The 461,373-nt window shown below is 61.7% G+C and carries 370 protein-coding genes, 2 tRNA genes, 7 pseudogenes and 1 other annotated feature (1 of these 380 only partly in view); of the genes and pseudogenes, 196 read left to right on the forward strand and 183 right to left on the reverse strand.

Annotated features, from left to right (window positions below; genetic code table 11):
• Window positions 1–29 precede the first annotated feature (29 nt).
• From ACPQ6D_RS00005 to ACPQ6D_RS00025, 5 genes are all read right to left on the reverse strand, one after another.
• Window positions 30–893: an SH3 domain-containing protein gene (locus ACPQ6D_RS00005; RefSeq protein ID WP_423222229.1), complete on the reverse strand. Its 864-nt coding sequence runs from the start codon at window positions 891–893 to the stop codon at window positions 30–32.
• Window positions 894–1,343: 450 nt separating this feature from the next.
• Entirely contained in the window at window positions 1,344–2,513 is a 1,170-nt protein-coding gene (locus tag ACPQ6D_RS00010; protein WP_423222230.1) for an ATP-binding protein, read from the reverse strand.
• A 2-nt stretch (window positions 2,514–2,515) separates the two neighbouring features.
• The gene (locus tag ACPQ6D_RS00015; RefSeq protein WP_423222231.1) at window positions 2,516–3,589 is read right to left on the reverse strand and encodes a hypothetical protein; all 1,074 of its coding nucleotides are present in this window, start codon (window positions 3,587–3,589) and stop codon (window positions 2,516–2,518) included.
• Window position 3,590: 1 nt separating this feature from the next.
• Window positions 3,591–7,538 (reverse strand): hypothetical protein, encoded by a 3,948-nt coding sequence (locus ACPQ6D_RS00020; RefSeq protein WP_423222232.1) that lies wholly within the window; start codon window positions 7,536–7,538, stop codon window positions 3,591–3,593.
• Window positions 7,535–7,879: a hypothetical protein gene (locus ACPQ6D_RS00025; protein ID WP_423222233.1), complete on the reverse strand. Its 345-nt coding sequence runs from the start codon at window positions 7,877–7,879 to the stop codon at window positions 7,535–7,537. Before ACPQ6D_RS00025 ends, ACPQ6D_RS00020 begins: the two co-directional genes overlap by 4 nt.
• Window positions 7,880–13,002: 5,123 nt before the next feature.
• Here ACPQ6D_RS00025 and ACPQ6D_RS00030 point away from each other — a divergent pair.
• On the forward strand, window positions 13,003–13,224 hold the full coding sequence (locus tag ACPQ6D_RS00030) for a hypothetical protein (RefSeq protein ID WP_423222234.1): 222 nt from the start codon (window positions 13,003–13,005) through the stop codon (window positions 13,222–13,224).
• A 115-nt stretch (window positions 13,225–13,339) separates the two neighbouring features.
• Here the strand turns inward: ACPQ6D_RS00030 and ACPQ6D_RS00035 are convergent, their stop codons facing one another.
• The 4 genes from ACPQ6D_RS00035 to ACPQ6D_RS00050 all read right to left on the reverse strand — a co-directional run bounded on the left by ACPQ6D_RS00035 (window position 13,340) and on the right by ACPQ6D_RS00050 (window position 17,777).
• Window positions 13,340–13,948 (reverse strand): RloB family protein, encoded by a 609-nt coding sequence (locus ACPQ6D_RS00035; RefSeq protein WP_423222235.1) that lies wholly within the window; start codon window positions 13,946–13,948, stop codon window positions 13,340–13,342.
• Window positions 13,948–15,246 (reverse strand): AAA family ATPase, encoded by a 1,299-nt coding sequence (locus ACPQ6D_RS00040; RefSeq protein WP_423222236.1) that lies wholly within the window; start codon window positions 15,244–15,246, stop codon window positions 13,948–13,950. Before ACPQ6D_RS00040 ends, ACPQ6D_RS00035 begins: the two co-directional genes overlap by 1 nt.
• Before the next feature lie 630 nt (window positions 15,247–15,876).
• A complete protein-coding gene (locus ACPQ6D_RS00045) occupies window positions 15,877–16,728 on the reverse strand; it encodes a hypothetical protein (protein ID WP_423222237.1) in 852 nt (283 codons plus the stop codon).
• Window positions 16,722–17,777 carry a type IV toxin-antitoxin system AbiEi family antitoxin gene (locus ACPQ6D_RS00050; protein ID WP_423222238.1) on the reverse strand — a complete coding sequence of 352 codons (1,056 nt, stop codon included), beginning with the start codon at window positions 17,775–17,777 and terminating at the stop codon, window positions 16,722–16,724. Before ACPQ6D_RS00050 ends, ACPQ6D_RS00045 begins: the two co-directional genes overlap by 7 nt.
• Before the next feature lie 357 nt (window positions 17,778–18,134).
• On the opposite strand from ACPQ6D_RS00050, the gene ftsY reads away from it, so the two are divergent.
• The 9 genes from ftsY (at window position 18,135) to ACPQ6D_RS00095 (ending at window position 32,971) form a co-directional block, all read left to right on the forward strand.
• Complete coding sequence (ftsY, locus tag ACPQ6D_RS00055; RefSeq protein WP_423222239.1) at window positions 18,135–19,085, forward strand: signal recognition particle-docking protein FtsY; 951 nt, start codon at window positions 18,135–18,137, stop codon at window positions 19,083–19,085.
• Between the two features lie 48 nt (window positions 19,086–19,133).
• A protein-coding gene (prfB, locus tag ACPQ6D_RS00060; protein WP_423222750.1) for a peptide chain release factor 2 occupies window positions 19,134–20,238 on the forward strand; the annotation gives its coding sequence in 2 pieces (ribosomal slippage) (window positions 19,134–19,199 and window positions 19,201–20,238; 1,104 coding nt in all).
• A gap of 3 nt (window positions 20,239–20,241) precedes the next feature.
• On the forward strand, window positions 20,242–21,603 hold the full coding sequence (locus ACPQ6D_RS00065; protein WP_423222240.1) for a bifunctional riboflavin kinase/FAD synthetase: 1,362 nt from the start codon (window positions 20,242–20,244) through the stop codon (window positions 21,601–21,603).
• A gap of 133 nt (window positions 21,604–21,736) precedes the next feature.
• Window positions 21,737–25,603 (forward strand): ABC transporter substrate-binding protein, encoded by a 3,867-nt coding sequence (locus ACPQ6D_RS00070; RefSeq protein ID WP_423222241.1) that lies wholly within the window; start codon window positions 21,737–21,739, stop codon window positions 25,601–25,603.
• Between the two features lie 149 nt (window positions 25,604–25,752).
• Window positions 25,753–25,986 carry a hypothetical protein gene (locus ACPQ6D_RS00075; protein ID WP_423222242.1) on the forward strand — a complete coding sequence of 78 codons (234 nt, stop codon included), beginning with the start codon at window positions 25,753–25,755 and terminating at the stop codon, window positions 25,984–25,986.
• A 310-nt stretch (window positions 25,987–26,296) separates the two neighbouring features.
• A complete protein-coding gene (locus ACPQ6D_RS00080) occupies window positions 26,297–28,333 on the forward strand; it encodes a hypothetical protein (RefSeq protein WP_423222243.1) in 2,037 nt (678 codons plus the stop codon).
• A gap of 124 nt (window positions 28,334–28,457) precedes the next feature.
• The gene (locus ACPQ6D_RS00085) at window positions 28,458–31,721 is read left to right on the forward strand and encodes a transglycosylase domain-containing protein (RefSeq protein WP_423222244.1); all 3,264 of its coding nucleotides are present in this window, start codon (window positions 28,458–28,460) and stop codon (window positions 31,719–31,721) included.
• A gap of 399 nt (window positions 31,722–32,120) precedes the next feature.
• Entirely contained in the window at window positions 32,121–32,546 is a 426-nt protein-coding gene (locus ACPQ6D_RS00090; protein ID WP_423222245.1) for a hypothetical protein, read from the forward strand.
• Window positions 32,543–32,971, forward strand: a complete 429-nt coding sequence (locus ACPQ6D_RS00095; RefSeq protein ID WP_423222246.1) for an HNH endonuclease — start codon at window positions 32,543–32,545, stop codon at window positions 32,969–32,971. Before ACPQ6D_RS00090 ends, ACPQ6D_RS00095 begins: the two co-directional genes overlap by 4 nt.
• Before the next feature lie 72 nt (window positions 32,972–33,043).
• Here the strand turns inward: ACPQ6D_RS00095 and ACPQ6D_RS00100 are convergent, their stop codons facing one another.
• Genes ACPQ6D_RS00100 through ACPQ6D_RS00115 form a run of 4 tightly spaced genes read right to left on the reverse strand, consistent with a single transcriptional unit; the run spans window position 33,044 to window position 38,762 of the window.
• Entirely contained in the window at window positions 33,044–34,207 is a 1,164-nt protein-coding gene (locus tag ACPQ6D_RS00100; protein WP_423222247.1) for a saccharopine dehydrogenase family protein, read from the reverse strand.
• Window positions 34,204–36,210, reverse strand: coding sequence for an ABC transporter ATP-binding protein (locus tag ACPQ6D_RS00105; protein ID WP_423222248.1), 2,007 nt, complete (start codon window positions 36,208–36,210; stop codon window positions 34,204–34,206). The genes ACPQ6D_RS00100 and ACPQ6D_RS00105 overlap by 4 nt, the downstream gene beginning before the upstream one ends.
• Window positions 36,207–38,114: an ABC transporter ATP-binding protein gene (locus ACPQ6D_RS00110; RefSeq protein ID WP_423222751.1), complete on the reverse strand. Its 1,908-nt coding sequence runs from the start codon at window positions 38,112–38,114 to the stop codon at window positions 36,207–36,209. Before ACPQ6D_RS00110 ends, ACPQ6D_RS00105 begins: the two co-directional genes overlap by 4 nt.
• Window positions 38,115–38,162: 48 nt before the next feature.
• Window positions 38,163–38,762 (reverse strand): MarR family winged helix-turn-helix transcriptional regulator, encoded by a 600-nt coding sequence (locus ACPQ6D_RS00115; protein WP_423222249.1) that lies wholly within the window; start codon window positions 38,760–38,762, stop codon window positions 38,163–38,165.
• Window positions 38,763–38,946: 184 nt separating this feature from the next.
• Between ACPQ6D_RS00115 and ACPQ6D_RS00120 the strand changes: the two genes are divergently transcribed.
• Complete coding sequence (locus tag ACPQ6D_RS00120; protein WP_423222250.1) at window positions 38,947–39,222, forward strand: Lrp/AsnC family transcriptional regulator; 276 nt, start codon at window positions 38,947–38,949, stop codon at window positions 39,220–39,222.
• Window positions 39,223–39,237: 15 nt separating this feature from the next.
• On the opposite strand, the gene ACPQ6D_RS00125 is transcribed toward ACPQ6D_RS00120, so the two are convergent.
• The gene (locus tag ACPQ6D_RS00125) at window positions 39,238–39,630 is read right to left on the reverse strand and encodes a hypothetical protein (RefSeq protein ID WP_423222251.1); all 393 of its coding nucleotides are present in this window, start codon (window positions 39,628–39,630) and stop codon (window positions 39,238–39,240) included.
• Between the two features lie 119 nt (window positions 39,631–39,749).
• Here ACPQ6D_RS00125 and ACPQ6D_RS00130 point away from each other — a divergent pair, with 119 nt between their 5' ends.
• Window positions 39,750–40,604: a VOC family protein gene (locus tag ACPQ6D_RS00130; protein WP_423222252.1), complete on the forward strand. Its 855-nt coding sequence runs from the start codon at window positions 39,750–39,752 to the stop codon at window positions 40,602–40,604.
• A gap of 40 nt (window positions 40,605–40,644) precedes the next feature.
• On the opposite strand, the pseudogene ACPQ6D_RS00135 reads toward ACPQ6D_RS00130, so the two are convergent.
• From ACPQ6D_RS00135 to ACPQ6D_RS00155, 5 genes and pseudogenes are all read right to left on the reverse strand, one after another.
• Window positions 40,645–41,055, reverse strand: a pseudogene (locus ACPQ6D_RS00135) (AhpC/TSA family protein); the annotation flags it as partial.
• 12 nt (window positions 41,056–41,067) lie between these two features.
• A complete protein-coding gene (locus ACPQ6D_RS00140) occupies window positions 41,068–41,202 on the reverse strand; it encodes a thioredoxin domain-containing protein (RefSeq protein ID WP_423222253.1) in 135 nt (44 codons plus the stop codon).
• A gap of 43 nt (window positions 41,203–41,245) precedes the next feature.
• Window positions 41,246–41,917: a hypothetical protein gene (locus ACPQ6D_RS00145; RefSeq protein ID WP_423222254.1), complete on the reverse strand. Its 672-nt coding sequence runs from the start codon at window positions 41,915–41,917 to the stop codon at window positions 41,246–41,248.
• Between the two features lie 546 nt (window positions 41,918–42,463).
• Window positions 42,464–43,021 (reverse strand): cohesin domain-containing protein, encoded by a 558-nt coding sequence (locus tag ACPQ6D_RS00150; protein WP_423222255.1) that lies wholly within the window; start codon window positions 43,019–43,021, stop codon window positions 42,464–42,466.
• A 125-nt stretch (window positions 43,022–43,146) separates the two neighbouring features.
• Complete coding sequence (locus ACPQ6D_RS00155) at window positions 43,147–44,010, reverse strand: 3-hydroxyacyl-CoA dehydrogenase family protein (RefSeq protein WP_423222256.1); 864 nt, start codon at window positions 44,008–44,010, stop codon at window positions 43,147–43,149.
• A 172-nt stretch (window positions 44,011–44,182) separates the two neighbouring features.
• Here ACPQ6D_RS00155 and ACPQ6D_RS00160 point away from each other — a divergent pair, with 172 nt between their 5' ends.
• The 3 genes from ACPQ6D_RS00160 to ACPQ6D_RS00170 all read left to right on the forward strand — a co-directional run bounded on the left by ACPQ6D_RS00160 (window position 44,183) and on the right by ACPQ6D_RS00170 (window position 48,906).
• A complete protein-coding gene (locus tag ACPQ6D_RS00160; RefSeq protein ID WP_423222257.1) occupies window positions 44,183–47,113 on the forward strand; it encodes an FAD-binding and (Fe-S)-binding domain-containing protein in 2,931 nt (976 codons plus the stop codon).
• Window positions 47,114–47,257: 144 nt separating this feature from the next.
• A complete protein-coding gene (locus tag ACPQ6D_RS00165; protein ID WP_423222258.1) occupies window positions 47,258–47,758 on the forward strand; it encodes a TlpA family protein disulfide reductase in 501 nt (166 codons plus the stop codon).
• Between the two features lie 626 nt (window positions 47,759–48,384).
• Window positions 48,385–48,906 carry an REP-associated tyrosine transposase gene (locus ACPQ6D_RS00170; protein ID WP_423222259.1) on the forward strand — a complete coding sequence of 174 codons (522 nt, stop codon included), beginning with the start codon at window positions 48,385–48,387 and terminating at the stop codon, window positions 48,904–48,906.
• A 208-nt stretch (window positions 48,907–49,114) separates the two neighbouring features.
• On the opposite strand, the gene acs is transcribed toward ACPQ6D_RS00170, so the two are convergent.
• Both acs and ACPQ6D_RS00180 read right to left on the reverse strand, forming a co-directional pair.
• A complete protein-coding gene (gene acs, locus ACPQ6D_RS00175; protein WP_423222260.1) occupies window positions 49,115–51,025 on the reverse strand; it encodes an acetate--CoA ligase in 1,911 nt (636 codons plus the stop codon).
• Window positions 51,026–51,905: 880 nt separating this feature from the next.
• Window positions 51,906–53,306, reverse strand: a complete 1,401-nt coding sequence (locus ACPQ6D_RS00180; RefSeq protein ID WP_423222261.1) for a cation:proton antiporter — start codon at window positions 53,304–53,306, stop codon at window positions 51,906–51,908.
• A gap of 228 nt (window positions 53,307–53,534) precedes the next feature.
• Here ACPQ6D_RS00180 and ACPQ6D_RS00185 point away from each other — a divergent pair, with 228 nt between their 5' ends.
• On the forward strand, window positions 53,535–54,950 hold the full coding sequence (locus ACPQ6D_RS00185; protein ID WP_423222752.1) for a tyrosine phenol-lyase: 1,416 nt from the start codon (window positions 53,535–53,537) through the stop codon (window positions 54,948–54,950).
• A 51-nt stretch (window positions 54,951–55,001) separates the two neighbouring features.
• Here ACPQ6D_RS00185 and ACPQ6D_RS00190 read toward each other — a convergent pair whose 3' ends face one another.
• On the reverse strand, window positions 55,002–55,307 hold the full coding sequence (locus tag ACPQ6D_RS00190; RefSeq protein ID WP_423222262.1) for a retropepsin-like aspartic protease: 306 nt from the start codon (window positions 55,305–55,307) through the stop codon (window positions 55,002–55,004).
• Between the two features lie 61 nt (window positions 55,308–55,368).
• Window positions 55,369–55,644 (reverse strand): hypothetical protein, encoded by a 276-nt coding sequence (locus ACPQ6D_RS00195; RefSeq protein WP_423222263.1) that lies wholly within the window; start codon window positions 55,642–55,644, stop codon window positions 55,369–55,371.
• A 173-nt stretch (window positions 55,645–55,817) separates the two neighbouring features.
• Here ACPQ6D_RS00195 and ACPQ6D_RS00200 point away from each other — a divergent pair, with 173 nt between their 5' ends.
• From ACPQ6D_RS00200 to ACPQ6D_RS00215, 4 genes are all read left to right on the forward strand, one after another.
• Entirely contained in the window at window positions 55,818–56,804 is a 987-nt protein-coding gene (locus ACPQ6D_RS00200; RefSeq protein WP_423222264.1) for an AAA family ATPase, read from the forward strand.
• Between the two features lie 62 nt (window positions 56,805–56,866).
• Window positions 56,867–58,051, forward strand: a complete 1,185-nt coding sequence (locus tag ACPQ6D_RS00205) for a DUF58 domain-containing protein (RefSeq protein ID WP_423222265.1) — start codon at window positions 56,867–56,869, stop codon at window positions 58,049–58,051.
• On the forward strand, window positions 58,042–59,625 hold the full coding sequence (locus tag ACPQ6D_RS00210; RefSeq protein WP_423222266.1) for a DUF4129 domain-containing protein: 1,584 nt from the start codon (window positions 58,042–58,044) through the stop codon (window positions 59,623–59,625). The genes ACPQ6D_RS00205 and ACPQ6D_RS00210 overlap by 10 nt, the downstream gene beginning before the upstream one ends.
• Window positions 59,626–59,746: 121 nt before the next feature.
• Window positions 59,747–61,480, forward strand: coding sequence for a proline--tRNA ligase (locus ACPQ6D_RS00215; RefSeq protein WP_423222267.1), 1,734 nt, complete (start codon window positions 59,747–59,749; stop codon window positions 61,478–61,480).
• 121 nt (window positions 61,481–61,601) lie between these two features.
• Here ACPQ6D_RS00215 and ACPQ6D_RS00220 read toward each other — a convergent pair whose 3' ends face one another.
• The 6 genes from ACPQ6D_RS00220 to ACPQ6D_RS00245 form a co-directional block, all read right to left on the reverse strand.
• On the reverse strand, window positions 61,602–61,967 hold the full coding sequence (locus tag ACPQ6D_RS00220) for a hypothetical protein (RefSeq protein WP_423222268.1): 366 nt from the start codon (window positions 61,965–61,967) through the stop codon (window positions 61,602–61,604).
• 12 nt (window positions 61,968–61,979) lie between these two features.
• Window positions 61,980–62,351 carry an EamA family transporter gene (locus ACPQ6D_RS00225; protein ID WP_423222269.1) on the reverse strand — a complete coding sequence of 124 codons (372 nt, stop codon included), beginning with the start codon at window positions 62,349–62,351 and terminating at the stop codon, window positions 61,980–61,982.
• A gap of 57 nt (window positions 62,352–62,408) precedes the next feature.
• Window positions 62,409–62,705: a Txe/YoeB family addiction module toxin gene (locus ACPQ6D_RS00230; protein WP_423222270.1), complete on the reverse strand. Its 297-nt coding sequence runs from the start codon at window positions 62,703–62,705 to the stop codon at window positions 62,409–62,411.
• Entirely contained in the window at window positions 62,674–62,976 is a 303-nt protein-coding gene (locus tag ACPQ6D_RS00235; RefSeq protein WP_423222271.1) for a type II toxin-antitoxin system Phd/YefM family antitoxin, read from the reverse strand. The genes ACPQ6D_RS00230 and ACPQ6D_RS00235 overlap by 32 nt, the downstream gene beginning before the upstream one ends.
• A 124-nt stretch (window positions 62,977–63,100) precedes the next feature.
• Window positions 63,101–63,739 (reverse strand): hypothetical protein, encoded by a 639-nt coding sequence (locus tag ACPQ6D_RS00240; RefSeq protein ID WP_423222272.1) that lies wholly within the window; start codon window positions 63,737–63,739, stop codon window positions 63,101–63,103.
• Window positions 63,740–63,755: 16 nt separating this feature from the next.
• Entirely contained in the window at window positions 63,756–64,997 is a 1,242-nt protein-coding gene (locus tag ACPQ6D_RS00245; protein ID WP_423222273.1) for a LysM peptidoglycan-binding domain-containing protein, read from the reverse strand.
• A gap of 171 nt (window positions 64,998–65,168) precedes the next feature.
• On the opposite strand from ACPQ6D_RS00245, the gene ACPQ6D_RS00250 reads away from it, so the two are divergent.
• Both ACPQ6D_RS00250 and ACPQ6D_RS00255 read left to right on the forward strand, forming a co-directional pair.
• A complete protein-coding gene (locus tag ACPQ6D_RS00250; RefSeq protein WP_423222274.1) occupies window positions 65,169–65,981 on the forward strand; it encodes an SDR family oxidoreductase in 813 nt (270 codons plus the stop codon).
• Window positions 65,982–66,116: 135 nt separating this feature from the next.
• A complete protein-coding gene (locus ACPQ6D_RS00255) occupies window positions 66,117–66,908 on the forward strand; it encodes a GNAT family N-acetyltransferase (RefSeq protein WP_423222275.1) in 792 nt (263 codons plus the stop codon).
• 49 nt (window positions 66,909–66,957) lie between these two features.
• Here the strand turns inward: ACPQ6D_RS00255 and ACPQ6D_RS00260 are convergent, their stop codons facing one another.
• From ACPQ6D_RS00260 to ACPQ6D_RS00270, 3 genes are all read right to left on the reverse strand, one after another.
• Window positions 66,958–67,347 (reverse strand): nuclear transport factor 2 family protein, encoded by a 390-nt coding sequence (locus tag ACPQ6D_RS00260; RefSeq protein WP_423222276.1) that lies wholly within the window; start codon window positions 67,345–67,347, stop codon window positions 66,958–66,960.
• Window positions 67,344–68,294, reverse strand: a complete 951-nt coding sequence (gene arsM / locus ACPQ6D_RS00265; RefSeq protein WP_423222277.1) for an arsenite methyltransferase — start codon at window positions 68,292–68,294, stop codon at window positions 67,344–67,346. The genes ACPQ6D_RS00260 and arsM overlap by 4 nt, the downstream gene beginning before the upstream one ends.
• A gap of 120 nt (window positions 68,295–68,414) precedes the next feature.
• Window positions 68,415–68,738: an ArsR/SmtB family transcription factor gene (locus ACPQ6D_RS00270; protein ID WP_423222278.1), complete on the reverse strand. Its 324-nt coding sequence runs from the start codon at window positions 68,736–68,738 to the stop codon at window positions 68,415–68,417.
• Window positions 68,739–68,896: 158 nt separating this feature from the next.
• Between ACPQ6D_RS00270 and ACPQ6D_RS00275 the strand changes: the two genes are divergently transcribed.
• Window positions 68,897–69,721 carry an alpha/beta fold hydrolase gene (locus ACPQ6D_RS00275; RefSeq protein WP_423222279.1) on the forward strand — a complete coding sequence of 275 codons (825 nt, stop codon included), beginning with the start codon at window positions 68,897–68,899 and terminating at the stop codon, window positions 69,719–69,721.
• Window positions 69,711–70,298 (forward strand): TetR/AcrR family transcriptional regulator, encoded by a 588-nt coding sequence (locus ACPQ6D_RS00280; protein ID WP_423222280.1) that lies wholly within the window; start codon window positions 69,711–69,713, stop codon window positions 70,296–70,298. The genes ACPQ6D_RS00275 and ACPQ6D_RS00280 overlap by 11 nt, the downstream gene beginning before the upstream one ends.
• A 50-nt stretch (window positions 70,299–70,348) precedes the next feature.
• Here ACPQ6D_RS00280 and ACPQ6D_RS00285 read toward each other — a convergent pair whose 3' ends face one another.
• From ACPQ6D_RS00285 to ACPQ6D_RS00335, 11 genes are all read right to left on the reverse strand, one after another.
• Window positions 70,349–70,768 (reverse strand): TIGR03667 family PPOX class F420-dependent oxidoreductase, encoded by a 420-nt coding sequence (locus tag ACPQ6D_RS00285; protein WP_423222281.1) that lies wholly within the window; start codon window positions 70,766–70,768, stop codon window positions 70,349–70,351.
• Window positions 70,769–71,120: 352 nt separating this feature from the next.
• Window positions 71,121–72,788, reverse strand: coding sequence for a tetratricopeptide repeat protein (locus tag ACPQ6D_RS00290; RefSeq protein ID WP_423222282.1), 1,668 nt, complete (start codon window positions 72,786–72,788; stop codon window positions 71,121–71,123).
• Window positions 72,789–72,822: 34 nt separating this feature from the next.
• Complete coding sequence (locus ACPQ6D_RS00295) at window positions 72,823–73,125, reverse strand: DUF2442 domain-containing protein (protein ID WP_423222283.1); 303 nt, start codon at window positions 73,123–73,125, stop codon at window positions 72,823–72,825.
• Window positions 73,106–73,342, reverse strand: coding sequence for a DUF4160 domain-containing protein (locus ACPQ6D_RS00300; protein ID WP_423222284.1), 237 nt, complete (start codon window positions 73,340–73,342; stop codon window positions 73,106–73,108). The genes ACPQ6D_RS00295 and ACPQ6D_RS00300 overlap by 20 nt, the downstream gene beginning before the upstream one ends.
• Before the next feature lie 12 nt (window positions 73,343–73,354).
• Window positions 73,355–73,552 carry a hypothetical protein gene (locus ACPQ6D_RS00305; protein WP_423222285.1) on the reverse strand — a complete coding sequence of 66 codons (198 nt, stop codon included), beginning with the start codon at window positions 73,550–73,552 and terminating at the stop codon, window positions 73,355–73,357.
• 117 nt (window positions 73,553–73,669) lie between these two features.
• Window positions 73,670–73,930, reverse strand: coding sequence for a hypothetical protein (locus tag ACPQ6D_RS00310; protein ID WP_423222286.1), 261 nt, complete (start codon window positions 73,928–73,930; stop codon window positions 73,670–73,672).
• A 102-nt stretch (window positions 73,931–74,032) separates the two neighbouring features.
• Window positions 74,033–75,010: a dipeptidase gene (locus tag ACPQ6D_RS00315; RefSeq protein ID WP_423222287.1), complete on the reverse strand. Its 978-nt coding sequence runs from the start codon at window positions 75,008–75,010 to the stop codon at window positions 74,033–74,035.
• A gap of 98 nt (window positions 75,011–75,108) precedes the next feature.
• Window positions 75,109–75,261, reverse strand: a complete 153-nt coding sequence (locus ACPQ6D_RS00320) for a YqaE/Pmp3 family membrane protein (RefSeq protein WP_423222288.1) — start codon at window positions 75,259–75,261, stop codon at window positions 75,109–75,111.
• 140 nt (window positions 75,262–75,401) lie between these two features.
• Window positions 75,402–77,738: a helicase-associated domain-containing protein gene (locus ACPQ6D_RS00325; RefSeq protein ID WP_423222289.1), complete on the reverse strand. Its 2,337-nt coding sequence runs from the start codon at window positions 77,736–77,738 to the stop codon at window positions 75,402–75,404.
• Window positions 77,739–77,755: 17 nt separating this feature from the next.
• Window positions 77,756–78,673, reverse strand: a complete 918-nt coding sequence (locus tag ACPQ6D_RS00330) for a helicase-associated domain-containing protein (RefSeq protein ID WP_423222290.1) — start codon at window positions 78,671–78,673, stop codon at window positions 77,756–77,758.
• Window positions 78,666–80,447 (reverse strand): DNA repair helicase XPB, encoded by a 1,782-nt coding sequence (locus tag ACPQ6D_RS00335; protein WP_423222291.1) that lies wholly within the window; start codon window positions 80,445–80,447, stop codon window positions 78,666–78,668. The genes ACPQ6D_RS00330 and ACPQ6D_RS00335 overlap by 8 nt, the downstream gene beginning before the upstream one ends.
• A 543-nt stretch (window positions 80,448–80,990) precedes the next feature.
• On the opposite strand from ACPQ6D_RS00335, the pseudogene ACPQ6D_RS00340 reads away from it, so the two are divergent.
• From ACPQ6D_RS00340 to ACPQ6D_RS00390, 11 genes and pseudogenes are all read left to right on the forward strand, one after another.
• Window positions 80,991–81,500: pseudogene (locus ACPQ6D_RS00340) on the forward strand (NADH-quinone oxidoreductase subunit B); the annotation flags it as partial.
• 473 nt (window positions 81,501–81,973) lie between these two features.
• Window positions 81,974–82,414 (forward strand): annotated as a pseudogene (locus ACPQ6D_RS00345) (NADH-quinone oxidoreductase subunit C); the annotation flags it as partial.
• A 240-nt stretch (window positions 82,415–82,654) separates the two neighbouring features.
• Window positions 82,655–83,740 (forward strand): NADH-quinone oxidoreductase subunit D, encoded by a 1,086-nt coding sequence (locus ACPQ6D_RS00350; protein ID WP_423222753.1) that lies wholly within the window; start codon window positions 82,655–82,657, stop codon window positions 83,738–83,740.
• A gap of 54 nt (window positions 83,741–83,794) precedes the next feature.
• Window positions 83,795–85,345 (forward strand): 4Fe-4S binding protein, encoded by a 1,551-nt coding sequence (locus ACPQ6D_RS00355; protein ID WP_423222292.1) that lies wholly within the window; start codon window positions 83,795–83,797, stop codon window positions 85,343–85,345.
• Between the two features lie 176 nt (window positions 85,346–85,521).
• Window positions 85,522–85,989, forward strand: a complete 468-nt coding sequence (locus ACPQ6D_RS00360; protein WP_423222293.1) for a hypothetical protein — start codon at window positions 85,522–85,524, stop codon at window positions 85,987–85,989.
• 18 nt (window positions 85,990–86,007) lie between these two features.
• Complete coding sequence (locus ACPQ6D_RS00365; RefSeq protein ID WP_423222294.1) at window positions 86,008–86,382, forward strand: hypothetical protein; 375 nt, start codon at window positions 86,008–86,010, stop codon at window positions 86,380–86,382.
• A gap of 72 nt (window positions 86,383–86,454) precedes the next feature.
• Window positions 86,455–87,765: an NAD(P)/FAD-dependent oxidoreductase gene (locus ACPQ6D_RS00370; RefSeq protein WP_423222295.1), complete on the forward strand. Its 1,311-nt coding sequence runs from the start codon at window positions 86,455–86,457 to the stop codon at window positions 87,763–87,765.
• Between the two features lie 32 nt (window positions 87,766–87,797).
• Window positions 87,798–88,850: an Mrp/NBP35 family ATP-binding protein gene (locus tag ACPQ6D_RS00375; RefSeq protein ID WP_423222296.1), complete on the forward strand. Its 1,053-nt coding sequence runs from the start codon at window positions 87,798–87,800 to the stop codon at window positions 88,848–88,850.
• Window positions 88,851–88,917: 67 nt separating this feature from the next.
• Window positions 88,918–89,955: a hypothetical protein gene (locus tag ACPQ6D_RS00380; protein ID WP_423222297.1), complete on the forward strand. Its 1,038-nt coding sequence runs from the start codon at window positions 88,918–88,920 to the stop codon at window positions 89,953–89,955.
• A 33-nt stretch (window positions 89,956–89,988) separates the two neighbouring features.
• A complete protein-coding gene (locus ACPQ6D_RS00385) occupies window positions 89,989–90,624 on the forward strand; it encodes a YdcF family protein (protein ID WP_423222298.1) in 636 nt (211 codons plus the stop codon).
• 75 nt (window positions 90,625–90,699) lie between these two features.
• On the forward strand, window positions 90,700–92,256 hold the full coding sequence (locus ACPQ6D_RS00390; protein WP_423222299.1) for a Ppx/GppA phosphatase family protein: 1,557 nt from the start codon (window positions 90,700–90,702) through the stop codon (window positions 92,254–92,256).
• 31 nt (window positions 92,257–92,287) lie between these two features.
• On the opposite strand, the gene ACPQ6D_RS00395 is transcribed toward ACPQ6D_RS00390, so the two are convergent.
• The 36 genes from ACPQ6D_RS00395 to ACPQ6D_RS00570 all read right to left on the reverse strand — a co-directional run bounded on the left by ACPQ6D_RS00395 (window position 92,288) and on the right by ACPQ6D_RS00570 (window position 142,716).
• Window positions 92,288–93,139 (reverse strand): deoxyribonuclease IV, encoded by an 852-nt coding sequence (locus tag ACPQ6D_RS00395; protein WP_423222300.1) that lies wholly within the window; start codon window positions 93,137–93,139, stop codon window positions 92,288–92,290.
• A gap of 53 nt (window positions 93,140–93,192) precedes the next feature.
• Window positions 93,193–93,762 (reverse strand): cob(I)yrinic acid a,c-diamide adenosyltransferase, encoded by a 570-nt coding sequence (locus ACPQ6D_RS00400; RefSeq protein ID WP_423222301.1) that lies wholly within the window; start codon window positions 93,760–93,762, stop codon window positions 93,193–93,195.
• A gap of 65 nt (window positions 93,763–93,827) precedes the next feature.
• The gene (locus tag ACPQ6D_RS00405) at window positions 93,828–94,268 is read right to left on the reverse strand and encodes a DUF2231 domain-containing protein (protein ID WP_423222302.1); all 441 of its coding nucleotides are present in this window, start codon (window positions 94,266–94,268) and stop codon (window positions 93,828–93,830) included.
• Between the two features lie 13 nt (window positions 94,269–94,281).
• Window positions 94,282–96,630 (reverse strand): SpoIIE family protein phosphatase, encoded by a 2,349-nt coding sequence (locus tag ACPQ6D_RS00410; protein WP_423222303.1) that lies wholly within the window; start codon window positions 96,628–96,630, stop codon window positions 94,282–94,284.
• 3 nt (window positions 96,631–96,633) lie between these two features.
• On the reverse strand, window positions 96,634–97,071 hold the full coding sequence (locus tag ACPQ6D_RS00415) for an ATP-binding protein (protein WP_423222304.1): 438 nt from the start codon (window positions 97,069–97,071) through the stop codon (window positions 96,634–96,636).
• 93 nt (window positions 97,072–97,164) lie between these two features.
• The gene (locus tag ACPQ6D_RS00420) at window positions 97,165–97,500 is read right to left on the reverse strand and encodes an STAS domain-containing protein (protein ID WP_423222305.1); all 336 of its coding nucleotides are present in this window, start codon (window positions 97,498–97,500) and stop codon (window positions 97,165–97,167) included.
• A gap of 282 nt (window positions 97,501–97,782) precedes the next feature.
• On the reverse strand, window positions 97,783–99,264 hold the full coding sequence (locus ACPQ6D_RS00425) for a hypothetical protein (protein WP_423222306.1): 1,482 nt from the start codon (window positions 99,262–99,264) through the stop codon (window positions 97,783–97,785).
• 161 nt (window positions 99,265–99,425) lie between these two features.
• A complete protein-coding gene (locus ACPQ6D_RS00430) occupies window positions 99,426–100,841 on the reverse strand; it encodes an undecaprenyl-phosphate glucose phosphotransferase (protein WP_423222307.1) in 1,416 nt (471 codons plus the stop codon).
• 86 nt (window positions 100,842–100,927) lie between these two features.
• Window positions 100,928–102,058, reverse strand: coding sequence for a glycosyltransferase (locus ACPQ6D_RS00435; protein ID WP_423222308.1), 1,131 nt, complete (start codon window positions 102,056–102,058; stop codon window positions 100,928–100,930).
• 99 nt (window positions 102,059–102,157) lie between these two features.
• On the reverse strand, window positions 102,158–104,158 hold the full coding sequence (locus ACPQ6D_RS00440) for a CehA/McbA family metallohydrolase (protein WP_423222309.1): 2,001 nt from the start codon (window positions 104,156–104,158) through the stop codon (window positions 102,158–102,160).
• 6 nt (window positions 104,159–104,164) lie between these two features.
• Entirely contained in the window at window positions 104,165–105,304 is a 1,140-nt protein-coding gene (locus tag ACPQ6D_RS00445; protein ID WP_423222310.1) for a glycosyltransferase family 4 protein, read from the reverse strand.
• Complete coding sequence (locus tag ACPQ6D_RS00450) at window positions 105,301–106,986, reverse strand: alkaline phosphatase family protein (protein WP_423222311.1); 1,686 nt, start codon at window positions 106,984–106,986, stop codon at window positions 105,301–105,303. Before ACPQ6D_RS00450 ends, ACPQ6D_RS00445 begins: the two co-directional genes overlap by 4 nt.
• A 31-nt stretch (window positions 106,987–107,017) precedes the next feature.
• On the reverse strand, window positions 107,018–107,392 hold the full coding sequence (locus ACPQ6D_RS00455; protein ID WP_423222312.1) for a type II toxin-antitoxin system VapC family toxin: 375 nt from the start codon (window positions 107,390–107,392) through the stop codon (window positions 107,018–107,020).
• An 8-nt stretch (window positions 107,393–107,400) separates the two neighbouring features.
• Window positions 107,401–107,625 (reverse strand): type II toxin-antitoxin system Phd/YefM family antitoxin, encoded by a 225-nt coding sequence (locus ACPQ6D_RS00460; RefSeq protein WP_423222313.1) that lies wholly within the window; start codon window positions 107,623–107,625, stop codon window positions 107,401–107,403.
• 181 nt (window positions 107,626–107,806) lie between these two features.
• Window positions 107,807–108,550, reverse strand: a complete 744-nt coding sequence (locus ACPQ6D_RS00465; RefSeq protein ID WP_423222314.1) for a Uma2 family endonuclease — start codon at window positions 108,548–108,550, stop codon at window positions 107,807–107,809.
• Window positions 108,551–108,630: 80 nt separating this feature from the next.
• A complete protein-coding gene (locus tag ACPQ6D_RS00470; protein ID WP_423222315.1) occupies window positions 108,631–109,536 on the reverse strand; it encodes a glycosyltransferase family 2 protein in 906 nt (301 codons plus the stop codon).
• On the reverse strand, window positions 109,533–111,098 hold the full coding sequence (locus ACPQ6D_RS00475) for an O-antigen ligase family protein (protein ID WP_423222316.1): 1,566 nt from the start codon (window positions 111,096–111,098) through the stop codon (window positions 109,533–109,535). The genes ACPQ6D_RS00470 and ACPQ6D_RS00475 overlap by 4 nt, the downstream gene beginning before the upstream one ends.
• A 66-nt stretch (window positions 111,099–111,164) precedes the next feature.
• Window positions 111,165–112,934 (reverse strand): alkaline phosphatase family protein, encoded by a 1,770-nt coding sequence (locus ACPQ6D_RS00480; protein ID WP_423222317.1) that lies wholly within the window; start codon window positions 112,932–112,934, stop codon window positions 111,165–111,167.
• A gap of 2 nt (window positions 112,935–112,936) precedes the next feature.
• A complete protein-coding gene (locus tag ACPQ6D_RS00485; protein WP_423222318.1) occupies window positions 112,937–113,773 on the reverse strand; it encodes a class I SAM-dependent methyltransferase in 837 nt (278 codons plus the stop codon).
• Complete coding sequence (locus ACPQ6D_RS00490; protein WP_423222319.1) at window positions 113,766–114,152, reverse strand: DUF2442 domain-containing protein; 387 nt, start codon at window positions 114,150–114,152, stop codon at window positions 113,766–113,768. Before ACPQ6D_RS00490 ends, ACPQ6D_RS00485 begins: the two co-directional genes overlap by 8 nt.
• Before the next feature lie 88 nt (window positions 114,153–114,240).
• On the reverse strand, window positions 114,241–117,603 hold the full coding sequence (locus ACPQ6D_RS00495) for an alkaline phosphatase family protein (RefSeq protein WP_423222320.1): 3,363 nt from the start codon (window positions 117,601–117,603) through the stop codon (window positions 114,241–114,243).
• 333 nt (window positions 117,604–117,936) lie between these two features.
• Window positions 117,937–119,751 (reverse strand): DUF2142 domain-containing protein, encoded by a 1,815-nt coding sequence (locus tag ACPQ6D_RS00500; RefSeq protein ID WP_423222321.1) that lies wholly within the window; start codon window positions 119,749–119,751, stop codon window positions 117,937–117,939.
• On the reverse strand, window positions 119,708–120,901 hold the full coding sequence (locus ACPQ6D_RS00505) for a Wzz/FepE/Etk N-terminal domain-containing protein (RefSeq protein WP_423222322.1): 1,194 nt from the start codon (window positions 120,899–120,901) through the stop codon (window positions 119,708–119,710). The genes ACPQ6D_RS00500 and ACPQ6D_RS00505 overlap by 44 nt, the downstream gene beginning before the upstream one ends.
• 237 nt (window positions 120,902–121,138) lie before the next feature.
• Window positions 121,139–122,356, reverse strand: coding sequence for a glycosyltransferase family 4 protein (locus ACPQ6D_RS00510; protein WP_423222323.1), 1,218 nt, complete (start codon window positions 122,354–122,356; stop codon window positions 121,139–121,141).
• 39 nt (window positions 122,357–122,395) lie between these two features.
• The gene (locus ACPQ6D_RS00515; protein WP_423222324.1) at window positions 122,396–123,097 is read right to left on the reverse strand and encodes a glycosyltransferase family 2 protein; all 702 of its coding nucleotides are present in this window, start codon (window positions 123,095–123,097) and stop codon (window positions 122,396–122,398) included.
• Between the two features lie 139 nt (window positions 123,098–123,236).
• On the reverse strand, window positions 123,237–124,259 hold the full coding sequence (locus tag ACPQ6D_RS00520) for a prephenate dehydrogenase (protein ID WP_423222325.1): 1,023 nt from the start codon (window positions 124,257–124,259) through the stop codon (window positions 123,237–123,239).
• Complete coding sequence (locus ACPQ6D_RS00525; RefSeq protein WP_423222326.1) at window positions 124,256–124,864, reverse strand: hypothetical protein; 609 nt, start codon at window positions 124,862–124,864, stop codon at window positions 124,256–124,258. Before ACPQ6D_RS00525 ends, ACPQ6D_RS00520 begins: the two co-directional genes overlap by 4 nt.
• Window positions 124,842–125,531, reverse strand: a complete 690-nt coding sequence (locus ACPQ6D_RS00530; RefSeq protein WP_423222327.1) for a site-2 protease family protein — start codon at window positions 125,529–125,531, stop codon at window positions 124,842–124,844. The genes ACPQ6D_RS00525 and ACPQ6D_RS00530 overlap by 23 nt, the downstream gene beginning before the upstream one ends.
• Window positions 125,532–125,561: 30 nt before the next feature.
• Complete coding sequence (locus ACPQ6D_RS00535; protein WP_423222328.1) at window positions 125,562–126,050, reverse strand: hypothetical protein; 489 nt, start codon at window positions 126,048–126,050, stop codon at window positions 125,562–125,564.
• A gap of 50 nt (window positions 126,051–126,100) precedes the next feature.
• Window positions 126,101–128,038: a DUF4012 domain-containing protein gene (locus ACPQ6D_RS00540; protein WP_423222329.1), complete on the reverse strand. Its 1,938-nt coding sequence runs from the start codon at window positions 128,036–128,038 to the stop codon at window positions 126,101–126,103.
• A 1,100-nt stretch (window positions 128,039–129,138) separates the two neighbouring features.
• Entirely contained in the window at window positions 129,139–135,048 is a 5,910-nt protein-coding gene (locus ACPQ6D_RS00545; protein WP_423222330.1) for a galactose-binding domain-containing protein, read from the reverse strand.
• A gap of 327 nt (window positions 135,049–135,375) precedes the next feature.
• On the reverse strand, window positions 135,376–135,876 hold the full coding sequence (locus ACPQ6D_RS00550; protein ID WP_423222331.1) for a hypothetical protein: 501 nt from the start codon (window positions 135,874–135,876) through the stop codon (window positions 135,376–135,378).
• A 235-nt stretch (window positions 135,877–136,111) separates the two neighbouring features.
• A complete protein-coding gene (locus ACPQ6D_RS00555) occupies window positions 136,112–136,963 on the reverse strand; it encodes a hypothetical protein (protein ID WP_423222332.1) in 852 nt (283 codons plus the stop codon).
• Window positions 136,964–137,820: 857 nt separating this feature from the next.
• Window positions 137,821–138,642, reverse strand: a complete 822-nt coding sequence (locus ACPQ6D_RS00560) for a hypothetical protein (protein ID WP_423222333.1) — start codon at window positions 138,640–138,642, stop codon at window positions 137,821–137,823.
• A gap of 241 nt (window positions 138,643–138,883) precedes the next feature.
• Window positions 138,884–139,978, reverse strand: coding sequence for an RICIN domain-containing protein (locus ACPQ6D_RS00565; RefSeq protein WP_423222334.1), 1,095 nt, complete (start codon window positions 139,976–139,978; stop codon window positions 138,884–138,886).
• 632 nt (window positions 139,979–140,610) lie between these two features.
• Entirely contained in the window at window positions 140,611–142,716 is a 2,106-nt protein-coding gene (locus ACPQ6D_RS00570) for a GAF domain-containing sensor histidine kinase (protein ID WP_423222335.1), read from the reverse strand.
• A 69-nt stretch (window positions 142,717–142,785) separates the two neighbouring features.
• Between ACPQ6D_RS00570 and ACPQ6D_RS00575 the strand changes: the two genes are divergently transcribed.
• The gene (locus ACPQ6D_RS00575; RefSeq protein WP_423222336.1) at window positions 142,786–144,129 is read left to right on the forward strand and encodes an ISNCY family transposase; all 1,344 of its coding nucleotides are present in this window, start codon (window positions 142,786–142,788) and stop codon (window positions 144,127–144,129) included.
• 138 nt (window positions 144,130–144,267) lie between these two features.
• Here ACPQ6D_RS00575 and ACPQ6D_RS00580 read toward each other — a convergent pair whose 3' ends face one another.
• From ACPQ6D_RS00580 to ACPQ6D_RS00645, 14 genes are all read right to left on the reverse strand, one after another.
• A complete protein-coding gene (locus ACPQ6D_RS00580) occupies window positions 144,268–146,790 on the reverse strand; it encodes an NBR1-Ig-like domain-containing protein (RefSeq protein WP_423222337.1) in 2,523 nt (840 codons plus the stop codon).
• A gap of 53 nt (window positions 146,791–146,843) precedes the next feature.
• Window positions 146,844–147,116 carry a HEAT repeat domain-containing protein gene (locus tag ACPQ6D_RS00585; protein WP_423222338.1) on the reverse strand — a complete coding sequence of 91 codons (273 nt, stop codon included), beginning with the start codon at window positions 147,114–147,116 and terminating at the stop codon, window positions 146,844–146,846.
• Between the two features lie 195 nt (window positions 147,117–147,311).
• Window positions 147,312–148,400: a transposase gene (locus tag ACPQ6D_RS00590; protein ID WP_423222339.1), complete on the reverse strand. Its 1,089-nt coding sequence runs from the start codon at window positions 148,398–148,400 to the stop codon at window positions 147,312–147,314.
• Between the two features lie 195 nt (window positions 148,401–148,595).
• On the reverse strand, window positions 148,596–152,774 hold the full coding sequence (locus ACPQ6D_RS00595) for an Eco57I restriction-modification methylase domain-containing protein (RefSeq protein WP_423222340.1): 4,179 nt from the start codon (window positions 152,772–152,774) through the stop codon (window positions 148,596–148,598).
• Between the two features lie 86 nt (window positions 152,775–152,860).
• Entirely contained in the window at window positions 152,861–154,273 is a 1,413-nt protein-coding gene (locus tag ACPQ6D_RS00600) for an ATP-binding protein (RefSeq protein WP_423222341.1), read from the reverse strand.
• Window positions 154,270–157,230: a helicase-related protein gene (locus ACPQ6D_RS00605; RefSeq protein WP_423222342.1), complete on the reverse strand. Its 2,961-nt coding sequence runs from the start codon at window positions 157,228–157,230 to the stop codon at window positions 154,270–154,272. Before ACPQ6D_RS00605 ends, ACPQ6D_RS00600 begins: the two co-directional genes overlap by 4 nt.
• 136 nt (window positions 157,231–157,366) lie before the next feature.
• A complete protein-coding gene (locus ACPQ6D_RS00610; RefSeq protein WP_423222343.1) occupies window positions 157,367–162,556 on the reverse strand; it encodes a DEAD/DEAH box helicase in 5,190 nt (1,729 codons plus the stop codon).
• Between the two features lie 265 nt (window positions 162,557–162,821).
• Window positions 162,822–164,480, reverse strand: coding sequence for a protein O-mannosyl-transferase family (locus ACPQ6D_RS00615; protein ID WP_423222344.1), 1,659 nt, complete (start codon window positions 164,478–164,480; stop codon window positions 162,822–162,824).
• A gap of 49 nt (window positions 164,481–164,529) precedes the next feature.
• Complete coding sequence (locus tag ACPQ6D_RS00620; protein ID WP_423222345.1) at window positions 164,530–165,339, reverse strand: hypothetical protein; 810 nt, start codon at window positions 165,337–165,339, stop codon at window positions 164,530–164,532.
• 15 nt (window positions 165,340–165,354) lie between these two features.
• Window positions 165,355–166,941 carry a sugar transferase gene (locus tag ACPQ6D_RS00625; protein WP_423222754.1) on the reverse strand — a complete coding sequence of 529 codons (1,587 nt, stop codon included), beginning with the start codon at window positions 166,939–166,941 and terminating at the stop codon, window positions 165,355–165,357.
• A 5-nt stretch (window positions 166,942–166,946) separates the two neighbouring features.
• Window positions 166,947–168,038: a lysylphosphatidylglycerol synthase transmembrane domain-containing protein gene (locus tag ACPQ6D_RS00630; RefSeq protein ID WP_423222346.1), complete on the reverse strand. Its 1,092-nt coding sequence runs from the start codon at window positions 168,036–168,038 to the stop codon at window positions 166,947–166,949.
• Between the two features lie 41 nt (window positions 168,039–168,079).
• Window positions 168,080–169,816, reverse strand: a complete 1,737-nt coding sequence (locus tag ACPQ6D_RS00635) for a tyrosine-protein kinase domain-containing protein (RefSeq protein ID WP_423222347.1) — start codon at window positions 169,814–169,816, stop codon at window positions 168,080–168,082.
• Window positions 169,817–169,859: 43 nt separating this feature from the next.
• Entirely contained in the window at window positions 169,860–170,567 is a 708-nt protein-coding gene (locus ACPQ6D_RS00640) for a sortase (RefSeq protein WP_423222348.1), read from the reverse strand.
• Between the two features lie 11 nt (window positions 170,568–170,578).
• Window positions 170,579–171,874, reverse strand: a complete 1,296-nt coding sequence (locus tag ACPQ6D_RS00645; protein WP_423222349.1) for an O-antigen ligase family protein — start codon at window positions 171,872–171,874, stop codon at window positions 170,579–170,581.
• 139 nt (window positions 171,875–172,013) lie between these two features.
• On the opposite strand from ACPQ6D_RS00645, the gene ACPQ6D_RS00650 reads away from it, so the two are divergent.
• Both ACPQ6D_RS00650 and ACPQ6D_RS00655 read left to right on the forward strand, forming a co-directional pair.
• A complete protein-coding gene (locus tag ACPQ6D_RS00650; protein WP_423222350.1) occupies window positions 172,014–173,588 on the forward strand; it encodes an ATP-binding protein in 1,575 nt (524 codons plus the stop codon).
• A gap of 24 nt (window positions 173,589–173,612) precedes the next feature.
• Complete coding sequence (locus ACPQ6D_RS00655; RefSeq protein ID WP_423222351.1) at window positions 173,613–174,326, forward strand: response regulator transcription factor; 714 nt, start codon at window positions 173,613–173,615, stop codon at window positions 174,324–174,326.
• A gap of 18 nt (window positions 174,327–174,344) precedes the next feature.
• On the opposite strand, the gene ACPQ6D_RS00660 is transcribed toward ACPQ6D_RS00655, so the two are convergent.
• Window positions 174,345–174,788 (reverse strand): hypothetical protein, encoded by a 444-nt coding sequence (locus ACPQ6D_RS00660; RefSeq protein WP_423222352.1) that lies wholly within the window; start codon window positions 174,786–174,788, stop codon window positions 174,345–174,347.
• 246 nt (window positions 174,789–175,034) lie between these two features.
• On the opposite strand from ACPQ6D_RS00660, the gene ACPQ6D_RS00665 reads away from it, so the two are divergent.
• The 3 genes from ACPQ6D_RS00665 to ACPQ6D_RS00675 all read left to right on the forward strand — a co-directional run bounded on the left by ACPQ6D_RS00665 (window position 175,035) and on the right by ACPQ6D_RS00675 (window position 178,839).
• On the forward strand, window positions 175,035–175,712 hold the full coding sequence (locus ACPQ6D_RS00665) for a Crp/Fnr family transcriptional regulator (protein WP_423222353.1): 678 nt from the start codon (window positions 175,035–175,037) through the stop codon (window positions 175,710–175,712).
• A 366-nt stretch (window positions 175,713–176,078) separates the two neighbouring features.
• Window positions 176,079–177,788, forward strand: a complete 1,710-nt coding sequence (locus ACPQ6D_RS00670; RefSeq protein WP_423222354.1) for a hypothetical protein — start codon at window positions 176,079–176,081, stop codon at window positions 177,786–177,788.
• Between the two features lie 91 nt (window positions 177,789–177,879).
• Window positions 177,880–178,839 carry a zinc ribbon domain-containing protein gene (locus tag ACPQ6D_RS00675; protein WP_423222355.1) on the forward strand — a complete coding sequence of 320 codons (960 nt, stop codon included), beginning with the start codon at window positions 177,880–177,882 and terminating at the stop codon, window positions 178,837–178,839.
• Window positions 178,840–178,937: 98 nt separating this feature from the next.
• Here the strand turns inward: ACPQ6D_RS00675 and ACPQ6D_RS00680 are convergent, their stop codons facing one another.
• From ACPQ6D_RS00680 to ACPQ6D_RS00690, 3 genes are all read right to left on the reverse strand, one after another.
• Entirely contained in the window at window positions 178,938–180,194 is a 1,257-nt protein-coding gene (locus ACPQ6D_RS00680) for a glycosyltransferase (RefSeq protein WP_423222356.1), read from the reverse strand.
• Window positions 180,195–180,263: 69 nt separating this feature from the next.
• Entirely contained in the window at window positions 180,264–180,875 is a 612-nt protein-coding gene (locus ACPQ6D_RS00685) for an HAD family hydrolase (RefSeq protein ID WP_423222357.1), read from the reverse strand.
• Window positions 180,872–181,828: a DNA-methyltransferase gene (locus tag ACPQ6D_RS00690; protein WP_423222358.1), complete on the reverse strand. Its 957-nt coding sequence runs from the start codon at window positions 181,826–181,828 to the stop codon at window positions 180,872–180,874. The genes ACPQ6D_RS00685 and ACPQ6D_RS00690 overlap by 4 nt, the downstream gene beginning before the upstream one ends.
• A 137-nt stretch (window positions 181,829–181,965) precedes the next feature.
• Between ACPQ6D_RS00690 and ACPQ6D_RS00695 the strand changes: the two genes are divergently transcribed.
• Complete coding sequence (locus ACPQ6D_RS00695; RefSeq protein ID WP_423222359.1) at window positions 181,966–182,382, forward strand: VOC family protein; 417 nt, start codon at window positions 181,966–181,968, stop codon at window positions 182,380–182,382.
• Window positions 182,383–182,552: 170 nt separating this feature from the next.
• Here ACPQ6D_RS00695 and ACPQ6D_RS00700 read toward each other — a convergent pair whose 3' ends face one another.
• Complete coding sequence (locus ACPQ6D_RS00700) at window positions 182,553–184,241, reverse strand: M3 family oligoendopeptidase (protein WP_423222360.1); 1,689 nt, start codon at window positions 184,239–184,241, stop codon at window positions 182,553–182,555.
• Window positions 184,242–184,343: 102 nt separating this feature from the next.
• Between ACPQ6D_RS00700 and ACPQ6D_RS00705 the strand changes: the two genes are divergently transcribed.
• Entirely contained in the window at window positions 184,344–184,604 is a 261-nt protein-coding gene (locus ACPQ6D_RS00705) for a NifU N-terminal domain-containing protein (RefSeq protein ID WP_423222361.1), read from the forward strand.
• A gap of 13 nt (window positions 184,605–184,617) precedes the next feature.
• Here the strand turns inward: ACPQ6D_RS00705 and lipA are convergent, their stop codons facing one another.
• The 4 genes from lipA to hrcA form a co-directional block, all read right to left on the reverse strand.
• Window positions 184,618–185,583: a lipoyl synthase gene (gene lipA, locus ACPQ6D_RS00710; RefSeq protein ID WP_423222362.1), complete on the reverse strand. Its 966-nt coding sequence runs from the start codon at window positions 185,581–185,583 to the stop codon at window positions 184,618–184,620.
• Between the two features lie 277 nt (window positions 185,584–185,860).
• On the reverse strand, window positions 185,861–187,765 hold the full coding sequence (dnaK, locus tag ACPQ6D_RS00715) for a molecular chaperone DnaK (RefSeq protein WP_423222363.1): 1,905 nt from the start codon (window positions 187,763–187,765) through the stop codon (window positions 185,861–185,863).
• 32 nt (window positions 187,766–187,797) lie between these two features.
• Window positions 187,798–188,367 (reverse strand): nucleotide exchange factor GrpE, encoded by a 570-nt coding sequence (locus ACPQ6D_RS00720; protein ID WP_423222364.1) that lies wholly within the window; start codon window positions 188,365–188,367, stop codon window positions 187,798–187,800.
• Between the two features lie 29 nt (window positions 188,368–188,396).
• Window positions 188,397–189,419: a heat-inducible transcriptional repressor HrcA gene (gene hrcA, locus ACPQ6D_RS00725; RefSeq protein ID WP_423222365.1), complete on the reverse strand. Its 1,023-nt coding sequence runs from the start codon at window positions 189,417–189,419 to the stop codon at window positions 188,397–188,399.
• A 326-nt stretch (window positions 189,420–189,745) separates the two neighbouring features.
• On the opposite strand from hrcA, the gene ACPQ6D_RS00730 reads away from it, so the two are divergent.
• The 8 genes from ACPQ6D_RS00730 (at window position 189,746) to ACPQ6D_RS00765 (ending at window position 197,119) form a co-directional block, all read left to right on the forward strand.
• On the forward strand, window positions 189,746–190,861 hold the full coding sequence (locus ACPQ6D_RS00730; protein ID WP_423222366.1) for an ABC transporter ATP-binding protein: 1,116 nt from the start codon (window positions 189,746–189,748) through the stop codon (window positions 190,859–190,861).
• A gap of 6 nt (window positions 190,862–190,867) precedes the next feature.
• A complete protein-coding gene (locus ACPQ6D_RS00735; RefSeq protein WP_423222367.1) occupies window positions 190,868–191,734 on the forward strand; it encodes an ABC transporter permease in 867 nt (288 codons plus the stop codon).
• A gap of 25 nt (window positions 191,735–191,759) precedes the next feature.
• Complete coding sequence (locus tag ACPQ6D_RS00740) at window positions 191,760–192,587, forward strand: ABC transporter permease (RefSeq protein WP_423222368.1); 828 nt, start codon at window positions 191,760–191,762, stop codon at window positions 192,585–192,587.
• Between the two features lie 28 nt (window positions 192,588–192,615).
• The gene (locus ACPQ6D_RS00745; protein ID WP_423222369.1) at window positions 192,616–193,779 is read left to right on the forward strand and encodes a polyamine ABC transporter substrate-binding protein; all 1,164 of its coding nucleotides are present in this window, start codon (window positions 192,616–192,618) and stop codon (window positions 193,777–193,779) included.
• Window positions 193,780–193,881: 102 nt separating this feature from the next.
• Window positions 193,882–194,748, forward strand: coding sequence for a hypothetical protein (locus ACPQ6D_RS00750; RefSeq protein WP_423222370.1), 867 nt, complete (start codon window positions 193,882–193,884; stop codon window positions 194,746–194,748).
• Between the two features lie 30 nt (window positions 194,749–194,778).
• A complete protein-coding gene (locus tag ACPQ6D_RS00755; RefSeq protein ID WP_423222371.1) occupies window positions 194,779–195,534 on the forward strand; it encodes a hypothetical protein in 756 nt (251 codons plus the stop codon).
• Between the two features lie 13 nt (window positions 195,535–195,547).
• A complete protein-coding gene (locus ACPQ6D_RS00760) occupies window positions 195,548–196,555 on the forward strand; it encodes a M23 family metallopeptidase (protein WP_423222372.1) in 1,008 nt (335 codons plus the stop codon).
• Window positions 196,556–196,639: 84 nt separating this feature from the next.
• Complete coding sequence (locus ACPQ6D_RS00765) at window positions 196,640–197,119, forward strand: hypothetical protein (protein WP_423222373.1); 480 nt, start codon at window positions 196,640–196,642, stop codon at window positions 197,117–197,119.
• A 210-nt stretch (window positions 197,120–197,329) separates the two neighbouring features.
• On the opposite strand, the gene mce is transcribed toward ACPQ6D_RS00765, so the two are convergent.
• Both mce and ACPQ6D_RS00775 read right to left on the reverse strand, forming a co-directional pair.
• Window positions 197,330–197,728, reverse strand: a complete 399-nt coding sequence (gene mce, locus ACPQ6D_RS00770; protein WP_423222374.1) for a methylmalonyl-CoA epimerase — start codon at window positions 197,726–197,728, stop codon at window positions 197,330–197,332.
• A gap of 64 nt (window positions 197,729–197,792) precedes the next feature.
• Window positions 197,793–198,215: a PaaI family thioesterase gene (locus tag ACPQ6D_RS00775; protein WP_423222375.1), complete on the reverse strand. Its 423-nt coding sequence runs from the start codon at window positions 198,213–198,215 to the stop codon at window positions 197,793–197,795.
• Window positions 198,216–198,437: 222 nt separating this feature from the next.
• Between ACPQ6D_RS00775 and ACPQ6D_RS00780 the strand changes: the two genes are divergently transcribed.
• Window positions 198,438–198,737, forward strand: coding sequence for a hypothetical protein (locus ACPQ6D_RS00780; protein WP_423222376.1), 300 nt, complete (start codon window positions 198,438–198,440; stop codon window positions 198,735–198,737).
• Window positions 198,738–198,752: 15 nt separating this feature from the next.
• Here ACPQ6D_RS00780 and ACPQ6D_RS00785 read toward each other — a convergent pair whose 3' ends face one another.
• Complete coding sequence (locus ACPQ6D_RS00785; RefSeq protein ID WP_423222377.1) at window positions 198,753–200,420, reverse strand: acyl-CoA mutase large subunit family protein; 1,668 nt, start codon at window positions 200,418–200,420, stop codon at window positions 198,753–198,755.
• A 197-nt stretch (window positions 200,421–200,617) separates the two neighbouring features.
• On the opposite strand from ACPQ6D_RS00785, the gene ACPQ6D_RS00790 reads away from it, so the two are divergent.
• The gene (locus ACPQ6D_RS00790; protein ID WP_423222378.1) at window positions 200,618–201,247 is read left to right on the forward strand and encodes a hypothetical protein; all 630 of its coding nucleotides are present in this window, start codon (window positions 200,618–200,620) and stop codon (window positions 201,245–201,247) included.
• Between the two features lie 82 nt (window positions 201,248–201,329).
• Here ACPQ6D_RS00790 and ACPQ6D_RS00795 read toward each other — a convergent pair whose 3' ends face one another.
• The 10 genes from ACPQ6D_RS00795 to ACPQ6D_RS00840 form a co-directional block, all read right to left on the reverse strand.
• Window positions 201,330–201,839, reverse strand: a complete 510-nt coding sequence (locus ACPQ6D_RS00795) for an acyl-CoA carboxylase biotin carboxyl carrier protein subunit (RefSeq protein WP_423222379.1) — start codon at window positions 201,837–201,839, stop codon at window positions 201,330–201,332.
• Window positions 201,836–203,332, reverse strand: a complete 1,497-nt coding sequence (gene accC / locus ACPQ6D_RS00800; protein ID WP_423222380.1) for an acetyl-CoA carboxylase biotin carboxylase subunit — start codon at window positions 203,330–203,332, stop codon at window positions 201,836–201,838. Before accC ends, ACPQ6D_RS00795 begins: the two co-directional genes overlap by 4 nt.
• Window positions 203,333–203,377: 45 nt before the next feature.
• A complete protein-coding gene (locus tag ACPQ6D_RS00805; RefSeq protein ID WP_423222381.1) occupies window positions 203,378–203,929 on the reverse strand; it encodes a hypothetical protein in 552 nt (183 codons plus the stop codon).
• Window positions 203,930–203,971: 42 nt separating this feature from the next.
• Window positions 203,972–205,522 carry an acyl-CoA carboxylase subunit beta gene (locus ACPQ6D_RS00810; RefSeq protein WP_423222382.1) on the reverse strand — a complete coding sequence of 517 codons (1,551 nt, stop codon included), beginning with the start codon at window positions 205,520–205,522 and terminating at the stop codon, window positions 203,972–203,974.
• 21 nt (window positions 205,523–205,543) lie between these two features.
• Window positions 205,544–206,188: a DUF1405 domain-containing protein gene (locus ACPQ6D_RS00815; protein WP_423222383.1), complete on the reverse strand. Its 645-nt coding sequence runs from the start codon at window positions 206,186–206,188 to the stop codon at window positions 205,544–205,546.
• A gap of 26 nt (window positions 206,189–206,214) precedes the next feature.
• Window positions 206,215–206,727 (reverse strand): acyltransferase, encoded by a 513-nt coding sequence (locus ACPQ6D_RS00820; RefSeq protein ID WP_423222384.1) that lies wholly within the window; start codon window positions 206,725–206,727, stop codon window positions 206,215–206,217.
• A gap of 3 nt (window positions 206,728–206,730) precedes the next feature.
• Window positions 206,731–207,768 carry an alcohol dehydrogenase catalytic domain-containing protein gene (locus ACPQ6D_RS00825; protein ID WP_423222385.1) on the reverse strand — a complete coding sequence of 346 codons (1,038 nt, stop codon included), beginning with the start codon at window positions 207,766–207,768 and terminating at the stop codon, window positions 206,731–206,733.
• 17 nt (window positions 207,769–207,785) lie between these two features.
• Window positions 207,786–208,949: an acyl-CoA dehydrogenase gene (locus ACPQ6D_RS00830; protein WP_423222386.1), complete on the reverse strand. Its 1,164-nt coding sequence runs from the start codon at window positions 208,947–208,949 to the stop codon at window positions 207,786–207,788.
• A 123-nt stretch (window positions 208,950–209,072) separates the two neighbouring features.
• Window positions 209,073–209,366, reverse strand: a complete 294-nt coding sequence (locus ACPQ6D_RS00835; protein ID WP_423222387.1) for a hypothetical protein — start codon at window positions 209,364–209,366, stop codon at window positions 209,073–209,075.
• Between the two features lie 107 nt (window positions 209,367–209,473).
• On the reverse strand, window positions 209,474–209,974 hold the full coding sequence (locus ACPQ6D_RS00840) for an HIT family protein (protein WP_423222388.1): 501 nt from the start codon (window positions 209,972–209,974) through the stop codon (window positions 209,474–209,476).
• Window positions 209,975–210,193: 219 nt separating this feature from the next.
• On the opposite strand from ACPQ6D_RS00840, the gene ACPQ6D_RS00845 reads away from it, so the two are divergent.
• The 4 genes from ACPQ6D_RS00845 (at window position 210,194) to ACPQ6D_RS00860 (ending at window position 214,747) form a co-directional block, all read left to right on the forward strand.
• Window positions 210,194–211,045: a biotin--[acetyl-CoA-carboxylase] ligase gene (locus ACPQ6D_RS00845; RefSeq protein ID WP_423222389.1), complete on the forward strand. Its 852-nt coding sequence runs from the start codon at window positions 210,194–210,196 to the stop codon at window positions 211,043–211,045.
• Window positions 211,042–212,349: a hypothetical protein gene (locus ACPQ6D_RS00850; protein WP_423222390.1), complete on the forward strand. Its 1,308-nt coding sequence runs from the start codon at window positions 211,042–211,044 to the stop codon at window positions 212,347–212,349. Before ACPQ6D_RS00845 ends, ACPQ6D_RS00850 begins: the two co-directional genes overlap by 4 nt.
• Before the next feature lie 139 nt (window positions 212,350–212,488).
• On the forward strand, window positions 212,489–213,193 hold the full coding sequence (locus tag ACPQ6D_RS00855) for a hypothetical protein (protein ID WP_423222391.1): 705 nt from the start codon (window positions 212,489–212,491) through the stop codon (window positions 213,191–213,193).
• Between the two features lie 6 nt (window positions 213,194–213,199).
• A complete protein-coding gene (locus ACPQ6D_RS00860) occupies window positions 213,200–214,747 on the forward strand; it encodes a glycosyltransferase family 39 protein (protein WP_423222392.1) in 1,548 nt (515 codons plus the stop codon).
• 70 nt (window positions 214,748–214,817) lie between these two features.
• Here the strand turns inward: ACPQ6D_RS00860 and gyrA are convergent, their stop codons facing one another.
• From gyrA to ACPQ6D_RS00890, 6 genes are all read right to left on the reverse strand, one after another.
• Window positions 214,818–217,883, reverse strand: coding sequence for a DNA gyrase subunit A (gyrA, locus tag ACPQ6D_RS00865; protein ID WP_423222393.1), 3,066 nt, complete (start codon window positions 217,881–217,883; stop codon window positions 214,818–214,820).
• Between the two features lie 116 nt (window positions 217,884–217,999).
• Complete coding sequence (locus tag ACPQ6D_RS00870; protein WP_423222394.1) at window positions 218,000–218,350, reverse strand: SdpI family protein; 351 nt, start codon at window positions 218,348–218,350, stop codon at window positions 218,000–218,002.
• 98 nt (window positions 218,351–218,448) lie between these two features.
• A complete protein-coding gene (gene aspS, locus ACPQ6D_RS00875) occupies window positions 218,449–219,828 on the reverse strand; it encodes an aspartate--tRNA(Asn) ligase (RefSeq protein WP_423222395.1) in 1,380 nt (459 codons plus the stop codon).
• Window positions 219,829–219,907: 79 nt separating this feature from the next.
• Window positions 219,908–220,168 (reverse strand) — a binding site (T-box leader).
• A gap of 149 nt (window positions 220,169–220,317) precedes the next feature.
• Complete coding sequence (locus ACPQ6D_RS00880; RefSeq protein WP_423222396.1) at window positions 220,318–220,452, reverse strand: hypothetical protein; 135 nt, start codon at window positions 220,450–220,452, stop codon at window positions 220,318–220,320.
• A gap of 115 nt (window positions 220,453–220,567) precedes the next feature.
• Window positions 220,568–220,786 carry a hypothetical protein gene (locus tag ACPQ6D_RS00885; RefSeq protein WP_423222397.1) on the reverse strand — a complete coding sequence of 73 codons (219 nt, stop codon included), beginning with the start codon at window positions 220,784–220,786 and terminating at the stop codon, window positions 220,568–220,570.
• 206 nt (window positions 220,787–220,992) lie between these two features.
• Entirely contained in the window at window positions 220,993–221,337 is a 345-nt protein-coding gene (locus ACPQ6D_RS00890; protein WP_423222398.1) for an oxidative damage protection protein, read from the reverse strand.
• Between the two features lie 45 nt (window positions 221,338–221,382).
• Here ACPQ6D_RS00890 and ACPQ6D_RS00895 point away from each other — a divergent pair, with 45 nt between their 5' ends.
• Window positions 221,383–222,270: a methionyl-tRNA formyltransferase gene (locus tag ACPQ6D_RS00895; RefSeq protein ID WP_423222399.1), complete on the forward strand. Its 888-nt coding sequence runs from the start codon at window positions 221,383–221,385 to the stop codon at window positions 222,268–222,270.
• A gap of 39 nt (window positions 222,271–222,309) precedes the next feature.
• Here the strand turns inward: ACPQ6D_RS00895 and ACPQ6D_RS00900 are convergent, their stop codons facing one another.
• Complete coding sequence (locus tag ACPQ6D_RS00900; RefSeq protein ID WP_423222400.1) at window positions 222,310–223,896, reverse strand: phospholipase C; 1,587 nt, start codon at window positions 223,894–223,896, stop codon at window positions 222,310–222,312.
• 148 nt (window positions 223,897–224,044) lie between these two features.
• Between ACPQ6D_RS00900 and ACPQ6D_RS00905 the strand changes: the two genes are divergently transcribed.
• Window positions 224,045–224,995: an aldo/keto reductase gene (locus ACPQ6D_RS00905; RefSeq protein WP_423222401.1), complete on the forward strand. Its 951-nt coding sequence runs from the start codon at window positions 224,045–224,047 to the stop codon at window positions 224,993–224,995.
• Window positions 224,996–225,229: 234 nt separating this feature from the next.
• Here the strand turns inward: ACPQ6D_RS00905 and ACPQ6D_RS00910 are convergent, their stop codons facing one another.
• Together ACPQ6D_RS00910 and ACPQ6D_RS00915 are read right to left on the reverse strand one after the other, a co-directional pair.
• Window positions 225,230–225,646 (reverse strand): OsmC family protein, encoded by a 417-nt coding sequence (locus ACPQ6D_RS00910; RefSeq protein WP_423222402.1) that lies wholly within the window; start codon window positions 225,644–225,646, stop codon window positions 225,230–225,232.
• 22 nt (window positions 225,647–225,668) lie between these two features.
• Window positions 225,669–228,671, reverse strand: coding sequence for a molybdopterin-dependent oxidoreductase (locus ACPQ6D_RS00915; protein WP_423222403.1), 3,003 nt, complete (start codon window positions 228,669–228,671; stop codon window positions 225,669–225,671).
• A 290-nt stretch (window positions 228,672–228,961) separates the two neighbouring features.
• Here ACPQ6D_RS00915 and ACPQ6D_RS00920 point away from each other — a divergent pair, with 290 nt between their 5' ends.
• From ACPQ6D_RS00920 to ACPQ6D_RS00965, 10 genes are all read left to right on the forward strand, one after another.
• On the forward strand, window positions 228,962–230,344 hold the full coding sequence (locus ACPQ6D_RS00920; protein ID WP_423222404.1) for a winged helix-turn-helix domain-containing protein: 1,383 nt from the start codon (window positions 228,962–228,964) through the stop codon (window positions 230,342–230,344).
• Window positions 230,345–230,488: 144 nt separating this feature from the next.
• On the forward strand, window positions 230,489–231,175 hold the full coding sequence (locus ACPQ6D_RS00925; protein ID WP_423222405.1) for a PspA/IM30 family protein: 687 nt from the start codon (window positions 230,489–230,491) through the stop codon (window positions 231,173–231,175).
• A gap of 209 nt (window positions 231,176–231,384) precedes the next feature.
• Entirely contained in the window at window positions 231,385–231,882 is a 498-nt protein-coding gene (locus ACPQ6D_RS00930) for a hypothetical protein (RefSeq protein WP_423222406.1), read from the forward strand.
• A gap of 27 nt (window positions 231,883–231,909) precedes the next feature.
• Complete coding sequence (locus tag ACPQ6D_RS00935; protein WP_423222407.1) at window positions 231,910–233,166, forward strand: type 2 periplasmic-binding domain-containing protein; 1,257 nt, start codon at window positions 231,910–231,912, stop codon at window positions 233,164–233,166.
• A gap of 41 nt (window positions 233,167–233,207) precedes the next feature.
• The gene (locus tag ACPQ6D_RS00940; protein ID WP_423222408.1) at window positions 233,208–234,932 is read left to right on the forward strand and encodes a vWA domain-containing protein; all 1,725 of its coding nucleotides are present in this window, start codon (window positions 233,208–233,210) and stop codon (window positions 234,930–234,932) included.
• 9 nt (window positions 234,933–234,941) lie between these two features.
• Window positions 234,942–235,820: a hypothetical protein gene (locus ACPQ6D_RS00945; RefSeq protein ID WP_423222409.1), complete on the forward strand. Its 879-nt coding sequence runs from the start codon at window positions 234,942–234,944 to the stop codon at window positions 235,818–235,820.
• A gap of 87 nt (window positions 235,821–235,907) precedes the next feature.
• Window positions 235,908–237,038 carry a branched-chain amino acid ABC transporter substrate-binding protein gene (locus tag ACPQ6D_RS00950; RefSeq protein WP_423222410.1) on the forward strand — a complete coding sequence of 377 codons (1,131 nt, stop codon included), beginning with the start codon at window positions 235,908–235,910 and terminating at the stop codon, window positions 237,036–237,038.
• 54 nt (window positions 237,039–237,092) lie between these two features.
• Window positions 237,093–237,572 carry a hypothetical protein gene (locus ACPQ6D_RS00955; RefSeq protein ID WP_423222411.1) on the forward strand — a complete coding sequence of 160 codons (480 nt, stop codon included), beginning with the start codon at window positions 237,093–237,095 and terminating at the stop codon, window positions 237,570–237,572.
• Window positions 237,573–237,652: 80 nt separating this feature from the next.
• Window positions 237,653–240,229, forward strand: coding sequence for an N-acetylmuramoyl-L-alanine amidase (locus tag ACPQ6D_RS00960; RefSeq protein ID WP_423222412.1), 2,577 nt, complete (start codon window positions 237,653–237,655; stop codon window positions 240,227–240,229).
• Window positions 240,230–240,334: 105 nt separating this feature from the next.
• Window positions 240,335–241,141, forward strand: coding sequence for a GNAT family N-acetyltransferase (locus ACPQ6D_RS00965; protein ID WP_423222413.1), 807 nt, complete (start codon window positions 240,335–240,337; stop codon window positions 241,139–241,141).
• A gap of 65 nt (window positions 241,142–241,206) precedes the next feature.
• On the opposite strand, the gene ACPQ6D_RS00970 is transcribed toward ACPQ6D_RS00965, so the two are convergent.
• The 5 genes from ACPQ6D_RS00970 to ACPQ6D_RS00990 all read right to left on the reverse strand — a co-directional run bounded on the left by ACPQ6D_RS00970 (window position 241,207) and on the right by ACPQ6D_RS00990 (window position 245,398).
• A complete protein-coding gene (locus ACPQ6D_RS00970) occupies window positions 241,207–241,683 on the reverse strand; it encodes a GNAT family N-acetyltransferase (protein ID WP_423222414.1) in 477 nt (158 codons plus the stop codon).
• A gap of 9 nt (window positions 241,684–241,692) precedes the next feature.
• The gene (locus ACPQ6D_RS00975) at window positions 241,693–243,390 is read right to left on the reverse strand and encodes an AMP-binding protein (protein ID WP_423222415.1); all 1,698 of its coding nucleotides are present in this window, start codon (window positions 243,388–243,390) and stop codon (window positions 241,693–241,695) included.
• Between the two features lie 23 nt (window positions 243,391–243,413).
• Window positions 243,414–244,046 (reverse strand): pseudouridine synthase, encoded by a 633-nt coding sequence (locus ACPQ6D_RS00980; protein ID WP_423222416.1) that lies wholly within the window; start codon window positions 244,044–244,046, stop codon window positions 243,414–243,416.
• Window positions 244,013–244,411 (reverse strand): DUF3887 domain-containing protein, encoded by a 399-nt coding sequence (locus ACPQ6D_RS00985; protein WP_423222417.1) that lies wholly within the window; start codon window positions 244,409–244,411, stop codon window positions 244,013–244,015. The genes ACPQ6D_RS00980 and ACPQ6D_RS00985 overlap by 34 nt, the downstream gene beginning before the upstream one ends.
• A gap of 105 nt (window positions 244,412–244,516) precedes the next feature.
• Window positions 244,517–245,398 carry a 3-hydroxyacyl-CoA dehydrogenase family protein gene (locus ACPQ6D_RS00990; RefSeq protein ID WP_423222418.1) on the reverse strand — a complete coding sequence of 294 codons (882 nt, stop codon included), beginning with the start codon at window positions 245,396–245,398 and terminating at the stop codon, window positions 244,517–244,519.
• A gap of 252 nt (window positions 245,399–245,650) precedes the next feature.
• On the opposite strand from ACPQ6D_RS00990, the gene ACPQ6D_RS00995 reads away from it, so the two are divergent.
• The 3 genes from ACPQ6D_RS00995 to ACPQ6D_RS01005 are packed head-to-tail and all read left to right on the forward strand — an operon-like array spanning window position 245,651 to window position 248,107.
• On the forward strand, window positions 245,651–246,439 hold the full coding sequence (locus tag ACPQ6D_RS00995; protein ID WP_423222419.1) for an ABC transporter permease: 789 nt from the start codon (window positions 245,651–245,653) through the stop codon (window positions 246,437–246,439).
• Window positions 246,440–246,442: 3 nt separating this feature from the next.
• Window positions 246,443–247,228, forward strand: a complete 786-nt coding sequence (locus tag ACPQ6D_RS01000) for an ABC transporter permease (RefSeq protein ID WP_423222420.1) — start codon at window positions 246,443–246,445, stop codon at window positions 247,226–247,228.
• A 36-nt stretch (window positions 247,229–247,264) separates the two neighbouring features.
• Window positions 247,265–248,107 carry a YwiC-like family protein gene (locus ACPQ6D_RS01005; RefSeq protein WP_423222421.1) on the forward strand — a complete coding sequence of 281 codons (843 nt, stop codon included), beginning with the start codon at window positions 247,265–247,267 and terminating at the stop codon, window positions 248,105–248,107.
• Window positions 248,108–248,143: 36 nt separating this feature from the next.
• Here ACPQ6D_RS01005 and ACPQ6D_RS01010 read toward each other — a convergent pair whose 3' ends face one another.
• A complete protein-coding gene (locus ACPQ6D_RS01010; protein ID WP_423222422.1) occupies window positions 248,144–249,028 on the reverse strand; it encodes a hypothetical protein in 885 nt (294 codons plus the stop codon).
• Between the two features lie 211 nt (window positions 249,029–249,239).
• Between ACPQ6D_RS01010 and ACPQ6D_RS01015 the strand changes: the two genes are divergently transcribed.
• From ACPQ6D_RS01015 to ACPQ6D_RS01030, 4 genes are all read left to right on the forward strand, one after another.
• Entirely contained in the window at window positions 249,240–249,716 is a 477-nt protein-coding gene (locus ACPQ6D_RS01015) for a BON domain-containing protein (RefSeq protein WP_423222423.1), read from the forward strand.
• 272 nt (window positions 249,717–249,988) lie between these two features.
• Window positions 249,989–250,444, forward strand: coding sequence for an Hsp20/alpha crystallin family protein (locus ACPQ6D_RS01020; protein WP_423222424.1), 456 nt, complete (start codon window positions 249,989–249,991; stop codon window positions 250,442–250,444).
• Between the two features lie 54 nt (window positions 250,445–250,498).
• The gene (locus ACPQ6D_RS01025; RefSeq protein ID WP_423222425.1) at window positions 250,499–250,948 is read left to right on the forward strand and encodes an Hsp20/alpha crystallin family protein; all 450 of its coding nucleotides are present in this window, start codon (window positions 250,499–250,501) and stop codon (window positions 250,946–250,948) included.
• A 170-nt stretch (window positions 250,949–251,118) separates the two neighbouring features.
• A complete protein-coding gene (locus tag ACPQ6D_RS01030) occupies window positions 251,119–255,372 on the forward strand; it encodes a DNRLRE domain-containing protein (protein ID WP_423222426.1) in 4,254 nt (1,417 codons plus the stop codon).
• Between the two features lie 214 nt (window positions 255,373–255,586).
• Here the strand turns inward: ACPQ6D_RS01030 and ACPQ6D_RS01035 are convergent, their stop codons facing one another.
• From ACPQ6D_RS01035 to ACPQ6D_RS01080, 10 genes and pseudogenes are all read right to left on the reverse strand, one after another.
• Window positions 255,587–257,062 carry a hypothetical protein gene (locus tag ACPQ6D_RS01035; protein ID WP_423222427.1) on the reverse strand — a complete coding sequence of 492 codons (1,476 nt, stop codon included), beginning with the start codon at window positions 257,060–257,062 and terminating at the stop codon, window positions 255,587–255,589.
• Window positions 257,063–257,077: 15 nt separating this feature from the next.
• Entirely contained in the window at window positions 257,078–257,251 is a 174-nt protein-coding gene (locus ACPQ6D_RS01040; protein WP_423222428.1) for a hypothetical protein, read from the reverse strand.
• A gap of 112 nt (window positions 257,252–257,363) precedes the next feature.
• Complete coding sequence (locus ACPQ6D_RS01045) at window positions 257,364–260,405, reverse strand: hypothetical protein (RefSeq protein WP_423222429.1); 3,042 nt, start codon at window positions 260,403–260,405, stop codon at window positions 257,364–257,366.
• A gap of 28 nt (window positions 260,406–260,433) precedes the next feature.
• The gene (locus tag ACPQ6D_RS01050; RefSeq protein WP_423222430.1) at window positions 260,434–261,216 is read right to left on the reverse strand and encodes a class I SAM-dependent methyltransferase; all 783 of its coding nucleotides are present in this window, start codon (window positions 261,214–261,216) and stop codon (window positions 260,434–260,436) included.
• 163 nt (window positions 261,217–261,379) lie between these two features.
• Window positions 261,380–262,702: a threonine synthase gene (gene thrC / locus ACPQ6D_RS01055; protein WP_423222431.1), complete on the reverse strand. Its 1,323-nt coding sequence runs from the start codon at window positions 262,700–262,702 to the stop codon at window positions 261,380–261,382.
• A gap of 32 nt (window positions 262,703–262,734) precedes the next feature.
• The gene (locus ACPQ6D_RS01060) at window positions 262,735–263,325 is read right to left on the reverse strand and encodes a thymidine kinase (protein WP_423222432.1); all 591 of its coding nucleotides are present in this window, start codon (window positions 263,323–263,325) and stop codon (window positions 262,735–262,737) included.
• 248 nt (window positions 263,326–263,573) lie between these two features.
• A pseudogene (rpmE, locus tag ACPQ6D_RS01065) lies at window positions 263,574–263,774 on the reverse strand (50S ribosomal protein L31); the annotation flags it as partial.
• A 141-nt stretch (window positions 263,775–263,915) separates the two neighbouring features.
• Window positions 263,916–264,191 (reverse strand): 50S ribosomal protein L27, encoded by a 276-nt coding sequence (rpmA, locus tag ACPQ6D_RS01070; RefSeq protein WP_423222433.1) that lies wholly within the window; start codon window positions 264,189–264,191, stop codon window positions 263,916–263,918.
• A gap of 42 nt (window positions 264,192–264,233) precedes the next feature.
• Window positions 264,234–264,545 carry a 50S ribosomal protein L21 gene (gene rplU / locus ACPQ6D_RS01075; protein WP_423222434.1) on the reverse strand — a complete coding sequence of 104 codons (312 nt, stop codon included), beginning with the start codon at window positions 264,543–264,545 and terminating at the stop codon, window positions 264,234–264,236.
• A 189-nt stretch (window positions 264,546–264,734) separates the two neighbouring features.
• Window positions 264,735–265,505: a TIGR03936 family radical SAM-associated protein gene (locus ACPQ6D_RS01080; RefSeq protein ID WP_423222435.1), complete on the reverse strand. Its 771-nt coding sequence runs from the start codon at window positions 265,503–265,505 to the stop codon at window positions 264,735–264,737.
• Between the two features lie 229 nt (window positions 265,506–265,734).
• On the opposite strand from ACPQ6D_RS01080, the gene ACPQ6D_RS01085 reads away from it, so the two are divergent.
• Complete coding sequence (locus ACPQ6D_RS01085; protein WP_423222436.1) at window positions 265,735–266,178, forward strand: tRNA-queuosine alpha-mannosyltransferase domain-containing protein; 444 nt, start codon at window positions 265,735–265,737, stop codon at window positions 266,176–266,178.
• A gap of 16 nt (window positions 266,179–266,194) precedes the next feature.
• Window positions 266,195–266,839: a glycosyltransferase gene (locus tag ACPQ6D_RS01090; RefSeq protein ID WP_423222437.1), complete on the forward strand. Its 645-nt coding sequence runs from the start codon at window positions 266,195–266,197 to the stop codon at window positions 266,837–266,839.
• Between the two features lie 53 nt (window positions 266,840–266,892).
• Here the strand turns inward: ACPQ6D_RS01090 and ACPQ6D_RS01095 are convergent.
• Window positions 266,893–266,963: transfer RNA gene (locus tag ACPQ6D_RS01095), tRNA-Cys, on the reverse strand.
• Window positions 266,964–267,037: 74 nt separating this feature from the next.
• Between ACPQ6D_RS01095 and ACPQ6D_RS01100 the strand changes: the two genes are divergently transcribed.
• The 53 genes and pseudogenes from ACPQ6D_RS01100 to ACPQ6D_RS01360 form a co-directional block, all read left to right on the forward strand.
• A complete protein-coding gene (locus ACPQ6D_RS01100) occupies window positions 267,038–267,388 on the forward strand; it encodes a cold shock domain-containing protein (RefSeq protein WP_423222438.1) in 351 nt (116 codons plus the stop codon).
• Window positions 267,389–267,480: 92 nt separating this feature from the next.
• A tRNA-Leu gene (locus ACPQ6D_RS01105) sits at window positions 267,481–267,565 on the forward strand.
• Window positions 267,566–267,700: 135 nt separating this feature from the next.
• Window positions 267,701–268,723: a type 2 periplasmic-binding domain-containing protein gene (locus ACPQ6D_RS01110; RefSeq protein WP_423222439.1), complete on the forward strand. Its 1,023-nt coding sequence runs from the start codon at window positions 267,701–267,703 to the stop codon at window positions 268,721–268,723.
• Between the two features lie 13 nt (window positions 268,724–268,736).
• Entirely contained in the window at window positions 268,737–269,084 is a 348-nt protein-coding gene (locus tag ACPQ6D_RS01115; protein WP_423222440.1) for a hypothetical protein, read from the forward strand.
• Window positions 269,085–269,149: 65 nt separating this feature from the next.
• Window positions 269,150–272,575, forward strand: a complete 3,426-nt coding sequence (locus ACPQ6D_RS01120) for a GAF domain-containing protein (RefSeq protein ID WP_423222441.1) — start codon at window positions 269,150–269,152, stop codon at window positions 272,573–272,575.
• Window positions 272,576–272,587: 12 nt separating this feature from the next.
• Entirely contained in the window at window positions 272,588–273,376 is a 789-nt protein-coding gene (locus ACPQ6D_RS01125) for a response regulator transcription factor (RefSeq protein WP_423222442.1), read from the forward strand.
• Between the two features lie 328 nt (window positions 273,377–273,704).
• Window positions 273,705–273,917: a hypothetical protein gene (locus tag ACPQ6D_RS01130; RefSeq protein WP_423222443.1), complete on the forward strand. Its 213-nt coding sequence runs from the start codon at window positions 273,705–273,707 to the stop codon at window positions 273,915–273,917.
• Between the two features lie 12 nt (window positions 273,918–273,929).
• The gene (locus ACPQ6D_RS01135; RefSeq protein ID WP_423222444.1) at window positions 273,930–274,121 is read left to right on the forward strand and encodes a hypothetical protein; all 192 of its coding nucleotides are present in this window, start codon (window positions 273,930–273,932) and stop codon (window positions 274,119–274,121) included.
• 237 nt (window positions 274,122–274,358) lie between these two features.
• Entirely contained in the window at window positions 274,359–274,547 is a 189-nt protein-coding gene (locus ACPQ6D_RS01140) for a type II toxin-antitoxin system prevent-host-death family antitoxin (RefSeq protein WP_423222445.1), read from the forward strand.
• 704 nt (window positions 274,548–275,251) lie between these two features.
• A complete protein-coding gene (locus ACPQ6D_RS01145; RefSeq protein ID WP_423222446.1) occupies window positions 275,252–276,952 on the forward strand; it encodes a protein kinase domain-containing protein in 1,701 nt (566 codons plus the stop codon).
• Window positions 276,953–276,986: 34 nt separating this feature from the next.
• The gene (locus ACPQ6D_RS01150; RefSeq protein ID WP_423222447.1) at window positions 276,987–277,553 is read left to right on the forward strand and encodes an FHA domain-containing protein; all 567 of its coding nucleotides are present in this window, start codon (window positions 276,987–276,989) and stop codon (window positions 277,551–277,553) included.
• Window positions 277,554–277,568: 15 nt separating this feature from the next.
• On the forward strand, window positions 277,569–279,287 hold the full coding sequence (locus ACPQ6D_RS01155) for an FHA domain-containing protein (protein ID WP_423222448.1): 1,719 nt from the start codon (window positions 277,569–277,571) through the stop codon (window positions 279,285–279,287).
• Entirely contained in the window at window positions 279,284–281,044 is a 1,761-nt protein-coding gene (locus tag ACPQ6D_RS01160) for an FHA domain-containing protein (RefSeq protein ID WP_423222449.1), read from the forward strand. Before ACPQ6D_RS01155 ends, ACPQ6D_RS01160 begins: the two co-directional genes overlap by 4 nt.
• Window positions 281,045–281,069: 25 nt before the next feature.
• Window positions 281,070–282,554 carry a serine/threonine-protein kinase gene (locus tag ACPQ6D_RS01165; RefSeq protein ID WP_423222450.1) on the forward strand — a complete coding sequence of 495 codons (1,485 nt, stop codon included), beginning with the start codon at window positions 281,070–281,072 and terminating at the stop codon, window positions 282,552–282,554.
• Window positions 282,555–282,709: 155 nt separating this feature from the next.
• A complete protein-coding gene (locus tag ACPQ6D_RS01170; protein ID WP_423222451.1) occupies window positions 282,710–284,371 on the forward strand; it encodes a Stp1/IreP family PP2C-type Ser/Thr phosphatase in 1,662 nt (553 codons plus the stop codon).
• Window positions 284,372–284,397: 26 nt separating this feature from the next.
• On the forward strand, window positions 284,398–286,653 hold the full coding sequence (locus ACPQ6D_RS01175) for a DNRLRE domain-containing protein (RefSeq protein WP_423222452.1): 2,256 nt from the start codon (window positions 284,398–284,400) through the stop codon (window positions 286,651–286,653).
• An 80-nt stretch (window positions 286,654–286,733) separates the two neighbouring features.
• On the forward strand, window positions 286,734–288,983 hold the full coding sequence (locus ACPQ6D_RS01180) for a DNRLRE domain-containing protein (protein WP_423222453.1): 2,250 nt from the start codon (window positions 286,734–286,736) through the stop codon (window positions 288,981–288,983).
• A gap of 117 nt (window positions 288,984–289,100) precedes the next feature.
• Window positions 289,101–290,363, forward strand: coding sequence for an FHA domain-containing protein (locus tag ACPQ6D_RS01185; RefSeq protein WP_423222454.1), 1,263 nt, complete (start codon window positions 289,101–289,103; stop codon window positions 290,361–290,363).
• A gap of 524 nt (window positions 290,364–290,887) precedes the next feature.
• Window positions 290,888–294,442, forward strand: coding sequence for an alpha/beta fold hydrolase (locus tag ACPQ6D_RS01190; RefSeq protein ID WP_423222455.1), 3,555 nt, complete (start codon window positions 290,888–290,890; stop codon window positions 294,440–294,442).
• A 3-nt stretch (window positions 294,443–294,445) separates the two neighbouring features.
• The gene (locus ACPQ6D_RS01195; protein ID WP_423222456.1) at window positions 294,446–296,170 is read left to right on the forward strand and encodes a serine/threonine-protein kinase; all 1,725 of its coding nucleotides are present in this window, start codon (window positions 294,446–294,448) and stop codon (window positions 296,168–296,170) included.
• Window positions 296,171–296,205: 35 nt separating this feature from the next.
• Entirely contained in the window at window positions 296,206–298,536 is a 2,331-nt protein-coding gene (locus ACPQ6D_RS01200; RefSeq protein WP_423222755.1) for a DNRLRE domain-containing protein, read from the forward strand.
• Window positions 298,537–298,585: 49 nt separating this feature from the next.
• A complete protein-coding gene (locus ACPQ6D_RS01205; RefSeq protein WP_423222457.1) occupies window positions 298,586–299,656 on the forward strand; it encodes a serine/threonine-protein kinase in 1,071 nt (356 codons plus the stop codon).
• Window positions 299,653–301,629 carry a serine/threonine-protein kinase gene (locus ACPQ6D_RS01210; protein WP_423222458.1) on the forward strand — a complete coding sequence of 659 codons (1,977 nt, stop codon included), beginning with the start codon at window positions 299,653–299,655 and terminating at the stop codon, window positions 301,627–301,629. Before ACPQ6D_RS01205 ends, ACPQ6D_RS01210 begins: the two co-directional genes overlap by 4 nt.
• A gap of 228 nt (window positions 301,630–301,857) precedes the next feature.
• Window positions 301,858–303,648, forward strand: coding sequence for a Kelch repeat-containing protein (locus ACPQ6D_RS01215; RefSeq protein WP_423222459.1), 1,791 nt, complete (start codon window positions 301,858–301,860; stop codon window positions 303,646–303,648).
• 22 nt (window positions 303,649–303,670) lie between these two features.
• Window positions 303,671–306,922, forward strand: coding sequence for an FHA domain-containing protein (locus ACPQ6D_RS01220; RefSeq protein WP_423222460.1), 3,252 nt, complete (start codon window positions 303,671–303,673; stop codon window positions 306,920–306,922).
• A gap of 18 nt (window positions 306,923–306,940) precedes the next feature.
• Window positions 306,941–307,813: a PP2C family protein-serine/threonine phosphatase gene (locus ACPQ6D_RS01225; protein ID WP_423222461.1), complete on the forward strand. Its 873-nt coding sequence runs from the start codon at window positions 306,941–306,943 to the stop codon at window positions 307,811–307,813.
• Between the two features lie 185 nt (window positions 307,814–307,998).
• A complete protein-coding gene (locus tag ACPQ6D_RS01230; protein WP_423222756.1) occupies window positions 307,999–308,490 on the forward strand; it encodes an FHA domain-containing protein in 492 nt (163 codons plus the stop codon).
• Window positions 308,491–308,498: 8 nt separating this feature from the next.
• Window positions 308,499–309,839 carry a B12-binding domain-containing radical SAM protein gene (locus ACPQ6D_RS01235; protein ID WP_423222462.1) on the forward strand — a complete coding sequence of 447 codons (1,341 nt, stop codon included), beginning with the start codon at window positions 308,499–308,501 and terminating at the stop codon, window positions 309,837–309,839.
• Window positions 309,840–309,862: 23 nt separating this feature from the next.
• Window positions 309,863–310,720, forward strand: coding sequence for an FHA domain-containing protein (locus ACPQ6D_RS01240; protein ID WP_423222463.1), 858 nt, complete (start codon window positions 309,863–309,865; stop codon window positions 310,718–310,720).
• 46 nt (window positions 310,721–310,766) lie between these two features.
• A complete protein-coding gene (locus ACPQ6D_RS01245; RefSeq protein ID WP_423222464.1) occupies window positions 310,767–311,636 on the forward strand; it encodes a hypothetical protein in 870 nt (289 codons plus the stop codon).
• A gap of 24 nt (window positions 311,637–311,660) precedes the next feature.
• Window positions 311,661–312,224, forward strand: a complete 564-nt coding sequence (locus ACPQ6D_RS01250; RefSeq protein ID WP_423222465.1) for a hypothetical protein — start codon at window positions 311,661–311,663, stop codon at window positions 312,222–312,224.
• A 32-nt stretch (window positions 312,225–312,256) separates the two neighbouring features.
• On the forward strand, window positions 312,257–312,994 hold the full coding sequence (locus ACPQ6D_RS01255) for an FHA domain-containing protein (RefSeq protein WP_423222466.1): 738 nt from the start codon (window positions 312,257–312,259) through the stop codon (window positions 312,992–312,994).
• Window positions 312,995–313,290: 296 nt separating this feature from the next.
• A complete protein-coding gene (locus tag ACPQ6D_RS01260) occupies window positions 313,291–313,539 on the forward strand; it encodes a four helix bundle protein (protein WP_423222467.1) in 249 nt (82 codons plus the stop codon).
• 95 nt (window positions 313,540–313,634) lie between these two features.
• Window positions 313,635–315,476 (forward strand): serine/threonine-protein kinase, encoded by a 1,842-nt coding sequence (locus ACPQ6D_RS01265; RefSeq protein ID WP_423222468.1) that lies wholly within the window; start codon window positions 313,635–313,637, stop codon window positions 315,474–315,476.
• Between the two features lie 44 nt (window positions 315,477–315,520).
• Entirely contained in the window at window positions 315,521–317,830 is a 2,310-nt protein-coding gene (locus ACPQ6D_RS01270) for a PPC domain-containing protein (protein WP_423222469.1), read from the forward strand.
• A 177-nt stretch (window positions 317,831–318,007) separates the two neighbouring features.
• Window positions 318,008–320,113: a serine/threonine-protein kinase gene (locus ACPQ6D_RS01275; RefSeq protein WP_423222470.1), complete on the forward strand. Its 2,106-nt coding sequence runs from the start codon at window positions 318,008–318,010 to the stop codon at window positions 320,111–320,113.
• Window positions 320,114–320,256: 143 nt separating this feature from the next.
• Window positions 320,257–323,577, forward strand: a complete 3,321-nt coding sequence (locus tag ACPQ6D_RS01280; RefSeq protein WP_423222471.1) for a protein kinase domain-containing protein — start codon at window positions 320,257–320,259, stop codon at window positions 323,575–323,577.
• Between the two features lie 64 nt (window positions 323,578–323,641).
• Window positions 323,642–324,430, forward strand: coding sequence for a hypothetical protein (locus ACPQ6D_RS01285; RefSeq protein ID WP_423222472.1), 789 nt, complete (start codon window positions 323,642–323,644; stop codon window positions 324,428–324,430).
• 91 nt (window positions 324,431–324,521) lie between these two features.
• Complete coding sequence (locus ACPQ6D_RS01290) at window positions 324,522–326,336, forward strand: serine/threonine-protein kinase (RefSeq protein WP_423222473.1); 1,815 nt, start codon at window positions 324,522–324,524, stop codon at window positions 326,334–326,336.
• A complete protein-coding gene (locus ACPQ6D_RS01295) occupies window positions 326,333–327,688 on the forward strand; it encodes an O-antigen ligase family protein (RefSeq protein WP_423222474.1) in 1,356 nt (451 codons plus the stop codon). The genes ACPQ6D_RS01290 and ACPQ6D_RS01295 overlap by 4 nt, the downstream gene beginning before the upstream one ends.
• Window positions 327,689–327,738: 50 nt before the next feature.
• On the forward strand, window positions 327,739–329,364 hold the full coding sequence (locus ACPQ6D_RS01300) for a Stp1/IreP family PP2C-type Ser/Thr phosphatase (RefSeq protein ID WP_423222475.1): 1,626 nt from the start codon (window positions 327,739–327,741) through the stop codon (window positions 329,362–329,364).
• A 79-nt stretch (window positions 329,365–329,443) separates the two neighbouring features.
• Window positions 329,444–330,403 (forward strand): NAD(P)-dependent oxidoreductase, encoded by a 960-nt coding sequence (locus ACPQ6D_RS01305; RefSeq protein WP_423222476.1) that lies wholly within the window; start codon window positions 329,444–329,446, stop codon window positions 330,401–330,403.
• A gap of 67 nt (window positions 330,404–330,470) precedes the next feature.
• Window positions 330,471–331,976: an FGGY-family carbohydrate kinase gene (locus ACPQ6D_RS01310; protein WP_423222477.1), complete on the forward strand. Its 1,506-nt coding sequence runs from the start codon at window positions 330,471–330,473 to the stop codon at window positions 331,974–331,976.
• A 79-nt stretch (window positions 331,977–332,055) separates the two neighbouring features.
• Window positions 332,056–332,697 carry a class II aldolase/adducin family protein gene (locus tag ACPQ6D_RS01315; protein WP_423222478.1) on the forward strand — a complete coding sequence of 214 codons (642 nt, stop codon included), beginning with the start codon at window positions 332,056–332,058 and terminating at the stop codon, window positions 332,695–332,697.
• A 93-nt stretch (window positions 332,698–332,790) separates the two neighbouring features.
• A complete protein-coding gene (locus ACPQ6D_RS01320; RefSeq protein WP_423222479.1) occupies window positions 332,791–333,156 on the forward strand; it encodes a hypothetical protein in 366 nt (121 codons plus the stop codon).
• 98 nt (window positions 333,157–333,254) lie between these two features.
• Window positions 333,255–333,935: an FHA domain-containing protein gene (locus ACPQ6D_RS01325; RefSeq protein WP_423222480.1), complete on the forward strand. Its 681-nt coding sequence runs from the start codon at window positions 333,255–333,257 to the stop codon at window positions 333,933–333,935.
• Between the two features lie 4 nt (window positions 333,936–333,939).
• Window positions 333,940–334,800 carry an FHA domain-containing protein gene (locus ACPQ6D_RS01330; protein WP_423222481.1) on the forward strand — a complete coding sequence of 287 codons (861 nt, stop codon included), beginning with the start codon at window positions 333,940–333,942 and terminating at the stop codon, window positions 334,798–334,800.
• 52 nt (window positions 334,801–334,852) lie between these two features.
• Window positions 334,853–338,110, forward strand: coding sequence for a protein kinase domain-containing protein (locus tag ACPQ6D_RS01335; protein ID WP_423222482.1), 3,258 nt, complete (start codon window positions 334,853–334,855; stop codon window positions 338,108–338,110).
• Window positions 338,111–338,216: 106 nt separating this feature from the next.
• Window positions 338,217–341,474 (forward strand): FHA domain-containing protein, encoded by a 3,258-nt coding sequence (locus ACPQ6D_RS01340; protein WP_423222483.1) that lies wholly within the window; start codon window positions 338,217–338,219, stop codon window positions 341,472–341,474.
• Window positions 341,475–341,501: 27 nt separating this feature from the next.
• Window positions 341,502–341,798, forward strand: a complete 297-nt coding sequence (locus ACPQ6D_RS01345) for a UPF0175 family protein (RefSeq protein ID WP_423222484.1) — start codon at window positions 341,502–341,504, stop codon at window positions 341,796–341,798.
• Window positions 341,795–342,307: a PIN domain-containing protein gene (locus tag ACPQ6D_RS01350; RefSeq protein ID WP_423222485.1), complete on the forward strand. Its 513-nt coding sequence runs from the start codon at window positions 341,795–341,797 to the stop codon at window positions 342,305–342,307. Before ACPQ6D_RS01345 ends, ACPQ6D_RS01350 begins: the two co-directional genes overlap by 4 nt.
• A gap of 46 nt (window positions 342,308–342,353) precedes the next feature.
• Window positions 342,354–342,572, forward strand: a complete 219-nt coding sequence (locus ACPQ6D_RS01355; RefSeq protein WP_423222486.1) for a hypothetical protein — start codon at window positions 342,354–342,356, stop codon at window positions 342,570–342,572.
• 51 nt (window positions 342,573–342,623) lie between these two features.
• Window positions 342,624–342,821, forward strand: a pseudogene (locus ACPQ6D_RS01360) (hypothetical protein); the annotation flags it as partial.
• 166 nt (window positions 342,822–342,987) lie between these two features.
• Here the strand turns inward: ACPQ6D_RS01360 and ACPQ6D_RS01365 are convergent.
• The 8 genes from ACPQ6D_RS01365 to ACPQ6D_RS01400 all read right to left on the reverse strand — a co-directional run bounded on the left by ACPQ6D_RS01365 (window position 342,988) and on the right by ACPQ6D_RS01400 (window position 348,089).
• The gene (locus ACPQ6D_RS01365; RefSeq protein WP_423222487.1) at window positions 342,988–343,497 is read right to left on the reverse strand and encodes a PIN domain-containing protein; all 510 of its coding nucleotides are present in this window, start codon (window positions 343,495–343,497) and stop codon (window positions 342,988–342,990) included.
• A complete protein-coding gene (locus tag ACPQ6D_RS01370) occupies window positions 343,484–343,891 on the reverse strand; it encodes a DUF7317 family protein (RefSeq protein ID WP_423222488.1) in 408 nt (135 codons plus the stop codon). Before ACPQ6D_RS01370 ends, ACPQ6D_RS01365 begins: the two co-directional genes overlap by 14 nt.
• Before the next feature lie 99 nt (window positions 343,892–343,990).
• Window positions 343,991–344,425: a nitroreductase family deazaflavin-dependent oxidoreductase gene (locus tag ACPQ6D_RS01375; protein ID WP_423222489.1), complete on the reverse strand. Its 435-nt coding sequence runs from the start codon at window positions 344,423–344,425 to the stop codon at window positions 343,991–343,993.
• A 101-nt stretch (window positions 344,426–344,526) separates the two neighbouring features.
• A complete protein-coding gene (locus ACPQ6D_RS01380; RefSeq protein WP_423222490.1) occupies window positions 344,527–344,943 on the reverse strand; it encodes a type II toxin-antitoxin system VapC family toxin in 417 nt (138 codons plus the stop codon).
• Window positions 344,940–345,200 (reverse strand): hypothetical protein, encoded by a 261-nt coding sequence (locus tag ACPQ6D_RS01385; protein WP_423222491.1) that lies wholly within the window; start codon window positions 345,198–345,200, stop codon window positions 344,940–344,942. Before ACPQ6D_RS01385 ends, ACPQ6D_RS01380 begins: the two co-directional genes overlap by 4 nt.
• Before the next feature lie 183 nt (window positions 345,201–345,383).
• Window positions 345,384–347,222 (reverse strand): APC family permease, encoded by a 1,839-nt coding sequence (locus tag ACPQ6D_RS01390; protein WP_423222492.1) that lies wholly within the window; start codon window positions 347,220–347,222, stop codon window positions 345,384–345,386.
• Between the two features lie 36 nt (window positions 347,223–347,258).
• Entirely contained in the window at window positions 347,259–347,687 is a 429-nt protein-coding gene (locus ACPQ6D_RS01395) for an HNH endonuclease (protein WP_423222493.1), read from the reverse strand.
• Window positions 347,688–347,690: 3 nt separating this feature from the next.
• On the reverse strand, window positions 347,691–348,089 hold the full coding sequence (locus ACPQ6D_RS01400; protein ID WP_423222494.1) for a hypothetical protein: 399 nt from the start codon (window positions 348,087–348,089) through the stop codon (window positions 347,691–347,693).
• 210 nt (window positions 348,090–348,299) lie between these two features.
• On the opposite strand from ACPQ6D_RS01400, the gene ACPQ6D_RS01405 reads away from it, so the two are divergent.
• From ACPQ6D_RS01405 to ACPQ6D_RS01420, 4 genes are read left to right on the forward strand one after another with little or no spacing between them, the layout of a single operon-like run.
• On the forward strand, window positions 348,300–349,685 hold the full coding sequence (locus tag ACPQ6D_RS01405) for a hypothetical protein (RefSeq protein ID WP_423222495.1): 1,386 nt from the start codon (window positions 348,300–348,302) through the stop codon (window positions 349,683–349,685).
• A 32-nt stretch (window positions 349,686–349,717) separates the two neighbouring features.
• Window positions 349,718–350,488: a dienelactone hydrolase family protein gene (locus tag ACPQ6D_RS01410; RefSeq protein ID WP_423222496.1), complete on the forward strand. Its 771-nt coding sequence runs from the start codon at window positions 349,718–349,720 to the stop codon at window positions 350,486–350,488.
• 11 nt (window positions 350,489–350,499) lie between these two features.
• The gene (locus tag ACPQ6D_RS01415) at window positions 350,500–350,766 is read left to right on the forward strand and encodes a DUF6295 family protein (protein ID WP_423222497.1); all 267 of its coding nucleotides are present in this window, start codon (window positions 350,500–350,502) and stop codon (window positions 350,764–350,766) included.
• A 41-nt stretch (window positions 350,767–350,807) separates the two neighbouring features.
• The gene (locus ACPQ6D_RS01420) at window positions 350,808–351,017 is read left to right on the forward strand and encodes a hypothetical protein (RefSeq protein WP_423222498.1); all 210 of its coding nucleotides are present in this window, start codon (window positions 350,808–350,810) and stop codon (window positions 351,015–351,017) included.
• Window positions 351,018–351,136: 119 nt separating this feature from the next.
• Here ACPQ6D_RS01420 and ACPQ6D_RS01425 read toward each other — a convergent pair whose 3' ends face one another.
• From ACPQ6D_RS01425 to ACPQ6D_RS01435, 3 genes are all read right to left on the reverse strand, one after another.
• The gene (locus ACPQ6D_RS01425; RefSeq protein ID WP_423222499.1) at window positions 351,137–351,517 is read right to left on the reverse strand and encodes a DUF1801 domain-containing protein; all 381 of its coding nucleotides are present in this window, start codon (window positions 351,515–351,517) and stop codon (window positions 351,137–351,139) included.
• A 129-nt stretch (window positions 351,518–351,646) separates the two neighbouring features.
• Complete coding sequence (locus ACPQ6D_RS01430) at window positions 351,647–351,919, reverse strand: BrnA antitoxin family protein (RefSeq protein WP_423222500.1); 273 nt, start codon at window positions 351,917–351,919, stop codon at window positions 351,647–351,649.
• The gene (locus ACPQ6D_RS01435) at window positions 351,900–352,199 is read right to left on the reverse strand and encodes a BrnT family toxin (RefSeq protein ID WP_423222501.1); all 300 of its coding nucleotides are present in this window, start codon (window positions 352,197–352,199) and stop codon (window positions 351,900–351,902) included. Before ACPQ6D_RS01435 ends, ACPQ6D_RS01430 begins: the two co-directional genes overlap by 20 nt.
• Window positions 352,200–352,545: 346 nt before the next feature.
• Here ACPQ6D_RS01435 and ACPQ6D_RS01440 point away from each other — a divergent pair, with 346 nt between their 5' ends.
• From ACPQ6D_RS01440 to ACPQ6D_RS01455, 4 genes are read left to right on the forward strand one after another with little or no spacing between them, the layout of a single operon-like run.
• Window positions 352,546–353,181 (forward strand): GyrI-like domain-containing protein, encoded by a 636-nt coding sequence (locus ACPQ6D_RS01440; protein WP_423222502.1) that lies wholly within the window; start codon window positions 352,546–352,548, stop codon window positions 353,179–353,181.
• 40 nt (window positions 353,182–353,221) lie between these two features.
• Complete coding sequence (locus tag ACPQ6D_RS01445; RefSeq protein ID WP_423222503.1) at window positions 353,222–354,220, forward strand: SIR2 family protein; 999 nt, start codon at window positions 353,222–353,224, stop codon at window positions 354,218–354,220.
• A complete protein-coding gene (locus tag ACPQ6D_RS01450; RefSeq protein ID WP_423222504.1) occupies window positions 354,217–358,317 on the forward strand; it encodes an nSTAND1 domain-containing NTPase in 4,101 nt (1,366 codons plus the stop codon). The genes ACPQ6D_RS01445 and ACPQ6D_RS01450 overlap by 4 nt, the downstream gene beginning before the upstream one ends.
• Before the next feature lie 28 nt (window positions 358,318–358,345).
• On the forward strand, window positions 358,346–359,944 hold the full coding sequence (locus tag ACPQ6D_RS01455) for an ATP-binding protein (RefSeq protein ID WP_423222505.1): 1,599 nt from the start codon (window positions 358,346–358,348) through the stop codon (window positions 359,942–359,944).
• Between the two features lie 38 nt (window positions 359,945–359,982).
• On the opposite strand, the gene ACPQ6D_RS01460 is transcribed toward ACPQ6D_RS01455, so the two are convergent.
• The 3 genes from ACPQ6D_RS01460 to ACPQ6D_RS01470 form a co-directional block, all read right to left on the reverse strand.
• On the reverse strand, window positions 359,983–362,820 hold the full coding sequence (locus tag ACPQ6D_RS01460; RefSeq protein ID WP_423222506.1) for an Eco57I restriction-modification methylase domain-containing protein: 2,838 nt from the start codon (window positions 362,818–362,820) through the stop codon (window positions 359,983–359,985).
• 99 nt (window positions 362,821–362,919) lie between these two features.
• Window positions 362,920–363,216, reverse strand: coding sequence for an addiction module antidote protein (locus ACPQ6D_RS01465; RefSeq protein WP_423222507.1), 297 nt, complete (start codon window positions 363,214–363,216; stop codon window positions 362,920–362,922).
• Between the two features lie 3 nt (window positions 363,217–363,219).
• Window positions 363,220–363,519, reverse strand: a complete 300-nt coding sequence (locus ACPQ6D_RS01470) for a type II toxin-antitoxin system RelE/ParE family toxin (RefSeq protein WP_423222508.1) — start codon at window positions 363,517–363,519, stop codon at window positions 363,220–363,222.
• A gap of 376 nt (window positions 363,520–363,895) precedes the next feature.
• Here ACPQ6D_RS01470 and ACPQ6D_RS01475 point away from each other — a divergent pair, with 376 nt between their 5' ends.
• The gene (locus ACPQ6D_RS01475; protein ID WP_423222509.1) at window positions 363,896–367,660 is read left to right on the forward strand and encodes an ABC transporter substrate-binding protein; all 3,765 of its coding nucleotides are present in this window, start codon (window positions 363,896–363,898) and stop codon (window positions 367,658–367,660) included.
• Window positions 367,661–367,810: 150 nt separating this feature from the next.
• On the opposite strand, the gene ACPQ6D_RS01480 is transcribed toward ACPQ6D_RS01475, so the two are convergent.
• On the reverse strand, window positions 367,811–368,716 hold the full coding sequence (locus ACPQ6D_RS01480; protein WP_423222510.1) for a DinB family protein: 906 nt from the start codon (window positions 368,714–368,716) through the stop codon (window positions 367,811–367,813).
• Window positions 368,717–369,074: 358 nt separating this feature from the next.
• Here ACPQ6D_RS01480 and ACPQ6D_RS01485 point away from each other — a divergent pair, with 358 nt between their 5' ends.
• Window positions 369,075–373,742 carry a beta strand repeat-containing protein gene (locus tag ACPQ6D_RS01485; protein WP_423222511.1) on the forward strand — a complete coding sequence of 1,556 codons (4,668 nt, stop codon included), beginning with the start codon at window positions 369,075–369,077 and terminating at the stop codon, window positions 373,740–373,742.
• Window positions 373,743–373,895: 153 nt separating this feature from the next.
• Window positions 373,896–376,280 carry a ligand-binding sensor domain-containing protein gene (locus tag ACPQ6D_RS01490; protein ID WP_423222512.1) on the forward strand — a complete coding sequence of 795 codons (2,385 nt, stop codon included), beginning with the start codon at window positions 373,896–373,898 and terminating at the stop codon, window positions 376,278–376,280.
• A gap of 149 nt (window positions 376,281–376,429) precedes the next feature.
• Here the strand turns inward: ACPQ6D_RS01490 and ACPQ6D_RS01495 are convergent, their stop codons facing one another.
• The gene (locus ACPQ6D_RS01495) at window positions 376,430–376,600 is read right to left on the reverse strand and encodes a toxin-antitoxin system HicB family antitoxin (protein WP_423222513.1); all 171 of its coding nucleotides are present in this window, start codon (window positions 376,598–376,600) and stop codon (window positions 376,430–376,432) included.
• A gap of 264 nt (window positions 376,601–376,864) precedes the next feature.
• Between ACPQ6D_RS01495 and ACPQ6D_RS01500 the strand changes: the two genes are divergently transcribed.
• The 3 genes from ACPQ6D_RS01500 to ACPQ6D_RS01510 all read left to right on the forward strand — a co-directional run bounded on the left by ACPQ6D_RS01500 (window position 376,865) and on the right by ACPQ6D_RS01510 (window position 379,104).
• Window positions 376,865–377,149: a hypothetical protein gene (locus ACPQ6D_RS01500; protein ID WP_423222514.1), complete on the forward strand. Its 285-nt coding sequence runs from the start codon at window positions 376,865–376,867 to the stop codon at window positions 377,147–377,149.
• A gap of 81 nt (window positions 377,150–377,230) precedes the next feature.
• Window positions 377,231–378,376 (forward strand): DUF1554 domain-containing protein, encoded by a 1,146-nt coding sequence (locus ACPQ6D_RS01505; protein ID WP_423222515.1) that lies wholly within the window; start codon window positions 377,231–377,233, stop codon window positions 378,374–378,376.
• 95 nt (window positions 378,377–378,471) lie between these two features.
• Entirely contained in the window at window positions 378,472–379,104 is a 633-nt protein-coding gene (locus ACPQ6D_RS01510) for a hypothetical protein (RefSeq protein WP_423222516.1), read from the forward strand.
• Between the two features lie 240 nt (window positions 379,105–379,344).
• Here the strand turns inward: ACPQ6D_RS01510 and ACPQ6D_RS01515 are convergent, their stop codons facing one another.
• The 5 genes from ACPQ6D_RS01515 to ACPQ6D_RS01535 form a co-directional block, all read right to left on the reverse strand.
• On the reverse strand, window positions 379,345–381,084 hold the full coding sequence (locus tag ACPQ6D_RS01515) for an alpha-glucosidase (protein WP_423222517.1): 1,740 nt from the start codon (window positions 381,082–381,084) through the stop codon (window positions 379,345–379,347).
• Window positions 381,085–381,097: 13 nt separating this feature from the next.
• Window positions 381,098–383,167 carry a PP2C family protein-serine/threonine phosphatase gene (locus ACPQ6D_RS01520; RefSeq protein WP_423222518.1) on the reverse strand — a complete coding sequence of 690 codons (2,070 nt, stop codon included), beginning with the start codon at window positions 383,165–383,167 and terminating at the stop codon, window positions 381,098–381,100.
• A gap of 72 nt (window positions 383,168–383,239) precedes the next feature.
• Window positions 383,240–383,950 (reverse strand): Type 1 glutamine amidotransferase-like domain-containing protein, encoded by a 711-nt coding sequence (locus ACPQ6D_RS01525; RefSeq protein ID WP_423222519.1) that lies wholly within the window; start codon window positions 383,948–383,950, stop codon window positions 383,240–383,242.
• A 9-nt stretch (window positions 383,951–383,959) separates the two neighbouring features.
• A complete protein-coding gene (locus tag ACPQ6D_RS01530; protein ID WP_423222520.1) occupies window positions 383,960–385,174 on the reverse strand; it encodes an MFS transporter in 1,215 nt (404 codons plus the stop codon).
• Window positions 385,175–385,264: 90 nt separating this feature from the next.
• Complete coding sequence (locus ACPQ6D_RS01535; protein ID WP_423222521.1) at window positions 385,265–386,665, reverse strand: MFS transporter; 1,401 nt, start codon at window positions 386,663–386,665, stop codon at window positions 385,265–385,267.
• Window positions 386,666–386,985: 320 nt separating this feature from the next.
• On the opposite strand from ACPQ6D_RS01535, the gene ACPQ6D_RS01540 reads away from it, so the two are divergent.
• The 6 genes from ACPQ6D_RS01540 to ACPQ6D_RS01565 all read left to right on the forward strand — a co-directional run bounded on the left by ACPQ6D_RS01540 (window position 386,986) and on the right by ACPQ6D_RS01565 (window position 393,169).
• A complete protein-coding gene (locus tag ACPQ6D_RS01540) occupies window positions 386,986–388,419 on the forward strand; it encodes a hypothetical protein (RefSeq protein WP_423222522.1) in 1,434 nt (477 codons plus the stop codon).
• Window positions 388,420–388,632: 213 nt separating this feature from the next.
• Window positions 388,633–389,247, forward strand: a complete 615-nt coding sequence (locus ACPQ6D_RS01545) for a superoxide dismutase (protein WP_423222523.1) — start codon at window positions 388,633–388,635, stop codon at window positions 389,245–389,247.
• Window positions 389,248–389,489: 242 nt separating this feature from the next.
• Window positions 389,490–390,767, forward strand: a complete 1,278-nt coding sequence (gene fabF, locus ACPQ6D_RS01550; protein ID WP_423222524.1) for a beta-ketoacyl-ACP synthase II — start codon at window positions 389,490–389,492, stop codon at window positions 390,765–390,767.
• A gap of 30 nt (window positions 390,768–390,797) precedes the next feature.
• A complete protein-coding gene (locus tag ACPQ6D_RS01555) occupies window positions 390,798–392,009 on the forward strand; it encodes a beta-ketoacyl-ACP synthase III (RefSeq protein ID WP_423222525.1) in 1,212 nt (403 codons plus the stop codon).
• 4 nt (window positions 392,010–392,013) lie between these two features.
• On the forward strand, window positions 392,014–392,382 hold the full coding sequence (locus ACPQ6D_RS01560) for a metallopeptidase family protein (RefSeq protein ID WP_423222526.1): 369 nt from the start codon (window positions 392,014–392,016) through the stop codon (window positions 392,380–392,382).
• Between the two features lie 16 nt (window positions 392,383–392,398).
• Window positions 392,399–393,169, forward strand: a complete 771-nt coding sequence (locus ACPQ6D_RS01565) for a hypothetical protein (RefSeq protein WP_423222527.1) — start codon at window positions 392,399–392,401, stop codon at window positions 393,167–393,169.
• Window positions 393,170–393,492: 323 nt separating this feature from the next.
• On the opposite strand, the gene ACPQ6D_RS01570 is transcribed toward ACPQ6D_RS01565, so the two are convergent.
• The gene (locus ACPQ6D_RS01570) at window positions 393,493–393,795 is read right to left on the reverse strand and encodes a DUF2442 domain-containing protein (protein WP_423222528.1); all 303 of its coding nucleotides are present in this window, start codon (window positions 393,793–393,795) and stop codon (window positions 393,493–393,495) included.
• 4 nt (window positions 393,796–393,799) lie between these two features.
• Window positions 393,800–393,988, reverse strand: a pseudogene (locus ACPQ6D_RS01575) (DUF4160 domain-containing protein); the annotation flags it as partial.
• Window positions 393,989–394,061: 73 nt separating this feature from the next.
• Here ACPQ6D_RS01575 and ACPQ6D_RS01580 point away from each other — a divergent pair.
• Window positions 394,062–394,289, forward strand: a complete 228-nt coding sequence (locus ACPQ6D_RS01580; RefSeq protein WP_423222529.1) for a hypothetical protein — start codon at window positions 394,062–394,064, stop codon at window positions 394,287–394,289.
• A 719-nt stretch (window positions 394,290–395,008) separates the two neighbouring features.
• Here ACPQ6D_RS01580 and ACPQ6D_RS01585 read toward each other — a convergent pair.
• Window positions 395,009–395,230, reverse strand: coding sequence for a hypothetical protein (locus ACPQ6D_RS01585; protein WP_423222530.1), 222 nt, complete (start codon window positions 395,228–395,230; stop codon window positions 395,009–395,011).
• A 319-nt stretch (window positions 395,231–395,549) separates the two neighbouring features.
• On the opposite strand from ACPQ6D_RS01585, the gene htpG reads away from it, so the two are divergent.
• The 5 genes from htpG (at window position 395,550) to ACPQ6D_RS01610 (ending at window position 400,644) form a co-directional block, all read left to right on the forward strand.
• Window positions 395,550–397,445, forward strand: a complete 1,896-nt coding sequence (gene htpG / locus ACPQ6D_RS01590; RefSeq protein WP_423222531.1) for a molecular chaperone HtpG — start codon at window positions 395,550–395,552, stop codon at window positions 397,443–397,445.
• Window positions 397,446–397,478: 33 nt separating this feature from the next.
• On the forward strand, window positions 397,479–398,246 hold the full coding sequence (locus tag ACPQ6D_RS01595; protein ID WP_423222532.1) for a sulfite exporter TauE/SafE family protein: 768 nt from the start codon (window positions 397,479–397,481) through the stop codon (window positions 398,244–398,246).
• Window positions 398,247–398,560: 314 nt separating this feature from the next.
• Window positions 398,561–399,448: an ABC transporter ATP-binding protein gene (locus ACPQ6D_RS01600; RefSeq protein ID WP_423222533.1), complete on the forward strand. Its 888-nt coding sequence runs from the start codon at window positions 398,561–398,563 to the stop codon at window positions 399,446–399,448.
• The gene (locus ACPQ6D_RS01605; RefSeq protein ID WP_423222534.1) at window positions 399,445–400,158 is read left to right on the forward strand and encodes a hypothetical protein; all 714 of its coding nucleotides are present in this window, start codon (window positions 399,445–399,447) and stop codon (window positions 400,156–400,158) included. The genes ACPQ6D_RS01600 and ACPQ6D_RS01605 overlap by 4 nt, the downstream gene beginning before the upstream one ends.
• Window positions 400,159–400,194: 36 nt before the next feature.
• Window positions 400,195–400,644 (forward strand): NUDIX hydrolase, encoded by a 450-nt coding sequence (locus ACPQ6D_RS01610; protein WP_423222535.1) that lies wholly within the window; start codon window positions 400,195–400,197, stop codon window positions 400,642–400,644.
• A gap of 4 nt (window positions 400,645–400,648) precedes the next feature.
• On the opposite strand, the gene ACPQ6D_RS01615 is transcribed toward ACPQ6D_RS01610, so the two are convergent.
• The 5 genes from ACPQ6D_RS01615 to ACPQ6D_RS01635 form a co-directional block, all read right to left on the reverse strand.
• Window positions 400,649–401,623 carry a D-alanine--D-alanine ligase family protein gene (locus ACPQ6D_RS01615; RefSeq protein WP_423222536.1) on the reverse strand — a complete coding sequence of 325 codons (975 nt, stop codon included), beginning with the start codon at window positions 401,621–401,623 and terminating at the stop codon, window positions 400,649–400,651.
• A gap of 345 nt (window positions 401,624–401,968) precedes the next feature.
• Entirely contained in the window at window positions 401,969–402,304 is a 336-nt protein-coding gene (locus tag ACPQ6D_RS01620) for a XisI protein (RefSeq protein ID WP_423222537.1), read from the reverse strand.
• 59 nt (window positions 402,305–402,363) lie between these two features.
• The gene (locus tag ACPQ6D_RS01625) at window positions 402,364–402,702 is read right to left on the reverse strand and encodes a DUF2442 domain-containing protein (protein ID WP_423222538.1); all 339 of its coding nucleotides are present in this window, start codon (window positions 402,700–402,702) and stop codon (window positions 402,364–402,366) included.
• Window positions 402,703–402,724: 22 nt separating this feature from the next.
• Window positions 402,725–403,381: a ribulose-phosphate 3-epimerase gene (gene rpe, locus ACPQ6D_RS01630; protein ID WP_423222539.1), complete on the reverse strand. Its 657-nt coding sequence runs from the start codon at window positions 403,379–403,381 to the stop codon at window positions 402,725–402,727.
• A 115-nt stretch (window positions 403,382–403,496) separates the two neighbouring features.
• Window positions 403,497–404,420: a class I fructose-bisphosphate aldolase gene (locus ACPQ6D_RS01635; RefSeq protein ID WP_423222540.1), complete on the reverse strand. Its 924-nt coding sequence runs from the start codon at window positions 404,418–404,420 to the stop codon at window positions 403,497–403,499.
• Window positions 404,421–404,707: 287 nt separating this feature from the next.
• Here ACPQ6D_RS01635 and ACPQ6D_RS01640 point away from each other — a divergent pair, with 287 nt between their 5' ends.
• Window positions 404,708–405,337 carry a cyclase family protein gene (locus ACPQ6D_RS01640; RefSeq protein WP_423222541.1) on the forward strand — a complete coding sequence of 210 codons (630 nt, stop codon included), beginning with the start codon at window positions 404,708–404,710 and terminating at the stop codon, window positions 405,335–405,337.
• 4 nt (window positions 405,338–405,341) lie between these two features.
• On the opposite strand, the gene ACPQ6D_RS01645 is transcribed toward ACPQ6D_RS01640, so the two are convergent.
• The 3 genes from ACPQ6D_RS01645 to ACPQ6D_RS01655 are packed head-to-tail and all read right to left on the reverse strand — an operon-like array spanning window position 405,342 to window position 412,499.
• Entirely contained in the window at window positions 405,342–406,268 is a 927-nt protein-coding gene (locus ACPQ6D_RS01645; protein WP_423222542.1) for a magnesium transporter CorA family protein, read from the reverse strand.
• Between the two features lie 37 nt (window positions 406,269–406,305).
• Window positions 406,306–408,384: a M23 family metallopeptidase gene (locus ACPQ6D_RS01650; RefSeq protein ID WP_423222543.1), complete on the reverse strand. Its 2,079-nt coding sequence runs from the start codon at window positions 408,382–408,384 to the stop codon at window positions 406,306–406,308.
• Entirely contained in the window at window positions 408,381–412,499 is a 4,119-nt protein-coding gene (locus ACPQ6D_RS01655) for an N-acetylmuramoyl-L-alanine amidase (protein WP_423222544.1), read from the reverse strand. The genes ACPQ6D_RS01650 and ACPQ6D_RS01655 overlap by 4 nt, the downstream gene beginning before the upstream one ends.
• 325 nt (window positions 412,500–412,824) lie before the next feature.
• On the opposite strand from ACPQ6D_RS01655, the gene smc reads away from it, so the two are divergent.
• The 4 genes from smc (at window position 412,825) to ACPQ6D_RS01675 (ending at window position 422,140) form a co-directional block, all read left to right on the forward strand.
• Complete coding sequence (smc, locus tag ACPQ6D_RS01660) at window positions 412,825–416,478, forward strand: chromosome segregation protein SMC (protein WP_423222545.1); 3,654 nt, start codon at window positions 412,825–412,827, stop codon at window positions 416,476–416,478.
• Window positions 416,468–417,337, forward strand: a complete 870-nt coding sequence (locus ACPQ6D_RS01665) for a DMT family transporter (RefSeq protein WP_423222546.1) — start codon at window positions 416,468–416,470, stop codon at window positions 417,335–417,337. The genes smc and ACPQ6D_RS01665 overlap by 11 nt, the downstream gene beginning before the upstream one ends.
• Window positions 417,338–417,989: 652 nt before the next feature.
• Complete coding sequence (gene tnpA / locus ACPQ6D_RS01670; RefSeq protein ID WP_423222547.1) at window positions 417,990–418,502, forward strand: IS200/IS605 family transposase; 513 nt, start codon at window positions 417,990–417,992, stop codon at window positions 418,500–418,502.
• Between the two features lie 191 nt (window positions 418,503–418,693).
• Window positions 418,694–422,140 (forward strand): SUMF1/EgtB/PvdO family nonheme iron enzyme, encoded by a 3,447-nt coding sequence (locus tag ACPQ6D_RS01675; protein WP_423222548.1) that lies wholly within the window; start codon window positions 418,694–418,696, stop codon window positions 422,138–422,140.
• Between the two features lie 825 nt (window positions 422,141–422,965).
• Here ACPQ6D_RS01675 and ACPQ6D_RS01680 read toward each other — a convergent pair.
• From ACPQ6D_RS01680 to ACPQ6D_RS01690, 3 genes are all read right to left on the reverse strand, one after another.
• Complete coding sequence (locus ACPQ6D_RS01680) at window positions 422,966–423,301, reverse strand: four helix bundle protein (RefSeq protein WP_423222549.1); 336 nt, start codon at window positions 423,299–423,301, stop codon at window positions 422,966–422,968.
• Window positions 423,298–424,389 carry a reverse transcriptase domain-containing protein gene (locus tag ACPQ6D_RS01685; RefSeq protein WP_423222550.1) on the reverse strand — a complete coding sequence of 364 codons (1,092 nt, stop codon included), beginning with the start codon at window positions 424,387–424,389 and terminating at the stop codon, window positions 423,298–423,300. Before ACPQ6D_RS01685 ends, ACPQ6D_RS01680 begins: the two co-directional genes overlap by 4 nt.
• 74 nt (window positions 424,390–424,463) lie before the next feature.
• Window positions 424,464–427,808 carry an NACHT domain-containing protein gene (locus ACPQ6D_RS01690; RefSeq protein WP_423222551.1) on the reverse strand — a complete coding sequence of 1,115 codons (3,345 nt, stop codon included), beginning with the start codon at window positions 427,806–427,808 and terminating at the stop codon, window positions 424,464–424,466.
• Between the two features lie 294 nt (window positions 427,809–428,102).
• Between ACPQ6D_RS01690 and ACPQ6D_RS01695 the strand changes: the two genes are divergently transcribed.
• Window positions 428,103–428,384 (forward strand): type II toxin-antitoxin system Phd/YefM family antitoxin, encoded by a 282-nt coding sequence (locus ACPQ6D_RS01695; RefSeq protein WP_423222552.1) that lies wholly within the window; start codon window positions 428,103–428,105, stop codon window positions 428,382–428,384.
• Between the two features lie 86 nt (window positions 428,385–428,470).
• On the forward strand, window positions 428,471–428,650 hold the full coding sequence (locus ACPQ6D_RS01700; RefSeq protein WP_423222553.1) for a hypothetical protein: 180 nt from the start codon (window positions 428,471–428,473) through the stop codon (window positions 428,648–428,650).
• Window positions 428,651–428,784: 134 nt separating this feature from the next.
• Here ACPQ6D_RS01700 and vapC read toward each other — a convergent pair whose 3' ends face one another.
• Window positions 428,785–429,081 (reverse strand): type II toxin-antitoxin system VapC family toxin, encoded by a 297-nt coding sequence (gene vapC / locus ACPQ6D_RS01705; protein WP_423222554.1) that lies wholly within the window; start codon window positions 429,079–429,081, stop codon window positions 428,785–428,787.
• A gap of 76 nt (window positions 429,082–429,157) precedes the next feature.
• Here vapC and ACPQ6D_RS01710 point away from each other — a divergent pair, with 76 nt between their 5' ends.
• The 5 genes from ACPQ6D_RS01710 (at window position 429,158) to ACPQ6D_RS01730 (ending at window position 436,597) form a co-directional block, all read left to right on the forward strand.
• On the forward strand, window positions 429,158–429,454 hold the full coding sequence (locus ACPQ6D_RS01710; protein WP_423222555.1) for a hypothetical protein: 297 nt from the start codon (window positions 429,158–429,160) through the stop codon (window positions 429,452–429,454).
• Window positions 429,435–429,956: a type II toxin-antitoxin system PemK/MazF family toxin gene (locus tag ACPQ6D_RS01715; RefSeq protein ID WP_423222556.1), complete on the forward strand. Its 522-nt coding sequence runs from the start codon at window positions 429,435–429,437 to the stop codon at window positions 429,954–429,956. The genes ACPQ6D_RS01710 and ACPQ6D_RS01715 overlap by 20 nt, the downstream gene beginning before the upstream one ends.
• A 15-nt stretch (window positions 429,957–429,971) precedes the next feature.
• Window positions 429,972–432,035 (forward strand): SUMF1/EgtB/PvdO family nonheme iron enzyme, encoded by a 2,064-nt coding sequence (locus ACPQ6D_RS01720; RefSeq protein WP_423222557.1) that lies wholly within the window; start codon window positions 429,972–429,974, stop codon window positions 432,033–432,035.
• 174 nt (window positions 432,036–432,209) lie between these two features.
• Window positions 432,210–434,438: a serine/threonine-protein kinase gene (locus ACPQ6D_RS01725; protein ID WP_423222558.1), complete on the forward strand. Its 2,229-nt coding sequence runs from the start codon at window positions 432,210–432,212 to the stop codon at window positions 434,436–434,438.
• A 287-nt stretch (window positions 434,439–434,725) separates the two neighbouring features.
• Entirely contained in the window at window positions 434,726–436,597 is a 1,872-nt protein-coding gene (locus ACPQ6D_RS01730; protein ID WP_423222559.1) for a glycoside hydrolase family 3 protein, read from the forward strand.
• A gap of 18 nt (window positions 436,598–436,615) precedes the next feature.
• Here ACPQ6D_RS01730 and ACPQ6D_RS01735 read toward each other — a convergent pair whose 3' ends face one another.
• The 3 genes and pseudogenes from ACPQ6D_RS01735 to ACPQ6D_RS01745 form a co-directional block, all read right to left on the reverse strand.
• Window positions 436,616–437,479 carry an amino acid ABC transporter permease gene (locus ACPQ6D_RS01735; protein ID WP_423222560.1) on the reverse strand — a complete coding sequence of 288 codons (864 nt, stop codon included), beginning with the start codon at window positions 437,477–437,479 and terminating at the stop codon, window positions 436,616–436,618.
• Between the two features lie 64 nt (window positions 437,480–437,543).
• Window positions 437,544–438,095, reverse strand: coding sequence for a transporter substrate-binding domain-containing protein (locus ACPQ6D_RS01740; RefSeq protein WP_423222757.1), 552 nt, complete (start codon window positions 438,093–438,095; stop codon window positions 437,544–437,546).
• Window positions 438,096–438,305: 210 nt separating this feature from the next.
• A pseudogene (locus tag ACPQ6D_RS01745) lies at window positions 438,306–439,031 on the reverse strand (transporter substrate-binding domain-containing protein); the annotation flags it as partial.
• A 503-nt stretch (window positions 439,032–439,534) separates the two neighbouring features.
• Here ACPQ6D_RS01745 and ACPQ6D_RS01750 point away from each other — a divergent pair.
• The 7 genes from ACPQ6D_RS01750 to ACPQ6D_RS01780 all read left to right on the forward strand — a co-directional run bounded on the left by ACPQ6D_RS01750 (window position 439,535) and on the right by ACPQ6D_RS01780 (window position 444,037).
• On the forward strand, window positions 439,535–439,798 hold the full coding sequence (locus ACPQ6D_RS01750; protein ID WP_423222561.1) for a type II toxin-antitoxin system Phd/YefM family antitoxin: 264 nt from the start codon (window positions 439,535–439,537) through the stop codon (window positions 439,796–439,798).
• 3 nt (window positions 439,799–439,801) lie between these two features.
• Window positions 439,802–440,077 (forward strand): type II toxin-antitoxin system RelE/ParE family toxin, encoded by a 276-nt coding sequence (locus tag ACPQ6D_RS01755; RefSeq protein ID WP_423222562.1) that lies wholly within the window; start codon window positions 439,802–439,804, stop codon window positions 440,075–440,077.
• A 177-nt stretch (window positions 440,078–440,254) separates the two neighbouring features.
• On the forward strand, window positions 440,255–440,524 hold the full coding sequence (locus ACPQ6D_RS01760; RefSeq protein WP_423222563.1) for a type II toxin-antitoxin system prevent-host-death family antitoxin: 270 nt from the start codon (window positions 440,255–440,257) through the stop codon (window positions 440,522–440,524).
• Window positions 440,514–440,789, forward strand: a complete 276-nt coding sequence (locus tag ACPQ6D_RS01765; protein WP_423222564.1) for a type II toxin-antitoxin system RelE/ParE family toxin — start codon at window positions 440,514–440,516, stop codon at window positions 440,787–440,789. The genes ACPQ6D_RS01760 and ACPQ6D_RS01765 overlap by 11 nt, the downstream gene beginning before the upstream one ends.
• 160 nt (window positions 440,790–440,949) lie before the next feature.
• On the forward strand, window positions 440,950–442,149 hold the full coding sequence (locus tag ACPQ6D_RS01770; RefSeq protein ID WP_423222758.1) for an acyl-CoA dehydrogenase family protein: 1,200 nt from the start codon (window positions 440,950–440,952) through the stop codon (window positions 442,147–442,149).
• A 28-nt stretch (window positions 442,150–442,177) separates the two neighbouring features.
• Window positions 442,178–443,254, forward strand: a complete 1,077-nt coding sequence (locus ACPQ6D_RS01775) for a phosphotransferase family protein (protein ID WP_423222565.1) — start codon at window positions 442,178–442,180, stop codon at window positions 443,252–443,254.
• Window positions 443,255–443,326: 72 nt separating this feature from the next.
• Window positions 443,327–444,037, forward strand: coding sequence for a hypothetical protein (locus tag ACPQ6D_RS01780; protein ID WP_423222566.1), 711 nt, complete (start codon window positions 443,327–443,329; stop codon window positions 444,035–444,037).
• Between the two features lie 62 nt (window positions 444,038–444,099).
• Here the strand turns inward: ACPQ6D_RS01780 and ACPQ6D_RS01785 are convergent, their stop codons facing one another.
• Window positions 444,100–445,308 (reverse strand): acyl-CoA dehydrogenase family protein, encoded by a 1,209-nt coding sequence (locus ACPQ6D_RS01785; RefSeq protein WP_423222567.1) that lies wholly within the window; start codon window positions 445,306–445,308, stop codon window positions 444,100–444,102.
• A gap of 340 nt (window positions 445,309–445,648) precedes the next feature.
• Between ACPQ6D_RS01785 and ACPQ6D_RS01790 the strand changes: the two genes are divergently transcribed.
• Together ACPQ6D_RS01790 and ACPQ6D_RS01795 are read left to right on the forward strand one after the other, a co-directional pair.
• Window positions 445,649–445,846, forward strand: coding sequence for a cold shock domain-containing protein (locus ACPQ6D_RS01790; RefSeq protein ID WP_423222759.1), 198 nt, complete (start codon window positions 445,649–445,651; stop codon window positions 445,844–445,846).
• Window positions 445,847–445,918: 72 nt separating this feature from the next.
• Complete coding sequence (locus ACPQ6D_RS01795) at window positions 445,919–446,290, forward strand: RNA recognition motif domain-containing protein (protein ID WP_423222760.1); 372 nt, start codon at window positions 445,919–445,921, stop codon at window positions 446,288–446,290.
• A gap of 112 nt (window positions 446,291–446,402) precedes the next feature.
• Here the strand turns inward: ACPQ6D_RS01795 and efp are convergent, their stop codons facing one another.
• Window positions 446,403–446,963: an elongation factor P gene (gene efp / locus ACPQ6D_RS01800; protein WP_423222568.1), complete on the reverse strand. Its 561-nt coding sequence runs from the start codon at window positions 446,961–446,963 to the stop codon at window positions 446,403–446,405.
• A 175-nt stretch (window positions 446,964–447,138) separates the two neighbouring features.
• On the opposite strand from efp, the gene ACPQ6D_RS01805 reads away from it, so the two are divergent.
• On the forward strand, window positions 447,139–448,422 hold the full coding sequence (locus tag ACPQ6D_RS01805) for a S41 family peptidase (RefSeq protein ID WP_423222569.1): 1,284 nt from the start codon (window positions 447,139–447,141) through the stop codon (window positions 448,420–448,422).
• A 104-nt stretch (window positions 448,423–448,526) separates the two neighbouring features.
• A complete protein-coding gene (locus ACPQ6D_RS01810) occupies window positions 448,527–449,804 on the forward strand; it encodes a double zinc ribbon domain-containing protein (protein ID WP_423222570.1) in 1,278 nt (425 codons plus the stop codon).
• 27 nt (window positions 449,805–449,831) lie between these two features.
• Here ACPQ6D_RS01810 and ACPQ6D_RS01815 read toward each other — a convergent pair whose 3' ends face one another.
• Window positions 449,832–450,317, reverse strand: coding sequence for a DUF3566 domain-containing protein (locus tag ACPQ6D_RS01815; RefSeq protein ID WP_423222571.1), 486 nt, complete (start codon window positions 450,315–450,317; stop codon window positions 449,832–449,834).
• 277 nt (window positions 450,318–450,594) lie between these two features.
• On the opposite strand from ACPQ6D_RS01815, the gene rpsL reads away from it, so the two are divergent.
• The 16 genes from rpsL to rplN all read left to right on the forward strand — a co-directional run.
• Window positions 450,595–451,056, forward strand: coding sequence for a 30S ribosomal protein S12 (gene rpsL, locus ACPQ6D_RS01820; protein ID WP_423222572.1), 462 nt, complete (start codon window positions 450,595–450,597; stop codon window positions 451,054–451,056).
• Window positions 451,057–451,131: 75 nt separating this feature from the next.
• Window positions 451,132–451,602 carry a 30S ribosomal protein S7 gene (rpsG, locus tag ACPQ6D_RS01825; RefSeq protein WP_423222573.1) on the forward strand — a complete coding sequence of 157 codons (471 nt, stop codon included), beginning with the start codon at window positions 451,132–451,134 and terminating at the stop codon, window positions 451,600–451,602.
• Between the two features lie 155 nt (window positions 451,603–451,757).
• Window positions 451,758–453,827: an elongation factor G gene (gene fusA, locus ACPQ6D_RS01830; protein ID WP_423222574.1), complete on the forward strand. Its 2,070-nt coding sequence runs from the start codon at window positions 451,758–451,760 to the stop codon at window positions 453,825–453,827.
• Window positions 453,828–454,057: 230 nt separating this feature from the next.
• Entirely contained in the window at window positions 454,058–455,257 is a 1,200-nt protein-coding gene (gene tuf / locus ACPQ6D_RS01835) for an elongation factor Tu (RefSeq protein WP_423222575.1), read from the forward strand.
• Window positions 455,258–455,335: 78 nt separating this feature from the next.
• Window positions 455,336–455,644: a 30S ribosomal protein S10 gene (rpsJ, locus tag ACPQ6D_RS01840; RefSeq protein WP_343408299.1), complete on the forward strand. Its 309-nt coding sequence runs from the start codon at window positions 455,336–455,338 to the stop codon at window positions 455,642–455,644.
• 369 nt (window positions 455,645–456,013) lie between these two features.
• On the forward strand, window positions 456,014–456,652 hold the full coding sequence (rplC, locus tag ACPQ6D_RS01845) for a 50S ribosomal protein L3 (protein ID WP_423222576.1): 639 nt from the start codon (window positions 456,014–456,016) through the stop codon (window positions 456,650–456,652).
• An 18-nt stretch (window positions 456,653–456,670) separates the two neighbouring features.
• Window positions 456,671–457,297, forward strand: a complete 627-nt coding sequence (gene rplD / locus ACPQ6D_RS01850) for a 50S ribosomal protein L4 (protein ID WP_423222761.1) — start codon at window positions 456,671–456,673, stop codon at window positions 457,295–457,297.
• A 17-nt stretch (window positions 457,298–457,314) separates the two neighbouring features.
• A complete protein-coding gene (gene rplW / locus ACPQ6D_RS01855; protein ID WP_423222577.1) occupies window positions 457,315–457,608 on the forward strand; it encodes a 50S ribosomal protein L23 in 294 nt (97 codons plus the stop codon).
• A gap of 15 nt (window positions 457,609–457,623) precedes the next feature.
• Window positions 457,624–458,466, forward strand: coding sequence for a 50S ribosomal protein L2 (rplB, locus tag ACPQ6D_RS01860; protein ID WP_423222578.1), 843 nt, complete (start codon window positions 457,624–457,626; stop codon window positions 458,464–458,466).
• Between the two features lie 23 nt (window positions 458,467–458,489).
• A complete protein-coding gene (gene rpsS / locus ACPQ6D_RS01865) occupies window positions 458,490–458,792 on the forward strand; it encodes a 30S ribosomal protein S19 (RefSeq protein ID WP_423222579.1) in 303 nt (100 codons plus the stop codon).
• A 2-nt stretch (window positions 458,793–458,794) separates the two neighbouring features.
• A complete protein-coding gene (gene rplV, locus ACPQ6D_RS01870) occupies window positions 458,795–459,148 on the forward strand; it encodes a 50S ribosomal protein L22 (protein WP_423222580.1) in 354 nt (117 codons plus the stop codon).
• A gap of 61 nt (window positions 459,149–459,209) precedes the next feature.
• Window positions 459,210–459,944 (forward strand): 30S ribosomal protein S3, encoded by a 735-nt coding sequence (rpsC, locus tag ACPQ6D_RS01875; protein ID WP_423222581.1) that lies wholly within the window; start codon window positions 459,210–459,212, stop codon window positions 459,942–459,944.
• Window positions 459,945–460,023: 79 nt separating this feature from the next.
• Window positions 460,024–460,482 (forward strand): 50S ribosomal protein L16, encoded by a 459-nt coding sequence (gene rplP / locus ACPQ6D_RS01880; protein WP_423222582.1) that lies wholly within the window; start codon window positions 460,024–460,026, stop codon window positions 460,480–460,482.
• A gap of 16 nt (window positions 460,483–460,498) precedes the next feature.
• Window positions 460,499–460,717, forward strand: a complete 219-nt coding sequence (rpmC, locus tag ACPQ6D_RS01885; RefSeq protein ID WP_423222762.1) for a 50S ribosomal protein L29 — start codon at window positions 460,499–460,501, stop codon at window positions 460,715–460,717.
• A 35-nt stretch (window positions 460,718–460,752) separates the two neighbouring features.
• Entirely contained in the window at window positions 460,753–461,016 is a 264-nt protein-coding gene (gene rpsQ / locus ACPQ6D_RS01890; protein WP_423222583.1) for a 30S ribosomal protein S17, read from the forward strand.
• Between the two features lie 98 nt (window positions 461,017–461,114).
• Window positions 461,115–461,373, forward strand: the 5' portion of a protein-coding gene (rplN, locus tag ACPQ6D_RS01895; RefSeq protein WP_423222584.1) for a 50S ribosomal protein L14. The gene runs 110 nt beyond the window's last position; the window shows 259 of its 369 coding nt (coding positions 1–259); its start codon is at window positions 461,115–461,117; its stop codon lies off the right edge, out of view.

Consider the following 461,373-nt stretch of genomic DNA (forward strand, 5'->3'; position numbering starts at 1 on the left):
CAGGTTATGGAACATGTTCCATATTTCTCTTATCCATTGCAGGCGCAGCCACGGCCGACATGGCATGTTTTCCAGCGGGCAATACAGGTGTCACCGCAGGCCTTGCCCGTACGACAGATTTTGCAGCATCCAGATGAACGGCCACCAGCACCAGGTTGGGATATTGGCGTGGGAGTTGGCCTGACAACCTTAGTCCAGTCAATCCGGTCATACGCCTCGCACTGATTCGATACGTTGGCAAGACTCGAAGCATCAATCTGCACAGCATCGGCCAGGATCCAGGCATATTGCCCATCCCACAGCCGGATCTTCAGGAATATACCCTGACCCAACGCGGCGCTTTCTTCAGGCGGTGGCTCATACCCAGCTTTACCCACCACCTGGACGGGAGTATTGGCGGAGACGGTGCGCAGGGGGCTATCCCCTGTCCCGAAACACTCGTGAACGTAAGCCTGGCGACTGGTTACAATATTTGGTCGGAATGGCAAAGAGGCATACACTGGGAGCGAATTGCCTTGACCTGAATGATTGGCAGGTGACGCGCGTGTTGGAGACTGAGCAGTTTCCGGGGAGTAATCCAGGTCAACAAGTGCAGCGCTAACCCAGCCAGTCATATCAACTGGTGTCCTTACCTTAAGCCAATCCCGTCGGTCTGTCCAGTCCAATACGATCAGGCGCGTACCACGGCGGACCTGGCTAAGGACCCTGAAATTTGTTCCTGGGCCATCACGCACATTCAGAACCGCCACTTTAACGGTGGCTGTGGTTTCGGTCTCTTGCGACGAGGTAACAGAGAGGCAAGGGTCTGCGTAAGCAGATATGGCAGCAGACCCGATTAGCGGTGCAAAAAGTAAAGCACACAACAGCCACAAAATAACGCCAGTACGAAGCACCTTGACCTCCGGTTCGGTGTGGCAAGTCTATGTCGCAATCGGTTTGACGCCGCCACACGTTGTCGTCAATCCAGATTATGCTGTGTATCGGGAGGACAAGTCAATAAGCCTGGCAGAGAAAAATGCTAACCTCCGTCGGAAAGAAGCGGGTGCGGAATTCGTCAACAGACTTGAGGTCACTCGAAATAGCGATGCAGGCTGCGACTTAATGTGCCGGCGATTGCGAGAGACCGGCAGAGCCAGCTGACGCCGACTGGGGCAGAGTTCATGGCACCGGTTGTTGCAGTTCTTCGCATTGGTGAAATCGTCTTATCTGTCGCAAGCCCCGACATGGCGCTCGCAGTACGATCGTTGGTCGAACCTGTGACAGTGAGCGATCGAATGAGTGCTAGGAAGTTGCTTCTTAAGAATCACTTATTCCCAGGCTCCAAGCTGACCTCACGACTTCGTTCATCCCGCAGCTTCTCCTCCACCATGGCGACTTCTTCGCGGACGAACTTGCATCATGGTAACCTTCTCCTGTTCATCATCTACCAACACAGCCTCGCCGCGGCGCTCCAACTTGCGAATGAAGGTTTTTAGCTCACCACCCATATAGTCTTGGCTTAAGCCGTTGATGGATTGGATATCCTCGCTGTTGGTAATTTTCTGGCACAGCAAAACATCGCACTGAGTCAGGATCTCTCTATCAATCGCAGATGGCTGCTGGCTGGCGACTGTCAACGAAAGCCCAGGCTGTCGCCCTTCTTTCGCCCACCGAATTAGTGCTTCCTTGGCAAGGGTACCTCGGCCCGAGGGCGCAAACTGATGGGCCTCGTCTATCAGCATCCAAACCCTCGGAAGTTCACTGATTAGTCCCAGTTCCTCTTTGCGGCGTGCAATCGTGCGCCGTTTGAACATATCTCGGGCCAAGACATCCACAACGAGATTGCGCCGGCCGCGAGGGCCTGGATCGAGTGTACTCAGATCAACGATGTTGATGGCCTTCGGGTCAAAGATCTCCCAAATCTCCTGATAGCGATAGCTGAAGAGGTCCCAGTCTTGGGCCATCTTTAGGCGGTTGAGCAACGCCTCACGCGTCCGGTCTGCGATCAGCCCGTCCCCTTCGATTTCCGCAATGATGTCGGGGATAAAGAAGTATTCTTTCTGCTTGCGGCTCAAAGTCTGGACTGCCCGAAATAGCGCGATTCCCATCACATCTGCAATGCTGAAATCGAAGAGTTCGCACCAGGCGTCAGGAGACAGATCTGCGGGGTTGAGCCGAAATTGACGGAACCGCACGCCCATGTCTTCCATCGCCTTGAGGACTTCTCTGCCTCCGTAGAGCATTTCTGGATCACCAGGCACCAAGAGGAGTGTAGGCAATGCCTGCGCACTGAGACCCCAGTCCCAAAGAAGCCGATCTTGACTATGATTTGGCTGCGCCATAGGATAGTAGATCCCCATCGGATCTATGATCACAGTCAGTACGTTACCAGCCTGATGTAACTCCTCGACAATTACCCCTAGTGTATAGGATTTGCCGCTTCCTCGCTTGCCACAAATTAGCGCGGCGCGTGAGCGTGACACATCCAGATAGACATAGTCGTTGGTCTTAATATCTCGGCCGATACTGAGCATAGTTAGTTGACCTCCCAATGAATGAAAGGCACGATAGATTCCTCAAATGAGATTCCGCCATGGATGCCTTGTTCGTTTGCGCGCCAAGCACGTCCCATCTGGAAATAGTCTAGTACCCAGTATGCACGATTCTCAAATTCGACGCGATAGCCTCGACCCGAGCCTGCTATCCCTTCTGCATAACGTGCACCCGAAATTGAGATCCGTTCGAGATCGTGGTTGTCCTCCTTCCAGAGGATACCATGGTCAGCGATGCCAAAGACCGCGGCTGGACGCCCTTTCAGTCGGAGGGTTTCCAGCATGGCCTCAAGTTCCTTACGAATCGATCGAACGATGGCTTGTCGCGGGATGCTTGTACGATGGCCTTCGGCAAAGTCATCCAATGCTGAACGGACGATCTGAACATACGTGTGGTTTAAGTCTTCGGCAGAAATCCAAGCCAGGACTTGGTCGAAGGCATTTGGTTTGTTGGCGTCCAGTCGCCGCGTATCTGCAATTGTCTGAAACAACCGATTGGTCAATGGTTCATCGCTGCGTTCCCAGTAGGTGAATCCCACACGACGCGAGAAACCAGCGTCGAAAAGTCGGGCTGCCAACGGGGGATGGCCGATGATGCTTGGGAAGCCAATGCGCGTGATGGTAGGGAAAGTCGCCAGACATGGCGCGACCCCAGGCCAGTCTCGGCAGTCGGCATACGAGAGACCGTCCAACAGAACCAAAACCACCGTCTCTAGTTTCTGCGCTTCTCGTATGATTCGCTCTGCGATCTGGGCATGGGTGAGCATGGAAGCGGCAACCAGGTCACGTTGCGCAAAAAGCACTCGATTGAGTTCCGGAGTGAAAGGGTCATGCTCTACCAGCACTGTAGGAAAGCGCACGGCATAGCGTGGATTATCATCGAACGTCAAGATCCGTTCGGGTCGCGTTGGAGAGGGGTTATCCAATGAACGCGTCAGCTCCCCTAGTGTCTGGTAGACTCGGACCGGAGCGCGCAGGAAAGCCAGAGAGACCGGATGCAGATTCGCCGCTACAACCGGTGTTCGATCCAGAAGTCGATCCAACGCGAGAATGTCCACATCACCCTCGCTTCTGCACTCGGATGCTGATCTGGTGTCCCTGGTACAACCCTTTGAGACCCGCCATCAGTCCATCAAGATCCAGATCGTCACCGGCGCCCAGGACCAACTCGGTCAGATCAGCTTCACGTCGGCCCGCAAGTAGAGAGGCCACTCTCTGCTCAGCCCGCGTCTGCGGTGGCACCGGACGAAGCAGTCGTCGAAGCGCCTGGTCGCTTTCGTCGATTACAGGGCCGATGGCAGCGATCACATTGGCGCGCTCGTCTAGGTCACTCGTCTGGGAGAGGTCATTACTTTCAAGCCACTTATTCGCTGCCAGCAGATCGGCAGATATGCTGGCCCGACGTCTTTCCAGTTCTGCAAGAGCCTGTCGATCTTCCGCGCTCATCTTCTCAGAGTGTACTCGTCGTGCGCGGCGCAGTTCAAGATCAAGCGCTTTCGCACAATCCTCCAGGTGTACGAGGTGCCCAACGGTCAACTTCCTGACTTGCTCGTACATGTCCTGGTAGGACTGTTCGTGTTCAACAGGACTGTAACGCGCCGGAAAGTCCGGGCGTTCCACGCCCATTGTCGTCAGCCACTGGCGGAAACGTTGTTTGACCTCACCGAACTCCTCGTTGCCGGCAGCAACCCGGCTATCGCGCTCGCGGATGATCTCGTCAAACTGCAAACGGAAATGCTCAGCATCCTCCACCAAAGCCGCAGCCCGTTTTTGGGCAAATGTACGCATGATCTCGCGCACGACTTCGTCGGTGAGTCTGGTGCGCAGATCGGGCATGGTACTGAGCGACCTGAAAAGCAAGTCGGACTCCTTGAGTAGTCTGAGCCAGGAGATCAACCCCTGCCGCTGGCGATCCAGGCGGTCGGCACGCTCTGTGACGCGTTCAATTTCTGCGGAAGCCTGCACATATCCCAGGTGAATTGCTGGAAGCGTAGCGGGTTCCACTTTGCCTGAAACCTTGTCATGCAGGTCTTTGAGTTTGTTCTGCGCTGTGGTCAGATCGGTTGTCAATCGCCGGCGTTCACGCTGCAACTCCTCTTGAAGGTCTACCAAGTGTCGCCGGAAGTCCAGCCCGGCCGGAATCTCGTCCGCGAGTTCAGTGGCTCGGTTCAGGAACCCAAGTCGGGATTGGATCTCTTGAGTCTGCCGTGTAATCTGTTCGACCATAGCTTGGCGTTTGCGCTCGGCCAAGGCCGCCAGATCGTCTCTAACACGATTGACATCAATTAGCAACTCCTCAAGCGACTCCTCGTTTAGCTGGGGGGTAAAGCGATCCTTCAACGCTTCGATTCGCTGAATCAGAGGGTCCTTCTCTCGCTCTGCGACCAGGGCACTGGGCATTGCATGAACCTGTGTATGCACCGCCCCCAATTGCTGTTCAACTTCTGCAGGTGTCGGCCCAGCCGGTAAACGGTACAGGAGACCCGCTCCATTATCTTTTCCAACAAGCTCGCGGCCGAGGAGCAGACGCAATACCATGCCCGCTTCTTCATCGCGATAACCCGAGGCGCTCGCCACTTCGAGGAATCGATCACCTTTCAGGGCTGGTACGTCGCGGCTTGCAGTATGATAATGAAGTTGACCTGTGTTCATTTCATGGAGGACCGCAGCCTCTAGCGGATGAGGCTGTAATTGCACCTGAGCTTGATCGCCGCCCAGGTCTTTGTACTGCATCAGATCGGCATAGTCGTTTTTGGCGCGGTTTTCGAACGTTTTGTGGCTATCTATCCCAAACAGCAACGCCAACTTGCCTTTGTGACGTTCGCGCAAGGGAACGTCGCCTCGTTTCTCGCGCAGTTGAAGCCTGCCCAAGGCATTCAAGTAGTCGTCAAGCGCACGTTGCGGAATGGTAAGTAGGGAATGATAAGTCCCCTCAGGCCACGCTGTCCGACATGCGAGCACGAAGATCTCGCGCACGATCTGTGTACCCGCAAAGTCGAGCCGTTGCCCGAAGGTGGCCTTCAACCCATCGCCGAAAAGCACCTGAACGGAGTAATTGACCATGCTTTCGGTGATTGTATTGAGAGCGCCGCGCTCGCTTTCGAGAATGTGATTGTCCGGTTTCGACTTCTCCCATCCTCTGGCGAAGTCAGCAAATGCCAGCATCAACTGTGGGGTCAGGAAGTTGGGGTTCAAACTGCTCTTCAGATTGCGCAGGTCCTGGGGCAACGTTGCGCCAGCCAACGAATGGTTCACGAGATTGAGAGTAAACCGAAGCCAGCGCTGGTTACCGGAAACATACTCGATCCGACCAGGATCCCGTGACGAGTCCTTGTCTCGGCTCGTGGCGAGAACAAAGTCGAACTGAAAATCGGACCTGGCGTCACTCTTACGAGGCTCAATACGAGCAGGAGTCGTTGCCACTTGCACATCAAGCATGCGGGAGGGATATTGGTCAGCAAATGTACCCGTCAGCCGACCGGAATAGCCCTTTGAAGTGGTGGAAGCAAGTTCCCAGTTCCCCCACGCGTTCTTGCGCTTCTCGAAAACGCGCGGCAAAACGAACTCGATGAAGGCCGATTGAGCGGATTCGGCCCATTTGGGATCCTGTTCTGAGTAAGCCAGCCAGAAGTCGCGGGCAATCCGCTCTACGGCGGTCCCTCCTGGCGTAAAAGTCGCCAGTTTGCGCAGCGTGTAGCCGACTGACTGGTATGTGAGTAACGGACCGTGAACACCGTGCATCTCTGAAAGCTCATAAGCGGCCGCCTTGGCGCCATAAGCCTCCAAGACTTCATCCCGACATCCGTGCTCTGGAAAAGCCGCCCACAGCTTGATGGCCTTGCGGTGAGCATCGCTGGTGATCTGATTCTTCAGCAGCAACAGCGCATCCTCGACCGCAAAACGGATTGGGTTGGCTTGCATGTCGAAGCTAACTTGGCCGGTCAGGAAATCATCTATCAGCGTAATCGGCGTGTAGGTCTCTCTGGTCTTGTCATAGTGGCGCAGGGCGCATTGGAAGATGTCCACAACGCTTCGCGGCCCACGTCCTAAGTCCTCGCGCGTGGCGATCTGCCCGGTGGACACCAAGACGTTGCGATCCAAAACACGATCTGCCTCGGAGCCAACCTCGTATAGCTCTACGTAGCGATCCCACAACTGTGTGGGGAACTCGGGACTGTAGATATTGCGCAGCGAGAGATACAAGCGGTCGGTCTTGAGCCTGTCAAGGATATCCTGCCCATCTTGCTGGATCATCCCTTCGGTAGTGTCAGGCATGCATAGAACCAGCCCGAGGTTCAGATTACCGTGGGCGGCTAGCCACCAGATCACATCGCGCAACTTCTGGATACTGCCGCGTATATCCGCCGATTTGCCAAAGAAGTCCTGTAGTTCATCGGCGAGAACGATCAATCCTTTGAACCCGGCGCGTCCGACGAGACCAGACGCGTATTCCAAGAATTTCATCAGATTGCTTGCGGTCAGCTCAGGAGTGAAGCTGCCGTCAGACTGTGCTTGCTGAAGTACCGTACGCGCATCAGCTTCAGTGACGCCCGTTTGCGCCGCATAGCTCTTTACACGTTCATCGAAAGCGACGCGTCCATATTGCGCGTACACGCTGTCGAGTTCGCCGTGCCAGGTGCTGCTCAAACGATAGCGTAGCCAGCCATAAGCGGCGCTGAGGATGTCCTGAAGAGACGAGCAGATGAAGGGAGGCACCGTCAGGATATGAGCAGCTTCGCAGGCTCGCCAGGTGAAGATCAGCGTGCTGGTTTTGCCGTAGCCCCATGGCGCGATAACCGCAGCTTTGGGCGTCTTAGCGCTTATCGTTCGCTCAATCAGCCGGCGCGCGAAGTCATCGGTGTCTCCCAAAGATATGTGGGTGTGAAAGTGATGGTTGTAGGCGCTTTCGACGTCATGAGGTTGGCTGATGAATTGCTCAGCAAAGCGGGTATGTATGACTGGCTTCTTCGACAGAATTTCATCGCGCAGGCGTTCGATGCTCATCATCCCTCCTTCGCAGCCTGTAGTACCAAGTGCCACAGTGTTGGGAATCTCGTTTTATTGACCGAATAACCCAGTTCCATGAGATTCTTCTGGGCGATCGTGATGTCTTCATTGGTCAGGTTCAGTTCGGCCCGAAATATGTAATCATCTACGGGAGTGCGTGTCACGATGACCGCTCGCTCAATGCCCGCGGACTCCAGGTCTCCTACCAGGCGGCGGAATGGGCCGCGTTCCGCTTCCGCATTATCTACAAAGACGATGCGCTCAGTCCGCGGGGCAATTGGCCCTTGTTGCATTGGGTGTACCACATAAATCACATGTCCCGCGTTGGATGGAAGTGTCATCAGGGCAGTCGCCTGCCGGTTCCGGATAGATGCATAGATGTTATCACGCCTGGATTACACCAGACGCTCCTCAATGCGCGTTCGACAAACCATCTGGCTCGGGGTTAGCAGCAGTGTAGTGATGGTGGTCTTAAAGACTATTCAACCAGGCGAATGCATGGCAGCTCATATCAGCTGAAATCGGGTGATTCGTGGTTTCCCTTGTCAGCCTACCTGCGCTACCCTCCGCAGCTACCTTGCTGCAAAGGAATGTACCCGATAAGCCCCGAGAATCCAAGACAGCGTCGAATTCACGGTGGGAGTTCAGCAGGCAGAACTTACGCCGGTTCCCCACTTATTCTCATGGCCAAGCAGAGAGATTTGTCTGGTAACCAAGCACCTTCTAGACCATTGCAGGAAGTCTATGGCAGGGCAGGCTTTCAGAGGACAGAATGATCGGCAGAAACAACACTCTCTCTGTCCAGCAGAGGGCGTATTTCGGCTGGTGTTGGGTACACCTCATGCCTTTATCCCTGCTGAAGGATACCGATTGGTAGTGAATTGCTGCATCCTTTCGCTAACTCGGCTACCTGCGACGCAATTGCCGCGATCTATTGAGCGATTGCCCGCTTCCCCATAGGCGATCGCGCATTGTTCGGTAACTCCAGGAGAAACAATGCTCCGGTTGGATGCCCTGGCGACCAGCGACCATAGAACAGACCATGCATGACATCACCCCACGCCAGGTTTTCGTAACAGAAGAACAAAGGGTCGTGCCTAGGTCTGTTAGAATGGCCTAGTGTTCCTCGACCAATCCAGGTGCTCAGGCGGTCTGCAATGGGTTCTCTTTCAACGACTTTGCTGCGAGGAGCATAGCTGTTCCGATCTCAGATCCTTTGCGGGCGCCCAGTGCAGATATCATCGAGAGTGCGTTCTCTAGATCGTCCCCATGATTTCGAGAAGCTCTTTGCCAACGCACGGACGGAGCATTGTGACGGACATGAAACATGGAGGGCATATTCTACATTACCTCCTTATTGTTAGCGCAAATAGGTGGGAAGACCTTCAGACCGATGATTGTTCGAGGATGTCCTCATGGCTGTATTCTCCCGATCGGATAAGTCGATTTAATCCAAGACCGAGAGTGAGATTATGCATTATGCGTACATCGATTGTCATCGAAAAACTCAGAAAAGTCCCTCTAGAAGAGTGCAACCGATGTCCAGTCAACTCTTTCAGCCGTTCAATTGGTCAGAAAGTATGCGTACGCTCAACCACGCGATAGGCCCAGCCATGTAACCGCGTACCAATGGCAAAGACGTTACCATGAAAGCCGGCCGCTTTCATCCAGGCCATACCTATCGAAACTAACGATGCCAAGTCGGTGGAACAGATACAGATCGGGAGGAGCGTGCTCGCCCCCCCAAAGAGATGTACATCTAAACCGGGCAGCCTGGGTTGCAAACGAACGCAGTGCAACGACAAGATTGATTTACAGTATTGCCGCCGTTTGTACTCCCCACTCGTACCAGCTCCCGAAGCCAGTCGACCATTTTCCAAACTCCGCATGGCATCTACCTGTCACCACTACTTGCGCTGCAATGTGGCCCTGGACTGACGGAGTAGCGCAGTTTGAAGTCCTCCGGGCATCTCATTTGTGAAAAGCCTTCCCTGTGATCGTAGCAATGCATATGTTCCCACCTGCTGGGTGTCTTGTGAAGTCGGCACCAATCCCGGCAAAACATACCAATCAGCTACTGATTCGCCAACACGATATTAATTCATCAACCGGCCGCCTGGATCACTCAGTAGGTGATGCGCCCTTGTTGGACAAAATAGCCGCCAGATCAAAGCAGGTTGACTCCCGCCTTTCTTTGGCTCTTAAGATGATACGGGTCGAGGCGCCTGCAAGGCAACCCGAAACCAGCACTTGAGCAAACGGATTCACGCGGATCGTTTTGACTCATCCCCAGAACTTGATCGCTTGCCGAATCCACCGGCATTCATTGTTAGGGATACGAAAGTAGTTGCATGGGCTAATCATCTTCTCTGTGACAAATGGGAATTGTCTCCAAACGGTAGTGGGCTTTTTTTCTGCCCGACTCAGTTCGATCGAGCCACGCAAACCTGTCATTGGTGAAACGTTTGCTGGTATACTGGTGCCCTGGCTGAATGCAAGCTTTTTCTCCAGTTGAGCCGGATTCTCTGGCCCCAATGCTTCAATCAGCGCTTGTCGACACCTCGCCTTCACAAAAGGTGGGCAACGCAAATCTCATTATAAATTGGTCTACGCTATGACGATGTCGGTAATGAATGAATCCAATAATTCGCCGTTCGTCTCTGCTCGGCGATGGTAAAATACATCCTTGTTTGATGCCAGCCATCAAATACCGGACGAAGTACTAGACAAGAGTAGTTCTATTGTTGTCAATAGCCGCTTTATGCTAGTTAAGTCTGAATCTCCGCCCACTGGCAGATCGAAATGTCTTTATCCATCATGATTGCCCCGAATCCTCTAGGAAGTCATCTACGGTGCTGAGAGATTCGGCAACCTCTTCTTTGTTCTGTGGTCAGCGTGATCTTTCGCATTCTCGAACGGAGCGTTTCCATACGGTAGCGTTCACCGGCAGAGTCCTCTTCTCGCCACTCGAGTCAGAAGCAAAGTGTTGTTTGGGAAGGGCCGGAACTTGCCATTTGTCCGAAGGTGATCTACTGGAGGCAGCTTCGTCGTGAAGTAGAGAGCGCAACTGCACCAGTGCTGCGAGAACCTCGGTGATGGTTAGCGGATGGCCGGCATTATGGCAAATCCAGGTCGGCGCGATCGCGTACAGATCGTGCTCAATACCCCACTCGCTCGGTCATGGGTTCCTTTGCGTCCAGTCCAAACGAAGATGTCAGGTATCGCATCAAGGTTATGAACCGCTCTTGCGATATACTGCTGACCATTCTGCTGCGATGTATTGGTGTGTCAGCGATGGCTGTGTAATGGGTAGGTTGACCCAAAGCGCCGCAAGGCAGGACAATGTCATCTTGCCAGTGGTGCTCCCCAGGTTGCCAGACCAATACTGCCTTCGTCTCGTTCGACCAGTTTCTCGTTGACACGAATGCAAGCAGGATAAAGACTTTGTCGTATTAGCGTTGGGTTGGTCATCACGACGCGGTGAAATGCCTGACACGACGAAGGCTCTTCACAGGCATTGGCGCGCTAACGCTTGTCTCAAAACTTCAATAACCTGAAGCCCAACGTCCGGGAATCCAGGTCGCACAAATTGGGAGGGCAGACACCACGCCTGGATACCTTTCACCTACTAGACTTCTCGCTGGTTTCTAGTAGCAACCGTAGTGCGCCTGAGGATGGATGTCCCCAATGTCAGCAATAATGTCCACTAACGCGTCCCGCCAAATTCCGCCTCGCCAAAACACCGCCTGCGGTAACGACCGTATCTGTGAATCGCTCAACAACGGACTCACGATGCGTTTCCCTTTCGAACGCTGGAGGTATCCAGGCGCAGTCTCGATCTGACGTACTCGCTCTCGAGTCACGTCAGGCCGTTCCCAGCTTCTTTGAGGTGGAACTTAGCCGTTGGTCAATCAAATCGCCATCGCAGAACTCGTTGTCGCTCTCAGTGAGATAGGCAAACCAGGTAGTGATTCGTTCATCAGGGAAAGCGCACCATCTACCCGAGTTTCTGCAGTTTGGATTGGAGTGGCATGGGCAGAGCAGGCGTAATAGGGGCGCATCAGATGCTGAAACCGGTTGAGTGTTTGGCAAACGAGCATGTAATGAACTATTATCAATGGTAATTGCTCCAGAGTTCAGGGCTGCGTATTCTGAACAATTCCTCCGGAACTTTGCCCCGAAGTACGCAGAGGCCCGAAACTCGGTCAGGTGCGTCGGCTTTCAACATTAACAAAGTCAAATACCTGCTCGAACAAAGACAATGCAATGGTCTGGCGGACAGTTTTAAAGGCATTAATGAGAAAGGTTTGGCCTACACCCCCACAAACTAGTTCAAGGAAATTAAGCTGCGCCCCCTAGACGCTGGCATCCAGATTGGAACAATCTTCATAGAGATGAGTGTGCTCAGTTCAAGGATGACGAGTTGGAACAGAGGCGTGTCGCTAGAGCGACGGTGGTAATGCCTCGACTTCGTAGCGCGTCAGCTATTTTTTGACTGGCATTCCCTAACGCCTCAATGCTTTGTTCGGTGGGAGTGTCGTTCCAGTACATCAAAGCCGCGTTGGGTCAATTTGGCAACGGAAACGTGCCGCCAGTGGAGACCGCACGCTGGTACCATTTTCACCACATGATGGCTACGCGTTCTCGTTTCGGATAAAGTCTTAGGCCCTGCATTACGAACGGATGCGTATCAGCAGGGCAAATGGTCGGCAAATGACCGATGGTGTTAACATATTACGTTGCAGGCAATTATGTGGACACAGATATTGGTCGCTGATGGGGAACGTTGGCAATTCGACCAGGTAGTGCTGGTTCAAACCCGCATAATGGTTGTCTTTTGCCGCATCAGCGGAAGGCTCTGGGATCGAATCGGCGATGGCGTCTGGCAGCTTGGGCGATCTGTGGCGAGTGCGTGTGCGTCCCCTGGCGGGTGGGAATTCTGGAGCAGCGAACAGATTATAGCAGGATCGGTGGCTCCTGAACGAGATCACCGATGCGATTTTCTACAGAAGATCCAGTCCGGGCCGGGCGTGGTGGTTTCGCGGTGGCAGGTCAAAGTGCTTATTATTGCGTGTGTTGGCTGAATTCACCAGACTTCATTAGCTGACCTCAGGGCACGTCATGCCCACATGAATAAGGTAAAACTGCAATCCTGCGCGGAGTTATAATACGGAATAAATAGGTAATAGCGTACAACTTCGGAACTGAGGTGGATTTGGCACCCAGGGTCTTAGCCGCCGCCCTAAAAAAGGGTAGGGCTGCGGCCTCATTTGAAAGGTGAAATCGTACGTCTAGGCTAACACCAACGATGATCGAGTCAGGGCGACTGCCCGAACTGAAGGCAAAGTCGCGTAGTGTCGTCCGGCCACATTCTGCCTAATGCTGCTTATTATACCGAGTCGGTTGCCGAAATGCAAATGTCTGCCGAAGCCGAACATCGGGTTGGTTCAACCTGAGGTCTGCCATGACACCTTTTGGCGTTTCACCTGAACGCGGCCATTTGGTTTGGGCGCAGGCTCCGTACTTGCCGGAACCTCCACTCGAAGTGCTGGCGCAAGGGCGGAAGAAGGAACTGCGCATTACGCTCACGTTCAAGATGCGCCCTGTATGGGTGGTTCAGAATCGCCAGGACAATGCCCATCCGGCTTATCCCTTCGCCCTCGTCGCGGCCCCATACACACTGTAACCGATGAAGCAGTGGCCAGTGGGCCATGCAGCCATTGTGCAGTGTATCCACACCGACAGCGGCGATCGCGAGTCAGGATTCGAAGAGGAGGAGAGGAGAGAATATGATGGATGCCTCACACGGCGAACCGGTTGAGTTCCTTGACCAGGAGATGAACAGTCGTTGACGGATTGTCGGCGGCAGGGTTGGGCGGATCGTATTGCGAGAGCAGGCGTTCGGCGTTGCGGATTGCTTCCCCTTGACGGCTCAACAGTGCGTCATACATGGTGTTACTGTTTTTGACATAGCGATAGCCAAGCAAGGCGCTCAATCGGGACTGGTAATCCTGTCGCGAAATGCCGGTGTCGTAGTAGTGAAAGTGCAGGAGATACCAAAGCTCGAACGCTTCGTTTGAGTAGGCGATCTCCACTTTTCGTTGCTTGGCCAGGGCCAAGGCGCCCTTGAAGTCGGCAGGCGTCCAGGTATCACGGTCAAAGACACACCAAGCCTGATCGTAGTCATCCTGCTGGCATTGTGCCAGCGCCGCCTGCACCAATTGAGTTGGGTTGCAGCCGAGTCCGCGCACATCAATAACCACCTTCGGTACTCGGAACCGGAGAAAATAGTTCGGCTCGGTCTTCTCGCCTTCACATACAATCAAAAAGCGTTGTCGCGGCTCTTGAAGATTGAGGCGACGCTCGTGGTAGCCCCTGGCACTTCGACCTGACGCACGACGTTTCGCCATCAGGTTGCCTCTACAATCTGCCTCAGATCGCCCAGGAAGGGGATGGCGCCGTAGCGACCGCGCACGTAGTCGCGTCCGAAGGACGCATCGTTCCGCACCCTGAACTCGGCAAGCGAGTACAGGTGCGTCGTGCCGTAGCGATCCTTTTCGGTGAACCAGATCTGGTCGCGGCGGAGGAAACGATTGTCAAGCAGGCTGGTATCCTGGGTGGTGAAGATCAGTTGCGCGTGGTAGGGATTAGTTTCTCTGGCGTTGAAAAGCCCGACGATTTCGCGCGTGAGAAGAGGATGAAGTCGAGCATCCAACTCATCCACGATTAAGACCTGCCCCTCTTTCAGCGTATGAGTGAGCGGACCAGCCAGGGCGAAAAGCTTTTGCGTGCCTTCAGATTCCTGCTCATCCAAGTTGAAAATCTCTTGCGCCACAAGATGACCATCCCGGTCGTACTGGGGATGAACCGTGTGAATCGCCACGTCCTCAACCTTCGTATCGGCGTGTTCCATGAGGGATCGAAAGGCTGTCTTCAATTCCTCAGGCATACTCTCAGGTAAAGAATCTATACGGATTGGCACATGCTCTACTTTCAGATCGTGGATGCCAAGGTCCAATCGGCGCACAAACTGAATGATCTTGTCACGCATCTCGCCATCGAACAATTTTTGCTGGGTAAACATGCGCATGCCCGTATCCTCAAGGCCAGAAGCAATCCCCAGACGAAAAAACCAATCGAGAACTTTCTGGGCGACTTTGCCGTTGAACTGGGCCACAACGGAGAGGAAAAGGGCGTTGGGTCGGGTCTTGCTCATTAAATCACGACCTTCCTTGAAGCCCTCGCCCAATTGGACGTCATCTCCCATCCGTTCGAACAGGCGGGCCTCTCGACTGTGCGGCACGTGGAATAGCCACTCCTTTTCGACCCGCTGGGATGTGGCCATGAAGCCATATCGGTAGCGTCTGCCTCCCGCGATGAACACCATCTCGAAGTGAGATGGCTGCGCGATCGTCTCAGCACTCAGCCGGAAAGGCTCAGTGTTGATTGCGCCGGTAGGTTGAGTCTCCTTGGGCGAATTGAGCACAAACTCGCGCATGAAGCTGATCGCCCGCACCAGGTTGCTTTTTCCGCTGGCGTTAGCCCCGTAGACTGCGGCGCTGGTGAGCAGACGAGGTTCCCCCTCCGTCTCGAATACAGTGTTCTCATCCAGGGTCTTATCCTTGGCGCTCAGGTTGGCCGCTACCATGCTGAGCGTGACCACATCCCGGAAGGAGCGGAAGTTTCCCACACTGAACTCGACAAGCATTATAGCCCTAGTCCTTTGGTTAAAAGCGATGATTTTGTGAAAAAATCACAGATAGGCCTATTTTACTCTACATACATCATGTTGTCAAGCCTGAATTTCAGGCCCAAGTGTTGCCTGCGCTACTCATCTGGCAGAAGTAAGCGCAAAGCTCGCTGTGCGCCCTCGATAGTCGGGCTGCTGTTGCACTTTGAGTACAGTCGTACCCTTTTTTGCTGGCCGTCGGGCGGATGTGTTGGGCAATAATCGCGACCTGTGCTGGGCTTTTTCCTCTGCTACTGATGTGATTTTCGCACGGATGTCTCCTCTGCGCCGATCCACGGCGTGTACCCATGCTTTTGCCAACTGCCACGATGGTCAGGCTGCCCCGGCTTCCCCAACGTCCCCTGGCCCGTGCTTGGGCAAACGCACGGCTTGCGGTATAATCTTCGTCTTGGAATTCAGGGGCCGCCCGCGAGGGGAGCGGCCCTGCGGGTCAAGATGAGATCGCGAAGGAGCAAGCAGTGCTGTCACGTTTATTCAAGCGGCCGGGAGATCGCCAGGCCGAGCAGCAAAAGGTGCAGGAAAGTTTGACCAAGACTCGCCGCGGGCTGTTTAGCCAGGCCAGCAGCCTGTTCCAGGCCAATAAAAGGTTCACCCGGAGCTTCCTGGCCGTGTCAAACCAAGTCTTTCCAAGAGGTCCTGCACGCGCTCGAAAGCATCCCGCCGCCGGATCGAGCGTTCTTCCGGGTCGCTGATCGCCTCGAAAGCGGCGACCGCGGCCGGCCCGTAGTGATCAACCGACGCAAATTTGTCAGCGATGATCTGCAATCCTTCGCGCACCAGGCCATTCTTCAACCGCGGTCTGAAACGCTCGGCGAGCGCAGCCGTTCCACCTGGACAACTTCGCAGGCAGAAGTAGATGTCCCAGGGATCCTTCTCATTTAGGCGGCCCGCTACAGCCATCGCTTTCATGATGATGAACGCCGTCACGTCAACCACATTGATGATCGCCGAGTCCATCGGGCCGGCCGGCAGCCGTCCCTCGATGTGAATTTCAGTCGGTTCCAAGAAGGCGAGGTCGCACCCTCTGGCTTTACGCGGCTCCATGCCGGACACGCGCTGGCTGCGATGTTTGCGCCCTCGACCACCATACTCGCCTGCCAGAAAATCCACCGGGACGATAATTTCCTGTCCATCCGCTGTCTGTACCCTGCGGAAGTATTGAAACGGCTGGCCGTCCGGCATCTGGTAATATCCCCGACCCACCAGCAACTCATGAATCGTGCGATAGCCGGCGTCGTCCAGTCTGCGGTGGTTGAGAGCCAGGTCAACGTCCAGGCTGCCGACATAGGCAAGCTCGGCCTTGGGAAACAGTAGCTCTGGCGCCCATCCACCCACCAGGACTACATCCTGCCTGTACTCTCCCAAGAGATGGGCCAGCTCGAGCAGGACAGCGTGTGCAGCCTGCACTTCGACCAGTGGATAATCTTGTAGCGTCACCATCGGGGCTTGATCTCCTGTTCCAGAAGAAAACGAGCGGCTTCAGTACCACGCTCATGCATGCTCTGCAAGTCAAGGTATGTCTGGATATCGGAAGTCACTTGGGCCTCGGCAAACACCCGTGTTCCGTACCAGATCCCGTCGTCGTAAGGGATCCAGAGAACGAGATTTGCACCCGAGGGCGCTTCCTTCAGGTGCAGTGATTGGACAAGCTCATCCAAGCAGTCTTCTTCGACATAAGCATGGGCGCGCTGATAGCGGACGAACGGTGCATAGCGCGAGGCGGCCGAGAATGCGGCCAGGGCATAGCGCAGGCCTATACTCGAACACGCGGCAGCTAAGCCCTCTTCTGCCTTTCCCACTGTTTCCTGGGTATAATACAAGCGCGACTTGTTGTTTCGGAGACTGTAGTTGCTCGCCCACTCAGCGAGCAATTCTGCGGGTTTGCTGAGGGCAATCCCTTGTGTGTCCGAGCGGAGCCACTCTCTGTCTAGCAGCAGGCTCTTGACCTTGTGGGTTTGTCCCAGACTGACTCCTGCTTCATCTGCCAGCGCTTGCAACTTCCAGGCCCGCCGCGGGTCATCGAGCAGGACACGCAAGATGCGGGAAGCCTTCGGTGAGTAGAGGCTACGCAAGTCACGTTTCGTTGTAAACGGATTGGGTTTTCCACTTCGCTCGACATGAATGGTTCCGAATGTCAGACGGCAATTGCCTGCGAGATCCACATAACCCACCCCTGCTTCCTGGCAAATCGACGCGGCGGCCGGAGAAATCCACGGCGCAATCAAGACGCCATACGCCGATGGTGAGGCGCGCTGTAATCTGAGCAGTTGGTTCACAGCATTGCGCGCGAAGCGCGGTTCGCCGCTGTTCATGACCTCCACAAGCAGGATGACTTCCTGATCTGCCAATCGAAACTGCATCTGCCGGTTCCAACCTACGTCGGCAGTCTGCAGCCCAGGCCTCTCCTCGACTGACTCGATAAACGAGACATCCTTGATGATATTTCGCAGCGCCTCCAGCGCTTTATCTTCCTGGTCGTTTGCTTTCACCAAGATGATTCCTTTCACCACAGGGTGAAAGAAATCATAAGACTGAAAGTCGAGTTTGTCAATTTCACCGTAGAGCTACATTTCACCATTTGGTGAAACGTCTTCCACCAATGAATGTGGAGATCACTTCTTTTCTCCTCCCAGCTCCCGCAGCCCTGCTGTCACCGATTCGCCTTGCTCCATATCATCGTCGAAAATAGCACCGGAAGCGCGCCTCTAAGACACTTGCCCCAACGTCCCCTGGCCCGTGCTTGGGCAAACGCACGGCTTGCGGTATAATCTTCGTCTTGGAATTCAGGGGCCGCGGGCAACGGGAGCGGCCCTGCGGGTCAAGATGAGATCGCGAAGGAGCAAGCAGTGCTGTCACGTTTATTCAAGCGGCCGGAAGATCGCCTGGCCGAGCAGGAGAAGGTGCAGGAGAGCCTGGCCAAGACCCGGCGCGGCCTCTTTGGCCAGATCGGGGGCCTGTTCCAGGCCAGCGAGCTGACCGAGGAAACCTGGGATGACCTGGAGACGCTGCTCATCCAGGCTGATGTGGGCGGCGAGACCTCAGCCAAGCTGGTGGAGCGGATGCGTAGGCGCGTGCAGGCGCTCGGCATCAAACGCGCCGCGGATGCGCGGGCGATCTTCGAGCAGGAGCTGATTCGGCTGCTCAACGAGCACCGGCCGCCCAAGGATGACATGGAACGTTTGCTGACGATCATCATGGTCGTGGGCGTCAACGGCTCGGGCAAGACGACCAGCATCGGCAAGCTGGCCCGGCTGTACAAACAGGCCGGCTACAAGGTGGTCATCGCCGCCGCCGACACGTTCCGCGCAGCGGCGGTTGAGCAGCTGGTCATCTGGGGCGAACGCGCTGGCGTCGAGGTGATCAGCCAGGGGCCGGGCGCCGATCCGGGCGCAGTGGTGTATGACGCGATCCGCGCCTGCCAGGAGACGCGCCGCGCCGATGTGCTGTTGATTGACACGGCCGGGCGCCTGCATACCAAGTACAACCTGATGAAGGAATTGGAAAAGGTGCGCAATGTCTGCGCCACGCGCGTACACAAGGCGCCGCATGAGGTGCTGCTGGTGCTGGACGCGAACACGGGCCAGAACGCGATTCCGCAGGCCAAGCACTTCAAAGAAGCCACGCAGTTGACCGGCGTCGTCCTGACCAAGCTGGACGGCACAGCCAAGGGCGGCGTGGTCTTCGCCATCGGCGAGGAGTTGGGCCTGCCAGTGCGCTTCGTCGGCACCGGGGAAAAAATCACCGACCTGGCCGAGTTCAACGCCGAGGCGTTTGTAGCCGGCCTGTTCGAGCGCTAAGACGATCAGAAAAAAGACTGAACACACAGAAACGAGGAACCATAGATGATGCAAGATCTCACGCTGCGCCTGGACAAACTCGATGCCCGCTTCGAGTCAATCTGGAGGCGGCTTTGACTTAGACGAAAAGTCTAAGAGAGTCGCAGACCTGGATCAACAATCGCAGGCGCCTGATTTTTGGAACGATGGCCTGGTCGCGCAAAAGCAGATGCGTGAACTGTCCGATCTGCGCCAACAGGTCGAGAGCTGGACCGCCCTGCGCCAAGAGGTGCAGGACGCGCGCATCATGCTGGAAATGGCGCAGGCTGAGGAGGATGAAGACACCGGCGCCGAGCTGGAGTCCGAGTTGGATCGGCTGCAGAAGGTGTTGGAGGATCGCATCTTCCAACTGGCCTTGTCAGGCAAGCACGATCACAACGACGCCATTCTCGCGATCCACGCGGGCGAAGGCGGCACGGAAGCGCAGGACTGGGCCAGCATGATGCTGCGCATGTACCTGCGCTGGGCTGAGCGCCGCGGGTACAAGGCCACCATCACCGATCAAACGGAAGGCGACACCGCGGGTGTGAAGAGCGTCTACGTGGAAGTGATGGGCGATTACGCGTATGGCTACCTGAAGGCCGAAAAGGGCAATCATCGCCTGGTGCGCATCAGCCCATTCGACGGCTCGGCGCGGCGCCATACCTCGTTCGCCAAAGTAGAGGTGATGCCGGTTCTGGACGATGACATCGAAATCAAGATCAGCCCGAACGATATTCGCATGGACTTCTTCCTCTCCGGCGGCGCCGGCGGGCAAAATGTGCAGAAGAACTCAACGGCCGTGCGCATTACGCACATTCCCAGCGGCCTGGTGGTGACGTGTCAGAATGAACGCAGCCAATTGCAGAATCGCGAGTCCGCGATGCGCGTGCTGCGCGGCAAGCTGTATGAAATTGAACGGCAGAAGAACGAGGCCGAGCGGGTCGAAATCAAAGGCGACCTGGTGCATGCCGGTTTCGGCAGCCGCATACGCTCCTACGTCCTTCATCCCTATCAAATGGTCAAAGATGAGCGCACCGGCCTTGAAACCAGCGCTACCCAGGCTGTGCTCGATGGTGAAATTGACGGGTTCATTGACGCCTGGCTGCGTCAACAGGTGGGCGACGAAGAATAGGCCATGCAACGCTACTACGACCTCTATCAGACTCAACTCAGCGCGCCCTCCTACCTGAGCATCGGCAACTTCGACGGGGTTCATGCCGGTCATCAGGCCCTGCTGCAGCAGATGCTGGCCGCCGCGCACCTGGCCGGCGCGCAGGCCGGCATCCTGACGTTCGATCCGCACCCGCGCGAGGTGCTGCGGCCTGACCAACCCCTGCCCAGCCTCTCCACGCTGGACGAGCGCCTGGCGCGGCTTGAGGCGCTGGGCCTGGACTTCGTCGTCGTGCAGCCCTTCAGCCGCGCAACCGCGCAGGTGACAGCGACCGAGTTCGCCACGCTCTTGGTCAATCACCTGCGCGTGCGTGCACTGTGGGTCGGCCCCGACTTTGCCCTGGGGCACAAGCGCCAAGGCACGGTGCCTTTTCTGCGCGAGCTGGGGCAAAGCCTGGGCTTCACCGTGCAGGTGGCGGCCGCGTTCTGGCAGGATGGTCATGAGGTGCGCAGCGGCGCGATTCGCAGCCTGATCGAAAGCGGCGACGTGCGGACGGCCGCCCGTCTGCTAGGCCATCCCTATACCTTGACCGGCGCGGTGGTCAAGGGCGATCAACGCGGGGCCACGATTGGCTTCCCCACGGCCAACCTGGCCGTCGCTGCCAACCGTTTGCTGCCGGCCAACGGCGTCTACGCCACATGGGCCGTGCTGCCCTGGGAACGCCGCGCCGCGGTGACCAACATCGGCGTGCGCCCTACGTTCAGCGGGCAGGGCCGTTCCGTCGAAGCGCACCTCCTGGATTTCAGCGGCGACCTGTACGGGCAGACGTTGACCCTGGAGTTTGTGGAGCGCCTGCGGCCAGAGCAGCGCTTCGACGGCATCGAGGCCCTGGTCGCCCAGATTCGCCTGGACGCTGCGCACGCACGCACGATTCTGACCGCCGGGGCCGAAGGGACAGAGCGCTCGCCCATTTACGAGGAACTGGAGCATACGGCCGATTGGGCCGTGCGCATATTCGGTCGTGATCTGCCCACGCTCTTTGCTCACGCCGGCGAGACTCTCTTTCGCCTCATCCACGCGCCGTTCACCGCCCCAGTCGAGGTGACGCGCCAGGTGCAGGTCGAAGGCGCTGATCTGGAGCTGCTGCTGGTGCGGTGGCTGCAGGAGCTGCTCTACTGGATGGAAACCGAGGGCGAACTCTACACCCAGTTCATCATCGAGACGCTGTCGCCGCCGCGATCTGCCGAACCTGCGCGGCTGACCGCGACCGTGGCCGGCGTCCGCGGCCGCAGCGACCGTTCGCCCATCAAAGCCGTCACCTACCACGACCTCAGCGTCAGCCAGACCGACGAGGGTTGGGAAGCAACCGTCCTGTTCGATACGTAACGCAAGGACGCCAGGATGTCGAGACGCAAAGGTTTCTCTTGGTATCTCCTGTGCGACTTTGCGTTGAGTAACGATCTTTACACCTGTGTCTCACACGTGCAGAGTATGCCCCTAGCGGAAGAAGATAGCATCCGTGCTTGCACCAGACCTTGCAGACGCCGCCGCGCCCACTCCTCCGCTGTTGATTCGCGTCCTCGGCCCACTTGAAATCTCCTGGCTTGGCCGGCCCCTGGCTATCACGCGCCGCCAGGCACGCGCGCTGCTCTTGCGCCTGGCGGCTCATCTGCAGCCGGCGGCGCGTGACGAGCTGCTCTTTCTCTTTTGGCCTGACGAGCGCCAGCCTGTGGCGCGGCGCAAATTGACTCATCTCCTCACCCATCTGCGCCGCGCCTTGCCCCATCCCGACCTGTTGCAATTGACCGATGACTTCGTCACCCTGAATCCGGCCCTGGTGTGGTCGGATGCGGCCGCGTTTGCCATCCTGTGCGCGACGCCAACCGGCGCAGGGCGGCGTGCGGCCTTGCGCCGGGCGCTTGAACTCTACCGTGGGCCTTTTTTGCAGGGACTTACCACGCCCGAAAGCATCGAGTATGAGCAGTGGCTGGCGCAGACGCGGGAATCGCTGCAGAGCGCGTACCGCGCTGCGGTCAGCGCTGTGCTCAGTCAGTGCCAGGCTGAGGGCGATTACGAAACCGGCATTTCCCTGGCGCAGCGCTCCCTGGCGCAGGATGACGCACGCGAGGAAACCCATCGCGCCCTGATGGTGCTCTACGCGCTCAACGGCAACCGGGATGCTGCTCTGCGCCAGTTCGAACGTCTTACGATCATCCTCGATCGTGAGTTGGGCGCACATCCCCTCGACACCACGCGCGCCATCTACCGCGCCATTCTCGACGGGCAGCTTGATCGGCTGGGGCCAGCCCAGACCCAACCAACCTGGGTGGCGCTGCCGGGTGGGGAGGCGCCATTGATTGGGCGCGACGGCGCGCTGCGCCAGCTGCAGCAGCAGTTTGCACGGGCAGAGCGTCGCCAGGGCAACGTGGTTTTGATCAGCGGGGAGCCAGGGATTGGCAAGACGCGCTTGATGCACGAGTTCGTCAACGCCGTCCGCAACCAGGCTGTGATCTTTGTGTGCGTTGGCAGCGCGCAGCGCAGTGAACATGCCCTTCCCTACCAGGTGGTCAGCGAGGCCTTGCGTTCTCTCCCCGATTTGCCCTCGCTCGTAACCCAGGTCGCCCCGGTGTGGCGGCAGCAGGCGGCGCGTCTGCTGCCGGAGCTTGCGTTCGATCAGGCCGCCGCGCCCTTGCCCGACCGCGCCGATCCGGCGGAGGCGCGGCTGCACCTGCTCAATGCCCTCAGCCAGATCGTTCTCCATCTGGCTGAAACCCGGCCGCTGATCCTGTGCCTGGATGATTTGCACTGGGCGGATGCGGCCACCCTCGACTGGCTGACTTACGTCGGTCGCCGGTTGTATGGCAGCCGCATTTTGATTGTGGCCACGCTGCGCCGTGAGGAAGCCGAACCACTGCATGAAGCGCGCCACAGCCTGGCCCGCGCCGGGGTTTTGACCGAGATTGACCTGGCCGCGCTGAATGCGCCGCAGGCGCGCGGCCTGGTGGAGTTTGTGACCGGATCGGCCGTTCCTTCTGACGTGATGGTTGCGCGCTTGCACCGGGCCACGGGCGGCAATCCATTCTTCCTTCTGGAGACCCTGCGCGCCTTGCTTGATGCCGGCAGCTGGCCGTCGGCCGAGACGGCGTCCCTTGAAAGCGACCTGCCGCTGCCGGACAACGTGCGCCAGGCGGTTGAGATGCGCCTGCAGCGGTTGACGCCGCTGGCGCGCCAGCTCCTGGAAGCCGCGGCTGTCCTGGGCAATGCCATGCGCCGCGATGTGTTGTTCCTGACCGCGGGCCGGGATGAACTGGAGTCCGTCAGCGCGACCGAAGAACTGTTCGCGCGGCAGTTGCTCGCCGAACAAGCGGCGGGGTGCCATTTTCTGCACGAACTGGTGCGCTCGGTGGTCTATCAGCGCCTGAGCGTGGGCCGGCGCCTGCTGCTGCATCACCGCGCGGCCGAAGCCCTGGAGAAGATCTTTGCGCCTGAGATCAGCGCGCTGATCCAGCATGACAAACCTGGCGCGGCGCCCAGGCGACCGGCGCGCGGGCAGGGTCTATCCGACGATGAGCTGCTGGCGGCGTTGGCGCGGCACCATACGACCGGCCGCCGCGACGATCAGGATACGGACAAGGCCGCGACCTACCTGCTGCTGCTGGGCGACCGCGCGCGTGGCCTGTTTGCACATCAGGCGGCTGTGGAGGCTTACGAGCAAGCGCTGGCGCTGCTGGAGCAGATGGGCGAATATGAGCAAAGCGCGCGTACGCTCATGAAGCTGGCTCTGACCCATCACACCGCGTTTCAATTTCCAGAGGCGCGCCTGGCCTACGAACGCGGGTTTGCAGCCTGGCAGCGCAGCAGCAGCCAGCCCCTGGCGCCGGCTGCACGCCAGCCGCAGACCTTTCACATCAACTGGACCGAGCCAACGGCCCTCGACCCGGCGCAAACCTGGGAGTTCTACTCCAGCGGCACGGCCGATCTGCTGTTCCGCGGCTTGCTCGAACGCACGCCCGACCTGGGGGTGGTGCCGGCGGCGGCGCGCGCGTGGGATGTGCGCGACGGCGGCCTGACCTATGTTTTCCACCTGCGCGAGGATGCACGCTGGAGCGACGGCCGCGCGGTCACCGCGGGCGATTTCGAGTTTGCCTGGAAACGCATTCTGGGCGGAATGCAACGTTCGCCCTTCTTAGGCCTGTCGTTTGACGACATCAAGGGCGCCGCGGCCTATCGCCAGGGAACGCTGGATAGCATAGATCAGGTGGGCGTGCGCGCGCTGGATGACCTGACGCTGCTGGTGGAACTGGAGCAGCCCACCAGCTACTTCCTGCAGTTGGTGGCCTGCAGCGCCTGGTTTCCGGCGCCGCAACACGTGGTGGAGAAACACGGCCCGGCCTGGACGCAGCCGGAGCATTTCGTGAGCAATGGCCCCTATCGCCTGGCTGCCTGGCAGCCGGGCCAGCGCCTCTCGTTGGTGCGCAACACGACCTACTTTGGCCGCTTTGCCGGCAACGTCGAACGCGTCGAACTGGCCCTGGGACTGAGCTACGAAGCCGGCCTGGCTGCGTATGAGGCCGATCAACTCGATGTGCTCAACCTGGAAGGCGCCTCACCTGGCATGCAAGACCGCGCGCGCCAGCGCTTTCCCGACGACTACGTGTCGTTGCCCACCCTGCGCTCGTGGATTTTGCAGTTCGATGCCTCGCGGCCGCCGTTCGACAATCCTCTCCTGCGCCGCGCCCTGACCCTGGCGCTTGATCGCACCTACCTGGCTGAGGTCGTGCAGCGGGGTTATGAATTCCCGGCCAGCGGCGGCTTCATTCCGCCCGGCATGCCCGGCCACAGTCCTGGCCTTGCCCTGCCGTATGACCCGCAGGCCGCTCGCGAATCCCTGGCCGCGGCTGGCTATCCGAACGGCCGCGGTTTGCCGCCCTTGGCGGGGCTTAGCCACGCCGGCACCGACCCGATCTGCCAGTACGCCCAGCAGCAGTGGCGCCAGCAGTTGGGCGTGCAGGTTGACTGGGACATCGTACCGGTCGCGCTGCTGGTGGAGCGCCTGCTGACCAGGCGGCCCGCGCTGCGCATCACCGCGTGGGCCGCGGACTTTCCCGACCCCGACAATTTCCTGCGCGAGGTGATCTTCCGCCGCATCTTCGGCGGCTGGCGCCATCCCCAGTACCAGGCCCTGGTCGAAGAAGCGCGCGTCACCCCGCGCCAGGACAAACGCATGCGCCTCTATCAGGCGGCCGAGCAGATTCTGATCCGCGAGGCCGCGCTGGCGCCGCTCCTCTACGCCCGCTACTCCTTGCTCCTCAAACCCCGCATCAAACGCTTCCCCACGTCCGCGCTCGAATGGTGGTTCTGGAAAGATGTCCTCATCGAGCCTTGACCTGTCGCCAAACTGCCCCAAAACTCGCTGATCTTTGCCCCGAAAAACACCGGTTTGTAGCCAGTTTGTAGCCACCTCCGCGCTATACTACATTGTGGTTTGTGGCAACGTTGACCTGTTCAGTCTGGGCCAGCGCGGAGGAGGAGACTATGTTTCCCGCTTCTAAATACGTCTCGTTCATGGTGCGCCTCTGGTGGGATGACCAGACCCAGTCTGAGGACTGCTGGCACAGCGAGGTCGAGCATGTGCAAACTGGGGAACGCTGGCAGTTTGACGATCTGGAGCAATCGCTGCGCTTTTTGGCGCAGATGGCTGAGCGGCTCGAACCCGCGGGGACTTCCCCACCAACTCTTCCCCCTGATGTTAGCCTACTGACCCCCTGAGGTCGTGCAGGGCCGCTCCCGGCCTCTGCTCCCAGACTCTCTCCCGTCTGGGCGGGCGATGATATTCGTGGCCGTTTTCCCCCTACCTGCCGCCCGGGAAACAGACCACGAATGGCATCGAGCTTCTAAGAAATGGGCCGCTGTCCCTTGCCAGCAGCCCATGAGTTTGGCGTCCGGCCTCGGGGTTTTCCGCCGATCGAGAGGACGAGCTGCTCCCTGGCTCGCCCTCTCGATTCTTTTTTCAGCCCAGCGCTCATCGCGCCAGCGACCCGCTTTGTCAGTCCGGCCGCGCCGCGGTACAATGCACCCCATGTCAGTTGACACGTCATCTTCCAGGCGCTTGCTGTGGTCCCTGCGCGGCCTGACCCTCACCCTGCTGATCTTGCACCTGGCCGCGCCGCGGCTTGGCGAATCCGCAGCCTGGGGCCTCTGGCCGATCACCTTCTTTGCCCCAGCCGTGCGCGGGGCGCTGGCGCTGCTGGTGGCGGCGCTGTGCATCCCCGCGGTGACGGATCGCTTGCTGAAGGTTATGGCATCCCGCTTTTTCACCGAAAGGGCGCCAGGCGCAGCCGCGCCCACGCGCTGGTTCATCGTCCTGGCCCTGCTCTCTATGCCCCTTTTTTGGGCCTTGCGCCTGGTGCACACGCGCTGGGGCGACGCCTACATCCTCACCAACGCCATTCCCTTGCCCGACCCTGCCCTGCGCCTGGTCTACACCTGGCAGGCGCCCTTGACCGTCTTCTGGCACGCGAAACTGTGGGCGCTCGGGCAGCGTCTTTGGCAATGGCCGGACGCCTTTCCCGCGTACGCCATCACCAGCGTGGCTGCGGGCGCGGTCTACGTCTTCGTGGTGCTTCAATTGGCCTGGGAAGTGGGCCGCCGTCGCGGCCAACGCTTGCTCGTGGCCGGTCTTTTGCTTAGCCTGGGCGCCATGCAGCTCTTCTTTGGCTATGTCGAGAACTATACGCTGCCCGCGGTCGCCATCATGATCTATCTGTGGCTGGCCGCGCGCACTCTGGCGGGCAAGACGCCGCTGTGGGCTGCGGCCGCGGCCCTGGGCCTGGCCAATGCCTTGCACCCATCCACGCTCAACCTGGCGCCGTCGCTGTTGATTCTGACAGCGGCCAGCGCCCGGCGCATCGGCTGGCCGCGTGCGCTGCTGCAGACGGCCGTTCCCTTGCTGCTGATCGGCGCGGGCGTGATCGCGTTCATGCAGGCCGGCGGCCACGGCATTCAAGCGCTGCTCACCAGCGACCGCCCGGGCGGCGGCGATGCGCGCTGGCTGGTGCCGCTGTGGACCACCAGCACGCGCTGGGAACATTACACCATGTTCTCCTGGGGACACCTGGTGGACATCGTCAACCAGCAGCTGCTGAGCGCCCCGGTCAGCCTGGCGGTTGTGCTGCTCTGCTTGGGCTTTTGGCGTCAGACTCGCCATCTGACCCGACCCGCCGTCGGTCACACTTCCGATGCGACAGTCGCGCCTGACGCCGTAGTTCACACCCCCGGTGTGACAACCGCACCTGACGCCGTAGGTCACACCCCCGGTGTGACAACCGCACCTGACGCCGTAGGTCACACCCCCGGTGTGACAACCGCACCTGACGCCGTAGGTCACACCCCCGGTGTGACAGTCGCACCTGACGCCGTAGGTCACACCCCCGGTGTGACAACCGCACCTGATGCCGTAGGTCACACCCCCGGTGTGACAACCGCACTTGACGCCGTAGGTCACACCTCCAGTGTGACAGTCGCACGCGACGCCGTAGGTCACACCTCCGGTGTGACAGTCGCACATGACGCGGCAGGTCACGCCCCCGGTGTGACAGTCGCACTTGACGCGGCAGGTCACACCCCCGGTGTGACAACCGCACCTGATGCGGCAGGTCACACCCCCGGTGTGACAACCGCACCTGATGCCGTAGGTCACACCTCCGATGTGACAACCGCACCTGATGCCGTAGGTCACACCTCCGATGTGACAACCGCACTTGACGCCGTAGGTCACACCCCCGGTGTGACAGTCGCACGCGACGCGGGCGATGCGGCTCCTAAAGAAGGTCCAGGTCCCGCCGCTGCGACCTATGTGCGCTTTCTCGCCGTGGCAGCCGCCGGCAGCCTGCTCTTCATCCTGCTCTGGAATCCGGACTACGGCGGCCAACGTGACTGGGACCTGTTCAGCCTGAGCAGCCTGCCTTTGACCGCGCTGGCTGGCGTGCTGCTGGGCCAGGTGTTGACCGAGGAACGCGCACGGCTGGAAGCGGCCCTGCCGCTGATTGCTGTTTCCGTTTTCCATACCGCAGCCTGGGTTTTTCAAAACACACAGCCGTGGGAGTGGCCGAAGTAAATGCAAAGCGCAGAGTACAAAGTGCAAAGTACCCGTTATCCGGTTGAGTGCGCATGCCTTCGCGCGCAGCTGCTTTGTGCTTTGCACTCTGTACTTTGCACTCTGTGCTTTCAAGGAGTGAACGATGAGCCTACATGACGGCGATCGAAATCCGGGGCCGACGTCTCGGCCAGTGTCACCCAATTCAAGCCAGGGCCTGCCCGATTGGATGAGCTCGCCCGCGGAGCCGCCGCCAGTGTTGACGCGGTCGCCGGCCGGGGGAAATCCACCGCCGCGGCTGCCGGGCGGCCGCCAGGCGGCGCGTCCAGGCGGCAACGGCGCCGGTCGTGGACGGTTCGCCGACGGATTTCTGATCGCGCTCATCGTCAGCACCATCCTGGGCCTGTTGGTCACGGCCGGGGGCGCCATTGGCTACGTTCTGATCGCGTCTGATCTGCCATCGCCCGATGAACTCCAGGGTCGCGCGGCGCTCTTTGTCAGCACGCGCATCTTTGACCGCAGCGGCAAGCCCCTCAACGAGGTCTTTGATTCAGGATCAGGCCGCCGTTCTCTGGTCAAGCTCAATCAAATCGCGCCTGACCTGCTGCACGCCACCATCGCCACCGAGGACGCCAACTTCTACCTTCACCCTGGCGTAGACCCTGTCGGCATCGCACGCCTGGTCTGGCGGGCCGTTCGGGAGCGCGAGGCCGTCATTGGCGGTTCTACGATTGCGCAGCAGTTGGTCAAACTGGTGTTCTTGACGCCCGAACGCACGGTCACGCGCAAGGTCAAAGAAGCAATCCTGGCAGCCGAAATCACGCGCACCTATCCACGCGACCGCATCCTGGAAATCTACCTGAACGAGATTTACTACGGCAACGCCGCGTATGGCATCGAGGCGGCCGCGCAGACCTATTTTGGCAAGCCGGCCTCGGACTTGGCCCTGCCGGAAGCCGCCTTGTTGGCTGGTCTGCCGCAGGCGCCTGCCTTCTATGACCCTTACACCAATCCAACCGGGGCCAAGGCGCGCCAGGCCGTGGTGCTGCGCTTGATGGTCAAGGAAGGCTACATCACGCCGCAGGAGGCGGACGCAGCCTGGCTGGCTTGGGACGCGCAGCGTATCCCGCTCGTGCCGCTGCATTACACCTTCGAGGCGCCGCATTTTGTGGTCTACGTGCGTGAGCAGCTGGAGCGCGCCTACGGCCCAGGGATTCTGTACAAAGGCGGCCTGCAGGTTTACACCACGCTCGACAGCGATCTGCAGAAGCTGGCCGAAGAGACCGCACGCGCGCGTATTGCGCGCTTCACGCCGCAGCAGCACGTGACCAACGCCGCGTTGGTGGCTCTGCGGCCGCAGACCGGCGAAATCCTGGCGATGCTGGGCAGCGTGGATTTCAACGCGACCGAAATCTCCGGCCAGGTCAACGTCGCGATCAGTCCACGCCAACCAGGGTCGGCGGTCAAACCGCTGACCTACCTGACCGCATTTGCCTTGAGCCAGGACTGGTGGACGCCCGCAACCACCCTGATGGATATCAGCACGGAGTTTCCTGATGGCGCGGGCCGGCCGCCCTACGTCCCCAAGAACTACGATGACAAAGAGCATGGCCTGGTGACGGTGCGCAGCGCGCTGGCTAATTCCTATAATATCCCGGCCGTCAAGGCCCTGCAGCATGTCACAATCCCACGCCTGATCGAAACCGCCGAGCGCATGGGGATCAAGAGCTTGACCGGCGGCGACTTCGGTCTGTCGCTGACCCTGGGCGGCGGCGAGATGACGCTGCTGGAACTGACAGGCGCGTACGCAGTGTTGGCAAATCAGGGCATCCGCGTGCCGTCCGTGGCGATTCAGTGCGTGATCGGGCCTGATGGGCAGCTGCTGGGCCAGGGCGTCGAAGAGGTCAGCGCCGCGCCCTGCCAAGAGGCAGCAAACCGGCCGCACGGCGCGCTGCTCATCGAACCGCAGTCCGGACAACGGGCTGCGCCCGCCACCTACGCCTATCAGATCACCTCGATCCTGGCGGACAATGAGGCCCGCACGCCCGCGTTCGGTCCCAACAGCGTGCTGCGCCTGCCCGGCGACCGCCCGGCCGCAGTCAAGACCGGCACCACGAACGATTTTCGCGATAACTGGACCGTGGGTTATACGCCCGATTTGACGGTGGGCGTGTGGGTGGGCAACAGCGATGGCACGCCCATGCGCGGAATCAGCGGCGTGGCCGGCGCGGGGCCGATCTGGAACAGCTTCGTGGTTGCGGCGCTCAAGGACAAGCCGCCGTTGCCCTTCCCCGCGCCGGCCGACATCGAGTTGATCGAGGTGTGTGCGGATTCAGGCACGGTGCCCAGCGCAAGCTGCCCGGCGCGCCGCGCCGAGGTGTTCGTCAAGGGGCGCGGGCCGTTGAGCGCCGAGTTCGACATTCACCGCAAGGTGCGCATCTTCAAGGTTGGCGATCAGGAATACCTGGCGCCGCCCGAATGTCCCGATCAACTGGTGGAGGTGCGTGACTACACCGTCTACCCGCCAGAAGGGCGGCAGTGGGCGATTGACCACGGCATCCCGCAGCCGCCCACGGAGGTGGCGACCAACTGCCAGGCGCCGGACATCTTCATCCAGCAGCCGGCCGAGGGGGAAACGGTGGCTGGGCTGGTCACGCTGGTGGGCAAGACCGCGCTGCCTGATTTCGATCGCTACGATGTGGAATACGGCGAGGGCCACGATCCTCTTGGATGGGGACATGTGGATGGCCCCTTCTTCACGCCGGTGGATGGCGGCCCGCTGGCAACCTGGGACACGGCCACCCTTGCGCCTGGCCCGTTCACGCTGCGCATCCGCGTGTGGGACCGCAGCGGTCGTGAGTTCGAGGCGCGCGTGCGGCTGTTTGTTGGCGCCGCGCCGCCCACGCCGACACCCGCAGTCACGAGCACGCCGACGCCGGAGATCCTGCCGACGGCCACGCCCACCGCTGAACTGCTGGCTACTGCGACGCCCACACCGGAGTTTTTCCCGACCCCCACGCCCACCGCGCAGATTCCCACGCCAGGGCTGCCAACCGACACGCCCACGCCTGAAGTCACGCCCACGCCGCCGCCGGGCGATGAGCTGGTATTGCGCCTGGACCAGCCGCAGGATGGGGACACCGTGCGCGGCGTGGTAGACATCATCGGCGCCGCGTATGGCGCGGCGTTCGCCAGCTACCGCGTGGAACTGGGGCAGGCGCCTGATCCCTTCGTGTGGCTGCCATTGACTGTGGACGTGACGACGCCGGTTGAGCCGTCAGGCGTGCTGGCGTCCTGGAACACGACGACCATTGCCGACGCCACCTATATCCTGCGCCTGGTTGCCACGCGCCAGGATGGCAGCCAACTGGAGGTGCGCATCCGGGTCAGCGTGCAGAACGCATCGTGAGCGCACGTCCGGAGTTCGAGGGGACTGCGACGCTGCAAGCATAAAAGGGGCGGCGATCTTGTTGGTTGCGCCTGCACCAATTCGATTGTGCAGAGGCAAGGCGCGTGGTACAATCCAACCGATCAATGCCTTCCGATGATCATGTTTGAGGCTTACTTAGATAGGCGCCGGGTAACTGCTTAGACGGCGCGTCGTCGCAAGCAAGAGCGATTGAAATCGCACCTGATGGGCGTACCGCCGGGCGTCTACCTGCGTAGACGCGATGCCGCTCGTCGAAGTCCCTGCGGCGGCGCGCCCTTTCGGTCCAATTCATTCGGCGACTGCAGTCGGTGCAGGATGCCTGAGTAATTGCGGCGCCGGTGCGAATGTCTATGACAGGAAGTGTGGGGAAGATGAACCATGAGCACAGCAATGGCAACTGTCACGATTGATCTGCCGATCTCGGTTTATGAACGTTTGCAGCAGGCGACACGCCAACAGAGTCGCTCCGTGCCAGAAATCGTACGGGACATGGTGCTGCGGGACATACCGTCACTTCCGTCGCTGCCACATGACTTCGAAGCTGAATTGGATGCCTTCGAGCGTCTTTCAGATGATGTGCTATGGTTGATTGCGCGCAGCACCTTGTCTAGATCAGATCAGCGCGCCTTTGCAAGGTTGAATCGTTTGGCCCAACAGCGATCATTGAACGTCTCTGAGCAGGCCAGGCAGCAGGCTTTGACGGAGATCTATGACCGCACGCTTGTGCGTCGAGCGCATGCGTCTGTCATCCTCAAGAGGCGCGGGTATGATCTCACTGATCCGGATAGTTTGCGATCATCATGAGTCAAGCTCACGTATCTCCCGAACAGTGGCAGAGGATCGCAGCTGATGCGCAGCATCGCTGTGGATATTGCCAGACCCAAGAGGCAATCGCCGGTATGCCGTTTGAGATCGAGCACATTGTCCCGAGAAAGCTGGGCGGCTCATCAGACGAAAGCAACCGGTGGCTTGCCTGCCCTCGCTGTAATCGCTTCAAGGGCGATCGCACGCACGGTTTGGATACAGTGACCCAGGCCACAGCACCTCTGTTCAATCCACGCCGGCAGGTTTGGCAGGATCATTTTGCTTGGGCAGACGGCGGCGTCACGATCGTGGGACTGACTCCCACCGGTCGGGCTACGGTATACGTGCTGCAAATGAACAATCCTTACGTTACTCGCGCCCGATACGTTTGGGTGGCATGGGGATGGCACCCGCCTCGCGATTAGGCCGGCATAGGGCCGCTAGAGGCGGACGCGGCCTGATGCCGGTATGCAGCAAATCCCGTAGATCCAGACAACTTAACCCTGGCGGCAGTTCACTCCACGCGCGACCAGGTGCGCCAGCACGCGCTGGAAGCAGGCGGTGTCCGCGCCGACCATTTCTGGTGGGCAGATGCCTGCGCGCGTGAAAGTTCCATCCAACACCAGGCGCGCGACGCCGGTGCAGGTGTAGCCGGTGGTGCGCGCCATCGAAGAGACGCCGCTCAGCGGGTCGGTCTGATCGTACAGGTGATACGTGTACGTCTGCGGCTGACCCGCTTCCGTCCCGCTGATACGCACACGCATGATCGTGAACTCTGGTTCGTTGGCGTCCAGGCGCCATTGTTCCAGCAGCAGCGCCGCGGTGACATCGAGGGGGCGCACCTCCACACCGTGGACCAATCGCGGTGCGGCGTCGAAGAAGCCGCTCGCGCGCAGCACCCGGATCAACTCGATGTGACCGGGATAGCGCAGCGTTTTTTCGACCATATTGGGCGCCGGAATGGTGCGCAGCAGCGTGCGCAGGCCATCGGTGTTGAAAGCCTCCAGCACGCCCACCGGTTCAAGCGTCACGAGTTCGGCATCCGAGAGCGCAGGTTTGACCACGATCTCGCCGTTGACCACCATGCGCGCTGGTCTCGTGTACTCCTCGATGACATCAATCGGGGAAAAGGGGGCTTTGTACGCCCAGGGCCACACCCGACCGACCGGCAGCCCCCCCACCAGGCATTCGAACGATTCGACGTTCATGTGCGCGTGGTGATAGCCCAGGATGAGGTTGCCCAGGCCTGGCGCCACGCCGCAATCCACGACCGCTGTGACTCCGTGTTGGCGAGCCAGATCGTCCAGCGCGAAGGGGTCCTCCGGGAAAAAGGAAATGTCCACGATATTTTTGCCCGCGGCGATGACCGCGGCCAGGGTTTGGTAGCCCAGGAACCCAGGCACGGCCCCAATCACCAGGTCTGCATCCGCCACGGCCTGGCTCACGGCTGTCGAATGAGCCAGGTCGGCCGGCCTAAAAGCCAGCGGGTAGCGATCGGTCAGGGCCGCGCCGCGCGCGCGATTCGCATCCACCACCGTGACGGCAAAATCATGGCACAGGTCGGCGGCCATTGCGCCGCCGACCATGCCTGCGCCTAAGACAACCACATGCTTCATTTGGTCCGCCTCGCCGCTCAGTACGCGCCTTAGAGCGCTCGTCATGCCGGCACCGAGGCCAGCCCCTTGCCATTCGGGCCTGGCGGCGTCACCACTGGCTGTTCCACGACCATTTGCTCCTCGCGGCGGAATTGACTCATGTAAAGATCGTAGTAGACCCCACCCTTCGCCAACAGTTCGTCGTGTTTGCCTCGTTCGACGATTTCGCCCGCGGCCAGCACCAGCACCTGATCGGCATTGCGAATCGTGCTCAGGCGATGGGCAATGACGAAACTGGTGCGCCCGGCCAACAGTTTGTTCAGCGCGGCCTGAATCTGGCGCTCCGTGCGGGTGTCCACGCTCGAAGTAGCCTCGTCCAGGATCAGAATGCGCGGGTTGCTCAGCGCGGCCCGGGCAATGGCCAGGAGCTGGCGTTGGCCCTGGCTGAGGCCGCTGCCGCGCTCGCCGAGCAAGGTCTGATAGCCATCCGGCAGGCGCTCGATGAACTGGTTGGCCTGCACCAACTTGGCCGCGGCAATCACCTCGTCATCGCTGGCCTCCGGCTTGCCATAGCGGATGTTGTTCATCACCGTGTCGCTGAACAGGAAGGTGTCCTGCAGAACGATGCCGATTTGGCGGCGCAGGCTGGCCGCGGTGACGTCGCGCACATCAATGCCGTCAATGCGCACCGCGCCGTCGGTGACATCGTAGAAGCGCGGCAGCAAGTTGATGATGGTGGTCTTGCCTGCGCCGGTGGGGCCGACAATGGCAATCGTCTGGCCTGGCTCGGCTGTCAGGCTGACATTCTGCAGCACAGGGATGCCCTTTTTGTAAGCGGCATGTACGTGATCGAACTCCACACGCCCTTGGATGGCCGGCAGCGGTTGGGCGCCCGGTTTGTCGAACACCTCGGGCGCCTGGTCGAGCAGGCCAAAGATGCGCTCGCCGCCGGCAATCGCGCTCTGGATGTTGGTCCACAGCACGGATACCTGCTGGATGGGCTGATTGAAACGCTGCACGTAATTCAGGAAGGTGACGATCAGGCCCAGGGTGACGGTGGCGCCCATCAGGTTATTGCCGCGCAGCAGAGCCAGGCCGCCCACGCCGGTCACGATGGCAATGGCGACATAGCCCAGCGCTTCGAGGGTTGGCGCAAGCGCGCTGGTGAAGGCCACGGCGCGCACGTTCGCATCGCGGTTGGCCGCGTTGGTGACGCGGAACTGGTCAATGTTCTCTTGTTCCCGGTTGAACGCCTGCACCTCGCGCACGTTGGCAATGGACTCTTGCAGGTCCGCGTTGACATTGCCAATCTCCTGGCGACTGCGGCGGAAAGCCTTGCGCGCCTGACCGGAGAACCAAAGCGTTGCCACGATCATGAACGGCAGCACCGCCAGGGAGATCAGGGCATAGGCCCAGCTCAAGGCGAGCATTTTATACATGACCCATACGATCAGGAGGATGCCGCTCAGCACGTTGACCAGGGCAAAGCTGAACACCTGCTGGATCGTGTCAATGTCATTGGTGACGCGGCTCATGATCGCGCCGGCCTCATGCTCGGCATAGTAGTTGAGCGATAAGCGGTGCACCTGCGCGAACAGGTCATCGCGCATCTTGCGCAGCACGTGATTGCCAGACCATGACATGGCGTAGAACTGCAGGCCGCCGGTGATGGAGCCGGCAACATACAGACCGACCACCAATAGAATCACACGCCCCAGGCCGGCCACTGTGTCAGCCGTGCTGCGTGTGGCGGCGTCGGTGGTGTCGAACCAACAGGTGCTCTTGGCGGCCTGCGTTTGCTGACCAGCAAAGCCACTGGCGCCTGCCGCGCCGCCCGTCAACCGGGCGCTGGCCGCCGGCGTCAGGTAGCAGTCCACCGCCTGACCGATCAACTCGGGCGCAGTCACTTGCGCCCAGGTGCCAGCAATGACCAGCGCAGCAACCAGCAGCAGGATAGGCCAGAAGGCCTTGAAATAGACCGCAAAACGGCGCAGGGTGGCCCCGACGCGCTGTGGCTTGAGCGTCTCGCGCTCCAGGAGGGCGCGCGGCCCCCCAGGTCCTCCCATCATCGTAGTGTCTCCTTATTCAGCGTGGCCGTTTCTAGCCGCGCGGGTGGTTCGTCGGCCAGGGCCACATCGCTCACCAGCTGCGAATGATAAATGTCAGCGTAGAGGGGGCTGTTTTCCATGAGGTCCTCGTGTTTGCCGCGGGCGACGATGCGTCCCTTTTCCAGCACCAGGATTTGATCGGCGTTCACCACGGTCGTGATGCGCTGGGCAATGACGAAGCTGGTGCGGCCGTGCATCAAACCGGTCAATGCCTGCTGAATCTGAAACTCAGTCTGCAGGTCAACCGAACTGGTGGAATCGTCCAGGATCAGCAGGCGCGGGTTGAGCAGCAGCGCGCGTGCGATGGCAATGCGCTGTTTCTGTCCGCCGCTCAGGGTCGTTCCGCGTTCGCCCACCGGGCTTTCGTAGCCAGCCGGAAAGCTCATGATGAAGTCGTGCGCCGAGGCGGCTTTGGCCGCGGCCGTGACTTCTGCCAGCGTAGCGTCGGGGCGACCAAATGCGATGTTCTCGCGAATCGTGCCGCTGAAGAGGTTGGTCTCTTGCAGCACAATGCCGATCTGCGAGCGCAGAGAATCGAGCGTCACATCCCGCAGGTCATACCCATCAATGCGCACATGCCCTTCGTTGACGTCGTAGAAGCGCGGCAGCAGGTTGATGATCGTAGTCTTGCCGCTGCCGGTCGCGCCAAGCAGGGCGACGGTTTCGCCGGGCTGCGCTTCGAAGCTGACATGCGAGAGCACCGGTTCTCCGCTTTCAAAATAGCGAAAGGTGACATCTTCGAAGGTGACATGGCCCTGCACATGAGGCAAGACGATCGCGCCTGGCTTGTCGGCCACATCATTCTTGGCATCGAAAATCTCGAAAATGCGCGCTGCCGACGCGCTGGCTTGAGACATCTGGCTGATGATGAAGCCCAACTGGCCGATGGGAAAGAAGACGTAGACCAGGTAGAGGCTGAACTTCTGCCATTCGCCAAAGCTCAGGGTGCCGTCAATGATCTGTTTGCCGCCAAAGTAGAGCACGGCGGCCTGCCCCAGGTTCGCAATCAGGAAGACGACGGGGAAGAGGAAGGAGAAGACGCGTGAGACCTTGATGCTCTGCGCCATCAGGCTAGTCGCCGCCGCATCGAACTTGCGTTCTTCATCCGGTTCGCGCGCAAACGACTTCACCACCTTGATGCCGGCCAGGTTTTCCTGGAGCACGGTGTTGAGCCGAGACAGACGTTTTTGCACTTCCGCAAACAGCGGCTGACTAATCGCGCCGAACACCATGAACAAAAGGAGCGCGACCGGCAGCACCGGCAGCACGACCAGCGTTAGTTTGAGATTGGTGGTCGCCAGAATGATCAGGGTCGCCGTGAGCAGGACGAATGCCTGCAGCGCGAGGAGAAGACCCTGTCCGATGAAGAGACGCACTTTTTCCACATCATCCGTGGCGCGAATCATCAACTGCCCGGTCTGGTTGCGGTCATGGTAGCTGAACGACAACCGCTGAATCTTGGCGTAGAGGTCATTGCGGTAATCAAAGGCAATGCTCTGCGATACTCGTTCTGACGTATAGGCCTGCGCAAAGGCAAACATCCCGCGCATGACGGCAAAGGCGACGATGAGCAAAATGGCGCTGACCAGCACCTTCTCGCCCCCATCGCGATAGGTGACTAGCTGCTCAGGCGTCCAGCCCAGGCGCTGTAAGGCCGTGGTCAAGAAGGCCGCCGGCACCTGCGCCAACTGCTTGGCGATAAGACCCTTGGTGACGGCGTCAATGATGTTTTGCACCAGTTGGGGGACGGCCAGTTGAGCGCCGGTTGAAATGAAGAGGAACAAATAAGCGAGCGCCGTCAGGCGTTTGTAATGTCCCAGGTATTTGATGGCGCGGCCCAGTCCCCCTTTGGCCGGCATGTCCATCCGCACCTTGTGTCGTTTGACAAGTCGTGTTTGCACACAAATCTCCTTCTAGCCTGCAGGGTGCAATCTGGTGGATTGCGTTTCCACGGGCGGGTTGCTTACGAGAGCGTCGTTGTCACAGGCGCTGGCCGCGGCCTGTTTGAGAAGTGATCGCCGTAGGCGCATCAACAGCCCTAACAAAGTCTCTGTTTCTTGCGCACTCAGATCGGCGCACAATTGATTGAGGAAGGCGACATGCGCCGGCGCGCTTTCTCGCACCTGTGCGCGGGCGAGTTCGGTCAGGCGAATGGTGAATGAGCGCCGATCATGCTGGTCAAGCTGGCGTTCAATGAAGCCCTGTTCCTCCAGCCCACGCAACAAAGAACTGACCGTGTTCTTGCTGACGGATTGGTGCCTGCTCAGCACGGAAGGGGACAACCCGTTGGTGTTGCCATTCATCTCCGCCGCGTACAGGTGCATTAGCACCCCCCAGCGTGGTCCGGATAGCTGATCGTCGCGCAGACGCTCCGAAAAAATGACATCGTACAGATTGTTGACGATACGCACGGCGCGCAGCAACTGCACACCGCCAATCGTTTCGATGCCGTGCTGATGCATCAGTTGGCGGAAGCTTAGATCGTCAGGTTGAAATGATGGATCGTGATTCATGGCTCCTTTGCAAAGAGAATCAACGTGAAATGAGTGATTAGTAACATATCGAACTATTCCAAGCCGGACAAGTTTCCGACTTAACCATCGCTAATGATGTAGCTCATCTTCCAATGTGTGGTATAATCACGTGGCCGCCGCCGGCTGCATCCTCTACCATGCCGGTGACGCAAGAAAGGAATTCATGGTTACAGCCATTGTTCTCATCAACGTGGAGCACGGTCGCGTCAACGACGTGGCCGCGCAGTTGTTGACGCTGCCTGGCGTCACGGAGGTCTATTCGGTGGGCGGACGGTTCGACCTGGTCGCGGTGGCGCGAGTCAGAGACAACGATGCAATCGCCGACCTCGTCACCGATCACATGCTCAGGCTGAATTACATTCAGAGCACCGAGACCTTGATTGCGTTTCGGGCTTATTCGCAATATGACCTGGAGCGTATGTTTGCCATCGGGATGTAAGGCTGGGGCGCGCGCTCACGGGACTCGACTGAGCAGTTTGACAAAGCCGGTGCTCACACTCTCGAACTCGCCCATCAGGTAGGCTTGACTGCCCCAGGCCAGGATCACGTCCCCGCCAGCGGCCAACGCGGCGGCGCGGCGCGCCCGCTCCAGCGTGGGGTTGGCGCGGCCGCCGACGGGCAGCGGCCCCACGGCAAGCCCAACCGCCGCCTGCCGCTGACTTGCCATTATGGCCGTGTTCAGCGCCCGGTTCACGCCGGCAGACAGGTGTTCACCAGGCTGCGGCGCCAGCGCGCATACGGCGGCGCCTTCGGTTGTCCACCACGCGCCGTCGGTCAGCGTTGCCATCAGCGCCTCTGCCTCCGCAGGCGGCAATCCTTGCAGCCAGAGGACCACGCCGTCGTTCATTCTGATCCTTTTTGACCTCTAATTGGGCAAAATCTACTTGACCTTGCCGGCCCTGGGAGCGACAATACGTTCCACCAATGCGCGTCGATGCGCCATCATTTTGCCACAGGAATCGAGTTATGAGCGAATTTGCCCTTGATCCCGCCGCCACTGTAGGTCCGGTTGCTCTGACCGTTCAATCCCTTGAGCGGACATTGTATCTATACCGAGATATCTTGGGGATGGAGGCGCTGCCCGCGGAGGATGCCGATCTGACGTTAGCCGTGGATGGCGTCCCTCTATTTCGGTTGACTGCCAACCGTGTGGCGCACAAACGTTCGCCGCGCACCACGGGGTTGTTCCATGCGGCCATCCTGACGCCCAGCCGTTTGGACCTGGCGCGCACGCTGATGCGCCTGTTCGAGTCTGATTATCCGCTGCAAGGAGCGGCCGATCACCTGGTCAGCGAAGCGCTCTATCTGGCCGATCCGGATGGCAATGGCCTCGAAATCTACGCTGACCGTCCGCGCGAGCAGTGGCCGTACGTCGGCCAACAGGTGCAAATGACGACTGATCCACTCGATATGGAAGGACTGCTGGCTCTGTTGAAAAAAGATAACCAGCGTTGGAAGGGGCTGGCGGCAGGCACGCACATCGGACATGTCCACCTGCAAGTGAATGATATTCGCCAGGCTGAGGCTTTCTATTGCGGCGTGCTCGGTTTTGACCTGACGCAGCGCTATGGCCCCAGCGCCCTTTTCGCGTCCGTTGGCGGCTATCATCATCACCTGGGGATGAACACATGGAACAGCCTGGGCGCCTCGCCGCCCCCGCTGGACACGATTGGCTTACGCTATTTTACAATCAACCTGCCCGATCCGGCTCAACGCCAGCGCGTGGCCGCCCGCCTGGCTGAGAAGCAGATTGAGTTTTCCGAGCGACCGGATGGTCTTTTCTTACATGATCCAGCCGGCAACGGGGTGTTGATCCAGTAAGACCACCGCCGAGCGTGCGTTACGCTCGGCGGTGATTTTTTCAAGCCTTGACCCTGGCTGCATCAATGGCCGCCAGAATTTGCTGCGGCTTAGGATGATCGCCAATGTGTTTGCTGTAGTACGCCAGCAGCAGACGCCCATCTGGGCCGACGATGAAGACGCCCGGCATCTGCCGCACATCACCCACGGGCGCGCCGCCCACGTGCCTGCCAACTACCAGGTCAACGCCGCTGGCCCATACCCCCGGCCCCATGGTTTCCAAGAGCCCGGCGCGACCCAGGCCATATGTCCGGTAGGCTTCTTGTTGTGGGTCCGAAAGCATGACCACGGCTGGCGCACGCGCAGCCCCAAACTCGGCTGCTTCCTCCGGTTCGCCCATCGTGACCGCGGCCAGCGTCACACCACGCTTCGTCAATTCTGGCTGAAGCTCAACCAACCTGGTGAGCATGAGGCGACAGAACGGTCAGCCAAAATGTCGTAAGAAAGCGAAGACAACCGGTCCCTCTTGCCACAGCGTGGAGAGATTGACGAACGAACCGCTTGTTGTTTGTACGGTCACATCGGGCGCCACATCGCCCACGTCTAATCGTTTTTGCATTGTTTTCCTCAAATCATCCGGAAGATCGTGTCTGCAACGAAGCCTAGGCCAACGTCAGGTGCAGGCTGAGTGGCTTTCCGTCCTGCCCGCGCACCTCTGCCTGAACCTGCCCGTCGCGATCGAGTTTGACTTCGCCCTGATTCCCCTGCGTGTCGCGCAGCTTTAGACTCCCGTGGGCACGGATGCGCCAGACGCCAATGCGCGGCGCCAACTCGCTGGTGATGATGCCAACGGCATCGGCCTGGTAGTCGCCGTCTGCGCTGGCAAAATGGAACACAGAGGGCGCCGGCATTCCAAGCCCGCGCAATCCCACGGTTGTTCCCGTAATTTCCTCATGGCCGCTGATCTCGCCAACGCCTGCCAGGGTGATCCGATAGCTAAAGCGCAGATAGGGCGTGCTGCTTTCGTACACCACATGCGTCAAGGCGCCGGTCGTTGGATCGAACAGGTCCACCGTTCGCCCAATCGCATCGAAGCGCGGTTGATAGCGGGCCGGCCCATAGCTTGATGAGGCCGCCGCGGCATAAAGACCGAAGTGCGCCAGGGCCGCTGCGGCGGCATGGGGCAGCTGCGCAGCTATTCCTGTCAGTAATTCAGTTTTGTGTAAGCGTCGGGCCACCCATTCGGTAATGGATGAACCTTGTTCAGGTAACTCATAGGACACCCGACTTTGGGGCGTGCCACTCAAAACCAGGTTTACGGATGCGATTGTCATGCTTTTGCCTTCCTATCCATGCCTTTGCCGTTTTCGACTGCTATTGTGCAAACATTATACATACATTGAACATACCTGTCAAATCGGCGCCACCTCACGTGACGCGGCCGCGCAGGCTGCCTGCATCCGAGCCGCCTGTCCGTCTGGGGTGCATTTCAGAATAGGGGCGTAGCCCCGGAGGGGCTTTCACCTCGTAGCCGGATGGCCTTTGGCCTCCGGCGGGGTTGGATGCCGCATCGCCTGCGCGCAACCAACCCCGCCCGACCGTGAACGGATCGGGCTACAAGGTGAAAGGCCCTATCGGGCCTGACACCCTGGCAGGGGCTTGAATCTCGTAGCGGGCGCATTTCAGTATCGCGGCGTAGCCCACAAAGGTTGGGCTTGGCAGCGGTTGCAGCGATCGTTCGGCTGAGCTCACGACGAAGCCTCAATCGCCCGACCCGCCCCCATTCTGAAATGCACGCGTCCGTCTGTAGGAAAAAGAAACGTCCCTGGCGTCACGGCCAGAGACGTTCGAGAGGTCATGGGTTGTCGAGTGTCTGGCGTTTACTTACGCACAGCAGGCAGCCAGAGGCGTGGGCCAGACCCGGAGCCGACGATGATCGAGCCATTGATCGCCGTCACGCCGCCATCCACAACCGCGCTGCGATCGGTGATGCGGACTTTGCTGAAGTTCAGGCTGCTCGTGCCGGCCTGCATGCCCTTGAACTGCACGCTGGCCAGGATGCCGCTGCCGTTTGGCCCATTGCCCGTGCCCAGGGTGTAGGCCGCAAAGCGCACCGTGCCCGTTGTGTTGTTGATGAGGGGACCGAGCAGGTTGGCTGAGTAGGTGCTGCTGCCGGTGAGCATAGGGCCGAGGGTCACGCCATTCGCCACTGCATTCACCACAGCCGGATCAAAGGCGATGATGAATTCAAACGCGCCCAGGTTTTGAGCATTGCTGATCTGAACGTTGACGCTGCCGGTATTGTTGACGGCGAGCGTCAAGGGGTTGGGTGTCAGGCTGATACTGGCTGCATTCGGCGCGCCGCCAGCGGCGCTGGCAGCGGTTATCACGGCGGCCAGCAGACAAAGCACCACGGCTACCACGGCAAATCGTCGCATCGTTGTCCTCCTTCAGTCGAGTATCGGCGCCAAGCGGGAATTAGCGCCCTCTGCCTTCAGCATGACGCCGCTGACGTCTGCGGTGTTACTGGGCGTACATCGCGCGGCCCACAGGCCATCCGGTGTCACCGGGATGAACCATACTCATAGAATCCACGCCCGCTCTTGCGGCCCAGGTGCCCGGCGCTGACGAGGCGGCGCAGCAGCGTGGGCGCCTTGAAGCGCGTTTCACCCAGTTCTTCGAACAGCACATCGGCCACGAAGAGCGTCGTATCCAGACCGACGAAATCGGAGAGCGTGAGCGGTCCCATCGGGTGGTTGGCGCCCATCATCATACCATTATCAATATCTTCGCGGCTGGCCAGGCCCTGCTCGTATACGCGAATACCATCCAACAAATATGGGATGAGCAGGCGATTGACGACGAAGCCGGGCGCATCTTTGGCCACGATCATCTTCTTGCCCATGCGCTCGCCCACGGCGCGCGCCACATCCAGCGTGGCATCGTCCGTTTGCACGGTGCGCACGAGCTCGAGCAACGGCATGACGGGCACGGGGTTAAAGAAGTGCATGCCGAGCACCTGTGTCGGTCGCCGCGTCGCCGCGGCCAGGTCAATCACAGAAATGGAGGAAGTGTTGCTGGCAAGGATCGTCGAAGCCGGGCAGATGCCGTCCAACGACCGAAAGATATCCTGTTTTAGCTCCATGTCCTCCGTGACGGCCTCGATCACCAGGTCGCAGACGGCCAGGCTGTCATCCAGGCCCACAGCGCCCGACATATTCGCCTGCGCCGCGGCCTTGTCGGCGGCGCTCAGCTTGCCCTTGGCAACCGCTCGTTCCAGGGATTGCTCGATGCGTTGCATGCGTGTCGTGAGTAACTGCTCAGTCTGCTCGCGTATCAACACCTGAAAGCCGCTCTTGGCTGCTACTTCAGCAATACCCGAACCCATGAGACCACAGCCAATGACGCCGATGGTTTTGACTTCCATGATTGGTTGAACTTGCTCCTTTGCCTTCATGACTTCTACGGGCGGGGTGCACCGTTTGATTATAGCAAACGTGCTTAGGCTTGGCAATTGCACCTCCAATGGCCTGGCGTCTGGTCAAGTCCCCGCTCTCATGTTACAATCAACTCATGAAACTGTCGTTGGAGAATCAGTCATGAGTCTTTCGGCTGCGCCTGCAGTCCCGGCCGATTTCGTCAACACCCTCCAGCACGCCGTGACTGGCGCGGTGCGTTTCGATCCCACCAGCCGCGTACTTTACAGCACCGATGCCAGCAATTACCAGATCGAACCCCTGGGCGTCGTCATTCCCCGCACGGTAGACGACGTCGCTGCCACCGTCGCCATCTGCGCCCAGGCCGGCGTGCCGATCCTGGCGCGCGGCGCCGGCAGCTCCCTTTCCGGCCAGGCCATTGGCCGCGCGGTCATTCTCGATTGCTCAACCTACTTGGACAAGATCGAAGCCATACACGCGGAAGAGCGTTGGGTGCGCGTGCAGCCAGGCGTCGTCATCAACCGCCTGAACCGCGCGCTGCGGCCCTTCGACTTGATGCTGGGGCCAGACCCGGCCAGCGCCGAACGCGCGACCGTGGGCGGCAGCCTGGCCAACAACGCCACCGGCGCACATTCCATTCTATACGGTATGTTCGCGGATCAGGTGCTGGGCGCAGACGTTGTCCTGGCCGATGGCAGCCGCACGCACTTCGACACCCTATCGCCCGCCGATCCTGCCTGGGGCGGCCGCGCGGTCGGAGATTCGCATGCGGCCGCCATCTATGCCGGCGTGGGACGGCTGCTGCAAACCTACGGCCGCGACATACACGATCATTTCCCGGCGCACTGGCGTCGTTCCAGCGGCTATGGCTTGACCTACCTCTCACCTGATGCCCCAGGCCGCCATCCTACCTACGCCACGCGACCGCAAGGACTGGCGCCGCTCCTGGCCGGATCCGAAGGTACGCTGGCCGTCTTGACCAGCGTCACCCTGGCGGTCGTGCCGCGTCCAAAGCGCACGGCGCTGGCAATCTGTCAGTTCGATGATCTCCTGGCCGCCCTGGAGGCAACCAATGTCATCCTGGCCTGCCAGCCGTCGGCCGTGGAGCTGATGGATGACATGCTGATTGGCCTGGCGCGCCAACAGCCCGGCACGGCCCGCAAGATGTTCTTTGTAGATGGAACGCCGGCCGCGCTGCTGGTTGTTGAATTTACCGGCGCCAGCGAGGCCGAGTTGCATGCACATCTCGACCGCCTCGCGTCTGTGCTCCGCCAGGCCGGCTGGCCGCGCCCGCCGCTCCGCTTGCTGGACGCGAACGCGCAGGCCACGGTTTGGGATGTGCGCAAGGTGGGCCTGGGCATCCTGATGAGCATGCGCGGCGACCTCAAGCCGATTCCCTGCATCGAGGATGTCTCGGTGCCCGTTGCCAATCTACCGCGCTACGTGGCCGATGTTCTCGATCTGCTCAAGCGCCACAACACCCGCGGCGGCTTCTACGCGCACGCCAGCGCGGGCTGTCTGCACATTCGGCCCCTGGTCAACCTGAAAACCGGCCCTGGCGTGGAGATGATGGTAGACCTGGCGGACGCCGCGTGCGAGTTGGCTCTGCGCTATGGCGGGGTGATGACCGGCGAACATGGCGATGGCATTGCCCATTCGCACCTCAACGCGCGTCTCTTTGGCCCGCGCCTGTATGCCGCCATGTGCGACCTCAAGGCGATTTTTGATCCAGCGCATGTGCTCAATCCGGGCAAGAAGGTGCATGGGCCTGACCCGCGCGCCGATCTGCGCTACGGCCCAACGTATCGCACGCTCGAACTGCGCACCTATTTCGATTTTGGCGCGGACGGCGGTTTTGCCGGCGCCGTGGAGATGTGCAACGGCGCCGGCGTCTGCCGCAAGCTCGACGCGGGTACGATGTGCCCGTCGTTTCAGGCCACGCGTGAGGAGCAAGATTCGACGCGTGGCCGCGCCAACGCCCTGCGCGCCGCGCTCAGCGGACGCCCGTCCGCGCTGGCTTTGACCGGCGCGGAGCTGCACGCCGTCATGGACCTGTGCCTGGGCTGCAAGGCGTGCAAGACCGAGTGTCCAAGCAGTGTGGACATGGCGCGCATCAAGATGGAATACCTGGCATACGTCCAGGACGCACGCGGCGTGCCGCTGCGCAGCCGAATTTTTGGGCATATTGCCCGGCTCAACGCACTGGCCGCGTCGATCGCGCCCCTGGCGAACGTGGTTTTGCAGACGTCCGCCGCCCGCCGCGCGCTGACGGCGTTGGGGGTTCATCCCGCACGCACGCTGCCATCCCTCGCACACCAGACTTTCAGCGCCTGGTTCACGCGTCGCGCCGTTCCGCTCCGCCCTGGCGCCAACGGGCCGGTGCTGCTCTTTCACGACACCTGGGTCGAATATAACCATCCGGCCGTCGGCCAGGCCGCGGTGCGCCTGTTGGAGGCCGCCGGCTACCAGGTGTTGATTGCGCCGCAGCGACGCTGCTGCGGCCGGCCGCTGCTATCGAAAGGACTGCTGGCCGACGCGCAGCGCCTGGCGCACCATAATGTCGAAGTGCTGGCGCCGTACGTCGCCCAGGGAATGCCCGTTCTGGGGCTGGAGCCGAGCTGTGTCCTGAGTTTCCGCGATGAATACCTGGCCCTGCTGCCGGGAAATGAGCAAGCCCAGGCGCTGGCCGCGCGCAGCTTCACGATTGAGGAATTCTTGGATCAGGAATGTCGCGCCGGCCGCGTGCGCCTGCGGTTCAAACCCGGCAATGAGCATCTCCTGCTGCACGGCCACTGCCATCAAAAAGCGCTGGTGGGCGCCGGCCCGGCCTTGGCCCTGCTGCGCAGGCTGCCGGGGCGACAGGTGAGCGAAATCGAGGCCGGCTGCTGCGGCATGGCTGGTTCGTTTGGTTACGAAACGGAGCACTACGCGATCAGCCAGCGGATCGCCGAGGACCGCCTGCTGCCGGCCATTCAGGCCGCGCCGCAGGCGCAGATTGTGGCCGACGGCGTTTCCTGCCGGGAACAGATCGCGCATTTCAGCGGCCGCCGTGCGCGCCATGTGGTTGAGGTGCTGGCGGACGCGTTGGATTGAAATCCGAGACCGGAGATCGGAGATCGGAGACCAGAGATCGGAGACCAGAGATCGGAGACCGGGAGAATTGACCGAAGCTGTAGGTCATCGCCTCCGGCGTGACGGGTGGTGGTTACGCCAGCCATGTGAATAGAGGAGAAAAAAATGGGAACGGAGTTTGTGCGGGCCGGGCAGCCGGCGCCCAAGTTCAAGATGAAGGCCATTGGTTCCGGGCGTGAGATCAGCGCAGAGGCGCTGGCGGGTCATGTCTCGGTGCTGATTTTTGTCAACCAGGACACGCAGCGCGACGGCCGCGGCATCATCAAGGCCATTCGCGAGGAATACCCGAGCGCCGCGGAGGTGGTGATTGCCAGCGTGGTGGATTTGTCGCCGGTGCCAGTCATTTTGAAAGGCATGGCCGAGAACGTGCTCAAAGACTCATACCAGAAGTCGGCGGCCCGCCTGGCTGAGGGCAGCGACCCGGCCGCGTACGTCATCATCCTGCCCGACTGGAAAGGCGAGCTGCTGAAAGCCTTCGGCGTGAAGGCCGTCAACAAGCAGCCCGCCTTTGTCGTCATTGATCGCACGGGCCAGATCGCCGGCGCTTACCAGGGCGATGACCCGGGGGCCGCAGCCGTCACCCTGCTCGCCGATCTCGTGGTCTAAGCGATTCGATCGTAGGTCATCGCCTCCGGCGTGACAGCATTGCATCTCACACAACCCGCGTCCCGCCGTAGGTCATCGCCTCCAGCGTGACGACATCGCATTTCACACAACCCGCGTCCCGCCGTAGGTCATTGCCTCCGGCGTGACGGCATTGTATTTCACACAACCCGCGTCCCGCCGTAGGTCATCGCCTCCGGCGTGACGACATTGTATTTCACACAACATCCGTCCCACCGTAGGTCATCGCCTCCGGCGTGACAACATTGTATTTCACACAACATCCGTCTCACGGTCAGTTGTCGTCTCCCGTGCGACGAACGTTGTCACACCGGAGATGTGACCCATGAGGACGACGCGCGGGATGGCCGTCGTCTCGGTATGGCGAGCGTTGTCACACCGGAGATGTGACCTACGGCGTGCCGAGTGGGCGTCGTCTCTGGTGCGACAAACGTTGTCACTCCGGAGGTCATCGCCTCCGGCGTGACAACATTGTATTTCACACAACCCGCGTCTCACCGTAGGTCATCGCCTCCGGCGTGACGACATCGTATTTTACACAACCTGCGTCACCACGGATGTCCTTGCTTCCGGCGTGACGGATACCGCATGATGGAGCAAGCTACCCTATGAACTTCCGACGCTATTACGTACCCGACTCCATCGTTTTCATTACCAATGTCGTCCAGGGGCGCGAACCAGTGTTTGCTCATGAGCCAACCCTGAACCTTTTCCTCGAAACACTGCGGAATACAAAGAAACTGCACTCGTTTATCATGATCGCGTATGTCTTCTTGCCCGATCACATGCACCTTCTGATCAGGCCGAATGGTAGGAGCAGTTTTAGCCAAATCATGCAGTCGGCAAAATCGTACTTCACCCATGCGTACAAGGACATGCTTGGAATTGATGGGAGGATGAAGTTCTGGCAGAAACGATTTCAGGATCATGTGATTCGTGATGATGAGGACTTCGAGAATCACGCCAACTATATTCACTACAACCCGGTAAAGCACGGGTACGTAACTCGCCCTGAGGACTGGCCGCACAGCAGTTTCTCGGCATGGAAATCAAGAGGGTTCTACCCAGAACAATGGGGATGGACACTGCCTGATTCGCTCAGATCATTCAATCGGGACGATTTGGAATGAGCTGTGATCAATAATCAAAGAGTTTTCTGGAGGCCGTCGTCGCCGGCATGACGGGCGCGGTCACACCGGAGATGTGACCCGTGAGGACGGCGACGCGTAGAATGGGTGGCGGCGCGACATGGCGAGCGCGGTCACACCGGAGATGTGACCTACGAGGAGGAGGCGCCTCCGGCATGACGACCAAACGTCATGCCGGAGGCGCACTGGTTTACTCTTCCAATGTGCTGACGTCGCCTTCGGGCAGACCCTGGGCGCGCGCTTTGAGCACGCGGCGCATGATCTTGCCGGAACGCGTCTTCGGCAGTTTATCCACGAAGTTGACTGCTTCGGGTTTGGCAATCGGGCCGAGGTGTTGCCCCACGTGCGTGCGCAGCTCGTCCGCGAGCGCGGGGCTGGGCTGGTAGCCTTGACGTAAGATGCAGAAAGCGTGAATAGCCTGGCCTTTGATCTCATGCGCCAGGCCGATGGCCGCGGCTTCGGCCACAGCGGGATGGGACACCAGCGCGCTTTCGATTTCCGCGGTGCCCAGGCGATAGCCGGAGACTTTGATCACATCGTCTACGCGGCCGATGATCCAGAAATAGCCGTCCTTGTCGCGACGCGCCGAATCGCCAGCCAGGTATTTGCCCGGATATTTGCTCCAATACTGGCGCACGTAGCGGTCCGGGTCTTTGTAGATGGTGCGCATCATGGCTGGCCATGGCTTCGTCAGCACCAGGTAGCCCTCTTCCTCATCCGGCGCTGGATTGCCAGCCTCATCCAGGATTTCAGCTTCTTGTCCAAAGAAGGGCCGTGTGCCGCTGCCAGGCTTGAGCGGCACAACCGGCGTGGGCGTAATCATGAACATGCCGGTTTCGGTCTGCCACCAGGTGTCCATGATCGGGCAGCGCCCTCCGCCGATGACGCGATGATACCAGCGCCACGCCTCCGGGTTGATCGGCTCGCCGACGGAGCCGAGCAGGCGCAGCGATGACAGGTCATGCCGGTGCGGCCATGATTCGCCGAAGCGCATCAGACCCCGAATCGCGGTCGGCGCGGTGTAGAGAACATTGATGCCATACTTTTCGATCAGCGACCACCAACGGTTGGGGTAGGGATAAGTCGGCGCGCCTTCGTACATGAACGAGGTGGCGCCCATGATCAGCGGGGCGTAGACAATGTAGGAGTGACCCGTGACCCACCCCGGATCTGCAGCGCACCACCAGCGATCATCATCACGCAAGTCAAAAACATATTTGAGCGTGGCGTAGATGCCGACCATATAGCCGCCGTGGACGTGCAAAATGGCCTTGGGCCTGCCGGTCGTGCCGGAGGTGTAAAGCATGTAGAGCGGGTCATCTGCATCCATGACTTCAGTCGCGCACTTGGGGCTGGCGATGGGCAGCTTCATCAGGTCGTGGTACCAATAGTCGCGACCGGTTTCCATATTGACCTGGTGGCCGGTGCGCTGCACCACGAGCACCGTCTCAATCGTCGGGCAGTGTTTAACCGCCTCATCCATCGTCTTTTTGAGCTCGACGACCTTGCCGTTCATCCAACCGCCGTCCGCTGTGATCGCGACCTTCGATTCGGAATCCTCGATGCGGCCTTGCAGCGCGTCCACGCTGAAGCCGCCGTAGACGACGGAATGCACCGCTCCGATCTTGGCGCAAGCCAGCATGGCAATGACAATCTCTGGGATGCGCGGCATGTAGATCGTCACGCGATCGCCCTTCTTCACCCCCATGGCTTTGAGCACGTTCGCGAATTGGTTGACCTCACGATTGAGCGCAAAATAGGAATAGGTGCGCACGCTGCCGTTTTCACCGACCCAGATCAGCGCCAGTTTGTTGCGCCGTTCGGTCGCCTGGTGGCGATCCAGCGCGTTATGGATGATGTTGCACTTGGCGCCGACGAACCAACGAAAGAACGGAGGGTTACTATCATCCAGGACTTTCTCCCATGGTTGGTACCATCCCAGTTCGGACGCTTCATCGGCCCAAAAACCTTCCAGGTTATCCGCCGCATAGCGGGCGAGGGCGTCCCAGTCCTTGAGTCTGGCGCGCTCGATCACGTCAGAAGAGGGATAAATCATCTCACTGGCTATAGCGGTTGTCGTCTCGGCGGCTGATTCGCTCATATGGTCGCTCCCTTATGGCTGATAATGATTGCGCAGGCCTGGCATCGCGCCGTCTGATGGCGGCGACAAGCCAGGCTCTTGTATCGTTCAACTGAGGTCATTTGCCCAGGGGCACGTGTCAGCGTATGTCGCCTCGTCGGCCTGTCGCGTGCACGTAGGGCAGCCAAGCGGCGCGCGCAGACACGGATAGGACGCCAAGCGCATCGTGGTGATCGGTCAGGGCAATTGATTGTACCAGATTCGCCCGATTTTCACCAACCGGCCAGCGGGCGCGGGTGCATTTCAAATCGGGGGCGTAGCCCCGCAGGGGCTTGCACCTCGTAGCCGGATGGCCTTTGGCCTCCGGCGGGGTTGCACCGGATGGCGTGCGCGCAACCAACGCCGCCCGACCGTGAACGGATCGGGCTACAAGGTGAAAGGCCCTATCGGGCCTGACCGCGCGCGAGGGGTTTGTATTTCATGGCGGGCGCATTTCAGTTCCGCTGCGTAGCCGACATCGCCCGCGGCGGCGCCAGATGCTTGTGCGGCGAGCCTGCGCAAGGTTGGTTCTGCGGGCCATCCCCTTGCGAAGGCTGCCTCAACGACAAATTGTCGGACAAGCCGGCGCCGTTCTTCCCGGCGCCAGCTCCTTACACGGCGAGCCTTCGCAAGGTTGGTTCTGCGGGCCATCCCCTTGCGAAGGCTGCCTCAACGACAAATCGTCGGACAAGCCGGCGCCGTTCTTCCCGGCGCCAGCTCCTTACACGGCGAGCCTTCGCAAGGTTGGGCGGACGCGCCTGGCAACTCTCGCAGGGGCGCGCGGACATCACGATGGAACGCCTGCGGCGACGCGCGCCTCTGCGTGCGCCATTTCGACGCAGCCCTGCGAGGAGGCGCGGGGTTAGGCCAGCACAGGAGACGTTTCGGGTTGGTGGACTGCCGCGGCGCGGCGGAGAAACAGCGCCAGCAAGGGAGGTGTGAGCAGGGTGCTCAGAATGACCACGATCACGATGATAGAGAAAACCTGGTCTGAAATGACGCCCAAGGAGCGACCGGAGGCGGCGAAAATCAATCCGACCTCGCCGCGCGGAATCATGCCCATGCCGACCACCACGCGATTGACTGGGCCTGCTGCCAAGCCTGAGACCATCTTGCCGACGAAAGCGACTGCCGTGATACCCAGGGCGATCATGAGTGTGGTAGGATCGAGTAAAGATTCCAGGCGGACGCTCATGCCGGTGAGGACAAAGAAGATCGGTACGAGGAAATGTCCCAGCGGCTCCAGCAGGTCTTCGATGTGGCGGTCCACATGGTGCTCAATCACCGCTTCGACACGCGCCGCCACATCAGCGGGCGCGCCGACCATGGCCCGACGAAGATCGGGGACGATCTTGGGGTCTTCGAAATGCTCGAAGTGGACAGGTTCAAGCACAAGCCCCGCGGCAAAGGCGCCAACAATGGCGGCCAGGCCGATGGCTTCGGCAAAGTGGGCCGTGAGCAGGGCAAAGGCAATCGCCAGCGTGAATTTCATCCCCATACCAGTGTGAATCCTGGACAGGATCCGCCCCAGGCGCGCCGCCAAAATCTGGCCAAGGACAATCGCGCCGGTCAAAAAGACCAAGGCCTTGGCCGTAATGACGGCGATGGCGCCCAGGTTCACGGCGCCCGCGGTGACGATGGCCGAAACCACCGCCAGGATGATGAGGCCGATCACATCGTCAATGACGGCCGCGCCCAGGACAATTTGCGCTTCTGGCGTTTGCAGCTTACCGAAGTCGCGAAAGACACGCGCGGTGATTCCCACCGAGGTCGCGGTCAAAGCGGCGCCGATGAAGAGGTAGGTAGCCGACGGGAGGCCAGGCAGCAGCAGCGGGCCGATCACGTACGCGCCAAGCACAAACGGCGCGATGACGCCAATCAACGCCACCAGCAGCGCGCGCGCACCCACACGGCGCATCTGTTGGATGTTGGATTCAAGCCCGACCTGGAAGAGCAGGATGACAACGCCCAACTCAGCCAGGAACTTGATGATTTCATTGTCCTTCATCGGCTCTAGCCCGCGCAGGCCAACCAGCGCGAGATTGCCGAGGATCACCCCCGCGACCAACTCGCCCAACACGGCCGGCTGCCCAAAACGCTCCACCAGGCTGGCCGTCTTGGCCGCCAGCAAGATGAGAACAATCCAGACAAATGTAGATGAAACATTGATCTCGTGGGTGCGCTCAGTGATCGCTTGCACAAAAGGCAGCAAGATCGCCACAATCGCCAGGCTGCTCATCACACGATGACTTGTAATTTTCATCTGCCCCTCCTATCATCGCCCATGTCTTACATGATGCTTGTCCATTGTCGCGCGGCAGTCGCGCCAAAACCACGTTATTTTGTACGCAAGGACCGCGCCGCAACTTGGCACATTGCACAAATGCCGTGGTTTTGCAGACGGATGCCGATAAGCTAAAATTGGGCGCTCTGACACGGTACACAGGTGATCAGAGTTCAGATGTAGTGAATGCAGAAGGAGGAGTCAATGATGACACAGTCAACCCCACAAACGATGGGCCAGCAGTTTGGTCGCCGCTCTTGGGCGGAACCGTGGAAGATCAAGATGGTCGAGCCGCTGCGCATGGTGAGCCGCGCGGAGCGGGAGAAGGCGCTGGCCGAAGCCGGCTACAATACGTTTCTCCTGCGCTCGGAGGCGGTCTACATTGACTTGCTGACCGACAGCGGCACGAGCGCCATGAGCGATCGGCAGTGGGCTGGCATGATGCTGGGCGACGAAGCCTATGCCGGCAGCCGCAATTTCTACAACCTGGAAAATGCCATTCAGACCTACTATGGCTATCGCCACATCGTGCCAACCCACCAGGGACGCGGCGCGGAGCATTTGCTGAGCCAGACCACGATCAAGCCAGGGCAGTATGTCCCGGGCAACATGTACTTCACCACGACCCGCCTGCACCAGGAGATGGCTGGCGGCATATTCGTAGATGTGATCATTGACGAGGCCCATGACCCAGCCAATCTGCACCCGTTCAAGGGCAATGTGGACCTGGGCAAGGTGGAGGCGCTCATCCAGGAGAAGGGCGCCGCCAACATTGCGTACATCAGCCTGGCCGGCACGGTCAACATGGCGGGCGGCCAGCCGGTCAGCATGCAAAATGTGCGCGAGCTGCGCGCCCTGTGCGATCGCCACGGCATCAAGATCTATCTCGACGCCACGCGCATGGCGGAGAACGCCTATTTCATCCAGGAGCGCGAGCCGGGCTATGCTGACAAGTCCATTGCCGCCATCGTGTTGGAGTTCTGCAGTTACACGCACGGCGGGTGGATGAGCGCCAAGAAGGACAGCCTGGTCAATATCGGCGGCTGGCTGGCCGTCAACGACTGGGATTTGTTCGAAGAGCTGCGCAACCTGGTTGTGGTCTTCGAGGGTCTGCACACTTATGGCGGTTTGGCCGGCCGCGACATGGAGGCGATGGCGATTGGCACGGCCGAATCCATGCAGGATGATCACATCCGCGCCCGCATCGGCCAGGTGCGTTACCTGGGGCAACTGCTCACTGATTGGGGCATTCCGATCGTACAGCCAGTGGGCGGCCATGCCATCTTCGTGGACGCGCGGCGCTTTTACCCGCACATCCCGCAAGGCGAATTTCCCGCGCAGACCCTGGCCGCCCAGCTCTACCTCGATTCGGGCATCCGTTCGATGGAGCGCGGCGTCGTCAGCGCCGGCCGCAATGCCAAGACCGGGGATCACTACTACCCCAAGCTGGAACTGACCCGCTTGACCATTCCGCGTCGCGTCTACACACAGGCGCACATGGATGTGGTTGCGGAGTCGTTGAAGATCGTTTACGACAACCGTGAGCAGACGCGCGGCCTGCGCATGGTTTACGAGCCAAAATACCTGCGTTTCTTCCAGGCCCGCTTTGAACCGCTAGGCTGAGTCCCGCCGCAGCCGGTCGGTACTAGCGCGTGCCGACCGGTTGTGGTCCACTCATCGCCCTGCAAACTCGATTTGCATTCGATAGAGATCAATCACCGCGCCTGAACGGCGCATGAAGTCCATTCCGAGGATTCCCTCAATCTCAAAGCCGTAATCCATGCCGCTAATTTGAACCACAAACGGCGCCAATTTTTGCGGCCCAACCTGCAATTCATCCAATTGGCGGACAAATACCAGTTCCCGTCCACCCACACCGCGGATGAAGTGGATTTCGTCATCGAGGCGAGGCTCGATGCCCAACTGTGTCAGCGCGTCGATGCTCAAGCTGGTTTCAGCGGAGCCGGTGTCAATGAGCACAGGCGCAATGTCAATCTCGGCCCCCTGATAGATTGCGCGTACGCTGATGAAGGGCAGGCCGTCAACGACCTGAAGTTGCATATGCCCCTCGGATGCCAACCCAGCGACGTTCTCGAAATTCCAGTTTGGTTTGACTGGTGTGTAGAAACAGGAATTCACGCAAAGGGTATTGTTGATGATAGTGTCGGTAGCGCTGCATGGCTGTCATGCCATCCGGGCAGGCTTCGAGCACCGCCACCAATCCCACCTTCCACTGCTCATCTTCGCTGCGCGATTCCAGGGCCTCCATGACTACCCATTGCTCAGGGTAGGCGCGCTGAACCTCTGTCCAGGTCATAAATCACCTCCTCATTGACATCGCAATCATCTCACCCCCATTATACAGCGCTCGCACCTCCTAAACAAGCCCCTACAATCTCCGGTCTCCGGTCTCCGCTCTCTGATCTCCCTCTGTACAGATTGCACGTTCCTGCGACTTGATGTAAAGTAAGCCGCACGAGGGGGACATCTATGCGCCAGGTTCAGGACTTCGTCAGCCAGGTCGTTGACAACGTGGAAAAGGTCATCATTGGCAAGCGCCCGGTGATCGAAATGCTGCTGGTGGCGCTGCTGTGCGAGGGCCATGTGCTGCTGGAGGATGTGCCGGGCGTGGGCAAGACCATGCTCGCGCGCAGCATGGCGATCAGCCTGGGCGGGCAGTTCAAGCGCCTGCAGTGCACGCCCGACCTGCTCCCCAACGACGTGACCGGCGTGTCGGTCTTCAACCAGCAAACCAGCCAGTTTGAGTTTCACGCCGGCCCCATCTTCGTCAATATCCTCCTCGCCGACGAGATCAACCGCGCCACGCCGCGCACCCAGTCCGCGCTGCTGGAAGCGATGCAGGAGCAGCAGGTGACGGTGGACGGCGTCAGCCGCGCCTTGCCGCGGCCGTTCCTGGTGCTGGCGACGCAGAACCCCATCGAATATGAGGGCACCTTCCCCTTGCCCGAAGCCCAACTTGACCGTTTTCTCATGCGCCTGGCGGTTGGCTATCCCGCGCCGGCCGATGAACGCCGCCTGTTGATGGCTTTGCGCCGCGAGCATCCGATCAACACCCTGACCCCAGTCGTCACGGGCGAACAGCTGCTGGCCTTGCAGCGCCTGGTATGGGAAGTTCATGTCGAGGACAGCCTGCAAGACTACATCGTGCGCCTGGTCACCGCCACGCGGCAGCACCGCGACCTGGCCTTAGGCGCCAGCTCGCGCGCCAGCCTGGCCCTGTTCAAGACCGCGCAGGCGCTGGCCGCGTTGCGCGGGCGCGATCATGTGCTGCCGGATGACATCAAAGCGCTGGTCACCGCTACCCTGGCGCATCGCCTCATCGTGCGGCCAGAGGCTGAGCTGCGCGGACGCACGTCCGCCAGCGTGCTCAACGAGGTGCTGCAGGATACGCCGCTGGCGTTGGAGAACGGCGAGCGGAGAGCGGACAGTGACGCGGCCAAGTCGGGCGGCCGGTGAGAACATGTGGAAGCCTCGCCTAGGTCTGCAGGCCCACCAGGACAGCTAATGGAAGAACCATCATGCGCGAATACGTTCCGTTCCTGATCGCGCTGCTGCTCATTGCGGCTGTGCTGCGTGAGGATGCTATCCTGACGGTATTCTACGTCCTGGCTGGCGCGTACCTGGTGGGGCGTTGGTGGAGCCGGCGCGCCCTGGCCGCGGTCGAGATCAGCCGCGAGTTCGAGCCGCGTGCCTTTTGGGGCGAAGAGATCCCGGTGCGGCTCATTCTGCAAAACCGGGGCTGGCTGCCGGTTGTCTGGCTGCGCTTGCAGGAGAGCGTGCCCGCGGAGCTGGGTGTTCCGCAAGCCTTCAGCCTGATCACGCGCCTCGACGCGCATCACCACGTTCAGTTTGATTACACGGTGCACGCAGACCACCGCGGCTACTACCAGATTGGCCCGTTGCACCTGGCCTCTGGTGATTTGCTGGGCATCGTCGGCGACGAAGAACGCCAGGGCGGCATCAACTACCTGACCGTCTATCCACACATCGTGCCCTTACCGAATTTCACCCTGTCGTCGCATTCACCGCTGGGCACGCTGCGCCATCACCAGCCGATCTTCGAGGACCCCACGCGCGTGCGCGGCAAGCGCGACTACGTGGCCGGAGATTCCCTGCGCCGGGTGGACTGGAAAGCCACTGCCTCTAGCGGACGCTTGCAGGTCAAGCTGTTCGAACCATCCATTGCCCTGGAAGTGGTGGTGATGCTCGATCTGTGCGAAGAGGACTACGACCTGCGCACGCGCTTCGACACCTCGGAATTGGCCATCGTGACGGCCGCTTCGGTGGCAAACTGGGTGGTGCAGCGCAAGCAGACCGTGGGCCTGATCTGCAATGGCGTTGACCCGCTGTACGAAACGACACACCACGTGCTGCCTGCGCGCAAAGGCCGCGGACACCTGATGCGCTGCCTGGATATCCTGGCGCGCATCCAGCTTGGCGCAACGATCCCGGTGGTCAGCCTCCTGCGTGAGGCGTTGGTTCACCTGGCCTGGGGAACCACCCTGGTGCTCATTACCGGCCAGGTGGATGACGCGCTGCTGGCCGTGGGCTTGCAAGCCCAGCGGCACGGCGTCAACCTGGTCGTGTTCGTCTGCAGCAAAATCAGCCCACCGGCGGAGATCAAGCGCCGCGCCGCGCACGTAGCTTTTCCCGTGACCTGGCTGCGCCATGAGAGAGACCTGGAGGTGTGGCAATGGGGCTGATCGCGGGGATTCGCCGCAATGAACGCCCATCCGTTTTCGCTACCCATTTTCTGGTCAGCGTGATGCTTGTTTGTCTCGCCTCTTTGCTGATCCAGGTTGGTCAGCGCCTGGCGCCGGGATGGAACGGCCGCTACCTGGTGATCGTGGCCTTTTTAGCCGCCGTGGAATCCTTCATCACCAAACGCAGTCTGAAGCGTGCATCGGTTTTTAGCAGCGTGTGGCTGACGCGCCGCGGCATCGAGTTCATCGTCATGCTCGTCGCGCTCAAGGCCACGCTCTATCTGCTGCGCGATCCGTCGCAGTTCTGGCGCGATCTGCCCACCTGGCGCACCGATTTTCTGAATCATTTTTTCACCGGCGAGTATTTCGTGGCCGTGATGTTTGTGATTCTGATTTGGCTGATTGGCGGCGCGTTCACCGATTCCCTCCTTGAATTGGAGGGGGATGCCGAGTTCATTGAGGAGGAAGCGCGCGTGGGTCTGCGCAGCGACCGGCCCGCCGCGCGCCAACAGCTGGCGCGCCAATTTTTCGTCGTCGGCGGCATCATGCTGGCGCTCGTCGGCCTGCTGCGCCTTGACCTGCAGGTGCTGCAAATTGGCCCGCCAATCGCTCGCGCCGGCGTCGTAGAGACGCTGATCTATTTCGTCTTGGGGCTGGCGCTGTTGGGACAAAGCCGCTTTGCCGTGCTGCGCGCGCGCTGGATTTGGGATCGCATCCCCATGCAAACCAACGTGGCGACGCCCTGGTTTGTCTACAGCCTGCTGCTCCTGGTCGTGTTGGCGCTCGTTGGGGCTTTCTTGCCTACTGTCTACTCCCTGGATTTGCTGGCGACCCTGGGCTACCTCGTAGGCCTGATGGCGTATGCCTTGAACTTCCTCTTTTTTGCTATCGTGCTGCTTGTTGGCATCATTATCCGCTTCGTGCTGAGTCTCTTTGGGCAAACGCAGCCAGCGCCGACGCCGGCCATGCCGCCGCCGCCCTTGCCCGCGCTGCCCGCGCCGCTGCACGCGACCACGCCCTGGCCCTGGTTCGAACTGCTCAAATCGGTCGTCTTCTGGGCCGTGTTCATCGGCGTCATCGCGGCCGCTCTTGTCAGCTACGTGCGCCAGAACCGGGAGCTTCTTCAGTCTTGGGATCATGTGCCCATTCTGCACTGGTTGTTTGAGCGCTGGGGTTGGCTGGCCGCGCGGCTGCGACGGGCATCGCAGCGGCTGGCGGCCTTACCGGCCAGGCTGCGCCGGCCGCAGCTCACCCCGCCGGCAGTCAAAGGGGATGCCTGGGGTTTCATCAACCTCCGTCGCCTCTCCGCGCGTGAACGCGTGCAGTTCTATTACCTGGCATTCGTCCGCCGCGGGCGCGAACACGGCTTGCCGCGGCAGCCGGGCCAAACCCCGCTGGAATACGCGGCCACGCTGACCGCCGAGCTGCCGGAGAGTCAGCCCGATGTCGCGGCCCTCACGGCGTCGTTCAACGAAGCTCGCTACAGCCAGCACGAAATCAACGCCGGCCAGGTCAGCCTGGTGCAGCGCGCCTGGGAGCACATCAAACGCACGCTGCGCAGTACCAGACCGTAGGCCGGGCGCTTGAAACCGAAGTAACGGCTGCCAGGCCTGCCTGCTCACGCTTACCCTGGTCGCCGCAGGGCGACTTTGCTATCGCCCAGCAGTATCAACGCCAAGAAAGGAATCACTTTTCATGCGTATGAGTCACTTGTTTGGTCAGACCTGGCGTGAGGCGCCGGCCGAGGCCGAGATAGCCAGCCACCAACTCATGGTGCGCGCGGCATTGATTCGTCCCCTGGCCGCGGGCATCTTTGCCTATCTGCCGCTGGCGCGCCGCGCCATGAACAAGATCGAAGCCATCATCCGCCAGGAGATGGATGCCATCGGCGGGCAGGAGGTGACCATGCCGGTGGTGCAGCCGGCCGAGCTGTGGCAGCAGAGCGGACGCTGGGATCGCATCGGCCCTGAACTGGCGCGGCTCAAGGATCGCGGCGGCCGCGACCTGGTGCTGGCGATGACGCACGAAGAGGTGGTGGCCGACCTGGCGCGGCGCGAGATTCGTTCGTATCGTCAACTGCCGCGGCTGATTTACCACCTGCAGACCAAGTTCCGCGACGAGCCGCGGTCGCGTGGCGGCCTGATCCGCGTGCGTGAGTTCACGATGAAGGATTCTTACAGCCTGGATGCCGATGACCAGGGCCTGGAGCGGCAGTACCAGGCGCACTACCACGCCTACTTTCGGATCTTCCGACGCTGCGGTTTACCGGTCAGCGCCGTGCAGTCGGATGTGGGCATGATGGGCGGGCACAGCGCGCACGAGTACATGTACCTGACTCCCATTGGCGAAGACACCCTGCTCTTGTGCGATGCCTGCGGTTACGCGGCCAATCGCCAGGTGGCGACCACGCGCAAACCACAGCCTATCGCAGAGCCGCTGCTGCCGTTGGCTGAAGTAGCTACCCCAGACGCCACCACGATTTCCGCGCTGGCCGAATTGTTACGGGTTCCCGCCAGCCGCACCGCCAAAGCCTTCTTCGCCGTGGCGACGCTCGACCGCGAGGGTCAGAGCCTCGACCGCTTCGTTTTTGCCGTGGTGCGCGGGGACATGGATGTCAACGAGACGAAGTTGGCCAACGTCGTGGGCGCGCGCAATCTGCGGCTGGCGACCGAAGCAGAGATTCTAGCCATTGGCGCACAGCCCGGCTACGGCTCGCCCATCGGCGCTCACCGTGACGCTTTCATGCTGGTGGTAGATGACCTGGTTGCCCAGTCGCCCAACCTGGTGGCTGGCGCCAACCGGGTAGGCTACCACATGCTCAATACGAATCACGGCCGCGATTACCAGGCGGATGTGGTGGCCGACATCGCCGCCGCGGCGGCGGGAGATGCCTGTCCCGCGTGCGCGGCGCCGCTGCGCAGTGTGCGCGGGGTGGAAGTGGGCAATATCTTCAAACTGGGCACGCACTTCAGCCAGGCGCTGGGCGCAATGTTTTTGGACGCGGATGGTCGTGAGAAGCCGGTCGTGATGGGGTCCTACGGCATTGGCGTGGGGCGTCTGTTGGCTTGCGTCGTAGAGGAACATCACGATCAAGCCGGCATCGTCTGGCCGGCGGCCATTGCGCCCTACCAGGTGCACCTGGTGGTCTTGGGTCGCAAGGCGCCGGCGGCCGTGGAGGCCGCGGAGCAGCTCTATCGCGACCTGTGGACCGCAGGCATCGAGGTTCTGATGGATGATCGGGACGAAAGTCCTGGCGTCAAGTTCAACGATGCGGATTTGATCGGCTTGCCGCTGCGCATCACGGTCGGCGACCGGGGTCTGAAGGCAGGCGGGGTTGAGTTGAAGCTGCGCCGTGGAGGCGAAGCGCGCCTGGCGCCGTTGGCCGACATCGTCTCGGCAGTGCGCGCTGAGTTGGCAACAGACAGTTAGCAACCGCTGCAAGTCGGCGTCAGGCCGACCTGGCAACGGTTGCTGCGACCGTTCGGCTGAGACCTCGACGAGCTCGGTCGAGCCGCTCACGACGAAGCTCAGTCGCCGGGCGGCTGATCTCTTATCCCGTGGTCATGGCGCGCGTGGCGCCCATGACGGCCATGAAGAGCGCCATCAGACCGTAGATCAAGGCCTCATTGCGGCTCGATTTTCCGCCCGTAAACGCGAAGGTCGCCGGGATGAGGATCATCATCAAGATGCCGTAGAGATAATGGATCAAACGATCAGGACGGCCTCCGCCGGCATACATGATCACGCCCATGATCGCCTGGGCGACAAAGAGCAGCTCGCCAATCGCCAGGATGCCCCACAGATTGCCGTCAATTTCACGGCGCCGGAAGTAAATCGCCAGCGCCCAGATGCCGGCAATCGCCAGGAACAGCACACCTGCGCTGCCGACGTTGTGATGGATGAGCTTCAATGACATGGATTGACCTCGTCAGGTGCGTGCAACGATGACCACACCGATGAAAATGACCGCAATACCTACCCAGCGCAGCGCGGGCACGTTTTCGCCCAATACCAGGTAGGAGAGCAGCGGAATCAGAATGTACGAGAGGGCCAGGAGGGGATAGGCAAAGCTCAAATCGAGCCGCGACAGGACGACCAGCCACAGCACGGCGCCCAGACCGTAGCAGGCCAACCCAAGCCAGATCGTGGGCACGCTTGCCACGGCCAGCAGGGTTTGCAGCGGCTGCTGCAGAACGCCTGCGCCGAGCCGTCCCACCGCGGTCATACCGCTTTTGAGCAAGAGTTGCCCCAGGGTGGCCGTGCCCACGGCGCCGAGGACGAGGAGCAGTGAAAAGAGCATAGACTTCCCTTTCTTTGCGATTCAATCCGCGCGAATTGATGAAATAACGACATACCGTCAGTAATGATAACGAGCCTGAAGAAAATCTATGCGGTCGTGATTTACTAGATAGACAATGCGATGTTCATCCGTCAGTCGCCGTGACCATACGCCAGGGGCAAAGTACTTCAATGGTTCCGGTTTGCCGATGCCGCTGAACGGATCGCGCATGACAGCTTCGATCAAATCGAATGTTCGTAAAGCGATCTTATGATTTGTTTCCACCCAGTAACGCAAATCGTCGCGAAACTCTGGCTGAAACACGGCTGCGCGCTGAAAAGGCTCAACCGGCGGCTTCTCGCGTCGCTGCCTCAAAGCTCACCTCACGGCGCAGGTCTTCGATGGATTGTGGTTCAATGTCCCGGTGCAGGGCCCGGTTCAACGCGGCGAGTAAGCGTTCCGCATTCTTGGGTGAACGTAACAAGTAAGCCGTCTCCATCAAGCTGGTCAGTTCTGCGGCTGAAATCAAAGCCACATCCTCGACCCCACGCCGCTGGATGATGACGATTTCACGATTCGCGGTGACGTTGTTGCAGAGCTGGGCGAAGTTTGCGCGCGCTTGAGTATACGTGGTTTGGATTGTCACAAAACCCTCCCATGATCATTCTGTACGGTAATACTGTACAACGGTTCACTTCCCCTGTCAAATGCACGCCACAACCCAAGGATCAAGAGAAGTCGGGTTTGGCGTGTTCTGAACTTGATCCGCCTTACGCCGTCGCAATCAGCGCGCGGCGGCAGAATCCTTCGTGTAAGAGCGTGGTGGCAAGCAGGCGCTCCAGCTTGGGATCCTGAACATTCAACGCGGCGCGGTCAGCCATGAAGAGAGCCACGCCAGCCGCCAGGTAGGCATGAGGATTGGCGGCGGCGCTGGGCTGCGGACTGTAACCCAGCCGCGCCAGGGCCGCGATGCGCTGCCCAACCTCCTGCCAACGCGGCGTGAAGCCAGCGCCGTCGGACAGCCACGCGCCGTCGGCTGCGCCCAGGCAGCCCAGGTGATGATCGAGCAGGTGCGCAATCCAGAACCAGACGTCGCCCAGGCCTGCTGCGGGGTTGGCAAGATCGGCCAGGGCAATCTGCGCCACATTGGTGCGGTCGTGCGGATCATTCGGTAGGCGACCGGGCGTGTAGCCACGCTGATCGCCGAGCAGGATGTGCGCGTTGGGCTGCGCGGCCCACCAGGTCAGCAGCGAGGGCGGCAGGCGCTCCAGGTTGCCCGCGACGCGCTGGGCCGGCTCAAACGGGCTGCTGAAGCTGGCGCGCACGGACGCCGGCGCCTGTGTCCAGGCAGCCGGCGCCAGGTGAATGTGCTCGTGCAGTAGTTGGCGAAGCGTGGGTGTCAGAGCCACGGTGGAATGGTTTACGTTAGCGGAGCCGCAGCGTCTGCCCCACACGCAGGACCGAGGTGCGATCTAGCCCATTGATCTGCGCCAGGGTTTGCCAGGTGAGGCCGAAGCGGGTTGCAATCGTGGACAAGGAATCGCCCGCGCGCACACGATAGACGGCTGGGGGGGAGGCGTTCGAGGCCACAGCCGGCTCTGTCGAGGCGGTCAGGCGCAGCACCTGGCCCACCTGCAGGATGGATTTGCCGGTCAGGCCATTCCACTGCGCCAGCGCCTGCCAGTTCAACCCAAAGCGCGCCGCGATGGACGCCAGGGCGTCGCCGGCCTGGACTGCATAGGTTGTGGGCGCAGAGGCATCGGGCGCGGCCGGCGCTGGGGCGGGCGGCGCATTCGCCGGTTGCTCTGCTGCCGGCGGCTCTGCTGGCGGTTGATCTGGCGCAGGCGCTTCGTTCGGCGGCGCAGCCGGGGACGGCTCCGCGGCGGGTGTAGACGCAGCGCCGGGGACGTCGAGCACCTGGCCCACCTGGAGTCGGGTTGGGTCCTTGATGTCGTTGAGTTGCGCGATGAGCGTCCAGGCAATCCCAAGCCGGCGACCGATCGCTTCCAGGGTATCGCCGGGCTGCACGACGTACGTGGCGCTGGCGTCCGGCGTGTCAGTTGCTGCGGCGTCGGCCGCGGGCGCGGCTTCTGCACCATCGGTCAATATCTCGGCCTCGGGCGCGGTGCTCCCATCCGCGCTGGTGGCGAAAACCATGACCCACACCTGGCCCCAGCCGCTGGGATGCGGCGCCATGCCGACGCCGATCTCCTTGAAGCGGCGGCTCATGAGATTCTCAAAATGGGGCCGGTCTGCCATCCACCAGGAGAAGGCTTTCTGCATCGTGCGGCTGTAAACCCAGTTCTCGCTGACGATTGAGGCTGAAAAGCCAGCGCGACGAACGCGCGCTGGCGCGCGGCTGCCATCCGAGCCGACATGGCCCAGACGACCGCTGGCGATCATGTCATTGACATGTGATTGCGCGACCTGGCTCAAGACGGGGTTGAGCAGGTAGGGATAAAGACCCCTTTGTGCGCGAGCATGGTTGGTCAGACGAACCATCTGGCTGATCTCAACCGTTACGTCGGCCCCCTGGGTTCCCGTCATGGGAAGCAAGGAGACCGTTTGTGCTTGCAACGGCGAGTGAACGAGCAGGGCGCCGAGGATGGCGCACCAGATGCCCAGTAGCAGATGGCCCACCGACTTACGTTTGGTGGTACATGACATGAGGCGCATTATAGCGATCTCGCCCGATTGGTCAATTCACGCCACTGCGGTTTGCGCCAACTGAGGTTCTCAGATTCCGGTTTTGCCACTTGTGCGTGACCAATGGGCCAGTGCGGGGTTACACTAGAGGAAGATTCAAGATTCTCAAGCTAGATGGAGGAAAGACAACCTGTGAGTGATCAAGCATTCAAAGGCAAATGGGCGCTCATCCTGGGCGCTTCCAGTGGCATGGGGGCGGCTGTGTCGCGCGAACTGGCCCGGGCAGGAATGAACATTTTTGGCGTACACCTGGACATGAAAGCGACCCTACCCCTGGTCAAGACCTTGATCGAGGATATCGAGGCGTTGGGCAGCCAGGCGGTGTTCTTCAACGTCAACGCGGCCGATGAGACCAAGCGCGGGCGCGTGCTCGACAAGGTGCAGGCAACGTTGGCCGCGGCCGGCGGCGAAACTGCGGTGCATGTTCTGATGCACTCGCTGGCGTTTGGCACGCTGCTGCCCTTTGTGCACGAGGACCCGACGCAGCGCATCAGCAAAGCGCAGATGGACATGACCCTGGATGTCATGGCGCACAGCCTGGTCTACTGGACGCAGGATTTGATGGATCGTCACCTGCTGCAGCGCGGCAGCCGCATCTTCGGCATGACCAGCGAGGGATCGCATCGCGTCGTGACCAACTACGGCGCGGTGTCCGCGGCCAAAGCCGCGTTGGAATCGCACACGCGCGTCTTGGCGCAGGAACTGGGCAAGCACGGCATCCTGGTCAACTGTATTCAGGCTGGCGTCACCGACACGCCGGCGCTGCGCAAGATTCCAGGCAATGAGAAGATCGTCGAAGGCGCGCTGCGGCGCAACCCGGTTGGACGCCTGACCACCACGCAGGACGTTGCGGTCACGATCCGCCAGTTGTCGCACCCGGACATCCAGTGGGTCAGCGGCTCGATCATCTTCGTGGATGGCGGCGAGGACGCCTGCGCGGGCTGAACCTGGTATCTTGACGCTGACACACGGCCCTCACTGGCGTCTGCACGGCTCAGTGAGGGTCGTGTTTTGTGAGGACTGACGCCGGTCGCAGACCATGGGGGAGCCTGGGTTCTATTTTGTGTTGGGAACAGGTACATGACCAACGAAGAAATTCTGTCTCTGTACGACGCGCAGATGCGTCGCGACCCCTTTGACCTCAGTGGACGGGTCACCAAACTGCCCGAACTCACGTGGGTGACGGCGGAGCCGCCCAGTCATCACGGCGGCTGGATCCTCTACACGCGCCTGGATGCAGACACGGCGGACGCTGCTATCGCGGCGCAAGTCGCCGAGATGAGCCGGCGCATCGCAGAGTTCGATGAGGGCTTTGAATGGAAGGTGTTCGATCACGACACCCCGGCCGACCTCAAACTGCGGCTGATGGCCCACGGCTTTACACCGGGAGAGCCTGAGGCGTTGATGGCCCTTGATCTGGAAAACGCCCCGCCCCGGCTTTGGGAGCCGCGGCGCGCCGACATCCGCCGCCTCAGCGATCCGGCGCAGGTAGAGCAGATCACCCTTGTGCAAACAGAAGTCTGGGATGAACCGATGCCGGGATTGGCGGATGAACTGGCGCAAACGCTGCGCACGCACCCGGAACTGCTGAGCATCTTCCAAGCCTATGCGGATGGGCGGCCGGTCGCCAACGGCTGGATTCGCTATCACCCAGGCCGTCAGTTTGCCGATCTCTGGGGCGGGTCAACGCTGCCAGCCTATCGGGGTCGTGGTTTCTACACCGACCTGGTGGCCGTGCGCGCGCAGGAGGCTCGCACCCGCGACGTGCGCTTCCTGACCGTGGATGCCAGCCCGATGAGCCGGCCTATCCTGGAGAAACTAGGCTTCCGCTGCCTGACCTACACCACGCCGTTCGTGTGGAAGGCGCACTGACGCAGCCAGCGCGCCTTCAATCTGCGACAGGAAGGGCGACACGCCCAAATCACCGGTTTGCCTGCAGCATGGCCGCCATCTTCTGCTGGATCAGGTTGATCGCCTTGAGCGGGCGAATCATCACTTTGAACTCGACGATCCTGCCTTCGTGATCCCAGCGCAGCATGTCCACGCCGTTGACGCTGATGCCGTCCATCTCAACCTGGAACTCCAGCACGGCGTCGCGAGGCCCGCTCAGCTCGCGCACGTAGCGAAATGAGTCGTTGACAAAGACCAGGAAGGCCGCCGAAAGATACTGCTGCGTGATGGCCTTGCCGACTTGCGGCGCATAGACGACCGGCGAATAGAAGACGGCGTTGTCAGCCAGGAGCGAGTCGAGGCCCTGGGGGTTGCGTGAACGCACCAGTTCATGCCATGCGGCAAGGGTTGAGATCGTCATGATTTGCGCGCCCGCACTTTGATGCTCGCCATCACACGGTCGAGCGGGGTTCCGTCCAGGTGACCGTTGGCCTGCGCCTGCAGGGCGGCGATATCGCCTTCGCTGAGCACCTGCGAAATCGGCAGATAGTCACGCGACACCACCTCTACGTCGCGAAAACCGGCGCGGCGAATCGCCTCCACGTAGTCAGCCTCCAGCCAGGCGCCGGCCACGCAGCCGGCCCAGGAATCCAGGTCGCCTCGCAGCGCGTCGGGGATGGAAACCTCGAACACCATGTCCGACACGGCCAGCTCGCCGCCGGCTTTGAGCACGCGCAGGGCTTCCCGAAAGACCTGCGGCTTGTCTGGCGACAGGTTGATCACGCAGTTGGAGATGATGACATCCACCGACGCGTCATCCACCGGCATTTCTTCGATCTCGCCCCAACGAAACTCCACGTTGGTCAGGCCCAGCTTCTTGGCGTTGCGCCGCGCCAGCCGAATCATGTCGGTGGTCATGTCCAGGCCGATCACGCGGCCGCCGGGGCCAACCTGGCGCGCGGCGAGGAAGCAGTCAATGCCGCCGCCGCTGCCCAGGTCGAGCACGGTCTGGCCGGGGCGCAGACCGGCGATGGCTGTGGGGTTGCCGCAGCCCAGGGAAATGGCCGTCACCGAGTCCGGCAGATCGGACAGTTGATCGGCGGCGTAGAGGGTGGCGGCCACGCTGGAGGTTGGCTCGCCGTTGGCGCTGACCAGATCAAAGCTGGCCAGGTCAAGCGTCACAGAGCTGGTTGGGCCGCAGCAGCTGCTGGCGGCGGACGCGGCTGGCCCGCAGCAACTGACGGCGGAAGCCTGACCGCCGAGGTCGGCCGAGTTGACTTGGCGGGCGAGGGCGCCGTAACGATCCTGCACGCGCCCGTGGACGCGGCTGGCATCAGGCGGGGCGGCAGGGGTGCTCATGGTAGACATCGTTCAGACTCCTTATGATTGATCCAAGTAGGCCGTTGATCGTCAGGGCAGGTCGTGGCCGGCTGCTTATTTTGCATAGACGAGCGTCTATGGGTTATGTCAAAAAAAGAGAAAATTCGCTCATGGGAGCGCCTGGTGTGGCTGCAGCGACCAAATCTCCTGTTCGGGCGCAAACCGCTGCAGAATCACGCCGCAGCAAATCGCCACCGCATCCTGGTTCAGGCTGTAATAGACCTGGCGCCCGTCGCGACGCATCGTGACCAGGCCGGCCTCGCGCAGCAGGTTGAGGTGATGGGACACCGTGGGCTGGCTGACCTCGTTGCCGTCGTGCGCCAGCGTCTCCACCACATCGGTGACGCACAGCTCGCGGCAGCAGAGAATTTGCATGATCTGCTGGCGGGTTTCATCGGCCATCGTTTTTGCGAACGCGAGTAAGTCGGTCATGGTCTGCATTTCGTATAGATACCTATCTATGGATTAGTATAGCATGACCATGAGCGGCTGTCAAATCAGCGAGCGTTGTTTGGAAATGGAAGAACTTTTACAGAAAAACTAAGTAAATTAGTTATTATACTAATATACTTAGTAAATAGGAGACAGCAGTGAACACGTCTTTTCTCGATCAACAGGGTGGCAGAATTGCCTATGACGACGCCGGCAGCGGGCCGCTGGTGGTCTGCGTTCCGTCCATGGGCGATGTGCGCGGCGAGTACCGCTTCCTCGCGCCGCAGTTGGCGGCCGCCGGCTATCGCGTGGTGACGATGGACCTGCGCGGTCTCGGAGAAAGCAGCGTGGCGTGGCCGGATTTCTCCGTCGCAGGCGTGGGCAGCGACCTGGTGGCGTTGATCCGTTCCTTGCAGGCCGGGCCGGCCGTGATCGTCGGCTGTTCCATGGCGGCCGGCGCGGCCGTATGGGCGGCCGCCGAAGCGCCAGAACTGGCGGCGGGCCTGCTCTTGATCGGCCCGTTCGTGCGTGGCAGGACATCGCAGCTGGGCAAGCTGTTGTACTCGGCGCTCTTTGCCCGCCCATGGGGTGCAGCCGTCTGGCTGCGTTACTACTCGACGTTGTACCCGACGCGCAAGCCGGCCGACTTCGCCGCCTACGCCGCGGCCCTGCGCGCCAATCTGGCCGCGCCGGGCCGGTTGGAGGCTCTGCAGCAGATGTTGTTCGCCTCCAAAGACGCTGCGGAGGAGCGTCTGCCGCGCGTGAAAGCTCCTGCGCTGGTCCTGATGGGCAGCAAGGATCCCGATTTCAAGCAGCCGGAGGCCGAGGCGCAGTGGGTGGCGAACAGCCTCCATGCCCGCTATGCGATGGCGCCGGGCGCCGGGCATTACCCGCACGCCGAAATGCCTGACATCACCGGGCCGTTGGCGCTTTCATTTGTGCAGAGCGTGCATGAACCGGCCAACGTGTCTCATGCCGCGTAGACGTGGCTTGGATCGCAGCGCGGTGGTGCAGGCGGCCGTTGATCTGCTTAATGCCGAAGGAGCACAGGCGCTGACGCTGAACCGGTTGGCTCAGCGCCTGGGAGTTCAGACTCCTTCGCTCTATAACCACATTGACGGGCTGCCCGGCCTCTACCGCGAACTGAGCCTGCTGAACGCCCGCAGGCTGGGCGATCGCTTGAGCCAGGCAGCCGTCGGCAAGGCCGGCGCGGACGCAGTGATGGCTGTCGCCCAGGCCTACCGCGAGACCATCAAGGAGTCTCCCGGTCTCTACCTGGCAAGTCTGAGGGCGGCGGGTGCGCAGACGCCGCCCGATGCTGAATGGCTGGCGGCTGAAGATCGCGTCGTGCATGTGGGCCTGGCCGTGGTGGCCTCGTTCGACCTCACGGGCGAGGATGGGCTGCATGCGGTGCGCGCTCTGCGCAGTGTGGTGCACGGGTTCGCAACGTTGGAGGCGGCCGGCGGCTTTGGCCTGCCGCTCGACTGCGACGAGAGCTTCCGCCGGCTGGTGGCGATGGTCATCGCCGGTCTGCAACAGATGGCGGGGAACAGGAGGTGAAACGATGCGTCGGCGGATTTCGTCCCGACCCAATGCCCTCCAGATCAGGCCTACCAGGCGATCAGCCGCAGCGGGGTGACCTGGATCAGCCGGCTGTAGCTGGCCGTCATGGTCTCAAGGGTCCAGCCCATTTGCGTGATGGACTTTTCGTACTTGGCCGCGTAGGCCGGCAGGACGCTGGCCCCGTCCCTGGTTGCGCCGATCGTGGCCGTGCCTTCGAGAATGGCGATATCGCCCCCTTCGTCGGCCGCCTCCAGCGCCAGGGTGACGGCCGGGTTCGCCCGCAGATTGCGCAGCTTCTGCGCCTGGGGTTGGCTGAAGATGAAAATGGCCGCGCCGTCCCAGAGAAACCACACGGGGACCAGGTGCGGACGACCGTCCGGGCGCACGCTGCTCAGCCAGATGATCGGCTCCGCGCGCAGACGTTGGACGACGTGGTTATATTTGGGGTGGGTCGGGTCGAGTGGCATGAAAGTCTCCTTGGATGTCTTGCCCCAGGGCTGTGGGCAGGTCGTTGGTCTTGGGGTCGCAGCGATGATAGGGGTCGAAGATAGCCTGAACGATGGGCGCACGGGTGCCCGGGGTTAGAAATCAGGTTCGATACCAAGTTCGCGAGCGAGACTCTCCAACTGCCACCGCAGTGCCTTGGCCTCCTTTTCAACCTCGCGAAATTGCCAGATCTCTGGAGACCGCGAGTTCTTCCTCCGGCGGGTTGGACGCTCTGCAGTGATTCTTTTGGCCCTTTCCCACACTGGCCTGGCGGCTTCGTACTCGGCCTGCGTTTCCTTACTATCATCAATAGATCCGCTTGCCATGGTCTTACTACTCCACTTTTGGAATACGTTGGCTGATGAGTTCGTTCCATGCGGCAAGATCGTGCAACCCCATGTGATCGCCAAGGGTCTTGTACTTGTCATCCAAGTATCTGCAATCGCCGCATTTGGATAAGCCCCGAGCTTTGTCCACCAGAGACAAGGGTTCCCCGCAGTCTACACAGCGTCCCCGCCGGCCCCATTCCACCGATTGAGCGATTACTGCCTGTTTGAGTTCCTGCGCCTTCTGCGAGACTTCGATGTACTTCTTGTTTAGCTCGTGGTACTCCCGCAGTTTCTCTGCCCGTTGACGATCTGCTGCCACCTTCTCCGTCAATTGCTTGCCGAGCGCGGACAGGGCAGTTTGGGCTTTCGCACACTCATTGAGGTCGCCGCTGCGAATCGTTCCGGTCAACTGGTTCAGTTCATCTGTGAATCGGTTGCGCCAGTCGAGATCGCTGACCGCGTTCTGAGCTTGGCCTGCTAACCGGTTGACTTCAGCCAGCAGCTTGCTGCGCGCCGCGGCCAGTTCGTCGAGCCGTAAGGCATCCACTATTCGCTGCACGTTCGCTAACTGCGCCAACGCGTCCTGACAGGCGAAAAGCGTTCCCTGGTTGCACAGGCTGGCCATCTGCGCCAGGCTGCTCTCGATCTGGCCGCGCTGCGGTGCAGGGAGGGTGTGGCCTTCGATCCGGGCACGGATCGCCTGCATGCCATCCTCAGCCTTGCGCCTGGCATTGGCGGTCAGGCGTTGGAGAAGCGTCTGAACGGCAGTCTCAGCCCGTGCGAAGTCGGGGTCCACACGGGCTTTCACGGCGTAGTTTCGATCCCGCGTGACTGCTTGTTCCAGCGCTGACGCCACGATCTCGCCCTTGCCCGCCGCGGCCGCAAATTTCGCCAGGTTATACCACGCCTCAGCAAGGGTTGGGTCAAGGGTCACAGCCCGCCGCCCGTTCTCCACGGCGGCGGCGTCATCGCGCAACATGTAGCCGACGAAACCGGCATACATGTAACCCAGCGCGGCGTGATAGGCGGACTTCGGGGTGGCGTATTTGCCGGCCTTGAGATAGTAGTCGCGTGCTGCGGGCAGGTTGGGCGGCTGCTGCTGGTAGAGGTGGATGTTGCCGATGGAAAAATGGATGGAGAAGTCCTGGTAGTTCTTGCGCTCTGACTCTAAAAAGTCGTTCAGGGATTCCTCGTACCAACCCTGCTGATAGGCAAATTCCGCCCGTCGGCGCAGTTCTTTGGCTTGTGCATCCAGGGGAGCTTGCAACGCGTCGAGGATGCCTTTCAGCGTATCGCTCTGCGTCTCCAGCTTCCAGACCATTTGGCCCATCCACCAGTCGAAGCTGGCTTGCAGCGCCTGGACGCCGGCGCCAAGCTTGTCCATCTGGCGCGCGGTTGCGCCGAAACCGTTTTGGACGACCTGGCCCAGAACCTGCTGCGTGGCGATCAGCTTGCCGAACCCCTGGTCCAATTGGAACGACATCCCACGTTGGTTCTCAGCCACAGATTGCAGGCTCTGAATCTGCTCCTCGTGCCGGTTGGCAGCCACGATGGAGTTGACGACATCCTGAAAGATCAACTGGGGCGTTCGTCGTTCGAGCGCGGCAACGATGTGATCGGTTGATTCTCGTAGGGCGAGGTAGTTGCCCCAATCTTGGTCGCGTTGGTACATTCGATAGTCCTTACATCGCAACGTCAGTACTGTGTCAAGCATGCGCCTGACGTGCGCCTAGCCAGCGCTTGAGTGACTGGGGGTTTTCACCACTTTGTCGTCCCGCCAGTAACCCTTCCACGCCGATATGCTCATCCAGATCAGGCCATTCGATCGCATAGCCATCTCCCAGGAGTTGCCAATTCTGTCGTTCCACGTCAGAAGCATGGAACAAACGAGGGTACCAGGACAGGGGCACATGCATCCGGCGACCGTCGGCTAGATCCACGGTTAGGTCATCATCTGTCACGGTGACTTCCACGGCGACAGGGTCCATCTCAAGCACTAAAGTACTCATGCCACGCCTCCAAGAGATTTTGCTCATGCTTTGCCACGAGACGCGCGATGCGGTTCAGTTCATGCCCGGGGAAGCCGCGATTCTTGGCCGGTACAACTGGATCAAGCCAGAACTTGGCGATTCGCCGCTCGCGTTTCACGTGAATGTGAGGCGGCTCGCCCTTATCGGAACTGAAGAAAATGAAGCTATAAGGACCATCTTCAAGTACAGTGGGCATAGTATTTCCGTCTTAGGTGTCCTTGCCATTATCAATGTTCTTGATTGCTTGCAACAGCCGCCTGCGGTTCGGTTCCGACCGCAGCAAATACGCGGTCTCGTCTACTTCGGTGACCGTGATCTCCACTTCCCTGTCCTTGAAGAGCGCTTGCAGGGCTTCGATGAACTGTTCATTCAATTCATTGATATTCAGGCGATAGACAGTAACCACGTTGCCAGACTCCTTTCAAACACCCACGAACTCACCAGAACCAGCACCATTGCGCGCACCAGGTCATTGTACATCGATGCCGCATCGCTGCCACACACGTGAGATTATGTTGGGTCGCTAGGCTGACGCTGTCTCCATTTGCTGCTTCTTTGGAAGCTTGGCCATCTGCAAAACCAATCGCAAAGCCTCGTTGACTGCTTTATCCGTTGGAAACGCCTCGACTACATCAGACGCAAGCAGGACGACGTTCTTGCCCGCGCGCCGCCCAGGCGCGAACCTTCCCTTCGGGACGATTGTCATCCTGCTCAAATCGTACTCGCTACGCAATTCATAGTCATTGGGATCATTCCCCACGATTATTGCCTCCGCAGTACTCATGCCACGCCTCAATTGTACATCAACGCAACATCACCGCCAAAGATGGCAGCCAGGAGTTCAAAAGCTGAATTTAGAATTGTTGCCACTTGGGCGGTCTGCGCCTCAGCGCCCGCTGACCACTTCCAGCACGCGCAGGAAGTTCAGCCCGAGCACCTTGCGGATGGTGGTTTCGTCATGCCCGCGCGCGACCATGCCCGCGGTGATGGCAGGGTAATGGCTGGCATCTTCGATGCCCCGCGGCGCAAAGCGAATGCCGTCGAAATCGGAGCCGATCATGACATGGTCCGGGCCGGCCACGCGAATCAGGTAGTCGAGCTGATCGAGCACATGCCCCAGGGTGGCATTCTCCTCCGGCGAAGTCAGGAAGATCGGCACGAAGGTCGCGCCAATCAAGCCGCCTTTGGCCGCGATGGCTTCGATCTGCGCATCCGTCAGGTTGCGAAAATGGTCGCACAGGGCGGCCGCATTGCTGTGCGAGGCGATGACCGGCTGTTGGCTGACCGCCAGCACATGGGTCAGGCCGGCCGGCGACAGGTGGGAAACATCAATCATCATGCCGATGCGGTTGCACTCTTCGACGACGCGCACCCCGAACGGAGTCAAGCCCCGCGTGCCTGAATCGTGCACGCCATCGGCCACCTCGTTGCGGTAATTCCAGGTCAACCCGAGGACGCGCACGCCCAGGCGGTGGAAACAGCGCAGCACCTCCAGGCTGCCGGCCAGGGCCTCGGCGCCTTCCAAACCGAGCAGGCCGGCGATCTGACCGCTGGCTTTGGCCTGGCGAATGTCGGCTGCGCCGGTTGCCAGCAGCAGATCGCTGGCGTCAGTCGCCAATGCCTCGTGCAAGGCATCCAGGCGCTGCAAGGCGTGGCGGGTGGCGCCGCTGTGATACTCACTGACCGGTACGAAACAGGCGAAGACCTGCGCGGTGACGCCGCCGGCGCGCAGACGGGGCAGATCCACGTGCCCGCTGGCGGCACGCTCGTGCAGGCGCCGCGCGCCGGCCAGCACATCGCCCAGGGTGTCGCAGTGACCATCGCAGACGATGGCGTCGAAGTGAAGTTCATGCGATGTCAGCATGAATCAGACCTCCTTGAGGTGGAATCAGCGCACGGCGAGCAAAAAAAGAGTTGGCAATTTTTTACCATTGCCAACTCCAACTTGCCAACTCCGCTTGCTTACGACTGTGAGTTGACGACCAGGGCGCCGATGACACCGGGCACCCAACCCACGAGCGTCAGCAGTGTTACCACGATGATGGTGCCACACCCTTTATCAAGGACCGCCAGCGGCGGCAACAAAATACACAACAAGGCACGTCCGCAACCCATAGGTTACACTCCTTCTTTGAAGCCATCAGGCTTAAGCGCTGTGTGATTGTGATGGATGCGCTGCTTTCGCAGACCCATCACGCCTAGCAATACGCATGAGCGGGTCAAGAGTTGCAGGTAGCCGCGCGACAGTCGCCGACTCAGACGATGGCGCCCTTGAAAACCACGCCGCGCTCGGTCAACAGGGCCCGCAGGCGCTCCTCATTTTCACTGTCAACCACCGCCAGGGCGCGCGACGGATCAGCGGTGACAAAACGCGTCAGCAAGGGGCTAATGTCCGGGTCCTCGAGCAGCTCATCCAAGATTCTGTTGGCTTCGAACTGCACAAGCGTCAAAGTCTGGATGCGCGCTTTGCCGAAGTGCCCGGCCCAAGCCTTGATCTTCAAATCGAAACGCGGCGGCAGGGAACCAATGCTCAGCGCACGCAGGGCATCCAGGATCGAAGTGGCGGTCCAGCCGTTGTCAATCGCATGGCGGACTGCGGCCTCGGTGACTTGCCAGATGCCGGCGGTATTCTGCTCGCAAAATGGCTCGATCTGCGCCATTTGATGAATACTAGGCAAGCGGCGGCGAAAGGTGATGACGCCATCAGGCGCCAGGGTGAGCGACGGCGAGGCTGTCGCAAGGTCTGTGCGCGTGCGCGTGGGCAACTGGCCGATCAGCAACAGCGCCTTGTAAACGGCATCCACTTGGGCGGCGCCGGCCTTGAGCAGCGCCACATCTGCGCCAGGCCGACTGGAGACTGCATTGGCGATCGTTTCTTCGCGCATGACCTCGTCCAGCAAGGATGGTTGGGCGGCTTGCAGCAGCGCGACGTGGGTTCGCACCACAACGCGCTCCATCATCGTCGCCCATTCGCGCAGGTCGCGCTCTACATTCTGCGGCAGCGGCGTGCTGCTGGTTACGCTTAAGAACTCGATGATCCGCGGCACATGCCAGCCCCGCCGGCTGCCTCGATAGACTGACTGACGCGTGATGCGGTAGTGCACGGCGCGCTCGGCGCTGAGGCGTTCGCAGAATTGATCGAGCGCCGCCAGCACGACGTCCGACACAGGATCGAGCGCGAACACATCGAAGTTGGGCTGCACGATGACGCGGCCGCTGTCGGTGCTGATTTGCGGCATGGGGCCTTTGGCAAGCAGCCAGCGACCCATGTCGGTAAGCCGATAGACGATGAATCCAGGGGGCGGTTGCGCCACATTGTCGCTGTTGGGTGTGTCTGGCCCATAGCCTAAATCAACCAGGCCCAGCCAGTACAGCCCCTCGCGCACCACGGTCAATGCAAACTCAGCATCAATACGATACCAGCCGGCATCCTCATCGAAGATGCGGTCAAACACCCAGCCGTACGGATTCGTCACATACGGATTGCTGGATGAGCCATAAACGTAAATCCGTTGTTGGGGTTGGCGACGGCGGCCGCGAGGGAGGAGAAACTCAAAGTCCTGATTGTGCAAGCGATCCACGAGGGTGTCGGCCAACACCCAATCATCAGAAGGCAGCTGCGACACGTGACGCAGCACTGTCTCGCGTGCGCTCACCACCCCAGCGTGCGCCAGCGCGATCGGCGTGTCGTTTGCGCGCAGCGCCACGTTAGTCAAGCCGAAAATCTCGTTCCAAAAGCGGCCCTTGCGCCACAAGTCGAAACAGCGCTTGACTCGCGCCGTGGCCTCCATGCCCAGGAAGGCGGCTTGTTCGTTAGCCAGCACCTGGTTGCGCCGATGGCTGAGCATTTCCAGTTCTTGTAGTAAACGACGCAAAAAGAAGAGCCGCCGCGCGTCCTTCTCACCTTGGCCCACGCCAAGCGTCGTTTTCACCAGCAGCGCGTCATTGATGGTGCGCAAGTCCGACTTTCGCACCCAAAGGGCCTGGGTAGGCGTCAATGGCTTCTCACGCAGATAACTCCAGTACAGGTAGAGGTCGCGCTGAAATACCCGCGCGGAGCCTTCGCGTGTTGTTTGAATCTGCAGTGCGCGGGGTTTGGCTTCAGGCGGCGGCGGCAGATGTCGGCGCGTCTCTGCCGGAATCCACAGCACCGCGCCTGGCTCCAAATCAACCAGGCTGCTGCTGCTGATGCGCGCGCTCAACGTGACAGGCTCGCGGGTGAGAACCAGGCCGCGCTCCATCAGCTTGCTGATGATGGCTTCGAAGGTATTATCAGGCGGCGGCGCGTAGCGCCCAAACCCTGCCGCATTCGGCGAATCGGTCACCAGCCCCGCGCGCACCAACTCCTGCTTCAGCCCCGCGCTGCGCACTTCGCCATCAACCGCTTGTAGGCGTTGCAGGACGGCGATCTCCCGGCTGTTGAGACGCGCCCACGCCCGCGCGACGACCTCCGTGGTGCCCAATTGGTGCGCAAGCGCATTCACCAGGGTCTCTTTGCGCCGGTCGGGCACGTCAATTTCGGCCGCGCGCGCCATCCTCGCCAGTACATGGATCTTGTAGTTGTTGAGGGCTTCGGGCAGGGTGAGAAGCATAGTTCGTCCTGTAGTTTCTACGGCTCGACTTTGGGCATGAAGCCGCGCCGCTCCATCTCAGCGACCAGGTCATTGACATGCCGCGGATGGATGGCCGCCAGGCGCGGTGAGAAGATGTGCAACAAATAGCGACGGATGCCGCCGCCGCGCAGCAACTCTTGCAGGACAAAGTCGTCGGCAAACTCCACCACTGATAAATGGTCATACAGGTGCAAGTTGTCATACGCTGCGGCCCAGCCCTGGAGACGCTCGTGCACCGCCTCTGGCAGCGGCTCCCCGTTCGCTTCCGCCAAAATAGACTCGATCTCTTCCAGGGTCAGCCCAGACTCCAGGGCGTTTTGCATGCCCATGCCCGTGAGCCGGAGGCTGCCTTGCCCACTGTTGGCAATGCGCGATTCCCCGAATGCGTCCACTAATCGCCTGAGCGTAGCCGAGGCTTCGTTGTGGCGGATGTGGAGCACGAGGTCTGACGAAATGCGCAGCGGCGACCTGCCAGGGTTTGGCGGCTCAGACGTGTCGGCCAGCCGCGGTTTGGGGTCAGCCGTCACAGGCGCCGTGTTGACAACAAGAAACGCTGGGACCGTTGCGATGATGGGCGTGTCGCTTTCAGCCATGCTGAAGCTGTGCGGGTTCTGCAGCCACCCTTGCAGCACGGCGGCGGCATGTTCGCAGTTCTGCGCGGCAAAGGGGCAATTGCACTGCCAGGCGCATTCCCCCTGGTGCACGCAGGTAATGACCACATGATAATGACGCACCGGGCTGCGCCGCACATCGGCTTCCAGGATCAACCCATTGGGCGTCCTGGTCAAGCGGCCATTGAACACGCCCTCCGTGATCAGGTAATTGCGCCCTTGCGCCAGCGCCGATTCCGAGAAGCGCTGCAGGAGCGCAGGCCCAGGTGCGCTGCCATCACCGATGTCAACCTGGCTAGGCATGGGGACGCTCGTAGCGGCGACTGCCCGCATGATCGCCGGGCGTCGCATAAGAGTTCGGCTTGTAGTCTATGACTTCATGCGCATAGAGAATCTCATAGCGATAGCCTTGTTCCGTCAGGAACAACTGGCGGTTGGCGGCAAACTCCTGATCGTTGGTGTCTTTCGTCACCAGCGTGTAGAAATGAGCCAGCAGGCCGTTTTTTTTGGGCCGCAAGATGCGCCCCAGACGCTGCGCTTCCTCCTGGCGGCTGCCGTACGTGCCGCTGATTTGAATCGCCACGTTGACCTCCGGGAGATCAACGGCAAAATTCGCCACTTTTGAAACCACCAGCCGGTTCAGCTCGCCATCGCGCATCTGCTGGAAAAGGCGCTCGCGTTCGCGCACTGGCGTGCTGCCGGTAATGAGCGGCGCTTCGACAATCTCAGCCACCCGTTCCAACTGATCAATGTACTGGCCGATCACCAGCACCTGGTCATTGCGGTGCTTGGAAAGCAACTGTACCAACGGGGCGATTTTCGCCGTCGTCGTGGCCGCGGTCCGATACTTCTCGCGGTCTTCGGCCAGCGCGTAGGCCATACGTTCATCATCGGGCAGGGAGATGCGAATTTCGTGACATTCTGCCGTCGCAATCCATCCCTGCGCCTCCAGGTCTTTCCAGGGCACGTCGTACTTCTTGGGGCCGACCAGGGAGAAGACATCTTCTTCGCGATTGTCCTCGCGCACCAGGGTCGCCGTCAGTCCCAGGCGTCGCCGCGTCTGAATCTCGGCGGTGATGCGAAAAACGGGCGCGGGCAAAAGGTGCACTTCATCGTAAATGATCAGCCCCCAGTCGCGCTGGTCGAACAGGCTGAAGTGAGGATATTCATTTTCGGGCGCAGACTCTTCATCGCGTTTGCGCCGCGGCCGCCAGGTCATGATCTGATAGGTGGTCACGGTGATCGGCTTGATCTCTTTAGTGAGGCCGCTGTACTCGCCCACCATGTCTTCGGTGATAGTGGTTTTGTCCAGCAGTTCACGAATCCACTGCCGCGCCGCCACGGTGCTGGGCGTCAAGATCAGGGTGTTGCACTGTAGTTTTTGAATGGCGCCCATGCCGACCATGGTCTTGCCGGCCCCGCAGGGGAGGACGATGACACCGCTGCCGCCGCGCGCGGAGCCGCCCGCGTGAAAGGTGTCTATCGCGTCTTGTTGATAGCGGCGCAGGGCAAAAGCCTCGCCGCTGAGGCGGCCGGCTGGCAGGAGACTGATCTCCAGCGGCGCTCCTTCGACGTATCCGGCCACATCCTCGGCTGGATAACCCACATGCACCAGGGCTTGCTTGATATGCCCGCGGCGTGCAGGGTCTACCAGCAGCGTGTTGGCGTCAAGTTGACCAAGCAGAAAGGGTTTCAGCTCTTTGCGTCGCGTCAACTCAGTCAGCAGAGCGACATCGGTGGAGGTCAGGATGAGAAGGCCGTCCTCGTCTTTCTCCAGGCGCACGCGGCCATAGCGCCCAATGGACTCCCGAATGTCAAAGATAACATTTTCGGGCACGTCGAATTTGGCATACTCGGAGAGATCGGCCACGATTTCATCCGCGCCCAGGCCGGCCGCCGCTGCGTTCCACAGACTGAGGGGAGTGATCTTGTAGGTGTGGATGAATTCAGGGCTTTTTTGCAGCTCAGCAAAGCGCGCCAGCGCGTCGCGCGCCGCCTCATAGCGTTCGTTTTGCACCTCCAGCAGCACGCTGCGGTCGCTCTGGACGATGAGAGGATTGTTCGGACTGTATGGCATCAATCAACCACCTATCACTCACAAGGTTCCTGGTCGGCGCCAGGCGCTCAAAATCCGCGCAAGAAAAACCCCGGCTTTTGCGCCATGGGACCGAAGTCATCCAGGTTCACAGCCGGTTTGTAACCGCCGTCGTTGGCCCCGACGCGCCGTTTCGCGCGGCCAGGCAGTGGTCGCAGCCCCCATGAGAGCTTGCGTGCGCAAGTCCTGCGCCAGATGTATTGTCGCGCGTCATTTCCGCAGCGCAGAGACGGATGAGCCATCCCTTCTCACGCCAGGAGGTGATCGCAGCGAACGGTAAGTGTACCATTGTCAGGTGATAGATGCAATTTTCTAGGCAATCCGCAGCGATTCGTGTTTACCCGCGGCTTATTTTGAAGTGAGGAGATTCATGACGCTACGTGCTGAATTTGTTTGACAAACTGATAGGGGGCTGGTACAATTTTCACAAATTCATGCAACGCCGCAGTGTATATTGTCATTCATTAGCAGGACGAGGGACGCGTGCGCATGATGAAAGGACACGGTATGAATGGAACCAACATGATGCCATCGTCAGTACCGAACGCGGGCGAAATCCCGCAAGACCTTCAGCACAATGTCTTTATTACCACCCTGGATAAGCTCTACAACTGGTCTCGTTCCTCTTCGATGTGGCCGATGATGTTTGGCCTGGCCTGCTGCGCCATTGAAATGATCTGCACAGCCGCCTCGCGCTACGACCTGGCCCGTTTCGGCATGGAAGTGATGCGGCCGTCGCCGCGTCAAAGCGATCTGATGATCGTTTCGGGCACGGTGACCAAGAAGATGGCGCCGCAGATCGTGCGCATTTACAACCAGATGTCTGAACCGCGCTATGTCATTTCCATGGGCGCTTGCGCGACGGGCGGCGGGCCGTTCAAAGAGGGCTACAACGTTGTCTCCGGGATTGACAAGTACCTGCCGGTGGATGTTTATGTCCCAGGCTGCCCGCCCACACCCGAAGCCTTGCTGCACGGTTTCATGAAGCTGTTCGACAAGATCCAGCATCAATCCATCACCCAGGTTTCCTGGTACCGCAAGACTGAACCTTTCATGCCGCTGGTGCCGGTTCTGGGGCCTGACATTTTCCGTCCCGAAGACGCTGAAATGCTTACCACGGCTTTGCAGGCGAAACGCGCGCCAGTCGCGGCGGCTGAGGCTGCGCCGCCGGCGCCGAAGGCCGCGCCCAAGCCAGCCGCGCCTGTGGCCGCGCCTGTGGCCGCGCCTGCGCCCGCCAGCAAGGCTCCTGCGCCTGTGCGCACGATTAGCCCTGAGGAAGTGGCCGCCCGACAGGCGAAATTGGCGGACCGCAAGGCGGCCTGGGCTGCCGCAGGTAAGAGCGTGCTGAGCGACGAGCAGATGAAAGCGTATATGGAGAAGGCACGCCGCGACGCGGCTGCGCGCAAGGCGCAAGAGGCGCAGGAAGGCGCGCATTAGACGTTCGACCGTCAAGCCGTAGCGTGACCCGCACCTTGGCGGAAACGCTATCGCAGAAGGGTGAAAGACCAATGGCTGAAGCACGAACGATTACCAGCGCCGATTTGAGCAATGCCGTCCCCGGCGCGGTGACCGAACAGTTATCCAACGGGGACCTGGTCGTTGCCCGTGAGAAACTAATCGAATTCTCCACCTACCTGCGCGACCAGGCCGGGTATGATTACCTTTCCAATGTGACCGGCGTGGACTACTTGGGGTACAAGGGCCGCAGCGAAGCCAACCGCTTCGAGGTGGTTTATCATGTCTACTCCACCAAGGGCGGCGGCCCGGTGGTCATGCACGTGCGAGCGCCGGCCAATGATCCTATCGTCCCATCGGTGATCTCCGTTTGGCCTGGCGCCGACTTGCAGGAGCGGGAAATCTGGGACCTTTTCGGTATTCGTTTCCCCGGTCATCCCAATTTGCGCCGCATCCTGCTCTGGGAAGGTTTCAACGGCCATCCCATGCGCAAGGACTGGAAAGAAGCCTATTTCGAGGACGAGAAGAAGCCGTTCAAGAGCCGTCACCCGGACGGTCAGCACAAATGGGCCGAAACGCGCACGCCCTGGGCGCACAATGTGGGATACCCAGAAGACTTCGACCCACAAAAGTGGCTTGCACCAACGCCTCAGTTTAGGGCGCCGGTGACCACTGGAACCGCCGGCCACAACGGCCATGGCGGTGACATCCAGACCGAGCGCATCGTGGTCAACATGGGCCCGCAGCACCCAAGCACGCACGGCGTCTTTCGCATGATTGTGGCCCTGGAAGGGGAGACCATCACCGCGTTAGAGCCGGAGATGGGCTATCTGCACCGCAATCATGAGAAGATTGGCGAGCGCAACACCTTCATCCAGAACATTCCCTACACCGATCGCCTGGACTATATTTCGTCCATGTCGAACAACCTCGGCTATGTGCTGGCGGTCGAAAAGCTTCTGGGCGATCAATTCCAGCCGACGGAGTATGCCAATTATTTGCGCATCCTCATGGTTGAGTTGACCCGGATCATCAACCACATGTGGGCCATTGGCTTCTTGCTCAACGACCTGGGCGCCTTCTTCACGCCCGCGCTCTACGCCATTCGCGAACGTGAATTGATTCTGGATCTGTTCGAGTCGGTTTCTGGTTCGCGCATGATGTGCAATTACATGCGCTTCGGCGGCGTCGCGCGCGACCTCCCTCCGGGCTGGTTGGATGAGTGCAGCAAGATCATCAACGAGCGCATGGATCGCAAAATTGATGAGATGGAGCACTATCTGACTCAGAACGAGATTCTGCTTGCGCGCTGCAAGGGCGTGGGCTATTTGTCGCCCGCGGACGCGATTGCGCTCAGCACGGCTGGCCCTGTGCTGCGGGCGTCTGGCGTGCCGTACGATGTGCGCAAGGCTGACCCGTACTCCATCTATGATCGCTTTGATTTCGATGTTGCCTGTTTCGACGGTTGTGATGTCTACTCACGTTACCTCGTGCGTATCGAGGAGATGCGCCAATCGGTGCGCATTCTGAAGCAGGTTCTGCAGCAGATGCCCAAATCAGGCGAAATCCAGGCCGGCAAGAAGCAGTACAGTATACGCGTGCCAGAAGGCACCGCCTATGGCCGTGTGGAAGGGCCGAAGGGCGAGTTAGGCTTCTATGTGGTGAGCGATGGCAGCGGCAATCCGTGGCGCTATCGCATCCGCGCGCCAAGCTATATCAGCCTCAACGCGTTAGGGCCCATGTGCGTGGGTTACAAGGTCGCTGATTCTGTCATCGTCCTCGGCAGCATTGACATTGTGCTGGGCGAAACCGACCGTTAGCCGCCGGCCGCCGTTGAATCTTGGACTTATTATTTGGATTGAGTTGGGGGTGCTATGTTTGGATCGGGTATTCTAAAGGGCCTGGGTGTCACACTGAAGCACCTGGTTGACACCTTCACCGACGACGTCAAGAAGATTCCAAGCCGCTATGCGGGCATGGGCGGCGACCGCTATTTCATTGACCAGCCCTGGAATGAAGAAGGACTGTTCACGATCCAGTACCCGGAAGAGAAGCGTGTCATCCCCGAACGCTTCCGCTTCATCCCCATGCTGCTGTGGGACACAGAAAAGAAAGAGGATCGCTGCACCGCCTGTGGCATCTGCGCCAAGGTCTGCCCGCCGCAGTGTATTTGGATCGTGCGTGACAAGGATGAAAAGGGCAAGCCAGTCACCCGGCCAGCCGAATTCTATATTGATGCTTCGATCTGTATGAGCTGCGGCTTTTGCGCGGAGTTTTGCCCCTTCGACGCCATCAAGATGAACCACGACTATGAGCTGGCTACGTTCGATCGCTATCCGCGCCTGGTGTATGACAAAGAGGCCCTGACGGTGCCGATCGAATACTATGCCCGCCTATGGCCGGCCCAATACCAGGAAGAAGAACAGGTGCGCGCGGCTGAGGAAGAGGCGAAACGCAAGCAGGCCGAGGAAAAGGCCAAGGCCGCCGCGGCCAAAGCAGCCGCGCCCAAACCCGCCCTGGACGCCAGTCCGGCCGCTGCGGCTACCCCTGCCGCTGCACCTACAGGAGCGCCTGCGCCGCGGCCTAAGATGACGCCAGAAGAGATCGAGGCGCGCAAGGCTGAAGTGGCTGCCCGGCGCGCCGGCGAAGCCGCACCGGCCGCCCCGGCCGCGACGCCCGCACCGCGGCCCAAAATGACGCCGGAAGAGATCGAGGCGCGCAAGGCCGAAGTGGCCGCGCGGCGCGCCGGCGAGGCTACGCCAACGCCGCCCGCGGCGGCTGCGCCAGAACCGCCCGCCGCGCCCGCCCTGTCGCCCAACGTGACACGGCCGCGCATGACGCCGGAAGAAATCGAGGCGCGCAAGGCTGAAGTGGCCGCGCGGCGCGCCGGCGTGGCTGCGCCAACGCCGCCCGCCGCGGCTGCGCCGGAACCGCCTGCGGTGGTCACTCCAGAGCCGCGCGCAGTAGTCGCGCCAGAACCGCCCGCAGCGGTGGTCGCGCCAACGCCGCCCGCTGCGCCAGCCCTGTCGCCCAACGTGACACGGCCGCGCATGACGCCGGAAGAAATCGAGGCGCGCAAGGCCGAAGTGGCTGCACGCCGCGCCGGCGTGGCCGCGCCAACGCCGCCCGCAGCGGCTGCGCCAACGTCGCCGGTGAAACCGACATTGATGGCCGCCAGGCCCGATCAACTGGAGTTGATCGAAGGCATTGGACCAAAGATCGGCGCGACTTTCCGCGCGGCCGGCATTGTCACCTTCCAGCAGCTGGCGGAGACGCCGGTGGAGCGCATGAAGGAAATTTTGGCTGCGGCCAGCCTGCGTGCGGACCCCACCACGTGGGCCGAGCAGGCCGCGCTGGCCGCAGCCGGCCGGATGGACGAATTGAAGCAGCTGCAGGATCAACTGATCAGCGGGCGACGCGCGTAGCGTCTTCTGCGTAGCAAATCAAGAACCTTTGGCGTCGCGCAGACGCCAAAGGTTTCTTTTTTGTTCGATTCTGCCGCAGCCTCACCAGCATTTGACTTTTGACCATTTTTTCGATACTCTTTAGCCCTTATCACCGATGCTTCAGACCATGTGTGTAGAACGATTGGGGAGGTACCATGATCTACATTGCTTCTGTGTTTGCCCTGGCAGGGCTGGCGCTCGCCTGGGCTAGCAATCGGCGCCTGGCTGCGTTGGAAGCGCGGCTCTCCCGCTACAACAGCGCCCTGTACGACCTCAGCGCCAAACTGGACGAGGTGCAGCAGCGCGTCGCCCAGGACAGTGCAGACATTCGCTTCGAGATGCGCCGGCGCGCCGGTGAGATCGCGTTCACGCCGCAGATGACCATTGGCGAGATTACGAGCCAGCATCCGGCCGCATCGTCTATCCTGGCTAACTTTCACTTAGGCGGCTGCCATAGCTGTGCGGTTAGCCCGGGTGAAGTACTGGGCGAAGTGTGCCAGGCGCGCGGCCTCGATCAACAAGCCCTCCTGAGTGCACTCAACCGCCTGGGCAGCGGCGGTTCAACGGAACCGCTGGAGATGCCGACCGAGATCAAACGGCCCAATGTGCAGCTCATTATGTAGGCGAGCGTGAGGAATGCCATGATTGCTCCCAAGGCTGAGATTATCTTTCCTCCCAAACTTATCCCGCATCTGCGCGACCTGCGCGGGGATGAATGGCGCGCCCTGGTGGAGCGCGTGTCCGCGCTGCCGGAAACTCACCCAGACAGCCTGGCGTTCTCGCTGCTCATGATTCGCCTGGACGGCTGCTTGAAATGCTACGCGGGCAGCTACAAGTTCATGCGCGGCTGCCAGTTGTGTGCCGTGCAAACAGTCACTCAGTACAAGGGCACGGACGGCCAGCTCCTCAAGGAATACCAGCGCGCGCAGGTGGACATTGACGATTATCTGAGCGGACGCCGGCGCGTGTTTGTCGAACCGATCAACGACGACGATGATGATCGGCTGGCTGCGTAACACTCGACTGGCCGCGGCATCTTAGACTTCCGAAGGCAGCAAGCCTTCGGAAGGTAGCTTAACAAGGACGATATGAACGGATTATCAGGCACAAGACGCGTCGGTATCATCGGCGCCGGGGTAGCCGGGCTTGCGGCCGCCTACGACTTAACGCGCCAGGGCTACGCCGTGACGTTGTTCGAGGGCGCGGCCGTGGCGGGCGGTCTCGCTTCAGGCTTCAAGGCCGCGACCTGGGAATGGCCGCTGGAACGATTCTACCATCACCTATTCACCTCTGACAGTGACATCATTCGATTGACGCAGGAGATTGGCGCGGGCGATTTGCTGCTCTTTCGCCGCCCTACCACGTCCATGTGGTACCAGGGCAAGCCCTATGCGTTCGACTCTCCTCTGCGCCTGCTGGCCTTTCCGCACCTGGACTGGATCAACAAGTTCCGCATGGGATTTGTCTTTGCCTATCTGCGCTATGTCAGCAAGAACTGGCGCGCGTTTGAGCAAACGACCTCGCATGCCTGGCTGCGCCGCTGGATGGGCGCGCGCGGCTATGACATGCTCTGGCGGCCGATGCTGGAGGGCAAGTTTAGCGATCATTACCAGGAGGTCAACCTGGCCTGGTTTTGGGCGCGCATCGTCAAGCGCAGCCCGCGCCTCGGCTACTACAAGGGCGGATTCCAGGCGTTTGTCGACGCGCTGGTCAATCGGGTCACGGCCCAGGGCGCGGATATCCATCTCAATGCCCGCGTAACCAAGGTGCGCCCTGCGAGCGACCGCACCCTGGTGGTGACGCACGACGGCGGCGAGGCTGCGTTCGATGCGGTCATTGCCACGGTTAGTCCCAGCCTCCTTACACGCCTGGCGCCGGATCTGCCGCCAGCCTACCTGGCGCAGTTGGCGCAGCTCAAGAGCATGGGCGCGGTGGTCATGACCCTGGCCCTCAAGCACAGCCTGATGAAGGATGTTTACTGGCTCAATATCCCCAAGGCCGAAGGCTTTCCCTTCTTGGCGTTGGTGGAACACACCAACTACATGGAAACGACGCACTACGGCGGCGATCATATCATTTACCTGGGCGATTACCTTGACCCCAGTCATCCCTACTTCAGTATGAGCGACCAGCAATTGTTGGACATCTTCTTGCCAGCCCTGGCCCGCGTCAATCCTGACTTCCGGCCGGATTGGGTGCGCGAGGCCTGGGTGCACAAAGCCACCTACGCGCAGCCGGTGCCGCCGGTCAACTACTCGGCGCTGATCCCGCCGCTGCAAACACCCATTCCTGGCCTCTTTTTTGCCAGTATGAGCCAGGTTTACCCCTGGGATCGTGGCACCAACTACGCTGTGGAGATCGGACGCCAGGTGGCGCAGAAGGTCATGGCCGCGGGCTGATCGCCGCGGGAATACTGTTCGAGGATAGGAACATGTTGGGAAAAAATAACCAAGTAACCGAAAAAGAGATTTTGCGCGCGCTGAGCAACGTCATGGAACCAGAGCTGCATCGCGACCTGGTGACGTTGAACATGATCAAGGACATCAAAATTGCAGGCAAAGAGGTTGGATTCACGATTGTGCTGACGACGCCTGCTTGCCCGCTGCGTTCGCAGATTGAGAATGAGGCCAAGGCTGCCGTCGCCGCCGTGCCCGGTGTGGACCAGGTGCACGTCCGCTTCGATGCCAATGTCATGACCGATCGGCGCATTGCCGGCCGGCTGGCCATCCCGGTCAAGAACATCCTGGCGGTAGGCAGCGGCAAGGGAGGCGTCGGCAAGACCACAGTGGCTGTCAACCTGGCCGTGGCCCTGGCGCAGATGGGCGCGCGCGTCGGCATTCTGGATGCGGATATCTATGGCCCCAACGTGCCGATGATGATGGGCGTCAACGCCATGCCCAGCCCTCGCAACAACAAGCTGGTGCCGCCGATGGCCTACGGCGTCGAAGTGATGTCCATGGGTTTCATGATGCCGGCTGGCGAGGCCTTGATCTGGCGCGGGCCGATGTTGCACAGCGCCATTCGTCAGCTTTTCACCGACGTCAACTGGGGCAACCTGGACTATATCGTCGTAGATTTACCGCCAGGCACCGGCGACGCGCAATTGACCCTGGCGCAGTCGGTGCCGTTGGTCGGCGGCGTGATTGTCAGCACGCCCCAACAGGTGGCGGTGGCCGATGCCACGCGTGGGCTGGCGGCCTTTCGTAAGCTCGAAGTGCCCGTACTCGGCATTGTGGAAAATATGGCCGGCGATATCTTTGGCATCGGCGGCGGCGAAGTCGCGGCCCGGCAGTTGGGCGTGCCCTTCCTGGGGCGCATCATGCTCGATTCGGCCATCCGCAGCGGCGGCGATGTGGGCCAGCCCATCGTAGCGGTGGATCCCAGCTCGCCTCAGAGCCAAGCCTTCCGCGACCTGGCGCAAGCGATCGCCGCGCGCATCAGCGTGATGTCTATGCAGCCGGACCCGGAACTGCGCATCATCTGATGGGCGCGCAGAGACAAAGCGCCGCGCCGCGCGGGCGCTACGGGACGCCGTTGCGGTAATGGCTGCCATGGCTGGCCGATTGCGCAACGCGCTGGCGCGCTGGACAGGGCGGGCGTTGACGCCGTCCGCAGCGCCGCGGCCGGCAGTTGCACCGATGAGCTTGTCTCTGCCCGCGGCCTTGACCGCGCCGTTTGAGATTCCAGTGCTGGTCGTCAACTTCTTCCCCACGCGCCACGGCCGCCTGGATCGCCGCGTCACTGGCGATGTCGACGCGCCGCTTGATCAGGTGCGCCGGCATACCGTGCAAACCACCGGCCGCGTGGCGCAGGCCCTGGAACGGGGCAGCACGTATCACGGTTATCGCGACCCCGACGCGCAACCAAGCCTGCGTTACCGGGTTGCGGCCACGTTGGAGTTCCTGGAACCACTGCCTACCTGGCCCAAGCCCCATCATCACGCACCGATGACCGACTATCACACGATCATGGATCGGATTGATATTCGCACGTGGGTCGAGGGCAAAGGCATCAAAGAGGTCTGGATTTGGGGTTACCATGGCGGCGTGGTTGACTTGTGGGAATCGAACATGGCCGGGCCGTTCGGCGACATCAGCAACAGCGACCGTGACCCATACGACTTACCGGTGTTGAGCAAGACCTACACCGTCTATCACTACAACTATCAGCGCGGCCCGTCCGAGGCCGTGGAAGACCACATGCACCAGATCGAAGCGGTTCTGGGACATGTGGATCGCCACCTTTTTTGGGATCGTTTTGTGGGGAAGACCGGCGAAGGGCGCTGTGGTTGGGCGCACTTTCCGCCCAACGGCGTGCGTGATTACGATTGGGCCAACCCGACGTACGTCTACACCGATATCGAGGATTGGACCCCCGAAGGCAGCGGGCCGCGCAAACTGCTGAACTGCAGCCGCTGGCAAAGCGACAGCCTGGCGTGGTTCATCTTCTGGATGCAGAATCTGCCGGGCGCAAATCACGGGCTTAGCTGGCGCGGCCGGCCGCTCAGCAACTGGTGGACTTTCATGGGCGCATTCGACGAGGCGATGACCGCGGGCCTCGCGTTGACGCAGCCGATCGCGGCGGATTGAACCCTTTCAACCATGCAAAACAAGACGAATTCAATGCCAGCCAAACGCTCATGGTGGCGCCGCGGCTTTGAACTGACCCGCAACCTGATGGCCCTGTTGGGCGTTTTCACCACCGTCTACGTGGTCGGTCTGACGCTCATTATTTTCTGGCAAGCCGAGCGGGACGAAGCCCAGCCCGTAGACGCGATCGTTGTGCTGGGCACAGCGCAGTATAACGGCCGGCCGTCGGCGGTGCTGCGCGCGCGACTCGATCATGCCATCAACCTCTACAGCCAGGGTGTGGCGCCCGTGCTGGTGACAACGGGCGGCGCCGGCCGCGATCCGCGCTTCACCGAGGGCGGCGTTGGCCGCGCCTATGCCATCAGCCGCGGCGTGCCGGCGGAAGCGATCCTGAGTGAGGAAGATGGCGCCAGCTCGTGGGAAAGCCTGCAGAACGTGGCGGCCCTGCTTCAGGCGCACGGCTGGCGTCGCATCGTCCTGGTCAGCGACCCATTCCACATGACGCGGCTCAAATTGATGGCGCTGGATTTGGGTTTGGAGCCGTCTGCGTCACCCACGCGCACTTCGCCGATTTCTCGCCGGCCCGCGACCGAGATGTTCTACGTCTTGCGCGAAGTGGCTGGGGTGACGGTTTTCGGTTTGACTCAGGCCGCCGCAAACATTCTATGATCACCGCGTAACCTGGACGCGCCAGAATCAACTTGCTTCCGCAAAGTGGCAAAGGCTGCCACGAAGAAGGACCTCATGAAGACAGTTCAATCGCAGCGAATGGCGATCATTGATCTTGGCTCCAACACCGCCCGTCTGGTCGTCATGAATGCCGTCCCCGGTTTTTCATATCACCAGGAGGACGAGATTCGAGAGGTGGTGCGTTTGCGCCAGGGCATGAACAAGCGCGGGCTGAGTCAAGAGGCGATCGAACGTGCGCTGGTTACGTTGCGGCTCTTTAAGCGTTTCTGCGACAGCACGCATGTGGATATCATTCTGCCAACCGCCACCAGCGCGGTGCGTGAAGCGGCCAATGGGCCGGCTTTCATCGAACAGGTGCGTCGCGACGTAGGGCTGAACCTACGCATCTTGAGCGGCGAGCAGGAGGCCACCTACGGCGTGCTCGGCGCGCTCAATGAGGTGGCTTTCACACAGGGCATCGTCGTGGACATCGGCGGCGGCAGCGCGCAAATCAGCGAGGTCCGCGACCGTCGTTTTGCCGTTGGCGTTTCATTGACGCTGGGCACCCTGGCGCTGACCGAAGGCTTCATCCGCAGCGATCCGATCAAGCCCACGGAGCTTGAGGCGCTGCAAGGCGAGATCAGCCGCCAGCTCGACAACGTGACCTGGCTGGGCAAGAAGAGCGGGCCGTTGATTGGCCTGGGCGGCGCCATCCGCAACCTGGCCAAGATCGAAGCTGCGCGGCAGGCTTACCCGCTCAACACACTGCACGGATTTACCCTGCGCCGCGCCTCGTTGGAGCAAACGATTGAACTGCTGCGCACACTGCCCCTGTCCGAACGTCAGGCAATTCCCGGCCTGCGCACAGACCGCGCGGACATCATTCTGCCGGGCGCGCTGGTCATCCGCGCGATCATGGAACGCCTCAAGGCCAACGAACTGACGGTTTCGGTCAATGGTTTGCGTGAAGGGGTTTTCTTCGAGCACTTCTGGCAGCATTTCTCTTACCCGGTGATTCCAGACGTGCGGCGCTTCAGCGTGCTCAACATGGCGCGCACCTACCATTACCAAAAGGCGCACGCCAATCATGTGCGTTACCTGGCGCGACGCATCTTCGAGCAGTTGGCGCCGCTGCACGGCTATGGCATGGCTGAGCGCGAACTGCTGGACGCGGCGTCCGTGCTGCACGACATTGGCACCATCATCAGTTACCACGATCATCACAAACATTCGCAGACGCTGATCGTCAACGCTGGCTTACCTGGTTTCAGTGCACGCGAGACCGCGCTGATTGCGCTGCTGACCCGTTTTCATCGCAAGGGCAGGCCGGATCTGTTGGAGTTTGCGCCGCTGCTCAAGGAGGGCGACGACGTGCTGCTAACTCGCCTTTCAGCTATTCTGCGCCTGGCCGAATACCTGGAGCGCGGCCGTAATGCCACGGTAGACGACGTCAGTGTGACCTGGACCGATGAATATCTGCGCCTGACGCTCATTGCTGACGAATATCCAGCCGTGGAAGTGTGGGATACGCAGCGCAACGCGCTGGCCCTGGTAGAAATCGCCTTCAAGCGCCGCGCGCTGCTGGACAGTGTGGCCGCGCCGAGCGAATGGCGAAATGCGGCGGCCGCCTAAGGCAGCGAAATAGTGCTGGCCCTGCGCTTCTCTAGCGTTCGATCAGCTCACGCAGCCGCGCCAGGTTCATGACATCATCCGCCATGTCTTCCTCTTTGGGCGTTTCCAGGATCATCGGCAGCGCCTGGAAGCGGGCATCGTTCAGGAGCAGGCGAAAAGGCGTCAACCCCAGAAAGCCCTCGCCGATGTGCGTATGGCGGTCCACGCGGCTGCCCAGGTCCTTCTTGGAGTCGTTGAGATGAAAAACCTTCAGTCTCTCCAATCCTAAGGCCTTGTCGAATGTATCCCACATGCGTTGATAATCATCGGCGTTGCGGAACTCATAACCGGCGGCCAGCGCGTGACAGGTGTCAAAACAGATGCCGACGCGGCCTGGCGCGTCCAGGGCGGCAATGATATCGGCCAACTGCTCGAAACGAAAACCCAGATGATCGCCCTGACCAGCGGTAATTTCCAGCAGGGTCAACGTCTCTGCGGTCGGCGTCGCCGCGTGGACTCGATCCAGCCCCTGCGCAATGCGGCGTTTGCCCGCCTCCTCGCCCGCGCCCATGGAGGAACCAGGGTGCAGCACGACGCCCAGGATGCTTAACTGATCCGCGCGCTCTAGTTCCACCTGGTACGCCTCGACCGACTTGTCCCATAACTCGTCGGACGGCGAGCCTAGATTGATCAGGTAAGAGGCGTGCGCCACCACCGGCGCGATGCCGGTGCGCTGCGCCCATTCGTGATAGCGTGCAATCTCCGTCGTTTCCAATGGTTTGCATTTCCACTGGTTCTGATTGCGCGTAAAAATCTGCATCGTGCCGCAGTCAATGGACTGCGCCCGTTCAAACGCTTTGCTCACGCCGCCAGCCACGGACATGTGCGCGCCAAGTCTATCCATCTCACGCTCCCTCATCTGCTTGTTTTTCCCAACCTCCGCGGTTGGCAACCATCCTAGCTGAGCCGGGCCAGGGTAAATGCCTCAACGCCGGCCGCCTTGTCTTCCAAGCGCGCCAGGAGAAAGAGCAGGCTGCTGAGGCGGTTGAGATACCGCAATGGCTCCTCGTTGCGCAGCTTGCCGTCGTGCTGCAAACGCGCCACGATGCGCTCGGCGCGGCGGATGATCGTGCGCGCCAGGTCGAGGTGCGCGCCAGCGACGCTGTCGCCGGCGACGATGAACGCGGGCGGCAGCTCAACCGCCGATTCCAGACGGCCAATCAGCGACTCCAGGCACTCTGTGCTCTGTGGATGCAGCCACGGCGGCCGTGTGGCGGCCTCCGGCAGCGTCGCCAGGTCAGCCATCATGGCGTATAGATCGCGCTGCACGCCTAAGATGATCTCAGCCGTCTCTGCATCTTTGACTGTGGCACGCGCCAGGCCTAAGGCAGAAGAGGCTTCATCCACGGTGCCATAGGCTTCCGGCCGAATATCGTACTTGGGCACCCGATCGCGACCGAGCAGCCCGGTATAGCCCTCGTCCCCCACCCCCGTATACAGTTTCGTCACGCGCTTTGCTTCTGGCATTTTCTGTTCCATTATCCGCCTTTATCCCCCCGTCCTCATCTATCACTCTCCATCTCCCATTGGCCTCACCGTTGGCCGATCCCAAATTCGTAAACCAGCCGCCCGCCCAATTCACCCGTGATGATGAGCGCGACCAAACCCAGCACGAGCAAGGCCAAGACGTACCAGCGGTTCGGCGCCGAGTCGGATGCGGCGCCGCGGCGCAGACGGAGGTAGAGCGCCGCGCCAAAAGCGATCACCGTGGCAAAAACGGCGGTGATATGGTTGTTCGCCGCCACGCGCGCGGGTGAATCCAAAGCTATCGCATTCTGGTCAATCAAGCCGGTAACAGCCGCGGGCAAGATCATCAGCCACCCCAGCGCCAGACTGGCCAGGCTCAGCCGTTCCCAGCGCATCCCTTGCCAACCCCGCGGTCGCCAGAGATGCAGCAGGTATAAGACTACCGACAGCGCCAAAAGCGTCACAGGAAAATGTACAAAACGGGGATGTAACGGTAAAGCCAACATGATGATCCTTCGGTTAGGCAGGCAGGCGTTTGACTACAACCAAGGTCAAGTCATCAAACTGCGGCGCAAGCCCGACAAACTCGCGTACCTCCGCCTTGATCGCCTCCGCAATTTGAGCGGCGCTGTGCGCCTGGTGGGCCTGCACCACGGCTTGCAAGCGCGTCATCTCGAACGACTCTTCGTTCAGGTTGATGGGGTCAATGACGCCATCGGTATAAAGAATCAGGACGTCGCCCGGCGCCAACGGCACACGGTCATCCTCCAATGCGACGGAGGGGAGCACGCCGAGGATGAGACCATGCTTACGCAGCAGGCGTATCTGGCCGTTGGCCGCGGTCAGGAGCAGCGGCGGATTGTGCCCGGCGTTGGCAAAAACCAGCTCGTGCCGTTGGGGGTCGAGCACGCCATACCAAAGCGTCACGAACATGTCTGAACGGCTGTTGGCCAACAGCAGCTCGTTGACGCGCCGCAGCACGCGCGCGGGTGAGCGCCGATCGGCCGCGATCACGCGCACCAGGATGCTGGCCAGGGCCATGAAAAGCGCCGCCGGCACGCCCTTGTCGGACACATCGGCAATGACCAATCCCAGGCGTCGCGCCGCCAGCGGAACAAAATCAAAGAAGTCGCCGGCCATTTCGCGTGCGGCCAGCCAGACATGGGCAATGTCATAACCTGGCAGCGACGGATTGGTCGCGGGCAGAAAACTGGCCTGGATCTCATGCGCCAGTCGCAGTTCCTCGCCCATGCGCACGCGCTCCGCCTCTTGCAGCACCAGGCGGGCGCTTTCGATCGCCACCGCCAATTGGCTGGCTACGCCGCGCACCATCTCGACCTGGCGACTGCTGAAGATGTGCGGCCCATCCACCTCATCCACCACCAGCGCGCCCAGGACCTCGTCCTGCACAATCAGCGGCACCGCCAAGATGGCCTGCGTGCCGTAGCGCTTCACAATCTCTGCGGGCACCAAGTCGCCGGCGCTGACATCTTCCACCCAGAGTGGCCGGCGCTCCCGGCAAACCCGATCAAGCAGCGGGAATTCGCTCGCTGTCACACGCAGCCCCGTTTCAACTGGCTGCACTCCGCGGGAGGAGGGCTGACATTGGCTGGCGAGCACTTCATACGCGGCCTGGTCGCGATCCCAAATCAGAACCGTGCAGCGGTCTACCCCAGCCAGGGATGGCGTCAGGCTGGCTACGGTGTTTGCCAGGTCAGACACACGGTAAGGTCGCGCAATGGCATTAGCGACATCGAGCAGTGAACTGGAAATGGCCGCTTCGTCTTTGGCCTCTTGATACAGGCGCGCATCTTCCACCGCTACCGCAATCTGATCAGCCAGGGTAGCCAGGATGAACAGGTCTTCGGAACTAAACGCGTTCAGTTCACGGGCCTGCACGTCCAGGACGCCCAGTACGCGATCTTCTACCATCAACGGCACAGCCAGTTCGGCGCGCGTATCGGGCAAGAGGCGCGGGTCATCAGGAAAATAGCGCGTCTCTTGTGAAACATCATTGGCCAGCAAGGGTTGGCCGTGCTGAGCCACCCAACCGATGATGCCCTCGACGCCGATACGTACGAAGCGGCCGCGGCGCAGCCACATTTGGTTCAGGTTGTGGCCGGTGCTGGCGCGGAAATAGGCGCGTCCCGTCCCCTGGGCTACCAGGAAGATCTGGACGTGATAGTAGCCGAAGCGGTCACGAATCAGCTCGACCACCTGGTTCAGCAGTTGATCGAGGTCCAAGATCGCGGCGACCTTGCGGCTGACCTGCGCCACGGTTTGTAATTGGCGCGCGCGACGCTCGACCACCTGATAGAGGCGGGCATTGACCAGGGCGACGCCCGCCTGGTTGGCAATGATGAAGAGGGTGCGCAGGTTTTCTTCGCTGTAGGCGCCTGGCTCGTCATGTTGCACGGCCAGGCTGCCAATCGCCAGTTCACCGGCGAGGATGGGCACAAAGATGGCTGAACGCGGGGGATGTTCATCGTCGTAACGCGGGCGCGCGGGCAGATGTTCCATCTCGGTTTGAAAATCGTTCACCAGCAGCGGCTGGCGGTTGCGACGCAGCCAGCCTACGATGCCTTCGTTGGCGCCGCCTACAAAACGGGCGCCAGCCAGCCGCTTGCCGTGCCGCAGCCACACCTTGATGACAAAGTCATCTTTATCGAAGAGGCCTAGATGAAAGCTGGAAGCATCCATCAGGCGCGTCGCGTGCTCAAAGATCAGCTCACAGAGCTGATCTTCGTTCATCTGCGCCTGCACAATAGCCTGGCCCGCTTCGGCCAGGGCGCGCAGTTCGTCGAGATGGATGGGCGCTCGCCCCACAGGCGGCCGTGTGTCGCGGCCGACTGGCAGAATGTCGGCCATACCTCACGCCTCTCCTTGCGCAGACAACGGCGCCACGTTGCGCTTTACCATGGTCAAGTGGTTGCCGGTTTCTGAGCTAAAGCGGTATTCAACGACATCCATGAGCTGGCGCATGAGGTGAATGCCCAGGCCGCCAACGGGCAAGTCGGCCGGCCGGCGTTTGCGTTTTGGGGGCCGGACGCTGGTGGGATCGAACGGCTGTCCTTGATCTTGAATCTCAACGACGAAGTCTGCCTGGTGCACTGAACAGGTGAGGTGCAAGGGGCCATCCATGCTGCGGTAGGCATGTTCAATCACATTGTTGCAGGCTTCGTCGCACGCCAGTTCGATCGCAAAGATAGCATCCTCGTGCAAGCCGGCTGCGCGGGCCGCGTCACGCACGAACTGAGCAATGAAGGGCAGGTTGTGCGGGTCGCTTGCAATCGTTAGTTGCCAGCGCATGCTCATAGGCACTCATCGTTCTCGCGGCATGGCAGATAGCTGGACGCGCCAGACTGGCAGGGGAGGGAAACGCACCAGGTTGGTTCAGGCGCGCTAGAAGCTGCCGACAGCTTCCACTGTGCTGCTGAACTGGGCAAAATGGTCGTTGAGACCAGTCAGGTCCAACACCTCGCTGATGCGGGCAGGGACATTGGCCAGGCGCAAATCGCCTCGATTGAACCGGCGCGCGGCGCGCCAGGTGCTGACCAACACGCGAATGCCCGCGCTGCTCAAAAACGTGACGCCGCCAACATCCAGCACAAACCGATAGTGACCTGAGTCGAGGAGCGTCTTCAAGGTTTGTTCTAGCTCAGGCGCGGTGCTGCCATCAATGCGGCCGCTGATGTTGACAAGAACACAACGCTTCAATTCTGATGTCGTGAGTTCCATACAGTGCATTTACTCCTGTGGCAGATGAATTGGGTGCCCGGAAATCAATGAGATACAGGCATGGACGGTGAAAGTGAATGGCATTATACCACAGGGTCAGTGAGCCGCCAAGCGCCCTGCTAGAGAGCCAGCAGTAGGGTGGCCCTGTGTGACCGCCCCTTGCGGTTTTGACCGCAGAGGCCACAGCGAGCGCAAAGAAGCTGCCAACCAGCGCCCACAGGGCAAAAAAAGAGCCACCGATGAACTCGGTGGCTCTTGAAGAATCAACGCAAGCCGAAGGGTTTAGCGGCTGTAGCCGTTATAGGCAGCGAGCTTGCTCAGGCCCCACAGGTTTTCCACGACGACGGCCAGCGGCTGATTGGAGCTGATGTGAACCGCGCCCGACCAGTTGCCGCCGAGGTTGATCGGATTGTCCTCGCGCAGGTTGAAATTGAAGGACTTCTCGCCCGCGATGGTGATATTCTGCGTGGCCGAGTTGACGATGGTGCCGTCACGATTGATGAAGCGCACCTGAACGGTGGCTGTGTTGCTCGACACGTTCTGCAGACGCATCAGCGACCACAGCGTGCGGGCGCTGCCGCCGCCGCCGATCTGATAGACTTCCGACAGGAACGTGTTGTTGCCTGCGTTGGACGAATCCGCGCCGGTGTAGGCGCCAGCCTCGTTGTCACGTGGGCGAATGGAGTAGGAGATAGCCGCCACGTCCTGGGACGTAGATTCGACAATGACCGAGCCAGCCCAGAGGGCGCCGAGCGTGTTGTAGGTTCCGGCGGCGGTACAACCAGCGCCGCCCGAACGTGTGTTACAACCGACCGCCACGCCAGGGCCGAGGGTGATCGGGCCCAGGGTCAGGTCAATGTTCTGGGTGTCTTTGTTGATGTACTTGAGCGTCACAGAGGTGTTGCTCGTGCCCAGGTTCTGCACGATGGTCACGCTGAAGCCAAGCCAACCGTTGTCAGTGTTGGGGTTGGAGTAGCGGTGCTCGACCGAGGGTACGAACAGCTTGCGCGCGCCGCGGCTCGAGGCGTTGAAGGCCACGCTGTAGCGAGGCCAGAAGTTGTTCGCCACCGCAGCGACCTTCTGGTCGGAGCTGGCCGTTTCAATCACCAGCGCGCCTGTCCAGTTGCCATTGCTCTGGAAGTACGGAATGTTGCCCCACACCGGAATCTTCGCGCCCGGAATGTGCAGGTCATACATCTTTTGACCGTTCGGCGGAATCGTATCGGTAATGGTGGCATCGAGGTTGCCGGCGCGGTTGTAGTACTTCATGGTGATGTTGGCCGTCGTGGCGCTCTCGGTGTTCTGCACCGAGAACACGGTGTACTGCGCATTGGGTGCATACACGGCAAACGGCACGTTCATGCGGCTGGAACCGCTGGCAAAGCCAGAATACGAGTCGGCTTCGACGCCGTCGCCGGCGGAGCCGCCGGTCCACTGAATGGTGGCGACTGCGGCCAGTTCAGTGCTGGCCGAGAGCACCATAGCGCCGACCCAGTTGTCCGGCAGGCCAGAATCGGCGGCGCGGAACTGGTAGGAGCCGAGCGGGGCCACGTTCTGCTGACGCGTGTTGGACAGCGTGCCAGCCTGGCTGTAATACTGGGCCAGCACGGTGGATGCAGCGCCGCCCGTGTTGGTGTCGGCATTCATGACTGTCACATCGGCGCTGCCCGAACCGGGGTTCGGGTCGGCGGCGAAAGCTGGCGTCGCCAGCAGGGCCAGGGTTAAAACGACGCTGAAGATCATTAGTAGACGTGAACGCTTCATTGAGATTTCCTCCGATTAAACAACTATTGACGCAACGATGGCGATAGATTGTGCGCCTGCGAGCAATAGAATAACACAATGGGCCGTAGATAGCAATACTTCGTTTGGGTAATCCTACGCCAAATGCGGCGACTACGGCGGCTGTGTTGCTTGTGATGCGCTCAATAGGCGCCCCGCCCGCGCAAAACAACCGCAATGGTTCGCCAGAGAATCTGTAGATCAAGCAAGGGAGAGTAATTGCGGATATAATACAGGTCGTCTTCTGTATGCAGATGCATCAACTTGTCACTGCGACCATTGATCTGCCACCAACCGGTGATGCCGGGCGGCACGGCGAAGCGCTGCCGCTGCCAGCGTTCATACCGTTCAACCAAAAATGGCAGTTCGGGCCGCGGACCAACCAGGCTCATATCGCCTTTGAGCACGTTGAAAAGCTGGGGAATCTCGTCAAGACTGGTGCGCCGAATGAAATGCCCCACGCGTGTAATCCGCGGATCATTGGCGGTTTTGTGCATGACCACGCCGTTGTCGGTGGTCTTCATTACCTCGGCCTGACGCTGCTCTGCATCTACGACCATGGAACGGAATTTGATCATGGTGAACACGCGCGCATTTTCTCCCACGCGCGACTGCTTGAAGAACACAGGCCCAGGCGAATCGAGCTTGATCGCGACGGCGACCAGGAGCATGATCGGCCACACAAGCAGAAGGCCAAGCGTGGCGATCACCAGATCAAAGGCGCGTTTGATGGTGCGATTGTAGCCGTCAATGGCGGGATCGCGCAGGCCGATGAGTGGGATGCCGCCAAAATCTTCAATGGTGGCGCGGAAGATGGCGAGATCAAAGAAGTCGGGCACGACGCGCACACGCACCGGCAGGGTTTGGAGGGCCAGAACCAGATCCTCCAACGGGCCGTGAGCGCGCAGAGGCAAGGCCAGGATGACTTCATCAATGCGCTGGCTCTGCACCAGGCGATTCGCCGCTTCCAACTGCCCCAGTACAGGCGCGCCCTCCAGAACGCTTTCCTGTTTCGTCGGGTCGTCATCGAGATAACCGACCAAGGTCAGGCCAGTCCAGCTTTGCGTCTGAATCTCCTGCGCAACCTGGCGGCCCACCTTGCCGGCGCCAACGATCAGCACGCGCACTTCCTGCATTCGCCGCGCGCCTGCAATGCGAAAGCCAATGCGCAAGGTGAGGCGCAGCATCAGCAGGAAAAAGACATCCAGCACGACGAAGTAGACGAACAACAGACGCGGGACATCACGATACGTGAGATAGAGCAGCCCAGCCAGGACCAGGTTGGACATCGCCACCGCGGCGGTCACCAGTTGAGCCTCGTCTACGATGCGCAGCAAACGCCGCCGATCGTACACAGAAAAGAGAACAAAATTGACGCCCCAGATCACCGCGGCCGCTGCGTAGACCACCAACGGCAGCGTGACCATTTTTTCTGTCAAGCGTACGCCGTAGGGCAGGATGAAGCGCGCTTGGCCGGCAAGGAACAGCGAGATGCAGGTCAGCGCCAGATCGGCCGTCGCCAGAAAAAGCACATAGTTCGATTGATAGTACCTACGCATGTCGTCTCCTTGAAACAAACGAATTCATAGGCGCACGACGTTGAGTGCATCAGCGCGCAAGGCGATCGCGCAGCCAAAGGTGATCGTCATTCGCTGCGACCGGCGACCGAGGTGGCAATGACGGGGCGTAAGCGCTTGAACATGGCCTCGTAGTCATCGGTCACTTTTTCCCACGTGTAGTAGGCTGTCGCGCGTGCGGCAGCTTTCTGACGATAGGTCGCCACGAGGCTGGGCGCGTCCACCATCTGCTGTAAGAGCGGCGCCAGGGCAGCTGCGCCGCGCGCGCCATCATAAACGAAACCGGCGCTGTCTACGGTTTCGCGGTTTTCGGCCGTATCATGCGCCACAACGCAGTTGCCAAAAGCCATGGCCTCCACGAGCGCCGGGTGAGTGCCGCCAACGCCAGAAGTTTCAACAAATAGATAGGCGTTCGATGCCAATTCCCAGTAACCTTCACCAAAGCAATAGCCGGTGAAGATCACGCGCGGGTCGTCAACCGCTTTCAAGCGTGCGATGTATTCCTCGGCGTAGGGCGCGTCGCCGACAATAACGCACTTCATGTCGGTGCGCAGCGTTTGAAACGCCTGCACCAGGTGATCGGCGCAGTTTTCGGGCACCAGTCGCCCCACGAACAAGACATAACGTCGCGGCTCTAGCCCCCATTGGGCCAACTGCGGGCCGGGGGCACGGATGGGTAACTCAGCGCCATAGGCAATGTAAGGCGAATCCGCGTTGTACGTATCGCGATAGAACTGCTGCACCACACGGCTGTCGGTTAGAAAGGCATTGGGCAGGATCGTGGCCATCCGCTCAGCAAACTGGATGTAGCGCTTAGCCAGCGGCGGCCACTTGGCGCGCTTCCAGTCCAGGCCATCTACATTCAGGATGGTGGTTTGGCCGGCCAGGCGCGGAATCCATGAAACCACGCTGTTGCCGGCAATGAAATAGAGCACAATGTCATACCCCTGCCCCAAGGCATGCAAACTGGAGAGGAAAGAATGAACAATCGTGTCCAGGTATTTGTTCTTGACGGTTGGCAGCTTGACGAGGCGCATCCCCTTGTAGGTTGGCTGATCATAGTCCACGTGATGGCTGCGGCAATAAACTGTCACCTCATGGCCGCGGGCCACCAGGCGACTGCCGAGCTGCTCGACGCACGTCTCAAAGCCACTGTAGCTTGCCGGCACACCCCGCGTACCGAGCATAGCAATCTTCATGCGAACAACACCTTCTCTCCTCATCCGGCTGCAGGCGCCGGTAATCGGTTGGGCAAGAAAAAACAAGCCGGTCTATTTTGCCACCAGGTGGCTGCTTCGTCAAGATGGCGCGCGGCGCGTAACCCAAATCGGCCCCGCCCAGGCCATATGTCCGTCCACCTGCGTCAAACGGACATAATAGGCGTGTGTGCGGGCGGTGGGCTGATTGTCCACGGCCTCCAGCACCGCGCTCGATGTTCCGTCCAACGCCGCCCGGTAAATTGTCGTCGCGTCGCGCAGCAGTTCAAAGCGGGCCAGCGCTGCGGTTCCCCAGGCATGGGCCACAAAGCGCGGGGGCGCAGACGCGGTGATCTCCGCGCCCATCCATTGCCCGTCAGCCTGAAAATCGAGGATGATGCGCGGCCCCGTCGTGCCGATGACCCGCCGCGCTTGCAGGGCTTCCCAGATCGCCTCGCGCGTGTTGGCCTGCGCAAAGATGCCAAGCAGGCCGGCCGGTTCACCATGCGCGCCAGGGCCAAAGCCTGGGTGCCCGCTGTGATCATCGCCGGAAGCCATCAGGCCGAGATGCAAGCCCTGGCGCAGGGCATCTTGGACAAAGCCCTTGCGCCCCTTGAAATCTGGGCCGGCCAGCTCCTCGTTTTCGCAGTGCCCATGAACCGAATAGGTCTCGACCAGGCGCTCCAGGTCAGCCGGAGGCGGGAACGCACGCCAGTCAATCTCAGCCTGGCCGCCGTCGAAAGTTCCGCGCAGGCCGCGCGTGTGATGGGCGATGGTCATCACGACTGCGCCGCTGCGCCGCAGCGCCGCCCACAGGCCGGCCGGATTGTCCGTGCCTGGCGCGGTGCGCCGGATGATGGGCGCATCCTGGCTTTTGAAGTAGACGCAGCGATGCCCGTGCACCCAATGCGTCCATTCGTAAGCCACTAAGGTGGAAAATTGACCAGGTTCGTTGAAACGGTTGGTGACGCGCTTGGACTCGGCCCATTCGGCGTCATCCAGCATATCGTCATGATCGGTCAAAGCGGCGAAGTCCAGGCCCACGACGTCACGCGCATAGCGATAATAGTCTTCGGGCACGCCGCCGCCGTCGGAACGCGCGGTGTGGCCGTGGATGTCGCCCCAAAGCAGCACAAAGGGCGGCTCGCTATCTGTGACCATGACCGGGTTGCCCGCGCCTGCCAGGCCTGCGGACGCCTGCGCGTCGAACGAGAGGACGCCGGTCTCGCGCGGCGTCACGCTGAACGTCTTGATGCCGCCGTCGGCCGGCGTCAGGGTGACGGCTGTCGGCGCTGATACCCGTGGGCCGCTCGTGCGCAGCCTGATGGCGCCCCGAAAATCGCTCACCACGTTCTTGTAGAAATCGAGTACGGCCACGCGCACGCTGAACGGCTGACCGCTGCGCGCCTGTGAGGGCGCGGCCAGGTAGATCTCAGCGGGCGCGCCTGGCACGGTGGTGATAGTGGGCGCGGCGCTAAGCAAGCGGAACTTATCGTTGCCGTCCACATCGGACGCCACATGAAACGCAATGCCGGCCGCGGCTGTGCGCTGCACGCGCGCGCCCGGCGAGCCGCGTCGGGTGTCGCCATAGATCAGGGTGATCGTGTCGTTGGCCTGCAGTTCACCCTCAGCCACCAAGATGTGCAGCCCGCGCGCCAGCGGCTCCAGTTTGACCCGCGCCGGCAGGCGACTTTGCCAACTGACCGTCGTGAAGCCGGCCCGCTGCGGTTCGCTTACCTGCGGCGGCGACCACCAGTCATTGACAGGCAGGCCAGGCGGAATGATGAAACGGAAGCGGCCGCCAGTCTTCATGCCGTGTGGTCCAATGACGAACGTCACGCGCAAGGTGTAGTGGCGCATGACCACCAGGCCATCGTTTGGTTCAATCGTGATGCGACCCTCGCCATCGAAATTGGGCGGCGGTGTGGGCGAGGGAGACGGGGAGGGCGGCGCGGTCTGCGTGTCCAGCGGCAGCGCCAGCACGCGCGCGGCAGCCAGCATGCGCCCCAACAGAAGGCTGTCCACGGCCACTACTGCGCCCAATTTCAGAAAATCACGCCGCGTCACGGCAGCCATGCCGCAAGCCGTATGCTGATCATCCATCGTTGGTTAGCCTTTTTTTGCCCGGCGGTAGATTTCCAGCGTTTCCTGCGCGCAGCGACGCCAGGTAAATTGCGCGGCGCGCGCTTGTCCGCGCTGGCTGAGCTGCGCGCGCAGCGCTGGCGCGGCCACAACCTGGCGCAGCGCATCCGCCAGCGCGCCGGCATCGGTGGGAGTGATAGTCAGCGCGGCATCGCCCACCACTTCAGGCAGCGAGGCCGCATTGGAACAAATCACCGGCGCGCCGCAGGCCATCGCTTCCAGGGGCGGCAGGCCAAAGCCCTCGTAAAGCGACGGGTAGACGAAGGCCAACGCGTCGCTGTAGAGGGCAGGCAGATCGGCGTCATCCACATAGCCGGGGAAGTGCACTACGTCCATCAAGCCGGCCTGCTGCACGGCGGCGTAAATCTCCGACTCGCGCCACAGCGCCTTGCCTGCGATGACCAGGCGCGTGGAGGCCAGTTCAGGGGCCTGGCGCGCCAGCGCAAAGGCTTCAACCAGGCGGCCGATGTTCTTGCGCGGCTGCAGGTTGCCCAGGGCGAGGAAATAGGGGACATGCGCCGGCAGACCGAGCCGCTGCCGCACGGCCAGGCGCGCGGCAGGATCGGCCACAGGCTGGAACTGCTCGCCAGCCGCTTCGTAGGTCACGGAGATCTTGTCCGCGGGCAGACCATAACGCGCTATGATTTCCTGCTTGGCGTGCTGCGAGACGGTGATGATGGCCGCGGCGCGGCGCATCGTGAACGGCACCAGAGTTTTGAGCATCCAACGATCGCGCGGCGAAAAAAAGCGCGGATAGATATCATACGAAATGTCGTGCACGGTGACGACGTGTGGGCAAGCGCCGGCAGGCGGCGCGACATAGTTGACGTGCAGCAGGCTGGCGCGGTCGCGTAGGGTGGCCGCGGGCATCGCGAAGGGAATCCGCAGCGGCGATGGCGCGGGCCAGATGCGGCGAATGCGCACCGCATGGTTGGGATTCAGCCGCGCACGCAGGCGTGCGGGCTCCGTCGCGTACAGCACGAAATCGAACCCGCGGCGCTCATCCGGCGGCAGCGCCAGCAGCGCGCGGATGAGACTGAGGGTGTAGGTCTCATTGCCCGTCTCGCGTTCACCGACCATGTGCGCGTCAATCGCAATGGGCTTCATCCAATGTAACCCAGGCCGCGCAGACGATCAGCAAGCGCTTCTTCATCCTCGGCTGAAAGTTCGGCGGCCGCATCGGTCGTGACGCTGCCCGTGGCCGCGCCGCGCAGCACGGGGTGACGGGCCACAAAATCGGTCTCGAACAGGTCGGTCAGTACGCGGCCGTCCATATCCTCCGGCACCGGTAGGCCGCGCAGCCACAGGACAGTCGGCGCCAGGTCCATGATGCTGAGCCGCGGCAGGCGCACGCCTTGACGCACGCCGGGGCCATACGCGTAAAGAATGCCGTCGCGTGCGTGGTCGCCGGTCTGTCCGGCGTAGGCAAAAGCTGCGTCGGCCCAGGGTTCGCCGGCATTGAAATAGGTGCGCTTCTGCTCCGGGTACTCTTGCCAGACCACGCGCAAGTCCGGGCTCCAGTCTACGTAAGGACCGGTGTAGATCTCCTCGCGCTTCCAGACTTCGGCCACCACGCGCTCGCCGGTCTGCGGCTCGCGCAGGGCCAGCAGCCGCGCCTTGATCTCAGCGCGCAGCGCCTCGTACTCGGCGCCTGGCGCGACGACGCCTTCGGGTTCGCGCCCACGCACGTTGATGGTGACGCCGTTGTCCGAAGCCCAGAACGCGCGTGTCTGGCTCCAGTCCACGCTGCTGGTGAAGGCAAACTCGCGCAGTTTGCCGGCTGTGCCCCAGCCGGGCAGCAAGCGGCGCAGGGTCTGGCGCGCCAGGTGCGCCAGGCCGAGCGACTTGAGCAAACTGCGCGCGCCGCGAATTGCCTGTGCGCCTGCGCTGCCGCGCCCGCCCTTGAGCGCCAGGTAGCCCTCCTGCTGCAGCCAGACGTTGGGGTAGAAGAAACGGTGAACGCCGCCAAAACCGTGGTCTGACATGACAAAGAGGATCGTATTGCCATCAGGTTCCACGACGTCACGCAGCAGGTCGCCCAAAATAGCGTCTGCCTGGCGGTAGTGGTGTTCGATCTCGCCGCCGAAGCGCGCGGCCAGCGCGGGATCATGCCGGGGATGCGTGGGGTCCATATCATCCCAGAGGTAGGTCATGATGCGGTCGGTTTCGGAATAGACCACGTGCATGAAGTCCCAATCGGGCGCCTTTTGCATCAAAAAGCGCGTGGCCAACGCCCGGTTGGTCGTGCCTCGGCGCACATTGGCTGCAACCGTCGTCTTGGTGGCAACACGGTCGGCGCTGGCCTCGGCCGATTCAATCAAATAATCAGGCACGGCCGCGTACAGCTCTTCGCGCAGCCCTGGCGGATAGGTGAATTGGCTCTTGGGGCTGGGCGTCAGCATGTCGCCCACCAGCACGCCGTTGACCGGCTTAGGCGGGTAGGTCACCGGGCAGTTCATGACCGCGACGCGCTGACCGGCCTCGCTGAGCAGCTGCCAGAGGGTGGGCGCCATGACATGCGCGGCGTTGACCAGTTCGACGGCATAGTCGCCCGGTTTGCGCCGCGCAAAGTCGAAGTAGCCGTGCTTGCCAGGGTTTTTGCCCGTGGCAAAGGAGACCCAGGCCGGCCCACTGACGTAGGGAATGCTGGATCGCAGCTCCGCACGCGCGCCCTGCGCCTGGATACGGGCCAGGGTGGGCAGCTTTTGCTCCTTGATCCATGGGTCAATCAACCAGAACGTGGCCGCGTCGAGGCCGATAATCAGAATGCGGTTTGGTAAAGATGGCATAGAGTTAATTTGAATGCAAACGACTTAATCGCTACCAAATCACTGCGACATCATACCGGGCAATCTCCGGGTCTGAGGTCAGGATGGGTAGGTTTTCCAGCTGGCTTTGCGCAATCAAGATTCGATCAAACGGGTCCCGATGAATCTGTGGCAGGTCAGAGACGTACAATGCGTGGCTGAGTTGGATGGGCAGGGCCAGAAAATGATGGAGCTGCATTCGATCGGAAACATAGTGCCCTGGCAGCTCTGGCAGAAGCAATGAACCCCGCGCGGCCTTGATGGCGATTTCCCAGGCACTGGCCACGCTCAGAAAGATCTCGTTGTGTCCATCTGCAATCACATCACGCGCAGTCTGGGAAAGCTTGGGGTCGTCGGTGTTCCACCATAGGAACGCGTGTGTATCCAAGAGAACCCTCATAATTCATCGAACTCCGGCAAAGGCTCATCGAAGGCTGGTGTGAGAATGACTTTGCCAGCGTCGTTGCCAGGCGTGCGACGCGCCATCGGCGCCGTCACCGGTGACAGGATGGCCACCGGCGTTCCGGCTTTGGCGATAATGATCTCTTCGCCATTGAGTACGCGTTGGAGTAGTTTCGAGAAGTGTGTTTTTGCCTCGTGTACATTCACCGTAACGGTCATTGTTCTGTTCTCCGTGAGGGATTGTAGACTAAGCAATGGACTAAGTCAATTTTGCACGAGGCCGAAGAGGATGCCAAGACCTTGAGATACCAGCAGGCCCAACATCTGCGTGGAGCGCTGATCCTGCGCCGCAGCCGGTCACGCTGGTACTTCCCATTCCTGGTAAGTGAGCCTGGAACATCTACGGGTGGGGCTGGCGTGCGTGCAGGCTGGCGACGAAGGCTGCATGTTCCTGGGAGGCCAGGCCCTGCTGCACGACTGCCAGCATCGTCGCCAGGTCGCCAGCCCACAGCGCATCCATCGGCAGCCAAAGCCCCGGAAACACCTCGCTGCGCAGGATGCCATCGGCGTCAGGCTGCAACGGCTCGTAGACGCCGTCGCGCAAAACGAACCAGTCCACGCGCTGTTCGTAAGCCTGGGCTACCAGGTATTCTGGCACGCCGTTGCGCGCGTAGACACGGCGCTTATCGTGCATATCGTACGAGGCGCTGCTGGCGGCAATCTCCACCACCATCTCCGGCGGGCCGGCGAGATAGTCGTCTTCGGTGACTTGCGAGCGGCCGCCTAGCGCGGGTTCCAGGCGCAAGAGCGCATCAGGCTGAACGACATTCTCGTAATCCAGCCGCACAGTCGCGTTATCGCCGCCGACGACGCCAGGTGTAGCCGCGCGATAGATTCCCAGCCAAGTCATGATGTCGCTATGCGGCTGGCTATGCAACATGAAGTGTACGGGTGATGGCATATGAACGATTCCTTCGATGAGTTCGGCCTTGTTGATTTCAGGATGGCCCTGGTAACGGCGCTCGAATTCAGGGCGCGTCAAACGATCGCCGGCATTGAGCGGCGGCGCCATCGCTAACTTCTGCGGAAGGCGCCGCGGGGCCGGGGAGGGCGCTGGCGCGCGGTCAAGTGTTCGCACAGTCATGTCAAAATCTCCTGGAAATACAACCGATCCATCACGCTGCTGCGATTCTAGCACTGGCCTGCGCAAGCGTCAAGCGACCCTCACTCACGGCTAAACTGCTGGCGCCGAAAGTCGCGCACGCCGCGGCCAATGGCCTGGGCGATGGCGGGATTGCCAGCCAGGGCAAACTGCGTAGCCTTGAAGGCCCACAGCAGCGGCCAATAGCTGAAAAAACGCACCTTTTGCGCGGGCGTCGCGTGTTTACTTACGGTCAGCAGGCGGTTGCGGGTCATGTGATACCAGATGAAGGGCTGACCCTGGCGCGCGGCGCTGGCGCCAACCTGGTGCACCACGGTGGCGTCGGGCGCGTAGAGCAGCGGCCGCCCCGCGTGCGTCAGGCGCAGGCTGAGATCCACATCCTCGCCCATGAAAAAATAGCGCTCATCGAATACACCTGCCGGCTCGATCACGTTGCGGCGCAGGAGAAGCGCACAGCCTGGCGCAAAGCCTACCACGCGCGCCGCGTCGGCCTGGCCGTGATCCGCCGCGCCCTTGTGCTGATGCACGCCCGTGCCGATCCGCCAATCCACATGGCCGCCGCCGTACCACAGGCGCCGGCCATCGCCAAAGTAGATCTTCGGCGCGGCCGCGCCCGCCTGCGGATTGGCGGTCAGGGCTGCTTGTAGGCGCGGCAAGGTGTCGGGATTGATGAAGGCATCGTTGTTGAGCAGAAAGATCAGCGCCGGCGCCAGCGTATCCAGCGCGTGGCGTACACCGAGGTTGTTGCCGCGCGCAAAGCCCAGATTTTCGCCTGCGACGAGGACCGTCAGGGTGGGAAAGCGCGCCTGCAGCGCAGTCACCGAGTCATCGGTCGAGCCGTTATCCACGACAATCACGCTGGCCGGCGGTTGTCCGCAGTCGAGCACGGTCTGCACACAGGCCAGGGTGGTGTCACGGCCATTCCAGTTGAGAATGATGGTCGCGATGGCTGGCGCGTCCGCGGTCATCGTTCGCGCACCGCCACGAGCGGGATGGCGGCTGCAATCCACAAGTAGCTCATCAACTGCAGTTCCTGCATGAGGGGCAAGAAGGTGAAGGCCACCATCGCGCCCAGCCAGGCGGCCTGCGCGGCAATGCTGACCGCGTCGAAGAAGGGATCGAGTACGGGCGCGGTCGGCGCACCGCTGCTGGCGGGTGCAACAGGCAGGCTGCCCAGCGCTGCGCCAGGCAAGGCGCGCGCCAGGAGCGACGAGCCGTGCCCACCGCCCCAGCGCTGGCGTTCAGCGCGCAGCGTCCACACCATCATCAGATAAATGCCCAGAGTGAACAGGGCGCCGAGAATCCCGATCTCCATCATCATCTGCAGCCACGAGCTTTCGACATGCTCGATTTTGACTTTATCCGAAAATTTGAGCGCGCGGGGACCGGCCATGCCGGTGCCGATGCCAAGCGGGTGATCGAGGATGAAGGGAATCGAAGCCTCGTATGAAGCCAGGTGTCCGACGGCCGATGGATCATTCATGTTGAGGGCGCGCGTAATACGCGCCACCAGCCCCACGCGCTCCGCGCCAACGACCAGGAGCGCTGCCAGCGCGAGGAGCGCGAGGATCGTCCCAGGGCTGCGCAGGGCGTAGCGCAGCGCCTGTCCCAGGTTGCGGAAGCCAATTTCCAACACAGCCAGAGCAGCCACCATGCTCAGCAGACCGACGAGCGAGCTGCGCGAGTAGGTGAGAAGCACTGCTACACCGCAGATCCCGGTGACCGCCAACAGAATGGCGCGCTGCCACAGCGCACGCTGCGGCTGCAAGGCAAAGACCAGCGCGATGGCAATGGCCAATACCAACATCAACCCTAATTCGTTCGGACTGGTCACGGTGCCGATTGCGCGCAAGTGCGGCTGACGTTCCACCTCGGCCGTGTAAAACGCGTTGGGAATCGTACCATCCGCTTCGCGAAAGCCCCAGTTGTAGAGGTCATTGAAGTTCCAGAAGGCCACCTGGTAAATGCCGATCAGCGCCATCACGACGGAGACGCCGAGCATCGCCAGCACCAGGAAGCGCAGCTGGCGCGCACTGACCGGCACGGCGCGCAGGAGATAGAAGACCACCAGCGGTTCCAGGTAGTTGCGAAAACCGTAGATGCCCACATTCAGGAGCGGGCCAACAAAAATGTACGCGCCCATCAGCAGGGCAATGCACGCGAGTCCCAAATCGAATGGATAGAGCTTGACCTTGAAGCGATCCTGGCCGAAGAGGCGCCGCAGCAGCAGTACGCCGATCAGCAGCGCCATGACCCCTTCTTTCCAGTAGGCAAACATCTCTACCGTGCCCTGAGACACGTTGAAGAGACCGACCATGGCCCGACTGGCGAAGACATGAAACGGCAAACCCAGGATCAACAGCAGCAGCAGGTAGAACGGCCGCAGCCAGGCCAGGGTCACCACCAGCGCGGCAAACACCAACGCCAGTCCCGCAAACGGCGAAACCAACATCAAGCCTGCCAGCAGCACCGCCAGGAGCAGGCCGCCGGCATAGAAAAGAGGCGTTATCGGTCGGTACGCTCTGATCACTTCTTGCGCTCTCCTTCTCACGCTTCACGCTTCACGTTTCACGTTCCACGCTTCACGCTTCACGCTTCACAGATACCCCAGCCCCGCCAATCGGTCCGTCACTTCCTGGGCTTCGGCCTCATCGTAACTCTGCACACCTGCGCCGTCCCCGGAGCTGACCGGCGGAAGCGGCGTCTGCGGCCTGCTTTCCACCGGCTGGCGGGCCAGGGCCTCTGGCGTCAGCATCTCGGTCAACACGCGGCCATCCATCCAACTCGGCGCCGGTTCACCGAGGAGGTGGAGCACGGTAGGCGCTACATCGAGGATGCTGGCTGGCGCCAGGGGCAGACCTGGTTGCACGGCCGGCCCGTGCGCGAAGAAAATGCCGTTGGGTCGGTGACAGCCGGTGATGCGCCGATGACGCATCTCTTCCATGGTCAGATGACGCACCGGCTCCCGGCCGCTGTACGCGCCCCGGGGGCGGAACAGATCAGGGTATTCGGCCTCCACGAGCAGGTCGGGCAGGCGATCGCTGAATGGCCCGCTGAAGCGCTCTTCGCGCCGCCAGACGCGGCGCACCAGGCGCTCGCCTGTGCGCGGATCGCGTAAGTCTTGCAGACCGGTGATGATGCGGTCGCGTAGGGCCTCATACTCGGCGCCGGGCGCCACCGTGCCCTGCGGATCGCGCCCCTTGAGGTTGATCCAGATGTTGCCCCGCACCTCTTCGGAATAGGCCAGCGTATGCGCCCAATCCACGCCGGGGAAAAACGACTCCTCGCCCAGCGTGACGCGCAGTTTATCCGGCCACCAATGGCGCAGCCGCGACAGGGTGCTGAAGGAGACGCGTCCGTACAGCGCGCGTTTGCCGCGATCCACCAGTTTGGCGGCCAGCCATTTGAGCGCGTTGCCCAGCGAACGGCGGCTGCCGGGGGTGCGCAGCGTCAGCAGCCCCTGCTGCGCCAGCCACAGGTTGAGATGAATTTCGATGTCCTCCAGCGCGCCCTCACCGTGGTCGGAGACGACCAGCACATGCACATCGGGCGGCAGGGTGGAAAGGAATTCGCCCAGGCGTTGGTCGGCGCGCTGGTAAACTTGCAGCAGCGGATCTTCGCTGAACATCTGCGCATTGACAGCCGGATCGTAGAGTGGATGCGCGGGATCGTGGTACTTCCACAAGAAGTGGGCCGCGCCATCGAGCGCGCTGACGACAAAAAAGGTCAAATCCCACGGCTCGCGCGCCATCAGGCTGGTGGCGACGGCAAAGCGCACGTCAATCTCACGCAACAGCTCGGCCATGACCATATCCCCGCGCTGCGCCGTGCTGTATTTCCAGTCGTCCGGCACGATCACATAGGGCTGGCCGCCAGAGAGTGCAGACAATTCGGCCTTGAGCGCCAACGGGTAGGTGAAGGCCGCGCCCATGCCTGGCGTGTCCCAGCCGGAGACCAGCACGCCGTTGACCTTTTCCGGCGGGTAGGTCATGGGCACGTTGAGCACGATGACATGACGGCCGGCCTGGCTGAGCAGCGTCCACAGCGCGGGCAGCGCGCGGAAGCTGGCATTGGTCAGGCGAAAGCCGTAGGTGCTGAAGTCGCGTTCCCAAAAATCAAAGATGCGGTGCTTGCCCTGGTTCGCGCCGGTGACCATCGAAGTCCACGCTTGCGCGGTGAAGGGGTGCAGCACCGATTCCAGCGGCGCCCAGGCGCTGGTGTGCAGCAGACGGGCCAACGTGGGCAATTTGCCCTGTGCGACCCAGGGTTCAATCAGATCAAAAGTGGCCCCGTCGAGGCCGACGACAACGACGCGACGGGCGCTGGTGGTAGTTGTTGACAAGGTTGGCGTGTTCACCGTAGACATGATTACAGGTCAGCCGCCTGACCGGCCTGGCAAAAAACGATCTTCCGGTAGGTCGGCTCCCGGTGCAGGCGCGGCGCCAGCCAGGGGTAAATGGGCTGCAGCAGCAGGCGCTGCACATGAGTCAGCCCCGGCAGCGGCCGGCCCAGATCGAAAAGCCGCCGCAAGAACAACCAGACCCCGATGCTGACATTGGCCGCCACGTGCAGGCGATACGCGCCAAAACGGACCGCAGCCACCTCCTGCACCAGATTCAGCAGGTCAACCTCCGACCACATCGCATGTTCCAGGTGCTCGCCGAGCTTGGGGTGCACCCGGCCAGTCTGGCGTGCGAAGGCCTGCGCAATCTCTTCCTCAGCCGCGCGTGCGGCCGCCCCACACGGCGCGCCGACGATCAGCAGGCCGTCCCCGGCCACCACGCGCGCCATTTCCGTCACTACGGCCCGCCGGTCATCCGGCGTCAGATGCTCCAACGTATCCATGCACAGTGCGACGTCCAGGCTGCCGCTGGCGAAGGGCAGCGCTGCGCCGGAGGCCGCCACCGCAGTCAACTGCGGGTGGTCATGCAAGCGCTCACGGTCAAAGGTCACATCCACGCCAAACGCCGCGCGGGGCACGTACGACGTGACGCCGCCCTTGCTGCCGCAGCCCACATCCAAGATGCGCAGTCCGGCCGGCCGGCCGGCCAGGGCGTCGGCAATCGGCTGATAACGCAGGGCAATCTCCAAGCGCCAGGCCCAGTTCCAGCGCTGGTAGCGCAACAAAGGGCCGGCTAGCCAGCCCAAGCGGTGCAGGCGCTCGCTGCGCACCCGGCCGGGGTCGAGGCGGAACACCTCACTCACGCTCAGCCTCACGCGTTCGGGCGGCAATCGCCGGCGGTAGTGGCGCTTCACCAGACCCAACGAGATGAGGGTCAAATCGGCGCAGAAGAGGCGCGGAGAGTTCAATGGATGGATTGTTTGCAGCTGCCATCTCTAGTAAATGACTTATCTCGACGCCATCGTCCAGGTCTTCCCAATAAACGGCGTAGCCGTTTGGCTCGATTGACCAATGCTCCTTTTGATCTGGCCTCGCGTTTGATAACCACTTCAACCAGGGCACCTTGTCTACCAACACATGCAATTCGCGGCCGTCATCTAGGCCAATCCGCAGCAAATCTCCAGCCATGCGAACATCAACCGCATGAGTGGCCGCTTGACCGTTACCGTCCGAAATACTCATACCACGCCTCCAATAGTCTGGCCTGGTTTTCTACCGTCAATCTCAAGATGCGATTCAACTCAGGCTCATTATTCGGGGAAATCTCCGATCAGTTTAGGTAGCCCAGATTCGTCAGTTTTTCCACAATGAGTGCCTCGTCGCTGGACGAGTAGACTTCCTGGCGCGGCGCGACCGCGGCGTCAGCCTCTTCCGTCAGATGGACCGGATGCGCGCTGCGATAGGCGGTCGTGAAGATCTCCGACAGCACGCGGCCATCCAGGCCCTGGGGCACGGGGGCGCCGAGACTGTACAAAATGGTCGGCGTCAGGTCAGCCAGACCCAGACCTGGCCCCAGCCGTTGGGCGACGATGTCCGGGCCCCAGGCCAGGAAGATGCCGTCTGGTTGGTGCATCCCCTCGCCTTCGGCCGTCACGTCGGTAAAGAGTCGGCCTGGCGACACTTCCGACGTCGGCTCATAGCCGGGCGCCAGTTCATAGACGATGTCCGGCGCCTGGTCGGTAAATGGCCCCTGATAGAATTCCTCGCGATTGTACACCGCACGCACCACGCGCTGTCCCTGGCGTGGGTCTACCAGGTTGAGCAAGCGCGCCTTGATCGCCCGACGCAGGGCATCCACCTCAGCCTCGTCTACCACGCCATAGGGTTCGCGGCCGCGGCGGTTGATGTAGATGGCATACTCGGAGGCCACGCCGGAATAGGCCTGCGTGTGCGCCCAGTCCAGGATACGATTGACGGCAAACGCGCGGCGCCCGCGCAGCAGCAGGCTGCGCGGCAGAAAGCGCTTGATCCAGCCCATGGACTGCTTCAGCCGCTTGCGCACATCGGCCTTGCCCGCGGCGTAGGTCAGCCAGCCCTGGCTCGCCAGCCATTGGTCCATGTGCACGCGGGTATGGCGAAAGCCGAAGCCGTGATCAGACAGCATGAAGACGCGCGTGTGTGGCCCGGCGGCCAGGGCCAGAGTGCGGCCGATTGCGTCATCCACGGCGCGGTAGGCCGCTTCCACGGCCGCGTGAATCGGCGTGCGTTCGAAGGCATGCGGCCCTGAGAGGCCTAGCAGGTCATCGAGGTAGCGCCAGGTCCAGTGCTGCAAGCGGTCGGGCGTCTCGTACACCACCATGATGAAATCGCCGCCCTGCGGCAGCAGCAGCTCTTCCAGGGCCGTCTGTCGTTCTTGCAGCACGCGCTGCAGATCGTTTACCAGGGCCAGGCGCTGCGCAGGCGCACGATAATCACGTTCTTGCTTGAGCACGCGCAGGTCAATGGTGTAGCGCCGGGCGCGCAGCGCGGGCGCCAGCGCGGCCGGATAGGTAAAATCGCTCTCTTCCGACGGCGTCATCATGCCGCTGACCAGCCAGCCGTTGACCGGGCGCACGGGGTAGGTCAGGGGCACGTTGAGCACCCCCACACGCAGGCCGTGGGCGCTCAAACGTTCCCAGAGCAGCGGCGCCTGGATGGCCGTGGCATTGACATAAGTGCGCTCCAGGTCACGATTGAGCGCGCGCTGAAAAGCGAACACGCCGTGCCGCCCCGGATTCAGCCCAGTCATGAAACTGCTCCAGGCCGGCGCGGTCAGCGGCGGCAGGGTAGAGCGCAGCGGCGCGCTGGTCCCCTCGGCCACCAGCCGCGCCAGATTCGGCATCCACCCGGCCGCGATCATCGGACTGAGCAAATCCCAGGTCGCCCCGTCCAGTCCGATCACGAGGGCGGAAGGAGGAGAGGGGAGACCGGAGACTGGAGACTGGAGACTGGAGACTGGAGATTGGGGGCCGGGGACCGGAGATTGGAGACCGGAGATTGGAGACCGGAGACCGGAGACCGGAGATGGGGCACCATGGACCGGAGAACTCTCGCCTTCCACGAGCTCGATCTCCGATCTCTGATCTCCGATCTCTTCCCCAATCTCCGATCTCTGGTCTCTGGTATCCTTCCCTCGCATCATCCCCCGCTCATCCAGCTTGAACAGCCAGCGCCGAATCCAGCGCAGGCGCTTGTGGAACGTCACCATGGCGACGGCGGCTTCCAGTTCGTGCGCGCTGAAGGTGCGGAGCAGGAGCAGCACCGCGCCGTAGATCAGCAGACCAAGCGGCGCGGTCAGGAACATGGACCAGTGACTGAATAACGAGAGGGAACCAGCCGTCACGGCGCTGGCCAGGGCCATTTTGACCGTCACCAGGCCCATCTCCCGTTTGTCAAGGTAAGGCAGCAGCGCGATCATGCTGATGACAAAGACAATGCCTTCGGACAGCATGATGCCGTAGGCCACGCCCACGGCGGCGAACATGGGCACCAGGTAGACCCAGGTGACGATCGCGCCGGCGGCGAAGCCGATACCCAGGCCGACCGCCACGACCCACTGACGGCCCACAGCCAACAGGGCGGCTTCGAAGAACTGGTTGGAGAAGGTGAAAAGAATGATCCAACCGAAGACGGCCAAAATGGCAGATGCGCCGGCCAGGCCGCGCCCCAACACCAGGTCGGTGATCTGCAAGGACAGGCTGGTCATCAGCACGGCCAGCAGAAGGCTGATCGCGATGAAGAGCTTGAGACTTTGGGCCAGCGTGCGCTTGAACTTCTGCGGCTGCAAGCGCGCTTGCTGGGCAAAGACGGGCAAAATGGCGCCGATGAGGGCTGACGGCACGATGCGCATCTGCTCCACGAGGCGAATAGGGCCATAGAGCAGGCCGGCGGCCAGGTCGCCTTGCCCCGGCGCTTTGGCGTTGAGAATCGTGGTCAGCATGACGATGCCCCCACGCCAGATGAAGCGGCGCACGAACATGTTGAAGCCAAGCGGGAAGGACTCTTTCAGCAAGTACCACATGCTGCGCCAGTCGGTGCTGATGGAGTCCTTGATGAAGCGTTTGCGGCTGAGATACCAGCCGGACAGTAAGCGTAGGAAGTTTGCCACCAGGCGCATGCCAAACAGCCCGGCCAGTCCCCAATCCAGGCCGATGGCAACAAAAGTCAGGAGCAGAATAAGCGCCTGCCCAAAAATCACGGTGAAGGCCTGGTACTGCATCTGCTGGTAAGCGCGGAAGACCGCGGTGAAGATCTCGGTCAGGTTGGAGAAAACCTGGCCGACCGCAAAAAAGAGAATGGCCCACCACAGTTGAGGATCGGCGTAATGGCCTTGCGCGGCCACCAGCACGGCCACCACCATGACGACCGAAAGCACCCAGCGCAAGGTCCACACCCCGGCCAGATGCTGGCGCGCATGGGTCTGATCGCTGGCGACCTCGCGCACGAGCACGCGCGAGTTGCTCAATTCGGTGAGCATGATGAACAGCTCGATGAAGGAGATGACATAACCGTAGCGGCCAAATCCGGCCTGGCTGAGGTAGCGCGCGGCCAGCGAAAGAATGACAATGCCTAGCAGGGCCTCTACGATGTAGGCAATCAGCAGGTAGCCTGAATTGACCGCGATGCGCCGCGGGCGTTGATCAATAGCGGTCATACTCAAGTCAGTACCTCATCAGGTGATAATGTCATAGACCTCTCGCGCCGGGCGACCGAAGTCGCAGAGTAACTATTCAGGCATCCTGCGCCGACTGCAGCCGCCGAATGAATTCGGGCCGCAAGGGCGTGCCGCCGCCAGGTCGGCCGGAGCCGACCGGCGCCGCGTCCACTCAGGTGGACGCCTGGCGGAACGCCCATCAGGCGCGATTTCAATCGCTCGCTTGCCACGGCGCGCCGCCTGAATAGTTACGTCGCAGAAACCATTAGGAACTCGCCCTGCGGCAACTAGATCCAGCCTCTGGATGAAGGCTTTGCCGTCGTCGCCGCGGTTTCAAGCGCCTATTCGACTAAACCACGGTTGGAGCAGCAGCAAGACAACCACATCGAGCAGGCCAAAACCGGCCATGAACCACACGCTGGCCCGCGGCAGTCGCCAGCGCCGGCTCCAAAAGCGCAGGCCGCTCACCAGCAGAATCATCCACGGCGCCAGGGCCGGCAGCAGATAGCGCCCCTGCGGTTGCCAGTCGCGCACCCACATCGGCGCGGTTGCCAGCGCAAACGACAACGTCACGGCCAGCAAGCTCCAGCCCACGGCAACCGCTGTGACGGGATCGTCCCGGCGATGGAACCGTAGTTCCCCGCCAATGCCCAGCAGGGCCAGCAGGCACGCCAGGGCAATGAGCACGTAAACGGGCAGCGGCAGCGGCGCTTGCAGCCAGCCAAAATTGCCCCAGAACCCGGGGAAGAGCAGAGCCAGGTAAAGTAGAATGCGCCCTGGGCTGGCTGGCCCCGCGTCCGCGCTGGCCGCCCAGGTTTGCTGCAACGGCTGCACGAGCGGCTGCGCCAACAGGCTGCCCCAGGTCACGGTCTGTTCAAAATCGCCATTGACCAGGCTGATCGGCCCGTCAAGCCGCGCGTCATCCACCCACAGCACGCCGGTTTCGCCTGGCTGCTCACCAGCGCCTGGCGCAATACCCAGCAGCACCTGCGTGGCGGTCACGCTGATGGTGCGCGTCACGGCCAACCATGTCCACTCAGCCGTCACCGGCGCGGCTAAACGTTCGAGGCCCGCATCATCTTTGATGGTCAGACGAGCCATTTGCGGGTCGCCGGGGCTGCGCACCCACGCGCCAAAGCGGATGGTCTGGCCGCGCAAACCGGCCGCCGGCAAGGTCTGGGTCACGCGGCCCCAACCCTGCGTCGTGTCGTCGCGCACGGTCATGCCCCAGCGCCCGCTGTGCGCCGCGGTCGGCGTCAAGCCGCCACCCCAGGGCTGTCCGCGGCCGCCCCATGCGGCCGGCTGATGGCTGGGTAACAGCGCCAGCGCGGCCAGCAGCGCCGCCAGTCCGATCAAAGCGCCGCGCTGGCGCCGCGTGCCGCGCATGCCGAAACGCCAGGCAATGGCCGCCAGCGCCAGGGGCAGCACGAACCATGCCGTCTTCTTGATCCAGGCCGCCAACAGGGCTGTGACCAGCAGCGCCAGCGCGGCGCGCAGGCGGCCGCGGTCTGGCAGCGCCAGGCGCAGCAGGCAGCCGAACGTTAACGTGCCGCCCAGGACGGCCAGGCTGTCGTTGTTGACGCCGCCGGCCAGGAACGCCAGCATTGGCAGACCGGCCACGGCGGCGGTCGCCGCCATCCGCGCGCCGGGCGCCTGCGGCCAGAGCGGGCCGACGGCCCACCACATTGCGAGCACCCCGGCCACAAAAAACAGCCCCGACGCCAGCCGCATCAGGCGAACCTGGACAGGCAGGGCCAGGGGCGTTCGGCAGATCAGCGCCGGCAGCCAATAGTAGAGGGGGGATTCATCGCCCACCTGCCGGCCGGCATTGCGCAAGAACGGGTCGTCCGCAAAACGACTCGGCAGCGGGTCAGGCGTCGGTTGGCGCACCAGGCGCCAAAAATCGTCGGCCGCCAAGGCGCGCAGCAGCCGCTGTTGGAGGGCCGGGTCATCATCACCAGCGCGTAGGTCGCCGCCGCGCTGCGCCAGCAAGCAGGCCATTTCCACATGGGCCGGTTCATCGGGCGCCTGCCATAACGGCGTGAACAGGCTGAAAGCCAGGGCGTGCAGACCGGCCCAGATCAGCAGCCAGCGCAGGCCGCGGTTAACGCGCAGCGTGGGCGCTAACTGCTTGCGGACGCCGTTCAAAAACAAAGTCCCACAGCAGAGCCAGCCATACGCCGGCAATCAGGCCGGCCGCGCCTGCAATCACGATGCGCAGCAGTACAGACCAGGAACGGGATGCCATCTCGGCCGCGGCGCGCTCCTGGATTTCAACCGCCAGCGGGTCAATCGGCGTCTGGTACTCGATTTCATGCAGCTGACGCTGCACGGCCAGGTAGGGATCGGCCGCCAGGTTGCGCTGCTGGGTCAACCAGTACAGCCGTGAGTCCTCAGACGCCAGCTTGGCCTGCAGCTTCAGGACATCGCTGTTGAACCAGGTCACTGACTCTTGCAGCGTTGTCGCCTCGCCCTGCAGAAAAGTTTTCCAGGCCGCCAGATCGGTGTAAGCCGGGCGCGCGGCCTGCAAGGCAACCCGCGCCTGCAAAATATCGTTGGTGAGCATTTCCCAGGCGATAGCGGTTGGCGGCCGCTGCCCATTCTGCGCCTCGTCAATCTGGCTCAACAGGCGGTTGACCGCGTCGAGCGCCACCTGATAATCGGCCTGCAGCGCCGCTTTGGCATTGAGTTCCTTCTGGTCAGGCTCCAAGCCGGCTGCCTCGATCGTCGTTGAGCTGCCGACACCCTGCCCGGTTTCGGCTTTGAACGCCTCGAGCGCCTGCTGGTTGCTGTCCAGTCGGGTCTTGAACTCTTTTCCTAGCCCTGTGACCTCCTGGTACATCAAGTCTACGCCGTACTGTTCGGCCACGGTCTTCTGCAAGGCGTCGGCCCAGGCGTTCGCCAACTGCGCCGCGTCCTCAGCCGTCGGCCCGGCGGCGTCTAGCAAAATGCTGTCGGTGGATTCCGCACGCAGCGTGACGCGCGCCAGCAGATTCTTGTCAACCGTCAGGTTCAGTCCAGCCACGGCGCGCTCGGCCACGGTCTTTGTTTGGCCGAGCAGCATGAACTCGCGGCGCCAATCGCGCTTCGTGTCAATGATGCGCTGCACCGCGGGGTCAATGTTCCACTGGAATTGGGGCACACGCACACGCAGGACCGCACGCGCCTGGTAGGTGGGTGGTCGCAGCAGACTGTACACAAACGTGGCGCCGACGGTCGCCAGAAGCACCAGGGCTATCAACAACCAGCGACGGCGCAGGGTCTGTACAAAATTCGTGATATTCAGTTCTTGGGTCATGATACACTCGATCAGGACGTACAACCCCAGCGGGTTGCCGTTCGGATTGGGCAGCCTATCCGGGCTGCGGCACAGCGGCGATTATAACACCCTGCAAGGGATGGCGCAAAGCGCGGGGCGGAGATGGGAGAGCGGAGAACGGAGATCAGAGATTAGAGATCAGAGATCAGAGACTGGGCGTGACGACGCTTTCGGGCGAGGAGATCGAACCACCGACGGCGTGGGTCTCACCGTAGGTCACGCCTCCGGCGTGACGACGTTATCCGGCCCACAGAACGAACTTACGCGGCGATAAACCTCTTCGATGGCGGCGGCGGCATGGGGCCAGGTGTACTGCTGCATGGCGCGGGTGCGCAGCCGCGCGCCACGCGCTTGCGCCGCCGGCCGATCGCTGAGGGCCAGGGTCAGCGCGCGCGCCAATCCCGCGACATCGGCCGCCGGGGCATAGAAGCCGAGATCGCCCAGGTATTCGCGGTGCACGGGGGTCTCGAAGGCTACCACCGGCAGCGCGCTCGCCATGTAGGTCAGGAGCTTACCGCTGCCCTCCGTGGTCGAGAGTTTGGGCGCGACCGCGACATCGCCCAGGGCCACGAAGCGCGGAGCCTCGGCAAACGGCACCATGCCGGTAAAAAGCACATCCGCGGCCAGGCCCAGGCGCTGCGCCTGGCGCCGGTAGTGCTCCACAAAAGGAAAGCCCATGATGAGAAAAAACGGCCGGCCGGCCGTGGTTGGCGGATCGCGCTGCAGCCTCTGCGCCGCGGCCAGGAGTAGATCAATGCCCTGGTAAGACGCCAGCAGGCCGAGGTAAACCACCAGCGGGCGGTCAGGGGGCAGGCCGAGCTGGGAGCGCAGCTGCGCGAGTTCGTGAACGGAGAAGGCCGATGCGGGGCGAAATTGGGCTGCATCCACGCTGTCCGGCAAGGTTGTGACGCGCGCTGCAGGTACGCCAAACGCGGTGATGAGCAGCTCGCGGGCGTGCTGTGAACTGGCAAGAATGGCCGCAGGCCGCTGATCAATCCAGCGCTCCAGTCGCCGCCACGCGGGCAAGAGCGGCGACCTCGGTGCTAGAAAACGATGGTCGAGCATCTCGCCGACAAGGCTGCCCTGGAAATCGAACACCACCGGAGGGCGGCGACGGACAGGCAAGAGCGCGCCAAGCAAGGCGCCTTCATGCAGGTAGGCATGGATCAGATCGGGCGACCAACGCTGGGCCGTTTGCCAGACCGTCAGCGCCAGCAGGAAATCAAGGCCGAACTTACGCCAGGAAGAACCAACCGGCATTTCCTGGTCGTGTCGCCGCCAGGGTGGGCGCACCGTGCACAAACCAGGCACTTCGCGTCCGCCGGGGTACGTGACGATGCGCACCTGGTGCCCGCGAGCCTGCAGAGCCTGCGCATGCCCGCGGATGCGCACATGGCAGCCGTAGTCGGCAAAGAAGCCGGTGGGTGCGATCATCAGCACCCGGTAGGATGATGTCGTGCCGACTCCCCGCGCTTAAGCCTCGCGCCACAACTCACGGCGGAACTGCCACAATTCGCGAAACGCGCGCAGAATCACGTGCAGCTTGGCCCCTGTGGGACTGCCGGCGGTGCGCGGCAAATGGCTCACTGGCGCTTCCTTGATGCGGAACCCCGCGCGCTTGGTGCGCACCAGAAACTCGGCGCTGAACGTGGCGCCGCGTGACTGAATCTGCGGGCCAACCTTTTCGATCACCTCGCGACGGAACAGCTTGAACGCGCAGTCAATATCGCGCACCGTGTAGCCAAAGAGGATCGTCACAAGCATGCTCCAACCTTTGCCAAACAGGACGCGCACAGGCGGATCGCGGCGCGGCGCACGATAGCCAACGACCATGTCCGCGCTGGCGATCAGCGGCAGCAGGCGGTCCAGTTCTTCCAGTTTGAACTGACGATCCGAGTCGGTGAAGAAGACCAGGTCTTTGCGCGCATTGGTGATCGCCGTGAAAACAGCCGCGCCGTAGCCGCGGTTAACCGGATGATCCACCGGGCGCAGTTCAGGATAGATTTGCGCCAGTTCCTGCAGCACCGCGCCGGTGCGATCCTTACTGCCGTCGTTGGTGACAACAATTTCGAACTCGTCGCCGCGCGCGCGCATGACGCGGACCACGTCGGCAATCATGCCGGGTAGGTTTGGCTCTTCGTTATAGGCAGGCATACAAACAGAGATGCTAGGCACGGAATTGAAACTCCATTTTGATTTGGTCTTTTGATTCTATCCATTGGGGGCGCTTTGCAGGTCGCCAGGAAATCTTGTCGGCGGCCTAAAGATGCCAGCCGGGCCGCCTGATTACACACGGACGACTGACAAATAGGGTCTAGTTCTTTTTCTTGCCGCTGTTTTGCTCGCCGCGCAGTTGACGCCCACCCATCCCAAACATGCGCATCCAGATGCTCGGATGCTCAGGCAGCGCAGGCATATCGGCAACGAGCGGCGACCTGGTGCGGCCAACCATCCAATCGCCGCGCGCGGCCAGAGCGCCAGCAAACGCGCCCTCCAGGGCCGCTGGCTCGCCGCTGGCGATCAAGTCACGCCAGACTTCCAATTCCTGACTGTACGTGTCCAGCCAACGCAGGACATTATCACGATTGCTGAGGGTGGCCTGCACCAGCGCCTGCGCGCTCTCGGCCGACAGCCGCGTCGAGGCGTCGAACTGCGCGCCCGCCACCTTGCTGATCTCTTTCCACGCGCCTTGACGGGCTACGGTCAAGAGGATGGCAGCCAGGATGGAAGGCGTGGTCTCGACGCCGGCCATCAAGCCATCATGTTCCGCGGCGTCCAGGTACAAGACGTTGGCGCCCAGCCGATCCGCCAGATCGGAAACCACTTGCGATGCCTCCGGCGATGTCGTTGGCGTAATCGTGAGGCAGTAGGGCAGCTTGTTGAAGAGCTTGGGGGTGGCTTTGTAGAAACTGGTATCGGCGGCGGCAATGACTGGATGACCGCCCACAAAGAAGACGTGGGCCGGCAGCACCTCGGCTGCGGCCTGCAGCACCGGCAGTTTGAGGCTGGCCGTGTCGGTGACCACGCAGCCTGGTTTTAGTTCTCCGGCCATCGCGACCAAGGTGGGCCGAATCTCAGGCAGGGGCAGGTCGAGGATGACCACATCGGCGCGCTCGATGGCAGAGACCAGGTTCCACTCCGTGCGATCAACGGCTTTGACCTTGCGCGCCTGTTCGGCGGCAGCCGCGTCTTTGTCGTGGCCCACGATCACCACACGCTGTTGGCCTGCGGTCTGTTTGAGTCCCAGGCCGATTGAAATGCCGATCAAGCCGAGGCCCACGATGGTGACTTGCGGCGCGGGCTTGGACGAGCCTGCGTCAGCGGTTTGTTGGTTCATAATAGATCATCTACTCCCTGCAGAGCCATCAGCCAGGCGTCGCGCTGACTGATGGGGGTTGTGCGATCAACGACGGGCGCTTGATGCCGTTCGATCAGCCAGGCCGTCATGTCCGAGCAGCCGGCGCTCAGCGCCAGCGCCGCGCCCAGCGCCGGATGATGCACCGTGACATAAAAAGGATAACGCCAGCGGCCGGGTGCGGCTGGCCGCGCCAGCCAGTGCAGCCAGGCCCGACCGGGCCGCGTCAGCTTGAGCAGCACCAGCGCCACGCGGTGCCACAAATGTAAATGACCAGCCTTGGCCACATCGTGCAGCAGCGCGGCGGCCAGCAAATCATGATCGGCCGGGTTCTGATGGCCCTGGGCCTGCAAGGCGTGCAAGACGTTCAGGCTGTGCCGTTGATCCGGCGTTGGCATGGCCGCAAAGAGCGCCCACGCCGACGCCGGCAGAATCGCGCGCGCCATGTCCATCTCGGACGACGTCACCTGGGCGTGGACAGCCGCCCAGAACTGGTAGACGCGATAGCGGGCGCGGCGCAACAGGCGCGAGCAGCCAGCAGGCGCCGTGGGCGTTGGATGCTCTCTAGAGACCAAAGAGTAGTTCACGCAAGAATTCCACGGGCGGGCCGATGATGCCCGAAAAAAGGCCGCCTGGTAAGAGCACGAGGAGCAGCAGTAAGAATGACCCGTACTGCGCCAGCATCATGAGCTGATTCCGCATGGACGGCGGCAGCAAATTGGCCAGGATATTGAACCCGTCCAGGGGCGGGATCGGCAGCAGGTTGAAGACGAACAAGAGCAGATTGATGATGCCAAACGTGTAAAGAACCTGCCACAGCATCGAGCCTGAGTAGATCTGCGCACGAAACGGGATCGCGATCAACGCCGCCAGCAGCAGATTGGAAAGGGGGCCGGCCGCCGAAACGATGATTGAGCCAAGTTGGCGGTTGCCGCGCAGGCGGTTGGGATTGACTGGCGTCGTCGCCCAGCCAAAACCAAACAGGAGCATCAGAATGCTGCCCATCGGGTCAATGTGCGCCAGCGGGTTGAGGGTGATGCGGCCATACTGCCGCGGCGTGGGGTCGCCCAGACGGTCAGCAGCCACGGCGTGCGCGAGTTCGTGCACCGGAAAGGCGATGAGCACGATCAACACACGCGCAATCAACGAGTAAGTGGTGACATACTGCGTGTAAATCAGCGCGGCTAACACGAGGATGAAACCGGCTACGGCCAGCAGTTTCTGTTGTTGTGTCCAATTCGACCAGTTAATCATGAGTGGTTGGGATCCTCTCGCCTGGGAAGGCTAAGCAGACGGGTGTTGGCGCCGGCGCACAAATGCACTGACTCCCATCAGGATGACGAGCGCCGCGATGAATACCACCCATACGGTGTAGCTCAGGCCCAAAAAGCCTTGCGCGTACGCGGTGGCCTCCACGATGCGATCGTAGGTGATGCGGTTGCCGGTGCTTTCCAGTTCTTCTAGCTTGTAAAAATAGGTCTTACCCGCTTCCACCTGCGCGTCGGTGTAGGCATAGCGGCCGCCTAACAGCGGATCGGGCGAACTGGGCACGAGCTCGGCGTTGATTTGGACATACTGACCATCGCGGCTGTCACTGCGGAAGACGTTGAAGCCGGCCGTGTTGACTTCGGTCTCAGTGGACCACTGAATGACAATGGGGGCCGCCTGACTGCTGCACCCAGGGAGCCACACAGCAGTCAGCAGCACGAGAACCAGGCGCCAGGCGCTCTGCATCATGTGCAAACGGCCTGCCATCGGATACCTTCGATTCACTCTCTGCTCCTCCTCTGAGACTGTCAAGACTTCCGAAGTCTTGCGATTGGCTAATGCACCACCAATGTGCGATCGCGCGCCAACGTGGTCTGCCAGGTTACCTGGCCCGCTTGCATCTGCGCATCAGCGGGTGTGACCTGCCACTGGCCGCCGCTGGGCAGCTTGACTGTCACCTGTAAAGGCCACGGCCGCGTGCCGGCCTGTTTCTGAACTGTCAAAGTGTAGCGGCGATCCTGAAAGACCTTCTGCGGTAAATCATACACAAAGCGCACTGTGTGCGTGCTGTTGGGCGGCAGCACCAGGTACCCGTGCAGTTCGACCGTGCCGCGTTCGCCCGGGCCAGCGCCGAGTGATCCTGGCTCCAGGCCAGCGGCCGCCATCAAGACGGCCCCGTCCGGCACGAGCACGCGCATGTAATTGAAATAGCAGCGCTCCAGCATATCCTCATAGGAGTTGCCATAACGCGCTTCGTGAACACAAGAGGTTAGCGGCGTCGTTCCGCTGTGACGATACTGCACCACCAGCTCGGCATGGATCATACCGGTCGGCTGCAGAGTGATGGTGTAGGCCAGCGACACATTGACCCGCGGATTGACCTTGTTCCAGCCGAGGTTGCTGTCCACGAGGGCCAGGAAGTCGCCGGAGCCAGGTTGGATGGCGCCGTTCCAGCCGCTTTGGTTGAGCATCGTTTCTACGGCTGGATCATTGACTGAAATCAGTAGATGGCGCTGATCCAGGGCAGTCTTGAGCGCAAACAGCAGGGCCGCGGGGCGCAGGTCGCCGCTTTGCGCCTTGTCCAGCGTCGCGCGCATCAGATCGCCCATGAAGTCCTTGCGATGCAGCCACCAATCATCGCTGCTGCCGCCGCCCGTGGGCGTGACTGTCGCCTCTGAGTCGGCCGGCTGCGCCCAGATCGTGCGCATCGCAGTGATGACATTCGCGCCGGTCAACGGCGCCTGATAGCCTTCCATCCTCAGCGGCTCCAGGGCCGCTACGAGCGCCTGTACAAAGTCCAGGTCAAAGGCAATCACCCCGTCCGCGGCCACGCCTTTGTTGAGGCGATACAGCCCTTCGATGACCCGCGCGCTGGTCGGAAAATCGGGCGACCAGTTGGCGTCGCGCACGGCCAACACATCGGCTTGCATGAATTGGGCCAGCGGGGCCGGCGCGTCAGGGTGGGGCAGCGTCCAATCGTCCACGCTGTAGGCGTCCTGCAGATCGGCCGCCATGCGGCCGTTATCCAGGCGCAGGATGCCGATGCCGCTGATGAAACCGCCCGTGGCGCGCAGTTCATCGTTGTTTTGCGCGACCAACAGATAGCTGCGCGGCGCATCAGCGCCCAGGAGGGCTGGCGCCAGCGTCGCGCCGCGCGCCAGGGTTTGCAGCAGCGGCAGCGCAGCATCGAAGCGATCGAGCAGGCCGCGAGTTCGACCAGAAAAGCCGTCCGTGTTGATCTGGATGCGCGCCGCGGCCGCCTGCCGCAGTCGGGCTGAAACCTGGTCGAATTGCGGCGCGGCCAGGGCCAGCGCCGGGATGATGCGCTCGGTCAGGCTGCCCGGCGCCTGCTTGTCCTGCCAGGCGTTCAGCACCGGCGTCAGCGCGTCGAAGGCCAGGCGCGCGGCCGCGCTGCTGTTGGTTGCCAGATCGAGCATAGGCCGCGCCTGCGCCGCTTCCGGTCCCACTTTGGGCAGCCAGCCCAACGCTGGCGTGATGAACACGAACGGCCGCATGCGGCGCGCCAGGCCCTGCACGTCATCATCCAGCGCCGCGATCTGGGGCTGCAGCGCCACAAGGTCAGCCGGCTGGATCTTATCCAGGGCGCCTGGCGCGGCCAGGGCCTGCAACTGGGCGACGTTCGCCTGCAAGCGCCGCACATGGCCAACGACTTGCCAGCCAGTCCAGCCCAGCCAGAGGGCCAGGAGGATGAGGAGGGCCAGGGAAATGAAACAGCCAGGGCGTCGCCAGCGTGAGGCCGGCTGTGCAAGCATTGGTGATTCTTTGGTCACTACCTTGTCTCAAACCATTCGTGGACGTTGTCGGGCGGCCAGATTATAGCATAGGTTGGGCGGATTGGAAGATTGGAGATTGGAGATTGAAGTGTGTCGTAACTTCTGAGGCTGCCAGGGATCTAGACAGGTCGCTGTCAACGGGCGAGATAGACAACACGGTTCCACGGCCTTCACAGGAACGTTTGACCGCGGCTGCTGTCAAGCCATCGCACGGATCGGCTGCAGCCAACGTCAGCGGGGGTGCATTTCAGTTTGGGGGCAATCGCTGAGCCGTTGGCGTAAGCTCAGAGCGCTTCCCGCCAGGATTGAAATGCAATCGTCCCGTAGGGACGCCTTGACTTGAGACCGATGACGCCCCCCGCGCCGTCGTCCCGTAGGGACGATTGAATGAGGGCTATCCTGCGAGAGAGGAGTTCAACCGTCCCTACGGGACGGACACGGATGGGTGCGATCATCTAGGGTCAGGTGTCCCTACGGGACAGGCACCAATCCTGCGAGGATAGCGGCATCAATCACGATGCCGCGTTTAGGGTCATGGCCTGAGGATCGAGCGCAGAGGTTCCTGTTTCGCCCGGTCAGGTTCGCCCTGGCCCCCCCAAAGGTTGTGTGGTTTCAGTTTGGGGGCGCAGCCCACGAAGGTTGGGCTTTGCAGGGGTTGCAGCGATTTCAATCGTCCGCCCCGCCCCCATTCTGAAATGCGCCCCGTCAGCAGGTGCTGACCGGCGTGAACCCGCACATGGCCGGATGCGCCACGGCCGATAGCCTGGGTCAGGATGAACCCACTGGCCGGCCAGGGAAACCCATTCGTCCCGCGACCACGGTGATAACCTATGGCGCCAGGCCCGTGTATCAACGCCGCGGTTGCGCTCATCCGCCAAACGCCTCCAGCTTCGCCAACACCTTCTCCGCCTCCTCCCGCGCCACCGCGGACGGGGGCTGGCCAATGAATATCTGCAACCTGGCAATTACACCGTGCTCCCACCCATTCCCAACCTGCAAAAGGCAGGCAACCGTTCCGGACACGAACGCTCGCTTCCCCACGGTTCTGCGCCGCAACGGTTGCCTCGATACTCACTGTTTCAGCACGTTGTGCCCCAAAGAGAAGCCACGCGCATGATATCCGTAGCAGTCACCTTACCATCTGTATCCAGGTCAAAGCGCGCATCCCAACCGGGGCTGGCGCTTGTCTCTCCCCAATGGGCGACGATGGCCTGAATATCCTCAACGCCAATGCCAGACGGCGGATTGTAGTCGGGACAGCCGCCAGGAGCTGCTGTTGGAGTTGGGGTGGGGAGCTGGCTATGCACAGCAGTCGCCCCTGCCATATTGCGCAATACGCTTAGCCCGCCATAGGTAATGTCGGTCTTGCGGGGATCAACCGTCGCAAAGGTCAGGTCAGTGCCCACGTCAGGCGGCGAGGCAATGACGACAACCCGTATCTGGGCTATAGAGAATGTGCCGCTCGGGAAGTTGAAGAATGTCCCGGCGGCATAGTCAACCGTACCAGCGATATTGTCATAGCTGTTGACCAGCGTAATCGGCAGGTAAGTCGTATCAGGAATGATCGCCTGCACCTGGAGATAAGCCGGGTCGAAGTTCACATACGTGCTCGCACCGTCTATCGGCTGCGCGCCCGCGGTGATCTGGATCGTCAGCGTGAACACATCGCCAGCAGCGACTGTGCTGCTGGCCGGCAGCAGGCTGACATCAACCGTGCCGGTCCGCGCCCTCCCCGGTCGCCACGTGCGATCCACCGCCGGCTCATCAACAAGCTTCTTGCCCTGGGTGGCTCCACCACCGCAGGTTGCCCCCATTTGGCCAAAGTTGCTCGCCAGTGAAGAAAAGTCCAGGATCGTCACGCAATCGTCCTCGTTGAAGTCGGGCCGATCATCGTAGCCGCCTGCGCCAACGCACTTGCCGAAGGTCGTCGCCAGGATCGAGAAGTCGAGGATCGAGACCACGTTGTTGTTGTCAGCGTCGCCCTCCTTCAATGTACCCAGGTTCAGCACATTGTTGCCCCAGGTGAGCGAGACCGGCACCTTGCTTTGCAGCGTGTGACGGTTCTTGATGCAGGCATCATAGCTGCCAGGCAGGGTGCCCAGGGTCAGGGTGAAGACGCCACTCTGATTGGTGGTTGGCGTTGCCTGCATGACTGGATTAGGATGGCCAGCCGCGTACAGATTGAACGCGATGGGCACGCTCCACGAAGGGTGTGGGGCTGGATTGGGGCGTTGGAAGGTCAGGTGCCCCTCGATCGTACCAGTCAAGACAATACGGGTGGCGCCCGTGAGCGAGCCAAGGATGCTACCGGCGTACGTGACATCGCTCGCCCGCGGTGTGACCGTGTGGAATGTCAGGGTCGTTGTCGGCGCTTCGGCGATGGCGACCATCCGCACCGAGGCGATGGCGAACGTGCCGGATGGGAAATTGCTGAGCGCGCCGGCCGCATAGTTGACCTGGCCCAGTGTGTTGTTGTAGCTGTTCTGAAGAGTGATCGGCAACTTCGATGCGTCGGGCACGATGGCTTGCACCTGGAGCACCGCGGCGTCGAAGTCCACGTAGGTCGCCGCACCATCCACCGGCTGGCTGCCGGCTTTCACCTGGAATGTAATCGTAAAGACCTCGCCCACGCCGATTGTGCCCGCCGGCGGCTGGACCGAGAGATTGGCTCTGACCGCTATGGCACCGTTGTGCGTGCTGCCCAGGACACTGGCGCCGGCGAGGCGCGCATCGGTGCGCCGCGGGTTGACTGTGTGGAAGGTCAGGTTGGTGCTGGTCGTATAGTCGAGCGCCTCGAAGTAGATTGTAGCAACCGTGAACGTACCTTGGACCGTGCCGCTCGCCGTGCTCGCAACGTAGTCAATCGTGCCCGCGTTGTTATCGTGGCTGTTCGTCGTGACATTAGGCAACGTCGCGCCCGGCGTGCTGCTTGTCACGCGCAGTTTGGTTGGGTCAAAGTCGAGGTAGGTAGCGACCGTGTCCACGGGCTGCTGGCCGGTCGACATCTGCAGCGTTACGGAGAAGATTTGCCCCACACCGACCGTTTGCGCAACCGGCAGGATCGCAAGCTCAACCGGCACCGCCGTCACAGTCCCTCCACGAAGGTAGCGCAGCACGCTGCCGCCGGCGTAGGTGGCATTGCTCACGCGCGGCTGACTGGTGCCGAAGGTGAATGGGCTGTTCTCAGCCGCGGCTACGGCGACCAGGCGCACGCGCGCGATCGCGAATGTACCCGAGGGATAGTTTGAGAAGGCTCCCGCCGAGTAATTGATCTGGCCGAGCGTGTTGTCGTACGAGTTTTGCAGCGTGATTGGCAGCCTGGCGGGGTCAGGTGTGATCGCTTGCACCTGAAAGCGCGTCGGATCGAAATCAACATAAGCCGCAGCGCCATCCACGAGCTGCGTGCCTGCCTCCACTTGCAGGGTCAGAGTGAAGACCTGGCCAACCCCGATCGTGGTGGTTGGTGGGTTAATCACCAGATCAACTTTGCACGTGGGACAGGCAGTAGCTGTCGCCGTTGGCGTGGCGCTCGATGTCGGTGAGGAGATGGGCGTGATCGTCGGCGTCGCCGTGGGTGTAGGTGTCCACGTACTGGTGGCCGTAGGCGTATCGGTTGGTGTTGCGGTGGGTGTCGACGTGGGCGTGCCGGTTGTCGTTGTTTCGGTGGGTGTGGGAGCGGGTAAGCCGGTGCGATAGATCCGCCCGTTAGGACCTGTGCAGGCATAGACGGCATTGAGATACTCGGCAAACGCAAAGACATTCACCTCGCCGGTAGTGCCCGCCTCTATCCATGTACCGGCCTCGTTGAAAAAGGCACGTCCCATCTTCGCGCCTGCCCAAAGCGTGCCGTTGATAGCGCTCAAGCGCGCATCGCCGGACCCCTCGATGCTGTAGCTCAGGGTCCAATTTGTGCCGTCGTATGCATACAGGGGGCTGGCGGAACCATAGCCGGCCAAGCCCACAACGAGCTTGCCCTGGCCGACCGCCAGGCTCCAGATACCATCCTGCGTGAGTCCATAGAAGGCAGTCAGATTCTTCGTCAGTTCCCATGCCGAGCCTGTCCAACGCCACAGCTTGGCTTGGTTGCCTCCTACGCCGGTGCCGACGTAGAGGCTGCCGGCGTAGGAGGCCGCCGCGCGCACAGGATTGGAAGCCTCGGGTGGAGAACCAACCGTTTGCCAATCAGCATCACCGTACCGATGGTAGACCTCCCCGGCTGGTGATCCGTTGACGGCATACAGCGCACCGTCATGCACCGCGAAGTCTTCGATTCCCGCGTACCCCCCACTTGCTGGCCCCGTGAAATCCGCGACGAAGTTGGTGCCATCGTAATAATACAAACGCACGTGAGGTGTACCCATTTCGCCGATGCGCGTCCCGATGTACAGCCTGCCGTTGAAGGCCTTCAGCGCCTCAACCATCTGGATGTCAGTGCCTGTTCTGGCCGCGAGATTGAGATCAGTCCAGTGATTGCCATCATACTCGAACAGCCGGCCATTGCCTTGGCCAGTATTGCCCCCCGCGTAGAGCTTGCCGGCATACACTTCCAGTGCTTTGAGTTCACTTACCGGAGCTTCATAGCTCAGTTGCCAGGTGACCGGTGTCGGAACCGATGTTGCGGTAGGCGTCGGGGTTGCACTTGGTGTGAGCGTTGCTATAGGCGTTGGTGTACTGGTCGGCGTCACGGTTGGTGTTGTAGTGGCACTCCCTGTGGCAATCCAACGCTTGACGAAGATTTCACCGGTTGGACTGCCCCATGCCACATAGGCCTGCCCAAGCGTATCTATAACCAGGCTGGGCGCGTTGCCGAGGCCAAGTCCATCGCCGCTGGCCGACCCGGGGCTGACTTCGACCCAGTTCGCGCCGTCGAACCGCTTAACGTAAATGCGGTCGCCTTCCTCCCAAGCCAGGAACGGGTAGCCCGTAGGATCAATGGCCAGGCTCGGCTTGCGCGAGGAGGCGCCGCTGTTACTGATGCCGCCGCCGGTGGCCGAGCCGACGCCCACTTCGGCCCAGCCTGTTGGGACGAGCCGTTTGACGTAGACTTCCCAGTTGCCGTTGTCTTGCTGGACCCAAGCGATGTAGGGCGTACCTGCGGAGTCAATGGCTACTGCTTGTTCACCAGCAGTTGAACCCGGGGGACTTCCGTTCGCAGCGCCGCCCAGGGCCGTCCAATGATCGCCGTCAAACTGGACCAGCCAGATACTATTCCAGCAATCGCGGCTCACCTGGTAGATCGTGTCCCATGGATCGAAGGCCAACATCCCATTGCCGCCGCAACCGGAGGCTACGCCCCCGGTCCACGTCCCAGCGGCGCTGTCGAAGGCCATTGCGTAAATGCGGTCTATGCCGGAGCGATCATCGGTCCAGGCCACGTAAGGAACGCCGGCATGACTAACCGCCAGGCTGGGCGCCCAGGAGCGCGCGGGATGGTTGCTGATGCCACCGCCAGTGGCTGACCCAGCGCCCATTTCGACCCAACCGGTCCCGTCAAACTGCCGTCCGTATACCTCGAAATTGCCAGCTGTTGTGTCGTCCCAAGCCACGTAGGGCGTGTTCGAGGCGTCCAGGGCCAGGCTCGGCGGACGCTCGCCTGATCCACCGCTGTTGTTGCTGATGCCGCCGCCGCTGGCTGCCCCGGCGCCGATTTCCTGCCAGGTCTCGCCATCAAACCAACGGCCGTAGACTTCCCAGTTGCCGGCCGTCTGATCTTGCCAGGCGACATAGGGGGCGCCGCCCGAGCTGAGAGCCAGGCTCGGCAAACGAGAAACCCCGCTGTTGTTGCTGATCCCCCCGTTGCTGGCAGAACCAGCCCCCACTTCAGTCCACTGACCGGCTGGTGGTGTGATGACAGGCAAAGGTGTAGGCGTGGGTGATGAGGTCGCCACCATGTGGTCGTAAACTTCGAATTCCCACAGAGCATAGCCCCAGCCTGAGGTTTGCCGGGCAGTACCGTACATCCTGACATAGCGTCCCGTTCCAGTGACGTTGAGGATTTGTGTACCGCCGATACCCACGATCTGGGTGTAGATGTCCTGCCAAGTCACAGCGTCCCCAGAGACCTGGATTTGATAGCTCGTGGCGTAGGCGTTTTCCCAGCGCAGGATAACCTGAGCGATGGAGTGGCTTACGCCAAGGTCAACATAGATCCACTGTGGATCGCTCCCTGCGCTTCCCCACATGGTCTGGCGGTTGCCGTCGAACGCCTTGGCTGGCTCATAATTGATCGCCCAGGAAGAAGCATAGCCTGGTCGCCCCAGGGCCAGATTGTCTGAGGGTGGTGGCGTGGGCGTGGCCGTTGGTGTGGCAGGCGGCCCGTTGTAGATTGCGAACTCCCATAACGAATAACCCCAACCAGTGGCGCGCTGTAACCCGTACAGACGGACATAGCGTCCGCTGGCAGACACAGCAATGCTATCCAGACCACCGTTACCATTGGTTTCGTGATAGATCTCCTGCCAGTTGACAGCATCCGGTGAGACTTCGATACGATAATCGCGGCCATAAGCCGACTCCCAATAGAGCCGAATCTCCTCAAGATCGTAGGTGGTGCCGAGATCCACGTAGATCCATTGCGGATCGCTCGACGCCGAAGACCAACGCGATAGCCTGTCACCGTCGAAGGCGTATCCAGGAATCAGTCCCGCTTCATATGACGACGCGTGGGCGGGCTTGCCCAGGGCCAGGTTGGTACCAGGGACCGGCGTAGCAGTGACAGTTGATGTCGGCGTCGGTGTGCCAGTGGGTAGGGGTGTGACGCCGGTGATGGTCAGGTCGTGGGTTGCGTTGCTGCCGACCTCGTTGGCAGTGCCAGGCGTGACCAGGGTAAAATAGCGTCCTGCGTCGGGTGCGACAAGGGATTCGGAGGAAGGTGGTGTCTCCACTTGGGCCGCGAGAAGCGTTGATACACTGAGGAGGAGGACAACAGACAAGATCAGGACAAGGACAATGAAGTGAAACGTCGTAGAAGCAGGTAGACTCGTTTTCATGGGAACCTCACATTGTTGGATGGGGGCGGGCAGTTAACCGTACTCCTGTGAATTGGATTCGTCTTCACGTACCAGGCGACTCGAAGTAACGCTGGACAGCGTCTGTAATCGCCTGGGCGGAATCGCCCGGTCAATGAGACACGAGCTTTGTGTCGCCGCGGTTGCTCGTGAACGCTGTCTCGACCCGCGCGGCCGGCGCGTCCATGTGGTGGATGGTCAGCTCAAACTGATTCTGCTGGCCCAAGATCTGGAAGCATCATCCATTATGGCACTGCCGGTTCCCCTCAACAATGATCATGCGCATGTTTGTGGCCGCCAATCGTTTCGTTAACCGTTGCTGGACGTATTGCCTGGGTTATTCCAAGGATTATCAGGGTTATGCCAGGAGTTCCAATGAGCCGCCTCCTGTTGCCGACGTTCTTCCGCTCGCCGTTCTTCCTCCAAGCGCACAGTGCCGGCCGCGATCAGACCGGCGTCCACGCGGCCGGCCGGCAATGGCTCATCGGTGCGCCATGTCCAGGTATAGCCGCACAATCTGCACTTGGCGTCAAGCGCCCTGTAATCCTCATGCCAGGTGTGCAACACCGCGTCAGGAAGGGTCAGCGTCGCCGCGAATAATTTCCCACCGGCCTCCATGAGGATAATGGTACAAGCCATCCAAATCATGAACGCGAACGCGATGAACAGTAGACAGAGATAAAGGATGACCAAGATCGTCCAGACCGGGATACCGACGAGCCACCGCACGAGCAGCGGTACATCAGGGTTCCGGGACCAGGCCAGGAAGCCCGTTGCTTCAGACCAGCCAACCGATTTGGCGCTGGTCACCTCTACCTTACAGCCGCCGCAGTTCGGACAGGGCGCGTTGGCCGGGTAGCTGATATTATCCAGGGTCTTCGAACCGATTTGGCTTCGCGTCCCCTGCGTTGTAACGGAGTTTCTTGCAGTCATGTTGCCCTCCCTCCTGAAATCACAGAGATGCGATCATTCGATTGCATCGCGACTCCAGACGCCTTTTAGTAATGTAGCGTCTGCTGCTTGCCCACCTCCGCGCCAGCCATCTTTACGGCGTGCAATACCAGCTCACCGCCTGCCGCCGGTCCCCCATCACCGCCCTAGGCCGCGCCTGGCTCGTCAGCTGGCACGCCGCGTCCATGTCCAAGCTACCCACCTCCGTCAAGCCGAGAAAGCACGCCCAACTCTTGGCGTCGCGCTCATTCTTGTACGCGGCATAGGCGTTCGTGCCGTAACGATTTGTGCAATACAGGGAGTATGCTACAGGGCCTTTCAGAATCTGCAGAGTGATATGAGCCTCCTGCAAGATCTCGCGCACTCTGTCGATAGCGACGCTGCCGCAACTGGCCGTCAGTGTGATGACCTTCATCTTGGAGCCGACACCCTGTGCGATTTTTCCCAGGCAACCGAGCCCCGCATCGGTTTTTTCCAGGATCGAGGCTATTTCCGAAGCCTCGGCAAAACTCAGTGCTTCATCGAGTTGCTCGACGTACTTCTGGTTCGAACGCGCCGATCCATCGTCTCCGGTGCAACCCTGGCCTTCAACATAGGTTACCGGTTGGTACTGGTCGGTCGTCGTCAGGTGCAGACTATCGATCACGCATTGACGCGTGCCGCGGTTCAACACATCGAACTCCAGGTTTAGTGTTTCACGCCACCAGAAGTTCTTCGTATCCATCACTCGCTGTCCCATCGTGAACCGTTTCTCCCACACGGTCGTATCACCATACTGGTTTTGGCCCACGATTTTCAGCCGGGTGAAGGTTTCCCCCTGTACATTGAATCGAATTTGCCTGGAATCGAACGTCTCCTGGCGCAGCGAACGATCCGCACACCAGCCGGCGTAGCTGTCACTGCTAGACAGGCTAACGCTGTACCAGGTATAGCCGTCAGCAACCACTGGACCGTTTAGAATCCGCATCCTCGTGCCAGGTTTGACGGTCTGCAGCTCCCTCCACGTAACGCTGGGGCCTACACGCAGGCGGGTTGTATCCGTGGCTAACGCGTTGTCGCCGGGTTTGAGCGCACCCGTTGGGACCGGCGGATGTCCCACAGGAGTCGACGTAGGCGACGGCGTGACGTTGGGCCTCAGGGATGGCGGGCTGGTCGGGGCACGTGTGGCGGTTGGAGTTTTCTTTGAAGTAGGTTGCGGCGTCGTAGTCGGCTGTCGAGTAGCAGTGCGTGTCGGAGTAGGAGTCTGTCTGGGCGGAACGGATTCACAGACGGACACTTTCTCAATTCGCGAGAAACTCCGCATGACCAATACGTCCGAAGGTGGAAAGAAGACCGGGTCGAAAATCCGATAATAGCCGGGGTCGAGATCGATCACCTGCTCATAATGTAGAAAGTCTTCATCAGATAAATGGTCAAGGCGAATCACCTGGTCTGTTCCCCAAACAAACAAAGTGGGTTGGGGAACAGCTTCTATCCATCCGCAAACAGATATCTCCTGAGCGGACGTTGTCACTGATGCCACTGAAAGGCATATTGTCCACAACGCGAACGATAATATGATGTAGCGAATGATGCGGCAAGGCATGGTTGTGTTCCTTTATGACGACTTTGGGAAAGAACCTAACGGCCCCCGGTTCACCCGCCCGCGCGGCTCACAATACGAATTTCGGTCGTAGGAGGCACGCAACCATCAAATTGCGCCGTCCTAGTGGAGCGAGCAGAGCGAGCGGGTCAACGTACAACCGGTTTCTAGGCCAAGTGTCCAAGTGGCCTTCGCGCTTATTCAACCATAGGGCGGACAACTTACTTCATCCGTCTGTACTCGATGGTTTGATCACCTTCTTGAAACATCAAGGTGTCACCAGATACTGCAAATCTGTACACGGCAGCTCCAGATGAACCTTCGAACTTGATTCGATCATTTTCCGGGAAAGAGTACTTGCCACTCTGGTTCATATACTTAGGCAATATGAACGTGCCGTCTTTCAAGAATTCGATTTGCTCGGCAAAGGTAAAGAAAAGCCCAGCCTGGTCCTCTGACGTTACCCTTTCCCAGATACCCAAGAGAGACTGACTTCCGCTTGAACTGGCACGGGGAGCCTTCGTGTCCTCTGTCCGTCTGTACTCGATGGACTGATCACCTTCCTGAAACACCAGACTATTACCAGAGAGTGCAAATTTGTAGACGGCGGCACCAGATGAACCCTCAAACTTGATCCGGTCGCTTTCTAGAAAAGAGTATTTGCCACTCTGGTTCATGGACCTAGGTAAGACGAACGTCCCATCTTTCAGGAACTCGATTCTTTCGGCAAAGGCAAAGAACAGTCCAGCTTTGTCCTCTGACGTTATTCTCTCCCAAGTTCCGATAAGAGACTGGCTTCCGCTTGGCTCGGGTGCCTGAGTCGGAACTGAAGCCGCGGTTGGCGCTGGTGTCTTTGAGGCCTCAACAACGATCTGTGTTGGAGCGACAAGCGGTTCGGGAGCATTGGTAAGCCCTGCGTTTGAGACAGGTGGCGATGGCTGCGGTACCGGAGTAGCTGGTGCGTCACAGGCGGCTAAAGATACCAAGAGCAGAGCCACGAACATGATACTACCAAGCCGAGACAGATGCTGTAGGCGGTGCATGAAAACCTCCTTCGATATTCGAGATAGTTGCCACATATCTGGCGATTCGATTCTGAACATAACGTTCACACAACTCGCTGGCTTGACCAGCCTAACGCCTGGGGTTCACCTACGGCTGCGCCTAGAGCCTACCACGGTCCGCAGCGCGGCCGGTGCAGCCGTCAGGTGGAAGCCCGTGTGTGGCCGCGGCCCCTCGCAAGACATGCTGCACCGGCCAAGCGAAGCTCTGGCCTCACCGGCGTTATTTCCTGGGCGGACAACCACCGGATGGTAGCTGCACCTCTTCGAAGATCCACTGTTGATTGCTGCCGCCATTAGGCTCCCACTGGATTATCTGAACATGACTGTTTTGGCTTCCGCCAGGCACATCCAAGACTTTGCCGGTCAGCTTCGACTGGACGACGTAACGACCATAAAGAGCGACCAATTGCCATTTTTGGTTGTCGCCGTTGTGACAACTCCACTCGATAATCGCGACGCCGTTATCCCTGGAACCACCGGATATATCCAGGCACTTTCCGGTCTTGTAGTTGACAATCCGTACATATGACGTCCGCGACAGCGGGTCCTTTTCTGGTAGGGTTTCCAAGACCCAGATCTGATCTTCACTCTTGGGATCTCGCGGAAGCTGAACTACGGCGGGCTTTTTCTTCAGGTCAGCGGACGGAGCGAGAGCTTTTTTGTTCGTCTGGTCGGCCGGAACGATGGCGTAGAACTTGGGCGTCGTGATTTCCCGCCAGAAGCTCACACCGTCTCCATTCTGGACGTAGATCGGCACCTGGCTTACGTTTTGACACAGCCCGTCTGAGTAGGTGGTCCTCCATGCCTTGTTGTCGTAGCAGCCCCAGTTGGCGCTCTGCACCATCACTTCCCACTCCTTATACGTGTTGTTGTAGGCCGCACCGAAAACGAATCCGGTGTGCCCGGAAGCGACAGCTGTCTGGGACACTCTTCCATTCAACAATCGAAACGTGGTCCCGCTCTTGATGATCACGACGTCACCGGCTTGGGGCGCTTCGTTTTTGTATCGCCATGATGTGGCTACATTCAGTTTAGTTGCGCACTTGAACTGAATGTAGCCATCGTTCCAGTACTTCTGGGCTGCCAATGAGTTTGCATCGGGCCAAGCGCCATTCACTTTTGCGCCGAACTGCCGGAGGGCAACATAGGAAGCGCAGCCGCAATTCGGGGCAAGGTCACTGTTGGCACTGCACACGCCCGCTTGCGCATGCGTCGAGCGGGGGGTCAGCCATGTCAGGAACAAGCCAAGCACGAGGGCAAGCGCCAGTCGTGATAGGAACCAGAAGAACGAGAGGTGATCGCGCTGATGAGTCATGGTATCCTCCACTTGAGCAAGCATAGGAACAAGTCAATTCGTCCCCGCTGGCTTGGGGTAGTACCCCGCTAAACCGTAGTGGGGGACGAAATTTGGAAAAAGTGAAACCACTGGCACATTCAAGTAGGAAACAAACCAAGCTTAAGAAATGCCAATGGATCCACAATAGGTGTTTTGCCCGAATTTGGTGTGTCCGGCAAGAGGCCGGTACGGGCAAGGCAATATCGGCATCATAGCCGAAAAGAACAACGCTACATTTGTCGTATTTGCAGGCAAATGTTGGCGGCGAGCAAGGGTACGGTACTCTACCGGTTGCGTAAGGTTGCCGAGGTCGTAAGCCTGGCAATCACCTTGCTGGCGTACGGTTGTCAGGTGCAGGCGATCGTCATGTGTTTGGCTTGGATGAGCGCACTGTCCAGGACTGGCCACGTCGCGCCGGATCACGTCGGCGATTCTTTCTTTGGGATAGAGGCCGGATAGGGTCGTCTTGTAATATATCGTTTCCTCCCTCGACGTCATAGACGTTGATCCGGGCCAGTCCCTTCTGATGCTGGTTGACGCAGTGCCGCGGGTAATGCATAGGATGATGATAGTCGAGAAGGGTGCTGAGCGAAAGAGGGAAAACCCATCAATTAGCCCACGGGCAGCCATCCACTCACCGTAACCCCGCGGTTCTGTCCCGGCATCACGGTCAGCTCACCCCCCAGCGAGTGAATGCGTGCCTGCATGGAACGCAATCCAAAATGGCCGGCGGCCTCCGCTTGCACTCGTTCTGCTTCTGTAAAGCCACGCCCATCGTCCGTAATGGAGAACTGCACCTGCCTGTCGGCGCTCCGCACCGTGACGTCCACCCGGCTGGCGCCATGGGCATGGACGTCCACGTTGTCAAGCGCTTGCTGGATGACGCGATACAACGCGTGGCGGGCGACCGGCGCCAGCTTGGCATCTATGTCGGCTGCAATCTCGACCTGCACGGCCAGGCCCGTGCGCGTTCGGAAGCGCTCCAACAGTTCCACCAACGGTTGGGTCAGCTTGCTCTCTAGTTGGATCGGGGCGAGCTCGCCGCGGATCTGCCGCACGGTTTGCGCCGCGCGCTCCACATCGGCGATGCAGCGCTGAAGCAGCGCCTCGGTTTGCTCAGGCCGGGTGCGGACGCTGGTGCGGCTGACTTGGAGGTAGAACGGCAGTCGTCCCAGGAATTGCTGGATCGTGTCGTGCAGCTCCTGGGCCAGCTTGAACCGCTCACGCTCCTGCGCTTCGGTCACGCGGCGGGGCACTTCTCGCAGACGCTCGATTTGCTGGGCGGTCAGGAGGAAGAGAGCGGCTTGCTGAGCGATGAGTTCGATGATTTCGAGATCACGCGTGTGGAAAATCTCCTCATCGGCGCGTTTCCCAAGCGCCAACAGCCCGACTCGCATCTCGCCCGGTGCGCCAGACTCGTCCCCTGTCACCGGGTCTGGGGTAGCCGTCGCGGGCGATGCCAACGGCGCCACCGCCTCGAAACCGCATTCCTGCAGTGGATTCAGCCAGGCTGCCACCGGTCCCGCGTCAGCGCCGATATGGGCCGGCCGTCCCAGTTTCAGGGCCGGTGGGGGCGACAGGCTGTCCGGCAGTGCGTGTCTCGGCGTTCCGGCCCCGCCGGCCAGGCGGAACACGCCTGCGGCCGGATGCCACAACCAGATCGCGGCCTGGTCGAGGCGCAGCGCGGACACCAGGGCGGTTGCCATCTCCTGGGGCAAAGACGCGAGGTCGAGGCGGTGGAGCATCTCCTGCCCAAACTGCCGCACGGCGCCGTAGCTGGTGGACTCCCAGCGCAACACGCGACTGAGCCACTGTGGCAAGAAGACCCCGGCCGCGCTGGCGGTGAGTATGATAGCCAAAAGCGGGACAAATGGCGGCACCCACGGTCGGGAGGTTCCGGCGAGACCGACTTCTGCGCCTCCGATGCCGCCCGCACCCATGGATTGACGCACAAGCCAGTCGCCAATGCTCGCGAGCAGCGCACTGCCTGTTAGCAGCAACACCAGCATGAACAGTGGATGCATCCCGCGGAAGGCCTGGTGGCGCAGGATAACGAAAGCGAACGCCAGCGGAATCGCGAGATAGAAGTAACGCAAATCCAGTCCGCCGCAACAGTAGGATGACCCAGGAATAGACAGCCCAGCCCGGTAATTTAGGACGACCATCGGCAGGGCGATCACAATCCCGATGACAATCCCCAAGACCCGCTGTCTCGCACGGGGAAGCGTATGGCGGTATCCGAGCGACCATGTCAAACGCAACAGTACGAATACCATACAGCCGGCGCCGCCGATCATCGTCATCACGTAGGCCACATGGTCCAGACCGCCAGCCAGCGGCGTCCAGCCCACGGTCCAAAAGATCCCCCGCGATGCCCACCACATCAATGACGCCAGCAGCGCCAAGGCATAACCTGTCCAGAGCGTTATGCGATGGAGTTGCGCCTGATTCTGCCCAGGTTCGGGCGATGTCAATAGGATGACCGCATGGATCGCCGTTGGGCACAGGAAGGCGGCGCTCAGCCCCAGCAACTCAGGAAGCCATAACAACGGCCCAAAGTGGGCTGTGTCTTCAAAGAGACTCTGCCGCCAGCCGACAATGAGAGCCGCTGTCAAGGTGCTCATGGTGGCGAAGGTGCGGTTGAGCGGGTCGGCGGGGCGCAGGCGATAGATCACCACGGCCAACAACCAGAAGCTGAATGCAATCAGGAATTCCAAATGTAGACTTTGGGCAATAATCGGTTAAAATAGTAGCGTTCATTGGCGCGAGATTGACAGGAGTGATCTATGGCAGCGACGCTATCTTTTGACCAGTTACGCTCGATTTTGGTTGCGACGGCGACGCATCTACCGGATCATCGGAAGCGGCCGAACCGGATCTACGAGATGGCAGATGCAGCGTTGGGGGCGTTTGCCGTATTTTTCGTGCAGTCGCCATCGTTTCTGGCCCATCAGCAGGAAATGCAACGGCGGCAGGGTCAGAACAATGCGCAGAGCTTGTTTGGCATCGATCAGGTGCCGAGCGATCCGCAGATTCGCAATCTGCTGGATCCGATTGCACCTGAGCAGCTGGCAACGCCCTTCTGGCAGGTGTTCGAGCAGTTGCGGAAGGGCGATTACCTGCAAGCCTATCAGGGCTACTTCGGTCGCTGGTTATGCGCCTTAGACGGCACGCAATACTTTCACTCGCAGAAGATTCACTGCCCGCAATGCACGACACGCGTCGTCAACGGGAGCACGCACTACTCCCACTCGCTGGTTGCGCCGTTGATCGTGGCACCGGGGGAGAACCGCGTGATTGCGCTGGAACCCGAATTCGTGCAACCGCAAGATGGGTGCGAGAAACAAGACTGCGAGTTGCGGGCGGCCGAGCGTTGGCTGAAACGTAACGCCCATCATTTTGCCGCTGGCTCAATGACGCTGCTGGGCGACGATCTCTACTGCCACCAACCGTTCTGTGAGCTGGTCATCGAGCAGGGCCAGCACTTCATTTTCACCTGCAAACCCGACTCACACCAAGCTTTGTATCAAGAAGTCGCCTTGCTCGCCAAGATTGGCGGTGTCACTGAAGTCCAGCAGCGGCGCTGGAACGGTCAGCGGTCCGAAATCTGGTGCTATCGCCACGCCACACGGGTGCCTCTACGCGCCGACACCAAGCCGCTTTACGTCAACTGGTGCGAAGTGACGATAACTGATGAAGCCACAGGTGAACTCAGGTACCATAACGCCTGGGCAACCGATCATGCCTTGACGGAGTCGGCGTTGCATGACTTTGTGATCGCGGCGCGCACCCGTTGGAAGAGCGAGAATGAGAACAACAACGTGCTCAAGAACTACGGTTACCACCTGGAGCACAATTTCGGCCACGGCCAAAAGTACCTGGCGCTGGTGCTTGTCATGCTCAACCTGCTGGCGTTCCTGTTTCACACCGCCCTCGATCTGTGCGACGAGCAGTACCGCCGCGTGCGCACAGAACTCGCCGCCCGCCAGACCTTCTTTCACGATATGCAAGCCCTGACCCGTTACCTCTACTTCGCCAGCTGGCAGGCGCTCATCAGCTTCATGTTTACCGGTCTCGAACTCGACACCGATGCGCCCTCATCGCGGCGCCGACGTGCGAACCGCCGCTAGAGGCCGCACCGCGCCCTTCGCTCAGTCGTATAGGCGGTCGCACGCGCCTGCGCATCGGGATAACAGCATCGCACCTGCTCTCATGCTCATGGTGGCTCTGCATCAACCAGCCCTGGCCCCCCTGTGGCCGCCGTAATGTTACCGCTTCGCCTCCGCGCACATCCCAATTACCACCCAAACCGCCGAGTCAACCTTTACTTTTGGAATTCCTGGATACTCTTCGGGCTGCTGCGGCGCCTGCAACGTCTTGGTGAAGGTATACGTGCCGCCGGGCGGGACATTTCCAGTCAGGCGATAGGCCGATTCTGCAGGCGGCTGACCCCTGGCATCCACCAACAGGAAAACATAATCGGCGGGCGTCCATGTACTCGCGCCCGTATTGCGAATCGTGTACGTCATCTGATAGGTTGCTCCAGGCTCAACCTCATACTGATGACATGCACCATCAGGGCCTGCGTCGTCTTTCGCAGCCGGTTCATCTTGTACTGTAACCTTGATCGCGAACTCGGGGCCAAAGTCATGCCCGTCATGCTGCATGATGAAGCCGTAGGAGTAGGTGCCAGGCACAGTCGGTGCCGTCAGGTTCTCGCTGAAGGAGAAGATGCTGCCAAGCGCTACATCCCGCCAAAGGGCGCCTGCCGCCAGCTGCCCGGCCCACTGCCCAGTGCGGCGCAAACCATAGTGTTCCTTTGTCCACATCAGCGTGCCACTGTTGCGCACGTTGACCCAGTATTGGAAGGTCGCGCCCGGGGACAGAACCACATCATCGCCTTTGCTGTCCAGTGTCACGGCGTTGAGAGGGATATCGGTCAACTTAGGGGGCGGCGTGGCAGTCGGCGTGCGCGTGGGAGCAGCCGTTGGGGTCTTTGTGGCAACGATAGGCGTGATGACATCGCCGCCCGATGTCGCGGGGTTCCAGTTTACATCCTGGATTGTGTTGCGCCCCGTGTACAACTTCACCACCACACCGGTTGCGATTTGTACGGCATGGAGTTCGTTCCCGACGCCGTAGGCGATCCATTGCTCATCGGGTGACCATGAAATGGATTCGATCCGCTGCGGCGACTCCACCAGAGCACGCGTGCTTTCTTCGAGGAGGATGCGCGAGCCACCAGGAATACTGATTGGCCCGGTGATTGGGTCTGCGCTGTTGCAAGTATCAGACTCGACGTATGCTAGCTTGGCACTCTGCGACAGCGCGGGTGCGTAGACCCCGCGAGGGCTGCCCGCGCAGGCCCCCTGGTCGAATTCCTGCCCAAGAAGCATCTCGCCCAACTCAACGTGTGTTCCACCTGACTCCTCCATGCCCACCAGCTTCTGGATTGCAAGGGTGCGATCCGGACTGGTGCCGCAGTTGACCGCCACCACAATGGCATGAGTCGGAGCGCCCACCGCAGTCATATACTCTGACAGACAGCCTTCGGCGGCAGCATAACCAAGAGAAGTGTACGAACCTACTACATCTTCATTAAGAGCATTGTAGGTCACGATGTTAGGAACCACTACGTGAGGCTCAGTCTCCAACATCATTCCATCAGCCAGAGGGGCCAGGACAGTACCCGGATTGAAAAACGACAGTTTCTCAATCCACCTGCCATCTGGCGATACGCGCGCCAGATCATACCTACCACCAGTGGTCGTCTGCCCGAAGTTGGTCACAACAAGCCAGGCCCCTTCGAGGGACCAACCGACGAGTTGGCCTGTGAACCTATAGGGTGTGTCAATCGAGGAGCCAATGACAGTGGTAGTCTGCGTACGCAGGTCATACACTTCGACCTCATAGCTGCCATCCGCGCCTTCCAAAAAAGCGATTTGTCCACCGACGCTTTGCTCTTGTGGATCCTGAGTAGTCAGTGTAGCGATCATCGCGTCGATGTCGGCGAGCCGCGGTATGAATTCATTTGGAGGTGTCCTGGCGACAATGCGGCCTACTTTCTGGTAATAGTCCGCCACCACCTGTACATATTCCGTAGGGTCAGTGTAGGTCTCCTGGTTTGGCGGCGGGGGAAAGCCTTCGTGTGTCCTAATATCTGTAAATCGGGCATCGATCCAATACTTGCCGTCTCTGGTGATGCCTTGATACACATAAGTGATCATGGCTGGATTGACTGGTTGCAGTATTTCGATCCATCCGGCGAGGTAGCGAAGGCCGATGACTTTATCGTTGTCGGTGTTGAGGAACTGCGCGTGAGCCGTCAGAGCTCGGTATGTATCCATCGTTGTCGGCTTTGGTTCTTCCGGCAGGAGTTCAGGCGAGATGCCCGACAGAACGGGATGCTGCTGTGCGAGTCTCAACAGCTTTTCAAGATCGCCCTTGACGATTTCTGTGAAAGGCTTGTCAGTCGTCAGCCGGTAGAGACTGATGACGCCCGATATACCTTGGTCCCCATTCGGCGATACTGCGAATTCAATGTGCTCATAGATGCTCGCATAGGCGTGGAGGTCGCTGGCGATTTTGTCCGGAACCCGCTTGCGAGCGATCCCTGACACCAGGGCAGGATCATAGAAAATGGTAAGCTCAGCATTGGTAACCGGCACGCTAGGACCGGTTTGAGCACGTACAGGTGCCACAAGGGCCAAAGATGACGCCTGCGCAGCAACAACGAGAAGTACAACAAGTGCCAGCACCTGCGTGCTGGTTGTGGTCGGTGAACGTCGCATACAAGTCCTCTCCTCGTGGTTTGGGCAGTAGTGAATCCAGCGGTATCCAGGCTTCATTTCTCCTCCGTCAGCTTTGCCAACACCTTCTCCGCCTCCTCCCGCGCCACCGCGGACGGCGCTTGCGCGATGAACGCCTGCAGCGTTGCGATCACCGTACTTCCCCCCATCCCCAGCAGCGACAGCGCGGCCAGCCAGCGCAGCTGCTCGTCCTCGTCGCCCAGCGCGGCCACCAGCTCGCCGATGGCCTCTGAGGTCTGTTTGCGGCCCAGCGTGAGCAGCCGGCCGAGTCGTTCGCTGCGATTGCCCGGCGGCGGCGTGGGGATCATGACCGGCTGGGCCGCGGGTTCCGGCCGCGCAGCCGGGCGCACGGGTTCTGCCCTGGGCGGCGTGGCGGCAGGGGCGGCCGGTGCGCCGAACAGGTCAGGCTGCCCGGCGCGCGCCGGGGGCTGCGCCGCAAGCGCCGGCCTGGCAGGTGATCGGGGAGTCGGGGGGGGCCTGGCGGGCTTTCGGGGGTAGGTTTTTCATGGCGGCACCTCCGGACAGGGTGCCAGTACAGCTTGTGTCGGTGAAAGTGGCGCCGGCCACGGTTCCGGTAAAAGTTGTCGTGGCAGGTGAAGTGCTTGGCGTGCGATGGCCTCGACCAAGAGCCAGAGGCGACCCAAGCGGTGGAGGCGGATACGACGCACAGGTTTGTGGTCAAGCAAGGCCTGCAGGTCGGGCAGGTCTGGGTCGTCAAGGTTGGTCCGGCATTCGAGCTCGGTGCCAACACTGACCATCCAAAGGGTGGCGACCGCCAGGGCGAGCCAGAGGCGTGCGGCACGCTCGGGATGGTGCATGCGGGTCAACTGCCATTGCCAGCCGCCGCGCTTGTTGCACTTGAAGCCTTGCTCACACCAGGAGCGCAGGCCATACCAGGTAACGGACGACTGGGTCGGTGAGAGATCGGTGAGAACAAACCAGGGGTCCTCGTTGGCTTCGCTCCACCAGGCAAGCAGCGTACATTCCAGGCGGCTGGCGGGATGTTTGAAGCAACTACCGCGGCCCTGCCACTGGTGGCCGACAGTACCAATCAAGTCTTTGAGCCAGTACCAGTGCGCACGGCCTTGGGGCCGAAACTTCGAGCCATTGTTGATGCGCAGGAAGGGATGCCAGTGCAGTCGTACAATCCGACGATAGAGCCAGCCCGCATACAAGCCCCGATCCGCCAGGACAATCACCGTCCACTCTGGGGGCACGGCCGGGCGCAACAAGCGCAGCAGGCGCAGCCATTCCTTGCGCCATGCGCCTTTGGCGCCAGCCGGCAAGACCGTCCAGGCCACAGGAATCCCACACCCGCGGTAGACCACGCTCACGGCCAGAACCACAAATCGATCCCCCAGGCTCGTGGCATCCAGGGTCAAGGCCAACTGCGTGCCCACCCACAAGCGGATGATCCACTGCAGCAGCGCCAACTGGCAGGTGCTGAGGACCAGTTCTTGCCGCTGCTTCCCGCCCTTGTCTTTGGCATCCAGGCACCATTCATACAGCCGTTGCTCCACCGTGGCCACTTTCTGTCCGCTCAGCAGACCGAGAAAGGTTGCCACCGTGTAGCGCCCACAACTGCCCGTCATCGCGATCCCAAAACTCCACCACGCCAGCACCCGGGCCTGACTTACTGATAACTGAGGCAGATTACTTGACACGCATGTCGTCCACTGCAACAATGATTCTGAGCGAGACATCTGTGACCTCCAGTATGATAGGTTGTTTGGTAAACTCTATCTTACACGAAGTCACGCTGTTTCGCTCACTCTTCTCAAAAAAACCTACCCCCGAAAGGGCCTGGCGGGCTGGGCGATTGCCTGGTACGTGATGCTGGTTTCGGCCACCCGGCCAGGCGTCGCCGCCATTTCCTCCCGGTAGTTGCGCACAACGACCGGCCCCAATTCCGCCTCCAGCCGATCCCACGCCTCCAGCACCAGCCGCCGCGTGCGGTACTCGCCGTACGCCCGCTCTTCCTTCTCCTTCAGCACCCGGAACGTCTCGCCAGGGAAATCCGGGCCGTAGACCTCCTTGGGGTCGAGGATGTAGCGCAGCTCGTCGCGCGTCAGGCCGTAGAGCCGCGCGTAGTAGGCGTCGAGCTCGGCGCGCAGGCGCGCGCGGCGACCGTCGTCCCATTTGGCCGGCGCGAACGGCGCGGGACAAGCGTCGCCGCCGGCCCAGTCAGGCGGATTCCAGGGGTGGCCGCCGGTGGCCTTGAGCCAGGCCTCGTGCTGTTCTTCCAGCTTCGCCCGCAGCGCCTCGTCGGCGTCAGCCCACAGGTCAGCCGCGAACGACGCCATGTCCCAGGCGGTGTAGACCAGTTCCAGGACGCGCGGGGCAATAGAGGCAAGAATGGAAGCAGTGTATGCACGGGGTGGGAGAACCGGAAATTGTTGCAGATAGAACAAGTTTAAGTTGACGCCGCCGACTTTTTGCTTGGCTATGTAGTCGAGGACAAGCGCATTTAGATTTCCAATCAGCCCGGCAACCAATTTCAGTTGCGACGGTTTTGGGAAGAGCAAGTAAAGAGAGTCTGCCACGCCAGCCATCGGCAGAACTGCTGGCACCAATGTTCGCTCATTTGTTGGGCTGGTCACTTTCTTCCAGGAGATGAACCACTGCTGATCCCAGGCATCGCCGACCCTGTTTCTGACCTCAGTATCAGGTACCCAATACTGCGGCTGCACAGTGAAAGTTGGGGCTTTGTGATCCTGCAGCAGGGTCTCTACTGGCTGTCCGGGCCGTCTCAGATTGTCGGTCTTGGTAACAACACTTGCCGCTCGATGATCGTAGCCCATGACCATCTTGCCTTCATAGAGTGACAGAAAGCCTGGAGTTGGCTTTCGCTGGAATAACTTGCTGTCCGTGTTCATCATGAACATGAGCATCGTGCTGATTGACCACGGATTGTCCTCAGCACCTTCACGGTACAGAACCGGTATTCGCTGATAGATCGATTTGGTGAGTTCCGCGTCGGTACCGGTACGGAAGACCGACATGGTATGCGTGTTCGGATTGAAGAGAGCAATCTCCGCTGGAACAAGAGCGACGCGCCGTTGCGGGTCAGCGAGGTGCTCGACCCGCGTAGCGAAGAAAACAAAAAGGCTTTGCTTGACCGGTTGGCGGCTCACTGTCAATAGAGAGAACTTGTAGGCTCGATGCACGCTGGGAAAGATTGCCTCTCGGTTTTCGAAGTCAAAGAGCGAAACGATTGCTTGTTGCTTGACCAAGTCAGCAAAGAAGAACTGGTTGAAAGAATCAGTCGCGATGCCTGTTGGCACGATGATCCCGGCTCGTCCGTCCTCGGACAGCAATTTGAGCACCAGTTCGCTGAATAGGGCCATAAGATTGATTCGCCCATAGCTGGTCAATGGGAATCTGCCACATGTATGGACGAACCTCTGGTATGCGTCCACAGTATGTTTAGCCGCCTGGAACTCCGCATACAGAGCTGGATCGTCATTGGCTACAGCGGCAATGAGTTGATCTCGGACAGCGGTATTGGGCGCTGCTGCAATCTGAGGGATCCTTACGGCAAAGAATTCTTGGGGATTGAGTTGCAGCATGTCCCACGGTGGGTTGCCCAGCATGACTGTGAAACCGCCAGCCGCGAACACATGCGGGAACTCCAGCGGCCAGTGGAAGAACTGGTTGCGCACGGCCAGTGCCCGCGCATGCGCGACGAGGCGGGGATCGGCCGCCGCGGGCTGCCGGCGGTATTCCTGCAGTGACGCGGTAGTAGGTATCATGCCCGCGGCTGCGTTGGCAGCGGTCAGTGGGGTGAAGAAGGCGGCCGTCCACAGGTCGCAGGCGGTGCGCGGCGCGTCCTCCTGCTGCTGCAGCTTCCGGTAAGCGGCGCGCTTCTGGCGCACCTGCGCGGGGGTGTCTTCTGGGCTGTCGAACTGGGCTTGCCACTGGCGCGCAGCCTGGTCCAGCGCATCCTGCTCGGCCTGGAAGACCAGGCCCAATTGCCCGCCGCGCTCCTGCTTGTTGCGCCGCTTCAGCTCGCGTGCCACCGTCTTGTCATCGCCGGTCACCGCGTCGAACGCCTCGTCGGGGATGCCATCGTCCAGCACCTTCAGGTCGAACACCCCGACCAGCGAATCGCCGCACTTGATGTGCGCATCGAGGAAGGTCAGCGGCTTGCCCTCGCTGAACCCCTCGATCCACAGCGCCACCTTGCACAAGTCCACAGCCAGCGGGTTCTTGTCCACGCCGTAGATGCAGTGGATGATGGCCTCGCGCGTCCAGCGGCGCACCGCCTCCGGGGACGGCTCGTCCTCTCCCGTCGCGACCTGCGCCAGCGCCCGGCCGATCCGCCGCGCCGCGGCCAGCAGGAAGTGGCCGGACCCGCACGCGCTATCGCAGACGCGCATGGAGAGGAGCGCATCCAGCGCGCGCTGCCTGGCTACGGAGGGCATGATGCGTGAGGCGTGATCCGTGGACTTTGCGGCCTTCAGCCGCTCGGCGATGACAGGATCGAGCGCCGAATCCAGCGTTTCCTTCACCAGCTCGCGCGCCGTGTAGTACGAACCGGTGGTCTTGCGCTCGCTGCCCTGGACGAAGGCGAACCGAGGCCGCCCACCCGCTGGCGATGAGATGACGGGGTACTCGTCGAGCAGGCTCTCGTAGACGCTGCCCAGTTCCTCCACATCCAACGCCCCGTAGTTCACCCGCCGCCGCACCTGTTCCTTCTCCGGCGTGAAATAGGAGAGCTGGCGGATGGCGCTTAGCAGGTCGCGGTTGTTCAGGTACGCGGTCTCCAAATCGCCGGTGCGATCCTGGTCGAACAACTCGCCGTTGAGCGCGGGGACGCCCAGCGCCGGCGCCTGGGTCTCGTCACGCAGGACTTGGAACAGCGAACGCAGGCTCAGGTAAAGATCATCGAACCGCTGCGGCCCGCTCAGCGGCGCCTCGGCCAGCCGGCGCAAACGGGTGATGCTGTAGTGGTCGAGGTAGTAGACGCCGCGGCCCTGTTGGGGCGGAGTCACCCAGCCCAGGCCTCCATTGCCCGCCGGGTCGGCCAGCATCAACAGATTGCGTTCTTCTGCCACCATCAGGAAGAGCAGGCGGTAGATCAGGTAGAGGAGTTGCTGGTAGTAACCCGATGCCGAGAGTTCGCTGTTGGAGATGGCCCGGCGGAGATCGCCGTTCTTGGGGTGGCTCAGAAACCCGTTTGCCAGCGTTCCGATCGCTCCCTCAACGGCCTTGCGCAGCCCATCCCGGATGCGGCCGCCCTGCTCGACCGCGGCCTGGTGATAGCTCTCCAGCAGACAGCGGCTACCGTCCTCGCCGGCCGGGGCCAGCCGCGTGCGGTGCGCCAGGCGGTAGAAGAGGATGAACTCGTCCAGCCGCTCACCTTCCAGCATGCCTTGCAGATCGAACTCGACGTAGGAGGGCCGGCTGAAGTAGACGGAGTCGCGCAGCAGGCGCAGGGTGGCGCCGTTGGTGACAATGCCCCACAGATCGTCGCTGCGGTTCAGGTAGTCCTGCACCAGCGCGTGGGGCGACATCGTCCCGCGGCCGGCCGGTGGGCGTTCGCCCAGCTTCTGGTCGAAGGCAACGATATGGATGGGCGGGCCAGATTCACCCTCACCCCGACCCTCTGCCTGCGAAGGAGAGGGAGATGTGGCGCGGTGCGAAATGGCGTAGCTGCGGCCGTCGGCCTCAACCGCCCGGCGCTGAAAGGTCAACCGGTAGCCGAGGGCCTCCAGGAGCGGGATGATCCATGTCTCGCGCGTGGCTGACGTGAGCGACTCGCCGTCTTTGGCGCGCGCCCGCCGCCGCTCGAAGGCCTCCCAGTAGGTGCGCACGTCGCTCCAGACCGCGGTGACCTCGTCCACCAGCGAACGCCGCGCGTCCAGCCTGAAATCGGCCGGCTTCTGGCCCGGTTGGTCGTGGATCGTCTCCAGGAAGTCGGGCGACAGCAGCCCGCCCTCGATGCGGATGGTGAGTAGGGTCATCAGCTGTTTCCAGACCGGTCTTGTCTCATCCGGCATTTGGCCGAATTGGCCGCGAATTGGCCGGAATTAGCCATCAATTGGCCGGCTCATTCTGCAGGGCCTACTGCTCCAGCCAGGGACCAACGCGCACCGCGACCGTAGCCGCGCGACTGGAGCATGCCAACCTTCTTGAGAAAGGCGACATCCTCCCGCACCGAACGCAGCGTCCCGCGCCCGAGCCGGGCGTGGATATCGCTCAGTCCTAAGTCGCTGCTTTCTGAGAGGAGTTGCAGGATCGCCTGTTGTTGTTCGGATAGGTTCAGGTTAACGCGCGCAGGCGGCAGGTAACGGCTGGGGCGGAAACGAACAAGGAAAGTGCCCGCCATCTCTTCAAATTCAGGTCTCGGCAGCCCAGCCTGTTCGGTCAGTTCCGTCATCTTGATGGTGCCGCGACCCCAGGTCTCAATGATGCCGCGCCGGTAGAAGGCGGCGGCGATCAATGGATTCCAGAGGCGCGACGGGTGCGGCCTGTAGAGGTCTTCTATGGTGAGGCCGAAGTGCAACAGTCCCGCGGAGGTGATTTCCAGCCGATCATCATAGATCGCGACGTCAACAGAACCACCGCCAATGGCGTAATCACGATGGCAAAGCGCGTTGGCAATCGCCTCTCGCAGCGCTTGTGGAGGGTACAGTGGGTCGTCAATGCGCTCAAAAAGGTTCGGCACGACACGACCTGCGATAGGCAGGTGATCGCGGAGGAACCGGTCGGCGCGCACAAGGAGGTCGAACGCGTTGCCGTAGAACTGCCGGTTGTCGACGAATTCCGTCTTATCCAGACCCTTGAAGCGGGCAACGCGCAGCAGGCATTGGGGATAGTCGGGCAGGAGGCGGTCTGATCTGGCGAACAGCACCACCGCGGCGCGCAAGATCTGGCCTTCCTTGAGCAGGCCCAGGCCGCGCAAGATCTCGGCCGGGTCCCGTGTGCCGGGATCATCGGCGCGGCCGCGGCGGATCGCTTCCTCCAACGTCCGCACGATCTCTGTGGTCTCCATGTCCGCAATCGTCCAGCCCGAGGCCGGCTCGCTCTCCCAGCGCACGGTGCTGTGGAGTTGCTCCAACAAGATCTGGCCGTATTCCTCGCGCGAGAGCGGATGATTCGTTGTACCCACGCGACGGTATGCTACGCCGCGCAAGGAATGGGGTCGCCGGACGCCGCGTTCTACAGTGACCACGATGACTTCCCGGCCAGTGGGCAACGTAATTCTTTCGATAGATGGCAGTACAGGCGGATCAATCTGGCGAAGCTCTTGGGCGATGTCGCTGAGCGTTTTGTCTACCGTCTCCTGGCCGACGGTGCGTCCATGTACGTCCACACCGAAGAGCACGCGGCCGCCGCAATGGTTGAGAAAGGCGCAGATGGTGCGCGCCGCATCCGTGCGTTGTCCGCTGGAAAGCTTGAACTCCTGCGTCTCCGATTCGCCCTGTTCGACCCAAGCCTGAAGTTGTTGAAGACTTGTCATCTGTTTACTCCACGCGGTATCACCGGCAACAGCACCACAAGGCCCAACATATCGGGCGGCGACTGCGGTTCGATTACATACGGTGTAGTTTCCCGCTGCATCAGCTTCGCAGTGGAACCCACCAGATCCGCCAACCGGCTGTGCTCCTCCGCCAGCCGGCCAGCCCGCGCGGCCAGCATCTTCGCCAACGGCTCTTCCAACAACGGCCACCAGCCCAGCGTCTCCCGCAGCACTTCCTGGCGCTCGGCGCGGGGGACGGACACCGCGTCAAGCGGCCCATCCAACAGGCGCAGCGCCTCCGTGGGGTCCAGTTCGCTCACCGCGGGATGAACGCCGGCCAGGCCCCAGGCGACCGTCTCCTCGGCCAACGCCGTCGCAGCGCCATCGCCGTCGAGGTGCAGGTAACGCAGCCGCAGCAGAAACAGTGCACTGCGCCGTGTGACCCGGGGCGTGCGCACCACACCGCAGCGCGCCACCGGACCCTCACCCCGGCCCTCTCCCTGCGAAGGAGAGGGAGTGCTTGGATGGAAGGCCAGATCCATCAGGTGTTCGGCCAGCCCCTCGATCAGCGTATGGTTGCGCCCCACGTAGGTCTGGCCGGCCGGCGTCGGCGAGCGGAACGTGATCGGCCACGGCGCCGGCAGATCGCCCAGGCGCAGCCGCACCGCCTCCGGCAATTCGCCCGGCAGCAGGTCATAACGGCCGTCGGTCCGCTCAGAGAGGCCGAAGGGCAACCGCTGGCTGGCCTGCACGAGGAAGCGTCGCACGTCCCCCGGGCTGCCCAGCACGGCATCGGTCTCGCCCAGCGCCCGCTGCACCTCTTCGGGCCGGATCGCGCGTTGCGCGAAGCGCGTCCGGCTCTCCTGCTCGCGATCGGCCGCGGCCGTCCATTCCTCGTGCACGCGCTGCACCAGGCGGCCGGCATCATCGGTCTGATCAAAGAGGGCCATCTGACCGTCGTAGCGCGTGGAGCGTTCGAACAACGAGTGCAGCACCGCTTCCATCACGGTTTCGCTGTCCATGGGCACTGGCACATGCACACCCAGCTCCCGGTAGATGTCGCGCGCCTTGCGCAGCAGCACATCCAGCACGGCGCCGTCCACCGGGTTGTCCTGCCCAAAGATCATGATCGCCTTGACCACCTTCGCCTTCTGGCCGAAGCGGTCCACGCGGCCCTCGCGCTGTTCCAGCCGGTTAGGGTTCCACGGCAGGTCATAGTGAACGACCGCAGAGAAGTGCTCCTGCAGGTTGATGCCCTCGCTGAGGCAATCGGTGGCCACGAGCACGCGCACCGTCGCCGCCGCCAGGGACGCGATCTTCAGCCGTCGTTCATCCTCGGCCAGCGCGCCTGTGATCGCCACGACCCGCGCCGACGGAAAGCGCGGCGCCAGGCTGCGCTCCAACTCCTCTTTCACATAGTCGGCCGTCGCGATATAGCGGCACCACACGATGGGCTGGTAGCTGGCGGCCAACAATTCCCTGATCACCTCGATCAGCTTCTGGAGCTTGGCATCGTCTTTCCCGCGCAGGCCGGCCGCCAGTCCCGCGAACTTGCGCAGCCGGCCGCGGTCCGACAGTCCCCACGCCGAGTCGCGCTCCTGGGCATCGAACACGGCGCTCGGCGGCGCATCGTTCGCCGCCTCGGCCTCGGTGGGGTCGTAGACCAACGGTGAAAACTCAGCGTCAACGGTTGCCGCGTCCCAATCATCCAGGCCAGCCTCATCCCATTCGTCAGCGCCTGCCCGCTTGAGGAGGGCCACCTGGGCCGCCGCCGGTGACGAGGAGACGCAGCGCAGCAGCGCCAGCGCCGACCAGAAGCGCATCCGCTGCTTCCAGCCGGTCAGCGTCTCGGCCGCGCGCACCATCTCGCCGGCGAACTCATACACCGCCTCATAGAACTTCCGATAGGCGGGCGTAAAGCGATAGGGCTGCTCCGCGCCCTCGGAGTCACGCCTCGGAAACGGGGTGTCCTCGCCCATCCAGTGCTGCACGTCCGCGCGGCGGCGCTGCACGAAGTGTCGCGCCAGCAGGGTCGTCTGCCCCTCGCTCAGCGCCGAAAGGCTGAAGAGCCGGAAGTCGGGGTGCAGCAGTCCTAGCAGCGACTGGAAGGAGGACTCGACCCCGCTGTGGGGCGTCGCGCTCAGCAGGATCAGGTTGCGCTCAGGCTTCTTTGCCAGGTCGCGCAGCAACGCGTGCCGCTGCTGCTGCGCCGCGCTGCGGCCGGCCGGCGGTTGGGCCGCGCCGTGCGCTTCATCCACCAGCACCAAATCGGGGCAGTGCTGCAGAAACGCCGCACGATAGCGGTCGCCCTTGACGGTATCAATGCTGGCGACGAAGTGGCGGAAGTGCGCGAAGATCGAGCGATCCTGGGGTGTCTGGCGTTCCAGCCGGGCGACCGTGCCCGCGCGGATGACGACCGCTTCGATGTGGAACTTCTCCGCCAGCTCAGTCTGCCACTGCTCGCACAAGTAGGGCGGGCACAGGACGCCCAGCCGGCGCACCGCGCCGCGATCCAACAGCTCGCGTGCAATCAGCGCCGCCTCGATCGTCTTGCCCACACCGACGTCATCGGCGATCAACAGGCGCACGGTCGGCTGCCGCAGGGCCATCACCAACGGCACGAACTGGTAGGGCCGCGGCCGCACCGACAGATGGCCCAGGGAGCGGAACGGCGCCGCGCCGTCGCGCAAGAGCAGCCGCGCCGATTCCAGCAGCAGCCGCACCGCGGCCAGGTCCTGCACATCTTCCGGGGATGGCAGCGGAAAGGCGGCCGGCTCAATGCGCTCGTAAGGGACGCTGTAGCCCATTAGGTCGGCGAGCGGCTTCACGACGCCGCACACCTCGCGTGCGCTGCCGCCGATGGGGCGCAGCAGGACCAGGTTCGGATCCTCCGAAGGGAGGACAACCCATTCACGTTCGCGGTAGCGCACCAGGGCGCCTGGTGTGGTGATGGTCATGTGTGATCCCTCACAGCGATTGAAATCGCGCCTCAAGGGCGTTCCGCCGGGCGTCCACCTGAGTGGACGCGGCGTGGGACGCACCGGTGGTCGGCGCAGGCCGACCTCGCGGCCAACGGCCCTTTAGCGACCGATTTCAATCGGCCATCCCAGTGACACCGAATACATCTGCATATTCCACCAACCTGGCCTCGAGGGTCTCATCATAGCGGATCACGATGACCCGATACCCACGTGCCTTGAGTTCCCTCCGCACCGCCTCATCGCTCGCCCGCTGCTGCGGCTCGTCGTGCACGCGGCCATCGCAGTACACGCACACGTTCGGCTGATAGAAGAAATCGGCCACGGTCATCACGCCCGGCGCCGCATACTGCGCGAAATCGGGCAGTCGCCGCTTGGACCCGTGCAAAGCATCGAGCAGGGTGCGCTCGAGATCAGATCGGCTGTCCGTCAGCTCCCGCAGCCAGCGGTACTGCGCTTCATAATCCCGCACCCCATCAATCTGCGTGACGCTGCCGGCCAGCGCCAACAGCGCCTCGCGCACCGCGTGACGGTTGAGCAACCGGTGCTCACGCTGGTTGTAGTATGACATCAGGCACTCGTAGCAGGCCCGGGCGCAGCCATTTTCGAGGTCGCTGGCCGGCCGCTGATCCGCGCCGGTCGTGGGATCGAAGTGCAAGACCTCCAACGCCTGCCGCGCGACCGCCGCCAGGGCGCCCGGCTCTTGCACCAGCCGGCGCAGCACCCCCAGGCCGCCCTCCGCACCCTCCCAGAACAGGATGCCCAGGTAATTACCCTCGCCGATCAACTCCGAAGCCAGCTCGCTCTCCTCGACCTCGAACTGCTCCTGGATGCCGCGCGCCAGCGCGTACTGCAGGCTTGGCAGGAACGCGGGATCTGCGACGTCGCCGATCTGCTTGGGATAGACCAGCAAGGCGTTGGCCGTGCCACGCACGAAGAGCCGCACCTGCGACTTGACATCCGTCGGCGCGCCTGCCGCGGCGCCGCTCCCATTCCTGGCAGGCGTCTCATTCTGACTCAACCACAGGCCGTTCTTCATATCGAGCCGGTAACCGGTCTCCTGGCGCCTCCGCCAGCCGTGGTTGATGCGCCAGAGGGTGGCCGCGGGCGCGTACACCAAATCCAGTAGGGGAGGCGTCTCCCCGCCCCGCCCCGGCTCTTGCACCTTGGCCAGGCGCCGTCGCAGTTGTCCTTCCGGCCCTTGCGCGAAGCGGAAGTTGGTACGCGTGTCGTACCCCATCCGCATGCGTTCTTCTTCGTCACTGGTGATGCGATCCCGGCGCTGAGTGCCCACGGTCGGCATCTCCAACAAGTGCGCCACGTAACTACCGGAGCCATCCAACGCGCAGTTGCAGTTGCGGCATTGCTCGTCATTGACCGCTTCGCCTTCGTGAAGGTACCCGCAGTTCTCACACAGCTTCGCCCGCACGAACCGCTTTTCCGGCTCCTGCGCTGGCAGCCATACCCGATTTACCTGGTACTTCGCCCCTTCGTGGTAGATGACGTTGTCTGGGGCAAACTCGTTGATCGCCAGGAAACGCGGTCGTGCAATAAATTCACCCTCGCTGCGACTGGAAATGAAGACGCGCACCGGCAGCGCTGGGAAGTTATAGCCGGGCAGGAAACCTTCGCTCGCCAGGTAGCGGTAAGTGTAAAAGTCTGATTCTTCCACCCGCACGTTCTGGCAGGTCAGCAGCTCCAACTGACGCCGGGCCTCGCGCATGGCAGCCTCGGCGTCCTTGATGGCCTCCGCGCTGGCCTTGCCTGCTTTCCTGAACCCGCTCACCTGCTGCATCTGAGCCGCCATCAATTGCGTCATCGCGGCGCGGTAGATCTCGCGCCAGCGATCGAACGCGCCGTCAAACGCGCTCGCCGCCCCGTCAATCTGGGCCTCCAACCAGCCCTCCTGCCGCCAATCGGCATCCGCCACATCGGGCCCGCATGCCGCCAGGATGCGTTGGCATTCCAACAGGCAACCCTGTCGCTTAGCCGGCGTGAAAGCGATCTGATCCTGCACGGCCTGCTGCAGCGCCAGAGTCTCCTGTTCTGCGTCAATGACCTCCAGAATGGATCCCTGACCTTCTGTCAGACTGAGGCCGGTCCAGGCCAGCCAGGTGGCGTGGATGTGCGCCCTGATGAGGTCCTCGTTGCTGAGGTCCAACCGGGGTGCGGTCACCTCGCCGGCTACCATCTTATCCCGGCGCTGGAAGAAGTATTGGTCGTGCCCACTGCGGGTCGCACAATAAGCCAGGATCAACGCAGGCTGACCCGCGCGCCCGGCCCGGCCGCTGCGCTGGGCGTAGTTGGCCGGTGTGGGCGGCACGTTGCGCAGGTGCACGGCGTTCAGGTCGCGGATGTCAATACCCAGCTCCATCGTTGGCGAACAGAACAACGACGTCATCTGACCCTTGCGGAAGGCTTCCTCACGCTTCTGGCGCACCTCCGGCCGCACCTGCGCCGTGTGCGCACCGCCGCTCATGCCGCTGAGCAGAGGTCCGGCGCTGCGGTAGAAGCCGGTGAAGAAGCGATTGGCCCTTTGCTCTACCAGCGCGTACGTCTCGCCGCGTCCCCGATAGCGGCGCAGGGGGTTGGCCGCTGGTTTTCCGTCCCCCAGCCGCCAGAGCAGCGCACTAGCCCTCAGGCGCAAGCCGCCCTGCCGGGCTATACCTGTGCCCTCATCGGCGCGGATCAAGAGGCCGTTGCCGGCCAGGACGTTGGTGATGGCCTTGATGAGCGCATTGTAGGCGTCGGTGTCCAGTTCGCGCCCCAGCTTGTCTTTGACGTAGCCCTTCAGCCAACGGCCGATCACGCCGCGCGACGAGAGGCTGAAATCGCCGCGCTCGCGATCTTCGTCGGGCAGGACGAAGAAAGATGCGTAGCGCAATTGCTCATCTTCGCTGAACGCCCAGCCCTCATCCAGGTATTCGATGGCCCGGCGCTTCAGCTCATCCTGCGCCGGCCCGCGCTTGAGGCACGCCACGTCAATCGTGGACTGCCGGCGCATTTCGTCGAGGATCGTCCGCAATACGTCGCCGCGCTCAGTCCTGGTCAAGTCGGCCATGAAAGCGACCCGCGCCCAGATGTCCTGGCGGGCAATCAGCGCTTCCAGCCCGTCGTAGTCCATGCGCAGCAGCCCGCACTGCTCCAGGTTGGGCTGCACCACGCGCCAGCCACGGCGCAGGTCCTCGTAAAGCCGATACTCGACCACCTCCCGCAACACCTGCCTGGTCTTGCCAGCCTGCAGGCTGCTGGCATCGAGGTCTTTCTGCTTGGCGTAGTCCTTGAGCTGCAAGTCCAACGCATCAACGACCCGGCCGGCCACCTCCTCAAAGCGCAACTCACGGTATTGCGTGAGCGCCTGGTGCAGGGCAGCCCGGATCAGCGCCACCTGCACAAAGTCGTTGAAATGACCGGCCTGCAGCGAAGCGTCCTGCCGGTTGTCGGTGAAGCTGAGCACCTTCTGCGCTTCCCGCGTCAGGTCGGTGTCGCGCATGGCGCCCACCGTGGTCAACGCCAGGAGCGTCGTCGCTGTGCTCCGTCCCTCGCTGGAAAGCGCTGATAGCTTGCGGAAGTCGTTACGGTCGCGGCGGGTATACGCCTCGCCGCACGCCAGGCACAGCATGAAGGGTTGCGGCTGAAACCAGCACGGTATGGCATCGGACGCGGCCTCATCTGCGACATCGCCGTTCGGCCTGACGTACACGCGCTGGGCGCGATACTTGAGATAATCCTTCTTCAATTTGCCTGGCTTGGCTGGCTCGAACCAGTGCTCCGGCAGGGCCGCGGTCTCATCCTGCCAACGGCCATCCCGGTCGGGCATGACATAGCCGAAGTCAACATCATCGTCACTGTTGGCGATGCTTCCCTCGGGCGTTGGCAAGAGGCGACGTCCGTCCTGCTGCCGGGTCACCGCGTAGTATTCCTGTCCACACACACGGCAGAACTTCAGAGGGTACAGCAGGCGATCCCCAACGCCGGGCGCATAGAACTGCCCCTCCAGCGTCAACAATCGGTTCTCCGGCCCCTCCAATGTGGCATAGACCGAGCCGCCCTGGCTGATGAACTGGTGCAGCTTGAACGCGTAGGCCTGGCTGCCATCCGGTAGCAGGGTTTGGCTGCCCAGCAGCAGCAGGTCGCGCAGCCGTTCCACACACCGCTCAAGGCCGATGCCTGTGATCTGGCTCAGCCGCTTAGCCCCCTCAGACAGAGATGTCGGCAGCCGGCGTCGCAGGACGCCTGCCGGGTCCACTTGCAGGCCAAAGGTGTCCTCGATCCAGGCGCTGAGGGGATTGGCGGCGAAAGCGGCCCAATTCCCTGCCGGCGGCAGGGGCGCCGCCAAGGCCTGCCGCAGCGCCGTCGCTTCCGGGGGGCCGGCAGCCGGGATGACCCGGCGCAGCGTCTCCTCGACAACATTCTCGGCTTTGACCGGCGCCCCGAAGAACTTGGTGGCAAAGCCGGCGACGGCCTCCCGGCGTTCCCCTTGCGATCCAATGCTCACCATCGTGGCGCTGGTGCCGATGCAGATCAGGTTGGCGTTGCCGCTGCGTTCGCGCAGGCGGCGGATGAGCAGCGCCACATCGGCGCCTTGGCGTCCCCGGTAGGTATGCAGCTCGTCCATCACCAGGAAACGGAGGGCTGAGGTTGTCTGGTCAATGAAATGACGCTCGCGTGGGCGCACCAGCATCAGCTCGAGCATCACGTAGTTAGTGAGCAGGATGTGGGGTGGATTTTGGCGCAGGCGCAGCTTTTCTTCGTCCGATTCTTGCCCCGTGTACTTGGCAAAGCGCACCGGCATCGGCTTGCCCATGCGTTTCTGGTAGCCCTCCGCCAACTGGCGCAAGGCATCCTCCTGGGAGTTGACCAGGGCGTTCATGGGATAGACCACAATCGCCCACACCTTCGCTTGGCCAGGATTGCCGCGCAGCACGGCATCGAAAATGGGCAAGAAGTAAGTCAGGGTCTTGCCAGAGCCAGTGCCGCTGGTCACCACGAAGTGCTGTTTTGCCAGTCCTTTACGGATCGCTTCTTCCTGGTGACGATAGAGGCGGAACGACGCGCCGGCCGCATCGCGAAAGATGTCGGCGCAGCCTGCGTGCAATGCACCGGCGGCGGTGAGTTCTTCGACCGTAGATGCTTTTCCATAGGCGGGGTTGAGTTGAATGAGCGCATCCGGCCACAGGGTGCGTTCACCCATGATCTTCTCGTTGACAAACGTGCGGATGTCATCGTCAGCGATCGAGAAGAAACTCTGGACATACTCCCCGTAACGGTCGAGCACCTTTTCGTGAGTGTCAAAGATATCCATGGGATGGCCAGCCTCTTGTGCCAGAGATGGACAGAGTCAGTGCAACACAAAAGCCGCAGGCCCAGGAGATAGGACTGCGGCCTCATTTGCTCGTCAAGAACATTGCTTATTATGGCTATTATACCGTTATCAGGGCCTCAACGCAAAGCGGCGGCCACACGCGTCGTTTCTTTCCGAAAAGCGCAAGAGCGGGGGTCGAGCGTTGCCCGCTGATGGACAAGAACAGCGAACGCTGTGTTCAGGCGAGCATATAACGGCGTATAAGCTATCTTCTCGCGATGAGGAGTATCTGATTGTCGCTCCTCGGTGGAGAGGAGGAAGCAGCCTGCACCCGCCACAAGACGCCGACCGGCTGCAGGTCGTAGCGCAGGGCCAGGTCTTCGTCAGGATCGGTCGTGAAAATCGGGCGCTGGCCGAGTTGGCTCTCGATCAGATCGCTCACATCCGGCCCGGCGCTGACCGCGAGGTCCGGCCAACGCTGCGCCAGGTGGCGGCGATACCAGTCAAAATTCCACAGCGTGCGTTCCACGACGGCCACATCGGGCCGCTCTCCCAGTCCATCCTGCACATACCATAAGGCAAAGGTGTGTTCATCACCGCTGGCGATGAGCAAGGCGTTGGGCGCGGCCGCGGCCAGCGCATCCTGCGCATACTGGCGGGCCGTTTGGTCGCGGCTGAGATCAACGGCGGCCCAGTTGCGCCACAGCAGCAGCGCCGGCACCAGGCAGACGAGCCAGGCCAGCCCGGCAACCTGTCGGCGCGCCAACCACGCGGCTACGGCCAGCACCCCGGCGGCCTGCCACAGCGCCGCCAGCAGGAAGACGGGCAGCAGGTAGACGAACGCATCCACGGTGGCGTAACCGAGGGCGTAGAGTGCAACCAGGAGCGCAGCGCCGACCGTCGCCAGGGCCAGGCGCCGATCCTGGGCTGCCAGCCGCCGCAGTCCGAGCGCGGCCAGGGCCAGCCCCGGCCAGGCCAGCGGCTGCGCCAACAGGCCAGCCCAGGCGCGCAGGCGGATCAACATCTCAGGCAGGGTCAAGCCAAAGAGGGCGCCGCGGTACAGTTGCGCGCTGACCAGCCACCAAAAGCCGCCTGGTGTGGTCGGATCGCCCCAGCGCAGCGTGGGCTGACGACCGGCCGCCAGCGGCAGGTAGACGTAGACGGCCAACCCGGCCAGGAAGGGCAGCAGCAAACCAAAGAGGCGGCGCGCCGCGATGAGCGGGGGAAGTTTGGCGCCAAAGCCCAAGAGCAGCCAGGGGCCAATGAAGATGAGCGAGAGGTGATTGCCGAGGCCGAGGCCAAAGACGAAGGCGGCCAGGCGGCGGCGAGCCAGTGCATTGGGCGACTGAGGCAGGGTCAACGCGGCGATCAATGCCACAAAAAGGGTGTGCAGCGCATAAACTTCAACCAGGATCGCCTGCGACCAGAAGGTGAATTGAAAGGCCAGGGCCAGCCCGCCCAGCGCGGCCGCGGCGCGCACGCCTGGCTGCCGCGGCCACAGGGTCTGCACCAGCCAGGCGACCAGGGCGGCGGCGATCGCCGCGCTGAGAGCCGAGAGCAAGGCCACGCGGCGTGCCAGTTCGCCGACTGGTAGATGGGTGAACAGCCAGGCGAGCAGCGTCCAGGTCGGGTAGCCCGGCGGATGCGGGACGCCGAGCACGGCCGCAGCGACGGCCAGTTCACCGCTGTCCGCGCCATCGTGCCGCCAGGTGATGGAGGGCGCCAGGGTGACCAGGTAGACCGCGAGCGCGGCCAACCCCACCAACAGCGCCATGCCCAGCGCGCCCCAGTCACGCGGCGCGGCCGGCGGCGACAGGATGAGATCGGCCGCGGCTGACGCACGCGGGGCAAGGCGCTGGCGGTCGGCAAACCGGGCGGCAGCCCGCGGCGGCGATCTGCGAGTCGCCCCTTGTGGGCCAAGCATGTGGACTGCCCCCGTACTCGAATGCGCCTGTGCGCCTTGCCTGGCCGTGTCAGCGCCCAGCCGCGCGTGAAAGATCGCCGCCCACCGCGGGCAGGAAAGCGGGCGGCAAGCCCACCGTCAGCACGGCCGCGCCCGCGCCGGCGCGCGCCTCGATGTCGAACACGGAACCGAGCGGGACGCCGCTGCCGACGCTGAAGACCAGCGTAAGGGTTTGCGGCCGGTTCGGCGCCAGGTTAGTGAGGCGCCAGCGTGATCCGTTGGCATCGAAAGCGCCGGCGGCGGCCTGAGCAGTCGTCAAGACCAGCGCGGGCGGCGCCACCAGGCTCACGTCGCCCTGCTCCAGCGCCACCGTGCCGACGTTGACCGCTGTGACCGTGACGGTGAAGACCTGGCCGGGCGTCACCATCACCGTGCCAGTAATCGCCACACTGAGACCCGCCGTACCAACTGGGGGCGTGACCGTTGGCGTACCGACGACCGTCCTCACCGGCGTGGGGGTTGCCGTCGGGGGCGCGTTGGTGGGGGTGAAAGTGGGCGGCGCTGCCGTCGGCGTATCTGTGGCGCCAGGCGCCGGCGTCTTGGTCGGGCCAGGAACTGGCGTTGCCGTAGGAGCCGAATTGGTCGGCGTCGCCGTGGGCGCCAGGCGCGTGGGGGTGGCGGTGGGCGGTGGTCGTGTAGGCGTGACGGTAGGCGGCGCGACCGTGGGCGTCGCCGTGGCCGGCGCTGGCGTTGCTGTGCGCGTGGGCACGGTCTGCAGCCGCTCGCTGCGTGAAGTGCGCGCGGCGTGGACCGGCAGGAGCACAAAGGCCATCATCGCCGCCAGCGTCAAGCCAGCCAGAACTAGTCTTGAATAACGCATAGAGTACCTCAAGGTTCAGTACGAGCCCTCGCCGCGCAGCACAGCCGGCAAGGTTTTCAATAAAATGGCGACATCGCGCCACAGCGAATAATGCTCGATGTATTCCACTTCCAGCGCCACCCGCTGGGCAAGCGTCAAATCGCCGCGCCCGTTGATCTGCATCGGTCCGGTCATGCCCGGCTTGACCGAAAGGCGGCGGCGCTGCCAATCGTTATAGCGGGCGACCAGGGCTGCTTCTTCCGGCCGCGGCCCTACCAGGCTCATCTCACCGCGCAGGACGTTCACGAACTGCGGCAGTTCGTCCAGGCTGAAACGGCGCAGCCAGCGGCCCACGCGCGTCACGCGGGGGTCATCGCGAATCTTGTAGGCCGGCTCCGACAAGGCGTCCAGGTCAACCACCTCATGGCGCCGCAGTTCCGCATTATCCACCATCGAGCGAAATTTGTACACTCGAAAGAGACGACCATTTTCGCCGACCCGATCCTGGCTAAAGAAGATCGGCCCGCGCGTGTCCAGCTTGATGGCAATGGCAATGACGACCATCGGCAGCAGGCTGATGGCCAGGCCGACGACTGCGCCGCTGACGTCGAGCAGGCGCTTGCCCACACGCTGCCAGGCGCTGAGCACGGGCCGCCGCGCCCCTTGCGCATCGCCCCGAAAGTGGAAACGGCCAGCGGCAAAGCCGGCGGTCAAGGTAAGCGCGCGCACGGCCAGCATGAACGGCGCGACCAGGCCGACAGGCCAATCTTTGCGCAGGGCTTTGACCGTGAAAGGCAGCGCGCTGAGCAGAAAAGCCAACGTGAGCGCGGCCGCGCCCCATAACGCTGGCCGCCAGAATAAGGCCAGCGGCAGCGCGGCCAACGCCAGCGTGATCAGCGCCATTTGCACCTTGAGCACCTGCGGGGTGTGCGAATCTTTCACCAGGCGCTCCGGCAGCCAGCGGGTCAGCAGCGCTTTGTAATAGCCAATGTAGAATTTGCGCCGTACATACTCGGCCAGGGTTTTGTCATGCTGATGATAAACCTGGGCGTCGGGTACGAACCGCATGTGGTACCCTTTTTGCGCCAGGCGGAAGGAAAACTCCTGGTCTTCGTTCGAACCGGTGCTGAAGATCGTATCAAACCCGTTATTTTCCAGGAACACGGCGCGGCGATACCCGGCCGAGTAGGTATCAATGAAGTCTATGTATTCCTGCGTGCGCATGCGGTCATAGCGATCTTCGTACTCGATCTGGACAAAGCGCGCCGCCAGCTCACGCTGACGCGTGAGATAGGCGCCCTTGACGCCGATAATATCTGCACGCGCAAAGGCAGCCGCCATTGCCGCCAGCCAACCGGGCGCGGGTTCACAGTCGCTGTCAATGAAAAGAACCAGATCCCCGCACGCCTCGCGCACGCCGTGGTTGCGAGCGCCGCCGGGACCCTGGTTGGGCTGCGTAATCACTCGCACCCCCAGCGCCTGGGCCAGGGCCGCAGTGCCGTCCTGTGAGCCATCGTCCACGACGATCACTTCCACCGGCTGCGGCCACTGCTCGATCTGCGCGAGCAGGGCGCGCAGCCCGGCGCCCAGCGTATGCTCGGCGTTGTAGGCCGGGATGACCACCGAAATCAAGGTCGCGCCTCCTCGGACTTGCGCCGTTCGCCGGCGCGCAGGTCGCGCACGATAGCCGATGGCGCATCTCGGCGCAGTTGCCAGGTCTGCCAGAGCAAGGCCAGACCACCGCTAATCATCAGGGCAAGCGGGGCCACGATGTATAGCAGTACGCCAACGGCAAAGCCATGCACCGCGGCCACGCCAAACCAGGTCAGCGTCAGTTGGCACAGATATTGGAAGACGCCAATTTTGCCCGGAGAACTGGGAACGCTGATGCCTGCCTGGAGAACGGCAAGCAAGGTGAACGAAACAACCCAATCACCGGGGATGCCCAGCGCCAGCAGCGTCAAATAGTTGGTGGAGCCGGCCAGGAGCCAGATGGCAAGCGACCAGAGAACAACCCGTATGACCACCGGGGGATAACGGAACGCGTCCAGGCCGCGCAGGGCTGCATCCAGCCACCCAATCCAGCGTCCACCGCGGTTATTGGGCAGGCGGTCGAGGGCGCGACGCGCCAGGGACATCCACTGCTGGCGCCAGTGCAGGCCGATGATCGCGCCCGCCAGTAAGGCGAGCGCAGCCAGGATCATCGTGGTGCGCCGGCTCGTCAGGGCGGCGGCGCCCGCGGCGTTGGATGCCACCAGGAAAGGCGATAGGGTCAAAACGCACAAGGCCAGCATCGCCAGGTCAAGCATTTTTTCGACGCCGACCGTGGCCAACGTTTGCGCTTTGCTATCGCCAAAGCGGGCGCCAACCAGGTAGGCGCGCAGCAGTTCGCCGCCGCGAACAGGAATGGCTAAAGAGACCGCTTGGCCGCTCAGTAGGATGGCGAACAACGAATGAACGGGCAGATGACGGTGATGTGGGTAGAAGAGCAAGCGCCAACGCGCGGCTTTGGCTAGATTGGTCACCAAAACCGACAACAAGGCCAGGGCCACCCAGGTCAGCTGCGCCTGTCGCAGACTGACCAGCACGGCGTCGAACGCGATGTCGCGTAAGGCCAGCCACAAGCAAAGAAGGCTAACGGCCAATCCCAGCCCCACGCGGCCATAACGTCGCCAGCGCTGGTCTGGGGGAACAACGGGCGCCTGGTCATCCATGTCCATTGTCAGCAGCCTGGCGAATCAGAGAAGCCTGCGCATGTCGTCTACTGCGAGCGATTGGACGGAAAAATGGTCGCCAAACGGCGTGCGGCCGAGCGCCACACACTGACGCCGCTACGACCGCGCCGCACTGCGGTGGGCGCCGCGCCGTCGCTGCTGCCGCTGGCGCCGTTGCTGCTGCGCGACTTTTTCTCCCCATCGCCCTTGTCACTGTCGCCATAGTAGCGATGGTAGTAGTAGTAATAACCATCGGTGTTGGTGGGGCTGAGGCGATTCAAGGCCACGCCCAGGATGTGCGCACCGACCTTGCCCAATTCCTCAGCCGCTCGACGCGCCAACGGCTCGCGGGTTTCGCCCGAATCCACCACCAGCAGCACGCCATCTAGCTGGCGCGCGAGGACGGCCGAATCGGTCACGGCCAGGGCCGGCGGGCTGTCGAAGATGATGATGTCGGCTACGCTCTTCAACGCGTCAATCAGGTCGCCCATGCGATGAGAACCGAGAAGCTCTGACGGGTTTGGCGGCAGCGGTCCGCTTGTCAACACCGACAGATTCTTGATCTGCGTCGGCTGGATCAGGTGTACTAGCGTTGACGGGTCAGGAGTGGTCAGCAGTGCGCTGGTCAGCCCCAGGTTGTTGGGCACATTGAAGACCTTGTGAATGACCGGCCGGCGCAGGTCGGTGTCAATCAGAATGACTTTCTGACCCGTTTGGGCCATGACGGCGGCCAGGTTGGAGGCGGTCGTGCTCTTGCCTTCGCTCGGATTGGCGCTAGTCACCAACAGCGTGCGAATCGGCTTGTCCAGGCTGGAGAACTGGATATTGGTGCGCAAAATGCGATACGCCTCTGAGATAGGCGATTTCGGATTCACGAAGGTTACTAATTGGCGATCGGCATCCGAATCCGCGCTATCCTGGCGCGTGCGCGGAATCGCGCCCAGGGTTGAGAGCTTGAGTGCATTGACCACATCGTCTGGGTTCTTGATGGTGTCATCCAGGTATTCGATCAGCAGCACGCCGCCGGTCGCCAGCACCATGCCGACCAGCAAGCCGAGCAGAGAGTTCAGAAGGACACGCGGCCGAATCGGTTTCTTGGGCACCTCGGCCGGTTCGACGATGGAGACGGTGTCCGTGGCGCGGGCCTCATTCAGGCGCAGGTCTTCGAAGCTCTTAACCAGGTTTGCATAACTGTTGCGATACTGCTGCAGGCTGTCGCGAAATCGCGAAAGATCGGCCTCTTGCGCGCCCGTGCGGTTTTGGATGGCCTCCAATTCGGTGATTTTTGCCTGCACCTGCGAGATGTTCGTGGAAAGGGTGCGAATTTCCTTGTCCAGGCTTTCACGGGAACCCTTGAATCTCTGAAGCTGGCGTTCGGTGTGCTGCTCGATAAAGACCTCGGGAATCGTGTTGGCAATTTGGGTTGCCAGTTCTTTGTCGGTGTCTTCCGCGTCCACGCGAATGAGCTGCGTATCCTGGATAGGCTGCACGCTGATGTCAGATTTCAGTTCGGTAAGGCCAAGTCGCGCGGTCACTGCATCCAACACCGGTCGCGTCAACATCAACTGAGCGAAGGTTTGGGCCTGACGCTCGCTGGCAATGATCGTGCCATAAACGCTCTCGTTGACGCTGGAAGCCTGATCCACGAAGATCGTGGCGGTTGCCCGGTAGACGGGTGTGGTGTTCCGACTAACCGCATAGGTGACGCCGCCAACCAGCAGCGTTCCCAACAGGACGAACCAGAGCCAGCGCCGAAGAATGGCCCCATATTGACGTAATTCCATCGAAAACCTCTATCTCAGAACCAAAATATGACTTGAAAACGGATTAGAAAACTTGCGCCAGCTTGGCAACCACAATCACGCGGTGGGTGTTGCCAAATGAAGGCCAGCAGGTAATCAGCGTCAAGGTGGCGTCAGGCGTTTGTTCCAAATAGCGGGCATTGGCCAAACGCTGCTCCAAAGGAGCGCCCGTTTCTGGCGTCAAGTCTACGCGCTGCACGCGATAAATGAGGCGCCGGCCGTCAGCCGTCTGCAGTTCAATGTCGCTGCCAGGCGTCAGGCGCGGCGTTGGCCGGTCCACATCCAGGCTGATCGCTTCAAACACCTTGCCCTTGATGTTGTTATGGCCCGAAATCACGACGTTGCCGGCCGTGCCTGGCGCGGCGCTGTTGATGTGATGACCCGCGGCATTTTCCGCAATGTCCCATTCCGTCGTGCGCACGCCGTTGGCGTCGGTCACGACGTGCCAACCCACCTCGATCACCGGTACATCCAACGCCAGCGCGGGAATCAGCAGGCGCGTGGCCGGCGACGATGAGGTCAGGGGAGTTGCCAGGACTACGGGTGTGCTGGTTGCTGATGCAGGCGCGTCTGTTGGCGGCGCGACCGTTGCTGGCGGCGCCGGCGTTGTGGGAGGAGTGATGCTCGTCGGGGTGGGCGCAACGGTCGCCGTGGGCGCTGGCCCGTTACAAGCCGCGAGCGTTAAAGCCAGAATCACCAGGCAAAAGCTGCCCAGATTGAATCTCGAATTCATGCGTCAGGTTCTCAAGTCCTTTGCTGCAATTCCTCGATCACGTTGGACTGGCCCAGGGCGATGATCAACCCCAGGAAAATCCACAGAGTGAAGATCGGTTTGGCTCCTGGCGCCACGGCGTCGGTCAGACAAAACAGATGAAAGGCCAGCAAGCTTGTCAACAGGCCGCCGCTCAGCAAGCGGAGGGTTGGCGCGGTCGCCTGTTGGTAAAGCCGCCAGCCGATGCCGCCCGCCAGTAAGAGCACAGCGACATACGCAATCAGGCCAGGGATGCCCAAATCCAGGGCTGTCTGCAAAAAGATGTTGTGGGCATGGCCCACATCGGCCAAAACGGGATCCATGTCAAAAAAGGGCGCGTACGCGATCGCCAGGCGGCGAAACGTTCCCAGGCCAATGCCGGTGAGGGGAAAATCAGCCACGGCCAGCAACCCCCGCCGCCAGATGTCCATCCTTCCCACCAAATTGGCCGGATTCGCGCCCGGCAAGGCCCAAAGCCAATGGCCTCCGCTGCGCAGCAGCCAGTAAGCGCCCACGCCCACCACAGGCAGCAGCGCCGCCAGGCGCCACTGCCAAATCAGGGCGACGACGCCCGCCGCGAGTAGAAGACCCAGCATGGCGCTGCGCGACTGCGTCAGCAGGAGAACCACGCCCTGCGTGACCACGATAACCGTGAGCAGCGCCCGCTGCCAGGGCAGCGCCCACGCCGGCCAGGCCGGATCTGCGCTGCGCCGCCAGGCGCCCCACCAGAGGGCAACGGTGAGCGGCAAGAAAAGGGTAATCATGCCGGCGATTTCATTAGGATGGAAATCGCCGCCCTGCAAACGCTGGCGCAGCGCTTCCGGCAGGCGCGGGACCACGCGATAAAGGCCGGCCAGGTTGAAAACTTTGCCCTCGAACCAGTCCGCGCCGAGCGCGCCGAGCAAGGCCAGGCCAAAGCCCATCAGCACGAGCGCGGCGACCCACAGCCAGACCTGACGCGCACGCTGCGTCGAGTTGACGACCGTATAGAAAGCCGCCAGGCTCAGCACGATGCCGAGCAGCTTCGGCGTAGCCAATGCCGGATCCACGGCCTGCCAGGCGCCCACAAGCGCCATCATCGCCAACAGGGCCAACGGCCAGTCGAGCGGCGTGCGACGCGTCAAGGCGCCGCGGCGTTGCCAGCGCGCCAGCCAGGGCAGACCCAACAAGGCGAGGGCCAGGGGCGTGATAAAATTGGGAAAGAGCAGGAACGGTGCGGCCAATAATAAGACGACGCCTTCGTAACGCAGAAGAAAATCGGCTACGTAACGTAAGCCCCGCTTTGGCATGATGTGTGATGCATCAGAATTTGTCAAAAAAATACGCCGCCCGTGCGACGCGGTGATTGTAGCCGATGATGACCCAAAAGGCAAATGGCGTTGACTTATTTGCTTTGACATTTGCGCGGCGGTTTGCTAAGATGAGACCATGCTGACGACCTATGAGCTGCGCCAGCGCAGCTACTTGCTCAAGATTGCCCGCGCCATGACGTCGAACCTTGATTTACCGTCGCTGCTGCGCTTGACGTTGAGCGCGGCCGCGGAAATGGTCCAGGGCGAAGTCGGTTTGATCGCGCTCAGCCAACCCGCGGACAGCTTCCGCATCGAGGCGTATTACGGAATCACCAGCCGCCTGCTGCCGCTCTTTGCCCCGCTGCTGACCGATATTCGCAGCTCGGCCAATCCGCTGGAGCGGGCGCTGACCATTCCTGACCTCACGCTGAAATTGCACGTGGTTTCTTCAGCGACCGGCCTGATCTTGCGCCAGGTCGTAGCCTTGCCTCTGCAGGTCAACCAGGATTTGCTCGGCTTGATTTACATCTTCCGCAGCGGCAGCGCGGCTTTTTCCGCCAACGACCGCCAGGTTTTGCAAGATTTTGCCGACCAGGCCGCGATTGCCGTGCGCAATGCCCGGCTGTACCAAGCGATCAATGACGAGCGGCGGCGGCTGGACACCATCATCCAAAACAGCGCAGACGGCGTCATGATCTTGACGCCAGGGCGCAAGATCGAGGTGATGAACCGCACGTTGGCAGCCATGACGGGCTGGTCGCCTGAAGCCGCGCTGGGCCTGCCGTGCTACCAGGTTCTGGCTTTGGAAAATGTCAAGGGCGCGGACCTGTGCCAGGACATGGGCGCCGGGCTGGATCTGGCCGGCCGCGGCTCCCTGACCGCCGAGGGCGACCTGGTGCGCCCCGGCGGGTCTCGCATAACCGTGGGCGTGACCTATACGCCGCTCTTCGACGAAGCCGGCGCGCTGCAGCAGATCATCGTCAACGTCGTGGACATCACGCGTTTTCGTGAAGCCGAAGAGATGAAGAACACCTTCGTGTCTGTCATTACGCACGAGCTGAAGACGCCGGTTTCGCTGATCAAGGGCTACGCCAGCACGCTGCGGCGCACTGATGCACAGTGGGATACCGCCACGCTGCGTGACAGCCTGGCCGTGATCGAGGAGGAGGCCGATCGCTTGAACGCGCTGGTGGATAACCTGCTGGACGCTTCCCGCATCCAGGCGGGAATTCTACGCATGGAATTGGCCGACGTGGACCTGCCCGGTTTGGCAGGCCGCCTCGTGGAAGGCTTCAAGCTGCAGTCTGCACAGCACACCTTTGAGCTTGATTTTCCGGCGTCCTTTCCCCCGGCCCTGGCAGACCCAGAGCGCGTGCGGCAGGTGCTGAACAATCTCATCAGCAACGCGATCAAGTATTCACCCGACGGCGGCGTGATCCGCATCGGCGGCTGGCCAGATCCGCAGCGGCAGATGCTGACGGTCTACGTGGCCGATCAAGGGATTGGGATTCCGGCGGCCGAGCAGGAGCGTCTGTTCGAGCGTTTCTACCGGGTGGATTCAAGCCTGCGGCGTAAAACGCAGGGGGCTGGGCTGGGGCTTTTTCTGTGCAAGGCCATTATCGAGGCCCACAACGGGCGCATTTGGGTGCGCAGCGAGCCGGACAAAGGCAGCACGTTTTTCATTACGCTGCCGATCTACAGCGAGCGCTAAGGGGCGAGGCCAGGACGGTCAACCATGACGGGAACCAGCAGTGAGAAGCTGCGCATTCTGATCGTTGATGACGAGGCGCGCATCCGCCGCCTGGAGCGGATGAACCTGGAGTTGGAGGGTTTCGAGGTGATCGAGGCCGCGGACGGCTTCGCGGCGCTCGATCGCGTGCGTGAGGATCTGCCCAACCTGGTGGTCATGGATGTTGCCATGCCGCAGATGGACGGCTTCGAGACGCTGCGCCTGCTGCGCGAGGTTTCGTCGGTGCCGGTGATCATGGTCACGGTCAAGGCCGAGGTGAGCGACCGCATCCAGGGGCTTGACCTGGGGGCCGATGACTACATCACCAAACCGTTCAATCCGCAAGAATTGGTCAGCCGCATCCGGGCCGTTCTGCGCCGCACCGAAGAGCGCAGCGGCTCAACGCAGGAGTTGATCCGCGTGGATGATGGCTTGAGCATTGACTTCGAGCGCCGCGAGGTGGTCGTCAATGGCGCGCGCATCAAGCTGCGCCCCACGGAATACCGGCTGCTGTACCACCTGGTGCAAAATGCAGGGCGCATTGTGCCGCGCGAGCTGCTCATGGCGCGCGTCTGGGGGCCAGAGTATCGCGACGAGCATCAACTGTTGCGCGTCTACATCACCTATCTGCGCCAGAAAATCGAGCCAGATCCAGGGCATCCCCGTTACATTATGAACGAGCGCGGCGTCGGTTACAGCTTCGTTGATTTCAAACACTGAACCGCAATCTACCCTGGTTCACGGCTCCTTGTGGCACTCGGTGCACTTTTCGTCAGGATAGTCGCGGTGATCTGCAGGCAGTTCAAGCCGGCCCGGCGCGTGGCAGAGCGAACACGCTTTGCGTCCTTCCAGCGGATGCGGCATCGGTTGCGACGTGGGCGTCGGCCCTGGCGTCGGCGCCCAGTTGCTCACATGGCACTTCAGACATTCCTCGCGCGTGTAGAGTGCGTGATTGGCCGGGATAGGAACTGAGCTGCGCGGGTTGTGGCAGGCCGTGCAATCGGCAAAATTGGCGAGTGGATGGGGTATAAACGGCGGCCTGTGTTCCGCGGTCGGCGTCATGGACGGAACAGGCGGCGGCTTGGCGGTCGGCGTCATATCCGGCATGGCCGCAAGGGCGCACGCGGTGAGCAGATACATGGCTGCCAAGATCGGCGCTGCCTGGCTGATTCGTTTCGTCATCGCTGGCGTTCTACTCCCTACGATGTGCTGATCAACTGAGCCTGATTGAGAAACCAGGTTGATGGTTCCATCGGCGGCTATTCTACTCCGTTGCCCCCATAACGCCAATAAAACAGATCAACGATCGGCCCTGTCTTGGATTGAGGCGTCTTTATCGTTGATGCCAGTTGTTTGCATTGTGAGACAGAGTTGAGTATAATGCTGCCTATCGTTCAGCTTGACCTTGATCCCCCGGCGGAAGAACAAATGTCTGCACCGCGCGACAAAATTGGCTACCTGTCAGAAATCGAGATTTTTCAAGATCTCTCCCCCCGCGAAATTCAAGAGATTGATCGCATCACCACCATCAGCCAGGTTCAAAAGGGCAAAGTGTTCTATCGCCCTGAAGAAACGGGCGAGGTGCTCTTTATCTTGAAGGCAGGCAGGGTGCAGTTGTATCGCATCTCGACCGAAGGCAAGAAGCTCGTGATCACCACCCTGGGGCCTGGCACGTTATTTGGCGAAATGGCCCTCTTGGGCCAGCAAATGCACAACGCGTTTGCCGAAGCCATCGAGGACTGCCACATCTGCGTCATGAGCCGGAATGACCTCGAGCGCCTGTTTCTCAACAAGCCGATGGTGGCGCTGCGCGTGTTGGAGATCACCGGTCGTCGCCTGCGTGAAGCGGAGAAGCGGCTCGAAGACATGGCCTTCAAAGGCATCCCCGCGCGGCTGGCCTCCCTGCTCCTGCGCGTACGTCTGGAGCAGAACAGCGACGATATCAAGGGGTTGACCCACCAAGACCTGGCGGAGACCGTGGGCACCTATCGTGAAACCGCCACCCAGGTCCTCAACGACCTGAAGGTGCAGGGCCTGATCGAGATCGGCCGCAAGCGCATCATGATTCTCGATCCTGTGCGCCTGCAAGCGGTGGCTGAGTCTTAGCTCCCCCATCCTGAAATCCACTTCCCCCAGCGCCTGCCGTCAATGGACGACGGCTGTGCTGCATTTGCCCTCTCGATGCATGACGTTGTCGTCGTATGCGATGCTTTTTCCAACCGGCGCTGAGGCCTGTGCCCATTGACCGGTATTCGATATATCTACCTATACCGACATCGTTGCCCAGGTTGGCGGCCGCGTCCAGCGTTGCGCGCGGCAGCCAATGGATGCTGAACGAGAAAGGAGGGATGACGGCCAAGCAATCACTTCTCTGCAGAGAGAGCGATCGCTCGCTCGCCATCTGCATGGCCACCACGACGTTCGTAGTTCTGTTCCATTTCCATGTTCCATACACAGGGAGGTTCTTTCATCATGCGTAAAACCGGAATGTATGTTTTACTCGTCGTGCTTCTGCTCGCCACCATGGCCGTAGTCGCACCTTTCGCTGGCGCCCGCCAGCTCGCCAGTTCGTCTGGCCCTGGCGCACAAGACGTGGCGCCCGCCGCAGACGGCAAGGTTCCGTTTGTTCCTGGCCGCAATGTTCCCAATGCGCCCGTGGCTCCAGGCGCCATCCTGTTTGACAACGGCCCGCTGGTCACCCATCCGGGCGGCGGTTTCGGCGGCGCTGACGCCAGCGCCGTGCAGACTGCGCTGCTTTTGAGCACCTATGGCTTCGGCCACGCCGTCTCATCCGGCTTCCGCGTCGCGGATGACTTCACTGTGCCGGCCAGCGGCTGGAACGTCACCACGATCACCTTCTACGCTTATCAAACGGGATCAACAACTACTTCCACGATCAACAACGTCAACCTGCGCATTTGGAACGGCGTGCCCGGTGTAGGCAGCATCGTCTTCGGCGACACCACCACCAACCGCCTGGCCAGCACCAGCTTTACCAATGACTACCGCGTGCTCGACACCGCCCTTACGGGTAGCACGCGCCCGATCATGGCGCAGGTAGTGACGGTGAACACCCCGCTGCCGGCTGGCACCTACTGGCTTGACTGGCAGACCGGCGGTACGCTGGCCTCCGGCCCCTGGGCCCCTCCGGTCAGCATCCTGGGTCAGGTCAGCAAACCCGGCGCCAATGGTATGCAGTATGACCCAACCGCGGCGACGTGGAATCCGGCGATTGACACCGGCGCCAATGCCGTCCAGGATTTCCCCTTCGTCATCCAGGGCGATCCGCTCACCGGGCCGACCTCGACGCCGACGCCCACCTCGCCGCCTACCAACACGCCGACCCCCACCGCCACGCCGAATAACTGCACGGTGACGGAAGGCTTCGAAAGCGGCACCCTGGGCATCTTCACCGCCGATGGCACGCCGGCCTGGGCCGCGGTCAATACGGCCAGCCACACGGGCACCTTCTCGGCCTTTGCGCCTGACGGCAGCACCGTGACCGATACGCGCCTGCAGTTGACCAACCCCGTCGCCATCCCGGGCGCGGCCACATCGGCCACGCTCACTTTCTGGCACCGCGTCCAGACGGAAAGCACCTTCGACGGCTCCGTGTTGGAGATCAGCACGGACGGCGGCGCGACCTGGAATGACGCCGGGGCGAACATCACCTCGGGCGGCTACAACGCCACGATCAGTTCTAGCTTCGGCAACCCGTTGGCTGGCCGCCAGGCCTGGTCAGGGACCGTTCCCGCCGCCGGTGGCTTTGGGCAAGTGACGGTCAACCTGCTCCCGTATGCCGGCCAGAATGTGTGGTTCCGCTACCGCCTCGGCACCGACAGTTCGGTGGCTGCCACGGGCACCTGGACGGACGATTTCATGATCACCTATGACCCATGCGCGCCGCCAGCCACGGCGACCCCAACCAACACGCCGGTGCCGCCGACCGCGACCCCGACCAACACACCGGTGCCGCCGACGGCCACGCCGACCAATACGCCGGTGCCGCCGACCGCCACCCCAACTGCGACCCCCACACCGGGTTCGCCCACGGGTGTTGAGCTGAGCAGCCTGAACAGCGGCCCCGCGGCGCCTGCCATCAGCATCTGGATGGTCATGGCCCTGGTTCTCGCATTGGGCGCCGGCGCGACGGCCCTCCTGCGCCGCCGCAGCACCAACTAACGCCGTGTTTCCGGGGTAACGTAAGCCCCTGAACGCTTGAAACAAGAAAACCAGGCTTCTCCCCGGAAGCCTGGTTTTTGATGGAGATGCCATGCGAGTGTGGAGATGGTGCCTGGCAATCGTGTGCAGCCTGGGGTTGGCGGCGACAGCGCAGGCGCAAACCGCGATCACCCTGGACGCGCTGCGCGTGGAGCTGTGGCCTGAATATGACCAGGCCGCCGTGCTGGTGATCCTATCCGGCACCCTGCCGCCGAGCGTGATTCTACCGGCCGAGGTGACGCTCACCATTCCAGGCAACGCCACGGTTTTTGCCGCGGCCGTACAAGACGCCAATCAGGGATTGCTCAACGCGACCTTCAGCACGACGCGCCAGGCGGACAAAACGCTGGTCAAGCTGACGGCAACCACGAGCGCTTTTCAACTGGAATACTACGACAGCAGCCTGAAGATCGTCGGCGCCGCGCGCACGTTTGCCTGGCGGTGGCAGGCCGATTACGCCGCGCAGCAGGTGACGCTGCGCGTGCAGGAGCCGGTCGGCGCCACAGACCTGACCACCACGCCTGCGCTCCAACCCACCGGCGTGGGCGACCTGGGGCTGGCCTATCGCGAAGGCAACCTCGGCCCGGTCGCGGCCGGCCAGGCGCTCACCCTGGACATGAGCTACACCAAGTCCAGCCCACAGCTCTCTGCAGATGCCATCGGCGCCGCGCAGCCTACCGCGCCGGCGGCCAGCGCGCCCGCCAACCCGGCATCGTCCACCACGCCGATTATCCTGCTTGCCATCCTGGCCGCGGGGATCGTGTTGGGAAGCATCGGATTATGGCGGCTGCGTCAGCGCACGGCCGCATCCCGCCGTCGGGGGCGCAGGCGACGCCAGCCGTCGGGGGCGCAGCCACAGTCTCCACCGCCGCCGGTCAAGCAGCTCGCCGCGCCGCCAGCGCCCAAGCCATCCGCTGCGCCAGCGCCGAAGCGTTTCTGCACGCAGTGCGGCCAACCGCTGCAGCCAGGTGACCGTTTCTGCCGCACGTGCGGCGCCCAGACCGCCTCCTGACCTTCATGAGCAGGAACCAGATGGCTCACACAAAGACACCAAGACACCAAGAACGCCAAGCAGAAAAGACCTGGCGTTCTGCGCGGCTTGGCGGTTTTTTACTTAGTTCGCCCCTGTGCTTCTCGCTGCACCTGGGCATAGAGGTCGAGAATACGGTCGGTGATGATCGGCCAGCTAAACTCGCGCGCGACGCGCACGGCGTTGATTTCCAGCTTCCAGCGCAGGTCATCGCGTTTGATCACGCGATGGATGGCTTCGGCCAGCGCCTGCGGGTCGCGGTCTGGCACCAGCAGGCCGGTTTCCTCATCGCGCACGGTGTAGGTCAACCCGCCCACGCGACTGGCAATGACCGGCGTGCCGCAGGCCATGGCCTCCAGCGCCACCATGCCGAATGACTCGTAGTGCGATGGCATGACCAGCACGTCGGCCGCGGCGTAGTAGTCGGCCAGCGAGTCCTGATCGCGCTTGCCCAGGAAGGCCACCAAGTCCTCCAGGCCCAGCGCACTGCGCATCAGGTGCAAGCGCTGCATCTCACCGGTCATCTGCTCCATGGGCACACTGGCGTCGCCGCCGATGATCGCCACCGAGAGGCAGTCGCACCCCAGGTCGCAGTCGGCGTCGCGGTCCAGGTGGGCAATGGCCTGCAGCAGGGTGTCAATCCCTTTGAGCGGCTCGATGCGGCCGACGAAGAGGATCAGCCGCCGATCGAGGTCAAGACCGAGGCGCTGCCGCGCGGCCGCCTTGTCGCGAGGATAGAATCGCGCGGTGTCCACGCCGGGGGGAATCACCTCGATGCGCTGCAGATCGGTCCCATACAGCCAGGCCATCTGCGCCTTGTCCAGTGGGCTGCCGGCCACCACGCGATCGGCGTGCTGCATCAGCTTCCATTCGCTGTGGATGCGCAGATCGGACGCAAACTCATGGCTGGCCCGCGCCACCTGGTTCTTCATATGACCCAGGGTGTGAAACATTTGCAGCAGCGGGGGATTGCCCCACGCACTTTGCAGCCGCATCCCCGCAATGCCAGAGAGCCAGTAGTGGCTATGAATCACATCGTAGCGGCGTCCCTGGGACGCAGCAAACTGGCGTACATTGGCGGCAAATTCGCCGAGGTTATCGAAGATTTCTTCCTTGCTCACGGGCGCTTCGGGCCCGGCCGGGATGTGCACCACCTGCGCGTTGGGGCCCAGCGCGTGCGACACCCGCGGCACGCACGCATCCTGTGAACGCGTGAAGACATCCACAAGGACGCCCCGGCGCGCCAGCTCCAGGGTCAAGTCGCGCACGTAGACATTCATACCGCCCGTTTCCTTGCCGCCCAACATGGCCAAAGGACAGGTGTGAACGCTCAACATGCACACGCTCAATGGGCGCGACAAGTCAGGTTTGGGCAAAATGATTCACTCCGTCTTGATGGTGGAGCCTCAATGATTGATGTCGAGAAGCAGGCTCAAATCATCTATCACTTGGGCTGTACTGCGGAAGAGCACCCCGGTCAACCCGGCGGCCACGGCTCCGTTGACATTTTTCACGAAGTCGTCCACCATGATGGCCGCAGACGCAGGCACCCCCAACCGCTGCACTGCCAGGCTGTAGAGCCGCGCATCCGGCTTGGCCACGCCTTCTTCGGCCGACACAATGATTTCATCCACGGCATCAGCCAGGCCATAATCCTCGGCAATGACGCGGCGGCCGTTCGACCAGGCATTGCTCAAAATGGCAGTCTTGTAGGTTGGTCGCAGGCCGCGCAGGAATTCGACGAGCTTGGCGTCCAGCCGGTCACCGGACCAAAAGTCGCGGCGAAACTGGGGCAGTTGATCGGCGTCGAGGCCCAGGGTCTGCGCCACGTCGTCCCAAATGGCGGTCGTAGGCGCCGCGCCGGCCGTGGCCTGCCGGGCGACCATCGAGTTGAACACGGCCTGCTCGACGCTGCCATGGGGCAGCCCCAGCCGCTCATCCCAGCGCCAGCGCCCGCTCTGGTCGAAGGTGCGCACCAGCACGCCGCCAAAATCGAAGATGACTGCCTGAAAGGTCATGCGTTGTCTCCATGGGTCGGGGCCGCTGACGGCTGTGCGTCGCCCGCGGCCGCCGGCGTGAAGCTGACGTCCGCCAGGCGCCGCGTGGCTAATTCGACGTACGCGGCGTTGGTTTCATAGCCCACGAAGTGGCGCCCGCTCTTGCGCGCGGCAATGGCCGTTTGACCGCTGCCCATGAACGGATCGAGCACCACCTCGTCGGCCAGGGTGTAAAGCTGAATGAGCCGGCGCGGCAGTTCCACCGGGAACGGCGCTGGATGGCCGATCTTGCTCGCCGCCTCGGCCGCAAAGGTCCAAACGCTCTTGGTGTACTCCAGAAACTCATCGCGCGTGATCGTGTTTTGCCGGCCGGGGTTGTGGCGGGCGTAGGTATCCTTGGAAAAAACCAGGATATACTCATGCGCGTCGCGCAGCGTGGGGTTCGTGGCCGACATCCAGCTGCCCCATGCGGTGGACGGGCTGCCGCCTGCGGCTTTGTTCCAGATGATTTCGCCGCGCATCAGAAAACCGAGGTCGAGCATGGATTCCAGGATGAAGGCATGCAGCGGGATGTAGGGCTTGCGCCCCAGGTTGGCGACGTTGATGCAGGCGCGGCCGCCAGGCACCAGCACCCGCTTGACTTCGCGCCAGGCGCGCGTCAAGAAGGCCAGGTACTCCGGCAGGGAAAGGTCATCATCGTACTGCTTGCCCACGTTGTACGGCGGCGATGTGACCATCAGGTGCACGCTGGCATCGGGCAGGTCGTCCATGGCCTCGCAGCTCTTGCAGAGGATAGCATCCAGCGCGGACGCCGGCACTGCGTTTTCAGCGTAGGGCGCAGCTTCCTGCCCGTCCAGCAGCGGCAGCTCGTCATACAGCCGGCTGGCATAAAACGACGTGGCGTCGTGATTGACACGACCTGGCGAGCCGAAGCTGCTGGTGGTCGTGCCTGGTTTGCGGCGTGATGGCGGCAACCGTCGTGTTTCCTTTCTCGTTGGTGCGCCTTCGTGCCTGGGCGCTTGTCAGGAATCTCAACTTATGGTATGGTGCAGTCATTAGCGCCCGTACACGAGAATCTGACCCTATCCGCCCACACAGGAGAGTCTGACTCATGCCAGTTTCACGCTTGACTGCGGTCATCTTGTATGTCGCTCATGTCGCGGCCAGCGCGGCGTTCTATCGCGACAGCCTGGGCGCCGCGCCCTTGTTCGACTATGGCGAGGCTGACGCGTTCCAGGCCCTCCGTCTGGGTGATATCGAGATTCATCTGCACGCCGCGCCCGCAGCCGATGATCAGCTCGCATCAACCTGGCCCGCGGGGGCAGCCGGCGGCGTGGGGGTTGCCTTGCACATCCACGCCAGCGACCTGGCGCGGCGCGGTCAGCTCATCCAGCGCGCCGGCGGCCGCGTCTTGCAGGAAGCCAGCCTCCAGCCCTGGGGAACCATCGAGCTGATTGCCGCTGACCCGGATGGTTATCGCTTGCTGCTGTGGGAAGGCCAGAAAGGACTCGACATTCAGACCTGGTGAAGCGATGCTGAGGCAACTACACAGAGCGATTGAAATCGCGCCTGATGGGCGTACCGCCGGGCGTCCAACCTGCGTGGACGCAATGCTGGTCGGCGGCGGAACGCCCTTGCGGCCCGAATTCATTCGGCGGCTGCAGTCAGCGCATAGTGTCTGAGCAGTTACGTCTGATGTCAATTGGGCGCGGTTAGTTCTTCCAGCTTGTGCGAGACCAGGTGCATCAGTTCGCCCACGGTGCGGCGGTCGAAGGCAAAGCGAATGTTCGCAGCCTGGAAGAGGGCCGGCAAGGGACGCGTGTCACCCAGGGCCAGCGCGGCTCGGTAGTCCGCCACGGCCTGCGCCTGGTTGTGCAGTGCGTTGCGCCACACCTGCAGCGCGCCAACCTCAGCCAGACCATATTCCACGTAGTAGAATGGCACGGTGAAGATGTGTCCCTTGCGATGCCAACCGGTTTCCTTCTGCGCCTGCAGGCCGCTGTAGTCAACGCCCGGCATGAAGCGATCCCACAACTCGCTCCACTTCGCGTCCAGGTCTGCGGCTGTCACATGCTCTGGCGCTTCGGCGTAGACCCAGTGCTGGAAACGGTCTACCACGGCCATATAGGGCAGGAAGGTGACGATGTCGCGCAGCTTTTGGGCGTAGGCCCGCTGCGCGTCAGCCTCCGAGTAGAAGCCGCCCTGGTTCTGCGACAAATACGGCACGGCCAGCAGTTCCATGCCCATCGAAGCGACCTCGCAAAACTCCATCGGGCCGTTCAGGTTCCAGTACAACGGCTGGCGCGCCGATTCCATGAAATGAAACGCGTGGCCGCCCTCATGCAGCAGGGTCTGGATGTCGTCATGCGTGCCTACGGCGTTCATGAAGATGTAGGCGCGGCCGCTGACCGGGAAACTGGCGCAGTAGCCGCCGGGCGCCTTGTTCAAGCGCGAGGGTAGATCAAGGAAGCCGTCGCGCAGCGCGGCAAAGTGTTTGCCCAGCGCCGGGTCCACCTGGTTGAACATGCGCTGCACGCCATTTTCTAGCTCGGCGGCGTTGGTAAAGGGCCGCAGCGGCTCGCCCGCCGTGTCCACCTCGGTGTCCCACGGCCGGACAGCCGACTGCCCCAGTTGGGCGGCTGTACGTGCGTAGATCGCCGTAGCTAACGGCACGACCTCGTGTTCGATGGCATCGTGAAAGGTAAAGCAGTCCTGCGGCGTGTAGTCAAAGCGTCCGAGGGCCTGCCACATGTAGTCTCGAAACGTAGGGAAGCCGGCGTTGCGCGCCATCTGGCGGCGCTTGGGCAGCATAGTCAGGTACAGCTCGTTCAGCCGCGCGCGATCGGCCAAGAAACGATCCATCAGCAGTCGCCAGGCGCGCTCACGCTCGCCGCTCTCCTGGCTGCGCAGATGCAGGCCGGCCTGGGGCAGCGTTTCCACCTGACCGTCCCACTCGATGGTCATCGCGCCCACGGTTTTGTCGTACTCATTGCTGAGCTTGGTCAGTTCTGTCTCCAGGGGAATGTTCTCATCGCGGAAGATGCTGGCCTCGGTGCGAAAGCGCTTCAGCAGTATCTCGGTGTCCGCGCTGGGGACAAAATCGGTCAAGGCCAGGAATTTCTGCTTCAAGGCCTGGCCGGCCGTGGAAGATTTGGGCATGATCTCTTCGGCCAGGCGGTTGAAGCGCGCCTCGGCCTCGGCGTCGGCGGTGTTTTCAGACACCGCGCGGTAAATTTGGCCGGCGGCTTCATGGATGGCGGCCGTCAGATCGCTCCATTCTTGCAGCCAGGCATTGGCATTGGCCGCGGTCAACTCCGCCGCCAACAGATGATCCACCAATGGCTGGATGGTATTCCAGTCCAAAATATCAATGTGCGGGTATGACATGATTCAATCCTATCGTTGTCAGAAGTTTTGTCGCCATTCTTGGGTTCTGCTGCCCCGTGGCGTTCGTGCCTTCACCTGGTTCTGTGTTAGAATAGGCGAACGATGGAAGCCAAGCAAACACCCAATCCCAATGCGCTCAAGTTTCAACTCGATCGTGTGCGCTGGACAGATCAACATTCGTTTCGCACACCTGAAGCTGCGGCCGCGGAGCCGTTGGCCGCGTCGCTGTTTGCGCTGCCGGGCGTGACGAATGTGTTTTGGACGCGCGACTTTGTCACGGTCAACAAACGGCCCGATGTGGCTTGGGACGCTCTGCAGCCACAGATTGAGCAGGTTCTGCAAGCGTTTCTCGACGCTGGCTAGCGCGGCAAGCAGGTCAAGACGCTGCCGTTGCCTCGCGGCGCCGCAGGCGCGGCGCGTTGGACGCGGCGCGTTCAGCATGGTACGATGAGCGCACCAGCGGGCCACATTCCACCCAGGGGAAACCACGCGCCTCGGCCTCAGCCCGCAGCTCCGCAAACTCCTCCGGCGCGTAATAGCGTTCGATCGGCAGATGAAAACGGCTCGGCTGCAGATACTGGCCAATCGTGAGGATGTCCACGTTGTGTGCGCGCAAGTCGTCCATCACCTGCAGCACCTCTTCCCATCGTTCGCCCAGCCCCACCATCATGCCCGACTTCGTCAGCGCGCCCGCATCCATCACCTTCGCCGCAGCCAGCACATCCAGCGAGCGCGGATATTTGGCCTGCGGCCGCACACGGCCGTAGAGGCGCGGCACGGTTTCCACGTTGTGGTTCAGGATTTCCGGCTGTTGACGCATCACCATCTGCAGCGCGTCCCTATTGCCCATGAAATCGGGGATCAGCACCTCGATCGTGGTCTGCGGCATCCGCTCGCGGATCAGGCGAATCGTCTCGGCAAAGATGCCGGCGCCGCCATCGGGCAGTTCATCGCGGTTGACCGAGGTGAGCACGATGTGGCGCAGGCCCATGGCCTGGACCGAATCGGCCACGCGCTGCGGTTCCAAGAGGTCCAGGAAGGGCGGCCGGCCGGTCTTGATCTTGCAGAAGCCGCACGAGCGTGTGCAGGTGTCGCCCAGCAGGAGAAAAGTGGCTGTGCCGGCGTTCCAGCACTCGCCGATGTTGGGGCAACCGGCCTCTTCGCACACGGTGTGCAGGGTCTTGCCGCGAAATAGGCCTTTCAGTTCGTAGTATTTCGCACTGTCGGGCGCGCGCACGCGCAGCCAGTCCGGCCGACGACCTGGGGTCAGATGTTCCTGGCGCCAATCGTGGCGAGGCGGCTCCGGGTTCAATTCAATGGGCACAGATGGTGATTGAGTCATGATCTATCCAGTACGTCATCTCATTATCATACGCCGGGGAGTTCACGACGCCATTGTACAATCCAGAGCGCGAGATGTCAATCAAAAAGAAGCCGGAGGTTAGGTTCACCCTTTTTGCCTCCGGCCTCTGCTGGTTTCTCTTGAGTATCTTGTCAGTGACATTTCGGTACAGCGAGCACGGAATCCTCACACAAAGCCTCAAAGCCACGAAGGAATCGGTTTGCGTCTCAGTGCCTTTGTGTCTTTGTGTGAGTCATCAGGTCCCCGCTTGTCCGGGTCAGGTGGGGCGGAACTCGCCCTCGATGAAGTCGTCGTCGCTGCGGCCGCTGCCTGGGTTCGCGCCGCCGCCATCGCCCGCGCCATCGGCCGGCCCACTGCCTGCCTGGTGCATGTGCGTGCCAGCTTGCTGCCACGCCTGCATCAGTTCATCGCTGGCGCTGCGCATGCGACCAGCATCCTGACCCTGCAAGGCCGAACGCACCGCGGCTACCTTGCCTTCGAGTATGGACTTATCCCCGGCCGGAAGGTTGTCGCCGCTGTCCTTGATGAATTTCTCCACCTGGTAGACGGCCGTGTCGGCTTGATTGCGCGCTTCGACCTCATCCTTGCGGCGTTGATCTTCGGCCCGGTGCAGATCGGCTTCCTTGACCATGCGGTCAATCTCATCCTTGCTCAGGCCGCTGGAAGCCGTGATGCGGATTTGCTGCTCGCGGCCGGTCGCCTTGTCTTTCGCCGTCACGTGCAAAATGCCGTCGGCGTCAATATCGAACGACACTTCGATTTGGGGCATTCCACGCGGCGCAGGTGGAATGCCATCCAGGATGAAGTTGCCCAACATCTTGTTATCAGCGGCCATCGGGCGCTCGCCCTGGAAGACCTTGATTTCGACGCTGGTCTGCATATCTGACGCCGTGGAGAAGATCTGGCTCTTCTTCGTGGGGATCGTGGAGTTGCGTTCGATCAACGCCGTCATCACGCCGCCCAGCGTCTCGATGCCAAAGGTCAACGGGGTCACGTCGAGGAGCAGCACATCTTTCACCTCGCCCTTGAGCACGCCGGCTTGAATGGCTGCGCCTACCGCTACGACCTCATCGGGGTTGACGCCCTTGTGCGGGTCTTTGCCAAACAGACGCCGCACGGCTTCCTGCACCGCGGGCATGCGCGTCATGCCGCCCACCAGGACGATTTCGTCAATATCCTTGACCGTCAGCTTCGCATCTTCCAAGGCGCGTCGCGCCGGCACGATGCTGCGCTCGATCAGGTCGCCCGTCAGCTGCTCCAGCTTGGCTCGCGACAGCGTCATCGTCAAGTGCTTGGGGCCGCTGGCATCGGCCGTGATGAACGGCAGGTTGATCTCGGTCTGCATCACAGTCGAAAGCTCGATCTTGGCCTTCTCGCCCGCTTCCTTCAGGCGCTGCAGGGCCATGCGATCCTGGCGCAGGTCAATGCCCTGTTCCTTCTTGTACTCATCGGCGATCCAGTCCATCACGCGCTGATCGAAGTCATCGCCGCCCAGGAAGGTGTCGCCGTTGGTTGAGAGCACCTCGAATACACCGTCGCCCACATCCAGAATGGAGATGTCGAAGGTACCGCCGCCCAGGTCATAGACCGCGATCTTCTCATCCTTCTTCTTGTCCAGCCCGTACGCCAGGGAGGAAGCCGTCGGTTCATTGATAATGCGCATGACATTGAGGCCAGCGATCTTGCCGGCGTCTTTGGTGGCCTGGCGCTGGCTGTCATTGAAGTAGGCCGGCACCGTGATAACGGCTTCGGTCACCGGTTCGCCCAGGTAGGCTTCGGCATCGGCCTTGAGCTTCTGCAAGATCATGGCCGAAATCTCTGGCGGTGAATACTCCTTGCCCCCCATGACCACCCACGCATCGCCGTTTTGCTTATCGGCAATTTTGTAGGGAAGCACCTGGCGCGCGCGCTGCACCTGCGGATCGCTGAACTTGCGCCCCATCAGGCGCTTGACCGAAAAAATCGTGTTGTCTGGATTGGTAATTGCCTGGCGCCGGGCCACCTGGCCCACCAGGCGTTCGCCCGTCTTTGGGTTGACAGCCACCACCGACGGAATCAGGCGCGCGCCTTCGCTGCTCGGAATGACGACAGGTTCGCCGCCTTCCATCACAGCCACCACCGAATTGGTGGTACCCAGGTCAATGCCGATGATTTTTCCCATGTTGCTAAATTCTCCTTGTCTCTTTCTCGCCCCTACTGCGCAACGCGTACCAGGGCCGGCCGCAGGACCCGCTCGCCCAGCTTATAACCCTTGCGCACTTCACCGATAATTTGATTCGTCTGATACCCCTCTGCTGCTTCGTGCGTGATCGCCTCATGCAAGGCCGGGTCAAACTCCTGGCCTTCGGTCTCAATGACGCTCATGCCCTCGCTCAGCAGCGTATTGCTCAACTTGCGCTGAATCAGGGCAAAGCCGCTGACCCATTTTTGATCCTGTTCATTCAGGTCGGCCGGAATGTTGACAAACGCCAGGTTCACGTCGTCGAGTACAGGCAAGATACGCAGGAGCAGTCGCTCGTTGGCGCTGCTGATCAGTTCGCTGCGGTCGCGCTCGAAGCGCCGCCGCATGTTCTGCGCCTCGGCCGTGGCGCGCAGCCAGCGATCTTTGTAGTCGGCGGCTTCAGCCTGCGCCGCTTCCAGCGACGCGGCCATTGCGGATAGGGCGGCGTTGGGATCAGCGCTCGGCTCTGCGGCCGGCGCAGCCTCTGCTGTCTCTGCTTCGATCGTCACATCGCCGTTCGTATTCAACTCTTCTGCCATCATTACTCCCAGGTTCCTGTTTTTTCTCTACGTCATGTCTGACCGTAAAACTCGCGCAGCAGTTCACTCATCAGGGTGGACACATAGCGCACCGCGCTAATCGTGCGGCCATACGGCATACGCAGCGGCCCCAGCACCCCCAACACGCCGGTCGTGTCATCGTCAACGCCGTAGCGTGAAAGCACCAGGCTGACATTGCTCAGTTCGCGCCAGCGACCTTCACCGCCAATAATGACCTGCACGCCGTCGCTTTCACGCGTCTTGGCGACGATGCTCTCCAAAAGCGGCCGCGCTTCGATGATTTCCACCACACGCCGGATCATGTCGCCTTCGGCAAACTCTGGCTCGGCCAGGGCGTGGCTCAAGCCCTCGCGGTAAATGTCGCTGACGCGTGAGTCAAGCCGATCCATGATCGGCACGAGGATGTTCGCCACATCGGCCGCCCACGGGCTCAAGAACGGGTTCTGCGCCCGAATCTCGGCCGCCGTGCGACCGGTCAATTGTTCATTCAGCTCATTGGTGACGCGGTGCAGATCGTCCTGCAAAAGCGGCAAGTTGAGCATCTGCTGCTTGACGCTGCCTTCCATTGTCACCAGCACCAGGAGCACGATGCCGTCGCGAATCTCGATCAACTCCACGCGCTTGATGCGGCTGTTGACGGCTTTGGGCGCGGTGGCGAGGGCCACGTTGCGCACCGTGTGCGCCAATACCGCCGCGGCCAGCTTGACCCACTGATCCATCTCGGCTCGCGCCTGACCAAATTGATGACGAATGAGCAGACGTTCTTCCGATGGCAAGGTCATATCGCCCAGGAGATGTTCGACAAAAAAGCGGTAGCCCTCTTCTGTCGGCACCCGCCCAGCCGAGGTGTGTGGGTGTGTCAGGAAGCCCAATTCCTCCAGCGCCGCCATCTCATTGCGAATAGTCGCCGGGCTGACGCCTAACTCGTAACGATCCAGAATGGCGCGCGAACCCACGGGAATACCCGATGCGATGTATTCCCGAATGACCAATCCCATAATCGTGCGCCGGCGCGGACTTAGTTCATCAGTCATACGTCTCTGTGTAGAACCCCATTGACTCGAAACTTTAGCACTCTGGGTGGTTGAGTGCTAAGAAGTTCGGGCACAATCATACCATGAAGCCCAGCGGATGTCAAAAGAATTTTGATAGAGGGGCAAACGCGGGCGTTTTACATCTGATTCAAAGTGTAGTATACTTGCCTTGCCCCAAACCAAGCCGCCTGCCCCACACGGACAAGGCCAGAGCCGGCTTCTCGACAGCCTGGAGCATATCCGAATGATCCGGTTTCCACCTCAAGAACCGGATTGTGTGTAAGTGACCCGGACAGGCTCCACAACCCACGACCGCCGAGGAGGGAATGACTGAAGTCGCCGTTGAACTGCGCCATATTACTCGACGCTTCACCAGCCCTACGAGCAAGGGCAATGAAGTGGTTGCCGTTGATGACGTTTCCATGCGGATCCTGGACGGGGAATTTTTTTCACTGTTAGGGCCGAGTGGGTGCGGCAAAACAACGACGCTGCGCATGATTGCCGGGCTGGACAAGCCGACGCGGGGCGAGATTTTCATCCACGGCCAGGAAATGAGCCAGCGCCCGCCGTTCGAGCGTCCGGTCAACACGGTATTTCAGAATTATGCCCTCTTTCCTCATATGACCGTCGCGCAAAACATCGCCTTTGGCCTGGAGATGCGCCGCTTACCGCGTGTAGAAATCGAACGCCAGGTGCACACCGTGCTTGACCTGGTGCGCCTACCGGGCATGGAAGCGCGGCGGCCCAAGCAGCTCTCCGGCGGTCAGCAGCAGCGCGTGGCCCTGGCCCGCGCCCTGGTCAATGAACCCGAAGTGCTCTTGCTCGATGAGCCGCTGGGCGCACTGGATCAGAAGCTGCGCAAAGAGATGCAGCTTGAACTCAAAGCCCTGCAGCAGCGCGTTGGCATCACCTTTGTCTTTGTCACGCATGACCAGGAAGAGGCGCTGACCATGTCCAACCGCATTGCGGTCATGAACCTGGGCCAGGTGCTGCAAGTGGGGTCGCCGCTGGAGATTTATGAGCGCCCTAACTGCCGTTTTGTGGCTGATTTCATTGGCGAGACCAATTTCCTGACCGGGCGGGTCGCCGCGTTCGATGGCGACTTCTGCGTCATCGAGGCCGAGGGGTACGGCATGGTGGTAGGGCAGCGCGGGCCTGGTCTGCAGATAGGCGACACAGTCAGCATTTCCATCCGTCCAGAGAAAATTCACCTGGATGACCGTCAGCCTGACCGCACGGCCAATGTCTTTCCTGTCACCGTCGAAATGATTGCCTATGTCGGTTCAGACACCCGCATCATCGTGCGCGACGCCAACGGTCGGCGTCTCGACGTGTGGGAGCAGAACACCATCTCCACCCTGGATGCCCAGGCCTACTATGCCCCAGGCGACAGCGCATTCATGAGCTGGCGCCCTGAAAACGCGTTGGCGTTGAAGGACTGACGTGCGATGACCCAACTTGTGCAGCGTTTGCGTCAGAGCCGCGTGTTGATCGTGATCGGATTGATCACGCCGGCGCTGCTCTGGCTCATCCTCTTTTTTGCGGTTCCTCTGGTTATCGTCTTCATCTACAGTTTTTTGACGCGCGGGATCTACGGCCAGGTCATCTGGGACTTCAACCTGGGCAATTACGCACGCGTGTTTGATTCCCTCTACCTGCGCATTTTCGTGCGTTCGCTGCGTATCGCCGGGCTGACCACGCTGCTCTGTCTGGCAGTTGGCTATCCCCTCGGCTACTTCATCGCCCGCCGCGGGCCGCAGCGCCGCGGCCTCTTACTGCTCCTGCTGGTGATTCCGTTCTGGACCAACTTCCTGGTGCGCACGTATGCCTGGCGCGTCATCTTGAGCAATGAGGGGCCGATCAACTCCCTGCTCATGAGCTTGGGGCTGACCAACCGACCGGTTCCCATGCTCTTCACTGAGTTTGCGGTGCTCATTGGCCTGGTCTATTCTTATCTGCCAGAGATGGTTCTACCCATCTACGCCGCAGTCGAGCGGCTCGATTTCAGCCTCGTGCAGGCCGCGAACGATCTCTACGCGAATGATTTTCAAGCCTTTCGCCGCGTCATTCTGCCGCTGACCCTGCCCGGCATCCTGGCTGGCTCGCTCCTGGTCTTCATCCCCTGCCTGGGCGCCTTCGTCACGCCGGACATCCTCGGCGGTGCGCGCACGGTCATGCTCGGCAACCTGATCCAGCAGCAGTTCCTGACCGCGCGCGATTGGCCCTTTGGCTCCGCCGTTTCTTTTGTACTCATGGCCGTGATGCTCATCGGCACCTTGATCTACTTCCGGCAAGGAGGACGCGCCAGCGTATGACAGATTCTCTTTGGACGGTGTCCGCATGACTGGCCCCGCATCCGTGACGCGCATGTCACTGCACACCCGCGGCAACTGGTTTGGGCGCTTGCTCGAACCATCGCTGAGTCTCAACGCATGGCTCATGTACCTGTTCATGTACGCGCCGATCGTGATCCTGATCCTGTTCTCCTTCAATGCGTCTCGCTACGCATCGTCCTGGGAAGGCTTCTCCTTGCGCTGGTACCAGGTGCTCTTCAACGATCGTGCGATTGGGTTGGCGCTGCGCAACAGCTTGTTGGTGGCGCTCCTCGCCACGGCCATTTCGACCGTTATTGGCACCATGGCCGCGTTGGCGTTGGAGCGCTACGACTTCTGGGGCAAGCTCTCGTTCGATGCCTTGCTCTACCTGCCGATCATCATTCCCGAAATTGCGATGGCGGTCATGCTGCTGCTTTTCTTCATCCTGACGCGCGTTCAGCTTGGCCTCGGCACGGTCATCATCGCGCATGTCGCCTTCTGCGTCTCCTATGTCGCCGTCGTGGTGCGCGCGCGCGTCGCTGGCCTGGATCGTACGCTGGAAGAGGCTGCGCAGGACCTGTACGCCAATGAATGGCAGACCTTTCGCCGGGTGACGCTGCCGCTGATCATGCCCGGCATCGTCGGCGGCGCCTTGCTGGCCTTCACCCTGTCGTTGGACGATTTTGTGATTACGTTTTTCACCACCGGCCCTGGCACCACCACGCTGCCAATCCAAGTCTACGGCATGATCAAGACCGGCGTGACCCCGGAGATCAACGCCCTGTCCGCGCTCATGCTGGTTGTGTCGGTGGTGCTGGTGGTTGCATCGTTGGTGTTGCAGCGTCGCACTTGACGCCAGCACAGATCAAAGGAGGGTCATCATGCATTTCTTTGCGCCGATCAATCGGTTGTGGACGCGAGGCCTGCTCGGCCTTGCCCTTCTCAGCTTGCTCCTGGCCGCGTGCCAGGCCGGAACGAGCGCGCCCGCGGCGACGCCCATCGCCGCGCCAACGGCTGTGGATCAGACGCCGCCGGGCGACGCGGTCGCGACCTGCGGAGACAAAAGTAAACTGGCCAAGACGCTGCATTTCTACAACTGGACCAACTACATGGACGACGCCATTCTCACCGAGTTCGAGCGAACGTGCGGCGTCAAGGTGGTGCAGGATACGTTTGCCAGCAATGAGGATTTGCTGGCTAAACTACAGGCGGGCGCCAGCGGCTATGATCTCATCATTCCCTCGGATTACATGATCGCGGTCATGCGCGAATTGAATCTACTCGCCACCCTCGATTTTAGCCATATTCCCAACGCTCAAAACATCAACCCCATGTTCCGCAATCCGCCGTATGACCCGGAGCAGAAAGTGTCTGTTCCGTATCAGTGGGGTACCACCGGCCTGGCCTACAACACAAAACGCGTCAGCGAAGCCATTGATGGCTGGGAGGACATCTTCGATGCCAAGAAGGCGTGCGGATTTGGGGGGCTGAGTATGCTAAACGATGCGCGCGAGGTCATGGGCGCGGCGCTCAAACTCAAGGGCTATTCCATGAACGATACCGACCCCGCGCATTGGACAGAAGCGAAGGAGATGGTCAGCGCGATCAAGCCGTGCATCACGACGTTCGACAATGCCAGTTTTGCCGACATTCTACAGGCTGGGGATGTGGCCGTGAGCCAGGGCTTCAGCGGCGAATTTGCCAAGGCCATCGAAGCGAATCCAGACCTGACCTATGTCGTACCGAAAGAAGGCACGACGATCTGGGTAGACAACATGGCCGTACCGGCCGACGCGCCCAGCCAGTACACGGCCGAAATCTTCATCAATTTTCTCCTGCGCCCTGACATCGGCGCGCGGCTGACCAATTACACCTATTACGCCAGCCCGAACGAGGCATCCAAACCGTTGATCAAACCTGAAATCACCGGCAATGCCAGCATTTATCCACCGGCCGACGTGATGGGAAAACTAGAATTCCTGCGCGACCTGGGCGCGGCCACGCCGCTGATCGAAAAGCTGTGGACTGAGATCAAATCCCAATAGCCGCGGGTTGAGCTCCCACGGCTTGCCTGGCGCAAGGGTTTACAAGTCGGCTGCAATGGGGTAGAATAGACGCATCTTGAAAGCGCGCGATCGTGAGGCATCATGCCGCTGAACCGCACCGAAATTTTCAAAATTGCCCTGCGCGGTGAAACAAGCGGCTCCCTGGCGCTGATTCCAGCCACGCCCAATCGCCCGTGGTTACTCTCCGATCAGGATGTGACCCTGGCCACGGTTGCGCTGCCGCCGGAGGCCAGTTTCAGCGCCATCTTTCGTGAATTGCAGGCCCAGATGGCATCCCTGGGCATCGAGATCGCCGGGTGCGGGGCGTGCGCCCACTGGGCCGCGCCAACCACGGATGCCGATGCCGCCGGCCACTGCACCTGGGAGCGGGCAGACCGCCCAGCCAATGACGTGAGCGCACAGACGGCCCTTGCTTCGCCTTGCCAACAGTTCGCACCCGTCAGTCGCGACGCGCCGGCGGCCGCTGAAGCGGTCGCCCCCGCCATCATCACCGCGGCGCCTGCTGCGGCCAGGCCGTCATTTTGGCAGCGCTGGCTGCCACCGCCAACTCCCCCCGTGGCCGGCAACAGCCTGGAAGAGCTGATGGTTGAACGGAGCGGCAAGCGTCCCGGTACGATTCCCTGTCAGGTGTGCCCGGGACGCATGGCGAACCTGGGCGCCCAAAAATGTCGCACCGGCGACGGCGATGAACGCACCTTCTCGGTTTGGCATTGTCGCACCTGCCTGGCCTACTTTCTTAACGATTGGACCGACAAGTGGGTGCGCACCGATTCTCTCGAGGTGGTTGACATTTACTACCGCCTGGCCCCGCAAGAGGCGCTGGCATGCTTGATTCAGATCGAAGCTGCTCACACCAAACAAACGGCGCCGGCTGCCATGCAATCCTGGTTTGAGTCTTATCTTCACCAGCGCCCGCCTGCGCATCGCGAAGTGCGCCGCGCGCGCTGATAGATCATGCGAGAGGCAAAGGAAAACATCATGGGAAAAAACGGCATTGACCAACAGGCCGGCTTCGGCAACGGCGCTGACGATTCTGATTTTGACGACGATATCCTCGATGAAGAAGAGCTCGAGGATTTGGATGCTGAGATCGAGGAGCCTGAACGCATCGTGGGCTACGAACAACTGTGCAGCATGATCGTGCAGGCTCTTGGCCGCACCTCGTTGAAACTCTACCATTTCCAGAATCTTCTCAACATGAACACGCTTGATCGCGAGTTCAAAGTAATCATTGGGCTTAATGGCAACAACAACCTGCTGAACCGTGTCGGCGGCGCGGCGGCCGAACTAAGCCTGTCGTGGGAAGCGGCGAATTCGCTGCTCAGCCTCTACGGCAACGAAGGCATGTGCATGCCCTATCATGACCCGGAGGAATGGTGCAGCCATCAAGAGGTGGGCGCGTCACCGATCGTGGACCTGGTGCTCAAATACCGCGCCCCGGAAGCGGCGATCAAATCTATCCACGACGATGATGATGTGAGCCGCGTGGCCGAGCAGCTCCATTCCATCTTCGATGGCGAGGGCGCAGACAATGAGGTGGATGTGAGCTTCGAGGCCACCTATGCGCGTGGAGAACTGCAGTTGACCGCGGCCGTCATCGAGTACGAGGTGGGCCTGGAGGATGAACTAAGCGACGTGGACTTGCTGCAAAACATCCTGAACGATCTGGCGCGCGAGATTGCGACCAATCTGAAGAAAATGACGACCACCTTCCCGGCCGAGAAAAATAGTTAGGAACTGACGCGGTATGTCGCACAACCAGGGTGTCATGTGGCTGGAAGTCAGCCCGGCGCAAATCTTCGTGGGCCGCTATGAGGCGCTGCCCTATCCCAATCTAACCCCGGCGCAGGAGTTCGTCTTCGAAGCGGCGATCTTGGCGGCCGTACCGGTGACGATTACCAGTGTTCTTTTTCAAGTCTACAGCGGCAGCCAGTTGCTGAGCGAACGGCGCCGCAGCGGCCGCAGCCTGGCGCGCATGATCGGCGAGGAGTCGCCCGTGCGTGTTCTGCCGGGGGAAGGGTTGGCCTTGCGGCGCTGCTACTTTTTGGAACCTGGACTGGAGAAGCTCACCCAGGTCTTCATCACGGTGACGGCGCAAACCGCCGACGGCGCTGAGCACCAGGCTTCCTGGGGCGCGTCCTTGATGACCTACGAGCAAGAAGTGGACCTGCGCCTGCCTTTCCAGGGCGCCTGGTGGACCATCATGGGCAATGATTGGACCGACCTGCACAAGGGCGAGCCAATCAGCCAGCCTTTCGCGCTCGATTTTGTGCGCTTGGGGCCAGAAAACGGCACGTTCCGTGACAGCGGCACAGCCCTGGAGGATCATTACAGCTTTGGCCAGCCCGTCTTGGCGCCAGCTGACGGCGAAGTGGTCATCTTGACGGCCGACATGCCGGACAACGCGCCTGGCGAGCTGCCGCGGCCGCGTGATTTGCGGGATGACCCGCGCCGATCGTTTGGCAACGCGCTGTTCATTGCACACAACGACACGGAGTTCAGTTTCCTGGCGCACCTGCAGGCTGGTTCGATCAACCTGCCTACGGGCGCCAGGGCGATGCGCGGGCAGGCGATTGCACGCTGCGGCAATTCCGGGCTGTCGCCCGGCCCCCATCTGCATTATCATCTACAAAACGGACCTAACCTGTATGTGGATCAGGGCGTTCCCGTACAGTTCAGCCAGTTTCGCGTCACCGGCGATCTCATCGAGCGCAGCGCCATCCCGACGCGGATGATCGTCACGCCGGTAGAGTGAGCCAGACCCCGGGCAGAAGGCGTGGTCAAGCAGAGGCTGGCCTGCGCCGACCAGCCAGTGAAATGAGTGAAGGGAGAATGAACGGTGGCAAATCGGGACTTTGAAAATGGGAACGGCGCTGAGGCAGACAGCGACGAGGGCGGCATCCAAACGGTCGTAACAGAAGGCGTGCTGGAAAACCTGCGCGCCCTCGAAGGCAAGATGCTGACCAGCCTGACCTTGTGGGAGGATTCGTTGGCCTACGGCGACGAAGAAGAGGCTGTGCCAGAGGCGGAACGGGTCTTTTTTGACTGCGATCTGTACTTTGCGGATCGCCAGCTGCTCGAAGTGTATGGCGCCAGCGCCTATTTCGACCCAGACGGCGAGCCGCTGGAGGGCATCGAGGCTATTACCGATGCCCTGGGTGAACTGGCTGAGGGCGGCAACGTGGTGGCCGAGGTTGGCAGCGATGCGGAAGACGGCCTGGTGTTGGTGTTCGCGGTTGATGATGAGGCCACCTTGATCATGGCGGTCAGCGGCTGGGTGCTCAGCACGTGGGACGAACTGCCCGACTACGAAGAGTAGGACGACATAGCAAAGTTTGACCGGACTTGGATGAGGATATTGAGCTATCGCGGTTGTTCGAAGGGGGTAGGAGCGTTGAAAGTGAACGCTCACTGCAACGATGGTTGTTGTCCCGCGAGGCCGCGCATAAGGCAGAATGAGTCGCTGCGTAGGGCTGCTATGCGCCCGTGGTTTGGATGCCAGGGGTCAATGCCCCTGGCATCCGGTTGTTCAGTCGGCTTCGAGTAGTTCGATCAGGACGCCGTGCGCGCCGCGTGGATGCAGGAAGGCTCCGCGCCCCTCGGCCGCTTGAATCGGCGCGGTGTGGATCATCTCGACGCCGCGCGCCTGCATCTCCTTGATCGCCTCTTCGATGTTGTCCACTTCCAGGCAGATGTGATGCAGCCCTTCGCCGCGCTTGGCCAGGAACTTGGCCACGCCGGAGGTCTCCGTGGTAGGCTTGATCAGCTCAATCATGCTGTCGCCCGCGGGCAGAAAGGCGATTTCAACTTCTTGCTCTGGCATATCCTGGCGCTTGGTCAGCTCCAGCCCCAGGCCGGCCTGGTAAGTCAGCAGCGCCTTGTCCAGGTCGCTGACGAGAATAGCGATGTGGTTGACCTTCTTGATCATAAAAGCACTTTCGATTCCCTCTCACTTGGTTTGATAGCAAACACAGACTGCGCAGGTCGGTCGCTCATGCGTCAGGAATGACCCGCCACTCCTCACGCTCCGTGTCAAAATCGGCAATCTCACTCAGCGGCAGTTTCCAGAACTTGCCTTTGGCCTCCACCGCGACCGTGCCATCGGGCAGGAGCAGATCGCCCGCGCCTTCGAAGTAGACGCCGCGGTCCTTGACGATGCGGCCGACAGCGGTCAGCTCTACGAAGAGCGGGACCGCCTGTTTGAAACGGAGTTCCAGGGCCACGGTCACGCCCCACACCTCGCCTCCGTTGAACATGACGGCGCGGCCCATGGTTTCATCCAGGATGCCGCTGACCACACCGCCGTGCATCCGCCCCGGATAGCCCTGGTGAATCTCCTGGCCGGTGAAGCGCGCCAACACCGAGCCATCCGCTTGCTCATAGAAGAAGACCTTGACCCCGGCGACGTTCTTCATTCCGCAAATAAAGCACATGCGTGAATTAGGTTGTTTGCGCACCGGCTACCTTTCGTTCGTTGCCAACACCTTGACTTTTCCAAGCGCCATGCCTATACTGTCTACTCGGCGTGGCAAAGCGCTCACGCCAGCTATACTCGCAATGAGCGTCCTCGACAAATACGGCTTTCGCACCAACAATCCTATCAGGGCCATGGAAGTGGCTGAGGAGATAGTCACGTTATGGTATCAACTCCAAAAATAGGCGACATCATCAAGATGCGGGCCTGGCATGGCGTCGTGCTGGATGTTCTTGCCGGCTCTAGCGGCCGGACAGTTCTACGTGTACAAACGGTGAGAAACCTCTTCCGTCGCCTCAATCCTGAATTCATCGAGTTCGATCTGGCTCCCGACGTCATCGCCCCAGCCACACTCGACGATCTGCAACAAGAAATTGCGCAGTACCAGGCTTTCCTCAACGAGTCCGTTCAACAACTGCTTGGCAGCGCAAGCACAAACGGGCATTTGCATGCTTCATCTTGAATTTGCCGCTTGCGTCTACACCCAGCTCTCGGGCCGGTATTCGCCGAAAACCTGGCGCAGGGTGCCGCAGATTTCGCCCAGGGTAATGTAATTCTCCACGCACTCCACAAAGAGCGGCATGAGCGGCGCCTGGGGATCGCGTGCGGCCGCCTCGAGCTGCGCCAGCAAGGCGTCCACCTTGTCGTTGTCACGCGCCGCGCGCAACTCGGCCAGGCGCTGACACTGGTTGACCTGCACCGACGGGTCGACGCGCAGGAGGTCGGCCACCGGCTTCTCGTCGGTGACAAAGCGGTTGACACCGACGACGACCTGCTCGCCGTTTTCGATGGCGCGCAGGGTGCGGTAGGCCGCTTCCTGAATCTCGCGCTGCATGAACCCCTGTTCGATGGCGCGCAGCGCGCCGCCCATGGCTTCGATCTTATCCAGGTAGGCGCGCGCCTGTTGTTCAATTTCATTGGTCAGCGATTCGATCAGGTAGCTGCCGGCCAGCGGATCGGGTGAATCGGCCACGCCCGATTCGTACGCGATGACCTGCTGCGTGCGCAGCGCAATTTCCACGGCATGTTGGGTGGGCAAGGCCAGCGCTTCGTCTTTGGAATTGGTGTGCAGCGATTGCGTGCCGCCCAAGACCGCGGCCAGCGCCTGCATGGTCACGCGGATGATATTGGCGTCAGGCTGCTGCGCGGTGAGGGTCGAGCCGCCGGTCTGCGTATGGAAGCGCAGTTGCCATGATTTGGGGTCTTTGGCCCCGAAGCGGTCGCGCATGATGGACGCCCACAGGCGCCGCGCGGCGCGGAATTTGGCGACTTCTTCCAGGAAGTTGTTATGCGCATTGAAGAAAAACGACAACTGCCCTGCGAACTCATCTATGTCCAGCCCCGCGGCCAGTGCGGCCTTGACATAGTCAATGCCGTCGGCCAGGGTAAAGGCCACCTCCTGCACCGCGGTGCTGCCCGCCTCGCGAATGTGATAGCCGCTAATGGAAATGGTGTTCCATTTGGGCACTTCCTGACCGCAATAGGCAAACAGGTCGGTAATCAAGCGCATGGAAGGCGTAGGCGGGAAGATATAGGTGCCGCGCGCGGTGTATTCTTTGAGGATGTCGTTCTGCACCGTGCCGCGCAGCTCGCTAACGGGCACGCCCTGTTTTTTTGCCACCGCGATCACCATCGCCAGCAAAATGGCAGCCGGCGCGTTGATGGTCATTGAGATGCTAACTTTGTCGAGCGGGATCTGGTCGAGTAAGGTTTCCATGTCGGCCAGGGAGGAGATGCTGACGCCGACCTTGCCTACTTCGCCATCGGCCAGCGGATGATCGGCATCGTAGCCAATCTGGGTGGGCAGGTCAAAGGCAACCGAGAGGCCGGTCTGGCCCTGCGCAAGCAGATAGCGGTAACGGGCGTTGGACTCTTCGGCCGTGGCAAAGCCGGCATACTGGCGCATCGTCCAGTGGCGGCCGCGATACATGCTGGGGTAGATGCCGCGGGTAAAAGGATACTCGCCCGGAAAGCCCAGGTCTTTGGGATAATCAATCTGCACATCGGCCGGCGTGTAGAGTGGGTCTACGACGATGCCCGAACTGGTGGTCAGTTCTGGCGCCCGTTCTGGCGTGCGCGCCACAAATTTCTTACGCGTGGTTTGCAGCCATTTCTGTTTCAAATCGGCAATCATCGTATCGGACATAATAAACTCCTGTGAAAAATCACCCTTACGGGGTGGGAATCAGCGCGCAAGCCCGGAGGCGTTGATGCGCTCACTCTACGCCCGAATATCCCATCTGCCCATGATGTGCGTCAGTTGATGCACGTGGAAAGGGAACCTAGACGCGTGCGTCCCCGTTAGCTATCTACGAATAAGCACGCAGCAGAGGAATACCTACCATGTCTAGAAAAAGCTTATCGCTCGCTGTGATCTTGCTGGTCGTTGTTGCCATTCTCATAGCCGCCTGGTCAGCGCAGTCGAATCGCATCAGGGCTGGCTCGGAGGCGCCGAATTCGCCAGAAGCCGCGCCTGTGAAAACCGTGATGGAGCGCGCCTACGACTTGATCGGAACGGCCGCGCAGACCTATGACGTGAGCGGTTTTGCGACCGTCTTCGTAGATACAGCCGATTACCAGTTGACGACCAAACAACAGGAAGGCGTGGCTGCTATCCTGGGCGCTGAAGCTGCGCAAAGGGCCGGTTATCTGACCGCCATGCAAGCCCATTACATGTCTCTGGGCCACGGTGCGAAACTGCTGCAGTCCGCGCTGGCTAAAGCGAAAGCCGAGGGGCGTGAGCTATCAGCCGAGGAATTCCAGGCTATTATCAAGGCGAATCATGATCAGGTTCCAACTTTGCCTAGCCCGGTGGTCGCCAAGACAAATCTGACCTACGAATCTATCGAGATTGCTGGCGACCGGGCCACGGTGCGTTATGACGACGGCGCCGCCCTGCAAGAAGCGATCCTGTTAAAGATCAAGGGCCAGTGGTATATTGCCGGCATCACGCCAGTTTGGGCCCATTTCTGAGCGCACTGTCGTCTTGAAATGAGGGACGGGCCGCAGTCAGACTGTGGCCCGTCTTTGTTTCGTGCGATTGCGAATCCGGTGCTCAGGCTTCGCCGCGCAAAGTCAGCAGCACCTGCCCTTGATCCACGCGATCGCCCGGCTTGACCTTGACGTGGCCGATGATCGAGGCCCGCGGCGCCTTGAGATCATTCTCCATCTTCATGGCCTCCAGAATGACCAGGCTCTGCCCGGCGTGCACGGCATCATCTTCGGCTACCAGCACCTTGACCACCAGGCCCGGAATGGGCGCCTTGAGCTGTAGTTCGCCGCCTGACACCGCCAGCAGGTCGCGCGCCTGATTCAACCGCCGCCATCGCTCATCTTCCACGCGTACTTCCAACGCCTCGCCGCCGATGATGACCCGGTACGCGTCGCCCTGTAGTTCTTCGGCCACCACTTCATGCGACGCCTTGTTGAGCAGCAGTGAGAAAACCGGCAGGGTGCCGATGCGCTTGAGGTCTACATCCACCGCTTTGCCATCCACGGTGACGCGGTTGTCAAGATCAATCTCAACCAGGAAGTCTTTGCCGTCAATAGATGCAATGTACTTCATACGCGTAACCCTCCCCAACGGCTGGCGCGTTTCCAAATCGAGGTCCCGGCGTCGGCGGACTGGCGCACGGTCAGGGCGCGGCGCTCGCTTTCGTGCAAGAGGAGCGTGGCGACAATCGCGGCAATTTCTTTGTTCTCTGGCTTCTCTGTGGCTTGCAGCGCAAAGCGTTGTTCCAGGAACGTGGTGTCGAACGTGCCCCACATGAAGCGCGTGCTGTCCATGATCTGCTGATGGAACGGAATGCTCGTCTTGATCCCGCCGATCTTGTACTCACGCAGGGCGCGGCGCATGCGCAGAATCGCTTCTGGTCGCGTCTCGCCCCACACGATCAACTTGGCAATCATCGGATCGTAGTACAACGACACTTCGAAGCCTTCGTAGATGCCGCTTTCCACGCGCACGCCTGGCCCGGTTGGCTCCGACAGCGTGACGACGCGGCCGCCGGACGGCATGAAGTTGTTGAACGGGTCCTCAGCGGTGATGCGGCACTCGATGGCCCAGCCGCGGGGGCGGATGTCCTCTTGCTTCCAGCGCAGCTTGCGGCCGCTGGCAATCGCGATCATCTCCTTGACGATGTCCACCCCGGTGACCATCTCTGTCACCGGGTGTTCCACCTGCAAACGGGTGTTCATCTCCAAGAAGTAGAAATTGCCGTCGCGGTCGAGCAAGAATTCGAAGGTGCCCGCGTTGACGTACTTGACAGACTGGGCTGCGCGCACGGCAATCGCGCCCATCCGCGCGCGCAGCTCATCGCTGACCGCGACGGAGGGCGCCTCTTCGATCAGTTTTTGGTGGCGGCGTTGAATGGAGCACTCGCGTTCGCCCAGGTGGATCACATTCCCGTGCTGATCCGCCAGGATTTGGATTTCGATATGGCGCGCATTTTCTACCAGCTTCTCCATGTAAACCGTGTCGTCGCCAAATGCGTTCTTGGCCTCCCGGCGGGCCGCATCCAGCGAGCTGATCAGGTCTTCGGGGCGCCGCACGGTGCGCATCCCTTTGCCGCCGCCTCCCGCCGCCGCTTTGATCAGCAGAGGATAGCCGATTTGCGTTGCCACGGCGACCGCTTCATCATCGCGCAGGCCTTCTGGCGTACCCGGCACCACCGGAACCCCCGCCGCCATCATACTGCGCCGCGCTTCCACCTTGTCACCCATCGAGCGGATGGCAGAAGCCGGCGGGCCAATGAAAGCGATGCCTTCAGCTTCACAGGCTTCAGCAAAATCCTCGTTTTCAGACAGAAATCCGTAGCCTGGATGAATGGCCTCGGCGCCGGCCTTGCGCGCCACTTCCAGGAGTTTGTCAATCCGCAAATAACTTTCCCGCGACGGCGCCGGGCCAATGTTATACGCCTCATCGGCGTAGCGTACATGCAAAGCGTTACGGTCGGCGTCAGAATACACGGCGACAGTGGCTAATCCGCGCTCTTCACACGCGCGCAGGATGCGCACCGCAATTTCACCGCGATTGGCGACCAGAACCTTTTTGAACATAGAATGGTTTGCCTCCTGTTGATATCAGGAACGATCTTGTCTCGGTTACGCGTGGCTGCCTCGCAGGTACAAGGTCAGGTACACCAGGTCAGGACTGAAGGGCAAAGGTGCAAGCTCCTGCAACGAGCGAAGTTCGCCGAAGCTCTCTTCGGCGCTGCGTAAACAGCACTGTTGAATCTCTTGCACGATGGCTGTCAGCGGCTGGCCCAACAGACGTGTGTCCGATTCGGCCATGACGATGGTTAGCGAGACCAGGCCGCTCACCCACAGCCCGTTGAGCGGCAGATCATGGCTGTCAGGGAAACAGGTGAAGCGCACCGGCAGGCCGCAGTCTACTTCGAATTCGATCAGGGTGTCGCCGTCCAGTTCGTAATCGGTGATTCCGGTGATCACACCGGCTACTGCGAAGAGGCCCGGCGCCAGCGGCACAAGACGCGGTTGTCCCTGCACGGCGAGCTGCATCTGCCCCAGGCCTCCGGCGTCGCCAAACGCCACGGCGCCGCCATCCAGAACAACCGTGATGAGCGAGCCAGAGCGCAGACGAGGACTGCCAGCGGCGACGAATTGCCAATCAGGTAGTTCGACGTTTAGTTGCATGACTCTTTCCGAGATGCTGACCTTGATACCGATCGGCAACGTTCACAGTGGAATGTTGCCGTGTTTCTTGGGCGGGTTCGTATCGCGTTTGTTTTGCAGCATTTCCAACGCGTTGATCAACCGCGGCCGCGTTTCGCGCGGCTCAATGACATCGTCAATGTAACCACGGCTGGCCGCCACGTACGGATTGGCAAACTTGGCGCGGTACTCGGCCACCAGGCGCGCCTTTTCCGCATCGGGATCTGCAGCCTCCATCAATTGACGCCGGAAAATGATGTTCACCGCGCCTTCGGGTCCCATCACGGCGATTTCAGCCGTTGGCCAGGCCAGGTTCAGGTCGCCGCGGATGTGCTTGCTGTTCATCACGCAATAGGCGCCGCCGTATGACTTGCGCGTGATGACCGTAATCTTGGGCACGGTCGCCTCGCACAGGGCGTAGAGCAGCTTGGCGCCGTGGCGAATGATGCCGCCGTGCTCTTGAGCCATGCCGGGCATGAAGCCAGGCACATCCTCGAACACCACGATCGGGATGTTGAAACAGTCGCAGAAACGGACGAAGCGCGCGGATTTCCATGAAGCGTCAATGTCGAGCACGCCGGCAAGCACCATCGGCTGGTTGGCGACAATGCCAATGGTGCGTCCGCCCAAGCGGGCAAAGCCAATCAAGATGTTGCGGGCAAAATGCTCATGGACTTCCAGGAAATCGCCATCATCCACGATACGCTCAATGACATCTTTCATGTCGTAAGGCTTGTTGGGGTTGTCGGGTATCAGTCCATCCAAGTCTGGATCCATGCGCAGCGGATCATCGGTTGGGGCGCGCCGCGGTGGGTCTTCCAGGTTGTTCTGTGGGAAATAGCCGAGCAGCTTTTGGCTGAGGAACATGGCCTCTTCTTCGCCTTCGGCCACGAAATGCGCCACCCCGCTCTTGTTGGCATGCACCAGCGCGCCGCCCAACGTTTCGAAGGTGACATCTTCGTGCGTCACTGTCTTCACCACTTCAGGCCCGGTTACGAACATGTAGCTCGAGTCTTTGACCATGATGATGAAGTCGGTGATGGCGGGCGAGTAGACAGCGCCGCCCGCGCAGGGGCCAAGAATCACCGAGACCTGCGGCAGCACACCGGAAGCCAGGGTGTTGCGCAGGAAAATGTCGGCATAGCCGCCCAGGGAGACGACGCCCTCCTGGATGCGGGCGCCGCCAGAGTCGTTGAGGCCAACGACCGGCGCACCGTTCTTGAGGGCCATATCCATGACTTTGCAGATTTTCTCAGCATGAGCCTGGGACAGGGAACCGCCAAAAACGGTGAAGTCCTGTGAATAGACGAAAGTGAGGCGTCCGTCAATCGTGCCATAGCCTGTCACCACGCCATCGCTGAGGATGCGCTGATCGGCCAGACCGAAATCGGTCGTCCGGTGGGTGACAAACATGTCCAGTTCACGGAAGCTGCCCTTGTCGAGCAGGAGTTCTAGGCGCTCACGTGCGGTAAGTCGCCCTTTTTCGTGTTGACGGATGATGCGTTCGGCGCCACCCCCCAACTTGGCTTGCTCTCTAAGGTCTCGTAGTTCTTTGATCTTCGGGTCGAGCGTCACTGGGCTGACCTCCACATAGAATTATGATTTGGCGTTCGATGCTTGAAGCACGGGTGCTTTGCGTGCAGCCAGGAGGGCTACCCATGCCGATAGCAGCCACGTCATGATGATCGTGTGCCATTGCATGAGCCATAAAGGTACGCTTGGATAGAAGAACGGGTATTCACCCAGGCCGTAATCAACGAAATCGCTGAGCACAAACCAGGCCAGAGCCAGCAGCACATGCCGCCCCTCGGCGCGGAATTGAGTCAACAAGTAAATGCCTTGCGCGATCATGCCGATATGCGCCACGGTCATGACGACGCCTTCCAGGGTGAGAGAGGCGCCCAAACCCCAGTAGGCTAACCAGAAAGTCACCGTCCATACGCCGTATTTGATGAGTCCGATGGCGGCGATGGTGTAAAACCAGTTCCACGCTTTGTGGCGGCGCAGGCCGAAAAAGGCAACCACAAAAAGAAAGGCAAAAAGCGGGCAATCGGGAATGAAGACCCAGAGAAGAGGCGATGGCGCGCCCATCCCATCCTTGCCATACAGGAAATGCGGGCCATACCAGTAGAGTGTGCCCGCAACGAAACCGATCAGGTTCAAGATGATGATCGTCCAGGCAATGTCACGGCGCTGAAACAGGTCGAAAATCTGTCGCACAGGACGATGGACATTCAACATGACAGGTAGGTCCTCATCTTCATTTTTCAATCTTCAGTCTCGCCCAGCAGTCGAATAGGCACGCCGCCCACGATTGCGCCGGGTGCAACGTCTTTGTTCACCAGGCTCATTGCGGAGACGACCGCGCCATCGCCAATGACGACGCCGGGCAGTATCGTACAGTTCGCGCCGATCACGACGTCACGCCCGATGACCACTGGGCCTTTGCGCCATTGCCGACGCAGGTACTCATGCGCCAGGATCACGGTGTTGTAACCGATGATCGAGTTGGCGCCGATGGAGATTTCTTCGGGGAAGAAAATATCGAGCACAACCGCAAGGGCCACCGAGGCGTCCTGCCCGACGGATATTCCAAGCGCCTGGTACATACGCCGCTTGACATTCAACCACGGCACATAGCGCGCCGTGTAGATCACCAGCCAATTGCGCACCACCCGCCACAGGGGCGTCGTGCGATACAGATGCTGCAACGTATTCCGTTCGTCGGGCGACGGTCGAATTTGCAGGCGATCCTGGCGCCTGCTGCCCGGCTCTGCCACGGCTTATCCGATCTCCACAACCAACTTGCCAAAGTGCTGGTCGGTCATCATGCGTTCCAGCGCCTGGGGATAGTCCCGCAGGGCGAAAACATGATCCACCGCCACCTTGATTTTGCCATCGAAGATCAAGGTCATGACCTTCGTGAAGTCAGCCTGGCTGCCCATGGTCGAGCCGATGATGTGCAGCTGGCGAGCAAACACGATATTGATGGGCGTCACGGCATTATAACCGGCCGTCCCTCCCACCGTCAACAGGCGGCCGCCGGCCCCCAGGCTGCGCAGGCTGTTGAGCCAGGTCGGCTCGCCTACGTTGTCCACCACCACATTGACGCCACGCTTGTTGGTCTTCGCCCACACCGCCTTGCCCCAGTTGGGTTGCGCGCTGCGGTCAACCACCCAATCTGCGCCCAGGCCCAACGCCGCCTGCGCCTTGTTGGCATCGCCGGCGACCACATAGACGCCGGCGCCGGCGAATTTTGCCAATTGGATCGCCGCGGTGTTGACGCCGCCGCCCGCGCCGACGATCAGGACGGTTTCGCCAGGCTGCAGGTGGCCTTTGGTGAACAGCATCCGCCAGGCGGTGACATAGACCACCGGGGCGGCCGCGGCGGCCAGCATATCGGCATGATCCGGTATCGCCAGGAGATTGCGCGCCGGCACGCGGATGAACTCCGCGTAGTTGCCAGGGGCATGTTCGCCCAGCATGGCAAACTCGTCGCAGTAGGGATGGTCGCCGGCCACGCAGTGCGCGCACTTGCCGCACCACAAAGTCGGGTTGTACGTCACCCGTTGGCCCACCTGCCAGCCTTCGACGCGTTCACCGATCGCCGCAATCGTACCCGCGCCGTCTGAACCCAGGATGTGCGGCATCTTGAGCTGCAGGCCTGGCCAACCTTTACGCACGAAATGGTCGAGCCGGTTGAGCGCGGCATACTGCACTCGCACCAAGACATCGTCAGCCCCAAACTTGGGCACGGCAATGTCCTCGCGGATCTGAAGGACCTCCGGGCCGCCGTGCTCGAAGAAAACAACCGCTTTCATCCTGTCACCCATGCCGCTCAACGCAATCCCAGTTCCTGGCGCGCAATCACCAGCCGTTGCACTTCGCTGGTGCCTTCGTATATTTCGGTGATCTTGGCGTCGCGGAAATAACGCTCAAGCGGCAGTTCCTTGCTGTAACCCATGCCGCCGTGAATCTGGATGGCCTGGTGCGTGACGAACATGGCCGTCTCGCTGGCGTGCAGCTTGGCTATCGCGGCTTCGAGCGTGTAACGTCCGCCGGTCTCTTTGGTAGCCATCTTTGCCAACGCGGCGTTGTAGATGAGCAGGCGGCTGGCTTCGATGCGGGTCTTCATGTCGGCGATTTTCCATTGGATCCCCTGGAATTCGCCGATCGCGCGGCCAAAGGCGTGGCGCTCCTGGGCATACAGCACGCTGGCCTCGTACGCAGCTTCAGCGACGCCCAGCGCCTGCGAAGCAATGCCGATACGGCCAGCATCGAGCACCGTCATGGCGATCTTGAAGCCCTGGCCCGGTTGCCCGATCATGTTTTCGGCTGGACACTGATAATCCTCGAAGATCAACTCTGAAGTGGCGCTGGCGCGAATGCCCAGCTTGGGTTCCACCTTGCCCCGAATGAACCCAGGGCGATCGGTTTCAATCGCGAACGCAGAAATACCGTTGTGCCGTTTCGCTGGCTCCGTCATGGTGAAGAGGACCACATAATCAGCCACCGGCCCGCTCGTTACCCACGATTTCCGGCCATTGATGGTGTAATAGCTGCCATCCGCGCTGCGCACCGCGCGACTGCTCATGCTGCCCGCATCGGATCCGGACATCGGCTCGGTCAGCGAATAAGCGCCAATGGCTTGCCCGCTGGCAATGGGCATCAGGAATTTTTGTTTCTGCGCCTCGGTGCCAAATTTGAGCAAGCCGTGGCAGTAGAGGGAATTATTGACCGAGAGGATGGTGCTGGTGGCGACGTCGGCCTTGGCCACTTCTTCAATCGCCAATACGTAGGCGAGGGTATCCAGCCCGGCGCCGCCGTATTCTTCGGGCACCTCGATTCCCATCAGGCCCAAGGCGCCCATCTTCTTGACAATCTCAAAGGGGAATTCGCCAGTTTCATCGAAGTGGGCCGCCACAGGCGCGATTTCCTTCTGCGCAAAGTCGCGTGCCACATCACGAATCATCCGTTGCTCGTCATTGAGCCTTAAGTCCATCTATGACCTCCATGCGTGCGGGCCACGGACTAGCCCGTGCCCCGTTCGTATCGGCAACCTGCGGAAGGCTTGCAGGCGAATGAACTGCCGCAGCAGTACCTGACTCACATCACATCAAATGAACTAACCGCCCGTGATCACAACCCCTAGAACGGCCCACAGCATCCCGCAGCCCAGGAAGACGCCAAGCAGCAAGGGAATTGCAACCAGCGTGGCGATGAGGTTCCCGACCAGCCTGCCGGCGGCGCGTGACAAGACGAACGCCAGGCCAAGACTGATCACAAGCGTGAGGACGCCGGCCAGAAGTTGAGCAACCCAGGGGGTTGTTTCCAGCAGGGCTGCCAGTAAATAGAGAACAGCCGCGCCAACGATCAAACCACAGCCGGCGCTCAACAGGGCAATGCCTAATCGTTTCAAACCGATCTTCCTCTCGCACGATCGTAAGGTAGTTTCATTTTACACTATCTGAGGCAAAACCACAAGGCAAATTGACGAAAAAAGGCAATACGTGTCGCCTCGCGGCGTCAGGGGATTGCTGATGGGTTCAACACCGCCAGCAAGCGATCATAGGTGACCTGCAGGGACTCTGGGATGACGCGCGTTCCCCCCGTGACGGTCATGTAATTCGTATCAGCGCCCCAGCGCGGCACAATATGCATGTGGATGTGCTCAGCCACGCCTGCGCCAGCCACTGCTCCCAGGTTGATGCCCAGGTTGAAACCGTGCGGCTTGAGCGCTTCACGCAGCGCAGCCAACGCCTGGTTGGCAATCATCATCATCTCCGTCAACGTTTCAGTCGGCAAATCTTCCAAGCTAGGCTTGTGAACATACGGCGCAATGAGCAAGTGCCCGTTGTTGTAAGGATACAGATTCATCATGAGATAGTTGTGGCGGCCGCGCAACAGAATCAACTCGTCTCGGTCCTGGGCGCCGGCAGCTTTGTCACAAAAGACGCAGCCAATCACCGGTTGCTGGGAATGACTTCGAACGTAGCTCATGCGCCAGGGTGCCCACAGGATTGACATAGTCGCTACCTTTGTCGGATGATAAATTGAAGCGATTGGGTACCCTTTCAGTGTACCAGATGTGCCGCGCAGCGTCAATTTGGCATCGTGAGACTGGCAGATCACCTGGCCGCTTGCCAAATACGGGCTTTCTCTGTGAAGGCTTCCTGGCAGTCTCCACATCTTCAGGCGTTTGCGGAAGCTACCTTCCTTGACCTGGGCCCATAATCGGTGTATCGTATGCGCATGACCATAGAGTCGCACACAGATCATGATGATCTGACCCATGCCTTGACGACAGGCTCCGGCGTGGCGCTGACCACGCGCTTTCTCGGCCATCCGCTGCGCTATCTGCCGGTGATTGCTTCCACCCAACCCGTGGTGCACATGGCCGCGCAAGAAGGCGCCCACGAGGGGTTGGTTGTGTTGACTGATGAACAGACAGCCGGCAAGGGGCGTTTGGGGCGCACCTGGCAGGCCCCGTTTGGCTCCAGCCTGCTCCTTTCGATGCTCTTCAGGCCCAATCTCCACCCCCAGCAGGGCGGCCGCTTGACGATGTGCGTTGGCCTGGGCGCGGCGACGGCCATCGAAGAGATGACCGGGCTGTCTATCCAGTTGAAATGGCCGAACGACCTCCTGCTGCATGGCAGGAAATTGGCCGGGGTTTTGACCGAAACCCAGTTGGACGGCGACCGCATGACCTACGCTGTCGTCGGCCTGGGATTGAACGTTAATCTCACACGACCGCCGGATGACGAGCTGGCGGCAACGGCCACGAGCCTTTCCCAGGCGATGGGCCGCAGCATCAGCCGTCTGGCGCTCTTACAGGCCATCTTGCGCCACGTCGAAGCGCATTACGAACGTTTGCAGGCCGGACATTCGCCCTATGCGGCGTGGTCGCAGCGCATGGCATACCAGGGACAAAGGGTGCAGGTAACACTCCCTCACATGGTGCTGACCGGTACGGTGACCGGGGCCAATCCTGACGGGGCGCTGCTCATCCAAGACGATCACGGCGCGCCCTACACCGTGTGGGCCGGGGATGTGACGTTACTCGATCGGGCGCCGTCAACCCACAGGGATTTCCAATGAGTATTCAATTCGATTGGCATGACGCCGAAGACGAACGGTGGGACCGCGACGAGCATGATCACCGTGCGGCGAAGCACGATTGGCGACCTCCAGACGCCCAAGAGCAAAGCGCACGCGTGGCTCCTACCCCGGCTCAAAAGCCGAAAGGGCGTCAGGTCGCTTCGCAGCGCACGACGCATTGGGAAACAATGCGTGTGGTGCGCTACCTGGGCCTGGGCGTCCTGATCGGCACGGTCATTAGCATTGGCGTGATTTACGCCCTGGCGCTTCGTAACCGCGCGGCCGCGCGCGCCGATTTGCAGGCCGTTATTACCGTCGAAGCCAACGCGCTGGCAGCTGGCGATGCGGAGATCTTCCTCGCGTTCCAGGACGACACCGACGCGGCCTGGCAGAATCTGCAAAAGACGCAGCTCGATCAACTGCGCCGCAGCGCGGTCAGCGCCACGTTGACCCTGGACGATTTCATCCTGACGGGCGATGTCGCCTGGGCCACGGTGCAGTACCAACAAGAGGGTGTGGACTATCAGCGCGTCCAATTCTACCGCCTGGTGGACGGTCATTGGAAACGCACCGCGCCTGACACCGCGTATTGGGGCGAGGAGAAAAGCCTGGAAACGCGGCACATGCGCTTCTTCTACCGTCAAAAAGACGAAGCGTTGGTGCAAGCCCTGAGTCAGGTGGCCGAGGACTTCTACAGCCGGACGCATCTTGATTTCAACGTGGGCGCCAGCCCGCAGCTTGAGTTCTACTTGGATCCCGAAACACAGCCGGTGCAGGCGCGCTTCAATGAGGGGCGCTTCCACATCTCCTCCCCGCAGTTGACCGGCATGCGGCGCGATGGTCAACTCCCCGCGGAACTGGTGGAAACCGTAGCCTATGATATCAGCCTGCGGCTGGCGATGGAGAAGTCAGGCCTCTTCTTGCGCTCACGCAATTTTGCGAATGGCAACTGGGTCCTGCTGCAGGGTATCGTCTTCTGGCAACTTCAGCGCCTGGCGCCCGACAACAGCGCGACGCAAAGCCTGGTCGCACAGTTCAAAACGATAGCCTCGCAAGGACAGTTCTTACCGATCAGTTCACTGTGGCCCCCTTTCCGCTTCAGCAGCCTCGAACGCACGTCCATTGCGCTGGCCGAATCGTATAACGTCGTCACCTATCTGGCAGACAGCACGGACCCAGGGCGCATTCCGGTCCTTCTGCGCGCGCTGGGCGACGGCCTGTCCGCCGCGGAGACCATGGCGCGGCTCGGTCTCAACCTGCGCAGTTTCGAACAGCAGTGGCGTTCGTATGCGTTGGCGCCCTGACAATCATCTGCTATAATGTCACCTGCTGACATCGTCTGCAAGCGGGTGCGCATGACACCGGTTTCGTTAGGCGGGAAAGTGGAGTTCTCGCTTGCCGTGTAGATTGCGCACGATGGTGGGGGTTGAGAAAAGAGACCGGGTGATTCGATTTTTCGCTGCCTGTTACCGGCGTCTTGCTGCGCACGCGGCGACGTCACCCGCTGCGCGCCCCCGCCATGACCAAACAAACGGCGGCCACGTCCTGTTGTGGTTGGCCCTGGCTTCATTGGCCATCGGCCTGCATCTCGAAGCCAGCCAGGCCTCACCGGCGCCTTTTCAGTCCAATTCTACCAACCCCACCGCCACTCCCACGCCCACGATCACACCGACGTGGACGCCATCGTTTACACCGGCCGCGGTGACTGACACACCAACCCCCTTCAACACGCTGCCGCCCCCCACCTTTACGCCGCGGCCCTCGCCAACCACACCCGCGCCTTTTTCGCCGACGCCAACCGACACCCCTCTGCTGCCGGCAGCCACGCCTTCTGAGACGCCAACCCCGTCTGCGCTCACCGACACGCCCACCGCGCCCGCGCTGACCGACACGCCCACCCCCGGCGCGCCCTTGCCGCCGACCGCGACGCCGACGCCGCCCGTTCCTTCTTCGCTGCCGCCCCCGCCGCCGCCGATTGAAAGCCCCGTCGTGCTGCCGGCCGGCGCCACGCCAACGGCTGAAACGGGGCCCTTTGGGCAGACTGTGATCCAGGCGCTGAGCTTCATCTGGCTTGGCTGCGGCATCCTCTTCATGCTGGCAATCGGCGCCGGCCTCTTCTTCTGGCTGCGTCGCCGGCCAGGGGAGTAGGTTGGCATGACCAGCCAGCCGCTTGCCTCGCCCAGGGCTGACCGCGCGGCGAGAACACTGGTGACGCGACGGCGCCAAATCGCTTCGTCATGGCTGGTGGCAGCTATCGTGCTGCTGGCTTTTGCCTTGCGCGTCGTTCATCTCGATTTCCAGAGTCTCTGGCGCGATGAAGTAGACGCCATTCGTTTTGCCACGCGGCCGCTGCCGGAACTGCTCAGCACCTTCGGCAAGCCAGGCGAAAATGGCCCGCTCTTCTTCTTACTACTCCGTCCCTGGCTGCAGTGGTTTGGTCAGAGTGAGTTTGCCCTGCGCTTTTTCTCCGTGCTGTGGGGCGTCCTCAGTGTGCCGCTTACCTGGCTCGTCGCGCGCCGTCTGCTGCGCGTGTTCGCCGCAGCGACCGGTTTGCCGACCGGCGTTGGTTGGATTGCCGGGCTGGCCGCGCTCCTCAGCGCATCGTCGCCCTACCTGGTGTGGTACAGCCAGGAAGGCAAAATGTACGCCCTGGTGACGGCGCTGGCGTTGGGCAGCCTGCTGGCGCTGCTGTGGGCGCTGACCCCTGGCGCGGTCAACACCCGCCTGCGCTGGCTCATGTATATCGTGCTCACCAGCCTCGGCTTCTATCTGCACGTGATGCTCGTCTTGATGCTGCCGGTGCATGCGGCGATCTTCATCCTGGCGCCGGCGCGCACACGACAGCACTGGCGCGGTGCGCTGACAGCCCTGGCCTGTTTTACGCTGCCCTACCTGCCCCTGGTTTGGTGGCAGTGGCGGCTTTTCACATCGCCCACGTTTAGCCCCGGCTTTGACTTCGTGCCATTGCCGCGTGAACTCGCCATCCTGCTGGCCGCTTTTGGCCGCGGCATGCGCGCCGCGCCGCCCATCGGCCTGGTCAGTGTATGGATCTTCTTGCTGCTGGCGGCTTTTGTCTTGGCGTACCTGCAACCACGGAGGAGTTGGCGAAGGCCCGTCGTTTTTTTGGGCGTCTGGTTGATCGCGCCCCCGCTGCTGCTCTTTCTGATCACGCTGCGGGTCCCGCTGTTCAACGATCGCTACCTGATCTACATTGGCCCGGCGTTCTATCTGCTCAGCGCGGTTGGCGTCTACCTGGTGGGGCAGCGCAGCCGCGCGCTGGCGATTGCCGCCCTGGTCTTGGCGCTCATGCTCAATCTGATCGGCGTGTGGGGCCAGGCGGTGACGCCCATCAAGAGCGATTTTCGCGCCGCGGCCGCGTTCGTGCAGGCGCGCCGCGACCCGACGGATGTGCTGATCTTTCTGCACCCCTACAGCCGTTTCACCTATGCCTATTACGCGGGCTGGGACTACGCGTGGCGCGAAGCGCCCTACACCAACGACCGCCAGCGCGTCTCGGCCGACGGGGTTGGCGCAACGTTGAGCCGCTTGTTGCAAGGGGTTACACACGTGTGGTTGATCGAATCCGAGGCGGAGACATGGGACCGGCGCGGGTTCAATCGGCAGTGGCTCGCCAACCATGGGCAAATCACGGCCGAAGCCGCGCTCAACGGCGTGCGCGTCACACGTTGGGCTTTACGTTAGGCTGCCGCCCATGCGCGGGGCGCACAACCTGCAATGAAAACAGGCAATCCGCGGCCATCTTCCAGGTCAGTTACCGCCTGGCTTTAGGCGGTTTGGGCGCGGGCGTCTCTGCGGCCGCGCCAGCCTTGCGCCGCGTGGCCGGCTTCTCAGCGACCGTGACGGGCGCGGGCGCGTCTTTGGGTTGAATAAGCGGCTTTTTGGCTGCAGGCGCAGCCGGGGCTGGCGGCGCGGCCGCGGGTTTGGTCTTCTTGGCGGATGAAGAAGCGGCCGCCAGGGTTGGCTGGACGGGCGCAGCCACAGGCGCGGCGGCCGGTTTTGCCTCCCTGGCCGCGGGCGCAGCCGTCGCTGGGGGCGGCTCTTTCGGTTGTATGAGCGGCTGGTTGGTCGCCGCCGCGGGTTTGGTCTTCTTGGCGGATGTGGGAGCTGGCGTCAGGGTTGGTTGGGCGGGTGCCGCAACCGACGCCGCGGCCCGGTTCACCTTTTTGGCCGTGGATGCGGCCGGCCTTGGCTGCGCCTGTGCAGCCCTGGATTTGGCTTTTGGCGCAGCGGGCGTTGATTTGGCCTTTGGCGCGGCCGGCAGAGCCAGCGCCAGTTGGCTGGATGCGGCGGGTTGAGCCTGGCTCCTGGTCTTTGCCCCTGCCTGGCTCGCTTTCCTGCGGCTCGGCTCGGGGCGCGGCAGAGGCGCCTCATCGCTCAGCTCTGCCGACTTGTCTTGTCTGACCGTCAGCAGCCCCGACACCTTCTGCCCGTGGGCTAGCGGCAGCAGCAGCTTGCCCTGCGTGTTGCGTCCGGCCAGCGGCACATCGGTCAGGGCCATGACATGCCAGGATGGCTGGTTTGTGCTCACCGCCAGCAGGCTCTCTGGGGCCACGACCGCGGCCTGCGCCAGTTCGCCAGAACGGGCGTTCAGGCTGTGGGCCACAACGCCGCTGCCGGCGCGACCCTGCGTGGGGAAATCGTCCAGCCCGCTGCGCTTCAAGTACCCCAACTCCGTTGCGGTCAGCAGCTCGGTTCCGGGCGTTGCCAGTCCGGCGTAGATCACCTGGTCACTGCGGGCCAGTTTGACCGCGTTGACCCCACCCGCGGGCAAGCCCACCGGGCGTACATCCTCATCCTTGAAGCGAATGGCCTGACCCTGGCGCGTCACCAGTACGAATTCCTGGCTGCCCTGCGCCAGCATGACCCAGCCAAGCTCATCCTTGTCATCCAGGTTGAAGACGGTCGTTGGCTCCAGGTTGACAGCATCCAGGAAATCGGTCAGTGTGATGCGTTTGACCTTGCCCTGGCGTGACACCAGCACCAAGTGACAATCGCCGTTCAAGTTGCGCGCGATTGTCGTCACGGCCGCCACGCGATCGCGCCGCGTGAAACCGCTCAGATCGGCCCAATGGCTGCCTGCGCCTTCGTTGACTTGATGCAGGCCCAAGCGCGCGCTGCGACCGTCGCGACTAAAGAGCGCCAGGTAGTGCCGCGTGTTGGCGCGCAGCAGGGCCAGATCCGCGCTTGGCGCCAGGCTGCGGAGCGTCTCCGGCTTCAGTTCCTCCAATGGACGGCGCGCAATCATGCCGTCGCGGGTCACGGTCAGCCACACATCCTGATCGGGCAGCAGGTCATGCGCTGACATTTTGCCTTTGGCCCGTTCCACAATCTGCGTGCGGCGGGCGTCGCCATAGGTGGCCTTGAGCTGGCGCAGCTCATCCTGAATGAGAGCCAGCATTTTGCTCTGCGAGGCCAATAAGGCCTCCAATTGGGCAATGAGCCGCAGCAGGTCTTTATATTCCTGCTCCAGTTTTTGCCGTTCAAGCTGCGCCAGGCGTTTGAGCGGCATATCGAGGATGGCCTGCGCCTGGATTTCGCTCAGTTGGAAGCGCTTCATCAAATTGGCGCGTGCGGTCTCGGTCGTGCGCGAACTGCGAATAATCTGAATCACTTCATCCAGATTTTTGAGTGCAATCAACAATCCTTCCACAATGTGCGCTCGCGCACGCGCCCGCGCCAGATCGAACTCTGTGCGACGCCGAATGATTTCGCGGCGATGTTCGACGTAATGGATCAGAATTTTCTTGAGCGACAGCAGCCGCGGCTCGCCGTCCACCAGGGCCAGCAGGGAGACGGAGAAGGTCTGCTGCATAGGCGTCAGCCGGAAAAGCTCATTCAGAATCTGCTGCGCGTCCACCGTCCGCGTGAGCTCGATGGCGACGCGCATGCCGGTGCGGTCGGACTCGTCGCGCAGATCGCTGATGCCATCCAGGCGGCCTTCACGCACTAGCTCCGCAATCCGCTCCAGCAGCCGCGTTTTGTTGGTCATGTAGGGCAGTTCCGTCACCACGATGCGGTTGCGGTTGCGGCTCATCTCTTCCAAGTGCGCTTTGGCCTGAATGACAAAACGCCCGCGGCCCACGGCATAGCTCTGCGCGATGAGGTCTTCCTGCTCGCCCGTGCTGGTTTTGCCATAGCGGAAAACCAGGCCGCCGGTGGGGAAATCAGGCCCTTGGATGAACTGCATCAGTTCTTCGATGCTGACCTCGTCGGCCCGTTCGTAATGGTCAATCAGATAGACCAGGGCATCACAGACTTCGCCCAGGTTGTGCGGCGGCACGTTGGTGGACATGCCTACGGCAATGCCGCTGGCGCCGTTGACGAGCAGGTTGGGCAGTAGGGCTGGCAAAATCGTCGGTTCGCGCAGCGACTCATCGAAGTTGGGGCCAAACTCAACCGTGTCCTTGTCAATGTCATCCAGCACGCTGGAGGCAATGCGCGCCAGGCGGGCTTCAGTATAGCGCATGGCTGCGGCGTTGTCGCCGTCCACGGAGCCGAAGTTGCCCTGACCATCCACCAGCATGTAGCGCAGAGAGAAATCCTGCGCCATGCGCACCATAGATTCGTACACCGCAGCGTCGCCATGCGGATGGTACTTACCCAGCACTTCACCGACGATGCGTGCGCTCTTTTTGTGCGTCTTGTCGGCAGTCAAGCCCATGTCGTGCATGGCGTAGAGAATGCGCCGATGCACCGGCTTGAGGCCGTCGCGCACGTCGGGCAGCGCCCGCGCCACGATGACGCTCATGGCGTAATCCAGGTAAGCCGTCTGCATTTCCTGGTCAATATCAATGGTTCGAATGGTGCCGATAGTCATATGCTGTTCCATGGATACGTGTTTTGAGCTGCGCGCAGTAGCGGCGATCTAGCCGAAGTATGCCATAGAATGATCGTTATGGCAAGAACAAGTGTGCTATCCCGTAAAAGGACCGATCAAGGCCGCCGCGTCAGTGTAGCCAGGTAACGAAAACTCTGCACGATGACCACCACGAAGGCGATGAGCACAACCCCGCCGACCAGCAGGGCATAACCATCCAGGCTAAGACCGGGAAGGGGGTAAAGGATAATGGCCGCCACGATCGTCAAAAGGCCAAGCCAAAACAGGCGCCGTCCCGCGTACGCGTTGGCCGCGTACCAGATGTCAGGGTCGTCCAGGGTCTGGCGCACACGAAAGCCATACCATAGATTGGGCCGCACCCGGCGGCGCATCAAAGGGATGGCAATCAGGCTCAGTAGGGCGCCGCTGCCCACGAAAAGATAGAGTAAGAACGTCTCATCGGTCATGGCTTTCCTCGTTCCTCGCGGCGCGCTGCCTGCAGTCGCACGACCTGCGGCTGGGGCGCATGGCTTTGCGCCCCAGCCCATCGCCCATCCTGCGCCCCTTATGGCGTCAGGCGGTTGAGATCGCGCGGGAAGAGCGTCGCCAGGCGGATGTTGTCCAGTCCCAAGAGCTGCATCAAGAAGCGCTCCAGGCCGATGGCAAAACCGCCATGCGGCGGCATGCCGTACTTGAACACTTCCAAGTATGCCTCGAAGGCGGCCAAATCGGTCACGCCGTGCTGCGCCAATGATGCGATGTAATCGGCGTAGCGGTGCAGGCGCTGACCGCCGGTCACCAACTCCGTGCCGCGAAACAGCAGATCGAAGCTGTTGGAAAAGGCCCGATCGGCCGGGTTGGGGTGGGTATAGAACGGTCGTTTGCCCATGGGGTAACCGGTGACGAACAAATAATCGCTCCCCAGCGTTTGCTGCGCCCACTGCCCCAGCCAGCGCTCATGCGCCGGCGCCAGGTCAGGCTCGCCGCGGCAATCCTCACCGGTGGCCCGAAAGATCAACTCCTGCGCCGCCGGGAAGTAGACCCAAGGGATATCGGCGACCATGCCCCCCGTCCCCGCGGCCGCCAATGGAGAGGTCGCGCCGGGCGCGGCAAAGGCCGGCATTTTCACCCGCAGTTGCGCCAGTTCGGCGGCGTAAGCGGCCGCCAGGTGCTGCAAAATGCCCTGAATGACCGCTGCCAGCAGCGTCATCACGTCGAAGTGGTTCTCGATGAAGCCGAACTCCACGTCAAGGCTGACATATTCATTGATGTGACGCGTGGTGTCGTGCGGTTCTGCGCGGAAGACGGGGCCTACCTCGAAGACGCGCTCGAAGATGCCCACCATCGTTTGCTTGTAGAACTGCGGGCTTTGCGCCAGGTAGGCGGGGCGGCCGAAATAGTCTACCTTGAAGACATTGGCGCCGCTTTCCGTGGCCGATGCCACCAGTTTGGGCGTTTGCACCTCGGTGAAACCCAATGCAGATAAGGTGGCGCGGAACCCGGCCATAATGCCGGCGCTCAGGCGAAACAGCGCCCATTTGTTGGGGTGGCGCAGTCCGACCACGCCGTGATCCAGGAAGGTGTTGAGGGTGGCTTTGACTTCCTTCTTGTTGATCTCGAACGGCGGCGGCTCCGTCACGGCGGTGATGACGCGCACGTGGCAGTCGTGCAGCTCATGGCCGCCGGGCGCCTGGGCTTCGAATACGACTGTGCCTGTTACCTCCACGACGCTGCCCTCCACGCAGCCGGCCAGCGGCGCCAATTCTTCCGGCGTCAACACCGCCTGGAACAGGCCAAAGCCATCGCGCAAGACAAGAAAGTTGATCGCGCCAATCTGGCGCAGGCGATGCACCCATCCGCACAGGCGCACGCGCTGACCTACGGCGCGGCCGGCTTCATTCGTGCGCACACGCGGCGGCGCGGATACCACGGTTTCCGTTGACATGTCTCCTCCTAAACGTTGGCGGTCGGTCGGGTTGGCAGCCCGACTGGCCGTTTGCGGGAATAAAAAGAGCGCCACCCGTCCGAGGGACGAGAGGCGCAACTCGTGGTACCACCCTGGTTTGTTTCGGCCTCACGGCTAAAACCTTCAGCGGTCATCTCTGACCAGCAGCGCGTAACGGACGCCACCGGCATGATTTACTTGACATAGACACAGGTGCCTGCATCGTTCAACCATGCAGCTCAGGAGTGTCTTTCCGCCAGTCAGACAGGCGACCATCGCAGCCAGCGGTCGCTCTCTGGGCTATCCGTTTCAGGCGTACTCTCTCCGTCAACGCTTGTTGAGTTATGAATGGCGGCAAGGATACCATACCGTCTGCTGCCTGTCAAAGTGGGTTCGCCCTGGCAATCAGCCCTGCACCACACAAGCGCCGCTCATGACGGCGAACCGTGACTGACCACCTTACGGCAAAAACGCACCACTCATTTGACTTTACGCCAGATCCAGGTCTTTGGTGTAGCGTGGATCGGCGTACTGAATCAGCGCATAGCCGCCGATGACCAGATACTTAACCTGGTTGGCGTTGAAAAGCCTCAACAGATCGCTGAAGTCGGAGTTGACGAACATCGCCGCCTTTGACCTTGTGCGCGTGGACGATCATCTCCCATGCCGCGTCGAAACGCGCCTGGGCTGATTGGTCTTGCCAGAACTCGAGGTCGAATGACCGGTCAAGTTCGGTCAATCAGACACCCCGACCAGCCATTGAAGGAGATTGTTTACCTTCCCGAGTAATCCGAATCAAAAACCGCAAAGCTTCATTCACTGACTCGGCATCGGGGAAGATCTCTGCTACATCGGGCGCTAACTGGATAAACTGCCCCCCAAATCCAGACCGCTCACGACCGATTTTTCGCACGCGTAAGCTCCTCAAATCGTACTCTGGACGCAATTCGTCTTCCATCTCGTTTTCAACCTTCTTCCTGGGGCGGCTTTCGTCTTCTTGCCCATTTGGAGTAAAATCATGGCAAAAGGACGACGAAGCATGATCTCATGGGAACAAGAAATCAAATTTTCCGCGTGCGTGCGTCAACATCCGCGCGCTTGCCAAACAGCATGTCAGCGGCGGCGACTTGCCCCAACCTGCGCCATGACCGAGCTGACGTAGGCCTATTTGCGCGCGGCGCCGCCCTTCTGTTTCTGCCCACCGCCCGGCGGCGTCCATCCTTCGGGCATTTGGCCTTCGTCGCTGAAGAAGAAATGTTCCATCTGCTGCAGAAGAAAATCCTGCGCATTCGGATCGCCCAGGCTGAGGCCGTAATGGTTGATGAGCAGCGTCTGGTAGGATGGCCACATCTCCCACGCTTCGCGCGAGATTTCGTTGAAGATGCGCTCGCCCAGCTTGCCCTTGAACGGCGCTTTGTCCAAGCCGGGCAGCAAGCGACCAAGCTTGCGGCACATCACCATGCGTGTGTTGTCGGGGCTGAACCCTATGTTGGCGGCAGGATCGGCCATCTGAAACCTCCGGTCTAAAGTGTTAGCGGCGGTGATTGTACACCAATGAGCATTGAGAACCAAAAGCTGCGTATCGTCTTCATGGGCATGGATGGGATTTTTTCTGCCATTCCGCTGCAATACTTGCTCGCTCACGGCGTTCAGGTGTGCGCCGTGGTGACGCCAGGCTCTGCGCCGGACGAATCCGCGCTGCGGCTTTCGACGGCGGCGCAACCATCCTCTATCGTTGACCAGGCCGCGGCGGCGGGGCTGCCCGTCATCTACGTCAAGCATCTGCGCGGCGCGCCAACGGCGGAGCGGCTGGCTGCACTGGCGCCGGATGTCGTCTTGGTCGCTTGTTTTTCGTTGATTTTGCCGGCGGCGCTGCTGGATACGCCGCGCCTGGGCTGTTTCAATTTACACCCATCGCTGCTGCCCGCTTATCGAGGCCCCGCGCCGCTTTTTTGGCAGCGGCGGCTGGGCGAAGAGCAAACCGGCGTGACGCTGCACCGGATGACGCCGGCCGTGGATGCGGGCGAGATTGTAGCGCAGGTCGGTGTGCCTTTGCCGGACGGCAGCAGCGCTGCCCAAGCCGACGCCTTGACCGCCCAGGCCGGCGCTGAACTGATGCTGCACATGCTGGCGCGCCTGGCGCAAGGCCCGTTACCCATGCAGCCGCAGGATGAAGCGCGCAGCACGACGTTTCCCTGGCCCACGGCTATGGATTTCAAACTCAACGCCGCCTGGGCCGCGCGGCGCGCCTTCAATTTCATGCGCGGCACAGCCGAGTGGGGATACCCGTACCGCCTGGTGGGCCATGGCGCGCCGTTGTGGCTGCAAACCGCCCTGGCCTTTGACCCACAGCAGCAGCTTGACCAGCCCGTGGTGCGCCGTGGGCGCGAGGCGCTGCTGCAGTTCTCGCCCGGTGTGCTGCACGCGACGGTTCTATGGTAAAGCGCCGCGGCCGGCTCGAATTTCGGTCCAAGGCAAGACTCAACCTGGACAGCGCCGCGCGCTCAACAGCAGCGGCGGCAAAGGCGCCTGGCGGAAATCGAAATTTTCCAGCAGATCATTGGCGCCTGCGTCACGCCCGCTCAGCGGCGTCAGGCCGAAATTGCGCTCGATGAAGGTCACGAGCGAGGTCAGCTCGGCCTGGCCGTGCGAAATGAAGCCTGGTCGAGCGTAGGGCGAGATGATGAGCAGCGGAACGCGTGGCCCCAGGCCGAACTGATCCACCTGCGGCGGCGGCAAATGATCGTAGAAGCCGCCGAAATGGCTCCAAACGACAAAAATAACCGTATTTGCCCACAGACTGCTCTTCATCACAGCGTTGATCTGCTGCACGGTCCAGTTTTCGCCCTCGCACAGGCTGGCCGTGGGGCGTTCGCTGAACTCGCCAGGAGGCACGAGCCAGCTCACGGCTGGGAGCTGCTGGCGCAGGACATCCACCAGGAACTGTCCGTCGCCGGTGACGTTATTGTTCCACAGGTAGGACGTACGAATGGTTTGGATCGCGTTCAGCACAACGGTTTGATAGCCATCTGCGCCGGGCCGCGGCCCATAGAAACGCCAGGATACAGGCCGCGCCTGCAGCCGCTCAGGAAGGTTGGCGATATTGAAGCAGGGGAAGACCCAGGTTGGATTGCCCGCGTTGGGTTCTGTGCGTACACGCGCACCGGCTGGCGCATCGCACCCCCAGGTGTCAGAGCTTTGCGTGGGATTGTCGGTGACCAACGCGGATTGCGCAGCAACCAGGTGAAGGAGATTGGGAAAGGCTGGCCCGGCCACGGCGGAGAAGGTGCGGTCGCTGAGCACAAAGGTCTGCGCATAGCGCCAATAGTTAGGGATATCTTCCGGCCAGGCCTGCGTGAACGGCAGCAAAAAACCATCCGCGAGGGCCGCGCCTGGAATCAGATCGAACTGATTCATGCGACCGCCACCCATGGCCAGCTGCGCCGACGCGCTGGAGGCATCCGGACTGCCGCCCAAGCGGTCTCCCGCGCGCGCCAGGTCAATCAGCGCGCCATCGGCTTTTTCTCCTCGCACCGCGCCCTCGGCGCCCGGAAAGCGGCCAAAGAGCGCATCGAAGCTGCGCCCTTCCTTGATGATGATGACGACATGTTGGATCGGCGTGTTCGTGATGGGAGTTGGCGTTGGTCCCTGGCTGGCAATGCCGGGAAAGAAGATCTGGCGCGGCGTCACCGTGGGCAGGGGTGCGGGGGTCGGCGGCGCGGTGGGCGTGGGCGCGGGCGTGTCGGTGGCAGGTTCTGGCGTGAGCGTGGGTGGATTGGTTGCCTCAGGCGTCGCCGGCGCAACGGTCGCCGTGACCGCTTGCGGTGTGCCTGGCGCTGGGCCGGTCGCAATGGCAGTCCCCGGCGCGCTGGTGATGACCGGCGGTGATGGCAGCGGCGGCAGGGTCGGCGCCGGCGTCACGCTGCTGGCTGGCGTTGGCGTGACCGGGGCTGGCGGCGGAGTGGGCGGCAGGGGCGGCTGCACACACGCGGCCAGACCAAAGGCCAGCAGCAGGCCCAAAGCCAACTGAACGAGGGGTTTACTTGCGAGCTGTCGGTCGGGTGTCATGGCGGCGCCGCATGCCCTCCCTGGACTGAACATTTATCACAACCGGATCGTTGCGGAAGATTATACACCCAGCAGCGACAAAGCCGCGAACTTGACTTTGGGGCCTCGATGGGCTAAAAAGGACGATAGAGAGGGACAAAGAGAAATCATGAACATACAGACGATTCGAATCGGAGCAAGCAGTTTGGAAGTGCCGGCCCTGGGCGTCGGCACTTGGGCCTGGGGCGACAAGCTAACATGGCAATACGGCGTCAGCTATGGCAAACAGGACGTAGTTGCAGCCTTTCACGCCAGCCTGCGCGCAGGGTTGAGATTATTCGACACGGCCGAGGTCTATGGCACCGGCATCTCCGAGCGCTTGCTGGGCGAACTGGCCTCCACCGTGCAGACGCCCATTGTGATCGCCAGCAAGTTTGCGCCGCTGCCCCATCGCTGGACGGCCGCTTCGATTCGCCGCGCGCTCAACGGCAGCTTGCAGCGCCTACGGGTTGATCGCATTGATCTTTACCAGGTGCACTGGTATTTCCCCACCCTGCGCATCGAAACCTTGATGAATGTGCTGGCTGATGCCGTCGAGGAGGGGAAAATTGGCGCTATCGGGGTGAGCAACTACCGCGAGGCGCGCATGCGGCGGGCGCATGAGGTGTTAGCCAAGCGTGGACTAGCCCTGGCCGCCAACCAGGTCGAGTATCATTTACTCAATCGCGAATGTGAACGCAACGGCGTCCTCACGGCCTGCCAGGAACTCGGCATCACCTTAATTGCCTACAGTCCATTGGGCAAAGGGCGACTCACCGGGAAGTACCGGCCCGGCGCGACCGTGTCGGGCATGCGGCGGGGCTTCAAGACGTTTTCGACTGCGCAATTGGCTGCGGCCATGCCGACCGTGGATCTTCTGACGGAGATCGGCGCGGCGCACGGCAAGACGGCCGGCCAGGTCGCGCTCAACTGGCTCGTGCGTCAACCAGGCGTCTTGCCCATCCCTGGCGCCAAAAACGCCCATCAGGCGGCTGAAAACGCCGGCGCCCTGGGCTGGGAGATCACCGCCGAGGAGGCTGACGCGCTCGATCGTGTCAGCCGCGCGGCTTCTGACGCCTGAGAGGCCAGATCGTCCGGCGCCGACTCGCCTGTCGCGCGCTGGTTGCGGCGATCCTCGGCGACTTCAGCAGCTCCAAATTGGACCGAGTTTTCAACCGCAGAGATCACAAAGAACACAAAGAGCTGCTGCTTTGCGTTTGGTCTGCTGTTCCTTTGTGTTCTATGTGTTCTATGTGTTCTATGTGTTCTTTGTGGTTAAATATGCGCTATATTTGGAAATCCTACGGCGACTTGACTACGCTTGCTCAATTTCGTAACGGTTGGTGATATTGGCTGCTTTGCGCAGCATGGCCATGGCCGGGCAGTACCGCTCCTCGGACAACTGAATCGCCCGCTCGAGCGACGCCTGGTCAATGTGATGGCCGGCCACCTTGTAGACAATCTCGATGTCGGTGTAGACCTTCGGATAATCAGCCGCGCGCGCGCCGTTGACCACCACCTCGAAGCGTGTCACTTCCTGGCGTTTCTTGCGCAGGATGGAAATGACATCCATGCCCGTGCAGCCGGCCAGGCCCGCAATCAACAGGCGCACCGGCTGCGGCCCGGCGTTGATGCCGCCCACGTCGCTGGCCGCATCCACCATAAAATGATGCCCATCCACTTCCATGTCGAAGTGCATCGCATCTACCAGGGTTGCTTTAACGGTATCCATTTGTTCACTCCATGTTTATTGTTCAACTGCGCGCGGCTTGCAGCGCCTGCCACACCCGCTCCGGTGTGAACGGGATCTGCCGAATGCGCACGCCCGTAGCGTCAAAAATGGCGTTGGCCAAGGCCGGCGCCACGCCATCTTTCGGAATCTCTGCCACAGCTTTGGCCCCATACGGCCCACTCGGCTCGTAGGTCTGCACCAGGATGACATCCAACCGGGGCATCTCGTCAGCCTGGTAGATACGGTAAGGCCCGAAGCGTGGGTTCAGCAGATGGCCCTCGTCGTCGTAGGCCATCTCTTCGCAGTGCGCGTAACCGAGCGCCTGCACCATGCCGCCCTCCACCTGGCCGGCCGCGGTCAGAGGGTTGATCGCGACGCCGCAGTCAACCGCCATCAGCAGCCGGTTTACCGTGACCTGGCCCGTTTCCGTGTCCACATCCGCTTCGACAAACTGCGCGGCAAAGGGCGGCGGGCTAACGTAGCTCATGTGGCTGGCCGTCGCCATGATTTGATGCTGATCGGCCTGATGCGTGGCATGCAGAGCCACTTTTTCCAGGCTGACCTTGCGCCCGTCCGGCGCGTGCACGTGTTGATCCTCCAACCAGACGCGTTCCGGATCTGCGCCTGGCAGCAGATGCTTGACCGCGTGCTCGATGATCTGGTCTTTGACCTGCTCGGCCGCCTTGAGCACCGCGCCGCCTGAAATATAGGTGGTGCTGGACGCGTACGCGCCGGTGTCGAACGGCGTAAAATCGGTGTCGGACGAGAAGATGATAATGTCGCGCAGCGGCACGCCCAGGGTTTCGGCGCAAATCTGGGCCAGGATGGTGTCGGAGCCGGTGCCCAGGTCGGTGGCGCCAACGAGCAGATTGAAACTGCCGTCGTCATTGAGTTTGAGACTGGCTGCGCCCATGTCCAGACCGGCGATGCCGGTGCCGTGCATGCAGAGCGCCACGCCCAAGCCCCGGCGGATATGGGGGCGGTCGGGGTGCGGGGTGTGAAAGCCTGGCCGCGTCTTGCGCTCCCAGTCCATCGCTCGCATGCCCTCCTGCACACATTCCTCCAGACCGCTGCTGGTGACCCACTGCGCAAAGCCTTCACGCCCTTCGCCCATCGCCCGCGCCATCATCATTTCATCGCCTGTGCGCACCCAGTTCTTGCGCTTGAACTCGATCGGATCCCAGCCGATGGCGAGTGCGATTTCATCCATGTGACATTCGAGCGCGAACAGGGCCTGCGGCGCGCCATAGCCGCGGTACGCGCCGGGCGTTGGTTTGTTGGTGTAAACCACGTCGCAGTCGAACTCGGCCGCGCCCAGGCGATAGGTGCTGAGGCCGCGAAAGCCGCTGACCATCTGCACGGTCAGGCCGTGGGTTCCATACGCGCCGGTGTCGGCCACCGTCTTGATGCGCATGGCGGCCAACGTGCCATCCTTGCGCACCGCCGTCTTGATGCGAATGATCTGTGGATGACGCGAGCGCGCGCTGCTGAACTCCTGGCTGCGCGTGTACTCGAAGCGCACGGGCCGGCCCGTCGCGATCGTCAGATGCCCGCAGAGGTCTTCGAGGAGCATTTCCTGCTTGCCGCCAAAGCCGCCGCCGATGCGCGGCTTGATGACGCGAATGCGGCGCAGCGGCAAACCCAGCAGCGGCGCAATGATGCGGCGCACATGGAAAGGCACCTGTGTGCTTGTTCGCACCACCAGGCGATCGTCCTCATCCCAGTAGGTGATGCAGGCGTGCGGCTCAATCGCTGCTTGCTGCACCTGGTGCACGCGGTATTCGTGTTCGAAGGTCCACGCGGCTGCGGCAAAGGCTTGCTGCAAATCGCCATGTTTGACATAAATATGATGTGAGCGATTATGCGCCGCGTCATGAATGCCCACCGCGTCCGGCTCATCGTGAATTTGCGGCGCGCCTTCCTGCATGGCGGCCACGGGGTCAAGGACAGCCGGCAGCACCTCATAGTCCACGTGGATCAAGGCCAGCGCGGCCTGGGCTATCTCAGGCGTTTCCGCCGCCACTACCGCCACCCGATCGCCCACATGGCGCACTTTGGAGTCAAGCGACGCCTGGTCATAGGGGTGCGGCTGCGGGTAGCTTTGCCCACCGCTGGCGTACATCACGCGCGGTATATCCTGGTAGGTCAGCACGGCGTGCACCCCTTCCAACGCGCGTGCGGCGCTCACGTCAATCGCGCGGATGCGCGCATGGGCGTGGGGGCTGGTCAACAGAGCCGCGTGCAGCATCCCCGGCAGGGTCATGTCGTCGGTGAAAACCGGGCGGCCTTTAGCCAGCTTGACCGCATCCACCTTGGTTTCTGCCTTGTTGACGACGCGCGTTTCAGGCTGGGCGACGACCATGACCGGCATGCGCGTGCGGGTCAGCGTCTCTGTGGGCCGTCCATCGAAGGAATCATCGGGAAATTCTGGCGTATCATCCGCAGGCGCCTGGCGTTCCTGGGCCGCGAGGCCGCTGGCAAAGATGATTGGAGGCATTTCCGCGGGCGGCGCCGCTTCGCCGCGCAGGATGGCGGCTGCGCGCAGCACCGCCTGCACCGGGCGTGCGTAGCCGGTGCAGCGGCAGAGCACGCCGGCGATGGCCTCGCGCACCTGGTCTTCGCTGGGATGTGGGTTTTGATCCAGCAGCGCCTTGGCAGCCAGCAGTTGGGCCGGAGTGCAGAAGCCGCATTGGATGGCTCCAGTTTCAATGAAGGCGCGCTGCAGCGGGTGCAGCGCGGCGGGCGGAGATGATGCCTGCAGGTCGTTGTCACGCCGGCCGGGCTGGTCAGGCGCGAGGTGTTCTACCGTTTCAATGGCGGCGCCGTGGGCCTGAACGGCCAACCGCGTGCAGGTGTTGACCAGCTTGCCGTTGAGGAGCACCGCGCAGGCGCCGCAGTCGCCCGTTTCGCAGCCGTGCTTCACGCTCCACATGCCGGCTCGGCGCAGCGCCGTCAAGAGCAGTTCATGCGGCGCCGTGTCCCAGGTCGTTTGTTCGCCATTGAGCGTAAGGTGGATGTGCATCATTGCCTCCCGAAAGTGTTGGCTCCTGCGTGAATTCTAACACACAAGCGGTGGGTGTTCAAAATAGGTTGTGCGGACTGCATTTAGAACTGCTGATAATGGTTAGAGTTGGTCGCAAGGGCCAAATGTGATACAATACTTACAACCCCAAACACGTTTGTGCGTACAGAGGAATAGTTCCGGCGGCGACCCGACGTCCTGAGCGGATTGCCGCCTGGAACCTCATGGGTCAACGAGCCGGTGGCCGGGCTGCCGGTAAAGGCGCTAACACCACACACGAGGACGAAACACGTATGCCCGATCGCATGGTGCGCAGCGACGGTAGTTTCATGCGCGGCGATGAAGCGCAGGTAGTTCTGCAGTACCTGAACGCGCTGGAGAGCTGCTCCGTGGTAGGAATCAGCAACATCGGCAAATCGGCCTTCCTGCGCATGTTGTGCCTGCCTCAGTTCCAGGCGCAGAGGAGCGGGCCGAGCCGCGAGGCTATTTTTGTCTATGTTGACTGCAACCGCATGTTGGGCTTGAATGATCAGGGTCTCTATGAATTGGTTTTGCGCTGTCTGCAGGATACGCTGCGCCAACAAACTGTGCCTGACGCCCTGGTGCGCGCGCTGCGCAGCGCCTATGAAGAACTGATCAACCCACACAGCCCATTTCACATCCCGCTGAGTTTCAACCAGGGTTTGACCGCTGTGCTCGATGGCCTGGGGCGCACCGTGGTGATGGTTTTCGATGAGTTCGATGACGTCCTGGCCCGCGTCGAGAGCCGCGTTTTTCTCAATCTGCGCGCGTTGAGGGATCAATATCGGCGCACGTTGGTTTTTGTAACGGCTACCAACGAAAGCCTGCCGCTGCTGCGCCGCGACGAGACCGTTGACGAGTTTATCGAACTTTTCACACATCACACCTACTACCTGCCGCCGCTGAAGCCTGACGATGCGGCTGATTTGATCCGCCAGCTCGCCGACGAACTACACGTCACCTTCAGCACGCGCGATATAGATTTTGTCTTTGATTGGGCTGGCGGTCATATCGGCCTGGTCGAGGCGGCGTGCGGCGTGTTGGGTAGTCTGACCGGCGCGCCGCTGCGGGATGCAGCCCAGGATTGGATCATTCACCGCGAAGCGGCGCAGCGCCTGCCGCGCAACCTGGCCGTGCAGACGGAGTGTATCAAAATTTGGGCCGGGTTGAACGAGGGGGAGCGCGCCGCTTTGATGGCTCTTGTCACGCCGGGGGGCGAGGCGCCGCTGCCGGTCATGAACACCCTGCACAACAAACATCTGCTCTTGGGCGCAGAAGATGACACCCCGCGTATCTTCAGTCGCCTGTTCGGCCAATTTTTGGCGCAGCAGAGCGCCCTGGTGCGCCCTGGCGTGCAGGGCGTGCGCGTGGATGTGGAGACCGGCACCGTGACGGTGGACGGTCGCCCCACCGAGGCCTTGACAAACCTGGAATTTCGCCTGCTGCTCTTGCTCTACGGTCAATTGGGCAAGATCTGCGACAAATACCAGGTGGTCGAAGCGGTGTGGGGACAAGACTACATGGATACTGTAGATGATGCCCGCATCGAAAAGTTGGTCAGTCGCCTGCGCGCCAAAATCGAGCCAGATCCAACGAACCCGCGCTATTTGACCACTTTGCGTGGGCGGGGTTACAAATTGGTTGGGGCGTCCTAACCGACCGTCAGTCAAGCGTCAGGGCGCCGTCTAGCGCAATTCGACAATTGCGGGTAAAATCAACCCGCAAGGGTAGCCTTTCCAACTGCCTGGGATTTTGGCCAGGCTGCATGAATCGCTCAGATCAACGGAGGTAACGCAAGCATGGCATCGTTGTTAGAAAAAATCGGCACGCTCATCTCGGCTAATCTGCACTACATGGTAGATGAGGCGTTGAAGTCCAATTCGATTGCGGTCTTCGATCAGTACATTCGCCAGGTTGAGAACAACCTGGCGGAGTTAGAAGACGCCGCAGCCACCGTGGGCGGCGAGGCGCGTATGCTGCGCCGCAAGTATGATGAATTTGCCGGTAAGGCCGCGGAACTTGACAAGAACATTGACATGTTCCTGAGCGAGGGACGTGAAGAACTGGCGGTGGCCGCGCAGACCAAGTTCAACTCCACCAAGCGCCTGGCTGATTCGTATAAGGAACAGGCCGATCGCCAGCAGTCCGAGTATCAAAAGCTGTTGGATGCTCGCCTCAAGCTGGAAGCCAAGTTGACCACGGTCAAGCAGGAGCGAGAAGAGCTGCAGGCTTTGCTGACCCTGGCCAAGTCTAAGGAAGTCAGCACCAAGGCCGTCAAGTCGTTGGATGACCTGGTTGGCTCCGGCGACGCCGATATCGCCCGCGTGGCTGATTCCATCCGCGCCCGCCTGGACAAGGCGCAGGCCGAAAGCGACATGGTTGCCTCCCGGCTTGATCGGCAGATGGACGATGTGCTGGAGCGCGAGACGCTCAACCGCCAGTTGGAAGAGCGCAAGCGCCGCCTGGGGATGAGCGCCGGATCATAGGCATTCGCCGGACTTTGGGTTCGTTATGGCTGCTGTTGCTGTGTGAACCCACCCGATCCGCGTGTGTTTCTGAAGTATCGGGTGGGTGTTGCATCGTCGTTCTGTTTCGGCTATACTGACAGCAGGTGGTTCGGACGCACGCCGCAGCGGCCAGTTTTGCCATGCGCCGTCGTGTCAACATCACGTGCAGAGGGGGAAACTCAATCGTTATGAATAATGCCATGATTTTTGAGCCGCGCAGCATGAATGTCAAGTTCGCCACCGGCTTCGCCGTGCTGCTGGCTTGTTTCTTTGCCTGGGTCAGCGGTATGATCACGGAAGCAATGGGCATCCTGGTGCTTTCCATCGCTGGCTTTCTGGGTCTATTTGCCATGTGGGATGCTGCCTACGTTGCGAACCGCAAGGTGATCGTGACTGATCAGGGCCTGACCGTGAACAATCCGCTGCGGTTGTGGGGCGTGCGGCAGGAATTCTCCTGGGACGACATCAAGCAGCTTGAACTCACCGTGCGCGATGAGCAGCGCAGCCTACGCATCAAGGCCGACAAGCCGCCCAAGTATTATTATGAAGATGTGTTGTATGACCCTGAGTTGGTGCAGGCGATCGTCACCCGCGGCAAGCTCAAGCCGCTCAAGGGAGAGGAAGCGCCGGCCCTGACTGCCCTGCCAAGCGATGGCAAAGCTGTCTATCGCTGGACGAAGAAGTGAGCTAACAAGTAACGAGAGATAAATCACATGAATCGCACTCGCATTATCTTCATTGCCATCATCGTGTTGGCATTGGTGGTCATTGGCGTTTCCTGGGGCTTGGGCTATCTGCAAACCCGACCGCAGCAACCCCTGGTGGTTGCACCCACTGGCCCAATCCAGGTGCGCGTCCTGACGGCCTTACCGGTGGAGCCGTGGGTGCGTGACGCCGCCAAGCAGTTCAATGACGAAAAACATCGCTTGCCGGGCAGCAATGAGCTCATCCAGGTAGAAGTGGTGGCTATGGACGGGTTGACGGCGCTGGGCAAGTGGGACCGCGACGAGTTCGGCGTCCTCGGCGACCGGGCCGCGGACAGCTTGACGGAGGCTGAGAAAGCGAAACTTGCCCAATTCCCCACCGTTTGGATTCCTGACAGCCGCTACCTGGTGGAACTGGCGAATGTGACTTACAAAGAGCGCCTCGGTCGTGATGTCTTCCTCACGGACGGAGAATACCGGGCGCGGCCCATTGCCATTTCGCTTTTTGCCTGGGGCATCTATCAGACCCGCGCGCGTGTGTTGGAGACGAAGTTCGGCGACATCAACTGGAAGTCTATCCATGATGCGGCCATCACCAAGGGCGGCTGGCCCGAGCTGGGCGGCGACCCTAGTTGGGGATTTTTCAAGCTGGTGGTGCCTAATCCGCGCAAGAATGTGGGCGGTCTGGCTGCCATGATTGCGGCGGCGGGTGAGTATTACAATCGCACCGATATCAGCGTTGCAGACGTCACCAACCCTCAGTTTCAGGCCTGGCTCAAGGAACTGATGGGCGCGCTGACTGACGTCAGCGGGTCCAGTGCGTATACGGCCGAAGATTTCGCCTTGTTTGGCTATTCGGTAGGCGATGGCGGCCAGTTGCTGGAAAGCGACCTGCTGACGAACATGGCTGGCATCCAGACGCGCTGGGCGGATCCCCTGCTGATCCGCTATCCGAACTATGTCAGTTGGTTTGACTTCCCCTTTACGGTGTGGGTGGGGCCAGAGACGACCGCGTTTGAGAAAAATGCGGCGCTTGAGTTCCAAAAATACCTGCTGTCGCCTGATGTGCAGAAGAAGGCAGTGGCGCGCGGCTTGCGGCCAGCCAATCCTGACATCCCGGTGATGGAAGGTGACAGCCTGTTCGCCAAGTGGGAGAAGCAGGGCGCCCAAGCCATTGTGCCGCGCACCACGGCCATGCGCGCCCCGAATCGCGAGGTGCTCCTGGCCCTGCTCCGCTGGTTTGACTTGAATGTGGCTCAGCGGTAAGAGTGACACGCCAGCGAAACATGCGCTCAAATGAGGCCACGATGACAAAGCAACGAAAAAAGCAGGGCGGCGTTCCGCCCGCGACAACGGTAACGATTATTGGCGGCGCATTGGCCTTGCTCCTATGCTGCGCCATGGCCGTCATTGCTTGGAACGGCCTCGGCAGACCGTTGACGCCGATCGTGAAGCAGGCCGACAACACGGTGGGCTTTCGCAATGCCACTGTGACCCTGGCTTATTCGCCAGAAAAAGGACAAATGCTGCAGGTGCTGGTGGATCAGTTCAATCGCCAGAACTTGCGCACCCCAGACGGCCAGCCCATGCAGGTGAAACTGCTGGAAATGACGCCAGAGGATATGGTTAGCGCCGCGCTGGAGAATCCGACTTTCCAGGCGCTCACACCCGACTCCACCCTGTGGTTGGACCAACTCGATCGCCAGTGGGCTTTGCGCCAACAGGTCGAAGCCGGACAGATTGCGCCGCGGCGTGTGGGCGAATCCACGCGCTACGCGGTCAGCCCTATCGTCATCGCGGCCTGGGAATCGGTCGCCCGTGGTCTTGGCTGGCCGCAGCCGATTGGCTGGAGCGACATCCAGAAGCGCGCGACCAGCGATGCCAATTTCAAATGGAACCATGCTTCGACCAGCCACGCCAGCGGGTTGCTCGCGACCCTGGCGGAATTCTATGCGGGCGCGGGCAAGACGCGTGGTTTGACCGCGGACGATGCAACCGCGCAGGCCACGCTGGACTATGTGCGCAACATCGAGCGCACGGTCAAGTATTACGGCGAAGGCGAGCTAACCGTGATTGAGCGCGCCCAAAAGGAAGGCCGTTCTTTCCTGGATGCTTTTGTGATTCAGGAACAGCTCGTCGTGCGCTTCAATCGTGATCAGCGGGGCGAAAAACTGGTTGCGCTCTATCCCAGCGAAGGCACGCTGTGGGCCGATCACCCGCTGGCGCTGCTCGAGCTGCCGACCCTGGCCGCCAATCAACGCCGCACATACCAGGCCCTGCGTGAATTTCTGCTGAGCCCGGCATCCCAGAAGCTAGTCCTGAGCTACGGGTATCGCCCGGCTGACCTGAGTATGGCGCTCGATGGCCCAGATTCCCCGCTGACGGCGGCGAACGGCATAGATGCGAAACAGCCGCAAACGACGCTGCAAATGCCGCCCGCGGCCGTGGTAGAAGTGGTGCAGAATGTTTGGTACTATACCAAGCGTCTGACCAACGTCTTCCTGGTGGTTGACACTTCCGGCTCGATGCGCGGGCAGAAACTCGACGCGGCCAAGACTGCGCTCGGCGCCTTCCTGGCGCAGATCAAGGGCAATCAGGAACAGGTTGGGCTGGTGGAATTCAGCGGGCAGGTCAACAACGTGCTCGAATTGGATGAGCTAGGACGCACGCGCGACGCCTTGAATAACGCCATTGCGAACTTGAACGCCAATGGGGATACTGCGCTGTTGGACGCGGTGCGCACGGCCTACCGGCGCTTGCAAGAGCGCGGCGATCGCGAGCGAATCAATGCGATCGTCGCAATGACCGACGGGCGTGAAAATGCCTCCCAGGTCAGTCTGAATACCCTGGTGCGTGAGATTCAGCTCGGCAACCAGGGGGGCGTGCCTGTGGTGATTTTCTGCATTGCGTACGGCAGTGACGCTGATTATGATACGCTGCTCGCCATTGCCGAGGCGTCTGGCGGGCAGGTGCGCGAAGGCACTGAGCAGACGATTCGGGAGTTGTACAAGCTGCTGTCCAGCTATTTCTGAGTAGCCACTATGCCTGACCAGTCCATCAGCCAGAAAATCGAGCGCCAGGCCCGCCAGGCCATCCTGGAACATGCGTTGCTGCGCGTGGAAAATGCTCTGATCGTGGCCGGCGTCCTGTTAGCCACGTACTTCGTGCCAGAGCCGTTTCCCTGGTGGCCCGTGTGGGGCTGGGCCGCGTTGGGCCTTGTGGGTGTGGCCGGTTTGGTTGTGAGCAGCCTCACCGACCCTGAGCACAACCGTCAGGTGGTGGCCGATCTGTTCTTGCAGGAATTCACGACCGCCGGCATCAGCGATCGCACGATCAAGGGCAAGCTGGACCAGGCGCTCGATTATTTCCGGCGCATCCAGGCTGCTGTGCAGACGCAAAAGGGCGGGGTCATGCAGGATCGCCTGGGCGACACGGTGCGCCAGATCAACGATTGGCTGGCGAACATGTTTCAACTGGCCCGCCGCCTGGATGCCTATCGCCGCGATGAGGTCATCAAGCGTGACATGAAGTCCGTGCCGGCCGAAATTTCTAGCTACCGTCAACGCCTCAACCTGGAGCGCGACCCGTCGGTGCGGCAGCAGATGGAGGCCGCGATCAATGCGCGCATCACGCAAGGGGAGGCCCTGGACCGCCTGGAAAACATGATGGAAAAGGCCGAGTTCCAGTTGGAGCAATCGCTGGCCGCGCTCGGCACCATCTATCCACAAATCCAGTTGATTGGCGCACGCGATGTGGACAGCAGTCGCACGCAGCGCCTACAAGCGGATATCTCTGACCAGGTCAACACGCTCAACGACATGGTCTCCTCGATCAATGAAGTCTACGCGTACGATGCCGAACATGATGTCGGAACCCTGCGCGCGGCCCCGCCGGCGCGCAAGACGTCGGCGGCCGGTTGACGGGCCAGGCGTAGCGCTGCGGGCTGCGCCAACCCATCATGATAGCCCCGCGCCGTTGGAACCGCTATGAGATAACAGGAGTTTGCCATGCGCAACGTGATCTTGGTTTTGATCGTTCTGAGCCTTCTGCTCACCGGCTGCAACGCCAGCCCACAGCCGACGCGCGGGGAGGTGACGGTCTTTGTGGCCGTACCACTGTCTGGCTTTCAGGCCAATGGTGGGCAGACGGTTCTGGGCGGCGTGCGGCTGGCGGCCGCCGAGATTAACCGCCAGGGCGGTCTACTCGGTTACAAAGTCAATGTCGTTGGCTTGGATGATGAGTCCGATTCAGATGTGGCGCTTGCCGGCGCTCAGAAGGTCAAGGACGCGGTGGCATCCGGCCAAAAAGTAATCGGTGTGGTCGGTCACCTCAACAGTGGACAGACGCTGGCTGCGATGGAAGTGTATAAGGACATGTCGCTCGTCGTCATCACGCCCACCTCGTCCGAAACCTCGATCACGCAGAAGGGCTACCGCAACTTTTTCCGCGTCAATGCCAACGACACGGAGCAGGCTGCGGTGGACGCCGGGTTCCTGGTGAACAATCTGAAAGCGCGGAAGATTGTCGTCGTGCACAACGATACACCTTACGGTGTTGGCTTGCGTGACGAGATGAAAAAGGCTTTGGCCGCCGTTGGCGGCGAGGTTGTGTTGACGCTGCAGGTCAAGGAGGGTCAGCCGCGCTACCTGGATGAGGTCGCGCAAATCAAGGCGGCCAACCCGGACGCGATCTTCTACGCTGGTTATGAGATCGAAACGCCCTATCTGCGGGCCGACCTGATCGAAAATGGCGTGACCATACCGATGCTGGCCAGCGACGGCGCTTTTCTGGCGGCGACGATTGACGAAGCCAATGGTACGGCTGAGGGCATGTATGTCAGCGCGTTCGCCCCCAGCCCGCAGGTGGCAGGCGCATCCTGGATTCAGGCTTATCAGGCCGTGGAATCTCGCAACCCAGACACCTATTCCATCAATGGTTACAGCGCCATGGCCGTGCTGGCTGAGGGCGTCAAAAAGGCGAACTCGCTCGATTCCGCCAAAGTGGCGGATGCGATGCGCCAGATGGACTTCCGCGGCGTCATGGGGGATCTCCAATTTGACGCCCAAGGCGACGTCAAAAATCCCAAAGTCTTCATCTTCCAGGTCAAAGATAGTCAATTTGTACAAGTGGCGCCATGACGCACGCATCGGATGACGCCGGCGGCTCGCATGGCGCGCGCCCATAGGAGTGGGATGGACAAGCGAACAGACGAAAACCAAGACACCCGTGCCGTCGAATTGACGCCAGCGCAAAGAAGCCTGACCGTCAATCTGCGGCAGAAGCGCACGTTGTTGACGATTTGTGAATACTACCAGCGTCATGCGGCTGCAGCCGAGGCCGAAATCGGAGCCTGGTTGGATAACCTGGTTGATGCCCTGCGCGCTGAAATTGCAGATATCTCACGCCTGCTGCGCCTCTATGATGTGCCTCCAGCCGGCGTGTACGCGGCGCGCAGCCAGGTAGACGAGGCGCGTTACGTGAAGAGCCGAGAGGCGCGCCTGGCTCTTTTATTGGCCAGGACGCGGGCCACGGTGCGTTGGTATGAACACGAACTGGCGGCCGATCCTCCCAGTGATGTGGCCGAGCTGTGGACTGAATTCCTGGCCGCCGAGCAACAGCGTGTTCAGCAAATTGAGAGTATGCTCGCCGAGGTTCAACCCGCGGCCGCCTGAGCATGAATGTCAGACAGAAACCAGGTTCTTGAGGATCAGCGACTCACCGAACCTGGTTTCTTTTGTGGGGAGAACTCGCCGTGAACAAGCTCGGATTCTACATTGAAAACAGCACGGTGCCATTCATTCGAGACGCCCTGGCCTCAGTCAAACCACCGGTCATTCTGTTTCACGCCGGCGACCGCGGCCTGCTGCGTGAGATTCGCACCAGTCTTTCGCCAAACTCCTTTATCATTGGGCGTCTGTTTGTGCCGCTGGACGAACAGGTGCGCTGGCTGGACGCTGCGGACCCCGACGCGGCGGGCGTCGCTTACGCCAATCGCATCCTGGAGTATGATTTTGGCTATGCCACCGAGCGCGCGGCCGGCCGGCTGCTGATTGATGCCTGGATGGGGCCAAACGAAACCCTCCCTGGCCCGGCTTCTTTCAAGAATTATCAACTGGGCACTCCCCTGGATCGTTATCCGGAATTTGCCGAGTTCTTTCAGCGCCGCAGTCAGTCGCTTGACCGTTTCCAGGCGGCCTTTCGCGCACGCCTGCAAACGGCTGGCTGTGAGGCCGTGGCATTCAACTTTGGCGCTGGCAACTACATTGACGCCTCGCACTATCTCGATTGGTTTCCACGCACGTTAGAATCCTACCGCTATCTTGGTTTTCACGAGTATGGCTGGCCGACTCTCATGCCGCGCGCCGGCGCTTCCAGCGCAGCGCTGCTCTATCGCGAGGCCATGCGCGGCATCTGTCAACGTTACAACAACCGTCATACCGCCATTATCACCGAGGCTGGCCTGGCGCGCATGTACAAAATCCTCGACGGCGGCGATGTGGGCTGGCTGTATCCACCCGATTCGGTGACGGAAGATTCCTACTGGGAATCGCTAGACTGGTACAACGACCAGATGTGCCGTGACGCCTATGTCCTGGGGGCGTGCCTCTACCAGGTGGGCCATGCCGGGCGTTGGGAAACGTTCCGCCACCTGGGCGTGGACAATCAGCAGCGGCCGATTACGATCAGCAATCGGATCGCTGCGTTGAAAGACCGCGCCGCCCCGCCGCTCAACCCGGACTGCACCACACCCGTCGAGTACCCGGCCGATGAATGGCGCGCCAGCCCCGGGCCGGTGGCGCGTCCCGCCTGGACGGACGTTCACACCTTGCTTTTGCGGAGCCCTGCGGCTCGTTATCCGATGCGTCCGTGGAATGCGAACAAGCGCCTGATCATTCACCACACCGTCACCGCGGGCGACATCACGCCAGACCTCATCGCGCGCGCGCAGGTGCAGCAGGGCAAACCAGGCATCACCTACCATTTCGTGATCCAGGCTGGCGGCGCTATCTATCAGACGAACACCCTGCGCACCGCGGCCGCGCATACCGGCGTGGACGCAGTCAACGCAGACAGCATCGGTGTGGCGCTGGCCGGCGATTTTACCGCAGCCCCGCCTTCGGCCAACCAGATGACCAGCGCAGCCAAACTGTGCGCTTTCCTACTGCAGGAATTCGGCCTGGCCCCCACGGCGATCAGCGGTCGCAGTGAAGTGGAGCCCGGTAATGCTTCGCCAGGCGCGCAATGGCTCCAAGGCGCGGCTTGGAAGGAAACCCTGCTCGCCCAGGTGCGCAGCCTGATCCCGCCGACCCCGCCTACCTGCGAAGAACAGCTGGCGCAGGCGCGCACAGACCTGGCGCAGGCGCGCAACGCGGCGGCGGCCGCGTTGGACAGAGCACAGCGCGCCGAAGCCCAGGCGGCTCAGGTGCCAGGGTTGACAGCCGATGTGGCGCGGTTGCAAGCCGACAATCAGACGCTGCGCGCGCAACTGGCGGATGGCGAATTGGCCTTGACCCAATACCAGGTGCAGGTGGCCGATTTACAGGACTTGACTACCGACCTGCGCCGACACACGTCAGATCAGCAGGCAACGATCAGCGCCCTGCAAGCCCAGGTCGCTGATTTGCAGCGGCAGCTGGCTGATTGCCAGGCTGGACTGCCCGGCGGAGGCGAACCGCCTGGTGGAGGCGAACCGCCTGGTGGAGGCGAACCGCCTGGCGGAGGCGAACCGCCCGGCGGAGGCGAACCGCCCGGCGGAGGCGAACCGCCCGGCGGAGGCGAACCGCCCGGCGGAGGCGAACCGCCCGGCGGAGGCGAACCGCCGCGCATCGCGCGGCCTGACTTGCAGGACGTTAGTGCGCAGCTGCCCCATCATACAACCGCGCGATACGACTCGCGTGCGCTGGACACCATCAGGCGTGTGGTGATTCATCACACGGTGACGCGCGACAACGTGACGGCGGAGCGCATTGCGCAGGTACAGGTCGGGCAGGGACGCGCCGGCATCACCTATCACTTTCTGATCGTCGGAGATGGCACGATTTACCAGACGAACGCGCTGGAAACCGTAAGCGAACAAACGGTGACGCCGGCCGTCAACCTGGATGGGGTGGGGGTGGCGTTTGCAGGCAATTTCACCGATGTGCCGCCAACTACTGCGCAGATCAACAGCGGCGCACGCCTGATTGCCTGGCTGCTGCAAGAGTTAAAACTGACAACCGACGCCGTTGTGGGTCGCAGCGAGTTGGAAAGCGTCGGATCGCCGGGGAAACAGTGGCTTCTGGGTGCGCGTTGGAAGGAAATCTTACTGCAAGCTATGCAGCGGCTTTGATATAATACAGTCGCACCATCGTTCGTGCGGCTGTATCGTGTATCGGATTCCCGCGCATGACCCACTACCATCACATGCTGCGGATCAATGACTAGGAGCCTGTCCATGCAACCAACCCTCGACGGAGCCATCCATATTCGCCCCATGGGCGACGATCTCGTAACGACGCTGTGCCTGCATCATGGCCCGTTGGCCATGGCTCAGTTGCGCCAGCCTGCCGATGACCAGGTTGATGGGCGTTTGCTTCAGCATCCGTGGCCGGAAACGTTGTTCGATGAAGTCGCGCCGCGCTTGGGGCAGAGCCTGGTCTGCCCGCCAGGCGCTTCGACCGAACGTCGCGAATTCCTGCGTGAGGTGATTCGCCGCTACGGCACATGCGCCATTCAGGCGTGGCACCATGACAAGATCGTTGGCGTCATTCGCTTTTTCCCAAGCGCGCTGATGATGCGCCTGGGGCGCCACTCGGACTCCATGCGCTCGAGCTGGTTCTGGCCGGCCGTTGACGCAGATGACCCTGCGAACACCCTGTTCATTCAGTGCATCGAGATGGGCGCGCCAACATTCCAGAGTGGTTTGCTGGTTTTGCCTGACGAAAGCAGCGGGGATGCGACGGACTTCCAGCGCCGCGGCATTGGAACATCGCTCGTGAAGGCATTGATCGCCTGGGCTGCCGAGCGCGGCTGGGCGCGCTTGCAGGTGGGGGCAGGACAAGATCTGGACATCATCTATGGCCTGGTTGGCACCGGCGGCCGCACCTTCTGGGAAAAACTGGGCTTCCGCGCGCACAAGGAACTGCCGATCCTGCCCTGGACAACGTCTGAGCTGCCGGTGCTCTCGTACCAGGCCAGTAAGGCGCGCATGAGTCTTGATGATGCGCAGCGGCAATGGTTGATGGTGCTCGACTTACCATAGAAGCAAAAGAGGCGGGTTGAAAAACCCGCCTCTTCGTTGAAACTTGATGGTGTGGTGTCAGGGCGTCAATCTACGACGGATGGTCCGTCCCAGCGCATGGCTCGGATGGGGACGCGGGTCAGCCAGCGCACCAGGGTGTTCCCCAAAATCCACTTCACGCGTAGAACCCACGGAATCTCGCGCACGCCGACCACGCGAAAGCCGAACCGTTCATAGAAGCTGACCCGGTAGGCGGGGCACTCCAGGAAGATCGGCGGAACGCTTTGCCTCAGGATCGTGCGCATCAACGCGCCGCCCACGCCGCGTTTGCGGTAGGACGACCGCACCACCATGCTGCCCAATTCACGCAGCCCCGGATAAGGCCTGATTTGGACACATCCCACCACCTCTCCATTGACTTCAGCCAGCAAAAAGTTTTGCCAGTGCAGATTGGTAGGGTCCAGCCGCGCGCTGGCGACCAGGCGTCTGATCAGCGCCTGCTCATCTGCGCGCGCCTGGCGCACCTGCAGCGCCGCGCTGAGCGGTTCAGTGGTGGGTGACATGGCCGTGCGCTACTGGCTCTTCTGCTTGTATTCATCCACAAGGCTGCGCCGCAGCACCTTGCCCACCATCGTCTTGGGCAGCGTTTCGCGGAACTCGATGCGCGAGGGCACCTTGTAGGCGGCCATGCGTTCTTTGCAGAAGGCGCGGATATCGTCCACGGTTGCGGCCATGCCGGGCTTGAGCACAATCCAGGCCGCCACGGCTTCGCCCTTGTAGGCGTCAGGAATGCCGGCCACAGCCACTTCTTGCACGGCCGGATGCTGACTGACCACTTCTTCGACCTCGCGCGGCCATACCTGGTAGCCGCTCGGTTTGATCAGATCCTTCTTGCGATCCACAATGAAGACGTAACCGTCCTCATCCAGGTAGCCCAAGTCGCCCGTGTGCAGCCAGCGAATCCCGTCGTGCGTCTGCACCATTTCGGCCGTGGCGTCGGGTCGCGCCCAGTAGCCTTTCATGATTTGCGGCGCGTTGAGCAGGATTTCGCCGACCTCGCCCGCCGGCAGGCTGCCCTCGCCTGTGAGCGCATCGGCAATGCGAACGGAGACATCAGACACCGGCATGCCGACCGAGCCGAGCTTGAAAGCGCCCTTGTAGGGGTTGATGCAGCAGGCCATCATAGCTTCGGTCAGGCTGTAGCCCTCCACGATGCGGCCGCCGGTCAGCTTCTCGAAGGCCGTCTTGGTTTCAGCCAACAACGGCGCCGCACCCGAGATGCAGGCCTTCATGGAATGGAAATCAATCTTGCCTTCTTTGACTTCGGGGTTGTTGAGCAACGCGATATAGAGCGTGGGCACGCCGATGAAGAAGGCTGGCTTGGTCTTGCCAATGGTTTCGGCCAAGTCTTTGATGTCGCGCGGGTCGGGTACGAGCGCCAGCGGGAAGTGCCCGTACAGGCTCGTGCTCAGGGCGCCGCCATTGCCGAAGACGTGAAAGAGCGGCAGCGGCAGACAGAAATAGCTTTGCCAGTCCTCCAACGCATCCTTGAACCACGTGCGAATCTGCTTGCCCGCAGCGTAGAGACCCGCATGGGTGCCAATCGCCACTTTGGGAATGCCCGTGGTGCCGCCGGTGCCCAGGAGCAGGGCGTCATCATCCGGCGAAATGGGCACGTTGGGTTTCGGCTTGCCGGCTTGCGGGGTTAGCAGGTCCGGCAGATAGTGGTCGCCGGCTGCCAGGGCCACCTGGTGGCCTCCCTTCTTCTCGCGGAAGGCGATGAAGAGCAGGCGCAGCACAAAAGGCAGATACTCGCGCACGCGTGTGGCAACCACATATTCCAGCTTTGTCTTGGCTTGCAGGGCCTTGATGCGCTCGTAGAACGGCGTCATCACCAACATCACGCGCGCGCCGCTGGTATTGAGCAGCTCTTCCAGTTCGCGCTCCGTGTACAGGGGATTCAGCGGTGCATAAACCGCGCCCGCCTTCCAACAGCCCAACTGTGCGATGACCGCCTGGGGCGAATTGACCAGCACAGAAGAAACCGGCTCGCCTTTCTTGACCCCCATCGCCACCAGCGCGTTGGCGAACTGATTGCTCAGTTCGTCCACTTGGCGCCATGTCAGCGTCGTGCCCTTGAACCAGACCGCCGCGGCTTCTGGGCGCTGCTTGACCGCCTCATCCAGCTTTTCCAACAGAGTGCCGGAGTAGGGGGCTACCGTTGCCGGGATGCCCTCATCATAATGCGCCAACCAGGGTTTCTCGTCCATGTTGCCTCCTAAAGTGATTATACTTATCCAGACCCCTGTTGGGGCCGAGAATTGTTGAGCAGCCGCCTGACCAGTGAGGCGGGCACCTCCTGCCACTGACCAGGCTGCAAATCTCCGATGGTGAATGGCCCAATGCTGATACGCACCAGGCGTAAGGTTGGAAAGCCCACAGCCGCTGTCATCTTGCGCACCTGCCGATTGCGCCCTTCCGTCAGCACTAAGCGCAGCCAGGCCGTGGGCACCGACTGACGAAACCGAATCGGTGCGCTGCGTTCCCACAGCGCGGGCGGGGCGCTGAGCAATTCAACCTGCGCCGGCAAGGTGGTCTGGCCTTCGATGACCACGCCCTGGCGCAGACGGGCCAGGGCTGCCTCGTCGGGAATTCGTTCCACCTGCGCCAGGTAAGTCTTGGGCTGCTTGAATGATGGCTGGGCCAGGCGATGAATCAATCCGCCATCGTTGGTCAGCAGCAGCAGCCCTTCGCTGTCTGCATCCAGCCGCCCGGCCGCGTACATGTCGGTCACCGGAAACAACCCGGCGAGCGTCGGTCGGGCAGCCGCATCCGTGAATTGACACAGCACGCCGTACGGTTTATTCAGGAGAAAATAGCGTGCGCCGCGCCTCACTTCTGGCGCAGTTTGGGTGAATCGAACCACAGTCCGCTGATGAGATGATCCGGCGTCCCATCGTTGAATACCACACGCACGGTCACGCCGTCTTCGTTGGCGAATTTTGCCGTATAGGTGACTCGCATATAGGCGCCGGTATCTTCGACCAGGCTCACCTCGCGTGTCTGATACGCGCCCAGTTTACCGCCGATGCTGCTGAGCATGTCCTGGAACGCCTTCTCGGTGATAGCCTTCTTCATCTGCTCATCGAAGTTGAGCGCAAAGCGGGCGTAATTGGCTTCGTTCATGCCGGCTAACAGGTTATCGGTCATCGGCTCGCTGTAGGTCAGGACCGCATCCCGTTCCTTGCCGCTCAAGGTCACGACCTGCGCACCGCCACAGGCGCTCAGCATGAGCGCTGCTCCGAGTAGTACCAGCAGCCAGACCCGTCTTCCACTCACACCAAACAACACACTTCACCCCCTTTTGTCATCAATGCTTGCGATGTCCTTTTCTGATTACTCCGCGTAGTGATAGAAGCCTTCGCTCGTTTTGCGCCCCAGCTTGCCAGCCTGGACCATCTTGCGCAGCAGGATCGGCGCTCGATAGCGGGCATCACGATAGTTTTCGAACAGGGCGTCGAGCACGTTGAGCATCACATCCAGGCCAACCAGGTCCGCCAACTGCAGCGGCCCCATGGGGAAGTTGTAGCCCAGGCGCATGGCCTTGTCCAGTGCATCACGTTCCGCCACTCCTTCTTGCAGCGCGAAGATCGCTTCCGCCACATACATCAGCCCCACGCGTGTCGTGATGAAGCCGGGATAGTCCTTGACGATGACCGGGTCCTTACCTGCCTGGCGCGCAAACGCCTCCACCGTTGCAACCGTTTCTGGCGCAGTATCCAGGCCAGGGATGATTTCGACGAGGGTCATCAACGCCGGGGGATTGAAGAAATGAATGCCGATCGCGCGGTCGCGATGGCCGAGGACACTGGCTAACTCCGTAATCGGCAGTGAGCTGGTGTTGCTGCCGATGATCGTGGTGGGTTCAACCAGCGTTTCAATCTGGCGAAACAAGTCTTGTTTGAGTGTAATCTGTTCTGGCGCAGCCTCGATCACGAGATCAGCGCCGCGCGCCGCATCGGCCAGGTTGTCATGATAGGATAGACAGGCCAGGGCCGCGTCGGCCGCAGCCTGGGTCAGACGCTGTTTGCTGACAGCACGGCTGAGCGCCTGCGCATGGTAGGCTTGGGCCTTATGCAGCGAGGACGCCAGCGGGTCATACTGACGCGTCTCCAGTCCGGCCAATGCGCTGATGTAGGCAATACCACTTCCCATTGTCCCAGCGCCCAACACCGCGCTTGTGCGCAGCCACAGCGCCTCAGTTGTGGACTTGATCATGGCCCCATTTCCTCCCTGCACATGAAGGCACCCTTGCCCCATGCCACCGACGAGGTGTATTTTATTTCTGTAGTCTTATTGTACACAGATTTGCGTAATCAAGCAACCTGTCACGTCACAGCGCGTCATGAACGCCGCGGCGAGCTGAAGCGGCCGATGGGCATGGGCGGGCAGACACAACGTTGACTGAAACGCGTTCTGCCGCTACAATGCAGGCCTTGTCCCCCATCCGCTCGATCTTGGGAGCCGGCGATGTGGAACAAACTGCTGGTCATGCTCAAAGCTGACTGGGGCGTGATGCTCGAATATCGGGTCATGATTCTGATCTGGATGACCTCGGGCTTCCTGCCCCTGATCATGATGGGACTGTGGAGCGCGCTGGCCGCCCGCGGCCCGATTGGCGGCTATAGCCAGGCCGATTTTGTCGCCTACTATGTGGTTGCTCTCTTTGTTCGCCAGATGACGGCCGTTTGGGTGAGCTGGGAATTGGATCGGCAAATTCGTCTGGGCGAGCTGTCGCCCTTCCTGCTGCGCCCTATGCACCCCATCTATCACCACATGACAGAAAATCTGGCCGACAAGGGCATCCGCTTGCTCGTCATGGGGCCGCCGCTGTTGATCTTCATCGCCGCGGTTCCCAGCTTTCGCGCTTATCTGACGCCTTTCTCTATCATTGCCTTCCTGATTGCGTTGGCCGGCGCCTGGGCGTTGGTCTTCCTCTCCATGTTCGCCTGCGGCTTGCTGGCGTTCTGGACTTCGCAGGTATCCGCCATTGGCGACTTCTGGTACGGCGTGCGGATGCTTTTGAGCGGCATCATTGCGCCGCTCAGTTTCTTCCCGCCGGCCGTCGCCGCGGCGGCTTCGGTGCTGCCGTTTCGCTTCATGCTCTCCTTTCCGGCCGAGATTCTGCTGGGCAAGCTGGGCGGCGAAGCCCTGGCGACTGGTTTTGCGTTGATGGCCGCCTGGGTGGCGCTCTTCGCGCTGCTGGTGGCCTGGCTGTGGCGCGTGGGCGTGCGCAACTACAGCGCCGCCGGAGCGTGAGCGATGTACTATCTCAAGTTGCTCAAAGCCTTTTACCGGAACGCCATTCTCGTGGAATTGGAATACCGGGTCAATTTCTTGATCAACGTGTTCATGACTGCCTTTTGGTTCGCATGGACATTGGTCAGTGTGCGCATTTTCTACCGTTTCACCGATACCATCGGCGGCTGGACTTACCCCGAGGCGCTGCTCGTGATTGGCCTCTTCTCCTGCGCCAACGCCGTGATTTGGGGCCTTGTGCGCCCCAATGTGGAGAAATTAGTGGAAGGCATCCGCAGCGGCACGTTTGACTTTGTGCTGATGAAGCCGGTCAACAGCCAGTTCATCGCCAGCCTGCGCCACCTGGTCATCTGGCAGTTTTCCAACCTCGCGCTCGGCATCGCCGTGCTCTTCATTGCCTCGCCCCAGCTCAACCGTTCGATTTCTGCTGGCAGTTGGCTGTTGTTTGCCCTCCTGCTCGTGTGCGGCCTGGTGATCGTCTACAGCATCGGCCTGGCGGTGGTTTCGATCGCGTTTTGGGCGGTGCGTATTGACAACATGATCGAGCTGTTCAACTCGGTTTTCGAGACCGCGCGCTACCCCGTGGATGCTTTCCCTGGCTGGGCGCGCGGTCTGTTGACGTTTGTGGTCCCGGTTGCCTTTATCACCACGGTACCAGCCGCCGTGGTGATTGGTAAACTCACGATCTGGTGGGGCGGCGCCGCCGTCGTGTTGGCAGTGGGCAGCCTGGTTTTCTCCAGTGCCATTTGGAGCTATGCGGTCAAGCACTATGCCAGCGCCAGTTCCTGAGCGCAGTCCTCAACCACACCGCGCCGAGGCAACCTCATGATCCTAAGCCCGTCATTGTGGCAAAAACACATTGCCATCACCCAAGAGCATGGTTCGTGGGTGTTTCTATTTAGTCCTCTGCTGATCGGACTGGCGGCCAGCGGCCGCTGGACGGCTGCTTCGACCTGGCTGATCGTGGCTGCGCTGGCCGCGTTTTTGGTGCGCCAACCGTTGACGGTGCTCGTCAAGGTGTGGAGCAAACGCCGCGGGCCACAAGATGTGGCGCCGGCTGTTTTTTGGGTCGCCGTGTATGGCTTGCTCGGTTCGATTGGGCTGTGGGGACTCTGGCGGCATGGCCAGGCGCAGTTGGCTGTTCTTGCCCTGCCTGGCCTGCCCGTTTTTTTGTGGCATCTGATCCTGGTCGCGCGTCGTGCGGAGAGGCGTCAAATCGGTGTTGAAATCGTCGCCAGCGGTGTGCTGGCGCTGGCGGCCCCGGCCGCCTTCTGGATCGGCCAGGGGACGCAGGACCCGATGGGCTGGTGGCTCTGGGCGTTGACGTGGTTTCAGTCCGCGGCATCCATTGTCTATGCCGCCCTGCGCCTGGAGCAGCGCCCCTGGAAGACGCTGCCCTCCGTAAGTCAGCGCCTGCGTGTCGCCGCCCGCGCCCTGGCCTACACGTGGTTCAACCTGGCGGCCGTCATCGTGTTGGCTTGGCGCGGCGTGCTGCCAGCCTGGCTGCCGCTGCCCTTTGTGCTGCAGGCCGCGGAAACGGTCTATGGCGCACTGCGGCCCGCGGCTGGCCTCAAGCCGGCGCGTGTCGGTGTGCGCCAATTGATTGTGAGCACGCTTTTCACCTTGCTTTTCATTGCGGCCTGGCGTTTGTCCCCGGACCTTCCGTAGGCCGCGCGGCCAAACGTCAGGCCGCGGATTGGCCGCTCAATGACCCGCGTTCGGCAAATCGCGGCGATGCCCCTGCGGCGCGGGATTCAGGCCTTCAACCTCGGTGCGCTCGCTGCTCAACTGACTGACCTGGCCTTGCAGCGCGCCAAAAACATAGTCGAGGCTCTGCGTGGCCGTGGCGGGGTCCATGCCTGTGCGCTGCGCCAATTCATTGGCCAAACCTGACCGCTTCAGATAGCCCGGTTCAATGCGTGCGCCTTGCTGGAACATCTCGCGCAGCGATCCGCTGTCCGGCCGGGTCGGCTTGCGCGGCCGGCTGGCGCCTGTTTGCGGCGCGGAGACGGCTGGCTGACGTTTGCGTGACGGGGCAGCGCTAACCGTTGCGCTGCCTCCGCTCAGCAGTTTCTCCAACACAAAAGCAACGACGGTCTGTGCCATGGCTGGAGGGAGGCCAAGCTTGGCAGCCAGGCCTTCGATGATGCCTGCAAACTCCTGGCGACCGCCCAAGACCTGGATGAGGGTTTGCATCAAGCCACCCGCGCCTGCTCCGCCGGTTACGGCGCCCGGCGTCTGCGAAACGCCCGGCCTGGCCCCGGCGCCGCCGAGCAGGCCGCCGAGAATATCTTCCAGCCCACCGCTGCCGCCTGGCTGCTGGGCCGCTCCGGCGCCGCCGAGCAGGCCGCCGAGAATATCTTCCAGCCCACCGCCGCCGCCTGGCTGTTGGGCTGCCCCGGCGCCGCCGAGCAAGCCGCCGAGAATATCTTCTAGCCCGCCGCCGCCTGGCTGCTGCGCGGCGCCTGCCCCGCCGCCGCCGAGCAACGCGCCGAGAATCCCCGCCAGGGGGTCATCGCCGGTTGCTGCCTGGGCCGGCTGCTGGCCGCCAGGCGTCATCATAGCCTTGAGAAGGTCGTTAATGTTCATGACAGAATCTCCTTTGGTTCACGTGCTGATAATCATACCAGCATTAGCTACCAGGTGCAATTCCGTACAGCCAGGGAGTGCATTTCAACTGCGGGCAGATCGGGCGATTGAGATCGTTGATCGCGGCGGCTGGGAGTGCAAAAAAAGCGAATCGGCGCGATAATAGAAACAACAGTCTGATCGCCCCCACACGACCATGAGGAGTAAGGCTATGGCATCATCATCCACCATCGAGCTCGCAGCGGCTGAGGTGCGGCGCGCGTTGGCGAGTTACCCACCGTTCCGACACGCCGCCGCCGGGATTGCCGTCAAGACGAGTGCAGACGGTATTGAATTGCACGGCTTTGTGCGCAGCGAGGCTGTGGCCAACAGCGCGCTGGCCCTGGCGCGCGCCGTGGCTGGCCAGGTCGCAGTGACGAACAAGCTCGTTGCTGACAACATCTTAGAGGCCAAAGCTGCGCAGCGCCTGGCCGCTGACTCGCGCACGGCGGCGTATCCCGTGCGTGTGAACGCGTACCTGGGATATGTCACGCTGGTGGGCGTTCTGCCGGCTGCGCTGCGCAAGACAGCCCAGGACATCGTGCAGGGCATTCCAGGCGTGCGCGGCGTGGAGGAAGAGGCAATGTCTCTCAGCCCGGCAGAACAGCCCGTCGCCAGCCTGTTCAGCGCGCTATCTTCGCCTGCCTGATTTCGTCTCCCTCCGTCCGCCGCCAGGCCAGAACGCTCATACCATGGTTTCTGGTCTGGCGGTTTGCTTTGCCATCTCTGCGCGTTCGTTCCGCTGGGCGTTATTCTCCAACACTTTTCTAACGCTGATCTTATCGCTCTCTAACACTTGCCTGGCATCATGGGCCGTAGTGAAGCGAAAACGATAGCTCAGCTGTGATGGTACGTGAAAGCGATGCGCCATAGCCACGCGGCGAACATGACGAGTAATGACCAAACAGATGGAGGCGAAACATGGCAAATGTAACCAAGTGGGAGCCGCAGCGCAACATGATGTCGCTGCGCTCAGCGATTGATCGTTTGATGGAAGACAGCTTTGTGCGCCCATTTGCGAGTTGGCCGTTTGCGCACGAAGGCGTCAACAGCCTGACCGTTGACATGGTTGAAACCGATAGCGAGATCGTAGTCAAGGCCGCGGTGCCGGGGGTCAAGCCTGAGGAGTTGGATATTTCGGTGTCTGGTGATCTCCTCACGATCAAGGGCGAAACCAAAGAAGACCGAGAGGAGAAGGAGACCAATTTCCACTATCGTGAGTGGAAGTACGGCTCGTTCCAGCGCTCCCTGGCGCTGCCGGCCAGCGTTGATGTGGACAAGGCAACGGCCGAGTTCGAGAACGGCGTGCTCTTGCTCAAGCTGCCGAAGGCGGCTTCGGCCAAGCAGACCAGGTTGCAGATCAACAAGAAGTCATAACACAAGCAGCCAGTTGTAACGAATCATCATTTGAAGAACAAGCGGAGGATAAAAATGGCAAGAGTTATTGCACGTTGGGACCCATTTCGTGACGCGGTGACGCTGAGGGACGCGATGGATCGCCTGTTGGAAGAAAGCTTCGTACGGCCAGCTTGGGCTGGCAATGGCGAGCGCGAGCACGCGCTGCGCCTGCCGGTAGACGCGTACACGACAGAGAATGAAGTGATCATCCTGGCGTCTGTGCCGGGCGTCAAGCCGGAAGATGTCGAGATCACGATCGAGGGCGACACCCTGACCATTCGCGGCGAGATGGTTGCGCCGCCGGAGAACGTCAACTACGTCATGCAGGAGCGAGGCTACGGTCGTTTTGGTCGGACGTTGACGTTGAATGTGCCGGTGCAGGCTGACAAGGCCAATGCCGAATTCGAGAATGGCGTTTTGACCCTGACCATCCCGAAGGCGGAAGCGATCCGCCCGCGCAGCATCAAGGTAACGGCCAAGTAAACAGACTGTATCCATGAGACTGCTCGTGGTCATGCACAGAAGTTAAGCAAAACGGAGGGCATCCAGCCCTCCGTTTCTGTTATCTGACAAAACTGACATCGGGTCGGGCGCGAGGTTCATGCACGCTTAATGTTGCTGTGCTATCCTGGGCGCATACTATGGGGTTATTTATGCTCAAACCGAATAGAGTCACGCTCTTGCTCCTCGCCCTCATCACGTTGACTGCCTTGACGGCCGCCTTCTCGCGTGTGTCGGCTGCCCGTCGTTCTGAGCCTACCGATCCGCCGCTTCCCGCTGCCGCGCTGCCCGCGGCGCAAGCCCTGCATCCGGGCATCTACGCCTTCGAAGATTTCGGCCATCTCGACCCGCGGCGCTTTCCGATCAAAGGCAGCAACATCATTTTTGAATGGAAGTATCTCAACCCGGCGCCTGGCGTTTATGATTGGAGCCAGATTGACGCCTGGCTGCAGACCGAAGCTGCCTGGGGTCTGCCTGGCGGCATGGGAATCACCACCTATTCGGGCATTTGCTGCGGCGGCAACATGGCGCCGCACTGGGTCTATTCCGAACACCCCAGCGCCCGCTTGACCTGCGACGAAGGCTGGATCATTCCCAAGACTTGGGACGCGGCTTACCAGGCCGCGTACGCCCAGTTCATCCAGGCGCTGGCCGCGCGCTACGATGGTGATCCACGGCTGGCCTGGGTGGAAATGGGCGTGGGCACGTTCGGCGAAACACATCCGACCGATGCCGATTTCCAGTCCTGCGCGGTCAGCGCTGGCTTGACCTCTGATCTGTGGATACAAACGGTTGAGTCCATCACCGACATTTATCTGAACGCGTTTCAGCGCACGCCGCTGCTCTTGCAGATGGCCTCTGTATTTCAACATGACACGGAGCGGCGGCAGTTCGCTGACTATGCCGCCAGCCGCGGCGTTGGCCTCAAGCACAACGGCCTTCTGCCCGATAACGACGGCGTGGCTTATGACGACCCCTCCTACAGCTTCTACCAGGCGGGCGCGTTCGACCTGATGAGAAAATGGGGCGATCGCGTGCCCATCGGTTGGGAGAGCTATGATTACCTGCTCACCGGCTTGACCGGCACCACCTGGGGCATCTACAACGGCCTGGACAAACACGCCGATTACATGGTGTTGGCAAGCGACATCACCACCGATGCCAGCCGCCGGCCTCTGCTTGATTTTGCCAATGCCCACCTGGGCCGCAGCCTGCTGGACACGCCGAGCGTGTGGACGGCGCTGCGAGAGACGGAACGCACCTGGTTTCCCGATCGCGGCAACTACGAATTCTGGTTGTGGCAAAATGATCAGGCGCCAGGGGGACGCAGCGTGCCCCTCTGGAATGTCGGCTCATCGCCCCAGGGCCGCTTTACACGCCGCACCGATGCGCCGGCCAATCCCTATCTTTACTTCGACATCGCCGACGGCTACGTCGCCCTACACCACGGCGAAACGCTGGACATCAGCATTACCTACCTGGATCAAGGCGCCGATACCTGGGAACTGGAATACCCCACGGCCGCGACGCTTTACCAGGGCGCGGGGCTGGTGCAAAAAACCAACACCTCCACCTGGAAAACAGTCACCTTTACGGCGACAGGCGCGCAGTTCAACAACCAACAGCCTGGCGGCGGCGACCATGCCGGCAGCGATTTTCGTCTGCACAGCCGCGGCGATGGCAACGAGATCATCCATTTCGTGCAGGTGCAGCCGCACAGCGCCGTGGCGCCGCCCCAGACGGTGATGCTCACGCTGCAGCAGGGCCGCCCGCTGGACAACGGCCAGCCTTACGCGGGCGCACGCGACGCCGCGCTCAGCGCGGCCTTCCCCACGCGCAACTTCGGCGCCAATGACGTGCTGGGTGTGCGCGGCAATAACCAGGGCGTTTCCCTGGTGACCTTCGATCTTGATCTGCTGCCCAAAGATGCGCCGGTGGTGGTGGCGACGTTACGCCTGTACGTGGCCGGACGCACCGCTCCCGGCGAATTGGCGTTGAGCGCGGCGCGCCTGCTGCGTCCCTGGTCTGCTTCCTATGCAACCTGGCAGCAGGCGGCTGCCAGCTCGTCCTGGACAGAGCCAGGCGCCGGAGGATTGGGGAGCGATCGCCGCGCTTCGCTGGATGATCTCAGCCCGGCCGGCGACGCCGGCACGTGGGTTGAACTGGATGTCACGGACGCGGTGCGCGCCTGGCAGGCTGATCCATTGACCAATCGCGGCCTGGCGCTGTTTACCGCAGACAGTAGCGTGACCCAGGTCAATTTTGCCAGCGCGGAATGGCCCCAGGCGGCGCAGCGACCTCAACTGGTGATCCGCTACGTGCTGCCCGACGGCGCGCTGACGCCCACGCCTTCGCCAACGGCCACCCCGACCAGTGTCAACGTGACGCCGACGCCGATCCCGACGCCGACGCCCCGCGTGCGTACGCTGCAGCAAGGCCTCGGCGGCTACAGCGGCGTGATTGACACCTACATCAGCAATTGGAGCCCCAACGGTATTTTTGAGGGGCAGACCAAGCTGTCGGTGCGCCATCCCGATGAGTTTGCGGCTTTGATCTACTTCGACCTGGCCGGCCAACTGCCAGCCAACGCGCTGGTGCGTAAGGCGGACCTGAAGCTCTTTTCCACGGCCGCCACGGTAGACGCGGGGTTCTACCTGCGCGCATTCGATCTTTACCGCGATTGGACTGCCTGGCAGGTGACGTGGCTGCAGGCGCGCAATGGCTCGCCCTGGGGTGTGCCGGGCGCCAATGACACCAGCACCGATCGGTCGCCAGATGCGGAAGATTGGGGACACGTCTTTGGCGCCAACGCCTGGGCGCGTTTGGAATTGACCCAAATCGTGCAGCGTTGGGTGCAAAATGCGGGCAGCAATCGGGGCCTGGTGTTGAAAGCCTATGCCAATCGCAATGTGCAGTACGATTTTGCCAGCAGCGAATGGCCCGACATCACGTATCGGCCGTCGCTGCGCATTGAATATCTCCTGCCTGGGGACATTCCGACCCAAACGCCCACGGCCACCGCCTGCGTGGGCTGTACGCCGACGCCAACGGCCACGCGTACGCCAACCGCGACGGCCACACAAACGCCCACGCGCACGCCGACGCCTGGCCCAACCGCCACCCTCACGCCCACGCCAACCGTTGGTGCGACAGCTACGCCGACGCTGACGCCAACGTCAACTCCCACACTGACCTTGACGCCCACGCGCACACCAACATCCACAGTCGCGCCCACAGTGACACCGCAGCCGACGGCGACGCTCACGACGGTCGTGCTTCAGCAGGGGCAGGGCAGTTACAGCGGCGCGCGTGACGCCACCCTGCACAGTTGGTATCCTACGACCAACTTTGGCGCAGAGCCGGTGCTCATCTTGCGCACAAGCGCCGGCGCGCACACGGCGCTGCGCTTTGACCTGGGCGGCCTGGCCGGGTTCAACGCCGCCTCTGAGATTATCAGCGCGCGCCTGGAGCTGTACGCAGTCAGCCAGAGCAACAGCGCGCCGCAAACCCTGATGGCCTTTACGCTCCTGCGGAGTTGGGACGAAGACGCGATCACCTGGTTGCGGCCGCGCAGCGGTGAAGCCTGGCAGGCGCCGGGCGCGGCCGGCGCGGCTGACCGCAGCGCCACAGCTGTGGCCGCGGCGCAGACGGCCGGCGTCGGCGCCTGGGTCTCCCTGGACCTGACAACGGCGGTCGCGCAATGGGCAGTGAACCCCGTGGGCAATGCTGGTGTGCTGATCACAGCCAGCGGTGGAACCCAGGTGGAATGGGCCTTTGCCAGCGCCCAGGCCGCGACGGCTGCTCAGCGGCCCAAACTAACGATCACGTATCGCCCACGCGTGGCGGCGCCGCAGACGGTGACGATTCAAAGTGGCAGCAGCGCGACCAGCCTCAACCAGTGGTTCCCCGACGCCAACTACGCCAACGATGCCATGCTCAGCCTGCGCGCGCCGGGCATTGCCAGCGCGCTCCTGCGCTTTAGCCTGGATGGCGCGCTGCCCAGCGGCAGCACGGTGATCAGCGCGACGCTGGCTTTGTATGCGGACAGCAGCTCGAACCCGTTTGCCCTGACCGGCATGGTCTACCAGTTGACGCGGCCGTGGGCAGCGGCCGAGGCGACCTGGAACCGGGCCACCGCGGCCACACCCTGGCAGCTGGGGGGCGCGCAAGGCGCGGCCGATCGCTTGACCCCGGCCGCGGCAAGCGCCGAGGTCAACGGCGTTGGTCGTTGGTTTACGTGGGATGTAACGGGACCGGTGACGGCCTGGCAGCAGACGCCGGCCGCCAACCTGGGGCTGCTCCTCGAAGCCGCTGGTCCGGCGCAGGTGCAGTACAATCTGGCGTCGCCGCTGTGGGGTGTGCCTTCGCAGCGGCCCAGGCTGACCATCGTCTACCTGGAGCCGTAGCGTAGCAGCGAGACCGCCGATTCCGTTTGACTATCAGGTTTTGCCACGAATTACACGAATTTTCACGAAGCATCTACACTCTGTTTGGTGTCAATTCGTGTAATTCGTGGCTCAACTGTCATTGGAAGACAGGAACATTTGCGCCCTTTTGAATTCAGCCGCCGCTGTAAGTGACCATCTCACGTTACTTGCCGCAGCGGCTTTTTCATTGCTGCTATTGGCAGCTCCGTGCGGGCACGTCGGCTAACGGGAAGTTGGTGCGCGCGTCCGCGCCGTAGACCCACACATTGCTGAAGGTGGGCACGTCCGGCACATCTACCCAGAAATAGAGCTTGTTGGCCGGATCGCGCGCCAGGCTGAGATCGAAATCGGCGAACTCCCAGCTCGTGTAGGTGAAGCCGCCGGCGTTGACCGTGCGCGGCGCGCCGGGCACGCCCTGCGGCGCGCGATCCACGCCGGCGTTGACGGCCCAGTGCAGGCGCACATCAGGCTGCCAGCCGCCGCCGCCTGTGACGGCCTGCAAGCTGTTGGCGACGAATAGATTCACCGTCAACGTTCCGCGCGTCGCCAGATTCACGGGCAGATTATCAGCCGCTTGCAACGAGACGATACGCGCGTCGAGCGCCAGCGGCCGGCCGGCTGTCACACCGCTTGGCGTCAACGGCGCGGGCGGCCGCGTGATCGGGTTGCTGCCGTGCGACCACACGTTGTGCGCCATGACTTGCTCATCCAATGTAACGAAGAAATGCAGTGTGTTGGCCGGATCGCGCGCTGCGCTCACATCTACGTCGTTGAAGTCCCACACTGCGAAGGTGCGACCGGAGACCGTGGTCAGGCGCTTTTCACCGATAGCAATGAAACTGGCGGGGTCGTTGTTCTTTGCCATCCAGAGGCGCACGGTCGGGGCGGCATTGCAGGCTACTGGGTTGAGATTTGCATCTTCGAACAGATAGGCCGTGATGTTGGCGAGATTAGCTTCGCTCACCGGCGCGCCGCCGTGCGGCCACACGATTTCGATCTTGGCCTGACCGCTCACCACGGGCGCGGTTGGCGTAGCCGTGCTCGTCGGCGTGATGGTCGCGGTGGGCGTCGGCGTCCGCGTGGGGGTGGGCGTGCTCGTCGCTGTGGCGGTTGGCGTGGCCGTGCTCGTCGGCGTGATGGTCGCGGTCGGCGTCGGCGTCCGCGTGGGTGTGGGCGTACTTGTCGCTGTGGCGGTTGGCGTGGCCGTGCTTGTCGGCGTGATGGTCGCGGTGGGCGACGGCGTCCGCGTGGGGGTGGGCGTGCTCGTCGCTGTCGCGGTTGGCGTGACCGTGCTCGTCGGCGTGATGGTCGCGGTGGGCGACGGCGTCCGCGTGGGGGTGGGCGTGCTCGTCGCCGTGGCGGTTGGCGTGGCCGTGCTCGTCGGCGTGATGGTGCGGTGGGCGACGGCGTCCGCGCGGGGTGGGCGTGCTCGTCGGCGTGATGGTCGCGGTGGGCGACGGCGTCCGCGTGGGGTGGGCGTGCTCGTCGCCGTGGCGGTTGGCGTGGCCGTGCTCGTCGGCGTGATGGTCGCGGTCGGTGTGGCGGTGCTCGTCGGGGTGATGGTCGCGGTTGGCGTCGCCGTTGGCGTCAGGGAGGAAATTGAGCACCGGCGCGGCTGCAGCGCCTGCGGGTATTTCGTTGCTGGCGAGATCGAAACGCACCGGCGCATCGCTGGTGGCCCGGATCAGCAGGCCGTAGTTGGGGCGTTGTCCGCTGACCCAACCCTCACCAGTGGGGTGACATCCATGCGATACCAGATGTGATCGGCCAGCAGAATGGCTGTCGCCGCGGGCGCTTGCGCTCGATCGCCGCCGGGCGTCTGCCAGGCCGCGCCGGGCCGCGCCTCGAGCCACGTCACTGCGGTTGGATCCCAAGCCGGGCCATTTCATACGCCGCGATGAAGAGCCTAGTGTTGGTGGAACGCTGGCGGACGTGCAACCAGCGTGGCTTTGGTCACGTCCGCCGGCCGCTCAGACTGGACAGATCGAAACGCAGGAGGACGGCCGACTTGCCGCCAGCCTGCAACCGCAGCAGGGCATCCTCACCAAAGTTGGTTGTTGGCGATGACAGGCTGATGAACGTGTCGCTGCTGCCCTCGTAACCTGCGCGCCCCAACTGGAAAACACCGACGCTGGTGGGAATGGGCGTGGGCGTGTCCGTTGGCGTCTCGGTTGCTGTCGGCGTAACCGTTGGCGTATCAGTTGGCGTTGGCGTATCAGTTGGCGTCGCCGTGTCGGTGGGCGTCGGCGTATGCGTTGGCGTATCGGTCGGCGTTGGCGTGTCGGTTGGCGTTGGCGTATCAGTGGGCGTCGGCGTGATCGTCGCCGTGTCCGTGGGCGTCGGCGTATTGGTTGCTGTTGGCGTCCGTTGTAGTGGGCGTCGGCGTCCAGGTGCGTAGGAGTCGCCGTCGGCGTGTTGGTTGGCGTCGGCGTCCACGTTGGTCGCGGTCGGCGTGTTCGTTGGCGTGGCGGTCGGCGTCGGCGTCCATGTTGGGTGACCGTTGGCGTCGGCGTCCAGGTGCGTGGGAGTCGCAGTCGGCGTGTTCGTTGGCGTGGCGGTCGGCGTGCTCGTTGGCGTGGCGGTCGGCGTCGGCGTCCAGGTGCGCGTAGAGTCGCCGTCGGCGTGTTGGTTAGCGTCGGCGTCCACGTTGGCGTCGCGGTCGGCGTCGGCGTTGGCGTGGCGGTCGGCGTCCATGTTGGGGTGACCGTTGGCGTCGGCGTCCAGGTGCGCGTGGGAGTCGCAGTCGGCGTGTTCGTTGGCGTGGCGGTCGGCGTCGGCGTCCAGGTGCGCGTGGCAGTCGGCGTAGGAGTCGCCGTCGGCGTCCATGTTGGAGTGGTCGTGGGCGTCCAGGTGCGCGTGGGGGTCGCCGTGGGCGTCCACGTCCAGGTCGGGGTGGCTGTTGGCGTGGGCGTCCAGGTGCGCGTGGGGGTCGCCGTCGGCGTATTGGTTGGCGTTGGCGTCCATGTTGGGGTGGCCGTTGGTGTGATGGTCACGGTCGGCGTGGGCGTATTCGTTGCCGTCGGCGTCCAGGTGCGCGTGGCCGTCGGCGCGGTTGTTGGCGTGCGCGTACGCGTCGGCGTGGGCGCTGTGGGCGTGTTGGTCAGCACAGGCGGGACGATGACGACGGTAGGGGTAGCGGTCGGAGTAACGCCGACCGTGGTGACATTGCGCAGATCCAGCCACAGCATGTGCAGGATCGGTTTGGCGCCTGCGCCGGTGTATTCGATGAGGATGTCGGCCCCGCCGTCGAGCTGATTGCCGGCAAAAAGGGTCAACGGCGCCGAGGTGAACCAGCGCCAGGCGCCTGTAGCTTGCGTGCGTTGGCGATCCACCGTCAGCCGCTGGCGCGCGCCGGCGGCATCGGATGCATAGATGATGTCGAAATCGCTGGGGTCGTTGTCCACATAGGCCAGGCGCAGCGTCACGTTGCTTAGTTGGCGTCCGGCGTAGACCGTGTCCACGACATCGAATCCCAGGCGCGTGGACTGCATCTGCTTGGCATGGCGCGAGTAGATAGACGCGGGTGTCTGCCCCACGACCGCGGGGAATGGCAAACCGGCGGTGTTGCACGACGCGTCCCCGCAGAAAGCGCTGAGGTGAACCGGCGCGGGCGCCGCAGCCTGGACTTTGATGTAATGTTCGAAGTCGCCCGGCCAACCGGTGCAGAAACCCCCGCAGACACTGCCATTCAAGGGATACTCTGTTTCACGCAAGACCACCCAAAGCTGGTCGTTCGTGGCCGCGGTTTTGCCGAGCTGGCGTTCGATCCAGTCGCCAAAATTGACCGGAAAGCCGGCATCGCCTGTTGCCGGATTGGGCGTCTGCACAGCATTGAGGCTAAGCGTGGGCGGGGGGATGCAGGTGTCGCTGCCGTCGGTTGGGCTGCAGAACCAGGGGTCTTGAACATCCACGAAGTCGACGCGCGCCGTGAGCGCCAGCAGCCAGGACCAATAGCGCCATTGCAGCTCCGAGTTGTCGCCGCTGGGGAAACCCGTGACCGGCTCGAACTTGACGGGCAAGATCTCGGCGTAGCGTTTGATCAACTCCAGGGAACCGCAGTCAATGCCGGTATAGCCGGAGCTGTTGCTATTTTCGACAAATGCGGGCACATCGGGCTTCATGCCATTGAAACCGACGCCGATGTGGCGCGGGTTGTAGGAGAGCATCAGGTTGACCCAATCGCAGCGGCTTTTGTCGGTGGGCGCCGGCGCGAAGTTGAGGTAAACCGGCTTGTTGGGGAAGGCGGCGTGAAAGGCCTGAATGGCGTTGGTGACAAAACGGGTCATGTCCTGTTTCGTCACCGGGAAGTTATCGTCGTTGCCTAGTACATTACAATAATTGGCGCCGATCTGCGTCTCGTTGTCATAACCGCCGGCGATGATGACGCCGGCAATGCGAGGGTCGCCGTTCCACTGACGACCGGCATCCAGGACGAAGGTCCGATAAGCATCCAGGAAGCCGGGGTTGTTGAAGGCGGGCACGACTTGTCCGCGCGGCGCAAACGCGGTGGGCACAGCGAGAACGTAACCCCCTGGCCCGCTGTATTTGCAGACGCCTCCCTCGCCTTGTCTCCAGAAGACAGGCAGGGTCAGCCAAACCGGGCGCGGGATTCTGCGACCATCAGCCAGGGTGATCTGCTGCGCGGCAATCTGATTGACTTTGGCCTCGATGGCAGACCAGTTGAACACGCCCCCGGTAGCCGGGATTTGATCCCAGATGACATCAATGTGCGAGGCCAGGGCGGGAAAACTCGGCGGCAGCGGCGTTGTCGGCCGGTAGTCGTCCCGGCGCATCAGGACATAGTTGCCTGGCCCCCACACCGGCTTGGGGGCGAACGTCGGCGTGGGCGTCGGCGTGGGCGTCGGTATCTCACGCACTTTCGTTGGGGTGGGCGTGCGTGTGCGAGGCCCTGGAATGACCGGAATTTCCCAACGCACCAGGAAGTAAAGCACAAGACACAGAACGATCAAGATGAGGATCAGGATCGGTAGCCAGCGGCGTTGGTTCTGCATTGGGCGGTCCTCCTGGAGCGATTCGGCGTCAGTGTCTGTAGGCCACTGCCATCACCGTACCCATCACCTGGCGCAGCGGTGTTTCACGCAGGAATGGCTCGACGTGCGCAAAAAAGGCGTCCGCAAACCAACGGGGAAACAGGGGGATGGAGATGTCACTGCTGAGCCACAGCCGGGCATTGGCTTGAAAGAGGCCCTGCCCGTGCAATCGTTGCACGGTCAGCCCGGCCTGGCGCAGAAAGCGGGTGAACTGGGGCACGGAATAGTGCCACATGTAGCGCGGCGTGGACGGTCGCTGCGCGAGGCCAAGCCTGCGATAGAGCGCGCCTGGCGCCTCGCCCAGCGCGTTGATGCGCCAGCGGTTGGTCATGCTCAGCATGACCGCGCCGCCGGGGCGGGTCACGCGCGCCATTTCGTCCACCAGGCGCTGCGGATGCGGCACGTGCATAATGGCTTCCATGCAGAGTACGGTGTCGAAAGCGGCGTCCGCGAAAGGCAGCTGCTCGGCGTCGGCCTGCACGAACTGGACACCTACGCCGTGTTCATCCGCAGCCTGCTGCGCCAGGGCCAGCATCTGCGGCGCAATATCCAGCGCGGTCACGTCCGCGCCCTGCGCGGCCAGGTTGACAGCAAAACGGCCCTTGCCGGTGCTGATGTCGAGCACACGCTGGCCGCGCCAATCCTGCTGCGCCAGCACCCAGCGCAGTTGTTCGGCGAAATGCGGATAGAGCGGGTGGGTGGGATCTTCAGGAAACCACCAGCGCAGAACGGTATCGGCTTGACGAAAATAGGTCTTGGTTGCGTCGGTCATGGGCGTTGATTCGTTTCTTGGGTCGCGCGGGGGTAAGATGCGGGAGGCGGAGATGAGAGATCGGGGATTAGAGATCAGAGATCAATCGAAGGGGATGAGCCTTCGTAAGGGAGATTATACATGCAGTGGGGCAAATCGGTAAACTGGCAAAACCGTGTGAAGACTAGCCGATGCGCCGCGCAATGACGTCTTTGACGACTTTGACGTCGGGCGGCAGGTAGACGGGCGGGTTGGCGGCCACGGCTTCCACTTCGGGTAGAGTGTCCTCATGATAGCCCATCTTGAACTGGGTGAATTTCAGGCCGTGCGCCGTGGAGATGACGACGACGCGTTCGTGGGGCTGAATCACGCCGCGTGCGACCAGCTTGAAGAGCGCGGCCAGGGCCACGCCGGTGTGGGGACAGGTGTACATGCCGGTGCGGTCCGCGCGCGCGGCAGCGTCGGCCAGCTCATGCTCCGTAGCTTGCTCCACGACGCCATCGAACGCTTGCAGCGTCTTGACCGCCTTCTCGTAGCTGACCGGATTGCCGATCTGAATGGCCGAGGCCAGGGTCTGCTGCGCCTGCACGACCACCTTTTCCTGGAAACCGTTCTGCGCGCTCAGGTAGAGCGGGTTGGCCTTGGCCGCCTGCGCGGCCACCAACCTGGGCAGGCGATCAATCAGGCCCAGTTCTTTCATCATCAGCAGGCCATTGCCCACGGCGCTGATATTGCCCAGGTTGCCCACGGGGATGACGATCCAATCCGGCGCCGCCCAATCGAACTGCTGCACAATTTCGATGCCGACCGTCTTCTGACCTTCGATGCGCAGGGAGTTCATCGAGTTGGCCAGGTAGATCGTGTTGTCGCGCGTCACTTCTTGCACGACGCGCATGCAGCCGTCGAAATCAGTATCCAGCGCCAGCACCAGCGCACCGCTGGCGATCGGCTGGATCAACTGCGCCGCGCTGACCTTGCCTTGCGGCAGAAAAACGATGGTGGGAATGCCGGCCGCGGCGCCGTACGCGGCCAGCGCGGCCGACGTGTCGCCGGTTGATGCACACGCCACGGCCCGAATCGGCTGCCCGCGAGCAATCATCTGCTTCACCACGCTGACCAGCACGGTCATGCCCAGGTCTTTGAACGAACCGGTATGGCTGTTGCCGCACATCTTGACCCACAGGTCTGGCAGGCCAATCTGCTTGCCCAGGCGCTCGGCCCAGAAGAGGTTGGAATTGCCCTCGAACAGGGAGACGACATTTTCGTCGGCCAGGTCGGGGATGATCCATTCGCGCTTGCCCCAGACGCCAGAGCCATACGGCCACTGCGTGGTGCTGGCGCGGCGCTCGAAGAGCGACATCCAGCCCGCGGCGCTGCGCGCGCGCAGCGCGTCCATGTCGTGCGCCACCTCCAGCAGCCCGCCGCATGTGGGGCAGGTGTACATGACCTCATACAGAGAGTACTTCCCCGGGCAGCCCCGGAAGCATTGAAACCAGGCAGCGATCATGTCAATCCCAACCCTTTCGATCTTAAAGCCGGTTAGCGGCCCGGTTTACCCGGCACCTGGTGGCAGTCGCGGCAGCGCGCCTCGTACACCTCGTTGGCGCCGACCATGATGACGGGATCATCGAAGTTGGCTGGCCGGCCGTCAATCAGGCGCTGGGTGCGCGAGGCTGGCGCGCCGCACTGCACGCAGATCGCATGCAGCTTATCCACCATTTCGGCCTGGGCCATCAGCAGCGGAATCGGGCCAAACGGTTCCGCCCGAAAATCGAGGTCGAGCCCGGCGCAGATAACCCGCAAACCCTTGTCGGCCAGTTGACCGGCGATATCGGCCACCGTCCAGTCGAAGAACTGCACTTCATCAATCGCGACCAGGTTGGTGTCCGCCGCCAGGAAGTCCCAGATTTCATGCGGCGCGCTGATGGTGTGCGAGTCCCATTGCAACCCGCTGTGCGATGCCACGCGTGTGATCGAATAGCGGTTGTCAATCTGGGGTTTGAACACCTGAACCTTCTGCTTGGCAATCTGCGCGCGGCGCACACGTCGAATCAACTCCTCGGTTTTGCCGCTGAACATACTGCCGCAGATCAGTTCGACCCAACCCCCTTTGGGCTGCATGAAGGGCATGGCTTCTCTCCGTTAGCGAATCGTATCATTCCAAAACAAAAGACGAAAGACGAAGAATCGTGTCAACCGATCCGTCTTTCGTCTTTCGTCTTGGTTCAATCAACCACCGTGATGCACAACGCACAGTCCTGGTTGGCCTGGCGTTGGCAACGATTCTAGGCGTCTCCGCGGCGCCTGGCGATGCGCGCCGCTTCCTGCTGCTGCTGGCGGACCACGCGCTGCGCTTCGATTTGCACGGCCTTCGTGGTCTTGGTCTCCAGGCGCTTCATGAAGCGCTCGACCTGCCCGCCGGTGTCTACGATGCGCTGCTCACCGGTAAAGAACGGGTGGCAGTTCGAGCACACATCGGTGCGAATGACCTTGCGGGTAGACCCGGTGGTCCAGGTGTTGCCGCACGCGCAGGTGACCTGCGCATCGTGATAGTACGTTGGATGAATTTTCTCGCGCATTGGGAAACCTCTTTTCTTCCAGCCCCTGACCGGTCATGGCTCCCAACCACGACCCAAAAGCGCTGGGAAATGTCTTTATGTGGCTGTCGTCTCGATCCCGGCTGCGCCTAAGACGCACCGGGGCGATCAGCCCGATCGGCTCTACGCCGTTTTTTGCGCCGCCCGTTCGGTGTAAACGCTGACGCGCTTCTGATCCTTCGAATGAGGCTCGAATTTGACATAGCCATCAATCAAGGCGAACAGCGTAAAATCACGGCCAACGCCGACATTGATTCCTGGTTTGACCGCCGTACCGTGCTGGCGAATAATGATCGAGCCGGCGTTCACTTCCTGTCCATCGTAACGCTTGACGCCCAGGCGCTGCGCATTGCTGTCACGACCGTTGCGGCTGCTGCCACCACCCTTTTTATGTGCCATGGTTCCTCCTACTCAACCCTCAACCCGTGATATCTACTGGTTCTACAGAATGATCTCATCTACGCGCAGCTGCGTGTACTTCTGGCGATGACCGGTCTTCTGGCGGATTCGCTTCTTGGGGCGATACATAAAGATAATCTCTTTGCGCCCCTTGACTTCCTTGATCGCAGTCGCCTTGACTCGCGCGCCCGCAACCACCGGCGTCCCGACTTTGACCTCATCCCCATCGGCCACCAGGAGCACACGCTCCAGCTCAATGGCGTCCCCATCGGCCACTGGCAGCAGTTCGACTTCGATGACGTCGCCCGGCTTGACCTTGTACTGCTTGCCGCCTGTCTCAATGATCGCAAACATAGCTTTTGATTTCCTCCATCGTTACGCGCCCAGCGCAGCGGCCAGGACTTTGTACTGGCGCAACGACATCATGGATGCACCGCGTGGCGGTGATGTTGCTCAACCGATTTTTTGCCAAAAAAGGCGGCAGGCCACGTGCCTGCCGGCTGATTGTCGTGGATTATAGCAGTCCGGCTGCAATGTGTCAACTCAGTCGAAGCCGCCCCAACCGGTGCGCGTTTGGCGCGCGGCCAGGGGCGCCGCAGCTTCCTCCGCCTCCACGTCCGGCATGGGCGCCGCGCCCACATCTTCATCCTGGCTTATGCCTGATCCTGCGTAGGGCACGCTGGAGAAAATAAGTCCCGTGCGCTCAATGCGACGCGCACAGTCAGTCAGGCCCAAAACTGCCAGCAGTTCATCCGGCCGGCCGGTGGCGCCCGGCCGGCTGCTCAAGCGCGCGGCCAGGTGCACCCAACCCTCGGCGTCCGTAGACTCCACGCGCAGGTCTTCGACCAACGGCCGCAGATCGTAGGTTTTGCCGTCGCGGCTGCGCTGCTTGCGCACCTGCGTCGCGGCCGTGAAACGCGCCACGGCCTGCGCGACATCCACATCGCCCTCAGGCAAAACCTGAATCTCATATTCCGCCGCCGCCATCAGGGCTTGCAGCGTCGGTTCGTGCAGATCCACCTCGTGCACATCGCTGATCGTGACGCCAGGCGGCAGCTTCGGTTCCAACTCCGCAGCAAACTGCGCAGGGGACACCGGTTCATTCAGCCATAAGTCGGCCACTTCGGCGCGGCCGCTGCAGCCAACGGGCAGCGCGGAGGCAAACTGAATGCGCAGCTGCGGATTGAAGCCCTTCGTGTACGCCACCGGCAGCTGCGTACGCCGCAGTACCCGCTCCCACATGCGCGCCAGGTCGAGATGACCGATCCACTTCAGCGGCTCGCCCTTTGTGTAGGTAAATCGTATTCGCTGCATCGAAATCTACTCTCTGCGGCCCTTTTCATCCACGATGGCTTTTTGGCCCGCGGCCCGAACGAGTTTGGAACTCCATGCGTCATCCGCAAGCGCCCGATTGTACCACACCACCGAAATAGGCTAAAATACACCCGCAGCCTATGCATCTGGCCGCACAATCTCGATCCTTTGGCGCTTAGAACTTTGCACTCTGCGCTTTGCACTCTGCGCTTTGCACTCTGTACTATCCATGCGTATCTGGCTTCTGGAACCCTATTTCACTGGCTCACACCAGGCCTGGGCCGTTGGTTTTGCCCGCCACAGCCAACATCAGGTGGACCTGTTGACCATGGCCGGCCGTTTCTGGAAATGGCGCATGACGGGCGCGCTGGAACTGGCCGCAAGTCCATCAACGCCTGGAGGCCGGCGCTGCGCCCGACCTGCTGCTGGCGAGCGACATGGTCAACCTGCCTGCGCTGCTGGCCCTGGTGCGCCGGCGCTGAGCGCCGCCCATCGTTTACTATGCACACGAGAACCAGTTGACGTATCCTGCCTGCGGGCGGGGCGCGACCTGAGCTATGCGCTGATCAATCTGCTGAGCATGGCTGCGGCGTCACGGGTCTGTTTCAACAGCCGGTTTCACCTGGAATCGTGGTTCGAGGACACTGCCGCGGCTGCTCAAACACTTTCCTGACTACAACCACCTGGCGGTGGTCGGCCGGCTGGCTGCACGCAGCCAGGTTTTGCCCCTGGGTCTCGACCTGGCGCGCTTCGACGCGCGGCGTCCGCCGCGCCTGACCCGCGCCGCGCCGATCATTCTCTGGAATCAGCGCTGGGAGTACGACAAGAACCCGGCTGCCTTTTTCGCCGTCCTCGATCGCCTTCTGGCCGAGGGTTTTGAGTTTCAAGTGGCCCTCCTGGGAGAGAATTTTCGCCGGGCGCCGCAGGAATTCAGTCGCGCCCACGCGCGCCTGGGCGATCGCCTGTTGACCAACGGCTTTGCGGCCGATCCCGCCGACTATGCCTACTGGCTGTGGCAGGCAGACATCGTGGTGAGCACGGCCTGGCACGAGTTTTTCGGCGCGGCCATCGTCGAAGCCATCTACTGCGGCTGCTGGCCGCTGCTGCCGCGGCGCCTGGCTTATCCAGAAATCGTGCCGCCTGCCTGGCACGCGGCCTGCCTATACGATGACGACGCAGACCTGCTGCAGCACCTGCGGCGCTTGCTCTCGCAGCCTGAGCTGCTGCCCGCGCCTGCGGACTTGCGCGCATCCGTCATGCGTTTCGATTGGTGCGGTCTGGCGCCGATCTACGATCAGCTCATGACCAGCGTGGCTGTGGATTTTCCCCGCTGACGGCTGGCAAAAAAGAAACTTCCGAGACTGTTCGATCTCGGAAGTTGGTTGAGAGGCGACGGCCGGATTTGAACCGGCGATCGGGGTTTTGCAGACCCCTGCCTTGCCACTTGGCTACGTCGCCAACCACACGCCAATTTTAGCCCAGAACCTGGTATCTGTCAAACGGAGTTTGGTGATATCGCCCTGGAGGCAATCATGATCGGAACGATAGATCGCACGTACGAGTGTCAACGCTGCGGCGTGGCCTATATCTGGACGATCGGCGAGCAGCTCGCCGCGGGCGGTGTGCAGCCGCTGCCCCGTTTGTGCCCCGCGTGCGCACACCTGCTGCCGCCCGTTGGCCGCGAACGGGGCCTGGTCAAGTGGTACAACGCGCGCCGCGGCTACGGCTTCATCAGCCGGCCGCAGGGCGAGGAGCTTTTCTTTCATCGCAGCGCCTTGCCTGCGGACGCTGGCCCCATCGGGCCTGACCTGTTAGTGGAATACGGCATTGAACATACCGAGAAAGGCCCGCAGGCGGCGGAGGTCAAGGTGCTGCCCGCGTAAGCGCGCAAACGGCGGTTCTCGTCACTTTTACCGCTATTTTACATTTTTTGGCAATGCGTGTAGAATAAAACAGACAACAGCTTGGCGCCGCTGGGGCGATGGCGGAACAGGCAGACGCATCGGTCTTAAAAACCGAAGGACTAACCGTCCGTGTGGGTTCGAGTCCCACTCGCCCCACCTTTGTCAGGCAAGCGCGCTCACGCCAAAGTGGCCGCAATCCAATCTCATGCTTGTATAAAACTCACGCATCCCCACAACCTCAAGCCGGCGCATGCTCGGGCGCCCACGCATCTCGACCAGGAGGCATTGACTATGGTGTCAAGGCGATTTGGATGGATTGTCTCTCTGTTGATCGTCACAGCGCTGGTTCTCTCAGCCTGTGGCACGCGTCCCGTTCCTTCAACCTCGCAAGGCGAGAAAACCAACGCCCAAGAGTTTCGAGTTGAGCTGCCCCGCATCACGGTCAACATAGACGAAAAGGGCACGCCCACGGTCATGGGCATGTCTCTCGCCGACCTCTCCAGGCTAACCGGCGGCAGCATTGCGTCGTTCCAGTTGGATCCGGCGCAGGTGGCCCAACTGCAGGCCAGCAACATCCAGCACATTGAACTGCTGCACCGCGGCGATGGCCTTTACCTCTTTGTAAACGGCAAGTCGCTACCTTACATAAAGTGGGACCAGAACACGCTGCAAAACGCGGCCAAGATGCTGCAGACGCTCGACCCGCAGGTCAACGGCATGCACCTGGCGGAGTGGATTCCTTCGATCCTCCCCATGGTGCGCAGCGTGGGACTGGACATCGTGCTGATGCTGCCGCTCAAAGAGGGCGCTGCTAAAATTGATGTGCGCCCTGAGGACCAGGAGCCTCCCGCGCCGCCGGCCGATTCCGGTCAGCGCCAGGCCGCGGCCGTGGTGCATCTCCCGATCGTCTATGATCTGACCGGCACGCCGCAAGTGATTGGCCGCGGCGGCCAGATGTTCCGGCCTGATGCGGCGGCCATGGCGCAGATGGGCCTGACCAATCTGCCTATTTATCTGACGTCAGAGACGGTTGAGTCTCTGATGGCGGCGAATGTGCAGTTTATCACCATTCAGTCCAGCAGCGCCGGGCTGCAGGTAACGGTGAACAACGACGCCCTGCCGCTCGTCGGCTGGGGCGAGGCCGAGCTGGCCAACGCGCTGGACCTGGCTAAAGGCACGGGCAGCGTAGACCCGGCCGTGCTGGACCTGGTGGCCAAATTCGCGCCATTCCTCGCGAACCTTGACTTGACCATCTACATGGAATTCCCGTTGGCCAAGGGCGCGGAAAAGATCGAACCAGCCACGAGCAAGTAACAGGAGGCTCGTCATGCAAAGGCGTTACGGGTTTCTGCGCTTCATCAGTTTCATGCTGCGCTTGTTCGCCGGCTTCTGCCTGCTCATCGGCCTGGCGGTTGGCGTCTCGTTGATCCTCAGGGGCAACTTTCAGGAAGTGCTCGGCTTCAGGCTGACCATTCCAACCGCGGCCCTATGGGCGACGGGGTTGATTCCCATCCTCTGCGGCCTGTTCTATTTCGTCATCTTCTACGCGGCCGGCGGCGTGCTGACGCTGCTCATCGCCACGGAAGAGAACACGCGCGCCACGGCCCTCGGCCTCTCTAGCCTGCGCGCGCCGGCGCCGTCCCCGGCAGCTGCCAAACCACCCTCGGCCGATTAGCCCATCACCGCCATCAGACCCCTTCGCGTCAGCCTGGCGCGGAGGGGTCGCCATCAAGGCCGATCATGAAACCCCTTCCGCCGCCGTCTCGCAACACCCAGGGTCAGCCAAACCAACCAAGCCAGATGCCGCGCGCCCCGGCCGACGGGCATCAATTCCTGCTCGAGCTGAGCGAGTTGTGGGCGGCGCCGGACGATGCGCGCAGCGCGCGCATGGACGGCCTGCGTCGTGCGCAGGCCTTTTTCGCGGCCGACGCCATTTGCCTGGCGCTGTACGATCATTTCAGCGGCCGCTTCGATCTCTCCGCGCGCTTGGGGCGCCACGCGTGGCCGGCCGATCTGTGGCGCCAGGTTCTGACCGATGGGCGCGCGCCGGGGCAGAGCGGTTTGCTGGCGCTGCCTGCGGCGGCTGGTGGGCAGCCGCCGATTGGCGTCTTGGCGCTGGCGCGGCCCGCGCTGCCCTTCAGCAGTCGTGAGCATCGTCTGCTGCGCCGGGTGGGCGCGTTGCTGGCGCGCGCATACGAGGCCCGACGTCTGCGCCTGCTCGTGGACGTCATGGAGGACGCCAACCGCAAAGAGCAGCCGATTGCGCTTTATCGCTTCTTGTTGGACGAACTGCAGCGTTTCATTAAATGTGATCACAGCGCCGCGCTCATCGTCCTCGATCGCGAGAACAACCGCCTCATCGTGCGCCAGGAGCTGTTCACCGAGGGCGCCGAAACAACTCGCCTGCCGCTCCCGCGTGAGATGAGCCTCGCGCCTGGCCTGGCCCAGAGCCTGACCGACGCTCACCTGGCGCGTGCGGATGCGGATCGCCCCTATGCCTTTCACCGCGCCAGCCCTGGCGCTGCCTGGCAAGGACAAACCGCGCCCTGGCTGGCGTCGGCCCTGGCCTACGGCGAGATGCCCTGGCGCAGGGGAACCAAGGGGGACTCGGCCGAGCCGAGCGTGGACGGAGAAGAGGCGCCTGCCGGGCCGCCTTCACAGGAGGGCAGCCTTCTGGCCGTGCCCCTGGTTAATAATGAAACGGTGTGGGGATTGCTCAAGCTGTCCACGCGGCGCTGCGGGTCGCCGCAGTTGCCGGCGTCTGATCAGCAGATTGTGCAGAGTTTTGCCAGCCGCCTGGCCCTGACGCTCTACCAGTCTGATCGGTTCTATCGCCGCCAGCTTGAAATGGACGCCGTGCGCGCCATTGGCGAGACCACTACGCACCCGGTGTCGCTCGAAGCCGTGTGCCAGACCACGCTCGACGCCGCGTTGAAAACCCTGAATTTGAACGTGGGGCGGGTGCAGACGCGGCTGCGCCTGGTGAACGGACAGCCGGTGCAGGTGAGCAGCATCCCCGCGCGTAACGTGATCTTGCAGCCGTTTGCAGATCTGGAAGCGGAGGTTTGGCGCGGCGCGGAGCCTGGCTTGTTCAACAACCTGCCGCCGCCGCCCATCACACCTGCGGGCAGCCGCGTCATGCGCGCCGCCCTCATCGTCCCCATCCAGTATGAGCGCGCCGTCATCGGCTTGATCAGCGTGCAATCGTCCCTGGCGGAGCGCTTTCGCCAGACGGACCTCGATTTTTTGCAAACGGTCGCGCACGAAGCCGCGCTGGCGCTCAAGACCGCGGAGTTGTATGAGCAGGTGCGGCAGCAGGCGGAAGAGCGCCAGGCGCGCCTCGCGTTGCTGCACGAACTGAGCCGGTCGCTCAACCGCCAACTCGATCTGCAGACCATCTTGCGCAGCGCGGTTGCCACTTCGCGCGCGCGTCTGCACGCGGAAACCGCCTCGATCTTCCTGCTCCAAGGCGATGTCCTGCAGCGGCAGTGCAGCGCTGGTCAGGACGATGCGCTTTTTGCCGACGAAACGTATCGCGTGGGCGAGGGCTTGACCGGCCTGGCGCGCGGGCCATCCATGCGGCTGTCCGCCGCGACATGCCCCTATCGTGCGCGTCCCGGCAACGAGCCGGCGCTGGACCGCGACCATCACGGCGCCGCGCTGGCGTCCGATCATGGCCCCGGCGCGTCGCGGGGCTTGGCCGTGGTGTGCAATCACGTCGGCGACTGCCCGCTCGTAATCGAGGCGCACCGTCTGCGTTACCAACAGATCCTGCCCAGCGGCCGTGTGCAGCACTTGATGGCCGTGCCCCTCGACGACGCCTATCACACGTTCGGCGTGCTGCGCGTGCTCAACAAACTGACGCCCGAACGCGCGCTCGATGCGGCCGGCTTCAGCGATGATGACCGCGACCTGCTTTCGACCATTGCCAGCCAGGTGGCGACCGCGATTTCCAACCTGCGCCAGACCCAGCGTCTCACCAGCATCTTCGAGGTCAACGAACTGATCAGCCAGACCCTTGACCGCGGCCAGATTGGCGATCGCATTGCCGAAATCATGACGGGGTCGTTGGGGTACAGCACGTGCACCCTGCACCTGCTGCAAGGCAACCGGCTGTCGCTCATCGCCGCGCGCGCGGGGGAGCCGATCGGCGGCTCCGCTTTGGAGATTGGCCTGGACGAAGGGGTGGTTGGACGGGTGGCGCGCGAGAACGCCTATCGTTACGTGCCTGACATTGCCGCCGAGCCAGATTTCAAGTACAAAGCGTGGGCCGCGCAGCATGGCCTGGTTTCCATGCTGTGCGTTCCGCTGCGCGTCGGCGACCGCGTCTTTGGCACCTTGTCGGTCTACACTACCTATCGTTATGAATTCAATGAAGACGAAGTGCGCGGCCTGCACACCTTTGCCACCCAGGCCGCGATGGCCATGGACAATGCGCAGCGGCAGCAGCAGCTGCTGCAGGCAAACGAGGTGCGCACCGCAGAGCTGCACAAGGCAACGCACGAGCTGCGTTCGCCGCTCGCCCAGGCCAAGAACATCACCGGCAGCCTGCTGGCGGGCAAGCTGGGCGCTCTGAGCAAAAAGCAGCAAGATCGTTTGGAAAAACTGGCAGGCTACCTTGAGCGCCAGCAGCGTCAGATTGACAAGCTGCTCCTCCTCAGCCGGCTGGAGGCGGGCGGCGACCATCCGGGCATCTCGTTCGATCCAAAACGGCTCACAGTGCGAACGCTCTTGCGCCAGGCGCAGCGCCGGGCCAACGCGCCCGCGCAGCGCAAGAAACTGCATCTGACCATCAAGCGGTTTGCCAACGCCAGCCTGGCCGTGTGGGGGGATCAGTACACCCTGGAGCAGGTGTTGGATAACCTGATCGAGAACGCGATCAAATTCACCCCTGCGGGCGGCGCGATCACCCTGGGGGGCGACACCTGGAAGGATCGCATTCGCATCACGATCAGCGATACTGGCGTCGGCATTCCAGAGGATCTGCGCCAGCGTGTGTTCGAGAAGTATTTCCAAATCACGAACACGCGCCAGGATCAAACCACGGGGCTTGGCCTGGGCCTGGCGATTTGCCAGGAGATTGTGCAGCGGCATGGCGGCGAGATCGAAATCCACGACACGCCGGGCGGCGGCGCGACGTTCATGATTTTTTTACCGGGGAATTAAGGAGCGAACATCATGCAGGGTGCACGGTTATTGGTGATAGATGACGAACCGGGCAATCGCGAGAGCCTGACCGATTGGCTTTCACCGTTGGGGTATCAGGTCAGCGAGGCAACCAGCGGCGCGGAGGGGATCAGCCTGGCGCAGACGCAGCGGCCCGACGTCATTGTCCTGGACATCCTGATGCCGGGCATGAACGGCTTTGCGGTGATCCGCGCGCTGCGCGATCATGACGCGACGCGTGATATTCCCATCGTGGTTTGGTCGGTGACCAGTGAAGACGTGAGCAATCGTGTGCACGGGCTGCGGGTTGGCGCGGACTACATTCTATTGAAGAGCAAAGACCTGCATGAGCTTGAAGAGGTGCTGCGGCTCACGTTGGGTCGCCGCAAGCTGGCGCCTGCGGCAGAATCTGGAGCGCCCGCAGCGCCGACCGCAATGTCTGCCAGCGGTCTCAGCTACGACGCGGACGAAGTGACCGTCTACCGGGACGGCGTGCGGCTCAACGTCGAGCTGACGCCCAACGAGGCGGGCCTGATGCGCTGTTTGTGGGAACATCGCAACCGCCTGACGACGCGTGACGACATTGCCGCCAGCGTCTACAGCGATGCGCAGAATCGCGAAGGCGTCAGCAATGAAGCCATGGATCGCCTCGTAGGGCGCCTGCGGCAGAAGATCGAGCCAGACATCAAGGCGCCGCGTTACATCCAGACCGTGCGCGGCCATGGCTACCGTTTGGTGCCGAGTGGGCAGCTTCTCACCAGCGCGGACAATGGACAGATGCTGACCAGCGCGGACATGTGAGCATCCCGTGGGGGATGCGCGCCGGCCGCCAAGCACATGTACGGTCAGCACGGTGGCCCAGGTTGCCTTTGAGCCGCAGCGGGGGATGCGCGCCGGCCGCCAAGCACATGCACGGTCAGCACGGTGGCCCAGGTTGCCCTTGAGCCGCGGCGGGAGATGCGCGCCAGTCGCCAAGTAAATGCAGGCTGTTCGTTTCCTCCTTGTCAAACAGGTGTCAGGAGTTGCGACGGTTGGTCAGGGTATACTAAGGCCAGAACGGCAGCACAGCCTCCCTGCCGCCGAGTTCATCAGAACGATTCTTGTCTGGTTGACAGAAAGAGGTGTTCAGATGGCCGGCATCTTGGTCGTGTTCATGATCGTTGTGGTCGTTGGATTGGCCTTTCGGGGCGATCCACCGACAGACTCGTCCCTGTACATCCCGTTACAGATCCCCGTGGCGCAAGCGCCTCAACGTGATGCGGGGGCCATTTGGGCCGCCCTCATCTTGATCCTGATCCTGTTGATCACCTTATTTGGCCTGCTGCGGCCGCTGTTCGGCTAAAAGGAGTACATCATGGAAACATTTCTCCTGCTGGCGGTTGGCTTGGGATTCATCGTCTTGGTTTGGTCGGCCCTGGGCGGCGGCCGCGGCGCCGTGGCTCCCGATCCCAGCACGCGCGAGCCTGCGCATGACGTGGGCAGCCTGCTCCTGATCATCATCCTGGTCAGCGTCGCAGTCTATCTGATGCAGCAAATTCCTCAGTAGGTTCGTTAGCCGGTCAGGCGCGCAGCGCCTGGCCGGCTGTTTTTTTGCCCTGGGCGCGTACCAACGATTTGGGTTGTACAAGCACAATGAATCGTAAAAGATGAGAGACTTTTGAGAGTAAGATGGAAAACATCTGAGGCGCTTTTGTGTTATAGTGAGAGCAGAAAATGGTTGCCATCATAGAAGACTAGCAACAAGAGCACACGGAGCGCGATGATGAGCATCAAGCACTTAAGCGTGAGCGAATTACGGCTGAACATTCGGGATATCCTTGAGGGCGTAAAATTCCGCAACGAGCGTTATGTCATCGTCACCTACGGGCGACCGATGGCCGTCGTGGTCAACATCGAGGAATGGGAGCGGGTGAGCGGGGAGGCCGCGATCAGCCAGCCGGTGTTTAGCGACAGCCCCCCGCAGACCGAGTGATGGTGGCGCGTCGTGGGGGTCATGTGATGAAGATCATAGGCAGCGCGACCAACTTGTACTGTCACTGTTCGCAGTGACCGCTGTGTATAGCATAATTTGGTCATGCCAGCAGTGGCCCCGGCCGAATCCGAAGAACCGTAAGAAACGCGCTGCACTGACCTGCAATGACGCGACCCCCAGAGGGTGTATGTCGGCATGTCACCACGCCTTTGTTCGCTGCGCCCACTGTGTCGTGCGTACCGGTGTGGGTCATGTGACAAAGATCATACACAATGAAGCTGACTTGGATTAGTTTGTAATCTATATTATCATCTGAGTCTGCGCCTTCAGCTTTGCTAGGTGGCCGCTTCTATCTCGGTTTCCCATGCGCAGGGCCGGGGTGTATTTGCCCAAGATACCGGGCACAGCGGGGAATGCAGACAGATGACGCCGGTCAGGAGTCCGGCTGTAGTAATCCTCTTCAGAATGTTGAGTTCAATCGGCGTTCTGGCGAACTCATCCTGGACGTTGCAACTGCAATTGTAGGCCTCACATTCTTGCGCGCCACTGATAAGGCGTGGTGATTGGTTGGGCGTTGGGTGAAGAGCAAAGTCGCTCCATCAACCCTGAGGATAGCGCCTGTATTCAGACCGCCTGGCAGTGCTAACTGACGGACAAGTTCAGGACTGTCTATCTGAATCGTGGAAAGAAGGAGAGTTATTTCCTTGTCGCCCGCTGAAACGTTGATAGTGGTATTAGTGGTTGTGATCTTGCTGCTCTTCCTATCGGTGTTGTTGGTCGTTCTCAGGTTGAAGCGAACGGCCAGGGGCCCGAGCAAGGTTACTCCAGCTACGCCGATCCCCAGCCAATTGGGCTCACCGGTGGTGGCCCCTGCCCCAATTACTCACTATCTCCTAGACGTCAGTGGTGCTCGGTTTGATAAACCAATACCCCTGACTCCAAAGGGATTAACGATTGGGCGTGCCGCTGACAATGATGTGGCCCTGATTGATGAGGTTATGGTGTCGCGGCATCATGCCGAGATCGTACAACGGGGCGACCAATACGTCATACGCGATCTTGAAAGCGCAAACGGCACCTGGATCAACGGTAAGCGTATTTCTGAGCACACCTTGAGTTTGGGGAATCAGATTCGGTTGGGCAACCTTGAACTGGTATTCTCAAATACTCCAGTTTGGCATTCGCTTTTGGGGTCTTCGCCAGTTGTCGCACAAGAACCACAAGCAAGAATCGCCTATACTGGCGTCTATTTTGATGAATTTCTCTTGGAACAACTGATTGGAGAAGGGGGCATGGCCAGAGTGTTCAGGGCGCGAGCGCCTGATGGTAGCGTCGTGGCTCTGAAGATTTTGCACTCTGCGGACCCCTATCTCATACAGAAGTTTAGGACAGAGGGTAACGATATTGGCCCGCTCTTGCGCGGCCACCCCAACATCGCAACCGTCTACGATTTCCGGCGCAGTCCCAATGGTGAGCTATACATCGTTGAAGAATACATAGATGGTATGTCATTAAGGCAACGGCTACATGCCGGCCCCGTAAGCGAGGCAGACACTATCGCGATCATGCAACAGGTATCCAGCGCCTTGGGTTTTGCTCATTCACGCAACATTGTGCATCGCGACGTGAAGCCCGAGAACATACTCATCGCAGCGACGAATCGCGTCAAAGTGGTGGATTTTGGAATTGCACGTATTACCTCGACCCTTACGATTACCAAGGGTAAGTTGATTGGCACGCCAGAATATATGTCACCCGAGCAGGCAAAAGGTGATGAGGTTCTCCCGCCCAGCGACGTGTATTCATTAGGAGTCGTGATCTATGAGATGTTGACTGGAACGGTTCCATTTCCGATGGTATCTCGCCCTGGGGCTGACTACTGGTCCGGCGCTCTTCATGTTCTAGATCAGCACTTGCGCGCTACGCCAGTTCCATTGCGTAACAAGGTGCCTACGATATCACCCGGTCTCGACATGGTTGCCGCGAAGTGTTTGGAAAAGTCCTCGGAGCGGCGATTCGCCAACGGGATAGAACTGGCTTCTGCTCTGGGCGTTACGGTATCTAGAATGACCCCCGCAAAGGCCCCGACGAATGACACTCGAGCAACACACTCCATCTCGGTGCTGAGGGGGCTCTTCACAGGCAGGGCGTGGCCTCTCATGAATGAGCTGATCATTGGTCGGAATGAGATTAATCCAGATGACGTGAGCCTCTCACGCAGGCATATTAGACTCGAAGTCACAGGGGGCAGAATATGGCTCCATGATCTTTCCGTGAACGGCACATGGGTGAACAAAGTCCGCGTTTCCGGAAAAGTTGAGCTCAAGCCGGGAGATCAGATTTTTATCAGCGACTGCGTTTTGCAGATAAACACGCTCACAGCAATGCGGCAATCGTCGCCGTGACAGGTCACAAATTTCACGTAGGAGGATATGAAACATGAATCCGCAAGTATCACCCAATCCCCCTGGCGGCTCAGACAATGACCCAACCATTTTGGGCAACACACCGATGTACAATTCTCCCATAGCGGCAACACCGTTCACACCTGCCGTGAACCCGGAACAACCCACCCCGCGCCCTGGGCAACCAGCTGGTTGGGGACCTCCTCCACTCAACCGAGAGAGCGCCTCAACCCAGATCATCCCTTCATTTCGATCACCTCCCGCATTCGCCTGGTTTGTGGTCATTGAAGCCCCTGATCAGCGGCTTGTGGGCGAGATTTTCAAAGTCAACGTCGGCGTTACCGGCATCGGACGCACGACTGGAAATGACATTGTTCTTCCAGATGTCGCCTGTTCTTCCCAACATGCCAGGGTGCGGGTAGAGGAACAAGAGGGTGGAGAGAAGAGATTCGTCTTGCATGACCTCGCAAGTACGAACGGCACCTACGTCGGCGACAAGGATTCGTATCGTGAAGATAGCAGCCGTGTCTACCACCGTGCGCTGCAAGATGGCGACTATGTGTTAATCGGCGAAACTACGCTCGTGTTCAAGCGCATTTGACCGTTGGGGGATACCATGAAAACTGCGTCGTTCGTCATCATCCTTCTTTGTTGCCTGCTTGCTCTGCCATCCCTGACGTTTGGGCAGAGCAACGGCAGCGTGAATGTAAAGCCACCATATATCAAAGATTATCCGCAGATGAGCACTATCGTTGGTGTGCTCGATGGAAATGGGATTCCTGTTCCCAGCCTTCCCCCAGATGCATTTGAAATTGTCGAGGATGGCCGTACGTCTTTTCCACCGAGCGCAGTTGAGGAACGAGTAAACCCAGACGCCCAGGTCTCGGTTGCTCTCTCCATTGATCTGAGCGGAACGATGCAGGGTCAACCGATTGCCGCGGCGCAACAAGCCTCTCGGGTGCTGCTCAATGCCTTGCTGGAAAAGGATCGTGATGCGGATCGTGTCGCGTTTTTTGGCATCACCCGTCAAGTGCAGCCCGATGACCCTCCCATTGATAATCCCCAGGCGCCAGAGGTGCCTTTTGGGAACGATAAGAACAAAGTACTGAACACCATCAATTATCTGCCCCCCAATCCAGCCACACGCCCGACGCCGCTTTGGGATTCTCTGCTCCGCATGGTCAAGATCACGTCGGCCCAAAGCGGCATGCGCGCAATCATTATCATTACCGATGGTGTGGATGTCGTCAGCGTCTTCAAGATCGAAGATGTCATTGGCGAAGCCAATCGCGCCAACATTCCTATCTTTCCCATCGGCCTGAGCAAGAACAAGATAAACGAAGATGCCCTTCAGCGTCTTGCCAACCGCACCGGGGGTATTTTTCGTATTGCACCCAGCCCCGACGAGTTTTCAGGATTGTTCACTCAGGTGCTCAACCAGCTCAAACTGGAATATCAACTGAGCTATCAAGCGCGCGTTGACCGAGATAGCAACCCCCACAGTCTCTTGGTTGCGGTCCGCGCCCCGCGCATTGGCCGGATCTACTCTGAAGTGAAGTACACGTTTGAAGTCACACCCACACCAGCGACGCCAACAACCACACCAAAGCCTACTAGCCCAGGTCCGACGGACACCCCACAGCCCACACCTACACCTCCTCCACCAGGCTTGATTGACAAATTGTTGATCTTTGTCAAGGAGAATCCTCTACCTGCAGCCCTCATTGGAATTGCGGCGCTGCTGTTGATCGTTCTCCTGGTCTTGATCATCTTGTGGGCAAGACGCCGCCGGGCGCCGCAGGCCGAAGAGGCTGATTTTCTCACCAATTGGCCTTCTGGGGGCACGTCGGCTCCCTCCAACCCGGTGATGAGCCCGCCGACATCTCCGGACGTTGGCAACATGGCGCGAACGGTTGGCTCACCTCCGGTTTCCGGTTTACCACCGACGCAGTTACCGGGCGGACTCCCAGGCCGGACGCCCATCATGCCGCCCGCTCCAGCAGCAGGGCAGACCGTTGCCATTCCACGGGTAAAACCTCCAAAACACGTCGCGATGTTGGTTGACCGCAAGAACCCATCGCGCCAGTTCACCCTGCTGCAGAGCACATCGGTGGGAAGAGCGAGTGAGAATGCCGTCTCCCTGGCTGATAACACGACGGTTTCGCGAAATCATGCCCGTATCTGGCTTGATGGCGACTTGTTCAAGGTTCATGATCTAGACAGCTCGAACGGAACTTACGTCAATGCAACCCGTATCCAAGAACCGCAGGTTCTCAAGGATGGCGACGTAGTTCGCTTTGGTGAGCTCGAGTTCATTTTCAAGCAGTTGTCGTGAGTAACCCTATGCAGTTCACCGTTCTGTCAGGCCCGGATGCCGGGCGTACGCTGGTCATTCGAGGGAATCAAGGAGTCATCGGCCGCGGCCCTGACAAGGAATTTCCTCTCTCAGACCCGCGCGTCTCGCGCGCCCATGCTGTTGTCGAAAACAGCGGCAGTGGGAGTACGGTGCGAGACCTGGGGAGCACCCATGGGGTCTACCTGCGAGGAGCCCGTTTGGAGGTTGGCATCCCTGTCGCCTTGCAGCCAGGAGACGAACTGCGATTGGGAGACACGGTTCTTCGCTACGATGGCAGGGCTACGCAGGATCAGGTTGGCCCAGATTCTGGATCAAGTCAGCCGGTGAGGCGTCTTGCGGAAGGGAGAAGTCAACGTTTACTGGCTTTGGCAGCCGTCGCCGCGCTGACCTTCATCGTCGTGGTGGTTGTGCTTGCCTTCGCATCAGGTCGGCTGTTCACGTCAACCTCGCAGCCTGATGCTGTGGGGTTGACGACAGCGGCTGCGGCCACGCGGCCACAGACGGCTACCGCCACGATCATGCCGGCCATTGTCTTTCTGACACCGACCACCGCGGCTGTTGCTTCCACCGTAACGCCGGCCGTGCGTGAGCGTAATACGCCGGCGACTGATCCGCCAACGATGGAGCTGACTCCTGGCAGTCTACCACGGACGCCGACGCCCTCTGAGCCCCCGCGGCCCGGGAACCCACAAGCGGAACAAATCCCGCAGGCTGTCGCTCGACTGTTCCCGGGCGTTCCTCCCGCCGAGCTGCCCCAGGCGATCATGAATGCTGCTCGTAATGGAGAACTGTCGCCTGACCAAATTCGATCTGTCTTGAACGCGTTATTTCCTGGCGTGTCATCCCGTGATCTACCGCGGGCAATTGTGCGGGCATTCCCCTCAATTCCCATACAAGACCTGCGACAGCTGTTGGACCAGGCATTTGCGGGCCAGGGGCTGACTATTCCATCCGTTCCTCCGCTCAGTGGAACGATCTATGTGGGGGTGTTTGGGGATGGGAAATATCAGATTATCGAAGTAAACACCCAGAATAACACGCGGCAAATTCTGATTGACAACGCCAGTGAACCGGCCCTATCTCCTGACCACACGTGGCTCGCCTACTACTCCTGGCGCAGTGATGCACGTGGGTTGCGTCTGCGCCACCTGGTTACTGGAGCAGATAACCCATTGACGGACAGGGCGCAAGATGCTTATCCATCTTGGTCTCCTAACCAGGATCGTTTGGCGCTGCATGACAGCGAGGATGGAACGGTTTTGACCATCAATCGCGACGGAACGGACCGCCGCGTCGTTGGCAAGGGTGAGTTTGCGTCATGGTCTCCGCGCGGGGATGAGATTGCTTACAAAGGTTGCCTGTCAGGGGGCGATTGTGGTATTATCCTGGTGAGGCCGGATGGCGCCCAACGTCAGCGCCTCACAACCAATGCCAATGATGGACAGCCCGCCTGGTCGCCTGATGGAAATTCTCTCACCTTTGTTTCAAATCGAGATGGAAATTGGGAGATCTACGCCATCAACCGTGACGGCAGTTGGCTCAGGCGGATTACATCAGACGCAGCGACCGACGGGCTGCCAGAATTCGCACCGGACGGTTTGCGTATCGCATTTCGCTCTGACCGCCAGGGGGCGTGGGCGGTTTGGGTCGCGTTAGGATTGGGCGGACCTGCTATCAAACTGTTCGATGCTAATGCCGGACCGACATGGCAATACGAAAAAATTGCGTGGCGATAGGGTCTTTTTGATCTTGGTCTGAATCATGAACAATCTGGTCGGCCAGCAGCTTGGCAAATACAGGATCCAGAAATTTCTGGGGCATGGCGGCACAGGCGACGTTTACAAGGCCTTGGATGAAGACCTGCGTCGCGACGTGGCGATCAAGGTCCTGGATACCGGTTTATTGCTAGATCAGGAATCGGTCAGGGTCTTTCACGCGTCTGCTGCTATCGCGGCTGATTTGCATCACGCCAACATCATCACGATACATGATGTCGGCGAACAGCAGGGTCTGCACTACATTGTGATGGCCTACCTGCAGGGTGTCACCCTGGACGTATGGCTCAGAAAGAACAAACGTATGACCGTGCACCAGGCGGCGCGTGTGTTGCGTCAACTCGGCGATGCTCTGACCTATGCGCATAAGCGAGGGGTGATTCATTGCGACATCAAGCCATCCAACATCATGCTCAGCAAGGATGGACATGTCACCATTCTCGATTTCGGTATGGCTCAGACCAGGAAAGCAGGACGCAACCTTAAGAACACCGGGGCCACCCCCGCCTATATGTCGCCTGACCAGGCCCTGGACCGCTCTCTCGACCCTCGCACCGATGTCTATTCCCTGGGCGTAGTTCTGTATGAGCTTCTTTCTGGGCAGGTGCCTTTTGCGCGTGTCGAACCTGTGGCTGCCGCGTATGCGCATGTCCATGAGCGCCCGCTTTCGATCAAGAATCTGCCTGAGGCGGTCAATCAAGTTGTGCTCAAGGCCCTGGAGAAATCACCGGAGAAGCGTTTTCAGAGCGCTGCTGAACTGGCAGCTGCGTTCGAACAAGCCGTTGGGCAAAATACCCAACTATTCCAACTCGGCCGCCCGCTAATGTTGATAGGTTCCACGGTCGTTCTTATCATCGTGGCCCTGGTGTTCATCAGCCTGCGGATCATCGAACCTCCACCGCCAACGCCGACCCCAGTCCAAACGACGGGCGCGCCGACGCCTGAGACGCCAACCGGAGCAGTCTCACCCACGGTGATACGTGAGGAGACGCCGCCAACTGCAATCAAGACGCCGTCCCCAACGCCAGGAATTACTTCGACGTTGGCCCCGCCTCCGGTCACGAAGGCGCCGCCAATCCCAACTGTGGAGCAGACGCCGCCAGCAACGGCAACGCCGACCCAGCCCCCTGTATCTGCACCCCGGCCGGTTGCGCCTGGAGCAGGGATGACAGCGCGGGGCCGCACGACGTTTCGCTGGACCTATGATGGCCCGCCATTGGCAGACAATCAGGCCTTCGAGGTGCGAATTGTCTGGGATCTTGGATCCCCTGGTCATGATGGCGCTGCCAGCCCGGTCAGGGCAACCGAGATCACGATTGACCTGGACCAGGTCAACGTGGTGCGGGCGCATGGCGCTGGCCCCTATTATTGGACGGTTGCCGTGATTCAAGTAGAACCGTATGCGGCGATTGGGCCTGAGGCGCCGCTGCAGCGGTTGATGATTGATGTCAACTCAGAGAATAGGAATTGATTCCGCCTGGCGCGGTTTTCGCGGCTGGACGCTACTATGTGCGTATTCAGCGCGTGACCGGACACAGCCAGACTCAACCCTACGCGCTGCTGGCGATTTATCGCTGAGGCTGTTTCGCACGCGATCAAGGCTACGGTTCAATCAGAGGAGAGCGCATGAACAAGCAATCATCTTCGCCTGGAAACCAATCCCCTACTTCGAGCGGCTCGATGCCACGCGCGGCGCCAGGTCCATCGAAGACACAGGCGCCTGCCGCCACGACCAACGCGGCCTCTGGCGCGACAGCCGCCGCGCGACCGCTGATCCTGCACGCGGTCAAGGCCACGAGTGTGGGACGCGCGCGTGATCACCAAGAGGACATGGTTGAAATCTTCGCGCCTCCGGACAACACGCCCCAGGCGCAGAAGGGTCAACTGTTGATCGTGGCCGACGGCATGGGCGGACACAACGCGGGCGAGGTGGCCAGCCAGATGGCCGTGACCACGATCCGCGATGTCTTCTATGCCGACCCGGGACCTGACCTGACCGCCAGCCTGCGCAACGCGATGTTGGCCGCGAACGACGCCATCTTCAACCACTCACTCCAGCATGCGGGCCAGGCCGGCATGGGCACCACCGCGGTCGTCATGGCCGTGCGCCAGAATGTGGTGCTCATTTCCAGCGTCGGCGACAGTCGCGTCTATGTCCTGCGCAACGGCAAGCTGACGCAGGTAACCACCGATCACTCGTGGGTGGAGGAGCAGGTGCGCGCGGGCGTGCTCACGCCCGAACTGGCGCGCGTGCACCCCCAACGCAACATCATCACGCGCGCGCTGGGCACCACGCAGAAAGCGCAGCCCGACTTCTTCGACGGCGCGTTGAGCGAGGGGGATGTCTTTCTGCTCTGCTCGGACGGCTTGAACACGCACGTCAACGATGCGCAGATCCAGGAAGTCCTGCTGACGATGCCATCCCTGGAGCAGGGGGCCAATCGCCTGATTGACCTGGCGAATGAGGGCGGCGGTTCGGACAACATCAGCGTGATTGTCGCGCGCGTCGAGCCGGCCAACGCGGGCAGAGCGGCGCTCGCGGCGCCCGCCGGCGCAGCCAAACCACGGGGCAGGCGGCCGCTGCCCCTGGTGATGGGAGTCCTTGGCTCCTTGATCGGGGTCGCGCTGGTGGCTTTCTTCGTGGTGCGCTGGCTGACGGCGGGGCCGCAAACTCCCACGCCGACTGTCGTCGTCCTGACGACGACGGCGGCCCCTGTCGTCACGACCCCGCCCGTGGCAGATGTCACCCCCAGCGCAACGTCCACCGCCGCGACCGCGACCGAGGCACCAACCGCGTCCCCTGATGGGAGTCCCACCTCAACCATCGCGCCGCCACCCACTACCGCGGCGCCGCCACCCTCCCACACCCCGACACCTTTCCGCGGCGGCACTGCTGTGGTTCCTCCAATTGGATCTCCCACCCGGAATCCGACGCCATTACCCGCGCCTGTGCCGATTACGCCTCAGGAGAGAGACGATGTCAAAGGTAGGACCAGGTTTGCCTGGGATTACGCCGGGCCGTTACAGCCCGACCAGGCGTTCGAGGTGCGCATCTGGAAGGAAGGCCAAGATCACCTGGGTGCAGATGCGGCGACGACCGCCAAAGAACAGATGATTGATCTGGACTTCGCGCCTGGTATCACGAATTACAAGAACGCGACCGGGGAGTACCTGTGGGCTGTAGCGGTGATCGAAAAGGCAACGGGCGTAGCGATCAGCCGCGAGTCTGAGCTGCGCCACTTCACCTATACACCGCGTCCGGACTGCGTGGGGGGATGTGGTAGGTAATGATCTCAATGTCTAGCAGTATGCGCATGCGTAGAATTCAACGGGTCACTGCCTTATTCGGATCTGCTCTGCTGCTAACCTTCTTTTTGATCTCGCTTCCACGGACAATGTCGGCGCGCACGGAAAGCGCCGACGCAACGATCAATCTGACGCCAGAGGCCGATACCTACGTGGCAGCGGGACGCCCCAGCGAGAACTTCGCGGCGCGTCGCAATTTTTGGGTTGGCTACAACGAGACGGATGGCTACCTGGTGGAGCGCAGCCTGCTGCGTTTCAACATTGGTTCGATCCCGCGCGGCAGCCTGATCCAAACCGCCAGTCTGCAGCTCTATCTAGGGGGCACCACGCCTGGCGCGGCACCGATGACGGTGGCGGCGCATCGCATCATCAGCGATTCCTGGTCCGAAGCCATCACCTGGAATCAACATCTGCGGCTGACCCTGGACATTGCGCCCGCAATCACGACGACAGTGGGTACTCGGTTCGACTGGTACAGGTGGAATTTGACGTCGCTGGTGCAGAGCGCGCACACGACTGGGCAGAGCGAGATCAGCCTGCTGCTGCGCGGGGATGAGACCGCCGGGCAGCACGAGCGTGCGTTCTGGTCGCGCGACTGCAGCGCCAGCGACTGCGGCAGCCCGCCGGGGCTGCGGCCCAAGCTGGTCATTCAGTACCTGCCGCCGACGGCGTTGCCGACCGCGGCGCCGACCCATACGCCCATGCCAATCCTGGTTCGTGGTACGTCAACCCCAACATCAACCATCACCCCGACACCCACGCGGACACCGACCATTACGCAGACGCCAACGCCCACACGTACTCCTACTCCCACGCCGACGTCCACGCGTACGCCCACCGTCACGCCGACGGCAACCAGTACCCCGACGCCCACGATCACGCCAACGCCGACGATTACTCCGACGCCGACCATGACGTGGACGCCCACGATTACGCCGACGGCCTCGCCGACGCCGACGGCGACCTGGACCCCGACGAGCACTGGGACGCCCACGAGCACGCCGACGGCCACGGCGACGGACACGCCTGTCCCTGGGGCCACGCATACCCCCACTCCCACGGTGACGCCGACCGTGACCCCCACCGTGACGCCGACGAACAGCCCGACGCCGACGCGCACCTCGACGGGGACGCCCACGAGCACCTCGACGAACACGCCGACGGCGACGCCGACCACGGCGCCGAATGCGCAGGTCTACCGGGGCAGTGTGCGCCGCGTGGATGGAACGCCGGTGGCCGGCTTCACCTATGTGCAGTTGTGGGGTTCCAACGACGCCACGGCACGCAGCGTGTTCCTGGGGAACGCCAGCAGCGACAGCAGCGGCAGCTTCAGCCTGAGCGCGCCGCCCACGCCGCCGGCCTATGGGTACTACTTCATCTACCTCTCTCCGGCCGGCAGCAGCGCGGGGCTGTATGCGCCGGTCGCGGCGACGCCTGGGCCGGGGGGCGTGGTGACGGGTACGCAGACGATTCGCTTTGGCGCGGGCGGCGGTGTGCACGATGGCAACATCTTCATCGTCATTCAGAACACGCCCACGCCAACGCCGACCAGCACGCCCACGCCGACCAACACCGCGACTCGGACACCAACGGCGACGCATACGCCAACCAACACCCCGACGATCACTCCGACGCACACGCCAACCAACACCCCGACGATCACCCCAACGGCGACGCCCAACACGGCGGATCTGGCGGTGACGAAGTCGGCGTTTCCGTCTCCCACCGTGCTGCCCAACAGCAATCTGGTGTATACCATCCAGGTGCGCAACCTGGGCTGGTTGACGGCGACGAACGTCACGGTCACCGACACCCTGCCGCCGGGCGTGACCTACCAGAGCAACCAGCCAGGGGAGTTCACGTGCAGCCACCTGGGCGGGCCGGAACGCGTGGTGTGCACCCTGGCCAGTCTGCCGATGGGCGACGTTTGGCGCACGATCCTGATCAACACCGTGGTGAACCCGGACGCGACTGGCACGCTGACGAATATCGTGGTCGTGAGCAGCAGCCTGGCCGACCCGAACCAGGGCAACAACCAGGCCATCGTGGGCGTCACGGTTGCGACGCCTACCCCGACGAGCACCCCGACGATCACGCCAACCAACACCCCAACGCGCACGCCGACTGCGACGAATACGCCGAAGGGGATGAGACAAAGGCCGCCCCGCGGGCTGGCGACCGCAACCCCCTTCCCGCGTGAGGGTGGGGCGCTGCGACCGGTATCACTCCGGCCGGCAGAATCACCGGCGCTGGCCTGGCGTTGAATGGCGGGAGCATTTCAATTGCGGAGCATAGTCCATGCAGGAGGATGTGACAGATGATTACCACGCCCAGGAGAACGCCCATGTGGAGAATTCGGTACGCGCTTATCTTGTCTGGCGCTGCTCTGCTGCTAACCGTCCTTTTCGTCTTGCCATCAAGGATCATGGCTGCGCGCTCGGAAAGCGCCGACGCATCAGTCAACCTGACGCCGGCGGCCGACACCTACGTGGCAGCGGGACGGCCCAACGAAGCATTTGCAGTACGCCGTAATTTTTGGGTTGGATATAACGAGTCGGATGGCTACCTGGTGGAACGTAGCCTGCTGCGTTTCGACCTCCGCGGCATCCCGCGCGGCAGCCTGATCCAAACCGCCACTCTGCACCTCTACCTGGGGGCCACGACGCCAGGCACGGCGTCGATGCCGATTGGGGTGTACCGCATCAACAGCAGCAGTTGGGCCGAAACCATCACTTGGATCCAGCATCTGCAGCTTTCGTGGAACGCGACGCCGGCGGCGACGACGACGGTGGGCGGCCAATTTACCTGGTATTCGTGGGACTTGAAGGACTTGGTGCAGAGCGCCAACACGGCCGGGCAGGACGAACTGAGCCTGCTCTTGCGCGGGGACGAGAGCGTCGGGCAGCATGAGCGTGCGTTCTGGTCGAAAGACTGCAGCGCCAGCGACTGCGGCAGTCCGCCGGGGCTGCGGCCGAAACTGGAGATTCAGTACCTGTCGCCGACGCCCACGCCCACCGCGACTCCCACGAAAACCCCGACGCCGACCAAGACGCCAACGCTAACAAAGACGCCAACTGTCACACCGACGCCCACGATCACCCGAACGCCCACCATCACCCCAACGCCGCCGGATATCTATTTGCCCAGCGTCGGTCGCATCATGACATGGACGCCGACGCCGACGCGCACTCCCACCCCGACGCCGACGCGGACGCCTACGAACACGCCGACCGCCTCACCGACGCCGACGGCGACCTGGACCCCGACGAGCACTGGGACGCCCACGAGCACGCCGACGGCCACCGCGACGGACACGCCTGTCCCCGGCGCTACTCATACCAATACCCCCACCGTAACGCCGACCGTAACCCACACCCATACGCCAACGATCACCCAGACGCCAACGAGTACGCCGACCGACAAAACGACACCGCCCACCCCTACCCCTACCCTAAGCGCGACCCCGACGCCAACTGCGACCCCCACGACTGCGCCAAATGCGCAGGTCTACCAGGGCAGCGTGCGCCGCGTGGATGGGACGCCGGTGGCCGGCTTCACCTATGTGCAGTTGTGGGGTTCCAATGTTGACAACGTGCGCAGCGTGTTCCTGGGGAACGCCAGCAGCGACAGCAGCGGCAGCTTCAGCCTGAGCGCGCCGCCCACGCCGCCGGCCTATGGGTACTATTTCATCTACCTCTCTCCGGCCGGCAGCAGCGAGGGGGTGTATGCGCCCTACGCGGCGACGGCCGGGCCGGGCGGCGTGGTGACGGGCACGCAGACGATTCGCTTTGGCGCGGGCGGCGGTGTGCACGATGGCAACATCTTCATCGTCATTCAGAACACGCCGACGGCGACGCCGACCAACACCCCGACCAACACGCCGACGAACACGCCGACCAACACGCCGACGAACACCCCGACAAACACGCCGACGAAGACGCCCACCAACACCCCGACAAACACGCCGACAAACACCCCAACGAACACGCCGACCAACACGCCGACGAACACCCCGACCAACACCCCGACGGCGACGCCCAACACGGCGGATCTGGCGGTGACGAAGTCGGCGTTTCCGTCTCCCACCGTGCTGCCCAACAGCAACCTGGTGTATACCATCCAGGTGCGCAACCTGGGCTGGTTGACGGCAACGAACGTGTTGGTTACCGACACTCTGCCGCCGGGCGTGACCTACCAGAGCCATCAGCAAGGGGAGTTTACGTGCAGCCACCTGGGCGGGCCGGAACGCGTGGTGTGCACCCTGGCCAGTCTGCCAGCGGGCGACGTTTGGCGCACGATCCTGATCAACACCGTGGTGAACCCGGACGCGACTGGCACGCTGACGAACATCGTGGTCGTGAGCAGCAGCCTGGCCGACCCGAACCAGGGCAACAACCAGGCCATCGTGGGCGTCACGGTGGCGACGCTTACCCCGACGCCAACGATCACGCCGACGATCACGCCGACCAAGACGCCGAGACCGGGGATCGCGCCGAGCCGTCCAGCGACCGCGACGCCGTTTCCCCGTGGGGGAGGGACGCTGGGACCGCTGTGGCCCCGGCCCACACAATCGCCGTGGTTGGTCTGGCGCTGAACGGCCATCTGTTTGTCTGGTGGGCAGGGGCGCGCGCAGGCCCCAGACAGGCAGCCCCTGCCCATCGGCCCTCTGTGTTGCGAATATCTGTCCGGGGCCAGTCAAGGAGAAGGGATCATGGTCATCGTTACGCCGTCCGGCCAGTCCTATACGCTGCGCCAGGGCAACAATGTCATCGGTCGCGATCCTGGGTGCGACCTGCGCCTGGATGTAGAGCGCGTGTCGCGCCGCCATGCCGTCATCGCCTGGGATGGCCGCCGCGCGCTCATTCACGATCTGAACAGCACCAACGGCACCTTTGTCAATGGTCGCCGCCTGGAGCCGAACCGCCCTGTCGAGTTTGGAGTGGGCGACCGTTTGGAGTTGGGCGGCCCGGAGGGGCGGCTCGACACGGGCGCGGTCTCCGGGCCAGCGTCGGCCCTACCGGCGGACCTGGCGCTGCCTGAACTCCCTCCCGATCTCACGCCTGCGCCGCAGCGCTTGCCGGCCTGGCTGCCGGTGGGCGTTGGCGGCCTGGTGGTTCTCCTGGGGCTGGCGCTGTTCCTGCTCTTGCGACCACCGCCGGCCGCACAACCGACGCCTGTGGCGCCCCCCGCGGTGACGCCAACATCCACGGCGCCCGCGGTGGTCATTCCTCCCGCCACACCGGCCGGTGTGGCGACGCCTACGCTCGTGGCCGTGCCCACCGTGCCGCCTGCGCCCGGCGTTGGCGCGGGCGCCGGGGCCGGCGCGGGCGGTGTGCAGCCGCCGACCGGGCTGCAGCCGCCGGCTGGTCTGCCTGCGGGTATGAATCAAGCGCCGCCCATCAATCCAACGACCATGCCTGAGCTGGTGAAGGGCATCCTGCAGGAGTTTATGCCGGGCGGCCTGCCGCTCACGCCGGCGCTGCCTGGGGGAACCCCCTTGCCGGGCGTCATTGGCACGCTGCTGCCCCCCGGCGGCCTGCCTGGTTTGCCCGGCGGAGGCGTGGCGCCGCCCGCCGCCAAGCGCCATGGCCCGGTGATCCTGAAAGCGCCGGCGAATGGCGCCAGTTACCAGGGAGAGGGCGCCAACCTCGTGTTGGAATGGCAACCGGTCAACGATCTGGCGGCCAACGAGTACTACCGGGTCATGATTTTCTATCCCGTCAACGGCCGCGAACAGGCGGGCGGCGCCTGGCTCAAGGGCGCTACCTATCGCCCGCCGGCCTGGTTCCTGACGCAGCACAACGGTCGGTTCGAATGGCAGGTGGTCATCATCGAAGCCACGGGGCCTGTGGAACGAAACGGCCGTCCTGGGGATACGGTCAGCGAACCGAGCGAGCGCCGCTGGTTCAACTGGTCGCTGGAACCCGGCAGCGCACAGCCAACCGATACGCCGACGCCGGTGTTTCAAGGCTGACGTGAAAATCGGCCGCGGATGCACACAGATTGGCACAGATAGTCTGTTGTCATTTCTCATTGTGCGCCCAGCGCATGGGTAACTGACTTGGCAATCCTGGCTCGCCAGGTGCGACTGGCTCACACAAAGACACCAAGACACAAAGAAGCTCTTGACGCCTTGGTGGCTTTGTGTGAGGGTTGACCTGAAAATAACCCGGTACTGCAATCCGCCGGATTGCGGCGCCACAGAGGCAAGCCGGCGGCTTGCGCACCATTTTCATCCGTGGTTGTGCGCTCAGCGCATGGGAGCTGGCTTGCAGATGCGCTGTCCAACCGTAGGTCACGCCTCCGGCGGGACGACGCCATCTACGACACATCACGCTTTCCTGCGCCAGGCCTGCAAGCCAGCGGCTTACGTCATACGTGGATCTCTAACTTTGCTGTGAGGGCATGGACGCCATAATGCAGTCCGCCTGTGCCAGACGCAGTGGCGAGAGTACGACTTTTATGAGTCAAAGTCATTGGGTAAACAGATGGTACGGTATGGGAGGCATCCTGCTGTTTGCAGCGGTGTTGGCTTTGGTTTTGCCCTCCACGGCGCACGCTGATGGATTCATTGATTTTGAGAATGGAACAGACCAACAGACGATTCAGTCCACCATTCCTGGACTGCGCTTCACCACAACCGCCAATTATGATTGGATTTACGGAGATTGGCGCACCGGGGATTACAACGGCCCCTACCCTCATGGAGCGTACACCAGCAACGGCAACTTCTTCGCCTGGCTAGGACCTAACCAGGGCTACGGGCGCATTGACTTTACGGCGGGATGTGGCACGTACATGCAGGTTTACGTGAGCAGCCTGGCCGGGCTTCACATGGATGCCTATTATCCCGATAACACCCTGGCTGCGACCGCGTTCGTCAATGGTAATCTCTTCACGGGTCAACTGGCCCGGCTGCGTGTTGATGCACCAGCGGGCGATTGTTTTACCTATGTGATTCTCCATGACACCGGCAATTTCTGGCTGATTGATGACCTGAGCACGGATGCGGCTGGCGTACCTGCCACTCGCCCCCCAGTGATTGTCCTGCCGGGTCTCATGGGTTCCAGGCTCGATGTACACAATACGTGTAGCAATGAAACTTGGGAAGTGTGGCCTGCAGCCGCAGTGATGCTCGTCTCCCCATTCGATGGTCATCTCGCCAGCCTGAAATTGCAGAGAGATGGGTTGAGGCCGGCAAATCCCTGTGAGCAGATTGTCGCGCATCGCACCGCCACGGGAAGTACAGAAAATGCCGCGATCTTACGGGTAGGTCCTGACTTGCACATAGGTCCGTTACCGTTTGAGTTTTACGCTCCGCTGATTGACTCTTTGCGCGTGAAAGGTTATGACGTTTTTCCCTATGGTTACGATTGGCGTATCAACCTGCGCCGCATTGCAGACCAGCCATCCTCTACCGACGACCTCGATGGTTTCATCAATCAGGTGTTAGCGTCAACGGGAGCTCATAAGGTCAATATCGTGGCTCATAGCCTGGGGGGCCTACTGGCAAGATATTACGTCACATCCGATCCAGCGCGGGCAGCCAAAGTGGAGCAAATCATCTCGCTTGGAACACCCTACCTGGGAGCACCCAAATCGTTACGTGTTCTGAGGTGGGGCGACACAGGAGAACCGGGTTGGCTTTGGGGCGCAATTGGCCTTTATTCACCTATGGTACGCGATATTTCACAAAACGCACCCGCCATGTACCAGATACTTCCGACGTTCAACTACTTCCTTGTCAACAACTTCCCTGCCAACAATCGCAGTTACTATACGTTCGATGGCGTGGCAAGATCGTGGCCACAGATGCAGTCTCTTCTGCGAACTGAGCATAATGATGGCTTGGCCGCCGATGCAGAAGCCTTTCATAATGCAGCAATGGACGATTGGCGAAGTTCTTCATTGAGTACGGCGTATCGTTTGATTGTTGGCAGCGGTAAATCTGATACACCGGCTGTTCTGCATGAGAAGACTCTCTTCGAGTGGAATGGATTTCGTGTGATCACCTGGGACATGGAGAATACGAACGGCGATGGCACGGTGCCCCTTCCCAGCGCGGCATTGAGAGGAAGTGGTCGTGATTTTTCGGGAAACGCGCCAACGTGGTACACGCAAGGGTTGAATCATCTCCAATTGGTCAAGGAACCGTATGTCCTCGACTTCGTCGCGGCCATTCTGGCCACGCCGCCAACTGCTGCGGATGATCCTTCCTTTGCAATTCCTGCCTCACCGAGCTACAGCGCGTCCGCGCCCTCGATCTTCAGCGGCGACAAGAGCCGTTTTCGGCAACGTTCCCCATACGACGCGACGCCTCCTGTGCCCCCGCAAATGGGGCTGACACCCTTCGCGGTGAATGGAGTGCAAGCCGTAGTCGTTGGCAATAGCCATGTCCACCTCTATGATTCAGCCGGTAATCATACTGGCCCGACGCCGGACGGACTGCTTGAAATCGAGGTGCCAGGCAGCGACTACGTCCAACTTGGCGCCACGTCGTTGGTGTCGTTTCCAGCTAACGGGGTTTTTCGCATCGAGATCGAGTCGTCGGGCGCGCAGCAGGTTGATCTCAAGGTGCGCAGGCTGCAGGGACTAGATGCCGATTTGACTCAACGCACGATCACCTATGCTGACGCTCCTGTCGGCGTGACAGGCACTGCCAGACTGATCTACGACCCAACCAACTCTGGAACAGCCCCTGGTCTGACTATTGATCAAGACGGCGACGGTACGCCAGATTTGACCATGCCGCCCACCGGCGACGTGGGCGCGGATGGCAGCCGTGACACTGTGGCCCCACAGATCAATGTGCAGCTCACCGGTCAGCGAACAACCTATGGCTGGTATGTGGGCCAGGTTGTGGTGACAGCCGTTGTGACCGACGAGAGCAGCGGGGTATCAACGATCAAATACTCTGTCAATAATGGCGCGGATGTTTTGCCATACACCGCTTCATTCACCGTTCAAGCCGAACAGGTGCAGAAGGTTGTATTTCAAGCTACGGATAGGGCGGGCAACCGGGCATCGGTCGTCGCTCACGTGGGGCCGTCGCGATCCTTTGTTTCTTATGCCTTCCCAGTATCTCCAGCGCCGCCTTCTGCCTGGCGCCAGGGCGCGGGCATGAACGGACGCACGGTGTATGATCTGGCGGGCGCGGCCAGCGCGTGCTCCACCCTCTTTGCCGCCACGGATCAGGGGCTATTCCGGTCCACCGACCGCGGGGCCAACTGGGCCAACGTGTTCTTGCCCACCATGCCGGCTGAGGCTGCCTCCCCACCCTTCGAGGACGCGCCCGTGCCGCCGGACGCCGCGCTGATGCCGGCTGTGGCCGTCTGCGCGGGCAACCCGCAGGTCGCGTACGCCACCAGTTGGGGCGGCGGCGTCTACCGTTCCGACAATGGCGGCGGCGCCTGGCGGCCGGCCAGCAACGGCCTGGGCGATCGCTACCTGTACGACCTGGCGGTGCACCCCAGCGACTGCAACACGGTCTACGCGGCCACCAACGCCACGGGCGTCTTCAAGACCACCGATGGCGGCGCTTCCTGGCAGCCGCGCAGCAGCGGGCTGGGCAATCTGGCCACACGCGTGCTCACCCTGGCGCCCGGCGCGGGGCAGCGGCTCTACGTGGGAACGACCGCCGGCGTCTACCGCAGCGACAACGCCGGGGGTTCCTGGGCCGCCGCCGCCAGCCTGCCAGGCGGCGCGGTTTGGGCCTTGAGCGTGGCGCCCAACCAGGCCGATACTGTCTACGCCGGCCTGGAGAGCGGCGGCGTCTACAAATCCACCAACGCCGGCGCCTCCTGGCAGCCGGCCAACACCAACCTCGGTTTCAGCAAAGTGCGCACCTTGCTCGTGGATCCACTCAACGCGCAGATGGTGTACGCGGGCAACGACCTGGGCCGCGGCGTCTATCGCAGCAGCGATGGCGGCGCCGCGTGGAGCGAGTTCAACGCCGGCCTGGGCAATCGCAATGTCAAGGTCCTTTGGCAAGATGGCGGCGCGTGTCATGCCCTCTATGCCGGCGCGGCGAACGGCGCGTGGACTTATAGGTGAATCATGACCAATCTCGTCGGTCAGCGTCTCGGTAATCGTTATCTCGTGCAGGCCGAAATCGGTCGCGGCGGCATGGGCGTCGTCTATCGCGCGTTGGACACCAGCAGCCTGCAGCGCACGGTGGCGATCAAGATGCCGCTGTCAGGATTACTGACGGAAGAGAGTTTCCTGGAACGATTCATTCACGAGGCGCGCCAGGCCGCCAGCCTGCACCATCCCAACATCGTCACCATCTATGATGTGGGCGCGCAAGATGACGTCCCGTTCATCGTCATGCAGTACCTCGATGGTCAGACGCTGGAAAAAATCCTGAACACGCGTGGTCGTTTGTCCCCGGAGCAAGCCGTACCGCTGCTGCGGCAGCTGGCCGACGCGCTGGATTACGTGCACGGCCAGCGCCTGGTGCACCGCGATATCAAGACGGCCAACGTCATGCTGTCCGCAGACGGCAAGGTGACGCTGACCGACTTTGGCCTGGTGCGCGCGACGGAGAGCGTCGGCTTCACCCGCAGCCATCAGACGGTGGGCACGGCCGAGTTCATGTCCCCGGAACAGGCGTTGGGCCGCAGCTCCGATCCGCGCAGCGATAACTATTCCTTGGGCATCGTGGCCTACAAGATGTTGACCGGCCATGTGCCGTTCGAACGGGAGACCTCGGTGGCGACGCTGGTCGCGCATGCCAGTGAAGCGCCGCCATCGCCGCGTGTCTTTCGCAGCGACCTGAATCGCCCCCTGGAAGCGGTGTTGACCAAAGCCCTGGCCAAGAACCCCGACGAACGCTATCAACACGCCGGGCAGTTTGCGGCGGACCTGGCAGTAGCGGCCGCGGGGCGCTGGCCGGACATCCCCCGCACCGCCACGCCCACGGAAAAGCTCAGCCCGCTGCCCGCAGTGCGGCGCGCACCTTCGCCCAAACCGCTCGATCGTCCCTCGCCCGGGCCGGCCCCGGCGCCAACACCACGGCTGGGCCAAATCTTCGCACGCGTGACGACGACGCAGATGCTGGGCGGCGCCGCGGTTCTTTTCATCTGCGTTCTCTCAGCCACGCTGGCGTGGGCGCTCAACCGCACGCCTCCCATTAGCCCAACGCCGGCGGCCACGGTGGCCTTGAACCTCACGGCGACGCCCACCGTCGTGGCGGTCGCGTCGGCGACGCCGACCTTCACGCCGACGATCACGGTGACGACCGCCAACGTAACGCCCGCGCCTGCGGCCGTGACCGAAACCGCGACCACCGGTGCGCCTGAGGTCACCTCTACGATTGCGCCGACGTGGACACCCACCGGGCAGACGCCAACGCCACGTCCCATTGCCACCACGGTTACCCCTGTACGAGCAACCGCGACGCCCGCCCGGCCTCCGACGCCATTACCCGCGCCTGTGCCAAGTGCGCCTCAGGAGAGAGCGAATGTCACGGGCAAGACCAGGTTTGCCTGGGATTACGCCGGGCCGTTACAGTCCGGCCAGGCGTTCGAGGTGCGCATTTGGGCCGAAGGAGCAGCGGAGCACCTGGGCGCAGCCGCTCCAGTGACGACCCAGGAGATGATGATTGACCTGGACGTGGCTCCCGGCATCAAGGACGCCAACTGGTCGGCGGCCGGAGTGTACCTGTGGGCCGTGGCAGTGATCGAAAAGGCGACAGGCGCACGGATTGGCCGGGAGTCTGAGCCGCGCCACTTTTCGTATATACCGTCAGATTGCTCAGGGGCGGGATGCGGCCCTAAGTAGCTTGTACGATGAGGAGGAAGGTCTTCGTGTTCAACATGCGACGTTTCTTGGGCTTCACCATCGGTGTCCTTCTGTTGTGCGCCCTGCCGGGTCAGCGCGCACACCCGGAGGCGGCCAGCAGCCAGGGCACTAATACCGTGGTGGCCCTGCCTGCGGCCGCGGACACCTTTGTCGCCTCGGGACGCCCCGATGAGAATAGAGCTACAAACCGAAATCTGTGGTTGGGATATGACGCGGCGGGCGGCTACCTGGTGGAGCGCAGTCTGTTGAAGTTCAACATTGGTTCGATTCCGCAAGGCAGCCTGATCCAAAGCGCCAGTCTGCAGCTCTACCTGTCGGCCACCACGTCAGGCGCGGCGCCGATGCCGATTGGGGTGTATCGCATCAACAGCAGCAGTTGGCCCGAAACCATCACCTGGAACCAACATCTGCAGCTTTCGTGGAACGCGACGCCGGCGGCGACGACGACGGTGGGCGGCCAATTCACCTGGTACACCTGGGATCTGACTGCGCTGGTGCAAACTGCCAACGCGCATGACGAGAGCGAGCTGAGCCTGCTGCTGCGCGGGGACGAGACGGCCGGGCAGCATGAGCGTGCGTTCTGGTCCAAGGACTGCAGCGCCAGCGACTGCGGCAGTCCGCCGGGGCTGCGGCCGAAACTGGAGATTCAGTACCTGACGCCGACGCTCACGCCCACCGCGACCCCCACCCGGACGCCGACGCCCACCTGGACACCGACAAAGATCCCGACGATTACACGAACGCCAACACCCACCGTCACCCCAACCGCCACGCGCAATTGGCAGTTCGTGCCCAATATGCGCTTTTCTTACACGTATACCCCCACGCCAACGCGCACTCTCACGCCGACGCCGACCCAGACCCCGACGCCGACGTGGACGCCCACGATCACGCCGACCGCCTCACCGACGCCGACGGCGACCTGGACCCCGACGCGCACCTGGACGCCGACGAGCACGCCGACGGCCACCGCCACGGACACGCCTGTCCCCGGGGCCACCCATACCCCCACCGTGACGCCGACCGTGACGCCGACGAACAGCCCGACGCCGACGCGCACCTCGACGGCGACGCCCACGAGCACCTCGACGGCGACGCCCACGAGCACCTCGACGGTTACGCCGACGGCGACGCCGACCACGGCGCCGAATGCGCAGGTCTACCGGGGCAGCGTGCGCCGCGTGGATGGGACGCCGGTGGCCGGCTTCACCTATGTGCAGTTGTGGGGTTCCAACGACGCCAACGTGCGCAGCGTTTTCCTGGGGAACGCCAGCAGCGACAGCAGCGGCAGCTTCAGCCTGAGCGCGCCGCCCACGCCGCCGGCCTATGGGTACTATTTCATCTACCTCTCTCCGGCCGGCAGCAGCGCGGGGCTGTATGCGCCGGTCGCGGCGACGCCTGGGCCGGGCGGCGTGGCGACCGGCGCGCAGACGATTCGCTTTGGCGCGGGCAACGGTGTGCATGATGGCAACATCTTCATCGTCATTCAGAACACGCCCACGCCAACGCCGACCAGCACGCCCACGCCGACCAACACCCCGACCAACACGCCGACGCCAACGATCACCCCAACCAACACGCCGACGAACACCCCAACGAACACCCCGACAAACACACCAACGAATACCCCGACCAACACGCCGACCAACACGCCGACGAACACCCCGACCAACACCCCGACGCGGACGCCGACCCCTGGTGGTTCAACGCCGACCAGCACCCCAACGGCGACGCCCAACACGGCCGATCTGGCGGTGACAAAGTCGGCGTTTCCGTCTCCCACCGTGCTGCCCAACAGCAACCTGGTGTATACCATCCAGGTGCGCAACCTGGGCTGGTTGACGGCGACGGACGTCTCGGTCACCGACACCCTGCCGCCGGGCGTGACCTACCAGAGCCATCAGCCAGGGGAGTTCACGTGCAGCCACCTGGGCGGGCCGGAACGCGTGGTGTGCACCCTGGCCAGTCTGCCGGTCGAAAGTGGCTGGCGCACGATTCTGATCAACACCGTGGTGAACCCGGACGCGACGGGCACGCTGACGAACATCGTGGTCGTGAGCAGCAGCCAGGCCGACCCGAACCAGGGCAACAACCAGGCCATCGTGGGCGTCACGGTGGCGACGCTTACCCCGACGCCAACAATCACCCCGACGAGCACCCCGACGAATACGCGCACCCCGACGCCGACGCCTACGAATATGCCGACGACCACGCCGACGACCACGCCGACGCCGACCGCAACGCCATTGCCGCGTGGAGGTGGATTCCATGCCTGGTCGAGGTACGGCGGGTGGTTCGCACCCAGCCAGCGGCTGCTCCTTGCCGCCGGGTTATGCCCGTGTTGACCGTTCGGACGCATGCCGCGCCGCGCCTTTGTGGTGATAGGTGATGAATGTGAACTACTTGCTGCCAGGCCAACAACTCGATCGCTACATCCTCGAGCGCGAAGTCGGCACCGGGGGCATGGGCATTGTTTATCTGGCCTATCACCAGGTTCTGAAAAATCCGGTGGCGATCAAGGTGTTGGATCCTCGGCTCGCCAGTGATGCGCGCTTTGTGCGCCGCTTTGCCCTCGAAGCGCAGAGCGCGGCCCGCTTGCAGCATCCGAACATCGTCAAGGTGTTCGACGTGGGGCAGCTTGGCGGCTGGCACTATATCGTCATGGAGTTTTTGGAAGGCACACCGTTGGATCGCTGGCTGCGGGAACGTGAACGCTGTACGCCGCTGGAAGCGGCAGCCATTATCCAGCAGGTGGCGTCTGCGCTCGACCACGCGCATGCCCATGATTTAGTGCACCGCGATGTGAAGCCGGCGAATATCATGCTGCGCAGCGACGGGCACGTCGCGCTGATGGATTTTGGCCTGGTGCGCGCGGGCGACGGCATTGGCCTCACCCTACAGAACCAGGTGTTGGGCACGCCGGAATACATGTCTCCTGAACAGGCGCAGGGGCAGCGCGCCACGAAGTACAGCGACATCTACGCGTTGGGCATTGTGGCTTACAAGCTCATCACCGGCGCGGTGCCCTTCAGCGGCGACACGCCGGTCAGCACCATGCGCATGCACATTGACCAGGCGCTGCCGCCTCTACACCGGCTCTCGCCTGACACGCCGGCCGCCCTGGAGGCCGTGATCGCCAAAGCGCTGGCCAAACAGCCGGCGCAGCGCTTTCAAAGCGCGGGCGAGTTCGCGCGCCGTTTCCAACAGGCTGTCAGCGCGGCGCCGTCCCCGCAACCGCTCAAACCCACCCCGGCGTCGAAGCCGCCGCCAGGCCCGGCGCCAAAACCGCAGGGCAGCTTGATCCCGGTTTTGATCTGGGCCGTGGCGCTGCTCTTGTTGTTTGTGCTCGTTGTGTTGATCAGCGTGCTGCTCATGCATGGGAGTCTCGACCTCTTGCTGGCTGCGCCGGACTACGCCAACAACCCTTTCATCTCACCTTCACCGTGTAGGGTGGCTATCCTATGACTGAATTGATTGGACAACGTTTAGCAAACAAGTATGACATTCAGAGCGAAATTGGCCGCGGCGGCATGGGGGTCGTTTATCGCGCTTTCGATGTCATGCTCGAACGTCCCGTGGCCGTCAAGATCCTGCCCGTCGAGCTGACCTTCGATCAGCAGTTCGTTGCGCGCTTTCGCAAGGAGGCGGTGACCGCGGCGAGCCTGCATCACGCCAATATCGTCACCATTCACGACGTCGGCCAGCAAGATCGCATCTACTATATTGTGATGCAATTCCTGCCGGGTTGGACGCTCGATCAATGGCTGATGCAGCGGGGGCCGATGGCGCCTGCCCACGTCAGCCACCTGGTGCGACAGATCAGCGATGCGCTCGATTATGCGCACCGGCGGGGGATCATTCACCGCGACATCAAACCCTCGAACATCATGGTGGATGCCGAGGGCCATGCCACCCTGATGGATTTTGGCCTTGTGCGCGCGGGCGAAGGCACCGGATTGACGCGCAGCGGCGTTGTCGTTGGTACGCCGGACTACATGGCGCCAGAGCAGGCATTGGGCAAAGAGATTGACTACCGCAGTGACATCTACTCGCTGGGCGTGGTCGTTTATCGGGCGCTGTGCGGCCAGGCGCCGTTCGTGCGCTCCTCGTCCATCGCCACAGCCTATGCGCATGTGCATGAGGCGCCGCCGCCCCTGCGACAGCTGCGTCCTGATCTGCCCAAGGCTGTCGAGGCTGCCGTACTCAAAGCGTTGGCCAAAGACCCCGCCGACCGTTTTCAGGAAGCGGGCCAGTTTGCGCAAGAACTGGCGCGCGCCAGCGCGGGCAAGGGTTCCACCTCAGCGCCGACCTGGGCCGTGCTCAAGGGATCTGCCCCGGCATCGCCGCCGCGGGGAGCGGCTGCGGTCAAGCCGGCTGAATCCGGGCCGCGCCAGGCGCCGGCTGATGCAGCGCCCCCCGCGCAGACCACGGCGCCAACGCAGATCATGGGCGCTGCTCCTGCCGCTCCCACGGCGGCCAGTGAGAACCAATCCAAAGACCCTGCGCCGGTTGCGCGGCCGGCAGATGATCGTGTGACAGTCGCGCGGCCGGCGGCTGACCCTGCGCCAGTCGCGCGGCCGACGGCTGATCGTGTGACGGTCGCCATGCCGGCCGCTGATCGTGTGACGGTGGCGCGGCCGGCGGCTGATCATGCGCCGGTCGCGCGGCCGGCGGCCCGCCGCCCCCGGCTGCTGCCTTACCTGTTGGGCGCTGCGGCTGCTCTCCTCCTGCTGTTAGTTGGTTATTTCACGCTGCTCTCACCTGAGCATGCAACGCCGACGCCGACGGCGATAGGGCTTACTGCGACCTCAACGTCGGTTGTTGATGCTGGCACAATCACGGCGACGGTCACGTTGGCGCCGACGCGCGGGCCGTTGCCGCGCACAGACACCGCCACGCCTCCGGCGACAGACATGACGCCCACAGCGACGGATACACTCACGTTCACGCCGGTGCTCACGGCGACGCCTGTGAAGACGGCTACGCCCACGGCGACAGCCGTGCAAACGCCTACATTCACGGCAACGCCCACCCATACGCGCACTCCCCAGAAAACGGCAACCCCCACGCGCACGCCTGGTAGAAATGGTTCAATCCGAGCGCCCGTGCTGATCTCGCCTCTGCCTGGGACCACGGTGAAGATCGGCAGCAACGTAGAGTTTGTCTGGCGCTTCGACGGCCAACTTGCTGCCAACCAGGGCTTTGAGATCAGGGTTTGGAAGGAGGGGCAGCCTGCGCATTATGGAGCCGCATCTCCAGTGCGCACAACCAGTGCGGTTCTGGACTTGAGCGGCGCCTACGGCGTACAGCTGGGCGGCGGCGGCCGTCATTTGTGGACGGTAGCCGTGGTGCAGATTGAGCCGTATCAGGCGCTCGGTCCCGAGGCTCCGCCGCAAACGATCGAAATCGAAGGGGCGCCGCCAACACCGAGACCATGAAAAATAGCATCTTGAGTTCACGCGATGGACGGCCGGCTGAGCGTCTGGATAACGGGCTGTCATTTGAGATAGTCATTGCTAGAGGCAGAACAGAGTCACCCGGCCCACGACAAGAGGAGGCCCGCCATGTTCCCGGTAAACAGAACTTCGTCATTGCTCGGCCGCGTTCTATTCCTTAGTCTCGTCTCTCTTCTCATACTCGCATGGGCACGCACCAGCGCGGCCAACGTGGAACCACGTGATCCATTCCCCTGGGATGAGAATCTATCGGGATGGACCCAGGTCACATCGCTGCCGGCGAGAATAGACAGCGCGGCCGCGGCTGCTGTGGGCGACTGGCTTTTCATCTTGGGGGGACGCGACAGCGATGGTACTGCCCTGAACACTGTTCAGCGCGCGCATATGAACCCGGATGGCTCCCTGGGTGGTTGGCAAACGGTCACCCCTGCGCTGCCACAGGCACTGTATGGGCATACCGCTGCGGCGGCGGGCAACCGCATGTACGTGGTCGGCGGATTTGGCAATGATTATGTGCGCAGCGTCTACATGGCTGTTGTGCAGGGCGATGGTTCGCTAAGCGCCTGGCAAAGCCTGCAATCGCTGCCCGGAGGGCAAGAACGAACCAATCATGCAGTTGCCATCGCGTCTCAGAACCTGTATGTTTTGGGAGGGCAGCAGGCGTCCGGTGTCCTAAATACGGTCTGGCGCACATCTATCCGCGCCGACGGTACGATAGATAATTGGACGCCGGCGCGTGCACTGCCAACTGCACTGTATCGGCTGAGCGTTGTTGCCTACAACGACCGTCTGTACGTCATCGGTGGGCGGCCAGATGCAAACTCCGTCTCTCGGCACGTCTACTCGGCCGTGGTGGCAAGCGATGGGAGCCTGGGAAGTTGGCGTACGCTCGAGAATATCCTGGCGGCCGGGCGCGCTGATCAAGTTACCATCGCCGATCAATCCAAGCTGTTTGTGGTTGGCGGTACGGATGGCAGCAACTTGCAGCAAACGGTATTCATCTATGGCTTGACGGCTGACGGGGGATTGGCGCCGCTGCCGTCAGGCACCCCTCTGCCGGCGCCGCGTTCGCGCGCAGCCAGCGTGCTCAGCCAGGGCCATTATGTGTACCTGGCAGGCGGGCTTCAGAGCAGCGACCAGTCCAGTAACAGCGTTTTGTTGGGACGCATCGTGACCAATACGCCTACGGTGACGCCTACGCCCACGCGTACACCAACGCCTACGTACACGCCTACGCGAACACCGACTGCCACCCCAGTGTTTCGAGCGCGGGCGTATGCGCCAGACATCCGCTTCGCGTTTACGCCAACACCAACCCCTACACGCACACCAACGCCAACGGCGACCTGGACGCCAACGGCGACCTGGACGAGCACATTTACCCCGACACCGTCTAGGACTCCGACGCCCACGCGTACACGGACGCCGACGCGCACCCCCACGCGTTTCCCGACGCCTACGCCAACCCCGACCTGGACCTCGACGCTGATACCCTTACCCACATCAACACCAACACCGACGCTCAACCGACGCATTTTCCAGGGCCGCCTCGAGTTAATCGGCGGCTCTCCGATTCGGAACTATTACCATGTGCAAATCTGGGGATCGAACCAACCGGCGGATTTGGGGCAATGGTTAGCCAATGATTTCACCAATACCCGCGGTGAGTTTAGTCTGCAGGTAGATGATACCAACTTTGCCTACTATCATATCTGGTTGGAGCCTATTCAACAACCATATCAGTTCTATGCGGCGACGGCCGGGCCGGGCGGCACGGTGATCTCGAATCGCCAGATTCGCTACAGCAACCCTGTCAGCGGAGTCTACGCGGGTAATGTCTTTACGCTGATGCCAAGCAGCGGCAGCAATGGTTGGAATCCAACCGTTGGCAACTCATACTCGAACCATGCCGAGTCATGGAGGATGTATGGCCCCTTGCGTCTCGAAAACGCTGCGGCAGGCGATCTGAGCGTGCCGTTGTGGTACAATAACAGTAACTGAGTCAAGAAGGGTAGAGACATGTATGGCTGAACATGAGACTACTGTTCAACCCACGTTGCTGGCAATCTTGCAGAGTAAGTGGGTGGGGGGAAGCAGCGACACACTGCCGCTTTCTCGCCCAGTCATCCGCATCGGGCGTGGGCTTGACAACGACATCGTAGTTCAGCATCCGAGCGTTTCCACACATCACCTGGAAATGACCATTCACAGCGGCAGCGCGGAGGTGCGCGATCTGCAGTCTCGCAACGGATCGGTTATCGGTGGGCAACGTCTGCCTGCTCTGCAACCGGTCAGCGTTCAGTTTGGCATGACAATCCGGCTTGCAGGATGCCTGGATTTGCAGTTACTGGCCGCGGAAGCAACGCTGCCGGCTGTAATCACCCCTGAGCGAGTCTACTTGAGACCCCAGGCCAGCCCAGGATTGGTGATCTGGCCGCAAGGCGGTCTGTTGATGCATCTCGTCCTCGATGATCAGCCCACCAGGATCGGTCGCAACCGCGAGAACGATGTCGTCGTCAACCACCCTGCGATTTCCCGGCAACACGCGGAACTCGTCAAGCAGTCTGACGGATGGCATTTGCGCGATTTACAGAGCAGCCAGGGTTTGACGTTTGGCAACACACGGATCCAGGAGAAGCTGGTAACGCCTGGCGACACCTTCTTCATCGGCAACCAGGTCATGTTACAGTTTCGTTTGCTCGCTTTTGTGAGCGAAGAGATGGCGGTGCGGCGCGCGCGCATCACACCGGCATCGAGCCGGACACAGCTACTGCAGCTTGAAGGGAAGAATACGATTCGTATTGGACGCGCGCCTGACAATGACATTCATCTCAGTGATGGCCGCGTATCCCGCTACCATGCCGTTATCGAGCGCGTAGGTATGCGTTATCGAATTCGTGATTTGCGCAGCGACAACGGCACCTTTGTCAACGATCGTCGGGTTGAACAGGAAAAAGTCATCAACCCCGGTGACGTCATTCAAGTGGCTACGACCAAACTCCGCTTTGCGACCGACGGCCTTCATTCGACAGACGAGGACTATGGCCTGCGCCTGGACCTGCTTCGACTCCACAAACGTGTCAACAATCAAAAGGACCTTTTGCAGGATATCTCGTTGTCCATCCCTCCGTGTACGTTCGTGGCTCTGGTCGGCACCACCGGTGCGGGCAAATCCACCCTGCTCGATGCCATGAACGGATTCCGGCCCGCATCGCATGGGCAAGTCTTGATCAACGGCGTGAGTCTGTACCAGCACTTCGATGCTTTTCGAGCTGAACTTGGCTACGTGCCCCAAGACGATATCATGCATCGCGAACTGACCGTCTTCGAGGCGCTCGACTACGCTGGTCGCCTGAGGATGCCGGCGGATACCAGCGTGCGGGAACGGCATCATCGGATACAAGAGGTGTTGGGCGAACTGCATTTGGAGCAGCAGCGGGATTTACCCATCCACAAGTTGAGCGGGGGACAACGCAAACGGGTCAGCATCGGCATCGAATTGTTGACCAAACCCCGTTTGTTCTTCCTGGATGAGGCAACCTCAGGCCTGGATCCAGGCACCGAGTCTGAGTTGATGCAGCTGCTGCGCAATTTGACCAGCGACCCCCGTGAGGGGCGCACGATCATCCTGGTAACGCACGCCACGAAAAACGTCAGCTTGTGCGACCAGGTTATTTTCCTGACGAGGGGCGGACACCTGGCGTTTTTTGGCACGTCGGAAGAGGCGCTAACCTATTTTGAGCAGTTTTGGAGTGAACAGCAGAGACGCCTCAAACCTGTCTTTGAATTCGATGACATTTATGACTTGCTTGATCCTGATAAGGCTCTGGCAAATACCGCGACTGAGAAACAGAAATTGGCTGCCGCCGCCGAATGGTCCAAACGATACCGGCAGTCTCCCTATTACCGCACGCACGTGATTGATGGTTTACGTCATGTGCAAACGGGCAATCTGGCAGTAAACCAGAGTATGGCAACGCGTAAACGGCCACCGGTTTCTGCCTTCCGCCAGTTTGGCATCTTGAGTTCGCGTTACTGGGCGGTGATGCGCCGGGACCCGAAGAACCTGCTCATTTTGTTGTTGCAGGCGCCCCTGATTGGGCTGATGTCTTTCATTAATTACAACCAAGCAATCTTCGATCGCAATGACGGCAACCCGATGCAAGCACTCACGACGATTTTTCTCGCGGTGATCATCGTCTTGCTCTTTGGCACGGTCAACTCCGCGCGCGAAATCACCAAAGAAATCTCGGTCTATAGACGTGAGCGTATGGTCAACCTCGAGATTGGTCCTTACATCTTGAGTAAGGTGTTCGTTGGCATTCTCCTGTGCCTTTACCAGGTGGCGGTGTACCTGGCATTTACTTTGTTATCAACCGACTGGCCCACGATGTCAACGGGAGCTTGGGGCGGAATCTACACGACGTTGACCCTGGCCAGTATGTCGGGAATTATGCTCGGGCTCCTACTCTCGTCTCTTTCCAGTAGTGACGGGCAGGCCGTCGCCCTGATTCCGGTCATCTTGATTCCTCAATTTATCTTTGCCGGCGTTTTGATGCCAGACCTGGTCAAGAGTATGCCTGCTGTGTCACAGATCGCCACCAGCAAGTGGGCGGTGTCTGCCCTGGCAACCATCACCGAGGCAGACAAGGCAGGCGAGATACGAATGAAAAGCCAGATGCCCGATCTGACACAGCAAACTGAACAGGCGCGCCGGTCATGTGAAGCGGAAATGCAGTTGCGAATTCAGTCCGAGACGGAGCGGGTGGTCAACGAGCGCCTCGAAGAGGAAGTGCAGAAGGTGTTGGCGACCGAGGTCCAAAAAGAAACGGACCGAATCATGCGTGAACAGACCGAATCGGCTCAGAACAAAGCTGAGGCCGAGGCGCGACGCCAGGGAGGCATCTTCGTCACTGAGCAAGATATTCGTAGCGCCCGCCAACGGGCCGCGACACAGGTGGCGAACAAGCGTCCGCAGGTTGAAGCGCAAGTGCGTGCTCAGATGGAACCGCAGGTGCGGTTGCAGGTGCGTGAACAGTTGACAAACGCTGTGCGCCCGCAAGTAGAAGCCTCTGTACGGGAAGAAGCCGCCAAGGCAGGAAAGGACTGTGCCCAAATCACTGTGCAGGTGCCCGATATTCCCAATCCAATAGACCAGCTGCCCGCAGAGCTGTTTGACACGCCTCCCTGGAAAGCATGGGTTGCGATGACAACGATCATGTTGGCCGTGCTGGGCATGATCTTCTTGTCACAGTATCGTAAGGACATTCGTTAGCTCACTGTGGGAGCAGGCATGGCCAATCAACCTGTTCAGTCGAGAAAAACCGAATCGTTTCTTATCCAGGTTTCGCTGCTTGACTACCTGCATGTGGCTGTGGGCACCGATGTCGGCCTGGTGCGAAGGCATCAAGAGGATGCGGTTGGCTGGCGTGTTGCGACGGATCCGCGAGTACTTGCCCACAAAGGGGCGATATTTGTTCTAGCGGATGGCATGGGCGGGCACGCAGCAGGTGAAATTGCCAGCCAAATGGCGGTTGACAGGATCGTTACGGCTTATTACCAAGATCCAGTGATCGGCATTACTGACAGCCTAAGACACGCTCTAGACAGGGCTAGCCAGAGCATCTATGTCGAAAACAGGCGAGCTAATCTCGGCGGACGCGCGCGGATGGGTACAACCACGACGGCCGTCGTCCTTCGTGGTCATGAACTCTATGTGGCGCATGTCGGTGATAGCCGGGCCTATTTGATTCGCGATAGACACATTCAGCAGTTGACAGAAGACCATTCCTGGGTGCAAGAACAGGTCCGTCGCGGCATATTGTCGCCCAGAGAGGCCCGTGCCCATCCCCGACGACATGTAATCACACGATCACTGGGCCAACGCGCGCAGGCGAACGCTGATTATTATCCCGTCCGCCACATTGAACGAGGGGATGTGGTCCTGTTGTGCTCAGACGGCTTAACCGCCTATCTATCTGACAAAGAAATCTGCCAGGTTGTCTCTCAGGTTCATCCCGAGAAATCTGTCGTGTACCTGCTTGATGCTGCAAATCAACGCGGCGGCAATGACAATGCGAGTTTGATGGTCATGAAACTTGAAGGACCGTCATTGGCTTGTGTGCGAACCCAAATAGAATCCTGGTTTAGAGGAGGCAATTCGTGACACTTCTCATATCTCATTGGTTGTTTGCGAGAGATATCCTGATAAGCAACGCGGTTGAATCGCATCCCATCGCTATGGTGCAAGTGCAAGAGGACCCTATTCTTGTGCTGTTACTTGGGATCATTGTCGTTTTGTTAATCGTTCTGATCGGCATCATGGTGTGGGGCTTGCGATCACCTACGGCCATGGCGCAGCCCGCATCCAGGGCCGCCCCCATCGCGGCGGCTTCGAGATCGCGTGGAGGTCCTGGGTCGCGCCGAACTGTGGCCAGCCCAGATCGGGCGGGGTTCGTGCGTTCTGCGATCCAGGACACGCCGACGCCCCACCCATTTGCGCGCCCATACGTGACTGCGCCCACTCGCACACCTCCGATCGTGGAACGCGTGCCACACGCCGCGCTTTTGATTGACCGCCGCGATCCAGGAAGAAGATTCGACGTGTGGCCTGTTGTCAACATCGGGCGTTCCACCGACAATACACTACAAGTGTTGGACATGCTTGTGTCCAGGCGCCACGCTTGTTTGCGTCTGGAACAGCAGCGATACTGCCTGTTCGATCTTGGGAGCGCGAATGGGACCTTCGTGAATAATCAACGCGTCAATGGGGCGCGTTTTCTGAGTGACGGCGATGTGTTGGCTTTCGGTGAAACCGAGTTCATGTTTCGGCAATTGGCATAGTGTCTTTCATGATGAAACGCCTACTTCTGATCAACCCGGCGCTTTACGCAAACGGGGGACGAGTGCCTAACGTGGCAGGCGCGGCTTCTATGGAGCCGCTCGCGCTGGCGTATGTCGCTGCGTTGACCCCCCCGGGATGGAAAATCACGATATGGGATGAGGTAATGGAGCCAATGCCCAACCCCACGGCAGCCGATCTGGTCGGCATCAGCACGATCACGGCGACGGCGCCGCGTGCCTATGAACTCGCATCTCAATTCAGGCATTTGGGTATCCCGGTGGTACTTGGGGGACCGCATCCTACCATGTTGCCAGATGAAGCAGCCCGTTATGCTGACGTCGTGTTTTCGGGGGAGGCGGAAGGAGCCTGGCCGCGTCTAGTCGAGGACTTCACGTCGGGCCATCTCAAGTCGCGTTACGAGGGTGGAGGGCCGCCATTAGTGCACAATCTTGTACCCAGGCGCGACCTGTATCAACATCGTTATGTGATCAACCTCATATCGGCTTCTCGCGGATGCCACTATCGCTGTGAGTTCTGTTCGATTTGGAAGTTTGACAGCGGTCGTTTACGTTTGAGACAAAAGGAGGATGTCTGGGCCGAATTGGAGAGCTGGCAGAGTGGATGGGCAACCCTTTTCACTGATGACAATATCATGGCTGATCGGGAATGGTCATTGGCCTTGTTCAGAGGAATGGCAGAGCGGGGTCTGCGGCGCCGTTTTGCTGTCCAGGCATCTTTGAGTATCGCTGATGATGATGAGCTTCTGTTCTGGCTGCAGCGTGCCGGCTGTTTTGCGATTATGACTGGTTTGGAATCAGTCAATGAAGAGAGCTTACGTGTGATGCGAAAAGGTGTCAATCTACGAATCGGCCCCGCAGCGTATCAAGCAAAGATTGCACAGATTCATGCACACAGAATGATGGTAGCTGGCACCTTCATGTTTGGCAACGACGGTGACGGTCTCGATATCTTTGATCAGACCGTGAGCTTCGTAAAGGAGGCATCTGTTGATCTTGCGCACTTTGGTATCCTGGTGCCAGATCCTGGGACTGATCTCCATGCGCGCTTGCACGCAGAAGGTCGTTTGATTTTTACTTCGTATCCACAAGATTATCGGCGTCATCATCTGGGACAGGCTCTTTTTGTTCCAGCCAAGATGACAACTCGACAACTCGAGGATGGCATGCGGCGCGCAACACATGAGATTGGTTGTTGGCCTGTTGCCGTGCAACGGGCATGGCGAACCTGGCGCCACACTCATAATTTCTTTGCTGCGCTAATTGCTCTTGTCTGGACGCGCTCGGGCCTGTTGGCGCGTGTAAGCGCCGACTACCAAGCAGTCACTTGAAGTCCTATGAAAGGAGATTCTCGATGTCAGCATCATTTATCATCCGCGATCCTGCAGGACGTGAGTACCCTGTTGATGGCCCAATCAGTATTGGACGTTCTTCCTCTAATTCCATTCCGATTCAGGAGCCGCTTGCCTCTCGTCTACATTCGACGATTTTCCCATTTCAAAATACAATCCGTATTCGTGACGAGCACAGCACCAACGGGACTTTCGTCAACAATGCAGCTGTCACCGGGGAAGTTCAGCTAAACGTTGGAGATCAGATCCAAATCGGCAATACTGTCTTCTACGTGACGCAAGCCCGCGCCAGAGTGAACAATCAGGAAACCAGGCAACCTATCCCCTATGCGAATGCGGGGGGCGAGCCGGGTGCTTGCCCATCTTGTCATCAGTCAACTTCGGTGCGATCCTCGGCCGATGCTCAATTGGCTGCGCCAGTACAGCCGAGCGATACCCTCGTCAAGGTGTTTACTATCTTCACGGCGCTTTTCTCTATCACAGGAGTCTTGCTTGTCATTGTCACCATTGCGCCTTTGCTACTCGGCGGCGCTTTCTTGGGCGGCTTTGGCGGCTATGGGAACAGCATCTATTCGGGCGCTATGTTCCTCAGTTTTTTGGCCGTGTTGATTGCCATGGCGCCGGTAGTTCTCTTGCTCGTGGTCGTCCCGTGGATGATGCGCAGTTACCTGGTGCGCTTGCACCGGCAGCAGATGGACGACTGGCAACGGGCAAACGCCAAATGGCACAATCTGCTTTACTGTGAGGAATGTGCGGGCGTGTTTTTGGCGGGTCAAAAGCGGTTGATACCCCTGGAACACATGCAGGCCTTCTTGTACGAGATGGTGAATCAACGTGTCGTGATGGGTTTCTCTCTGTAGGCATCATCTCAACTGGGTGAAATAGGATTTGGGAGACGAAATGGGTATGACCTCAAACTATACCGACGATTCACCAACCCAGCCAGTCCCCGTGCTGCGCCCAGGGTCAAGGCTGAACCCAGGGAAAGGCGCGGCTGCACTGATCAACCAGCCAGAGCAAGCGGGAAGCGGCCAGTTGGACAATCCGCATAGAGCCGGCGAAGTTCAGTCTGCGGTCTCAACGCAAGCCCACGAACCAGATTCCGAGACCGCCCAATTGACAGGCTCTTCTCTCTCTTTGCCATTCGATCAGCCGCAGTCCGGTCTTGTTGATCAACCCAGTGAGGCGCGACGTCTTGGTCAAGATCTTGGCGCCTCAACACCGGTCCCTCTCTCGGTGACACCGCGGCCGTCCACTCTACCTGTCGCCGCGCAGTCCAAACCCCGACATTTCTTGCCGATTATTGCCCTGGCAATTGCTGGCATCTCTTTGATCCTGAATGTCGCTGTTATCACACAACTGCTTCGCGCGCGTAATCAGGTAAACATGAGTATAGATAATGCCGCTACGCAGCTTGAGGCGATCTGCAATCACGACGCCAGAGTCTTGACCTTCCCAATTTCACAAACTATTCGCTTTCAGGGCGATATCCCCATACCGCAGGGTTTGGTAATCCCCTTCAAGGGTAACATCCCGTTTCGCACCACCTTGCGTGTGGAGACTTTTCCTGGTGGTCCGGTGATCAACGTTCCGATCAACACGATCGTACCCGTAGACACTAAAGTGCCGATACCCGATTCCATTGTCATCCCAGTTGACACCACTATTCCGTTTCGGCAAGACATTCCGATTGACCTGTGCACCGAGGCGAGTCCCTTTCGTGGATTACTGGGGCAGTTCGTCAACGAGTTACGTGCCCTCCAAGATGGGTTCTGAGACGCACATTGACTAGGAGGTGTAATGATGTTAGGCTCGAATACACGCGCCATAGCCGTCATCGTTGTGGCTGCGATCATCCTTCTCGGCGCAGTAACTGGAATCCTCATTGCGAATCAGCTGCAGAAGGATCAGAAACCCCAAGCGGTCGTGTTGCCTGGCAGTACGGGGACGCCTTCACTCGAATCACAACCTCGATTGGATGCTACGGTTGCGATTACGCCGACAGTGACTCAAATCGTAGGCTTGTCACCTTCGGCGGAAAGAGTGCCTGTCCCGAATGGTTCTACGGAGAACAAGACCGGTATTGCCATTCTCCCTATCATCCAGTTGAGGGGAGACCGTCGCTACGTTCTGGAGATTACGTCGCAAGCCGGTAGTCTCCCATTCAGCGGCTCCTATACGCGTGGCAGTATTGATCCCAAGATCGCCATTGATGTCGTGGCTGAGATCAAGGGAACGACGCGTTGGGAGCAGGAAATTCAACCCCCATCCCCAGAATCACGCACCTGGACACTCGGTGTGTCCGTGACGACGTCTCTGGGCAAGGACATTCGTGTTCAAGTGTGGGACATTGGGCCAAAGTAGGCCCTATTCGTTGCGCAAGTAGAGGAGGCAATATGATTGACAATTTGAGAACACTCATCCAGGACAATCCCCTGCCAGCCGTGCTAATTGGAGTCGCCGTTTTGCTCCTCATCGCGTTGTTGGTTCTGTTAGTCCTTTGGCTGCGCCGACGCAATGCGGCGGGCGAGACAACCATCAACGTTGGCGTTGAAAACGGCGGCGGTGAATGGCAGCCTTCCTCGCCAGCATTGGCATCCGTCAATAGCGGCGGCTTCGGTGGTATGCCCACTGTGGGCGCTGGTCGTGCCGCCACGGGTGCACCGACTGTGAGCCCAGGTGTGATCCCGGCTTCGCCGGCCACTTCTGCGCCCACCGCGCTTCCTGGCGCTACGCCGGGCTACGCCCCGTCGCCCGCATTTGGTAGTATGCCGCAGCCGCCAAGCGCCGGTGGTCATGCACCGGCTGGCGGCACGGTCGTTCTGGATCGCTCTCCCAAGCCCAAACATGTCGCGATCCTCATTGATCGTCGAGACGCGTCCAAGCGCCATGACTTGCGCGCCGAAACTGACATCGGTCGAGCCCAGACCAATGCCATCGCGATTGCTGATACCACGGTCTCGCGTCAGCATGCACGCATCCGCCTGCAGGATGACAGGTTCGAGCTTTTCGACCTGGCTAGCGCCAACGGCACCTTCATCAACGGTCAGAAGGTTGAACAACCCCGCACGCTGACCGACGGCGATGTCGTGCGTTTCGGAGATGTGGAGTTTGTGTTCAAACAGTTGACGTAGGAGGAAATGCTGAATGAGGAATGCTGAAGGCTAAATGGGGCGTGCTGCGATATCTCAGGTCGCGATAAGAACACTGAATGAGGAATGCTGAACGAGGTGCGGGGTTATGTTTCAGGGGGACAAGTACGATTTGCGTAAGCGGACGAAGGCGTTTGCGCTGCGCGCTATTCGCTTCTTCACCTCGCTGCCAAATACGCCTGTGGCGCGGCACGATCGGCGGGCAACTGTTGAGAAGCGGACCTTCAGTGGGTGCGCACTACCGGGAAGCCATTCGCGGCCGATCATAGGCCGAGTTCGTGAGCAAACTCGAAGGCGGGATGCAGGAGTTGGAAGAAACCATTTATTGGAGCGAACTCCTGGTTGATGCCGAGATTGTGTCTGAAAGCCGACTCGCTGAATTGCTCACAGAAGCCGATGAACTGATGGCAATTTTTGCCTCTTCTGCCAAGACAGCCAAAGAACGATTGCGGGTGAAAAGGGCAGGTTCACAATCGAGTAGATCAAAACCTGCGCCTGCCAATGTCCCTCATGACAGCGTTGCCTGAAGGGTCTCTATTCAGCTTTCAGCATTTCGAATTCAACATTCTCACTGAATGACATTCATCATTTAGCATTCATTATTCAGCATTGGAAAACACACATGGACACGTTGCTCGGTACCACCCTGGGCGGTAAATACGAAATCCAGGCCGAAATCGGCCGCGGCGGGATGGGCGTTGTTTACCGTGGGTATGATGTGATGCTGCGCCGGGCCGTAGCGATCAAGGTGCTGCCCCTGGAATACACCTATGACCAGCAATTCGTAGACCGTTTCCGCCAGGAGGCGGTCACGGCCGCGGGGCTGCATCATACCGGCATTGTTACCATCCATGATGTCGGCCAGCAAGGGTCGTGGTATTACATCGTCATGCAGTATCTGAATGGCGTGACGCTCGATCAATGGCTGGCCAACCGCGGGCCGATGCCGATTCCCATGACGGCCCAGGTCGTGCGCCAGATCGCCGACGCGCTCGATTATGCTCATGGCGCCGGCATCGTGCACCGCGACATCAAGCCCTCCAACATCATGATCGGGCCAGACGGTCGCGCCACGCTGATGGACTTTGGCCTGGTGCGCGCCGGGGAGGGCAGCAAGCTCACCCGCAGCGGCATGGTCGTGGGCACGCCAGAGTACATGGCTCCTGAACAAGCCCTGGGCAGTCCCGTGGATGGACGCACTGACATCTACTCGCTCGGGGTGGTCATCTACCGCATGCTGACCGGGCAGGTGCCCTTTGTCCGCTCCAATTCCATGGCCACGGTCTATGCCCATGTCAATGAGCCGCCGCCCCCCCTGCGCATCTTGCGTCCAGAGATGCCTAAATCCGTGGAAGCCGTGGTGCTCAAGGCATTGGCCAAACGGCCCGATGACCGGTATCAGGATGGCGCACGGCTGGTGGCTGACTTCGATCTCGCCGCCAGCGGCAAAATGCCGTCGGGGCTCAGAGCCACAGTTCTACCCGCGTCGTCCAAGTCCCAGCCGGGCGTGGCGCCTGTGTCGTCCAAGTCTCAGCCGGGCGCTCAAAGCCCTCGACCGGGCGCAGGCAAGTCGCCCGCGCCCGGCGCCTCGACCCGCAGCAGCCAGCCAGACGCGCCGCCTGTCTTGGCGCAGACGTCTCCGAGGTCGGCGCCAATCACGACGAACGATGCACCTGCGCCAGGCGATCAGGCAGCCACGCAAGCACTCGGGCAAACGTCACCGCCGCTTGTCAGCCGGGACGCCACGCAAGTCACGAGACCGGCGCCGGTTTCTGGGGAGACGCGCCCGGCCGCCATGCTGACGCCAGGCGCGACCGTCGCCTCGAGAGCGACGCCGGCGCCGCGCCGCGGCTTGCCCTTGCTGCCCATCCTGGGCGCGGTGGCCGGCATCCTTATTTTGGGCGTTGGGGGCCTGGCGCTGGTGCGGCCGCGTTCAGCCGTGACGAACCAGACGCCAACGACCGCGCCTGTGATCATTGAGACGGCGACGTCCGTCCCCACGCCGACCGCCGCCGCGCCGGTTGACACCCCATCCCCCTTGCCGCTGCTGACGGCCACGCCCACGCCGACGCCCGTCCCAACGCTGACGGGCATCCCAACCGCAACGATGACACGCACGCCCTCGGCGACGCCCACTGGCGCCGCTACGGCCACCATCACACCCACCGCGACGCCGATCCTTACGCCTACGCCCAGCGCGACGCCGACGACGACTCGTATTACTGTGACGCCCACACGGACGCCTGCGCCGCCTACGAACACACCTGCGCTGCCTACGAACACGCCTGCACCGCCGACGAACACACCTGCGCCGCCGACAGACACGCCCAGGCCGCCAACGGACACGCCGGCCCCGCCGACAGACACACCGGCGCCGCCGACAGACACACCGGCGCCTCCAACCAATACGCCGATTCCGGACCCTACCGACACTCCGCCGCCGACCAATACGTCGGTCCCGTGAGGTATCCAGTTGGAAGTTAGCCATGATACATGGAGAAAATAGCAATGAAGAGCCGATCTGTATGTATTCTATTGATCGTACTATTTGTGGTTACCGGCATACTGGCTTTCACGCCTGTTTCTGCGCTGAATGACTCGCCTGGCAATGGCGACCTGGAGACCCCCGGCGCCGTACCAGTCAAAGCCATCGAGGCATTGGACACGCCTGAACCGTCTCAAGTCATGGCGCGTAAGCCCGACCGCTTACCCCCGGCGCCGCAAGGCATGCCATCAACGGGAGCGGCGCCCGCAAGTGTGCTTAGTACTGAGTTGCTGGTCAATGGTAACTTCGAAGCGGGCCGAGTAGGCTGGTCTGAGACCTCTCCACTTCAATTTCCTATCGTCGTGAACTATACCCAATATGGACTACCGCCGGCGCACGGAGGATTTTGGCTCGCCTGGTTAGGCGGCTACACTCTCGCCGATGATCAGCTGTTTCAGAATGTGACTATCCCCAGCGATATTGCGGGCGGCAGGCTGAGCTTTTGGTACTATTCTGATTCGGTTGAGACCGATCCTTTGTATGATTACATCACCATGACTATCAGCGACCCCAGCACCGGACATCAACTGGTTGAAGTGGCGTATGTTGATGCCTATCCTCCGACGCGCTCATGGCGCTATTATCAATACTCCTTGACCAACGCCGATTTGGATGCCATTCGCGGTAGGTACGTACGTGTGCGCTTCCGCGTACGCACCGATTCTATCTTTGTCAGCGCGATGTTAGTGGATGATGCTAGTTTCTTGATTTCCACCTCGCAAGATCCCGCGCCCTCGGCAACGCCCACGCCATACGCTGCCGATGTGGTCTGGGTCAAAGAAGCGGAAGATAATGTGATCAACCCACCGATGTCTATCGCACAGAGCAATGGCGCGTCGGGATGCTATTATGCATACGATCCGACTTCATTTTCCAATGGGATGGTATCGCTCCCGTTTACACTTGCTTCCACGGGTGATTACTATCTGTGGGCGCGCGCGATGGGATTGGACTGGAACCAGAACTCCTTCCTTGTGTCGCTTGATGGATTCACGGAGATTCATCTCGAGGTGCCGCAGTTTGGCGGGCAATGGACGTGGGGCTGGGAACCGGTGCAAGAGGAGAATTACCCACCAGTGCGCTATCGCCTAACAGCCGGCTCCCATGTTTTCCATTTCCGGACGCGTGAGGCGAACACGCGCCTGGATGCCGTGTTATTGACGAGCAACCCATCTTTTGTGCCGACCTACGCAAGGGCGTGCGGACCGACGCCCACCAACACACCCACCATAACGCCCACCAGGACGCCAACGCCTACCTGGACTCCAACATACACGCCAACGGCAACCTGGACTCCCACGTGGACTCCAACATACACGCCAACGGCTACCTGGACTCCCACGTGGACTCCAACGTACACACCAACGCCTACCTGGACACCAACGCCTATACTAACTTCCACTCCAACTCCGACTTCCAGACCCTCTGGTGGTCGTGTTTTGCTACCAGCGATCATGATGCAGCCGACGTCCACGTGGACGCCTACCGCCACGTGGACACCTACGTACACGCCCACGCCGACTTGGTCGCCCACACCTACACCCACGCCGCCCTGCCCTGGCGACCCCTATGAGCCGAACGATTCATATGACGCGGCCTGGGGACCGTTCCCACTTAACCAGGATTTCAACGGCTACTTCAAGTGCACAGCCGATTTGCGCGACTATTACCGCTTCAGCCTGGAGCAGCCTCGCACTCTGGTGATGACGCTGCGCAATATCCCATCTGGATCAGGCTATCAGACTGCGCTCTATGCGTCCAGCAGCAGCAGATTGGGCGAGGCCACGACGCCATTGAATCAGACTGAGACCTTCGAGGTTGAAGCGCCCGGCCAGGCAAATCACTACGCCGTGCGCGTGGTGCGCCCGGCGGCGCCGCCAAATTACAATGATCCCTATGTGTTGCGCGTTACGGCCCAAGGCCCGTGCGAGCCGAATGATTCCTTCGATCAGGCCGGCTCTTGCTGGCTCACCTCCAAGGTGGCGCACTTTGCCTTCATCGAATCCGCACAGGATCAAAACGACTACTATGCACTGCAGATGCTGGCCCCGCACACTATCCGTATTGAGCTGACCAGCCTGCCGCTCAACACGAACTTTGACTTGTTCCTGTACAATACGAACCGGACTGAGATCTACCGTTCCGACGCCGGCAACCCCGACGAAACGATCCAGACAACGGTCTTGCCAGCTGGCACTTACTATGTCAGGGTCAAGCAAACCAGCGGCTTCAGCAACAGCGACACCTATGCATTGAAAGCCGTTTTTGATTAGACCCAACAACCGCTTTTCATGAACCCTCAGGTCGCAGGATTGGAAAACGTGCGGTGGACACACTAGTTGGCACAATGCTCGGCGCTAAATACGAAATCCAGGCTGAAATCGGCCGCGGCGGCATGGGTATTGTCTATCGCGGCTATGATGTGATGCTGCACCGGGCTGGCGGTGAAGGTGCTGCCGCTGGAATACACCTACGACAGGCAGTTTGTAGACCGTTTTCGCCAGGAGGCAATCACGGCTGCTGGGTTGCACCATTCCGCAATCGTGACCATCCATGATGTTGGCCAACAAGGGCCATGGCACTATATCGTTATGCAGTACCTCGACGGCCAGACCCTCGAACAATGGCTGCTTAACCACGGCTCGATGGCGCTCCCCATGACGGCCCAGGTTGTGCGTCAGGTTGCCGATGCATTGGATTACGCACACCATGCCGGTATCGTCCATCGCGACATCAAGCCGTCGAATATCATGTTCGGTCCAGATGGTCATGTGACGCTGATGGATTTCGGCCTGGTGCGCGCCGTTGAGGGCAGCCAGCTAACGCGCAGCGGCGTGGTGGTGGGCACGCCGGAGTACATGGCACCCGAGCAAGCCCTGGGCGATGCGGTGGATGGCCGCACGGACCTCTACTCCCTGGGCGTGGTCATCTACCGGATGCTGGTGGCCCAGACGCCTTTTGTTCGTTCCACATCCCTTGCCACCGCTCACGCTCAGGTGTACGATCCACCACCACCTCTCCGCATCTTGCGTTCGGACTTACCCAAGCCCGTAGAAGCGGTCGTGTTGAAGGCATTGGCCAAGAACCCAGATGACCGCTACCAGCTTGGCGCCGAGCTTTCGACCGACTTCGATCTGGCCGCCCGCGGCAAGATGCCGCCCGGGTTGAAGGGCACCGTCCTTCCTAAACCGGTGAAGGACGCTACTAAAGCCCCGCGGGTGGGGCTGTCAAAGAATCCACGTTCGCCTACGCCCGAGGTTCAACCAGAACAATCCAGATCCTCCAAGCCACCGTTGCGATCGGAGATGCCTGCTAGCGACGCCGTAACGGTGGTGTTGAAACCTCCGGGTCCTCCTGCAATTCCCTCGCCGCCCGAGAACACGGTTATCATTTCAAGACAACCTGATCAGATCCGGGCGCCAATGGTTGACAATCCGATTGCCCAGCAGTTGCAGGCGGCAGTGGAGGAGCACCGAGCAGCACCCCAGATGGAGCAGACGATCAAAACTGAATTGGCAGCAACATCCGGCGATGCCAATGCTGTCGTCTTGCCGCAAGCGGTTGGTACGAGCCTGTTGTCTGTGCCTGAGCCAGGCCGCGAAACGGTTGAGATGACCAGCGCGATGATGAAGGAAAGGCCGCTTGTTTTAGCGCCTGATCGGTCAAAAGGCGATCATTTGGTATGGATTCCGGTTTGGGCATTGTTCGTTGTGATGATCTTGATGGTGATCCAGGGAGGACGCGCGGATCGAGCGACCCTTGCATTAGCGCCAACCCCAACAGTTTCGACTGGCCGAACCGTTGAGCGAGTGTCTGCCCACCAAACCAGAGACCAGGCTGCCCGCACTGCGACAGCGCAAGCTGCCACGAGCACCGCCGATGCCGAGTCAACCGCGACGGCAAAAGCCGCCTTGTCATTCATCCACGCCACTCGAACAGCTGCGACCCGTGCTGTGGCCACAGAAGTTGCCGCGACTGTCACAGCCGCATCGGCCAGAGCCACCAGAACAGCCGAAGTTCGCGATGTGTCCACGGAAGTTGCTGCCATTAAGGCGAATGTGGCAGCCCAAAATACCTCAACGGCAGAAACTGCGGTTGCTGCCATGAAGGCAACCGCGGCAGCCCAAAATACCAGGACCGCAGCAGCAACTGCGGTTGCCCGAGCAACCAGGACCATACGAGCCGCAACCGCAACCGCCCTGGCAAGAATCCCTCGCGCAACCGTGTGGGCAAATCAAGATTGGCAAGATAGCGGCATCTCCGTGCAGGCTGGGGACACTCTCAGGATTCGCTACCTCTCCGGCGCATGGTCGAGTTGGTCGAATTCCCTTGGACCCCCTCCATCTAGCGGACACAGCGAAGGTATCATGCCAACTGTATCTTGGACTGGCCTCATTGGTCGAATCGAGCACGGCCCGCCCTTTGCCATTGGATCAGAGGCTCGCGTGGCAGCCAGTTCCAATGGGCGCTTGTTTCTTCGCATCAACGATACTGATACGAGGGACAATACTGGGAGTATCGTTGTGCTTATCGAGGTTATTCGCTCGTCGCGCTAAACGATAACTACGATTTGCCGTATTGATGCGAGTGCCGGTTATCCTCTTGGCGATCAGCGTAACGCCACTCCTGCGGTTGACGCCCTTGAGTTGATAAATTGACATAAAACGATTGTTCCGCATTCGACATGGGGAAACAGACCTTGAATCCTCCCTTAATCGGCGTTACACTGGCTAATAAATACGAAATCCAGGCTGAAATCGGCCGCGGCGGCATGGGCATCGTCTATCGCGGCTATGATGTCATGCTGCGCCGATCGGTGGCGGTGAAGGTGCTGCCGCTGGAATACACCTACGACAGGCAGTTTGTAGACCGTTTTCGCCAGGAGGCAATCACGGCTGCTGGGTTGCACCATTCCGCAATCGTGACCATCCATGATGTTGGCCAACAAGGGCCATGGCACTATATCGTTATGCAGTACCTCGACGGCCAGACCCTCGAACAATGGCTGCTTAACCACGGCTCGATGGCGCTCCCCATGACGGCCCAGGTTGTGCGTCAGGTTGCCGATGCATTGGATTACGCACACCATGCCGGTATCGTCCATCGCGACATCAAGCCGTCGAATATCATGTTCGGTCCAGATGGTCATGTGACGCTGATGGATTTCGGCCTGGTGCGCGCCGTTGAGGGCAGCCAGCTAACGCGCAGCGGCGTGGTGGTGGGCACGCCGGAGTACATGGCGCCCGAGCAAGCCCTGGGCGATGCAGTGGACGGTCGCACCGACATCTACTCCCTGGGCGTGGTTGTCTATCGCTTGCTGACCGGGCGTATACCTTTCGTCCGCTCCACCCCCATGGCCAGTGCTTACGCGCATGCTCATGACCCGCCACTGCCTCCGCGTGTGCTGCGCCCCGATTTGCCCAGGTCAATTGAGGCCGTCGTGCTCAAAACGCTGGCCAAACGACCGACTGAACGCTATCAGAGCGGCGCCCAACTGGCCGCCGATTTCGATTTGGCCGCCAGCGGCAAGGTGCCGCCAGGGCTCAAGGGCATCAACACTCCGCCAACCATCAGAAGCGCCGCGCCGCCGCCTGCCCAACACCCAGCGTTGCTCACACGACGCGTCGTCGGGGAGCATGCAGTTTCGCCGGCCGACGGGCAGACGATGCCCATGCCCGCTCACCCGGGCGCCAACGAGGCTGCCAGGACGACGCCCGCTCATTCCGGCACGCACTCGCTGTCTCCACTTGGACTTGGCGCAGCCACGCCTGGCACTTCACCTCTAACGCAGAAGCTGCCCTTCTGGCGCATTATGGCTGTCCTGGTCGGCATCATCCTCTTAGCGGTCGCGGGCCTGGCCCTGACCCACCAGCAGACCGCAGCAACCCTTGCCACACCAACCGTGGCCGCGCCAACTGTCCATGTACAGGCTGCCGAGACGCAGATGCCAACGAGCGCCCCAACCGCCATGCCCACCTTGGCGCTGGCGACGTCACAGCCGCCGATCTTTCGCTTGGCGAATCAAGCGAAAATCACCTTCGATTGGCAGCCGTCGGCGTCGCAGCGTGAGGATTTCAGCCAGATCAATCCGGGATGGTATGTTGGAGACAATGATTCTGGCCTATGGCAGGTCAGCGATGGCGCTTATCGGCTTACCATTCACACGGCCAATTCGATGGTTTGGTTGTGGCGCAATATCAGTGTGGGCAACTTTCATGTGTCCGTAGATGTCGAGCCTGACCAGCGCTTCAAAGACACACGTACTGGCCTCCTTTTTCGCGGTTCGGGCGCTCAAGACTTCTATCAGCTCGACTACGCCCCTGGCAAAGGGTATGAACTTTCCAAACGGATTAACGGCGCAACGACCACATTGATTCGGCGCACTGCCGTGCCACGTCGGGGTAGTGTAGTGCGGATGGGCGTCACCGTGTTGGGGCCTGAGATCCAGGTTGAAATTGACGGTCAGGCCATGGCCAGGGTTGTTGACACAGCCCGTGGTCGCGGCGATGTGGCGATTTACGGCGTTTCAAGCAACGCGGCCGACGCCCGCTTCGTGTTTGACAACTACGCGTTCGAGCCGGCTGCTTCCGAGGCAATCCCGATGTCATTGGTTCCCTATCTCGACCCATCCAGCCGTTTTAGTTTGTACGTGGCCGAGAACTGGACCCAAAGCCTGGATGGGTCAGGCGTCAATTTTGATTGGGTTGAGCAACTGGCGCGCGTCTTCGTTCAGCAGGTCAGTGATGCACAAGCTGACGATACACCTGAGGAGGTCGCACGGAAGTACATCCTTCGTGCGCGCACAACGTTTGAAAACATCGTCGAACGGGAAGGGCAGGCTCGCACCCTTGGTGATCGCCCCGCATATGAGAGGGTCATCAGCGCGCAAGTCATGGGAGCCAACCTGGTCATCCATCTCGTCGCCGTGAACGACCGGGGCCGCGGCTATGTCGTTGTCAGCGCAGCAGAGGCATCACATGAACCGCCGCTGCGCCCGCTGCTGGCCTATGTCATTGACAGTTTTCGCCTAGATGATAGCCCTATGTCATCGCCGACCGCTACCATGACGCCGACCAGCGTCCCAACCGCGCAAGTGACGGCCACTCCAACACGAGTGTCGGTTTCCAAACGCCCTGCGCCAACCTCGGTGTTGGCGACCGCCACACCAACAAGACAACCTGTTTCGATGCCTGGCGGTCGCATTGCATATTCGGTTTGGAATGGGCAAACGGCCCGTTTTGATACGTATGTCTACCGATTATCTGATGGCGCGCGTACCCCGTATTTACCTAACCTGCGCCAGCCAGATTTCAACAGTAAGGGCGAGCTGGTGGCGAACGCTGAAGGCGCCAGCGGTGATAACCTGGTGCGAACAGATAGAGACGGCAACAACCTACGCATCATCAGCGCATACACCGAGGACTCCCGCCCGCACTGGTCGCCATCTGGAATCAGTATTGTCTTCGATTCTACGTCGCAAGGTGATTCACGTTACCGAATTTACTTGCAGGACGATGCCGGCTACCGTCACAGCGTTCCGCCTCTCAAGATCAACGGACAGGATCTCTTTGGGCGCTATTCAGTTTATCTGAAAAACTGGCGCATTGCCTTCAATGGCTGCAATAACTGGAGCGATGGCAGCGTCTGTGGCATTTACACGATTGACGGTCGCGGGCGCAATCCGTTGGCGGCAACGAATCAACCCAGTGATATTCCGACCGACAACCATGAATCACAGATCGTGTTCATGTCTGATCGCAACGGCAATTGGGATGTGTACCTAGTCAATTTCGATGGCGCAAACCTGCAACGACTGACCAGCCATCCCGCGCGTGACGGCTTGGGTACCGTGTCGCCCGACGGAAGCTACGTCGCGTTCATTTCGGACCGAGATGGGGCCTGGGCCGTGTATGTCGTACCGATCAGTGGTGGTCAAGAACACAAACTGTTCGATTTGGGCGGCGGCTACCATACTGGTGAATGGGACTGGCTGCAAGAAAGAATTTCCTGGGGGCCATGAAGCATATTTATTGTCCACCCAATGGACTGCACATATCATCGTCAGAAAGGACTGATCAGCAATCATGAACAATCGCCTTGAGAACCAAGTCCACCCTCGCGGACGCTACACGCGTTCTTGCGCCTGGCAGTCGCCCAGCCGGCGCGCGCGACCCTTCTTGGGCGCTTTCATCCTGGCCCTGCTGTTGACCGCCTGCCGTGCGCCGAGCGCGCCGCCAACGTCGGCTCCGCCGGCCGCCGACATGACGCCCATGCCCACCCTACCGGCTGTGGTGATTGGCGAGACGGACCCCACCGTGACCCTGGCGCCGACGCCGCTGCCCACGTCAACCCTAGCGGTCACACCGACCCAGACTTCCACGCCGCGGCTTGACCAGGTGGCGCCCACGTTGAACAGCCCGGCCAACAACAGCAGCGCCAGTGGCCGCACGGCGTTCCGCTGGGCATGGGATGGCCCGGTTTTGACTAATAATCAGGGCTTTGAAGTGCGCATCTGGAAAGAGAGCCAGGCCGATCACTTTGGCGCGGACAAACCAGTGCGCACCACCAGTGTCACGATTGACCTCAACCAGGCGGCCGGCGTGCGGCAGGGCGGGGCCGGTACTTACCTCTGGACGGTAGCCGTGGTACAATTGAATCCGTACAAACGGATTGGCAAAGAGGCAACGCCTCGCACTTTAAGAATTGGCGGTGTTCCGCCGACGCCGTCGCGCAGCGCAGCCCCGTTGATCGGGTCAGGCGCGGCGCAGCGGTTCGCTGGCGCTGTGGGCCTTCTGAGCGGCAGCCTGCTCCTGGGTTGGCTTTACCTCAGCGGCGCGTTCGAAGCCTGGCTGCGCCGCCGCCTTCGCCAGTGAGACGAAGCGTTACGCCGTAGAATACGTTGCCTTGTAGCGTACGCCAACTCGTGGACGGACGTGAGTGGTAGGGCAAAAAAGGAAATGCACGATGGTTGAAAATTCAGGTGACGCGTTTAACTCCGTGCCGATACCGCGTTTGTTAGGCGGCAAGTACGAAGTTGATACCGAGTTGGGACGAGGGGGGATGGGCGTGGTGTTTCGCGGCCGAGACACTATGCTGAAACGACCGGTCGCGATCAAGGTGCTACCTCCGCAACTGACGCTGGATACGTCTTTTGTGCGGCGCTTCCAACAGGAGGCGATTACGGCCGCCAATTTGCGGCATCCGAATATTGTGACTATTCATGATGTGGGCAACCAAGACGGGTTCTATTACATTGTCATGGAATTCATCGAAGGGACTACCGTGGAGCAGTGGATCCATGATCACGGCCCAATGTCACCGCAACAGGCGGGGCATGTGCTCCACCAGATAACTGATGCCCTCGATCATGCGCATCAGAGTGGACTCATTCATCGAGATATCAAGCCAGCCAACATCATGCTTAACCCAAGCGGCCACGCTACTCTGATGGACTTTGGATTGGTGAGGGCCGGTGAAGCCGGTTTGACCGGTACCGGTATCGTGGTGGGAACACCAGACTACATGGCTCCGGAACAAGCGCTCGGTCAACCCATTGACCGCCGAACCGACATCTATGCGCTCGGTGTGGTTGTCTATCGCATGTTGACAGGACAGGTGCCCTTCGCTCGTTCCAGCAGCATGGCGACCATCTATGCCCACGTTCACGAACCACCACCACCGTTGCGCCAAATCCGCAGCGATATCCCTAAACCCATTGAGGCCGTGGTTCTCAAGACCCTAGCCAAGAAACCGGCCAATCGCTACCAGACGGCGGGTCAGTTGGCAGCCGACTTCGGGACGGCACTTGCAGGCAAAATGCCGGCCGGTTTGACCGCAGTTACTACTCCCCCACCGGGTGCTGTGACGAAGGCCGGCAATGCGAATGTTAAGTCTGCTGCGAGCAGTAGTACCCGCGTCATCAGTCATGCTTCTTCTGGCGACCCTGCACGATTTTCACCGCCTCCCCGTCTCTCGGGCCGCATTTTGGTCATTGCTATGGTTGCCGTGCTCTTTCTGGCGGTCAGTGGTGTAGTTTGGGCGGTCAATCGCACCGCGGCGCCCGCCGCGACGCCCACGGCCGAGATTGTCGCCCTCGTGACTCCTGTGCCGACGCCTGAGGTAGTTAATACCAGTACGCCGATTCCACAGTCTGAGGTCACACGCATTGTGGTTGTTACTGCCACGCCGAGGCCAACGTCGCCAATGACGGCCACTTCATTGATATCTGCAACGGCAACGGCATCGCCCACGCCGACCGTTTCAAAGACAAGGCTTGCAACTCCTGCCTTGGCACGTATGGAAGATACCAGCCCCGTTCTACAGGAGCCCACCAATAATGCGTATGGGACCGCGCAGTTGCTGTTTCGTTGGCAGTGGGATGGTCCGGCACTCGCCCCGAACCAAGGGTTTGAAGTGCGCATCTGGAGAGACGGTCAAGCCGACCACTTTGGCGCGGCCGAACCAGTGCGCACGACGAGCGCAGTGATTGACCTCAACCAGGCCGCCGGCGTGCGTCAAGGCGGGGCCGGTACTTACCTTTGGACGGTAGCCGTGGTACAATTGAACCCGTACAAACGGATTGGCAAAGAGGCCACGCCTCGCACTTTAAGAATTGGCGGTGTTCCGCCGACGCCGTCGCGCAGCGCAGCCCCGTTGATCGGGCCAGGCGCAGCGCAGCGGTTCGCCGGCGCTGTGGGCATTCTGAGCGGCAGCCTGCTTCTGGGTTGGCTTTACCTCAGCGGCGCGTTAGAAGCCTGGCTGCGCCGCCGCCGTCCGTGAGATGGAGCCGCCAGTGGACGCTGGAAGTTGGGGGCCTGCTGGTTGTCATCTTGATCCCGCTGGTCTTCAATCCGCTGGACGTCAACGCCTTTGAACCGCTCAAGGCCGCCGTTTTTCAGATCGTTACGCTGCTGATGCTCCTGGCCGCCTTGCTGCCGCCAGCATCCGCCTTGCGTTCTGGGGACATGCCCCGCTGGCCCTACCTGCTGTATGCAGGCGCCGTCCTGCTGGCAACGATTTTCTCGGTCGAGGCGCGCCGCAGCCTGTGGACCGCGCGCACGACGGCCGATGGCGCGTTGACGCTGCTCAGCGGTGTGGTCTTCTGCTGGCTGCTGGGCCAGGCGCTGACGACGCGGCGCCAGGTGACGCGCTTGCTGCTGGCGCTGGTCATCGGCAGCGTACCGGTGACGGTTTACGGCCTGCTGCAGGCAGCCGGTCTCGACCCGCTGGTCTGGGTCAGCGACTCGGTCTCGCCGGTGCTGAGCACGGTAGGGCGCTCGAATTACCTGGCCGCCTACCTGGTGATGGTCATGCCGTTCACGCTGGCGCTGTGGCGGAGCGGCCATGAAGGGCAGCCGGCGTATCGTTTCGGCCTGCTCTTTGCGCTGCAGCTCATCTGCCTCCTGCTGACCCTGGCGCGGGCCGCGTGGCTTGGCCTGTTGGTCGGCGGCCTGGCGGCCGGTGTCGCTTTCCTTCGGCGTCGGCCTGCCGTTCGGGCTGGCCGGCCGCGCTGGAGATGGCGGCTGCTCGGCGGGCTGGCGGCTGGCCTGGTGGGCGTTGCCCTGCTGGTTGCCATGAGCGCCTCAGCCCTGGTGAAACCGTCGGCGTATGGCATGCGTCCCCCCGTCTACGCCCAACTGCGGGCAGACTCGGCCGCCGCCCGCCTGATCTTCTGGCGCGCCAGCCTGCGCTTGCTCGATGGGCGCTGGCTGCTGGGCTATGGCCCCGGCACGTTTGGCGCGGTCGTGGCCGCCGCGCAGCCGCCCGAGCTGACCGCGGCAGGCCCGGCCGCGGCGCTGCTGGACGATCCGCACAACCTGCTGCTCGATCGGCTGCTGCAGACCGGCGTGGTGGGCGTGGCTGCCTTCCTCGCTCTGCTGCTGGCGGCGGCTCGTCAATGGCTGCGCGCCTGGCGCCGCGCCGCCGATCGCCAGGCCGTGTCCATTTTGGCCGCGGCGCTGGCGGCTTTGACCGCCTACGTTGTCCAGGCGCAGGCGACCCCCAACGTGATGACGCCCGACGCCTTGTTCTGGGTGCTCCTGGCCCTGGCCGGCGCCGCCCCCTTCAGTCTGGTCAACGGGGCCAGGCAAGAAGAATTGCCGCCAGACCGGTCTCTGGTCTCTGATCTCTGATTCCTGATCTCTGATCTCCGATTTTCGTTCGCAACAGGAGGTTTCTTTCGATGGCAGAACAATCCTCATCGCAGCCCAACCAGCGCCCATTGCCGACTTCTGGCGGGTTGACCCTGCGCGTGGCGCAGCTGAGCGATGTCGGCCGCGCGCGTGATCACCAGGAAGACAGCGTCGCCGTCTTTGAGCCTTCTGACCCAGCGATCCTCCAGCGCAAGGGGCGGCTCTACCTGGTGGCCGATGGCATGGGTGGACATAACGCCGGCGAGGTCGCCAGCCAGATGGCGGCGGCTGAAATCCCGCGCGCCTATTACGCCGACCCCAGCCCGGATATCCCCACCGCGCTGACCAATGCCGTGGCCGCCGCGAATCAAGCGATTGTTCAGCATGCCCAGGCCGCGGCCGGTCAGATCGGCATGGGTACCACGGCGACGCTGGCTGTGGTGCGCGAGCGCGAGGTGATCATCGGCAATGTGGGCGACAGCCGCACTTACCTGCTGCGTAACGGCGCGTTGACTCAAGTCACACAGGACCATTCGCTGGTGGCCGCGCAGGCGCGCGCCGGCGTGCTGACGCCAGAGCAGGCGCGCAACCATCCGCAGCGCAATGTCATCACCCGCGCCCTGGGTAAGATGGACAGCGCGCAGCCTGACTTCTTCAACGGCAGCCTGCAAGCCGACGATACGCTTATCCTCTGCTCGGACGGCCTCAGCACGATGGTCACGGACAATGAAATCCAGGACATTGTGGGCAAATCCACGCCTGCAGACGCGGTGCGCCGCCTGGTGGATTTGGCGAACGAACGCGGCGGCCTGGACAACATCAGTGTCATTGTCGTGCGGGCAGAGGGGGCCGGCGGCAGCCGCCAGGCCATGCCCGCCGTGGCGCGCGCCGCGGCTGAGCCAGCCAGGACGGCCGCCGCACGCCGTTTCCCGTTGTGGCTGATGGCCGCGGCCGCGGTCATCGTTCTGATGGCCCTGGCTGGCATCATGCTGCTGCTGCAAACCACGCGCGGTCGCGCCGGTGAGCCAACCAGCGCGGCTGCATCGCCGCAAGGCACGATGACCAGGGAGGCGACCGCCACGCTGGCGACAGGCGATGGCGGCCGACCAACGGCCACGTTGGCGGCCGTCAACGGAACCGCCATGGTCGAGACGGCGACGTTGCCGCCCAGCCCCACACCGACGACGGCCCAGCCCACCGTCGCCCCTGCGTCGCCGACGACACGACCAGCCCAGTCGAATCAACCCCTGCCGGTCTTGCTCACTCCTGGCAATATCACCATCGTGGGGGATAATACGCAGCGCTTTGCCTGGGACTGGAGCGGTCAACTGCAGCCTGGCCAGGGCTTCCAGGTGCTGCTCTGGAAAGGCTCGAATCCACCCACGGCGGCCGACCGGCCTGTGACAGCAAAAACGGGCGATAGTTGGGAACAAACTATTCGTCTCAGCCAGGCGCCCGCGGTCAAGCAGGGCGGCGACGGAACCTATTCGTGGACGGTGGCGCTTATCCAGGTAGAACCATACAAGCAGCTGGCCGGCACACCGATGCCGCGCACCTTGACCTACCAGGCGCAGAAACCAACGGCTGCGCCAACCAGTATCCCCACGGTTCGACTACCCGTCCCTCCCACGGTAGACCTGCGGCCCACAATTTCGCTGACCCCGAGACGTCGCTAACGAGCGAAGGTCCGCATCAGACTCTCTTGCAAACGTAACTATCCATCTTGAAGAAGTTGCCGGTAGATAGGTCAAAGACATGGAACGACTGCTCATTCTCGCTCAATTTTCCCCTGCGTATCTGGAACGCTTGCGCCGCCGCTTCGAGGTCTTCCACGAAAGTTGGCTGGACACCGCCGAGTTGGTTGACCCTGAAGCGCTGGGAAGACGTCTGCGCGGGGAGCGCATTGACTACCTGGTCATCGAGGCCGACTTTGTGCTGGCTGAGACCTTCGCCGCCGCGCCCAATCTGCGTTTCGTGGGGGTCTGCCGGGGTGAAATCGGCCCCCATGTGGACCTGGACGCGGCGGCCCGTCACGGCGTGACCGTCGTCAGCACGCCGGGCCGCAATGCCGTCGCCGTAGCCGAATTAGCCCTGGGTTTCATGCTGGCCCTGGCGCGGCGTCTTCCCCAGGCGCATGACCTGGTGCGCGGCGGTCATTGGGACAGCGCCCTGACCGGCTACGGCGCGTGGGGCGGCATCGAGCTGGCCGGGCGCACGGCTGGCCTGATCGGGCTGGGCGCGGTGGGCTGCGCGGTGGCGCGCCGGCTGCGCGGCCTGGAAATGCGCGTCCTGGCTACCGATCCCTTCCTCCCTGCTGCGCCGGATGGGCTGGCCGAGATGGTTGACCTGGCAACCCTGGTGCGCCAGTCTGACTTCATCAGCCTGCACTGTCCGTTGACGCCAGCCACGCGCAACCTGGTGGACGCCGCGTTCCTGGCCCAGGCCAAGCCGGGCGTCTTCTTCATCAACACGGCGCGCGCAGCCCTGGTGGATGAAGATGCTCTGCTCGACGCGCTGCACACGGGACATGTGGCCGGCGTCGCTTTGGACGTTCACCGCATCGAGCCACTGCCGCCCAACAGCCCGTGGTTGGCGGTGGATCGCGCGATCCTCACGCCTCACATCGGCGGCGCATCGGTGGATGTCGTGGGCCATCATTCCCGCCTGATTACCGAGGCGCTGGAGCATTTTGTTGGCCTTGACCATCAGGCGTAGCTGACCGCGCGCTTTGCACTCTGCACTCTGCACTCTGCGCTTTGCACTTTGGAAAGAGCACACGCCTGTGACCGATGCAGCCCTTCTGACCCTTGATGCCGGCACCAGCGGCGGACGCGCGGCGATCTTCGATGTGATGGGACGCCAGCTGGCTGTAGCGGCCGCCGCGTGGGATTACGAAACGCCGCCCGACGCAGCGCCTTGGGGGCGGGCCTTCGATGCAGGGCGGTTCTGGGGCATCTTGACTGCGCTGACGCGCCAGGCGCTGGCGCAGGCCAATATACCGGCGGACGCGGTGGCTGCGGTTAGCGTGACCAGTCAGCGCGGCGGCCTGGTGATCCTGGACGCGACCGGCGCGCCGCTTTACGCCGGGCCAATTCAGGACTTGCGCGGGGTCTTTCAGGCCGCGGCCTTGGAGGAGACCTGGGGCGAGCGCCTGTACGCGATCAGCGGGCATCGCCCGGCCCTGATCTTTGCCCCCGCGCGCCTGCGCTGGTTCGCGGAGCAGCAGCCTGAGCTTTTTCGGCGCTTCCACACCCTGCTGACGATCAGCGATTGGCTGACCTTTTGCCTGAGCGGTGTTCGCGGCACCGAGCCGAGCGCCGCGGCCGACACGCAGCTCTTTGACATCCGTGAAGCAGCCTGGTCAGCAGAGCTGATGAACAGCCTGGCTTTGCCCCAGGCCCTCTTTCCGCCCGTGCGGGTTACAGGCGTCATCGTGGGCGAGGTTACGGCCACGGCGGCGGCGCAGATGGGCCTACGGCCGGGTACGCCGGTCGTCATGGGCGGCGCGGATACGCAGATGGGGCTGCTTGGCCTGGGCGTGACCGCGCCAGGGCAGGTGGGCATTCTGGCCGGCTGGAGTATGCCGCTGCAGCAGGTCATCGCCGCGCCGCTGAGCGGCCAGGGTCGGCTGTGGGTTGGCGGCCATGTCCTGCCTGGGCGCTGGGTGCTGGAAGGCAACGCCGGGCCGGCCGGCCGCGCGGTCGCCTGGTTGGCTGAGGTGATGTTTGGCCGTCACGATTTCGCGGCGCTGGAAGGGCTGGCCGCGTCGGTGGGGCCGGGCGCGGGCGGCGCGTTGGCCTTCCTGGGGCCGCAGCCCATGAACGCCGCGGAGATGGGGCTGGCCTGGGGCGGGCTGCTCATGCCGCTGGGCGCCGATTTCATCGGGGTAGAGCGGCCGCACCTGGCGCGCGCTGCGCTGGAGAACATCGCCTTTGCCGCCCGCGCCAACCTGGACTTGATTGTTGAGGTCAGCCGGGCGCCGGCGACCCAGGTGGCGGTGGGCGGCGGATTGACCCGCAGCCGCGTGTGGACGCAGATGTTGGCCGACGTGTTGGGGCAGCCGGTGCGCGTCAGCGCGCTGCCCGATGCCAGCAGTCGCGGCGCGGCTGTCAGCGCAGCCGTGGGCGCCGGTTTCTATCCCGACCTGACCGCGGCCGCCGCCGCCATGAGCCGCGAGGATATGAGCATTGATCCCACGCGCGTGGCCGTGGCCGAGTATCTTGACCAATACGAGCGTTGGCAGCAGGCGAGGGAGCAATTAGAGACGATGAGCCGTATCATTGGCTAGTCTCACTGCGCGCAAAGTGTGGTAAAATACAAGTGACGGGATGTGCCCTTTCCGTCAGCTTATGCACAGGAGGCGTCACGTGACTGAATGGCTGGAGGAGCGACAGCGTGTGCTGCAGGCGGCCCAGCAGTTGTTGGTGAAGCGCCTGACCGTGGGCAGTTCCGGCAATGTCAGTCAGCGCGTGGGCGATGAGCTGCTGGCGATCACGCCCAACCGCCGTTACACCGAAGACCTGACGCCTACCGACATCGTTGTGGCGACGTTCGAGGGCGATGTGGTGGCCGGGGAAGGGATTCCCTCCTCCGAGTTGATGATGCACGTGGGCGTCTACCAGGCGCGGCCCGATGTGCTGGCCGTGATCCATGCCCACCCGCGCTACGTCAGCGCCGCGGCCGTGACTGGCCGCGCCATCCCGCCCATTCTCGAAGATCAGATGATCTACTTGGGCGGGCAGATCGAAGTGGCCGGTCATGCCATGTCGGGCAGCGACGAACTGGCCGCGGCGGCCGTGGCAGCCCTGGGCGATCGTCACGCGTGCCTGCTCGCCAATCACGGCGCGATGGCCGTGGGCCGTGATCTGCGCGCCGCGCTCTATGCCTGTGAATACCTGGAAAAACTGTGTCAGGCTTTTCTGTGGGCCAGCCTCCTCGGCCCGCTCAACGTCATGCCGCCAGACGTCGTCGAGACCGAACGGGCCTTCTTCAAAATGATGCGCATGTAGGCGGGCCCTGAGTCCCGAACTTGTTCGGGTTGTTGCTTCGCCTGGACAGCGTTGTCACGCCGGAGGCGTGACCTACGAAAGGAGTCCATTTCCATGAAGGTGCCTTCGTTTATTCTCAGACAACTGTATGTCAAAGGCAGCCTACGGCCGACCGACCAGGGTTTTGCCTTTGAGATTGCTAACAAACTTGGATCCGGCTACAGCCGCGAGATGCGGCCGGTGACGCTGGACGGCGTCGCATTCCCCCTGGAGCAGACGTTCTTTCGCCCACCCGATGGCGTGGAGATCGCGTTCAGCGACGTATCCGATGCCATGCCCTTCACCCTGGAGATGGGCAAGACCTTGACTATCCTGGTGGAAGGCGCCAGCCTGACCCCCGGCAAACACAAGGTCGGCATGGGCTTCGTCGTCAAAGGCATCGGCGAGTTGAGCTTCGATGTGACAGACGTTACTGAGTAAGTGCAAAGTGAAAAGCGCAAAGTGCAAAGCACCGGATTCGGGGCTTGCGCTTTGGGATTCGAGATTACCTGTTTGGGGTTTTCGACCGGAGGCTTGAGATGTTACCACAGCTTGCGGTAGCGCCGGCGGCCGGGCCTGGAGTGATGGCGCAGTTGCGCGCGGAGCAAGGTGCGCTGGCCGGACAGACAGTTGCGATCTCGCGTTCTCCTTTTACCCTGGGGCGTAGCGCGGACAATGATCTGGTTGTGCCTGAACCGTTGGCTTCCCGTCATCACGCCCGGCTGGAGATGCGCGCAGGACGCTGGTATGTGATTGACCTCGACTCGGCCAACGGCACGCTGCTTAACCGCCAACGCGTGAGCGGCGAACAGGTGCTCAATGCGGGCGACTTGATTGCGATCGGGGAAACGGTATTTGCCTTCGTCGCGTCGGAGCCGGCGCGGCCGGCGGTTGTTCCGCCCGTGGCGAAAGCGCGTCCGGCCGCGCAACGCTCATCGCCCGTGGCTGCGATCGTGATTGGCGTCGTGCTGATCGCCCTCGTGGTGGCCGCGGTGCTTTTCGTGGGTGGACGGATGCGGCGCGCCGGAGATGATGCCACAGGTCCTGGTTTGCCGACCATTCAATTGCCCGCGATTCCAAGCGTCACGCTGCCGACAGGCATCCCGTCCTTGCCGCCCATCCCCACGGCTCTGCCGCCTTTGCCCAGCGGAATTCCAACGGGCATACCGCCGCTACCCACCGGGTTTCCCTCAATCCCCACGTTTCCCCCGTTGAGGTAGGGCGATGATGACGCTTGTGATTCAACCAGGCGAGGGCGGCGAGCGCCGCTTGCCCATGCAGCGCGGCGTCCTGACGCTCGGTCGCGGGTCGGATTGCGATCTGATTCTGACCGAAACCCAGGCGTCGCGACGCCATGCTGAGCTGCGTCGCGCCGGCGATCGCTGGCAGATCGTGGACCTGGGCAGCACCAACGGCACCTTTGTGGGGGGAGTGCGCCTGGCGCCCAACGTCGCGCGGCCGCTGAGGCCAGGCGACGTGGTGACGATCGGCAGCACGCGCCTGCGTCTGGTTGACGAGCCGCCCCTGCCCGTTCCCGCAGCGCCAGCGCCGCCCGCGCTGTTCGCAGAGCCTGCTGCCGCGCCGCCGTCTATGCTGTTCACGCTGTTCATCTGGCTCAGCCGCCTGCTGACGCTGGTCGCCGCGGGCTTGCTCATTCTGGGCGCGCAGGCGGCTTGGCTGCACATCAGCGTCACCGTGCCGCTGTTGGGCAACGTGTTCAACCGCACGATTGGCGGCATGGAGAGCGGCTACGGCTATCTGCTGATCGGCATCGCCGCGCTCAGCCTGCTGCTGCTCCTGGTTGACCTGGCGTCGCGGCGTTGGGGCCTGGCCGCCGGGTTGGCGCAGGCGCTCCTCGGCGGCTTGACAGCCGTCGTCCTGGGTTTCAACGCCTACGGCTACTACCAGGCCGGCGCGCAAACCATCTTTGGCGTCAGCCTGTTCGACGTCTTGAGCCAGTATGCGCCGGATTTCGTGCAGGTGGCACTGCAACCTGGCGTCTATCTTGTGGGTGCTGGCCTGGTCGTGCTCATTATCGGCGGCATCCTGAGAATGCTCACCGCAAACATGGAAAGAATGGCATGAGCCGGCCGGCGACTTTTTGAGTCTCGCATCCAGTAACGTTTTCAGGAGTGTTATGGACGATGTTGTAGGGCAACGCCTAAGTGGAAAGTACGATGTGCAAGCTGAAATAGGGCGCGGTGGTATGGGCATCGTCCACCGTGGGTATGACGTGACGTTGCGCCGTCCGGTGGCGATCAAATTGTTGCCTCCCGAGTTCGGCTATGATCAGCAGTTTGTCAAACGATTTCATCAGGAAGCGATCACAGCCGCTGGTCTGCATCATCCGAATATCGTTACCATACACGATGTTGGTCAGCATGGTTCTATTCATTACATTGTCATGCAATTGCTGGATGGTTCGACACTCGATCAGTTACTGGCGAGCAAAGGTCTGATGTCGTTTGGCGCTATCAATCATGTGATGCGCCAGGTAGCAGAGGCTCTGGATTATGCTCATAGACAGCAGATTGTCCACCGTGATATCAAACCGTCCAATATCATGATTGATGCCGAAGGCCATGTTACGCTCATGGATTTCGGTTTGGTGAAAGCTGGTGATGGCAGCAGACTGACATTAAGTGGTGCTGTCGTTGGCACACCAGATTATATGGCTCCTGAGCAAGCACTTGGCAATGAGGTGGATAGTCGGACAGACACCTATGCGCTGGGCGTGGTAGCATATCGAATGCTGACTGGGCGTTTGCCATATTCGCGCGCAACCTCGATGGCGACCGCCTATGCGCACGTTCATGAACCGGCTCCCCCACTGCGCCAGTGGCGTCCTGACTTGCCAAAACCACTGGAAGCCGTGGTGTTGAAGTCATTGGCAAAGCAGCCGAAAGATCGCTACCAGACGGCCGGGCAACTGGCGGAAGATTTTAGCGTCGCCGTGACCGGAAAGATGCCGCCGGGCCTTAAACCGTTGACCACCAAACCACTAATCGCCACAGCCGCGTCGGTGCTGGCTATGGAGAATCCCTCACACATGACAGCTTTGACTGCGCCAGCGACTAGCCGGCGGGTATTGGGCATCGGGGCTGTGGGGACAACCGGCGCAGCATCTACGTTTGCGAACGCTGCGCTATCTACTGCGTCGCCAGCCGTGTCATTCTCGACGCCGACCCCTGCAGGACCGATGATTTCCGCAGATGCGCCTACTGGGTCTAACGCCCGACCTGACAAGTTCCTCGTCATGCCTGTCCTGATCGGGGCTGTTGCCGTTCTGTTATTGGCAGTAATTGGTATAGTCGTGGCACGCCAGCAGCCGCCACCATTGACACCCACTGCTGCGTTGATTGTCCCCTCACAACAAGCATCACCCAACTCTTCGTCAGCAGGTACGGTACAGCCACCAACTTCTGCATCCTATGCACCAGATCCGGTCTCTGATGCGTCCGCCACACCCGATTCGGAATTAGCTGCACCTTCCGCCTCATCCACGGCTGCATGGACACCCATGGCAGTTGTCTCGGCAACACCGACGCGGATACCAACGAACACGGTTGCTTCGACTCCCTCACCAACTCCCACACGTGTAGAGGCAACTCTTACGCTCGTGCCCACTTTGTTGCCGCAGCCAACGAATACAAAAGATGTTCCGACCAACACGCCACGGCCTGAGCCGACCAACACATTGCGGCCTGAGCCGACCAACACACTGCGACCTGAGCCGACCAACACACTGCGACCTGAGCCAACCAACACACTGCGACCTGAGCCAACCAACACACCACATGCCACTAATACGCCCCTGCCGCCGACTCAGCCACCGCCCACGGAACCGCCGACTCAGCCGCCGCCCACGGAACCGCCGACGCCACCGCCGCCCACGGAACCACCAACGCCACCGCCGCCCACGGAACCACCATCTTTCATTCCGACCCTCAAACAGTCTTTGCCGCAGGTGAAAACCTTTTTCAGTTATCACTTAGGTTCCCCATTGGCGGTAGATGGCAACCTGGACGATTGGCCCACCGGCGGCAGTACGTCTCTCGAGGAAGGCAATGCTACTTTTTTTCAGGGTAGTCATGCCAGTACATCCGATCTCAGTGCCCAGATTTGGAGCCAATGGGATACCAACTACCTCTACTTCGCGTTTCATTTGCGTGACGATGTTCTTGTCACTGACAGCACCGATGTCTGGCGTGACGATGAGGTGGAGTTGGCGCTGGACGGTTTGCACAATGGCGCCAGCAACGGTTCTGACGACCACCAGTTTACCGTTAATCCCGATTACCGCGTGACGGATTACGGCACCCCCATCAGCACCCTAGCGGTCGGCATTCAGCGCACGGCTGAGGGCTGGAACCTTGAAGTGGCGCTTCCTAAGGCGACCATCAATGCAGGAGATCTCGTGGCCAACAAGACACTAGGTGTTACATTCGGTCTTCACGATGATGACGATGGCGGTAATTGGGACACTTACATGATCTGGGAGGGAAATAACGTTCAGACCGGTATCTTTGGCGATCTGGTCTTGACCAACCCATCTCCGCCGACGCCTACACCCACAGGAACCAGGTTACCAACAGCTACACACACGCGGACTTCAACCCCAACCTGGACGCCAACGGCGACTCATGTTCCAACCTGGACGCCGACACCGACTGATCGTCCAACCTGGACACCGACCAATACCCCTCAGGCCATCCTTCATTTGTTCTACGTTCCGTCAATCGCTTGGGCGGAGCCAGTGCCAGTGCTACCGCCCCAAGCACCGAGCCTTCATACGATTGCGAATATGGATGGTGATGGCAGTTATCCCGTTACCTGGAGTAATGCCGTTCTCGCTACGAACTACAACCTACAAGAAGCGACAAACAGCGTCTTTGTCGCGCCATCTACTCTGTATGTAGGCACTGGCACGGTTTTCCAGGTCAACGATCATGGGCCGACGCGTTATTTCTATCGAGTCAAAGCAGTCAACAGCAGCGGTGAGAGCGGCTGGTCCAACGTGGAATCGGTTGATGTGGTGTGGGAACGTGAGCCCAACAACGTCTTCACAGAGGCCAATGGTCCGATTCTCTCCGACGTAATCTACTACGGCTTGTTTCCCGGCTCTGGTGATTTGAATGACTATTACGCCTTTGATGTTTCCGCCCCACACAGCGTCGAAGTATGGCTCACCAGCATCGGTTCAGGGCACAACTACGATATCTTACTACGTGACGATATTGGCCAGATTCCAGGCGCCTATTCAGGCAACCTCGGTAATGCGAATGAACATATCTTTGTGCCTGCCTTGGCCATGGGACGCTATTATATCCGCGTGATTAATAGGAGCGAGTCCAGCAGTCAGCAACCATACCAGGTGCGTGTTGTATATGAATGAACGACCCTGTGAAGGCATACCCAAGTCGCCGCCCCCTCGGGCAAGCGATTCCTGGCGGCCTTGGTTGGGCTTCCCGCAAGCAGAAGATTCTCATGAGGTGTAATTCATGCCAGACACTCCAGCGATTTATGGCATTTTGACGGTTCAGGCCGGCGGCGCAGCCGATGAGCATCCGATCTCGAAGCCGACCCTGGACATTGGACGCAGCAGTGAAAATGACGTCGCCCTTCTGGACGACGCGCAGGTGTCGCGGCGCCATGTGCGCCTGACCTACACTGCGCAGGGTTTCCAGGTGCAAGACCTCGGCTCGGCCATCGGCACCCAGTTGAACGGGCGGCCGTTAGCGGCGCGTCAATCCTACCCGCTGCGCTTTGGCGATGTGCTGCAGATTGCCAGCTTTCAACTGAGCTTGCGGCCGGCCGAAGCGCCGGCGCCGCCGTGGTTAGGCGACAAGATTCGCATCTCCGCGCGGCCGACGCCCGGTCTCGCTGTCTATCTCGGCGGCCAAGTGCAGAAGTTTGCGCTCGATAAGCCGCAGATCACCGTGGGGCGCGCGGCAGATAACGACATTGTCCTCAATGTCGGCGTTGTCTCCGGGCATCATGCCCGCTTGCAGCAGGTCGGTGCTGCCTTCACGATCAGCGACGCCGGCAGCTCCAACGGCCTGACGTTCAACGGGCAGAAGGTGCCGCAGAAGGCGCTGGTGGACGGCGATGTGCTCTACGTCACCGACCAGGTGGCCATGCAGTTTCGCAGCGCCATCGGCTTCGTGGGCGGCCAGGCCAAGCCTGAAGCTGCCACGCCGCCGCCCGCGCGCGTCGTGGGGCTGCCCACCGACGACCAGCCGGTGCGCATCGGCCGCGCCAAAGACAATCAGATCGTCCTCGACCATCCGCAGGTCAGTCGCTATCACGCAATGATCGAGCGCATGGGCGTGGGGCGTTATCGCATTCATGACCTCAAAAGCTCGAACGGCGTCTTTGTGGGCAACAAACGCATCGAGCGCGAGAGTTGGCTCAAAGAGGACGACGAAATTCAGATCGGCCCCTTCCGCCTCGACCTCAAGGAGGGTAACATCCGGCAGATGGAAGACCGGGGCATGCGCCTGGATGTATTTCATCTGCAGAAATGGGTTACCAAAGAGAAAAACCTGCTGCAAGACATCTCGCTCGCGATCGCGCCGCAGGAATTCGTGGCCCTGGTGGGCCTCTCCGGCGCCGGTAAGTCCACCCTGATGAACGCGCTGACCGGCTTCAACCCGGCCACGCATGGCGCGGTCTTTGTCAACGACATTGATCTGTACAAGAACTTCGACCTTTTTCGCAATGAGCTGGGCTATGTGCCGCAGAAGGACATCGTTCATGCCGAGTTATCGGTCTATGCCGCGCTCGACTACGTGGCGCAGCTGCGTATGCCGGCTGACACCACCGCGGCTGAGCGCCACCAACGCATCCTGGAAGTGCTCGAAGACCTGGATCTGACCGAGCGCAAGGATTTGCCGATCAACAAACTCTCCGGCGGCCAGCTCAAGCGCGTCTCCATCGGCGTGGAACTGCTCACCAAGCCGCGGCTGTTTTACCTGGACGAACCAACCTCGGGCCTCGACCCCGGCACCGAATACAACATGATGAAACTGCTGCGCCATCTGGCTGACCAGGGACGCACGATCGTGCTCATCACGCACGCCACCAAGAATGTGATGATGTGCGATAAGGTCATCTTCGTGGTGCGCGGCGGCTACGTGGCCTTCTATGGCCCGCCCGAAGAAGCACTGATCTACTTCGACCGCTACCGCACCGACCAGGAGCGGCGCGAGAAGGACATGGAGTTCGACAGCATCTATATCGTGCTGGAGGACGACAAGCGCGGCAAGCCGACCGATTGGGCGGAGCGTTATCAGAAATCGCCCGCGTATCAAAACTACGTGGTTGAGCGCCTGCGCCATCGCCAGGCTGCGGCGTCCAACGTCGGGCCGGATACGATTGCCCGCCGCGTGAGCAGCGGCGCGACCCGACGCGTCAACGCGCTGAGCCAGTTGATGATTCTTTCCTCGCGCAACCTCAACATCCTGATGCGTGACCGGCTCAGCCTGGCGTTGATGCTTCTACTGGCCCCCGGCATTGGCCTGATGGACTTCATGTGGGGGAGAGACCTGTTCGACCCGGTCAAAGGCGATCCGGGCAAGATCATCACGATGCTCTTCATGATGGGCCTGATCACTATCCTGGTCGGCGCGCTCAGCTCCGTGCTGCAGATTGTCAAAGAGACCGACATCTACAAGCGGGAGCGCACGGTCGGCCTGCAGATCGGCCCCTACATCCTGTCCAAAGTCTGGATCGGATTGATCCTCGCGCTTTACCAGGCGGTCGTCTTCCTGGTCCTCAAACTGATCTTTGTCAATCCCGATTTGCCGGGCGCGGGCGCGTACGTGGCGATCTACGTGACTCTGTTCATCGGCACGCTGTCGGGCTATCTCTTCGGCCTGGCAATTTCGGCCGCCGCGCCCAACCTGAACGTGGCACTGCTGCTGGTCATCGTCGTGTTGGTGCCGCAGTTCCTCTTTGCCGGCGCGCTCCTGCCGCTCGACTTGATCCCCGGCGGCGAGCAGATCAGCGTCATCGCCTCCACGCGTTGGGCGTTCGAGGCGTTGGTCAACATCACGGGGTTTGGCAAGCCGCTGGTGGATGACCCTTGTTGGGACGACCGGCCCAAGTACGATGAGGACGGTCAGACCGGCTGGAACACCGTTCTGAACCAAGACGATGAGCAGAAGCTGGCCTTGGGCTGCACTTGCATGGGCGCGACCATTTTCCAAACGTGCAGCACCTTTCCGGGTATCCAGAGCGCGGATTTCTACGATGACAAGGCCAAGACGCAGTTGGCTGCCGTAGAGCCGGTCAAACCGGTCTCGCCGACGCCCTACCCGTCGCCGACGCCCTATCCGTCGCCGACGCCCTATCCGTCGCCGACGCCGTTGCCCACGCCGAACGACCCGCGCAAGCTGACCGACTACATGGACGACAGCCGTGAACAAGGCCGCAAATACCAGGATCGGCGTCAGCAGCAGGGGAATGCGTATCAGGATCAGCGTGAGGCGCAGGGCAATGAGTACCAGGACGCGCGCCAGCGTCAGGGCGATGAATACGCCGCGGCGATGGAAACCTGGGGCGATGAAAAGGCCGCGTGGGAGCGCGAGCGCCAGCGCGCGGTCAAGGGTGCGGAGGGCATGCTCAAGAACGTCTTCGACAACTACGGCCGCGCGTTCAAGGGCAGCGTTACCACGCGCTGGCTGGCGATGACCATCGTCATGATCGTGCTGGTCGGGCTGATCGTGTTCTTCCAGAGGCGGAAGGATGTGGTGTAGGATGAACAGTAGATAAGGAGGCTTACCATGACCATTCAGGCACAAGAATTAGTCAAAGCGGGCATCTTTCCCGATGTCAATACCGCGATTCAAGAAGCGCTGCGCGTCTTGTGGCAGGAACGGCCTGGCGTACGTGTTGATGTCGCCATTCATCGTTATCGCACCGAAGAATTGTCTGTTGCCAAAGCCGCTGCCCTGGCAGGAGTGTCATTTGATCGGATGAAGGGAATCCTGGCCGAGCGTAGTGTTCCCCTACGACTGGGGCCTGAAACTGTAGAAGAAGCGCTGGCTGAAGTCGAGTCACTGCGCAGGATGCGGTCATGAATCGGCTCGTGAACACCACGGTGCTATCGAATTTTGCTGCGACACAAGCGCTTGATTTGCTGCGTGACACGGCTGGCCCTTTGTACCTTCCGAACGAAGTCTATGACGAAATTGCCGCCGGCCAGATGGCGGGCTACGCTTTCTACGATGGCATCGAGCGCATGATTGTGCCTCTCGATCGCCGCGGCTGGTTGCATTTGATTGCCATGACGGACGAGGAGCTGACCCTGGCAACCACCTTGCCCGGTTACCTTCATCGCGGCGAGGTGGCGTGTTTGTGCATGGCACGTCAGCGTGGATGGGGTTTTCTCACTGACGATCGCGCGGCACGACGCCAGGCCCAGCAGTGGAAGATCCCCATATCTGGCACATTGGGTGTCCTGTTGCTAACTGTCCAGGATGCAAGATTGACTATTCATGAAGCCAATGCGTTGCTGATGGCAATGATTGAGAAGGCTCATTACCGGTCGCCCGTGAGTGACCTTGGGCATCTGTTGGCTCACTCTTGATACACGAGACACTCAATGACACTCAAACCCCATGAATCGTTGCTGAATGGCAAATACGTCATCGAGCGCGTGCTCGGTCGCGTCCGCTTTCGGCGTCGTGAAAGGCGGGAGTGGGCGCTATTTCTGGACCGTCGCCGTCGTGCAGATGGAGCCTTATCAACGAATCGGGCCGGAAGCGCCCCCGCGCGTGGTGCAGGTCGAGCTGGGCGGCGGAGGCGCGGCACCAACGCCGGCGGGACCAACGGGGACACCAAGAGCGCCGTAGTCCGATTTCCCTGGAAAGAAGCTACATAGTTCGCCGGAGTATGCCAATGAGGTCAGCGTGGTGGGCAACCTGGCCTATGTGGCCGATGGGAGCAGCCTGCAGATCATTGACGTCAGCAATCCGACCAACCCGACCTGGCGCGGCGCGTACGATACGCCGGGGTTTGCCTTTGGCGTCAGCGTCCTAGGCAGGCTGATCTATGTGGCCGATGGGGAGGACGGCCTGCTGATCTTGCCGTGGAATGGGTAAGTCGGCTTCGTGACCTGGCCTGGGCGGAGTGCCCCGTCGTGTCGAGCGGATGCTGTTGCGCGGCAGTTAGGAGACCGCGGGTGAACAGAGGGCAGGCGGTGATGAGCAGACGATTGTCAGGAAATTGGAGGTGAACACCAGGTTTCGGTAGTGCAAACAACGAGCTCTATTCAAGAGCGGTGCGCGGTGTGAAGATACGATCAGCATTGCGCAATACCAGGTGTTCGATTTTTTCCATTCGCACGATCATGGTCCTGACTGTGGCCTGGCTGACAAGGCCGTTAAGCCAGAGCAACCGCAGCAGCGTCGGCAGATCAAGCGCGAGGATGGTTTGATGGGCGCAGTACCTCAGCACCTGGTGGTCATTACAAAGGAGGATCGCGCCCAGTCGCTGGCAGAGCGCAACGGCTTCTCGTTCACCTGGGCCGAAACTGGGTGGCAACAGGGCCAGCCGTGCCTGATCTTCTGACTCCAAATCGAGTACCCCGATGAAACCCTGTGTCATCATGTCAAGAACTGGCTGCAGGTGTCTGACATGGCGAGCAAGACCCGCTTCAATCTCTCGCTTGACCGCGGGTGGAATGAAGATGGTTTGCACCGACAGGGCTTTTAGGAGGAGGTCTAAGGCACGAGCAGCCGCAAAAGAGGTCAAGATATTCGTATCAGACACGACCATGCGACTGAAGCTCCAACAGCGCGTCGATAGACTGATCCATTTCGGCGACGGAAGGCACCTCGATCGTCACTGGAGTGCCTCTTTGCTTAAGGAGTTTCATAAGCTCCCAGCGTGTCATGCCGCTTTTCTCGGCGGCACGTTCCAGGGTGATTTCGCGGTTCTGATAGGCCGTGATGGCGTTCTCGATCTCTTCAAAAGTGACACCCCGATTGCGCCTGCTGCGGGCGCTCCGATTCTTGCGCCACTGTTGGTATTCGGCGTACTCCGAGACCGGCACCAAGATCGCCACGGGCTGGCCGTTGGCTTGGAGAAGCGCCGGTTCTTGCACCGCCGCCGTCCGATCAACTTCCAAGGTGTAAAACGTTGGCGTTTCTTGCAGAGTAAGTGTTTTCATCTCGTCATGTCGCCCTCTCGCTTCTGAAATGCTATTGCGCTTCAACGTGGTTGAGCGTATTATATCATCAAGCACGGGCTTGTAAAGCGATTTGCCCTCTCACGCGCTCTGCAGCCTGATCTCGATCAGCACGCGCGTGGCGGCGGCGCGGGCCACGTCCTCCGGCTGCCAGGCGTCCGCTTGACCGGGCGCAGGCCTCACCCCCAACGCACGCGCGGCCATGGGCATGCCCCGCAGGTACGCGGGCAGACGGGCCGCAACCACTTCCGGCTCCAACAGCGCCTCGGCTACGCCGCGCAGGTCACGACCACGCACGCGCACGGTCACCGGCGCCCCGCCGGCCAGGTTGCGCCACCAGGTGCGGTCACGGTTGGAAATGATCCACAGCCGGTCGCCGTCGCGCACGTAGTTGACCGGGGTGGTGATCGGCCGGCCGGTCTTGCGGCCGGTCACGGTGATGAGCAGGGTGTTGCTGCTGAGCAAGCCATGCAGAGGCGAACGCAGCAGCCACGCAATGAAGCTATTTCCGTTCATACTTTTCCCTTGGTGAAGGGTCGCAGGCAGTGTCACCGGGCGCAAGCGCAGTCAATCCTTGCCGCCGAGATTGCCGCCAGATAGCCAGCCAGCGTAGTGACTCAGGGGATCCGCACGAATCCCATTGTGGCGAAGTGACCATCAGCGGTGAAAACTTGAGAAAGGTTCATGGCGCGCATGACAGCAAAGGAACAACAGTCCGTAAATGAGAATTCCTGGTCGGCATACTTCTCGAATATGATCCAGGCTGCAGCTTCGTGTGCGGCAGTGACACGCACCAGGTTCAATAGCTCGCCCACAGTCATTTGCTGAATCTTGTGCCGGAACTGCACAGCGATTGCATGGCCGACCCGGTAACGAATCAGTGTGATGGCTTCATCCAGCACGAAGTTCGTGGTAACGAAGGTGTGCCCCCGGTCCAGAAGTTCTTCACTGGTCAACTGGGCAATGAGATGGTCATCATCCGCCTTATCGATCATGGCGTACCAGGCCCAGGTGTCCACAAAGACGGCAGTCATGCGGCCGGTCTGCCGTAAAGATAGGTGTCATGCTTACGCGCTACATCGTGACTCGACCCTTCGCCCAGGCCCCGACTTAACTCGCGCATGGCTTGACGTGCCTTATCCAGACGAACTTGTCTTTCTAGCCATTCTGTCAATGCTATCTCGATGGCTTCAATCGGTGCGAGTCGTTGCGTGTGTGCAACAACGCTCAACAACTCAGCCTGCTGGGCGGATAACGTCAATTGAACCACCATTCCGTTACCGTTCATCATTCTACTCCTCGAAGAAGCGGATTTATCGGCTTCTTCCATGCTTGTGGTGAACATTATAGCACAGGGATCCTCTACTCAATAAGTTAGGACAGCAGCGTTACAAAACCCTGTTGTGGGGCGTCTCACCCAAATTAGGCGCGCTATTGAGGCTTCAGCTTGATCACCGCGCTGAGCGGGGCGGGGTCACCGCCGTAGATGATAGGGCACATCAATGATGACGCGCTGGAAGCCTAGTCGGCGCCGGCGGTAGAGGAGCGCGGCCTTGAGTAAGCGCGCGGTCTGATTGTGCAGAATGCCATGCCAGCGCTGGGCCGGCACAAATTCGGGCAAGAGCACCACGGCAAGCTGCCCGTCATGGTGCTCGCGATCGGTGGCGTCGAGGTAGTCCAGCAGCGGTCCCACGAGCGAACGGTAGGGCGATGGCACCACGACCAGCGGCACGTCCGGCCACCACGCAGCCCATTCTTGCTGGATACGCATGCCTTGTTCTGGCTCAAGCTCCACGTAGACTGCGGTGACATCCTGCGAAATGGTGCGCGCAAAGCCTAACGCGTCTACGATGCCGCGATGGATGCCGGAGATGGGAATAACGACGCGCGGCGCAGGAAAAGGCTTGAGCGACGGCGGCAGGCCACGCAGTGAAAGCTGGCTGGCGACCGCGCGATAGTGACGGCGGATCTGCCCGAATCCGAGCGTCAGGGCCGGAATGGCGATGACGGTCAACCACGCGCCGTCGCGGAACTTCTCCAGGAGCACCACCAACAGCGTGACGCCGGTGGCCGCCGCGCCCAGGCCGTTGATCGCGGCCTTGAGCTGCCAGCCGCGCCCCTGCGTGCGCGCCCAGTGCCGCACCATGCCGATCTGCGAGAGGGTGTAGGCCAGGAAGGCGCCAACCGCAAAAAGGGGAATCAGCGCATGGCTGTCGCCGCGGGAGACGATGATCAACGCCGCGGTGATCAGCGCCAGCCATAAAATGCCATTAGCAAATACCAGGCGGTCGCCCAGGCCGGATAATTGGCGGGGCAGGAAACCGTCGCGCGCCAGCAGCGCGGCCAGCTGCGGAAAGCCGGCGAAACTGGTGTTGGCCGCGACGGCCAGGATCAACAACGTGCTGACCTGGATGATCCAGTAGGCAGGTCCCGTGCCCAGAATGCGCCGCGCCAGGGCCGAAAGGATGGTCTCCTGCGGGCCGCTGACGACAGCCAACGATTGCGTGATCCAAATGCTGGCCGCGAACAGCGCGCTCATCAGCACGGCCATGACCAGGAGGGTGCGGCCGGCGTTCTGCGCGGCCGGGGCGCGAAACACCGGCACCCCATTGCTGACGGCCTCGATGCCGGTCATCGCGGTGCAGCCGGTGGCGAACGCGCGCAGCAGCAGGAGCATGGTCAGCGGTTGCAGGGCCGTCGGCGCGGCAGCGGCCAGCGCGACCGGTCCTGCGCTGATCACGCGCCAGGCGCCGAGCGCCAGCATGGGGAAGTAGCAGAGTAAGAAGAGGTAGACCGGGATCGTCATCAGGCTGCTGGTCTCACGTGCGCCGCGCAGGTTGACCAGGGTGACGACGGCCAGGATGAGCAGGGCCGCGAGCACCCGATACGGCCACAGGGCGGGTGCGGCCGAGGCCATCGCTTCCAGGCCGGCGGTCAGGCTGACGGCGGCCGTCAGGACGTAATCCACGAGCAGCGCCGAGGCCGCGAGCAGGCCGGATAACGTCCCCAGGTTTTCCCGCGCCACCACGTAGGAGCCGCCGCCCGACGGGTAGCCGTGGATGGTCTGGTAATAGGAGAGGGCCACGATCAGCAGGAGGGCCGTGATCGCCAGGCTGATTGGCCCGGCCTGGCTGAGGCCGACGCTGCCCGCGACCACCAGGGCCAGGTAGATTTCCTGGTTCGCGTAGGCAATGGAGGAGAGCGCGCCCGGAGAGAAGGAGGCCAGGGCGCGCACCTTGTTCAAGCGTGTTTCGGCAAGTTGTTTGGTGGGAACTGGGGAACCGATGAGGAGATTCTTCAGGCTATCGAGCATAATGCGGCCTTCGCCACCACCCGAAAAGTGATGAGATCAATTCAGCGGTGGATGCCAGCCGGCAGCAACCCAACGACGTCGGGCTCGTACCAGATGTACGTTGTTGAGTCGCAAAGCAACGACCGTCACGCGACCGACGGATGTTGTCCCGATAACCTCTGTGCCATCTTCGCTCCAGCAAAAATGGTCGCTCCAGATTTCTGTACGCGGATTGAATAACGGCACGCGTTCATGAGCTACGGCATCAATACCGTGCGTCTGGATACCTTTATAGCCGTTGCATAGTGGGCATGCCAACCATAAGTTCTCTACCGTGGATTGGCCACCCTCAACAACAGGAATAATATGCTCGATGTGCATCGGCATCGCGGTGAACGATTGGGGAGTCAAACAGTAGCCACAGCGATAGCCCGCCTCTGCAGCAACCTGGTCGCGTAACGATTGGGGAATGAAAGGGTGAGGCATCGGTTACAAAGATCGTTCCTGCATCGGAACCCGATAACCGCGACGTGCCAGGAGCATGTAAGCGTGCGCCTTGCGGAGGGTCACTCGGCCATAGGTATCCAGTAATTCCTGTTGATGTTTTTGTTCGGCCGTCGTCAGCGTACGTTCCGTCTGCGTCTCTGCCAACTTTCGTAGGTTGACCTGGTCCGCGTCGCTCATCATCGAGCGCGCGACCTGCCACAGCGCCGCATCGTCAAGCAATGCCAACGCTGCCAGTTCGCTCATTTCTTCGAGCGGCACATCATCCAGAGGCGACAAAGCATGTGCGATGCCTGATTGAAGAACTGCCTCTAGCGGCTTCCCGGTCAGCGCGGCCACGCGAATGGCTGTTTGATACAGTGATTCAGGGAGCGTCAGCGTCACAAGATGAGCATTCATATCCGAGTACACCCTCCTTCGTTCGCGGAGTATAGCCTATCGCGCTGTGGGTGTCAAACCCTTCAATGGGTTTTCTCCTGACATACCACGGTCGGTTTCTGTGGTATCGTGCTTCGATGATTGCCATCGGTCTCGGCGACCAGCAGTGAGCAATCCATGTAGCGAACCATGACGATGAGGAGGATATTCAGCCACATGTCGTACAAACTTCAGCTCCATCAGAGCATCGTTGCCTTGTGTGCCCTGTTCATCCTGGGCAGCGGCCTGGCCGCGGCGCAGGCGCAGCCTACCGCCCCCACGGCCACCGACTGCTCTCTCAGCATACCTGGGACTTACGACCCAACCTGCGACGTGGACCACGACGGCGACATTGACATCTTCGACGTCCAGCTCACGGCCAGCCATTGGGGTGAGACCGGCACGTGGACTGGCGGCGGCGACGGCTGGCTGCTCACCGGCAACGCCGGCACTGATCCGACGATCAACTATATCGGCACGACCGACGGCCAGCCGCTGATTGTGCAGCCGGCCGGCGGCAACGTCGGCATCGGCACCAACGCACCGCAAGCGCCCTTCAACGTCGTCGGCACCAGTTGGTTCCAGGGCGACAGCACCCCGCTGCCGGCGGGTGCGGGCAAGGGCATCGCCATCGGCTTTATCGGCCAACAGGGGTACATTTTTGGCTTTGACTACGGCACGTTCACGCCCAAGAATTTGCTCCTGCAGAACCCTGGCGGCAATGTCGGCATCAACACGGTCAGCCCGACCGGCGGCAAGCTCCACGTCGAGGCCAGCGGCGGCACGGCCGTGTACGGCAATTCGTCCAACGGCGTCGGTGTGAGCGGCAACAGCAGCTCGAACTGGGGCGTGAACGGCTACAGCGACTCGAGCTACGGCGTCGGTGGGCGGAGCAACTCCCAGATCGGCGTCTACGGCCAATCCTATGCCGCGTTCAGCGCCGGCGTGTATGGCCTGTCGGCCTACATTGGCACGCAAGGAATTGTCAACGGCAGCGACAGTGGTCGCCAGGCGATTCGCGGCGACAATGGCGGCAGCGCGACAGGATATGCCGGCTTGTTCTATGGCAACACATGGACAGTCGGCACGCTGTACAAGAATGGCGGCGCGTTTCGCATTGACCACCCGCTCGATCCGGCCAACAAGTACCTCAACCATTCGTTCGTCGAATCGCCCGACATGAAGAACATCTACGATGGGGTAGCTATCCTCGATGCCGCGGGTGCGGCTGTGGTTGAACTGCCGGACTGGTTCGAGGCGCTGAACAAGGACTTCCGCTACCAGCTCACGGCGATCGGCGCGCCCGCGCCCGGCCTGTACATCGCCCAAGAAGTCAAGGACAACCACTTCGGCATCGCGGGCGGTGCGCCCGGCATGAAGGTATCCTGGCAAGTCACCGGCATTCGCCATGACCCGTACGCGGATCAGTATCGCATCCCGGTCGAGCAGGACAAACCGGCCGATGCGCGCGGCACGTACATCTTCCCAGAGGGCTACGGGAAGTCGCACGACCTGCGCCTGCCCATCCTGCGGCAATCGCCCAGCCCGGCCCCCAATCCCTAAGTTCATGCGGCTAAACTTTGAAGGAGAGCAAAATGTACCAAACCGATATGTACGAGGGCATGCTGGCCGAGACGGTCATGCTGCCCGGCGCGAACGGCGACCTCATCAACGCCTACTTCGCGCGACCGTTAGGCCCCGGGCCTTTTCCCGCGATGGTGGTGGTTCACCACCTGCCCGGCTGGGATGAATGGTATCGCGAGGCGACCCGCAAGTTTGCGCACCACGGCTACGCGGCGCTGTCGCCCAACCTCTATTACCGCAGCGGGCACGGCAGCGTCGAAGATGTGGCCGCTGCGGTGCGCGCTCAAGGAGGCGTACCTGACGACCAGGTCGTGGCCGACCTGGCCGGCGCACAGCGCTACCTGCGCTCTCAGGCCTATGTCAACGGCAAGGTCGGCATCTGGGGCACTTGCTCCGGCGGCCGGCACGCGTTCCTGGCTGCGTGCCGCGCGCCTGGCTTCGACGCGGCCGTGGACTGCTGGGGCGGCCGCGTGGTGATGACCAAAGAGGAATTGACCCCCACGCAGCCCGTCTCGCCGGCCGACTACACGGCGGATCTGGCCTGCCCGCTGTTAGGCTTGTTCGGCGAGGACGATCGCAGCCCGGCGCCCGCGCAGGTTTCCCAGTTGGAAGATGCGCTTAAGCAGCACGGCAAGCAGTACGAGTTTCACAGGTACCCCGGCGCGGGCCACGGTTTCTTTTACTATCACCTGCCTGTATACCGGCAGCAGCAGGCCGTGGATGGCTGGAACAAGATCTTCGCGTTCCTGGACAAACATCTGGCCGCGCCCGCGGACCGCTAAAGGAGGACGCCATGTGCACGATGATTGTCCAGCAGGTGACGGTCGAAGGGAGCGGCAAGGGGCCGGCCGGCTGGTTTCCGGTGGATCGCGCCAATGTGTCGTTCGACCATCCGTTCAACGCGCAGATGGAGCACGCCCTGAACATTGACTTCGTCAACGAGGCGCAAGGCCCTACGGCGAGGGTCGCCGTAGAGCTCAGCGCCGCAGCCGCGCGCGCCCTGGTTGAGACTATTCAGAAGGTCCTGGCGCGAGCGGAGGCAGCGGGGGTCATAGATTGAGGGTAACCTCAGGCGGTGCGCCGTTGCACGCATGAGAGCGATTGAAATCGCGCCTGATGGGCGCACCGCCGGGCGTGCGCCTGCCCTTCGACAAGCGTTCGACTGAGCCTTCGGCGAGCTCAGTCGAGCCGCTCGCCGAAGGCTCAGGGCAAGCGTGGACGCAAGGCCGGTCGGCGTTCGGCCGACCTGGCGGCGGAACGCCCTTGCGGCCCGAATTCATTCGGCGGCTGCAGTCGGCGCAGCACGCCTGAGCAGTCACCGCAAGGATCACAAAGAACGCAGGGATGCTGCCAAGACGCGGCTCATCAGCCGTTTCTTCCGGTTCATCACCCCCCGTCTGCGTTCCTTGTGGGCCGGTGTCCGCTGCCTCCTAAACCCACCCGCGCGCCTGGTACGCCTCATATCCAATCTTCAGCGCGGACTCGATCTGGCCCAGCAGCTCCGGCGTCAGGCGTTTGACGTGGAAGCACGACTTCCCCTTCAGCAGCTTGAGCAGCTCCGGCGCGAAAGCGGCTTTCATCTCCGCGTCGGCGTAGACCGGCATGTAGTAGAAGCCGACGTACCCCTTCTGAATGATCAGCCCGGCGAAGTAGACCTCCCGGCGCTTGCGGCCTTCGATCACCAGGTCTTTGACCGACCAGAGGTCGTAATGGCTGGCGTCATCCATCTTCGGAGTCAACGGCGGCGCGTGGGCCGCAAGCAGGCCTTTCAGCGCCGCGAAAATCGAGTGCAGATCCTGTGTCGTATCCATAGGTGGAAACCTCTCGTCCAGTAAGAAACGTACTTTCATGCGGCCGGCGCCTGCGCCCTCTCTCGCTCAGCCTTGAGCATCCGCAGGCGTTGAACCACCGGCGAAGGATTGGAAAGGCAATCAGTCAAGTTACGGAACTGCGCTGTGCTCGCTGTCAATTCGTTCCTGTAAGATGATCTTGATGAACGACTGATACGGCACATCACGTTTATTGGCCAGGATCTTCAGATCATTAAGCATTGATTCCGGGACACGCAGTGAGATCGTCCGCGTCGTGGGTTTGAGCCTGGGCAGGGTCATTTTCCTGGCCTTCTCCCAGTCCATGAAATCCGTAGAATCATGGGTCGCCCAGAACTCACGCTCAGCGTCTTCATCGTGAAACTCAGGAATTTGCTTTAGCATAGAACTCCCGCTCCTTCCGGCTCATATCTCGCGCCGAGATGACCCGAATCATGTTCTGTCGGACAGTGAACGCAATGAAAAGAAGCCTGCCGGCGTTCGTCCGTCCCAGGACGTAATACCGCGCCTCGCCCTGCGAATGCCCGACATCATCAGCCACCCAGAAAGGCCGATTGAAGAACGGCTCTTCGCACTCTGCATTTGATACGTTGTGCTTGTGCCAATTCTTGTCTTTGTTTCCCTCGTCCCAGTCAAAACCTTCAAGGGTGTCAAGGACATCCATATTTGTATATTACCAACATATACAGAGATTCGTCAAGCCATCATGTGTGGGAACACGAAATCTGAAACTGCACAGCCTGCGGTTTCAACCGTAGGCTGATACGCCAAATCCGTTGAAACGGGTTGACACCCGGCTACCGTCGCTTTCAACGACCACCCAGCACCGCGGCAAGTATAACATCAGCCGCGGATTAAGACAAGGAGATGTCACCAGTTGAATTTGCGCGGCAAGGGCTTGACGCCCGCAGCGATTGGTGCGATACTTTCACCTGGCGACGAACGTGGCTGTCCGCGGCCCGACTCTGTGACCCCTCGCGCCGCATGGGCGCCCGCTCAAGGAGGCATCAATGCCGAAGATGGATCTGCGCAAGGAGTTGAAGTATCTCTACGCCCCCTCGGCCAGGCAGGTGGCGCTCGTGGACGTGCCCGAGTTTCAATTTGCCCAAATTGACGGCGCGATTGAACCGGGCCAGGCGCCTGGCACATCCCCTGCCTTTGAACAGGCGATGAGCGCGCTCTACGGCATCACCTACACGCTCAAGTTCATGTCCAAGCAGCGCGCCGACAATCCCCTGGACTATACGGTGATGACGCTGGAGGGGTTGTGGTGGGTTGAGGAGGGCGAGTTCAACATCACCCAACCCGGCAACTGGCGCTGGACCGTCATGATCCTGCAGCCGGATCACATCACGCCGGCGATGTTTGCCGAGGGCCTGGCGCAGCTGCGCAAGAAGCGCGGCGACAGCCCGGCCCTGGACAAACTGCGCCTGGCGCGCTTCCACGAGGGCCTGGCGCTGCAGATCATGCACATCGGCCCCTACGCCAATGAACCGGCCACGATCGCGCGCATGGACGCCTTCGCCCAGGAGAACGGCTACCGGATGATCGGCAAGCATCACGAGATTTACCTGGGCGATCCACGCAACGCGGCGCCGGAGAAGTTGAAGACCATCCTGCGCCATCCGGTAGCGTTGAGGTCGTGAGGAACCCTGACCCATGCTCTTTGATGAGGAGTCCTGACCCATGCCCTTGATCGTAGATGATGACAACCCAGCCCTGGACACCGGCCGCTTGACCTTTCGCGAGCGTCTGCGCACCGGCCGCGTGGTGCCTATTGTCAGCAACCGGGCGATCTTTGACCGCATGTTGGGCGGCTACGCGCCGTTTCTTGCCAGCTATGCCCGCTACGTCAAGTACCCGCTGGGCCAGGCAAACAGCCTGGTTGACCTGGTCAAGTATCACAAGTATCGCCCGCGCGAGAAGCCGCTGACCGACCAGGCCCTCAAGTTCGATTTCCTGAACTATGTCAAGAACCATTTTTACCGCCTGGCCAAGGCCGATGGCGTGGCGCAGGACACGCTGGACGAGGCCGCGGCCGAGATGGACCAGGTGTCGGCGTCGGAATTCGCCAACCGCCTGGGCTATCCGCGCTTCAGCGGCCAGGACGACCCCCTGCTGCTGCTGGCAAACCTGCCGTTCAAGGCGATCCTGACCACTACGCCCTTCACTTTCATCGAAGACGCCCTGCGCCGCGCCGGCAAAGCGCCGCGCACCGAAGTCTGCCGCTGGACCAAGGACCTGACCGACTCGATTGCGACGGCGATTGACGATCGCTACCAGCCCAATGACCGCGAGCCGCTGGTCTACCATCTCTTGGGCCTCGATCGCTACGTGGATTCGCTGGTGCTGAGCGAGGATGATTACCTGGACTACCTGGGCAATCTTTGCCAGGGCCAGGGCGACCAGTCGGCCGACTTCGTGCCGGCGCTGGTGCGTAAGGCGTTCAAGGACGACCTGATCGTCCTGGGATTCAGCCTCGATAGTTGGGCCTTCCGCGTGCTCTACGCCGGGCTGATCAAGCGCAGCGGCAAGGCGGAAGACCGGGGCGTCTGCGGCATCCAACTGCCGGACAACGAGGATGAGCGCACCCTGGTGGCCGACTATGTGCAGCGCGAGGCCAAGTTCGAGGTCTTCTGGGGCAGCCTGACGGACTACGCGCAAAAGGAGCTGCGCGGGGCATGACACCAACACCCACTCAAACCACGATCAACCCCTACGTCGGCCCGCGCACGTTTACGGAGCAGGAAGAGCGTTTCTTCTTTGGCCGCGAGCGCGAGGCCCGCGACCTGACCGCGCGCATCGTGTCCGAGCGCCTGCTGCTGTTCTACGCCCAGTCGGGCGCGGGCAAGAGCTCGCTGCTTCATGCGCGCATCATCCCCAAGCTGCGCGACGAGGAACGCTTCCAGGTGCTGCCGGTGGGCCGGGTGTCGGGCGAGCTGCCGGCTGGCGTGGCGACGGTGGACAACGTCTATGCCTTCAACCTGATGACCAGCGTAGATCAGAGCGACACGCAGCCAGAGCGGCTGGCCGGCGTCAGGTTAAGCGACTTCCTGGCCCGGCTGGCGCGAGAGACCGTCGTCGCGGCCGATGGTCAGCGCAGCTGGCGTTGGGTCTACAAGCCGGAGATCGTGGTGGAGCGGCCGGCCGCAGACGCCGCGGGCTTCGGCGAGCTCAGTCGAGCCGCGCCCCGTGGCCCGCGCTTCGTCCTGCTGATTGACCAGTTCGAGGAGATCATCACCAGCCATCCCGGCCGCTGGCAGGAGCGGGAAGCTTTTTTCCGCCAGCTCAACCAGGCGCTGCTGGACGATCCCAACCTGTGGGTGGCGCTGACGCTGCGCGAGGATTATGTGGCCGCGCTCGATCCGTACGCGGAGCTGACCTTCAACCGCCTGCGAGCCAGGTTCTACATGGAGCGCATGGGCGTGGCGGCCGCGCTGGACGCGGTGCGCCAACCGGCCGAGTTGGGCGGCAGGCCCTTTGCCCCCGACGTGGCCGAACGACTGGTGGACGATCTGCGCCAGGTGCGCGTGCCAGGCCAGCAGAACACGATCGCCGGCCAGTACGTTGAGCCGGTGCAGTTGCAGGTGGTGTGCTATCAGTTGTGGGAGCGCTTGCAGCAAGCCAGGAACCCGGAATCAGCCAGCCGCATCATCTCTGCGGATGCCATCACGTTCGACGATCTGGCGGCCGCGGGTGATGTGAACCAGGCGCTGGCGCAGTTCTACGAGGAGACGCTGGCCGTGGCGCTGGCCGACGGCGAGGTGCAGCGCGCGGGCGTGACGGAGCGCGGCCTGCGCACCTGGTTCGACAAGGAGTTGATCACCGAGGCCGGCACGCGCGGCCTGGTGCACCAGGGTGAGAACGAGACAGGCGGTCTGCCCAACAGCGTTGTGCGCGCCTTGCAGCGGCGCTTCCTGGTGCGCGCCGAAGCCCGCAGCGGCGATGCCTGGATCGAGCTGGTGCATGACCGCTTCGTGGAGCCGATCCGGGCCGCGAACCGCGCCTGGCTGCTGAAGAATCAGAATCCACTGACCCAGCCGGCCGCGGCCTGGCAGCAGGCTGGCAAGCCAACAGGCAAATTGGCGACGGGCGGACGGCTGAAGGAATTTCAAGCGCTGGCCAAGGCTCATCCCGATGATTTCAGCGATCTGGAACAGGCGTTTGTGGCCGCCAGCGCAGAGGCCGAGCGCGCGGCCGCCGCGCGCCGCCAACGGCGGTTCGTCATGGCCGCAATCGGCCTGACCGTACTCTTTGCCCTTCTCGCAACGGTGGCGTTGGTCAGCGCCCTGCGCGCCACCCGTGACCGCGAGATTGCCCGAGACCAACGGGACAAGGCTGGAACGGCGGCTCAGGACGCGTTGGCGCTTGCCTACCTGTCAAACGCGCAGGCAGCCCTTGCGCAGGGCACCCAGCCGGAACGCAGCGCCCTCCTCTCGGTCGCTTCGCTCAAGTTCGCCCAAACCCGCGACATTCTGCAGCCTGCTTCCGCGCTCGATCAACTGCAGCGCACGATGGCTTCCCTGGGCGGCAGCCCACTGCGCGGCCATCAGGGCGCCGCGAACAGCGTGGCCTTTGGCCCGGCCTGCGCCGATCTGTCCCCGCCAGGCGTCGCCGGCTGTGTGCTCTGGCTGGCCAGCGGCGGCGCCGATGGCACGGTGCGTCTGTGGGACATTCGCCAACCTATCGGAGAGTCTCTGTCCCTGGCCGCGCACGCAGCGTCTGTAGATCACGTGACGTTTAGCCCTGGCGGTCGCTGGCTGGCCAGCAGCAGCGCGGATCACACGGTGCGCCTGTGGGATCTTCAGAATGCGCCGCCCGCAGCTTTGGCGCTCACGGTCGAAGCCAACGTCACCCGGCTCACCTTCAGCCCAACCGGGCGCTGGTTGACAGTCGCCACCGCCGATGGCGTGGTGCGTGTGTGGGACATGACCACGGCGCCGCAGGTTAGCGCTCCGCGCATCCTACCCCAGCGCTACGTCGGCGTCGTCAATGCCATGTTCAGCGCCGACGAGCAGCGCTTAATGACCGCGTCACAAGATGGCAATTTTTATGGAGAGGTGCAACTGTGGCGGGCCAGCGACGATTTTGCCCACCCTGAAGCCACCTATGCGTATGAATACATTGCCCAGGCCGCGCTGAGCCCAGACGGGGCCTGGTTGGCCGTCTCGACGCCCACGTTGACCGAGCTGCGTCCCATTGGTCCGGGCGCCAGCGCTGATGACGCGGCTGGCGCGGGACAACGTTTTGCTGGCTTTGGCTATGCCTACACCATGGCGTTCAGCCCTGACAGCCGGACCTACGCCAGCAATGGCTACCTTTGGCGCTTGAACGACCAGGGACGCTGGAATGACCCCGTGCGCCTGGTGGGCCAGCCGCAAGCAGGCGTCTATGCGCCTGTCTTCAGTCGTGACGGACGCTGGTTGGCCGCCATCAGTGCAGACTTCACCTTCTACCGCTGGGATTTGGAGGAGCTAACCCGGCTGCCCTACGTGTATCGCGGCCATGAAGGCTATGTCAATGACGTGGCTTTCAGCCCGGATGCCACCCAACTGGCCAGCGCGGGCAGCGATGGCGTCGTCCGTCTGTGGCAGGCCCATTCCCCCACGGCTGGGCCGACCATTCTGCACCAAGCCGACGCTGAGCCAGAGGTCCGCCTGTGGGATGTTTCAACCGCCAACCCCGCGTTGGCTTCGCGACGCCTGGGACTGCGCTCAGAAACGGACCATCTTCTGGCGGTTAGCCCGGATGGCCGCTACGTTGCGCTGACCTCTGAAGGCAGCGCCTATTATGTGCAGCTCTGGGACACTCAGCGTCAGGGCGTAGACTGGCAGCGGCTCGATCAGCCGGGCGTCATCATGACAATGAAATTTAGTCCAGACGGCCGTTGGCTGACCGTCGGCGACTGGAATGGCAACGTGCGCTTATGGGACATGAAAACCCCGCCCAACCCTGGCTTTGCCTTTGTGGATCTGCCCCCAAGCGGCGGTGTGCGCGATCTGGCCTTCAGCGCCGATAGTCGCGCCCTGGTCACGGGCGACAACTGGGGTCAAGTGAATGTCTGGCGCCTCGATCTCCCCGTAGCGGACGAAACGCCGCGCCTGCTGCGCGGACATTCTGGCATCGTACGCACCGTGGCGATTAGTTCGAGCGGCCGCTGGGTGCTGAGCGGCGCGTGGGAGCCTGACAACAGCGCGCAACTGTGGGACATGGCGGGAGACACATCCGCGCCGGTTGTGAAACTACCTTTCAAGGGGCGCCTCTTCGCCACAGCCTTCAGCCCTGACGAACGCTGGGCCGCCGCCGGCAGTTGGGACGCCACCGCGCAACTCGTGCGGCTGGATAACCCCACCGCGCCGCCCATCGTGCTCGATCAGCACCGCGGCCGCATCCTGTCCCTGGCGATCAGCCCCGATAGCCACTGGCTGGCGACCAGCGGCGAAGACCGGCGCGTGATTTTATGGGATTTGACCGCGGCCGATCCCTCCGGCGCGTTTGCCGTGCTGCGTTCGCCCACGGGCAGCGGGTCTGGGGTGCAGGTGGCCTTCAGTGCGGACAGCCGCTGGCTGTCGGCGTTCGGCGCGGCCGCGTTCAGCAGCCAGGGGCCGTGGCTGGTCACGGCCGACAACGACGTGCACCTGTATAATCTGCTGCCGGATGAGCTGGTATCGCGCATCTGCCTGGCCGTGGGCCGCAGTCCGACGGAGCAAGAGTGGCATCGCTACGTGCCCGATCAGCCGTACAGCCCGGTCTGCCCCAAGCCGGGGCAAAATCCGAAGTAGTGGTAAAATAGGGATCGGAGGTTCTGCCATGCGTTTCTTCAACACGGCCGGGCCGGTCAATCGTGCAGATCACTATTGCCTGCCGCCGCTGGGCCGGGTGAACCTGGATGAAATCCTGTCGCTGATCGCCCAAAAGAAATACTTTGTGCTGCACGCGCCGCGCCAGGTGGGCAAGACCAGCCTGCTGCTGGCGCTGCGCGATCATCTGAACGCGACTGGCGCCTATCGCTGTCTGTACATCAATGTTGAAAGCGCCCAGGCCGCGCGGGAAGATGTGCGCGCCGCCATGCGCGTCATGCTGGCCGAACTCATGCTGTGGGGATCTATCACCCTGCAAGACGCTTTCTTCCTGGAAAACGCCAACGACATCTTGGCCCGTTACGGCGAGTTCTCTGCACTGGACGCAGCCTTGACCCTGTGGGCCGAGCGCGACCCGGCCCGGCCAGCCGTTTTGCTGATTGATGAGATTGACTCATTGGTAGGTGACACCCTCATCTCCGTCTTGCGTCAATTACGCAGCGGCTACGCCAAGCGGCCGGCAGCATTTCCGCAGAGCGTGGTTCTTTGCGGCGTACGCGACGTGCGCGACTACCGCATCCACTCCGGGCAGGAGAAAGCAATCATCACGGGCGGCAGCGCATTCAACATCAAGGCGGCCTCTCTGCGGTTGGGAGATTTCAGCCAGGCCGAGGTGCAGACGCTCTACCAGCAGCACACCGCAGAAACAGGCCAGCCATTCACGCCAGAAGCCCTGGATCTGGCCTGGGAGCTGACGCGGGGGCAGCCCTGGCTGGTCAATGCGCTGGGCTACGAGACCTGCTTTCAGATGCCGGCCGCCCGCGACCGCACACAGCCCATCACGGCAGAGCTGATCCTCGAAGCCAAAGAGGCGATCATTTTGCGCCGGGAAACGCATTTAGACCAGTTGACCGACAAGCTGAAGGAGCCGCGCGTGCGCCGGGTGATCGAGCCGATCCTGGTCGGCGAGGTGTTCGGAGAGCAGTTCCGCGCCGACGATGTGCAGTACGTGATTGACCTGGGCCTGATCCGACAGGAACGGACCGGCGCGCTGCAGTTGGCCAACCGCATCTACCAGGAGGTCATTCCTCGCGAGCTGACCTGGGATGCTCAGACGGGTATGACCCTGATCGCGACCTGGTACCTGCGCCAGGATGGCGGGCTGGACGTGGACAAACTGATCGCAGCCTTCCAGCAGTTCTTCCGCGAGCACTCCGAGCATTGGGTGGAGCGTTTCGACTACAAAGAAGCCGGGCCGCAGCTGCTGCTGCAAGCATTTCTGCAGCGCATCGTCAACGGTGGGGGGCGTATCGAGCGGGAGTACGGTCTGGGTCGCGGGCGCACCGACCTGCTGATCCTGTGGCCTTACGGGGAAGCCGAACCAAGACCGGTGCAGAAGGTGGTCGTCGAGACCAAGCTGCGCCGCAAGTCACTGGAGACAACGATCACCGAGGGTCTGAAGCAGACGTGGGAATACATGGATCGGTGCGCCGCGGAAGCCGGCCACCTGGTCATCTTCGACCGCGACCCCAGCCGGACGTGGGACGAGAAGATTTTCCGGCGCACGGAGACATACCAGGGCCGGCCGATCACCGTGTGGGGGATGTAGATTCGTATTCGCGACCTCCGTGCTTCGCGAACTTCGCGTCACTTCGAGGCTTCGTGCTCCAACCCCTTCGCACCTTCCTGTTCGACCACGGCAATTTCTGCGTCCGTCAACCCGTACAGCTCATACACCAGCGCATCAATCTGGCGGTCGGTCGCCTCGATGCGCCGCTGCAGCGCGGCCTTCGCATGCGGCACCCCCTCCGCGGCCAGCCGCTGGTGCAGATCGAGCATCTGCGTGACCAGCGCCACCATGCGGTCGTGCCGCGCTACGTCCGCGGGGTTAGCGAAGTTGATGGTGCGGATGGGGATGCGATTAGTCACCGGCCCGTCAAAGTGCATGGTGCGGATTGCTTTTGCGAAGATAAAGCGATAGACGTACCAGTTCAAGAGATGAGAGTGGAGGATTCCAAGAATGTATTTTACTGACATCGGGGAACGATTTTCAAGCTGATTGACAGTATCAAGAATGACAATCGTTTGAAGCTCACTTTGATCAACGACGCTTCCAATTATCTTCACATGGGGTTGCGGGTTCTCAATATGAGCCACGATGTTCTGGATGAGAATGCTGTTTGGACGCAGAAAAGCGTTGCTTGGCAACTGTTGATCCGCGCCCACGTAGCCCTTGCGGCCAACGATCTGATAACGGTTAAGATGCGCTCCCCCAATGACCGACAGATCCCCTTGTTGTACAACGAGGCTTTGAAACATACCTCCTCGTGTGTTGCTGACAAGTTGACCAAGCGAAGCACCACGATTGAGAACTTTGTGCGCTATCAGCAATTCCTCATCGCTGACTCCGTTCAGGAAGAACCCGAACCGGTCGCATTCTTGCTTGGATATTACACCGACAAAGTGTATCTGTTGATCAATCCTGACACTCGATCGGTAGCTATCGGTAGCTGTGCCCTTCTGACGAACGAGGATTACCTGTTCAAGCTTTACGCTTTTCCAGACCTTGCCCGTATCAACAAGCTCTTGAAGTTCACTTACCAATTCGGCTCGGGATTTTTGCCAATTCGACGAGTAGGTAAGTGGTTTCGGCACGATGAAGCTATTGATGCCGCCAGGTTTCGACAACATACGGGCTTGTGCGATCATAAGCGCCGCGGTGTCTGTGCTGCCAAGTTGGTATTTGGATTCTAAGAAGGCACGTTCCATGTCCGACAATTCGGCCCCATACGGCGGATTCCCGATCACGGCGTCGAACCCGCCCGCGGCCATCACCTCCGGGAACTCCTTCTTCCAGTCGAACGCGTTCACCCGTCCAGCCGTCTCCTCGTCCGGCAGGTCCAACTTCCCGTCGTAGAACTCCGGCCCGATCAACGAGTTGCCGCACTTGATGTTGCGACCCAGGTCGGGCAGCACGCGCTCCACGCCCAGCGACAGCTGGCCGGCCACCCCTTCGCCCTCCAGCACTTTCAGCAGCAGCGAGAGCTTGGTCACCTCCACGGCCTGCGGGTCAATATCAACGCCGTAGAGGTGGTCCATCAGGATGCGTTTGCGCTCCTCGATGGTTAGCCGGGTTGCGCCGCCGCTCACGCGCTCCAGGGCAGGGCGTTTGCCTTTCAGCCAGCGCTCAGGCTCTTTGAGGTAATAGGCCAGGTGCCAGTCCAACAAGTATTGGTACGCGCCCAGCAGGAACGATCCCGACCCACAGGCAATATCCGCGACGCGTGGGGGCGACCCTGGCGATCGTCCGTGGGCAAGCGTCTTCCCCTCCAGCAGGGGGCCAACCGTCTGGCGCACCATGTAGTCCACGATGTAGGTGGGCGTGTAGTAGACGCCGCCCGCCTTGCGCACCTCCGGCTTCTCCTCGATCTTGACCTGCCGGCCGGGGGTGAGGCGGATCACCTTGCCGAGGAAGCGCTCATAGACGTGGCCCAGGATGTCGGCGGGCAGCACCGAAAACTCGTAGGGACTTTGCGGGTAGTAGAGGTGCTCAATGATATCTTTGAGCACCCTGTCATCAATCTCCAGACCGGGGGTGAGGGTGTCGGGCGCTTCGGCGCGGCCCCGCTCCTCGCTGAAATGGAACAGCCCGGAGTTGTAGCGCAGGTCCGCGCGACGGAAGAGCTCCCACAAGCGCGCGTAGGTGTGGCCGCCGTTGAGCAGCGCGCGCAGCTGTTCGTACGTCTCCAGGTTGCGCGCCTCACAGATGCGCAGGAAGACGATGCGGTCTATGGTCTGCTGCACGGCCCAGTTGACGTCATGGCCGCGCAGATGCGGGTTGCGCAGCACCAGGTTGCGCGCCAGCAGCTCGCGCCAGCGCTCGATCTCGGCCAGGAACTCGTCGTCCACCTCGGCGGTGCCGCGCTTGCCGGCCTTGGCCACGGCGAACCTGTCGAGCGCGCCCTGCCACACCGCAGCCTTGCTGAAGATGCCCGCGATCTCATCCCAGCGCGCGACGTAGTCCGTGAAACTCAGCAGCAGAATGCGGCCCGTCGCGGCTTTGTCGCTTCTGTCGGGTCGCATGCGACAGTCGTAGACCGAAAACTCCTCGAAATCGGTCAGGATGGAGAGCGGCAGCTTGGCGCTCCACGCGTAGCGGCGCAGCTGATAGGCTGGCTCGACGTCGTGCTTGATGTTGACCGAGGGTTTCTTGGCTTCGACGAAGAACTTGCGTTCCTTGCCGATGCGAAAAGAGTAGTCGGGCGCCTTGGTGGCGTCGCCGACGAGCACCTTGTCCTCGTGCACCACCTCCTTGTACTGCTCCGCGAAGCCCTGGGTGTTGTTGACATCCCAGCCCAGGGCGGCGAAGAAGGGGTCAATGAACTGGTGGCGGACCGCGGTCTCGCTGAAGGAAGGTGCGCAGTACTGGTCGTAGTTGCGCTGGAAGAGCTCGACGAGCTGGACAATCTCGGCCGGAGCGGGCATGGGCGCCTCACGGTGGTAGGGTGGTTGGCGGCAGCGTGCTGCCGGAGATTGTAGCACAGGCGGGCGCGGGGGTCAATCGCATGGGGATCTGCGGGTGCATCAGGTCTCAGCGTGCACGATGGGTATGGCGGACAGCCTGACACCCAAAGCATGAAGGAGTTTGAGCACCGTGTCATAGCGTGGTTTGGCTCCAGGCGCAAGCGTCTTGTAGAGGCTCTCGCGCCCTAAACCAGTATCTTTCGCAAGTTGAGCCATGCCACGGGCGCGAGCCACGTCGCGCACCGCGGCCAGAAACACGTCAGGATTGGGATCTTCCAGCGCAGCGGTAAGGTATTCAGCCATGGTTTCCTCATCGTCGAGATAATCGGCTGCATCGAACGTGGCAAATCTGGTCATAGTTTACTCCTCATGCAAAGCCCGCGCCATCTCAAGTGCTCGTTTGATATCCCGCTTTTGGGAAGACTTGTCACCGGCCAGAAGAAGTAGATAGATCACCTCTCCGCGACGAGTGTAATAGACTCGATAGCCCGGTCCGACATGGATACGCATTTCCGAAACGCCTTCACCAACCGGTTCGCAGTCGCCGAAGTTTCCGTGCTCGGCAGATCGAATACGATGAAGAATGCGGGCGCGCCCCACCTTGTCTTTCAAGGTAGCCAACCAGGCATCGAATTCCGCGGAGCGCAGGAAGATGTTCATGGCCCACAGTATAACTGCGCCATTGTTTTTGCGCAACTGGATGTGATGGTGTCGAGCCAGCCGGTCTCCAACGGCTTCTGTGCAAAGCGGGAAGGACAGTAGCTGCTGGGTCTGCCCGGAATTCAGACAGGATTCACAGGATTGACAGGATATTCGAACTCTCGTGCCGATAGTTTTGCACACCACAGAGCAAGAATCCTGCACATCCTGTTCATCCTGTCCAAATCGGCCTGCAGGGTGAGCAGTTACGAATTTCAGGGGTACCGTATCACAGCGCGGGCAATTCGGGAACCGCTGTTGATCCATGCTATAATATGAGTGGCTCTTTCGATCGTTGGATTACACCCGCTGCGGCAACATCAAGGAAGCTCTGCACATGAACCCCACTGGGACACTGCACATTCACCTTCTGGGATACTTCTCCCTGACCTGCGACGCGCAGCCCATCACGGCGTTGGATCAGCCGCGGCTGCAAGCCCTATTGGCCTTTCTCGTCTTGCAGCGCGGCGTTCCCCAATCACGCCAACAGTTGGCCTGCCTCTTCTGGCCTGATACCACCGATGCCAGGGCACGCTCGAACTTCCGGACGTTGTTTCATCGCTTGCGCCAGACCCTCCCCAACGCTGATCGCTTTCTTCTGTTCGACGCGCACCATGTTCAGTGGCGCCGCGACGGGCCTTTTTGCCTGGATGTGGCCGACTTCGAGGCTGCACTGGCCGCGGCCAGCAGCAGCGACTCTCTGCAAGCCGCGGTGGACCTCTACACCGGCGATCTGTTGCCCTCCTGCTACGATGAGTGGATCATGCCCGCGCGCGAGCGGCTGCACCAGTTGTTCCTGCAGAGCCTGGAGCGCCTGGTTTCCCAACAAGAAGCCCTGCGCCAGTTCGAGCCTGCGATTCGTAACGCCCAGCGCTTGCTGCGCGCCGATCCTCTGCACGAGGCCGGCCATCGCCACCTGATGCGCCTGCACCTGGCCAACGGCGATCGGGCCAGGGCCTTGCGCGCCTACCACCGCTGCGCCACCCTGCTGCGCCAGGAATTGGGGGTTGATCCCAGCTCGACCACGCAGGCGCTCTACCAGCGTTTGCTGACGCTTGCAGATAGCGACCCCGGCCCGAGAGCCGCCCACACGTTTGCCTTGCCGTCTGTTGTGGCGCCAGCTTTAGTTGGCCGCCAGGCGGAGTGGGCGCAACTGCTGGAAATTTGGCGGGCCGCGGCCGCCGGCAGCCCGGGCCTGGCGCTGCTCAGCGGCGAGGCTGGCGTTGGAGCCACGCGGCTGGCCGAGGAGTTGGTGGCCTGGGTCTGGCGGCAGGACGGCGACGTGGCGGTGGCCCGCGGTGACGCGGCCAGCCGTCAGTTGCCCTTCGCGCCCATCGCCGCCTGGCTGCGCAGCCCGGCGCTGCAAACCCGTTTGGCGGCCCTGGATACGTCGCGCCTGGTCGAGATAGCCCGCCTGCTGCCGGAGGTGTTGGCGGGGCGGGCGGGCCTGGCCGCGCCCGGCCCCTTGGTCGAGGCGTGGCAGCGCCAGCGCTTCTTCGAGGCGCTGGCCGCGCCGCTGCTGCAGCATCAGCGCCCGCTGCTGCTGTTGGCCGACGACCTGCACCAGAGCGACGACCAGACGCTGGAGTGGCTGCACTACGTGTTGAGCCAGGCGGGGCGTGCGCCTCTGCTCGTGCTGGGCACGGCGCGTCGCGAGGAGGTTCAAGCTGATCACCCGCTGGCCGGCCTGCGGCGCGACTTACAAGCGGCCGGCCGTTGGCACGAGCTAACCCTGGAACCGCTGAACGCCAGCGAGAGCGGCGAATTGGCCGTCAGCCTGGCCGGCCGGGAGCTGACGCCGTGCGAAATCCGGCACCTCTATCACGACAGCGAGGGCAACCCGTTGTTCCTGGTCGAGACCGTGCGCGCCGGCCTGCTGACCCCGCCGGGGCCGCAGCCAGACTCCGATCCTGATCCCACCGGCCCCCTGTGCCTGCTGTGTCCCGTGCGCATCCATCAGTCGCTCAAGGTGCAGGCCGTGGTTGAGCAGCGCCTGGCGCAGCTTTCTGCGAGCGGTCGCAGCCTGGCCCAGGTTGCCGCGGTGATTGGGCGCCAGTTCACCCTGGACCTCCTGCAACCCGTCAGCGACCTGGACGAGACGGCGCTGCTGACGACTTTGGACGAATTGTGGCGCAGGGGCATCGTGCGTGAGCAAGGCGCGGAGGGTTACGGCTTCAGCCATAACAAGCTGCGCGCCGCGGCCTATGCCCAGTTGAGCCTGCCTCAACGCCAACTGATGCACCGCCGGGTGGCGCAGGCGCTGCAAGCGGCGCCGGCCGGACAGATTGGCCTGGCCGCGCGATTGGCCTACCACTACGATGAGGCCGGCGATGCGCCGCGGGCAGCGACCTGCTGGCTGCAAGCCGGGGATGACGCGCGCGCCGTCGCTGCCGTGCGTGAAGCCGATGCCTGCTATCGCCGCGCCGTCGCCATCCTGCACGCACGCGGCGACCCGGTTGGCGCCGGCCAGGCCATGCTGAAGTTGGGCATGGCCCATCACGCGGCCTTCGATTTTAGCACGGCCGACGCTGCGTACGCCGCCGGGTTTGACCTGCTGGCGCAGCAGCCACTCTGGCCGGCCGCCGCGCACGCAGAAACCGCACCGCGCGCCGCCTTGCGCCTGGCCCGCCTGCTTCCCCAGACCCTCGATCCCGCGGCCGATGATGGCCGCGACGCCTGGCTGATTGATCAACTCTTCTGCGGCCTGGTCGCCGAAGGTCCGGACATGACCATCGTGCCCGATATCGCGCGTGACTGGCAGATCGAGGAAAACGGCCGCGCCTACGTTTTCAACCTGCGGCGTGACGTGTGCTGGCGCGATGGCGTGCCGGTCACCGCGGGCGATTTCGAGTTTGCCTGGCGCCGCGCCCTGGACCCGGTCACCGCGGCGCCCTTCGCCCACCTGCTAAGCGACATCGCCGGCGCGCAGGCCCTGCTGACCGGCCACGCGGCCGATGCGGGCCAGCTCGGCGTGCAGATTTTGGACCCTTTTACCCTGCGCGTCACCCTGGCCGAGCCGACCAACAGCTTTCTCTACGTGCTGGCGCATCGGATTGCCTTTGCCGTGCCCCGCCACGCGCGCGCGCGCGACGGCGCGGTCTGGACCGAGCCGGCGCACCTGGTAAGCAATGGGCCGTTCTACCTGGCCGACTGGCAGGCGGGGAAAGCCCTGACCCTGGAGCGGAACCCCGACTATCATCTGCCCGTGGCCGGCAATGTGGGCCAGGTGCAGGTGGCGCTGTTGGCGGACTGGAGCGAGCAGACGCCGTGGTACGAGGCCGGTCAGTTGGACGTGCTGGCGCTGCACCGCCTGCCGCGGGCCGAGACCATCCGCCTGCACCGGCGCCATCCCGCGCAGTTCCACTCGGTGTCCGACCTGCGCGTGGACTACCTCGCCTTCGACACCCGCCGGCCGCCCTTCGACGATACCCGCGTGCGGCAGGCTTTTGTGATGGCTACCGACCGCGCGTACCTCTCGGCGGCGCGGCTGTTCGGCTACGATCAGCCGGTCAGCGGGGGCTTCGTGCCGCCCAACCTGCCGGGGCATGTCGCGGACATTGCCCTGCCCTACGCGCCGGCGCGGGCGCAGCAGCTCCTGGCGGAGGCCGGCTACCCTGGCGGGCAGGGTCTGCCGGGGATCGAACTATGGGGCGGTGAAGGCTCGGGCACCTGGGATCCCGTGGGCGAGTACCTGGCGCAGCAGTGGCAGCGGGTCTTGGGGGTGAATAGCCAGCGGCGCACGGTGGCCGCCGAGCGCTTGATCCGCTTCTCCAGCGCGGAGGGACCTCACGCTTTCTTCGTGGGCTGGCGGGCTGACTATCCCGATCCAGACAACTTCCTGCGCCTGGCCCCCATTGGTTGGCAGACCGGCTGGCGTCATGCGCACTACGATGACCTCGTGACCAGGGCCAAGACCCTACGCGACGCGACCGAGCGTCTGCGTCTCTACCGCGAGGCCGAGACCATCCTGGCCCAAGAAGCCCCCATCCTGCCCCTCACCTATCACCATTGGTACGCGCTGTTCAAGCCCCGCGTGACCCATTTCCCCATCTCGCCCATGCGGCGCTGGTTTCTGAAGGATGTGGTGATTACCCCGGACTAGAGAGAGGATCGCCTTCCAGCGGTGACTTCTCAGGCTGGCAGGAATGTAGACAGGATTTACAGGATTCACAGGATACTTGGCTCTTTGTGCCAGTTGATCACGCTGCACCTATCCACTTTGTACTATGTACTTTGCGCTATGGTCTTTGCGCTATGTACTTTGCACTCCCCGCGCTCCCTTCGCCAGCGCTTCCATCTGCGCCAAATGCGTCGCCTCGTGCGCGGCGAAGTAGCTCACCTGCTGGCGGATGCTGACCGCGCCAAATTCCTCGTGCTGGCCGATGCGCCACCAATCCGCCAGGGGAATCGCCATCAAGCGGGCCAGGAGTTGGGCGCGCGCCGCCAGGTATTCGGCGAAGATTTCTTGGGTGGTCGGATGCTGCTCTGCCTGATTCTGCGCCCACGCGTAGACGGCCAGCGCGGTCAGGGCCGGGTTTTCCTCCGCCAACATCCGTTCCAGCCGGTATGCAAGCACACCTTGGGCGTCACGTAGATGGGTCACCGCCTGGTGCAGCGACCAGGCCCCCGGCGCAGGCTCGTGACTCAGGGCGTCCTCGGGGATACCCTCGATCAGTGCGGCCACCGCGGATGGAGTCTGCCGCAGGCGTTCGAGGGCGGCCGGCGGGTCCAGCTCATTCAGCCAATAGACTGGAAGCCAACGCTGGAATGTCTCCGGCCAGGCGCCGCAGGTGCGGCAGTGGACAGGCGGCGCCTTGACTACCGCGTAACCGCAGGTGCGGCACACGTAGGCATCGGGCGTCTCGTCAATCAGGGTGAACCGCCCATCCGCCAGGGCTTGAGCGCCCACGCGCAGAGCCGCCACAAGTTCGGCTCCAACGTCGAAGGTGGTCAGATCCGCTGCAAGCTGTTCCGTCGCGTCCGCCAGCACCTGCTTGTCGCCGGGCAACTCACGCGCGTACGCGGCCCGGCGCACCACGGCGTCAGCCGCCGCACGCGCCAGCTTGGCGACATTGTACTGCCCTTCGCGCTCCAGGCGGCTGGCCAGGGCCATCAGCCGAACCAGGACATCGGTCCCATGCACATCAAGCATTACCATCACCCTCCCTCTCAGGTTGTATTCATAGTCATGTACGACGCGGGCCTCATGGTGGCGCCGAGTCGCACCGCCGTGCGTCGCTCGATGAGGCCGGCGCCTTCCAGCAGCCGCGGGGTGCCATTGTATCACAGCGCAGGTGATTCGAGAATCGCTGTGGTCCGTTGGATTGATGTCTTGATCATCTATGCACGTGAAACTCTTCATGAAACGCTTTTGAAACGGTCGCCGTGCTATGCTGGCGTTGGACGTTTCTTTTTCCTGCGTGACGTTGTTCATGAAACGCTTTTGAAGCGGTTAATGTGCTATGTTCATGTCTATCGAGATAAGTCGCTATTTCGTACTTAGGGAGGATTTCAGTATGGTTCGCTTCCAGCATTCCTGGCACCCTGGTCGTTTGTTCGCAGTCGTTGGCCTGGCTCTGGCCCTCTGGCTCCTGGCCTCCGTTTCTCCCCACACAGCCTACGCCGGCAGTTGCTCCTGGACCGGCGCCGTCAGTTCGAATTGGAATACGGCCGGCAACTGGGGGCCTGGCTGTACCGGCGCGGGCGGCATCCCCGGCAGCGCCGACACCGTGGACATCCCCTCCGGCCCGCCTAACGATCCGAGCATCAGCGGCAGCATTACGCTGCAAGGGTTGACCGTCTATGGAACGCTGTCTCTCTCTGCGAATGCAACCCTTGATACCCCGCTTACCAACTGGGGCACGGTGTCTTTAGGGACTCGAACCCTCACCTTTACGGGCAGCAGCTTCACCAACTACGGCACGGTGAGTGGCACGGGGGCTGTGCAAACACAGGGGATCGTGTTGTTTATCGAGGGTGGCGTTTTCAACGCGCCCTTGGCCGTGCTCTCCAGCACAACGACGACCTACGGCACGTTCAACGGTACGGTCACCGTGAACAGCGGTGCGACCCTGGAAGTGCAGGCGGGCACCAGCCTGTCTGCCTACGGCGACCTGACGGTCAACGGCACGCTGAGCGGCGGCAACGGCAGCTCAATTCTCAACTTCTACGGCACAACGTTGACCAACACCGGCACGGTGTCGTTGGCCAACGTCTACTTCTACGGCGGCAGTGCGCAGTCCATCACCGGCAGCGGCGCCTGGACCGGCAATGGTCTGTTCGAGACTCAAGCCGATGTCACGTTGGCCAATGACATCGCCATGGCTTTTTCGACTTTCCATTTCAACTACAATTTCTCAGCCATCTTCTCGTTCAACAACCACGTGTTGACGCTCACCTCGCCGACGACGCTGGCGATCACGGTTTATGGTACGTTGAACATTGGCAACCAGCCCTTCACCATCAGCGCGCCCGGCGGCAGCAGCTTCGCCAACGGAGGTACGGTCAATGGCACGGGCGAATTGCGCACCTCCGGCACGGTTAGCATGTCTACCAGCGCCTTCAACCCACCCCTACGCGTTCTGGGCGGCACAACGACGGCCTATGGCACGTTCAACGGTACGGTCACCGTGAACAGCGGTGCGACCCTGGAAGTGCAGGCGGGCAGCATCCTATCTGCCTACGGCGACCTGACGGTCAACGGCACGCTGAGCGGCGGCAACGGCAGCTCAGTTCTCAACTTCTACGGCACAACGTTGACCAACACCGGCACGGTGTCGTTGGCCAACGTCAACTTCTACGGCGGCAGTGCGCAGTCCATCACCGGCAGCGGCGCCTGGACCGGCAATGGTCTGTTCGAGACTCAAGCCGATGTCACGTTGGCCAATGACATCGCCATGGCTTTTTCGACTTTCCATTTCAACTACAATTTCTCAGCCATCTTCTCGTTCAACAACCACGTGTTGACGCTCACCTCGCCGACGACGCTGGCGATCACGGTTTATGGTACGTTGAACATTGGCAACCAGCCCTTCACCATCAGCGCGCCCGGCGGCAGCAGCTTCGCCAACGGAGGTACGGTCAATGGCACGGGCGAATTGCGCACCTCCGGCACGGTTAGCATGTCTACCAGCGCCTTCAACCCACCCCTACGCGTTCTGGGCGGCACAACGACGGCCTATGGCACGTTCAACGGTACGGTCACCGTGAACAGCGGTGCGACCCTGGAAGTGCAGGCGGGCAGCATCCTATCTGCCTACGGCGACCTGACGGTCAACGGCACGCTGAGCGGCGGCAACGGCAGCTCAGTTCTCAACTTCTACGGCACAACGTTGACCAACACCGGCACGGTGTCGTTGGCCAACGTCAACTTCTACGGCGGCAGTGCGCAGTCCATCACCGGCAGCGGCGCCTGGACCGGCAATGGTCTGTTCGAGACTCAAGCCGATGTCACGTTGGCCAATGACATCGCCATGGCTTTTTCGACTTTCCATTTCAACTACAATTTCTCAGCCATCTTCTCGTTCAACAACCACGTGTTGACGCTCACCTCGCCGACGACGCTGGCGATCACGGTTTATGGTACGTTGAACATTGGCAACCAGCCCTTCACCATCAGCGCGCCCGGCGGCAGCAGCTTCGCCAACGGAGGTACGGTCAATGGCACGGGCGAATTGCGCACCTCCGGCACGGTTAGCATGTCTACCAGCGCCTTCAACCCACCCCTACGCGTTCTGGGCGGCACAACGACGGCCTATGGCACGTTCAACGGTACGGTCACCGTGAACAGCGGTGCGACCCTGGAAGTGCAGGCGGGCACCAGCCTGTCTGCCTACGGCGACCTGACGGTCAACGGCACGCTGAGCGGTGGAGACATCAACAGCTCGCTCGTCTTCTACGGTAGCACCCTCACGAACAACGGCAACACCATCACCGTGGCCAATGTCACCTTCGCGGGCACAACCACCCTGCAAGGCACAGGCAGTTTCATCGGCGATACAGCAACGATCCAGTCTGGGGCGATACTGACGCTGGGCAGCGATCATCAGATGAGCAACGTCGTCGTTGACTTCGGCGGCACGTTCAATCTCAACGGGCATACCCTGGGGCTTGCAGCCTCCGGCACACCGCTGACCAACAACGGCGCCTTCAACGCGACCAACAGCACCGTCTCTTACGATGGCGCGGCTGCCCAAACCGTGGCAACAGCCAACGTGGACTACACCAACCTGACGATTGACAACCCGGCCGGAGTCACCCTGAGCAGCGCCGAGAGCGTGCCTGGCGTGTTGGCGCTCAAGCAGGGCGTGTTCACCAACGGTGCTAATCTGACCCTGGGCAACGGCGCTACCATCGTGCGCAGCGGCGGCAGCCTGGCGACCGCGCCGACCTTTGGCGCCTCAGTGAATGTTCAATATGCTGGCAATGCGGCCATCACCACCGGCCCTGAGCTGCCGGCGGCGACCTCTGTCCTCGCCAATCTGACCAACAACAATACCGCTACGATCAATCTCAACCAAAACGAGACCGTCAACGGCGCCTTCACGCTGACCGCAGGCACGTTCAACGTCGGCACGCGCACCTTAACCCTGAAGGGAGCCGTCTCAGCGTCCGCTGGCGTGCTGGCCAGCGCCACGACCGGCACGGTGGCCTATACGCAGAGCGCGACGGGTCAGGCGGTGCTGGCCACGCAGTACGGCAATCTGACCTTCAACGCCTCCGGCAAGGTGCTGCCCGCCAGCGGTGTCGTGCGCATCGCTGGCGTGTTCACGGCGCCTGCGGCTGCCGGCCACACGCTGACCGGCAGTACGGTGGAGTTCAACGGCGCCAGCGCCCAACTGCTGCCCGCGGGCTTCCCGACCTACAACAATCTGATCTTGAACAACATCGCTGGCGCCACCGGCGTGGCCGGACTGACGGTGAACAGCCTGCTGCGTGTGCAGGCCGGGACGTTTACCACGGCCTCGGACTTCAACAACGTACAGATTGACCCCGGCGCCACCCTCAACGCGGGCGGCGACATGACGGTCAGCGGTGACTGGACTAACCAGGGCACATTCACGCCGAACACCCGCACCGTCACCTTCGACGGCAGCGGTAGCCAGGCCATCGCCGGCGCGACGACCTTCTACAATCTGACCATCGCCAACACCGCAGCGACCCCCAGCGACAGCACCGACGTGGACTCGGACACCGCGTTGACCGTTCAGAACGCGCTGACCGTCAACGATGGTCAGTTCCAGCCCCAGACCGGATCGAGCTTCAACCCGGTCACGATCGGCGTTGATGGCATCCTCAAGCCGGACAGCGGCGGCGCGCTCACGGTCAACGGTAACTTCACCAACAATGGCAGCTTCGTGCGCAACGCAGGCACGCTGACCTTTGCCGGCACAACCACAATCTCGGGCAGCAGTGCGACCACGCTGCATCATGCAACGATCACCGGCAGCCTGACGGCGCCAGCGGGTATTCTCAGCATGACCGGCAACTTCACCAACAGCGGCGTCTTTGCGCATGGCAATGGCACGTTGCGCTTTATCAGCAACGCGCTGCAAAACCTGACGCTCAATGGTCCGACGGCCATCTTCAATTTGACTGTCACCAATGGTACGACATTGGTGGAAACCGTGGCGGCTGACAATGCCACCGTCGCGGGCACGCTCACCAACCAGGGCGTCATCCGCAAGAGCCGCGCTGTGGCTGGCGCCGGCGCGGTCTCCTTTGGTCTGACCGGCGCCAGCGCCAACGTGACGACGGCGGGCAGCCTTTCCCAGGTTCAGGTGGATCGCGTGGATCAGAACCAGCCCAGTGCGAACACGCTGACAGCCACGGGTCGTTACTGGACCATCACGCCGACCGGCGCCGGCTACACGGTGGATCTCACCTTGCTGCGGCCAGCCGTCGTGACATCAAACGCCCTGGCTTGTCGCAACGGCGTCAGCGAATGGAACTGCACGTGCAGCAGCGCCACGGCCACCACCGTCACCCGTAATGGCGTGACCCAGTTCTCTGACTGGGCCGTGGGCATGGGGGCCAGCGTGACCTCCATCCAGGGTGTGGCCTCGCGCTGGGGCGCCGCGACCGGCAACCCCAACTACGATCTGTTGTTCGACATGGATCGCAATGGCGTGATTGACATCCGCGACGTGATGCTGGTCGCCAGTCTGTGGAGCGTCGGCTGTTAGGTTCCCGGCATGGCCTGTCGGCAGGCCATGAATTCATCCGTGTGGTGCGACTGCGTGAATCGTGTGTGGGGATCACAGTCGCACCACACATCTTTTGGGCGATCTGACAACGTGTGAGAATGAACGATGAAGAAACACCAACGTAGAGGCCGCATGATGGTCATTTTGGCGCTGTTGCTGGCTAGCCGGCTGCCCGGGCTGGTCAACGCCGCACGCGCAGCAGCCGGCAGCCCGCAGGAGAGCAGTGCCCCGGCTATGAACCAACGGCTCGGCCCGACCGCCGGCGCCTGGGATGCCGGTTTTCAGTTTCCCGGCGTGGACGGGGATGTTTCGGCCCTGGTTCAGGGCGCGAATGGTAACATCTACATCGGCGGTCATTTCACGCACGTGGGCAGCCAGCCCATCAGCAATGTGGCCAAATGGAACAGCGCCACAGCGACCTGGTCGGCCGTCGGCAGCATCGGCGGTGTGCGCGACCTGGCGCTAGCTGCGAACGGCCATCTCTACGCCGTGGGGGACATGGCGGGCTTCGCGGCCATGTGGAATGGCACCTCCTGGGCAACCCTGGGCACGGGACTGTGGGGTACGGCCTATTCCGTGGTCATAGACCCAGCGAACGACGATGTCTACGTGGGCGGCTGCTTTCTGACTGATGGAACCGGCGCCGTTACCCTGAACAACCTCGCCCGGTGGGATGGTTCGATCTTGTCGGCCGTCGGCGGCAGCGCCAATGGCTGCGTCTATGCCCTGGCGATGGACCCGGTCACCAGCACGCTCTACGTCGGCGGCGACTTTACCGCGCCGGGGAATCATGTGGCCAAGTGGAGCGGTTTCAGTTGGGGACCGGTGGGCGCCGGCTTTAATAATTCGGTGCGCAGCCTGCTGTGGCAGGGCAACACGCTCTACGCCGGTGGCGCCTTCACAGCCAATGGCTGGAACACGGTCACGCTCAACTATGTGGCCCGCTGGAACGGCACCGCCTGGGGGGCGGTGGGCGTCGGGTTCAACTCCTGGGTCTACAGCCTGGCCGCTGATGCCGGCGGCAACGTTTACGCGGGCGGCATCTTCACCCAGGACAGCGCCAACAACGTCACCTTCAACCGTGTGGCCCGTTGGGATGGCGCCGCGTGGTCAGCCCTGGGCAGCGGCGCGAGCGGAGGAATTCGTGACCTGCTCGTGCAGAATGGCGATCTCTACGTGGGCGGCTACTCTGGGCGCGGCATTTTCCAGCGTTGGCGCAATGGCAGTTGGAGCGACCTGACGCCTTCCGAGGGCAACGGCATGGACGCCGCGGTTCAAGCCATGCTGCTGGACGGAAGCGGCAACCTGTTCGTCGGTGGACGCTTTTTCAACGCCGGGCTGCAGACCGTGCGCTATATCGCCAAATGGAACGGCTCAGCCTGGGCGCCCCTGGGCAGCGGGCTGAGCGATGCGGTTTACGCGCTGGCGCGAGACGGCGGGGGCAACCTCTACGCCGGCTTTGGGTCTGCCTCACAAGGCTATGTCGCCAAATGGAACGGCTCAGCGTGGTCGTTCCTGGGCAGCGGCTTGAGCGGGCAGATCAACGCGCTGGCCGTGGATGGCAGCAACAACGTGTATGTGGCCGGCACGTTTGGCGCCCCCGGCAGCAGCGGCCCGCTGGAGGTTGCCAGGTGGAACGGCTCCGCTTGGGTGCAGGTGGGTACCGGTCTGTTTGGCCCAAGCGGCGTCAGGGCGCTGGCCGTGGACAGCAACGGCCAGCTCTACGCCGGCGGCGACTTTTTTGCCGATGGCGCCTTCACCATGCCCTTGTCCAACATCGCCCGCTGGAACGGCGTTGCCTGGTCATCCGTGGGCGCGGGACTCGACGCGCCCGTCAACGCCCTGCAGCTCGGCAGCAACGGTGTGCTTTACGCCGGCGGTCAGTTTACCGCCGAGGCCGGCGGCGCGACGGCTCTCGATCATGTGGCGGCCTGGAGCGGCTCGACCTGGGCGCCCCTGGGCAGCGGCACGAACGATGCTGTGACGGTGCTGGCTCTGGACGGCGATGGCCGCCTGGTGGCCGGGGGGCGGTTCACCACGGCCGGCGGGGCCAGCGCCAATCGCATTGCGCGTTGGAATGGCTCGAGCTGGACGTCCCTGGGCAGCGGCTTGGATAACAGTGTGCTCGCCCTGGCCGCGGACGGGAACACCGCCATCTTTGCGGGCGGCTCGTTCACGGCAGCCGGGGACGTGGCGGCCTCGCACATCGCCTACTGGGCCAACGTGGCGCCGACCGCGACGGCCACTGCGACGCCGACGCGCACGCCGACCGTCACCGCCACGCGCACCCCGACCCCCAGCGCCACGCCGACGCCCTCGCCAACCCCCAGCGCCACCCCCAGCCCTACGGTCACGTCCACCCCGAGCGCCACCGCGACACCCTCGCTGACCCCTAGCGCCACGGCCACGCTCACGCCGAGCGCGACCCCGAGCGCCACGGCCACTCTTACGCTCACCCCGACCGCAACTCCGACCGCAACGCCGTGGTTCGTGTTTGTGCCTATCATTCGGCGTTGAGGGAAAAACGGATAACAGCGTCTTTGCGTTGAAAGTCGTGGGCTACGTCCCGAAATTGAAGTGCACCCCTCCAGCCTTTTGATATCTGTTGGCAGCAGCCAGAACCAACACGGTCGCAGAGGCATAGCCATGGATGGTCGCTGTGGCGATCATGCCGGCGGCAACTCGTCGCCTTCGATGAGAGTCCCTGTACCTGCCTTTTCCAGCATGGCAAGAAAATCCGCGCGATTGGCGCGGGCCGCCCGCTCTTGAAAGTAGCGTTCGGTGCGCAGCGCGGCCAATTTCTCGGCCACGGCGACGTTGATGAACTGATTGAGCATGGAGCTGTCAATGTGGGGAAGGCTGACAGGTTTTGAGGTGGATGTGCATCTATGCAGGCAGATGGATCAAGGCCTGTTCTGCTGTACACCACTGCCATGGCCTTGATCCATGAACAACGCTCCGGTCGAAGTTGAACTTTGCGCGCTGGCCCTCGCGGCGACGCGCCGACCGCAACCGGCCGGCGCGTAGAATCGGCGGATGCGATCCAAACTGGCTCGGTGGCAGACCGGCCAGAGCGAAGCAACTATTTCAGGAGGAAACAAATGAACGAAGAACACGCGCAACGCCACGCCCTGATGGTGAGCCAGGAAGCCGGCGAGGGCGCGCCCGGCTCGGCCATCATCTGGTATCTCGACTGGTTGGACGACCAGGGCGTCCCGCAATCTGAGCATCTGGATGATCAGTACCAGGGTTTCAAGAAGCTCGGCGCAGACGGCTGGCGGCTGGTGCAGGTGATCGAGAGGCCCGCGGGCGAAGGGGGCCACGACGGGCCGGTTGGGCCGTCCACGCACCACTACTTCACCCGACCGGCGCGCGGACGCGGGTGACCAGCAGCATCTCCCTGCAAAAGGAGATCTCTGCATGAACGAGAACAAAATTCACATTTACGTTTCAGGAGGTTCGCTATCATGTTCAAAACGATTCTCAAGCGCACTCGCATTTCTGCGCGACCGGCAACCCTACTGGTGACTGTGCTGGTCCTGGCGCTGGTGGGCGGCACCGCCCTGGCCGCGCCAAGCGCGCTGTCACGCCTGTTCGAGCCGGCCGCCTCGCCGCCTACGCTGGTCAGCTACCAGGGCTATGTCAAGGTTAGCAGCGTCGCCTACTCCGGTACAGGTTACTTCAAGTTTGCCGTCATGGATGCAGCCAGCGGCAACGGTGCGACCAACTATTGGGCCAACGACGGCGCGGCCAGCGGCGAGCCGTCGGCCTCCGTCGCCCTGACCGTGGACAGCGGTCTGTTCAACGTCATGCTGGGCGACACCAGCCTGGCCGGCATGACGCAGCCGCTCACGCAAGGCGCATTCAACCAAACTATCACCTACCTGCGGGTCTGGTTCAGCCAGTCGGCCGGCGGGCCGTTCCAGGCGCTCGATCCCAACCAGCGCATCGGCAGTGTAGCCTATGCGCTGCGGGCCGAGCGCGCGCTGACCTCTGACATTGCGCTCGGGGTGGGGGACAACACGAACGCCTGTACATCGGCCCTGTCTGGCAATCTTCGCTGGACCGGCTCGGTCTACCAATTGTGCGATGGTATTTCTTGGCGCACAGTACAGTTGAGCGAAGGCAAGGTGGTTCTCTACCAGGCCAACAACGCGATTGCCATCGTCGGTGGGGCGATCGGTGGAAGGACAGGCGCTGATACGTTGTGCCAAAGCGCGAGCAACAAGCCTGCAGGCTACAGCAGCTACCGGGCTTTCATCAGCGTCAGCGCCACGGATGAAATCAGGGACATGCCGGCCAACTATGGCGTACCGACTTCCTATGCCGTCAGGTCAACCAATAATACGTTGATCGCCAGCAATTGGTCTGATCTCCTCGATGGTTCAATCAATACCTACCTGGCAGCGGCTGGCGTCTACGTCAATGGCCCCTACGATTGGTGGTCAGGATCCTTACAGGACGGTTCGTTGGACGGGGTCAACTGTGCTTCGTGGACCAACCTGAACGCTCCTGGCAGATCCGGCAGGTTCGAATACAGCAATTCCAATTGGATCTATGCCGCTGTTTATGGATGCAACAGCGGCGCTAATCTTCTTTGCATCGCCTACTGACTGAGAAGGCTGGGAGCTTCCCTATGAGACACATAGTCCCTTCAAGGCTTGGGAAATTCGTTCTGGTGATTGCTGTATGGCTAACTGCCGTGGGGATGGTTAGCGCTCAAAACGGCGGCGGCGTTGACCTGAGCTGGCACGTGCTCTCCAGCGGCGGCGCCAGCGCCAGCAGCGGCGGCGCCATTACGTTGGGCGGCAGCCTGGGCCAATTCGGCGCCGGGACCGCGTCCGGCGCCACAGCGGCGCTGGCCGGCGGTTTCTGGAACGCTGACAGCGGCGGCGTGTTGGCCGCGGCTTTGGCCGACTTCAGCGCCGCGCAGCAAGGCGACTTCATCCTGCTCACCTGGGAAACCAACAGCGAGCTAGGCAACCTCGGCTTCAACCTCTACCGCGGGACGTCGCCCGACGGCTGGGACCGGCAGCTCAATGAGTTGCTGATCCCCTCGCAGTCGCCGGGCAGCTCCGGGGGTTTCATCTACACCTGGGAGGACCGCGCCGATCTCGCGCCCGGCGCGACCTACTACTACTGGGTCGAGGATGTGGACATCTCCGGCGCGACGACGATGCACGGGCCGGTGAGCGCCACGTACCAGGTTCCCACGGCGGTCACGCTTGCAGGGCTGCGTACCAACCGCGGTGCAGTGTCCCTCCCCTGGGTCGCGGCGATGGCGGCCGCGGCTTGCGCAGCCGGGCTGCTGGTCGTGCGCAAACGGGTGAACGCGCCATAAGCGGATCGCGATTCCAGCCGCGCGCGTGGAGGCATTCTGCGGCGCGCGTTTTCAAGCCAGCCCGCAGACAAATCACAAAGCCACCCAGGCTGTCAAGAGCTTCTTGGCGCCGTGGTGGCTTTGTGTGAGCCAGTCATACCCCACGAGCCAGCATCTTTACGTTAGTCGCACAGGTGCTCCGCGCACACCGGACAAAAAACAGGCCATCCGTGCCAATCCGTGTTCATCCGCGGCTTCATTTCAGGTCAGCGCGCCGATGAAAACCTCGAACGGCGCCAGCCTCAGTTGGCGCAGATTCTGTGGCCCGGCCGCGCGCTCATGGCTGGAAAACAGGCATTGCACCTGACCGGCCGCCAGCTCGAAAGTCAACTCTTGAGGCTTGTTCACCATGTTGAGCGCCACCAGGCAGCTTGCCTCCGGCGCGGCGAGCTGGCGCAAGAAGGCCAGGTAATCGCCGGCGTGCTCGTGCAGAGGCACATAGGCGCCGGCGAGCAGAGCCGGCGTCTGCCGGCGCACGCGCAGCAGCCCGCGGTAGAAGTTCAGCAGCGAAGCGGGATCAGTGTCCTGATCGGCCACGTTGACCCCGTGCGCGGCGTTGGGATTGACCGGCAGCCAGGGCTGCACGCCCGGCGGACAGAATCCGGCGTGCGGCGCCGGCGTCCACTGCATCGGCGTGCGGCACTTGTCGCGGCCATGACGGGCCGCATGCGCCACAGCCATCTCGGCCGGCAGGCCAAGTTCCGCGTGCGCCAGCTGATACAGCTGCAGGCCGAGCAGGTCGCGGAACTGGCCGACATCGTCGAGCAGCAGGTCGGTCATGCCAATCTCCTCGCCGTTGTAGAGAAACGGCGTGCCGGTCAGGGTCAACACCAGGGCGGCTGACAGCCGCGCCCGCGCAGCATCGTGCTCCCCATCGCCGAAGCGGCTGTAGACGCGGGACGAATCATGATTGCCCAGGGTGTTGCACGGCCAGCCGCCAGGCGGAAGCGCGGCCAGGCGGGCAGCCTGATTGGCGCGCACCCAGGCCGGCGTCAGGCGCTCCGTCTGCATGAGCGGAAAGTTGAAAACCAGGTGCAGCTCATTGCGGCCGTTGCCCATGTAGGCGATGTCGTCTGTCTCGCCCACGAGCATCGTGTCGGGATAGGCGTCAACCGCCGTACGCAGCTCCTGCATCAGCGCGTGCAGACCCGGACGGTCCACCTGATGTTGATACATGAGCTGCCATTGATCGGCCACCTGCTGGCGCTCGGCGTCGGATGAGGCCGCCGCCATCAGGGCGAACAGGTCGCGCTGGCTCATCGGCGCGGCATGATCGGTCAGCGCCGGATCCTCGAAGATCGTGCCGATGGCATCCAGGCGGAATCCGTCCACGCCCAGGTCAAGCCAGAAGCGCACCGCGGCGAACATCGCCTGCTTGACGGCTGGATGGCGCCAGTTGAGGTCGGGCTGCTGTTTGAGGAAGTAATGGTAGTAGTAGAGGCCCAGCTCCGGTACAAACTCCCAGGCCGAACCGCCAAAGGCCGAGTTCCAGTTGTTGGGCGGGCCGCCGCTGCGGCCAGGATGCCAGACGTACCAATCGTGATGCGGCTGCAGGCGGCCGCGACGGGCATCCTGGAACCACGGGTGCTGATCGGAGGTATGATTGAGCACCATGTCGAGCACGACCCGGATGTCGCGGCGATGCGCGGCGTCGAGGAAACGCTTGAAATCGTCGAGTGTGCCGTACTCAGGCGCCACGCCGGTGTAGTCCGCCACGTCATAGCCGCAGTCGAGCAGCGGCGAGGGGTAATGCGGGGACAGCCAGATCGCGCCGATGCCCAGGTCTTGCAGGTAGTCGAGCCGGTTGATGATGCCGGTCAGGTCGCCGATGCCATCGCCGTCGCTGTCAGCAAAGCTGCGAGGATAGATCTGGTAGAAGACGGCCGTTTGCCACCAGGGCTGTGCAGCCGTTGGCGAATGCGGAGTGTGGTTTGTCATCATGGTTGTACCTCTCTCATGGCTCCCTTCGCACCACCATCAAGGTGATGTCGTCGGTCTGAGCTGCGTTGCCGCAAAATTGATGCACGGCATCCAGGATCGCTGCCCTGACGGCTGCGGCCGATTGCGCGGCCTGCGTTTGCACCAGGCTGCGCAGGGCCGCATCGCCCCAGGCTGCGCCGTCGCCGTTTTCAGCCTCGGTGACGCCGTCGGTGTAGAGAACGAGCAGATCGCCTGGCGGCAGCACGATCTGCGCCTGCTGCCAGGCGGCCTCCTCGAACATCCCCAGAGGTACGCCCGTGCGGCGCAGGAGTTCTACACTCGCGCCGTGCGCGTCATGATGCAGCCAGAGCGGCGGATTGTGCCCCGCATTGCAGTAGATGAACTGACCCGTCGCCGGATCGAGCACGCCATAGAAAATGGTCACGAACAGATCGCTGTGGGTATCCAGCAGGAGTCGCGCATTGGCTGCCTGAATGACGCGGTCGGGCGCGTTGGCATGCTCCACGGCGTAGGTGCGCAGCAGTGTGCGGCTGACGGCCATGAAGAGAGCGGCCCCCATGCCTTTGTCTGCCACATCCGCCACCAGGATGCCCAGGCGGCCGTTGGGCAGTTCGATCACATCGTAGAAATCGCCCGAAGTCTGGCGCGCCGATTCCAGGTAGGCGGCCAACTGCCAGCCTGGCGGCTTCGGCAGCGATGCAGGCAAGAATGTTGCCTGAATCTGGCCGGCCAGCACCGACTCTTGCTCGATCTTTTGGTATTCCAGTGTGGCGGCGTAGACAGCCGCGCTGTGCAAGACGGACGCAATCTGCGCGGCCAGCGCCTGCGCGGCCGGGATGAAGCCTTCGGCCACGGCGGCGTCATGCATGTGCAGGACGCGCCGCACTTCGATGTAGATCGCGCCGACGACCGACGGGCCGTCAACCGCTTGAATGGGCGCGGTGAGAATCAGAACGGGCGCGCGGGCGGCGCTCCACGGCAGCGCCTGGCCCGGCTGTACGCGCTGAACCTCGGTCTGATCCCGCATCCAGGCCCAGGCCGCGGCCGGCACCTCCGGCTCGGACGCGGGATAGTTGATGAGAGACTGCTGCGGCCAAATCGTGATGGCGACTCGGCTGCCGGAGAACATGGCAGGCACGTGATCCGCCAGGATGGCGTTGATGTCAGAACCATCGGGCGCGCGGGTGAGGAGCGCCCGGCCCAGGCGCTCAAGCTGGGCCAAGGCTACGGAGCGCTGGCGGTTGCGTTCAGCGGCGCGGCTGAGGCCGAAAGCCAGGAGGCTGGTGAGGAGGAGTCCGGCCAGGAAAAACAACAAGCCGCCCAGGCCCGCCTCCGCGTACAGGCCAGCGCCGAGGATAGCAAATGGCAAGGCCAGGCCCGGCATGGTCATGGTGACGGCGTAGAAGGCCAGCGAGCGCCGCTGGCGGACGGACGACCGGCCGTCTGTCCGCTGGGTGAGGCTGCGCACCAGGATGATGAGGAAGACGAACCAGAACAGCTTGGCGATCACAAAAGCGACCGCCAGCAACGCCAACGCCGGCCGTGCGGCTGCCCAGGTCAACCCTGGCAGCGGAAAGACGCCGCCCCACAGCGGGTACAAGCGCAGAGCCAACAGCGGCGCCAGGGTGACTTCAGTCATCTGCAAGGCAATGTTGCGCGTCCGGTTCCAGGTCATGCCCGGTATGCCGAATTGCGCGCGTTGGCGGTAAATGTTCAGCGCCCCACTCAGCACCGAAATCCATAACGCGGTAGGCCCGAGCAGCAGCACGCCGATCCAGGTGACGACCTCGTCCAGTGAGCCGCCGTAGTCGGCCATCACCTCCGGCTCGATCTCGCGAATGATGAAAAAGCCAAGCTGCCCCATGCCGAAGTTGGCCAGGAACAACAGGCCGCAGAGGAGCCATTGGCTGCGCACAACCTGCAGATCGGTGCTCAGCAGCAGCCAGATCAGGCCGACGATCGCAAAGGGCGCGGCATACAGCGTGCCGATGATGTCGCCAGACCAGTGCGAGCGCCCTTGCATCAGCGGCGCGGCCGGGTCTGAGTTCGCGGGTTGGCGTTGGTCCGGAAACTGTTTGGTCATGGTGACTCTTGGAAACGGTCGCTGCACCCAAGCGCGCAGCCGCAGCCAGGGCGACCCGACACAAGCCCCGTCTCAGGTCTTGGGCAGGCTTACGCTGTCGCCGGCCGTGTAGCGCTCCTTGTGATCGGCATCCCACACCGTGACGCCGCCGCTGCCCGCGACGATCAGCGTCTCCTCCATCATGACCAAGGCCGTGTTGCCGTCAATGCCCACCAGCGTGTGCCCACTGCCCAGGATGAAGTGCAAGATGTTGGTCATGACGTGGGACATCTCGTCGAAGTGCGGCAGGATGACGGCGTTGGGCAGATAGGCAAAGCCGGCTTGCCAGATGGGCGGAGGCGGGAAGCGCGGGATGCGCTCGCCCCAGATCATCGCGCCAGCGCTGCAGCCGGCGACCACGCCGCCAGTATCCAACACCTGCTCGATAGCTTCGAAGACCGGCGTGTCGTGCAGAACGTCGTGCAGATAAGCCGGCTTGCCGCCCGACAGGTAGACGAAGTTGGCGGCGGCTACCTGCTCAGCCAGGCGGGCATCTTGCGCATCCGTACGATCGAAGACCGGCAGCGATTGTACTTCCACGCCCAGGCGGGTGAAGTGCTTGATGCCCAATTCGGCCCAGTAGCGGAGGCGCTCGGCCCCTTCCGCGCCGGCGGCCGTGGGGAGGCACACCACCCGCCGGGGCGCGGGCAGCCGGCTGAGTAAGAAACGGTCAATGGCTTCGACGCCCGGCAGGTACTCGCCGGCCCCCACCAGGGCGAGCGTCCCGTGGATGGTTTTTGTCATGCTACCTCTCTATTTTGATGACGGCGCCGGCAGGGGAGCGTCCGGCGCGACGTGATGCGTCTCACGCAACCAGAAGATGCTGGCGATGAAACCGACCAGCATGATGAGGCCGCCGGTCAGGTAAGGGAAACTCAGGTTGATGTCAAAGGCAAACCCGGCCCAAAGCGGCCCCACGATGCGGCCCAGGCTCATGAAGGCGTTGTTCAGGCCCATGGCGCTGCCTTGACCGCCGGGCGTGCGCTTGGAGATGAGCGAGGAGACGCCGGGGCGCAGCATGGCGTTGCTGGTGACGAAGAACATCACCGTGAGCAGCAGCGTGGCCATGTCCGCAGCCTCGAGCATGATGACGAAGCCGACGGCGCTGGCGATCAGCGCGGCTTTGAGGATGCGCACATCGCCCCAACGCTGCGTGAACGGCCCGGTCAGCGCGCCTTGCACGATGGCAGAGACGATGCCGATCGCCATCAACACCAGGCCGACCTCGCGCGGGCCGTAGTTGAAGCGCTGCTGCGCGTAGAGTCCGAAGATGCCTTCGAAGTTGGCGAGGGCGAAGTTCAGCAGGAAGGCCAGGAAGAGCAGGATGCCGATCGGCCCCAACAATCCCTGCCACAATTCGCCCACGTTGACCCCTTGCACCTTCTGACCGTGGCGGCGGGCTGAGCGCGGCAGCGATTCAGGGAAGAAGGCGGCGATGAAAACCAGGATCAGCGCGGAGAAGCCAGCAGCAACGAAAAAGGGCAGCTGCAGCGACTGCGCGGCCAGCCAGCCGCCGATGCCAGGCCCCAGCACCATACCGATGCCTTGCGCCGCGCCGATGATGCCCATGCCGCCGCTGCGTTGATCGTGCGACGTGCTGTCGCTGATGTAGGCCATGGCCGTGGGCAACGTGGCTGATGAAAGAATGCCGGCCAGGGCGCGCGCGACAAAGAGCATCCACAACTGCGTGGAGAGGCCCATCAGCACCTGCGCCAGCACGTTGCCCAGGACGCCGATCATGAGAATGGGCTTGCGGCCATAGCGGTCTGACAGGGCGCCCCAGATGGGAGAGAAAATGAACTGCATGATCGAAAAAGTCGCCATCAAGGCGCCCAGCCCCTTGCCGCTGGCGCCGAACTGCTCGATGTAAAACGGCAGGATGGGGATGATCATGCCAAATCCAAGCATGACTACGATCATCGTGAAGAACAGAATCGTAATGTTGCGTTTGTTGTCGGTTGGCTGCATACAGTTGTCGAATCAATCCTTGGCTGGAGACTGGCGATCACATGGCCGCGACGCCCGGCCTGCGCGGCGGCAGGCGCGATGGTTTCGTTATCACGCGGTTGGCGCCGCCGCGGCGCGCCGTCGCGCCAGCTCCCGCAGCGCCTGTTCGTGATTCTCTTTGGTAATCGGGAATTTGTACACCAGAAAAATGCCTGCGGCCAAGATGAGGGCGGGCAGCGGGCCGATCATCAGGCGAATCGCCAGCAGCGCGCTGTCAGGCTGTACAATCGGCGCCGTAATGCCTTCCGGCGGCGTGATATAGCCAGTCCAGTTGAGGACCTGGCTGACCAGGAAGAGGCCAAGCGCCAGCCCCAATTTTTGCAGGAGGACGAAGAAGCCGTAGAACGCGCCTTCGCGGCGCTTGCCGGTTTCCAACTCATCCAGTTCGATGACATCGGGCAGCATGGCCCAGGGCACCAGGTAGGCCGTGGCGACGCCCACGCCGGCCAGGGCGGCCAATGCGATGATGACCCAACTGGGCCAGCCTGGCTGCACCGCGAAGAGGGCGAAGGCCACCACGATCCAGAAGATCATGCCGCGATAGTAAACGCCTTTTTTGCCGGTGCGGCGGCTGACGGCCGTCCAGATGAAGAGCCAGATCAGCGCGCTGCCCTGCACGGCCAGGATAACCACCGGCACCAGGCCGGGCTGGCGCAGCCAATAGGTCATGTAATAGATGACAATCGTCGAAACGGTCTGCACCACCAGCCAGGACAGAAGATAGATGCCGGTGACATAACGGAACGCCCGATTGGCGAAGGTGATCTTGAGCGCCTCCCGGAACGGCAGGTCTTCTTCTTCATCCGGCTGATGGCGCTCATACGTGCCCCAGAAGGCAAAGAAGAAGGGAAGCGTCGCCGCGACCGCCCAAACGCCGGCCGACACGGCATACGCGCCCTGGATGCCCAGGGTCGGCTGCATGGCGCTGACAATGATGGGGTGCACGACCGCGGCGATCAAGCCGCTGCCAATGGAAAAAGCAAAGCGAAATGAGTTCAAGCTGGTGCGCTCGTCGTAGTCACGCGTCAGTTCCGGCGTCAGCGCGGTGTAAGGGACATTGACCACGGTAAACGCGGTGTCGAGCAGGAGCGAGATGACCAGGTAATACCAGAATTTGCCGTTGTTGCTGACCTGCGGCACGATGAAGAGCAGGAAGAAGGTCAGGCCAAAGGGAATAGCGCCGAACAGGAACCACGGCCGTCGCCGCCCCCAGCGTGTTTTGATGCGGTCGGAGAGCATGCACACAATTGGGTCATTGACGGCATCCCAGATTTTGGTGAGGAGCAAGATGACGCCGGCGACCGCCGGATCAAGCCTGGCAACATCGGTCAGAAAAAAGAGGAGAAAGAACGACATGATGGCGGTCGCGATGGCCGGACCAACATCTCCTGCGCCAAAGGCGAACTTGGTGATGAGCGGGACTTTTTCGGTTGTGGTGGCAGGCGGCTGCACGGTGTTTCCTCCAGATGGGGTCAGGTCTCTTGAGGCCCATGACGGGCCGAAGATGGATGAAAGATCGGTTTATCTTACTCCAAATTGTCACGCGAAGCAATTTGAGAGCAGGGCTGACCGCGCTGTATGAATTGACGCACTGCGTCATATATGTTAAACTGATGACAGGAAACGCGCCCTATCTGCATGTGATGCTGCCTGGGCGGGAGGAACACATGACGATGAAGGATGTAAGCAGCGACCCAACAGCGCACAACCCTGTCGCGCGGCGGCCTCCGCAGGAGGTTCGCCTCGAGGATGGGGATGAGTCAGTTGACAGAATGACGCTGCCAGAAACCGCGGCCTTGTTGGTCGGCGACGATGCCAATTTGCAGGCGCAAGCGGCGCGCAAAGTGGCCAGCATCGCTGCCCAGCATCCGGCCACGCTGGCGCCCGTGGTTCCCCAACTCCTGGCCGCGCTGAGCGCCTGGGAAGACCTCGACGCCCATCGCCAGGTGGTGCAGGCTCTGGAAGCAATCGCAGCCTGGAGCATCAAGCCGTTCACCGGTCAAACTGAAATACTGCGCCGCACCCTGCGGGATCAACGCAGCGCGGCCGCGCGCGCTTTCGCTGCGCAGACCCTGGCCCGTCTGATGGTTTCCGACCCGGCGCTGCTGCAAGAGACCTGGGGGGATTTGGCGCATGCCATCGAGCACCAGGCCAACACGCACCAGGTGGACGACATGCTGGAAGGCATCCGCATCCTGGCCGGCAGTCCGCCGGGGCGCTTGCTGCACTCACAGATACATGAGCTGGTGGACCCTTTCACGGAGCACTGGAAGCCGCAGGTGCAGGCCATGGCGCGCCGCATCCTGGAGGAACTGGAACGCAACGCGGTCCTGCCGTCCTATCTGCGTAACCTGAAGGAGCAGTTAGCGATCTTCCAGGCGCCGCCGGCCCTGCCAGAAGTTGAGACGCCTGCGCCTGGTCCGAAATACGTCTCGCTGCGTGAACTGTGCCAGCTGCCCCTGGCCGAGCAGATCAAGGCCTTTCGCCCGCTTATTCCCACGGCGTTGCTGACAAACTATGAGATTGACGAGCAAACCCTGCGCGATCGCCACGGCGAGCCGGCGCTGCGTCTCTCTTCCAGTGTGAGCATGGCGATGGTGGAACTGACGCTTTGGCGCCAGCGCGCGGATCAAGATCCAGCGCTGCTGCTGCATTTCGGAGAGACAGCCAATGGCCAGATCCAAATCTACCTGGTCGTTGTCAATAACCTCGACGCTGAACGCTTCAACATTGATTATGACAGCGAAGGGCGCCCCACCTTGCTGGGAGTCGTGGGGCGCAATCTGGCCGAAGAGGCGCGCGCCATGCACGCAGGCCTGGCGCCTGGTCAGGTGCGCGCCGGGCTGGGGGTGATGGGCCACCGCCTGCTGCCGCGCCTGGAAAAGATGCTGACTGAGTGGGGAAAGCAATACCTATTTGCACAGCCGCTGGCTTATCACAACGCGATCCTGCTCGAGCATTGGGGCTTTTTCTACCTGACCGGTCAACGCTTCATGGAAGATTTAGACCGCCGGTTCAAGGAAGGCGATCTGCGCGCGCGCCTGGATGGGAGCACGTTCCGGCCAGCGGACGCGTGGATGACGGCGCGCGGGCGTAGTTGGGCGATTCATGATGGTATTATGGATGAGCCGTGGCCTGAGCTGCACATGGCGCGGCGCATTGGTCATTCCAGCCAGGTCAGCACCTTTAGCGGCGTACAATTCTAGCCACGCCTTGCGTGCGTTTGGGTGACGACTAAAGCAACGCACATGTTGCGAAAGTTGACATCAACGCCAACCTGTACTAGAATGGACGGAGTTGAACGACGTGTCTGTGCCTTCCTGGACCGTTTGCGTGAAGTTTTCCGTCATGTGCTGATATGGAAGATAAAGATTGATGGTCGCCATTGACCAACATAAAAATTGAAGGAGAAATATCTGATGGCTCATACCCTTCCTGCTTTGCCCTATGCGTACAACGCACTGGAACCGTTCATTGACGAACTGACGATGCAGATTCATCACGACAAGCATCATCAGGCGTATGTCACCAACCTGAACAACGCGCTGGCCAATGCGCCTGAATTTGCCGAGAAGTCGCTGGAAGCCCTGCTGCGCCACATTGGCGATGTGCCTGAGGCCATTCGCACCGCCGTTCGTAACAACGGCGGCGGACATCACAACCACACGCTCTATTGGGAAATCATGGCCCCAGGCGGCCGCGGCGAGCCGACCGGCGCGTTGGCCGAGGCGATTGCGAGCACTTTTGGCAGCTTTGCCGATTTCAAGACCAAGGCCACGCAGAACGGCGTCGCGCGCTTTGGCAGCGGTTGGTCATGGCTGGTCGTGGATGGCAACAAGAAGCTTGCCGCCTACAGCACCGCCAACCAGGACAGCCCGCTGATGGAAGGGCATACGCCGATCCTGGGCATTGACGTGTGGGAACACGCCTATTACCTGAAGTACCAGAACCGCCGCCCCGACTACCTGGCGGCCTGGTGGAGCACCGTCAACTGGGACGAGGTGGCCAAGCGCTTTGCCGCCGCGCTGGCCTAAGCTGCGCCACAGTGTTCGCCTGACCTGCCTGCGCAGGCCAGCAACAAATACTTAGAAAACAACGAGCGCCGGATCAATTCCGTGGCGCTCGTTGTTTATTCCGGCGCGTCGTTTGCCGTCGGCAAGTGTTATAATGGGACGAAGCATAAAATACCAGGGAGCGCCGCCCAGCGTTGGGCCTGACTGCATCATACGGTCATTCCTGCGCCGCGGCGTTTCTTGTGCACAGTGGGAGGTTGCCTGTGAACAGACGTGTCGTCGTCACCGGAATGGGAACGATTTCACCGGTCGGTTTGAATGTGCCTACGGCCTGGGAAGCCCTCAAAGCGGGCAAGAGCGGCGTGGGACGGATCACCGCGTTCGATCCATCTCCATTCAAGACCCAGATCGCGGCCGAAGTGAAGGGTTTTGACCCCACCAAGTTCATGGATGCGAAAGAGGCGCGGCGCCTTGATCCCTACATTCATTTTGCCTGGGCCGCCACCGTGGAAGCGCTGGCCGATTCTGGCCTTGACCTGGCGCACGAAGATCGCGAACGCGTCGGCGTTATTGTGGGGTCGGCCGTCGGCGGCATCGGCACACTGCTCAGCCAGTACGATGTCTTGCAGCAAAGGGGACCGCGCCGCATCAGCCCCTTCTTCATTCCGGCCATGTTGGTGGACAGCGCCGGCGGTCAAATTGCGATCCAACTGGGCATTCGCGGACCGAACATGGCCGTGGTCAGCGCCTGCGCTACCGGCACCAGCGCCGTGGGCGAGGCGGCCGAGGTGGTGGGCCGCGGCGATGCCGACATCATGATTGCCGGCGGGGCCGAGGCCGCCATTGTGCCGTTGACCGTGGGCGGGTTCGATGTGATGGGCGCCATGTCCACGCGTAACGACAACCCCGAAGGCGCCTGTCGCCCCTTCGACGCCAATCGGGATGGCTTCCTGATGGGCGAAGGTTCGGCCATTCTGGTCGTGGAGGCGCTCGATCATGCCCTGGCGCGCGGCGCGCGTATCTACGGCGAAATCCTCGGCTATGGCGGCAGCGCCGATGCTTACCATATGGCGGCGCCGGCTGAAAATGGCGAAGGCGCGGTTGTCGCCATGAAGCTGGCGATTCGTAAGGCCGGCATCAAGGTTGAGGAGATTGACTACATCAACGCGCACGGCACAGCGACGAAGTTGAACGACAAGGGCGAGACCACCGCCATCAAGGCGGTCTTGGGCGCACACGCCTACCGCGTGGTTATCAGTTCAACCAAGTCCATGACCGCGCACTTGCTAGGCGGCGCTGGCGCCTTCGAGACCATGGTGTGCCTCAAGGCGCTCACCGAAGGCATCATCCCGCCGACCATCAACTACGAAACGCCCGACCCTGACTGCGATTTGGACTACACGCCGAACGTCGCGCGGCGGCTGCCTATCAACCTTGCGCTGTCAAACTCATTCGGCTTTGGCGGTCATAATGCAAGTATCATCGTGCGCCGCTGGCCGCAGCCAGAAGATACGGCTGCGACAGAGACGATGGCGGCCTGAGAGGCAAGACCACAAGGAGAACGGATCGTCATGGCTCGCTATGCACAAATTGTCGGTTGGGGCTGCTACGCGCCCGAGCGTGTGCTCACCAATCGTGACCTGGAAGGCATCATTGACACTACCGATGATTGGATCGTCACCCGAACCGGCATCCGCGAGCGCCATATTGCCACCAACCCACGGGAGACAACGGCCACGATGGCGACCAAGGCCGCGGCCGCGGCGTTGCGCGTGGCCGGGGTGTCAGCCAACGAGGTAGATTTGATCATTTGTTCGACCTCGTCGCCTGAACATCAATTCCCGGCTACGGCCTGCCTGGTGCAGGATGCTCTCGGCGCGGAGCGCGCCGGCGCGTTCGATCTCAGCGCGGCCTGCTCTGGTTTCGTCTACGCACTGACGCTGGCGCGCAGTATGATCGTCAGCGGCGGCGCGCAAAATATCATTGTCATCGGCTCCGAAACTCTCTCGCGTATCGTGGATTGGAGCGATCGCGCCACCTGCGTACTGTTCGGTGATGGCGCGGGCGCGGTGCTGCTCAGCGCCAGCGAGGAGCCGGGCGGCATCCTTGCCAGTGTGCTCGGCTCGGACGGCTCCGGCGCTGAACTGCTCTCCCTGCCGGCTGGCGGCAGCCGCATGCCCACCACGTTGGAGACCGTGACCGGCCGCCAGCACTATGTCAAAATGGATGGCGCGGCCGTCTTCCGCTTCGCCACCCGCATCATGGCGACCGCCACACGTGAAGTGGTTGAGAAGGCCGGCTTGACCCTGGATGACATTGACCTGATCATCCCCCACCAGGCCAACGCCCGTATCATCGAATCATCGGTGCAACGCCAGCTCAAGATTCCACGCGAGAAGATCTTCATCAACCTGGAACGCTACGGCAACACCTCCACGGCCTCCATTCCGCTGGCGCTGTGCGAAGCCATCGAGTCCGGCCGCGTCAAGAAAGACGATAACCTCGTCTTCGTCAGCTTTGGCGCCGGCTTGACCTGGGCCGCGACCGCGATTCACTGGGGTGCGCCGGTGCCTGCCTCCCAGCCGAAGTGGTGGCAAGAGGCGCAGCGTCAAGGCGCCTACGGCGCGGCGCGCGCCCGTTCGACCGTGCGGCGCCTCCTGCGCAAGTACGACAGCCTGGCCGAAGATATCCGGGTGCCGGAGATCGAGCTGCCAGAACGGTTCCGCGTGCTGGGCCTGGGCAAGCGCCCGACCAAGAAGCACGAACAAAACGGCAACGAGTAGACCCATGCTGAGTTCAGAGGACTTCGAAGCCCTGGTGGTTGAAGCGGTTGCCAGTATGCCTGAGCAAATTCTAGGCTATCTGCGCAATGTCGCGATCACCGTCGAGTTATGGCCGACGCCGGCGCACCTGGCGCGCAGTCGCGTGGGGCCGGGCTATACGCTGTTCGGTCTATACGAGGGCATTCCGTTGATCCGTCGCGACTCCGGTTACAACCTGGTGCCGCCCGACCGCATTACCATCTTCCAAGGGCCAATCGAGCAGGTTTTTCGCACCCCCGATGCCATCCGCGAGCAGGTGCGCAAAACGGTCTTGCACGAAATCGCGCACCATTTCGGTTTCGACGAACGCGAGATTCGTGATCTCGGTTATTGACGCGAGAGCAGAGTTGATGACTGAAAACCGCTCGGCAAGCCGCTTGCTCGATCGCCTGGATGCCATCGGTCAGGCATTGGCCGAGACGCCGGCCGCCCTCGGTCTCTTGGGGCTGGGGTCGGTTGGAGTGGAGTTGGCGCGCCTCGACGCCTACTCGGACCTGGATTTCTATGTCATCGTTCGGGAAGGTCACAAGGCGACCTATCTGCAAGACCTGGCCTGGCTGGCGACAGCCTGTCCGCTGGCCTACACCTTTCAGAACACCGCTGATGGCTTCAAATTCCTCTACCGCGATGGCCTTTACGGCGAGTTCGCCGTTTTCGAGCCGGCCGAACTGGCGTCGGTGTCGTACGCGGTTGGGCGCTGGGTCTGGCGCGCACCCGATTGGGACCCGGATGCCTGGCTGCCCGCGCCGCGCCAACCGCAGCCGCTAACGCAGACCGTGGACGCGCTGGTCAACGAGGCGCTTACGAATCTGTATGTCGGCCTGGGACGTTATCGTCGAGGCGAGAAGCTGTCGGCCTTACGCTTCATCCAGGGCTACGCGGTGGATCGCATCGTGGACCTGGCGCCGCACCTGGAGACGGCGCAGCCTGGATTCGAAGACTCGTTCAACCGCGAACGGCGCTTCGAAGCACGTTTTCCACAGACCGCCACCGTGCTGGCTTCTTGCCTGCCCGGCTATGACGCCACACCAGCCGCCGCCCGCGCGATCCTGCAATTCCTCAGCGCCCGGTTTCCCGTCAACCCAGCCCTGAAGACCGCGATCGAGCGGCTGTGCGATTAGTCAGACCCGCGGATGGACGGCCGCGGCCACGGGCAACGACGGAGGGTAACTATTCAGGCATCCTGCGCCGACTGCAGCCGCCGAATGAATTCGGGCCGCAAGGGCGTGCCGCCGCCAGGTCGGCCGGAGCCGACCGGCGCCGCGTCCACTCAGGTGGACGCCTGGCGGAACGCCCATCAGGCGCGATTTCAATCGCCCGCTTGCCACGGCGCGCCGCCTGAATAGTTACGTTTATTCATCAAAATGCAACCGGCGGATGCAATATGGGCGTCAATCTGCATCCGCCGGTAACTCTGACTTACTACCAATAGGAGACCAAGATGTTAGGCGCGCTCTGCTTGGGGCAGGTGAGTCAGCGCTTCCTTTTCCACCGCACTGGGTTCAACCTCAAAGCCATTGTTCCACAATTCGTATTCGCTCAGATCCATATCATCGTTCCAAGAGACACCATACCCGCCTGGGTCCACCGTGACTGCCTTGAAGAAGGCTTCGTTTCTCAACAACTGAAAACGCTCAAGCCCAAGAATCTTCTGGCAATCGTAAACCTTCTGCACTCCGTTAGCAAATGTTACCAGCAGGCGTCTTCCTGCTATAGGTCTCACTGATTTTATCCTTGGCATGTTCATAGTCCTACTCCAAGCCAGGCAATTGCTTGAATTCATTGCTCTCCCACATCCGCAACAATTCTTGCCGATATGGTGCGCCCCACTCGCGCACCAGCCTTTGGGCGCGCTCAGGCAAATCGCCTTCGAGCATCTCCAGTGTTCGAATATCGAAGACGGCGTTGTACTCCCCATAGATGGCGTGAAAGTATGTCGGCCTGGGACGTTATCGTCGTGGCGAGAAGCTGTCGGCCTTACGCTTCATCCAGGGCTACGCGGTGGATCGCATCGTGGACCTGGCACCGCACCTGGAGACGGCGCAGCCTGGATTCGAAGACTCGTTCAACCGCGAACGGCGCTTCGAAGCACGTTTTCCACAGACCGCCGCCGTGCTGGCCGCTTATCTACCCGGCTATGACGCCACACCCGTCGCTGCGCGCGCCATCCTGCAATTCATCAGCGCGCGGTTTCCCGTCAACCCAGCCCTGAAGGTCGCGATCGAGCGGCTGTGCGATTGACTGGGCGCCGCTCGCGTAGCTGCAGCCTTGGGACGCAAAGCATCTTGTTGCTGTCGGGGTGCAAACATGGCGGCGTTGGTTGCGCGCACGCCATCCGGCCGCCAGCCCCGCCGGAGGCCAGAGGCCATCCGCCTACGAGAGGCAAACCCCTGCGGGGCTGTCAGGCCCGCTAGGGCCTTCCACCTCGTAGCCCGATCCGTTCACGGTCGGGCGGCGTTGGTTGCGCGCACGCCATCCGGCCGCCAGCCCCGCCGGAGGCCAGAGGCCATCCGCCTACGAGAGGCAAACCCCTGCGGGGCTGTCAGGCCCGCTAGGGCCTTCCACCTCGTAGCCCGATCCGTTCACGGTCGGGCGGCGTTGGTTGCGCGCACGCCATCCGGCCGCCAGCCCCGCCGGAGGCCAGAGGCCATCCGCCTACGAGAGGCAAACCCCTGCGGGGCTGTCAGGCCCGCTAGGGCCTTCCACCTCGTAGCCCGATCCGTTCACGGTCGGGCGGCGTTGGTTGCGCGCACGCCATCCGGCCGCCAACCCCGCCGGAGACCAGAGGCCATCCCGCTACGCGAGGCAAGCCCCTGCGGGGCTGTCAGGCCCGCTAGGGCCTTCCACCTCGTAGCCCGATCCGTTCACGGTCGGGCGGCGTTGGTTGCGCGCACGCCATCCCGCTACGAGAGGCAAACCCCTGCGGGGCTGTCAGGCCCGAAATTGAAATGCGCGCTGTCTCATGCGTCGGCTTTGCTGCCGACCAGGGTGATATTGCACCCCACCTGGTAGGTCGCCTCTGGATTGGCGGGATTGATGATCTTGCCGCTGGCATAAAAGCCTACGCTGCCGGTCTTGAATTCTTTGGCCGCCGCAGCCAATTCTCCCCAACTCTCTCCATTCGGCCCAGTGATCGTCAGCATGATCACCTTGGGCGCCTTCTCGTCGCGTTTGCCTGCCATGATGTTCCTCCAAGCCGATTGTGTGCGATGGTCTTCGCTGTGAAATTTGGCGTACGTGACAACTAACGAATCGAGAGTCGCCGTGTTCGCGGCCTGGTCGCCGCTGCTGCCATTCAGCGCGCTTTTTCCTCAACTCGCTGCCGCCTCTGGCCTATTATAACACGCGTTGGACATTCGTTACCGAAACCGGCCGTCGCGCGCGGAATCCGATCTTCGCCCCACGCGGCTTTGTCATTATGGCAGATTCGACTAGAATAATCGGCAGGATGCCGGTGAGCCGGCGTCCTGATTCATCAAGCTTTTCTGGGAGAAGACAGCGATGCCCGATCAAATCCAACAATCCTATGAGTTTCGTGCGGAGATTCAGCAGCTCCTGCATATCCTGGTTCATTCCCTGTACACCGACCGGGAGATTTTCCTGCGCGAGCTGATCTCCAATGCCTCGGATGCGCTTAGCCGCGTGCAGTTCGAGATGCTGACCAACCAGGATGTCCTCGACATAGACGCGGAACTGGCCGTGCACATCGCCTTTGACCCCGACGCTAAAACCTTGACGGTCAGCGACAGCGGGATTGGGATGACGCAGGCGGAGATGATCGAGAACCTGGGTACGATTGCCCATTCGGGCGCGGCCGCCTTTCTCAAGCAGTTGACGCAAGAGAAGCGCCCGCTCACCGAGGTCATTGGCCGCTTTGGCGTGGGCTTCTACGCCGCGTTCATGGTGGCCGACCGGATCCAGGTCATCTCTCGTTCCTACCGGCCTGACGCGGAAGCCGCCCAGTGGAGCAGCACGGGCGACAATCAGTACACCGTTGGCCTGGCCGCGCGCAGGTCGCGCGGCACCGATGTCATCCTGCACCTCAAGGAAGATGCCGTCGAGTTCCTGACCGCCTGGCGCCTGGAGCAGATTATCAAGAAGCACTCTGACTTTGTAGCGTTTCCGATCTATCTGCAGGACAAGGTCGCCAATCAGCGCACCCCGCTCTGGCGCCGCGCGCCGCGTGAGGTGAGCGCCGAGGAGTACGACACGTTCTATCAGCAGTTGACCCTGGACTTCGAGAAGCCGCTCTTGCACCTGCATTACGTGGCCGATGCCCCGGTTGACATTCACGCCGTGCTCTTCGTTCCACGCACGCGCGAGAAAGGGATGTTGGGCCTGCGCAAGGACTTCGGCCTGAAGCTCTATTCCAGCCATGTGTTGATCCAAGAGTACAACAAAGACCTGCTGCCCAACCATTTCCGCTTCGTCGAAGGCGTGCTCGATTCAGAGGACATTCCGCTCAATGTCTCGCGGGAGACGGTGCAGAATAATCGGCTGTTGGCGCAAATTCAGAAGGCGCTCACAGGCCGCCTGGTCAAAGAATTGGCCAGCCTGGCGACCGAGAAGCCGGATGACTACCGCATATTTTGGCAGGAATTTGGCGGCTTCATCAAAGAAGGCGTTGCCACCGACCTGGTCGGCAAAGACAGCCTGCTACCCCTGCTGCGTTTTCACTCGACCCAGGCTGCCGCTGCGGACGCGTGGGTCTCCCTGCCGGCTTACGTCGAGCGCATGCCGAGCGAGCAGAAAGAAATCTACTACATCCTGGGCGAAGACCTGACGTCGGTGCAGCGCAGTCCGCACCTCGATCCGCTCAAGCAGCGCAACATCGAGGTGTTGACGCTGGTAGAAACGGTTGACAGCTTCATGATGGTGGCGCTGCGCGAGTTCGACGGCAAGCCGCTCAAGAATGTGGACAGCGCGGATCTCGATCTGCCGCCGCTGCCAGAAAAAGCCGATGAGCCGGCGCGTGAGCCTGTGGCCGACGCCAATTTCAACCGCCTGGTCAGTCGTTTTGTTGAAATCCTGGGCGACCGCGTGCAAGAAGTGCGTGCGTCGAAGGCGCTCAGCACCAGCCCGTGCCGCCTGGTCTCGCCTGAAGGGGCCATGAACCAGGAGATGCAGCGCGTCTACAAGCTGCTCGATCAACCTTTCGACGCGCCGAAGAAGGTGCTGGAGCTCAACCGCAGCCATCCCCTGGTGCAAGACCTGGCTTTCCTGGCGGCCGCCGATCGCCAGCCTGACCTGGTGCGCCTGGAAATTGAGCAGCTCTACGAAAGCGCGCTGCTGCAAGAAGGCATCCATCCAAACCCGGCGGCCATGGTGGCCGGGATTCAAGAACTACTGGCGCGCGCCGCGCATGCGACGCGCCGCGCCGAAACCGATGCGGACTGACGCCCGGCTGCGGTCAAGGGCCGCGTAGCCATCATGAATGTTTTCAGCCTGGGCCACTGGTTCGTACTTTTCCTGGCGGCCGCCGGAGCCGGCGCGGTCAATGCCATCGCGGGCGGGGGAACGCTGATCTCCTTTCCAACGTTGACCGCGCTCGGTGTGCCGGCCGTGACTGCGAACGTCACCAACACCGTGGCCCTGACGCCCGGCTACCTCGGCGCGACGCTGGCGCAGGCGCGTGATCTGCGTGGGCAAGAACGGCGCGCCTGGCTGCTTGTGCCGGTCGGCGCGTTGGGTGGACTGGTCGGCGGCTTCTTGCTCTTGTTGACCACCGAACGGCTCTTTCGCAGCCTGGTGCCCTATCTGATCCTGTTGGCTTCGGGCTTGCTGGCCGCGCAGCCCCGTGTGCGCGCCTGGGTGGTCGCACGCCAGCGCGATGGATCATCCTCGCGTCATCCCGCCTGGGTGGCCGCGCCGATCTTCGCCGCCGCCGTTTATGGCGGCTATTTCGGCGCCGGGCTCAGCGTGATCATTCTGGCCGTGCTTGGCGTGACCCTGGATGATGATCTTACGCGGCTCAATGCGCTCAAACAGGCAATCGCCTTTGCCGTCAACATCGCGGCCGCGCTCTTCTTCGTTTTCTCCGGTCGCGTGCTGTGGCCGGCCGCGCTGGTCATGGCCCTGGGCGCCATCATCGGCGGGGTCATTGGCGGCCGCGTGGCCGGCCATATCTCCCCCACGCTTCTGCGCCGGCTGGTGGTGGCGGTTGGCATCAGCGTGGGGTTGTACTACCTGCTTTTTTAGTGGATGTGCCGGCCGGCGCAGGCTGGCGACTCGACTGAGCTCGCCGAAGTCCTGGCGGCGGCACGCCCATGCGACCCAAATTCATTCGGCGGCTGCATGGCGCCACGCACTTCCGTCTCCTTCCCCCGATGCGGCCGGCGCAGGCCGGCCTGGCGGCGGCACGCCTCTGCGCCCCGAATTCATTCGGCGGCTGTGTTTGCGGCGGAACATCCCTTCACCCCGATTCATTCGGCGGTCATTTTCGGCATCTGGCCGGATGGTGGTAAAATGGCGCGGTACATTCTGCCTCAGCGGCTGCTTCTCGAGGAGTTCTCTTGCTGCTCGTCAACAATGTGACTAAATCGTACAATGAAACGCCGGCCCTGCGCGGGGTTAGCCTGGAGGTGCCCACCGGCGCCGTCTTCGGCCTGCTTGGCCCCAACGGCGCCGGGAAGTCCACCCTGCTCAAGCTGGTCATGGGCTTCATCGCGGCCAATGGCGGCCAGATTCAGTGCCAGGCCTCGCCTCAGCACATCGGCTACCTGCCCGAACGGCCATCGTTCCCAGAAACCTCACGCGTGGATGACTATCTCCGCACCGCGGCCAGCCTGGCTGGCCTGCGCGGTCGCGCCCATCGCGACGCCGTCGCCGGCGTTCTGCACACCGTGGGCCTCAGCGATATGGCGGGCCGGCGTATTCGCACCTGCTCCAAAGGGATGCGCCAACGTCTGGCCGTGGCCCAGGCGCTCATCGGCGACCCGGCCTTGCTCCTGCTCGACGAGCCGGCGGCTGGGCTGGATCCAGCCGGGCAAGTACAGATGCGCAACTTGATCCTGTCTCTGCAGCAGGCTGGCAAGACCGTGGTGTTGAGCACCCATCAGTTGAACGAGGTAGCGCAGCTCTGCAGCCATGTGGCCATCCTCAGCGCCGGCCGCGTGACGCGCATCGGCGCCCTCAACAGCGTGCTGTTGGCCGAGCCGCACGTGCAGATCAAGGTGGATGCCCATTTACTGGAGCCTCCCCATGCCGACCTGCTGACCGCGCTGCGCAGTCAGGCGCCAGACATCGCCGTGGAGGGCAACCGCATCACCCTGGTGGGCGCAGCCATCGCGCACAAGACGGCTGTCCTGCGTCTTCTTCTCGATGCCGGGCTGGATGTGCAAGGGTTGGTGCAGCAGCAGGCGAACCTGGAGGAGATTTACCTGGAGGCGATTCGTCCGTGAGCCGCATTTTGACCCTGGCCTGGTTCATCACCAAGGACTTCTTCCGCTCCTGGCAGAGCTTTGTTCCCCTTGCCCTGGCGCTCACCTTCTACGGCATCGCCTTTCAATACGGCGCCACGCCAGCCTATTTCGCGACAGTGACCCCGGCCGCGATGATTGTGATTGCGATCGTCAGCGTTTTACTGCTGGCCGGCCGCTTCAACCGGGCCGCGACCTTTCCCTTCATCGCGCGCCTGCACCAGCGCAGTGAGCTGCTGCTGGCAGTAGTTCTAACCGCGCTGGCGCTCACCCTCATCCTCAGCGGCCTTATTACCGGCATGGCCCTGCTGCAGCACAAGTTCACCACCCCGCTGACCGGTCGCGAGTGGCTGTTGTTGGCCCTGATCTGGCCGTGCCTCTTCCTCTTTGCCAGTTTCTTCGGATTACTGCTGACCAACCTGGCCAGCCGGGGAAGCTCGCACATCATCGTCTACGCGCTGGTCGCGGCGTTCGCGGCCATCTACGATTACCAGTTTGAACTGACGCAGGCGCATCAAACGTTCCTACTCGGCCTTTGGCAGCGCATCCTTGATCCGATCTCGATCACGTTAACGCCGTTCACCAGTGCGAACCTGGTGCAGGCCGCGCTGCTCGTGCTCGGCTACGCCCTCCTCTGCTTCATCGTCGCAGACTGGCTCTTTGCGCGCAAGGACCTGGTGTGGAGCGAATAAGCCTGCGCCAGGGCCGTCAACCGGGAGGCATGACTCATGACAGGTAACATTCGCGCCCTGGCGTTGGCCTACATTCGCCATCGCGACGACGTGCTGGTGATGAGGGTGAAGGACGAGGTTCCTGGGGATGCGCGCTTCTGCCGCTTGATTGGCGGCGGCATCGAGTTCGGCGAGCCGAGCGAGGCAGCCTTGCGCCGCGAACTGGCCGAAGAACTGGGGGTGACCGTGACGCAGGCGCGCTACCTGGGCACGGTGGAGAATATCTTCGTGCACTTGGGTCAGACCGGCCACGAAATCTGCCAGATTTATGCAGTGACTCTGGATGACTTGCAGGCGCTACGCCAGCGCGGAGACCGGTTTGAAGTGACTGAGGATAACCTGACCCCTTACACGGCCGTCTGGCGTCCGTGGGATGATTTCACGAGCGGACGCGCGATCCTCTTTCCAAACAACGTTCTGTCTCTCCTGCAGGCTGAGAAACGCTGAACGCTTACTCGACGGCCTGACGCCGCTTGAGGGCGCCGCGCAACAAGAGGTCAACAAAGCGTTGCAAGCCGCCCGGCTCGTGCTGCAGGATGAGGTCGGCGCTGCCAGGCGTCTCCGCCGGATAGAAAAGGCCGCAGTTGGCGTTGGAGTCCAGGACGTAGATCTCGCCGGCGCGGTCCACGCGGTAGTCGAAGCGGGCATAGCCATTGCCGTTGAGCGCGACAAACAGGCGGCGAGCAGCCTCTTGCAGGCGTGCGCTGAGCGCCGTATCCTGGCAAGGAACACTGGTTATGCCCCGGTAATCCACCCATTTGAGATCAAAGTGCTTGAAACTTTCACCTGCTGGAAAAAGAAACTCCAGCGGCTGAAAGACAACAGGCTGCGCTGGCGCATCCGGGTCTTCGATGATCAGCGCCGTCAGCTCGCGGCCTTCGATGAACTCCTCAATCAGCACGCCGCCAAACGCGTCGAGCATGCGCCCGGCCTGGACACCCAGCTGCGCCGGCGTTTCCACGCGTGACTCACGCGTCAGCCCGACGCTGCAATAACTATCGGGGTGTTTGGCAATGAGCGGAAAACGCAAAGTGCGCGTGAGAGCCGCTAATTGGTCAAGGCTCTGCACAAAGGCGTAGGCCGGCGTCTTGATCCCTGAGGCCCGGCACGCCGCCTTGAGATCATGCCGGGTGTGGGCAAAGAAGGCCGCATTGGCGCCGGTGTAAGCAACGCCCAGGCGCTCTAGGGCCAGCAGGACATCCAGGCCCGCGCAATCTTCGTAGATGGTGCAGTCGCACAGGTTGAGGAAGAGATCGAAGCCCCGGTGCACGAGCGCGGCCACCTGCGCGTCCACCGCGCCTCTTTCGATCACGACCGTGGTGCAGGTATGCCCAGGCAGGTAAGGCGCCGCATCGTAGGCAATGTCCACGTCTTTGGTGAGTGAGGTAGAGTCAGTGTAACCCGGTATCAGGATGCAGATATTCATCGTAGACGTGTCAAAAACCGTGCCGTGGTATGAGAATTCATTGGACCGATCCCCCGTCAGATGTAAACTGCATCGGTTTTGTGCGCCCGCTGCGAAATTCCTCTGCAGCTTCGAGAGCCAGCGCACGCAATTTGTCACGCGAATCGGCAAACTGCTGGTTCCATCGCTCTTCGTCCGCGCGGATCTCTTTCTGTGTGGCGCCAAAGATGTCAGTTTCAGGGATTGGCGCCAGCGGTTGATATTTCAAAAACAGGTCGAAATCGTATACGCTGTTCAATCGTTTCAATTGACCTCACTCTTACAGGTCAGCAGCTAACTCCTCCAGGATCAGGAGGAAATCTCGGTTCATGCGACGGCAAACTCGGTGTACTGCCGCTTGAAGGGGGAGTGAAAGCCGAGGACAATCTGGTCTTTTGGAACGCCCAATTCCATTAACTCGCCAGCAACGCCATTCTCGGTCCAATCTTCTTCGATCCAAATCTTGCCATCACGGATACGGAGATGAAATACCACGGAATGGACTCGCCGGTTATCGTCCCAGCCAATCGCCAGCACGAGGTAACTGTCGTTTTCCTCATCACAAACCGCTAGCCGTTCAATTTCGCCATGGCTGTATCGAATCTGCGCATGGTCGTAGAGCACTTGCTTGATCATGCGCCGGTAGTCAGCTTGTCTATCCATGCGACAATTCCTTCATTCTTTGATCAGGGCGTTTCTGACACGGTCAGTCTTGTGACTAGTCATGAGCGACCGTTGCTCGGACGAGGACGTGCGATCAGATAGTCATCAATGCGTAGTTCATCATTGATGGCGCATTTGTCTGGATCCCAGATGACCATCTTCCGATTAGGACCGATTTCGTACTTTTCCCGCTCAGATGGGGCTGCATGGTACAGGGTAGGAATCCACTGTAGAGGCACAGACAATCTACGCCCATCGGTCATGTGCAGGTGAATATAAGTATCATCGAAACGAACATCCTGAAGGAGTGTTTCGTGTGGAAAGATGTAGGCAGATACAGGAAACCCTATGTCGTACCAGGTTGTCGCTGTTTCATCACGGAAAACTCTGGGGCTCATTGTTTCGATTGGTTCCTTGAATCTATGCTAGATCTTTCAGTTGTCTTAGGTTCTCCCGAACCGAACGTGTCTGATTGAACACCGCCGACCCGGCCACGGCCAGGTTGGCGCCGGCCGCGGCGACCAGGCCGATGGTCTGCGGACCAATGCCGCCATCCACTTCGATGTCGCAAGCCAGGCCGCGCTCGTTGACTAGGCGGCGCACTGCGGTCAGCTTCGGCAACATGGCGGGGATGAAGGCTTGCCCGCCAAAACCGGGGTTGACGGTCATCACCAGCACCAGGTCGAGCAAATCCCACACCTCGTCGAGGAGAACGGCCGGGGTCGCTGGATTGAGCGCCACGCCGGCCTGTTTGCCCAGGCCTTTGATCTGCTGCAAGAGCCGATGCAGATGCGGCGCGGCTTCGAGATGCACGATGATGACATCCGCGCCGGCCTGCGCAAAATCGGCCACGTAGCGCTCCGGCTGCGTAATCATCAGATGAGCTTCGATGGGAACCGTGCAGCAACGGCGCACGGCTTCGACGACGAGCGGGCCCATCGTGATGTTGGGGACGAAATGGCCGTCCATCACATCCACCTGGATGCGGGCGCAGCCGGCCGCCTCGGCCTCGCGCACCTGTTCGCCCAGGCGGGTAAAGTCGGCGGAAAGGATCGAAGGAACAATGCCAATAGACATGGTAGACCGCCTCAAAAATGCAGATGGTTGCCCGATGAAAAGAAAAGGCAAGGCGAGACTGTTGCCAGTCGCCTTGCCCTTCCGTTTGCTTGAGCTATCGCAGCAAAGACGACGTTTAGGCGATTTCGCCCGCGTACAGCTTGACAATCGTATCCAGGAACTTCAGCGCCTCGTCGGGCGTGCGTTGGAACGCATTGCGGCCCATGATGGAGCCAAAACCGCCGCCGTCGCGAATGGCGCGCACTTCGTCGAAGACCTGTTCGTCGCCGGACTTGGCGCCGCCGGAGAAGATGACCACGCGCCGACCATCGAACGCGCTCTGTACGATGTGGCGAACGCGCTCAGTCAGCGTGGCGCGCGGAATTCCGTACTTCTCGTAGACCTTCTTGGCCTCCGACTGCTCCAGGTAGTCGCTGGGCAGCTTGACCTTGACAATGTGAGCGCCCAACTGGCAGGCAATCTGCGCGGCATAGGCGTCTACGTCCAACGCGGTTTCGCCTTGTTTGCTCAGGTCGCCGCCGCGTGGATATGACCAGACCACCACGACCAAGCCCACGGCCTTGGCTTCGGCCGCCAATTCGCGCAGCTGTTCGTACATGGTGTTGCGGTAGACGGAGCCAGGATAGATGGTAAATCCGATGCCCACGCAGCCCAGGCGCAGGGCGTCATCCACGCTCGCAGTCACGGCGGAGATGGGGTCGGTTTCGCCGTGCAGCATGTCGTGATTATTGGCTTTGAGGATCAGGGGCACATCGCCCGCGTACTCGGCCGCGCCGGCTTCCAGGAAGCCCAACGGCGCTGCATAGGCGTTCAGGCCGGCATCAACCGCCAACTGGAAATGGTAGAGCGGGCTGTAACCGGGCGGATTGGGCGCAAAGCTGCGCGCCGGCCCGTGCTCAAAGCCCTGGTCAACTGGCAGGATGACCAGCTTGCCCGTGCCGCCCAGACGGCCATGGTTGAGCATGCGCGCCAGGTTTGTCTTGACGCCAGGGTTGTCGCTTGAATACCAACTGAGAATTTCACGCACTCGGTCTTTCATGACGAAAAATCGCCTCCTACACGTTTGAAAAGATGGGCGCCGCAATGCACGCGGCTAAATACTCATTACACGGCAGGCATTGGATCAGGGGAACCGCGATGTCGCTTTTTCATTCACAGTATACCACTATTCAACACCACGCGCCAAACGAAAAGGTGCAAATGGGCCGTATCGAAGGCATTGGAGGGCTTGGTTTCGTGGACAGTCGGCGCCTGCTGTGGTATAGTCAGGCGCAAAAGCCCCACCTTTGAGCGCTGCGTTCTGAAAGGAGCTTCGGCTGGCGTCTTATGTTCTATGATCTTTCACGCACATTAAGCCCCCGCACCGCGGTTTTCCCTGGCGACACGCCTGTTTCGGTAACGCAGAACCTGCTGCTGCAGCAGGGTGACGCCTGCAACCTCAGTTCCATTACGATGAGCGTCCATGCCGGGACGCATGTGGATGCCCCACGCCACAACAGCGACGCGGGATTGGGCATTGACCGCGTGCCGCTCGATGCGCTCATCGGTCTGGCGCGCGTCGTCACGATAGCGGTGCAGGACGCCATCACGCTCGCCGCCGTTCAGTCGCTCGATCTGACTGGCGTTGCACGGTTGATCGTGCACACGCGCGGCAGCGATGTGCCCAACGATGTTTTCGACCACGATCTCATCTACTTCACGCCAGAGGCGGCTGCCTGGTTGGGCGGTCAAGGCCTGCGCTTGATCGGCGTTGATACGCCATCGGTAGACCCGGCCAGCAGCGCTGACCTGGCGGCTCACCTGGCATTTCTGCGCCATGATGTGTTGATTGTCGAAAACCTGTGCCTGCGCGGCGTGCCGGACGGCGATTACGAGATCATGGCGCTGCCGCTGCGCATTGCCGAGAGCGACGGCGCGCCGGCGCGCGTGGTGCTGCGCACGCTGGCGCAGGATTGACGTCTCACAACCAGCGTTTGCGCCAGAAGAAGATCACAATGCTGATCGCCAGCGCGCCAGCCAGGCCCAGCACAAACCAGAAGGCCAAGGGATGATTCGCCGCTGGTAGGTTGACGTTCATGCCGAAGAAACTGGCGACCAGGGTCGGCAGGCTGATGATGATGGTCACGGCCGCCAGGAATTTCATCACCACGTTCAGATTGTTCGAGATGATCGAGGCGAACGCCCCCATCATCTGCCCCAAAATGCTTTCCGAAATCTCAGTCAGCTCGATGGCCTGCCGCACCTCGATCAGCACATCTTCCAGCAGCGCTTCATCTTCGGCTTCGGTCAGCAGATCACTCTTCTGCAGGCGCTTGAGCATCAGCTCATTCGAGCGCAGGGCTGTGATGAAATAGACCAGGCATTTCTGATACTTCAGCAGCTCCAACACCTCGCGATTCTGCAAGGAATGATGGAGACGAATCTGCACCTGCTCGACGGCCGCATCAATCGTACGCAGGTATTTGAGGTACTGCTCGCTGATGCGCAGCAGCAGCCTCAAGATGAACTGGCGTTTGCGCACCGTCGGCATGTCCGGGATCTTGCCTGCCGCAATGTCGCGCAGGATGTGGCTGCGCGTACAGCAGATGGTGACGATGTTGCTTTCGGTGATCAGAATGCCCAGCGGCACCGTCGCGTAGGGCGTGTCTATGGGCGTCGGCTTGGCGTGCGGAATAAGGAAAACGATCAGGGTCACGCCCTGGCTGTGCTCGACGCGCGCCCGCTCGCCTGGATCCAGCGCATACGTGATGTAGTTGGAAGGGAAGCCCCAAGCCTCCAGCTGCGCGGCGTCTTCCTGCGTTGCTTCAAGAACGTTGATCCAACAGCCCGCCGTGGGACTTGGCGCCACGGTGAGCGCATCGGGGTGAATCTCATACACAGTGATCATCGGCTGTGGCCTTTGCTGTTATCGCGGCTGGCGCCTGCTATACCTCGTCGAACTCGCCCGGCGGCAGGCACACGATCTCTTCGCCGTCGTCCATGTCGCCTTCGAACCAATCGTCTATCCAGTCATCCGCGCCGCGACTGCCGGCCATGAACGGAGCCGGGTCATGATACCACGCGTTGGCGGCCAGGGTAGCAGCAACAGGGTAGCCCGGATTTTTCTTGTCCACCAAGACCAGGCTGAAGTGCAGATGCGCGCCGCTCGAATTGCCGGTGTTGCCGCTCTTGCCCACCACGGCGCCTGCGTTCACGCGGTCGTCTACGTTGACCGAGACGCTGGACAGGTGCGCATAGATGGTATAGCCCTTCTGGTCGCCCCACGTGTGTTCGACAATGACTCTGATGCCATAGGCACCTTGATCCTTATTGGGGCCAAATTTCCCTGCGGTGGCCCCCGTGCGGAAGACCACCCCGTCGGCCGCGGCCAGGATGGAGGTTCCGATCGGGCATGCGTAGTCAATGCCTTCATGGCCGGCAAAGCCGAAGGGTTTGTACACTTCGGGGTTTTTGCCGAAGCTCTGCGAGATACGGATGCCCGGCGCCGGGTTTTGCAGGCTGATCTCATCGCCGATGGGCGGCCAGTTGTCTATGTCTTTAAGTAACTGCCTGATGGCCGCCAGCAGATCGCTCGTCTGCTTCTGCAGCGCGGGCACGTTCCCCAATCCGGCCACGGCTTTCTGCAAGTCCTGCTGCGTCTGCGCCACGGTTGTTCCCAGGTCGGCCACGGCCTTCACGCGGCCCTGAAGAGCCGCCAGGGCGGTTTGCAGGTCGGCGACGCGCTGCCGCAGCGCGGGGGTGGCATCGCTGCGCTGCGCCACCTGCGCCTGCGCCTGCTGGACGCGCGCCTGCAAGGCCGCGACCGCCTTGAGCGTGTCGGCCGCTTGCGCAACCTGCCTGGCGACCGCGTCGAGCAGCGGTTTTTGGGCCGCCAGTTGCGCGAGCGGAGTTAATTGCGCAACCGTTGGCGTCAGCTTCGTTTCCAACGCGGCCGCGCGCTGTTTCAGCCCCGCCAGATCGGTCGGCGGTGGTTCGACTGGCGGCGGCGTCGGCGGCGTCCCCGGTGCGGGCGGCGGCGTCGGCGGCGCGGGCGGTTGCACAGGCTGCACAGGCTGCACCGGCTCGTCGCGCAGCTTCGCCATGCGCGAGATGATCTGGATGGATTGGCCCTGGTTGTCTACGCCCAGGTGACGGAAGGTTTCCCACTTGCCGCCGCCATGACCCACCTGGTAGAGGCATGCGCCTTTGACATACGCGTCACGGCACAGCTCGGCGTTGTACCAGGCCAGCGATTCCCAGTATTGGTCCTGGGAGATGGTTTCCCCAGGCGACAACCACCCCACATCACCCGGCGGATCCACCGGGTGCTTGTACATGCGCGCCAGGCCACATTCGGTGATGATGACCTCATGCCGGTTGCCATACTTCTGCCGAATGCCTTCCATGCACGTGCGATAGAGAAGCGCGCCGGAGGCCACATCAGGCCCTGGCTTGAGCGCCGGCCAGCCGTACTCATGAAAACCGAGATATTTGTGCGTTTCCAGCGTGCGCGGGAACCAGTCCAGGTAATGACTGGCCTGTGTGAAATTACCAGCCGCGAAATTGAACCCAACGGCTTCCAGATTTTTGGTTTGCAGGCGCTCACGAAAACCGACCTGGAATGCATCATAGGCGCGTAGCCTCTTTTGGACTTCAGCCGGTTTGCTCTGGAAATCGCTTGAGGCTGGCCCGGGAATCGGCTCGTTGAGGCTCATCCAGGCGTCAATCAGCAGGCGGCCGTTGACCTTTTCGGTGGCGTAGCCGTAATCGTAGTTTAGAATCCGGTCGGCCAGGCTGCGGCCGGCCGCGGCTGGGTCGGCGCTATCCAGCATGGCGTCTTGTTCTTGATTCGTCAGGTACATGCGACCGATGATGAACGAATCTGGTGAGCGCCAATTACGGATTTCCTGTAATTTGCCGCGATCGCCCGCATGCCAAAGAATAGTCGGCGGCTTGGCTTCGACCAGGGCTTCGGGGATCCACTGTCGGGTTGATACTTCGATGTAGAAGCCAAGTTTGTTCATGTCGCGCCTCCCGTGGCTTTACGGCCCTTGCGCGCCGGTTTTTGCCCACTCTTCGGCGCTGGCGATTTTGGCTTCGAGCTGCGAGATTTCGACTTGGCGCTCGGAGGGACCGTGCGGGTGACGCCGGGAATATCAATGAGGTCATCCTCCGTCTTCAGATCGAATGAGAGGTGCGCCAAATCGTCAGGCACGGTCCACGCATCCCATGGCAGTTCAGACGACAGCTCTGGCCCTCGATCCCACGGGTCTGGCGTTTCGATGCCGCGTGTCTTGGTCGCCGCACCTGGATAAGGCGTGCCGGCGGCAATCAAGGCTGCCAGCCTGGCATGCGTATCCGCCTCATCGGCGCCGGCCAGGCGGAAAACCTGGCAGCCGGCCGCTTTCAGCCGCGCCTCGTCCGCGCCGGATACCCCGAGCTCGCCGCCCACAATGGTCACGACTTCCGCCTGCATGGCGTCCGCGACCGAGAAGCCCGCCGTGGGGCGGAAGAACGCCATGTAGTCCTGCGCATTGCGCCAGTCCGCCTGCGCCCAGTCCGCGCCGTGGTCCCAGAACAGCAGATAATGCTTGATCTGCTTGGCGCTGCTCTTGGGCTGACCGTCCAGCCAGCCCTGCACGGCCTTGTAGAGCTTGTTGCGCCAGGCGTTGCCGGTCTTCCATTGGTCGCCGGGGCACTCAGTGGTGTATTTTTGGACTTGATCCCAGATATCGCGATGGCCCACGACGCCGGTCTCTGGAACGCCGTCCTTGAATTGCGCGTCCAGGGGAATGTTGTACTTCTGCATCAGCCAGGCAATCAACTGCGTCGCGCTTGCCAGTTGGGGCGGCGTCGGTTCCTGCTTTTCTGGCGGGTGTGGGTTGCCGTTCAAATCGGTGCGCATGAAGCGGCCGATCAGGCTCACCGCCACGGCGTAATTGTTCGGTTCCTTGCCCTGGTAGGAGCCTGCCTGGTAGGAGCGAATGTCATCAGGTTGGCAGTGATAAATCACGCCATCGGGGGCCACGATGTAGTGATACGCGATACCCGGCCACGGCTCTTTGACCGTCTCGCCCTTCGCATTCGTGCGCGTGCCGAACACGTGATAGTGCGCAATGTTCTGCACGGTGTGCGTCAGCGGCGTATCGGTATGGTGCACCGCAATCAGGGAAATCGGACGCGTGCGCGTGGCGTAGGGCGGCAGCGTGGGGTGCGTTTCCAGCTTGCCGATCATGTCCACGATCGCGGGCTGCGGCACGCCCGCCGGTTTATCGGCCTGAAGCTGCGCAATCTGCGCCTGCAACTGCGCGATGGTGTTCTGCAATTGACCAATTGTGGCCTCGCGTGCCGCGACCGCGCCTAGCAGGCTCTGCACCTGCGCCTGCAACGGCGCCATGTCGGCTTGCAGTTGTGCGATCGTGGCCTCGCGCGCGGCGACCGTACTCAGCAGGCTCTGCACCTGCGCCTGCAGCGCAGCGACCTGACCGCCAGCGCTGCGCAGACGCTCCACGTCGGCCTGCGCCTGCGCCAGGGCGCTCTTCAGGCTGTCCCGCTCCTGCGTCAGGCTGCTGATCTGGCCGCGCAGCTGCGCGACCAACGCGCTGTTGTCCGCGCCGGCGTTGTCGGGCGGCGCTTTGGCCCGCTCTACCTGCACGGCCGCCAGCAGCGTATCTTTGAAACGGGCGCCGCTGAGCCACTGCGCGCCAGGTGAACCGACATTCTCCAATTCGCTGCGGCCCACCACGGCGTCGTTGCCGAGGTTGTAGGTTACCAGCAGCCAGGCGATCAACTTGGCTGCGCTGGCTAACTGCTCCGCGGGGGGCGCCACCGACGTGAAGTTGCCGGCCAGGGCCACGCCCACACTGTTGGCGTCCAGCGCCGGCTGCGTGGTTTGCTCGGTGATCGTCTCCAGCGCCTGTGTGGCGTAGATCGTGCCATCGCCGCTGATCAGGAAATGATAGGTGATGCCTGGCCGTCCCTGGCCCACCTGCGCCTCGGCCAGGCGCTGCGGCGTCAGCGTGCCGGAAGTCACCGTGTGATGCACGATGATGCGCTTGATGTCGCTCAAGGGACGCGTTGGATAACGTTTCGTGTCGTGCTGCTTCAACGGGCCTGGATCTTTGATATCTGGCTTGACCACGCCTGACGCCGGCGGATCGCCCTGCAGCTTCCGTACCTGCTCACGCAGGTCGGCGATGGTCGCCTCTTTCTGCGCCAGCGTGTCACGCAGAGCGGCCAGCGCGGTCTCTTTCTGCGCCAGGGCGTCGCGCAAACCGCCCAGCGCGGTCTCTTTCTGCGCCAGCGTGTCGCGCAGGCCGGCCAAATCCTGTTCCTTCTGCGCCAGCGTGTTGCGCAGCGTCTGCGTCTCCTGCTGGAACTGGGCGGTGATGGTCTGCAGTTGGCTGAACTGGGTCGTCAGTTCATCCACGCGCCGGCGCAGCCGCGTCAGTTCCGTGTCGTCCGGCGGTTTGTTCAGCCACGTCTGCACATCCGCCAGCAGGCGCTCGCGATAGCGGGCGCCTGTGTCCCATTGGTCGCCAGGCGAGGGAATGCCCTTTTCGACTTCCCGCCGGCCAAAGATTGCCTCTACGCCCAACTTGGTCGTTGACAGCAGCCAGGCGATCAGGTGCGCTGCGCTCGCCATCTGTGCATCGGCCGGCACAGCGGCCATGAAGTTGCCGCCCAGGGCTACCGCGATGCTGTCCGCGTTGACGTCGGCCCTGCTTGTCGGCACAACGGCTTCCAGCGGCTGTGTCCAGTAGATCGCGCCATCCGTGTTGATGAGGAAATGGTAGGTGATGCCCAACTTTCCTGTGCGGATCAAAGACTGGGCAATGGTCTGTGGCGAGAGGTTGCCATCGGCAATCCCCGTATGGTGAACGACGATGCGGCGGATCGCGCCCACATCACGCGTGGGGTAAGGCGCGGTCTGGGGCAGACTGCCACGCAGGTCTTGCAGGTCCGGCTGCGGCACGGCGCCCGGCGGCAGGGCCAACAGCGCTTCCAGGCTGGTTACGCCGCGGCCGAGCGCCTCAGTTTCTGAGGCGGCGCTTGGCGCCGCGCCCGCACGCGTGGTCAGGTCCGTGACCTTTGCCATGAGCGCGCTGGAGACGGGCGAACCGGCACCAAGCATCTTCTGCAGGTCAGCCAGCAGTTTAGCTACCTGCGCCTCCAGGTCGCCCAGGCGCTTGCGCAGCGCGGCCCATGGGTCATCGGCGACCGGCCGTTGCGGCCACTTGTAGCCCGCGCTCAGCGCCTGCTTGAAGTCCTCCTTGGCGCCGTTCTTGGTTTCGATCACGAAGTGGTCGTGATTGGCCCAACGATAGAGCACCAGCGCGCGGATAACCTGGTTGCCGGGCGTCTGGTTCCACTGGTTGATCTCGTCATAGGCCCGGCGCACCCAGCCGGTGTTACGATCTTCCCACGGTCCGTTGTAGTCGGTTTCGGTGATGTAACAAGGTAAGGAGCGCATGGATGCCGGCACCACGCGCAGGAAATCTTTGTAGGTGGGGAACTGCTTGTTGTAGCGGTTGTAAGGGGGATCCATGGTCTCCGCGCTGGTGACGGTTGCCGGATCGCTGCTGCGCCCATAGGTGTGCAGGGCGAAGCCATCGCATTCGCCGGTCACGAATCTCAGGACCGAGGCGAAATACTCGATCCAGTCGCCGGTTTCGATATTCCAGGGCGCCACGCCCGCCACCAGCACCTGCGCCTGCGCATCCACGGCGTGGATGGCGCGGCGGCACAAGCGGTAGCAGCGCGCATACAGCTCTGGCGTGATCGTTTCCGGCGGCGCAACCGGGCGCTCATTGGCGAGATTGGGCTCATTGCCGATGATCCAGATGCGGCAGCCCTGCGAGCTGCGTACAAAATTGGCGCAGCGCTTGGCAAAGTCTTCGTAGCGCGATGAATGAGGAATGGTGCCCTGGGCGTTGTGGTTGTAGTTCAGGCGCACGATCACACCGATGCCGCGACCGGAGAGAGAGGTGTAATTACCGCCGCCGGTGTCGTTGGGATTGGCCTCAATTTGCTCGGAAATGACCACCCACCCCGGCGCGCCTGCATCGAGCATCAACTGCTCACCGCCGGGATCGTGCAGTCCGTACAGGTATTCGGAGTCGAACATGGGACGTGACATCGGTGAAACCTCCATGATCGGAAATGCAAAGCGCAGAGCATGAAGCGCAAAGTGCAGAGAGCAAAGTGCAAAGCGCAGAGTGGCGAGTGCGCCTGGCGTTCGTTCGGGTGGGGCTTCGTGTGCAATGGTTGACTTGGACTAATGCCATTATACGCCTCCCGGCGCTTTTGAGCAAGTGAAAATCTCCGGTCTCCGATCTCCGGTCTCCGGTCTCCGGTCTCCGGTCTCCGATCTCCGATCTCCGATCTCCGGTCTCCAATCTCTTTTTTGCCTTTCCATGTCCCGGTGCTAGAATGAGTTATCTGGCCCGCCTCCGTGGAGACTAATGCGCCTCAAGCAACTTGAACTACAAGGCTACAAATCCTTCGCCAATCGCACTGACTTCGCCTTCAACACCGGCGTAACCGCCGTCATTGGCCCCAATGGCTCTGGTAAATCGAACGTAGCCGACGCCGTGCGTTGGGTGCTGGGCGAGCAGAGCTTTAACCTGCTGCGCGGCAAGAAGACCGAAGACATGATCTTCTCGGGCAGCGATCAGCGCGCGCGCCTGGGCATGGCCGAGGTGCGCTTGACCCTGGACAACAGCGATGGCTCCCTGCCGCTAGACTTCCAGGAGGTCACAATCATTCGCCGCGCCTATCGCTCCGGTGAAAATGAATACCTCCTCAATGGCACCCGCGTGCGCCTCAAGGACATCGCCGAGCTGCTCAGCCGTTCAGGCCTCAGCCGCCGCACCTACACGGTCATCGGGCAGGGCCTGGTGGACCAGGTGCTCTCACAGCGGCCCGATGAGCGCCGCGCGCTCTTCGAAGAGGCCGCAGGCATTACCGCACAGCAGGCCAAGCGCGACGAGGCCTTGCGCCGCCTCGATGAAACCAAGACCAATTTGCAGCGTGTGCATGATTTGCTGGAGGAGATGACGCCGCGCCTGCGGCATCTCAAACTGGCGGCCGACAAGGCCAACCAGGCCAGGCAGCTGCAGGCCGATCTGCATGCTCTGCTGCGCACCTGGTATGGCTACCGCTGGCACGCCCTGCTGGGCGAATTCGAACGCGCGCAGCAGGCTGAGCGCAGCGCGGCGGACCTGCAGCGCCAGTTTCAGGCCGACCTGGCGCGCCTGGAGGCCAATCTGCTGGCGCAGCGCGCGCGTCACGCCGACCTGCGCCAGCACCTGGGCGACTGGCATCGCACGGCCAGCGCGCTGCACCGCCAGGCCGAGGCCGTTCAGCGCGAGCTGGCGGTCAGTGAAGAGCGCCAGCGCCAGCTCAGCGTGCGCCAGCGTGAAGCGGTCTCCGATTTGGCCGGTCTGCAGGCCCAAGAAGCCGCGGCCGCCGAACGACTGCTGGCGCTGCAAGAGACGTTGACCGCGCGCCAGGCTGAGGCCGAGGCGCAGCGGATCGCGCTGCGCCGCGCGGAAGAGGCCCTGGCGACGCGCCTGGCCGGCCGACAGGCCCGCCAACGTGCGTTGGAACAGGCGCAGGCCGAAGCCAATCGCCTGCTCGCCGCGCAGCAGGCCGCGCGTGCGCAGTTGGCCCAGATCGGTGAACGCCAGGCAGCCTTGCAGAAGACGGAGGCCGAACACGCGGCCGCCATCGAGGCCGGTCGCGCGGGCGGGGTCGCCCTGGCGCAGCGGCTGGGCGCGCTGGAAGCCGAGCAGGCCGCGGCGCAGACTGAGATCCAGCGCCTGGTGAAGGCGCAGGCCGAGCAGGCCGCCCTGGCCGAGCAGGCCGAAAGCGAACGCCGCCAACTGGCCGCCGCGTTGAGCGACCTGGGCCGCGAAGGCGCCAGCCTGCAGGGCCGCTTCGACGTGCTGACGCGTCTGCGCAGCGAAGGCGCAGGTTTTGCCGCGGGCGCGCGCGCCGTGCTCGCCGATCTGTCCAGCACGCGGCCGCAGCTCCCGCGGGGCATTTTGGGCGCGGTGTCGTCGCTCATCCGCGTGCCCAGCCACCTGGAAACCGCGCTCGAAGCGGCCCTGGGCGGCCAACTGCAGGACATCGTGGTTGAAACCTGGGATGTGGCCGAAACAGCCATCGCGTTTCTCAAGCGCACCGACGGCGGACGGGCCACGTTTTTGCCCCTGGACACGATCCGGCCAGCGCCGCCCATCCGCGTACCGCACGGCGCGGGGGTGCTCGGCGTCGCCGCCGACCTGGTGGAGACCGAGCCGCGGCTGGCGTCCCTGGTTCAATACCTGCTCAACCGCATTGTCGTCACTGAAGACCTGGCCGCGGCGCGCCGCGTGCGCCAGGGGTTGGGCAGCGGCCCGCAGCCGACGCTGGCGACGCTGGAAGGCGACCTGGTGCGGCCCGGCGGCAGCGTCAGCGGCGGCAGTTCCGCGCGCAATCGCCAGGAAGGTTCGGTGCTGGCGCGCGAGCGCGAATGGCGAGAGCTGCCTGCGGCCATCGAGGCGCTGAAGGCGCGCAGCCGGCAGCTCGACGCGCAGGTGCGCCAGGCTGAAGCGAAGCGCCAGGCCGCGCTCGACAGCCAGCGCCAACTGCGCAGCGTCCAGACACAGCAGGAACAACAGCGTGCGGCCGGGCGCGAGGCGCTCAACCAGGTGCAGCGCGACCTCGATCGCCAGCGCCAGGCGGAACGCTGGCACGCCGACCTGGCGCGGCAGGCCGCAGAAGAAAGCGGCGCGCTGGCGGCGCGGGTCAGCGCGCTGCAAGTCACGCTGACGCAGCACGAAGCCCAACAGTCGGCCGCGCAGAGCGCGATCAGCGCCGCGCGGCAGGCGCTGGCCGCGCTGGCGGCCGACGATCTCGATCAGGCTGTGGCGGCTGCGCGGGCCAGCCTGGCGACTGCGCAGGCGCAGGTCTCGACCCAGGAGGCGTTGGCGCAGCAGGCGCGCGTTGCGCGTGAGGGAGCTGCGGCGCAGGCTGCGGCCCGCCGCGCCCGCGCCGCGGAGTGGCAAGCCGAATTGGAGCGCCTGGCCGGTCACGTGCGCGAGCTGGCCGCGCAGGACGCAGCGCTGGCCGGGCAGATCAAGACCTTCCAGGATCAGATTGACCCGGCCGAGGCGGAGCTGGCGCAGGTGGAAGCGTCACAATCGCAGCAAGAAGCGGTGGCTGACCGCGCGCGCCAGCAGGCGCGCAGCGCGGAGCTGCAGTTGAACCAGGCGCGCCTGGAATTGGAGCGCCGCCAGGACGCGCTGGCGCGGCTGCGCCGTGACATCGAACACGACTTCGGGTTGGTGCAGTTGGAACGCAGCGCGGAGCTGGCCGATCAACCGCCGCTGCCGATGGGCGCGCTGGTGGAGGCCCTGCCGGTGGTCGAGAGTCCGCCAGAAGGGCTGGAAGCCGAAGTGCAGCGCCTGCGTCAGCAGCTCACGCGACTGGGCAGCGTGAACCCCGACGCGCCGGCTGAGTACGAAGAAACGTCCGGCCGCCATGCGTTCCTGGTCGAGCAGGTGGCCGATTTGGAGAAGGGCGCCGCCGGCCTGCGCCAGGTCATCGCCGAACTGGAGAAGGTGATGGAGCGGGAGTTCCGCAAGACCTTCCGCGCCATTGCCGAGCGCTTCAAGGAATACTTCAGCATGCTTTTTGGCGGCGGCAGCGCGCGCCTCAGCCTGAGCGACGGCGACAGCCTGGCGACGACCGGCATTGAGATCATTGCCCGGCCGCCGGGCAAGCGGCCGCAGAGCCTGGCGCTGCTCTCCGGCGGCGAACGCGCCCTGACCGCGGCCGCGCTGATCTTCAGCGTGCTCAGCGTCAGCCCGCCGCCATTCTGCATTCTCGACGAGGTGGATGCGGCCCTGGACGAAGCGAACGTGGGGCGTTTTCGCGACGCGCTCGGCCGCCTGGCGCACGACACCCAGTTCATCGTCATCACCCACAACCGCGGCACCGTCGAAGCGGCGCAGACCATCTATGGCGTCTCCATGGGCGCGGACAACGCCTCGCAGGTGTTGTCGCTGCGCCTGGAAGATTTGCCGGCCGACGTCGGCGGTCGCCAGGTCGAAACACAACATGTCGCGTAGGCCCTGGGCCGCGCTGGCTGTCGTCGCCAGCGTTTTCTTCTGGTCCGCCAGTTTCACCTGGTCGAAGCTGGCCTTGCAGGAGGTCAACGCGTGGGGCCTGGCCTTTTGGCGCTGGCTGCTGGCGGCCTTGTTCTTCGCGGTCTACCTGCCGCTGACCGGGCAGGGGCCGCCGGTGCGCCAGGCGCTGCGGCAGGATGGATGGCGCCTGGCGCTGCTCAGCCTGCTCGGCGTCAGCCTGCTCTACGGCCTGCAGAACATTGGCCTGACCCGCACCAGCGCCATCCACAGCAGCCTCATCATGAACGCCATCGGCCTGTTCACCGCGCTGCTGGGCGTGGTCTGGTTGGGCGAACGGCTGGGCCGGCGCGGCTGGCTCGGCCTGGCGCTGGCCTTCAGCGGCGTGGCCATCATCGTCTGGCAGGGCGCCGCGCCTGCGGTGGGCGCCAGCACCCTGGCCGGAGACCTCATCACGCTGGCGGCTGCGCTGTGCGCTGCGCTCTACTCGATCTACGGCAAGCCGTTGGTCGGCCGCACGCCCCCGGCTGTTTTGACTGGCCTGGTCGCTGGCTTTGGCGCGCTCTTCTTGCTGCCGGCCGCCGTCTGGCAAGGGCTGACCATCCCCGCGCTGCCAACCACGTGGGCGCTGCTGTTGGCGCTGGGCATCGGCAGCAGCGCGCTCGCCAACCTGGCCTGGTGGCAGATGCTGGCGCGCATGGATGCCAGCCGCGCCGGTCTCTTCCTCTTCCTCATTCCCGTCACCGCCAGCCTGATCGCCGTCGTCACCCTGGGCGAGACCTTGACCTGGCAGACGATCGGGGGCGCGGTGTTCGTGCTGGGCGGGCTGTACCTCGCGCGGTAGGTCACACCACCGGCGGATCTCGTTGTGATCGTTGCATGGTTATGGTACAATCCACTCACGATGACGGCATTATCTCTTTCGGAACTGAGCCAGCGCGTGCAAGTCCCGTGAATGAGCCCCGTGAGTGAATGAATTCACGGTCTGGCATGGCAAACCTGCTGAAGCAGGTTGTTTTGCCCACGCCAACCCGTTTCAACGGGTTTTGATATTTCAGACGCCGAATTCATTCGGTGGCTGGCGATGATCGCCCCGTGAATGAATTCACGGTCTGGCATGGCAAACCTGCTGAAGCAGGTTGTTTTGCCCACGTCAACCCGTTTCAACGGGTCTTGATATTTCAGACGCCGAATTCATTCGGTGGCTGGCGATGATCGCCCCGTGAATGAATTCACGGTCTGGCATGGCAAACCTGCTGAAGCAGGTTGTTTTGCCCACGTCAACCCGTTTCAACGGGTTTTGATATTTCAGACGCCGAATTCATTCGGTGGCTGGCGATGATCGCCCCGTGAGCCCCGTGAATGAGTGAATGAATTCACGGTCTGGCATGGCAAACCTGCTGAAGCAGGTTGTTTTGCCCACGCCAACCCGTTTCAACGGGTTTTGATATTTCAGACGCCGAATTCATTCGGTGGCTGTTCAGGGAGGATTTCCGATGCCCTTCTGGCGCAACTATTACCATCTCGTTTGGGCGACCAAGAACCGCGAACCCTTCATCACATCCGACATCGAGCCGCGGCTTTTCGCCTACATCATTCGTATATCCGCTGAGCTTGGCGCTTACGTTTACGCCATCAACGGCTGGACCGATCACACGCATGTCGTAACCGCCATCCCTCCTCACGTGGCCGTTTCCCACTGGGTCAAGCACGTGAAGGGGGCTTCTTCTCATGATCTTAATCAGCAAGGCCTTCCCTTCCATTTCGGTTGGCAGCGAGGCTATGGCGTCTTGACCTTGGGGCAGCGTCAACGACCCGATGCCGAAGCCTACGTGCATAGGCAAAAGGAGCATCATGCTCAAAACACCATCAATGCTTGGTTGGAACGCTACGACGAGATTGACGAGGGGCCGTCCGATGCCGTGGGCGGTCAACCTCCGCCGGTACCTGCCCTGCGCGAGCCTTCCCCCAGCTATGGAATGCCCAACGATTCACCTTTTCCTTTTTAGCCACCTTGAAGGTTGAAGCAGCCTGTGCCCGCAAAACTCCAACTCAAATTCGACGCCAACCAGGAACACCAGCTCCAGCCGGTGGAGAGCATCGTGCACCTCTTCAATGCCACTGCATCACAACAACCACCATCCCGGAAATTCGCGATGCCCATCCTGATAACTGCCCAACTCCGAATTGGCGAGGCGCCATGACCACATCATTCAATTCCGCTGCGTTGCGTGAGCTGTTGCTCACGGCCTTGAGCGATGAGCAGTTCACCAGCCTGGCCTACGACTACTTTCGCTCGGTCTACAACGATTTTACCGCCGGTCAGTCGCGCTCGCAGCGCGTGCAGCTGCTCGTGGAATACTGCGAACGCCGGAACGCGCAAGAACTTCTGCTGGCCCAGGTGCAGAAGATCAACCCAGCGCGCTACACCCAATACCTACAGCGCACCGTGATCCTCGATACGCTGCTCAACCAAGGGCTGGACGCCGGCCTCGAAACGCTGGCCGACCAACCCGAAGCGCTCGACCAGGCTGTCGCGCAACTGCGCGGCCGAGAGAAGGAGATGCGCCAGGCGCGGCTGCGCGACCTCGTTGCGGACGCGGCCGACCGGGCGCGGGCTGAGTTCAAGGGCGAGGCGGATGCGACCGGCGCCCCGCTGAGCCAACTGCTCGACCAACCGCCGTTTCTGCTGCGCGTGGCCGAGATTCTGCTGCTCGGCGAGCGACCCGACGCCAACCGGCTGCGTGAGGAGTTCCGGCCACGCATGGGCGAAGAGCGCTGGGTTGCCAGCCAGCGACCGCTGCTGCGCTTCTTGCAGGAGTTGGATCGGAGCCTGCTCTTGGATGACGTGTGGGGCCCGACCCTGCGTGAGTTTCGCGCGGAGGCAACTCTGGCCAGCATTGACCGCAACACGCTGGCTTTACACGGCGTGCTGGCCCAGATCAGCGAGCAGATGGCTGTCCTGCCCGACGGCATCGCGCAGGCGGTTGCGCGGCGGTTGCACCCCCTTGACCTGGCGGACCTGGAGAAGTCCTACCTGCGCGGAGTGTACGCGGAGTGCAGCGACGTGCCCCTGGCGAGCGGCGGTGCGCCGCCCGATGCGGCACAGAACCGGCGGCCGCGGCTGCAGAAGATCTACGTGGATCTCGACACGACGACGCCGCCAGAGATGGATCGAGTCTACAGCCGGCTGGGATTCAGCGCGGCCAATCGCGCCAAGGCGGAAGCGGTGCTGCGCAAGGCTGTGCGCGAGACGCCGGGAGAAGCGATGCTCGACCGGAGCGGACGCAGCAAAGAGGGACTCACCGTCGAAGCGTTGCGGGCATTCGTCGGCGAGCGCGGCCAGGGCGAAGGCGAGCGCGCGAAGAAAGTAGAAAAGCAGCTAAAGGTCGCGGAAGGAAGTCTGCGCTCCGCCCTGGCCAGCCTGAGCGTGCTGGAGGCGATTGGTCAGCACCGGCAGTTGGTCATCCTGGGCGACCCGGGCAGCGGCAAGAGCACGCTGACCCGCCGGCTGGCGGCGGCGCTGGCGGCCGCCGTGCGTGACGATCTGCCGGAGAGCGAACGCGATTGGGCGACGCCGCTGGCCGGGGCCTTCGACCACTGGCTGCTGCCGGTGCGCATCGTCTTGAGCCGCTGGGCCGCCCATTTGCCCAAGGAAGGTGTGGGCTGCGCGGACGACTTGATCAGCGAATGTGTGCGCTTGCTCAAGGCCAGCGGCAGCATGGACGGATCGCGACAGGCCGAGCACTTCCTGGCGCGCGTGACGGCCACGCCGCCTACCGTGCTGCTGCTGCTGGACGGCCTCGACGAGGTTGCGGACGTGGACCGGCGCCAGCGCCTGCTGGCCGCGGTGCAGCATTTTGTGACAAGCTACCCGCAGGTTCCCCTGCTCGTGACGTGCCGCCAGCGCCCGTATCGCGAGGGAGAGCATTACCGCCTATCGCTGCCCGCGGTGGAGTTGGCGCCGCTGACGCGGCCAGCCGCGGGCGAGTTCTTGCAGCGCTGGCACGACGAGCTGACCTGGGCCGGCTTCTATCAGCCGGCGGCCGCGGCCAGCGCGCAACAGCGACTGATCGGGGCGATTGACGACCCGGCGCGGGGGGAGCTGCGCGAGATGGGGGGCACGCCCCTGCTGCTGACGATGATGGCGCGCGTGAACTACGAGCGCGGCCTGCCGGAGAGCCAGGCAGCCTTGTATGAGAAATATGTTCAGATGCTCCTGTGGGAGTGGGAGCACACGAAGCTGGATGACCAGGGGCAGCCGACGGGACTGGAGATTCTCCTGCGCCAGGCCGGGGTTTCGACGGTCAGCCTGGAGCGCGCCCTGAACAAGCTGGCGTACACGGTGCACGGCGCGGAAGGGCAGCGCAGTGTGGTGGACATCCGCCGGGCCACCATCCGGGAGGCGTTGGAGGAAATCCATACGGGCGATGAGGCGACCAAGGCGGCGTGGGCGGTGGGTGTGTTGAAGCTGATGGACGACCGCTCTGGGCTGATCTATGCCGTGGAACAGAATCGTCTCTACCGCTTTTCGCACCGCACCTTCCAGGAGTACCTGGCCGCGCGCTGGCTGGCGACGGGCGACTTCGTGCGCAAGTTCAGGGAGAAGGTAGATCAGGAGCAGTGGCAGGAGGCGATCTTCTTAGCCTTGGGTCACCAGGTGTCGGTGTTGGGCCGCTACGACGACGCGCTGGAGGTGATTGACGAGCTGCTGCCGGCTACGCCCACCAGCGCGGTTGACTGGCAGCGGGTGCTGGTCTTGGGCGAAGCCTACACGCGCCTGCGGGGGCCGAAGTGGGTGAAGGAGGCCGAGAAGGAGAAGCTGCGCGAGCGGGTGATGGCCGATGTGCCGGCGCGGCTGACCGAGGCCATGCACGCGGCCAGCCTACCTGCGCGGCAGCGGCTGGACGCTGGCTTGCTGCTGGACGCCCTGGGGGTCGAGCCGCCGGGGCTGGATGAGTTCGTGGCGGCGCCGGGGTGGGGGTTTGCCATGGGACGCTATCCGGTGACGAACAAGCAGTATCGGCGGTTTGTGGAGGCCGGCGGCTATGCGGCGGAGAATGAGAAGCGGTGGTGGAGTGAGGAAGGTCAGAAATACAAACGAGAGTACAGCTGGACCGAACCGCGCTGGTGGGACGATGCTCGTTTCAACCATGACACGCAGCCGGTGGTCGGCGTGAGCTGGTACGAAGCCAACGCCTACGCTGTCTGGCTGACCGACCACCTGCGCGGCAAGGGTCTGATCACCAGCGAGCAGGTCGTGCGCTTGCCGACGCAGGCCGAATGGGAGCAAGCGGCGCGCTCGACGGACGGCCGCGCCTATCCCTGGGGCGGCGCCTTCGACCCGGCCAAGGCTAACACAGAGGAGAGCGGCTTACAGCAGACCACCCCGGTCTGGATGTACCCTGATGGTCGTACGCCAGAGGGCGTGTGGGACCTGGCCGGCAATGTGTGGGAGTGGACGAGCGATGTGGACAAGGATGGTTGGCCGCGGCTCAAGGGTGGATCGTGGTATGATGGCAAGACAGGAGCTACTTCGGCTGCCCGCTTCGTCGGCTCCCCGTGGAACTGGAGCGACGTCAGGGGTTTGCGGGTGGTAGTCGTCCCCGACTCTCGTCTGGGGCCAGTTCTGGTTCCTGGCTTCTGAATTCTGGATTCTGCCATTCGGATTTTTTTCACGATGACTGCTCAGTCTGCCAGGAATGTGGACAGGATTCACAGGATTTACAGGATACTTGGCTCTTTAGGCTGATTGTTTTGCGCGCCAGGGGGCGAAAATTCTGTGCATCCTGTCCATCTGGCGTGTAGGGTTCGGAATGAGGTTTCACTTTGGCAATCAAGGGGTCATGCCCCTTGTTGTAGGGCCGGGTCGAATCGGCTGACAGGATTCACAGGATTTACAGGATACTTGGCTCTTTAGGCTGATTGTTTTGCGCGCCAGGGGGCGAAAATCCTGTGCATCCTGTCCATCTGGCAACTCCTCGGCCATCCGTTGCCACCGATTGAAATCGGCGGCTGAAATGGCGGAAACCTGCTGAAGCAGGTTCGAAACGCCGCCCGTAACCAGCTTCAGCGGGTTTCCAGGGGTATCAGGCGTCGGATTCATCCGATGCCGGGGGCAGGCTGAGTAGTTGCCCAATCTGGCGTGCAGGGTTCGTCATGAGGTTTCTCTTTGGCAATCAAGGGGTCATGCCCCTTGTTGTAGGGCCGGGTCGGTTCGGCTGCCCGCAACGACAACAACCCGAGGAACAGGAACGACAACAGGGGTTTGCGGGTGGTAGTCGTCCACGACTCTCCTGACTGCGTCACGTCCCCGCCAGTAATGGGCGGCGCCGCCTGGCGTCGTCGCCCCGGTGCGGAAACGAGAGACGGCGCGATCCGGTCCTGGCCGCAGTCAGCACGGAGACTGCGGGCATATAGCGTCGAGGCCCGGCCCCTGCGTCTGCAACACGGCGCTTGGGTCGGGCCGTTCCTAATCCTTCTTGGCGATCCAACTCCCCATGAGCCTGCCTACTTCGGCGGTCAAGCCGCTGACGTGCCGATACTGACCGTCGCTGAGCAGCTGCATCTGGTGGCACAAGAGGAGCGTCTTGCGCAGCCCGGCGAGCGCGCGGTCGGCCAGCGCCAGGTGGCGCAGGCGGTTGACCGGGTCGAGACCGGCGGCGACGAGGGCGTCCTGCAGGGCGAAGGCCTGGTCTTGCACACGGCGGGCCAGGACGAAGCGCTGGTCGCGCGGAAACTTGCGTGTAGTCAAAAGAAGCCACAGCAGCAGGTCGTGCGTCTTGGTAAAGACCGGTGATTCGTTCATGGCGCTAACTTTCTTTTGCGATCTGGCGGTTTGATGGGTGTGGCTCTGAAGACCGTCTTGCGCAGGTGGTAGGTCTGGCCGTAGCGCACGTGGTTGACCCAGCCTTGCACCGACGCGGTCACGCGGCGCAGGGGGATCTCGCGGGCGCGGTAGCGCGCAAGGAGGCCGCGCAAATGGCGACGAAAAGCAATGCCCTTGCGCCGCTTGAGTTTGCGCTGATGCGGGTAAACAACGAACCCCAGGAAGGGGATGCCTTCGGTGACCGGCTGCGGGTGGCAGCGGCGCTCGTGCAGCTTGAGACGCTGCGCATCGAGGAACGCCATGATCTCCCCGCGCCAGCGCCAGAGCGTCGCTTTGTCATCGGCGAAGAGCAGGAAGTCATCCACGTAGCGCAGGTAGGCTGGGCACTTGAGCTCGCGCTTGATGAAGTGGTCGAGCGGGTTGAGGTAGACGTTGGCCCAGAACTGGCTGGTGAGGTTGCCGATGGGCAGGCCCCGTGGACGCAAGGGAGCAAAGAGATCGTCGCCGTAGAACCAGTCCATCGCGTATTCGGCGCTGAGGACGCCGCGGCCGCTGGCCAGGATGACCCGGCACAACCAGAGGACGTCGGGGTCGGCGATGAGCTGCGCCAGGCGGCCTTCGAGAATGGCGTGGTCAATGGCGGGGAAAAATTGGCGCACATCGCACGGTAAGACAAAAGGATAGCGGCGGGCGAATTCCTGGCCGCGATCGAGCGCGGCGTGCGTGCCTTTGCCGACGCGGTTGGCGTAGGAATCGAAGATGAAACGGCGCTCGAAGAGGGGCTCGATGACGTTGCAGAGCGCATGATGCACGACGCGGTCGCGGAAGGGGGCGGCCGAGATGAGGCGGCGCTTTGGCTCCTGGATGTGGAAGCTGACGTAGCCGCCAGGCTCGTAACGGTGCGTTGTCAGTTCCTCCTGCAGCGCCAGCAGGTTCTCGCCCGCGTTGGACTCGAACGTGGCCGCCGGGGGGCGGCCGCGTTTGCCCTTGCGGGCCTTGCGCCAGGCCAGCAGAAGGTTCTCCCAGGCGACGACCTGGGGGAAGAGATGACGAAAGACCTGCGCCATGAAGCACCCCTCCAGAAAAAAATGGCGCGCGGTCGCCGAGCTTTGCTCGGCGACCGCAGAGCAGAAATCAGAATTTAGGAGCCAGGAACCAGAACCGGCCCCAGACGAGAGACGGGGACGACTACCACCCGCAAACCCCCGTCGTCGTTCCTGCTCCTCGGGAGGTCGTCGCTGCGGGCAGCCGAACCTACGCCCGTGGCGTCGTTCCAGTAGGCGCCGCCGCGCAGCGCCTTGCCCGACGCATAGTCATCCTGCATCCACTCCCAGACGTTGCCGGCCATATCGTACACCCCCTCGGGCGTAGCGCCGCCGGGGTACATGGACACCGGTGTGGTTTGGTGCAAGCCGCTTTCGTTCGTGTTGGCGCGCCACGCGGCGAAATCGCCCTCCCATGGGTATTTGCGTTTTGATTGACCGGCAGCCGCCCATTCCCATTCGGCTTCGGTGGGCAACCGCACTGCCTCAGCCTGATCCAGTTGCCCGATCCGTCTCAGCTCCCCGGTCAGCCAGGTGCAGTAGGCGTTGGCCTCGTACCAACTGATGCCGACGACAGGCTGCGTAGCGTGGTTGAAGCGGCTGTCGTTCCGGAAGCGTGGCCCATCTGGCCAGGGTTCCTTCGGATCATAGTCCTTCTGGAAGTACTCGATGTCCTTGATAGCCTGCGGAGTCCACCAGGGCCGGCTGCGGTCGTAACCGCCGGCTTCCACGAAGCGATGGTATCCAACGTTGGTCACTGGGTACTTGCCGATGCGGAAGTCGTAGCCGAGCCTGGCCTGGGCCTGGATGGGCACAAAGGCGTCGAGATCATCGGGCCGGTCGCCCAGGTCGGAGGCCAGCAGGCCGGCTTCCAGGCGTTGGGATGCCGGCGCGGCTGGGCTCTGCATCAGCGCGGTCAAAACGGGCGGCAGCTTTTTGCGCAGGTCCGCACCAATCGCATCGCGATCCCGGTGCGGCCCGGACTCCAGCCATGCCTGGGCGACGACCAACAGCCGACGCCACTCCTCCGGCGTTTCGAAGGCGCCCGCAGCCAGGCTGGCCAGGATACCCCGCAGGATGTTACGCTGTCCCTTGAAGGTCAAGTAACCGCAGGCCAGTAAGATGACCTCACGCCAGGTGTCGTCGCCGGCCAACGCGGCCGCTCTTTCACCTGGATCCGCCTGCGCCAACAGCCCGCGCGCGGCCAGGTATTCCTGGAAGGTGCGATGCGGAAAGGTGAAATGCCCCGGCTCGCTTTCCACCAACAATCCGCCCCGCTCACGCATCAGATCTACCACTTGACTGGCCCACGCCTTGCCGCTGTGCCGGTGGGGATGTTTGAGGGCCAGTTGTTTTTCCAGCAGGTCGGCCGGCAGATCAACGGTTTCGCGGCCGCTCTGGCCGTGCGCCCGGTAAGTGATCTCCCACAGGACTTGCTCGAGATCGGCCCGGTTCAGTTTCACATCGCCATCCTGCAGCAGGTCATAGAGGCCGCGCACCGGCGTCGCCGGTCCTTCGCTCTCTTGCGCGGCCTTACCCTTCTCCCATTCCCACAGCAACTGCTCGACGCACTCGTCGTATAGCTCGGCGCGGCTGTCCGGCAAGCCCGCGCGCGCATTGACTCGCGCCAGCATGGTCAAGAGGAGCGGCGTGCCCGCCATCGTCGCCAGTTCACGACGCCGATTGATGGCCTGTAAGAGCTGATCGCGCGCTTCGCCTGCCTGCACGGCCGACAGCCGTTCGATGCGGATCAGTTCTTCGTACCAGCGGTAGGTAAAGCGTTGGATGCGCGCCGTATCCAGATCGGCCAGCTCGAATACAGGGAGATCAGGCATCTGGTAGATGCTCTGCTGCTCCCGGTAGGGTTTCACACGACTGGTGACCAGGACATGGCAGTGCGGATGAGCCACGCAGAAGGCCTGCACGCTGGCAACGACCAGGCGGCGCCGGTCAACCGCATCGCCATCCCCGGCCGGCACTTCGTCCAGGCCATCGAAGAGGATCAGGGTTGAAGGACTTTCAAGGCGTGCGAGCAGGCGTTTGCGGTCGGACAGACCGATCGCTGTGGTGAGGGCCGCGTACGCCAGTTCCACGCCCGCGCGGCTGTCCGCCTGTAGTTTTGCGCTCCAACTGCGCAGGACGACACGGATGGGAAAGAGGGGAGCCGCGAAGGCCTCCTGCAGGACGGTAAGCCAGTCCATACCGGGACTCAAGAGAGCGCCTGCCAGCGTGAAAGCCAGGTGGTTGACCAGGGTGGTCTTGCCGGAGCCGGGCTTTCCCAAGAGCACCAACCGTTTGTGACGGGCCAGGGCTTCCAGGGCGGTCATGGGTTGTAGCGCGGCGCGTAAGCTCTCCTCGTCCTTGGCCCACGCTTTCAAGGGATGTTTGTCGAAATCAAGACGCCCGCCCAGGTGGGCGAGGGTCATTTCCTCCGCGAAGGCCTCCCGTTCTCCGCGTTTGCCAGCCGCCTGGTCCAGCTTGCGCCACGCGCGCGTCGCTTTGTCACGCTCGGCGTGCGGGACGCCCAGCCGGTCGAACACGAGATCCCAGGGGGAATCGGACGTGGTCTGCAGATCCACATAGACGCGGGCGAGCTCGACTTGCGCCCCATCCCGAGCACCTGTGGCCCGGGTGTCCGATGCCAGGGCGAGAGGGAGGCGGTTACACTTGTTCTGCAGGAGACGCAAATAGGTGATCTCTTCTGTCAGCAGGCCGGCCGCCGTGGGCGCCGGTTCGATCTCCTCTGGCCCGCGTGCGCGCAGTACTGCGGCCAAGAGATCACGGATTCCAGATCCGATCTGTTCCTGGCGGGATGCAATCTGCACCAGGTTCTCCAGGCTGAGCGCGCTGTGGGCCGTGGAACCGGCGATGCGCTCTTGCACGGCGACGGCCTGGCGGGTGGCATCGGCGATGATCTGGCTGCGGTCATCGAGGCGCGTCAGGGTGGCTAACCGTTCGACCTCGCGCACGAGCGAGCCGAACTGCGGATCGGCCTGCAGGTGGGACTTGATGGCCCTGAAGAAATCGAGGAGGGGTTCTTCCAGGTTGTCCCAGCGGGTGGCGCCGGGGCGACGCGGCTGGTTGATATAGGCCGCGGCCAGGCGGTCGAAATCGGGGAGACCGCCGAAGAGCACCTGGTTCGCGATGTCGGCGGCGAACGTAGGGTGGTCGAGCAGGGCGGCCATCTCGTCGGCGACCTGGAGGTCGAGCTTGAGTTCACCTATCTTGATCCGATGCAGCGTCTCCTGGCGGGCGGCTTCGACCGCGGCCTGAATGCCTGCGTTGACGGTGGCCGCAGGAACCTGCTGCGAGAATTCAAACAGGCTGCGGGCGCGTTGGATCAGATTCGGCGTCTTATCGGCGGCCTTGCCGACGAGAACTTCGGCGGCGCCGCCGATGGCGCCGCCGATGATGAGGGCAGATAAGGAAACTGGGTCGGGCATGGGCGGGACTCCTTTTGAACGGCATGGCGCAGGCGGAACGTATCTGCTCCCATTATATCGGAGTTGGGCAGAGAGATCAATCTGCGAGCGTCTGGGGGGTGCAGGCCGGGCGACTGGAAGTCGCAGCCACGCGTACGAAGTCCACCCTGCGGTGGACAATGGACTACGTCTGGCCCGCCTCCAACGTGAGTTGCGCCTCGATGCCCTTGACGCAACATAACATGTTGTGATCGCTGTACGATTATGGTACAATCCGCTTATCATGTCACGCTGACCATACTTAGGAGGGGCCGGATGACAGCATTATCTCTTTCGGAACTGAGCCGGCGGGCAACGGACGTGAAACGCTTGCTGGCTGAATCACCCGTCGTCGTGACTGACAATGGTCATAACATCGGGGCTTTGATCGGGCTTGATCTTTGGACGCGCCTACAGGAATGGCTTGAGGATGAAGAAGACAACCGAACAGCCGATGCCATGATGGTACGCATTAAGGCGGGCGAAGAGACGTACTCGCATGAGGAAGTGTGGGCGCGTATTGACGCGCTAGAGGCGGCTGGTGCGTTACCGGACTAGATACTCCAAAGAAGCGGATCATAGCTTGTTGCGCGTGCCTGGCAACTATCGTCAGCGGTTTAGACGTATCATCTCGGAGTTGGCCGATGACCCCGAACCAACTTATTCTGAAGCGTTACGCGGCCATCCCAATCGGCGAAAAATCAAGGTTGACGGCTGGCGCCTGGATCTACCAGGTCGAACTTGACACGCAGACGCTCTGGATTTTGCGGATCAGAATGAAGACGGGACCGGAGACCTACGAGGGCCTGGACGCACTAATGTAGTGACGGGCGTCGGTCACGCCAGACATGCGGCGCGACAGAACACCCGTGCCACCCGTAGGTCACGTCTTCGGTGTGACGAGCGTTGGTCACGCACGCGATGCGTCTCCACCAACCCTGGGCCAGGGGATTTCCTCTTATGTCTTCGGATGAATGACGCGCAGACCCAGGTGGGCTTCGAAGGGATCGAAATCGCCATCGGCATGGAGCAGCTCGTGACCATAAGTGATGGCGTACGTGGCGATGAAGCCGTCAATCGTCTTGCGCACGGTAATGCCGAGCTTGCGCAAGGCAAGGGTGTGGCGAGCGCTCTGCAGCGCGAGATCGAGCATGGTGACCTGGCGAAACCGGCCCAGCGCCCGCCGTGCGGCCTCGAAATCGGCATCGTTGCGAAAGCCTTGCAGCACCTCGATGCCCTTGACGCAACATAACATATTGTGATCGTTGCACGAATATGGTACAATCCACCCATCATGTCACGGTGACCATGCTTAAAGGGGGGACGAGAGTATGTCTGTAATAGGCGTGGCTGGCGAACTTCCCGACTCTGTGGTGCGAGAATTCATGCTTCCGGTTGATCAGGTCAGGCGTCTCAAGAGCCTGGCAGAGACTCGCCAGGTAAGTGAAAGCCGCGTGGTTGAGAAGGCACTCGATATCCTGTTCAGCTTCGCCGATGTCCTTGACCAGGACTTCGATCGCCAAGCATGGTATCGCCTGTCCGAGCCATCACTTCTCCACGTCTGGGACAACGATCCGGATGCCGTATACGACAACTGGAGAGATCTTTATGGCGTACCGGAGGGGTGACGTTGTTTTAGTTCCTGTTCCTTTCACGAATTTGCGGGAACAGAAAGTCCGGCCAGCGGTCGTACTCAGCGCCCCGCTTTACCATGCAACCGAACCCGATCTGATATTGGGGGCTATAACCACAAATCTGGCTGTCGCGACGGCGTTTGTTGATTACATTCTCGTTGACTGGCGGGCGGCCAACTTGAAGTTCCCCTCAGCTTTCAAACCCATCATCTTCAGCGTCGAACCTTCTCTGATTCTACACCGCGTTGGACGTCTTAGCACGCGCGATTTGGACGAGATTGGGCGCCGCATGTGTCGCGCATTGGAGTTGACAACGGCGTCTTTGCAAGAACTCGCTGCCACTGCGGCGTTAACTCAATACCCTGTGCATCAGGTGCAGGCGCTAGCTGAGCGTGCTATCGAGGCCGTTTTGTTCTTTTCTGCGAGCAAGCATCGCCAGGCGCAGCCCGAGCGTTTGCTGGCATTGCCGCTTGCGGCATTAGCGCCCAGTCCATAACCCGCGGGGGAACCCATGCCATCTCATGACCCATCCACTTACCTCGACTTCGATCTGGAGATTGGCCCGGGCGCGGGCCTCGCCTATCCCGTCACGGTGCTCTATTCGCCCGCGGGCGAGGCGCGCAGCACGATGCAGTTTCCACCCGACGAACGGTCGCTCGCCAGCTTCCTGACGAACCTGCACACCGCGCTGCTCGATTCCGGCAGCCCGCGCCGCGCCGCGCTCAGCCCCAGCCAACGCGCCGTGCAAGAGTTCGGTCAGCTCCTCTTCGATGCGCTTTTCACGGGTGAAGTACGCAGCCGCTATGACGTTAGCCAGATGCAGGCCGTCAACGCCGACCTTGGCTTGCGCCTGCGCCTGCGCATCCGGCCGCCCGAACTGGCCGTGATTCCCTGGGAATACCTGTTCGACGCCCGCGCGGGCGAGTACCTCTGCCTGTCACGCAACACACCCATCATTCGCTACCCGGAGCTGCCGCAGGCCATCCAACCCTTGCGCGTGGTCAAACCCTTGCGCATCCTCGGCGTGGTGGCCGCGCCGCGCGACCTGGCGCCCCTCGATGTGCGCGAGGAGCAGGCGCGCATCGAGCGTGCATTGGCCCCGCTGCAGGCCAGCGGCCAACTCGAGCTCAATTGGTTATCCGCATCCACGGTGCGGGCTGTGCAGCGCGCGCTGCGCACGGGGCCGTGGCACATCTTTCACTTTGTGGGCCACGGCGGCTATGACGAGCAGAGCGACGAGGGCCTGGTGGTGTTGACCGACGACGCCGGTCAGTCGCAGCCGCTCTTTGCCACGCAGCTGGCGCGCCTGTTGGCCGATCAACGCGCGCTGCGCCTGGTGGTTCTCAACGCGTGCGAAGGCGCGCGCGGCAGTCAACGGGACGTCTTTGCCAGCGTGGCCACGATCCTGGCGCGGCGCGGCGTGCCCGCCGTGCTGGCCATGCAGGATGTCATCACCGATCGCGCCGCGCTCGAATTTGCGCGCGCTTTCTACGAAGCGGTGGCCGACGGCCTACCGGTGGACGCTGCGGTAAGCGAAGGGCGCAAGACGGTGAGCCTGGTCGTAGGCAACACCGTGGAATGGGGCACGCCCGTGCTCACGATGCGCGCGCCCGACGGAACCCTGTTCGATGTGACCCCGGCGCCGTCGCCCGCACCGCCGCCTGCGGTTGGGTTGAAGCAGGCGGCGGCAGTCGAAGTCACGCCGACGCCGTCCGCGGCGCCCACGCCCGTCGTCAGATCGGATAAGGTCGAGCCAGGCCCCAAAATCGACGCGGCGCCGCATCGGGTCGCGTTTGATTGGGTGGAGATTCCGGCCGGCCCCTTTCTGATGGGCAGCGACAGGCAGATAGACCCACACGCGCGGGACAATGAACTGCCGCAGCACACCGTGATCTTGCCTGCTTACCGCATCAGCCGCGTACCGGTCACGGTGGCGCAGTTCGCGGCGTTTGTACAGGCTACGGGTTATGTGACGTCGGGCGAGAAAGCCGGTTGGAGTTTTGTGTGGGGCGGCGCGCAGTGGGAGCGCCGCCAGCATGCGAGTTGGCGCACACCCTACGGGCCGGGCAGCGATGTGAATCAGAAGGGCCAACACCCGGTGACCTGCGTGAGCTGGATGGACGCCCTGGCGTTTTGCGCCTGGGCGGGCGTGCAGCTTCCGAGCGAGGCCGAATGGGAGAAGGCCGCGCGCGGCGCCGATGGGCGGATCTACCCGTGGGGCAATGAGGCGCCGGACAGAACGCGCTGTAACTACGACGCGGATGGCGGCGACACCACCGCACAGGGGATCTTCCCGTTGGGCGCCAGTCCCTACGGCGTGCTCGATATGGCAGGCAATGTCTGGGAGTGGACGCGCAGTGCCTGGGGCCAGCGTTGGGAAGCGCCCGATTTTGCCTATCCCTACGAGCCGCGTGATGGCCGCGAGGATGCCAGCAGAACCGATCTGCGGCGCGCCTTGCGCGGGGGCAGTTGGCATAACGGTGCACATCACGTGCGCTCTGCTCTCCGCTACCGCGGTAGCCCTGATAACCAAAGCGGCGACGTGGGCTTCCGCGTGATCTTGCCTGGCCTCTGAACCCTGGCACGATGATCGCGGCATCAAGCTCAGTCGGCTAAGAGTCGCACCCGCGCCTCGGCCAATGACACCGTTCGGCTTGTTGATTCGCACCCCATCACCTATAATCTAGTTGCCCCGGCAGACTCACGCCGGGCACACCAGGCCGGCCCCGACCACCATCAGGAGGTTCTGATGCCTCTACCATCCAATCCTTTGCCCCCTGGCACGATGCTCGAAAATCGTTACCGCCTCGAATCCCTGCTGGGCAAAGGCGGGATGGGCGCGGTCTATCGCGCCTGGGACACGCGCCTGGAGCAGTGGGTGGCGTTGAAGGAAAACACGCTCGCCACGCCAGAGGCGCGCATCCAGTTCGAGCGCGAAGCCAAAGTCCTGGCCCGCCTGCACCACACGAACTTGCCCAAGGTCAGCGATCATTTCATCACCGCGGATGGCGCACAATACCTGGTGATGACCTTCATTGGCGGCGCTAACCTGGCCGAGCTGCTGGCCGCACGCGGGCGCCAGGCGCCGGCCCAGGTCAGCGCCTGGTTCACGCAGGTGTGCGACGCGCTCAGCTATTTGCACAGCCAGAATCCCCCCGTCCTGCACCGCGATATCAAGCCGCAGAACATCAAGGTCACGCCGGAAGGCCAGGCCTTCCTGGTGGACTTCGGCTTGAGCAAGGTGGGCGGCGGCGGCCAGAGCACCATCGCGGGCGCGCAGGGTGTCACGCCCGGCTTTTCACCCTGGGAGCAGTACGGCGGCCAGGCGCACACTGATTACCGGTCGGACATCTACGCCCTGGCCGCGACGCTCTACGCGATGTTGACCGGGGAGACGCCGCCGGATAGCGTGCGGCGCATGGCCGGCGAGGTCTTGAAACCGCCGCGGGTGCTCAATGCCGGCCTCAGCGCGGCGCTGGAGAAGGCCCTGCTGCACGGGCTGGAGACGCTGCCGCAAAATCGCCCGGCGAGCGTGGAGGAGTTTCGGCAAGAAGTCGAGGCCGCGCTCCGTCAGGGAGCAACCGTAACGCCGTCGCCGGTCACGGTGGCCGCGCCGCCGACCCTGGTCGCGCCGCCGACGGAGGCAGCCGCGCCGGCCCCGGTCGCAGCGGGGCCGCGGCCAATCTCGGCCCCGCTCGCCGCGCCGCGCAAATCACCTGCACCAGGCTGGGCGCTGATCGCGCTTGGCGCGGTCGCGATCGTCTTGCTCGTGGTGGGCGTGGTCGGCCTGGGCGGTCGCGGCCAAAACCAGGACAACGGCGCGACCGCCACGCCGCTGGCGCTCGTCACTGCCACGCTGCGCCCTCCACCGGTCGCTACGACGCCCGCGCCGGCCATGCCCACGGATACACCCAGCGGCCCGACGGCCACGCCGACGGCCGACGCCAACGCCACCGCTACAGCCATCGTCCAGGCGTCATTGAGCGGCTGGGAGCAGGCGGCTGCGGCTACGGCCGATGCGCGCACGCAGGCGCTGGCCGCCGCGCGCAGCCAGGCGCAAACGCAAGCCAAGACCCGGCCCATTCCGGTGATCGAAGCCGTTCACGCGCCCTCGACCTTCCTCCCCGGCGAGCCGTTCGAGGTCGAGGTGCAGGTCAGCAACCTGGGGGCGGCGGCCAATGGCGGCGGTTCGATCACGCTCTCCCTGCCAGACGGCGGCGACATGACCGTCGTAGATGCCGACGTGCGCATCTTGCCGGTGGACTGGGCCGACTGCAAGGTCACCGATTCCAATGCGCGCGTGATTGATGCGTCGTCTCCGTGCAACAAGGTGCTGAAGGCCGGAACGCTCTGTCCAGCGCAAACGCTGGCGGTGCAGCGGCCGCTCGCCGAACTGTGGTACAAACCCTGGCGTGCGAACGATCAGCATTTCTTGCGCGTGCGCATTACCCCTTCCTTGCAGACTGCCCGCGTGACGCTCTACCTGCGGGTGAGCATGCGCCATCTGGCCGCGTCGTGCGACATGGTGCTGCTGCCTGCGGCTGCGCCCGCGATGCCCCAAGATCAGCAGGGCTTTGCCGTTGAAGCGTTCGATGTGATCAACGTGACGGCTCTCGCCCACGGGATCGCCTTCATCACGTCGCCCGCAGATGGCGCGGCTGTCGCCCAGACGTCGGCGGTCAAGGGCACGCTGTTGAGCCTGGCGCCAGGCCAGCGCGCCTTCCTGGTGACGCGTTCCACGGCGTTTGGGCGCCGCTACTTCCCAGCGCAGGAAATCATGCCGGATGCGACCGGGCAGTGGGCGATGGATGCTCAGTATGCGACGGCTGGCTACACGTACGAGACTTTTGTGGCGGCGACGCAAAACCCGGCCTCAGCACAGGCGCTCAGCGATCAGGCCAACCGCGTCAACGGCTTGACAGCCTTGCCCGACGAAACCGCCATCATCAGCCCGGTGATTCGCGTCCGCCGGCGGTGACACGTCAACGTCGCCCGACCAAATGGAAGGCTATGCGCGCCTGGCACGAAAATGTTGGCTTGCCAGACATGAATTGCTCACACAAAGACACAGAGACGCGGAGAAACCTCTTGGTGTCTTCGCGGCTTTGTGTGAGGGTTTTACGGCTGGGAGCGCGGGCGTCTCGCCCGCAAGGTCGCTAACGCCGCCCGACCGTAAAACGGATCGCGAAAGCCCTGCGGCCCTGGACCGACCCGCATGTTCATCTCCAGCGTTTTGAAATTGAAGAAAGGTATCCTGGCTTGTTTGTGTCTCTGTTTAGGCGGCGCGCCCGCGCCCGGCTTCGCCGGCCGTTGGGGTTGAAGTGGGGATCAGCTTGCACACTGCTTTTGTTGGTGAGCCTGGCAAGCGCGTGCACATCAGCCAACCGCACGCCGGTCACGCGCACGGCCGCCACCGCCGTGGTTTCCCCCATGCAGCCCAGCCAGCCAACGCCGGCCAAGATCGAGCCGACCGTCACGCTGGCGCCGCGGCCGACGCCAACCCCGCCTGCCGCCGACCTGGAGCCGCAGGTTGCCGATCTCGTGGCGCGCATGAGCCTTGAAGAGAAGGTCGGCCAGTTATTCCTGGTCTACTTCGACGGCTCCACGCTCTCCCCTGCGCTTGCAACCATGATTGCCGATTATCATGTGGGCGGCATCGTGCTGTTTCAGATCGCCGACAACCTGCAGAGCGCCCGCCAGGCGGCCGAGTTGATCAACGCCGCGCAGGCCGCCGCGCTCGCGCACGGCGCGCAGATTCCCTTGTTCGTGGCCGTTGACCAGGAAGGCGGGCCGGTGGTGCGTCTGCCCGCGCCGGCCACGCACTTCCCCAGCAACATGGCCGTCGGCGCCGCCGGGTCGGCCGACCTGGCGCGCGCGATGGCCCAGGTGACGGCCAGCGAACTGAAGGCGCTGGGCATCAACATGAACCTGGCGCCGGTGCTCGATGTGAACGACAACCCCGACAATCCGGTCATCGGGCTGCGCTCCTTTGGCTCCTCTCCGGATGAAGTGGCCCGCCTGGGCGTTGCCATGATCGAGACCTACCGCGCGGCTGGAATTATCGCGACGGCCAAGCATTTTCCCGGCCACGGCAACACCTCTGTGGATTCGCACGTCGGGCTGCCGGTCGTGACCCAAGATATGGCCCATCTGCGCGCCGTGGAGCTGGCGCCCTTCCGCGCGGCGATCGGCGCGGGCGTGGATGCTATCATGACCGCGCACGTGCTCTTCCCCGCGCTCGAAGGCAGCGCCGGGCGCCCGGCCACCCTCTCCAGCCGGGTCCTACAAGACCTCTTGCGCCGCGAGATGGGCTTCGACGGCCTGATTGTCACCGATTCGATGACCATGGGCGCGCTCTTCAAAACCTATGGGGTCAACCAGGCGACGGAGCTGGCCTTGCGCGCCGGGGCCGATGTCCTGGCCTTTGGCGCGGATGTGGGTCATACGCCGGCCGAACAAGCGCCAGCCTATCGGCATTTGTTGGCCCAGGTGCGAGCCGATCCTGAACTGCGCCGCCGGCTCGATGAGTCGGTGCAGCGCATTTTGCGGGTCAAGGCGAAATACGGGCTGCTCGCCTGGCAGCCGGTAGACCCGCAGGCCGCGCTGCAGGCGCTGGGGCAGGCATCCCACCTGGCGGCCGCGCAGCAGATCGCCCGTGCCAGCGTGACCCTGCTGCGTGATGAGCAGGGCCGGCTGCCGTTACTGGCCGATGGCGCGCTGCTCGTCGTTTGGCCCAAGAACGCGGGCAACCTGGGGCGCGCGCTCGCCGCGTGTCATCCGAATCTGCAAATGCTGACGGTCAGCGCGGACCCAACCGCGGCCGAGATTGACCAGGCGGTGCGGCAAGCGCGGGGCGCGACTGCGGTCGTAGTGGGAACCGCAGACGCGCGCGGACGACCGGGGCAGGCGCGCCTGGTCCACGCGTTGAGCCAGACTCCGCTCGTCGTCGCGGCCTTGCAGTCGCCGTACGATCTGCTCGCTTTTCCAGACACCTCGACGTATCTGGCCTCTTACGGCGATGCGCCGGCCTCGCTGGCGGCTGTGGCTGACGTGCTGTGCGGCGTGACGCCGGCCCGCGGCGCGCTGCCCGTAGATTTGCCCGGCCTCTATGCACGGGGCAGCGGTCTCCGGCCATAGAAGCGATCGTCAGCCTGCTCAGCGCAGCCTCTGGCTGCCGCCGCCATGCCCAGCCGCTGGTGAACGTTTTTCCAGGTAGCGTACAAACAGCGAGAGGGCAATCGTCATCGCCAGGTAGAGGTAGGCGACGACGTTGTAGGTCTCGAAGAAGCGGAATGTACTGGCGGAGTAGACTTTGCCCAGCAGGGTGATGTCCTGCACGCCGAGCACGGAGACCAGCGAGGAATCCTTGAGCATGGCGATGAAATCATTGCCCAAGGGCGGCAGGACGCGCCGCACGGCCTGCGGCAAAATGACATAACGCATAGCCTGCCAATAACTCATGCCCAGGCTGCGCGCGGCCTCCACCTGCCCACGCTCGATGGATTCAATGCCCGCGCGGAAGATTTCGGAGATGAACGCGCTGTAGCCCACCGTGAGCGCAATGACGGAGCGCATCGTGAAGTCAAGCCCGCGCAAACTCAGCCCGGCCAGCGGATCGCCCAGGATGCCCAGGCCCACTCCTTGCAGCGCCTTGCCCAGCAGGTTGATCCCATCCACCAGCCCCGGCGCGCCAACGAAGGCGATGTAGTAGAGGATGACCAGCATGGGCACGCCGCGGATGATCTCAACATAGAACGACGCCACCTCACGCACCCAACGCTGCGCGGACACCCGCGCCAGGCCGATCAATAGCCCCAGCAGGATCGAGAGCGCGAACGCGATCAGCGACACGTACAGCGTCACCCACATGCCCGCGGCAATGGCCGTGAAGATCACGTGGTAATTTTGGCTGGTCAGGATGCTCCACAGCAGCAGCAGGCCGAGGAAGACCGTCATTACCAGCCAATACGGAATCTGGCGCAGGCGTGCAGCCAGCGAGGTATGTGCGTCAGTTTCCACGGCAGATCCTTTCCACAGACTTCCGAAGTCTCCAAGACTTCGGAAGTCTGGGTTACTCCACTCCCTACTTCGCCGAGGCGTTGAACAGGAAGAACCAGCGGTTGCTCAGATGATCGAGGAAGCCATCTTGATTCATGCTGCTGATCGCCTGGTCGAAGGAGGCGCGCAAGTCGGACTTGGGGGTGAAGATGAAGCCGAAGTCCTCGCCGGCGAGGGGATCGCCGATGAGCTTGAGTTTATCCGGGTTGGCGCCGATGTAGCCGGCGCTGGAGGTCTTGTCCATGAGCACCATGTCCCCGTCGCCCTTGATGAGCGCCTGCACGGAAGCGCCAAAGGTCTCGAAGATGATGATGCGCGGGTTTTTCTCGTCGCCGTCGAGGACGTTGTAGACCGCGGCGTAGAAGTTGGTGGTGCCGGCCTGCGATCCGATGAGCAGCTTGGGATTGGCCTTGAACTCCTCCGGCGTGCTGAAGCGGTCTTCATTCGCGCGCACCAGCATGAACTGTTCGGAGCGCAGGTAGGGGATGGAGAAGTCCACCTCTTTGGCGCGCTCCTCGGTGATGGTGATGCCGTCCATGCCGACATCGAACTGGCGGGCCTTGACCGCAGCGATCATGGTGTCCCACGAGCTGACCTGCCAGTCCACGGCGCAGTTCAGGCGGCGGCAGATTTCGTTCACCGCATCGTACTCCCAGCCCACGGCCTTGCCGGTTTTGGCGTCAATGAAGTTCAGCGGCGTGAAGTCGTTCGCCGTCACCGCCTTGATCTTGCGCCCCTCTAGATCGGGCAGGCGATGGTACGCGTCGTTGCCGGTCGGATCGGTCAGGAAGAACCAGCGTTTGCTCAGATAATCGAGAAAGCCGTCGGCCTTGAGCGCGGCAATCGCCTGGTCGAAGGGGGCGCGCAGGTCGGACTTGGGGGTGAAGATGAAGCCAAAGTCTTCGCCGGCGAGAGGATCGCCGATGAGCTTGAGTTTATCCGGGTTGGCGCCGATGTAGCCGGCGCTGGAGGTCTTGTCCATGAGCACCATGTCCACGTCGCCCTTGATGAGCGCCTGCACGGAAGCGCCGAAGGTCTCGAAGATGATGATGCGCGGGTTTTTCTCGTCGCCGTCGAGGACGTTGTAGACCGCGGCGTAGAAGTTGGTGGTGCCGGCCTGCGATCCGATGAGCAGCTTGGGATTGGCCTTGAACTCCTCCGGCGTGCTGAAGCGGTCTTCATTCGCGCGCACCAGCATGAACTGTTCGGAGCGCAGGTAGGGGATGGAGAAGTCCACCTCTTTGGCGCGCTCCTCGGTGATGGTGATGCCGTCCATGCCGACATCGAACTGGCGGGCCTTGACCGCAGCGATCATGGTGTCCCACGAGCTGACCTGCCAGTCCACGGCGCAGTTCAGGCGGCGGCAGATTTCGTTCACCGCATCGTACTCCCAGCCCACGGCCTTGCCGGTTTTGGCGTCAATGAAGTTCAGCGGCGTGAAGTCGTTCGCCGTCACCGCCTTGATCTTGCGTCCTTTCAGATCGGGCAGGTTGTTGTAGGCGGCTGCATCCACGCTGGCGGCAGGCGGCGCTGCCGTGGGGGATGATGCAACCGGCGTATCGGTGGACACGGCCGCCGGCGTGTCCGTCGCGGCGGGCGCCGTCGCCGGCGCAACGGTCGGCGGCAGGGTGGGGGCGGCCGGTTGCGCGGCGGTGGGCTGCGCCGCGGGCGTGGCCGGACTGCATGCGCTCAGCAGCAGACCCACGATCAACAGCAGGCTAAACAGAGAGGTTCGTTTGCTCATGATCTTCTTCTCCATTTTTTTTGTATCATCCACGCGGTGCGTTCCCGCCAGGCGCCGGGCGCATCATGTGCACCGTTGGGCGGAAGTATACCACCGCGGCGGCCTATATCCTAGATTTGGTAGTCGGCTCACCCGCACGATGCCCGCGCGATGAGCAGGAAGCAAACGGTTGAGGGATTAGTATGGATGCGCCGGCTTCTCTTACTTGACGGCCCCAGAGCGCAGGAGTATACTGAACTGGTACTGAATTACGTACTAAATGGAGTAAGACCATGAACACCATCCCTGCTCAGGAGATCAAACGGCGTGGCATCGCCGCGGTCGACGCGCTCATTGCTCAAGGAGATGTCCATATCATTCGTAACAACCAGCCGCAATACGTTGTGGTTTCGGAATCACGGTACAAGGAGCTGATCGAAGCGCAGGCTGAAGCCTACGTGCTGCGTGTGCGCGCCTCACTGGAAGACCTTCGTGCTGGGAAAGTGAAGCGGGGTACAGCGGACGATTTGATCAAAGAACTGAGCCTGGAAGACTGAGACATGTATACCCTGGTCTGGACTGCTGGTTTTGCGCGTTCGGCTGCGAACTTCGTCAAACGCCATCCGGAATTACGGGAAAAGTTCGCTGCGGTCCTGCGCGACCTGGAAAACGACCCGTTCCAGCCCCACCTGCAATATCATCGCCTCGGCGGCAAGCTCAAAGACGTTGAGGCGATCAGTGTCACCTACAAGTACCGCATCACATTGACCGTGGTCATGACGGAACAAGAAATCGTCCTGCTCGATATCGGCAGCCATGACGAGGTGTATCGGTAGGAACAACGCAATGTTGGCCAAGAATCTGATCTTCACGCTACTCGTCCCAGGCACGGTTGGGATCTATCTGCCCCGGCTGATTGCCAACCAGCTTCTTAATTGACAGGATGATTCATCGTGATATAATCGTACTAATAATCGTACGTTAAACCGTTTATGGGCTTCGCGAGGTGAAACATGGTCGCTGTCACGGCGAATGATCTTAAGACGAAGGGTGTCTCGGACATCGAACGCATCCTCCAGGATGAACAAGAAGTTGTGATCAGTGTGAGGGGAAAGCCGCGTTACGTGGTGATGGACATCGCACATTACGATTATCTGCGTGAGTGTGAGATTGCATCTGCCTGGTTGCGGACCAGGGAAGACATCGCGGCTGGCCGCTTGCGCCGGGAGACTGCGGATGAGCATATAGCCAGAATTCTAGGCGATCGCAGCGATGCCTTATAACCTGATCTTCACCGCAAGCTACGAGAAGATTGAGAGGCGCTTCCTTAGGCGCCATCCAGACCTCCTGGAGCGCTACCATAGAACGCTGGCGCTGCTAGAGAGCGATCCATTTCACGCCTCCTTGCGGCTGCACGCGCTGCATGGACAACTGACGGGGTTGCATGCGGTTTCCATAACCATCCAATATCGCATCACCATCGAACTGGAAGTGCGCGAGCAGGAGATTATTCTGGTGAACGTTGGCAGCCACGGAGATGTGTACTGAGTTAAGATCACCTTGTCCCCTACGGTAAAACCTTGAACTGCCCCTGCGCAGCCCGGCGTTCTTGCGTTCCCGCGTAGAACGGGCTACAATCGTTGTGGATGCCTTGCCCGTGTTCCCTCCCATTTATCCACCTGCAAAGGAGACGCCATCACGCGTGGTCATGACCGATCTACCTGAGCTGCTGGCCCAGATTCGGGCCTTTCGTGACGAACACCTCCTGCCCCTGGAACCGCTCATGCTGCAAGTGGGCGTCGGGGCCATTCTTCCCCGCCTGGCCGAGCTGCGCGGCCTGGCGCGCGAGCTTGGCATTTGGGCGCCGCATCTGCCGCCTGCTTTGGGCGGCGCCGGCCTCTCCCTGACCGCTTTTGCCCAGGTCAGCGAGGAGTTAGGCCGCAGTCCATTCGGTCACTATGTGCTGAACTGCAACGCGCCCGACATTGGCAACCAGGAACTTCTACTGCATCATGGCACGCCTGCGCAGCAAGCCGTTTACCTGGCGCCCCTGGCCGCCGGCGAGATCCGCAGCGCCTACGCCATGACTGAACCTGAGCACGCCGGCTCCAACCCGGTCTGGCTCAGCACTACGGCCGTGCATGATGGCAATGAATATGTCCTCAACGGCCACAAATGGTTTGTCACCGGCTTCGAAGGCGCGGATTTCGTGATTGTCATGGCTGTCACCAACCCGCAAGCGCCCAAGCTGCACCAGCGCGCCAGCCAGATCATCGTCCCACGCGGCGCGCCGGGGGTGGAGCATGTGCGCAAGATCAAGATCATGGGCGAGGAGGGCGATGGCTGGGCCAGCCACAGCGAACTGCGCTTTGTAAATTGCCGCGTGCCAACCAGCAACCTCATCGGCGCGGAAGGCAGCGGGTTCGCCCTGGCGCAGGAGCGGTTAGGCCCAGGCCGCGTTCATCACTGCATGCGTTGGATCGGCATCTGCGAGCGCGCCTTCGACCTGATGTGCGCCTACGCCGCGACACGCGAACTGGCGCCGGGCAAGCCGCTGGCGCAGCAGCAGTCGGTGCAGCACGCCATTGCCGAGCGCCGGGCTGAGATCAACGCTGCGCGGCTGCTCGTCATGGATACGGCACACAAGATCGAGACCCTGGGCGCGCATGGCGCGCGCGTCGACATCTCGCTGATCAAATTCTATGTCGCCAATGTGCTCAACCGCGTGCTCGACAGCGCCATCCAGGTGCACGGCGGCCTCGGCGTCACCGATGACACCATGCTGGCGTTTTGGTACCGTCACGAGCGCGCGGCGCGTATCTACGACGGCGCGGATGAAGTTCACAAAACCGTGGTCGCCCGCCAGGTGATGAAGGCCTACGGCGTTGACATCTCGATTTTGGCTTGAGGCTGCGCGCTTGCCAAAGGAGTGAGCCATGATTGACGAGGCCCGCACGGTGCGGCCCGGCGAACAGCTTGACATGGAGCGCCTGTCCGTCTTCCTGGCGGAAAACCTGCCTGGCGCCGCCGGCCCCCTGGTGATCGAGCAGTTTCCCAGCGGCTTTTCCAACCTGACCTATCTGCTGCGGCTCGGCGAGCGGCAGCTTGTTCTGCGCCGGCCGCCGTTTGGCGCGGCCATCAAGTCCGGCCATGACATGGCGCGTGAGTATCGCATCCTCTGCGCGCTGCGGCCGGTCTACCCCAAGGCGCCGGCGCCCTTGCTCTACAGCGATGATCTGAGCATTATCGGCGCGCCGTTCTATGTCATGGAGCGCGTGAGCGGGGTCATTCTGCGCAACCGCCTGCCGCCGGGCCTCAGCTTGACGCCCGGCCAGATGACTGCGCTGTGCCACGCGCTGATTGACAACCTGGCGGCCCTGCACCGTCTTGACCTGTACGCCGCCGGCCTTGCGGACCTGGGCCGGCCCGAGGGCTATGTCCAACGCCAGGTCAGCGGCTGGATCCAGCGTTATGAAAACGCCATGACGGACGATGTGCCTGCTATGACTGAGGCTGCGGCCTGGCTGAGCGCTCATTTGCCGCCCGACCAGGGCGCGGCTGGCGCGACGCTCATTCACAATGACTACAAGTTCGACAACGTCGTGCTGGATCCAGACGATCTGACGCACATCCGCGCCGTGCTCGACTGGGAGATGGCGACCGTGGGTGATCCGTGGATGGATGTGGGCACGACCCTCGGCTATTGGGCTGAGGCTGGCGATCCTGAGCTGCTGCGCAATTTTGGCATCACTGCGCTTGCGGGCAATCTGACGCGGCAGCAGTTTGTGGATGCCTACGCAGCAGCCAGCGGCCGCGAGGCAACTCACGCCCTGTTCTACCTGGTTTTTGGGCTGTTCAAGGTGGCCGTCATCGTGCAGCAGATCTATGCCCGCTACCGCCAGGGACATACGCAGGACCCGCGCTTTGCTGGTTTGATCCACCTGGTGCGCGTCAACGGTGAGATGATGATGCGAGCCATCGAGACGCAGCGCCTATCGGGGCTGTTTGGTTGAGGTGCGTGGAGGCGAGATCAGAGATCAGAGATCGGAGACCGGAGACCGGAGATTGAGGATGGGAGGGGTGTGATGAGTGAGACTGAGAGGCTAGGCATAGGGCACGCAGCGAATATCGGAGGAAGCGCCGCGGCTGAGGATCAGGCGGCGCCTGCGCGCAAGGCCTCCCCGCGGCGCAAAGTCTCGGCGACGGGGTCGGGGGGAGCAGAAGCGCGCCCCAAGCGGGCATCGCAACCCACGGGAACCGCCAAGCCGAAGACGGCCGCACGCAAGGCGGCGGACAGTCAAACCGCAGCGGCCAAGCCGAAGACAACGGCGCGGGGCAAGACGGCGGGCGCTCCGGCAAGCGCAGCTAAACCCAAGACCACGCCGCGACCACGCACGAGCGGCGTGCGTCGCGGCAGCGGCTCAGCCGCGAAGCCAACGACGCCGCCCCCCGCCGCGGGCGGCACGCGGCGCACCCAACCTGCGCCGCGCCCTGGCTCGACCCTGGATCAAGACCTGGCCAAACATGCGGCTGAGATCTACACCGAGGCTGACCTGGAGGCTGGTAAGAAGTTGGTCATGAGCATTTTGAGCAAAGCGGCCACGAGCGGCGGTCTGGCGGCCATGCTGAGCGTATTGATGCCGGGCGCCAACGCGACCGCAGGTGCAGGCGGCCTGACGAGTTTACTGTCCAAACTGAGTGAGACGTACGGCGATCTCAGCGCGCAGGATCAAAAACACCTGCGCGCGGTCGTGGCTTGGGTCAAGAGCGGATTTCACTTGAAGCTGGAGTCGTAGCGGCTGACAATGGCGTCCCCCGCGCGGGCGCCCGCGCGGGGGCGCTTGTTTTCGAACCTTGCCTAGCTTTCCCAGACCGCCGGATCATACGGCGGCAGCTCGCAGCGCAGAGGGCCGTCTGCGCGGTAGCCCAGCGCATAACCGGCCTGCATCAGCATGTGGATTTCACTCGTGCCTTCGTAGATGATGGCGCCGCGTGAGTTGCGCAGATAGCGCTCCACATCGTATTCATCGCTGTAGCCGTAGGCGCCGTGAATTTGGATAGCTTCATGCGCCGCTTGGAACGAAGCATCGGTGGCAAACCACTTGAGCAGCGAGGTCTCTTTGGTGTTGCGCAAGCCCATGTTCTTCATCCAACCGACCTTGAGCGTCATCAGGCGGCCGTACTCATAGTCGCGCACCATCTTGGCGATTTTTTCCTGCACCAATTGATGCTTGCCGATCTCTCTGCCAAACGCCCGGCGCGTGTTTGCGTAGCTGGTGCTGGCCTCCAGGCAGGCGCGAATCAACCCCACGGCGCCGGAACCAACCGTGTAGCGACCGTTGTCCAGACAGGACATGGCGATCTTGAAGCCTTCGCCCTCTTCGCCCAGGCGATTGGCCGCGGGCACGCGCACATCCTGGCAGTTGACCCAACCGGTGGAACCGGCGCGTACGCCCAACTTGCCGTGAATGTCGCCTCGCGTCACGCCGGGGCGATCCGTTTCGATGATGAACGCGCTGAGCTGATCATGCGGATCAGGCCGTTCGGGGTTCGTGCGCGCCACCCAGAGGATGTGATGCGCCTTGGTTGCCAACGAGATCCACATCTTTTCGCCGTTGATGATGTACTCATCCCCGTCACGGCGCGCGCTGGACGACATGGCCGCCACGTCGCTGCCGACGCCCGGCTCGGTCAGACCGAACATTGCGTATTTCTCGCCTTTGGCCTGGGGCGCCAGGAACTTCTGCTTTTGTTCTTCGGTGCCCCATTGCAGGATAGCCAGGCTGTTGAGACCCATGTGCACCGACATCACCACACGCAGGCTGGTGTCCATCGCTTCCAGCTCTTCGCACACCAAACCGAGGGTGATGTAGTCGAAGCCCTGGCCGCCGTACTTCTGTGGAATGCAAATGCCGAGGATGCCCAGCTCGCCCATGCGCGGCAAGATGCTCGGATGCATCTGCTGCGTGCGGTCTGCTTCTTTGATAATGGGCGCAATCTCCTTTTGGACAAAGTCGCGCACCATCTGCTGCGCCTGCACATGTTCCGGGGTCAATCCAAAGTCCATGAACGTCACTCCTTTGTGAGCAAATTGAATCAGCGGTTAAGCCAATGATTGGCGTTTTCTAACCTGTAAGCGAGCGCACATGGCGCCTTTTTCCTCAGGCGGAAAAAGGCATTCCGTGCTCGCTTGCTGTATAGTATACCACAGAATTTTGCATCATGTGTATTTTGACGAGTTTTGAACTCTGTGCTAGAATCGGGTTTGTAGGTTGCAGTAAGCATCTGTTCGGACGTGGTGAACGCTGTCAGGCTTGCGATGCCGGCGGCGTTTTTGTTTTCCTGCCAGCGATGCGATCACCTACAGATATCGGTGGGGAGGTTGCGCAGCGTCAGTGGAAAAGCGCATAGTCGGAACGGTCAAGTGGTTTAACGGTGCCAAGGGGTACGGATTCATCCTCCAAGATAACGGTGAAGACGTTTTTGTGCACTACTCCGCCATCCAGTCGGATGGCTTCCGCACGCTTCAGGCGGGTGAGCGTGTCGAGTTCGAGCTCCGTCAAGGCGCTAAAGGCGCCCATGCCGCTAACGTAGTTAGAATCTAGTTTTCGTGCCTGCGGGCAAAGGTGAGTGATTTGATGAGTACCAGGTTGTATATCGGGAACCTTCCCTATACCATGACGGACAATGACCTAGCGCAACTGTTTGCGAGCGCTGGGGAAGTCAAGACGGCGGAAGTCGTTCGTGACCGCGAGACTGGCCAGAGCAAGGGTTTCGGTTTTGTGGAGATGAAGGACGCGGCAGGCGCAGAGAAGGCCCTGCAGATGAACGGAGCTACGTTCCAAAATCGTCAGATTCGTGTTGACGCAGCGCGCCCGCGCGAACCGCGTGAGGGTGGTTCGGGCTTCGGCGGCGGTCGCGGCGGCTTCGGCGGTGGTGATCGTGGTGGTCGCGGCGGCGGCTTCGGCGGCGGCGGTGATCGTGGCGGTCGCGGCGGCTTCGGCGGCGGCGGCGGCCGTGGTGGTCGCGGCGGCGATCGAGATCGCTAAGCAATAACAAGGGGCGCTGTTCCACGGCAAACCTTGTCATCAAACACCCGGAGTCCACATGGCTCCGGGTGTTTTTTTGACCTCGCAAGGTGGGCGCCGCCTGGTCGAAACCTTACTTCACACGCTCGATGTACTCGCCTGTGCGTGTGTCAATTTTGAGCGTGTCGCCTTCATTGATGAAGGATGGCACGGTGATGCTGGCTCCCGTTTCCAGCGTCGCCTGTTTGGTGACATTCGTTGCGGTGTCGCCGCGAACGGCAACCGGCGTCTGCACGACCTTCAAGACGACGAAAGTCGGTAAATCTACATCGAGCAGATTATCGCCTTCCATGACCAGGTAGGCGGAGTCGTTCTCACGCAGGAAGCGCGCCTTGTCGCCCATCATACCTTTGCCGACGGTGATCTGTTCAAAGGTGTCCGGATCCATGAACACAAAGTCGTCGCCGTCACGATAGCTTAACTGCATCGAGCGGCGATCCACGCGCACCAGGTCAATGTCGGAGCCTGCACGCACGCGGTCTTCCACGATGCGGCCGGTTTTCAAACTCTTGAGGCGCAGACGCACGAACGCACGCCAGTTGCCTGGATTGATATGTTGATACTCGATTACTTCGCACAAATCGTCATTATAGCGGATAATGTTGCCTGTTCTCAGGTCAGATGTTGTGGCCATGTTTCTTGCATACCTCTTTTTTAGTTCCGGGCGCCTGCTCACTGTTTCTACGCGACGCCTGCGTTAGCCTATCGGCTTGGCATTATCGCATGAGAAACTGAGATGGGCAAAAAAACGGCTTACGCGCAGCGCCAGCCGCATCATGCCCTGTGTATGAAGGGAGTTTCATTAACCGATGGCGAACCAACGTTCCAGCCTTCCCGGCTGTCTTTTGGCCCTCATGGCCTTCTTGGTCTTGTTTGCTGTCATTGCACCCGGCAGCTTCCTCGCCGGCGCTCTTTTGGAGCGCAACGGCGTGCTGCCTGGTTCTACGGCTGGCCAAATCAACGAAGGCCCTGCGGCGTTCAAATTGCTTTGGCAAGCGCGCGACATCATCAACAATCACTATGTGGATCGCAGCGCAATCGAAGACCAACGCCTGGCCTATGGCGCGGTCTCTGGCATGGTGGAGTCCCTGGGCGACACCGGACACAGCCGTTTCCTCACCCCGGAGATGATGCAAGCCGAGAGCCAGGCGCTCTCCAGTGATTTCGAGGGCATTGGCGCCGAATTAACCACCAAGGACGGGATGCCGGTCGTAGTGGCCCCGATGGAAAACTCGCCGGCCGAGCGCGCCGGGATTCGCGCCGGCGATGTCATCGTCGCCGTGGATGGTCAGGATGTCACCGGTATGGCGTTGAGCCAGGTGATTCAGCATGTGCGCGGCCCCAAAGGCACCAGCGTGACGCTTTCCGTCATTCATGAAGGCGAGAACCAGATTACCGATATTACGATCACGCGCGCCAAGATTCCGCTGATCAACGTTTCGGCGCAGATGATTCCTGGCACCACCGTGCTGCTCGTACGCATTGGCTCGTTCAGCGCGCGCGTGGGCGATGATCTGAAAGCGGCGCTGCAGCAGGGCAAGGCCGACGGCGCGCAGAAAATCATCCTGGACCTGCGCAATAGCCCCGGCGGTCTGCTGGATGAAGCGATTCTGGTCGCCAGTCAATTCTTGACCGATGGCCTGGTGATGCAGGAGCAAGATGCTGAAGGCAACCGCAAGCCGTTGGCTGTCAAGCCTGGCGGCGTCGCAACCGATCTGCCGCTGGCGGTGCTCATCAACCAGGGCACGGCCAGCGCGGCCGAGATCGTCAGCGGCGCTCTGCAAGACCAGGGCCGCGGCCAGTTGATTGGCAAGACGACCTTTGGCACCGGGACGGTCCTCAATCAATTCAATCTGGATGACGGTTCGGCGCTGCTGCTTGCCACGCGCCAATGGCTGACGCCCAAGGGGCGCGTCATCTGGCACCAGGGCATCGAACCAGACATCACGGTGGAATTGCCGCGCGATGCGTCGCTGGTAACGCCCTCGCGCTTGAAGGGTATGACGCCGACTGCACTTCAAGCCAGCCAGGATACACAACTGCTGAAGGCGCTCGAGGCTCTCGGCAAGGCGCCGAATGCCGCTCGCCGGTGAGCGGGAAGGCCGGCTGGATCTGTCCCCGCCAGTTCGGCCAGATTGACGTCTGAATCCATTGTGCGATAGGCTGCTCGGCATGATCACAGCGCAGGAGGAGCGCCATGCAATGTCCCATGTGTCAGTCAGAGATTGAGGAGGGAAGCGGTGAATGCCCCGAATGTATGCAGCCGCTTTGCCCGGCGTGCGGCGCGGCGGTGAGCGCAGAGGATGACGTGTGCCCTGAGTGCGGCGCCGAATTCATGCTCACGTGCCCGACGTGCGGCGCTGAGGTGGAGCCGGATGCCCTGGCTTGCCCGCAGTGCGGCGCCGAATTCACTTTTCCTTGCCCCTCCTGCGGCGCACCCGTGTTCGAGGGCAGCGAGGCTTGCCCAACCTGTGACGTAGATCTATGCCCGGATTGCGGCGCGCTGCTGCCAGACGATGCGCTGAGCTGCTCGCGCTGCGGGTTGGTGTTTGATCTTGTGTGCTCGGCATGCGGCGCCGAACTTCCGGCCGGCGCCGTTAACTGCCCTGTCTGCGGCGCCTCGCTCGTGACTGACGGCGACGAGTCGTCAGTCACGGCGCCTCAGTGGTCTGACGTGCCTGGAATTTTCAGCAGCCGGCCGGTTGTGGCTTCAGGGCCTGGGTATAGCGCCCAGGTGGATCTGCCGACAGGCCGCTGCCCGTCATGCGGCGCAGAAGTCTTCTTGGAACAGGGCAACTGCCTCGTATGCGGCCAGCCGTTTTGCCCGCGCTGCGGCGCCCGTGTGGACGAAGATGATGTGCGCTGTCAGGCGTGCAGCCTGGCGCTGGAATTCGGCTGTCCGGCTTGCGCTTTCACCTTGCTCAGCCAGGCAAGCGAATGCCCAAACTGCGGCCGCTCGTTCGTGCGCGTCTGTCCGCGCTGCGGCGGTCGCGTGTTTGGCGCGGCCAACGCCTGCGACGCCTGCGGTCAGACGTTCGACTTGGCTGGGCGTCCCAGCGGCGAAGTGTTCAGCGTCGGTGGTGTGCTGGTCATGGTGCGTTGTCCCCTCTGCCGCAGCGAGTTTCCGCTGGCGAAAGGCGCGTGCCGCACCTGCGGGCATCGCATCTGCACACGGTGCGCGCTGGTCTTGACGCCTGAGGACAGCGTTTGCCCGCGCTGTGGACAGGCGGCTGCGCCGGCGCCGACCTTTGCCTGTCCTGAGTGCGCAGCTCGTCTGCCAGTGGGCAGCAGCGAATGCAGCGCCTGCGGCGCCAGCCTCTGCCCCCAATGCCAACGTGTGGTTGATTCAGATGCGACGCGCTGTTTTGCCTGCGGCGCGCGTTTCCTTTTGACCTGTGATCATTGCGGCGGCGAAGTTGACGCTGATGATGTGACCTGTCCACATTGCGGCGAGCGCTTCGAAGAACCGGCATGAGGCCGCGGGTGAAACCCGGGCCATGCATCAGCGTCGCTTTGGAGTCGCTGCGTAGATGAGGCTGCCCACGGTGCCGAGCAAGGTTGCCAGCACGACGGTCAGAATCGCAATCAGCGCGGCCAGTACGAAGAGGCCGCCGGTGCTGAACACGTCGGCCGGCGCCAGGCCCAGCCCGCTCAGCAGATCAGCCACCCAAGGCGGCAGCTGGGCGAGAATAGCCTCACTGCCGCCGGTCATAGGCAGCGCCAACGGCACCGTCGCCAGCCCTACGACGCCATCGGCCAGGCCTGTTACCAGGCCAGCCAGGAAGCCAAGCTGAGCAATGCGTTGTTTGGATGTTTGAGGACGGCGGCGCAGTTGCAGATAGGCAGCCAGCATCCCGATGCCAACGTATAAAAGCAGGCTGATCGGCATGATCAGGCAGCCGAAGAAGGGAATCAACGCCAGCAAGGAGAGAATGATGCTGGCGGCTGCTCCCAAAATGCCGGCGCGTAGGCCGGGATGACGTGTCAAGGCAGGCTCCCCGTGTAGTATGGTGGGGTTGATTATACCATGCGATTACACGCGGCTTGAAATCAGCCAAGTGTACGCAATGGGCAGATTTGACCTGTCATCAATCTATGGTTATAATGCGCCCCATATTAGGGCTGGCGAGACAACGTCGGCCCTTTTTCCCGCCTCGCTCCTGTTCCGCAGATTGCGGACGATGGGAATGGCGCCGGTAAAGGCCTCAGGCCTGGCGCGCGGGCGGTTTTGTGTTGCCTGAGGCCAGTTATCGCGGAGGATGAAATTGCCTACCATCAATCAGTTGATTCGTAAGGGCCGTTTGCCCCAGAAGGCCAAGGAAAAGGCGCCTGCATTGCGTTTTTCGTATAACGCGTTGAGCGGCAGGACACAGCGCATCAAGACTGGCAACCCTTTCAAGCGGGGCGTCTGCACCCAAGTGCGCACCACTACACCGAAGAAACCGAACTCGGCGCTGCGCAAAATTGCGCGTGTTCGTTTGACGAACGGTATTGAAGTGACCGCCTATATTCCGGGCGAGGGTCATCGCTTGCAGGAACACTCGGTTGTGCTGATCCGCGGCGGTCGTGTCAAGGACCTGCCCGGCGTGCGCTACCACATTGTGCGCGGCGCGTTGGATACCACCGGTGTGGATAATCGCAAGCGCGGTCGTTCCAAGTATGGCTCCAAGCGACCGAAGGCCGGACAGGTCGCTAAGGGCAAGGCGCCAGTCAAGGGCAAAAAGTAATCAGGTTTCTGGCGCTGGGTGGAAGCCAGGCAAGTAGCTGCCATCCGGTGTTCGAAATGTCCTGCGGAGGTTTGTATGTCAAGACGAAATCGCGCCGAGTTTCGACCGATTATTCCAGATAGCCGTTATAGCAATGAAACGCTGACCAGATTGATCAACCGGATCATGCAGCGGGGCAAAAAGAGCGTAGCCGAACGCATTGTCTATTCAGCGCTCGACATCGTTGAGGGCAAGACCAAGAAATCCCCAATGGATGTCTTTGAGTCGGCTCTACGCAATGTGACGCCGTCGCTTGAAGTGAAGCCCCGCCGCGTCGGCGGTGCAACCTACCAGGTGCCGGTTGAAATCGAGCCGGAACGGCGTGACGCATTGGCGCTGCGCTGGCTTGTGCAGGCGGCGCGTAATCGCCCTGGCCGCACCATGGCCGAAAGGCTGGCGAGCGAGTTGATGGATGCGGCCGCCAATCAAGGCAACGCGTACAAGAAGAAGGAAGATACGCATAAGATGGCAGACGCCAACAGGGCGTTTGCGCACTATCGCTGGTAAACCAGCGGTCGCGCCCCGCCTCGAACACGTCGTAGAAACAGCGACGTGAGCGGGGCAACAACCTAGCTTGACCGTCGTTTGTAGAAGATTGTTTTTTGGCGACGAAGGGCAGAGCCAGTCTTTGCCCTTCGTCCTTGTCTGAAGGATCAGCAGCTATGGCCCGTGAATTTTCATTAGAACGCATCCGCAACATCGGCATTATTGCTCATATTGATGCGGGCAAGACAACAACGACCGAGCGTGTGCTCTTCTATTCTGGACGCACCTATCGCTTGGGCAATGTGGATGAAGGCACCACCGTCACTGACTGGATGGAGCAGGAGAAAGAGCGCGGCATCACGATTACCGCGGCCGCCATCACCACCTCGTGGCGCGATTATCAGATCAATCTGATTGACACGCCAGGCCACATTGACTTTACGGCCGAAGTGCAGCGTTCTCTGCGTGTGTTGGATGGCGGCGTTGTCGTGTTCGATGCCGTGGCCGGCGTGGAGCCGCAATCGGAAACCGTTTGGCGTCAGGCCAACCGCTATGGTGTGCCGCGTATCTGCTTCGTCAACAAGATGGATCGCATCGGCGCCGATTTTTGGCGCACGATTGACATGATCCGCACGCGCTTGGGAGCCAAGCCTTTGCCTGTGCAGATTCCGATCGGCGCGCAAGAGACGTTCAAGGGCGCGGTGGATCTGATGGAAATGCAAGCGGTTGTCTTCACGGACGAACTGGGCGCTTCGCCTCAGATTGGTGAGATTCCGGCTGATTTGCAGGCTGACGCCAAACACTGGCGCGACAAGATGATCGAGGCTATTGCCGAAACCGATGAAGAATTAACCCTGAAGTTCTTGGAAGGCGAGGAGATCACCACGGCGGAGTTGCGTGTGGCGCTGCGCCGCGCCACCCTGGGCAGTCACCTGGTGCCGGTGCTGTGCGGCAGCTCGCTGCGCAACAAGGGCGTCCAGCCCCTGTTGGATGCTGTGGTTGACTATCTGCCCTCGCCGGTAGATATTCCGCCGGTGTACGGCCTTGATCCAGACACCAATGTCGAGAAGATTCGACCCACGAATGATGCCGCGCCTCTCTCGGCGCTGGTCTTCAAGATCGTCGCCGATCCCTATGTGGGACGTCTCGCCTATGTGCGCGTCTATTCGGGCGTGCTCAGCGCCAGCAGCGGCGTGATCAATTCGACCAAGGGGCGCAAGGAGCGCATCGGTCGCCTGATGCGGATGCGCGCCAATCAGCGAGAAGACCTCACCGAGATTCCGGCGGGTGAGATTGGCGCCATTATTGGCCTCAAACAGACCTTTACGGGCGACACCTTGTGCGATCCGGCCGACCAGGTGATTCTCGAATCCATCTCTTTCCCTGAGCCAGTCATTATGATTGCGATTGAGCCGAAGACCAAAGCCGATCAAGATAAGATGTCCATGGCCCTGCAGCGCCTGGCGGAAGAAGATCCAACCTTTAAGGTTAAGGTGGATGAGCAAACCGGCCAGACCTTGATTGCAGGCATGGGTGAATTGCACCTGGAAGTCCTGGTGGACCGTATGCTGCGTGAGTTCCGCGTGCAGGCGAAAGTCGGACGGCCCCAGGTGGCTTATCGCGAGACCATCACGAAGAAGGTCAAGGTCCAAGGCCGTTTTATTCGTCAAAGCGGCGGCCGCGGTCAGTATGGCGATGTGTGGCTGGAATTGGAGCCGTTGGCGCCCGGCGAAGGTTTCTTGTTTGAAGACAAGACCGTGGGCGGCGTCGTGCCACGCGAGTACATGGGCGCCATTCAGTCGGGCATCAAAGAGGCGATGGAGAACGGCATCATTGGCGGATTCCCGCTGATTGACATGACGGCGCGGCTAGTGGATGGTTCGTACCATGAGGTGGACTCCTCGGAGTTGGCCTTCAAGATTGCTGCCTCCATGGCCCTCAAGGAAGGCGCGCAGAAGGCCGGGCCTGTTCTCTTGGAGCCGATCATGAAGGTGGAAGTGGTCACCCCTGAGGACTACGTGGGCGATGTCATCGGCGACCTGAGCTCACGCCGCGGCCAGATTGACGGCATCGAGATGCACTCCACGGGCACGCAGGCCGTGCGCGCGTTCATCCCGCTGGCGTCTATGTTTGGCTATGCCACAGACCTGCGCTCCCGCACGCAGGGACGCGGGGTTTTCACCCAGGAGTTTGATCATTACCAGCCGGTGTCGGCCGAGCAGACCCAGAAGTTGCTCAATCGCTGAGTCGCGCACACCCAAAACGCAGGCCAATGATGTGGCAAGGCGAGGACTGCGGATTTTTTCACCGTCTAGCCCAAAGTATTTGCCAAGATCGTTGTTCTACGTATAATAATTAGGTTTGCGCGACGAGATTCAGATAGATACGAAACTAAAAAACATAGAACTTACGACCTGGAGTGCGCACGACGACTCTCGGTGTCGTTTCAGATTTGTGAAAGGAGTCATTCGGAGCTATGGCAAAAGCGATATTTCAGCGAACGAAGCCGCACGTGAACGTGGGGACGATTGGCCACATTGACCACGGGAAGACGAGTTTGACGGCGGCGATCACGAAGGTGTTGGCGCTCAAGGGTTGGGCGGACTATCGTGCGTTCGATTCGATTGACAATGCGCCGGAAGAGAAGGCGCGCGGCATCACGATTGCGATTGCGCACGTGGAATACCAGACGGAGAAGCGGCACTATGCGCACGTGGACTGTCCGGGACATGCGGACTACATCAAGAACATGATCACGGGTGCGGCGCAGATGGACGGGGCGATCCTGGTGGTCGCTGCGCCGGATGGGCCGATGCCGCAGACGCGGGAGCACATTTTGCTGGCGCGTCAGGTGGAAGTGCCGGCGATGGTGGTGTTTCTGAACAAGTGCGACATGATGGAAGACGAGGAGTTGTTGGAGTTGGTGGAGTTGGAGTTGCGAGAGTTGTTGAGCAGCTACAATTTTCCCGGCGACGACATACCGATCGTGCGCGGGAGTGCATTGCAGGTTCTGGAGTGCACCTCGAAGGATCCGAATGCGCCGGAGTACAAGTGCATTTGGGATTTGATGCGGGTGGTGGATGAGTACATCCCGACGCCGGTGCGCGAGATAGACAAGCCGTTCCTGATGCCGGTGGAAGACGTTTTTGCGATCAAGGGTCGCGGGACGGTGGTGACGGGACGCATCGAGCGGGGCACGGTCAAGGTCGGCGAAGAAATCGAGATCGTGGGCCTGCGCGAGACGCGCAAGACGATTGTGACCGGAGTCGAGATGTTCAAGAAGATTCTGGAGCGGGGCGAAGCGGGCGACAACGTAGGTTGTTTGCTGCGGGGCATCACGCGCACAGACGTGGAGCGCGGACAGGTGTTGGCCAAGCCGGGGTCCATCAAGCCGCACATGGAATTCATGGGCGAGGTGTACGTGTTGAAGAAGGAAGAGGGTGGACGCCACACGCCGTTCTTCAACGGGTATCGGCCGCAGTTCTACATTCGGACAATGGACGTGACGGGTTCGTGTGACCTGCCGGAAGGCGTGGAAATGGTCATGCCGGGCGACAATGTGAACCTGAAGGTGCATCTGATTGTACCCGTGGCGTTGGAAGTCGGTTCCCGGTTTGCCATCCGCGAGGGTGGCCGCACCGTGGGCGCCGGCGTCATCACCAAGATGATGAATTAGCATCCAAGCAAGGGTGGGAACAAGAGAGAAGCGCCGTAGGGCCTTCTCTCTTGCTAAATCGTTCACCCAGGGGGAAGCATGGCGAAGCAACGAATCCGCATTAAACTAAAAGCCTACGATCATCGAGTCCTCGATAGCTCAGCGGCCCAGATTGTAGATGTGGCAGAGCAGACCGGCGCCAATGTGGTTGGCCCAGTTCCGCTGCCCACGCGTATCGAGAAGTTCACTGTTAATCGGTCCCCATTTATTGACAAAGATTCGCGTGAACAGTTTGAAATTCGTACGCACAAGCGTTTGATTGATGTGATTGATCCGGGCCAGAAGACAATTGACAAGTTGATGCACTTGAATCTTCCGGCGGGTGTTGATATCGAAATAAAGCTGTAAGCAAAAACAAAACATAAACGACGTGACGAAGCTATCGTTTCGTCGCCTTGTCTGTACCGTCCATCACCTGACGCGAGACGGTATGGGGGACGACTAGTCTGTCAGCCAGAGCTGCCATGAACGGTCCCACCACGTGCACGCGACGCTGCGCGAATTGATCCCAATTCGCCGCGTTGCGCAACTGGAGGGCGCCTGGCAAGTAACGGCCAGACAGGCGCCCTCCAGTTGTTTATGTGAGGCCATCGAAGTCCGGAGCAGCCGGTCGCCATGCGACCGACTATGCGCTGTGATGACCAATCAAAGGAGGATGGGGAGCTGAGGATGATGCGGCGGGGTCAGGCTGCTGGCAGTCCTTGCTTCTTGGATTGTATGAAGGGTATTATTGGTAGAAAGATCGGCATGACGCAGGTGTTCACCGACAAGGGCAACGTTGTCCCGGTGACTGTCATTGAAGCCGGGCCGTGCTATGTCATTCAGATTCGCACGCTGGAAAAAGATGGCTATGCCTCTGTGCAGCTTGGTTTTGACGAAGTGAAGCCAAAGCGTTTGACCAAAGGTGAACTCGGTCATCTGCGCAAGAAGAACCTGGCGCCTCTGCGCACGCTGCGTGAGTTTCGCGCCTTCCGCAACGACAAGATCGAATGGCAGGTTGGTCAGAAGATTTCGGCTGACGTGTTTGCTGCTGGCGATGTGGTTGACGTTACGGGCATCTCTAAAGGTCGCGGCTTTCAGGGCGGTGTGCGACGTCATGGTTTTCATGGCGGGCCAAAGACACATGGCCAATCGGATCGTCAGCGCGCACCTGGCTCCATTGGCGCAGGCACCTCGCCTGGCCGTGTGGAGAAGGGCACCCGCATGGCAGGGCACATGGGCGCGGCGCGCGTCACCGTGACTAACCTGCGCGTGGTGAAAGTAGACGCTGAGCGCAATCTGCTATTGGTGCGTGGCGCCGTACCGGGCGCCAAGAATGGCCTGCTGTTTATCCGGGCTGCGCGCAAAGCGGGTTGATGGGCGCCGGAGGAAAGAATCATGCAAGTACCAGTTCATAACATCAGTGGCGAAGTAGTCGGGCAGGTTGAACTGCGCGACGACATCTTTGCGGTGCCAGTCAATCGTTCTGTGATGCACCAGGCGTTGGTGCGCCAGCTTGCTAATGCCCATTTGGGCACCCATGACACCAAGACGCGTTCAGAGGTCAGCGGCGGCGGCAAAAAACCCTGGCGCCAAAAGGGCACAGGACGCGCTCGCCAGGGGAGCACGCGCGCGCCGCATTGGCGGCACGGCGGCGTTGCCTTTGGGCCGACGCCGCATGCCTACACGCAGGATATGCCGCGCAAGATGCGGCGCCTGGCGATGCGGTCAGCTCTGTCGGTCAAGGCCGCGGAGCAGCAGATCGTGGTTGTCGAAAGTTTTGCCCTGGAGACGCCCAAGACGAAGACCGTCGTGCAGTTCCTGAACAAGGTTGAAGTCAAGCGGAGTGCTCTCATTTTGCTGTCTGAACGCAATGAGACCATGGAGCTGTCGGCCCGCAATCTTCCCAACGTGAAGACGCTGCGCGCGGGCTATCTCAACGTGCGCGACCTGCTTGGTTATGAAACCCTGGTGGTGCCGTTGGCGGCGCTTGAGCAGATCGAATCCTTCCTGGCGGACTGAGTCGGAGGCAATGAGCAATGCATATCTATGAAGTTCTCAAGCGGCCGTTGATCACGGAAAAAACGATGGCTCAGCGTGAATTGGCGAACCAATACGCGTTTGAGGTGGATCGTCGCGCGAATCGCCATCAGGTGAAAGAGGCGGTGGAGGCGGTTTTTCCCAATGTGAACGTTTTGGACGTGCGCGTCACGAATATGCCGCCTAAGCACAAGCGAGCCTTCCGGCGGCAGGTCGTGCGCCATACGGCCTGGAAGAAGGCCTATGTCACGCTGGCGCCTGGGCAAACCATCCAGGTGTTTGAAGGCGTGTAACGAGGAGTTAAAGCGATGGGAATCAAGATCTATCGGCCCACCTCAGCGGGCCGGCGTGGCATGAGCGTTGCAACGTTTGAGGAACTGACGCCGAACGTGCAGCCAGAGCGCTCACTGCTCACCGGTGTTCGGAAGCGCGCCGGACGTAACCATCAGGGCCGGATAACCGTACGCCATCAGGGCGGCGGGCACAAACAGCGCTATCGTTTGATTGACTTTCGACGCGACAAGGTTGGCATTCCCGCGCGCGTGGAGAGCATTGAGTATGATCCAAACCGCACGGCGCGCATCGCCAAGCTCGTCTACGCTGACGGTGAGAAGCGGTACATCCTGGCGCCCCTGGGCGTCCAGGTCGGCGATAAGCTGATGTCTGGGCCGGATGCCGAAGTGCGCAGCGGCAACGCGCTGCCGATTGCCAATCTGCCGTTGGGTTCGGTGATTCATAATATCGAGCTGCAGCCGGGCCGCGGCGGCCAGTTGGTGCGCTCGGCCGGCGTGTCGGCGCAGTTGGTCGCGAAAGAAGGCGATTATGCCCAGGTGCGTTTGCCCTCTGGCGAAGTGCGCTTGATCAGCATTCGTTGTATGGCGACGCTGGGCCAGGTTGGCAACACCGATCACGCCAACATCAATTGGGGCAAGGCTGGTCGCCTGCGGTGGCGTGGCCGCATGCCGCAAGTGCGCGGCATTGCGATGGATCCCAGTTCTCACCCGCACGGTGGCGGCGAAGGTCGCTCACCGATTGGTATGCCCGGGCCGAAGACGCCATGGGGCAAGCCAGCCCTGGGCTATAAGACGCGCAAGAATAAGCGTACGGCCAGCATGATCGTGCGCCGGCGCAGCGCGGGTCGTCTGAAGTAAGCGAGGGTGAGGAGGATTTACCTGTGTCACGTTCATTGAAAAAGGGACCGTTCGTAGACCCGAAGCTGCTGAAGAAGATTGAAGCGATGAATCGCCGAGGCGAGAAGCGTGTGCTCAAAACCTGGTCGCGCGACTCAACGATCTTCCCGCAGTTCGTGGGCCACACCATGGCCGTGCATGATGGCAAGCGCCATGTGCCGATTTACATTACTGAGAATATGGTGGGACACAAGCTGGGCGAGTTTGCACCCACGCGCTTCTTCCGTGGTCATGCGGCCAAGGAAAAGCCCACGAAGGTGTCAGCGAAGCCGTCAGGAGGGAAGTAAGCATGAGTGACGTGGTAACCGTGAAAGCGACCACCAAGCATGTAGGCCTGTCGGCGCAGAAGGTGCGCCTGGTATTGGACCAGGTGCGCGGTCGGCGGGCCAGTGAGGCGCTCGCCTATCTGGCTGTTCTGCCGCAAGCCGCGGCCAGGCCCGTGGCAGCAACGATCAAGTCGGCCATGGCCAGCGCGGAGGAAAACCTCGGCTTGAACCAGGAAGACATGGTGGTGAGCCAGATTTGGGCCGACATGGGATCAACTCGTAAATGGCGACGTTTCGGCGCTCGTGGGCGTTTCAAACCCATTTTGCGCCGCAGTTCCCACATCAGTGTGGTGCTGGCGGAAGAAACGAACGCATAGGTTGACTTGGAGATCACACAACACGCGCCGGCTTGACGGCAAGGAATTATGACATCTGGGAATGCGGACGATAGGCTGCAGCAGCCGAGACGCAGTGGATCCCAGGATTACGGAGGACGCATTGGGTCGCAAGGTTCATCCAATTGGTTTTAGATTAGGGATCATTCGTGATCATCAGACCCGCTGGTTTGCATCGGGTCTGCGCTATGTGCAACAATTGCAAGAGGATCGCGCCATCCGTCAGATGGTGTTGAAGCTCATAACGGGCGCCGGCATCTCGCTGCTGGAAATCGAACGCTTTCCGAACCAGGTTGCCTTGCGCGTCCATACGGCCAAGCCGGGCATCATTATCGGACGCAAAGGCGCCAATGTCAACGATCTGCGCACGAAGCTGCAGACTCTGACCGGCAAGAAGGTCAAGATAGACATCGAGGAGATCGAACGGCCGGAACTCGATGCATACCTGGTAAGCCAGAGCATTGCGGAGCAGCTTGAGAAGCGTATTTCATACAAGCGTGCGATGAAGCAGGCGGTGACGCGTGCCATGCGTTTGGGCGCCAAGGGCATCATGATCACGTGCAGCGGACGTCTGGCTGGCTCTGAAATGGCCCGCCGTGACTCGGTGCGTGATGGTCAGATTCCGCGGCATACGTTACGCGCCAACATTGACTACTCCTATTCCGAGGCGTTGACGACCTTCGGCCGCATCGGCATCAAGGTGTGGATTTACAAGGGCGAAGTTCTGCCTGGCATGGCGCGCCCGAGTGAGACCAGGTCAGTGAGGACAATGGAGTAAGCCAGCGTCTGGCGAGGCTGGCTGGCGACTGACCTGAGGGCGGCGCCTGAGAGCCTTAACATTTAGGAGCAAATTAACGATGTTAATGCCGAAGCGTGTCAAATACCGCAAAATGCACCGTGGTCACATGCGTGGCACGGCCGGCCGGGGCAACCAGGTTGCCTTTGGTGAATTTGGCCTGCAAGCGATGGAGCCATGTTGGATGACCAGCCGCCAGATCGAAGCGGCTCGCCGCACGATTGTGCGCTTCATCCGCCGCGGTGGTAAGTTATGGATTCGTGTCTTCCCTGATAAGCCGGTGACGAAGAAGGCCGCCGAAACCCGTATGGGCAGCGGCAAGGGCGCGGTAGATCACTGGGTGGCGGTCGTTCGCCCAGGGCTGATGTTGTTTGAATTGGCCGGCGTGACCGAAGAGACGGCGAAAGAGGCTTTCCAGTTGGCATCCTACAAACTGCCAATCAGGACACAGCTCGTGTCGCGTGCGGCGGAGTCTGCGGCGCCAGAAGTAGCGGCTGCGACGGCCGGCGCCGCGGCGTAGTGAAGAGGAGCTCATGATGCTGTCAAAAGAAATCCGTGCGCTGACAACCGATGAGGTTGGCGTTAAGTTAGACGCTGCTTATCAGGAGCTGTTCAATCTGCGCTTTCAAATGTCAACCGGTCAGATGAAGAACACCACGCGCCTGACGCAGGTTAAACGTGATATTGCCCGGTTGAAGACAATTCTGCGGGAGCGCGAATTGGAAGCCTGGTATGCCGCAGGGCGCGGCGCCTAACAACAGGCGCTGGTGCAAGTCGAAGGGGAAGAATTATGCGTGAACAGCGTAAAACATTGGTTGGCCGCGTAGCCAGCAACAAAATGGACAAAACCGTGGTGGTGACGGTGGAACGCGTACGCCGCCACGCGCTGTATGGTAAAGTGATCAAGATCACCCGCCGCTTCATGGCGCACGATGAGAGCAATGCCTGCCAGATTGGTGACATGGTGCGCATCCTGGAATCTCAGCCGTTGAGCCGCCACAAGCGATGGGTGGTGGCGGAAATCCTGAATCGTTCGAACCAGGAAGTAGCTTGATCTGTTTCCCGCAACCGTACGGCGTTTGCACCCTGGCGCGTGAGCCAGGAGGGCAGCGACAGGCGACGGTTCGGTGAACCACACAAAAGGAGACGACGATGATTCAGCAGGAAAGCCGGCTGGTTGTTGCAGACAACACGGGCGCAAAAGAAATCCTGTGCATACGTGTCAAGGGCGGCTCAACACGTCGCTATGCTTCGGTGGGGGACATCATCGTAGCGGCCGTGAAGCAAGCGGCGCCCAATGGCGCGGTGAAGAAGGGCGATGTGGTGCGCGCGGTCGTCGTGCGAACCGCGCGGGGCTACGGCCGTTCGGATGGTTCGTACATCAAGTTTGACGATAACGCGGCCGTCATTA

The organism is Candidatus Amarolinea aalborgensis (assembly GCF_900491745.1).
GTDB lineage: Bacteria > Chloroflexota > Anaerolineae > SSC4 > Amarolineaceae > Amarolinea > Amarolinea aalborgensis.

Coding starts and splice junctions, on each gene's coding strand:
- ACPQ6D_RS01610 (WP_423222535.1), top strand. CDS start 400,195: ATGACAGGTAACATTCGCGCCCTGGCGTTGGCCTACATTCGCCATCGC.
- ACPQ6D_RS00270 (WP_423222278.1), bottom strand. CDS start 68,738: ATGACCGACTTACTCGCGTTCGCAAAAACGATGGCCGATGAAACCCGC.
- ACPQ6D_RS01045 (WP_423222429.1), bottom strand. CDS start 260,405: ATGCAGAACCAACGCCGCTGGCTACCGATCCTGATCCTCATCTTGATC.
- fusA (WP_423222574.1), top strand. CDS start 451,758: ATGGCCCGTGAATTTTCATTAGAACGCATCCGCAACATCGGCATTATT.
- ACPQ6D_RS01445 (WP_423222503.1), top strand. CDS start 353,222: ATGCCCTTGATCGTAGATGATGACAACCCAGCCCTGGACACCGGCCGC.
- ACPQ6D_RS01200 (WP_423222755.1), top strand. CDS start 296,206: ATGCGACGTTTCTTGGGCTTCACCATCGGTGTCCTTCTGTTGTGCGCC.
- ACPQ6D_RS01030 (WP_423222426.1), top strand. CDS start 251,119: ATGCTCAAACCGAATAGAGTCACGCTCTTGCTCCTCGCCCTCATCACG.
- ACPQ6D_RS00685 (WP_423222357.1), bottom strand. CDS start 180,875: ATGACCTTTCAGGCAGTCATCTTCGATTTTGGCGGCGTGCTGGTGCGC.
- ACPQ6D_RS00290 (WP_423222282.1), bottom strand. CDS start 72,788: ATGTACCAACGCGACCAAGATTGGGGCAACTACCTCGCCCTACGAGAA.
- ACPQ6D_RS00900 (WP_423222400.1), bottom strand. CDS start 223,896: ATGACACCCGACCGACAGCTCGCAAGTAAACCCCTCGTTCAGTTGGCT.
- ACPQ6D_RS01530 (WP_423222520.1), bottom strand. CDS start 385,174: ATGCAGCCAACCGACAACAAACGCAACATTACGATTCTGTTCTTCACG.
- ACPQ6D_RS01770 (WP_423222758.1), top strand. CDS start 440,950: ATGACCGATCTACCTGAGCTGCTGGCCCAGATTCGGGCCTTTCGTGAC.
- ACPQ6D_RS01490 (WP_423222512.1), top strand. CDS start 373,896: ATGATGGTCATTTTGGCGCTGTTGCTGGCTAGCCGGCTGCCCGGGCTG.
- vapC (WP_423222554.1), bottom strand. CDS start 429,081: ATGTTATGTTGCGTCAAGGGCATCGAGGTGCTGCAAGGCTTTCGCAAC.
- ACPQ6D_RS00030 (WP_423222234.1), top strand. CDS start 13,003: ATGACACCTTTTGGCGTTTCACCTGAACGCGGCCATTTGGTTTGGGCG.
- ACPQ6D_RS01385 (WP_423222491.1), bottom strand. CDS start 345,200: ATGATGAACGGTAACGGAATGGTGGTTCAATTGACGTTATCCGCCCAG.
- ACPQ6D_RS00640 (WP_423222348.1), bottom strand. CDS start 170,567: ATGAATTCGAGATTCAATCTGGGCAGCTTTTGCCTGGTGATTCTGGCT.
- ACPQ6D_RS01540 (WP_423222522.1), top strand. CDS start 386,986: ATGACGCTGCCAGAAACCGCGGCCTTGTTGGTCGGCGACGATGCCAAT.
- ACPQ6D_RS00180 (WP_423222261.1), bottom strand. CDS start 53,306: ATGAAAATTACAAGTCATCGTGTGATGAGCAGCCTGGCGATTGTGGCG.
- ACPQ6D_RS00445 (WP_423222310.1), bottom strand. CDS start 105,304: ATGAAGCCCATTGCGATTGACGCGCACATGGTCGGTGAACGCGAGACG.
- ACPQ6D_RS00510 (WP_423222323.1), bottom strand. CDS start 122,356: ATGATCGCACCCACCGGCTTCTTTGCCGACTACGGCTGCCATGTGCGC.
- ACPQ6D_RS00170 (WP_423222259.1), top strand. CDS start 48,385: ATGAACTTCCGACGCTATTACGTACCCGACTCCATCGTTTTCATTACC.
- ACPQ6D_RS01230 (WP_423222756.1), top strand. CDS start 307,999: ATGGCGCAGCCCGCATCCAGGGCCGCCCCCATCGCGGCGGCTTCGAGA.
- ACPQ6D_RS01375 (WP_423222489.1), bottom strand. CDS start 344,425: ATGAACGGAAATAGCTTCATTGCGTGGCTGCTGCGTTCGCCTCTGCAT.
- ACPQ6D_RS01430 (WP_423222500.1), bottom strand. CDS start 351,919: ATGCTAAAGCAAATTCCTGAGTTTCACGATGAAGACGCTGAGCGTGAG.
- ACPQ6D_RS01410 (WP_423222496.1), top strand. CDS start 349,718: ATGTACCAAACCGATATGTACGAGGGCATGCTGGCCGAGACGGTCATG.
- ACPQ6D_RS00780 (WP_423222376.1), top strand. CDS start 198,438: ATGGTATCAACTCCAAAAATAGGCGACATCATCAAGATGCGGGCCTGG.
- ACPQ6D_RS00080 (WP_423222243.1), top strand. CDS start 26,297: ATGTCAGTTGACACGTCATCTTCCAGGCGCTTGCTGTGGTCCCTGCGC.
- ACPQ6D_RS01195 (WP_423222456.1), top strand. CDS start 294,446: ATGACCAATCTCGTCGGTCAGCGTCTCGGTAATCGTTATCTCGTGCAG.
- ACPQ6D_RS00425 (WP_423222306.1), bottom strand. CDS start 99,264: ATGAAGCGTTCACGTCTACTAATGATCTTCAGCGTCGTTTTAACCCTG.
- ACPQ6D_RS01555 (WP_423222525.1), top strand. CDS start 390,798: ATGGCTCGCTATGCACAAATTGTCGGTTGGGGCTGCTACGCGCCCGAG.
- ACPQ6D_RS01010 (WP_423222422.1), bottom strand. CDS start 249,028: ATGAACATTAACGACCTTCTCAAGGCTATGATGACGCCTGGCGGCCAG.
- ACPQ6D_RS01510 (WP_423222516.1), top strand. CDS start 378,472: ATGGTTAGCGCTCAAAACGGCGGCGGCGTTGACCTGAGCTGGCACGTG.
- ACPQ6D_RS00415 (WP_423222304.1), bottom strand. CDS start 97,071: ATGCGCTGGCAACTAACGATTGCAAGCGACCCGCACAACCTGCCCTTC.
- ACPQ6D_RS01645 (WP_423222542.1), bottom strand. CDS start 406,268: ATGATCACTGTGTATGAGATTCACCCCGATGCGCTCACCGTGGCGCCA.
- ACPQ6D_RS01235 (WP_423222462.1), top strand. CDS start 308,499: ATGATGAAACGCCTACTTCTGATCAACCCGGCGCTTTACGCAAACGGG.
- rplU (WP_423222434.1), bottom strand. CDS start 264,545: ATGTTTGCGATCATTGAGACAGGCGGCAAGCAGTACAAGGTCAAGCCG.
- ACPQ6D_RS00360 (WP_423222293.1), top strand. CDS start 85,522: ATGATCTACATTGCTTCTGTGTTTGCCCTGGCAGGGCTGGCGCTCGCC.
- ACPQ6D_RS01780 (WP_423222566.1), top strand. CDS start 443,327: ATGAGTGAGACTGAGAGGCTAGGCATAGGGCACGCAGCGAATATCGGA.
- ACPQ6D_RS00660 (WP_423222352.1), bottom strand. CDS start 174,788: ATGACGAAACGAATCAGCCAGGCAGCGCCGATCTTGGCAGCCATGTAT.
- ACPQ6D_RS01715 (WP_423222556.1), top strand. CDS start 429,435: ATGGCGTACCGGAGGGGTGACGTTGTTTTAGTTCCTGTTCCTTTCACG.
- rpsQ (WP_423222583.1), top strand. CDS start 460,753: ATGCGTGAACAGCGTAAAACATTGGTTGGCCGCGTAGCCAGCAACAAA.
- ACPQ6D_RS00195 (WP_423222263.1), bottom strand. CDS start 55,644: ATGACCTGGACAGAGGTTCAGCGCGCCTACCCTGAGCAATGGGTAGTC.
- ACPQ6D_RS01775 (WP_423222565.1), top strand. CDS start 442,178: ATGATTGACGAGGCCCGCACGGTGCGGCCCGGCGAACAGCTTGACATG.
- ACPQ6D_RS01290 (WP_423222473.1), top strand. CDS start 324,522: ATGGTTGAAAATTCAGGTGACGCGTTTAACTCCGTGCCGATACCGCGT.
- ACPQ6D_RS00405 (WP_423222302.1), bottom strand. CDS start 94,268: ATGTTGGCTTTACCGTTACATCCCCGTTTTGTACATTTTCCTGTGACG.
- ACPQ6D_RS00280 (WP_423222280.1), top strand. CDS start 69,711: ATGCCGCGTAGACGTGGCTTGGATCGCAGCGCGGTGGTGCAGGCGGCC.
- ACPQ6D_RS00185 (WP_423222752.1), top strand. CDS start 53,535: ATGACACAGTCAACCCCACAAACGATGGGCCAGCAGTTTGGTCGCCGC.
- ACPQ6D_RS01805 (WP_423222569.1), top strand. CDS start 447,139: ATGGCGAACCAACGTTCCAGCCTTCCCGGCTGTCTTTTGGCCCTCATG.
- mce (WP_423222374.1), bottom strand. CDS start 197,728: ATGATCAAGAAGGTCAACCACATCGCTATTCTCGTCAGCGACCTGGAC.
- ACPQ6D_RS00905 (WP_423222401.1), top strand. CDS start 224,045: ATGAACATACAGACGATTCGAATCGGAGCAAGCAGTTTGGAAGTGCCG.
- ACPQ6D_RS01015 (WP_423222423.1), top strand. CDS start 249,240: ATGGCATCATCATCCACCATCGAGCTCGCAGCGGCTGAGGTGCGGCGC.
- ACPQ6D_RS01330 (WP_423222481.1), top strand. CDS start 333,940: ATGATGACGCTTGTGATTCAACCAGGCGAGGGCGGCGAGCGCCGCTTG.
- ACPQ6D_RS00575 (WP_423222336.1), top strand. CDS start 142,786: ATGGCAGCGACGCTATCTTTTGACCAGTTACGCTCGATTTTGGTTGCG.
- ACPQ6D_RS00370 (WP_423222295.1), top strand. CDS start 86,455: ATGAACGGATTATCAGGCACAAGACGCGTCGGTATCATCGGCGCCGGG.
- ACPQ6D_RS01665 (WP_423222546.1), top strand. CDS start 416,468: ATGTCGCGTAGGCCCTGGGCCGCGCTGGCTGTCGTCGCCAGCGTTTTC.
- ACPQ6D_RS00880 (WP_423222396.1), bottom strand. CDS start 220,452: ATGTTCGTCAACTCCGACTTCAGCGATCTGTTGAGGCTTTTCAACGCC.
- ACPQ6D_RS01130 (WP_423222443.1), top strand. CDS start 273,705: ATGGCCGGCATCTTGGTCGTGTTCATGATCGTTGTGGTCGTTGGATTG.
- ACPQ6D_RS00680 (WP_423222356.1), bottom strand. CDS start 180,194: ATGTTGAGCGTTCACACCTGTCCTTTGGCCATGTTGGGCGGCAAGGAA.
- ACPQ6D_RS00735 (WP_423222367.1), top strand. CDS start 190,868: ATGACCCAACTTGTGCAGCGTTTGCGTCAGAGCCGCGTGTTGATCGTG.
- ACPQ6D_RS01480 (WP_423222510.1), bottom strand. CDS start 368,716: ATGGTAATGCTTGATGTGCATGGGACCGATGTCCTGGTTCGGCTGATG.
- ACPQ6D_RS01545 (WP_423222523.1), top strand. CDS start 388,633: ATGGCTCATACCCTTCCTGCTTTGCCCTATGCGTACAACGCACTGGAA.
- ACPQ6D_RS00895 (WP_423222399.1), top strand. CDS start 221,383: ATGAGCATTGAGAACCAAAAGCTGCGTATCGTCTTCATGGGCATGGAT.
- ACPQ6D_RS00325 (WP_423222289.1), bottom strand. CDS start 77,738: ATGCTTCTCACCCTGCCCGAAGCCCTCAACAACTACAAGATCCATGTA.
- ACPQ6D_RS01255 (WP_423222466.1), top strand. CDS start 312,257: ATGATTGACAATTTGAGAACACTCATCCAGGACAATCCCCTGCCAGCC.
- ACPQ6D_RS00130 (WP_423222252.1), top strand. CDS start 39,750: ATGAGCGAATTTGCCCTTGATCCCGCCGCCACTGTAGGTCCGGTTGCT.
- ACPQ6D_RS01710 (WP_423222555.1), top strand. CDS start 429,158: ATGTCTGTAATAGGCGTGGCTGGCGAACTTCCCGACTCTGTGGTGCGA.
- ACPQ6D_RS01655 (WP_423222544.1), bottom strand. CDS start 412,499: ATGTCACGTCCCATGTTCGACTCCGAATACCTGTACGGACTGCACGAT.
- ACPQ6D_RS00390 (WP_423222299.1), top strand. CDS start 90,700: ATGAAGACAGTTCAATCGCAGCGAATGGCGATCATTGATCTTGGCTCC.
- ACPQ6D_RS00840 (WP_423222388.1), bottom strand. CDS start 209,974: ATGTCAATCCTGTGGGCACCCTGGCGCATGAGCTACGTTCGAAGTCAT.
- ACPQ6D_RS01020 (WP_423222424.1), top strand. CDS start 249,989: ATGGCAAATGTAACCAAGTGGGAGCCGCAGCGCAACATGATGTCGCTG.
- ACPQ6D_RS00025 (WP_423222233.1), bottom strand. CDS start 7,879: ATGACACTTCCATCCAACGCGGGACATGTGATTTATGTGGTACACCCA.
- ACPQ6D_RS01265 (WP_423222468.1), top strand. CDS start 313,635: ATGGACACGTTGCTCGGTACCACCCTGGGCGGTAAATACGAAATCCAG.
- ACPQ6D_RS00375 (WP_423222296.1), top strand. CDS start 87,798: ATGTTGGGAAAAAATAACCAAGTAACCGAAAAAGAGATTTTGCGCGCG.
- ACPQ6D_RS00120 (WP_423222250.1), top strand. CDS start 38,947: ATGGTTACAGCCATTGTTCTCATCAACGTGGAGCACGGTCGCGTCAAC.
- ACPQ6D_RS00665 (WP_423222353.1), top strand. CDS start 175,035: ATGTCTGCACCGCGCGACAAAATTGGCTACCTGTCAGAAATCGAGATT.
- ACPQ6D_RS01585 (WP_423222530.1), bottom strand. CDS start 395,230: ATGGCAGGCAAACGCGACGAGAAGGCGCCCAAGGTGATCATGCTGACG.
- ACPQ6D_RS00845 (WP_423222389.1), top strand. CDS start 210,194: ATGCGCATGACCATAGAGTCGCACACAGATCATGATGATCTGACCCAT.
- ACPQ6D_RS01810 (WP_423222570.1), top strand. CDS start 448,527: ATGCAATGTCCCATGTGTCAGTCAGAGATTGAGGAGGGAAGCGGTGAA.
- ACPQ6D_RS01250 (WP_423222465.1), top strand. CDS start 311,661: ATGATGTTAGGCTCGAATACACGCGCCATAGCCGTCATCGTTGTGGCT.
- ACPQ6D_RS01285 (WP_423222472.1), top strand. CDS start 323,642: ATGAACAATCGCCTTGAGAACCAAGTCCACCCTCGCGGACGCTACACG.
- ACPQ6D_RS00885 (WP_423222397.1), bottom strand. CDS start 220,786: ATGGAAGACGAATTGCGTCCAGAGTACGATTTGAGGAGCTTACGCGTG.
- ACPQ6D_RS01080 (WP_423222435.1), bottom strand. CDS start 265,505: ATGCAGCGAATACGATTTACCTACACAAAGGGCGAGCCGCTGAAGTGG.
- ACPQ6D_RS00760 (WP_423222372.1), top strand. CDS start 195,548: ATGTCGCACAACCAGGGTGTCATGTGGCTGGAAGTCAGCCCGGCGCAA.
- ACPQ6D_RS01340 (WP_423222483.1), top strand. CDS start 338,217: ATGCCAGACACTCCAGCGATTTATGGCATTTTGACGGTTCAGGCCGGC.
- acs (WP_423222260.1), bottom strand. CDS start 51,025: ATGAGCGAATCAGCCGCCGAGACGACAACCGCTATAGCCAGTGAGATG.
- ACPQ6D_RS00020 (WP_423222232.1), bottom strand. CDS start 7,538: ATGATGAGCATCGAACGCCTGCGCGATGAAATTCTGTCGAAGAAGCCA.
- ACPQ6D_RS00745 (WP_423222369.1), top strand. CDS start 192,616: ATGCATTTCTTTGCGCCGATCAATCGGTTGTGGACGCGAGGCCTGCTC.
- ACPQ6D_RS00220 (WP_423222268.1), bottom strand. CDS start 61,967: ATGTCATTGAAGCTCATCCATCACAACGTCGGCAGCGCAGGTGTGCTG.
- ACPQ6D_RS00100 (WP_423222247.1), bottom strand. CDS start 34,207: ATGACGAGCGCTCTAAGGCGCGTACTGAGCGGCGAGGCGGACCAAATG.
- ACPQ6D_RS01320 (WP_423222479.1), top strand. CDS start 332,791: ATGAAGGTGCCTTCGTTTATTCTCAGACAACTGTATGTCAAAGGCAGC.
- ACPQ6D_RS01165 (WP_423222450.1), top strand. CDS start 281,070: ATGAACAATCTGGTCGGCCAGCAGCTTGGCAAATACAGGATCCAGAAA.
- ACPQ6D_RS00545 (WP_423222330.1), bottom strand. CDS start 135,048: ATGAAAACGAGTCTACCTGCTTCTACGACGTTTCACTTCATTGTCCTT.
- ACPQ6D_RS01380 (WP_423222490.1), bottom strand. CDS start 344,943: ATGACTGCCGTCTTTGTGGACACCTGGGCCTGGTACGCCATGATCGAT.
- ACPQ6D_RS00930 (WP_423222406.1), top strand. CDS start 231,385: ATGAATAATGCCATGATTTTTGAGCCGCGCAGCATGAATGTCAAGTTC.
- ACPQ6D_RS01185 (WP_423222454.1), top strand. CDS start 289,101: ATGGTCATCGTTACGCCGTCCGGCCAGTCCTATACGCTGCGCCAGGGC.
- ACPQ6D_RS00620 (WP_423222345.1), bottom strand. CDS start 165,339: ATGCGTTATTCAAGACTAGTTCTGGCTGGCTTGACGCTGGCGGCGATG.
- ACPQ6D_RS00315 (WP_423222287.1), bottom strand. CDS start 75,010: ATGCTGACATCGCATGAACTTCACTTCGACGCCATCGTCTGCGATGGT.
- rplB (WP_423222578.1), top strand. CDS start 457,624: ATGGGAATCAAGATCTATCGGCCCACCTCAGCGGGCCGGCGTGGCATG.
- ACPQ6D_RS00935 (WP_423222407.1), top strand. CDS start 231,910: ATGAATCGCACTCGCATTATCTTCATTGCCATCATCGTGTTGGCATTG.
- ACPQ6D_RS00465 (WP_423222314.1), bottom strand. CDS start 108,550: ATGACTGTGCGAACACTTGACCGCGCGCCAGCGCCCTCCCCGGCCCCG.
- ACPQ6D_RS00590 (WP_423222339.1), bottom strand. CDS start 148,400: ATGACGGGCAGTTGTGGGCGCTACACGGTGGCAACCTTTCTCGGTCTG.
- ACPQ6D_RS00210 (WP_423222266.1), top strand. CDS start 58,042: ATGGGGCTGATCGCGGGGATTCGCCGCAATGAACGCCCATCCGTTTTC.
- arsM (WP_423222277.1), bottom strand. CDS start 68,294: ATGTCTACCATGAGCACCCCTGCCGCCCCGCCTGATGCCAGCCGCGTC.
- ACPQ6D_RS01695 (WP_423222552.1), top strand. CDS start 428,103: ATGACAGCATTATCTCTTTCGGAACTGAGCCGGCGGGCAACGGACGTG.
- ACPQ6D_RS00805 (WP_423222381.1), bottom strand. CDS start 203,929: ATGCAACTAAACGTCGAACTACCTGATTGGCAATTCGTCGCCGCTGGC.
- ACPQ6D_RS01190 (WP_423222455.1), top strand. CDS start 290,888: ATGGGAGGCATCCTGCTGTTTGCAGCGGTGTTGGCTTTGGTTTTGCCC.
- ACPQ6D_RS00470 (WP_423222315.1), bottom strand. CDS start 109,536: ATGACCGCGGACGCGCCAGCCATCGCGACCATCATTCTCAACTGGAAT.
- ACPQ6D_RS01650 (WP_423222543.1), bottom strand. CDS start 408,384: ATGAACAAACTTGGCTTCTACATCGAAGTATCAACCCGACAGTGGATC.
- rpsJ (WP_343408299.1), top strand. CDS start 455,336: ATGGCGAAGCAACGAATCCGCATTAAACTAAAAGCCTACGATCATCGA.
- ACPQ6D_RS00145 (WP_423222254.1), bottom strand. CDS start 41,917: ATGACAATCGCATCCGTAAACCTGGTTTTGAGTGGCACGCCCCAAAGT.
- ACPQ6D_RS00460 (WP_423222313.1), bottom strand. CDS start 107,625: ATGACCGTTACGGTGAATGTACACGAGGCAAAAACACACTTCTCGAAA.
- ACPQ6D_RS01595 (WP_423222532.1), top strand. CDS start 397,479: ATGAATGTTTTCAGCCTGGGCCACTGGTTCGTACTTTTCCTGGCGGCC.
- ACPQ6D_RS00540 (WP_423222329.1), bottom strand. CDS start 128,038: ATGCTTGCACAGCCGGCCTCACGCTGGCGACGCCCTGGCTGTTTCATT.
- ACPQ6D_RS00480 (WP_423222317.1), bottom strand. CDS start 112,934: ATGTCTACGGTGAACACGCCAACCTTGTCAACAACTACCACCAGCGCC.
- ACPQ6D_RS00890 (WP_423222398.1), bottom strand. CDS start 221,337: ATGGCCGATCCTGCCGCCAACATAGGGTTCAGCCCCGACAACACACGC.
- ACPQ6D_RS00720 (WP_423222364.1), bottom strand. CDS start 188,367: ATGATGGCAGAAGAGTTGAATACGAACGGCGATGTGACGATCGAAGCA.
- ACPQ6D_RS00520 (WP_423222325.1), bottom strand. CDS start 124,259: ATGAACCAACAAACCGCTGACGCAGGCTCGTCCAAGCCCGCGCCGCAA.
- ACPQ6D_RS00165 (WP_423222258.1), top strand. CDS start 47,258: ATGGGAACGGAGTTTGTGCGGGCCGGGCAGCCGGCGCCCAAGTTCAAG.
- rpmA (WP_423222433.1), bottom strand. CDS start 264,191: ATGGCACATAAAAAGGGTGGTGGCAGCAGCCGCAACGGTCGTGACAGC.
- ACPQ6D_RS01325 (WP_423222480.1), top strand. CDS start 333,255: ATGTTACCACAGCTTGCGGTAGCGCCGGCGGCCGGGCCTGGAGTGATG.
- ACPQ6D_RS00990 (WP_423222418.1), bottom strand. CDS start 245,398: ATGATCAAGTCCACAACTGAGGCGCTGTGGCTGCGCACAAGCGCGGTG.
- ACPQ6D_RS00150 (WP_423222255.1), bottom strand. CDS start 43,021: ATGCGACGATTTGCCGTGGTAGCCGTGGTGCTTTGTCTGCTGGCCGCC.
- ACPQ6D_RS00350 (WP_423222753.1), top strand. CDS start 82,655: ATGGGCCCGCAGCACCCAAGCACGCACGGCGTCTTTCGCATGATTGTG.
- ACPQ6D_RS01390 (WP_423222492.1), bottom strand. CDS start 347,222: ATGCTCGATAGCCTGAAGAATCTCCTCATCGGTTCCCCAGTTCCCACC.
- rplC (WP_423222576.1), top strand. CDS start 456,014: ATGAAGGGTATTATTGGTAGAAAGATCGGCATGACGCAGGTGTTCACC.
- ACPQ6D_RS00815 (WP_423222383.1), bottom strand. CDS start 206,188: ATGTTGAATGTCCATCGTCCTGTGCGACAGATTTTCGACCTGTTTCAG.
- ACPQ6D_RS00700 (WP_423222360.1), bottom strand. CDS start 184,241: ATGTCATACCCGCACATTGATATTTTGGACTGGAATACCATCCAGCCA.
- ACPQ6D_RS00985 (WP_423222417.1), bottom strand. CDS start 244,411: ATGCTGAGCGCCTGTGGCGGTGCGCAGGTCGTGACCTTGAGCGGCAAG.
- ACPQ6D_RS00585 (WP_423222338.1), bottom strand. CDS start 147,116: ATGATCCCCACGCCGCCGCCGGGCAATCGCAGCGAACGACTCGGCCGG.
- ACPQ6D_RS01025 (WP_423222425.1), top strand. CDS start 250,499: ATGGCAAGAGTTATTGCACGTTGGGACCCATTTCGTGACGCGGTGACG.
- ACPQ6D_RS00075 (WP_423222242.1), top strand. CDS start 25,753: ATGTTTCCCGCTTCTAAATACGTCTCGTTCATGGTGCGCCTCTGGTGG.
- ACPQ6D_RS01060 (WP_423222432.1), bottom strand. CDS start 263,325: ATGCCCTTCATGCAGCCCAAAGGGGGTTGGGTCGAACTGATCTGCGGC.
- ACPQ6D_RS01225 (WP_423222461.1), top strand. CDS start 306,941: ATGGCCAATCAACCTGTTCAGTCGAGAAAAACCGAATCGTTTCTTATC.
- ACPQ6D_RS00670 (WP_423222354.1), top strand. CDS start 176,079: ATGCGTAAAACCGGAATGTATGTTTTACTCGTCGTGCTTCTGCTCGCC.
- ACPQ6D_RS00565 (WP_423222334.1), bottom strand. CDS start 139,978: ATGACTCATCAGCGCGATCACCTCTCGTTCTTCTGGTTCCTATCACGA.
- ACPQ6D_RS00040 (WP_423222236.1), bottom strand. CDS start 15,246: ATGCTTGTCGAGTTCAGTGTGGGAAACTTCCGCTCCTTCCGGGATGTG.
- ACPQ6D_RS00010 (WP_423222230.1), bottom strand. CDS start 2,513: ATGCTCAGTATCGGCCGAGATATTAAGACCAACGACTATGTCTATCTG.
- ACPQ6D_RS01495 (WP_423222513.1), bottom strand. CDS start 376,600: ATGCTCAATCAGTTCATCAACGTCGCCGTGGCCGAGAAATTGGCCGCG.
- ACPQ6D_RS00300 (WP_423222284.1), bottom strand. CDS start 73,342: ATGCCCACTGTACTTGAAGATGGTCCTTATAGCTTCATTTTCTTCAGT.
- ACPQ6D_RS00365 (WP_423222294.1), top strand. CDS start 86,008: ATGATTGCTCCCAAGGCTGAGATTATCTTTCCTCCCAAACTTATCCCG.
- ACPQ6D_RS01620 (WP_423222537.1), bottom strand. CDS start 402,304: ATGGATAGACAAGCTGACTACCGGCGCATGATCAAGCAAGTGCTCTAC.
- ACPQ6D_RS01180 (WP_423222453.1), top strand. CDS start 286,734: ATGTGGAGAATTCGGTACGCGCTTATCTTGTCTGGCGCTGCTCTGCTG.
- ACPQ6D_RS00825 (WP_423222385.1), bottom strand. CDS start 207,768: ATGAAAGCGGTTGTTTTCTTCGAGCACGGCGGCCCGGAGGTCCTTCAG.
- rplP (WP_423222582.1), top strand. CDS start 460,024: ATGTTAATGCCGAAGCGTGTCAAATACCGCAAAATGCACCGTGGTCAC.
- ACPQ6D_RS00400 (WP_423222301.1), bottom strand. CDS start 93,762: ATGCCAGAAGCAAAGCGCGTGACGAAACTGTATACGGGGGTGGGGGAC.
- ACPQ6D_RS00650 (WP_423222350.1), top strand. CDS start 172,014: ATGCTGACGACCTATGAGCTGCGCCAGCGCAGCTACTTGCTCAAGATT.
- ACPQ6D_RS00410 (WP_423222303.1), bottom strand. CDS start 96,630: ATGGCCGACATTCTGCCAGTCGGCCGCGACACACGGCCGCCTGTGGGG.
- ACPQ6D_RS01135 (WP_423222444.1), top strand. CDS start 273,930: ATGGAAACATTTCTCCTGCTGGCGGTTGGCTTGGGATTCATCGTCTTG.
- ACPQ6D_RS00945 (WP_423222409.1), top strand. CDS start 234,942: ATGCCTGACCAGTCCATCAGCCAGAAAATCGAGCGCCAGGCCCGCCAG.
- ACPQ6D_RS01335 (WP_423222482.1), top strand. CDS start 334,853: ATGGACGATGTTGTAGGGCAACGCCTAAGTGGAAAGTACGATGTGCAA.
- ACPQ6D_RS01625 (WP_423222538.1), bottom strand. CDS start 402,702: ATGAGCCCCAGAGTTTTCCGTGATGAAACAGCGACAACCTGGTACGAC.
- ACPQ6D_RS00490 (WP_423222319.1), bottom strand. CDS start 114,152: ATGAGTATTTCGGACGGTAACGGTCAAGCGGCCACTCATGCGGTTGAT.
- ACPQ6D_RS00095 (WP_423222246.1), top strand. CDS start 32,543: ATGAGTCAAGCTCACGTATCTCCCGAACAGTGGCAGAGGATCGCAGCT.
- ACPQ6D_RS01350 (WP_423222485.1), top strand. CDS start 341,795: ATGAATCGGCTCGTGAACACCACGGTGCTATCGAATTTTGCTGCGACA.
- ACPQ6D_RS00645 (WP_423222349.1), bottom strand. CDS start 171,874: ATGCCAAAGCGGGGCTTACGTTACGTAGCCGATTTTCTTCTGCGTTAC.
- ACPQ6D_RS00225 (WP_423222269.1), bottom strand. CDS start 62,351: ATGCTCTTTTCACTGCTCCTCGTCCTCGGCGCCGTGGGCACGGCCACC.
- ACPQ6D_RS00860 (WP_423222392.1), top strand. CDS start 213,200: ATGACCAGCCAGCCGCTTGCCTCGCCCAGGGCTGACCGCGCGGCGAGA.
- htpG (WP_423222531.1), top strand. CDS start 395,550: ATGCCCGATCAAATCCAACAATCCTATGAGTTTCGTGCGGAGATTCAG.
- ACPQ6D_RS00495 (WP_423222320.1), bottom strand. CDS start 117,603: ATGACCGCTATTGATCAACGCCCGCGGCGCATCGCGGTCAATTCAGGC.
- ACPQ6D_RS01615 (WP_423222536.1), bottom strand. CDS start 401,623: ATGAATATCTGCATCCTGATACCGGGTTACACTGACTCTACCTCACTC.
- rpmC (WP_423222762.1), top strand. CDS start 460,499: ATGCTGTCAAAAGAAATCCGTGCGCTGACAACCGATGAGGTTGGCGTT.
- rpsC (WP_423222581.1), top strand. CDS start 459,210: ATGCGGACGATAGGCTGCAGCAGCCGAGACGCAGTGGATCCCAGGATT.
- ACPQ6D_RS01520 (WP_423222518.1), bottom strand. CDS start 383,167: ATGACCAAACAGTTTCCGGACCAACGCCAACCCGCGAACTCAGACCCG.
- ACPQ6D_RS00245 (WP_423222273.1), bottom strand. CDS start 64,997: ATGTCATGTACCACCAAACGTAAGTCGGTGGGCCATCTGCTACTGGGC.
- ACPQ6D_RS00505 (WP_423222322.1), bottom strand. CDS start 120,901: ATGACCCAAGAACTGAATATCACGAATTTTGTACAGACCCTGCGCCGT.
- ACPQ6D_RS01685 (WP_423222550.1), bottom strand. CDS start 424,389: ATGGCGCAGGTCTTTCGTCATCTCTTCCCCCAGGTCGTCGCCTGGGAG.
- accC (WP_423222380.1), bottom strand. CDS start 203,332: ATGTTCAAAAAGGTTCTGGTCGCCAATCGCGGTGAAATTGCGGTGCGC.
- ACPQ6D_RS00965 (WP_423222413.1), top strand. CDS start 240,335: ATGCAACCAACCCTCGACGGAGCCATCCATATTCGCCCCATGGGCGAC.
- ACPQ6D_RS01240 (WP_423222463.1), top strand. CDS start 309,863: ATGTCAGCATCATTTATCATCCGCGATCCTGCAGGACGTGAGTACCCT.
- ACPQ6D_RS01795 (WP_423222760.1), top strand. CDS start 445,919: ATGACGGACAATGACCTAGCGCAACTGTTTGCGAGCGCTGGGGAAGTC.
- ACPQ6D_RS00740 (WP_423222368.1), top strand. CDS start 191,760: ATGACTGGCCCCGCATCCGTGACGCGCATGTCACTGCACACCCGCGGC.
- efp (WP_423222568.1), bottom strand. CDS start 446,963: ATGGCCACAACATCTGACCTGAGAACAGGCAACATTATCCGCTATAAT.
- ACPQ6D_RS00140 (WP_423222253.1), bottom strand. CDS start 41,202: ATGCAAAAACGATTAGACGTGGGCGATGTGGCGCCCGATGTGACCGTA.
- ACPQ6D_RS00380 (WP_423222297.1), top strand. CDS start 88,918: ATGGCTGGCCGATTGCGCAACGCGCTGGCGCGCTGGACAGGGCGGGCG.
- ACPQ6D_RS01050 (WP_423222430.1), bottom strand. CDS start 261,216: ATGACCGACGCAACCAAGACCTATTTTCGTCAAGCCGATACCGTTCTG.
- ACPQ6D_RS00705 (WP_423222361.1), top strand. CDS start 184,344: ATGGAAGCCAAGCAAACACCCAATCCCAATGCGCTCAAGTTTCAACTC.
- ACPQ6D_RS00205 (WP_423222265.1), top strand. CDS start 56,867: ATGCGCGAATACGTTCCGTTCCTGATCGCGCTGCTGCTCATTGCGGCT.
- ACPQ6D_RS01500 (WP_423222514.1), top strand. CDS start 376,865: ATGAACGAAGAACACGCGCAACGCCACGCCCTGATGGTGAGCCAGGAA.
- ACPQ6D_RS00755 (WP_423222371.1), top strand. CDS start 194,779: ATGGGAAAAAACGGCATTGACCAACAGGCCGGCTTCGGCAACGGCGCT.
- ACPQ6D_RS00870 (WP_423222394.1), bottom strand. CDS start 218,350: ATGACCGATGAGACGTTCTTACTCTATCTTTTCGTGGGCAGCGGCGCC.
- ACPQ6D_RS01470 (WP_423222508.1), bottom strand. CDS start 363,519: ATGAACATCTTCCTGCGCTCCGCGGAATTCGATGCCTGGTTGGCTACC.
- ACPQ6D_RS00560 (WP_423222333.1), bottom strand. CDS start 138,642: ATGCACCGCCTACAGCATCTGTCTCGGCTTGGTAGTATCATGTTCGTG.
- ACPQ6D_RS01475 (WP_423222509.1), top strand. CDS start 363,896: ATGAACCCCACTGGGACACTGCACATTCACCTTCTGGGATACTTCTCC.
- lipA (WP_423222362.1), bottom strand. CDS start 185,583: ATGACTCAATCACCATCTGTGCCCATTGAATTGAACCCGGAGCCGCCT.
- smc (WP_423222545.1), top strand. CDS start 412,825: ATGCGCCTCAAGCAACTTGAACTACAAGGCTACAAATCCTTCGCCAAT.
- ACPQ6D_RS01755 (WP_423222562.1), top strand. CDS start 439,802: ATGTATACCCTGGTCTGGACTGCTGGTTTTGCGCGTTCGGCTGCGAAC.
- ACPQ6D_RS00655 (WP_423222351.1), top strand. CDS start 173,613: ATGACGGGAACCAGCAGTGAGAAGCTGCGCATTCTGATCGTTGATGAC.
- ACPQ6D_RS01680 (WP_423222549.1), bottom strand. CDS start 423,301: ATGAACGAATCACCGGTCTTTACCAAGACGCACGACCTGCTGCTGTGG.
- ACPQ6D_RS01740 (WP_423222757.1), bottom strand. CDS start 438,095: ATGATCGCTGCGGTCAAGGCCCGCCAGTTCGATGTCGGCATGGACGGC.
- ACPQ6D_RS01395 (WP_423222493.1), bottom strand. CDS start 347,687: ATGCCTCACCCTTTCATTCCCCAATCGTTACGCGACCAGGTTGCTGCA.
- ACPQ6D_RS01675 (WP_423222548.1), top strand. CDS start 418,694: ATGACCACATCATTCAATTCCGCTGCGTTGCGTGAGCTGTTGCTCACG.
- ACPQ6D_RS00920 (WP_423222404.1), top strand. CDS start 228,962: ATGCCCGATCGCATGGTGCGCAGCGACGGTAGTTTCATGCGCGGCGAT.
- ACPQ6D_RS00215 (WP_423222267.1), top strand. CDS start 59,747: ATGCGTATGAGTCACTTGTTTGGTCAGACCTGGCGTGAGGCGCCGGCC.
- ACPQ6D_RS01245 (WP_423222464.1), top strand. CDS start 310,767: ATGACCTCAAACTATACCGACGATTCACCAACCCAGCCAGTCCCCGTG.
- ACPQ6D_RS00785 (WP_423222377.1), bottom strand. CDS start 200,420: ATGTCCGATACGATGATTGCCGATTTGAAACAGAAATGGCTGCAAACC.
- ACPQ6D_RS01115 (WP_423222440.1), top strand. CDS start 268,737: ATGCAAAGGCGTTACGGGTTTCTGCGCTTCATCAGTTTCATGCTGCGC.
- ACPQ6D_RS01640 (WP_423222541.1), top strand. CDS start 404,708: ATGTTCTATGATCTTTCACGCACATTAAGCCCCCGCACCGCGGTTTTC.
- ACPQ6D_RS00295 (WP_423222283.1), bottom strand. CDS start 73,125: ATGAGTACTTTAGTGCTTGAGATGGACCCTGTCGCCGTGGAAGTCACC.
- ACPQ6D_RS00065 (WP_423222240.1), top strand. CDS start 20,242: ATGCAACGCTACTACGACCTCTATCAGACTCAACTCAGCGCGCCCTCC.
- ACPQ6D_RS01355 (WP_423222486.1), top strand. CDS start 342,354: ATGGCAAATACGTCATCGAGCGCGTGCTCGGTCGCGTCCGCTTTCGGC.
- thrC (WP_423222431.1), bottom strand. CDS start 262,702: ATGATCGCTGCCTGGTTTCAATGCTTCCGGGGCTGCCCGGGGAAGTAC.
- ACPQ6D_RS00750 (WP_423222370.1), top strand. CDS start 193,882: ATGCCGCTGAACCGCACCGAAATTTTCAAAATTGCCCTGCGCGGTGAA.
- aspS (WP_423222395.1), bottom strand. CDS start 219,828: ATGTCAACGGAAACCGTGGTATCCGCGCCGCCGCGTGTGCGCACGAAT.
- ACPQ6D_RS01690 (WP_423222551.1), bottom strand. CDS start 427,808: ATGCCCGACCCAGTTTCCTTATCTGCCCTCATCATCGGCGGCGCCATC.
- ACPQ6D_RS01415 (WP_423222497.1), top strand. CDS start 350,500: ATGTGCACGATGATTGTCCAGCAGGTGACGGTCGAAGGGAGCGGCAAG.
- ACPQ6D_RS01305 (WP_423222476.1), top strand. CDS start 329,444: ATGGAACGACTGCTCATTCTCGCTCAATTTTCCCCTGCGTATCTGGAA.
- ACPQ6D_RS01560 (WP_423222526.1), top strand. CDS start 392,014: ATGCTGAGTTCAGAGGACTTCGAAGCCCTGGTGGTTGAAGCGGTTGCC.
- ACPQ6D_RS00385 (WP_423222298.1), top strand. CDS start 89,989: ATGCCAGCCAAACGCTCATGGTGGCGCCGCGGCTTTGAACTGACCCGC.
- ACPQ6D_RS00440 (WP_423222309.1), bottom strand. CDS start 104,158: ATGGATGATCAGCATACGGCTTGCGGCATGGCTGCCGTGACGCGGCGT.
- hrcA (WP_423222365.1), bottom strand. CDS start 189,419: ATGACTGATGAACTAAGTCCGCGCCGGCGCACGATTATGGGATTGGTC.
- rpe (WP_423222539.1), bottom strand. CDS start 403,381: ATGTCTATTGGCATTGTTCCTTCGATCCTTTCCGCCGACTTTACCCGC.
- ACPQ6D_RS00955 (WP_423222411.1), top strand. CDS start 237,093: ATGGACAAGCGAACAGACGAAAACCAAGACACCCGTGCCGTCGAATTG.
- ACPQ6D_RS00595 (WP_423222340.1), bottom strand. CDS start 152,774: ATGACCCTACTCACCATCCGCATCGAGGGCGGGCTGCTGTCGCCCGAC.
- ACPQ6D_RS01370 (WP_423222488.1), bottom strand. CDS start 343,891: ATGAAAACACTTACTCTGCAAGAAACGCCAACGTTTTACACCTTGGAA.
- ACPQ6D_RS01565 (WP_423222527.1), top strand. CDS start 392,399: ATGACTGAAAACCGCTCGGCAAGCCGCTTGCTCGATCGCCTGGATGCC.
- ACPQ6D_RS01000 (WP_423222420.1), top strand. CDS start 246,443: ATGTACTATCTCAAGTTGCTCAAAGCCTTTTACCGGAACGCCATTCTC.
- ACPQ6D_RS00600 (WP_423222341.1), bottom strand. CDS start 154,273: ATGACAAGTCTTCAACAACTTCAGGCTTGGGTCGAACAGGGCGAATCG.
- ACPQ6D_RS01760 (WP_423222563.1), top strand. CDS start 440,255: ATGGTCGCTGTCACGGCGAATGATCTTAAGACGAAGGGTGTCTCGGAC.
- ACPQ6D_RS01005 (WP_423222421.1), top strand. CDS start 247,265: ATGATCCTAAGCCCGTCATTGTGGCAAAAACACATTGCCATCACCCAA.
- ACPQ6D_RS01505 (WP_423222515.1), top strand. CDS start 377,231: ATGTTCAAAACGATTCTCAAGCGCACTCGCATTTCTGCGCGACCGGCA.
- ACPQ6D_RS00790 (WP_423222378.1), top strand. CDS start 200,618: ATGTCTAGAAAAAGCTTATCGCTCGCTGTGATCTTGCTGGTCGTTGTT.
- ACPQ6D_RS00850 (WP_423222390.1), top strand. CDS start 211,042: ATGAGTATTCAATTCGATTGGCATGACGCCGAAGACGAACGGTGGGAC.
- ACPQ6D_RS00430 (WP_423222307.1), bottom strand. CDS start 100,841: ATGCGTAGGTACTATCAATCGAACTATGTGCTTTTTCTGGCGACGGCC.
- ACPQ6D_RS00675 (WP_423222355.1), top strand. CDS start 177,880: ATGCGAGTGTGGAGATGGTGCCTGGCAATCGTGTGCAGCCTGGGGTTG.
- ACPQ6D_RS01460 (WP_423222506.1), bottom strand. CDS start 362,820: ATGCCCGCTCCGGCCGAGATTGTCCAGCTCGTCGAGCTCTTCCAGCGC.
- ACPQ6D_RS00925 (WP_423222405.1), top strand. CDS start 230,489: ATGGCATCGTTGTTAGAAAAAATCGGCACGCTCATCTCGGCTAATCTG.
- ACPQ6D_RS00580 (WP_423222337.1), bottom strand. CDS start 146,790: ATGCGACGTTCACCGACCACAACCAGCACGCAGGTGCTGGCACTTGTT.
- ACPQ6D_RS00970 (WP_423222414.1), bottom strand. CDS start 241,683: ATGTCACCCACCACTGAACCGCTCAGCGCGGCGCTGCAGGTGCGCCAG.
- ACPQ6D_RS01635 (WP_423222540.1), bottom strand. CDS start 404,420: ATGAAAGACCGAGTGCGTGAAATTCTCAGTTGGTATTCAAGCGACAAC.
- ACPQ6D_RS00975 (WP_423222415.1), bottom strand. CDS start 243,390: ATGGACGAGAAACCCTGGTTGGCGCATTATGATGAGGGCATCCCGGCA.
- rplV (WP_423222580.1), top strand. CDS start 458,795: ATGAGTGACGTGGTAACCGTGAAAGCGACCACCAAGCATGTAGGCCTG.
- tnpA (WP_423222547.1), top strand. CDS start 417,990: ATGCCCTTCTGGCGCAACTATTACCATCTCGTTTGGGCGACCAAGAAC.
- ACPQ6D_RS00605 (WP_423222342.1), bottom strand. CDS start 157,230: ATGACCATCACCACACCAGGCGCCCTGGTGCGCTACCGCGAACGTGAA.
- ACPQ6D_RS01765 (WP_423222564.1), top strand. CDS start 440,514: ATGCCTTATAACCTGATCTTCACCGCAAGCTACGAGAAGATTGAGAGG.
- ACPQ6D_RS01210 (WP_423222458.1), top strand. CDS start 299,653: ATGACTGAATTGATTGGACAACGTTTAGCAAACAAGTATGACATTCAG.
- ACPQ6D_RS01435 (WP_423222501.1), bottom strand. CDS start 352,199: ATGGATGTCCTTGACACCCTTGAAGGTTTTGACTGGGACGAGGGAAAC.
- dnaK (WP_423222363.1), bottom strand. CDS start 187,765: ATGGGAAAAATCATCGGCATTGACCTGGGTACCACCAATTCGGTGGTG.
- ACPQ6D_RS00610 (WP_423222343.1), bottom strand. CDS start 162,556: ATGGATATCTTTGACACTCACGAAAAGGTGCTCGACCGTTACGGGGAG.
- ACPQ6D_RS00695 (WP_423222359.1), top strand. CDS start 181,966: ATGCCAGTTTCACGCTTGACTGCGGTCATCTTGTATGTCGCTCATGTC.
- ACPQ6D_RS00105 (WP_423222248.1), bottom strand. CDS start 36,210: ATGATGGGAGGACCTGGGGGGCCGCGCGCCCTCCTGGAGCGCGAGACG.
- ACPQ6D_RS01035 (WP_423222427.1), bottom strand. CDS start 257,062: ATGCGCCGGTGCGTTTCGATCTCGCCAGCAACGAAATACCCGCAGGCG.
- ACPQ6D_RS00110 (WP_423222751.1), bottom strand. CDS start 38,114: ATGGACATGCCGGCCAAAGGGGGACTGGGCCGCGCCATCAAATACCTG.
- ACPQ6D_RS00330 (WP_423222290.1), bottom strand. CDS start 78,673: ATGCCTAGCCAGGTTGACATCGGTGATGGCAGCGCACCTGGGCCTGCG.
- gyrA (WP_423222393.1), bottom strand. CDS start 217,883: ATGACTATCGGCACCATTCGAACCATTGATATTGACCAGGAAATGCAG.
- ACPQ6D_RS00335 (WP_423222291.1), bottom strand. CDS start 80,447: ATGCCATACAGTCCGAACAATCCTCTCATCGTCCAGAGCGACCGCAGC.
- ACPQ6D_RS01515 (WP_423222517.1), bottom strand. CDS start 381,084: ATGATGACAAACCACACTCCGCATTCGCCAACGGCTGCACAGCCCTGG.
- ACPQ6D_RS00950 (WP_423222410.1), top strand. CDS start 235,908: ATGCGCAACGTGATCTTGGTTTTGATCGTTCTGAGCCTTCTGCTCACC.
- ACPQ6D_RS00125 (WP_423222251.1), bottom strand. CDS start 39,630: ATGAACGACGGCGTGGTCCTCTGGCTGCAAGGATTGCCGCCTGCGGAG.
- ACPQ6D_RS01525 (WP_423222519.1), bottom strand. CDS start 383,950: ATGACAAAAACCATCCACGGGACGCTCGCCCTGGTGGGGGCCGGCGAG.
- ACPQ6D_RS00730 (WP_423222366.1), top strand. CDS start 189,746: ATGACTGAAGTCGCCGTTGAACTGCGCCATATTACTCGACGCTTCACC.
- rpsG (WP_423222573.1), top strand. CDS start 451,132: ATGTCAAGACGAAATCGCGCCGAGTTTCGACCGATTATTCCAGATAGC.
- ACPQ6D_RS01750 (WP_423222561.1), top strand. CDS start 439,535: ATGAACACCATCCCTGCTCAGGAGATCAAACGGCGTGGCATCGCCGCG.
- ACPQ6D_RS00320 (WP_423222288.1), bottom strand. CDS start 75,261: ATGGGTTGCGGACGTGCCTTGTTGTGTATTTTGTTGCCGCCGCTGGCG.
- ACPQ6D_RS01485 (WP_423222511.1), top strand. CDS start 369,075: ATGGTTCGCTTCCAGCATTCCTGGCACCCTGGTCGTTTGTTCGCAGTC.
- ACPQ6D_RS01405 (WP_423222495.1), top strand. CDS start 348,300: ATGTCGTACAAACTTCAGCTCCATCAGAGCATCGTTGCCTTGTGTGCC.
- ACPQ6D_RS01785 (WP_423222567.1), bottom strand. CDS start 445,308: ATGGACTTTGGATTGACCCCGGAACATGTGCAGGCGCAGCAGATGGTG.
- ACPQ6D_RS00775 (WP_423222375.1), bottom strand. CDS start 198,215: ATGAAGAACGTCGCCGGGGTCAAGGTCTTCTTCTATGAGCAAGCGGAT.
- ACPQ6D_RS01425 (WP_423222499.1), bottom strand. CDS start 351,517: ATGGATACGACACAGGATCTGCACTCGATTTTCGCGGCGCTGAAAGGC.
- ACPQ6D_RS00115 (WP_423222249.1), bottom strand. CDS start 38,762: ATGAATCACGATCCATCATTTCAACCTGACGATCTAAGCTTCCGCCAA.
- ACPQ6D_RS01155 (WP_423222448.1), top strand. CDS start 277,569: ATGAAAACTGCGTCGTTCGTCATCATCCTTCTTTGTTGCCTGCTTGCT.
- ACPQ6D_RS00915 (WP_423222403.1), bottom strand. CDS start 228,671: ATGATGCACATCCACCTTACGCTCAATGGCGAACAAACGACCTGGGAC.
- ACPQ6D_RS00995 (WP_423222419.1), top strand. CDS start 245,651: ATGTGGAACAAACTGCTGGTCATGCTCAAAGCTGACTGGGGCGTGATG.
- ACPQ6D_RS01570 (WP_423222528.1), bottom strand. CDS start 393,795: ATGAACATGCCAAGGATAAAATCAGTGAGACCTATAGCAGGAAGACGC.
- ACPQ6D_RS00045 (WP_423222237.1), bottom strand. CDS start 16,728: ATGGTGACGCTACAAGATTATCCACTGGTCGAAGTGCAGGCTGCACAC.
- ACPQ6D_RS01270 (WP_423222469.1), top strand. CDS start 315,521: ATGAAGAGCCGATCTGTATGTATTCTATTGATCGTACTATTTGTGGTT.
- ACPQ6D_RS01175 (WP_423222452.1), top strand. CDS start 284,398: ATGCGTAGAATTCAACGGGTCACTGCCTTATTCGGATCTGCTCTGCTG.
- ACPQ6D_RS01125 (WP_423222442.1), top strand. CDS start 272,588: ATGCAGGGTGCACGGTTATTGGTGATAGATGACGAACCGGGCAATCGC.
- ACPQ6D_RS00285 (WP_423222281.1), bottom strand. CDS start 70,768: ATGCCACTCGACCCGACCCACCCCAAATATAACCACGTCGTCCAACGT.
- ACPQ6D_RS00160 (WP_423222257.1), top strand. CDS start 44,183: ATGAGTCTTTCGGCTGCGCCTGCAGTCCCGGCCGATTTCGTCAACACC.
- ACPQ6D_RS00310 (WP_423222286.1), bottom strand. CDS start 73,930: ATGAGTACTGCGGAGGCAATAATCGTGGGGAATGATCCCAATGACTAT.
- ACPQ6D_RS01700 (WP_423222553.1), top strand. CDS start 428,471: ATGACCCCGAACCAACTTATTCTGAAGCGTTACGCGGCCATCCCAATC.
- ACPQ6D_RS01345 (WP_423222484.1), top strand. CDS start 341,502: ATGACCATTCAGGCACAAGAATTAGTCAAAGCGGGCATCTTTCCCGAT.
- ACPQ6D_RS00450 (WP_423222311.1), bottom strand. CDS start 106,986: ATGCCATCTTTACCAAACCGCATTCTGATTATCGGCCTCGACGCGGCC.
- ACPQ6D_RS00435 (WP_423222308.1), bottom strand. CDS start 102,058: ATGAAGATTGCTATGCTCGGTACGCGGGGTGTGCCGGCAAGCTACAGT.
- ACPQ6D_RS00795 (WP_423222379.1), bottom strand. CDS start 201,839: ATGAAGTACATTGCATCTATTGACGGCAAAGACTTCCTGGTTGAGATT.
- ACPQ6D_RS01100 (WP_423222438.1), top strand. CDS start 267,038: ATGATCGGAACGATAGATCGCACGTACGAGTGTCAACGCTGCGGCGTG.
- ACPQ6D_RS00035 (WP_423222235.1), bottom strand. CDS start 13,948: ATGGCGAAACGTCGTGCGTCAGGTCGAAGTGCCAGGGGCTACCACGAG.
- ACPQ6D_RS00615 (WP_423222344.1), bottom strand. CDS start 164,480: ATGCTTGGCCCACAAGGGGCGACTCGCAGATCGCCGCCGCGGGCTGCC.
- ACPQ6D_RS01465 (WP_423222507.1), bottom strand. CDS start 363,216: ATGACCAGATTTGCCACGTTCGATGCAGCCGATTATCTCGACGATGAG.
- tuf (WP_423222575.1), top strand. CDS start 454,058: ATGGCAAAAGCGATATTTCAGCGAACGAAGCCGCACGTGAACGTGGGG.
- ACPQ6D_RS00635 (WP_423222347.1), bottom strand. CDS start 169,816: ATGGAATTACGTCAATATGGGGCCATTCTTCGGCGCTGGCTCTGGTTC.
- ACPQ6D_RS00260 (WP_423222276.1), bottom strand. CDS start 67,347: ATGACGATCTCAACCCTTGCCGCATGGCATGAACTGGTGCGTTCACGC.
- ACPQ6D_RS00910 (WP_423222402.1), bottom strand. CDS start 225,646: ATGGATACCGTTAAAGCAACCCTGGTAGATGCGATGCACTTCGACATG.
- ACPQ6D_RS01455 (WP_423222505.1), top strand. CDS start 358,346: ATGCGTTTCTTCAACACGGCCGGGCCGGTCAATCGTGCAGATCACTAT.
- ACPQ6D_RS00090 (WP_423222245.1), top strand. CDS start 32,121: ATGAGCACAGCAATGGCAACTGTCACGATTGATCTGCCGATCTCGGTT.
- ACPQ6D_RS01365 (WP_423222487.1), bottom strand. CDS start 343,497: ATGGTCGTGTCTGATACGAATATCTTGACCTCTTTTGCGGCTGCTCGT.
- ACPQ6D_RS01300 (WP_423222475.1), top strand. CDS start 327,739: ATGGCAGAACAATCCTCATCGCAGCCCAACCAGCGCCCATTGCCGACT.
- rplW (WP_423222577.1), top strand. CDS start 457,315: ATGCATATCTATGAAGTTCTCAAGCGGCCGTTGATCACGGAAAAAACG.
- ACPQ6D_RS01110 (WP_423222439.1), top strand. CDS start 267,701: ATGGTGTCAAGGCGATTTGGATGGATTGTCTCTCTGTTGATCGTCACA.
- ACPQ6D_RS00200 (WP_423222264.1), top strand. CDS start 55,818: ATGCGCCAGGTTCAGGACTTCGTCAGCCAGGTCGTTGACAACGTGGAA.
- ACPQ6D_RS01085 (WP_423222436.1), top strand. CDS start 265,735: ATGCGTATCTGGCTTCTGGAACCCTATTTCACTGGCTCACACCAGGCC.
- ACPQ6D_RS01720 (WP_423222557.1), top strand. CDS start 429,972: ATGCCATCTCATGACCCATCCACTTACCTCGACTTCGATCTGGAGATT.
- ACPQ6D_RS00155 (WP_423222256.1), bottom strand. CDS start 44,010: ATGGAAGTCAAAACCATCGGCGTCATTGGCTGTGGTCTCATGGGTTCG.
- ACPQ6D_RS01450 (WP_423222504.1), top strand. CDS start 354,217: ATGACACCAACACCCACTCAAACCACGATCAACCCCTACGTCGGCCCG.
- ACPQ6D_RS00830 (WP_423222386.1), bottom strand. CDS start 208,949: ATGGACTTAAGGCTCAATGACGAGCAACGGATGATTCGTGATGTGGCA.
- ACPQ6D_RS00420 (WP_423222305.1), bottom strand. CDS start 97,500: ATGGAACTCACGACATCAGAATTGAAGCGTTGTGTTCTTGTCAACATC.
- ACPQ6D_RS00395 (WP_423222300.1), bottom strand. CDS start 93,139: ATGGATAGACTTGGCGCGCACATGTCCGTGGCTGGCGGCGTGAGCAAA.
- ACPQ6D_RS01120 (WP_423222441.1), top strand. CDS start 269,150: ATGAAACCCCTTCCGCCGCCGTCTCGCAACACCCAGGGTCAGCCAAAC.
- ACPQ6D_RS01150 (WP_423222447.1), top strand. CDS start 276,987: ATGAATCCGCAAGTATCACCCAATCCCCCTGGCGGCTCAGACAATGAC.
- ACPQ6D_RS00255 (WP_423222275.1), top strand. CDS start 66,117: ATGACCAACGAAGAAATTCTGTCTCTGTACGACGCGCAGATGCGTCGC.
- ACPQ6D_RS00355 (WP_423222292.1), top strand. CDS start 83,795: ATGTTTGGATCGGGTATTCTAAAGGGCCTGGGTGTCACACTGAAGCAC.
- ACPQ6D_RS00530 (WP_423222327.1), bottom strand. CDS start 125,531: ATGATTAACTGGTCGAATTGGACACAACAACAGAAACTGCTGGCCGTA.
- ACPQ6D_RS01440 (WP_423222502.1), top strand. CDS start 352,546: ATGCCGAAGATGGATCTGCGCAAGGAGTTGAAGTATCTCTACGCCCCC.
- ACPQ6D_RS01170 (WP_423222451.1), top strand. CDS start 282,710: ATGAACAAGCAATCATCTTCGCCTGGAAACCAATCCCCTACTTCGAGC.
- ACPQ6D_RS00940 (WP_423222408.1), top strand. CDS start 233,208: ATGACAAAGCAACGAAAAAAGCAGGGCGGCGTTCCGCCCGCGACAACG.
- ACPQ6D_RS01725 (WP_423222558.1), top strand. CDS start 432,210: ATGCCTCTACCATCCAATCCTTTGCCCCCTGGCACGATGCTCGAAAAT.
- ACPQ6D_RS01220 (WP_423222460.1), top strand. CDS start 303,671: ATGGCTGAACATGAGACTACTGTTCAACCCACGTTGCTGGCAATCTTG.
- ACPQ6D_RS00630 (WP_423222346.1), bottom strand. CDS start 168,038: ATGGACATGGATGACCAGGCGCCCGTTGTTCCCCCAGACCAGCGCTGG.
- ACPQ6D_RS00085 (WP_423222244.1), top strand. CDS start 28,458: ATGAGCCTACATGACGGCGATCGAAATCCGGGGCCGACGTCTCGGCCA.